General features: G+C 68.0%; 349 protein-coding genes, 2 tRNA genes and 22 pseudogenes (1 of these 373 only partly in view). 185 read left to right on the plus strand and 188 right to left on the minus strand.

All coding sequences use genetic code 11. The annotated features are described in order from the left end of the window. A protein-coding gene (locus A6A40_RS17890) for an AAA family ATPase (protein WP_108547284.1) crosses the window boundary here: on the plus strand, positions 1 to 2,754 show its 3' portion. The gene continues 1,008 nt to the left of window position 1, outside the view; 2,754 of the gene's 3,762 nt are visible here — the last part of the coding sequence; its start codon lies beyond the left edge, outside the window; the stop codon is at positions 2,752 to 2,754. A gap of 56 nt (positions 2,755 to 2,810) precedes the next feature. On the opposite strand, the pseudogene A6A40_RS17895 reads toward A6A40_RS17890, so the two are convergent. Beyond that, positions 2,811 to 3,647, minus strand: a pseudogene (locus tag A6A40_RS17895) (AAA family ATPase); the annotation flags it as partial. A gap of 258 nt (positions 3,648 to 3,905) precedes the next feature. Here A6A40_RS17895 and A6A40_RS17900 point away from each other — a divergent pair. Beyond that, on the plus strand, positions 3,906 to 4,997 hold a 1,092-nt coding region (locus tag A6A40_RS17900), incomplete at its 3' end, for a PAS domain-containing protein (RefSeq protein WP_211112041.1). A 353-nt stretch (positions 4,998 to 5,350) separates the two neighbouring features. Here A6A40_RS17900 and A6A40_RS17905 read toward each other — a convergent pair. From A6A40_RS17905 to A6A40_RS17960, 12 genes are all read right to left on the minus strand, one after another. Continuing rightward, positions 5,351 to 5,683, minus strand: a complete 333-nt coding sequence (locus A6A40_RS17905; protein WP_108547286.1) for a DHCW motif cupin fold protein — start codon at positions 5,681 to 5,683, stop codon at positions 5,351 to 5,353. A 75-nt stretch (positions 5,684 to 5,758) separates the two neighbouring features. Beyond that, positions 5,759 to 8,428, minus strand: a complete 2,670-nt coding sequence (alaS, locus tag A6A40_RS17910) for an alanine--tRNA ligase (protein ID WP_108547287.1) — start codon at positions 8,426 to 8,428, stop codon at positions 5,759 to 5,761. Between the two features lie 129 nt (positions 8,429 to 8,557). Beyond that, on the minus strand, positions 8,558 to 9,349 hold the full coding sequence (tatC, locus tag A6A40_RS17915) for a twin-arginine translocase subunit TatC (RefSeq protein ID WP_108547288.1): 792 nt from the start codon (positions 9,347 to 9,349) through the stop codon (positions 8,558 to 8,560). 15 nt (positions 9,350 to 9,364) lie between these two features. After that, positions 9,365 to 9,868, minus strand: a complete 504-nt coding sequence (gene tatB / locus A6A40_RS17920) for a Sec-independent protein translocase protein TatB (protein WP_108547289.1) — start codon at positions 9,866 to 9,868, stop codon at positions 9,365 to 9,367. Positions 9,869 to 9,946: 78 nt separating this feature from the next. Then, entirely contained in the window at positions 9,947 to 10,186 is a 240-nt protein-coding gene (locus tag A6A40_RS17925) for a twin-arginine translocase TatA/TatE family subunit (protein WP_108547290.1), read from the minus strand. 153 nt (positions 10,187 to 10,339) lie between these two features. Further along, positions 10,340 to 10,972, minus strand: a complete 633-nt coding sequence (gene scpB / locus A6A40_RS17930) for an SMC-Scp complex subunit ScpB (protein ID WP_108547291.1) — start codon at positions 10,970 to 10,972, stop codon at positions 10,340 to 10,342. After that, positions 10,969 to 11,793 carry a segregation and condensation protein A gene (locus A6A40_RS17935; protein ID WP_108547292.1) on the minus strand — a complete coding sequence of 275 codons (825 nt, stop codon included), beginning with the start codon at positions 11,791 to 11,793 and terminating at the stop codon, positions 10,969 to 10,971. Before A6A40_RS17935 ends, scpB begins: the two co-directional genes overlap by 4 nt. A 10-nt stretch (positions 11,794 to 11,803) precedes the next feature. Further along, positions 11,804 to 12,481: a site-2 protease family protein gene (locus A6A40_RS17940; RefSeq protein WP_108547293.1), complete on the minus strand. Its 678-nt coding sequence runs from the start codon at positions 12,479 to 12,481 to the stop codon at positions 11,804 to 11,806. A gap of 16 nt (positions 12,482 to 12,497) precedes the next feature. Beyond that, on the minus strand, positions 12,498 to 13,628 hold the full coding sequence (gene nagZ, locus A6A40_RS17945) for a beta-N-acetylhexosaminidase (RefSeq protein WP_174718533.1): 1,131 nt from the start codon (positions 13,626 to 13,628) through the stop codon (positions 12,498 to 12,500). Further along, positions 13,600 to 14,658 (minus strand): SPOR domain-containing protein, encoded by a 1,059-nt coding sequence (locus A6A40_RS17950; protein ID WP_108547295.1) that lies wholly within the window; start codon positions 14,656 to 14,658, stop codon positions 13,600 to 13,602. Before A6A40_RS17950 ends, nagZ begins: the two co-directional genes overlap by 29 nt. After that, positions 14,655 to 16,415 carry an arginine--tRNA ligase gene (gene argS, locus A6A40_RS17955; protein ID WP_108547296.1) on the minus strand — a complete coding sequence of 587 codons (1,761 nt, stop codon included), beginning with the start codon at positions 16,413 to 16,415 and terminating at the stop codon, positions 14,655 to 14,657. Before argS ends, A6A40_RS17950 begins: the two co-directional genes overlap by 4 nt. A gap of 43 nt (positions 16,416 to 16,458) precedes the next feature. Beyond that, the gene (locus tag A6A40_RS17960; RefSeq protein ID WP_108547297.1) at positions 16,459 to 17,658 is read right to left on the minus strand and encodes a deoxyguanosinetriphosphate triphosphohydrolase; all 1,200 of its coding nucleotides are present in this window, start codon (positions 17,656 to 17,658) and stop codon (positions 16,459 to 16,461) included. A gap of 192 nt (positions 17,659 to 17,850) precedes the next feature. Between A6A40_RS17960 and erpA the strand changes: the two genes are divergently transcribed. The 4 genes from erpA to A6A40_RS17980 all read left to right on the plus strand — a co-directional run bounded on the left by erpA (position 17,851) and on the right by A6A40_RS17980 (position 19,881). Then, positions 17,851 to 18,207: an iron-sulfur cluster insertion protein ErpA gene (gene erpA / locus A6A40_RS17965; RefSeq protein WP_108547298.1), complete on the plus strand. Its 357-nt coding sequence runs from the start codon at positions 17,851 to 17,853 to the stop codon at positions 18,205 to 18,207. Between the two features lie 48 nt (positions 18,208 to 18,255). Then, positions 18,256 to 19,029, plus strand: a complete 774-nt coding sequence (locus A6A40_RS17970; RefSeq protein WP_108547299.1) for an exodeoxyribonuclease III — start codon at positions 18,256 to 18,258, stop codon at positions 19,027 to 19,029. Positions 19,030 to 19,119: 90 nt separating this feature from the next. Next, the gene (locus tag A6A40_RS17975; RefSeq protein WP_236783874.1) at positions 19,120 to 19,719 is read left to right on the plus strand and encodes a hypothetical protein; all 600 of its coding nucleotides are present in this window, start codon (positions 19,120 to 19,122) and stop codon (positions 19,717 to 19,719) included. 72 nt (positions 19,720 to 19,791) lie between these two features. After that, positions 19,792 to 19,881 (plus strand) — tRNA-Ser (locus A6A40_RS17980). Between the two features lie 87 nt (positions 19,882 to 19,968). On the opposite strand, the gene A6A40_RS17985 is transcribed toward A6A40_RS17980, so the two are convergent. Then, complete coding sequence (locus tag A6A40_RS17985; protein WP_236783875.1) at positions 19,969 to 20,589, minus strand: YajG family lipoprotein; 621 nt, start codon at positions 20,587 to 20,589, stop codon at positions 19,969 to 19,971. Between the two features lie 22 nt (positions 20,590 to 20,611). Beyond that, a complete protein-coding gene (locus A6A40_RS17990) occupies positions 20,612 to 21,118 on the minus strand; it encodes an outer membrane lipoprotein (RefSeq protein WP_236783876.1) in 507 nt (168 codons plus the stop codon). Between the two features lie 252 nt (positions 21,119 to 21,370). Here A6A40_RS17990 and A6A40_RS17995 point away from each other — a divergent pair, with 252 nt between their 5' ends. From A6A40_RS17995 to pepN, 4 genes are all read left to right on the plus strand, one after another. After that, the gene (locus A6A40_RS17995) at positions 21,371 to 21,811 is read left to right on the plus strand and encodes a hypothetical protein (RefSeq protein ID WP_014188459.1); all 441 of its coding nucleotides are present in this window, start codon (positions 21,371 to 21,373) and stop codon (positions 21,809 to 21,811) included. Between the two features lie 25 nt (positions 21,812 to 21,836). Then, positions 21,837 to 22,454: a hypothetical protein gene (locus tag A6A40_RS18000; protein WP_108547301.1), complete on the plus strand. Its 618-nt coding sequence runs from the start codon at positions 21,837 to 21,839 to the stop codon at positions 22,452 to 22,454. Positions 22,455 to 22,672: 218 nt separating this feature from the next. Continuing rightward, on the plus strand, positions 22,673 to 23,137 hold the full coding sequence (locus tag A6A40_RS18005; RefSeq protein WP_108547302.1) for a hypothetical protein: 465 nt from the start codon (positions 22,673 to 22,675) through the stop codon (positions 23,135 to 23,137). Between the two features lie 231 nt (positions 23,138 to 23,368). Continuing rightward, a complete protein-coding gene (gene pepN / locus A6A40_RS18010) occupies positions 23,369 to 26,026 on the plus strand; it encodes an aminopeptidase N (protein ID WP_108547303.1) in 2,658 nt (885 codons plus the stop codon). A 105-nt stretch (positions 26,027 to 26,131) separates the two neighbouring features. Here pepN and A6A40_RS18015 read toward each other — a convergent pair whose 3' ends face one another. The 3 genes from A6A40_RS18015 to A6A40_RS18025 form a co-directional block, all read right to left on the minus strand. Further along, entirely contained in the window at positions 26,132 to 26,512 is a 381-nt protein-coding gene (locus A6A40_RS18015; protein WP_108547304.1) for a c-type cytochrome, read from the minus strand. Positions 26,513 to 26,641: 129 nt separating this feature from the next. Next, complete coding sequence (locus A6A40_RS18020; protein ID WP_108547305.1) at positions 26,642 to 27,304, minus strand: SRPBCC family protein; 663 nt, start codon at positions 27,302 to 27,304, stop codon at positions 26,642 to 26,644. 183 nt (positions 27,305 to 27,487) lie between these two features. After that, positions 27,488 to 27,946 carry a hypothetical protein gene (locus A6A40_RS18025; protein ID WP_108547306.1) on the minus strand — a complete coding sequence of 153 codons (459 nt, stop codon included), beginning with the start codon at positions 27,944 to 27,946 and terminating at the stop codon, positions 27,488 to 27,490. Between the two features lie 200 nt (positions 27,947 to 28,146). Between A6A40_RS18025 and folK the strand changes: the two genes are divergently transcribed. The 3 genes from folK (at position 28,147) to A6A40_RS31000 (ending at position 29,661) form a co-directional block, all read left to right on the plus strand. Next, positions 28,147 to 28,668 carry a 2-amino-4-hydroxy-6-hydroxymethyldihydropteridine diphosphokinase gene (folK, locus tag A6A40_RS18030; RefSeq protein WP_108547307.1) on the plus strand — a complete coding sequence of 174 codons (522 nt, stop codon included), beginning with the start codon at positions 28,147 to 28,149 and terminating at the stop codon, positions 28,666 to 28,668. Positions 28,669 to 28,786: 118 nt separating this feature from the next. Then, positions 28,787 to 29,194, plus strand: coding sequence for a tunnelling fold family protein (locus A6A40_RS18035; RefSeq protein ID WP_108547308.1), 408 nt, complete (start codon positions 28,787 to 28,789; stop codon positions 29,192 to 29,194). A gap of 308 nt (positions 29,195 to 29,502) precedes the next feature. Then, on the plus strand, positions 29,503 to 29,661 hold the full coding sequence (locus tag A6A40_RS31000; RefSeq protein WP_167562495.1) for a hypothetical protein: 159 nt from the start codon (positions 29,503 to 29,505) through the stop codon (positions 29,659 to 29,661). A 287-nt stretch (positions 29,662 to 29,948) separates the two neighbouring features. Here the strand turns inward: A6A40_RS31000 and A6A40_RS18040 are convergent, their stop codons facing one another. From A6A40_RS18040 to A6A40_RS18060, 5 genes are all read right to left on the minus strand, one after another. Continuing rightward, positions 29,949 to 30,341, minus strand: coding sequence for a response regulator (locus tag A6A40_RS18040; RefSeq protein WP_108547309.1), 393 nt, complete (start codon positions 30,339 to 30,341; stop codon positions 29,949 to 29,951). An 18-nt stretch (positions 30,342 to 30,359) separates the two neighbouring features. Beyond that, positions 30,360 to 33,473, minus strand: coding sequence for an efflux RND transporter permease subunit (locus A6A40_RS18045; protein ID WP_108547310.1), 3,114 nt, complete (start codon positions 33,471 to 33,473; stop codon positions 30,360 to 30,362). 4 nt (positions 33,474 to 33,477) lie between these two features. Continuing rightward, positions 33,478 to 34,635 (minus strand): efflux RND transporter periplasmic adaptor subunit, encoded by a 1,158-nt coding sequence (locus A6A40_RS18050; RefSeq protein ID WP_108547311.1) that lies wholly within the window; start codon positions 34,633 to 34,635, stop codon positions 33,478 to 33,480. A 103-nt stretch (positions 34,636 to 34,738) separates the two neighbouring features. After that, positions 34,739 to 35,086 carry a hypothetical protein gene (locus A6A40_RS18055; protein WP_108547312.1) on the minus strand — a complete coding sequence of 116 codons (348 nt, stop codon included), beginning with the start codon at positions 35,084 to 35,086 and terminating at the stop codon, positions 34,739 to 34,741. Positions 35,087 to 35,180: 94 nt separating this feature from the next. Continuing rightward, positions 35,181 to 36,092, minus strand: coding sequence for a glycosyltransferase family 2 protein (locus tag A6A40_RS18060; RefSeq protein ID WP_236783877.1), 912 nt, complete (start codon positions 36,090 to 36,092; stop codon positions 35,181 to 35,183). 417 nt (positions 36,093 to 36,509) lie between these two features. On the opposite strand from A6A40_RS18060, the gene A6A40_RS18065 reads away from it, so the two are divergent. Further along, entirely contained in the window at positions 36,510 to 37,136 is a 627-nt protein-coding gene (locus A6A40_RS18065; RefSeq protein ID WP_108547313.1) for an ATP-dependent Clp protease proteolytic subunit, read from the plus strand. A gap of 119 nt (positions 37,137 to 37,255) precedes the next feature. Here the strand turns inward: A6A40_RS18065 and A6A40_RS18070 are convergent, their stop codons facing one another. The 3 genes from A6A40_RS18070 to A6A40_RS32320 all read right to left on the minus strand — a co-directional run bounded on the left by A6A40_RS18070 (position 37,256) and on the right by A6A40_RS32320 (position 39,840). Further along, positions 37,256 to 37,549, minus strand: a complete 294-nt coding sequence (locus A6A40_RS18070) for a hypothetical protein (RefSeq protein ID WP_108547314.1) — start codon at positions 37,547 to 37,549, stop codon at positions 37,256 to 37,258. A gap of 61 nt (positions 37,550 to 37,610) precedes the next feature. Then, the gene (locus tag A6A40_RS18075) at positions 37,611 to 38,807 is read right to left on the minus strand and encodes an OpgC family protein (RefSeq protein ID WP_108547315.1); all 1,197 of its coding nucleotides are present in this window, start codon (positions 38,805 to 38,807) and stop codon (positions 37,611 to 37,613) included. A 535-nt stretch (positions 38,808 to 39,342) separates the two neighbouring features. Beyond that, positions 39,343 to 39,840, minus strand: coding sequence for an efflux RND transporter permease subunit (locus tag A6A40_RS32320; RefSeq protein WP_335645195.1), 498 nt, complete (start codon positions 39,838 to 39,840; stop codon positions 39,343 to 39,345). A 138-nt stretch (positions 39,841 to 39,978) separates the two neighbouring features. Between A6A40_RS32320 and A6A40_RS18090 the strand changes: the two genes are divergently transcribed. Together A6A40_RS18090 and A6A40_RS18095 are read left to right on the plus strand one after the other, a co-directional pair. Further along, positions 39,979 to 40,818: a cytochrome c oxidase assembly protein gene (locus A6A40_RS18090; protein WP_108547317.1), complete on the plus strand. Its 840-nt coding sequence runs from the start codon at positions 39,979 to 39,981 to the stop codon at positions 40,816 to 40,818. Between the two features lie 4 nt (positions 40,819 to 40,822). Further along, the gene (locus A6A40_RS18095; RefSeq protein ID WP_108547318.1) at positions 40,823 to 41,989 is read left to right on the plus strand and encodes a c-type cytochrome; all 1,167 of its coding nucleotides are present in this window, start codon (positions 40,823 to 40,825) and stop codon (positions 41,987 to 41,989) included. A 41-nt stretch (positions 41,990 to 42,030) separates the two neighbouring features. Here A6A40_RS18095 and A6A40_RS30920 read toward each other — a convergent pair whose 3' ends face one another. Beyond that, positions 42,031 to 42,168, minus strand: a complete 138-nt coding sequence (locus tag A6A40_RS30920) for a hypothetical protein (protein ID WP_162363827.1) — start codon at positions 42,166 to 42,168, stop codon at positions 42,031 to 42,033. On the opposite strand from A6A40_RS30920, the gene A6A40_RS18100 reads away from it, so the two are divergent. Beyond that, complete coding sequence (locus tag A6A40_RS18100) at positions 42,167 to 42,811, plus strand: peptidoglycan-binding domain-containing protein (protein ID WP_236783878.1); 645 nt, start codon at positions 42,167 to 42,169, stop codon at positions 42,809 to 42,811. The genes A6A40_RS30920 and A6A40_RS18100 overlap by 2 nt on opposite strands. 105 nt (positions 42,812 to 42,916) lie before the next feature. On the opposite strand, the gene A6A40_RS18105 is transcribed toward A6A40_RS18100, so the two are convergent. Genes A6A40_RS18105 through coxB form a run of 3 tightly spaced genes read right to left on the minus strand, consistent with a single transcriptional unit; the run spans position 42,917 to position 46,847 of the window. Then, complete coding sequence (locus A6A40_RS18105; RefSeq protein WP_108547320.1) at positions 42,917 to 43,279, minus strand: hypothetical protein; 363 nt, start codon at positions 43,277 to 43,279, stop codon at positions 42,917 to 42,919. Positions 43,280 to 43,290: 11 nt separating this feature from the next. Further along, positions 43,291 to 45,846 (minus strand): cytochrome c oxidase subunit I, encoded by a 2,556-nt coding sequence (gene ctaD, locus A6A40_RS18110; RefSeq protein ID WP_108547321.1) that lies wholly within the window; start codon positions 45,844 to 45,846, stop codon positions 43,291 to 43,293. After that, positions 45,843 to 46,847 carry a cytochrome c oxidase subunit II gene (coxB, locus tag A6A40_RS18115; RefSeq protein WP_108547322.1) on the minus strand — a complete coding sequence of 335 codons (1,005 nt, stop codon included), beginning with the start codon at positions 46,845 to 46,847 and terminating at the stop codon, positions 45,843 to 45,845. Before coxB ends, ctaD begins: the two co-directional genes overlap by 4 nt. 219 nt (positions 46,848 to 47,066) lie before the next feature. On the opposite strand from coxB, the gene A6A40_RS18120 reads away from it, so the two are divergent. The 4 genes from A6A40_RS18120 (at position 47,067) to A6A40_RS18135 (ending at position 50,861) form a co-directional block, all read left to right on the plus strand. Beyond that, positions 47,067 to 47,933, plus strand: coding sequence for a TIGR02587 family membrane protein (locus A6A40_RS18120; protein ID WP_108547323.1), 867 nt, complete (start codon positions 47,067 to 47,069; stop codon positions 47,931 to 47,933). A 19-nt stretch (positions 47,934 to 47,952) separates the two neighbouring features. Then, on the plus strand, positions 47,953 to 48,405 hold the full coding sequence (locus A6A40_RS18125) for a TIGR02588 family protein (RefSeq protein ID WP_108547324.1): 453 nt from the start codon (positions 47,953 to 47,955) through the stop codon (positions 48,403 to 48,405). A gap of 145 nt (positions 48,406 to 48,550) precedes the next feature. Next, positions 48,551 to 49,585, plus strand: coding sequence for a LysR family transcriptional regulator (locus A6A40_RS18130; protein WP_108547325.1), 1,035 nt, complete (start codon positions 48,551 to 48,553; stop codon positions 49,583 to 49,585). An 88-nt stretch (positions 49,586 to 49,673) separates the two neighbouring features. Continuing rightward, entirely contained in the window at positions 49,674 to 50,861 is a 1,188-nt protein-coding gene (locus A6A40_RS18135; protein ID WP_108547326.1) for a cyclic nucleotide-binding domain-containing protein, read from the plus strand. On the opposite strand, the gene A6A40_RS31125 is transcribed toward A6A40_RS18135, so the two are convergent. The 4 genes and pseudogenes from A6A40_RS31125 to A6A40_RS18155 form a co-directional block, all read right to left on the minus strand. After that, entirely contained in the window at positions 50,855 to 55,180 is a 4,326-nt protein-coding gene (locus A6A40_RS31125) for a 1-acyl-sn-glycerol-3-phosphate acyltransferase (RefSeq protein ID WP_146191588.1), read from the minus strand. The two genes, A6A40_RS18135 and A6A40_RS31125, sit on opposite strands and share 7 nt — an antisense overlap. Positions 55,181 to 55,269: 89 nt before the next feature. After that, positions 55,270 to 59,150 (minus strand): annotated as a pseudogene (locus A6A40_RS32210) (beta-ketoacyl synthase N-terminal-like domain-containing protein); the annotation flags it as partial. Next, a complete protein-coding gene (locus A6A40_RS18150; RefSeq protein WP_108547329.1) occupies positions 59,147 to 64,480 on the minus strand; it encodes a type I polyketide synthase in 5,334 nt (1,777 codons plus the stop codon). The pseudogene A6A40_RS32210 and the gene A6A40_RS18150, both read right to left, overlap by 4 nt. A gap of 53 nt (positions 64,481 to 64,533) precedes the next feature. Then, positions 64,534 to 66,135 carry a PfaD family polyunsaturated fatty acid/polyketide biosynthesis protein gene (locus tag A6A40_RS18155; protein WP_108547330.1) on the minus strand — a complete coding sequence of 534 codons (1,602 nt, stop codon included), beginning with the start codon at positions 66,133 to 66,135 and terminating at the stop codon, positions 64,534 to 64,536. A gap of 796 nt (positions 66,136 to 66,931) precedes the next feature. Between A6A40_RS18155 and A6A40_RS18160 the strand changes: the two genes are divergently transcribed. Further along, complete coding sequence (locus tag A6A40_RS18160) at positions 66,932 to 67,387, plus strand: DUF1810 domain-containing protein (protein WP_108548007.1); 456 nt, start codon at positions 66,932 to 66,934, stop codon at positions 67,385 to 67,387. A gap of 293 nt (positions 67,388 to 67,680) precedes the next feature. After that, on the plus strand, positions 67,681 to 68,100 hold the full coding sequence (locus tag A6A40_RS18165; protein WP_108547331.1) for a hypothetical protein: 420 nt from the start codon (positions 67,681 to 67,683) through the stop codon (positions 68,098 to 68,100). A gap of 60 nt (positions 68,101 to 68,160) precedes the next feature. On the opposite strand, the gene A6A40_RS18170 is transcribed toward A6A40_RS18165, so the two are convergent. From A6A40_RS18170 to A6A40_RS18180, 3 genes are all read right to left on the minus strand, one after another. Next, positions 68,161 to 70,002, minus strand: a complete 1,842-nt coding sequence (locus A6A40_RS18170; protein ID WP_108548008.1) for a chloride channel protein — start codon at positions 70,000 to 70,002, stop codon at positions 68,161 to 68,163. Between the two features lie 177 nt (positions 70,003 to 70,179). Further along, positions 70,180 to 70,470: a DUF2628 domain-containing protein gene (locus tag A6A40_RS18175; RefSeq protein ID WP_108547332.1), complete on the minus strand. Its 291-nt coding sequence runs from the start codon at positions 70,468 to 70,470 to the stop codon at positions 70,180 to 70,182. A 135-nt stretch (positions 70,471 to 70,605) separates the two neighbouring features. Continuing rightward, the gene (locus A6A40_RS18180) at positions 70,606 to 71,529 is read right to left on the minus strand and encodes a LysR family transcriptional regulator (RefSeq protein ID WP_108547333.1); all 924 of its coding nucleotides are present in this window, start codon (positions 71,527 to 71,529) and stop codon (positions 70,606 to 70,608) included. 137 nt (positions 71,530 to 71,666) lie between these two features. Here A6A40_RS18180 and aptA point away from each other — a divergent pair, with 137 nt between their 5' ends. Both aptA and A6A40_RS18190 read left to right on the plus strand, forming a co-directional pair. Further along, positions 71,667 to 73,040, plus strand: a complete 1,374-nt coding sequence (gene aptA / locus A6A40_RS18185) for an omega-aminotransferase AptA (protein WP_108547334.1) — start codon at positions 71,667 to 71,669, stop codon at positions 73,038 to 73,040. Between the two features lie 82 nt (positions 73,041 to 73,122). Next, complete coding sequence (locus tag A6A40_RS18190) at positions 73,123 to 74,622, plus strand: CoA-acylating methylmalonate-semialdehyde dehydrogenase (protein ID WP_108547335.1); 1,500 nt, start codon at positions 73,123 to 73,125, stop codon at positions 74,620 to 74,622. Positions 74,623 to 74,725: 103 nt separating this feature from the next. Here A6A40_RS18190 and A6A40_RS18195 read toward each other — a convergent pair whose 3' ends face one another. From A6A40_RS18195 to A6A40_RS18220, 7 genes and pseudogenes are all read right to left on the minus strand, one after another. Beyond that, a complete protein-coding gene (locus A6A40_RS18195; protein ID WP_108547336.1) occupies positions 74,726 to 76,108 on the minus strand; it encodes an L-serine ammonia-lyase in 1,383 nt (460 codons plus the stop codon). 215 nt (positions 76,109 to 76,323) lie between these two features. Further along, positions 76,324 to 76,799, minus strand: a pseudogene (glyA, locus tag A6A40_RS31470) (serine hydroxymethyltransferase); the annotation flags it as partial. A gap of 1 nt (position 76,800) precedes the next feature. Beyond that, a pseudogene (locus tag A6A40_RS31475) lies at positions 76,801 to 77,545 on the minus strand (serine hydroxymethyltransferase); the annotation flags it as partial. Between the two features lie 18 nt (positions 77,546 to 77,563). Beyond that, positions 77,564 to 78,118 carry a sarcosine oxidase subunit gamma family protein gene (locus tag A6A40_RS18205; protein WP_108547337.1) on the minus strand — a complete coding sequence of 185 codons (555 nt, stop codon included), beginning with the start codon at positions 78,116 to 78,118 and terminating at the stop codon, positions 77,564 to 77,566. A gap of 11 nt (positions 78,119 to 78,129) precedes the next feature. Continuing rightward, on the minus strand, positions 78,130 to 81,129 hold the full coding sequence (locus A6A40_RS18210) for a sarcosine oxidase subunit alpha (RefSeq protein ID WP_108547338.1): 3,000 nt from the start codon (positions 81,127 to 81,129) through the stop codon (positions 78,130 to 78,132). Next, positions 81,126 to 81,458: a sarcosine oxidase subunit delta gene (locus tag A6A40_RS18215; RefSeq protein WP_108547339.1), complete on the minus strand. Its 333-nt coding sequence runs from the start codon at positions 81,456 to 81,458 to the stop codon at positions 81,126 to 81,128. Before A6A40_RS18215 ends, A6A40_RS18210 begins: the two co-directional genes overlap by 4 nt. A 10-nt stretch (positions 81,459 to 81,468) precedes the next feature. Then, complete coding sequence (locus A6A40_RS18220) at positions 81,469 to 82,722, minus strand: sarcosine oxidase subunit beta family protein (RefSeq protein ID WP_108547340.1); 1,254 nt, start codon at positions 82,720 to 82,722, stop codon at positions 81,469 to 81,471. 114 nt (positions 82,723 to 82,836) lie between these two features. Between A6A40_RS18220 and A6A40_RS18225 the strand changes: the two genes are divergently transcribed. The 5 genes from A6A40_RS18225 (at position 82,837) to A6A40_RS18245 (ending at position 87,170) form a co-directional block, all read left to right on the plus strand. Next, positions 82,837 to 83,865 (plus strand): GlxA family transcriptional regulator, encoded by a 1,029-nt coding sequence (locus tag A6A40_RS18225; protein ID WP_108547341.1) that lies wholly within the window; start codon positions 82,837 to 82,839, stop codon positions 83,863 to 83,865. A 178-nt stretch (positions 83,866 to 84,043) separates the two neighbouring features. Next, positions 84,044 to 84,574, plus strand: a complete 531-nt coding sequence (locus A6A40_RS18230) for a prolyl-tRNA synthetase associated domain-containing protein (protein ID WP_108548009.1) — start codon at positions 84,044 to 84,046, stop codon at positions 84,572 to 84,574. A gap of 38 nt (positions 84,575 to 84,612) precedes the next feature. Continuing rightward, positions 84,613 to 85,476: a formyltetrahydrofolate deformylase gene (purU, locus tag A6A40_RS18235; protein WP_108547342.1), complete on the plus strand. Its 864-nt coding sequence runs from the start codon at positions 84,613 to 84,615 to the stop codon at positions 85,474 to 85,476. A gap of 79 nt (positions 85,477 to 85,555) precedes the next feature. Continuing rightward, positions 85,556 to 85,741, plus strand: a complete 186-nt coding sequence (locus tag A6A40_RS18240) for a hypothetical protein (RefSeq protein WP_108547343.1) — start codon at positions 85,556 to 85,558, stop codon at positions 85,739 to 85,741. Between the two features lie 187 nt (positions 85,742 to 85,928). Next, the gene (locus A6A40_RS18245) at positions 85,929 to 87,170 is read left to right on the plus strand and encodes an MFS transporter (RefSeq protein ID WP_108547344.1); all 1,242 of its coding nucleotides are present in this window, start codon (positions 85,929 to 85,931) and stop codon (positions 87,168 to 87,170) included. A 99-nt stretch (positions 87,171 to 87,269) separates the two neighbouring features. Here the strand turns inward: A6A40_RS18245 and fae (A6A40_RS18250) are convergent, their stop codons facing one another. The 4 genes and pseudogenes from fae (A6A40_RS18250) to A6A40_RS18260 form a co-directional block, all read right to left on the minus strand. Next, the gene (gene fae / locus A6A40_RS18250; RefSeq protein ID WP_108547345.1) at positions 87,270 to 87,803 is read right to left on the minus strand and encodes a formaldehyde-activating enzyme; all 534 of its coding nucleotides are present in this window, start codon (positions 87,801 to 87,803) and stop codon (positions 87,270 to 87,272) included. A gap of 37 nt (positions 87,804 to 87,840) precedes the next feature. Then, positions 87,841 to 88,239, minus strand: a complete 399-nt coding sequence (locus A6A40_RS30750) for a methyl-accepting chemotaxis protein (RefSeq protein WP_335645199.1) — start codon at positions 88,237 to 88,239, stop codon at positions 87,841 to 87,843. Between the two features lie 29 nt (positions 88,240 to 88,268). Then, positions 88,269 to 89,485: pseudogene (locus A6A40_RS31130) on the minus strand (ATP-binding cassette domain-containing protein); the annotation flags it as partial. A gap of 168 nt (positions 89,486 to 89,653) precedes the next feature. Continuing rightward, positions 89,654 to 90,544, minus strand: a complete 891-nt coding sequence (locus tag A6A40_RS18260) for a glycine betaine ABC transporter substrate-binding protein (RefSeq protein ID WP_108547347.1) — start codon at positions 90,542 to 90,544, stop codon at positions 89,654 to 89,656. A gap of 491 nt (positions 90,545 to 91,035) precedes the next feature. Here A6A40_RS18260 and A6A40_RS18265 point away from each other — a divergent pair, with 491 nt between their 5' ends. The 11 genes from A6A40_RS18265 (at position 91,036) to pabB (ending at position 105,421) form a co-directional block, all read left to right on the plus strand. Next, complete coding sequence (locus A6A40_RS18265) at positions 91,036 to 92,316, plus strand: aromatic ring-hydroxylating oxygenase subunit alpha (RefSeq protein WP_108547348.1); 1,281 nt, start codon at positions 91,036 to 91,038, stop codon at positions 92,314 to 92,316. Positions 92,317 to 92,391: 75 nt separating this feature from the next. Beyond that, positions 92,392 to 93,510 carry an FAD-binding oxidoreductase gene (locus tag A6A40_RS18270; protein ID WP_108548010.1) on the plus strand — a complete coding sequence of 373 codons (1,119 nt, stop codon included), beginning with the start codon at positions 92,392 to 92,394 and terminating at the stop codon, positions 93,508 to 93,510. Positions 93,511 to 93,647: 137 nt separating this feature from the next. Beyond that, positions 93,648 to 94,802: a GlxA family transcriptional regulator gene (locus A6A40_RS18275; RefSeq protein WP_108548011.1), complete on the plus strand. Its 1,155-nt coding sequence runs from the start codon at positions 93,648 to 93,650 to the stop codon at positions 94,800 to 94,802. A 167-nt stretch (positions 94,803 to 94,969) separates the two neighbouring features. Further along, positions 94,970 to 97,015 (plus strand): NADH:flavin oxidoreductase, encoded by a 2,046-nt coding sequence (locus A6A40_RS18280; RefSeq protein ID WP_108547349.1) that lies wholly within the window; start codon positions 94,970 to 94,972, stop codon positions 97,013 to 97,015. Positions 97,016 to 97,051: 36 nt separating this feature from the next. Beyond that, positions 97,052 to 98,977, plus strand: coding sequence for a (Fe-S)-binding protein (locus A6A40_RS18285; RefSeq protein ID WP_108547350.1), 1,926 nt, complete (start codon positions 97,052 to 97,054; stop codon positions 98,975 to 98,977). Beyond that, on the plus strand, positions 98,974 to 100,206 hold the full coding sequence (locus tag A6A40_RS18290) for an electron transfer flavoprotein subunit alpha/FixB family protein (protein WP_108547351.1): 1,233 nt from the start codon (positions 98,974 to 98,976) through the stop codon (positions 100,204 to 100,206). The genes A6A40_RS18285 and A6A40_RS18290 overlap by 4 nt, the downstream gene beginning before the upstream one ends. Further along, on the plus strand, positions 100,199 to 100,996 hold the full coding sequence (locus A6A40_RS18295; protein ID WP_236783880.1) for an electron transfer flavoprotein subunit beta: 798 nt from the start codon (positions 100,199 to 100,201) through the stop codon (positions 100,994 to 100,996). Before A6A40_RS18290 ends, A6A40_RS18295 begins: the two co-directional genes overlap by 8 nt. A gap of 64 nt (positions 100,997 to 101,060) precedes the next feature. Beyond that, positions 101,061 to 102,344, plus strand: coding sequence for a glycine betaine/L-proline ABC transporter ATP-binding protein ProV (gene proV, locus A6A40_RS18300; protein WP_108547352.1), 1,284 nt, complete (start codon positions 101,061 to 101,063; stop codon positions 102,342 to 102,344). Between the two features lie 3 nt (positions 102,345 to 102,347). After that, the gene (locus A6A40_RS18305) at positions 102,348 to 103,232 is read left to right on the plus strand and encodes an ABC transporter permease (RefSeq protein WP_108547353.1); all 885 of its coding nucleotides are present in this window, start codon (positions 102,348 to 102,350) and stop codon (positions 103,230 to 103,232) included. A 116-nt stretch (positions 103,233 to 103,348) separates the two neighbouring features. Further along, the gene (locus A6A40_RS18310; protein ID WP_236783881.1) at positions 103,349 to 103,951 is read left to right on the plus strand and encodes a GNAT family N-acetyltransferase; all 603 of its coding nucleotides are present in this window, start codon (positions 103,349 to 103,351) and stop codon (positions 103,949 to 103,951) included. Between the two features lie 3 nt (positions 103,952 to 103,954). After that, a complete protein-coding gene (pabB, locus tag A6A40_RS18315) occupies positions 103,955 to 105,421 on the plus strand; it encodes an aminodeoxychorismate synthase component I (protein WP_108547355.1) in 1,467 nt (488 codons plus the stop codon). 112 nt (positions 105,422 to 105,533) lie between these two features. Here pabB and A6A40_RS18320 read toward each other — a convergent pair whose 3' ends face one another. The 4 genes from A6A40_RS18320 to A6A40_RS18335 form a co-directional block, all read right to left on the minus strand. After that, the gene (locus A6A40_RS18320; protein ID WP_236783950.1) at positions 105,534 to 106,571 is read right to left on the minus strand and encodes a haloacid dehalogenase-like hydrolase; all 1,038 of its coding nucleotides are present in this window, start codon (positions 106,569 to 106,571) and stop codon (positions 105,534 to 105,536) included. A gap of 271 nt (positions 106,572 to 106,842) precedes the next feature. Continuing rightward, positions 106,843 to 107,325 carry a GreA/GreB family elongation factor gene (locus A6A40_RS18325; RefSeq protein WP_108547357.1) on the minus strand — a complete coding sequence of 161 codons (483 nt, stop codon included), beginning with the start codon at positions 107,323 to 107,325 and terminating at the stop codon, positions 106,843 to 106,845. Positions 107,326 to 107,335: 10 nt separating this feature from the next. Further along, positions 107,336 to 108,370, minus strand: coding sequence for a hydantoinase/oxoprolinase family protein (locus A6A40_RS18330; RefSeq protein WP_108547358.1), 1,035 nt, complete (start codon positions 108,368 to 108,370; stop codon positions 107,336 to 107,338). Beyond that, entirely contained in the window at positions 108,363 to 109,355 is a 993-nt protein-coding gene (locus A6A40_RS18335) for an ATP-grasp domain-containing protein (RefSeq protein WP_108547359.1), read from the minus strand. Before A6A40_RS18335 ends, A6A40_RS18330 begins: the two co-directional genes overlap by 8 nt. Between A6A40_RS18335 and A6A40_RS18340 the strand changes: the two genes are divergently transcribed. Then, the gene (locus A6A40_RS18340; protein ID WP_108547360.1) at positions 109,354 to 110,097 is read left to right on the plus strand and encodes a HisA/HisF-related TIM barrel protein; all 744 of its coding nucleotides are present in this window, start codon (positions 109,354 to 109,356) and stop codon (positions 110,095 to 110,097) included. The genes A6A40_RS18335 and A6A40_RS18340 overlap by 2 nt on opposite strands. Here the strand turns inward: A6A40_RS18340 and fae (A6A40_RS18345) are convergent. Genes fae (A6A40_RS18345) through A6A40_RS18375 form a run of 7 tightly spaced genes read right to left on the minus strand, consistent with a single transcriptional unit; the run spans position 110,076 to position 116,562 of the window. Further along, positions 110,076 to 110,564, minus strand: a complete 489-nt coding sequence (gene fae / locus A6A40_RS18345) for a formaldehyde-activating enzyme (protein ID WP_236783882.1) — start codon at positions 110,562 to 110,564, stop codon at positions 110,076 to 110,078. The two genes, A6A40_RS18340 and fae (A6A40_RS18345), sit on opposite strands and share 22 nt — an antisense overlap. Further along, positions 110,459 to 111,550: a triphosphoribosyl-dephospho-CoA synthase gene (locus tag A6A40_RS18350; RefSeq protein ID WP_236783883.1), complete on the minus strand. Its 1,092-nt coding sequence runs from the start codon at positions 111,548 to 111,550 to the stop codon at positions 110,459 to 110,461. The genes fae (A6A40_RS18345) and A6A40_RS18350 overlap by 106 nt, the downstream gene beginning before the upstream one ends. Beyond that, complete coding sequence (locus A6A40_RS18355; RefSeq protein WP_108547362.1) at positions 111,547 to 112,464, minus strand: ATP-grasp domain-containing protein; 918 nt, start codon at positions 112,462 to 112,464, stop codon at positions 111,547 to 111,549. The genes A6A40_RS18350 and A6A40_RS18355 overlap by 4 nt, the downstream gene beginning before the upstream one ends. Positions 112,465 to 112,474: 10 nt before the next feature. Further along, entirely contained in the window at positions 112,475 to 113,440 is a 966-nt protein-coding gene (gene mch, locus A6A40_RS18360; RefSeq protein ID WP_108547363.1) for a methenyltetrahydromethanopterin cyclohydrolase, read from the minus strand. Further along, complete coding sequence (locus A6A40_RS18365) at positions 113,415 to 114,578, minus strand: ATP-grasp domain-containing protein (RefSeq protein WP_236783884.1); 1,164 nt, start codon at positions 114,576 to 114,578, stop codon at positions 113,415 to 113,417. Before A6A40_RS18365 ends, mch begins: the two co-directional genes overlap by 26 nt. Continuing rightward, positions 114,575 to 115,477, minus strand: a complete 903-nt coding sequence (locus tag A6A40_RS18370; RefSeq protein WP_108547365.1) for an NAD(P)-dependent methylenetetrahydromethanopterin dehydrogenase — start codon at positions 115,475 to 115,477, stop codon at positions 114,575 to 114,577. The genes A6A40_RS18365 and A6A40_RS18370 overlap by 4 nt, the downstream gene beginning before the upstream one ends. Before the next feature lie 50 nt (positions 115,478 to 115,527). After that, positions 115,528 to 116,562, minus strand: a complete 1,035-nt coding sequence (locus A6A40_RS18375) for a beta-ribofuranosylaminobenzene 5'-phosphate synthase family protein (protein ID WP_108547366.1) — start codon at positions 116,560 to 116,562, stop codon at positions 115,528 to 115,530. 219 nt (positions 116,563 to 116,781) lie between these two features. On the opposite strand from A6A40_RS18375, the gene A6A40_RS18380 reads away from it, so the two are divergent. From A6A40_RS18380 to A6A40_RS18435, 12 genes are all read left to right on the plus strand, one after another. After that, positions 116,782 to 118,125, plus strand: a complete 1,344-nt coding sequence (locus tag A6A40_RS18380; protein ID WP_108547367.1) for a molybdopterin-binding domain-containing protein — start codon at positions 116,782 to 116,784, stop codon at positions 118,123 to 118,125. After that, entirely contained in the window at positions 118,118 to 119,818 is a 1,701-nt protein-coding gene (locus A6A40_RS18385; protein WP_108547368.1) for a formylmethanofuran dehydrogenase subunit A, read from the plus strand. The genes A6A40_RS18380 and A6A40_RS18385 overlap by 8 nt, the downstream gene beginning before the upstream one ends. After that, the gene (fhcD, locus tag A6A40_RS18390; protein WP_108547369.1) at positions 119,809 to 120,714 is read left to right on the plus strand and encodes a formylmethanofuran--tetrahydromethanopterin N-formyltransferase; all 906 of its coding nucleotides are present in this window, start codon (positions 119,809 to 119,811) and stop codon (positions 120,712 to 120,714) included. The genes A6A40_RS18385 and fhcD overlap by 10 nt, the downstream gene beginning before the upstream one ends. Beyond that, the gene (locus tag A6A40_RS18395; RefSeq protein WP_108547370.1) at positions 120,711 to 121,520 is read left to right on the plus strand and encodes a formylmethanofuran dehydrogenase subunit C; all 810 of its coding nucleotides are present in this window, start codon (positions 120,711 to 120,713) and stop codon (positions 121,518 to 121,520) included. The genes fhcD and A6A40_RS18395 overlap by 4 nt, the downstream gene beginning before the upstream one ends. Positions 121,521 to 121,875: 355 nt before the next feature. Then, positions 121,876 to 122,895 (plus strand): GlxA family transcriptional regulator, encoded by a 1,020-nt coding sequence (locus A6A40_RS18400; protein WP_108547371.1) that lies wholly within the window; start codon positions 121,876 to 121,878, stop codon positions 122,893 to 122,895. A 190-nt stretch (positions 122,896 to 123,085) separates the two neighbouring features. Beyond that, positions 123,086 to 123,583: a dihydroneopterin aldolase gene (locus tag A6A40_RS18405; RefSeq protein ID WP_108547372.1), complete on the plus strand. Its 498-nt coding sequence runs from the start codon at positions 123,086 to 123,088 to the stop codon at positions 123,581 to 123,583. A 4-nt stretch (positions 123,584 to 123,587) separates the two neighbouring features. Then, positions 123,588 to 124,301, plus strand: coding sequence for an amino acid kinase family protein (locus tag A6A40_RS18410; protein WP_236783885.1), 714 nt, complete (start codon positions 123,588 to 123,590; stop codon positions 124,299 to 124,301). Then, the gene (locus A6A40_RS18415) at positions 124,298 to 124,879 is read left to right on the plus strand and encodes a flavoprotein (RefSeq protein ID WP_108547373.1); all 582 of its coding nucleotides are present in this window, start codon (positions 124,298 to 124,300) and stop codon (positions 124,877 to 124,879) included. The genes A6A40_RS18410 and A6A40_RS18415 overlap by 4 nt, the downstream gene beginning before the upstream one ends. After that, complete coding sequence (locus tag A6A40_RS18420) at positions 124,872 to 126,290, plus strand: DUF6513 domain-containing protein (protein WP_108547374.1); 1,419 nt, start codon at positions 124,872 to 124,874, stop codon at positions 126,288 to 126,290. Before A6A40_RS18415 ends, A6A40_RS18420 begins: the two co-directional genes overlap by 8 nt. Next, entirely contained in the window at positions 126,287 to 126,874 is a 588-nt protein-coding gene (locus tag A6A40_RS18425; protein WP_108547375.1) for a DUF447 domain-containing protein, read from the plus strand. Before A6A40_RS18420 ends, A6A40_RS18425 begins: the two co-directional genes overlap by 4 nt. Then, positions 126,871 to 127,572, plus strand: coding sequence for a (5-formylfuran-3-yl)methyl phosphate synthase (locus A6A40_RS18430; protein ID WP_108547376.1), 702 nt, complete (start codon positions 126,871 to 126,873; stop codon positions 127,570 to 127,572). The genes A6A40_RS18425 and A6A40_RS18430 overlap by 4 nt, the downstream gene beginning before the upstream one ends. A gap of 527 nt (positions 127,573 to 128,099) precedes the next feature. Then, positions 128,100 to 129,425, plus strand: coding sequence for a solute carrier family 23 protein (locus A6A40_RS18435; protein ID WP_108547377.1), 1,326 nt, complete (start codon positions 128,100 to 128,102; stop codon positions 129,423 to 129,425). Between the two features lie 175 nt (positions 129,426 to 129,600). Here A6A40_RS18435 and A6A40_RS18440 read toward each other — a convergent pair. Next, a pseudogene (locus A6A40_RS18440) lies at positions 129,601 to 129,834 on the minus strand (FAD-dependent oxidoreductase); the annotation flags it as partial. Here A6A40_RS18440 and A6A40_RS32325 point away from each other — a divergent pair. Beyond that, a complete protein-coding gene (locus tag A6A40_RS32325) occupies positions 129,764 to 129,931 on the plus strand; it encodes a hypothetical protein (protein ID WP_335645200.1) in 168 nt (55 codons plus the stop codon). The pseudogene A6A40_RS18440 and the gene A6A40_RS32325 overlap by 71 nt on opposite strands. 32 nt (positions 129,932 to 129,963) lie before the next feature. Here A6A40_RS32325 and A6A40_RS18445 read toward each other — a convergent pair whose 3' ends face one another. From A6A40_RS18445 to A6A40_RS18460, 4 genes are read right to left on the minus strand one after another with little or no spacing between them, the layout of a single operon-like run. After that, positions 129,964 to 131,334, minus strand: a complete 1,371-nt coding sequence (locus tag A6A40_RS18445; RefSeq protein ID WP_108547378.1) for an FAD/NAD(P)-dependent oxidoreductase — start codon at positions 131,332 to 131,334, stop codon at positions 129,964 to 129,966. Beyond that, positions 131,331 to 131,660 (minus strand): (2Fe-2S)-binding protein, encoded by a 330-nt coding sequence (locus A6A40_RS18450; RefSeq protein ID WP_108547379.1) that lies wholly within the window; start codon positions 131,658 to 131,660, stop codon positions 131,331 to 131,333. Before A6A40_RS18450 ends, A6A40_RS18445 begins: the two co-directional genes overlap by 4 nt. Further along, complete coding sequence (locus tag A6A40_RS18455; RefSeq protein WP_108547380.1) at positions 131,657 to 133,633, minus strand: hydantoinase B/oxoprolinase family protein; 1,977 nt, start codon at positions 133,631 to 133,633, stop codon at positions 131,657 to 131,659. Before A6A40_RS18455 ends, A6A40_RS18450 begins: the two co-directional genes overlap by 4 nt. 33 nt (positions 133,634 to 133,666) lie before the next feature. Next, positions 133,667 to 135,727, minus strand: a complete 2,061-nt coding sequence (locus tag A6A40_RS18460; RefSeq protein WP_108548014.1) for a hydantoinase/oxoprolinase family protein — start codon at positions 135,725 to 135,727, stop codon at positions 133,667 to 133,669. Positions 135,728 to 135,967: 240 nt separating this feature from the next. Here A6A40_RS18460 and A6A40_RS18465 point away from each other — a divergent pair, with 240 nt between their 5' ends. Next, a complete protein-coding gene (locus A6A40_RS18465; protein ID WP_108547381.1) occupies positions 135,968 to 137,101 on the plus strand; it encodes an NAD(P)/FAD-dependent oxidoreductase in 1,134 nt (377 codons plus the stop codon). Between the two features lie 50 nt (positions 137,102 to 137,151). Here A6A40_RS18465 and A6A40_RS18470 read toward each other — a convergent pair whose 3' ends face one another. Both A6A40_RS18470 and A6A40_RS18475 read right to left on the minus strand, forming a co-directional pair. After that, a complete protein-coding gene (locus A6A40_RS18470) occupies positions 137,152 to 138,129 on the minus strand; it encodes a DMT family transporter (protein WP_108547382.1) in 978 nt (325 codons plus the stop codon). A 35-nt stretch (positions 138,130 to 138,164) separates the two neighbouring features. Next, positions 138,165 to 139,031 (minus strand): GNAT family N-acetyltransferase, encoded by an 867-nt coding sequence (locus A6A40_RS18475; RefSeq protein ID WP_162363833.1) that lies wholly within the window; start codon positions 139,029 to 139,031, stop codon positions 138,165 to 138,167. A 363-nt stretch (positions 139,032 to 139,394) separates the two neighbouring features. On the opposite strand from A6A40_RS18475, the gene argE reads away from it, so the two are divergent. The 6 genes from argE to A6A40_RS18505 are packed head-to-tail and all read left to right on the plus strand — an operon-like array spanning position 139,395 to position 145,951. Further along, on the plus strand, positions 139,395 to 140,519 hold the full coding sequence (gene argE / locus A6A40_RS18480) for an acetylornithine deacetylase (RefSeq protein ID WP_108548015.1): 1,125 nt from the start codon (positions 139,395 to 139,397) through the stop codon (positions 140,517 to 140,519). 31 nt (positions 140,520 to 140,550) lie between these two features. Next, the gene (locus A6A40_RS18485; RefSeq protein ID WP_108547384.1) at positions 140,551 to 141,474 is read left to right on the plus strand and encodes a 2-hydroxyacid dehydrogenase; all 924 of its coding nucleotides are present in this window, start codon (positions 140,551 to 140,553) and stop codon (positions 141,472 to 141,474) included. Positions 141,475 to 141,529: 55 nt separating this feature from the next. Continuing rightward, positions 141,530 to 141,883, plus strand: a complete 354-nt coding sequence (locus tag A6A40_RS18490; RefSeq protein ID WP_108547385.1) for a cupin domain-containing protein — start codon at positions 141,530 to 141,532, stop codon at positions 141,881 to 141,883. A gap of 9 nt (positions 141,884 to 141,892) precedes the next feature. Next, entirely contained in the window at positions 141,893 to 143,368 is a 1,476-nt protein-coding gene (locus A6A40_RS18495; protein WP_108547386.1) for an aldehyde dehydrogenase family protein, read from the plus strand. A gap of 39 nt (positions 143,369 to 143,407) precedes the next feature. Then, positions 143,408 to 144,451, plus strand: a complete 1,044-nt coding sequence (locus tag A6A40_RS18500; RefSeq protein ID WP_108547387.1) for a tartrate dehydrogenase — start codon at positions 143,408 to 143,410, stop codon at positions 144,449 to 144,451. A 42-nt stretch (positions 144,452 to 144,493) separates the two neighbouring features. Beyond that, on the plus strand, positions 144,494 to 145,951 hold the full coding sequence (locus A6A40_RS18505; RefSeq protein WP_108547388.1) for an NAD-dependent succinate-semialdehyde dehydrogenase: 1,458 nt from the start codon (positions 144,494 to 144,496) through the stop codon (positions 145,949 to 145,951). Positions 145,952 to 146,018: 67 nt separating this feature from the next. Here A6A40_RS18505 and A6A40_RS18510 read toward each other — a convergent pair whose 3' ends face one another. Both A6A40_RS18510 and A6A40_RS18515 read right to left on the minus strand, forming a co-directional pair. Beyond that, the gene (locus A6A40_RS18510) at positions 146,019 to 147,302 is read right to left on the minus strand and encodes an NAD(P)/FAD-dependent oxidoreductase (protein WP_108547389.1); all 1,284 of its coding nucleotides are present in this window, start codon (positions 147,300 to 147,302) and stop codon (positions 146,019 to 146,021) included. Positions 147,303 to 147,347: 45 nt separating this feature from the next. Beyond that, complete coding sequence (locus tag A6A40_RS18515) at positions 147,348 to 148,016, minus strand: haloacid dehalogenase type II (protein WP_108547390.1); 669 nt, start codon at positions 148,014 to 148,016, stop codon at positions 147,348 to 147,350. A 353-nt stretch (positions 148,017 to 148,369) separates the two neighbouring features. Here A6A40_RS18515 and A6A40_RS18520 point away from each other — a divergent pair, with 353 nt between their 5' ends. The 7 genes from A6A40_RS18520 to A6A40_RS18550 all read left to right on the plus strand — a co-directional run bounded on the left by A6A40_RS18520 (position 148,370) and on the right by A6A40_RS18550 (position 156,848). Then, positions 148,370 to 149,239, plus strand: coding sequence for a GNAT family N-acetyltransferase (locus tag A6A40_RS18520; RefSeq protein WP_108547391.1), 870 nt, complete (start codon positions 148,370 to 148,372; stop codon positions 149,237 to 149,239). A 13-nt stretch (positions 149,240 to 149,252) separates the two neighbouring features. Further along, complete coding sequence (locus A6A40_RS18525) at positions 149,253 to 150,629, plus strand: aspartate aminotransferase family protein (protein WP_108547392.1); 1,377 nt, start codon at positions 149,253 to 149,255, stop codon at positions 150,627 to 150,629. Between the two features lie 248 nt (positions 150,630 to 150,877). Next, a complete protein-coding gene (locus tag A6A40_RS18530) occupies positions 150,878 to 151,612 on the plus strand; it encodes an HAD-IA family hydrolase (protein ID WP_108547393.1) in 735 nt (244 codons plus the stop codon). Between the two features lie 65 nt (positions 151,613 to 151,677). Further along, positions 151,678 to 153,285, plus strand: coding sequence for an ABC transporter substrate-binding protein (locus tag A6A40_RS18535; protein WP_108547394.1), 1,608 nt, complete (start codon positions 151,678 to 151,680; stop codon positions 153,283 to 153,285). A gap of 106 nt (positions 153,286 to 153,391) precedes the next feature. Beyond that, entirely contained in the window at positions 153,392 to 154,342 is a 951-nt protein-coding gene (locus tag A6A40_RS18540) for an ABC transporter permease (protein WP_108547395.1), read from the plus strand. Further along, entirely contained in the window at positions 154,339 to 155,193 is an 855-nt protein-coding gene (locus A6A40_RS18545; RefSeq protein ID WP_108547396.1) for an ABC transporter permease, read from the plus strand. Before A6A40_RS18540 ends, A6A40_RS18545 begins: the two co-directional genes overlap by 4 nt. Beyond that, positions 155,193 to 156,848, plus strand: a complete 1,656-nt coding sequence (locus A6A40_RS18550) for an ABC transporter ATP-binding protein (RefSeq protein ID WP_108547397.1) — start codon at positions 155,193 to 155,195, stop codon at positions 156,846 to 156,848. Before A6A40_RS18545 ends, A6A40_RS18550 begins: the two co-directional genes overlap by 1 nt. A gap of 62 nt (positions 156,849 to 156,910) precedes the next feature. Here the strand turns inward: A6A40_RS18550 and A6A40_RS18555 are convergent, their stop codons facing one another. Next, entirely contained in the window at positions 156,911 to 157,387 is a 477-nt protein-coding gene (locus A6A40_RS18555; RefSeq protein WP_098734844.1) for an Lrp/AsnC family transcriptional regulator, read from the minus strand. Between the two features lie 251 nt (positions 157,388 to 157,638). Here A6A40_RS18555 and A6A40_RS18560 point away from each other — a divergent pair, with 251 nt between their 5' ends. Continuing rightward, the gene (locus tag A6A40_RS18560) at positions 157,639 to 158,964 is read left to right on the plus strand and encodes an NAD(P)/FAD-dependent oxidoreductase (protein ID WP_108547398.1); all 1,326 of its coding nucleotides are present in this window, start codon (positions 157,639 to 157,641) and stop codon (positions 158,962 to 158,964) included. A 17-nt stretch (positions 158,965 to 158,981) separates the two neighbouring features. Here A6A40_RS18560 and A6A40_RS18565 read toward each other — a convergent pair whose 3' ends face one another. From A6A40_RS18565 to tauA, 7 genes and pseudogenes are all read right to left on the minus strand, one after another. After that, positions 158,982 to 159,887, minus strand: a complete 906-nt coding sequence (locus A6A40_RS18565; protein WP_108547399.1) for a LysR family transcriptional regulator — start codon at positions 159,885 to 159,887, stop codon at positions 158,982 to 158,984. A 155-nt stretch (positions 159,888 to 160,042) separates the two neighbouring features. After that, positions 160,043 to 161,083, minus strand: a complete 1,041-nt coding sequence (locus A6A40_RS18570) for a DUF808 domain-containing protein (protein WP_108547400.1) — start codon at positions 161,081 to 161,083, stop codon at positions 160,043 to 160,045. Positions 161,084 to 161,890: 807 nt separating this feature from the next. Then, positions 161,891 to 162,742: a taurine dioxygenase gene (tauD, locus tag A6A40_RS18580; protein WP_108547401.1), complete on the minus strand. Its 852-nt coding sequence runs from the start codon at positions 162,740 to 162,742 to the stop codon at positions 161,891 to 161,893. Positions 162,743 to 162,798: 56 nt separating this feature from the next. Then, positions 162,799 to 163,662 (minus strand): ABC transporter permease subunit, encoded by an 864-nt coding sequence (locus A6A40_RS18585; RefSeq protein WP_108547402.1) that lies wholly within the window; start codon positions 163,660 to 163,662, stop codon positions 162,799 to 162,801. Next, a pseudogene (locus tag A6A40_RS31480) lies at positions 163,659 to 164,055 on the minus strand (ATP-binding cassette domain-containing protein); the annotation flags it as partial. The pseudogene A6A40_RS31480 and the gene A6A40_RS18585, both read right to left, overlap by 4 nt. A gap of 1 nt (position 164,056) precedes the next feature. Continuing rightward, a pseudogene (locus tag A6A40_RS31485) lies at positions 164,057 to 164,419 on the minus strand (ATP-binding cassette domain-containing protein); the annotation flags it as partial. A 55-nt stretch (positions 164,420 to 164,474) separates the two neighbouring features. Then, positions 164,475 to 165,491 (minus strand): taurine ABC transporter substrate-binding protein, encoded by a 1,017-nt coding sequence (gene tauA / locus A6A40_RS18595; RefSeq protein WP_108547403.1) that lies wholly within the window; start codon positions 165,489 to 165,491, stop codon positions 164,475 to 164,477. A 402-nt stretch (positions 165,492 to 165,893) separates the two neighbouring features. Between tauA and A6A40_RS18600 the strand changes: the two genes are divergently transcribed. The 16 genes from A6A40_RS18600 (at position 165,894) to A6A40_RS18675 (ending at position 181,404) form a co-directional block, all read left to right on the plus strand. Next, the gene (locus A6A40_RS18600; RefSeq protein WP_108547404.1) at positions 165,894 to 166,118 is read left to right on the plus strand and encodes a hypothetical protein; all 225 of its coding nucleotides are present in this window, start codon (positions 165,894 to 165,896) and stop codon (positions 166,116 to 166,118) included. Positions 166,119 to 166,161: 43 nt separating this feature from the next. Then, on the plus strand, positions 166,162 to 167,496 hold the full coding sequence (locus A6A40_RS18605) for a phenylacetate--CoA ligase family protein (RefSeq protein ID WP_108547405.1): 1,335 nt from the start codon (positions 166,162 to 166,164) through the stop codon (positions 167,494 to 167,496). Positions 167,497 to 167,523: 27 nt separating this feature from the next. After that, complete coding sequence (locus A6A40_RS18610; protein WP_108547406.1) at positions 167,524 to 168,144, plus strand: malonic semialdehyde reductase; 621 nt, start codon at positions 167,524 to 167,526, stop codon at positions 168,142 to 168,144. Positions 168,145 to 168,204: 60 nt separating this feature from the next. After that, positions 168,205 to 169,257 (plus strand): ABC transporter permease, encoded by a 1,053-nt coding sequence (locus A6A40_RS18615; protein ID WP_108547407.1) that lies wholly within the window; start codon positions 168,205 to 168,207, stop codon positions 169,255 to 169,257. Further along, the gene (locus A6A40_RS18620; protein WP_108547408.1) at positions 169,251 to 170,045 is read left to right on the plus strand and encodes an ABC transporter ATP-binding protein; all 795 of its coding nucleotides are present in this window, start codon (positions 169,251 to 169,253) and stop codon (positions 170,043 to 170,045) included. The genes A6A40_RS18615 and A6A40_RS18620 overlap by 7 nt, the downstream gene beginning before the upstream one ends. Before the next feature lie 12 nt (positions 170,046 to 170,057). Next, a complete protein-coding gene (locus A6A40_RS18625; RefSeq protein WP_108547409.1) occupies positions 170,058 to 170,696 on the plus strand; it encodes a cysteine dioxygenase family protein in 639 nt (212 codons plus the stop codon). A gap of 14 nt (positions 170,697 to 170,710) precedes the next feature. After that, positions 170,711 to 172,315, plus strand: a complete 1,605-nt coding sequence (locus tag A6A40_RS18630; protein WP_108547410.1) for a rhodanese-like domain-containing protein — start codon at positions 170,711 to 170,713, stop codon at positions 172,313 to 172,315. An 11-nt stretch (positions 172,316 to 172,326) separates the two neighbouring features. Beyond that, positions 172,327 to 173,316 carry an ABC transporter substrate-binding protein gene (locus A6A40_RS18635; protein ID WP_108548016.1) on the plus strand — a complete coding sequence of 330 codons (990 nt, stop codon included), beginning with the start codon at positions 172,327 to 172,329 and terminating at the stop codon, positions 173,314 to 173,316. 28 nt (positions 173,317 to 173,344) lie between these two features. After that, positions 173,345 to 174,250 (plus strand): LysR substrate-binding domain-containing protein, encoded by a 906-nt coding sequence (locus A6A40_RS18640; RefSeq protein ID WP_108547411.1) that lies wholly within the window; start codon positions 173,345 to 173,347, stop codon positions 174,248 to 174,250. A gap of 128 nt (positions 174,251 to 174,378) precedes the next feature. Continuing rightward, positions 174,379 to 175,191, plus strand: coding sequence for an ABC transporter permease subunit (locus A6A40_RS18645; RefSeq protein ID WP_108547412.1), 813 nt, complete (start codon positions 174,379 to 174,381; stop codon positions 175,189 to 175,191). 6 nt (positions 175,192 to 175,197) lie between these two features. Further along, positions 175,198 to 176,076, plus strand: coding sequence for an ABC transporter ATP-binding protein (locus A6A40_RS18650; protein WP_108547413.1), 879 nt, complete (start codon positions 175,198 to 175,200; stop codon positions 176,074 to 176,076). Between the two features lie 27 nt (positions 176,077 to 176,103). Beyond that, complete coding sequence (locus A6A40_RS18655) at positions 176,104 to 177,117, plus strand: ABC transporter substrate-binding protein (RefSeq protein ID WP_108547414.1); 1,014 nt, start codon at positions 176,104 to 176,106, stop codon at positions 177,115 to 177,117. A gap of 64 nt (positions 177,118 to 177,181) precedes the next feature. Beyond that, the gene (locus A6A40_RS18660) at positions 177,182 to 178,306 is read left to right on the plus strand and encodes an LLM class flavin-dependent oxidoreductase (RefSeq protein ID WP_108547415.1); all 1,125 of its coding nucleotides are present in this window, start codon (positions 177,182 to 177,184) and stop codon (positions 178,304 to 178,306) included. Between the two features lie 55 nt (positions 178,307 to 178,361). Continuing rightward, positions 178,362 to 179,147: a class II aldolase/adducin family protein gene (locus tag A6A40_RS18665; RefSeq protein ID WP_108547416.1), complete on the plus strand. Its 786-nt coding sequence runs from the start codon at positions 178,362 to 178,364 to the stop codon at positions 179,145 to 179,147. A gap of 34 nt (positions 179,148 to 179,181) precedes the next feature. Then, on the plus strand, positions 179,182 to 180,168 hold the full coding sequence (locus tag A6A40_RS18670) for an ABC transporter substrate-binding protein (protein ID WP_108547417.1): 987 nt from the start codon (positions 179,182 to 179,184) through the stop codon (positions 180,166 to 180,168). A 30-nt stretch (positions 180,169 to 180,198) separates the two neighbouring features. Further along, positions 180,199 to 181,404, plus strand: a complete 1,206-nt coding sequence (locus A6A40_RS18675) for an acyl-CoA dehydrogenase family protein (protein ID WP_108547418.1) — start codon at positions 180,199 to 180,201, stop codon at positions 181,402 to 181,404. A gap of 161 nt (positions 181,405 to 181,565) precedes the next feature. Here the strand turns inward: A6A40_RS18675 and A6A40_RS18680 are convergent, their stop codons facing one another. The 9 genes from A6A40_RS18680 to A6A40_RS18720 form a co-directional block, all read right to left on the minus strand. Then, on the minus strand, positions 181,566 to 182,657 hold the full coding sequence (locus A6A40_RS18680; protein ID WP_108547419.1) for a peroxidase-related enzyme: 1,092 nt from the start codon (positions 182,655 to 182,657) through the stop codon (positions 181,566 to 181,568). Continuing rightward, complete coding sequence (locus tag A6A40_RS18685) at positions 182,654 to 184,135, minus strand: NAD(P)-binding domain-containing protein (protein ID WP_108547420.1); 1,482 nt, start codon at positions 184,133 to 184,135, stop codon at positions 182,654 to 182,656. Before A6A40_RS18685 ends, A6A40_RS18680 begins: the two co-directional genes overlap by 4 nt. Before the next feature lie 80 nt (positions 184,136 to 184,215). Next, entirely contained in the window at positions 184,216 to 184,944 is a 729-nt protein-coding gene (locus tag A6A40_RS18690) for an ABC transporter ATP-binding protein (RefSeq protein ID WP_108547421.1), read from the minus strand. Between the two features lie 14 nt (positions 184,945 to 184,958). Further along, on the minus strand, positions 184,959 to 185,864 hold the full coding sequence (locus tag A6A40_RS18695; RefSeq protein WP_108547422.1) for an ABC transporter ATP-binding protein: 906 nt from the start codon (positions 185,862 to 185,864) through the stop codon (positions 184,959 to 184,961). Between the two features lie 7 nt (positions 185,865 to 185,871). After that, positions 185,872 to 187,710: an ABC transporter permease gene (locus tag A6A40_RS18700; protein ID WP_108548017.1), complete on the minus strand. Its 1,839-nt coding sequence runs from the start codon at positions 187,708 to 187,710 to the stop codon at positions 185,872 to 185,874. 20 nt (positions 187,711 to 187,730) lie between these two features. Further along, a complete protein-coding gene (locus tag A6A40_RS18705; protein ID WP_108547423.1) occupies positions 187,731 to 188,912 on the minus strand; it encodes an ABC transporter substrate-binding protein in 1,182 nt (393 codons plus the stop codon). 30 nt (positions 188,913 to 188,942) lie between these two features. Continuing rightward, positions 188,943 to 190,133 carry an ABC transporter substrate-binding protein gene (locus tag A6A40_RS18710; RefSeq protein WP_108547424.1) on the minus strand — a complete coding sequence of 397 codons (1,191 nt, stop codon included), beginning with the start codon at positions 190,131 to 190,133 and terminating at the stop codon, positions 188,943 to 188,945. A 175-nt stretch (positions 190,134 to 190,308) separates the two neighbouring features. Further along, positions 190,309 to 190,488, minus strand: coding sequence for a hypothetical protein (locus A6A40_RS18715; RefSeq protein ID WP_108547425.1), 180 nt, complete (start codon positions 190,486 to 190,488; stop codon positions 190,309 to 190,311). A 192-nt stretch (positions 190,489 to 190,680) separates the two neighbouring features. Then, a complete protein-coding gene (locus A6A40_RS18720) occupies positions 190,681 to 191,400 on the minus strand; it encodes a GntR family transcriptional regulator (RefSeq protein WP_108547426.1) in 720 nt (239 codons plus the stop codon). Between the two features lie 338 nt (positions 191,401 to 191,738). On the opposite strand from A6A40_RS18720, the gene A6A40_RS18725 reads away from it, so the two are divergent. From A6A40_RS18725 to A6A40_RS18740, 4 genes are read left to right on the plus strand one after another with little or no spacing between them, the layout of a single operon-like run. After that, a complete protein-coding gene (locus A6A40_RS18725) occupies positions 191,739 to 192,449 on the plus strand; it encodes an ABC transporter ATP-binding protein (protein WP_236783952.1) in 711 nt (236 codons plus the stop codon). 51 nt (positions 192,450 to 192,500) lie between these two features. Then, on the plus strand, positions 192,501 to 193,520 hold the full coding sequence (locus A6A40_RS18730) for an ABC transporter substrate-binding protein (RefSeq protein ID WP_108547428.1): 1,020 nt from the start codon (positions 192,501 to 192,503) through the stop codon (positions 193,518 to 193,520). After that, positions 193,520 to 194,263 (plus strand): ABC transporter permease, encoded by a 744-nt coding sequence (locus tag A6A40_RS18735; protein WP_108547429.1) that lies wholly within the window; start codon positions 193,520 to 193,522, stop codon positions 194,261 to 194,263. The genes A6A40_RS18730 and A6A40_RS18735 overlap by 1 nt, the downstream gene beginning before the upstream one ends. A 34-nt stretch (positions 194,264 to 194,297) precedes the next feature. Next, entirely contained in the window at positions 194,298 to 196,646 is a 2,349-nt protein-coding gene (locus tag A6A40_RS18740; RefSeq protein ID WP_108547430.1) for a PHP domain-containing protein, read from the plus strand. Positions 196,647 to 196,693: 47 nt separating this feature from the next. Here the strand turns inward: A6A40_RS18740 and A6A40_RS18745 are convergent, their stop codons facing one another. The 4 genes from A6A40_RS18745 to A6A40_RS18760 form a co-directional block, all read right to left on the minus strand. Continuing rightward, on the minus strand, positions 196,694 to 197,899 hold the full coding sequence (locus A6A40_RS18745; RefSeq protein ID WP_174718534.1) for an acyl-CoA dehydrogenase family protein: 1,206 nt from the start codon (positions 197,897 to 197,899) through the stop codon (positions 196,694 to 196,696). Then, positions 197,896 to 199,026, minus strand: coding sequence for an FMNH2-dependent alkanesulfonate monooxygenase (gene ssuD / locus A6A40_RS18750; RefSeq protein ID WP_108547431.1), 1,131 nt, complete (start codon positions 199,024 to 199,026; stop codon positions 197,896 to 197,898). Before ssuD ends, A6A40_RS18745 begins: the two co-directional genes overlap by 4 nt. Positions 199,027 to 199,041: 15 nt before the next feature. Beyond that, positions 199,042 to 199,899 carry an amidohydrolase family protein gene (locus tag A6A40_RS18755; protein WP_108547432.1) on the minus strand — a complete coding sequence of 286 codons (858 nt, stop codon included), beginning with the start codon at positions 199,897 to 199,899 and terminating at the stop codon, positions 199,042 to 199,044. Positions 199,900 to 200,073: 174 nt separating this feature from the next. Further along, complete coding sequence (locus A6A40_RS18760; RefSeq protein ID WP_236783887.1) at positions 200,074 to 202,248, minus strand: aliphatic sulfonate ABC transporter substrate-binding protein; 2,175 nt, start codon at positions 202,246 to 202,248, stop codon at positions 200,074 to 200,076. Between the two features lie 295 nt (positions 202,249 to 202,543). Here A6A40_RS18760 and msuE point away from each other — a divergent pair, with 295 nt between their 5' ends. The 8 genes from msuE to A6A40_RS18800 all read left to right on the plus strand — a co-directional run bounded on the left by msuE (position 202,544) and on the right by A6A40_RS18800 (position 210,641). Then, the gene (gene msuE, locus A6A40_RS18765; RefSeq protein ID WP_108547434.1) at positions 202,544 to 203,116 is read left to right on the plus strand and encodes an FMN reductase; all 573 of its coding nucleotides are present in this window, start codon (positions 202,544 to 202,546) and stop codon (positions 203,114 to 203,116) included. A 32-nt stretch (positions 203,117 to 203,148) separates the two neighbouring features. Next, the gene (gene sfnG, locus A6A40_RS18770) at positions 203,149 to 204,258 is read left to right on the plus strand and encodes a dimethylsulfone monooxygenase SfnG (RefSeq protein ID WP_108547435.1); all 1,110 of its coding nucleotides are present in this window, start codon (positions 203,149 to 203,151) and stop codon (positions 204,256 to 204,258) included. 66 nt (positions 204,259 to 204,324) lie between these two features. After that, entirely contained in the window at positions 204,325 to 205,164 is an 840-nt protein-coding gene (locus tag A6A40_RS18775) for an ABC transporter ATP-binding protein (protein ID WP_108547436.1), read from the plus strand. A gap of 3 nt (positions 205,165 to 205,167) precedes the next feature. Beyond that, positions 205,168 to 206,055: a branched-chain amino acid ABC transporter permease gene (locus A6A40_RS18780; protein ID WP_108547437.1), complete on the plus strand. Its 888-nt coding sequence runs from the start codon at positions 205,168 to 205,170 to the stop codon at positions 206,053 to 206,055. A gap of 3 nt (positions 206,056 to 206,058) precedes the next feature. Next, positions 206,059 to 207,114: a branched-chain amino acid ABC transporter permease gene (locus tag A6A40_RS18785; protein WP_108547438.1), complete on the plus strand. Its 1,056-nt coding sequence runs from the start codon at positions 206,059 to 206,061 to the stop codon at positions 207,112 to 207,114. A 48-nt stretch (positions 207,115 to 207,162) separates the two neighbouring features. Further along, entirely contained in the window at positions 207,163 to 208,524 is a 1,362-nt protein-coding gene (locus A6A40_RS18790) for an ABC transporter substrate-binding protein (protein WP_108547439.1), read from the plus strand. 26 nt (positions 208,525 to 208,550) lie between these two features. After that, positions 208,551 to 209,342 carry an ABC transporter ATP-binding protein gene (locus A6A40_RS18795; protein ID WP_108547440.1) on the plus strand — a complete coding sequence of 264 codons (792 nt, stop codon included), beginning with the start codon at positions 208,551 to 208,553 and terminating at the stop codon, positions 209,340 to 209,342. Positions 209,343 to 209,378: 36 nt separating this feature from the next. Beyond that, a complete protein-coding gene (locus A6A40_RS18800) occupies positions 209,379 to 210,641 on the plus strand; it encodes an SfnB family sulfur acquisition oxidoreductase (RefSeq protein WP_108547441.1) in 1,263 nt (420 codons plus the stop codon). A 345-nt stretch (positions 210,642 to 210,986) separates the two neighbouring features. On the opposite strand, the pseudogene A6A40_RS18805 reads toward A6A40_RS18800, so the two are convergent. Further along, positions 210,987 to 211,115, minus strand: a pseudogene (locus A6A40_RS18805) (IS5/IS1182 family transposase); the annotation flags it as partial. A 234-nt stretch (positions 211,116 to 211,349) separates the two neighbouring features. On the opposite strand from A6A40_RS18805, the gene A6A40_RS18810 reads away from it, so the two are divergent. The 5 genes from A6A40_RS18810 (at position 211,350) to A6A40_RS18835 (ending at position 218,617) form a co-directional block, all read left to right on the plus strand. Next, complete coding sequence (locus tag A6A40_RS18810; RefSeq protein WP_108547442.1) at positions 211,350 to 211,856, plus strand: sigma-70 family RNA polymerase sigma factor; 507 nt, start codon at positions 211,350 to 211,352, stop codon at positions 211,854 to 211,856. Then, positions 211,856 to 212,803: a FecR family protein gene (locus A6A40_RS18815; RefSeq protein WP_108547443.1), complete on the plus strand. Its 948-nt coding sequence runs from the start codon at positions 211,856 to 211,858 to the stop codon at positions 212,801 to 212,803. The genes A6A40_RS18810 and A6A40_RS18815 overlap by 1 nt, the downstream gene beginning before the upstream one ends. 251 nt (positions 212,804 to 213,054) lie before the next feature. Beyond that, positions 213,055 to 215,463, plus strand: a complete 2,409-nt coding sequence (locus A6A40_RS18825; protein WP_108547445.1) for a TonB-dependent siderophore receptor — start codon at positions 213,055 to 213,057, stop codon at positions 215,461 to 215,463. Next, positions 215,457 to 216,683, plus strand: a complete 1,227-nt coding sequence (locus A6A40_RS18830; RefSeq protein ID WP_108547446.1) for an efflux RND transporter periplasmic adaptor subunit — start codon at positions 215,457 to 215,459, stop codon at positions 216,681 to 216,683. Before A6A40_RS18825 ends, A6A40_RS18830 begins: the two co-directional genes overlap by 7 nt. Further along, positions 216,635 to 218,617, plus strand: a complete 1,983-nt coding sequence (locus tag A6A40_RS18835; protein ID WP_108547447.1) for a MacB family efflux pump subunit — start codon at positions 216,635 to 216,637, stop codon at positions 218,615 to 218,617. The genes A6A40_RS18830 and A6A40_RS18835 overlap by 49 nt, the downstream gene beginning before the upstream one ends. A gap of 15 nt (positions 218,618 to 218,632) precedes the next feature. Here A6A40_RS18835 and A6A40_RS18840 read toward each other — a convergent pair whose 3' ends face one another. The 10 genes from A6A40_RS18840 to A6A40_RS18885 form a co-directional block, all read right to left on the minus strand. Next, positions 218,633 to 219,496, minus strand: a complete 864-nt coding sequence (locus A6A40_RS18840; RefSeq protein WP_108547448.1) for a metal ABC transporter solute-binding protein, Zn/Mn family — start codon at positions 219,494 to 219,496, stop codon at positions 218,633 to 218,635. Next, positions 219,493 to 220,383, minus strand: a complete 891-nt coding sequence (locus tag A6A40_RS18845) for a metal ABC transporter permease (protein WP_108547449.1) — start codon at positions 220,381 to 220,383, stop codon at positions 219,493 to 219,495. The genes A6A40_RS18840 and A6A40_RS18845 overlap by 4 nt, the downstream gene beginning before the upstream one ends. After that, on the minus strand, positions 220,380 to 221,108 hold the full coding sequence (locus A6A40_RS18850) for a metal ABC transporter ATP-binding protein (protein ID WP_108547450.1): 729 nt from the start codon (positions 221,106 to 221,108) through the stop codon (positions 220,380 to 220,382). Before A6A40_RS18850 ends, A6A40_RS18845 begins: the two co-directional genes overlap by 4 nt. After that, on the minus strand, positions 221,105 to 222,025 hold the full coding sequence (locus A6A40_RS18855; protein WP_108547451.1) for a metal ABC transporter solute-binding protein, Zn/Mn family: 921 nt from the start codon (positions 222,023 to 222,025) through the stop codon (positions 221,105 to 221,107). Before A6A40_RS18855 ends, A6A40_RS18850 begins: the two co-directional genes overlap by 4 nt. Beyond that, complete coding sequence (locus tag A6A40_RS18860) at positions 222,022 to 222,573, minus strand: DUF6162 family protein (protein ID WP_108547452.1); 552 nt, start codon at positions 222,571 to 222,573, stop codon at positions 222,022 to 222,024. Before A6A40_RS18860 ends, A6A40_RS18855 begins: the two co-directional genes overlap by 4 nt. A gap of 9 nt (positions 222,574 to 222,582) precedes the next feature. Next, on the minus strand, positions 222,583 to 222,900 hold the full coding sequence (locus tag A6A40_RS18865) for a hypothetical protein (RefSeq protein ID WP_014247514.1): 318 nt from the start codon (positions 222,898 to 222,900) through the stop codon (positions 222,583 to 222,585). After that, the gene (locus tag A6A40_RS18870) at positions 222,897 to 223,355 is read right to left on the minus strand and encodes a hypothetical protein (RefSeq protein WP_108547453.1); all 459 of its coding nucleotides are present in this window, start codon (positions 223,353 to 223,355) and stop codon (positions 222,897 to 222,899) included. Before A6A40_RS18870 ends, A6A40_RS18865 begins: the two co-directional genes overlap by 4 nt. Then, on the minus strand, positions 223,348 to 224,484 hold the full coding sequence (locus A6A40_RS18875; RefSeq protein ID WP_108547454.1) for a PepSY-associated TM helix domain-containing protein: 1,137 nt from the start codon (positions 224,482 to 224,484) through the stop codon (positions 223,348 to 223,350). Before A6A40_RS18875 ends, A6A40_RS18870 begins: the two co-directional genes overlap by 8 nt. Positions 224,485 to 224,832: 348 nt before the next feature. Further along, positions 224,833 to 225,522: a response regulator transcription factor gene (locus A6A40_RS18880; protein WP_158279312.1), complete on the minus strand. Its 690-nt coding sequence runs from the start codon at positions 225,520 to 225,522 to the stop codon at positions 224,833 to 224,835. Continuing rightward, a complete protein-coding gene (locus A6A40_RS18885; RefSeq protein ID WP_236783888.1) occupies positions 225,519 to 227,828 on the minus strand; it encodes an ATP-binding protein in 2,310 nt (769 codons plus the stop codon). Before A6A40_RS18885 ends, A6A40_RS18880 begins: the two co-directional genes overlap by 4 nt. A gap of 211 nt (positions 227,829 to 228,039) precedes the next feature. Here A6A40_RS18885 and A6A40_RS18890 point away from each other — a divergent pair, with 211 nt between their 5' ends. From A6A40_RS18890 to torA, 3 genes are read left to right on the plus strand one after another with little or no spacing between them, the layout of a single operon-like run. Beyond that, positions 228,040 to 229,668, plus strand: a complete 1,629-nt coding sequence (locus tag A6A40_RS18890; RefSeq protein ID WP_108547456.1) for a c-type cytochrome — start codon at positions 228,040 to 228,042, stop codon at positions 229,666 to 229,668. Between the two features lie 11 nt (positions 229,669 to 229,679). Continuing rightward, positions 229,680 to 230,312, plus strand: a complete 633-nt coding sequence (locus A6A40_RS18895) for a TorD/DmsD family molecular chaperone (RefSeq protein ID WP_158279313.1) — start codon at positions 229,680 to 229,682, stop codon at positions 230,310 to 230,312. 20 nt (positions 230,313 to 230,332) lie between these two features. Further along, positions 230,333 to 232,795: a trimethylamine-N-oxide reductase TorA gene (gene torA, locus A6A40_RS18900; protein ID WP_108548020.1), complete on the plus strand. Its 2,463-nt coding sequence runs from the start codon at positions 230,333 to 230,335 to the stop codon at positions 232,793 to 232,795. Between the two features lie 212 nt (positions 232,796 to 233,007). Here the strand turns inward: torA and A6A40_RS18905 are convergent. The 7 genes and pseudogenes from A6A40_RS18905 to A6A40_RS18930 all read right to left on the minus strand — a co-directional run. Beyond that, a pseudogene (locus tag A6A40_RS18905) lies at positions 233,008 to 233,250 on the minus strand (TRAP transporter large permease subunit); the annotation flags it as partial. Next, a complete protein-coding gene (speB, locus tag A6A40_RS18910) occupies positions 233,247 to 234,299 on the minus strand; it encodes an agmatinase (RefSeq protein WP_108547458.1) in 1,053 nt (350 codons plus the stop codon). The gene speB and the pseudogene A6A40_RS18905, both read right to left, overlap by 4 nt. Positions 234,300 to 234,346: 47 nt before the next feature. After that, complete coding sequence (locus A6A40_RS18915; RefSeq protein ID WP_167562497.1) at positions 234,347 to 235,147, minus strand: ABC transporter permease; 801 nt, start codon at positions 235,145 to 235,147, stop codon at positions 234,347 to 234,349. After that, positions 235,144 to 235,995 carry an ABC transporter permease gene (locus tag A6A40_RS18920; RefSeq protein WP_108547460.1) on the minus strand — a complete coding sequence of 284 codons (852 nt, stop codon included), beginning with the start codon at positions 235,993 to 235,995 and terminating at the stop codon, positions 235,144 to 235,146. Before A6A40_RS18920 ends, A6A40_RS18915 begins: the two co-directional genes overlap by 4 nt. Then, positions 235,992 to 236,661, minus strand: a 670-nt coding sequence (locus A6A40_RS31490; RefSeq protein WP_236783891.1) for an ABC transporter ATP-binding protein, incomplete at its 5' end; no start/stop codon positions are given. The genes A6A40_RS18920 and A6A40_RS31490, both read right to left, overlap by 4 nt. A 1-nt stretch (position 236,662) precedes the next feature. Further along, positions 236,663 to 237,024 (minus strand): annotated as a pseudogene (locus A6A40_RS31495) (ABC transporter ATP-binding protein); the annotation flags it as partial. A gap of 229 nt (positions 237,025 to 237,253) precedes the next feature. Continuing rightward, positions 237,254 to 238,354 (minus strand): ABC transporter substrate-binding protein, encoded by a 1,101-nt coding sequence (locus A6A40_RS18930; protein ID WP_108547461.1) that lies wholly within the window; start codon positions 238,352 to 238,354, stop codon positions 237,254 to 237,256. 176 nt (positions 238,355 to 238,530) lie between these two features. On the opposite strand from A6A40_RS18930, the gene A6A40_RS18935 reads away from it, so the two are divergent. The 17 genes and pseudogenes from A6A40_RS18935 (at position 238,531) to A6A40_RS19010 (ending at position 254,210) form a co-directional block, all read left to right on the plus strand. Beyond that, positions 238,531 to 239,439 (plus strand): LysR family transcriptional regulator, encoded by a 909-nt coding sequence (locus A6A40_RS18935; protein WP_108547462.1) that lies wholly within the window; start codon positions 238,531 to 238,533, stop codon positions 239,437 to 239,439. An 87-nt stretch (positions 239,440 to 239,526) separates the two neighbouring features. Beyond that, positions 239,527 to 240,243 (plus strand): GntR family transcriptional regulator, encoded by a 717-nt coding sequence (locus A6A40_RS18940; RefSeq protein WP_108547463.1) that lies wholly within the window; start codon positions 239,527 to 239,529, stop codon positions 240,241 to 240,243. A 58-nt stretch (positions 240,244 to 240,301) separates the two neighbouring features. Further along, positions 240,302 to 241,162, plus strand: a complete 861-nt coding sequence (locus A6A40_RS18945) for a transporter substrate-binding domain-containing protein (RefSeq protein WP_108547464.1) — start codon at positions 240,302 to 240,304, stop codon at positions 241,160 to 241,162. 179 nt (positions 241,163 to 241,341) lie between these two features. Then, on the plus strand, positions 241,342 to 242,007 hold the full coding sequence (locus A6A40_RS18950) for an amino acid ABC transporter permease (protein WP_108547465.1): 666 nt from the start codon (positions 241,342 to 241,344) through the stop codon (positions 242,005 to 242,007). A gap of 12 nt (positions 242,008 to 242,019) precedes the next feature. Then, entirely contained in the window at positions 242,020 to 242,685 is a 666-nt protein-coding gene (locus A6A40_RS18955) for an amino acid ABC transporter permease (protein WP_108547466.1), read from the plus strand. Between the two features lie 26 nt (positions 242,686 to 242,711). Beyond that, positions 242,712 to 243,229 (plus strand): amino acid ABC transporter ATP-binding protein (locus A6A40_RS18960; RefSeq protein ID WP_269467685.1); only part of this gene is annotated, 518 nt, incomplete at its 3' end. A gap of 1 nt (position 243,230) precedes the next feature. Beyond that, a pseudogene (locus A6A40_RS31500) lies at positions 243,231 to 243,443 on the plus strand (amino acid ABC transporter ATP-binding protein); the annotation flags it as partial. Between the two features lie 84 nt (positions 243,444 to 243,527). Further along, complete coding sequence (locus tag A6A40_RS18965) at positions 243,528 to 244,451, plus strand: aminotransferase class IV (protein ID WP_108547468.1); 924 nt, start codon at positions 243,528 to 243,530, stop codon at positions 244,449 to 244,451. Positions 244,452 to 244,500: 49 nt separating this feature from the next. After that, on the plus strand, positions 244,501 to 246,276 hold the full coding sequence (locus tag A6A40_RS18970) for a chloride channel protein (protein ID WP_236783892.1): 1,776 nt from the start codon (positions 244,501 to 244,503) through the stop codon (positions 246,274 to 246,276). Between the two features lie 191 nt (positions 246,277 to 246,467). After that, complete coding sequence (locus A6A40_RS18975) at positions 246,468 to 248,408, plus strand: bifunctional sugar phosphate isomerase/epimerase/4-hydroxyphenylpyruvate dioxygenase family protein (RefSeq protein WP_108547470.1); 1,941 nt, start codon at positions 246,468 to 246,470, stop codon at positions 248,406 to 248,408. 40 nt (positions 248,409 to 248,448) lie between these two features. Next, on the plus strand, positions 248,449 to 248,898 hold the full coding sequence (gene aroQ / locus A6A40_RS18980; RefSeq protein WP_108547471.1) for a type II 3-dehydroquinate dehydratase: 450 nt from the start codon (positions 248,449 to 248,451) through the stop codon (positions 248,896 to 248,898). After that, positions 248,895 to 249,833 carry a shikimate dehydrogenase gene (locus A6A40_RS18985; protein ID WP_236783893.1) on the plus strand — a complete coding sequence of 313 codons (939 nt, stop codon included), beginning with the start codon at positions 248,895 to 248,897 and terminating at the stop codon, positions 249,831 to 249,833. Before aroQ ends, A6A40_RS18985 begins: the two co-directional genes overlap by 4 nt. Before the next feature lie 59 nt (positions 249,834 to 249,892). Next, positions 249,893 to 250,507 (plus strand): TRAP transporter small permease, encoded by a 615-nt coding sequence (locus tag A6A40_RS18990; RefSeq protein ID WP_108547472.1) that lies wholly within the window; start codon positions 249,893 to 249,895, stop codon positions 250,505 to 250,507. A gap of 11 nt (positions 250,508 to 250,518) precedes the next feature. Next, on the plus strand, positions 250,519 to 251,799 hold the full coding sequence (locus tag A6A40_RS18995; protein ID WP_108547473.1) for a TRAP transporter large permease subunit: 1,281 nt from the start codon (positions 250,519 to 250,521) through the stop codon (positions 251,797 to 251,799). Positions 251,800 to 251,836: 37 nt separating this feature from the next. Beyond that, positions 251,837 to 252,856 carry a TRAP transporter substrate-binding protein gene (locus tag A6A40_RS19000; protein ID WP_108547474.1) on the plus strand — a complete coding sequence of 340 codons (1,020 nt, stop codon included), beginning with the start codon at positions 251,837 to 251,839 and terminating at the stop codon, positions 252,854 to 252,856. 134 nt (positions 252,857 to 252,990) lie between these two features. Then, entirely contained in the window at positions 252,991 to 253,668 is a 678-nt protein-coding gene (locus A6A40_RS19005; RefSeq protein ID WP_162363829.1) for a TetR/AcrR family transcriptional regulator, read from the plus strand. Between the two features lie 179 nt (positions 253,669 to 253,847). Beyond that, a complete protein-coding gene (locus A6A40_RS19010; RefSeq protein ID WP_158279314.1) occupies positions 253,848 to 254,210 on the plus strand; it encodes a type II toxin-antitoxin system RelE/ParE family toxin in 363 nt (120 codons plus the stop codon). A gap of 105 nt (positions 254,211 to 254,315) precedes the next feature. On the opposite strand, the gene A6A40_RS19015 is transcribed toward A6A40_RS19010, so the two are convergent. Then, positions 254,316 to 254,516 carry a hypothetical protein gene (locus A6A40_RS19015; protein WP_108547477.1) on the minus strand — a complete coding sequence of 67 codons (201 nt, stop codon included), beginning with the start codon at positions 254,514 to 254,516 and terminating at the stop codon, positions 254,316 to 254,318. 361 nt (positions 254,517 to 254,877) lie between these two features. Here A6A40_RS19015 and A6A40_RS19020 point away from each other — a divergent pair, with 361 nt between their 5' ends. From A6A40_RS19020 to A6A40_RS19035, 4 genes are all read left to right on the plus strand, one after another. Continuing rightward, a complete protein-coding gene (locus tag A6A40_RS19020) occupies positions 254,878 to 255,846 on the plus strand; it encodes a helix-turn-helix transcriptional regulator (protein WP_108547478.1) in 969 nt (322 codons plus the stop codon). Positions 255,847 to 255,967: 121 nt separating this feature from the next. Further along, a complete protein-coding gene (locus A6A40_RS19025) occupies positions 255,968 to 257,170 on the plus strand; it encodes an MFS transporter (protein ID WP_261344798.1) in 1,203 nt (400 codons plus the stop codon). 102 nt (positions 257,171 to 257,272) lie between these two features. After that, positions 257,273 to 259,393 (plus strand): TonB-dependent receptor, encoded by a 2,121-nt coding sequence (locus tag A6A40_RS19030; RefSeq protein WP_108547479.1) that lies wholly within the window; start codon positions 257,273 to 257,275, stop codon positions 259,391 to 259,393. A gap of 5 nt (positions 259,394 to 259,398) precedes the next feature. Continuing rightward, positions 259,399 to 260,403 carry a class I SAM-dependent methyltransferase gene (locus tag A6A40_RS19035; protein ID WP_108548024.1) on the plus strand — a complete coding sequence of 335 codons (1,005 nt, stop codon included), beginning with the start codon at positions 259,399 to 259,401 and terminating at the stop codon, positions 260,401 to 260,403. A gap of 4 nt (positions 260,404 to 260,407) precedes the next feature. Here the strand turns inward: A6A40_RS19035 and dmeF are convergent, their stop codons facing one another. Beyond that, on the minus strand, positions 260,408 to 261,406 hold the full coding sequence (gene dmeF, locus A6A40_RS19040) for a CDF family Co(II)/Ni(II) efflux transporter DmeF (RefSeq protein ID WP_108547480.1): 999 nt from the start codon (positions 261,404 to 261,406) through the stop codon (positions 260,408 to 260,410). A gap of 153 nt (positions 261,407 to 261,559) precedes the next feature. Here dmeF and A6A40_RS19045 point away from each other — a divergent pair, with 153 nt between their 5' ends. Continuing rightward, the gene (locus tag A6A40_RS19045; RefSeq protein WP_108547481.1) at positions 261,560 to 262,582 is read left to right on the plus strand and encodes a helix-turn-helix transcriptional regulator; all 1,023 of its coding nucleotides are present in this window, start codon (positions 261,560 to 261,562) and stop codon (positions 262,580 to 262,582) included. On the opposite strand, the gene A6A40_RS19050 is transcribed toward A6A40_RS19045, so the two are convergent. The 4 genes from A6A40_RS19050 to A6A40_RS19065 form a co-directional block, all read right to left on the minus strand. Continuing rightward, positions 262,546 to 263,790: an MFS transporter gene (locus A6A40_RS19050; protein ID WP_108547482.1), complete on the minus strand. Its 1,245-nt coding sequence runs from the start codon at positions 263,788 to 263,790 to the stop codon at positions 262,546 to 262,548. The genes A6A40_RS19045 and A6A40_RS19050 overlap by 37 nt on opposite strands. Further along, on the minus strand, positions 263,790 to 265,832 hold the full coding sequence (locus tag A6A40_RS19055; protein ID WP_108547483.1) for a TonB-dependent receptor: 2,043 nt from the start codon (positions 265,830 to 265,832) through the stop codon (positions 263,790 to 263,792). Before A6A40_RS19055 ends, A6A40_RS19050 begins: the two co-directional genes overlap by 1 nt. Before the next feature lie 129 nt (positions 265,833 to 265,961). Next, positions 265,962 to 267,686 (minus strand): ABC transporter ATP-binding protein, encoded by a 1,725-nt coding sequence (locus A6A40_RS19060; RefSeq protein ID WP_158279316.1) that lies wholly within the window; start codon positions 267,684 to 267,686, stop codon positions 265,962 to 265,964. 4 nt (positions 267,687 to 267,690) lie between these two features. Further along, complete coding sequence (locus tag A6A40_RS19065; RefSeq protein ID WP_158279317.1) at positions 267,691 to 269,472, minus strand: ABC transporter ATP-binding protein; 1,782 nt, start codon at positions 269,470 to 269,472, stop codon at positions 267,691 to 267,693. A gap of 376 nt (positions 269,473 to 269,848) precedes the next feature. Between A6A40_RS19065 and A6A40_RS19070 the strand changes: the two genes are divergently transcribed. The 9 genes from A6A40_RS19070 (at position 269,849) to A6A40_RS19110 (ending at position 280,892) form a co-directional block, all read left to right on the plus strand. Beyond that, positions 269,849 to 271,693: an ABC transporter ATP-binding protein gene (locus A6A40_RS19070; protein ID WP_211112042.1), complete on the plus strand. Its 1,845-nt coding sequence runs from the start codon at positions 269,849 to 269,851 to the stop codon at positions 271,691 to 271,693. Continuing rightward, positions 271,690 to 273,480: an ABC transporter ATP-binding protein gene (locus A6A40_RS19075; RefSeq protein ID WP_108547487.1), complete on the plus strand. Its 1,791-nt coding sequence runs from the start codon at positions 271,690 to 271,692 to the stop codon at positions 273,478 to 273,480. Before A6A40_RS19070 ends, A6A40_RS19075 begins: the two co-directional genes overlap by 4 nt. A 36-nt stretch (positions 273,481 to 273,516) precedes the next feature. Continuing rightward, positions 273,517 to 274,479 carry a helix-turn-helix transcriptional regulator gene (locus A6A40_RS19080; RefSeq protein ID WP_108547488.1) on the plus strand — a complete coding sequence of 321 codons (963 nt, stop codon included), beginning with the start codon at positions 273,517 to 273,519 and terminating at the stop codon, positions 274,477 to 274,479. A 242-nt stretch (positions 274,480 to 274,721) separates the two neighbouring features. Beyond that, positions 274,722 to 275,123, plus strand: a complete 402-nt coding sequence (locus tag A6A40_RS19085; protein ID WP_108547489.1) for a hypothetical protein — start codon at positions 274,722 to 274,724, stop codon at positions 275,121 to 275,123. Between the two features lie 45 nt (positions 275,124 to 275,168). Further along, entirely contained in the window at positions 275,169 to 277,340 is a 2,172-nt protein-coding gene (locus tag A6A40_RS19090) for a TonB-dependent receptor (protein ID WP_108547490.1), read from the plus strand. Next, positions 277,340 to 278,581 (plus strand): MFS transporter, encoded by a 1,242-nt coding sequence (locus A6A40_RS19095; protein WP_108547491.1) that lies wholly within the window; start codon positions 277,340 to 277,342, stop codon positions 278,579 to 278,581. The genes A6A40_RS19090 and A6A40_RS19095 overlap by 1 nt, the downstream gene beginning before the upstream one ends. Next, positions 278,578 to 279,534: a helix-turn-helix domain-containing protein gene (locus A6A40_RS19100; protein ID WP_146191590.1), complete on the plus strand. Its 957-nt coding sequence runs from the start codon at positions 278,578 to 278,580 to the stop codon at positions 279,532 to 279,534. The genes A6A40_RS19095 and A6A40_RS19100 overlap by 4 nt, the downstream gene beginning before the upstream one ends. Positions 279,535 to 279,584: 50 nt before the next feature. Continuing rightward, on the plus strand, positions 279,585 to 279,806 hold the full coding sequence (locus A6A40_RS19105) for a hypothetical protein (protein WP_108547493.1): 222 nt from the start codon (positions 279,585 to 279,587) through the stop codon (positions 279,804 to 279,806). Between the two features lie 135 nt (positions 279,807 to 279,941). After that, on the plus strand, positions 279,942 to 280,892 hold the full coding sequence (locus A6A40_RS19110; RefSeq protein WP_108547494.1) for a pyridoxal-phosphate dependent enzyme: 951 nt from the start codon (positions 279,942 to 279,944) through the stop codon (positions 280,890 to 280,892). Positions 280,893 to 280,997: 105 nt separating this feature from the next. On the opposite strand, the gene A6A40_RS19115 is transcribed toward A6A40_RS19110, so the two are convergent. Next, on the minus strand, positions 280,998 to 284,057 hold the full coding sequence (locus tag A6A40_RS19115; protein WP_108547495.1) for an efflux RND transporter permease subunit: 3,060 nt from the start codon (positions 284,055 to 284,057) through the stop codon (positions 280,998 to 281,000). Beyond that, positions 284,057 to 285,166, minus strand: coding sequence for an efflux RND transporter periplasmic adaptor subunit (locus A6A40_RS19120; RefSeq protein WP_108548025.1), 1,110 nt, complete (start codon positions 285,164 to 285,166; stop codon positions 284,057 to 284,059). The genes A6A40_RS19115 and A6A40_RS19120 overlap by 1 nt, the downstream gene beginning before the upstream one ends. 155 nt (positions 285,167 to 285,321) lie before the next feature. Here A6A40_RS19120 and A6A40_RS19125 point away from each other — a divergent pair, with 155 nt between their 5' ends. From A6A40_RS19125 to A6A40_RS19140, 4 genes are all read left to right on the plus strand, one after another. Continuing rightward, positions 285,322 to 286,137 carry an oxidoreductase gene (locus tag A6A40_RS19125; protein ID WP_108547496.1) on the plus strand — a complete coding sequence of 272 codons (816 nt, stop codon included), beginning with the start codon at positions 285,322 to 285,324 and terminating at the stop codon, positions 286,135 to 286,137. 38 nt (positions 286,138 to 286,175) lie between these two features. After that, entirely contained in the window at positions 286,176 to 287,600 is a 1,425-nt protein-coding gene (locus A6A40_RS19130; protein ID WP_108547497.1) for an MATE family efflux transporter, read from the plus strand. Between the two features lie 73 nt (positions 287,601 to 287,673). Next, a complete protein-coding gene (locus A6A40_RS19135; protein ID WP_108548026.1) occupies positions 287,674 to 288,282 on the plus strand; it encodes a TetR/AcrR family transcriptional regulator in 609 nt (202 codons plus the stop codon). 17 nt (positions 288,283 to 288,299) lie between these two features. After that, complete coding sequence (locus A6A40_RS19140) at positions 288,300 to 288,917, plus strand: TetR/AcrR family transcriptional regulator (RefSeq protein ID WP_236783894.1); 618 nt, start codon at positions 288,300 to 288,302, stop codon at positions 288,915 to 288,917. 145 nt (positions 288,918 to 289,062) lie between these two features. Here A6A40_RS19140 and A6A40_RS19145 read toward each other — a convergent pair. From A6A40_RS19145 to A6A40_RS19170, 7 genes and pseudogenes are all read right to left on the minus strand, one after another. After that, positions 289,063 to 289,830 (minus strand): annotated as a pseudogene (locus tag A6A40_RS19145) (IS6 family transposase). A 307-nt stretch (positions 289,831 to 290,137) separates the two neighbouring features. Continuing rightward, entirely contained in the window at positions 290,138 to 291,610 is a 1,473-nt protein-coding gene (locus tag A6A40_RS19150) for an efflux transporter outer membrane subunit (protein ID WP_108548028.1), read from the minus strand. 17 nt (positions 291,611 to 291,627) lie between these two features. After that, positions 291,628 to 293,437: efflux RND transporter permease subunit (locus A6A40_RS31510; protein ID WP_236783895.1), on the minus strand; the 1,810-nt coding region annotated here is incomplete at its 5' end. 1 nt (position 293,438) lies between these two features. After that, positions 293,439 to 294,462 (minus strand): annotated as a pseudogene (locus tag A6A40_RS31515) (efflux RND transporter permease subunit); the annotation flags it as partial. A gap of 10 nt (positions 294,463 to 294,472) precedes the next feature. After that, positions 294,473 to 295,759 (minus strand): efflux RND transporter periplasmic adaptor subunit, encoded by a 1,287-nt coding sequence (locus A6A40_RS19160; protein WP_146191591.1) that lies wholly within the window; start codon positions 295,757 to 295,759, stop codon positions 294,473 to 294,475. A 236-nt stretch (positions 295,760 to 295,995) separates the two neighbouring features. Further along, positions 295,996 to 296,984: pseudogene (locus A6A40_RS32440) on the minus strand (NAD(P)-dependent oxidoreductase); the annotation flags it as partial. Then, positions 296,956 to 297,471, minus strand: coding sequence for an SRPBCC family protein (locus A6A40_RS19170; protein WP_108547500.1), 516 nt, complete (start codon positions 297,469 to 297,471; stop codon positions 296,956 to 296,958). The gene A6A40_RS19170 and the pseudogene A6A40_RS32440, both read right to left, overlap by 29 nt. A gap of 102 nt (positions 297,472 to 297,573) precedes the next feature. On the opposite strand from A6A40_RS19170, the gene A6A40_RS19175 reads away from it, so the two are divergent. Beyond that, a complete protein-coding gene (locus tag A6A40_RS19175) occupies positions 297,574 to 298,464 on the plus strand; it encodes a LysR family transcriptional regulator (RefSeq protein WP_108547501.1) in 891 nt (296 codons plus the stop codon). Positions 298,465 to 298,755: 291 nt separating this feature from the next. Here A6A40_RS19175 and A6A40_RS19185 read toward each other — a convergent pair. Beyond that, a pseudogene (locus A6A40_RS19185) lies at positions 298,756 to 299,523 on the minus strand (IS6 family transposase). Between the two features lie 324 nt (positions 299,524 to 299,847). Between A6A40_RS19185 and A6A40_RS19190 the strand changes: the two are divergent. The 5 genes and pseudogenes from A6A40_RS19190 to A6A40_RS31525 form a co-directional block, all read left to right on the plus strand. Continuing rightward, positions 299,848 to 300,351 (plus strand): RNA polymerase sigma factor, encoded by a 504-nt coding sequence (locus A6A40_RS19190; RefSeq protein WP_158279319.1) that lies wholly within the window; start codon positions 299,848 to 299,850, stop codon positions 300,349 to 300,351. After that, positions 300,344 to 301,360, plus strand: a complete 1,017-nt coding sequence (locus A6A40_RS19195) for a FecR family protein (protein ID WP_158279320.1) — start codon at positions 300,344 to 300,346, stop codon at positions 301,358 to 301,360. The genes A6A40_RS19190 and A6A40_RS19195 overlap by 8 nt, the downstream gene beginning before the upstream one ends. A 109-nt stretch (positions 301,361 to 301,469) precedes the next feature. Continuing rightward, positions 301,470 to 303,926, plus strand: a complete 2,457-nt coding sequence (locus A6A40_RS19200) for a TonB-dependent siderophore receptor (RefSeq protein WP_108547504.1) — start codon at positions 301,470 to 301,472, stop codon at positions 303,924 to 303,926. Between the two features lie 64 nt (positions 303,927 to 303,990). After that, the gene (locus A6A40_RS19205) at positions 303,991 to 305,745 is read left to right on the plus strand and encodes an ABC transporter ATP-binding protein/permease (protein ID WP_108547505.1); all 1,755 of its coding nucleotides are present in this window, start codon (positions 303,991 to 303,993) and stop codon (positions 305,743 to 305,745) included. 130 nt (positions 305,746 to 305,875) lie between these two features. After that, a pseudogene (locus A6A40_RS31525) lies at positions 305,876 to 306,031 on the plus strand (IS6 family transposase); the annotation flags it as partial. Positions 306,032 to 306,041: 10 nt separating this feature from the next. On the opposite strand, the gene A6A40_RS19215 reads toward A6A40_RS31525, so the two are convergent. The 7 genes from A6A40_RS19215 to A6A40_RS19245 form a co-directional block, all read right to left on the minus strand. Continuing rightward, positions 306,042 to 307,871, minus strand: a complete 1,830-nt coding sequence (locus A6A40_RS19215; protein ID WP_108547506.1) for an ABC transporter ATP-binding protein — start codon at positions 307,869 to 307,871, stop codon at positions 306,042 to 306,044. Beyond that, a complete protein-coding gene (locus A6A40_RS19220) occupies positions 307,868 to 309,601 on the minus strand; it encodes an ABC transporter ATP-binding protein (protein WP_236783896.1) in 1,734 nt (577 codons plus the stop codon). The genes A6A40_RS19215 and A6A40_RS19220 overlap by 4 nt, the downstream gene beginning before the upstream one ends. Positions 309,602 to 309,699: 98 nt before the next feature. Then, the gene (locus A6A40_RS19225) at positions 309,700 to 310,488 is read right to left on the minus strand and encodes an ABC transporter ATP-binding protein (protein WP_108547508.1); all 789 of its coding nucleotides are present in this window, start codon (positions 310,486 to 310,488) and stop codon (positions 309,700 to 309,702) included. Further along, positions 310,485 to 311,552, minus strand: a complete 1,068-nt coding sequence (locus A6A40_RS19230; RefSeq protein WP_108547509.1) for a FecCD family ABC transporter permease — start codon at positions 311,550 to 311,552, stop codon at positions 310,485 to 310,487. Before A6A40_RS19230 ends, A6A40_RS19225 begins: the two co-directional genes overlap by 4 nt. Then, entirely contained in the window at positions 311,549 to 312,715 is a 1,167-nt protein-coding gene (locus A6A40_RS19235; protein WP_108547510.1) for an ABC transporter substrate-binding protein, read from the minus strand. The genes A6A40_RS19230 and A6A40_RS19235 overlap by 4 nt, the downstream gene beginning before the upstream one ends. A gap of 11 nt (positions 312,716 to 312,726) precedes the next feature. Next, the gene (locus tag A6A40_RS19240; protein WP_236783897.1) at positions 312,727 to 314,712 is read right to left on the minus strand and encodes a TonB-dependent siderophore receptor; all 1,986 of its coding nucleotides are present in this window, start codon (positions 314,710 to 314,712) and stop codon (positions 312,727 to 312,729) included. A 491-nt stretch (positions 314,713 to 315,203) separates the two neighbouring features. Continuing rightward, complete coding sequence (locus A6A40_RS19245; RefSeq protein ID WP_108547512.1) at positions 315,204 to 316,100, minus strand: helix-turn-helix domain-containing protein; 897 nt, start codon at positions 316,098 to 316,100, stop codon at positions 315,204 to 315,206. Positions 316,101 to 316,489: 389 nt separating this feature from the next. On the opposite strand from A6A40_RS19245, the pseudogene A6A40_RS19250 reads away from it, so the two are divergent. Next, positions 316,490 to 316,630: pseudogene (locus A6A40_RS19250) on the plus strand (IS6 family transposase); the annotation flags it as partial. A gap of 12 nt (positions 316,631 to 316,642) precedes the next feature. Here A6A40_RS19250 and A6A40_RS19255 read toward each other — a convergent pair. The 7 genes from A6A40_RS19255 to treS form a co-directional block, all read right to left on the minus strand. Beyond that, positions 316,643 to 317,400 (minus strand): IS5 family transposase gene (locus A6A40_RS19255; protein ID WP_108547513.1). Its coding sequence is split into 2 segments (ribosomal slippage): positions 316,643 to 317,067 and positions 317,067 to 317,400, totalling 759 coding nucleotides; the frame shifts between segments, so codons are not numbered across the junction. 357 nt (positions 317,401 to 317,757) lie between these two features. Then, positions 317,758 to 317,831 (minus strand) — tRNA-Gln (locus A6A40_RS19260). A 154-nt stretch (positions 317,832 to 317,985) separates the two neighbouring features. Further along, positions 317,986 to 320,178 (minus strand): 4-alpha-glucanotransferase, encoded by a 2,193-nt coding sequence (gene malQ / locus A6A40_RS19265; RefSeq protein WP_108547514.1) that lies wholly within the window; start codon positions 320,176 to 320,178, stop codon positions 317,986 to 317,988. Between the two features lie 109 nt (positions 320,179 to 320,287). Next, positions 320,288 to 321,358: a response regulator gene (locus A6A40_RS19270; RefSeq protein WP_108547515.1), complete on the minus strand. Its 1,071-nt coding sequence runs from the start codon at positions 321,356 to 321,358 to the stop codon at positions 320,288 to 320,290. Between the two features lie 159 nt (positions 321,359 to 321,517). Continuing rightward, positions 321,518 to 323,656 (minus strand): glycogen debranching protein GlgX, encoded by a 2,139-nt coding sequence (gene glgX, locus A6A40_RS19275; protein WP_108547516.1) that lies wholly within the window; start codon positions 323,654 to 323,656, stop codon positions 321,518 to 321,520. 604 nt (positions 323,657 to 324,260) lie between these two features. Then, positions 324,261 to 326,549, minus strand: coding sequence for a 1,4-alpha-glucan branching protein GlgB (glgB, locus tag A6A40_RS19280; protein ID WP_236783898.1), 2,289 nt, complete (start codon positions 326,547 to 326,549; stop codon positions 324,261 to 324,263). Positions 326,550 to 326,744: 195 nt separating this feature from the next. Continuing rightward, positions 326,745 to 330,107 carry a maltose alpha-D-glucosyltransferase gene (gene treS, locus A6A40_RS19285; protein ID WP_108547518.1) on the minus strand — a complete coding sequence of 1,121 codons (3,363 nt, stop codon included), beginning with the start codon at positions 330,105 to 330,107 and terminating at the stop codon, positions 326,745 to 326,747. A gap of 283 nt (positions 330,108 to 330,390) precedes the next feature. On the opposite strand from treS, the gene A6A40_RS19290 reads away from it, so the two are divergent. Beyond that, positions 330,391 to 331,317: a glycosyltransferase gene (locus tag A6A40_RS19290; protein ID WP_108547519.1), complete on the plus strand. Its 927-nt coding sequence runs from the start codon at positions 330,391 to 330,393 to the stop codon at positions 331,315 to 331,317. 28 nt (positions 331,318 to 331,345) lie between these two features. Here the strand turns inward: A6A40_RS19290 and A6A40_RS30455 are convergent, their stop codons facing one another. Both A6A40_RS30455 and pdxR read right to left on the minus strand, forming a co-directional pair. Then, on the minus strand, positions 331,346 to 331,942 hold the full coding sequence (locus tag A6A40_RS30455; RefSeq protein WP_146191592.1) for a hypothetical protein: 597 nt from the start codon (positions 331,940 to 331,942) through the stop codon (positions 331,346 to 331,348). Between the two features lie 149 nt (positions 331,943 to 332,091). Continuing rightward, complete coding sequence (gene pdxR / locus A6A40_RS19295) at positions 332,092 to 333,576, minus strand: MocR-like pyridoxine biosynthesis transcription factor PdxR (RefSeq protein ID WP_108547520.1); 1,485 nt, start codon at positions 333,574 to 333,576, stop codon at positions 332,092 to 332,094. A gap of 121 nt (positions 333,577 to 333,697) precedes the next feature. On the opposite strand from pdxR, the gene A6A40_RS19300 reads away from it, so the two are divergent. After that, on the plus strand, positions 333,698 to 334,372 hold the full coding sequence (locus A6A40_RS19300; RefSeq protein ID WP_108547521.1) for a pyridoxamine 5'-phosphate oxidase family protein: 675 nt from the start codon (positions 333,698 to 333,700) through the stop codon (positions 334,370 to 334,372). 137 nt (positions 334,373 to 334,509) lie between these two features. Here A6A40_RS19300 and A6A40_RS19305 read toward each other — a convergent pair whose 3' ends face one another. The 7 genes from A6A40_RS19305 to A6A40_RS19335 all read right to left on the minus strand — a co-directional run bounded on the left by A6A40_RS19305 (position 334,510) and on the right by A6A40_RS19335 (position 339,683). Further along, entirely contained in the window at positions 334,510 to 335,121 is a 612-nt protein-coding gene (locus A6A40_RS19305) for an OmpA family protein (protein ID WP_108547522.1), read from the minus strand. 170 nt (positions 335,122 to 335,291) lie between these two features. Continuing rightward, on the minus strand, positions 335,292 to 335,828 hold the full coding sequence (locus tag A6A40_RS19310; RefSeq protein WP_108547523.1) for a gamma carbonic anhydrase family protein: 537 nt from the start codon (positions 335,826 to 335,828) through the stop codon (positions 335,292 to 335,294). A 164-nt stretch (positions 335,829 to 335,992) separates the two neighbouring features. Continuing rightward, complete coding sequence (gene argC / locus A6A40_RS19315; protein WP_108547524.1) at positions 335,993 to 337,069, minus strand: N-acetyl-gamma-glutamyl-phosphate reductase; 1,077 nt, start codon at positions 337,067 to 337,069, stop codon at positions 335,993 to 335,995. 150 nt (positions 337,070 to 337,219) lie between these two features. Then, entirely contained in the window at positions 337,220 to 337,708 is a 489-nt protein-coding gene (gene rpsI, locus A6A40_RS19320; protein ID WP_014187881.1) for a 30S ribosomal protein S9, read from the minus strand. Between the two features lie 2 nt (positions 337,709 to 337,710). Further along, positions 337,711 to 338,175, minus strand: coding sequence for a 50S ribosomal protein L13 (gene rplM / locus A6A40_RS19325; RefSeq protein WP_014187880.1), 465 nt, complete (start codon positions 338,173 to 338,175; stop codon positions 337,711 to 337,713). A gap of 170 nt (positions 338,176 to 338,345) precedes the next feature. Continuing rightward, positions 338,346 to 338,855: a PaaI family thioesterase gene (locus A6A40_RS19330; RefSeq protein ID WP_236783899.1), complete on the minus strand. Its 510-nt coding sequence runs from the start codon at positions 338,853 to 338,855 to the stop codon at positions 338,346 to 338,348. A 72-nt stretch (positions 338,856 to 338,927) separates the two neighbouring features. Beyond that, positions 338,928 to 339,683 carry an outer membrane lipoprotein gene (locus tag A6A40_RS19335; RefSeq protein WP_108547525.1) on the minus strand — a complete coding sequence of 252 codons (756 nt, stop codon included), beginning with the start codon at positions 339,681 to 339,683 and terminating at the stop codon, positions 338,928 to 338,930. A gap of 504 nt (positions 339,684 to 340,187) precedes the next feature. Between A6A40_RS19335 and A6A40_RS19340 the strand changes: the two genes are divergently transcribed. After that, positions 340,188 to 341,150, plus strand: coding sequence for a formylglycine-generating enzyme family protein (locus tag A6A40_RS19340; RefSeq protein ID WP_108547526.1), 963 nt, complete (start codon positions 340,188 to 340,190; stop codon positions 341,148 to 341,150). Between the two features lie 51 nt (positions 341,151 to 341,201). On the opposite strand, the gene A6A40_RS19345 is transcribed toward A6A40_RS19340, so the two are convergent. Continuing rightward, a complete protein-coding gene (locus A6A40_RS19345; protein WP_108547527.1) occupies positions 341,202 to 341,978 on the minus strand; it encodes a transporter substrate-binding domain-containing protein in 777 nt (258 codons plus the stop codon). A gap of 207 nt (positions 341,979 to 342,185) precedes the next feature. Continuing rightward, the gene (locus tag A6A40_RS19350; protein ID WP_108547528.1) at positions 342,186 to 343,085 is read right to left on the minus strand and encodes a LysR family transcriptional regulator; all 900 of its coding nucleotides are present in this window, start codon (positions 343,083 to 343,085) and stop codon (positions 342,186 to 342,188) included. Positions 343,086 to 343,196: 111 nt separating this feature from the next. Here A6A40_RS19350 and A6A40_RS19355 point away from each other — a divergent pair, with 111 nt between their 5' ends. The 3 genes from A6A40_RS19355 (at position 343,197) to A6A40_RS19365 (ending at position 345,708) form a co-directional block, all read left to right on the plus strand. Beyond that, positions 343,197 to 343,829, plus strand: a complete 633-nt coding sequence (locus A6A40_RS19355; RefSeq protein ID WP_108547529.1) for a glutathione S-transferase family protein — start codon at positions 343,197 to 343,199, stop codon at positions 343,827 to 343,829. Between the two features lie 32 nt (positions 343,830 to 343,861). Continuing rightward, positions 343,862 to 344,758, plus strand: coding sequence for a pyridoxamine 5'-phosphate oxidase family protein (locus A6A40_RS19360; protein WP_108548031.1), 897 nt, complete (start codon positions 343,862 to 343,864; stop codon positions 344,756 to 344,758). An 83-nt stretch (positions 344,759 to 344,841) separates the two neighbouring features. Further along, positions 344,842 to 345,708: a 5'-nucleotidase, lipoprotein e(P4) family gene (locus A6A40_RS19365; protein ID WP_108547530.1), complete on the plus strand. Its 867-nt coding sequence runs from the start codon at positions 344,842 to 344,844 to the stop codon at positions 345,706 to 345,708. Positions 345,709 to 345,748: 40 nt separating this feature from the next. On the opposite strand, the gene A6A40_RS31010 is transcribed toward A6A40_RS19365, so the two are convergent. Then, positions 345,749 to 345,901 carry a hypothetical protein gene (locus tag A6A40_RS31010; RefSeq protein WP_167562498.1) on the minus strand — a complete coding sequence of 51 codons (153 nt, stop codon included), beginning with the start codon at positions 345,899 to 345,901 and terminating at the stop codon, positions 345,749 to 345,751. A gap of 469 nt (positions 345,902 to 346,370) precedes the next feature. Between A6A40_RS31010 and A6A40_RS19370 the strand changes: the two genes are divergently transcribed. Continuing rightward, positions 346,371 to 346,763, plus strand: a complete 393-nt coding sequence (locus A6A40_RS19370; RefSeq protein WP_108547531.1) for a DUF1842 domain-containing protein — start codon at positions 346,371 to 346,373, stop codon at positions 346,761 to 346,763. 96 nt (positions 346,764 to 346,859) lie between these two features. On the opposite strand, the gene urtE is transcribed toward A6A40_RS19370, so the two are convergent. From urtE to urtA, 5 genes are all read right to left on the minus strand, one after another. Further along, positions 346,860 to 347,555 carry an urea ABC transporter ATP-binding subunit UrtE gene (urtE, locus tag A6A40_RS19375; protein WP_108548032.1) on the minus strand — a complete coding sequence of 232 codons (696 nt, stop codon included), beginning with the start codon at positions 347,553 to 347,555 and terminating at the stop codon, positions 346,860 to 346,862. Between the two features lie 14 nt (positions 347,556 to 347,569). Beyond that, entirely contained in the window at positions 347,570 to 348,316 is a 747-nt protein-coding gene (gene urtD / locus A6A40_RS19380; protein ID WP_108547532.1) for an urea ABC transporter ATP-binding protein UrtD, read from the minus strand. A gap of 3 nt (positions 348,317 to 348,319) precedes the next feature. Next, a complete protein-coding gene (gene urtC / locus A6A40_RS19385) occupies positions 348,320 to 349,480 on the minus strand; it encodes an urea ABC transporter permease subunit UrtC (RefSeq protein WP_108547533.1) in 1,161 nt (386 codons plus the stop codon). 4 nt (positions 349,481 to 349,484) lie between these two features. Continuing rightward, on the minus strand, positions 349,485 to 351,107 hold the full coding sequence (gene urtB, locus A6A40_RS19390) for an urea ABC transporter permease subunit UrtB (RefSeq protein WP_108547534.1): 1,623 nt from the start codon (positions 351,105 to 351,107) through the stop codon (positions 349,485 to 349,487). Between the two features lie 136 nt (positions 351,108 to 351,243). Further along, entirely contained in the window at positions 351,244 to 352,494 is a 1,251-nt protein-coding gene (urtA, locus tag A6A40_RS19395; RefSeq protein ID WP_236783954.1) for an urea ABC transporter substrate-binding protein, read from the minus strand. A 414-nt stretch (positions 352,495 to 352,908) separates the two neighbouring features. Between urtA and A6A40_RS19400 the strand changes: the two genes are divergently transcribed. Further along, entirely contained in the window at positions 352,909 to 354,414 is a 1,506-nt protein-coding gene (locus A6A40_RS19400) for a L,D-transpeptidase family protein (protein ID WP_108547536.1), read from the plus strand. A 7-nt stretch (positions 354,415 to 354,421) separates the two neighbouring features. Next, positions 354,422 to 354,802 carry a VOC family protein gene (locus A6A40_RS19405; RefSeq protein WP_108547537.1) on the plus strand — a complete coding sequence of 127 codons (381 nt, stop codon included), beginning with the start codon at positions 354,422 to 354,424 and terminating at the stop codon, positions 354,800 to 354,802. 13 nt (positions 354,803 to 354,815) lie between these two features. Here the strand turns inward: A6A40_RS19405 and A6A40_RS19410 are convergent, their stop codons facing one another. The 7 genes from A6A40_RS19410 to A6A40_RS19440 form a co-directional block, all read right to left on the minus strand. Further along, on the minus strand, positions 354,816 to 355,043 hold the full coding sequence (locus A6A40_RS19410) for a formate dehydrogenase subunit delta (RefSeq protein ID WP_108547538.1): 228 nt from the start codon (positions 355,041 to 355,043) through the stop codon (positions 354,816 to 354,818). A gap of 24 nt (positions 355,044 to 355,067) precedes the next feature. Beyond that, positions 355,068 to 355,895 (minus strand): formate dehydrogenase accessory sulfurtransferase FdhD, encoded by an 828-nt coding sequence (gene fdhD / locus A6A40_RS19415; protein ID WP_108547539.1) that lies wholly within the window; start codon positions 355,893 to 355,895, stop codon positions 355,068 to 355,070. 20 nt (positions 355,896 to 355,915) lie between these two features. Continuing rightward, positions 355,916 to 358,771 (minus strand): formate dehydrogenase subunit alpha, encoded by a 2,856-nt coding sequence (gene fdhF / locus A6A40_RS19420; protein WP_108547540.1) that lies wholly within the window; start codon positions 358,769 to 358,771, stop codon positions 355,916 to 355,918. Positions 358,772 to 358,794: 23 nt separating this feature from the next. Next, a complete protein-coding gene (locus tag A6A40_RS19425; protein WP_108547541.1) occupies positions 358,795 to 360,375 on the minus strand; it encodes a formate dehydrogenase beta subunit in 1,581 nt (526 codons plus the stop codon). Beyond that, positions 360,372 to 360,908 (minus strand): formate dehydrogenase subunit gamma, encoded by a 537-nt coding sequence (locus A6A40_RS19430; protein ID WP_108547542.1) that lies wholly within the window; start codon positions 360,906 to 360,908, stop codon positions 360,372 to 360,374. Before A6A40_RS19430 ends, A6A40_RS19425 begins: the two co-directional genes overlap by 4 nt. Positions 360,909 to 361,102: 194 nt before the next feature. Beyond that, positions 361,103 to 362,053, minus strand: coding sequence for a LysR family transcriptional regulator (locus A6A40_RS19435; RefSeq protein ID WP_108547543.1), 951 nt, complete (start codon positions 362,051 to 362,053; stop codon positions 361,103 to 361,105). 2 nt (positions 362,054 to 362,055) lie between these two features. Continuing rightward, the gene (locus A6A40_RS19440) at positions 362,056 to 362,949 is read right to left on the minus strand and encodes an SMP-30/gluconolactonase/LRE family protein (protein ID WP_108547544.1); all 894 of its coding nucleotides are present in this window, start codon (positions 362,947 to 362,949) and stop codon (positions 362,056 to 362,058) included. A gap of 559 nt (positions 362,950 to 363,508) precedes the next feature. On the opposite strand from A6A40_RS19440, the gene A6A40_RS30460 reads away from it, so the two are divergent. Then, entirely contained in the window at positions 363,509 to 364,348 is an 840-nt protein-coding gene (locus A6A40_RS30460) for a hypothetical protein (RefSeq protein WP_146191593.1), read from the plus strand. A 114-nt stretch (positions 364,349 to 364,462) separates the two neighbouring features. Here the strand turns inward: A6A40_RS30460 and A6A40_RS19450 are convergent. Further along, a pseudogene (locus A6A40_RS19450) lies at positions 364,463 to 364,690 on the minus strand (transposase); the annotation flags it as partial. Positions 364,691 to 364,754: 64 nt separating this feature from the next. Then, the gene (locus tag A6A40_RS19455) at positions 364,755 to 367,913 is read right to left on the minus strand and encodes a response regulator (protein ID WP_108547547.1); all 3,159 of its coding nucleotides are present in this window, start codon (positions 367,911 to 367,913) and stop codon (positions 364,755 to 364,757) included. A gap of 285 nt (positions 367,914 to 368,198) precedes the next feature. On the opposite strand from A6A40_RS19455, the gene A6A40_RS19460 reads away from it, so the two are divergent. Together A6A40_RS19460 and A6A40_RS19465 are read left to right on the plus strand one after the other, a co-directional pair. Continuing rightward, positions 368,199 to 370,091, plus strand: a complete 1,893-nt coding sequence (locus A6A40_RS19460) for an ATP-binding response regulator (RefSeq protein WP_108547548.1) — start codon at positions 368,199 to 368,201, stop codon at positions 370,089 to 370,091. A 141-nt stretch (positions 370,092 to 370,232) separates the two neighbouring features. Continuing rightward, positions 370,233 to 370,766: a glycine-rich domain-containing protein gene (locus A6A40_RS19465; protein WP_236783901.1), complete on the plus strand. Its 534-nt coding sequence runs from the start codon at positions 370,233 to 370,235 to the stop codon at positions 370,764 to 370,766. A 143-nt stretch (positions 370,767 to 370,909) separates the two neighbouring features. On the opposite strand, the gene A6A40_RS19470 is transcribed toward A6A40_RS19465, so the two are convergent. From A6A40_RS19470 to A6A40_RS19490, 5 genes are all read right to left on the minus strand, one after another. Then, a complete protein-coding gene (locus A6A40_RS19470; protein ID WP_108547549.1) occupies positions 370,910 to 371,410 on the minus strand; it encodes a hypothetical protein in 501 nt (166 codons plus the stop codon). A 48-nt stretch (positions 371,411 to 371,458) separates the two neighbouring features. Continuing rightward, positions 371,459 to 373,012 (minus strand): ABC transporter substrate-binding protein, encoded by a 1,554-nt coding sequence (locus tag A6A40_RS19475; protein WP_108547550.1) that lies wholly within the window; start codon positions 373,010 to 373,012, stop codon positions 371,459 to 371,461. A gap of 158 nt (positions 373,013 to 373,170) precedes the next feature. Continuing rightward, positions 373,171 to 374,025: a ParB/RepB/Spo0J family partition protein gene (locus A6A40_RS19480; RefSeq protein WP_108547551.1), complete on the minus strand. Its 855-nt coding sequence runs from the start codon at positions 374,023 to 374,025 to the stop codon at positions 373,171 to 373,173. Next, entirely contained in the window at positions 374,015 to 375,037 is a 1,023-nt protein-coding gene (locus A6A40_RS19485; RefSeq protein ID WP_108547552.1) for an AAA family ATPase, read from the minus strand. Before A6A40_RS19485 ends, A6A40_RS19480 begins: the two co-directional genes overlap by 11 nt. Before the next feature lie 98 nt (positions 375,038 to 375,135). Further along, positions 375,136 to 376,083, minus strand: a complete 948-nt coding sequence (locus A6A40_RS19490) for a replication initiator protein A (RefSeq protein ID WP_108547553.1) — start codon at positions 376,081 to 376,083, stop codon at positions 375,136 to 375,138. Positions 376,084 to 377,187: 1,104 nt separating this feature from the next. Between A6A40_RS19490 and A6A40_RS19500 the strand changes: the two genes are divergently transcribed. Further along, complete coding sequence (locus tag A6A40_RS19500; RefSeq protein WP_236783902.1) at positions 377,188 to 377,958, plus strand: helix-turn-helix domain-containing protein; 771 nt, start codon at positions 377,188 to 377,190, stop codon at positions 377,956 to 377,958. Positions 377,959 to 377,992: 34 nt separating this feature from the next. On the opposite strand, the gene A6A40_RS19505 is transcribed toward A6A40_RS19500, so the two are convergent. The 3 genes from A6A40_RS19505 to A6A40_RS19515 form a co-directional block, all read right to left on the minus strand. After that, positions 377,993 to 378,349 carry a hypothetical protein gene (locus tag A6A40_RS19505; protein ID WP_108547555.1) on the minus strand — a complete coding sequence of 119 codons (357 nt, stop codon included), beginning with the start codon at positions 378,347 to 378,349 and terminating at the stop codon, positions 377,993 to 377,995. A 189-nt stretch (positions 378,350 to 378,538) separates the two neighbouring features. Further along, entirely contained in the window at positions 378,539 to 378,826 is a 288-nt protein-coding gene (locus A6A40_RS19510) for a DUF2218 domain-containing protein (RefSeq protein ID WP_108547556.1), read from the minus strand. Positions 378,827 to 378,861: 35 nt separating this feature from the next. Next, on the minus strand, positions 378,862 to 380,856 hold the full coding sequence (locus tag A6A40_RS19515) for a TonB-dependent receptor domain-containing protein (RefSeq protein ID WP_108547557.1): 1,995 nt from the start codon (positions 380,854 to 380,856) through the stop codon (positions 378,862 to 378,864). A 210-nt stretch (positions 380,857 to 381,066) separates the two neighbouring features. Between A6A40_RS19515 and A6A40_RS19520 the strand changes: the two genes are divergently transcribed. Then, entirely contained in the window at positions 381,067 to 382,107 is a 1,041-nt protein-coding gene (locus tag A6A40_RS19520; RefSeq protein WP_108547558.1) for a helix-turn-helix transcriptional regulator, read from the plus strand. A 206-nt stretch (positions 382,108 to 382,313) separates the two neighbouring features. On the opposite strand, the gene A6A40_RS19525 is transcribed toward A6A40_RS19520, so the two are convergent. Beyond that, entirely contained in the window at positions 382,314 to 387,152 is a 4,839-nt protein-coding gene (locus A6A40_RS19525) for an NAD-glutamate dehydrogenase (protein WP_108547559.1), read from the minus strand. A 1,074-nt stretch (positions 387,153 to 388,226) separates the two neighbouring features. Here A6A40_RS19525 and A6A40_RS19530 point away from each other — a divergent pair. The 3 genes from A6A40_RS19530 (at position 388,227) to A6A40_RS19540 (ending at position 390,971) form a co-directional block, all read left to right on the plus strand. After that, on the plus strand, positions 388,227 to 388,886 hold the full coding sequence (locus A6A40_RS19530) for an O-methyltransferase (protein WP_108547560.1): 660 nt from the start codon (positions 388,227 to 388,229) through the stop codon (positions 388,884 to 388,886). Between the two features lie 56 nt (positions 388,887 to 388,942). After that, positions 388,943 to 390,184, plus strand: a complete 1,242-nt coding sequence (locus tag A6A40_RS19535) for an arabinose transporter (RefSeq protein WP_108547561.1) — start codon at positions 388,943 to 388,945, stop codon at positions 390,182 to 390,184. A 106-nt stretch (positions 390,185 to 390,290) separates the two neighbouring features. Further along, a complete protein-coding gene (locus tag A6A40_RS19540; protein WP_108547562.1) occupies positions 390,291 to 390,971 on the plus strand; it encodes a TetR/AcrR family transcriptional regulator in 681 nt (226 codons plus the stop codon). A gap of 30 nt (positions 390,972 to 391,001) precedes the next feature. Here the strand turns inward: A6A40_RS19540 and A6A40_RS19545 are convergent, their stop codons facing one another. Continuing rightward, the gene (locus A6A40_RS19545) at positions 391,002 to 391,193 is read right to left on the minus strand and encodes a hypothetical protein (RefSeq protein ID WP_108547563.1); all 192 of its coding nucleotides are present in this window, start codon (positions 391,191 to 391,193) and stop codon (positions 391,002 to 391,004) included. Positions 391,194 to 391,879: 686 nt separating this feature from the next. Between A6A40_RS19545 and A6A40_RS19550 the strand changes: the two genes are divergently transcribed. From A6A40_RS19550 to A6A40_RS19565, 5 genes and pseudogenes are all read left to right on the plus strand, one after another. Then, positions 391,880 to 392,905, plus strand: coding sequence for an ABC transporter substrate-binding protein (locus A6A40_RS19550; protein ID WP_108547564.1), 1,026 nt, complete (start codon positions 391,880 to 391,882; stop codon positions 392,903 to 392,905). A gap of 5 nt (positions 392,906 to 392,910) precedes the next feature. After that, positions 392,911 to 393,942, plus strand: a complete 1,032-nt coding sequence (locus A6A40_RS19555; protein ID WP_418208619.1) for a FecCD family ABC transporter permease — start codon at positions 392,911 to 392,913, stop codon at positions 393,940 to 393,942. After that, positions 393,939 to 394,700, plus strand: coding sequence for an ABC transporter ATP-binding protein (locus A6A40_RS19560; protein WP_108547566.1), 762 nt, complete (start codon positions 393,939 to 393,941; stop codon positions 394,698 to 394,700). Before A6A40_RS19555 ends, A6A40_RS19560 begins: the two co-directional genes overlap by 4 nt. Positions 394,701 to 394,797: 97 nt before the next feature. Beyond that, a partial coding sequence (locus A6A40_RS31530) for a porin (RefSeq protein ID WP_236783903.1) occupies positions 394,798 to 395,030 on the plus strand: 233 nt, incomplete at its 3' end. A gap of 1 nt (position 395,031) precedes the next feature. Next, a pseudogene (locus A6A40_RS19565) lies at positions 395,032 to 395,967 on the plus strand (porin); the annotation flags it as partial. A gap of 75 nt (positions 395,968 to 396,042) precedes the next feature. Here the strand turns inward: A6A40_RS19565 and A6A40_RS19570 are convergent. Beyond that, positions 396,043 to 396,612, minus strand: a complete 570-nt coding sequence (locus A6A40_RS19570; RefSeq protein ID WP_108547567.1) for a GNAT family N-acetyltransferase — start codon at positions 396,610 to 396,612, stop codon at positions 396,043 to 396,045. Positions 396,613 to 396,617: 5 nt separating this feature from the next. Next, the gene (locus A6A40_RS19575) at positions 396,618 to 397,883 is read right to left on the minus strand and encodes an MFS transporter (RefSeq protein ID WP_236783904.1); all 1,266 of its coding nucleotides are present in this window, start codon (positions 397,881 to 397,883) and stop codon (positions 396,618 to 396,620) included. Between the two features lie 75 nt (positions 397,884 to 397,958). Between A6A40_RS19575 and A6A40_RS19580 the strand changes: the two genes are divergently transcribed. Together A6A40_RS19580 and A6A40_RS19585 are read left to right on the plus strand one after the other, a co-directional pair. Continuing rightward, on the plus strand, positions 397,959 to 398,858 hold the full coding sequence (locus A6A40_RS19580) for a LysR family transcriptional regulator (RefSeq protein WP_108547569.1): 900 nt from the start codon (positions 397,959 to 397,961) through the stop codon (positions 398,856 to 398,858). Between the two features lie 160 nt (positions 398,859 to 399,018). Then, positions 399,019 to 401,481: a PAS domain-containing hybrid sensor histidine kinase/response regulator gene (locus tag A6A40_RS19585; protein ID WP_108547570.1), complete on the plus strand. Its 2,463-nt coding sequence runs from the start codon at positions 399,019 to 399,021 to the stop codon at positions 401,479 to 401,481. 24 nt (positions 401,482 to 401,505) lie between these two features. On the opposite strand, the gene A6A40_RS19590 is transcribed toward A6A40_RS19585, so the two are convergent. Continuing rightward, a complete protein-coding gene (locus tag A6A40_RS19590) occupies positions 401,506 to 402,204 on the minus strand; it encodes a GntR family transcriptional regulator (RefSeq protein ID WP_108547571.1) in 699 nt (232 codons plus the stop codon). Between the two features lie 117 nt (positions 402,205 to 402,321). On the opposite strand from A6A40_RS19590, the gene A6A40_RS19595 reads away from it, so the two are divergent. Continuing rightward, on the plus strand, positions 402,322 to 403,572 hold the full coding sequence (locus tag A6A40_RS19595; protein WP_108547572.1) for a benzoate/H(+) symporter BenE family transporter: 1,251 nt from the start codon (positions 402,322 to 402,324) through the stop codon (positions 403,570 to 403,572). 4 nt (positions 403,573 to 403,576) lie between these two features. On the opposite strand, the gene A6A40_RS19600 is transcribed toward A6A40_RS19595, so the two are convergent. Continuing rightward, positions 403,577 to 403,981: a 6,7-dimethyl-8-ribityllumazine synthase gene (locus A6A40_RS19600; RefSeq protein WP_108547573.1), complete on the minus strand. Its 405-nt coding sequence runs from the start codon at positions 403,979 to 403,981 to the stop codon at positions 403,577 to 403,579. Positions 403,982 to 404,391: 410 nt separating this feature from the next. Between A6A40_RS19600 and A6A40_RS19605 the strand changes: the two genes are divergently transcribed. Together A6A40_RS19605 and A6A40_RS19610 are read left to right on the plus strand one after the other, a co-directional pair. Next, positions 404,392 to 405,498 carry a hypothetical protein gene (locus A6A40_RS19605; RefSeq protein ID WP_108547574.1) on the plus strand — a complete coding sequence of 369 codons (1,107 nt, stop codon included), beginning with the start codon at positions 404,392 to 404,394 and terminating at the stop codon, positions 405,496 to 405,498. Next, the gene (locus A6A40_RS19610; protein WP_236783905.1) at positions 405,495 to 406,961 is read left to right on the plus strand and encodes a hypothetical protein; all 1,467 of its coding nucleotides are present in this window, start codon (positions 405,495 to 405,497) and stop codon (positions 406,959 to 406,961) included. The genes A6A40_RS19605 and A6A40_RS19610 overlap by 4 nt, the downstream gene beginning before the upstream one ends. A 40-nt stretch (positions 406,962 to 407,001) precedes the next feature. Here A6A40_RS19610 and A6A40_RS19615 read toward each other — a convergent pair whose 3' ends face one another. Continuing rightward, complete coding sequence (locus A6A40_RS19615) at positions 407,002 to 407,997, minus strand: bile acid:sodium symporter family protein (RefSeq protein ID WP_108547575.1); 996 nt, start codon at positions 407,995 to 407,997, stop codon at positions 407,002 to 407,004. Positions 407,998 to 409,214: 1,217 nt separating this feature from the next. Here A6A40_RS19615 and A6A40_RS19620 point away from each other — a divergent pair. From A6A40_RS19620 to A6A40_RS19660, 9 genes are all read left to right on the plus strand, one after another. Continuing rightward, positions 409,215 to 410,387, plus strand: coding sequence for an isovaleryl-CoA dehydrogenase (locus A6A40_RS19620; RefSeq protein ID WP_108547576.1), 1,173 nt, complete (start codon positions 409,215 to 409,217; stop codon positions 410,385 to 410,387). Between the two features lie 47 nt (positions 410,388 to 410,434). After that, complete coding sequence (locus tag A6A40_RS19625; protein WP_108547577.1) at positions 410,435 to 411,616, plus strand: acetyl-CoA C-acyltransferase; 1,182 nt, start codon at positions 410,435 to 410,437, stop codon at positions 411,614 to 411,616. Positions 411,617 to 411,672: 56 nt separating this feature from the next. Then, complete coding sequence (locus tag A6A40_RS19630; RefSeq protein ID WP_108547578.1) at positions 411,673 to 412,806, plus strand: acyl-CoA dehydrogenase; 1,134 nt, start codon at positions 411,673 to 411,675, stop codon at positions 412,804 to 412,806. 42 nt (positions 412,807 to 412,848) lie between these two features. Continuing rightward, the gene (locus A6A40_RS19635) at positions 412,849 to 414,456 is read left to right on the plus strand and encodes a carboxyl transferase domain-containing protein (RefSeq protein ID WP_108547579.1); all 1,608 of its coding nucleotides are present in this window, start codon (positions 412,849 to 412,851) and stop codon (positions 414,454 to 414,456) included. 11 nt (positions 414,457 to 414,467) lie between these two features. Further along, on the plus strand, positions 414,468 to 415,250 hold the full coding sequence (locus tag A6A40_RS19640) for an enoyl-CoA hydratase/isomerase family protein (protein ID WP_108547580.1): 783 nt from the start codon (positions 414,468 to 414,470) through the stop codon (positions 415,248 to 415,250). Between the two features lie 5 nt (positions 415,251 to 415,255). Then, entirely contained in the window at positions 415,256 to 417,259 is a 2,004-nt protein-coding gene (locus A6A40_RS19645) for an acetyl-CoA carboxylase biotin carboxylase subunit (RefSeq protein WP_108547581.1), read from the plus strand. A gap of 3 nt (positions 417,260 to 417,262) precedes the next feature. After that, positions 417,263 to 418,162, plus strand: a complete 900-nt coding sequence (locus A6A40_RS19650) for a hydroxymethylglutaryl-CoA lyase (protein WP_108547582.1) — start codon at positions 417,263 to 417,265, stop codon at positions 418,160 to 418,162. 136 nt (positions 418,163 to 418,298) lie between these two features. Next, entirely contained in the window at positions 418,299 to 419,693 is a 1,395-nt protein-coding gene (locus A6A40_RS19655; RefSeq protein WP_108547583.1) for a YcjX family GTP-binding protein, read from the plus strand. Continuing rightward, positions 419,690 to 420,712: a TIGR01620 family protein gene (locus A6A40_RS19660; protein WP_108547584.1), complete on the plus strand. Its 1,023-nt coding sequence runs from the start codon at positions 419,690 to 419,692 to the stop codon at positions 420,710 to 420,712. The genes A6A40_RS19655 and A6A40_RS19660 overlap by 4 nt, the downstream gene beginning before the upstream one ends. Positions 420,713 to 420,718: 6 nt before the next feature. On the opposite strand, the gene A6A40_RS19665 is transcribed toward A6A40_RS19660, so the two are convergent. From A6A40_RS19665 to A6A40_RS19705, 9 genes and pseudogenes are all read right to left on the minus strand, one after another. Beyond that, positions 420,719 to 421,249: an arsenate reductase ArsC gene (locus A6A40_RS19665; protein ID WP_108547585.1), complete on the minus strand. Its 531-nt coding sequence runs from the start codon at positions 421,247 to 421,249 to the stop codon at positions 420,719 to 420,721. Positions 421,250 to 421,406: 157 nt separating this feature from the next. Beyond that, positions 421,407 to 422,096: pseudogene (locus tag A6A40_RS19670) on the minus strand (pirin family protein); the annotation flags it as partial. A gap of 120 nt (positions 422,097 to 422,216) precedes the next feature. Continuing rightward, the gene (locus A6A40_RS19675) at positions 422,217 to 423,665 is read right to left on the minus strand and encodes an ATP-binding protein (RefSeq protein WP_108548036.1); all 1,449 of its coding nucleotides are present in this window, start codon (positions 423,663 to 423,665) and stop codon (positions 422,217 to 422,219) included. A gap of 98 nt (positions 423,666 to 423,763) precedes the next feature. Continuing rightward, positions 423,764 to 424,444, minus strand: coding sequence for an RluA family pseudouridine synthase (locus tag A6A40_RS19680; protein WP_108547587.1), 681 nt, complete (start codon positions 424,442 to 424,444; stop codon positions 423,764 to 423,766). 7 nt (positions 424,445 to 424,451) lie between these two features. Then, the gene (locus A6A40_RS19685) at positions 424,452 to 424,769 is read right to left on the minus strand and encodes a CcdB family protein (protein WP_108547588.1); all 318 of its coding nucleotides are present in this window, start codon (positions 424,767 to 424,769) and stop codon (positions 424,452 to 424,454) included. Then, positions 424,769 to 425,008: a type II toxin-antitoxin system CcdA family antitoxin gene (locus tag A6A40_RS19690; protein WP_108547589.1), complete on the minus strand. Its 240-nt coding sequence runs from the start codon at positions 425,006 to 425,008 to the stop codon at positions 424,769 to 424,771. The genes A6A40_RS19685 and A6A40_RS19690 overlap by 1 nt, the downstream gene beginning before the upstream one ends. Before the next feature lie 139 nt (positions 425,009 to 425,147). Continuing rightward, positions 425,148 to 426,773 carry a fumarate hydratase gene (locus A6A40_RS19695; protein ID WP_014187809.1) on the minus strand — a complete coding sequence of 542 codons (1,626 nt, stop codon included), beginning with the start codon at positions 426,771 to 426,773 and terminating at the stop codon, positions 425,148 to 425,150. A gap of 221 nt (positions 426,774 to 426,994) precedes the next feature. Next, a pseudogene (locus tag A6A40_RS19700) lies at positions 426,995 to 431,078 on the minus strand (Pls/PosA family non-ribosomal peptide synthetase); the annotation flags it as partial. A gap of 539 nt (positions 431,079 to 431,617) precedes the next feature. Continuing rightward, positions 431,618 to 432,100, minus strand: coding sequence for an Lrp/AsnC family transcriptional regulator (locus A6A40_RS19705; RefSeq protein WP_108547590.1), 483 nt, complete (start codon positions 432,098 to 432,100; stop codon positions 431,618 to 431,620). Between the two features lie 132 nt (positions 432,101 to 432,232). Between A6A40_RS19705 and A6A40_RS19710 the strand changes: the two genes are divergently transcribed. Further along, on the plus strand, positions 432,233 to 434,644 hold the full coding sequence (locus A6A40_RS19710) for a transketolase (RefSeq protein WP_108547591.1): 2,412 nt from the start codon (positions 432,233 to 432,235) through the stop codon (positions 434,642 to 434,644). 19 nt (positions 434,645 to 434,663) lie between these two features. On the opposite strand, the gene A6A40_RS19715 is transcribed toward A6A40_RS19710, so the two are convergent. Then, positions 434,664 to 435,413 carry a FadR/GntR family transcriptional regulator gene (locus A6A40_RS19715; protein WP_108547592.1) on the minus strand — a complete coding sequence of 250 codons (750 nt, stop codon included), beginning with the start codon at positions 435,411 to 435,413 and terminating at the stop codon, positions 434,664 to 434,666. Positions 435,414 to 435,755 lie beyond the last annotated feature (342 nt).

Raw genomic sequence — 435,755 nt, forward strand, 5'->3', positions numbered from 1 at the left:
GAGGCGGCGCGTCTGGCGGTCGAGAGCGCCGCCGCCCGTCATGGCGAGTCGCGGCGGCGGTTCGAGGCCGCATGCGCGGAACAGGCCAAGGCGGAACCGGACCTGGAACGCGCAGCCGACCTGGATGGGCGGATCACCGCGCTGACGAGCGAGCAAGGAACCGCCGAGACGGCGGCAAAGGCGGCGGCGCAGCGGAGCGGCATGGCGCGGCAGGCGGTGGAGGACATCGACACCACCCTGTCGGCTGCACGCAGCGAGGCTGCAAGGTTGGAGGTCTGGCTGCGGGATCAGGCGGCCTTCGCCGTGGTCACGACGCAGTGGGAGCGCTGGGACAAGCTGCTTGGACGCGCCATCGCCGATCGGCGGGCACTGGAGGCCGCGATCCAAGAGCGTCAGCGGCTGGAGCGGGAGCTTGCCTCGACCGAAGCCGCGGCCGAAGGCGCGGAATTCCGGCTCGCCGAGGCGCGGGAGCGCTGTCGCACCGCCGAGCGCGGGCTGGAGACTCTGCGGAGCGAAGCGGCGCCGTCGCTTGAAGAGGCACGACAGGCACGAGACGAGGAGAACCGGCGGCGGGACGGGATGCTGGCACTGCTCGCCACCGGGGAGGCTCGCCAACGGCTTTCGGCCGAGCATGAAACGGCCGGCAGGGAGCGTCTCAAGCGGCTGGGCGAGGCGGAACGTGACGGTGCGGCGGCGCGGGAACTCGCCGAAAGCCGGGCCGGACAACACGCGGCGGTCGAAGAGGCGGAACGGACCCTGCAACGGCTGCTGCTGGCCCAGCGCGAGGATGTGGAAAGCCTGCGCAGGCGGCTGGTGGAGGGAGAAGCCTGCCCGGTCTGCGGTTCGGCTGATCATCCCTGGGCAGACGCCGCCGAGACGCCGCTCGGCCGGGTGACGCAGGAGCAGGAGCGGCATCTTGCCGGATTGCGCGAAGCCTTGGCTGCGACCGTTGCCCGCCACGCGGCGCTGGAGGCGGCGGAGCAGGCGGCGCGCAAGGAGGCCGATGGGCTGACGGCACGGCTGGCTTCTCTGGCGCAGGAGGCCGAAGGGCTCCAGCGCCGTTGGGCCGAACAGGCGTCGGTGGCCGGCTGGGAGGTCGAGGGCGGAACGCTCGCCGACATCCGCCAAGCGGTCGCAGCGGTCGACCGCCGGCTTGCGGCCATTGCGTCCGACGAGGAACAGGCGCTTGACCATCGCCGGAGGGTGGATGCGGCACAACGGGAGCTTCGGCAGCTGGAAACCGCGGCGGCCGGGCTGGCAACGGACTGCGAAGCGAACCGCCAGCGGCTGGCGGAGGGACGGCAGGCCTTGGCGCTCGCGGTGGCCGCGCTCGAGCGAACCGAAGCCGACCGCCGAGCCGCTCTGGCGGAGTTGGCCGAAGGGTTGGCGGCAGAGGCGGGGTGGCGGTCGCGGCTGGAGCAGAGGCCGGAGGAATACCGGGCTGAGTTGGCGGCACGGGTCGCCGAACATCGGCAAAAGACCGATGCGCTCGCCCGCGCCACCCGCGAGGTGGAGCGGGCCAATGGGGAGCGGGCGGTGCAGACCGCGGAGCTGGAGGCCGCGCTGCGGACGGAGGAGGAGGCACGCGCGCGGGCGGGCGATCTGAACGCGCGGCTGCAGGAGGCACGGACCGCGCGCGGCGCTCTGCTGGGCGGACGTCCGGCGGCATTGGTGCGCAGGATGCTGGCCGACGGACGGCACGAAGCCGAAGCGCTGGTGGAGAAGGCGACTTTTGCGCGGCAGGATGCCATCGCCCGCCTGTCGGCAATGGAGCAGGAACGGGAGATCCGCGGCGAGGCCGCCCGGCTGTGCGCCGACAAGGCCGCGGTGGCCGGGAAGCGTCTGGACCGGGCAGCGGCAGACCGTGGCGTCGGGCTGGAGGAGGCCCGCCGGTTGCTGGCGTCCGCGGAAGACGAGCTGGAGGCGGAGGAACTGGCTCTGGCGGTGCTGGAACGGGCACGCGGCGATGCTGCGCTGGTGGTTGCCGAACGGCGCCGGCAACGCGCCGACCATCATGCCACGGGCCGGCCGGCCCTGGACCTCGACGCCGCTGCCGCCGCGGTGGAGAGCGCCCGCGCGATGCTGGAGCGCGACCGCGACCGGTTGGGCTCCGCGCGGGGGCGGCTGGAGGCCGATGACGCCAACCGGCAACGGCTGGCCGGGCTGACCACGGCGATCGAGGCGCAACAGAAGCGCTGTGCGCTGTGGGGCAAGATGGCACAGCTGATCGGCTCGGCGAACGGGCAGAAGATGCGCAACTTCGCCCAGAGCCTGAGCCTGGACCTGCTGCTGACCCACGCCAACCGGCATCTGGAGGATCTCGCCCGCCGCTACCGGCTCGAGCGCGTGGCGGGGGCCGATCTGGAAATCCAGGTGGTCGACCGCGAGATGGGCGACGAACGGCGCGGCGTGCACAGCCTATCGGGCGGGGAGCTGTTCCTGGTGTCGCTGGCTCTGGCGCTCGGTCTGTCGGCGATGGCGGCGGGGACCTCCGGCGGCATCGGCACGCTGTTCATCGACGAGGGGTTCGGCACGCTCGATCCCGACAGCCTGGACGTCGCGCTATCCTGTCTGGAGGCCTTGCAGGCCGGCGGGCGTCAGGTCGGCGTCATCAGCCATGTTCCGGCGATGGTCGAGCGGATCGGTACGCAGATCCGCGTGATGCCGCTGGGTGGCGGACGCAGCCGGGTGACGGTGCTGTCGGTGGCGGGAGCGGCGTCGGGCATGGCGACTGCGGAGGTGGAAGGGGTTTGAGGGGAAGTTGGTCGTGGCTGTTGCCCCCTCCCTGACCCTCCCCCGCTCACGCGGGNCCCCCGCTTCGCCAGGAACGCCAGCCGTTCCAGCGTGTGCACGTCCTGCTCGTTCTTCAGCAGCGCCCCGCACAGCGGCGGGATCAGGGTGCGGGCATCCTTGGCGCGCAGGGTTTCGGGATCGACATCCTCGACCATCAGCAGCTTGATCCAGTCAAGCAGTTCCGAGGTTGAAGGCTTCTTCTTCAGCCCCGGAACCTCGCGCAGGTCGTAGAACAGGTTCAGCGCCTCGCGCAGCAGGGCGGCTTTCAGGCCGGGGTAGTGGACCTCGACGATACGCTCCATCGTCTCGCGGTCGGGAAAACGGATGTAGTGGAAGAAGCAGCGGCGCAGGAAGGCGTCCGGCAATTCCTTCTCGTTGTTGGAGGTGATGATCACGATGGGGCGCTTGGCCGCCTTGATCGTCTGACGGGTCTCGTACACATGGAATTCCATGCGGTCGAGTTCCAGCAACAGGTCGTTGGGAAACTCGATATCGGCCTTGTCGATTTCATCGATCAGCAGGACCGGGGGCTCCGACGCCTCGAAGGCTTCCCACAGCTTGCCGCGGACGATGTAGTTGGCGATGTCGTGGACCTTCGCCTCGCCCAGTTGGCTGTCGCGCAGGCGGCTGACGGCGTCGTACTCGTAAAGACCCTGCTGCGCCTTGGTGGTCGACTTCACATGCCAGGACAGCAGCGGCTTGTTCAAAGCGCGCGCGATTTCCACGGCCAGCACCGTCTTGCCGGTGCCGGGCTCCCCTTTCACCAGAAGCGGTCGCTCCAGCGTGATCGCGGCGTTGACCGCCACCATCAGGTCATCGGTGGCGACATAGCGGTCGGTGCCGGTGAAGCGCATGGTGATGCCGTATCCTCTGGTTTCGCCGACAGTGTTGCCATTCTCCTCCATGCTGGCAAGCCCTTCGGCTGCGCAAGCTGCAAAGCCCGTTTCGGAATGCCTCGCTTTTTGAGAGGCCGGGCCGACAGCCAGCCCCTAATCCCCACTATATTGCTTGGTCTTTAGGCAGAATGCGGGAGCTCCACACAGTTTAGAATTGGCACAATCATTGCCATACGTCCCTGCACTTTGATATTTCCCTTCAGCCGGAGTTCGCCAATGCTGGCCGCGTTCATCCGAAGCCCCCACCCTGGCGATTTGCTCGGGATTGAGGCGAGCGCTCTGATCGACCAGATTCCGACCGCCGTGATGCTCTGCCAAATTCCAAGTTTCCAGATCGTCTACGCCAACCCCAAATCGCTGGAGCTTCTGCGCCGGATCAGCCATCTGTTGAAGATCGCTCCGGAGAAGGTGGTGGGCGCGAGCATCGATATCTTCCATCGCCATCCGGAGCACCAGCGCAAGCTCCTGTCCGATCCCAAGAATCTTCCCTTCGAAACCCAGATCCGATTGGGGGAGGAAACGCTCAACCTGCATGTCACGCCCGTCTATGACCGCGGACGCTATGTCGCCGCGATGCTGACGTGGAATGTCGTGACAGAGAAGGTGCGGGCCGACGCCGAAGTGAACCGGCTGTTGCGCATGCTGGACGAGATGCCGACCGCCGTCATGATGTGCGATCCCAACGATGACTTCCGGATCACCTACATCAACGAGACCAGCCGCAGGACACTGAAGCCGCTCGAGCCCTATCTGCCGACGACGATCGACAGGCTCGTCGGTCAATCGGTGGACATCTTTCACAAGAATCCGGCCCACCAGCGCCGGATCATCGGCGATCCCACCCGCCTGCCCTTCAACGCCAACATCCGCGTCGGACCGGAGGTCTTGAATCTGCGGGTCACCGCCCTGAACGACCGCGAAGGGCGCTATCAGGCGGCGATGCTGTCCTGGTCGGTGGTCACCAACAATCACCGCATGGCCGACAATGTGTCGAAAGCGGTTGGTTCGCTGGTCGAATCCGCCGCCCGCATGAGCGAGGCCGCGGAACAGCTCGTCGCGGCCGGCGGCGACGCCAGCACGCTGGCCGCCGATGCATCAGCCGCCATCAAGGAAATCCGTGCCGCGGTCGGCGATATCATGCGCCAGATGACGACGGTTTCGGAAACGGCGATCGCCGCGGTGAAGGAGGCGGAGCAGTCGGACAAACTGGCTGCCAGCCTCTCGCAAAGTGCCCGCGCCATCGGCCAGATCGTCCAGATCATCGCGTCGATCGCGGGACAGACCAATCTTCTGGCGCTGAACGACGGCNACGAAGTCAAGACGCTGGCGGGCCAGACCGCGAAAGCAACCGACGAAATCGCCGGGCGGGTGGCCGAGATTCAGCAGGCAACTGCCGATACGATCACCGCGTTCGACCGCATCGGCTCCGCGATCCGCGATGTCCATGGCATCGCCCAGGAGGTCGGGCAGTCGATGACCCGGCAGCAGACGGCGACGGACGAAGTCGCAGGAAGCGTCTCCGGTGTCACCGAGGCCACGCGCAGCACCGACATCGCGGCGCGTTCCGTCCGCGATATCGCCTCTGCGGTGGCCGCTCTGGCCGATTCCCTGCAGGGCGACTTGAAGGAGTTCCTGAAATCGACCTGACCGCCCGAAGGCGATCAGTCGACGATGAACAGGGTGGCCCCGATTTCGGTCGATGAGCGGTGCGGGTAATCGCCGAAATCGGAAACCTGATAGCTCATGCCCGCGGTCAGGACAAAGCGGCGCCCGTCCTTCAGTTCGGTGATCAGTTCACCGCTGACCACGAACAGCACATGGCCGCGGTCGCACCAATGGTCGGCCAGATAGCCAGGCGTGTATTCGACCATCCGCACCCGCAAGTCCCCGGCCAGGAAGCTGCGCCACAGCGCCTTGCCGGTTTCGCCCGGATGTTCGGTGACGGGAACGGCGGACCAGTCGGTCACGGTGAAGGGAAGAGTCGGAAGTTCCATCGCCGGACCTCGCCAAAAAGCGCCTTGAACAGAAACGCGGCCCACGGAACGAACCGGGGCCGCATTTCTTTGGGATCAGGAAGCCTTCTTGGCCGCGATGGCCTTTTCGATGGCCTCGATCGCCGCCGGTGCCAGAGAGGCGTCGGGACCGCCGGCCTGGGCCATGTCCGGCCGGCCGCCGCCGCCCTTGCCGCCCAGCGCCTCGGCGCCGACCCGGACCAGATCGACGGCGCTGAGGGTCGCGGTCAAATCGTCGGTGACGCCGATGACGATGGAGGCCTTGCCCTCGTTCGACGCGATCAGCACCACGACGCCGGAGCCGACCTGCTTCTTCAGCTCGTCGGCCATCGGCTTCAGGTCCTTGGCCGGCAGGCCTTCGACCACCCGCGCGGCGACCTTGACGCCGGCGACGTCCTTGGCCTCGTTGCCGCCCTCGGCCTTGGCGCCGCCTCCCATGGCGACCTGACGGCGCAGGTCGGCCAGTTCGCGCTCCATCTTTCGGCGCTCCTCGACCAGGGCGGCGACGCGGGCCGGCACCTCGTCGGGCTTGACCTTGAGGACGCTCGCCGCCTCGGTCAGCAGATGGTCGCGCTCGGACAGCCACGCCTTGGCGCCGGTGCCGGTCAGCGCCTCGATGCGGCGGACGCCGGCGGCGACGGCACCCTCGGAGACGATCTTGAAGACGCCGATGTCGCCGGTACGGCGGACATGGGTGCCGCCGCACAGTTCGATGGAATAGTCGCGGTCCAGCTCGCCATGCGGGCCGCCCATGGAGACCACCCGGACCTCGTCGCCGTACTTCTCGCCGAACAGCGCCATGGCGCCCTGGGCGCGGGCCTCGTCCGGGGACATCAGGCGGGTGATGACCTCGCTGTTGCCGAGCACACGGCGGTTCACCTCGTCCTCGACGGCGGCGATGTCGGCGGCGGTCAGGCCGGTCGGCTGGCTGATGTCGAAGCGCAGACGCTCCGGCGCCACCAGCGAACCCTTCTGGGTGACATGGTCGCCCAGCCGGTGGCGCAGAGCCTCGTGCAGCAGGTGGGTGGCGGAGTGGTTGGCGCGGATGGCGGAGCGGCGCTCGCTGTCCACGCGCAGTTCCACCACGTCGCCGACCTTCAAGCTGCCCTTGGTGACGGTGCCGACATGGGCCCACACCGCACCCAGCTTCTTCAGCGTGTCGGAAACCGCGACCTCGGCCCCGCCGGCCGAGAAGATCACGCCGGCATCGCCGACCTGCCCACCCGATTCGCCGTAGAAGGGGGTCTGGTTGACGACGACCAGCACTTGATCGCCGATGTTGGCAGTCTCGACGCGGGCATCGCCCTTGACGATGGCGGTCACCTTGCCCTCGGCGACTTCGGTGTCGTAGCCGAAGAACTCGGTGGCGCCCAACTCGTCCTTGATCTCGTACCACAGCTTCTCGGTGCCGACCTCGCCCGAGCCGGCCCAGGATTCGCGGGCCTTGCGGCGCTGCTCGTCCATCGCCGCCTTGAAGCCGGCCTCGTCGACACCGCGACCCTGGCCGCGCAGAACGTCCTGAGTCAGGTCGAGCGGGAAGCCGTAGGTATCGTACAGCTTGAAGGCGACGTCGCCGGCCAGCGGCTGGCCTTCGCCGAGATGGCCGACCTCATCCTCCAGCAGGCGCAGGCCGCGCTCCAGCGTCTGCTTGAAGCGGGTCTCCTCCAGCTTCAGCGTCTCGACGATCAGGGCGCGGGCGCGGTTCAGCTCCGGATAGGCGTCGCCCATCTGCTGGATCAGCGCCGGGACCAGACGGTGCATCAGCGGCTCGCGCGCGCCGATCATGTGGGCGTGGCGCATGGCGCGGCGCATGATGCGGCGCAGCACATAGCCGCGGCCCTCGTTCGACGGCAGCACGCCGTCGGCGATCAGGAAGGAGGTCGAGCGCAGATGGTCGGCGATGACGCGGTGCGACACGGCATGCGCGCCGTCCGGCGAGGTCTTGGTCGCCTCGGCCGACGCCATGATCAGCGCCCGCATCAGGTCGATGTCGTAATTGTCGTGCTTGCCCTGCAGGACGGCGGCCAGACGCTCCAGCCCCATGCCGGTGTCGATCGACGGCTTGGGCAGCGGCACCAGATTGTCCGGACCCAGCTGTTCATACTGCATGAACACGAGGTTCCAGATCTCGATGAAGCGGTCGCCATCCTGGTCCGGGCTGCCCGGCGGGCCGCCGGCGATCGACGGGCCATGGTCGAAGAAAATCTCGGAGCAGGGACCGCAGGGGCCGGTATCGCCCATGCGCCAGAAATTGTCGTCGGTCGGGATGCGGATGATGCGGTCGTCCGACAGGCCGGCGACCTTGCGCCAGATCGCCGCCGCATCCTCGTCCGAGGTGTGGACCGTCACCAGCAGCTTGTCGGCCGGCAGCCCGTATTCCTTGGTGATCAGGTTCCAGGCGAACGCGATGGCGTCGTCCTTGAAATAATCGCCGAAGGAGAAGTTCCCCAGCATCTCGAAGAAGGTGTGGTGCCGCGCGGTGTAGCCGACATTGTCCAGGTCGTTGTGCTTGCCGCCGGCGCGCACGCATTTCTGCGAAGTGACCGCACGCTTGTAGGGCCGCGTCTCGGCACCGGTGAAGACGTTCTTGAACTGGACCATGCCGGCGTTGGTGAACATCAGCGTCGGGTCGTTGCGCGGCACGAGCGGCGACGATTCGACGATCTGGTGGCCCTGCTTGGCGAAGAAATCCAGGAACGTGCGACGGATGTCGTTGGCGGTCTGCATACGGTCAAGGCTCCGGGTGCGCGGCTTGAGGCCCTTTACTGGCCGAACCGTGCTTTTAGCGCGAGAATGGCGGCATGTCCACGACGGACGGATTATTACCCTGCGTCACGACAGACAAGAGGCGGCGGCTCACTCGGCCTCCGCCGCAGCCCTTGCCTTTTCGATGCGCCGGCCGATGATGATGGCGATCTCGTAAAGCCCGATCAGCGGAACCGCGAGACTGACCTGGCTGATGACGTCCGGCGGGGTCAGGATCGCCGCGGCAACGAAGGCGCCGACGATGGCGTAGCGCCGCTTCGACGCCAGCGCATCCGTGCTGATGATGCCGACGCGAACCAGCAGGGTCAGCAGGACCGGCAGCTGGAAGGCGATGCCGAAGGCGAAGATCAGCGACATCACCAGATGCAGGTATTCGCCGACGCGCGCCTCGAACTCGATGGGCAGGGCGTTGGCGTCGCCGCCGGGATGGAACTCGAATCCCAGGAAGAAGCGCCAGGCCATCGGGAAGATGAAGTAATAGACGATGCCTGCGCCGGTCAGGAACATCACCGGGGTCGCGACCAGGAAGGGCAGGAACGCCTTGCGCTCGTGCTTGTACAGGCCCGGCGCCACGAACATCCAGATCTGGCTGGCGATGATCGGGAAGGAGATGAAGCAGCCGGCCCAGAACGCCACCTTCACATAGGTGAAGAAGGCTTCGGTCAGGCCGGTGTAGATCATCCGCCGCCCCTGCCCCGCCAACAGGTCGGCCAATGGCTGGACCAGGAAATTGTAGATCCGGTCCGACACGGCGTAGCACAGCAGAAAGGCGATCAGGATGGCGCCGACCGACCACATCAGCCGGTTCCGCAGCTCGATCAGATGATCGATCAGCGGCATCTTGCTGTCTTCGAGTTCGTCCTGCTGCGTTTCGCCGGTCATGGTCCGTCTTCGACCTTAGGTCTGCTTATCGGTGGGCTGGGCGGAGGCCGTTTCGGCCGGTTGGGCGGCCGGCTGAACCGGTGCGGACTGCACCGGAGGCAGCTGGGTGGTGATCGGCGACGGGGCGGCGGACGGCGCCACGCTGTCGGCCACTGCGGGGGGAGCCGCCGGCACCTGGGGCAGGTCAGGTTCCGGAGTGCTGCCGGCATGGCCGTTCAGCCCCACATCGATGCCCTTGGTGTCGAAGGCCTTCCCCACCTCCCCCTTCGGGTCGATGGTGTCCTCCATCATCTTCTTGATGTTCAGGTCGCGGGTCTTCAGGGCTTCCTTGCGAAGCTCGTCCAACTCGGTCTCCCGCATCATGTCGTCGATGTGGGTCTGGAATTCGCGCGCGACGCCTCTCGCCTTACGCACCCATTTGCCGAGCGTGAAGATCGCCTTGGGCAGATCCTTGGGCCCGATGACCACAAGGGCGATGACGGCGATCACCATCAGTTCGGACCAAGCGATGTCGAACATGTTCTTCCGGCTTCACGAATGCGGTGGGCAGGATGGCGCGCGAACGGAACACAGGGTGGCCCCCCGCGCGCCCGCCGGTCAGCTGCGGACCGCCTCGTCCTTCTTGGCCGCGGTTTCGGCCGTGTTGGCCGGCTGGTTCGGGATGACCTTGGCATTGGCGCCGGAAGCGGCGTCATCGCTGTCGTCCTGCAGGCCCGCCTTGAAGGACTTCACGCCCTTGGCGAGATCGCCCATCACCTTCGGCAACTTTCCAGCGCCGAACAGCAGAAGAACGATCAGTAGAACGATGATCCAGTGCCAGATGCTGAAAGAACCCATGGCGCGCCTATCACGTTTGAACGGCCTTTGCGGCGGGCCGGCACTATGGCAGAAAGGCCATTGGGCCGCAACGTTCGCCCCACCATCCTTAACCGGTTGTCATTGAGGTTTCACGGGAATTCGCGCGGACACGCCCGAAATTCGCCGACCGGCTCAGGACTCTCCGCCATCGTCCTCGCCCGACACGGCCAGGCCGCCGTCGTCTCCGGCCGTCCCAAGCCCCAGAAGCACCGGACGGCTGTCCAGCAGGCCAGCGGCGCGCAGGTCGTCGACGCTGGGCAGATCGCGCACGCTTTCCAACCCGAAATGGTCGAGGAAATGATCGGTGGTGATCCAGGTCAACGGACGGCCCGGCGTCTCCCGCCGCTTGCCCGGCCGGATCCAGCCATGTTCCATCAACAGGTCAAGCGTGCCCTTGCTGGTCGCCACACCGCGGATGGACTCGATCTCTCCGCGGGTCACCGGCTGGTGATAGGCGATGATCGCCAGGGTTTCGATGGCAGCGCGCGACAGCTTGCGCGACACTTCCTCCTCCCGCCGCAACTCCGGCGCGAGATCCGTCGCCGTGCGGAAGGCCCAACCGCCGCCGGTGCGCACCAGATTGACTCCGCGCGGGGCGTAATGGGCGCGCAACTCCTCCAGCAGCGGGCCGACCTCCGGCCCGAGGCGGCCGGCCAGCGTCTCCTCGTCCAGCGGCTCCGCCGAGGCGAACAGCAGCGCTTCCAGCAGGCGCAATCGACCGATGCGGGCCTCCGCCTCCTGGGCGTCGGTGACTTCCTTGATCATGGTCCTCGAGAATCCGATGGGTCCGCGGCTGAGTCGCCGGCCTGGCGTCCGCGGACGTAGAGCGGGGCGAAGGCGCCCTCCTGGCGCAGTTCCACCCGGCCGGCCTTGGCCAGTTCAAGCGTCGCCGCGAAATGGGCGGCGAGCGCGGAGCGGGTCAACAGCCCGCCACCCTCACCGCCCGGCAGGAAGCTGGCGAGCGTCGCCCAATCCGGCATGCGGCCCAGCAGAGCGGACAGGCGCTGCACCGCCTCCTCCATCGAATAGAGGCGGACCGGGGCGATGTGCAGGACACCGGACTCCTTGCGGGCCCGCTGCTGGCCATAAGCCCGCAGCAGGTCGAACAGCGTGACCTCATAGACCGACTTGCGGCGCAGGTCCAAATCCTCCGGCGCGCCGCGGGGATGGACGTCGATGCCCAGCCGCGGACGGGCGAACAGCTTTTCCGCCGCGCCCTTCATCGCCTCCAGCCGCTGGAGCTGGAAAGCCAGCGCCGCTGCCATGTCCTCGCCGGACGGCTCCTCGCCCTCCGGCTCGGGCAGCAGCAGGCGCGACTTCAGGTAGGCCAGCCACGCCGCCATCACCAGATAATCGGCCGCCAATTCCAGCCGCACCTTGCGCGCCTCCGCGACGAAGGCGAGGTACTGGTCGGCCAGTTCCAGGATGGAGATGCGCGTCAGGTCGACCTTCTGGTCGCGTCCCAACGCCAACAGCATGTCGAGCGGTCCCTCGAAGCCGTCCAGAACCAGCAAAAGCTGTTCGGACGCCGACACCTCGACCCTGGCGGGAGTGTCGGCCACACGCTCGGCCAGCGGATCGGCCATCGGAAACCCTTCAGTCGTTGCCGGTCAGGACGCGGATGAAATCGATCACCGCATCGACGGGCGGACCCAGCACCCAATGCATGACGCTGAGATCCATGCCGATCTGGCGCCCCAGCATCGGCAGCAGGAAGAAGGCCGCCATCAGAATCAGCAGCCCGACGCGCTCCAGCTTCGCCAGCGGCACCGCCAGGACATCGGGCAGGATGCCGACCGCGACGCGCCCACCGTCCAGCGGCGGCAGCGGGATCAGGTTGAAGACCATCAGGATGACGTTGACCAGCACAGACACCTCGGCGGCGGAGCGGATCCAAAGCTCGATATAGCTGTTTTCCGGATTGACCAGCCGCCAGACCACCGCCGACGCCACCGCCAGCAGGAAGTTGGTCCCCGGACCGGCCAGCGCCACCCACACCATGTCGCGGCGCGGATGGTCCAGCCGGGCGAAGTTCACCGGCACCGGCTTGGCCCAGCCGAAGACGAAGCCGGTGGTGAAATACATCAGCGCCGGCAGCAGCACCGTCCCGAACGGGTCGATGTGGCGGATCGGGTTGAAGGTGACGCGGCCCAGCCGATAGGCGGTGTCGTCGCCCAGCCTCCAGGCGACGAAGCCGTGCGCCGCCTCGTGCAGGGTGATGGCGATGATGGCCGGCAGGGCCACGGCCGTCACCTGGAAGATCCATTCCTCCATCGTCCGCTCCCGTCCGTCAGGTCTGCGCCGTGCCGAGAAGCTCGGCCAGCCGGTTGGTCAATGCCGCGATGTCCGCGGGTTCGGGCGCATGGCGCATTGCCTCGGCCCGCGCCCAGCGCTCCGCCGCCGCAACGCTCAGCACCGGGATGGCGCCGAGCAGCGACCGCATCTCGTCCAGATCGCCATTGCAGTGGAGCACGACATCCATGCCCGCCGCCAGCACCGCTTCCGCCCGCTTGCGGGGATCGCCCTGCAGCGCGTTCATCGACAGGTCGTCGCTGAACAGCAGGCCATCGAAACCGATGGACGGCCCCCGGACCACCTCGCGCACGACGATGGGCGAGGTGCTGGCCGGTGCGGTCGGGTCGATGGCCTTCAGCACCACATGCGCCACCATCGCCAGCGGCAGGTCGGCAAGCGCGCGGAAGGGAGCGAAGTCGGTCGCCTCCAGCGTCGCGCGGTCGGCCTCCACCACCGGCAGTTCGGCATGGCTGTCGGCGAAGGCGCGGCCATGGCCGGGGATATGCTTGAGCACCGGCAGCACGCCGCCGGCAAGCAGCCCGTCGGCAGTGGCACGGGCCAGCGCGATCACCACGGCGGGATCGCGCGAGAAGGCGCGGTCGCCGATGATGTCGTGCGCGCCCTCCACCGGCACATCGCACACAGGCGCGCAGTCCACCGTGATGCCGACCTCCGTCAGCATATGGGCGAGCAGCCGGCCGTTGATCCAAGCGGCCTCTTGGGCGGCCTCTTGGGCGGCTTCGCGCCCGGCAGCGGCATCGCGCCCGGCCAGCGCGCCGAACACGCCCATCGGCGGGTGGGCGGGCCAATGCGGCGGGCGCATCCGCGCGACCCGGCCGCCTTCCTGGTCGATCAGGACGGGAGCGTCGGGTCGGCCGACACTGGCGCGCAGATCGTCGACCAGCCGGCGCATCTGGTCGCGGTTGTCGCAGTTGCGGCGGAACAGGATGAAGCCGAGCGGATCGGCATCGCGGAAGAAGGCCGCCTCGGCGGGCGTCACCTCCAGCCCGGCGCAGCCGTAGACGACTGCGCGCGGGTGATCAGCCGGAGTGGCGGAGGCCACAGAACGAAGGCTCGCGGAGTCGGGGCCGACAGACTTAGGGACGGACAACCACACACCCCACATTCTGTGCGCGCAGCTGGGCGCAGACCGATTTCGCCCGCGCCTCGTCGGCGCCGGCGCCCTGAACCCGGTAGAACACGCCCTTGTCACCCAGTTCGACCTTGGCAACCTGCATCGACAGGCCACCCAGGGCATCCGGGTGGCGTCCGGCAATGCGGCGCCATTCGGCCGCGGCCTCGCCTTCGCTGCGGACGGAGGCGAGCTGGATGCGCCAGCCGCCGCTGCCGCCGGTGACGGCGGGGGCGGTTTTCGCCGGCTGCGCCGCCGCCTTGGCCGGGGCGGCGGCAGGCGGGGACCCCGCCTCCAGCTTGGCGATCAGCTGGCCGACCGAGGGGGCTGCATTCTGTTGCTGTTGTGCCTGGGGCGGAGGAGCGGACGGCGGCTTCACCGCGGCGACCTGCTGCTGCGGAACCGCGGCGGGCTTTGCCGGAACGGCCGCGGGTTGCTGCGGCTTGCCGGCCGCACCCGGTGCCAGCTGGGCAGAGGGCATCTGGGCCGTCGGAGGCGCGGCCGGCAGGGCGGGAAGCCCAGGCGCCGGCTCGGGCGGTGCCAACGGCGCGGCGGCGGCAACCGCGGCGGCGACGCTGTCCCGCGGCACGGTGGCGGTGGCCCCCGGCGGAAGCTGTCCCACGGACGGCACCGACGGCAGAGGCACCACGGCCGGCATCTGCGGCGTTACCACCGGGCGCGGCAGCGGCACCTCCGGCGGCGGCAGCAACCGTTCAACCATCTGGCCGCGCCCGCCTTCATGGTCGCGCAACCGCTCGTAAGCCAGGATGTCCTGGTGCGGCACCTCCAGCCCGCCGGGCTGGTCGGGGCGCGCTTTGACCGGACCGGGGTCGGCGGTCAACAGCGGCGGGCCGTCGCCCGACAGCCGCGCAGGACCGCGCAGACCGACGACCGCCGCACCGGCGAACGCAACGACGCCGACCACGGCAAAGCCCAGCGCCAGCAGCCCGCGCCTGTTCGCGGACTGATGAGGCGGCATCCCATAGGGGTTGGCCGCGTAGTTGACGTCGCCGTCGTACTTCATGAACGCAGTTCCTCCACCGGCTCCACACCCATCACCGTCAGGCCCGAGGCGATGACCGTCGCCACCGCGGCGATCAGCGCCAGACGGGCCGTCGTCAGCTCCGCATCGCCCTCGATCAGGAAGCGCAGCGAGGCATCGTCGCGGCCCCGGTTCCACAGCGCGTGGAAGTCGCTGGCGAGGTCGTAGAGGAAGAAGGCGATGCGGTGCGGCTCATGCGCCTCCGCCGCCGCCTCGACCACGCGCGGCCAGGTGGCCATGCGCTTGGCGAGCGCCATCTCCTCCTCGGCATCGAGGCGGGCGAGGTTCGCCGCCGCGGCCAGGGCGGCCGGCGTCTGGTCCAGCTGCGGCAGGGCGGTTGCGGCATGGCGCAGGACCGAGCGGCAGCGGGCGTGGGCGTACTGCACGTAGAAGACCGGATTGTCCTTCGACTGCTCCGTCACCTTGGCGAAGTCGAAATCCAGCGTCTGGTCGTTGCGGCGGGTCAGCATGATGAAGCGGACCACGTCCTTTCCGACCTGATCGATCACGTCGCGCAGCGTCACGAAGGTGCCGGCGCGCTTGGACATCTTCACCGGCTGTCCGTTCTGCATCAGGTGGACCAGCTGGCAGAGCTTGACGTCCAGCTCGGCGGCACCGCCGGAGATCGCCCGCGTCGCGGCCTGCATACGCTTGACATAACCGCCATGGTCGGCGCCCAGCACGTCGATCAGCGACGCCGCCCCACGCCGGTACTTGTCATAGTGATAGGCGATGTCGTTGGCGAAATAGGTGAAGGAGCCGTCCGACTTCTTCAACGGCCGGTCGACGTCGTCGCCGAACTCGCTCGACTTGAACAGGGTCTGCGGGCGCGGCTCCCAATCGTCGGGCTTCTTGCCCTTCGGCGGCTCCAGCACGCCGGTGTAGATCAGGCCGCGCTCCTCCAGCGCCGCCAGCGCCGTCTGGACCGCACCCGCCGTCACCAGGGCGCGCTCGCTGCTGTAGACATCCATCGTGACGCCGAGAGCGCCCAGATCCTCGCGGATCCAGCCCATGATCATGCCGATGGCGAAGTCACGGCAGGCCGGCAGCCATTCGGACTCGTCCGTGCCGACCCAGCGGTTGCCGTCGCGCTCCGCCAGGGCCTGCCCGACCTCCTTCAGATACTCGCCGGGATAGAGGCCGGCCGGAATCTCGCCGACCTGCTCGCCCAGCGCCTCGCGGTAGCGGATGAAGGCGGAGCGGCCAAGCACATCGACCTGCGCGCCGGCATCGTTGATGTAGTACTCGCGGGTGACGGCGTAGCCGGCCTTCTGCAGCAGCGCTGCCAGCGCGTCGCCGAACACGGCGCCACGGCCATGGGCGGCGTGCAGCGGGCCGGTCGGGTTGGCCGACACATACTCCACATTGACCGGCGCGTTGCCGCCCAGTTCGCTGTCGCCATAGGCGGTGCCGGCGGTCAGCACGTCGCGGATGCGGTCGCGCCAGACATCGGGCGTCAGGCGCAGGTTGACGAAGCCCGGACCGGCGATCTCGACCGACGCCACGTCGGCGCGGCCCTTCAGCTTGGCCACCAGCAGCTCCGCCAGGGCGCGCGGCGCCATCTTCGCCGGCTTCGCCAGGATCATCGCGGCGTTGGTGGACAGGTCGCCATGCGAGGCCTCGCGCGGCGGCTCGACCGTCAGACGGCTGCTGTCCAGCCCGGCGGGGATCGCACCCTCGGCGGCCAGATCTTCCAGCAGCTTGCGAATATCGGTCTCGAAGGCCTTGAAAATATTCATCGTCTCAGGTCGTCTTTTCAGGAGGTCACAGGAGCCTGACGGCTCAGGTCTTCACATGCAGGTCGAACAGCCGGTCATGCTCGGCCAGCGCATAGCGGTCGGTCATGCCGGCGATGTAGTCGGCCACATGACGGGCGCGCACCGCAAGATCGGCGTCGCCCCCATTTTTGGCGATATCGCGCTGCCATTCGGTCGGCAGGGTGTTCGGCTCGTCCATGAACAGCTGGAACAGGTCGCGCACCACGCGCTTGCACTTGCTCATCTCGCGGTTCACGCGATAGTGACGGTACATGCGCTGGCGCAGGAAGGCGCGCAGGGGCCGCTGCGCCTCCAGCATCCCGTCGGAGAAGCTGACCATCGCCAGCGGCAGAGCACGCAGTTCCGCGGCGCTGCCCGGCCTGTGCTCCGCCAGCCGCCGCCGCGTCTCCGTCACCAGATCGACGACCATGGCGTTGATCATCCGCCGCACGGTCTCGTGGATCAGGCGGGAGCGCTCCAGCCCCGGATAGCGGTCGCAGACCTCGCGGACCAGCGGGCCGACCAGCGGCAGCTCCGCCACCTCGTCCACTGTGAACAGGCCGGCGCGCAAGCCATCGTCGATGTCGTGGTTGTTGTAGGCGATGTCGTCGGCCAGCGCCGCCACCTGCGCCTCGGCCCCCGGATTGGTGTGCAGTTCCAGGTCCCAGTCGCCCTGGAAGGCGGCGATGGTGGTGGGCAGGCGGTGGCCGGGCAGCAGCGGCAGCAGCGGGCCGTTGTGCTTGACCACCCCCTCCAGCGCTTCCCAGGTCAGGTTCAGCCCGTCGAACTCGGCATAGCGCCGTTCCAGCCGCGTCAGGATGCGCAGGGTCTGGTCGTTGTGGGCAAAGCCGCCGTATGGCTCCATGCAGGCGTTCAGCGCCTCTTCCCCGGCATGTCCGAAGGGGGTGTGGCCCAGGTCGTGGGCCAGCGCCACCGCCTCCGCCAGATCCTCGTTCAGGCCGAGCGTGCGGCTGATCGAGCGCGCGATCTGCGCCACCTCCAGGCTGTGGGTCAGCCGGGTGCGGTAATAGTCGCCCTCGTGATAGACGAAGACCTGCGTCTTGTGCTTGAGCCGGCGGAAGGCCCCGGAATGCACGATACGGTCGCGGTCGCGCTGGAAGCACGAGCGCGTCGGGCTTTCCGGCTCCGCCACCAGCCGCCCGCGCGTGTCCGCCGGGTTGCAGGCATAGGGAGCCAGCCGATCGTGAAAACAGTCCGCCATCATGGGGCGGACACTACCGGCGGGGGGACGCGGGTGCAACGGCGAAGGCGTGCTATGCCCCGGCCCCCGGCGCCGGCGGCAGACAAGCGTGCCAGAAGCGCAACGGTTCGGCGCAATGGAGCCCATACTTTGACGAAGGCGTCGTTCCCCCTTACATTTATGGTAACTCCCGCACCGCACCAAAGGGGCCACCCCATGCCCGATACCGCACTCCCCACCGAAGCCCGCGTCCTCGGCGTCAGCGAAAGCGCCGCCAGGCGCGTCGCCTTCCTGATCGAGCAGGAGGGCAATCCCAACCTGATGCTGCGCCTGACCGTGTCCGGCGGCGGCTGCTCCGGCTTCCAGTACGGGTTCAGCTTCGACGAGACCGCAACCGACGAGGACCATGTCTTCGAAAAGGACGGCACGAAGGTGGTCACTGACGACTCCTCGCTCGACCTGCTCGCCGGCGCGACGCTGGATTACGTCGAGGACCTGATGGGTGCCGCCTTCCAGATCAAGAACCCGAACGCCACCGCGTCCTGCGGCTGCGGCAACTCCTTCGCGGTCTAAGGCCGCCGTCGGAAGCCAAAGATAAAGAAGAAAAGGCAGGCCCGTTTCGTGAAGATCGCCACCTGGAACGTCAACTCGGCGAAGGCCCGCCTTCCGCTGATCACCGACTGGCTGCGCGCGACGTCCCCGGATGTCGTGCTCTTCCAGGAAATCAAATGCGAGACCGCCGCCTTCCCCGCCGCGGCGTTCGAGGAGCTCGGCTACCACGTCAATGCCGTCGGGCAGAAGGCCTACAACGGCGTCGCCTTGCTGTCCAAGACCCCGGCGGAGGATGTGCTGACCCGCCTGCCCGGCGAGCCGGAGGACGAGCAGGCCCGCTATGTCGAGGCCACCGTGTCCGGCGTGCGCATCGCCTCGCTCTACCTGCCCAACGGCAACCCGGTGCCGGGGGAGAAGTTCGCCTACAAGCTGCGCTGGATGGATCGGCTGTACGACCATGCCCGGACCCTGCTGGCCCAGGAAATCCCGGTGGTTCTGGGCGGCGATTACAACATCATCCCCGAGGCGCGCGACGTGTTCTCGCCGCAGGCCTTCGCCGGCGACGCCCTGTTCCGCCCGGAATCGCGGGCCAGGTTCCGCGCCCTGCTGAATCTCGGCCTGACCGAGGCCTACCGCGCCCTGCATGACGACGACCGCGCCTATACCTTCTGGGATTATCAGGCCGGTTGCTGGCCGCGCGACAACGGCCTGCGCATCGACCATTTCCTGCTGTCGCCGCAGGCCGCCGACCGTCTGGCCGGCTGCAGCATCGACCGCGGCCCGCGCGGTCTGGAAAAGGCGTCCGACCACACCCCGGTGGTGCTGGAGCTGCGCGACGCCTGACCGCGGCCTGTGGAATCCGCGAAACAACAGCATTTTGTTAAAACTCCCGCCATTAAGATGGCTGCGCGGCCGGCATGACAACCGGCCGCCATGGTCACAGCGGGAGCGAAGGGCGGCATGGCGTGGGGGCGCGACAATGGCCGGGAAGAGGTAAAGGGGCTGCTGGCGGCGCTTGAACGTCAGGCGACCGAGGCGTCACGGCTTGCCGACCGGGCCCAGCGCGACATGGGCGACGACCGTTTCTCCTCCTTCCTCGATTTCCGCCGCAAGGTGGAGGAAATCCGTGCCCTGTTCGTCCTGACCGAGGAGCGCCTGCAGGGCGTCGACGAGTCGCGCCTGAGCGACCTTCGCGCCGAGTTCGAGCGGATGGATCTGCTGCTGACCCGCATGCTGGTGCGGGCGATGCGCAACTATTTCTCCGGCATGCGGCAGGATCAGGTTCTGCCCATCGGCGCCCGCGAGCTGTTCGAACCGGAGCTGCGCAGCATCGACCAGACCCGCGCCCGCCTGCTTGGTCCGCGCTATGCCGACCGCGTGGCCCCGGATGTGCTGGACGATCTGGACGCAACGGCGGAGCTGATCCGCAAGACCATCGCCCGCGCCCCCAGCCTTCCCGACTTCTCCGACAGCCCCAGCCCCCCCAAACCGACCCGCCGCCTGCGCACCCTGGGCCGCCCGATCCGGAATTGACGGAGAAATCAACGCCGATCCACGCGCGGCACTTGACCCACCGAGGCGCATTCGCTACTCCCGTGGGCCGAAGGATGGGTGGCCGAGTGGTTTAAGGCTCCAGTCTTGAAAACTGGCGTAGGTGCAAGCCTACCGTGGGTTCGAATCCCACCCCATCCGCCATTCAAATCACGAATTCATCGCCAGACTGGGACGGACGAACCCGGCGCATGAGCAACGGGTTCGAACTCGTCTTGTATCAATCGACCATCAGGACGTCGGCAGAGTCGCAACTTTCGGCTTGCTTCCGGCTTGCACCAGGGCTTGGTGCAAATTCGCATCCTGAACCACCAACTGAACGGCATCCCGCAACGCAGCCGACAAGGCCGGGGCAGCCTGCTCACCCATCATGAGCATGACATCTTTGTTCACACCGACCGCCCGATAGCTTCGGCTGTAGACCAGAGTGCCGTCCTGACGCTTCGCCGTCAGGTCGAAGGCAACCTCAGCGACCGCTTCCGCCGTCCAGAAGCCGGGCTTGAAGTCGTTATAGAAGTTGGTGGTCTGCACGGTGATGGCGATTCCGCCGGGGCCGACGTTGAAGCCGAGAGACGCCAGTTCCGTCTGCACCGCCTGACTGACTTCGGCCACCACGTCGTTGGCAGCGGTGATCTTGGCCATCTCCATGCCGTAGCCGTTCTTCTTCGTCGACACGCGGTCACGGTTCGACACGCGGCCATCGGCTGCGGTAACGTTGATGGTTACGTCCTTGGCTCCCTGCACCACAGAAATATTGGCCGGGGCAGAGTATTTGACCGGAATGGCATCCTCGGTCAATGCACAACCGGACACCATTGCTGCAAGAAGTGCGCAGGTAACAAATTTAATCATTTTTACTCGATCCTACAGTATTTCAATCGACGACCTTGATGCCTTGAGGCCGCGCAATTTGATTCGGCAAGTGATCGGCAGGCAGAACGCGCTGGTAGGTTCCACTGGCCTGCACCATAACGCGCTCGGACGCGCTGAACACCCGGTCACCCGCCGCCTGCTCCTGTACGATGGTGATGGTTTTCCCGTTCGCGAGAGTGATGGTGTACTCGATCCCGACACGGTCGCTGGCGGCCTGCTCCGCCATGGCGCCGATTGCGGCTCCCACGAGAACGCCACCCAGAATCGCCGCGACGTTGCCGGACCCCTGTCCGACATTCGACATCGCCAAACCGCCTGCCGTCCCGCCGACGACCCCGCCAACGCCAGTGTTCTGCCCCCGAATGTCCACCTGGCGGGAGGCCACCACCGTGCCGAACTCGACAGTCGATGCACGACCAACATCTTGGAAGCTGTAGCGGCTTTGCCCCTGCGTGGCGCAACCGGTTAAGCTCGCCGCAAGGCATATGCTTGTGGCGACTGAAATCATTAGCTTTCGCATTGCGGCTCGATACCCCATTTCTGCGATAATGAAATCCAATACTCAACCGTAGAATGGCAGAGCGTGCTCCCGATGTCGATAGCAACGCCATCGCTCCAGGTCGCTCGCCGCACCATCGTCCGTTCGTCATCACCTTCGGCGGCACAGAACGAACTGCATACAATCATATGACCCCCACCCTTTTGCGCCTCCCCGATTGCTCTGTTAGCGTCCCGTTCGGGATAGGGGGAGGAGCAAACCATGGGACTCATCAGCTTTCTGAAGAAGACCGCCGCCGGCCATACCGACCGCCAGAAGCAGGCGCGCTACGACCGGGCGAACGCGCGCGCCAATGACTACATGGAGGTGGCGCAGTGGTATGCCGAGGAAGGCGACGGCAACCCGCGCATCCTGCAGAACTATCAGGAACTGTCGGCACTGCCCTTCCGCCAGGGGCATGCGGCGAAGCTGGTCGGCTATCGCAACGACATCACCCGCAAGCTGGGCCATGCCGCCCACATCGGCACCCGGCAGAACCCGTGGATCGCCGCCTTCCTGCGGCCGGACGACGGCACCGTCTATTGCGCCTATGTGCTGCTGCGCGACGACAACCAGCAGTTCGCGCTGATGAAGCCATACTGGTTCCTCTCCGGCAACGAGACGGAAGCCGGGTTCAAGCGGTCCGTGACCGGCGTCATCTGATCCATTCCGCAGGAAAGCCGCACACATGCCGAACATCGCCGATCTGGTCGCGAATCCTGAAAGCTTCCTCAAGAACAACCTGATCTGGATCCAGTATCAGTCCTACCAGCCCAACTACCGGGTCGGCGGGGTCAAGAGCTTCACGCTCAGCGACGACGGCATGACCTGCACGCGCAAGGGCACCGGCATCATCTCGCAATTCTCGACCAAGAATGTCGATGTCTGGTCGGTGCGCTACGACCAGGGCAACCGGCCGGGAAGCTGGAACGCCTACTGGTTGCCCTACGACCAGGATTTCAAGCATCTCATCGTGCTGGAGGACGAGGCCGACGTGATGTTCACGCCGACGATGGACGGCTGCTCCTTCGGCTTCAGCGACCATGGCGGCGGCACCTTCTCCGCTTCCCACGGCAATCTGCAGACCGCGGAGGGGCGGATCGACGAGGCCGGGCTGCGCCAGGGCATGCGCCTGCACGGCACCACCCTGCACAAGGCGCAATACATGAACGTGCCCGGCACCGACGCGGTGAAGGTCACGCTGGTGGGCGTGCGCAACGGCAAGACATGGCGCTTCTTCTACCAGCAGTACATCGACAACATGGGCGCCTTCACCCTGCTCAAGGTGGCGCAGGTCAAACGGTAGGACGGCCGCCGGTCCAGGCGGTAAGATATTCCATCACGCCGGCATAATATTGCCGTCCTGCGGCAATAAATTCCCATGCGGCACCCCGCGGCCACGGCCCGGCATCCACTGCGGCAGCGATAACGCCCTGCAATCCAACGAAAAAGTGCAAGGTTCCAGCATTGGCACACCCATTGCTACAAAAGCGTGCAGACATGATTGGGCACGGACGTGGCAACATGAGCATCTCCAGCGCAGGAACCTACAACGGCATCGCGGCTGCGGCATACAACCGCAAGATCGGCCGGCAAACCGACCAGGAGGCTCCGCCCTCATTCGCCGACACCATGGCCACCGCCAGTGGAAAGTCCGACCGGAGCGCTGACGCCGCTGCGGCCAAGCCCGATTTCACCCATATGACCCACAAGGGCATATTCGACTGGATGAACGAGAAAATTCGCAGCGGCGAGATGTCGTTCGACGAAAGCACGACCTATGTCAGCATGAGCGTCAGCAACATCGCCGGCAGCGACCGGTTGACGCTCGACAACGAGAGGCAGGTCGATTTCCTGCAAAGAACGAAAGACGGCATGGATTGGGCTCAGAAGCTCGGCAATGCCGATCTGTACAAGCGGCTGTCGACCGCATTGAAGACCATGCAGGATTACCAGGACAAGCCCGACGGCCTGTCGCTGAAGGCCTGACCACCGGCGGATTACCGCCGAAGACTCCCGGATGGCAAAAAGCATGTCGGACTGGCGTGGTGCCGCGCCCCTCCACTCCGGTTGGGTGGGCGATCCGACAACCAGTTCGCTTCCCGCCCAAGACAGCCCACCGCCGCCTTGCTACAGTCCTTGTCCCTCGGACCTGTCCCGACCAGTTTGATCCGCAAGACAGACCCTCCGGACCAGAGACCCAAAGCAGAGACAAGGCACATGGACAAAGGCACGCCGAAGGCCATCCGGCTTCAGGACTATCGCCCGCCGGCGCATCTGATCGACACGGTCGACCTGTTCGTCGACCTGGGCGAGGACGTCACCACCGTCCGCGCGGTGCTGGCGATCCGCCGCAATCCCGACCGGCCGGAGGCGGCGACGGAGCCGCTGTCGCTCGACGGGCAGAGGCTTGATCTGGTGTCGGTGGCGCTGGACGGCCGGACGCTGGGGCCCGACGACTACACCGTCACCCCCGATAACCTGATCGTGCTGCGGGTGCCGGACAGCTTCACCCTGGAAACCATCGTCCGCATCAAGCCGCAGGAGAACACCGCGCTGGAGGGGCTCTACAAGTCCTCCGGCAACTTCTGCACCCAATGCGAGGCGGAAGGCTTCCGCAAGATCACCTATTTCGCCGACCGGCCGGACGTGATGGCGCGCTACAGCACCACCATCACCGCCGACAAGGCGCGCTACCCGGTTCTGCTGTCGAACGGCAACCTCGCCGCCTCGGGAGATCTGGAGGGCGGGCGCCACTGGGCGCGCTGGGAGGACCCCTTCCCCAAGCCCTGCTACCTGTTCGCGCTGGTCGCCGGCAGCCTCGTCCATGGCGAGGACCGCTTCCGCACCGCGTCGGGCCGCGACGTGACGCTGCGCATCTATGTGGAGCCGGGGAACGAGGACAAGATCGACCACGCCATGCGCTCGCTGATCAAGTCGATGCGCTGGGATGAAGAGGTCTACGGGCTGGAATACGACCTGGACATCTTCAACATCGTCGCGGTCGGCGACTTCAACATGGGAGCGATGGAAAACAAGTCGCTCAACATCTTCAACACCAAATACATCCTGGCCAAGCCGGAAACCGCGACCGACACCGATTTCCTCAACATCGAGGCGGTGGTCGCGCACGAGTATTTCCACAACTGGACCGGCAACCGCGTCACCTGCCGCGACTGGTTCCAGCTGTCGCTGAAGGAAGGGTTGACCGTCTTCCGCGACCAGGAATTCTCGTCCGACATGCATTCCCGCGCGGTGAAGCGCATCGCCGACGTTCAGGGATTGCGCACCGTGCAGTTCCAGGAGGATGCCGGCGCCATGGCCCATCCGGTGCGCCCGGACAGCTATGTCGAGATCAACAACTTCTACACCCCCACCGTCTACAACAAGGGTGCGGAAGTCATCCGCATGATCCACACCCTGCTGGGGCCGGAGAAGTACCGCAAGGGCACCGACCTCTATTTCAAGCGCCATGACGGGCAGGCGGTGACCTGCGACGATTTCGTCGCCGCCATGGCCGATGCCAGCGGCGTCGACCTGACCCAATTCCAGCTGTGGTATCGGCAGGCCGGCACGCCGGAGCTGGACATCGCCGGCAGCCATGACGCGGCGGCCAAGAGCTTCACCCTGACGGTGAAGCAGACGGTCCCGCCGACGCCGGGCCAGCCGACCAAACAGCCGATGCACATCCCGCTGACGGTCGGCCTGCTCGGCCCCGACGGGCAGGATCTGCCCTTGCGCCTGGACGGCGAGGAGGCTGCAACCGGCACCAGCCGCATCCTGCACGTCACCGCGGAAAGCCAGAGCTTCACCTTCCATGACATCCCGGCCCGCCCGGTCCCGTCGCTGCTGCGCGGCTTCTCCGCCCCGGTGAAGCTGAAGACCGACCTGACCGACGCCGACCTGACCTTCCTGATGGCGCATGACAGCGACGCCTTCAACCGGTGGGAAGCCGGGCAGATCCTGGGCACCCGCATCCTGCTGACCCTCGTCGCCGACCGGCAGGCCGGGCGCGATCTGGCACTGCCTGAGGGGTATGCCGACGCCTTCGCCCGGATCCTGACCGATGCGCAGCGCGACCCGGCCTTCGCCGCCCAGGCGCTGGTCCTGCCGACGGAGGCCTATCTCGGCACCCAGATGGCCGTGGTCGATCCCGACGCCATCCACACGGTGCGGGAATTCGCGCGCAAGACGCTGGCCGGACGCCTGCGGTCGCAGTTCCTCGACCTCTATCGCCGCAACAGCAGCCAGGAGCCCTTCTCGGTCGATGCCGACGCCATCGGAAAGCGGGCGCTGAAGAACCTCTGCCTCGCCTATCTGATGACGCTGGAGGATGACGAGGCGCTGGAGCTGTGCCTGACCCAGTACCGCGGCGCCAAGGGCATGACCGACGAGATCGCGGCGCTGCAGTTCCTGTCCAACGCCGCCTCGCCCGAAGGGGAGAAGGCGCTGGCCGACTTCTACGAGCGCTGGAAGGGCGAGGCACTGGTGGTCGACAAATGGTTCGGCGTCCAGGCGATGTCGCACCGCGCCGACACGCTGGAGCGGGTGACGGCCCTGCTCGGCCACCCCGCCTTCGAGATCCGGAACCCCAACAAGGTCTATGCGCTGATCGGCGGTTTCGCCAGCGGCAACCCGGTCCGCTTCCACGACCGGAGTGGAGCCGGTTACCGCTTCCTCGCCGACCAGGTGCTTCGCCTGGATCCGATGAACCCGCAAGTTGCGGCGCGGCTGATGGGCCCCTTCTCCCGCCTGCGGCGCTATGACGCGGCCCGTCAGGCGCTGATGAAGGCCGAATTGGAGCGGATCGTCGCCACTGCGGGCCTCTCGCCGGACGTCTATGAGGTGGCGAGCAAGAGTCTGGCCGCTGCCGGCTGAAGACTCGGCACCAAAGGACCGGGTTCATAGGCAAAGGGCCGGAGGCGATGCCTCCGGCCCTTTTCGCCGTCCGCGGTCCCCGGCGCCGGGCCGGGGGACGAGGTCTTACTTCTGCTCGGCCAGGAAGGCGATCAGGTCGGCGCGCTTGGTGTCGTCCTTCAGGCCGGCGAAGGCCATGGTGCCGCCGGGGACGATTTCCTTCGGGGCCTTGATGTAGGCGTCCAGGTTCTCCGCGCTCCAGGCCAGGCCGCCGGCGGCCTTTTCCTTCATCGGGTTCGAATACTTGAAGCCGTCGATCGACGCGGCCGGACGGCCGACGACGCCGAACAGCGACGGACCGACCTTGTTCTTGCCCTGCTCGGTGGTGTGGCAGGCCATGCAAACCTTGAAGACATCCTTGCCGGCGGCGGCGTCGGCGGCCTGGGCGGCACCGGCACCCGTCACGATCGCGGCGAGGGTGGCTACGCCCATCAACAGCTTCTTCATACTTCGGCTTCCCTTCCGATGGATCGACCGGCCGACGGCGCCGACCGGAATCGCGCGGCAGCATACACAATCCAGGGGTACGTCAAACCCCTTTGATATGGCCGTACGACCAATGAACAATCTGCCACACTAGTGAATCAAAGCAAGCGATGCGAGCAGGACCACAACCAAAAGAAGTGCCGCCCACGGAACGTAGAAACCGCCGCTTCCGGTCCCGATTCCTCCGCCGCGCCCGACCGGGAGAGGCAGCGGAATTTCCGGGGGCGGCTCCGCCATGCGTGCCGCCGGCTTCGGGTCGGCGCTTGCGGGGGTGGCCGCCGGGGCCGGATCGGCGGGCGCGGCCTCGGCCGGCGCCGGGCCGACGATCTGGGTGAAGCGCGCGAAGAACTCCTCCGCCATCTTGCGCGCAGTGGCGTCGACCAGCCGCGACCCGATCTGCGCCAGCTTGCCGCCGACCTGCGCCTTGGCGGTGTAGGTCAGCAGGGTGGCGCCGCCTTCGTCGGACAGCGCCACGGTGGCGCCGCCCTTGCCGAAACCGGCGGCCCCGCCCGATCCTTCGCCGGTGATGGTGTAGCCGTTGGGCGGATCGAGGTCCGACAATGTGACCTTGCCGGCGAATTTGGCGCTGACCGGGCCGACCTTGGCCACGACCTTGGCGGTCATCTCGGTATCCGACTGCCGGACCACCTCCTCGCAGCCGGGAATGCACTGGCGCAGGATGTCCGGATCGTTCAGCGCCGCCCACACCGCCTCGCGGCTGGCCTCGATCCGGTGGCTTCCGCTCATATCCATGGTTCGTGTTTCCTCCAACCCTATGCCAACCCTGTTGCGTCCCTTTGCGGGCGCCCGGTTCCCAGGCCATGACCGGAATTTCCGGGGCCGGGGTTCGGTTCGAGAATACGGGATCGGCCGGCGACGCGACAGCCCCGACCGCCTCGTCTCTAAGTCCTATGGGCGCCCCGCCGGGACCTGCCGTCAGCCACGCGGCGCCATGCAGTTGCTGACGATCGGCGTGCAGGCCGACAGCGAGGCGCCCGCCGGATAGCTGACCTGCTCCACCGTGCCGCGCGGGCCGACCACCACCGTCGCCTCGCATCCGGCCGCGGTGGTGCCGCCGACCGGCACGCCGAAGCCGAGGCCGAGCCCCACACCGCCGCTGCCGCCGAAGCTGCCGGCACCGATGCCGATGCTGCTGCCGGGGCTGTAGGCCGCCGTCGGTCGCGCCACATAGGTGTAGTATTCCCGGCCCGACGCCATCGCCTGACGGTCCGGCACGCCGGCACAGGCCAGCAGGTCGGCCTTCGGCATGCCGACCATGGCGGTCTGGGCGCGCCGGGCCACCTCGGGATCGGGGCCGGTGGCGCAGCCCGCAAGGATGGCGGACATGCCGCCGAGAAGGATCACCGCAGCGCCCAGGCTCCGTACGCGGCCCATGTCTCGTCCTCCACCAGGATATCGTGTCATTGCCGGGTTCATCTCAACCGGTTGATATGAAGCTGAAACCCCGCCGCCGCCTGTCCGTTCCCCGGAGGGCCGGACCGGCATTCGCCCGATGGGAGGGCATGACGGGCTGACGGAGATTTGCTAGGAGTTCCGCCACCCGCCCATCCCAGCACATCAGGATCGCCGACGCCATGGCCGAGCTTACGCCTACCCCCTCCTCTCCCGTCACCGTCCATCTGGCGCTGGGCGGCAACATGGGCGACCGCGCCGCCAATCTGGCGGAGGCGATCCGCCGGCTGGGCGGGGCGGTGGAGATCGACGCCCAGTCGGCCCTCTACGAGACGGCGCCGATGTATGTGACGGACCAGCCGGCCTTCCTCAACATGGCGGTGCGCGGCACCACCCGGCTGGATCCGCAGGCGCTGCTTCGCTTCATCAAGGACATCGAGTCGACGCTTGGCCGCGACCTGGGCGGGCTTCGTTTCGGCCCGCGCCCCATCGACATCGACATCCTGCTCTATGGCGACCGGGTGCTGACCGAACCGGAACTGGAGGTCCCCCACCCCCGCATGGTGGAGCGCGCCTTCGTCCTCTGCCCGCTGGCCGACATCGCCGCCGATGTCCTGCATCCGGTGCTGAACCGCCGCATCGACGCATTGCGCGACGAGGTGCCGGGGCGCGAGACCGTGCTGCGGATCGCCGAAGGGCTCTGATCCTGGGAAACGCCGGCCATCGACCGCCGACCGAGCGCGGTGGCGTGCGGCGGCGGCACCGCCTATAGTGCCGGGCAGAACGCAATGCCGGTGGCGGACCGCCGGCCGGGAGAGTGTGTTGTCGGACGATAGCGCAAAACGGGCCGTCCTGGTCCAGCCGGGCGGCGCGCCGCTCACCTACACCATCCTGGTGCGCGGTTTCGCGGCACCGGTCGCCATCGCCGGCCGCACCGACCGGCCGCAGGTGACTTTCGACCTGACCCTGACCGTCGCCCATCCCGGCCCCGGCTTTCCCGACGATATCGCCACCGTGATGTCTTACGAGGACATCGTCGAAGACTTGCGTCGTCTTTGTGCCGAATCCGATGTATCCGGTCCGGACTATCTGGCCGACCGCGCCGCGGCGCTCTGCCTCTCCCACGCGAAGGTCCGCCGGGTCCAGGCGGACGTTACGATTCCGGCCCCCGACTCCGGCGGTCCCTCCGCCGGTGCAAGCCTGACGCGGACACGTCCGGAACAGGGGTGAGCAATAAATCGGACGGTCCACAGACCGGTTGCCGCACCAACCGATACTGGACCTCGGAAAGATATAGCGCTTGTTGACAAAAGGACGGGTGACAATACCACCCGGGCTGCGCTATGGTCACCATATTGTATTTTCAACGCACAATCCGGATCAAAGGGGCTATGTCCCCCGCGGCAATCCGGATGCCGAAAGCCGAGACGAGCGCGCAGCAGGGATTAGGCCAATCGCCATTGCCGGCTTCGACCGTCTGCCGATCCCCCTTCCGGGACGGCACGGTTTGCGGAAGCCGGACCAAAAGGGAGGGACGCATGGACCGGAACACGACGCCGACCCTTTCCGAATTGCTTGCCGATCCGATCGTGATCGCCGTGATGGCACGCGACGGCATCAGCCCCGACAGCATCCAGCAGCTGTTCGAACGCCTTCGCCGGAGCCGTCGAGTACAGGAACAGCGGCTCGCCGCCTGAGTCTGCCGCACGCAGACCCAGCCGCCTGACAACCGCGCAGGCGGAAAGCGCGAGCAGACTAGGGACAAGGCCGCACACGCACCCATCGGATGGAACCGGTCACTGGCCGCGCGGCCAGAAACCTCGGCTGGATCCTCTTTCCAAACACCGCCGGCCATCCGACCGGTCCTTAACCAAGCGGAAACCGCCTGAAACGTGAAGCACCGCCGAGCCGGCATGATGTCCGGGGCTGCGGTGCTTTGCGATTCGGCGCATGGGTTGAGAGAGGGAGGGCGTCGAACCTCCCCTCAGCCCTCCAGAACGGCGCGCACGGCTTCCATCACCTCGGCCGGGGTGAAGGGCTTGCGCAGGGTCCGGTGCGCGCCCAGCGCCTCGGCCACCGGCAGCACGTCCAGCGAGGCGCGGACGCCGCCGCCGGAAATCGCAATGATCTTCAGGGACGGCGAGGCCCGCCGAAGCTCCATGATCGTCGCCAGCCCTTCCTGATTCGGCATGAAGATGTCGGTGATGACGAGATCGATGGGTCGGTGGGGGGAGCGGTCGGCGGAATGCTCACGGAAACGTGCCATCCCCTCCATGCCGTCGCGCGCACCGACCGCCTCGTGGCCGGCCATCGTCATCGTGCGCAGAAGCACCGCCCGCGCCACGTCGTCGTCGTCGATGATCAGCACGCTCGCCATGGCGCGACGCCCTCCTCGTCACTCGGCAGGATGTGCAGGCGGATGGGCCACACCATGCGCTTCGCCCGTCCCGTCCGATTCATCCTCCATCGGCCTCTTGCGGGCAAGATAGCTGTAGACCGTCGGCACCACGAACAGGGTCAGCAGCGTGCCCAAGGTCATGCCGCCGACGATCACGGCACCGATGGCCTGCCGGCTTTCCGCGCCGGCCCCTTGCGCATAGGCCAGCGGCAGAGCGCCCAGCACCATGGCGCCGGTGGTCATCAGGATCGGACGCAGGCGCAGGACGGCCGCCTCCTCCACCGCCTTGCGGATGTCGGTCCCGCCGCGCTGGAGCTGGTTGGCGAACTCCACGATCAGGATGCCGTGCTTGGTGATGAGGCCGACCAGCGTGACGAGGCCGATCTGGCTGTAGACGTTCATCGTCCCGCCGCTCATCTGCAGCGCCGCCAGCGCGCCGGTCATCGACAGCGGCACCGTCAGCATGATGACGAAGGGGTCGATGAAGCTCTCGAACTGTGCGGCCAGCACCAGATAGATGAAGGCCAGCGCCAGCACGAAGACGAAATAGAGCCCGGTGGCGGATTCGCGGAATTCGCGGCTCTGGCCGGCATAGTCGGTCTGGGCGGTGGCCGGCAGCACCTTGTTCGCCGCCGCCTGCATGACCGCCAGCGCCTCGCCCAGCGAGGTCCCCGGTGCCAGCGTCGCGGTGATTGTGGCGGAACGCAGCTTGTTGAAGTGGTTCAGCTCCTTTGGCGCCACCCGCTCCTCGACCTTCACCAGATTGGCCAGCGAGATCATCTGTCCCGCTCCGCCCGTTGCGCTGGTGCCGCCGCGCACATAGATGCCGGCGATGTCGTCCGGGTTGCGGCGGTCGACGTTCGCCACCTGCACGATCACGTCATACTGCTTGCCGTCCTTCTTGAAGCGCGTCACCTGCCTGCCGCCCAGCAGCGTCTCCAGCGTGCGGCCGACGGTGTCGACATCCACCCCCAGGTCGGCCGCCTTGTCACGGTCCAGCGACACCTTCAGTTCCGGCTTGTTCAGCTTCAAATCGGTGTCAAGGTTGACCAGGCCGGGGAAGTTGCGGGCCTCCGCCATCATGGCGTTGACCATCGCCTGCAACTCCTCGAAGGGCAGAGAGGTCTGGATGACGAAGTTCACCGGCTTCTCGGTCGGGCTCTGGCCCAGCGACGGCGGGTTGGTGACGAAGCCCAGGATTCCAGGGATGCCGAACATCTTGGGGAACAGCTGGGCGGTGATCGCCTGCTGCTTCACGTCGCGCAGATCCCAGTCGATCAGGCGGACGAAGGCGATGCCCTGGTTGACCACCGGAAAGCCGACGACGACAAAGAACTTCTCCAGCACCGGGATCTGACGGAACAGCGCCTCCATCTGCTGGGCGTAGCCCATGGTGTAGTCCAGCGTCGAGCCTTCCGGCGCGATGGCGATGCCGACGATGGTGCCGCGGTCCTCCACCGGCGCCAGCTCCGACTTCAGGCCGTTGAACAGCACATAGCTGGCCGCGGCGACGGCGAAACCGACCAGCAGCACCAGCGGCCGCGCCCGCAGCGACAGGCGCAGCAGACCGCGGTAGCCGTTGGTCATCCCCTCCAGAAAGCGCTCGATGGCGCGGTAGAGGAGGCCGTGCTTCGTCTCGTGCTTCAACAGCTTGGAGCACATCATCGGCGACAGCGTCAGCGCGACGAAGCCGGACACGATGACCGCACCGGCCAGCGTCAGCGCGAACTCGGTGAACAGCCGCCCGGTGCGGCCGGTCATGAAGCCGATGGGGGCGTACACCGCCGCCAGCGTGATCGTCATGGCGATGACGGCGAAGCCGATCTCGCGCGATCCCTTCAGCGCCGCCTGGAAGGGGGGCATTCCCTCCTCGACATAGCGGAAGATGTTCTCCAGCATGACGATGGCGTCGTCGACGACGAGGCCGATGGCCAGCACCATCGACAGCAGGGTCAGCGTGTTGATGGAGAAGCCGAAGGCGTACATCAGGGCGAAACCGCCGATCAGCGACACCGGGATGGTGACCAGCGGCACCAGCGTCGCCCGCAGCGAGCGCAGGAAGAAGAAGATCACCAGAACGACCAGGACGATCGCTTCCAGGATGGTGTGGAACACCGCATCGATCGATTTGGCGATGAAGACGGAGCTGTCGTAGCCGACATCCACCCCCATGCCGTCGGGCAGGGCGGCGCGGATCTTCGGCAGAGCGTCGTTGACCGCCTTCGACACGTCCAGCGGGTTGGCGGTGGATTGCTTGACCACGCCGATGGCGACGGCGCCGCGGCCGTTGAAGCGCGCGCTGACCCGCTCGTCCAGCGCCCCCAGCTCCGCCCGGCCGACGTCGCGCAGGCGGACCAGATAGCCGGAATCGTCGCGCAGGATGATGGCCTCGAACTCGGCCGGGCTGCGCAGGTCGGTTTCCGACACCACGGTGAACTCGCGCGCGACGCTTTCGACGCGCCCGGCCGGGATTTCCACATTCTGCCGGCGCAGCGCGTTCTCGACATCCTGCGGCGTCACCCGGTAGGCGGCCATCCGCTGCGGGTCGAGCCACAGCCGCATGGCGAAGCGCCGTTCGCCGAAGATGCGGACCTGGGCGACACCGGGCAGGTTCTGCAGCCGGTCCTTCACGTAACGGTCGGCGAAATCCGTCACCTCCAGCGGCGAATGCCGGTCGGAGGAGAAGGCGAGATAGATGATCGGCTGGGCGTCGGCCTCGACCTTGGCGATCACCGGCTCGTCGATCTCCGACGGCAGGGCGGCGCGGACGCGGCCCACCCGGTCGCGCACGTCGCTGGCGGCGACATCGACATTGCGGTCCAGCCGGAAGCGCAGGGTGATCTGAGACTTCTCCGCCCGGCTGATCGAAGACATCACGTCGATGCCCTCGATGCCGGCGAGGCTGTCCTCCAGCGTCTGCGTCACCTGGCTTTCGATGATCTGGGCCGAGGCGCCCTTGTAGGTCGTCTCCACCGTGACGACCGGCTCGTCGATCTTGGGATATTCGCGCACCGACAGGCGCTGGTACGACACGATGCCGATCAGCATCAGGGCGAGGCTCATCACCGTCGCCAGCACCGGGCGGCGGATCGAGATGTCGGAGAGGACCATCGCCTCAGCTCCCCGTCGACTTGTTGGCCGCCGGTTTGGCCGGCAGCACGGCGACCGGCGCGCCGTCGCGGATCTTCAGCTGGCCGGCGGTGACCACCATGTCGCCGGGGGTGAGGCCCTTGGAGATCTCCACCTCGGCGTTGCGGCGTTCGCCCAGAGTGACACGGGTCTGGGCGGCCTTGCCGTCCACCACCTTGAAGACGAACTGATCCTTGCCGAAGGCGACGATGGACTGTTCGGGCACCAGAACCGCGTCCGGCACCGTGGTCAACGTCAGCGACACGCGGGCGAACAGGCCGGGGCGCAGCGCGCCGTCGGGATTCGGCACGCGGGCGCGGATCGCCAGCGCGCGGCCGTTCACATCCACCAGAGGGTCGATGGCGTAGACCGTGCCGTCGAAGCCGCGCCCGCCGAAGGCATCCACCGCCACCTTCACCGTCTGGCCGACCTTCACCGCCGGCAGGAACATCTCCGGCACGCGGAAGTCCAGCTTCAGCGTGTCGATGTCCTCCAGATTGACGATGTCCTTGCCGGCCTGGACGAAGTCGCCGACCGACACCTTGCGCAGGCCCAGCACCCCGTCGAAGGGCGCGGTGATGACCTGCTTCTCCAGCTGCGCCTTGGCCAGCTGCACCGCAGCCTCGTCGGCCAGCAGCTTGGCGGAGGCCTGTTCCCGGTTGCGCAGCGGACCGCTGTTCTGGCGGACCAGCTGGTCGGCGCGCGACAGCTCGGCGCGGGAGAAGGCGATGCTCGCCTGGGCCTGGGCAAGGGTGGCACGGGCGATGGCATCGTCCAGCCGGACCAGCACGCTGCCCTTGGCGACCCGCTGCCCCTCCTTGAAGGCGATCTCGCTGATGCGGCCGGCGATCTCGGGCCGGATCACCACCGATTCGTTGGACAGCAGCGAACCGACCGCGGTGACGGTCCGCTCCACCGTTCCGATGCGGACGGGAACCGCCTCCACCGGCATCGGCGGGGCGCTGCCCGGCGGCTTGGCTGCCCCGGAGGCGCCGCCCGGAGCCGGCGCGCCGCCGGACACGGCGCCGCTCAGCATCGCAGTCAGCCCGGCGACGGTCCCGCCCTGCTTCACGAAATACCAGTAGGCCCCGCCGGCGAGAGCCGCCAGGACGAGGAGAGCAGCGATGCGAAGCGTGTGGCGCATGGGACCGGAATCCGGACGGGTTTCACTTTGCCGCAGCGCAACCGGGAGGCGCGCCGGGCAAACTGAACTATATCGTTCAGTTCAAATCCGAAGTCGAGAAGGTTCAACGATCCGAACCGTCCGCCTGACCGTTTGTGGCCGCCGCATCGGGACGCGCGGCGGTCTCCAGCCTGCCCGCCCGCATCGCGACCGTCCGTCCGCCGCACAGCGTCACCCACAGGTCCGCGGGATCGCCGCCCGCCACCGCTCCGCCATCGTCGATCCGGCAGACCGTGCCGCCGTCGAGGTCGAGACCGGGCGCGCAGCAGGGGGACTCGCCGGCCGGAACCAGGGCCCGCACCCGTCCATCCTCGATCCGGATATCACGCAGTCCATCGGGAAGCCGCGCGTTCTTCAGCCAGAACTTGCCATTGGCGGGAATGCGGGCGAGGCAGCAGGTCGGGGCGCTCATGGGGTTTACCCGTGTCCGGTCCGGCGGTGTGCGACGCATCGAGGCTGACACAAAATGGTAAAGCAAAACCAGCGGGAGCTTGGATTTCCGGGACTCATCCTTCCCCAAGCGCCAGGAATTCCTGAAAATTGGCGCAACGTCCGGCCCTGAAGGCGGCTTCGTATGCGGCATTGCGGGCGCGCTTGGCGGCGATGGCTTGCGTGAACCGCTGGCGCAGCCCCCGGTTCCGGATGCCCAGGCCGTCGCCGGCCAGCCGGTTCAGCACATGGCGGTAGCAGTGCTCCGCCCGCTCCCCGCTGTCCGCGGAGAAGGTGATGGAACCGGCACGCTGGCGGTATTCGTAGAATGGCGTCGCCACCAGCGGCACCGGTCCGGCGGCGTCGAGCACCCGGACATTGAACACCACATCGTCGCAGAAATTCACGTCCTCGTCCCAATGCGGAACCAGATCGCGCCGCACCACCGGAAACATCGGCACCGAGGTTGCCAGGAACCCACCGCCGTCCAGCCGTGCCGGCGCCTGCCCCTCCCCATACAGGCACAGCAGCGGCGAATCGTCCTCGTCGCGCACCACCGCGACATTGTCGAAGGTAGCGCCATGGGCAAGCGCCAGCGGCGCCAGGGCGGACAGCCGGCCGGGGCGGAACCGGTCGTCGGCATCCAGCGGCGCCACCAACGCCAGCTGCGCAGCATCCAGCCCGGCATTGCGGGCGGCGGGCGCCCCGGCGCCCACCCGGCCGGTGCCGGTGAAGACCAGCCGCGGGTCGTCGATCCCGGCTGCCTGCAGGGTCGGGCGGTAGTCGGTGCCGTCGTCGCTGACGATCACCGCCTCCCATGCCGTCCAGTCCTGGTCCAGCAGACTTTGCACCGCCCGGACGATGGTGTCATGGGCGCGGTGGGCGGCGATGATCACCGAAACGCCCGTCGATGGGCTGCGGGGCATCCCGGCGAGCGTCTTGGAGGGCGTCTTGGCGGGTGCGCCCTGCCCCATTCCGTTCCCGTGCATTCCACCGCCCCGATGCCCACCTGTGCGAGAGTGTGACTGCGGGCGGCGAACGGCGTCAATGGGACAGACCCTTGCCGCTCCCCCTGCCCCGGCCAGGATTTCGAACCTCCTCTTACCGGCTCCGCCGCCGCGTGGTAGGAAGGGGTATCGTGCGTGCGGCCTTGGAGACCACCATCTTGCTCGGCGGGTTGAACAGTGGAACAGGGCCGGAAAACCGTTGCACGGCGTTTCAAGCGTTCCAACCGGCCGCGGCTCCGCCCATCGATTTTGCCCCGCCGGACGTTGAACATGAAGCCCGGACGGGCTATGTGGTGAAGCAGGCAAGGCGCATGCGGCAACGGGACAGCAGTCGGGGCACCCCCGGCAGCGCATCCCGGTCCCGATACCCCGCTTCCGATACCAGGGAGAAGAACATCAATGGCGCAGGTCGGATACACCCGGTTCGACGACGAACCTGAAAAGGAACCGGACGAGAAGTCGAAGGAAAGCGCCCAGCCGCAGTTCGCCGCCGTGCAGCAGAGCCTGTTCAAGGCGCGCACGGTCCTGATCTTCGGTCAGATCGATATGAAGCTGGCGCAGGGCGTGTCGGCCCAGCTGCTGGCGCTCGCCCATGAGAATGACGACGACATCACCGTCGTGGTCAACTCGCCGGGCGGCCATGTCGAGGCGGGCGACACCATCCACGACATGATCCGCTTCATCAAGCCGCGGGTGAAGATGCTGGGCACGGGCTGGGTCGCCAGCGCCGGCTGCCACATCTATCTGGCGGCGAAGAAGGAAGACCGGTTCTGCCTGCCGAACACCCGCTTCCTGATCCACCAGCCGCTGGGCGGAACGGGCGGCCGGGCGACGGACATCGCCATCGAGGCGAAGGAAATCATCCGGATGCGCGAGCGTCTGAACAAGATCATCGCGCGGGAGACCGGGCAGCCTTACGAAAAGGTCGCCAAGGACACCGACCGGAACTATTGGATGCTCGCCGACGAGGCAAAGGAATACGGCATCGTCAGCCATGTCATCGACACCATGGACGAGCTGAAGTAGAAGCCCGTTCCGGCGGATACCGAAAAAGGGCTTTCCTCCTGCCGGAGGGAAGCCCCTTTTTCTTTCAGCTTTGCCTTTCAGCTTTGCGTTACGCCGCAACCGCCCCCGAAAACGGCTCTTCACACGGACAGGTTCAGAAGCGACCCGCGCTTGTGGTAGCCCTGCCCGTTCACCTGGGCGGAAAGGGCGTTGGCAACGGTATCCACCGACTGATTGCCCTGGGTGGCGGTGCGCGTCTCCCGCGTCTGGTCGGCCTTGCCGGCCGCCTGGGGAGCGGTGACGGTCTGGGTGCGGACCGGCGGAGCCGTCTGCTGCGCCGCCTGCACCGCCGGAGACATCGCGATCTGCACCGCGGGTGTCTGCGGGTTGGGCTTCAGCGTCTGGTAGGACGGTATGGCCGGATTGAGTTGCATGGACAAAATATGCGCTCATCCAGCGCAGGATTCAAGAAGCCCAGCCGTAGCTTTCCCGGCCTCAGGAGGTTTCGGGCACCGCCGCGGCGGTTGACGATGGCGATGCCGGACCCGCAGTGACCTTGGCCGTGACCTTGGCCGGCAGCCGCCGGGTCCGTCGCCGCTCCAGCACCAGCGCCAGCACCAGCAGCAGGGCGATGCCGCCCAGATTGACCGCCAACACCGCCGCCGTCCCCTTGCCCGCCATCAGCACTGCGGTTCCGGCAATCGACAGCACCACGCCGACGCAGAAGACCGGCAGCGAATGCCGCCCGCAGGCCGTCAGCAGCCGCGCGGGCGCCGAGCGCAGCCATGCCGCATCCCCCGGCACCAGCAGCGCTGCCGCACAGGCGAGCGCCAGGAAATGCAGGAGCCGCATCGGTCCCAGCGTGTCCTTGTCCGCCCAGGGGATCGTCTGCTCCGGCAACCAGCCATGCAGCCCGGCCGGAACCAGCGCCCGGCCGAGGTCGGAGGCCGCCCCCTTCCACAGCGCCATCCCCACCACCACCGCCAACGCCGCCGCCAGCAGCCAGCGGGAGCGCGGCAGCGTCATATTGCCGCTGCGCACCACCAGCGCCAGGCTGGTGCCGAGGAAAAACACGCATTGCCAGGCCAGCGGGCTGAAATTCCAGCTCCCCTCCCACAGGTTGGGCGGCATCAGGCCCGGCGCCGCCTGGGCGAGCAGATAGAGCGCCACGGACCCCGCCACCGCCGCCATGCCGAAGCGGGCATGGGACCACAGGAACAGCGGCGCCGCCGCCACCAGCAGGATGTAGAGCGCCAGGATGTCGAGCGCGAAGGGCAGGTAGATCAGCACCAGATGCCACGCCATCGCCACGACCGGGCTGTCGAACAGCGGCGCGAAGCTCTCCAGCCGGTTCGACGCCTCCATCGGCAGGTCGCCGACATGGACAGCCAGCGCCACCACCAGCGCGCTGACCAGCATGGTCGCGATGTTGGCCGCCCACAATTGCCGGCAGCGGCCGAGCGCCTTGCGCTGGCAGGCGGCGAATCCACGCTCCGCCAACACCGGACCATAGGCCAGCGCGATGGCGTATCCCGAGATGAAGACGAAGATCTCCGCCGAGTCGGATGGGCCGAAGCGGCCGGGCGTCACCGTCGCCAGCGGGTTTTCGCCCACATGGTTGATGAAGATGATCAGAAGGGCTGCGCCCTTGAACAGATCGAGCCGGACGTCGCGAACCTGACGTTGCTGCATGCGGCTGCGCCTCTCCTGCTGTCGCGGGGCTTCCCGTCGGGCGGAACCGGCCGCTCGCCACTTTCGGCAAGGGCGCACGAAGCGCGGCGATGCGGAGCCGCCTTGGGTCCGGAATCGCCACGGGGAATATCGCTCACCATGGCCATTTTCGCCGGCCGGGTGTCCGGCGCGATGGGGGGATCCTTCCATCGCGGCGCAGCAGGGGAAAAGCGTTACGCCCTTCTCATGACCGTTGCGAAAACCAGCCCGGAATCGGGCCGGCCCTGGCGGATCGGAACCCGTCGGGGGCAACCTTGCTGGGACTGTACGGCCGATCCGGCCTGAGCGAGGACGCAAAGCATGCCCCCGATCAGAACGATCCGCGACCGCATCCCATGCCGATGTCCGATGTCCGATGTCCGATGTCCGATGTCGGGCACGGCCCCGGCCGGCCCCTGCTGCACCAAGCGGGCGCGAGCCTCGACCGGACGGCGGCGCAGCCGCTCGGTCAGGCGCTGGCGGGCGACGAACAGCACCGGAACATTGACGATGCCGATCACCGTAGCCGCCACCATGCCGCCGAACACGGTGGTGCCGATCGACCGCCGGCTGACCGTTGACCGGGGCGGACATGAACTGGTCGTAGCGGGTGATGCTGTCGGGAGCGAGCGTGGTGCGCACCGAGATGCGGCACCTCCGCGCAGTAGGTGCTGAACACCGCCTGCGGAGTCGGGTCCTGGTTGGCGGCGACCAGCAGGCCGCACAGCGCCGGGCTCGGCGTCAGCGAATTGATGCCGGAGATGATGAAGGATGCCGCGATGGTGAGGGCGAACTGGCGGTGGAGCTGCCCGGTGATGCCCGGTCGGCAGGCCACCGGCTCCTTCGCCGAAAGCTCCGGATGCTCCTCCTTCACGCGGCGGACATTCTCCGCCACCACGAAGGCGTCGTCGACGACGAGGCCGATGGCGAGGATCGGCGCGAACAGCGTGATGGTGCATGCTGCAGGGCGGGACGGCGGGCATGACGATCTCCGGCAACGTTTCCGATTGGCCATTCGCGGTCACACCCCCGGTGACCGTTCTGCTCCCTCGTCTTACGGTCAATCGGGCGTAAACGCCGCCTTGCCGGGAACATCCCGCCGCCCCGGTCATTGGACAGGACGGAGAGAGCCCGGATCCCGCGAGGCCACGCCATGCCGACAGACGCCCTTCCCTCCGTCCCCTACTGCGGTGCCCCGCCGGTGCCGGGTGGCTTGTCGACGGCCTGGAACACCGACCCATGGCTGCTGGCCGCCTTCGTCCTGGTGGCGGCCGGGCTGGCGGCGGCAAGCCGCCGGGCGCGGATTTCGGGCAGCCCTTCCGGCCACCGGCCCTGGTGCCTTGCCGCCGGCTGGCTGATCCTGGGCATCGCCTTCGTCTCTCCGCTGTGCAACCTGACCTCAGCCCTGTTCTCCGCCCGCGTCGCCCAGCATCTGCTGACCGTCCAGGTCGCGGCCCCGCTGTTCGTACTCGGCTGGCCGGCCGGGGCGGTGAACTGGCCGGGATGGCTCCGGACAGCGGTGAAATCGCTGGAACGGCCGGAGCTTGCCTGGGTCCTGTTCGGCATCACGTTGTGGGTCTGGCACCTGCCGGGGCCGTACATGGCGGCGCTGACGAACGACGCCGTGCTGTGGTCGATGCACGGCACGTTGCTCGCCGGAGCGGTGGCCGCGTGGCGGAGCGTGCTGGCGCCCGCCGACAACGCCATGCGCCTGCGCGGGCTGCTGGCGGCCTTCGGCACCTCGGTCCATCTGGCGATGCTGTCCGCCCTGCTGATCTTCGCCGGGACGTCGCTGTTCCCCTACCACCTGACCACCACCGCCGCCTGGGGCCTGTCGCCGCTGGCCGACCAGCAGTTGGGCGGGCTGATCATGGGGGTGGTCGGGGCGCTGGCCTATGTGGCGCTGGTGCTGGCCGGGGCGGCGCGCTGGCTGCGGCAAAGCGCTGAAGACCGCATTGAGGACGGCCGGTTCTCCGGCGGAAAGGCCGGGTGAGGGCATGCGGCGCACCCTGACGACCCTCGCCCTGGCGGCGGTGGCGGCCGGCATCGGCGGGCTGCTGTTCGCGTGGTCCGGCCTCTACAGCGTCGCGGCGACCAAGGAGCATTGGACGCCCGCCGAGATGTTCTTCGAGATGGCGATGCGCAGCTCGGTGGAGACGCATGCCGCCTTCGTCGAGGAGCCGCCCGACCTGAACGACCCGGCGCTGATCCGACGCGGCGCCGGCCATTACGAGGACGGCTGCGCCCCCTGCCACGGCGCGCCCGACGCGCCGCGCAACCCGATCTCCCGCCACATGATGCCGGAGCCGCCCTATCTGCCGAACCAGCTGCCGGACTGGAAGCCGCGGGAGCTGTACTGGATCACGCTGAACGGCATCAAATACGCCGGCATGCCGGCTTGGCCGGCGCAGCAGCGCAAGGACGAACCCTGGGCGGTTACCGCCTTTCTCCTGCGGCTCAAAGGGATGAGCGCGGAAGAATACCGCAGCCTCGCTTTCGGCGGGACCCAGCCGGATGGGCCTGCCCGCGTCGCCGACCTGACCGGCCCGGTCAGCGGCCCGGAAACCGGCCGGCTGGGAGAGACCCTGCAGGACTGCGCCCGCTGCCATGGCCGGGACGGCAACGGCGGCGCCGACGACGCCTTCCCGCGCCTCGCCGGGCAGTCGGCGGATTACCTCTACGAGACGCTGCGCGCCTACGCCCAGGGCAACCGCTTCAGTGGCATCATGCAGCCGGTCGCTGCCGGCCTGGACGAGAAGGCCATCCGTGCGCTGGCCGACCATTACGCCGCGCAAAAGCCTGAAGCGCCAGGCTTTGCAGCCGCCCAGCCCTCCCCGGAGCTGCTGGAGCTGGGCCGGCGGATCGCGGAGGCAGGCGATCCCGGACGGGGCGTCGCCGCCTGCTCCGGTTGCCATGAAAGAGGGGACGACAGCCGCCATGCCCGCGACCCGCGCTATCCCACGCTGGACGGCCAGCATGCCTCCTACATCGCCGGCCAGCTGCGACTGTGGCGCGACGGGGCGCGCGGCAACACGGCACTGTCCCGCATCATGGAGGCTGCCGTCCGCCGCCTGAGCGACGGGCAGATCGATGCAGTCGCCGAGTATTACTCCCGCCGTGCCCACGGTGACGCCATGGTGAAGGGCGATGACGGAAAATCCTGAGACGACGCCAGGGAACAAGAAGGCCCGCTGCTGATTGTTCATCACATGACCCAGCTGTCGCTTGCCGTGCGGCGGGACAGTACAGGCCGCACCGGGCGGCGGGTCGCCAACATCGAAGCGTAATCGAGAAGGATGGCAACCATGCTTGGGAATTCGAAGAGGATTTCGAAGATCGTCATGACCGCCACGGCCGCCGGCGCCCTGTTCGCGCTCAGCGCCTGCGGCAGCACCGAGACTTCCCGGACGGCCACCGGCGCGGGCAGCGGTGCCGTGGCCGGCGCCGTGGTCGGCGGCCCGGTCGGTGCGGTGGTCGGTGGCGTCGGCGGCGCCGTCGCCGGCAACACCATGGACGAGAGTCTGAGCAAGAAGACCGACCGCGTGACCGACCGCGCGACCGCCGAAGTCCGGGAAGAGACGTCGGGCAGCGGTTCCGACCGGTCGTCGGCCCGCCGCTCCGGCAGCATGTCCTCCAGCGGCCTCAGCAGCGAGCAGGTGCGCGAAATCCAGCAGGCGCTGAACGACCGCACCGACGGCCGCGACATCGCCGTCGACGGCATGTGGGGCGCCAATACCCGCCGCGCCCTGATGCAGTTCCAGCGCGAGAACGGCCTGCGCGCCACCGGCCGCGCCGACGAGCAGACCATGGCCGCGCTGAACCTGAGCGGCACCGCCGGCAGCACGGGCACGACCGGGAACACGGGCTCCGGCACGACCGGAACCAGCAATACGGGGACGGGCAGCACCGGCACCATGCCGAGCGACACTCCGCGGACTCAGAACACCCCGCAGGGCTCGATGGGGCAGACCGGCTCCCAGCAGTAACCCGACTCTCCGAATACCGCATCGCCGGTTTCGAGGCATCCGCGGCGGCCACTCCGGCTGCCGCATGTGCTTCGGAACCGGCGATGCATTTTCGGGGGTTCGCCATCATCCGCAGGCCGGCACCAGCAGCGCCGGCAGACCGACCCACAGGATGGCGACCAGTGCCGAGCCCGCCCCGGCGACCACGAACCAGCGGGCGAAGCGGCGTGGATCGGCGGAGGCGACATGGCCGGCCGGGCCGCTCCCGCGCAGCGCCATCACCAGCAGCACCGCGACCCAGGCCATCGCCAGGACCGTCGCGGCGGCGACCAGGGCCACCGAGAGGGGATAACCGAACAGCATCGCCCCCTCCGGCGACCGCGCGCAGACCGCGCCGTTGATGGCATAGACCAGGCCGAAATGCCCGGCCCAGATCAGGAAGGGCGCCAGCATCGCGCCGAAGGTAACGGGAAAGCTGCGGCCCGACATGACGCCCCCTTTCAAATCGCCAGACGTGGGAACAGGTGCAGGAGCAGCAGGGCAATCGATCCCTGCGCCGCGCTGTACCAGCCCATCAGCAGGGTGTTGTCGAAGGTCACCCGCCGCTCCGCATGCAGAAGCCCGGCGGCCGATCGGGCCAAGGTGTAGCCCAGCATCAGCGTCATCACCGCCACATGGAAGGCCTGCCACGCCACCAGCATGGAGGCGATGGCGCCATAGGCGCTGGCCGCGGCGACGAGGCCGGTCCCGATCTGTGCATTGGCGTCCAGCAGGATGCCGACCACCATCGCCGCCCAGGCCAGGATCAGGCCGATGCGGACGTGGCCGTGCCGGTTGCGGTCGACCGCCCTCCGCGCCCAGCCGATGGCCAGCGCCGACAGCCCCCATAGTGCCAGCCCGCCGGCAAGCCAGGGCAGTCCCGGCAACCCGCCGCCACCGGCGGGCCAGACGTCGGGGCTGACCGTCCACAGGAACAGATAGGTGAAGATCAGGCAGGCGAAGGCGGTGCCGTCCACCAGCAGCAGGACCACCATGCCCCACCAGGAATGGTTCTTCGGCCCCTGGATGTAGACCGGCACGCGCCAACCGCCGCCGACATCCTGCGGCGGGTGGTCGGCACCGGTGTCGAGGCCCCACAACCACCAGATCACCATGGCGATGGCCAGCACCGCCGGGACCAGCGAGGGATAATACCACTGCACGGTCAGGCACATGAAATGCACCGCGGTGAACAGCCCGGCCAGGAACGGACCCCAATGCGGCCCCGGCAGCGGCATGAGGTATTGCGGCTTGGCCTCGATCGGGCTGGTGACGATGGTCTCGCGCCGGCCCGTCGGGGCGCCGGGCAGGTAATGGGCGCCCTCGCGCACCTCGCGCGGCAGGTCCGGCTGCTCCCACAGGGGATAGAGGCCGGTGACATGCGGAATGCTGCGAGTGGCGTAGAGCTCGTTCGGCAGCCATTCCAGCGTCCCGGCGTTCCAAGGGTTGTCGGGCGCCTTTTGCCCGCCGCCGAAGGTGCTGCGCGCGATATCGATCAGCACCAGCAGCACGCCCAAGGCCAGCACGAAGGATCCCACCGTCGAGATCATGTTCAGCAGGTTCCAGCCGAGATCGCCGGGATAGGTGTAGACCCGGCGCGGCATGCCCAGCAGGCCGCTGATATGCATCGGGAAGAAGGCGACGTTGAAGCCGATGAACATCAGCCAGAAGGCCCAGCGCCCCAGCCGCTCCGACAGCAGCCGGCCGTTCAGCGTCGGCCACCAGTGGTACAGCCCGGCGAAGACCGGGAACACCATGCCGCCGATCAGCACGTAATGCAGGTGGGCGACGACGAAGTAGCTGTCATGGGCCTGCCAGTCGAAGGGCACCACCGCCACCATCACGCCGGTCAGCCCGCCCAGCACGAAGATGAACAGGAAGCCGAACAGGAAATGGGTGGCGACCGTCCATTGCACCCGCCCCGCCCCCAGCGTGGCGATCCAGGCGAACACCTGGATGCCGCTTGGCACCGCCACCGCCATGCTGGCGGCGGAAAAGAAGCTGAGCGACAGCGATGGGATGCCGGTGGCGAACATGTGATGGACCCACAGTCCGAAGCTGAAGAAGCCGGTGCCGACCAGCGCCAGCACCACCCAGTCATGTCCGACCAGCGGCCGGCGGGCCAGCGTCGGCACCATCATCGACACCAGACCGGCCGCCGGCAGGAAGATGATGTAGACCTCCGGATGGCCGAAGAACCAGAACAGATGCTGCCACAGCAGCGGGTCGCCGCCCCGCTCGGCGATGAAGAAGGGCCAATGGAAGGCGCGCTCGATCTCCAGCAGGGCGGTGGCGACGATGACGGCGGGAAAGGCGAAGATGATCATCCCCGCCATCACCAGCATCGACCAGGCATAGATCGGCAGCTTGTCCAGCGTCATGCCCGGCGGACGGGTGCGCAGGATCCCGATCACGATCTCGATGGCGCCGGCGATGGCCGAGATCTCGATGAAGCCGATGCCGAGCAGCCAGAAATCGGTGTTGATGCCGGGCGAATGCTCGTAGCTGGTCAGCGGCGGATACATGAACCAGCCGCCGTCGGGCGCCGCGTCGAAGATCAGCGAGCAGAAGAAGAAGATGCCGCCGAAGAAATAGGCCCAGAAGGCGAAGGCCGACAGCCGGGGAAAGGGCAGGTCGCGCGCCGCCAGCATGGAGGGAAGCAGGAAGACGCCGATGGCCTCGACGATCGGCACGGCGAACAGGAACATCATCCCGGTGCCGTGGACGGTGAAGAACTGGTTGTAGGTGCCATGGTCGAGCAGGTCGTTCCCCGGCACCGCCAGTTGCAACCGTATCGCCAGCGCCAGCACCCCGGAGATCAGGAAGAACAGCAGCGCGGTGCCGATGTACCAGACGCCGACCTGGCTGTTGTTCACCGCGGTGACGCGGGCGATCCCCTGCGGCAGACGCCAGAGGCGGCGCAGTTCCTCCTCCTCCCCCGGCGGCCGGGGGATGGGGCTGGGGGTCGGCCGGCCGCCGGGGAATTCGTCGCGGGGCTCGTCGGTGCGCAGCGTCATTTCAGGCTCTCCAGCCAGGCGGCCATGGCATGCAGGGTCTCGCTGTCGGTCACGTCGAAGGACGGCATGCGGTTCTCGGGCTTGATGTGCTGGGCGCCCGCGATCCAGGCGGCGATGCTTTCCACCCGCGTCGGCAACGTCCCGGCGGCGAGCGAGGCGCGCGCGCCGATGCGGCTGAGGTCCGGCCCGGCCAGCCCGTCCGCCTCGGTGCCGCGCACCGCGTGGCAGGATTGGCAGCCGAGCGCGAAGAAGGCATCGCGGCCGCGCGCCAGTTCCGGCGTCGGCGGTTCCGGCACCGGGCGACGCTGCGCCGCCATCCAGGCGTCGAACTCGTCGGCCGGCAGCACCCGAACGTCGAAGGCCATCAGGGCGTGCTGCGCCCCGCAATACTCGGCGCATTGGCCGCGGTAGAGCCCCGGCCGCTGCGCCACCACCGGCAGGCGGTTCACATGGCCGGGGATCATGTCGATCTTGCCGGCGAGGCTGGGCACCCAGAAGCTGTGGATCACGTCGGCGCTGGCGACCCGCAACTCCACCGGCCGGCCGGCCGGCAGCACGATTTCGTTGGCGGCACGCAGCGGCTCCTGCCCCGGCACGAGGTAGCGGACGTCCCACCACCACATCAGCCCGGTGACCTCCACCACGAAGGCCGTTTCCGGCGCCAGCGTCGCCAGCCGGCGGGCGAGCGCGAATTCATGAATCTGGAGCGCGGTCAGCGTGACGACCGGGAACAGGATGCCGCCGCCGATCACCCAGGCCCGGCGGCCGGGAAAGCGCTCCGGCCGGACGAAGGCGGCATAGAGCGCCAGCGCCATCACCATCAGGAAGATCGCGGCACCGCCGATGAACAGGATCCAGCTGGTGGCCAGGATCTCCTGCGCACTGACGCCGGCGGCATCCAGCGCCGACTGCCGCCCCTCGCACCCGGCAAGCGCCAGGGCCGCCGCCGGCAGGGCCGGCCGCAGGAGATGTCTCGCCGTTCGCCGGCCCGCCCCGTCCATGCCGCTCCCCCCGTCGGCAGGGGCGGCCTATCGCCCACCGCCTACCGCCCATGCTCCGACCGCCCCATGGTCTCCTCATGGTCAACACAGCAGAGGCTCGACGGTTTCCTAGCCATCGTCATCGTCCTTCGCTTTGCGCGGAAACCTGTGCGTGGCCGTAAGCGTTCATCCTGGAACGCGGACCGCGACGACCCTGCGGCCGGGTTGGGGAGACGATGCATGACCGCCGATACCGGCCGGCCCGAAGCCGCCACACCGGACACGCCCGCCTATGAGGACAACCGCTCCTTCCTGGTCGGGTTGGCGCGCGCCTTCGCCGGGGCGCTGATCTTCTCGCTGCCGATGCTGATGACGATGGAGATGTGGTGGATCGGCTTCACCATGACGCCCTGGCGGCTGGTGCTGCTGCTGGTCCTGCTGATCCCGCTGCTGATCGGGCTATCGGTGGTCAGCGGCTTCAAGATCAACGCCAGCCTGCACGACGATATCGCCGACGCCTTCGTCGCCATCGCGGTGGCGGTGGTGATGTCGGCGGTCATCCTCGGCATCTTCAAGGTGCTGTCCTTCGACATGCCCGCGCGCGAGGTGATCGGCAAGATCGCGCTGCAGAGCTTCCCCGCCGCCATCGGCGCCATGCTGGCCCGCGACCAACTGGGCGAGAAGTCGGCCGACAGCATGCAGCGCCAGGACTCCATGACATACGGGCAGGAGTTGTTCCTGATGGCGGTCGGTGCGCTTTTCCTCGGCCTCAACGTCGCTCCGACGGAGGAGATGGTCCTGCTGTCCTACATGATGGACCCGTGGCGGGAGATCGCGCTTCTGCTGCTGTCGCTCATGCTGATGCACGCCTTCGTCTATGCGGTGGAGCTTCCCGGCGGATCGAAGCCACCCCGCGGCGTGGGATTCTGGAGCCTGTTCCTGCGCTTCACCGTCGTCGGCTATGTCATCGTGCTGGCGATCTGCCTCTATCTCCTATGGACCTTCGGCCGGACCGACGGCACCGGGCCGGCCGAGATCATCAGCGCCACCGTCGTGCTGGGCTTCCCCTGCGCCATCGGCGCGGCGGCTGCGCGCCTGATCCTGTGACCGGAAGGGAGGCACCCCCATGACCACGCAAGACGCACAGCCATCCCCGCGCATGGACGGCGCGGCGAAGCTCCGGGACGGCAGCGAGCGGGCAACGCCGACCTCCCCCCTCGAATGGGTGGCGGCGGGCATCGGCGCCCTGCTGATCGCCGCCATGATCGCCTACATGGTGCAGTACGGCCTGCGCGAGCGCGGCGAGGTGCCCGGCCGGATCGACATCGCCGTGGTGCAGACCCAGGCCGGCGGCCATGGCCACACCGTTCGCTTCCAGATCCGCAACCGCACCACCGCCACCGCCGCCACCCTGCGCGTGCGCGGGGAGCTGCGGTCCGGCAACCGCGTGGTCGAGGCGGCAGAGGCCGAGTTCGACTATCTCCCGCCCTATTCCGAACGCTTCGGCGGCCTGATCTTCCAGCAGGACCCCACCCGCTTCGAGCTGCGCATCGTCCCCACCGGCTACAGCGAACCGTAGCGGCCTTCCGGACCCGCAACATCGACCCAGCCATGTCCCTCCGAATGATCGACAGCGCCGCCCGTCATGGTTAAATAGCGACCATTCAACCAGCGGCGCCGCCCAGACCGGGAGTGGCGCCGTCGCAGGGCGGGACAGGACGGCCATGGACAAGCTTCACGCGATGCGCGTCTTCGTTCGGGTCGTGGAGGCCAACAGCTTCACCAAGGCGGCCGACACGCTGGGGCTGCCGCGCGCCTCCGTCACCACCACCATCCAGAACCTGGAGGCGGCGCTGGGCGTCCGGCTTCTGCAGCGGACCACGCGCAAGCTGAACCTGACGCTGGACGGTGCCGCCTATCTGGAGGGCGCCACCCGCATCCTGCAGGAGATCGAGGAGGTCGAATCCTCCTTCACCAGCGCGCGCAAGACGCCGCGCGGCCGGCTGCGCGTGGACATGCCGGGCTCCATCGGCCGGCTGGTCATCATCCCGGCGATCCACGAGTTCCACAGCGCCTATCCCGACATAGAACTGATGCTGGGGCTCAGCGACCGGCCCATCGACCTGATCCAGGAGGGGGTGGACTGCGTGCTGCGCGTCGGCGAGCTTCAGGATTCCAGCCTGATCGCCCGGCGGGTCGGCGCCTTCCGCTCGGTGACCTGCGCCAGCCCGTCCTATCTAGCCGCCCATGGCACGCCGAAGACCCTGGAAGAGCTGCAAACCCACGTCGCCGTCAAATATTTCACCCGAACCGGCAAGGTCCATGAGCCGAGCTTCGTGCATGACGGGGTGGAACGCGAGGTGAAGATGTCCGGCACCGTCTCGGTCAACGATGCCGATGCCTACGTCACCTGCGGGGTGGAGGGGCTTGGCATCATCCAACCCGCCCGTTTCATGGCATTGCCACACCTGCGCAGCGGCGCGCTGATCGAGATCCTGCCGGATTGGCGCCCGGCCCTGATGCCGATCTCCGCGCTCTACCCGCAGAACCGCCATCTGTCGCCCAAGGTGCGGGTCTTCGTCGACTGGGTGGCGGAGATCTTCGAGCGCTGCCCGCTGATGCAGGGAGAGGATCTGCCGGCCGACGCCTGCCGCGGCGAGGCCCACCGGCCCAGGATGCCGGAGAAGGCGCCGAGGCTGCCGGTCGCCGTCGATTCCGTCGCCATGGACCAGGAGGGCGCCTGCCTCTGCGTCGTGTGAACCGGCCCCAACCCGTTTTTTCATGTCACTTCAAACCCCTTTCCCCTTGCGTTAAGGTGCCCGCGCTTGGTGTGGCAAGGGGGATGAGATGGACGCTGTTGGTGGCGCGCCGTCGGATGCGCGGCATCTGGACATCGACGAGCGTCTGAGGAGCGCGTCTCTTCTGAATGGCTTCTCGGACGAGAATATCCGGCAGCTGGCCGCCATCATGGACGGCCCCCGCAAGATCCCCCAGGGCCAGCTTCTGTTCGAGGAGGGCGATCCCGGCGATGCGCTCTTCTTCATCCTCTCCGGCAGCTTCGAGGTCCTGAAGCGCGAGGAGGGCAGCGACGTCCGCCACCGCCTCGCCCTGCTGACGGCAGGCCAGTCCATCGGCGAGGTGTCGCTGCTCGACAGCGGCCCGCGCTCCGGCGCCGTCCGCGCCGCCGAGGACAGCGAGGTCATGGCCGTCCCGCTCGCCCGCCTTCGCGAGCATCCCGACCGCCAGCTCGGCGTGGACGGCCGGCTCAAGATCAATCTGGCCTATGAGCTGGCCGCGCGCCTGCGCCGCACCAACGAGGTGACGGTCCAGACCCTGCGCCGCCAGCTGAACGAGGCCGAGAACCGGGTGGAGATGAGCAAGTTCATCTTCCGCCTGCTGGTCGGCCTCTGCTTCTACATGTTCGCGCTGGGCGTCACCACGGCGCTCAGCAAGGTGGTTCCCGACACCTCCCTGATCAGCCTGCCGATCCTGACCGCCTTCGCCTTCGGTGTGTACCGCACCGTCAAGACCAGCCCCTGGCCGCCCAGCGCCTATGGCTTCACCCTGAAGAACTGGCGGCGTAACGCGCTGGAAGGCGTGGTGCTGTCCATCCCCATCGCTCTGCTGATCGTCGCGTTGAAATGGGTCGGCGTGACGATGATCCCGTCGCTGCAGGGGCAGCCGGTGTTCGACCTCGCCCGCTCCACCGGGCTGTCGCTGGGCGAAATCCTGCTGTACGGCAGCGCCTATTGCGCCTTCACGCCGATCCAGGAAACCATCGCCCGCGGCACCCAAGCATCCTTCCAGCTGTTCCTGACCAGCAAATACAAGACGGTGGAGGCCATCGTCCTGTCGAACATGCTGTTCAGCGCCACCCACCTGCATGTGTCCATCGCGCTCGCGCTTGCCGTCTTCCCCATCGGCCTCTATTGGGGCTGGATCTTCGCCCGGCAGGGATCGCTGGTCGGCAGCAGCGTGTCCCACGCCATCCTGGGCGTCTTCGGGCTGATGGTCGTCGGCATCCCCATCTACTGAGTCCGGAACCAGCCGGCCAGGGCGGACAGCCACGGGTCGGCCTCCTCCACCCCCTCCCCCGCCGCCATGCGGCGGGCGAGACGGGCAAGCGGCCGGTCGGACGGGACCGCGTTCAACACCGCCTGGATGGTCGCCGCACGGGGCAGGCCGATCCCTCGCATGGAGGCGATCCCCCTCGCCGCTTCTTCGAAGTCCGGGCGCGGTTCGTTGGGGCGTTCGGCGGCGGGCGCGGGGCCGGTCCCGTTGATCGCGTCGAGGACGGCCCGCTTGCGCTCCGCCAGGGGCAGGCTCGCCAAGTCTTCCGGCCACAGCAGCCTGCCGATATGGATGTCCTGACGGGCAAAGCCCAACGGGAAGTCCAGCCGCTCCGGCGCCGGATCGACCGGCAGCGCGCCGGCGAAGCGGACCGGAATGATGGGAAGCTCCAGCGTCGCCGCCAGATCCAGGAACACCCCGGACAGCCGGGACACCGGCGTCCGGCAGGTCAGCGACCGCGTGCCCTCCGCATGCACCATGATCGACAGGCCGTCCCGCCTGACCGCCTCGCGTGCCTGTTCCATCAGCCCGAGCATGGCCGCCGGATCATCGCGGTCGAACAGCAGCATCATCTGCGGCAGGCGCAGGTCCGGAGCGCTGCCGGACAAAGCCAGCAGGCTGCCCAGCCATGTATGGCGATGCTCCGCCTTGGCGACGGTCAGGATCGGCCGGCCGGTCAGTGCGGCGGCCACCAGCGTGAAGGTCAGCGATTCCACCGCCACCTGATGGTTGCCTAGGAACAGCGCGCCGCGTTCACGGATGCGGGCGAGTTGCTCCGGCTCCGCCACGCGCACCTGACCGACGAATTCGCCGGCCAGAGCCGCGAACAGATCCTCGACCGGCCAGTCGGCGGCCCCCAGTCGGGAACGCCAGAAAGTCTTGAGCGGCGCGATGTCGGGACCTGCGGACAGCTCCCCGCTCACCACCCAGTCGGAACCGTCGCGCGTGACCGACAGCGGCACCGGGTTGAGCGGGGCGGCGGCGCAACGGGCGACATCGTCCTCGACCGTCACCACACCCGGATGGACGCCGAACTGCGCCGCCGCATGCTCCTTTGCCGCAATGGCGCGAGCCATATCGGACGGATTGCCGGACACCCCGTAAATACTCTCCAGCGTTCCCGGCAGCCAGTTGCTCGCCGCCACCTCGCGCGCGCTCAGCCGACTGGCGCCGTTTCTCTCCCGCGACAGGCGCACGCCGGGCGCCGCCTTGCGGTCGCGCAGGAACGCCTGCCGCGCCAGGGCAGGAGCCTTTCCGAGCGCCCCCTTGGGGAACAGCACGTCGGCAAGCTCCATCTCGGCCCAGACCCGGCCATCGGCAATCCAGTGCAGCCGCGAGCGGGCACGCCCCTGGGCGTCCAGAGGAAGGGCGCGGACCTCTATGCGGACCATGCCGCTACGCGGGGTAGGACCGAAGAAACTCAGCCGCTCGATGGCGCTGGGATATGCCAGCATCCCCGCCGCCTTCTCCCCCCACCAGAGTTCGGGGGCATGGCGCGGCGTGGCATGGAGCCCGCCATCCAGCAGCGCCGGACCGATCGGCCCCGGCACCCGCGCCGCCTTGGCCGCGTCCAGATCGGCCGACGCGCCGCGGGAGCCGACCTGCAAGCCGCTCAGGATTTGGAAGGCCGGTCCATGGAACAGCTCCGCCGCGGCATAGGGGCATGGCGAAGGCGTGGCATCCTCCAGCGGCGTGAAGGGCTGCGGCGGGACCGGCCATGCGTCCGCCCGGATCACCCGGCCGGTCGCCAGGATGCCGCACTCGTCCCGCAGGGTGACGCGCCCATCGGGCTCCACCTCCGGAACCAGCGTCACCGGCACCGTCGCCCAGCGCTGAACCCTGACATCCTCCAGGGCGACGACGCATGCCCCATGAGCTGCCGCCGCCATGATGTCGGCAAGACAGGTGAGCGGAACCGCAGCTGCGGTATGGGTGGGACGATGGTCGCCCAGCCAGGGGGCGCTGTCCAAATCCAGGCGGATTCCGCCGCCATCGCCGGGCACCAGCCGCGCCGCCAGCCCGTCCACCTCGTAGATGCGCAGATCGTCGGCCCACAGGCTGCCGCGAGCGACGGCCAGAATGCCGCGTTCGTCGCGCTCGATCCGCGTGATCTCGATCTCGGTGGTGACGGTCCGGTTGGTGGGGACGACCTGACCGCGATACTTCCAGCGCAGCGCCACGTCCAGGGCGGCCCCTTCGAAGCGCGGCGACGGCAGCTCGGCGTCCAGACCGGCCAGGATCATGGCACGCTCCAGCAATTGCAGCAGCGCCTCGACCCCCAGCGAGCCGGGCTGAACCGGATCCTGGAAGAAATGGGCCTTGAAGTACCAGGACTCCGGATCGACCGTCTGCCGGCCGCGGATCAGCCCCAAACCACTGGCCCCGCCCTGCGGCCACCAGCCGGTGACCTCATCCACCATGCGCAGCATGCCGTCCGCCAGCTTGGCACCGCGCGGCTCCACGACGGGCCTGGCGGGAGGGATCCTCCGTGCATCGTCGGCCGGCAGGGGCGGCAGGCCGTTCTGCTTTGCCAGCGCAGCGGACGCGAAGAAGCCGAAGGAGGTCTCCAGCTCCATCAGCGGCCGGTCGTCGACCCAGGCCCGGACCTTGAAGGCGATCAGGGTGATGCCGCCGGCGCGGGAGAAGCGGGTCAGCATCGCCTCGGTGCGGATGCGGGCGTCGGCGGGCGTCACCTCGGTCAGCACGCGGGCGGCGTCGCCGTCCAGGTTGCGGATCGCCAGATCCTCGGTGGACGCCAGCGCGAAGCCCATGTAGGAGGCCAGCCAGCCGCAGGGCTGGAGCAGCACCTCCATCAGCACGCAGAAAGGCATGACCGGCGCGGCATTGCGCGCGAAGTACCACGCCTCCGGCTCCACCGCGTAATCGACCAGGAGCGTGCCGCCGACGGTCGGCTCCCCGGCCGGGCAGTCCACCGACACCACGCTGGTCATGAAATGATAGGGCAGCCCCGGCAGGCGCGGCACCCGCCCGGCGTCGAAACGGGCATACATGCTGCCGAAGGCCAAGGACGGCGCCCCCCAGGCGCAGGCCAGAAGCGCCTCGTAATCGCCGCGAACGTCGCCGCGGGTGCCGACGATGCGCGGCGCCTCCGTCAACGCCGGCAGAGTGTGCCGCCCATGGCCGAGCGGCCAGTCCGGCACCATCCGCACGGCGAAGACGCGGCAGTGGAAGACCTTGAAGCCGTCGGCGCTGCACAGCAGGGCGGCGCGGACGATGGGCGTCGGCCCGTCCTCGATCTCCTCGACGAAGACCTCATAGACCAGATGATGGGCGCCGTCCGGGATCACCTGCCCGCGGCAGACGAAGCGGGCGGGCTCGTCCGGCACCGGCTCGAACCGCCAGGAATCGCGCCCGATGGTGAAGCCGCCGGCCGCCATGAAGGTCGCCACCGCCTGCACCGCCCCCTCTGCCATCAGCGTGCCGGGCATGCAGGGGTCGTTCTTGAAGTGGCCGGCATAGAACCAGGCGTCGGCCGGGACATGGCTTTCCGCCCGCAGATACCCCCGGCCCCAGGGGCCGCCCTGCGGTTCGAAGACGCTCACGCTGTCGATCAGGCGCATGCGCCCCTGCGGGATCGCCGGCGTGCGCTGGTGGCTGCCGGCCAGCTCGAACCCCTCGCCGAAACAGGCGAAGGCCCGGCCGGCAGTCCAGAGGTCGAGCTGCTCGGCGGTGAAGGAGCGGTGGCGCGACGGGCAGGGCAGCGGGTCCAGGCGGGCGCCATCCTTGGGCCGGTCCTCCTCTGCGCTCCACAGCACGCCGCCGGAGTTGGCGAGTTCGTGGTCGGTGAAGAAGCCGGCCTGCCCATTGCGGACCGACAGCACCAGCCGGTCGCCGATGCGGCAGTCGTAATGGAAGAAGAACAGCCCGACCTCGCCCATCCTGGCATGGCCGTCGATGTGGATGTCGTAGCGCAGCGTGTCGCCCACCCGCGGCAGGCCGCCCTCGTGGTAGGTCATCTCGCAGCCGAGCAGGCGGTAGACGCGCTCCCCCCGGTTGCGGAAATCGGCACCCAGCCAGGAGATCAGCAGCAGGTCGGCCTGCCCGGATTCGATGGCGAGCCCAACCGGCATGCGGTCGTTGTGCAGATACCAGCTGTCGGGCGTGACGTCCGTCTCGGTGACGATGGAGCCCAGCCCCATGCCGCCCGGCTCGCCGGTGATGGAGACGACGCGGTCCACCAGCAGCAACGGCGGCTCCGGCATGCGGACCTGCCGCGCGTAGCCGTCCTGCTGCGCGAACAGCGGGCCGAAGATGTCGGACACCTTGCCGGATGCCAGGATTTCCAGCTGGGCACGGTCCCAGAGCGGACGGTCCGGGTGGGACGATCCCCTCTCCCCCCCGGGGAGAGGGNGAGGGAGCGGACAGCTTCGGCATGCCGAAGCCTTGCAGGTAGCTCCGGTGCAGATCCGACGCGGTCTTCAGATAACCGGTGTGAAGCTCCGCCGTGCGGGCGAGGATGCGGGCGATTGGATTGGCGGCCGCTGGGACCGCAAGAAGCGTATCGGCGACGACCGGCTCCGGTTCGGGCACCACCGGCTCAGGCTCCGGCGCCTCGTCAAGCGGACAGCGGGCGGCGAGATCGGGCGGCGGCAGGTCGGCGACCGGCGGCAAGGGTGGTGCGGGGGGCATCGGCTGTCCCAGGACGACCGCGACGGGCGCGGCATGGGCGGCGAAGGTCAGGGGCTGGGCCGGTGGCGCGTCGGCCCGGCGCTCCAGGCGGCGGGCGACTTCGGCCATGGCGGGGTCCTGCCCGGCGGCGAACAGCTCGGCCGCGACATGGGCCAGTTGCTCCAGCGGCGCGCGGCCGGGATGGTCCAGGCTGACCGCCAGATGCTCGCGGCCGGCCAGCGTGGCGGCGATGGAGCGGGTCAGGGCGTTGCGTGGGCCATGCTCGACGAAGATCCGCAGCCCGTCGTCATGGGCCCGGCGGATCGTGCGGGGGAAGTCCACCCGCTCCAGCGCCTGACGGGTCAGCGCCTCGGCGCACAGCTCCACCGACGGGCGGTAGGATTCTCCGAAAGCGTTGGCATAGACGGCGATGCCCTCGGGCGGTGTGGTCCTGCGGCTGTGGATCCGGCGCCAGACCGGCGCGCAGGGCTCCATCTCGGCGCAATGCACCACCATGTCCTGACCGAGCGGCAGGGCGCGGTGCGCTCCAATGCGGGCGATCACCTGACGGCACGCGTCGGCATCGCCGCCGATCACGCAGTCCTTCGGCGCATTGACGATGGTGATCGACACGCGCGGCAGGCCCTTCAGCGCCGCCTCCACCTCCCCAACGGGAGCCAGCAGGCGCCAGTTGCGCCAGTCGGCGGCATGCCCCTGCCCCCAGGATTGCGAGGCCGCAAGGCAGTCGCCGGTCAGATGGCGGCCATAGATGCCCGACTCGTCGATCTCCGCAAACATGGCGCCCATGTCCGACCACACCCCCGCGGCGAACAGCGCGTTGGTCTCGCCGGAGGACAGGCCCATCACCGCCTCGGGCCGCAGTCCGAGCACGTCGCGGCTGACCTCCGCATGGGTCTGGCAGATCAGGGCGCAGGTCTGCAGCTGCGCCATCGCGTCGAGCGGCCCGGCCGATCCGTAGAGCCGCGCCGCCGCATGGGCAAGGATGGGGAAGCGCGCGGTCACGCTCCGGCCGACATCGGGCATGGACAGGAAAAGCTCGCGCCCCATCCCCCCATAGGCCGCCGCGGCCCCGGTGAAGACCAGGGCCAGCCCCCCGCCGAGCGGGCGCTCACGGAAATGGATGACGTCGGCAGCAGCCTCGCGCCCTTCGGCAAGGGCCAGCGCGCCGGCCAGGGTGTCGGACTCCTTGCCGGCCGGACAGGCGAAGGCCAGCCGTACCGGCCCCTGCCCGCCATCCTCGCCGCGCCGGATGCGCGCGCACAGCTCCGCCCGGCTGCCGGCGGCGAACCAGCGCAAGCGCACAGCCGGCGGCGGCACGGCCGGCTCGGTGATGCCGCCGCTCTCGACCACCAGCCCGTCGGTCGCTCCGCCCAACGCCTCGACGCTCACGCGGGCGCGCAGGCGTCCGGCGTCCAGCCAGGGTTGGGCAGCGCCCTCTCCGGGCTTCATCCGCCCGCGGCAGGCGACAACCGCAGCGGCCACATGCAGCAGGCCGGATGCCGCATGGGCATGTCCGAAACGGCGGGTGACGGGGCTCGCCCCCAAATTCGTCCCCTGCGGCCCGGAGATGGTGAACTCCCCCTGCGCGGTAGCGGACAGCTCCAGAATGGCGTGGATCGGCTCGCCCTCGGCCTCCGCGCACTCAACCCGACGCAGCACCAGGACGACGGCAGCGTCGCCGGGCATGTCGAGGTCGGGGCGCAGGGCAGCCAGCGCGCTGCGATGCACCGGCTCGCAGGACAGGTCGACCGCGCCGACCACCGCGGCGTCCAACTCGCCCGTCACCAGGGCGCGGGCGGCGATGCGCAGCGAGACGATGCCCGACAACTCCTCCGCCGACACCGAATAGCTGGGGCCGCGCCAATCGAACTGGGCGTTGAAGCGGTTGGCGACGATGTTGGGCATGGTGCCGATGACGCCGGCGGCGTTCAGCGGCGGGCCGAGATCGACACTGGCATCGGGACCGCACAGGTCGGCAAGCCGCACGCCCAGGCCGCGCCGCGCCACCTCGGCGTCGCAGCCCATACCCATCAGAACGCCGGTGGTTTCCGTCGGCAAGGCCGGGGAGCCGGCGACCGCCTGTGCCACCGCCTTCATCGCAAGAAGCTGCTGCGGCAGGGCATGCTGCAGGTCGGCAGGCGGAAAACGGGTGCTGGCAAGGTCCAGTGTAATTCTATCCAGGGCGCGCGGAGCGTCTCCCGGCGTCGGCGCGGCGGCGAGCGCCGCGGCGAAGTCATCGGCGGCGGTGACGACCGAAAGACCGACGACGGCCACGCGCAGCGGCGGCGCGGGAACAGCAACCGGCACGGAGACGGCGGCGGGCCGCCACTCCTCCAGCAGCAGATGCGCGTTGTTGCCGCCGAAGCCGAAGGCACTGATGCCGGCGCGGCGCGGGCCCTCCGCCTCCCACGGCTCTGCTTGGTGGAGCAGGCGGAAGGGCGAGGCGCCGATGCCGTCCAGCGGTGCCGCTTCGGCATGCAGGGTCGGCGGGCGGATGCCGGCCGCCATCGCCTGGATCACCTTGACCATGCCGGCCAGACCGGCGGCGGCGATCAGGTGGCCCAGGTTGGACTTCAGCGACCCGATCGGCACATCCCGCAGGCCGGCGAAGACATGGCCCATGCTGGCGATCTCGGTGGCGTCGCCCAGCGCGGTGCCAGTGGCGTGGCATTCCAGCAGCGACACCGCCTCCGGCCCGAAACCGGCCTGGGCATAGGCGCCAGCCATCGCGCGCTCCTGCCCCCCGGCGTCGGGTACGAGGAAGCCGCGGCTGCGCCCGTCGTTGGACAGGCCGACGCCGCGGATGACGCCGAGGATGCGGTTGCTGTCGCGCACCGCGTCGTCCAACCGCTTCAGCACCACGCAGGCCGCCCCTTCGGCGGGGATCAGCCCGTCGGCCTCGCGGTTGAACGGCCGGCTGCGGCCGGTGGGGCTGAGCGCGTTCAGCGCGGTGAAGCCCATATGCAGGAACAGGTCGTCGCCGCGGTTGACGCCCGCCGCGATCATCAGGTCGGCGTGTCCGTCATGCAACTGGTCGCAGGCCAGCTTGACGGCATAGAGCGAGGAGGCGCAGGCCGCATCCAGGCAGAAGGCCGGCCCACTCAGGCCCAGCGCGCGGGCGGCCTGCTGCGCCGGCAGGCCCGACGAGAAGCGGTTGGCGGGCTTCGGCCCCTCCCGCTCCAGCCACACCGCCTCGGCATAGGCGCTGAGGCTGGCGGTGGGATAGGACAGGTTGCCGGCGATCAGACCGCAGCGCCCACGCGGCGTGACGTCCAGCCCGGCCTCGCGCAGCGCCTCGCGCCCGCTGTGGACCAGCCAGAGCACCAGCGGGTCGAGCCCGGCCAACTCCGCCGCCGGGCAGGCGAAGCCGCTGGGGTCGAAGACGGCGTCGAATCCCTGAACATAGCCGCCGCGGTCGGTCGCCGAACGCTCGGGCGCCTGGGGCGACAGCGCCTTTGCGGTATCGACGCGCCAGACTCCCGGCGGCACCGGGCCCAGCAAATCCCGCCCCTCGACGACGGCGTGCCAAAGCTCCGCCGGCCCGAGGGCGCCCGGCAGCACGCAGCCGTGGCCGACGATGGCGATGGGCGGGAACCGGCTCATGCCTGACGCCCGATGCAGGAGACGACGGCATCGCCGGCCGGCGGCTGCGCCAGCTCGCGCAGCATGAAGTCGGCGCCGTCCGCCGGCGCGATCAGGTCGACGGACATGCGGCGGAAATGCTGCTTCAGCGCCGGTCCGACCATGCCGCCGTCCCACGGACCCCAGGCGATGGCCTTGACCGTGCAGTCCGGCCGGCGCGCCGCCTCCGCCCGCGCCACGGCGTTCAGCACGCCGTTGGCCATGGCGTAGTCGCACTGCCCGGCGTTGCCGTGCAGCGACGCGATGGAGGAGAACAGGCAGATGACGCGCAGCGGATCCTCGCGGGTGGCTGCCAGCAGGTTGGCGATCCCCTCCACCTTGGTTCTGAAGACGGCGTCGAACTGGTCGCGCGTCTTGTCGGCGATGCGCTTGTCGGCCAGCACGCCGGCACCATGGACGATTCCGGAGATGGGGCCGACCTCGGCACGGACCGCCGCCAGCGCCTGCGCCACCGATGCCGCGTCGCGCACGTCGGCGCGGCAATAGCGGACACGCGCACCAGCCGCTTCCAGCCGGCGGATGGTGGCGCGGGCCTCGTTGGCGGACAGGATGGCCTTGACCATCGCCTCGATCTCGCGCGGCTGCCTGCCGGCGCCCGGACCGGCGATCACCGCCCGGCGGACGGTGGTCTCGTCGGCATTCTCGGCAATGCCGGGCAGGACCGGGGCAGCGTCGGGATCGCTGCGGCCCAGGATGACCAGGGTGGGACGGATGCGGCGGGACAGCTGCTCCAGCGCCACGGCGGTCACGCCGCGCGCCCCGCCGGAGACGACGATGACCGCGCCCTGCTCCAGCGGCAGCGGGCCGTCCGCTGCCTCACCCTGGCGCAGTGTCCGCACGAAGCGCTTGCCGTCGGCGGCCAGCCGGACCTCCGCATCGCCGTCCCCGGTGGCGATCTCGGCGGCGAGAGCGCGGGCGAGTTCGGCGGCAGAGCGGCATCCCGGCTCCAGCTCGATGGCCTTCACCCGCGCCGCCGGCCATTCATGGCCCGCCGTCAGGACGAGACCACCCAGCCCCAGCCACGCCTCGCCGCCCTTCTCGACGGTGACGAAGGCCCCGCCGGTCCTGCCCAAGCGGGCATCGGCGGCCTTGGCCGCGGCGAGCGCACGCCAGTGCAGGTCGGCGGCCGAAGCCGCATCCGCCCCGTCGAGCCCGGCCAGGAACAGCACCGCGTCGTCCTGCCCGCCCGGAAGTTCCGCGATCCGGGCTGCGAGGCCCTTGGCCGACAGCAGGGACACCAGTTCGGCGGCGACGCCCGCCGAATCCGGGACGATGGCGACGCTGGTCAGGCCACGCAGCATGTCGGCACCGCCCGCCTGCCGCTCCTCCAGGATCGAGCAGCTGCGGATGGTGCCTGCCGATAACGCGGGCAGGGCCTGGCTCTGCGGCGCCGGCGTCTGCTGGGCGGCCGGAACGCCGCCCTCGATGCGGGCGATCACCGCGCCCACCGTCTTCAGCGCGGTCAGCTCGCGCATCTCGACCGACGCCAGTTCCGGCAGGCGTTCGACCAGGGCGGAGAAGATCTCGACCTGCTTGATGGAATCGATGCCGAGGCCGGCTTCAAGTTCCATCTCCGGGCTCAGCATCTCAACGGGATAGCCGGTCTTCTCGGCCACCAGCCCCATGAACAGCGCACCGACATCGACGGAGGGAGCCGCCGGAGTGGGCGCCGGAATCGCTGCAGCCACGGGGGCAGCCACGGGGGCCGCCACCGACGCCGGTGCGGGGGTGGCCCCGCTGCGGCTGTCGGCCATGGCGAGGATCTGGCCAATGGTCTTCAGCGCGTTCAGTTCGCGCATGTCGGCACCGCCCAGCGCCGGGATGCGCTCCTGCAGGGTCGAGAAGATCTCCACCTGCTTGATGGAATCGATGCCCAGGCCGGCTTCCAGCTCCATTTCCGCCGTCAGCATCTCCACCGGATAGCCGGTTTTGTCGGCGATCACCGCCAGCACGATGTCCCGGGCATCGACCGCGGGTGCTGCGGCAACGGGAGCCGGAGCGGCCGCGGCAACCGGAACCGGCTTGGGCGCGGCCGGCATCGCCGCCGGCTGGGGCCGGGCCGCGACGGCAGGCTGCGGAACCACAGGGGTGGGCGCCGGCCTTTGCACCGGCATGACCGGCGCGGGCGGCTGCATCACCGGAGCGGCGATGGCGGGCGCGGCCGGCATCATCGGAGCGGCCGGCGCCGTCATCGCCACCGGTTGCGCCGGCAGGCCGCCGAGGCTCTGGATCGCCTGTCCGGCGACCGCCAGGAAGGCTTGGTGGCTCTCGGCGATGGCGCGCTGGAAAGCGGCATGGGCGTCGGCGACGTGGTGATAGATCGTCTCGACCGCCGCGGTCGCGACGGGGGTGGACGCCGGCTGCGGAGCGGGAGAGTTCGTGACCATGATCGGAGCTTCTTCGATGGAATGGGGGCGGACCGGAATGGATGGAACCGGGGTGGAGGCACCCGGCGCGGGCAGTGCCACGGCCGGGCGCGGCGGGTTGGGCTTCGGCAACGCCGCGGCCCCGCCCGGCGGCGGGTAGATCTTGCCGAAATTGGCGCCGTTGATCCGGACGGCGGCGGGCGAGGCGGGCTTCGGCTTGCGTTCTTCGGCGAAGCCGGCCCACAGCGCCGCGAAATCCACGCACACACCATGCACCGCCAGCGCGCCCAAGCCTTCAAGCAGGCAGGCGACGCCGTTGGAGCCGCGCCGGTCCAGTGCCACCGCCAGATGCGGACGGTCGCCCAGGCATTGCGCCACCAGACCGCTCAGCACCGCGCCCGGCCCGACCTCCACGAAGGTCCGGACGCCGTCGGCATAGAGCGCCTCGACCGTCTCGCGAAAGCGCACGGTGCCGGCGATCTGCCCGGCCAGCAGGCTGCGGACATCGGCAGCGCCATAGGGCGCGGCGGTGAGATTGGCATAGACCGGGACCGTGAAGGACCCGAACTCCATGCCGTCGAGCACCGTGCGGAAGCTCTCGGCGGCCTGCGCCACCACCGGGGAATGGAAGGCGCTGGCGACCTTCAGCCGGACCACCCGCAGCCCCTCGGCCTCCAACAGCACCGCGGCATTCTCGACCGCCGCGCGGGCGCCGGACAGGACAACCTGATCCGGCCCGTTGTCGTTGGCCAGCACCACGTCCAGGCCCTGCAGAAGCGGCTCCACCCGCTCGCGACCCGCGGCCACCGCGATCATGGTGCCGTCGCAGCCGGTCGCGGCTTCCTCCATGCAGCGGGCGCGCTCGGCTGCCAGGGTCAGGGCGGTGTCGCGGTCGAGGACACCGGCGGCGCACAGCGCCGTGATCTCGCCGAAGGAATGGCCGGCGACGGCATCGGCGCGGATGCCGGCCCGCTCCAGCACGGCCAGCAGGGCGAGGCTCGCCGTCCCGATGGCAGGCTGGGCGTGGATCATGCGGGTGAGGGACGCTTCCTGCGCCTCGGCCTCCTCACGAGTGAAGGCGGGTGGCGGGAAGACCACGCGATGCAGCGGCGGCTGTCCCGGCACGGCCGGCAGGGCGGCCTGCCCGTCCCAGACCGCGCGGGCCTCGTCGAAGGCAACAGCCAGATCGGCGCCCATCGCCACATACTGGCTGCCCTGGCCGGGGAACAGGAAGGCGACCTTGCCGCCGCCACCATGGCCCACCGCCAGATGGATGCCGGGCGCGCTGAAGGCCCCCGTCTGCTTCAGCGCCGTCGCCAAGCGCGCCTCGAACTGTTGGACATCGGCGGCGACGATGGCGAGGCGGTAACGGGACGAGGGATCGAAGGCGATCTGGCTGTCGCGGGCGACCGCTTCCAGCCCCTCCTTTTCCACGCGGGCGCCGAGGGCGCGCACCGCATCCGCCAGGGACCGCGCATCTGCGCCCCCCGCCAACAGCAGCGCCCCGCCCGCCCACAGGCGGGACGCCGCTTGCGGCCCGGTGTATTCCTCCAGGGCGACATGATAGTTGCTGCCGCCGAAGCCGAAGGAACTGACGGAGGCGCGGCGGAGGCCATCCGCCTTCACCCAGGGCCGGGCACGGGTGTTCAGGTAGAAGGGGCTGCTCTCCAGATTCAGGCGGCTGTCCGGCCGCTCGACCTTGATGGTGGGCGGCAGCACCTTCTGATGCAGGGACAGTGCGGCCTTCAGCAACCCGGCGGAGCCGGCGGCGGCCTTGGTGTGGCCGATCTGCGACTTGATCGAACCGATGGCGCACCAAGCGCCGGATTCCGCGTCGGCCTCCCGGAACACCTGGGTCAGCCCGGTGAATTCGGCGAGGTCGCCGGCGCGGGTGCCGGTGCCGTGGGCCTCGACCAGCTCGACGCTGCGCGGCCCGTATCCGGCATCGGCATAGGCACGGCGCAGGGCCACCGCCTGCCCCTCCGGCCGCGGCGCGTAGACGCTGGTGGCGCGGCCGTCGGACGACGACCCGATCCCACGGATGACGGCGTAAATGCGGTTTCCGTCGCGCTCGGCATCCTCCAGCCGGCGCAGGGCGAACAGGCCCAGCCCCTCGCCGACGATGGTGCCGTCGGACGCGTCGGAGAAGGGACGGCAGTCGCCGCTCTTGGACAGGGCCGGCGTCTTGCTGAAGCACATGTACATGAAGATGTCGTTCAGGGCGTCGACGCCGCCGCTGATGACCATGTCGGAATGGCCAAGCTCCAGCTCGTTCATCGCCATCAGCAGCGCCGACAGCGAGCTGGCGCAGGCGGCATCCACCACGCAGTTGGTGCCGCCGAGGTCGAGCCGATTGGCGATGCGCCCCGCCACCACATTGCCCAGCACGCCGGGGAAGCTGCTTTCCTGCCACTCCACATACTGCGAGGAGATGCGGTCGCAGATGGCCGTCACCTCATCCTCCGGCAGGCCGGCCTCGCGCAGGGCCTTGACCCAGACCGGCCGCTGCAACCGCGCCCCCATGGTTCCCACCAGTTCGGTGGCGGACGCCACGCCCAGCACGATGCTGGTCCGGCTGCGGTCGATGTCGCGGAACTGCGTGCGGCAAGCCTCGTCCAGCGTCTCCTTGGCGACGATCAGTGCCAGAAGCTGGGCGGTGTCGGTGGCGCTCAGCGCCTGGGGCGGGATGCCGAACTCCAGCGGATCCAGCGTGGCCGGCGGCAGGAAGGCGCCGCGGCGGCAATAGGTCTTGTCCCGCGCCGTGGGGTCGGGGTCGTAGAAGTCCTCCACCAGCCAATGGGTGGCGGGCACGTCGCCGACGCAATCCCGGCCGGCGAGGATGTCGCGCCAGAAACCGTGCGTGGTGCCGGAACCCGGAAACATGGCGCCGATGCCGACGATCGCGATGGGGTGGCGGTTCTTCAAGGCGGTCTCGGATGTTCGGAGGGGGATTGGAGCGGAAGTGCGCTTAAGGCCGATCAGGCGAGCCGGCGCGGCACCCAGGTGAAGGCCGCGGCCGGAACCGGCAGGCCCGCCGTCCGCATCTGCTGGGCGCGGGTCACCACGGCGGCTCCCTCCAGCAGGTTGCGGGCGATCTGTTCGACCGTGCGTTTGTCCGCCGCCTCCAGGAAGCTGCCCTTCACCCAGTCGTTGAAGGCGCCCATCGCCGGGCCGCACCAGACCTGGAAGTCATGGCGCCGGGTGCTGTCGTCCAGCATCGGCCAGCGGGCGGCGTTGAACAGATACCAGCGGAAGACCAGCGCCATGCGGTGGCGGGGATCGGCCTCGGCGCGCGTCAGTTCCGCCGGGTCGCGGACGGCGAAATGCTCACGGGTCTGGCGCCAGATCTCCTCCAGCGGTGCCTGGAAAATGTCCTTCTCCAAGGTCGCGCGCTCTGCCGCGGGAAGGTCGTCCAGGCCGGAATGGCGGCAGTACAGCTCATACAGGCGCTGGGCGCGGAAGGGGAACATGGTGCCCCGCTTCATCACCTGGACCTTGACGCCCATCTCGAACATGTCGGCGGCGGGCGCCATCGTCACGTCGGTGCTGGACAGGTCGGCCAGCATGCGGCGGACCGACAGCGGCTGCCCCGCCTCCGCCGCCGACTGGTTCACCGAACCGATGACGACATAGGCGGCGCCCATGGCGAAGGCGCCGGCCAGTGCGGCGGGAGTGCCGAGCCCGCCGGCGGCGCCGACACGGATGTTGCGGCCATAGCCATGGGCGGCGACCAGCTCGTCGCGCAGGCGCTGGATGATCGGGAACAGGACGGTGAGCGGGCGATTGTCCGTGTGGCCGCCGGAATCCGCCTCCACCGTGATGTCCGCGGCCACGGGGATGCCGGCGGCAAGCTCGGCTTCCTCGGCGGTGAGGATGCCCTGCGCCACCAGATCGGCCAGCATCCGCCGCGGAGCCGGCGTCATGAATTGGCGAGCGACCTCGGCGCGCGAGACCTTGGCGAAGATGTGGGTCAGCCGGCGAACCGCGCCGGTGGCCGGATCGCGGCTCAACCCCTTGGCGGCCAGTTCCACCACCGACGGCGTCAGCGCCATGAAGGCCGAGGCGGAAACCCGCCGCACCCCCTGCTGCAGGAACAGCCGGCAGACCGCCGCCTCCAGCGCGGGGTCGTTGGGGCTGTGGATCAGGTTGGCGCCCCAGTTCGGCGCCTGCGGCCCGAGCGCTGCACGGATTTCGCCGATGCCCTCCTCCACCCGCTGCGGCGACAGGCCGGCGCTGCCGTAGAAGCCGAGCAGTCCGGCGCCGGCAGCGGCGACCACCATCGCCGGGGTGGCGATGCCCCGCGCCATCTCCCCCGCCACATAGGCGAAGCGGCAACCATGGGTTTCCTGGAAACTGCGATCGCCCAGCCATTCCGGATAAAGCGGCGGCAGGGTGGCGACAGGTTCAAGCCGCTCAGCAGCAAAATCGGGCGGCCGTGTCGAGGCGCCCAAACGACCATCCTGACTTCTGATTATGTAAAGTGGCTCCCGAATCCTCTGAGCCATTTCCAAAATCAGAGACGGATCGAAGCCTGCTGTCGCCGACACCAGCGGCGGCACTGCCGTCTCCAGGTAATTCATGTCCACATCGACACCCGAATATTGTCCATTGCCGTCTCCTCGGGCGGGAGATTTAACACAGCCGCCCAACTGCCGGAACAGGGCATGCCCGCAAGGCGGAGGCGCAATTGAGTGTTGCATTGCCGACTGCGCGGGCCCGCCATCCCAAGGTCGGCCTGCCGTTCGAACGCCGTAAAAGCGATTCGAACCGCGCCCTGTCGCTGCCAACAATCCGCCCATTCAGCAACAATTCCGCTCACGACCGCACTCACACCCAACAAGCCATTAGTGTTTACTGATGAAAAATACGCCACCTTCCGCTCTTATTACTTATCACTCCCGGAGAACCGCAAGCATGAATTCGATTTCATGAATTCCATTGCTTGTTTCATGGTGGAAATATTTTTACCTTCCTTAAATATTTTCTGCAGAAATGTCGACAAGGCTGGAAACGTGCAAAGTGATGCACATGTCCAGATCGCCGAGTCGCACAGGCTTGGATTGCAGCAGGTCACGACCATATGGTCGGTGCCGACTGGGCGCACGCATCCTGGTGCTGCGCACCGGGTCACCCTATTCCGGCGGCGACTATGGCTGGTTCCTGGCGGAATCGAACGGCCTCCGCATCGCTTATGCCCGCGGCTATGGCGGACAGATGCTGTCTCTGGTTCCGTCGCTCGGGCTCGCTGTCGTCACCTCCGATCCCGCCCGGTCGGACAGCTATGTCGGCGGGGTGGGCGCCCCGCTGACCGGACACATCATGCCGGCGGCGGAGCAGACCCGACCGGCGGCCTCCTCCGGAAGAAGGAACGGTGACATGCGGACCGACGATCCATACGATCTCCAGCGCTTCCTGAACGCGCAGGCCCCTGTCTTCGCGACCGCGCTCGACGAGTTGCGGGGCGGGCACAAGCGCAGTCATTGGATGTGGTTCGTCTTCCCGCAGATGCGCGGGCTCGGCCGCTCCCCCGCCGCGGGGGTCTACGGCATCGCCTCCCTTGCCGAGGCGCAGGCCTATCTGGCCCATCCCGCGCTCGGACCCCGGCTGGAACAGGCCACGCGCGCGGTGATGGAGGTGCATGGGCGGACGCTGCACGAGATCTTCGGCTCGCCCGACGACATGAAGTTCCGTTCCTCGATAACGCTCTTCGCCCTCGCAACCGGGCAGGCGGACTCGCCGTATGACAAGGCGCTGGCCCGCTGGTGCGACAGCCGGATGGACGATGCGACCGTGAGGCTGGCGGGGGCGCCGCCCCTTCCCCCGCCGGCGTGAGGAAGAAGACGGCCGCCCGGCGCAAGCCCGCCTTCCGTCAGGCAACCCGATTCATCTGCTGGACGTGCTGCGGGTGGAGTTCAGGCGATGCGTTGCAGATCGGCCATGTCGCTCTCCCACTCGAATTCCGTCGATGGTCGATCAACAGCGCAGACGGCATTCCGTTCGGACAACGGATCGCAGTTGGAGCTTCGAAAATTCCACTCTCCGAACTTTTCGCCCTGCCCTGCGGCAATCCGGGGGACCGGATGCGACCATGGCCTGTTCCCCAGTTCGGCAACACGGAGACAGACATGGCCAAAGCCAACATCAACGACCGGTCGAGCATCGAACGCATCTACGACCGCCCCAGCTTCGAGCGGGACGCGGCGGCGAACGCGCGCAGCAAGGCGACAATCGTCCACGGCGTGAAGATCCTCTCCGCCCCCGATGCCGACGGGCAGGTCGAGATCTCCCGCGCCTCCCATCATGTGGCGGAAGGGAATCCAGAAGGGGACACCATCTTCATCCCCGCCTTCAGCCTTCATGATTCCACCGCCGCCGACGGCAACATCCATGTCGGCTCTGTCGCGCCGGTGGCGACCCCTCCGGGCGAGGCCGCCGACGAGTACCGGAGCTTCATCGACGATGTCCTGAACGCTGCGAAGCAGGGACATTTCAAGTCGGAGATCGGCCGCGGCGAGGAGCGCCTGAAGGGATTCCAAGGCGGGTGATGGCCACCCGGCCGGCAGCGGCAGCGCGCGTTACCGCAACCGGCCGGGTGCCATGAGGGGCTAATCGCGCCCCCAAATCCCGCGTTCGCCCAGGTCCTCGCCGCGCTGGCGCTCCAACGCCTGGGAATAGCGGCGCAACGCGAAGGACTCCGTCACATAGCCGATGATGCGCCGGTCGGTGGGCGAGGACAGGACCGGCAGCGCCTCCACCTCAGCGGTGCCGAAGCGGTTCAGCACGGTGCGGGCGTCGTCGCCGGGCATCAGAACGGCGTCCGCCTTGCTGGCGAGCGTGCCGACGCGGGTTTCGGTGGCCGCCGCATCCTGGTCGGGATCGTGGACCTGCGACATGTCGATCAGTCCGGCATATCTACCGGATTCATCGACCGCGAACACCGTCTTGGTGGAGCCCAGCGGGTAGAGGCGGCGCAAGGCCTCCACCGTCAGCGCGGCGGGCACCGTCTTGGCATCGCGCCGCATGAGCCGGAAGGCCGTCAACTCCGACAGCCAGCCGATGTCGTAGGCGCCGCGGATCGGCACGCCGCGCAGATGGAAGCGCCAGGTGGCAAAGGAATAGCCGAAGGCCTGCCGCACCACGGTGGTGGACAGCACCACGCCGATCAGCACGCCCGACGCCGCCCAGAGATCCTGCGTCGTCTCCAGCACAAGCAACACCATGGTGACCGGCGCACCGACGACGCCGGCGGCGACCGACCCCATCCCGACCAGCAGCAGAAGTCCGCCGTCGATTCCCAGTTCCGGCAGCAAGCTGGCCGTCGCGACGCTCAACAGACCGCCGAACAGCCCGCCGATGAACAGGGAGGCGCTGAACAGGCCGCCGCGGAAACCCGATCCCAGCGACACGGCCGACGCCAGGATCTTCGCCACCAGCGTCAGGGCCAGAGCCAATGCGCCGCCCGCCAGTTCCGGCGGCACGGCGCCGGGGCCGCTGCCCATCACCGCCGGCACCGCCAGCGCCAGCGCGCCGACCATCAGCCCGCCCACCGCCGGTCGCATCCAGCGCGGGACCGGCAGGCGCCTGAACCCGCGCTCCGCCACCGTCACCGCCTGCATGGCGAGGATGCTGAGCCAGCCGGCCAGGAAGCCAACGACGCCGCAGGCGGCATAATCCCATCCGGCGATTTCCACCGGCCGGCCGAGCGCCAGCGGCACCTCGCCGCCGGTCAGCAGGGCCGATGCCGCCACCCCCAGCGCCGCCGCAGCACCCACCGGCGCCAGCGCCGCCAGCGTGTAGCCGCCCAGCACCAGCTCGAAGGCATAGAAGGCGCCCGCCAGCGGCGCGTGATAGGCTGCGGCGATGGCCGCCGCCGCCCCGCAGCCGACCATCATGCGCAGATCGGCCCGGCGCAGCCGCAACCGCTGCCCGAGGGAGGAGGCGAGACCGGCGCCCGCCTGGGTATAGGCCGCCTCCATGCCCACCGACGCGCCGGACGCGTTGGACAGCGCGGTGGTCACCGTCAGGCGCAGGCTGTCGATCAGCGACATCTTCCCGCCGTAGAGCGCGTTCGCCTCCACCGCGTCGACGATGTCGTTGGGCCGCCAGCGCCGCACCAGCGTCGACAGGATGCCCAGCAGCAGCCCGCCCGCCACCGGCACGCCCAGCGTCCTCAGCAGGTCGGGCGCCCCCTGACCCAGCTTCTCGCCCACCGGCAGGTCGAAGGCCAGCGCCTGGAGCAGCAGGACCGCCTCGTGCAGCGATCCGACCGCCAGTCCGACCGCCCCGCCGACCAGCCCGGCAAGAACCACCACTGCCAGCGCGCTGTCGCGCACGTTCCAGCGGTCGGACAGGGTGGTCGCTGCCGAGGCGTCGAGCGCCGCATAAGGGTCGTTGCCGGCGCGGGCGTTTTCGCCCACGCCGTCGATGGAGGCGGAATTGTCCGGCATGATCACACGAGCGATGGAAACGATGCAGCTTGGATACGTTCAGCTATATCATCGGGTTCCCATTGCTCCGGTTCTATGATTCAGGACGCTGGAATTCGGTTGTCACATACCGCATCGTCGCCTTGAGGTCCGAATGCGCCCCATAGCCTCGTGAAAACGGACTGCCTTACCCCAGGATCAGGCCGAGACCCGCTGCCAGCCAAGCCGCTTGTAGCGCGCTTCCAGAATGGTCGGCGTCGCGCAGGCATAGCCGAACCACAGCCCCACCAGCATGAGAGCGCCGCTGGGCCAGAGCAGCAGGGCGACGACGGTCAGAACCGCATGGATCGCGCTGTGCATCCACTCGCCCTTGGCGGCGAAATAGAAGGGACCGCCCAGGAACGCCCAGACACCGGACCTGTTGGACACCGTTTCCGTCTGACCGGTCGAGGGATTCTGGAAGATCGTGGCCGATGACGGCTGCGCCATGTTCGTCTCCTTGGTTTGCCGGAGCCAGTGGCTTGCCGGACCCAGTCTGGACGACGGCCGCTGACCCGTCGCTTCCCCCGGGCGGCTTTCCCGCATGGTGGACAATCGGGCAGTTGGACGGCCGCCCGCCGGCTTTCACACCGCGCCCACGCTTTCCTCGCCTCCGGTTCCGCGCAGGACATCCAGGAACCGCTCCAGCACCAGATTCGGCTGGGCGCCCTTCTTCGTCACCACCTGGAATTTCAGGGCGTGATGGTAGGTATCGGGCATCAGCGCCCGCATCATCCCACGCTCGACCCATTGCCGCGCGTAATGGGTCGGCAGAAAGCCGACATAGCATCCGGTGAGGATCAGAAAAGCCACCCCCTCGCGGTCGGTCGCCGTCGCGGTGTTGTTCAGCTCGTGGGGAAGCTGCGCCTGGGTCGGCGCCACGGCGTCGGCGGCCTCGACCGCTTCCCGCGTCAATCCGGCGGCGGCACAGTCGAACAGCGGATGGCCGTCGCCGCAGTAGAGCAGGGACTCCTCCTGGTAAAGCGGAAGACCGGCCAGTCCCGGCAACCCACGGCGGACCGGCACGACGCCGACATGCAGTTGCCCGTCCAGCACGCCCCGCTCGATCTCGTTGGGCGGTATCATGCGGATGTTGACGCGAACCTCGGGCGCCAGCTGCTTCAGGCTGCGCAGGGCGTGGGTCACCCGCATCTGCGGCATTGTGACGAGGTTGTCGGTGATGCCGATGTTCAATTCACCGCGCAGACGGCCATGGACGGTGGCGATCTCGCTGCGGAAGCTCTCGGTGCTGGCCAGCAGGCGCAAGCTCGCCTCATAGGCCAGATGCCCTTCGTCGGTCAGCCGGAAGCCGGCCCGCCCGCGCCGGCAGAGGGTAAGCCCGAGCCGCCGCTCAAGGTCCGCCATATGCTGGCTGATCGCCGCCCGGCTGATGTTCAGCTCCACCTCGGCAGCGGAAAAGCCGCCGCACTCCACCACCGTCCGGAACACGCGCAGCAGCCGGATGTCGGCATCGCCGATGGGGGCCAGGGACCGGGCTGGCTTGCTCATGCTGGCACCACCATGATCTGGGCAAGATAGTTAAGCGCAGGGTTATGTGAAGTTCTTATAGTTTGGATTTAATCGCAACCGGGAAGCGCGCACACTTGCCGCCGACAGTACCCCTGACACATATGGGAGAACCGCGGATGGCCCCCCTGGACAACGATCATGCCAACGCTCTCGGCCAGTCCCTGGACAAGGCTGCCGGACTGACGCGCGAGGAACTCGACGCCTATTGGATGCCCTTCAGCGGCAACCGTCAGTTCAAGAACAACCCGCGCATGATCGTGAAGGCCGAGGGGACCTGGTACTGGGACGCCGAAGGCCGCAAGATCTACGACAGCCTGTCCGGCCTGTGGTGCAGCGGCGCCGGCCATTGCCGCCGCGAGATTTCCGAAGCGGTGGCCCGCCAGATCGCGGAGCTGGATTACAGCCCCGCCTTCCAGCACGGGCACCCGGCCGCCTTCAAGCTGGCGCACAAGCTGGCGTCGATGACCCCGGCCGGCCTCGACCATGTCTTCTTCGTCGGTTCGGGATCGGAAGCCGCCGACACCGCGCTGAAGATGGCGCGGGCCTATTGGCGGATGAAGGGCCAGCCGGCCAAGACCAAGCTGATCGGCCGGTCCAAGGGCTATCACGGCGTCAATTTCGGCGGCACCAGCCTGGGCGGCATCGGCGGCAACCGCAAGCTGTTCGGCACCGGCGTCGACGCCGACCACCTGCCCCACACCCTGCTGCCGCAAAATCTCTTCGTGAAGGGCATGCCGGACGAAGGCGCCTTCCTGGCCGACGCGCTGGAGGAACTGGTGGTGCTGCACGACGCCTCCAACATCGCCGCCGTGATCGTCGAGCCGCTGGCCGGCTCGGCCGGCGTGCTGCCGCCGCCGAAGGGCTACCTGCAGCGGCTGCGCGAGATCTGCGACAAGCACTCCATCCTGCTGATCTTCGATGAGGTCATCACCGGCTTCGGCCGCATGGGCGCCCCCTTCGGCGCCGATGCCTTCGGCGTGGTCCCGGACATCATGAACGTCGCCAAGGGCCTGACCAACGGCGCCGTCCCGATGGGGGCCGTCGTGGCCAAGCACGACATCTACCAGGCCTTCATGGACAATGGCGGCCCGGACTACATGGTGGAGTTCCCGCACGGCTATACCTATTCGGCCCATCCGGTCGCCTGCGCCGCCGGTCTGGCCGCGCTCGACCTCTTCGAGCGGGAGAAGCTGTGGGAGAAGGCGGCTGCGCTGGCGCCGCACTTCGAAAACCTGATCCACGGGCTGAAGGGGCTGAAGAACGTCGCCGACATCCGCAACTATGGCCTGACCGGCGCCGTCACAATCGCGTCGCTGCCGGGCGAACCGGCCCGCCGGCCCTATGAGATCGGCGAGAAGTGCTGGAAGGCCGGCTATTACGTACGCTTCGGCGGCGACACGCTTCAGTTCGGCCCGCATTTCTACAGCGAGCCCGCCGACCTCGACCGCCTGTTCGACGTCGTCGCCGACGCCATCCAGGCGACGGCGTAAGGGCGCCACGGACGAAGCCACCTCCCTCCCACGGCTTCGCCGCGGGTCCNCACTCCATAATCTCCCCCAGGAAAGCCCGACCATGACCATCGTTGCCCACCTGATCGGCGGCAAGACTGACGCGCCCGCCGGCAGCCGCACCGCCGACATCGTCAATCCCGCCACCGGTGACGTGGCCGGACAGGTCGCCCTGGCGTCGCGTGCCACCGTGGAAGAGGCCATCGCCGCCGCCGAGGCCGCGTTTCCGGCATGGCGAGCCACGCCGCCGGCCAAGCGCGCCCGCGTCATGTACCGCTTCAAGCAGTTGCTGGAGGAGAATGCCGACCGCATCTGCGCCCTCATCACGGCGGAGCACGGCAAGGTTCTGGACGACGCCTTCGGCGAGCTGACCCGCGGCATCGAGAACGTCGAGTATGCCTGCGGCGTCCCGGAACTGCTGAAGGGCGAGTTCTCCAAGAATGTCGGGCCGGCCATCGACAGCTGGTCGGAATTCCAGCCGCTGGGCGTCGTCGCCGGCATCACGCCGTTCAATTTCCCGGCGATGGTGCCGCTGTGGATGTACCCCATCGCCATCGCCTGCGGGAACACCTTCGTCCTCAAGCCGTCGGAGCGCGACCCCAGCTCCGCCCTCTACATTGCCCAACTGGCGCTGGAGGCCGGGCTGCCGCCGGGTGTGCTGAACGTCGTCAATGGCGACAAGGAGGCGGTCGACACGCTGCTGACCGATCCGCGGGTGCAGGGCGTCAGCTTCGTGGGATCCACCCCCATCGCCGAGTATGTCTATTCGACCGCCAGCACCCACGGAAAGCGGGTACAGGCGCTGGGCGGGGCCAAGAACCACGCCATCGTCATGCCCGACGCCGATCTGGACAACGCGGTCAGCGCGCTGATGGGCGCGGCCTACGGTTCCTGCGGCGAGCGCTGCATGGCGATCTCCGTCGTGGTGGCGGTGGGCGACGAGGTGGCCGACCGGCTTAAGGACAAGCTGTCGGCGGCGCTGCGCGACCTGAAGGTCGGCGCCGGCACATCGGCCGGCTGCGAGATGGGACCGCTGGTCACCCGCGCCCATTACGAGAAGGTGAAGGCCTATGTCGACCAGGGCGTCGCCGAAGGGGCGGAACTGGTGGTGGACGGCCGCGGGCTGGTGGTGCCGGGGCATGAGAACGGCAACTTCCTGGGCGGCTGCCTGTTCGACCGCGTCACCCCGGACATGACCATCTACCGGGAGGAGATTTTCGGCCCGGTCCTCTGCCTCGTCCGGGTCAAGTCGATGCAGGAGGGCATGGACCTGATCGATGCCCACGAGTACGGCAACGGCACCTGCCTGTTCACCCGCGACGGCGAGGCCGCCCGTTACTTCAGCGACATGATCAAGGTCGGCATGGTCGGCATCAATGTGCCGCTGCCGGTGCCGGTCGCATACCACAGCTTCGGCGGCTGGAAACGGTCGCTGTTCGGCGATCTGTCGGCCTATGGTCCCGACGGCGTGCGCTTCTACACCCGCCGCAAGACCGTTACCCAGCGCTGGCCGACCGGCGGGGTCCGCGAAGGCGCCCAGTTCGCTTTCCCGTCTATGAAGTAAAGAAGCACTGGCTCTGGCGACTCCGGCGCTCAAAAACGCGCCGGAGTCGCCTGCCATCTATGCCGGATCTGAACGGACACGAACTCAGCATCTGCGGAAGACGTCAGCACTCCGGCAGATTGACCGCAAGCCCGCCCAGGCTGGTTTCCTTGAACTTCGTGCTCATTTCCTCGCCGGTCTGCCGCATCGCCTGGATGCAGTTGTCCAGCGGCATGAAGTGCTGGCCGTCGCCGCGCAGCGCCAGGGAGGCTGCGGCCACCGCCTTGGTCGCGCCGATGGCGTTGCGCTCGATGCACGGCACCTGAACCAGGCCGGCGACCGGATCGCAGGTCATGCCGAGATGATGCTCCAGCGCGATTTCCGCCGCGTTCTCCACCTGCTCCGGCGTTCCGCCGAGCACAGCGCACAGTCCGGCCGCGGCCATGGCGGCGGCGGATCCCACCTCGCCCTGGCAACCGGCCTCCGCGCCGGAGATCGACGCATTGTGCTTGATCAGGCCGCCGATGGCGGCGGCGGTCAGCAGAAAATCGCCGATCTTCGCCGGTTCGGCCCCCGCGCAATGGTCCAGGTAATAGCGCAGCACCGCCGGCACGACGCCGGCCGCACCGTTGGTGGGCGCGGTCACCACCTTGCCGCCGGCCGCATTCTCCTCGTTGACCGCCATCGCATAGACGCTCAGCCAGTCGGAGGCGACATGCGGCTGGCTGGAATTCGCCCCGCGTTCGCGTAAGAGCTGCTGGTGAATGGCCTTGGCCCGCCGCTTCACCTTCAGGCTGCCCGGCAGCTGGCCATCCAGGCTCAACCCGCGTTCGATGCAGCCGTTCATCACCGTCCAGATGTTGCCGAGCTTCTCCTCCACCTCGGCGGCGGAGCGGACGACGAGCTCGTTGGCGCGCTTCATCCCGGCGATGGACGCGCCGCTTTCCCGCGCCATCCGCAGCATTGCCGCCGCGTTGTGGAAGGGATAGGGCCAGCCGACGGACTCGGTCCCGGCCTCCTCCGGCGGAGACTCGCGTTCCGCCGCCGTCACGACAAAGCCACCGCCGATGGAATAGAAGATCTCCGAAAGCACCACCCTTCCCGCCTTGTCCAGCGCCTGGAAAACCAGTCCGTTGGCATGGCCCGGCAGCGGCGGCCCGAAATCGAAGACCAGATCGGTTTCAGGATCGAAGTCCAGTTCCGGCAGGCCGGCAGGATGCAGCCTGCGCGTCCGCCAAAGCTCGGCGATGCGCACTTCGGCTTCGTCGACGTCCAGGTTGTCCGGCCGGTAATCGAGGAGCCCGAGCACCACGGCCCGGTCCGTCGCATGCCCCTTGCCGGTGAAGGCGAGCGAGCCGTGCAGCCGCACCTTGAGCGCCGCGGGTGCAGCATCCAGCTGCGCCCGCAGCATGTCGAGAAACCGCACCGCCGCGGTCATCGGCCCCATCGTGTGCGACGACGACGGGCCGATGCCGATCTTGAACACATCGAAAACGCTGAGAAACATCGGGCGCCTCGTCAGGATTCGTGAGTTTTTGGAAACTGTTATCGGCCGTCATCCCCGCGAAGGCGCTACGGGATGCACACAATTCCAGGCATTTCTAAGCTCCTGGAACCAAAGGAACTTTGCGTCATCCCCGCGAAGGCGGGGATATGTCGGGCCGGCCNTGTCCGAGAGGAGTTCATGATCTCTCGGCAAGACCTTCAAAAACTCACAAATATTCAGCCGTAGATCGGGAAACGCTCGCACAGTTCCCGAACCTCGCCATGCACGCGCTTCTCGACCTCGGCATTGCCGTCCGGGCCGGCCACGGCGAGCGCATCGACCACGGTCAGGATCAGCTCGCCGATGCGGGCGAACTCGGCCTCGCCGAAACCGCGGGTGGTGCCCGCCGCGGTGCCGAGCCGCACGCCGGAGGTCACCGCCGGCTTTTCCGGGTCGAACGGGATCGCGTTCTTGTTGCAGGTCAGGCCGGCACGCTCCAGCGCACGTTCCGCATCGCGGCCCTTCACTCCCTTCGGACGCAGATCGACCAGCACCATGTGGCAGTCGGTGCCGCCGGACACGATGTCCAGCCCGCCCTTGACCAGCGTGTCGGACAACACCTTGGCGTTGGTCACCACCTGCGCGGCATAGGCCTTGAACTCCGGGGTCAGCGCCTCGCCGAAGGCGACGGCCTTGGCGGCGATGACATGCANTGATGTGCTCGATCGACTTGAAGCCTTCGCGCACCGCCAGGCGCAGGGTCTTGTGGGTGGTGGTGGTCACCACATGGGCGTGCGGCAGCGGGTCCGGATACTGGCCGGTGGCGACCAGACCGGCGTAATGGGCCATGTCCACCATCAGATAGGCGCCGACCTCGTCGGCGATGCGGCGGAACGCGGCGAAATCGATCACTCGCGGATAGGCCGATGCACCGGCGACGATCAGCTTCGGCTTGGTTTCGAGCGCCTTGGCGCGCAGGGCGTCATAGTCGATCAACTGGTCGCTCTCGCGCACCTCGTAGCTGACGATGTCGAACCACTTGCCCGACATCGTCACCGGCGAGCCATGGGTCAGGTGGCCGCCATGGGCCAGCGACATGCCCATCACCCGGTCGCCCGGCTGGAGCAGGGCGAGGAACACCGCCTGGTTGGCCTGGGCGCCCGAATGCGGCTGGACATTGACGAAGCCGGCACCGAACAGCTGCTTGGCGCGGTCGATGGCGATGGTCTCGACCTCGTCCACGAACTCGCAGCCGCCGTAATAGCGGCGGCCCGGATAGCCTTCGGCGTATTTGTTGGTGAGGATCGAGCCCTGTGCGGCCAGCACGTCCGCCGAGACGATGTTTTCCGAGGCGATAAGCTCGATCTCGTACTTCTGGCGGTTCAGTTCGCGTCCGATGGCGGCGGCAATCGCGTCATCGGTGAGATCGGGCTTCGGCAGAGACTGATGACGGTTCATGTGCAGTCCTCTCACAAATCAGATGCCGAGCGCGATTTCGCGGCTGGCGGCTTGCAGCAGGCCCCAGACATGGTCTGCGAAGGAACGCCAGACCTCGATCCGGAAGCGGTTCTTGTCCTCGCGGATCAGGACGATCTGCGCCTTGTCGAAGATGGTGCGGCAGCCGCTGCCGACCGCCATCGCCTCGACATCGAAGGCGATGGCAGAGCGCAGGGCGAGCGCCGCGGCCTCCCCCTCCACCAGGATGCCCACCTCGCGATGGCCGATATCGACCAGACTGTGCGGCTCCTGCAGGGCGGCGAAGGCCTCGACGATGCCGTCGCTCTCGCCGACCGGCGCCAGCAGAACCCATTCGTCGGGGCCGAGTTGCAGAGCGCTCCGTCCGCCGGCCTCCACCAAACCGCCGATGCGGGTGGGGAGCGGCGTGCCGAAGGCGGCCCCGGCCGCCTGGACGGCGGCGGGGTCCATGCGCAGGCTGAAGCGGGCGACATCCTCGGCGGCACGGATGCTCAGCCGGCTTGCGGTATCGCCGGGGATCGTCTTGCCCAGCAACGGGTGATTGGCCAGAAGCACGGGTGGGCCTCCTATGCGCTGAGACGCTTGTTCTCGGGGTCGACGAACACCATGCCGGTGATCGTCGCGGAATGGACCTTGTCCGGCATCGGCACATGCACGGTCTGGCCCTGCAGGGAGCGCCCGCCCTGGATCACCGCAAAGGCGATGGACCGCCCCAGCTCGGCACTCCAGTAGGACGAGGTCACATGGCCGACCATCTCCATCGGAACCGGCTGGTTCGGGTCGAGGACGATCTGCGCCCCCTCCTCCAGCACGGTCTTCGGATCGGAGGTCAGCAGGCCGACCAGCTGCTTGCGGTTCGGCGCCAGCATGTCGGGCCGCACCAGGGACCGCTTGCCGACGAAGTCCGGCTTGGTCTTGCCGACGGCCCAGGACAGGCCGGCATCGTCCGGCGTCAGCGTGCCGTCCGTGTCCTGCCCGACGATGATGTAGCCCTTCTCGGCGCGCAGGACGTGCATCGTCTCGGTGCCGTAGGGGGTGATGCCGAAGCGTTGCCCGGCCTCGAACAGCTTTTCCCACACCGCGCGGCCGTAGCGGGCCGGCACATTGATCTCGAAGCCGAGTTCGCCGGTGAAGGACACGCGGAACAGCCGGGTTGGCACGCCGCAGATCTTGCCGATGGCGACCGCCATATGGGGGAAGGCGCCCTCCGACAGGTCGATGCCCTCGACGAACGGCTCGATCAGCTTGCGGGCGTTCGGACCTTGCAGCGCGATCACCGACCACTGCTCGGTGGTGGAGGTCAGCCACACCTTCAGGTCCGGCCATTCGGTCTGGAGGTAATCCTCCATCATGTTCAGGACGCGCGCCGCGCCGCCGGTGGTGGTGGTGACGTGGAAGCGGTCATTGGCCAGACGCCCGATCACGCCGTCGTCCCGGATGAAGCCGTCCTCGCCGAGCAGCAGGCCGTAGCGGCAGCGTCCGGGCGCCAGCTTGGTCCAGGCGTTGGTGTACATGCGGTTCATGAACTCGGCGGCGTCGGGGCCGACGACCTCGATCTTGCCGAGGGTGGAGGCGTCGAACATGCCGACCGACGTGCGCACCGCCTTGCATTCGCGCGCCACCGCCGTGTGCATGTCCTCGCCGACCTGCGGGAAGTACCAGGCGCGCCGCCACAGCGACACCGGCTCGTACACCGCGCCGTTTTCCTCGGCCCAGCTGTCGATCGGCGTCTTGCGCGTCACGTCGAACAGCTCGCCCTTGTTGTAGCCGGCAAAGGTGCCGAAGCTGGTCGGTGTGTAGGGCGGGCGGAAGGTGGTGAGGCCCACGGCGGGAATCGGCCGCTTCAGCGCATCCGACGCGACGGCCAGACCGTTGATGTTGGACGTCTTGCCCTGGTCGGTCGCCATGCCGTTGGTGGTGTAGCGCTTGATGTGCTCGATCGACTTGAAGCCTTCGCGCACCGCCAGACGGATGTCCTTGGCCATCACGTCGTTCTGGAAATCGACGAACGCCTTGGCATGGCCCGGATCGCGGTCGGTCGGCAGCTCGCGGCCGGTCACCCCGGTGAAGGACAGCTCGCCCTCCACATGGTAGGACGCCGGTTCGGTCTTGAACCCGGCATCGGCCGCCGCCGCGGCGCCGGCAGCGGCTCCGTCCTCGAAAGCGGTCTTCAGCCCGAAACGGCCCTTGCCGGCGCCGGCCAAACGGCACTCCTCCTTGCCGCGGCCAGGCAGGAACATCTGGCCGTCCTCGTTCCAGGTCAGCGATCCCTGGGTGTGCGAGAACAGATGGACGCTGGGGGTCCAGCCGCCCGACATCAGCAGCGCGTCGCAGGCGATGGTCTCGGCACTGCCGACCTTGCCGCCACCGGTGACGGGATTGACCCGCACCGACGAGACCCGCAGGCGGCCCTTGGTCCCGGTGACGGTCCAGCCGATCAGCGTCCTGATGCGCAGAGCGTCGGCCGCCGCCGCCAGCTGGGTCGGCACGGTGCCGCGGACATCGACGATGGCTGCGACCTCTACGCCGGCCTTGGCCAGATCGAAGGCGGCATGCCAGGCGCTGTCATGCGTGGTGACGACGACCACCCGGTTGCCGACCTTGACGCCGTAGCGGTTCAGGTAGGTCCGCGCGGCACCGGCCAGCATCACGCCCGGCCGGTCGTTGCCGGCGAACACCAGCGGCTTTTCGAGGGCGCCCTGGGCCAGCACCACCTGCTTGGCCCGGACCTTCCACATCCGCTCGCGCGGGGCGCCCTCCGGCACGATGCTCAGATGGTCGGTCAGCCTCTGGCACAGGCCAAGGAAATTCTGGTGGTAATAACCGATGGCCGTCGTGCGCGGCAGCACCGTGACGTTCGGCATCGCCGCCAGCGCCGCGCTGGTGTCCTCCAGCCAGTCCCAGGCCAGCTGACCGTTGATCTCGGCCGTCGGCTCCGACAGCAGCGAGCCGCCGATTTCCGACTGCTCGTCGCACAGGATGACCGAGGCGCCGCTGCGCCCGGCCTCCAGCGCCGCGGCGAGGCCGGCGGCGCCGCCGCCGACGACCAGCACGTCGCAATGGGCGAAGCGGCTGGCGTAGGTGTCGGGATCGGGGGCGGTCGGCGCCTTGCCCAGGCCGGCGGCATTCCTGATGACCGGCTCATAGACCTTGTCCCAGAAGCTCTTCGGCCACATGAAGGTCTTGTAGTAGAAACCGGCCGAGAACAGCATGTAGAGCGCGTCGTTCACAGCGCCGATGTCGCGGCTCAGCGACGGCCAGCGATTCTGGCTTTCGGTCTTCAGCCCTTCGAACACCTCCAGCACCGTCGCCCGCGTGTTCGGCTCGAACCGGCCGTTGCCGCGGTCGGTCCCGACCAGCGCGTTCGGTTCCTCCGACCCGGCGGACAGGAAGCCGCGCGGCCGGTGATACTTGAAGGACCGTCCAACAAGATGGACGCCGTTCGCCAGGAGCGCCGACGCCAGGGTGTCGCCTTCGTAGCCGGTGTAGTCCACGCCGTCGAACATGAAGCGGACCGAGCGGCTGCGGTTGAGCCTGCCCTTGCCGGCAATGCGGAAATTGCTCATGGACGTGCATCCTCGGCGGGGGTGGCGGCGCTGGAGGCGAGCGCGATCTCTTCGTCGCTCGGACGCGGGGCCCCGGACTTGTAGGTCATCGCGAATTTATCGGTCACGGTGTCGCGCACCGCGTTGAAGAAGCGGCCGCAACCATGCATGTGGCGCCAGCGTTCGAAATGCCGGCCGCGCGGGTTGGTGCGGATGAAGAGAAAGTCGCGCCATTCGTCGTCGGACAGGGCCGAGGGGTCCGCCGGTCGCGCGATGTGCGCCTCGCCGGCATAGGTGAACTCCACCTCGGGGCGCTCGGCTTCGCAGTATGGGCAGCGGATGAGCAGCATGATCGTCTCCTCAATGCGCGACGGCGGCGGCGGCGGCCTCGTCGATCAGCCGGCCGGTCTTGAAGCGCTCCAGCGTGAAGGGCGCGTTGATCGGGTGCGGCTCGTCGCGGGCGATGGTGTGGGCGAAGACGTTGGCCGACCCCGGCGTCGCCTTGAAGCCGCCGGTTCCCCAGCCGCAATTGACGTACAGCCCCGGCACCGGCGTCTTGCCGATGATCGGCGAGCGGTCGGGCGTGACGTCGACGATGCCGCCCCATTTGCGCAGCATGCGCATGCGGTTGAAGATCGGGAAGACCTCGCAGATCGCGGCAACGGTATGTTCGATCAGCGGCAGCCCGCCGCGCTGGCTGTAGGAGGTGTACTGGTCGGTGCCCGACCCGATCACCAGCTCGCCCTTGTCGGACTGGCTGATATAGGCGTGCACGGTGTTGGACATCACCACGCAGGGGAAGGCCGGCTTGATCGGCTCCGACACCAGCGCCTGCAACGGATAGCTTTCCAGCGGCAGCCGGACGCCGGCAGTGTCCATCACCACCGAGGTGTTGCCGGCGGCCGACACCGCGACCTTATTCGCCTTGATGAAGCCGCGCGCCGTTTCCACACCCATGACGCGGCCGGAAGCGTCGCGGCGGATCGCGGTCACCGGGCAATTCTGGATGATGTCGACACCGCGCGCCGAGGCGGCCCGCGCATAGCCCCAGGCGACCGCATCGTGGCGGGCGGTGCCGCCGCGGCGCTGCAGCGCGGCTCCCATCACCGGATAGCGGGCGTTGGCGGCGATGTTCAGCGGCGGGCAGTATTCCTTGGCCTGCTCGGGCGTCAGCCACTCGTTGTCGATGCCGTTCAGGCGGTTGGAATGGATGTGGCGCTTGAAGCTCTGGATGTCATGGACCGTGTGCGCCAGCATCATCACGCCGCGCTGCGAGAACATGACGTTGTAGTTCAGCTCCTGGCTCAGCCCTTCCCACAGCTTCACCGCATGCTCGTACAAACGGGCGCTTTCGTCGTAGAGATAGTTGGAGCGGATGATGGTGGTGTTGCGGCCGGTGTTGCCGCCGCCGAGCCAGCCCTTTTCCACCACCGCGACATTGGTGATGCCGTGTTCCTTGGCGAGATAATAGGCCGCACCCAGACCATGCCCGCCCGCGCCGACGATCACGACGTCATATTCGGATTTCGGTTCGGCATCGGGCCATTGAGGCTGCCAGTTCTTGTTGCCGGTCAGCGCGTTGGTCAACAGCGAGGTAAGTGAGAAGCGGGTCATGGCAGCACCGCGAAGTTCAATGTGCTGACAGTATCGTGACGCGCCCCTTTGTTGGACAGGATGAATGCGACAGATTAATGTCACGGGTGCGACGATGTGTCCGCCGGAGATCACATGACGAACAGCATCAAGCCAAGCGCGGCCAGGGCGGCCGCGACCAGGGCCGGCCGGTACGCGGATCGTCCTGCGGCACCGCGCCTGTCCGTCGGCTTCATCCTAGCCCACCGTTTCACGCTGTGCGCCTTCGCGAATTTCGTCGACGTGCTGCGGCTCGCCGCCGACGAAGGCGACCGCAGCCGGCCGATCCTGTGCGACTGGGCCGTCCTGTCGGACCAGATGCGGCCGGTGGCGTCGAGTTGCGGCATGCTGGTGCAGCCGACCGAGCGGCTGGGTGACCCCATGAAGTTCGACTACATCGTCGTGATCGGCGGGCTGATCGACGAGATCTCCAACCTCAGCCCCGACTACATCCGCTATCTGCGTCAGGCGGCGGCATCGAAGATCCCGCTGGTGGGCGTCTGTACCGGTGCCTTCATCCTGCAACGGGCCGGGCTGATGGACGGATACCGCTGCTGCATCAGCTGGTTCCACCATGCCGATTTCCTGGAGCAGTTCGACGGCATCACACCGGTGTCCGACCAGATCTTCATCGTCGACCGCGACCGGTTGACCTGTTCGGGCGGGACCAGCTCGGCCCATCTCGCGGCTTATCTCGTCGAAAAGCATGTTGGACGGGCCCAGGCCCGCAAGAGCCTGCACATCATGATCATCGACGATGCGCTGCGCGGGGAGAAGCCGCAGCCGGGCATCCCGCTCGACTTCACCACGAACGACGAGGTGGTGCGGAAGGCGCTCCTGCTGATGCAGCAGAACATCGACGTGCCCTTGTCGGTGGCGGAGATGGCGCGCCGGCTTGGGGCCGCCCGGCGCCAGATGGAGCGGCATTTCCAGAACGCGCTGGGCATGACGCCAACCGAGGCCTACAGGATCATGCGGCTGGAACATGCCGAATTCCTGCTGCGCAACACCGAGCAGTCGGTGACGGAGATCGCAGCCGCCGTCGGCTTCTGCGATTCCTCGCATTTCGTCCGCGCCTTCAAGGAACGCCGCGGCATGACTCCCTCCGTCTTCCGCAAGGGCTGAGACCGCGGGACGGCTGTTTCATTCAACGCCGGCGACGCACCCGTACAATCGGCGGGTGGATCCCTTCGCCATGCTGTGTCCAACGGATCGTGGCGAGCACAGAGCATTGGCCATGCCCCCGACCAGCATTGCGGCAAGCCGCCCTCCGCGGCATGCCGGACAGACAAGGATGGCGAACATGCCCGACGACAACGAGACCATGCAGATGCATTGGCGTGAAGCCGGCATTCCCGAAGATCTGTGCCGGGAACTCGCCCTCGCGTCGACGCCGATGCGGCTGCACGCCCACCCGCCGGTGCGCACCGTCGCCGATGCCGAAGAGCACTGGCGCAGCGTTCCCGGTGTGCATACCAAGAATCTGCTGCTGAAGGATGCCAAGGGCGTTCTTTGGCTGGTCGTCCTGCCGCACGACCAGTCGGTGAACATGAAGGAACTGGCGCCGGTCATCGGCTCGGCCAAGCTGTCCTTCGCCTCGCCGGTCACGCTGGAGCAGGTGCTGTCCATCGAACCGGGCGGGGTGAGCCCGCTGGCCCTGGTGGCGGACAAGGAGCGCCGCGTCCGTCTGGTGCTGGAGCGCCGCGTTCTCGCCGGCGAGGTCGTCAATTTCCACCCGATGACGAACTGCGCGACTCTGTCGATGCATCCCGACGACCTGTCGGCGTTCTTGCGCCGGCTCGGGTACGAGCCGACGATCGTCGATCTCGCCTGACCTCATCCCCGGCCATTTCCTGCCGCGCGAGACCTGCGATGCGTTCCAATCGAAACCACTTCTACATGACCGTCAGCTGCCGGAGCCGGCCGGGGATCATCGCCGCCATTTCGACCTATCTGTCCGAGCGGAACTGCGACATCATCGAAAGCGCGCAGTTCGTCGATCACGACGGCGAGCATTTCTTCCTGCGGATGGCCTTCGACGTTCCGGAAACGATCCGAAGCGAGGCCGTTCTTCTTGAAGACCTGCAGCCGATCGTGGCGCGCTTCGGCATGACCCTGACCTTGCGGGATGCGCGCCGGCGGCCGAAGATCCTCATCATGGTGTCGAAGTTCGGCCATTGCCTGAATGACCTTCTCTACCGCCACAGCATCGGGGCGCTGCCCGTCGACATCGTCGGGGTCGTGTCGAACCACGACGCCTTCAAGTCGCTGGTCGGGTCGCATGGCATTCCCTTCCACCACCTCCCGGTCTCCCCCGGCAACAAGCTGGCGCAGGAAATCCGCCTGATGGAGATCGTGGAGACGAACGATGTCGAACTCGTCGTGCTCGCCCGCTACATGCAGGTCCTTTCGCAGACTCTCTGCCGACGGATGGCGGGGCGGGTCATCAACATCCACCACAGCTTCCTGCCCAGCTTCAAGGGCGCCAAGCCCTATCACCAGGCTTATGCGCGCGGCGTGAAGCTGATTGGCGCCACCGCGCACTACGTCACCGACGACCTCGACGAAGGACCGATCATCGAGCAGGAGGTGGCCCGCGTCGATCACTCCATGTCGCCCGACGATCTCGTCGCCATCGGCCGCGATGTCGAAAGCGTCGTCCTGGCCCGCGCCATCCGGCTGCACGTCGAGGCGCGCGTCATGCTGCACGACCACCGGGCCATCGTGCTGCGGTGAAGCCGGCAGCCGGTTCGCAGCGCTGCACAGCCGGCCGGCAGCCCGCCGGCCGCGTCTCATCCGAAGGAGTCCAAGGATCATGCAACTGATCGACGAAAAAGCCACCCAGGCCATTCGCCGGGCCTTCGCAGCGGGCGGCCTTGGCGCGGCGGTCCAGGAATTGCGCCGGTATGTCGTCATCGAGGATGAGCGCATGGCGCTCGCCACCGTCGAAGCATTCCTGGCCAGCGACCGCAACGGCGGTGCCGAAACGCAGGGCCGGTGACGGGGCGAATGCCGACCGAACCATCGGCGGAGCCGTCCGTCGCGGGCGCCATGATGCCGCACGCTCCACGTCCCCTCATGTCGACATGGACGCCGGCACCGCCCGGCCTGCAAACATCCAGTTCCCGCCCGGCCAGGAAACCCGATCCCGGCACGTCGCCGTCTTTCCTCCTTCTTCGGATCAAGCGATGTCCCTCATCCAACCCATCGTCCCGTTGCTCGTCGCAGTGTTCCTGATGATGGGGGGGATGGGAGCGCTGACATCCATCGTCAGCGTCCGCATGGATGCGGCGGGCGCCTCGCCCATCCTGCTCGGCGCCCTGACCGGCGCCTATTTTCTCGGGGTGACGATCGGATCGACACAGGCATACCGGCTCATCGGGCAGGTCGGTCATATCCGCGCCTTCAGCGCCTCCGCAACGGTTCTCGTCGCCGCAATCCTGGGACATAGCCTGGGCTCCGATGCCCCGGCCTGGATCGCTCTCCGGCTCGTCGAGGGCTGCTGCATGGCCGGCCTCTTCGTCTGCATCGAAAGCTGGCTGAACCAGAGCGCCACGTCCGCCACACGCGGGCAGGTCCTGGCTCTCTACATGATCGCCCTCTATGGCGCACAGGGGGCGGGCCAATATCTGATCGTCATCGAGGACCCGCACGGATTCCGGCAGTTCGTCCTGGTATCGATCCTGGTCGCCCTTGCCGTTCTGCCGGTTGCGCTGAGCCGCAAGGCCCCGCCCCTGATGCAGACGCTGGCGCCCATCCGCATCCGTCATCTTTACCACGCGAGCCCGCTGGGATTCGTCGGCACGGTGATCAGCGGACTGGTGGTCGGCTCCTTCTATGGGCTGGGTCCGGTCTATGTGCGGCACCTGGATTACGATCTCGGACAGTCGGCAACCTTCGTCAGCGCCGCCATCATCGGCGGCATGATCCTGCAGTGGCCGTTCGGGAAGCTGTCGGACCTGATCGACAGACGGCTGGTCCTGGTCGGACTGTTCGCCGCGCTGGTGATCGTCAGCATCGGCATGACCATGCTTCCGCAAAGTGGATTTGGCCCGCTGGTCGCCGGGGTCGCCCTGTTCGGCGGGATCATCTTCGCGATCTATCCGATCTGCGTCTCGCACACCAACGACTTCCTGACACCGGCCGAGATGGTGCCGGCGAGCGGCGGCATGGTGTTGGGGTTCTCGATGGGCGCCATCGCCGGCCCCTTCGTGGCGTCTCTGGTGATGTCGATGTTCGAACAGGATGGACTGTTCCTGTTCTCCGCGCTGGTGGCGACGCTTGCCCTGATCTTCGCGCTCTGGCGGATGACGGTCCGCCCCCCTGTCCCCTTGGATCGGCGCCTGCCCTTCCTTCCCCAGACACCGATCGCGGGGCCGTTGGACGGCGTGACGACGGGCGGCGAGGGGTCCGGTGGACGCGCTTTCTGACCTGTACCTCCCAGGGCAGGCGGCCGGAGGGGCGCGCCTGCCTGAAGAGGGAGAAAGAGCGTAAGGTCCGATGCCTCGGGCCTTACGCCCGGTAAAGACTCACTCCTGAGCATCCAACATGAAGTGCCGGACCTTGTGCCGGTTTTCGATCAGTTCCTCGATGGTGGGTTCATCGCGCATTGCCCGGCCGATGGCGATCTTGGTCGCTTCGTAATTGGTGCGATAGAGATCGGCACGGTCGAGGTTCGGATCGGTGGGACAGCGCGGGTCGATCCAGACCATCACCAGGATGCACAGGTCGTTGACGCGATCGCGCGGCAGCACGCCGTCAATGACGCAGTCCAGCACAGCGTCCGCCGTGGCGGCCTGGACGATCCCCCCGAACAGATCGACATAGGCGCTGGATTTCATGGTCACCTTGGACACCATCATGGTGGCCGGGCGAACCATCTGGTTGCAATCGCGCACCGCGAACATGCGGGTATGACCGGCGGTCTGCCCCATCATGGTGGCAAAGGCATGGCCGGCCGGACCGTCGACCGTGCCGATGACGATCTCCGGCATGGCATCGGTGAACTGGCCTTCCTTGGCGAACACGGTGGCCTCGCCGACGCGAAACAGAACATTGCTCATTGGATCGTTGCTCTCTTGCAAAGGGTGATGGTTCAGGTCATGCGGCACGGATGCCGTCCAGCAGCCGCTCGATGCTGCGGCGCAGCAATTCGGTCTGGCCGGCCAGATCCGCCGCCGCGCTCAGGACGTGCCGTGTGGCGCTTTCGGTGTCGCGGGCGCCGCTGGTGACATTCCGGGCGTTGCGGGCGACGACGCCAACCCCGGATGCCGCCTGGTCGATGCTGGAATGAATGGTGGCCGAGGCGGCGGCCTGCGCCTCCATCGACCGGGCGATGGCGAGCGAGATGGTGCTGATCTCCTCGATCACCGCCGTGATGCTCTGCAGGGCTTGGGCGGCGTTGCCGGTTGCGTCCTGCATCGTCTGGATACGGAACGAAACGTCCTGCGTCGCCTTCGCGGTCTGGCTGGCCAGCTGACGGACCTCCTGCGCCACCACCGCAAAGCCTTTGCCGGCCTCGCCGGCGNACGTTGCCGATGTCCTGGGCCGACTCCCGCAGGCTGTGCACCGACTGGTCCGCCTTGCGGGCCTGCTCGACCGCCGACAAGGCGATGCGGGCGGAATCGTCGATGCGCAGGCGGATCTCGTCCAGCGACCGAAAGGTGTCGTCGGCCAAGGCCGAGACCGACTGGACATTGCTTGCGATCTGCTCGGCGGCCACGACGGTCGAGGATGCCTGCTCGTTGGTGCGGTCGATGATGCCGGTCAACTGGCGCGCGGTGCCGTCGAGCGCACCCGCCGACGAATCCACCGTATCCAGACCCTCCATCGCCGTCCGTTCGAAATGGGAAATCAACTCCTCCAGGTGGGCCGCGCGCAGGCGCTGGCGCCGACTGGCCGCAATGTCCTGGAAGGCGGCCCGAACATGCTCGTTCGCTGGGGATTCGAGTATTTCGTCCGGAGTGCCGATCTGGGTGATGCGACCCGTTTCCATGAAGGCGATAAGGTCCGCCAGCCGCACCGCTTCCTCCGGTTCCTGGGTGGTGAGCAGAACGGTCGCGCGATGCGCCCGCTGCCATTCGAGGAATTCGGCCTCCAGCTCCTGCCGCAGGACAGGGTCGACTCCGGCAAACGGCACATCCATCAGCAATATCGATGGATCGCCCATCAGGGTCCGCGCCAGACCGATCCGCAGCCGAACCTCGAACGGCACCTCGTGCGGGAGCTGAGCGGCGACATGGCCCAGCCCGATGCGTGTCAGCACGGCAAGTGCCCGGTCCCGACGGTCGCGCCGGCGCAGACCGGCAACCTCAAGTCCGAAGGCGACATTGTCCAGAAGACTGCGATTCGGCATCAACGCCGCGGTGCCGAACGTCATCGCCATGGTGTCGCGGCGGACGGCCACCAGATCGGCCGGCGTCATCGCCCCCATGTCGCGCCCGTTCAGGAACACGGTCCCTCCGGTGGGTTCGACCAGACGGTTCAGCATGCGGATCAGGGTCGACTTGCCGGAATTGGACCGGCCCAGCAACGCCAGTATCTTGCCGGCCGGCAGGTCGAAGGAGACGCCGGCCACGGCCACCGACGCGCCGGTCTCCCGCCGGATGTCGGCGCGGTCCGCGCCGGCCCGCAGCATGGCCAGAGCCTGGGAGGGATTGCCGCCATACAGCTTGCATAATCCCTCAGCCGACAAGATCACGCTGCCGGTCGACGCGATGCCCTGCATGTGTTCTGACGAATCCATCTGCGTTCCCGATCATCGAGTGGCTGGGAGTGGCTGGAAGCGACTGAAGGCGGGAATGGCTGGAGACGGCCGTCCCTCACGCCCACACGTTCGGAACGGACCGCCTCCATGAACAGCGCAGGAAAGGGTGCGCAGCCGCCGCAAGGCCGGCGGTGGCGCGGCAACGGATCAGAGCTTGCCGGTGACCCAGTAATCGATGCGGGCCTTGTTGTTCTTGATGTAGTTGTCGACCGCCTTCTCATAGCTGGATTGGCGGGCTTCCTGCATCATCGCCTCCAGATCGCCGATCGGCAGGACCATGCGGTTCAGGAACTCGTACACGTCCGGGTGATCCTGGTAGAAGCCCTTCCGGACGATGGCGTTCACGCTCTCCAGGCCGCCCAAGGCACCCTTCGGATCCTCGATGTAGCGCAGCTTCCAGTTCGCGAACATCCAGTGCGGGCTCCAGCTCGTCACGACGATCCACTCGTTGCGCTTCATGGCGCGCTCCAGAGCGGCGAGCATCGCGGCATCGCTGGCCGACACCAGCTGCATTCCCTTCAGATCATAGGTCTTCAGAGCCTTCTCCGACGCCTGCATCAGCCCCGAACCCGGATCGATGCCCTGGATCTTGCCGCCCAACTGCTTCTGCACCTCCGGCTTCTTCAGGTCCTCGATGGATTTGACCTGATCGACGGGGATGTAGTCCGGCACGACCCAGCCCAGACGGGCGCGGGTGTAGAGCGGGCCGAGATCGACCACGTCCTTGCCGACCTTGTCGAGATAGGGCTTGTGGGTCAGCGGTTGCCAGGACATCAGCATGGCATCCAGCTTGCCGCTGGCGATGCCCTGATACTGGATGCCGATGTCGGCCATGGTCAGTTCGACCTTATAGCCGAACCGCTCCTCGATCACATGCTTGGCGAGCTTCGTCACCGCTTCGGCATCCGACCAGGCGGTCCAGCCGATGTTGATGGACTTCTCCGCCGCGTGCGCCTGGTTGGCGATCACACCGGTCCCAACACCGACCGTCACGGCCGCCGACAGCAGAATGCCCAAGGCTTTACCGAAGATTTTCATCAAGAAGCCTCCTATTATCGTTTGTTTGTTCGGATTGACCGGTCCGCCATGCGGAGACTTGTGCCGGGCGCGTGCAGGTTGCCCGGCAGATCGCTTCCGTCTTGCCGGTGGCCGTGATCGGACGATCGACAAACATCCAGCCTGCGGATGGTCGAAAACCGTCGCGGACCGAGGCGGAAGGCCGTTTCCAACTGATGCGAACCGTCGCACACATCAGTACCGATTGAGGAAGAATGCAGGCCCTGAAAGCAGAAAACCTTCATCAGAGCGGCAATTCGTATCGGATTTGCGACAGCCTTGCGCGGACCCCGCCCGGCGCAAAAAGACCGGACTGGCTGTCGGCCTTTTTAAAGTTGATGTCGCAATCCAGAACGCGGCGCGGTCCGGCCGGCTGCACGCTGTGCTCCGTGGAATCGAAAGAAGCACGGCCTTAGGAAGGTTGAAACGGTTCCACGAACAAACGGCCCCACTCCCGCAGAAGGTCAACCGTCATGCCGTCCGAGATCTCCATAGAAGCCCTGCTGACGCGCCGCAAGAAGGGGTACAGCCTGGAAGCCCCGTTCTACACAAGCGAGGACATTTTCAAGCTGGATATGGAGATCATCTTCGGCCGCCACTGGCTGCATGTGGGCGTCGAACCGGACGTGCCGGAACCGGGCGACGTGATGGTGGTGGATATCGGCAAGACGTCGGTCATCGTGATGCGAGATGACGACATGGAACTGCGCGCCTATCACAATGTCTGCCGCCATCGCGGAGCGCGCATCATCCTCAAGGAGAAGACCTCGGTCGGCAATCTGGTGTGCAGCTATCACCAGTGGACCTATGGCCAGGACGGCGAGCTTCTGTTCGCGGAGCACATGGGCAACGACTTCGACCGCAAATGCCGGAACCTGAAGAAGGTGCACATCCGGTCGGTCGGCGGCCTGATCTTCATCTGCCTGGCGGAGGAGGCCCCGGACGACATCGACCGCATGGCCGCGGCCATCGAGCCCTACATTCTCCCGCACGACCTGAAGAACTGCAAGGTCGCCAAGACGGTGGACCTGATCGAGAAGGGCAACTGGAAGCTCACGATGGAAAACAATCGTGAATGCTACCATTGCGTCGGCAACCACCCGGAACTGACCATCCCACTGTTCGAATACGGCTTCGGCTTCGCTCCCGACGGCACCAACCCGAAGCGGATGGAACACGCCGCCAAGTACGAAGCGCTGGTCCAGTCCTGCCACCTCGGCTGGGAAGCGGCCGGTTTCCCCAGCCGCGAGGTCGAACGCCTGACCGACGTCACCGGCTTCCGCACCGAACGCCTGCCGCTGGACGGCGCCGGCGAGGCCCATACCAAGGACACCCGCAGCGCCTCCCAGAAGTTGCTGGGCTCGATCACCGAGCGCAAGCTGGGCGCCCTGTCCTTCTGGACCCAGCCGAACTCGTGGAACCACTTCATGAGCGACCACGTCGTCACCTTCTCGGTGTTCCCGCTCGGTCCCGACCGCAACCTGCTGCGCACCCGCTGGCTTGTCCACAAGGATGCGGTGGAAGGCGTCGACTATGACCTGAACCGCCTGACCGAAGTGTGGGAGGCGACCAACCAGCAGGATGCCGATCTGGTCGAGATCTCGCACAACGGCGCCATCAGCCCCGCTTATGAGCCGGGCCCCTACTCGCCCTACACCGAACCTCTCGTCGAGAAGTTCACCGAATGGTATGTGAGCCGCATGTCCGAGCATCTGCTGGGCAAGCAGGCCGCGGTGGGCGTCGCCGCCGAATGACGCGATGCCAGGGCGGTCCCGGCCGGCAAGCCGCTGGGATCGCCCGTTGTTCACGGCTCAGGGAGAGAGATGACGATGCAGCAGGATGCGGCTCCGCCTCCGGTCCGGGACTGGGATCCCGAAATCGACGACACGCTGGTGTGCCGGGCGGTGCGGGACGAAACGCACGATGTGAAGACCTTCGTCTTCGCACCGCGGCACCCCTGCCAGTTCCGGTTCAAGCCGGGTCAGTTCATCACGCTGGAACTGTCCATCGGCGGCGAAACGGTCCATCGCAGCTACACCATCTCCTCCTCCGCCGCGCGGCCGAACCGGCTCTCCATCACCGTCAAGCGCGTGCCAGGCGGCCCGGTGTCCAACTGGCTGCACGACACCCTGAAGCCGGGAGACACCATCCGCGCGGTCGGTCCGCTCGGCGAGTTCACCCCCGGTGACTCCGTTGCTCCGCGCAAGTTCCTGTTCCTCTCCGGCGGCAGCGGCATCACTCCCCTGATGTCGATGACCCGGACCTTCGACGATCTGGGCGATGATCACGACATCGTCTTCGTCCACGCCGCCCGTACACCGGCCGACATCGTCTTCCGCCGCGAACTGGATGCGCTGACCGGTCCCGGCCGCCGTCTGCGCGTCGCCCATGTCTGCGAAGGGATCGGCACCGAGGCCCATTGGGCCGGCTTCACCGGCCGGCTGTCCCTGCCGATGCTGGGACTGATCGCTCCGGACTTCATGGAGCGGGAGGTCTATGTCTGCGGTCCCGGTCCCTTCATGAAGGCGGTGCGCAGCTTCCTGGAGGGGGGTGGCTTCGATATGGGCCGCTACCATCAGGAGAGCTTCAACTTCGAGGAACTGGCCGCGGAACTCGCCGCGCAAGACACCTCGGCCCAGGCGGCACCGGTCCAGGCCGCACCGGACGGCGGCATGCCGGCCACGGCCGGATTCCGCATCGAATTCACGAAGACCGGCAAGGTCTTCGCCTGCCCGCCCGACATGGCGGTGGCGGATGCCGCATCGGCTGCCGAGATCCGGGTTCCGACCTCCTGCTCCCGCGGGCTGTGCGGAACCTGCAAGACGAAGTTGATCTCCGGCACCGTGGAAATGAACCACACCGGCGGCATTCGCAAACGCGAGATCGACCAGGGGTTGATCCTGCTCTGCTGCAGCCGCCCCACCAGCGATCTGGTGATAGAGCGATAGAAGCATCGCCAGTGAATTGTCTTCCGGGTGCCGGCCACTGGGGCTAGCATTCGGGAAGACGAATCAGAATGCGATCGGACTGGGGCGATCAGACTGGAGCGATCAGACTGGGGCCGTCGGACTGGGAGGATGTCCTGGTGGGGAAGACAGTGGAATATCGCCGTTTCGGCGGTAGCGGTCCCGCCCCCCGGCAGGAGGAACGCGCGCTTTTGTCGGTCGGGTTCATCCTGACCAACAACTTCACCCTGACGGCGCTCGCCCCCTTCATCGACGCCCTGCGGCTGGCCGCCGACGAAGGAGACAGATCGCGGCAGATCCGTTGCCACTGGACCATCATCGGATCGCGGGCGGAACCGGTGATGTCCAGTTGCGGCATCGGCGTCGCCCGCTGGGAACCGCTGACCGATCCCCGCCGCTTCGACTATCTGGTCGTGGTGGGCGGGCTTCTGCACGCCGGCCCTCAGCTCGACGACGAGACGCTGGCCTATCTGCGCGCCGCGGCGTCCTACGGCGTGACCCTGGTCGGCGTGTGCACCGGCAGCTTCGTGCTGAGCCGCATCGGCCTGATGAAGAACCGGCGCTGCTGCGTCAGCTGGTACCACCATAGCGATTTCATCGAGGAATTCCCCGATCTGGTTCCGGTGGCCGACCAGCTTTACGTGGTGGACCGCGACCGAATCACCTGTTCGGGAGGCGCCGGGGTGGCGGATCTGGCCGCCTTCCTGATCGAGCGCCATCTGGGCCGCGCCACGGCGCAGAAAACCATGCATATCCTGCTGATCGACAAGGCGCGTCCCGCCAGCCAGTCGCAGCCACAGCCGCCGACGGTCATGGAGATCACCAACGACCGCGTCCGCCGCGCCCTGCTGCTGATGGAGCAGCACATCAGCGACCCCCTGTCGGTGGAAGAGATCGTCAGCCGCCTGAACGTCAGCACCCGGCAATTCGAACGGCTGTTCAGACTGGCCGTGGGCACCAGCCCGGCCACCTATTACCGCAGCCTGCGCCTGCGCTATGGCCACTGGCTGCTGCGCAACACCAAGCGCTCGGTCACCGCCATCGCGAACGAGGCCGGCTTCGCAGACTGCGCGCATTTCTCACGCCAGTTCCGGGAGCTGTTCGGCGTCCCGCCGTCGGAGGTGCGTCGCACCGGCGGACCGGATGTGGAGGCGGAGCCGCATTTTTCGCCTCTCGCCGCTTTCCGCCGCACCGACGGCGAGTCCCTGCTGCCAGACCGCCGCCTGTTCGAGGACCCCGCGCCGACTGTCAAGGACAGCGCACCGGTGGAGTGACGGGACGCGGATGCTCCGATTTCCCCGAAATTTCAGATGCTTGATTGCGCTGCGCCGCTCCATTCCGCCCCTGTCGCAAAAAGGTAATTCCCGGTCGCGGGGGGCAACGCGACAATGGCGGCGATGGTGAATTCTTGGCAGGCTCAATACTGGGGATCGTTCCTGCCATGTCCTCACCCGCCGAAGCCCTTCTGAAGCCTCTGCAGATCAAGCATCTGACGATCCGTAACCGCGTGATGAGCACGAGCCATGCGCCGGGCTACGGGTCCGAAGGCAAGCCAAAGGAACGCTACCAGCTCTACCATGAGGAAAAGGCCAAAGGCGGCATCGGTCTGACGATGTTCGGCGGCTCCTCCTCGGTCGCGGTGGACAGCCCGGCGGCTCCGTGGAATCAGATTTCCGTCGCCGACGACAGCGTCATTCCCTTCTTCCGCGAGTTCTCCGACCGGGTGCACCGCCATGGCGCAGCGCTGATGATCCAGCTGACCCACATGGGACGGCGCACCCGCTGGGACACCGAGAACTGGCTGCCCACCGTCTCCGCCTCGGCCGCCCGCGAGCCGGCACACCGCAACACGCCGAAGGAGATGGAGGATTTCGACTTCAAGCGGATCATCGCCGGCTATGCCGCAGCGGCCCGCCGCTGCAAGGAAGGCGGGCTGGACGGGTTCGAACTGTCGGCCGCCCACGGGCACCTGATCGACCAGTTCTGGAGCCCGTCGGTCAACCAGCGCACCGACAAGTATGGTGGCAGCCTGGAAAACCGCATGCGCTTCGGCATCGAGGTGTTCGAGGCGATCCGTGCCGAGGTCGGCGACGACTACGTCATCGGCATGCGCATGTCGGGCGACGAGCTGATCGACGACGGTCTCAGCCACGAGGACTGCATCGCCATCGCCCGGACCTATGCCGAACGCGGGCTGATCGATTTCGTGAATGTGCTGGGCGGACAGGCGCGCGATCATCTGGCGCATGCCATCTCGCTGCCCAACATGTCCTTCCCGGTGGCTCCCTTCCTGCATCTGGCCAGCGGCATCAAGCGCGAGGCGGGCATCCCGGTCTTCCATGCCCAGCGCGTGACCGACCTCGCCACCGCCGCCCGCGCAGTTGAGGAAGGCCATGTCGACATGGTCGCCATGACCCGCGCCCACATCGCCGACCCGCATCTGGTGCGCAAGCTGATGGAAGGCCGGCTGGACGATGTGCGCCAGTGTGTCGGCGCCGGCTATTGCATCGACCGCATCTATGTCGGCGGCGACGCGCTGTGCATCCAGAACGCCGCGACGGGCCGCGAGCGCACGATGCCGCATGTGATCCCGAAGGCGGAGCGCAAGCGCCGCGTCGTCGTGGTCGGCGGCGGGCCCGGCGGCCTGGAAGCCGCCCGCGTCTGTGCCGAGCGCGGCCATTCCGTCGTGCTGCTGGAACGCAACGCCGCTCCCGGCGGCCAGATCGGCATCGCCGCCAAGGCGACCTGGCGCGAGGCGATGAGCGGCATCACCCGCTGGCTGTCGCAGCAGGTCACCAAGCTGGGCGTCGACGTGCGCCTTGGGGTCGAGGCCGACAGCGCCACCGTCGAGGCCGAGAAGCCCGACGTCGTGATCCTCGCCACCGGCGGCCGTCCGAACCGCGGCGACTTCAAGGGCGCCGATCTGGCGGTGTCGACCTGGGATGTCCTGACGGGAGCGGTGGAACCGACAGGAACCGTGCTGATGTATGACGGCACCGGCCAGCATCATGGCGCGTCCTGCGCTGAATTCATGGCCAAGCGCGGTGCGCTGGTGGAGATCGCCACCCCCGATCGCATGGTCGCGGAGGAGGTCGGCACCACCAACCAGCCGATCCACCTGCGCGAACTGTACAAGCTGAACGTGGTGATGACCACCAACCACCAGCTCGTGGAAATCTACCAGGAGGGCAACCGGCGCGTCGCCGTCCTGCGCAACGAGTACACCCACGAGGAGGAGGAGCGGCTGGTCGATCAGATCGTGGTGGAACTGGGCACCCTGCCCAACGACGGCCTCTATTTCGATCTCAAGGAGCGGTCGCTGAACCGCGGCGAAACCGATCTCGACAGCCTGATCGCCGGGCGGCCGCAGCCGGTTCAGGCCAACGGCCATGGCGGCTACACGCTGCATCGCATCGGCGACGCGGTGGCCGGCCGCAACATCCACGCCGCGATCTACGACGCCGCACGTCTTTGCAAGGACATCTGAGACCTCTGCCCCGCCAAGCGACAGGAGCCGTTCGACGTGATCGCCACCGCTCTTACAACCGTCGTCCTTGCCGTGCTCGTCATCGGCGCGGCATTGGCCGCCTGGCAGTCGCGCCGATGGCTGGCCGGCCGGCCGGCCGCGGTCGGTGTGGTCGCCGGACTGCGCGCCCTGCCCGGCCGCTATCTGGTGGATGTCCACCAGGTGGTGGGGCGGACGCCGTTCAACGCCCGGTTCCACGCCCTGGCGGCCGGCGGTTTTCTTGCGGCGGTCGGGTTGCTGGTGGCGATGGCCGTCGGCCTCGCCGGCTGGCGCATCGTCTGGCTGCTTCTGGCGGTCGTGCTGGCGGCGATGCTGGCGGGTTCCCTGATGGTCTGGCATCGCCGCCGGGTCGTCCGTCCGCGTGAGCTGTCGCAGGGCCGTTTCGCCCGTCTTCCCGTCTCTCTTCTGGGGTTTTCCGGCTCCCTGCTGGCGGTGTCCCTCGATCAGGCGCTTGGCGGCGTCATGCCGGAGGTGCTGGCCCTGCTCCTCGTCGCGATTGCCGGACTGGCGATGGCCGATCTGGTTTGGGGCGTGTGGAAGGGGCCGCTGAAGCACGCGGTGCATGGGGCGCTGCATCTGGCCTTCCACCCGCGTCCGGCCCGCTTCCACGATGGCAAGGGCCGCGACACCGGACTGAAGCCGCTGGCGCTCGCTCCGCAGCAGGATGCCGGCACCGTGGAGCCGGGAGCGCTGGGCGTGGAGCGCCCCGTCGATTTCGCCTGGAACCGGCTGCTCGGCTTCGATGCCTGCGTCCAGTGCGGGCGCTGCGAGACGGCTTGCCCCGCCTATGCCGCCGGCCTGCCGTTGAACCCGAAAAAGCTGGTGCAGGATCTGGTCATCGCCATGGACGGGCAGGCCAGCGACGCCGCCTATGCCGGCAATCCCCATCCCGGCCGCGGCGTCGGCAAGGCCCATGGCGGGGCGGCGCTGCCGCTGATCGGGCCGGACGCGATGATCCATCCCGACACGCTGTGGTCCTGCACCACATGCCGCGCCTGCGTGCAGGAATGCCCGATGATGATCGAGCATGTGGACGCCGTGGTGGATCTCCGCCGCTTCCAGACGCTGGAGCTGGGGGCCACCCCCGGCAAGGCTGCAGGCATGCTGGAGGAGCTGCGCGCCACCGACAATCCCGGCGGCCGCGCCCTGGCCCGGCGTTGGGACTGGGCAGCCGACCTGTCGCTGCCCCGGCTGCCGGCCGGCGGGTCCTGCGACACGCTGCTGTGGGTGGGTGACGGCGCCTTCGACCTGCGGGTCCAGCGCTCGCTGCGGGCTCTGGTGGTGGTGCTGCGCCGTGCCGGTGTTGACTTCGCCGTTCTCGGCGACGAGGAGCTGGATTGCGGCGATGTCGCCCGCCGGCTGGGCGACGAGGCGACTTTCCAGTCGCTGGCGACCCGCAACGTGGCGACCTTGAACTCCCGCCGCTTCGCCCGGATCGTCACCGCCGATCCCCACGCGCTGCACACGCTGCGCAATGAATATCCGGCCTTCGGCGGCAATTGGGCCGTGGTCCACCACACCGCGCTGCTATTGGAGTTGATCAGCGGCGGCGCGTTGACGGTGACCAAGCCGGTCGGACGCAGCGTCACCTTCCATGACCCCTGCTATCTCGGCCGCTACAACGGCGAGATCGAGGCACCGCGCGCCCTGCTGGACGCCATCGGGGTGCAGCGCCGGGAGATGTTGCGGTCCGGCCTGCGGTCGAGCTGCTGCGGTGGCGGCGGCGGCGCCCCGCTGACCGACGTGTCGGGCGAACGCCGCATTCCCGACGTCCGCATGGAACATGTCCGGGAGACCGGCGCCTCGATGGTCGCCGTCGCCTGCCCCAACTGCGCCCTGATGCTGGAGGGCGTCGTCGGTCCCCGACCGGACGTGGCGGAAATCGCCGAATTGGTGCTCGCCGCGACGGAGACCGCCCGATGAGCCAACACACCACCATTCGCCGCCGTGTCGATCCCCGTGCCGAGCGCGCCGCCCGCACGGTCCTCAACGGCCCGCGCCTGCGCCTGCTGCACCAGCCGGTCGCCACCGCGACGAACGAACGCCGCCGCGATCCTCGCGCCATCCGCGACGCGGCCCTGGTCCAGCGCCTGCCCCGCCCACGCTACGACTGGGCTCGCGACGCGGCCTCGGCCGGAACCGTTGCTGCGACCGGCCACGCCGTCGCCGCCGCACCGTCGATCCCGCTGCAGGTGATCGCCGAGCCGGCCTATCTGATCCTCGCCATGCTCGACCGCCCCGGCGGCGAGGTGAGCGAGCATGACCGGCAGGTGATCGCCGCCGCCCGTCTGCTGGCCGATGCAGGAGGCGGTGCGGTCGTCACCGTCTCCACCGGTCGCGGGGACGTGCTGGCCGAAGCCGGGTCCGACCGCCATGTCGCCCTGCCCGATGGCTGGGCCCACGATTACGTGCCGGAGCGCCGGGCCGCCGCCGCCTCGGCGCTGATGATGGAACTGTCTCCCCGCCACATCCTGTTCCCGGACAGCCCGGACGGCGGCGACGTCGCGCGGCGGGTCGCCGCAGCGGCGGGAGAGCGGCTGTTCACCGGTGTGCAGAGCCTCGGTCCGGACCGGGCGACGCGCCAGTCGGCCGGCGGGTCGCTGGAGACCGGACACCGCCTCACCCGGCTGATGACGGTCGCGGCTGATGCCTTCGCCCCGCTCGACGGCGTGCGCCATGAAGCCCGGCCGCTCGATCCCGACGCCCCGGTCATCGCCGGCGAGGAGATCCTGCCCCGCCTGGGCGGCGCCCGCCGTCTGGCCGTCGATCCCGACGCCCTGTCGCTGTCGGAAACCGACTTCATCCTCAGCGCCGGCAACGGCGTGACCGACTGGCAGAGCTTCGCCGAACTGGGCGAGGCGCTGGGCGCCACCCGCGCCGGCAGCCGTGTGGTGTGCGACGCCGGCCATCTGCCGCGCGAACGGCAGGTTGGCGCCTCCGGCACGGTGGTCAGCGCGCGCAGCTATGTCGCCTTCGGCATCGCCGGCGCGCCGCAGCATCTTCAGGGCATCGCCGGCGTCCGCCATGTGATCGCCATCAACACCGACCTTCACGCCGAGATGATCAAGCGGGCCGACCTGTCCATCGTCGCCGATGCGCAAGCCGTCATGCCCGCCCTGATCCGGCTCATCCGGGAGCGCCGCCATGGCTGATTTCTCCACGATGGGCGTCGCCGTCCTGCTGTCCATCGGCCGCCATCCGGTTTCCGGCCGCGCCCGGCGCGCCGCCACCGACGCGCAGGCGCTGGAGATGGCTCTTGCGCTGCGTCCGCGCCGTCTGACGGCGATCCATGCCGGGCCACCCGCCAATGCCGAGGCCCTGCGCGGCTATCTCGGCATGGGGCTGGAGCGGTTGACCCTGCTGGTCCTGCCGGAGGGATCTGATCCGGTCGAACCGCTGATCGGCCACCTGCGCGAGTTCGACCCGTCGCTGATCCTGACCGGTCGGCAGGCGGAGGACGGCGAGGGCAGCGGCATGCTGCCTTATCTGATCGCCCGCGGCCTCGATGCGGCCGTCGTTCCCGATGTGGTGCGGATCGGCCCTGCCGATGGACCGGACTCCATGCCAGGCGCCACGAACCTCATTCAGGCGCTGCCGCGCGGACAGCGGCGGTCATTGACCGCGGCCGGCCGCCTCATCGCCACCATCCATCCTTCCGCCCCGCCCGCCCGCTCCTCTGCCTTCGGTCCGGCCCGGCGGGGCGTCATCGAGCCGGTGGCGGCCCAGGCGACCGCCGACCTCTTCCTGTCGGACTGCGAACATCGGCCATGGCGTCCAAAGCCCAAGCTGATGCGCGTGAAGCGCGGCGGCTCGGCGCTGGACCGGCTCAAGGCGGCGACCGAGAGCAAGAGCGGAAAAGGCCAATTGCTGGTCAACCCGACACCTGAAGCGGGAGCGCTGGCCATTTACGACAGCCTAGTCGAACAGGGAATGCTTCCATGAACATGCACCACGATCCTCTCAGTCCCACGGGCCACGCTGTCGCGCAATCAGGGGGGACCTGTCGATGAACACGATGATGCGAAGCGCGGTTTCGGTCGGCGCTCCGGCCAATCTGGGCTTTCCCCGCGGAGCCGCCAGGACGAGCATCGGCGAGGACGCGGCGGTCCGCCTCGAAGTGCGGAATGTCTACAAGGTCTTTTCCGCCGATCCGAAACCCGCGCTGTCGATGCTGCGCCAGGGCGCCAGCAAGGCGGAGGTTCTGGAAAAGCTGAACGTCAATGTCGGTGTCCTCGACGCGAGCTTCCAGGTCCGCGCCGGCGAAATCTTCGTCATCATGGGTCTGTCGGGATCCGGCAAGTCCACCATGATCCGCCTGCTGAACCGGCTGATCGAACCCAGCAGCGGCGAGATCCTGCTCGACGGCAAGGACCTGGTCAGCATGTCCAAGGCCGAGCTGATCCAGGCCCGCCGCCGCAACATGGGCATGGTCTTCCAGTCCTTCGCCCTGATGCCGCATCTGAGCGCGCTGGACAACGCCGCCTTCGGTCTGGAGATCTCCGGCGCATCCAAGGCGGACCGCCACAAGGCGGCGCAGCAGGCGCTGGAACAGGTGGGCCTTGGCTCCTACTCCCACCGCTATCCGCGCGAAATGTCCGGCGGCATGCAGCAGCGCGTCGGCCTCGCCCGTGCGCTGGCCAACGACCCCACCATCCTGCTGATGGATGAGGCCTTCTCCGCCCTCGACCCGCTGATCCGCACCGAGATGCAGGACGAGTTGCTGCGCCTGCAGCGCGAGCACCAGCGCACCATCGTCTTCATCTCCCACGACCTTGACGAGGCGATGCGCATCGGCGACCGCATCGCCATCATGGAAGGCGGCCGCATCGTGCAGGTCGGGACGCCCTACGAGATCCTCAGCCGTCCGGCCGACGACTATGTCCGCTCCTTCTTCCGCAATGTCGATGCCTCCAAAGTGCTCCGCGCCGGCGACGTGGCGCGGTACGAAGCGACCAACACGGTCATCCGCCTGCCCGGCGAACTGACGCCCGCCCTGCAGCAACTGCGGGAGAACCATCATAATTTCGGCTATGTCCGTACGCAGGACGGCCGCTTCGAAGGCGTCGTCTCGCAAGCGACGCTGGAACGCGAGCTGAGGGGGCCGCAGCCCCGCTTCGTCAACGCCTTCATGCCGGACGTCCGCACCGTCAACGCCGCGACGCCCATCCACTCCCTGCTCGCCCTCGTGGCCGACACCGAATGGCCGGTGCCCGTCGTCGATGACGACGGCAACTTCCTCGGCGCCATCTCGCGCGCTCTCATGCTCCACACCATGGTTCGGGGGGATTGACCGATGGACTTCGAAATCAGAATCGGCAAATGGGTCGAGCAACTGGTCGGCTTCATGCTCGACAATTTCCAGTCGACCTTCGATGCGATCTCGACGGTGGTGAACGGCTTCGGCGGCGCCATCGACTTCGTGCTGGTCGGGGCGCCCTCCTGGCTGCTGATCGGGCTGATCGTCGCGACGTCGCTTTGGCGCATCGGTGCCGGCTTCGCCGTCTTCACGGCCGCAGCGCTGCTGCTGATCTCCGGTATGGGTCTGTGGACGGAAACCGCCTCCACCCTTGGCCTGGTCCTGACCTCCACCCTGCTCTGTCTGCTGATCGGCGTGCCGCTGGGCATCTGGATGGCGCGCAGCCGCGTGGTCGAGAGCATCGTCCGCACCACGCTGGACTTCATGCAGACCATGCCGGCCTTCGTCTATCTGATCCCGGCAGTGATGTTCTTCGGCCTGGGCCGGGTGCCGGGCATCCTCGCCACCGTGATCTTCGCCATGCCCCCGGCCGTGCGCCTGACCGCACTCGGCATCCAGCAGGTGCCGGGCGAGATCGTCGAGGCCGGCAAGGCCTTCGGCTGCCATGACCGCCAGCTCCTGTTCAAGGTGCAACTTCCGAACGCCCTGCCGTCGATCATGGCCGGCGTGAACCAGACCATGATGATGGCGCTGTCCATGATCGTCATCGCGTCGATGATCGGCGCCGGCGGCCTCGGCAACGTGGTGCTGCAGGGCATCCAGCGCCTGGACATCGCGCTTGGCTTCGAAAGCGGGCTCAGCGTCGTTCTGCTGGCTATCATCCTCGACCGCATCACCCAGAGCTTCGGCCAGACCGCCATCGCTCCGCGCCCGGCACGCTTCGCGTTCCTGCGGCGGTTCCTGCCGGTGCCGGCACGGTGAGCGCGGGGGCTCTCCCGGAAGGGGGCTTCGCCGCCGCTCTTCCGGCGCGGCCCGTTCCATCCCGCGGGCGGCCGCCGCATGGCGATACGCAGTCGGGCAATACACAGTCATGCGAGATGCGGATCGAACGGCTGACCGCCGCCGCCCTGGCCGACCGGCTGGAGGAACTGGCGGTCCTGCGGCTTGCGGTGCTTGGCGAGTTTCCGTTTCTCTACTCAGGATCGGCTGCGTACGAGGAGCGCTATCTCTCCGATCTCGGCAATCTGTCGGGCGGCCTCATCCTGGCCGCCTTCGAGCGCGACCGGATGATCGCCGCCGCCACCGGCGCTCCGCTCGATCGGGAACTGGACGCCTTGCGCGATCCCTTCACCCATGCGGGCCTCGACCCCCGTTCGATCTTCTATTTCGGCGAGGTGGTGGTCCTGCCCTCCCATCGTGGACAAGGAGTGGGAACCGCCCTGCTCGAGATCGGCGAATCCCATGTCCGGCAGGCCGATCGCTTCGCAACCTCCGCCTTCGGCGAGATCGTGCGCTCCACTGACCACCCCCGCCGCCCGAAGACCTACCGGATGCCCGATGCCGCATGGCGGCGGCTGGGCTACCGTCTGGTGCCGGACATCGGCGGCGCTCTATCGTGGTGCGATGCCGGCGACAGGGAGGAGACCGCCAAACCCCTTCGTTTCTGGATAAAATCCCTCATCCCCAGCATCGGAGCATGACGCATGCCGCAGGACGGTCTGCTTCTCGACCTTCCGGCTAGGGACTTTCCCTCCGGGTGCAGTCCGGGCGACGATTGTCCCCTGCTGGTCCGAGAGATTCCCTACCGCGACCCGGTCACAGCCTTCGCTCCCTGGGCAGGCCAGCCCTTCGCCACCCTTCTGCACAGTGCCGCGGAGGCTGGCGGCCGCGGTCGTTGGAGCATCCTCGCCGTCGAGCCCTTCCGCGCAATCCTGTCGCACGGCGGCTCCGTCACGGTGGACGGCCATGAGGTCGCCGGCGATCCCTTCACCGTGCTGGAACAGCAGCTGGCGGCCAGCCGCCAGAGCATTCCGCCCGACCTGCCGGTTCCCTTCGCCGGCGGCGCCGTCGGCTTCCTCGGCTATGAACTGGGGCAGGTGCTGGAGCGGCTGCCGGCACGCCATGACGACGACACCGGCCTGCCCGACATGGCCTTCGGTTTGTACGACACCGTCATCGTCTTCGATGAACTCGATCGGCGCGGCTGGATCCTGTCCAACGGCTTTCCCGAGACCACCCCGGTCCGGCGCCGCCTCCGCGCTGCCGACCGCCTGCAGTCGGTCGCGGACCGCCTGGAAACGGCGCCCGACGCCCTGCCGCCGCCCCACGCCGCCACCGCCGTCTGGCGGCCGGAGATCGCGCGCGACGATTATTGCCGCCGGGTCGAGCAGGTGCTGGAGTACATCCGCGCCGGCGACATCTTCCAGGCCAACTTCACCGGGCGTTTCCTGGCCGACCGGCCGGCGGGGCTGTCGGTGTTCGACCTGTACCGCCGCCTGCTGGCGCTCAGCCCCGCCCCCTTCGCAGCCTGCCTGTCGCTGCCCGGCGGGGCCGGTCTGGCCAGCGCCTCGCCCGAGCGCTTCATCCGGCTCCATGCCGACGGACGCATGGAAACCCGCCCGATCAAGGGGACCCGCCCGCGCGGCGCCGATGCAGAGGAAGACGACGCCCTGGCCCGCGAGCTCGAAGGCAGCGTCAAGGATCGGGCCGAGAATCTGATGATCACCGATCTGCTGCGCAACGACATCGGCCGCGTGGCGCGCATCGGCAGCGTCAAGGTGCCAGTCCTGTGCGGGGTGGAGCGTTTCGCCTCCGTCCATCATCTGGTGTCGGTGATCGAGGGGCGGCTGAGGCCGGGCCTGGGTCCGGTCGACCTGCTGCGCGCCACCTTCCCCGGCGGTTCGATCACCGGCGCGCCCAAGATCCGCGCCATGGAGATCATCGACGAGCTGGAGGACTCGCGGCGCGGCGCCTATTGCGGGTCGGTCGCCTGGATCGGCTTCGACGGGGCGATGGACAGCAGCATCGTCATCCGCACCCTGACGGTCACGCCCAACCACGTCATCGCCCAGGCCGGCGGCGGCATCGTCGCCGACTCCGATCCTGCCGGCGAGCATGATGAGATGATGGTGAAAATCCGCCCGCAGCTGCGCGCGCTGGACGGCGGTTGAGAGATTGCGGCCCGACGCCAGGATGACGACAGAGCGGTCGATGCAAGGCCCCAGCCGCGTTTACGGCCGGGGCCCTCATGTTTTCAGGGAATGCTGACGAAAGCCGCCGGCGTCACTGGATATCGTTCGGCTGCACGACGACCCAGTTCCGGTCGGCGAGAACCGGCAGATTCTGTGCGGCCTGCCCGGCCGCGGCCGCTTCCCACATATGCTTGATCTGTTTCATATATTTGTCCTTGCGGTTGACCCAGACCCGCAAGCCGCCATTCGCCGCATCGGTGGAATGGAGCAGCATGTAGCCATCGCTGGTCGGGGTGTCCCCCGCCACCAGCACCGGCTTCTTCCACTGGTCGATGTAGGTGAGGATCGCCGCGTGCTTGCCGGCGAACCAGGTCAGCGGCGCCCAAAGATAGGTGCCGAGTTCCAGGTCCATCGTCTTGGCCCAATCGTATTTTCCCTCGGCGATCAGCTTGCGCGCCGTGGTCACTTCGCCGGTGGCGCGGTTCTTCAGCAGCATGGTGACGCCGATGACGTTTTGCGGCTTGATGTTGTAGCCGTATTTCGGATCGGAGACGACCATGCGGACCAGCTCCTCGCTGGCGGCGGTCATCACGTAGACCTCGATCCCGTTGGCGGTCAGGTGGTTCACCAGTTCCTGCTGGCCGGTGTAGAATTTTGGCGGGCTGATCTCGACCGTCTTGACCGCATCGCCTTCGTAATAGGTGGCGGGGATCGGCTTGCCGTCGGCCAGCATCTCGTCGATGAAGCCCTTCAACTGGGCCAAGGTGAAGCCGGAGAAGATCTGCGCCACCCACGGATAGCACACCTGATCATCGATCTCGCACAGCCGGTAATAGTAGCTATTGAGGCTTTCCTTATGCCCGTTCACGTCCTTGAACGGGATGATCTTCAAGGACGGGTCCATGCTCTCGCGCGACAGCACCCCCTTGCGCTCCAGATAAGGCAGCAACGATTCTTCAAGGTCGTAGCGGTAGAGCGTGTTGTCGGCGTCGAACACCGCATAAGCGCCCTTGCCGGCATTGGCCGACACCAGCGTCTTGAGACTCGACGCCGCCGCTTCGGGCCAATGTGCGAGCGGCTGAGGGGATGCCGATTGAGCCATGGCGGCGACCGGAGCGATGGCGACCATGCCCGAAAGCAAAATGGACCGGAGAAACGTCTTCATCTGCGCTCCTTCTTTCCCTGTTTAAAGACGCGATTTTTCGAGACCGGAATCACTGTTTTGGAGTGCTTCCGTCCGCTCCGGTTACTTTCCGGAATTATATAGGATATCCAGATATGATACGCAGACTATGACAGATTTATTACACATCATCAATGGAACTAATTTCTGAAACTGTCGCTTATTGGCATGAGTTTGTCGTCAATACTGCAGAATTTCTTGAAACACCCTTTATCGCTCAACCCGGCGAGACCGAGCGGATGGTCAGCGGCAGCGCGCCATCCCGGCGCGGCCACTCCACCAGATCGCCGACCCGTCCGCCGACCAGTGCCTCACCCAACGGGGACTGCCAGCTGATGCGGCCGGCAGCGGGATCGGCCTCCTCGCCACCCACCAGAGCGAACGTCCATCGGCGTCCGTTCTCATCCTCGGCGACGACGACGGAGCCGAACCCGGCCTCCTCCACCGAACCGGCCGGGCGGACGACCACGGCGGCGGCCAGACGGGCGCGGAGCAGGTCGACGCGCCGCTTGGCGCTGCTCGTCGCCTGCCGGTCCTCCGGCGCATCGGAGCCGCGCAGTTTCGCGATCTCCGCATCGGCAGCGGCGAGTTCCGACTGCCAGGCGGCGACGGTGGCGGCGGACACATGCAGGGGGCCGGCGACCTGCGGCAGCGGCCCTTCGGTTTCGGCGTCGCTTTCCTTGACGAAGGCGCGGCTCATGTCTGCCTCCTCAACCCAGCAATGCCATGGCGGCAGCGGGGGCACAGCTGGCGACCCAGCCATGGCCGGAGGCGCCCACCACATCGCTGAAATCCCGATAGGGGCGGCCCAGCCGGGCAGCCACCTCCTTCACGACGGCGCGCCCGACGCCGGCCCCGACCACCGGTGCGTCCGCCGGCAGAAGCGGCGTTCCAGCCGACAGCACGCGACAGGCGGCATCGTGGATGCGGCGCAACTGCCGTTCGGTCAGGTCGGCGGCCATCGCCTGCCAGACCGCCGGATCGTAATCGCCTGCATCATGCCCGACCATGCGCGCCAGACGGCGCCGGCTGGCCTCCACCGTCTTCGCCCCATTGTCGGCGGCGGGGTGCTGGTCGGCGGCCTCGTCCAGCCGGCCCAGGACCCGGTAGAGGTCGGCGCTGGTCGCGAAATACTCGGCCATCATCGGCAACCGCTCGCCCGCAACGAGAGCGGTGCGCTCCATCGCCATCACCGCCGTGCGGGTCAGGCCGGTATAGAGCAGTTCCTCCACCGCCATCCGCTCATGATCGGTGATGCCGCGCGCCGCCACCGCGCCGTCCCGCACGGGCACGATGTCCGTGGTGGTGCTGCCCATGTCGACCAGAAGCGCCGCCGGCAGACGCCGGGCGACGACAGCGGCCGTCGCCATCCAGTTGGCCGATGCCACGTCCATCACCCGGCCGCGCGCCTCCAGCGGCGACAGCAGCCCGCCCCGGCCGGCATAGACGCGCAGCCGTCCCTGCGGCAGGGCAGCCTCCATGCGCTCGATCAGCGTGTGCACGCCCTGGATGCGGTCGTCGAACAGGTCGACCAGTTCGCCGGTCATCGTCACCACATGGTCGGCATCTGCCGGCAGGCGCTCCAGCACCGTGGCGAGCGCCGCGTCCAGCTCTCCGATCCCCTGCCAAAGCCGGCAAGGCACCTGCACCGCATCGCGCAGCCGACCTTCCTCAGCCCAGGCAGCCTTCAGGTGGGCACCGCCGATGTCCCAGCCGATCACGGTCGATGAATGGACGTCAGACATGCGCGTCCTCCCGGCCGGCGTCGGCCGATATGGTGTGGAACAGATCGAGGATTTCGCCGGCCGGGTTCCAGCCCAGAACCCGCGACAGCCCGGAATAGCCGACGGACAGGCGCGGGTTCACCTCCACCACCACCGGACCATTCGATTCGGGGCCGTCGGGCCGGTCGATGAGGTCGACGGCGACATAGCCACGCAGCCCCGGAATCGCGGCGGCGATGGCACGGGCGAGCGGCTCCCAGGCGGCACGGCGGTGCTCCATCGCCCCGACCTCCACGCCATGGAAGGAGAAGCAGCCATCTCCACGCTCTACCGTCTGGCGGTTGCAGCCGAGCAGCCGCACCCCGCCACCGGCGTCGACCAGCATCGACAGGCTGCACGCCTCGCCATCCACCAGCGGCTGGACGATCCAGCGGCCGGCACGGGGCGGCGTCCAGGCGGCGACATCGTCGACCAGGAAGGTGTCGAGGCACCCGGCGCCATCGTCCGGCTTCACCACATGGCGGGCGGCGGGCAGCGGCGGCGCGCCGAAGGGAACGGTGGGAATGGCCGCGATACCCTGTGCGGCCAGCCGTTCCGCCGTCGCCGTTTTTGACGACGCAAGCGCGATGGCATCGGGAGCGCAGGCGACCACCGGCCGGCCGGTGCCGCGGAACAGAGCGGCGACATGGCCCAGCAGCCCGTCGCTTTCGGGTGCGATCGGCCAGACCATGTCGCACAGGGCGGCAGCATCTCGCCACCGCGAGTCCGGATCCTCGCCCGGCGCCACCGGAAACAGGGCAACCCGGTCGGGTGGAAATGAGGGTGGGGGAAGGCGGTTGTCCCAGCACAGCGTGACGTGTATTCCATCCAGCGCGACCAGATCGCCGACCAGGGCCGCGACCATCGCGTCAGCGTCCGCCAGCAGCTCCGTCGGAAGCGGCCCGTTGCACAGCGCGCCGCCGGTGACATACTCGCAGACCAGAACCCGACGAAGGCTGTTCTCCATGGACATCGTTCCCGTCATCGACCTGCTGGGCGGGCAGGTTGTTCATGCCAAGCGGGGGGAGCGCGACCGCTACCGCCCCATCGAAAGCGCGCTGATCCCAGGATCGGCACCCCAGGATATCGTGGCCGCGCTGCTGACGCTGCATCCCTTCCGCGCCTGCTATGTCGCCGATCTCGACGCGATCAGGGGAAATGGCGGCCATCGCTCCACCGTCGCGGCGCTGCAGGCCCGCTGGCCGGAGGTGGCGTTCTGGGTCGATGCCGGACTGGCGACGCCGGACGGGTGCCGGCTCTGGCTCGACGCCGGGATCCGCCATCTGGTGATCGGCAGCGAAAGCCAGACCGACGGCACGACGCTGGAGGCGGTGCTGACGCTCGCCGGTCACGACCGGGTGGCGCTGTCGCTGGACGTCCGGCGGGGGATACCGCTGGGGCCGGCGGCTCTGCATGAGGAGGCGGGCCGCTGGCCTGAGCGGGTGATCGCCATGACGCTGGACCGGGTCGGCTCGGGGGAGGGGCCGGACCTGGACCGCATCGCCACGCTGGCGGCCCGACGCCCGGGGGTTCGGGTGTGGGGGGCCGGCGGCGTGCGTGATTCTGCGGACCTGGATGCGCTGGCCAGGCACGGCACCGATGCCGTGCTGGTGGCCAGCGCGCTCCACGACCGGAGGATCGATGCCGGGGAACTTGCCCGGTTCGCCTCCGGTCGGCATGCCTCCGATCAGCCGGCGGCGAACGGATGAACCGCGGCGGCCTTGCCGTCCAGCATCTCCTGGGCGGTCGGGCTGCCGGCGATGGCGCGCTTCAGCGCGAGCTTGGTGGCTTCATGGTTGTAGTCCTGGATCTTCCGGTCGTCTTCCGCCTGCCAGTGGATGAAGACGCCGACGGAGATGAACAGGTCGTCGGCCTCGTCCGCCGGGATGGTGCCGTCCTCGACGCATTCGGCGACGGCCAGGGCGACGGCACGCTGGGCTGGGCCGAACATCTGCACCGCCTGCTTGGCGTTCTTGATCGTCACCTTGTTGAACATGACCGTGGACGGCTTGACCATCAGATTCGGCGCCAGCACGGCCAGCAGGCCGTTCACGCCTTCCTTCTGGTTGGTCAGGGTCTGGCAGAAGGCGGTCTCGGCGGCGCTGCCGCGCGGACCGATGATGAGATCGATGTGAGCGACTTCGTTGCCGTCGCCCACCAGAGCTTCGCCGACCATAACCTTGTCGATCTTAGGCATTGCGCGTCCCTTGCGATGGTTGGTTTGAAAAGGCTCCGCCGGATGTCTTCCGGCGGCCACGGTCCGGCAGGCAGCTCGCCGGCCAGCCGAAGCACGAACAGGCAGGCCACCGTCAGGTCGGCGGACGTGCCCGGATTGAGGCCGCGGCGCTTCAGCGCGCGGTCGAAAGCGAGAAGGCGGCGGGCCGCCCCGTCCTGACGGCCCGAAGCGGTGCCGCCGAAGACGGGATCGACGGCCAGGCGCCGTTCCAGCCGGAAAGCCTGTTCCCGCACCTGTTCGGCCACCGCCGCGCCATGCTTGCGGGCGATGTGGGTGTCGGGGTGCAGCGCCATGAAGCCCAAATGGATGGCGCTCGCCGCCTCCGCCGGGCTGGCGCCACGGCGCAGTGCAGATCGCCCGCGGGCCACGCCGAAGGTGAAGACGTCGGCGAAGGCGGTTACGTATTGCCGCGCGATCAGGTCGCGGTCGGCCGCCGCCGCCATTGCGGCCCGCAGGTCGACACGCGGCGCCTCCGCCACGTCATGCTGTGCCGCTCCCCCCAGTCCGGCGGGAAGCGCCAGGCGGATGGCCGCGAAGGCATCGGCGGCGTCGGCGACGCTCAGCGTGTCGAGCACCCGCGCCAGCCTCATCCGCAGCGGCTCGTCCTTCTCACGGCACAGCGCAGCGGCGGCGAGCGGAGCCAGAAGCAGCACGATGCCGAGGTTGGTGTTGCAGCCGGCCACATCCCGCGTCGCCGCGACAGCGCGCAGGATCGCCTCCCCCACCCGGCAGCCGGGCGTGGCGAGGATCGGGGCGATGGCGGCGGCGCTGTCGAGGAACTGCGCCACGCTCATGCCATGGCCTTCGGCATGGATGTGGACGTTGCCGGGCTTCAGCGCCAACAACTCCAGCCGGCAGGCGGTGAACAGCGCCTCTTCCACCAAGGCCTGGCAATCCTGGAACGGGGTCGGCAGCAAGGCACTCATCCGGCCCTCCGCGCGTCCACCGACAGCGGCGAGGCCGACGCCAGACGGGCGAGGACCAGATCGGCCAGCGCCTGCGCCACATCCACCGGCGTCACCGCCTGCAGGCCGCGCCATGCCGGCATGCTGTTGACCTCCAGCACCAGGAACCGGCCGTCGGGCGCGCGGATCACGTCCACCCCGGCATAGTCGGCGCCGACGGCGGCGGCGGCGGCCACAGCCAGATCGCCCAGCACGCCGCCCGGACTGGCCGGATGACAGCGCGCCCCCTGTTTGACGTTGGTGATCCAGTGATCGCCCTGACGCACCATGGCGGCGAGCGGACGCCCGTCCACCACGAAGACGCGCCAGTCGAACCAGCCGCCATCGGCCGCACCGACATACTCCTGCAGGTGATAGACGCCGGCGATCTCCTCCGGGCCGGGCAGACCCATGCCGGGATCCAGCCGGCGCAGCCCCTTGCCCTGCGACCCGAACAGCGGCTTCAACACCGCCGCGCGGCCGTCGGCATGGAGGGCGGCCAGGATGGAGGACGCCTGGACGGGGTCGGCGACGGTCCAGGTCCGCGGGGTCGGAACCCCGGCCGCGGCCAGCCGGAAGGCGGTGGCGCTCTTGTCGACGCAGCGCTCGATGGCCGCGGGACCGTTGGCCACGACAAGTCCGCAATGGGACAGCGCGTGTAGCACGCCCAGCCGCACCGTCACCTCCTCGAAGCTGCCGGCGGAGATGGTGCGGACCAGACAGGCGTCGGGCAGGGCGCCATCGAAGCCCGGCACCACCGGCCCGTCCGGTCCGAAGCCGCAGGCGCCGAGCGACACCGGGACCGCCCTCGCGCCCCGGCGGGCGAAAGCGGCGGTCAGCCGCCGGGTGTGCCAGTCGGCGCCGTCCACGAAGATGGCGATGCGGGTCCGTCCCATCGTCCGGCCCCTAGCCGCCGATGCCGAAGGAACGGTCGAGCAGAGCCGGAGCCAATGCCCCGGCAGTGAAGCTCCGCCCGCTCTCGAAGGCGGTGACGATCACGCGGGCCGGGCTGAACAGCATCGGGTCGATCTTGAAGAAGTCGAAGCCGCTGGCCGCGAACAGGTCGGCGAAGGGGCGCCCGTAGTCGGCGGAGGCCGAGCTGGGCAGTCGGGCGGCCAGATCGGCCGCGTCGTCGTCCGGCCCGTCGACCAGCAGATGGACGGTGCCGCCGAACAGGATGGCGTCGTTGGTCCGGCCCATCGCCTGGACGAAATCGCGGCCCGGCGGCGGCAACGGTGCGCAGCCCACGCCGTCGCGCACCCGCTCCAGCGGGAAATGCAGGGCGTGCAGCTTGTGCAGCCCCACCTCCAGCACGCGGGCGACGATCTGGACGATGCCGGCCGGGCTGCGGGTCGGCGTCAGTATCAGGGTCACGCGCTCCACCGGCACGCCGCAATCGCGCGCCACCTTCTCCACCACCGATGCCGGCGGACGCTTGTCGGTCTCCAGCACCAGCACAGTACGGTCGGCCATGTCGCGGTAGCCGAGTTCGCCGAACAGCGGTTCCTTCACCGCCAGGGCGCGGCCGGGGCCGGATCCCAATGCCGAGAATTTCTCGCCCGACAGGCTCCAGCCTGCATATTGGCTGCCCAGACAGGCCAGGACCGGGTCGGCGGCGCCGACCGTCACCTGCGTGGGCCAATGGGCGAAGGGCGAATCCATGGCGATGCGCACGCTGCCGGCACCGCCCATGCAGATCTCGGCGATGCGGCGACCGGCCTCCAGGCTGCCGGGCCGGTCGATGCCGGCATCGATCACGGTGCAGCCGGCGGGATGCTGCTCCACACCGATCCGCAGCATGGCGGCATCGGCCACAAGCGCGTGGACCAGGGGGGCGGCAAGCCGGTTAACACTGAAGGGAAGCGAGGACATCGGCGGTTTTCTCCAAAAGACGGGACCGGCGCGTGAAGTCCGCGACGATGTTTTCGATACGGCGGGACAGGCGGCGCCTCGCCTCCTCCTCGTCCCCGCCCCAGGCGGTGACGCTGCACAGCGGCTGTCCGGCCTCCATGACGCTGCCGGCACGGGGCAGGTCGGCGCACCAGGGAGCCCAGGCGACGGCGTCCGGCACCGTCAGCGCCGAGGCGGCGTAGGCAACCGCACCGGCGATGACGCCAGGGCGCGGTGCCCCCAGGCTCCAGCTGCGTCCCGCCGCCGCGTCGAGATGGGCGCGCATCACCCCGCCCAGCCGGTGGCGTTCGAGCAGGTCGAGCGTGGCACCCGGACGCGGGTTGACCTCCAGAACCGTCGCCGAGTCTCCGTCGACCAGAAGGTCCAGACTGTTCAGCCCGACCAGCCCGAAGGCCGCCGCCACGCGCCGCGCCGCTTCCGACAGCTGGTCGGCCAGCGCCTGCGGCAGCGCCGCCGGCAGGACCGCCCCGCCATAGCGGAACGGCGCATCGTCCGCCGGGTCGGCCCATTGCCGGCTGATGGCCACGGTCTCGCACCGGCCGGAACGGTCGGCGACGAAGGCGACGGAGACCGCGCTGCCCGCCGCCCGCCGTTGCAGGTGATGGCCATCCGACAGCGGACCGCCGGTCCAGGGCACGATGTGCCAGCCCCCGGCCGCTCCCGTCCGCCTGATCAGCCACTCGCCCGAAACCGCGTCCTCGGGACCCTCAGTCCGCGTTTCCGGATGGGTTATGCCCAACTCCTCCAGCCCCAGATTCGCCAGCCGCGCGGCGAAGCCGGCCGGATCCTTGACGGCGCGCACCACCTCCGCCCCGTTGCCGAGCAGATGGTAGGGACCTGCCCGCACCAGGGCGTCCAACAGGCCGGGCGCCTGCTCGAATCCCGATCCCACGACCAGACCGCTGCCGCCTGGAGCCAACGCACGCGCCGACGCGATCAACGCCTCCCCGTCGAAGCCGGCGACGGGATCGCCCGCCACCCGGCGGGCAGGGACCGGCACATCGGCGTCGCCGAACAGATCCAGCGTCGCCGCCATGGCTCCGGTCCGCGCGACCGCTTGGGCGATGGCACGTCCCGACAGGGCGGCGACCAGGATCACGCCGCTTTCCGGCATTGGGCGCGGGCCAGGGCGAAGGCGTCGTCGAAGGCCAGATAGACCGGCTTCGCCGCCTCGCGCATCGCCTTGAACAGGCCATGCTGGGTCTTGAACTTCACGTTCCCGATGGCGAGCGCACCGATGCCGACCGCATGGGTCCCCTCGATGGCAGCGCCATCGCTGAAGGCGTCGACGCCTTCCACCCCGGCCGGCGGCACGGCGTTCACGTCTGCCACAACCCTGACCGAGGGGGCGGCGGCGATCTGCGCGCGGCTCAGCACCTGCACGCCGGCACGGGCGACGGCCAGCACCACGTCGGTCTCCACCAGGATGGCGGCCTTGTGCGCGTCGGTCGACCCGTCCACCGCGCCCAGCGTTACGCCGAAGCGCTGACGGTAGGAGTCCGCACGCTCGGCGACGGACGCGGCGCCGTCATGGCCGACCAGCCGCACCGACGCTCCAGCGCGCGCCGCCAGCACCGCCGCGACACCGCCCACCGGTCCCTTGCCGCCGAACACCGCGACCCTGGCCCCGGCCAGCCCCATGCCGGCCTTTTCGAGCTGGGCCTCGACCTTGGCGATCATCGCCGCGGCGGTGGTATAGGCTCCCGACGGGTCGGCGAAGACCGAGATTTCGAACGGCGGCACCATGGCGCCGCGCGCCGCCTCCAGCATGTCCAGTGCCTTCAGAATGTCGCGGCCGGCAATGAACAGACCCGTCCGCTTGGCGTCGCCCGGCGCGCGGGAAAAAATCATGTCCTGGACAAGACCCGGCACTTCTCCAGTCTCGACATTGGTATATGGAACCACAACGCCATATCCGGCATCGCATGCCATGTTGATATCGAATGGACTGACCGCCTTTACTGGAGTAATAGCGTGAATGATATAGGGCTTTTCCATGAAACGAAGTCCTTGGTTCGCTTCATGGCACTGTCTTTCACCTCACTTCGTCACGCTGTCTTTTTTGCGACTGTTTCATATCCGGAAGCGACCGCTCCGCGTCCGGACATGGTCTCCACCACCGCGCCATGGTTCCGCCCCCGGCAGACGACGAAGCGCAGATTGGTCCGTGTCCGCCAGCGCGCCTGCGCGTCCTCCGCGGCACGCTCCGCCGATCCGGCATCGCCGAAGATCGCGAATCCGGTCGGTCCCCAGGAGCTCTGTCCGACTCCAGCAGCGCCGGCCAACGGCAGCCATCGCAACACCTCGGCCACATCCGGGCTGCTGAAGCGCCCACCTTGTGCCGGAGCGAAATGGTCGCCGACCACGCTCTGCAATTCCGTCACCGCGGCACCGAAGCGAACCGCGTCCTCCTCCGCCAGCGCGGGCAGCCCGACCATCAGCGCCAGCCGGCACAGATAGGCCGCCTTGTCCGCCGGGAAGGGCGGCAGATCGCGGAAGGCGACGGTTTCGGCCGTGCCGGACAGGCCACGGTTGGCATCGTCGAACACCAGCAGCATCCGCCACGCCTCCGGCAGGGCCATTCGGCTGATGACGGGCGGCGGCTCGTCCAGAGCGCCCTTGCCGCCATCCAGGATGACGCCGCCCTGTTCGAAGGCACCGACGCCGATCCCCGACCGCGCCCCGCGGTCGAGCAGGCTGGCGACCCGGCGCGGCGGCAGCGGGCGGCCGGTCATCGCCGACAGGGCAGCGCCGACAGCCAAGGCCAGCTGGGTTCCCGACCCCAGCCCGGAATGGGAGGGAATCGTCCGGCCGAAGCGCAGGGAATACCGGTCCTTCAGAGCCAGAGCATCGCACAGCCGATCGAGATATCCCCTCGCACGGTCGGCCTTGTGGTCCGGACCGTCGCCCGCCGAGTCGCCTCGTGCCAGCGTCAGTTCCGTTCCCAGCCCGTCGAGCGTCAGGCCCAGGCTGCCGAAACGGCGGCCCAATCCGCCTTCCATGTCGAGGAATCCAAGATGCAGCCGGGCGGGCACCTCCACCCGCACCGCGTCGACCGTCTTTCGCTGTTCGCCGCAAATCATGGCCTACCTGTCGCAAAAGCCAAGGCGACCAGCCGCCTTTCCGACATAATAAAATCGACAGCGATAAAATCAATGATTTCAGTGATAGAAATTTGCAAATTTGTAGTAACGATATGAAAATTCGATCTTGTACTCTCGTTCACTCGATGAATAGAGAGGTTTCTATATGCATTTTCTGCTGACTTCTTCTCCATCTATATCATGCGCGGAGTTTAGGACATGGACAGCGTAATCGGCGGGTCCGATCTTCCGCCTCTGATGAGCGATGTCGTTTGCCCGTTCTGCGCAATGGCCTGCGACGACCTGACGGTTGCCCGCGATCAGCTCGGCCAGCTCAGGGTGACCGCCAATGGCTGCGCACGGGCGCGCACCTTGTTCGCCCTTCCGACATTGCCGGCCCACTGCTTCATCAAGGGCCGCGCCGTTCCGCTCGATGCCGCGCTCGACGCGGCAGCGGTATTGCTGCGGAACGCCGCCTCTCCCGCCATCGGAGGGCTGGCCGCCGACACCGAAGGGATCTCCGCGGCCCTGGCGCTGGCCGAGCGGCTGCATGCGGTCGTCGACCACGCCGCGTCCGACAGCCTGTTCCACGGCCTGCGCGCCCTCCAGGTGACCGGCGCCATGACCGCGACCTTCGGCGAGCTGCGCAACCGCGCCGACCTGTTCGTTCTGTTCGGGACGGAGTTCGAGCGCCACGCCCCCCGCCTGTTCGACCGCATCGTCCATCCGCCATCGGCCTTGTTTCGCGATGCCGGCGCCGCGCGCGGCTTCCTCATCGGTCCCGGCGACGGCCCGGCGCCGGAAGGGTTCGAGCGGCTGGCCGCCGACCTGATCCACGCCCCCGCCATCGCCGCCGCCCTGTCGCAGCTGGTGTCCGGCGAAAGACCGCGCGGCGACCGGGTGGGCGGCATCGCGATGGAGGATCTCGCACGGGTCGCCGCCGCGTTGCGCGAAGCACGGTTCGGCGTCGTCGGCTGGATCGCCGCCACCCTGGACCCGGCGGCCGGTGATATCGCCATCGAAGCCTTCAACCGGCTGGTCGTGACCGCCAATGCCGCCACCCGCTGCGCCGGCTTCCCGCTGGGCGGCAAGGGCAATGCACTCGGGGCCAACTATGTGTGCGCCTGGCAGTATGGCGTGCCGCTGCGCTCCCGCCTGGGGGCCGGCCCACCGGAACACGATCCGTTGCGCTACCGGCTGAAAAGCCTGCTGGCCGGGGGCGAGGTCGATGCGCTGGTCTGGCTGTCGGCACTGAACGGCGCGGAGGTGCCGGACACGCGCACGCCGATGATCGTGCTGGCCCGCCCGGGACAGCCCTTGCCCTACGATCCCGACGTGCTGATCCCGGTCGCCATACCCGGCCTCGACCATGCCGGCAGCATCCACCGCGCCGACGGAGTCGCCGCCCTGCCGCTGCGCCGGCTGCGGTCCGCCCCATCATCGCCCGCCCCCTCATCACACGCCACGACGCTGCCGACCGCCGCGGCAGTGCTGACTGCGCTGCTCGACCGGCTTCCCAGTTCCCCTCTTCCCGCCCTGGTCCGGGAGACAGCGCATGTCTGACGCCTACACCCTGCTGCGCGGCGGCCGCGTCTGCGACCCCGCCGGGGCTGCGGACGGCACCTCTCTGCACGAGCCGCCGCGCGATCTCTACCTTAAGAACGGCCGCATCGCCGCGACGCCACCGGAGGATGCCCGCATCGGTGAGGTGATCGACCTTGACGGCCGCATCGTCATGGCCGGCGCCATCGACATCCACAGCCACATCGGCGGCGGCAAGGTGAACCTCGCCCGCCTGCTGCTTCCGGAGGAACATCGCGAGCACGGCAGCGGCCCGGACGGCCTGCGCCGGTCCGGCAGCGGCCTGTTCACCCCGTCCAGCTTCGTCACCGGCTACCGCTATGCCGAGATGGGCTACACGGCGGCGTTCGAGCCGGCGATGCTGCCCTCCAATGCGCGCCACACCCATCTGGAGCTGGCGGACGTCCCGATCATCGACAAGGGCTGCTATGCGGTCCTGGGCAACGACGATTTCCTGCTGGAGCGGCTGGCCGCCGGAGCAACGCAGTCGGAGGTCAACGACTATGTCGCCTGGATCCTACACGCCACCCAGGCGGTCGGCGTCAAGGTGGTGAACCCCGGCGGCATCAGCGCCTTCAAGTTCAACCAACGCCGGCTGGACCTGGACGAGGCGCATCCCCATTACGGGATTACGCCGCGCCGCATCCTGACCACGCTGGCCACCGCGCTGTCCGACCTGGGCGTGCCCCACCCGCTGCACATCCATTGCAACAATCTGGGCATCCCCGGCAACGAATCGGTGACGCGCGACACCATCGCCGCCCTCGACGGGCTGCCCGCCCACCTGACCCACCTGCAGTTCCACAGCTACGGGACGGAGGGCGACCGCCGCTTCTCCTCGGCCGCCGCCGAGATCGCGGAATCGGTGAATCGCAGCCCGAATATCTCGGTCGATGTCGGTCAGATCGTCTTCGGCCAGACCATCACCGCGTCGGCCGACATCATGTCGCAGTTCCGCAACAGCGGCCTCGCCAGCCCGCGCAAATGGCTGTGCACCGACATCGAATGCGACGGCGGCTGCGGGCTGGTGCCATTCCGCTACCGCGACAAGGCCTTCGTCAACGCCCTGCAATGGGCGATCGGGCTGGAGCTGTTCCTGCTGATCGAGGATCCCTGGCGGGTTTATCTGACCACCGACCATCCCAATGGCGGCCCCTTCACCAGCTATCCGCACCTGATCCGGCTGCTGATGGACCGCAGTTTCCGCAACGAGCAGCTGGCGCGGATCAACCCCGACGTGGCGGCGCACAGCCGGCTCGGCGCAATAGACCGCGAATACACGCTGGAGGAGATCGCCATCATGACCCGCGCCGGCCCCGCCCGCGTGCTGGGGCTGCGCGACCGCGGCCATCTGCGCCCCGGCGCCGTCGCCGACGTGGTGGTGTATGACGATCTGCCCGACCGCGAGGCGATGTTCGCCGCCCCTGCGCTGGTGTTCAAGAACGGCCGGCTGGTGGCACGGAACGGACAACTGACAGCCACCGGCTGGGGCGACACCATCGTCGTCCGGCCGGAGTTCGATGCCGCCATCGAGCGGCGGCTGAAGCCCTGGTTCGAGGATCACCAGACCGTGCGGCTCGGCAACTTCCGCATCGCGGACGGCGAGATCCTCGACCATGGCCGCGGCGGCCTGTCCATCGTTCCGACCCTGACGGCGTCCGACTCATGCTTCTGAACGGCATCCACATCGAGAACACCTATGCCGAAGCCTTCGACATGAAGGCGACGCGGCTGATCGTCACCGCCGACACGCCGGCCTGGGCCCGTCATGCCGGCATGGCGGCGACCGGCTTCGCCACCTCGGTCATCGCCTGCGGCTGCGAAGCCGGAATCGAGCGGGAACTGACGCCGGAGGAAACCCCGGACGGGCGCCCCGGCGTCGCCCTGCTGTTCTTCGCCACCGGGCGCAGCGTGCTGGGCAAGCAGGTGGAGACCCGCCTTGGCCAGTGCATCCTGACCTGCCCCGGCACCGCCTGTTTCTCCGGAGTGCCGCGCGGCGCCAAGGAGGACCTGATCCCGCTGGGCCGCAAGCTGCGCTACTTCGGCGACGGGCAGCAGATGTCGAAGCTACTGGGTGACCGGCGCTATTGGCGCATTCCGGTGATGGACGGTGAGTTCCTGGTCGAGGAATCGAGCTGGAGCGTCCCGGCGGTCGGCGGCGGCAATCTTCTGATCCTCGCCGATGCCCGGATGGCGGCGCTGGAGGCGGCGGAAGCGGCGGCGGACGCCATGCGCGCCGTGCCCAACGTGGTGTTGCCCTTCCCCGGCGGGGTCGTCCGCTCCGGCTCCAAGGTGGGTGCGAAGTACAAGGGGATGCCTGCCTCCACCAACGACGCCTATTGCCCGACGCTGCGCGGCCTGCCCCGCTCCCGCCTTCCGGCCGAGGTCGAATCGGTGCTGGAGATCGTCATCGACGGGCTGACCGCAGCCGATGTCGCGGCCGCCACCACCGCCGGGTTGAAATGCCTGATCGGGCGCGGTCGCGGCTCCGGCGTCTGGGGCGTCACCGCCGGCAATTACGGCGGCAAGCTGGGCCGCCACCACTTCCACCTTCACGAGCTGCTGCCATGAGCGTGCTGAGCTTCCGCCTGAAAGGCCCGTTGACCGGCCGCGTCGACGCCTCTCCCCTGCTGCCGCACCGGCTGGCGGAGCTGGACATGGCGGAGATCGCCGCCTTGCCGCTGCGGCACGGGCGGGGCCATGTCGCCGTGGGCGACCTGTTCGAGCTGTCCGGCAGGCCGGGCGATGTCGTCGAATTGGAGGGCGACGGGCGGCTCGACTTCGTCGGCGCCGGACTGACGGCCGGCACCATCCGGGTCGCCGGACCGGTCGGCCACCGCGTCGGCACCGGCATGAGCGGCGGCACCCTCGTCGTGGACGGGGCGGCGGGGCTGGCGGCGGGCGCCGCCATGCGCGGCGGCCTGCTGTTCATCGGCGGAAATGCCGGCGATGGGCTGGGCGGCGCGCTGCCAGGGGAGCGGACGGGGATGACGGGTGGACGGATCCTGGTCCATGGCAGATGCGGCGACCGCGTCGGCGAACGCATGCGCCGCGGACTGATCGCGGTCGGCGGCGATGCAGGCGCCTATGCCGCCCTGCACATGAATGCCGGCAGCCTGGTGATCGGCGGCACGCCGGGGCCGGCCACCGGTCATGGCATGCGAAACGGAACCGTCCTGTTCCGCGGCGAAGTCGATCCGCTGCCTGGCTTTGCCGATTGCGGCCTCAATCAACTGCCGTTCCTGTCGCTCCTGGACAACCATCTGTCCGAACTGGAGGGAGTGCCGCCGACCTGCCGGGGCCTGACCGGACGGGCGCGCCGCTGGCTGGGCGACCGCGGCTTCGGCGGACGCGGCGAACTGCTGGCCTGCCTCTGACATCTCCACCGCGATGGCTCGTCTGGAAGAGCCGCATCGACGCGGGTGGGGCCAGCGCACATGGGCATGCAAACCGGCAGGCAATCGTTCGTTAGCTAATGATTGTGCTTGAAAACAATCCGGATCCGCGCAAACGTCGTTCTTCTTCAAGAATTATGTCCGCTTTGTTCAATGTGTCCGGCCTCTTCCTGCGTACGCTCCTTGTCATAAAACTTTGATGGTGCGGAACAGGATTTCCTCCCGCCCATCCGAACGTGGCCGCCCGACAAACAAGGCCACGGGAAAGCAGCGTGTTCGCCGACCATTCGCGACCCACGACAATACGAGCAGGAATGCGGAAGAGGGGCACGGGACGATGAAGTGCAATGAACAGCAGTCCGGCGTTTCCAAGATCGACACGATCGGTTTTCTCCTGGTTCCCGATTTCTCCATGATCGCCTTCACCGCGGCGGTGGAGCCTCTGCGCCTTGCCAACCACATCAGCGGAAAGGAGCTGTATCGCTGGGTGCTGCTCTCCCCGAACGGCGGGGTCCAGCGGGCCAGCAACGGCATCGGGATCTGCGTCGACCATGCCGTCGCCGAGGCCCCGCCGATGTCCGCCGTGATGGTGTGCAGCGGTGTCGGAGGCCACTGGTACGAGGATCGGGCGGTGTTTTCCTGGATGCGGCGTTCGGCTGCCCAGGGGATCGCTTTCGGTGCGCTGTGTACGGCCAGCCATATCCTGGCGCGCGCCGGTCTGCTGAACGGCTACCGCTGCACGATCCATTGGGAGAACATGGCCGGCTTCGCCGAGACCTTCCCGGAGATCGAAGCGACCGGCGAACTGTTCACCATCGACCGCAACCGCTTCACCTGCGCGGGCGGCACCGCCGCCACCGACATGATGCTGCACCTGATTGCCGCCCGCCATGGCGAAAAGCTGGCCGCGGACATCGCCGAGCAGCTTCTGCACACCAAGATCCGGGCCGGCAGCATCCGCCAACAGGAGGAGCTGCAGACCAACCCGGTGCTGGATCACGAAGACCTCAACGCCGCCGTGGCGGTGATGCAGGCGAACATCGAAGAGCCGCTGGATCTGCTGACGCTGGCTGCTGAACTGGGCCAGTCCCGCCGAAATCTGGAGCGGCTGTTCCGCAGATACATGAACTGTTCGCCGGCCAAATACTATCTCGGCCTCCGGATGAAGCGGGCGCGGCAACTGCTGTGCCAGACCCGCATGTCGGTGATGGAAGTGTCGATCAGCTGCGGCTTCATTTCCGCAACCCATTTCAGCAAATGCTACCGCGACCATTTCGGCATCGCTCCGCGCAGCGACCGCCAGAACCAGCGGCACAGCCCGCTCGCAGCCGCGCACGAGTTCGCCGGCCTGACCTGATACCGCACCCTATGCCGCCGTGCGGAACCCGCGCACCTCGGCGAAGATATGCCGGAGGCGGCGGAAAAGACCAAATCGATGTCGCATTCGAACAGGTGCCGTCCCCGCGCCACCGCTAAGGTTCAAAACGGCCTGCCCGACACCAATCCTCGTCTGGCCCAGCCGGACAACAGCCAGGAGGACGGCACCGATGCTCGAAACGATCCTTTCCGCCCAATGCGCACGCGGTGCGACTGTTGCCGATTCACGGGTGTCCACCATCCCCGCAGGCCTCTACGAGCTGTTTCTCGAGAATGTCGTCCTGCCCTGCCGGATCGGCGTCTTCGATTACGAGCGTGACGCTCCCCAGCGGGTGCGCATCGACCTGTTGTTGCAGGTGCGCCAGGACAGCGCCCAGTTCTCCGACGACATCGGCGACGTTCTGTCCTACGACGATCTGCTGTCGGGATTGAAACGGATCCTGATGGACGAGCACACCAATCTGGTCGAGATGCTGGCGGAAAAGATCGCCCGCATGTGCCTGGCCCATGAACAGGTGCAGTCGGCCCGCGTTTCGGTGGCGAAGCTGGACATCTATGACGGGGTCGCGGTTCCGGGCATCCGGCTGGAGCGGACGCGCGACCAGTTGCAGGGTCCGTCCCTGCCGGCGTCACGTCGCCTGATGGTCTTGAACGACCGGCGGATTTGATCCGATGACGGCCAACGCATCGCCTGACGACGGGTCGCCGAACGCCGCAGGAACCGTCGCGGCGCGGCCCTGGGTGATCAAGATCGGCGGCAGCCTGTCGGACTGGCACCGGCTGGGCACTTGGTTGGATCTGATCGCCCGGCCCGGCCATCTCCATCCGCTGGTCATCGTGCCGGGCGGCGGCCCCTTCGCCGATGCGGTTCGCGACGCCCAGGACAACTGGCGCTTCGACGACCGGTTGGCCCATCGCATGGCCCTGTTGGCGATGGAGCAGTTCGGCTTGATGCTGCACGGCATCTGCCCGACCCTGCAGACCGCGGCGACGCGCGAGCGGCTGCGCTCGCTGATCCGGGCGGGGATGCCGGCGGTGTGGCTGCCGTCGGCGATGGCGCTCGACCAGCCGGAGATCGCCGAAAGCTGGGATGTCACCTCGGACAGTCTCGCGGCGTGGCTGGCGGTGGAGCTGGATGCGGCGGCGCTGGTGCTGGTCAAGTCGGGCCCCTGCCCTTGTGCCGCCACCGACGCGGCGGCCCTGGCCCGCGACGGGCTGGTCGATGCCGCCTTCCCGCTCTGGCGCGCGCGCTTCGCGGGCGAGAGCTGGTGCATCCACCGCGACAACCACATCCTGATGGAGGAGGCGCTCGCCGGCCGGGCAAATCCCGGCTGCGTCCTGCTGCGCAGCCCGGAGGCGGAACTTCTGCCGGGCGTGCGGGCATGACCGGGATGTCCCCAGCCCCCACGTCGCCGCGGCTCGCCTGGGCGCTGACCGGCTCCGGCCATTACATCAAGGAGACGCTCGACCTGATGGAGCGGTTCGCGCCGCTCGACGTCTTTCTCAGCAAGGCGGCCGAGGAGGTGATGCGCATGTATCGCCGCCGCGACGGCAACTTCCCCACCGGCACCCGCCTGTTCCGCGACCGGGCCGCCAGCGCGCCGCAGATCGGGCGGTTCTATTTCGGCGAATACCACACTCTGGTGGTGGGGCCGGCCACCTCGAACACGGTCGCCAAATGCGTGCAGGGCATCTCCGACACGCTGCCGACCAACGCTTTCGCCCAGGCCGGCAAATGCCGGGTGCCCTGCATCGTCTTCGCCTGCGACACCGCGCCGGAAATGATGACCGAGGCGCCGCACGGCATGGTGCCGGTCTATCCCCGGCGCATCGACCTGGAGAATGTCGAACGGCTGCGCGGGTTCGAGGCGACGACCGTCGTCGAAACCGTTTCCGAGCTCGAGGCGGTCCTGGCAGCGCGTCTGGACTCCGTGCGTCCGGAAAGGCGCCTGGTGAATGTCTGACCACCTCGTCTTCGTGACCGGAAAGCTGGCGGAACCACGCCTGCGGGCAGTGCTCAACGGGATGGCGTCCTCACCTTTCAGGTTCGACGTGGTGCAGATCGGCGTCAGCGTCGCCGCCCTGATGACCGAGGAGCTGATCAGACGCCGCCTTCCGCCGCCGCCACCGGGATCCCGCGTGATCCTGCCCGGTCGGACCCGATGCGATCTGGCGGCCCTGTCCAGGCATTTCGGCGTCAGCTTCGAACGAGGGCCGGAAGAGCTGCGCGACATCCCCGCCTATCTCGGCGGGCGGGCGGTGCGGACCGACCTGTCCCGCCATGCGGTGACAATCTTCGCCGAAATCGTCGACGCACCCCACCGGTCCGTCGACACTCTGCTGGAGACCGCCGCAAGGCTGCGCCGTGACGGTGCCGACGTGATCGACATCGGCTGCCACCCTGGCGAACGGTTCGAGGGGCTGGAGGCCGCCGTCGCCGCCCTGGTCGCCGCCGGCCACACCGTCAGCGTCGACAGCGCCGACCCCGAGGAGCTGCTGCGCGGAGCGTCGGCCGGTGCCTCCTACCTGCTCAGCCTCAGCGAAGATACGCTGTGGGTGCTGGATCGGACGGACGCCACCCCGATCCTGATTCCGGGCAAGGCGCGCGACCTGGAGTCCCTCTGCCGCGCCGTGGACCGGCTGCGGGCTTCCGGCCGTCGTTTCCTCGCCGATCCGGTGCTCGACCCCATCCATTACGGCTTCACGGACTCGGTGGTGCGCTATCACGACCTGCGCCGGCGCTATCCCGACATCGAAATGCTGATGGGCATCGGCAACCTGACCGAACTGACCGACGCCGACACCACCGGCACCACGGCGCTGCTGATGGGCATGGTGTCGGAACTGTCGATCGGCGCCGTCCTGACCCTCCAGGTCAGCCCGCATGCCCGCACCGCCGTGCGCGAGGCCGACCGGGCGCGGCGGATCATGCATGCCGCCGCGGAAAGCGGCAGCCTGCCCAAGGGCATCGACGATGGGATGATGGCTCTGCGCGACCGCCGTCCCTTCGCCGGCACCCCGGCCGAGATCGCGGAGACCGCCCGCAGCATCCGCGATCCCTCCTTCCGGGTGGAGGTGGCCGAGGACGGCGTCCACGTCTACAACCGGGACGGGCATCATGTGGCGACCGATCCCTATCGGCTCTATCCCCTGCTCGGGCTGGCGCAGGACGGCGGACATGCCTTCTACATGGGGGTGGAGTTGCAGAAGGCCTTCCTCGCCTGGCAGCTCGGCAAGCGCTATGTCCAGGACGAAGACCTCTCCTGGGGCTGCACCGTGGAGACGGCGGCAGAGGTGGACAGCGATATCCATGGTTTCAAGACGGCCGGCACGACCTTGCAGGAGCGCCGCCGGGCCTGCGGAAGGGCATCATGATTCTGGAAACCATCGTCACCACGCTGGGCGCCGACGGCACCCCGCACATCGCCCCCTTCGGCGTCACCCGGACCGGAGAGGGGCTGGTGATCGCCCCCTTCCGCCCCTCCGTCACGCTCAACGCGCTGGAGGCCACCGGCCGGGCCGTGGTCAACCTCACCGACGACGCGCGGCTGTTCGCCGGTTGCCTGACCGGGCGGCGCGACTGGCCGCTGGTTCCCGCATCCGTCATCGCCGGCATGCGTCTGGCCGACAGCCTCGCCCATTGGGAGGTGGAGGTGGTCCGGGTCGAGGCGGATCCGGTGCGCCCGCGCTTCCATTGCCAGTGCGTCCATGAAGAGGCCCATCGGCCCTTCGCCGGACACAACCGCGCCGCCGCCGCCGTGATCGAGGCGGCGATCCTGTGCAGCCGCCTGCATCTGCTGCCGTGGGAGAAGGTGGAACGGGAAATGGCCTACCTTGCCATTGCCGTCGAAAAAACCGCCGGACCGCGGGAACGGGAGGCCTGGGGCTGGCTGTGTGATCGTCTGACGGCATTCCGGGCCGAAGCCGACCGCATGGTCGAACCGCAGGTGCTTTCATGATCCGCATGCTCGCCAGCGTGACCGATCCCGATGAAGCCGGTCTTGCGGTGAAGGCCGGGGCCGACCTGATCGATCTGAAAAATCCCAGCGAGGGTGCCTTGGGCGCGCTGCCCGCCGGTACGATCCGCGCCTGTCTTGAAACGGTGTCCGGACGAAAGCCGGTCAGCGCCACCATCGGCGATCTGCCGATGGATCCCGACATCACGGCGCTGGCCGTCTCCCGGACGGCGGCCACCGGGGTCGACATCGTGAAGATGGGACTCATCGGCGGCGGCGACCCTGCCTCCTGTATCGAGGCGGCGGCACGGGCACGCGGCACCGCCGCGCTGGTCGGCGTCATCCTTGCCGACCTGATACCCCCTGCACCCGATCTGGTTCATGCGATGGCCGATGCCGGCTTCATCGGCGTGATGCTGGACACCGGCCTGAAGGACGGCCGCAGCTTACGCGATCATCTGTCCACCGCCGCGCTGGAGGATTTCATTGGACAGGCACGCGCTGCCGGACTTCTGGCGGGGTTGGCAGGCTCCCTGAGGCTTGCCGACATCCCTCCTCTCGCGGCGTTGGGTCCGTCGATTCTCGGCTTTCGCGGTGCACTGTGCCGGGGCGGGGCGCGGCGCGGCCTGATGGATCCGGAGCGGATCGCGGACGTCGTCCATTGCGTGCGCAGTGCGCAACGGCCGAAATGTGAGGCGTAGTAACGGCGGTCATCGAGGATGGATACCGCTATCCGCGCCGACCGGCGCTACGGCACCCCATCCCGACAAAGCTTCTGTCCCTCATAGGCCATGACCAGGAGACTCTGTCGCAAGACGATATCTGCCCGGCCATTTCAGGAAACCCGCGTTTCTGGAGAAAATTACTCTCTGAAAGCGATTTTGTTTTCCAACCATCGGCATGAGCACCTCCGGCAAACATTGCGGTGGGCACGACTCCCCCGAAATGGGGGTGCGCCCCTGGTGGTCGGCGACTGGCACGCTGCCGCCCGCCACATGGCCGGACCGGGCTCCGCCTCGGCCGGCCTCCGATGGTCCGTGCCCCGGCAAAGGCTGCGGCTTGCATAAAGATGTGGCGTAACGGCGTCGCGGGAGCCAAAAAGCGGGCGTCGTTTCCATCAAGGCGCCCTGCGTGTTGAAATCGATCGGCTATTCAACTTTTGGACTATGAATGGCCTGAGCTTTCCCCGACAAGGACGCCTTTCCACACAGCTTCGGACAGAACCTACATGGCAGATTACTTCCCGCGTTGGCCGCTTGCTGCCGGCCCCGTCGTCCAGCCGGACGAGCGCCTTCCCTGGGGCTCGACGATGACGCTCGGCATCCAGCATCTCGTCGCCATGTCCGGCTCGACCATCCTCGGGCCGTTGCTGATGGGGTTTGATCCAAACCTCGCCGTGCTGTTTTCCGGCATCGGCACGCTGATCTTCCTCGTGCTCACCGCCGGACGGGTGCCGAGCTATCTCGGCTCCTCCTTCTCGTTCATCGCCGTGGTGATCGCGGTGACTGGGTACAGCGGCCAGGGCCCCAACCCGAACATCGGGCCGGCGCTTGGCGGCATCATCGCGGCCGGCGTGCTCTATGTCCTGATCGGCATGCTGGTGACCTGGACCAGCACCGGTTGGATCGAGCGGCTGATGCCACCGGCGGTGACCGGCGCGGTGGGGGCGGCGATCGGCCTCAACCTGTCCCCGGTTGCAGTCAAGGGCATCGAAGGGACGGGGCCCCACATCCTCGTCGCCCTGTTCACGCTGGTCGCCACCGCTCTCATCGCGGTCTACGCCCCGCTCGCCATCCGGCGGCTTTCCATCCTCGCCGGCATCGCCGCCGGCTACGTCTTCTATCTCGTGCTGGCCAACGGTTTCGGCCTGCTGCCGCCGGTCAGCTTCGCGGAGCTGGCCGCCGCCCCGTGGTTCGGCATGCCGGAGTTCCGCACGCCCAGCTTCGATGCCGGCGCCATGGCGCTGGTCGCCCCGATCGCCTTCATCCTGGTCGCCGAGAATCTCGGCCACATCAAGGCCATCGGCGCCATGACCGGGCGCAACCTCGACCGCTACATCGGCCGCGGATTCATCGGCGACGGCATTGCCACCATCGTCTCGGGCAGCGGCGGCGGCACCGGTGTCACGACCTATGTCGAGAACATGGGGGTGATGGCGGTCACCCGCGTCTTCTCCACGCTCATCTTCGTCGTCGCCGCGGTCGCCGCGATCTTTCTGGGCTTCTCGCCGAAGTTCGGCGCCCTGCTGCGGACGATCCCGGCGCCGGTGCTGGGCGGGCTGGCGACGGTCGTGTTCGGCCTGATCGCCGCGGCGATGGTGCGGCTGTGGGTCGACAACCGCGTCGATTTCTCCGATCCGCGCAACCTCATCACCGTCGGCGTGACGCTGGTTCTCGGCGCCGGCAACTTCACCGTCACCGCCGGAGGCTTCTCCATCGGCGGCATCGGCACCGCGACCATCGCTGCGCTCGGCCTCTACCAGCTGCTCGGCATCGGGCGTTCGCGCGAGTCCTCCCGCACCGCCTCCCCGCCGGCAGCCACGACGCTCCACTGAGGCCGACGCATCCTGAGGGCGCTCCGGGAACTCGGGCGGACGCGCAACACCGTGGGCACATAGGGTCCGGCGGAGAACAGAGCAAAGAGACGCTGCTGCAAAGATCGCCACCGTCGAGCCAGTCCAGGTCGGGCACGCCGCCGGTGGCGACGATGACGATGTCCGGGTTCTCGGCGGCGATCCCGGCGGCCTCGGCGAAGACATTCAGACGGACGTCCACCTCCAGCCGCTCAAGCTCGCTGCGGTGCCAGTCGGTGATGCCGAGGAGATCCTGCCGTCCTTCCGCACCGGCCGCGATCAGGACTTGCCCGCCCAACCGGCTACCCGCCTCGAACAGGGTGACGCGGTGGCCGCGTTCGGCCAGAACGCGGGCGGCCTCCATTCCCGCCGGACCGCCGCCGACCACCACCGCCCGGCGCCGCGTGTCGGCGGGGGCGATCTGCGAATGGCTGATCGCGGTGATGCGCGACGATCTGAAACGCCTCGACATGGTCCGGCCCGCGTGATCACCGCGGGTTGAGACGACGCGCGCCGACCGTCACTCCTCCTCCAGCAGCGCACGGACCGGAACCGGCCGGACCGGGGCTTGCGCACGCAGGCGCCCCACGTCTCCGGTATGGGCGAGCCCGCCGGAGGCCGCGATCAGGTCGGCCGCCGCAAGCTGGCAATAGCGGCCCTGGCACCGCCCCATCCCTGCACGGCCCAGGGACTTCACCCGGTTGGCCTCCGGCCCGCCATAGGCCGCGGTTTCGCGCACCGCACCGGCGGTGATCCCCTCGCAACGGCACAGGATCGCATCGTCGGGCAATGCCCGCACCTGATCGGCCGGCCAGGGGAAGGCACGGGCGATACCGCGCGCGAAGCGCTCCAGCCGGTCGAGCCGCTTCAGGTCGGCCGAGATGTCCGGCGCCGGCAGTCCCAGATCGGACAGGCTGGCCGCCGCGGCAAGCCTGCCGGCGACTTCCGCCCCGTCGGCGCCCAGCAGACGCAGGCCATCGCCGGCCAGATAGACGCCGTCCCCGGCGCGGCCCATGCGGTCGGCATGGGGCAACCACTGCGCCCATGTCGCGTCATAGTCGAACCGGCAGCCGGCGAGATCGGCAAGCTGGCTTTCCGCCTTCAGATGCCAGCCCAGCCCGACCGTGTCGCACAGTGTCCGCCGCGCCCGTCCGCCGGCATCCGTCCAGCGAACCGCAGTCACCCCCGTCTCCGTCGCCTCGATGCCCTCCAGTGCGATTCCGGCATGGTAAAGCCGCCCCAGCCGCGCCCGCATCGCCAGCCCTTGCAGGGCGAAGGACGGGCGGACGGCAAGGTCGGCGAAGGCGGCGATCTGGCCGCGCATGCCCGCGGTGTCGAGGACCGCCGCGATCTCCGCCCCCGCCTTCAGCAATTGCGTCGCCAGCAGGGTCAGCAGCGGCCCCGACCCGGCCAGCAGGATCCGCCGCCCCATCGCCACGCCTTGGGCCTTCAGCGCGATCTGCATCGCGCCCAGGCTGTAGACACCGGGCGACTGCCAGCCCGGCACCGGGGCGAGGCGGTCGGTCGCCCCGGTCGCCAGGATCAGCCGGTCATAGCGGATCCGGCGGCTCCCACCGTCGCCCACCGCGTGCAGTGTCCCGTCTGCCAATGCCACGACCGAATGGCGCGGCAGATGGACCACCCGACCGGTTGAAACCAGCCCGTCGAAGGCGGTGTGCAGCGCCACCGCCTTGCCGGCCTGCGAGCCATAGAGGGTCGCCGGCGGACGGGTGAAGCCGGCGGGCGGACGGCGGTAGATCTGTCCGCCGGCCCGCGCGCCCTCGTCGATCACCGTCGGGCGCAACCCGGCCGCCGCCAGCGTTTCCGCCGCACGGATGCCGGCGGGCCCCGCCCCCACGATCACCACTTGCGGTTCGTTCGCGGTCGTCATGTCCAATCCTCCCGCGTCCGGGTCAGCAACCGCATGCCGTCGGCAACAGGGGTGGAACAGGCGCGGATGCGCGCACCCTGTTCCTGCCAGATCCAGCAATCCTGGCAAGCCCCCATCAGACAGAAGCCGGCACGCTGCTCCGGACCGAACTCCGCCTGCCGCAGCGCCGGGAGGTTGGTGAGGATTGCCGTCAGCACCGTATCGCCAGACAGGGCCTTGCGCTCCACCCCATCCAGCAGGAAGCGGACCGGCTCCCGCCCCGTCTCGGCCAGTCTGACCAGCCGGCCGCCGGGGGCCGGTGGGGCGCCGAACGCCGTCCCGCTCATTCCGCCGCCTCCCGCACCGCGGCTTTCGGGCGCGGCATCTCGGGGAAGCGGGCATAGACCTCCTCCAGTGCCGCCTGCACCCCGTCGGCCCCGGCGCGGCCGGCCATGCGGTTGAAGATCTCCGTCTTGGCGAAGAAGCGCCAATGGATCGGCAGACCGTCCAGGGTCCGCGTCAGCAAATCATAGGCGTCCGGCGTCCATTGCCGCTCGTACCCCTCGCGCTCCGGTCCGAAATGGAAATGCGCGGTGGGAGCCTTGCGGTTCGCCCGCAGCCGGTCGGTCGCCTCGGCGTCGAGCATGCCCTCGCGGATGACGACGCCATACTCCCGCTCCGCCGCTTCCACGGAAACATAGCCGCGCGCCACATCCTGGACCACCCGCCACGCCTCGCGCGTGAACGGATCGCCCCGCCCGCCGCCGCCGGCCGAGCGGATGTCCAGCACGTCGCCCGGCTGCAGCACCGCTGTGTCGATGTTGCCCAGCCGCTTTTCCCCAGCCGTGCCGGGATTGACCACCATGTCGGACAGCCCGGCCGCCCGGCCGCCCAGCACGCCCCAGGGGCGGAAGAAGCCGCGGTCGCGGTTGCGTGCGGTGATCCGGGTGTCGGGGGAGAAGACGCGGAAGGCCATGTGGGTGGCCAGCCCGCCGCGCCAGCGCCCTGCCCCGCCGCTGTCGGTGGCCAGACCGTAGCGGACGAACTCGACCGGGGTTTCAATCTCGGTGATCTCGATCGGCGTGTTCCTCAGATAGGCGGCGTCGGCACCCGACCCGTTGGTGCCGTCGCGGTGCGGCATGCCGCCGCCGCCGCCGACCACCGGATTCACCGCGGCGATGATGCGGTTGCCCGTCCGCTCGTCGGTGGTCATCACGTTGACGATGCAGTTGTTGCCGGCCGGCGCCGCCGGAAGCCGCTCCGGCACCGCCTGGGAGAAGGCGCCGAAAATCACCGAGCGCAGCCGCGCGCAGGTCAGCGACCGCATTCCCACCGCCGCCGGGAAGGTCGGGTTGAGGACCGTCCCTTCCGGCGCGATGCAGGTGAAGGGCCGGGTCAGGCCGGTGTTCAGCAGAATCTTCGGGTTGAGGGTGTAGAGGACGTAATAGACCCCGACCAGCAGGATGGTGTGGCGGGGATCGCCGCCCGACGGCACGTTGAGCGAGGATGCCAGCTGCGGATCCGACCCGGTGAAGTCCAGGATCGCCTCGTCGCCCCGGATCCTCAGGGTCAGCTTCAGGCGGCAGGGGTTGGCGGCGACCGAATCCTCGTCGGCATAGTCGGCGAAGACCCACTCCCCGTCGGGCATGGCGCGCAGGATGTCGCGCGCCTGCGCCTCGGCATGATCCAGCAACGCGTCGACGCCGTCGAGGAAGGCGGCCTTGCCGAACTTCTCGACCATGGCGAGGATCTTGCGCTCGCCGGTGTTGAGCGCACCGACCAGCGCCTTGATGTCGCCGATGTTCAGGTCGGGCTTGCGGACGTTGGCGGTCATGATCCGCAGGATCTGCTCGTCGAACACCCCTTCGCGGACCAGCTTCATCGGCGGGAAGCGGATGCCTTCCTGATGGATTTCGGTCAGCGCCCGCGACAGCGAGGCCGGGACCGCGCCGCCCATGTCGGTGTTGTGGATGTGCCCGCCGGTCCAGGCGATGATCTTTCCATCATGGAAGACCGGCTTCCACAGATGGGTGTCGGGGGCGTGGGTCGCCACGAAGCCGGAATAGGGATCGTTGGTGAAGGCGACGTCGCCGGGCCGGTACTCCTCGATCATGTCGATGGCGCGGCCATAGGTCAGGCCGGGATACCAGGTCGCCCCCAGCTCCATCGGCACGCCGAAGGTCTCGCCCCGTCGGTTCAGCAGCATGACGGTGAAATCCTCCGTCTCCTTGACGAAGGCGGAATGGGCGGTGCGCTGGAGCGTGTGGGCCATGTTCTCGGCCGCCGAGCGCGCGTGGTTCGCCAGAACCTGAAGCTTCATCTTATCGAAAGCAGGTCTATCGGACACGGGCGATCACTCCGCAAAGGTCAGGTGGAGGTTGAGATGCGCGTCGACGCGGGCTTCGGCCCCGGCCGGAATGGCGAAGGTGGTGTCCTCTTGCGCGACGATGGCCGGTCCCTGGAACTGCGCGCCGGCCTGCAAATCCGCGCGGCGGTAGAGCCCGACCGGGGTCACGGCGCCGCCGGTGAAGACCGGGACGGTCCGCTCGGCCGACGCGGCGCGCGGCTCGTCCTGTGCGGTGGGGAACTGCAGCGCCGGGCCGTTGCCGATGGCCGACAATCGCAGGTTGACGACCTCGATCCGCCCGTCCGGATCGTCGAAATCGTAGAGCCGGGCATGCGCAGCGTGGAAGGCGGCGGCGATGGCGCCCGAGCTGGCGTTGGGGTCGTCGCCGTCCAGCCATTCGGAGCGCAGCGGCGTCTCGATCTCGTAGCTCTGGCCGGCATAGCGCATATCCGCGACGATCTTCAACTCGACCGCGCCGGAATGGCCCTGCGCGACGAGCCAGTCGCGACCCTCCGCGCCCATCGCGGCGAACGCCTCGCGCAGCGTCGGTATCAGGCCAGGGGACAGTTCGGCGAACAGGGTGCGGACGAAATCGCCGCGCAGGTCGGCGACCAGCCCGCCCAGCGCCGAGACCACGCCCGGCCAGCGCGGCGCGACGACGCGCGGCATGCCCAGTTCGCGCGCCAGGAACACCCCCAGCATCGGCCCGCCGCCGCCGAAGGGCATCAGCGCGAAGTCCCGCACATCGACGCCGGCGCGCGCGGCCATCTTCTCGACCTCCGCGAACATCTCCGACACCGCGACGTCGAGGATGGCCTGGGCGGTGGCTTCCAGCGAACGGCCCAGCCGGTCGGCCAGCCGCCCCACCGCGGCGCGGGCGAGGTCGGCGTCCATCCGCAGCTGCCCATAGGCCATCTGGCTGTGGCCGAGCCAGCCGCACACCACCATCGCGTCGGTCACCGTCGCCCAGTCGCCGCCGCGGCCATAGCAGGCCGGGCCGGGCGTCGATCCGGCGGATTCGGGACCGACGCGCAGCACCCCCTGCCCGTCGACGCTGGCGATCGACCCGCCGCCGATGCCGATGGAGCTGACCGACACCGAGGGGATGTGCAGCGGAAACTCGCCAATCATCTCGCCGACGCCGAACTGGGCCTGGCCGTCGATGATCAGGGCGAAATCGGCCGAGGTGCCGCCGATGTCCAGCGTCAGGATGCGCGGCTCCCCCGCCTGCCGGGCCAGCCACGCAGCGCCGTTGACGCCGGAGGCGGCGCCGGACAGCAGCATGTGGACGCAGGCGCGCTTGCCCTCCGCCGCGTTCATCACCCCGCCGTTGGACTTGGTCAGAAGCGGGCGGGCGGGCACGTCGCGGCCGGCCAGCCGCTCCTCCAGCGCCGACAGATAGCCGGAGATGCGGGGATGGACATAGGCGTTGAGGATCGCGGTCGTCGTCCGCTCATATTCGCGGATCACCGGCCAGACCTCGGCGGACGTGAAGACGAACAGCTCCGGAGCCAGCCGGGCGACCTCCGCCTTGACGGCGCTTTCGTGGGCGTCGTCGCGCCAGGAATGCAGGAAGGAGACGACGACGCCCATCGCCCCCTTGGCCTTGACCGCGGCGACGGCATCGGCGACGGCCGCCATGTCGGGGGCCTGCCGTTCGGTGCCGTCCGACCGCAGGCGGGCGGGAATGCCGAAGACCATGTCACGCGCCACCAGCTGGTCGGGGCGCGAGCAGAACAGAGAATAGGTGTCCGGCATGCGCAGCCGGGCGAGTTCGATCACATCCTCGAACCCGGCATTGGTCAGCAGCGCGAGCGGCGCGCCCTTGCGTTGGATGACGGTGTTCATCCCGACCGTCGTGCCGTGCACGAAGCGGGTGACGGTGCGCGGATCCATCCCCTCGCGCTCGGCCAGCAGGGTCAGGCCGGTCATCAGCTCCGCGCCGGGATCGTCCGGCGTCGTCAGCACCTTCAGCGACGCCACCCGGCCCGACCGGGTCTCCAGCGCGCAGAAATCGATGAAGGTTCCGCCGATGTCGACGCCGACCTTCCAATCGGCCTCACGCATGCCCCCGTCCATCTTCGCTCCCTTCCGCAAGTCAGCCTGTTCTGGGCAGAAGGCTGGCATGGCGGGGCGAGTGCGGTCTAAGACCCAATGGACGCGAACGCATAAGGCGGACTTATGAAGCGCGGCTCCCATAGCCCGGCCTTATGGGATCCTGCCCAACCGGTCTTTGACCCGTCCGCCGACCGTGGGCAGCCTGCCCGATGGGGCGGAGCCGCATCCGCCCGCATGGGGGAGAGGTCGATGAGGGTTATCGTGCTGGGCGGCGGGTTGATGGGATCGGCCGCCGCCTTCTTCCTGGCCCGGCGCGGCCTGAGCGTCACGCTGCTGGAGCGCAACCGCGTCGGCACGGGCGCCACGGTCGCGTCCTTCGGCAACATCCGCCGCACCGGGCGCTATCTGCCGCAGTTGCCGCTCGCCCACCGCTCGCGGGCATTGTGGGGCGAGGCGGAGCGGCTGCTGGGCCGGGATGTGGAGTTCCGCGCCACCGGGCATCTGCGGCTGGTGTTCGACGAGGACGGTCTGGCCGACATGCGCCGCTTCATCGCCGACGCGCGGCCCTGGGGGCTGGAGCTGGAGGAGCTGTCGTCGCCGGAGATCCGCCGCCGCTTCCCCGGACTGGGGCCGGGCGCCATCGCCGCCTCCTTCTCACCGCAGGACGGCAGCGGCAATCCGCGCCTGATCGCACCGGCCTTCGCCGACGCCGCCCGACGCCTGGGCGCCGGGATCGTCGAGGACTGCGGACCGGTGGAGGTGTCAGCCACCGCGTCGGGCTTCGAAGCGGTGACGAAACAGGGTCGTTTCACCGCCGACTGCCTGCTGAACGCCGCCGGCGCCTGGGGTGCCCGCGTCGCCGCCGGTTTCGGAGAGCCCGTGCCGATGTCGGCCCATGGGCCGCAGATGGGCGTCACCGAACCGCTGCCGCACCGGATCCTGCCGGTGGTGGGGATGTGGTCGCGGGCTGGCGGGGACGGCTATCTGCGGCAGGTGGAACGGGGCAACATCATCTTCGGCGGCGCCGCCGAGCGTGTGCCGGTGGCGCTCGATCCCGGCCATGCCAGGGCGGACCCGGCGCGGCTGCCCGGACAATTGCGGGGGCTGGTCCGGCTGCTGCCGGCCATCGCCGATGTCGCGGTGATCCGCACCTGGTCGGGTTGCGAGGGCTATGTTGCCGACAAGCTGCCGGTGATGGGGCCGTCGGCGACGACGCCCGGCCTGTTCCATGCCTTCGGCTTCAGCGGCCACGGGTTCCAGCTCGGACCCGGCGTCGGCGACGTGATGGCGGAACTCATCGCCACCGGGCGCACCGAAACGCCGCTGCATGATTTCCGCATCGACCGCTTCCAGGCCGCCAGCCAGCCGGCCAGCCGGCCCTGACATGCGAACCGCGGCCCGCCGATCGACCGGCGGGCCGCGGTTCGGGGGCTTCAGCTTGCGGATTCCAGCGCTTCAGACCGGGCGGTGAAACGGGCCGACAGGGGAATGACCAGCGCAGAGGCGGCGATCACGAAGGCTCCAGCCAGACTGACCGGGGATGGCAGCAGGCCGAAGATGACCGCGTCGAGGATCAGCGCCCACAGCATGGCGGTGTAATCGAACGGCGCCTGGGTGGAAACCGAAGCGCGGGCCATCGCCTCTGTCATCGTTATGTGCGCCAACCCGCCCGAGATGCCTGCCGCGACGAGATAGGCCAGCGCATGGCCGGTCGGGGTGATCCATCCGAACGGCCAACTCGCCAGACCGCCGAGCGCGCAGAGGACGGCGAAGTAGAAGGCAATGGTTCCCGGCGCCTCGGTCGCGGTCAGCGTCTTGATCTCGACCCGTCCGGCAGCGGTGGCGACCGCCATGGCCAGCCCGGCAGCCACCCCGATGATGGTGTCGTGATCCAGCCTCGGCCCATCGAAGGCGGGTGCCAGCATCAGGACCACCCCGGCGAAACCGGTCAGCGCCGCGCCGATGGCCACGGCGCCCGGCCGTTCCCGCAGGAACAGCATGGCGGCCGGCACCGCGAGCAGCGGAGCCAGAAAGCCCAGCGCCGTCGCCAGCGCCAGCGGCAGATAGGCCAACGAAATGAAGGACAGCACCATCGCCGCGCCACCATACAGGTTGCGCTTCATATGGCCGATCGGCTGCCGCGTCTTCAGGGCCTTGGGGAATTGCCGGCGCCACATCAGATAGGCGACGATCGGCGGCAGGGCGAAGGCGCTGCGGTAGAAAACGATCTGTCCGATCGGCGCCTCGACGGTCGCCAGACGGACGAACAACGACATCACAACGAACAACCCGGCCGACAGCAGCCGAAGCATCACTCCGCTGCGCACGCCGGGCGGAGAAGGTTCGGGCATAAGGTCCGGCATGGGGGCAGCGTGAGAGCCGGCGGAGGAGTCCGGCGTCTTTCCCGGCATGATCGGCGCATCCTTTTAATGAAGCCGGTGGCGGCTCAACCCAGGGCGTGGGAGGCGAGTGCGTAGGTAACGGGATGGTCCGGCGACCGCGTCGCCGGGTCGGTCAGCGGGGCGCCCAGCGACATGGACAGCACCGTATCGAAGACCCGCAAGCCCGAGCGGGCAAGGAACAGCGGAAAGATCCCTTCGTCCAGATGGGTGTCCAGACGCAGGAAGCGGCCGTCATGCTCATCGACATGGGGGTGAACCACGGCGACCGCGTCCTCGTCCAGTCCGGCGACCACCGGACCGACGACATGACCGCGGCCGAACGGACGGCAGAGGGCGAAGGCGACCAGGGCGCCGTCCCGCTCCAGCCCATAGCCGACCGACTGTTCGAACAGCCGCGCGATCAGCCCGGCGCGCGAGGTCCCGAACGCGCGTTCGTCCAGCGCCGTCACCGCCGCCAGATCCGCCGCCTCCAGGCGCCGCACCGGCTCCGCGGAAGGGGGCCGGTCGCCGCGCCGCGCCTGGCCCTGGCACTGGAACACGGTCCGGTGGCCGATGAAGCCGAGTGAGCGGTAGAGCGCCAGCGCCGCGCGGGTGGCGTTGAGCCGGTAGGTCCGGCCCGCCGTCGCCGACAGCACCCGCTTCATCAACCATTCGCCGACACCCAGCGATTGCAGCCGGGGCGAGGTGATGACCATGCCGATGGTCGCGAATTCGTCGCCATGGGGGAACCACATCGCCGACCCCAGGACGCGGTCGATTTCGTCCAGCGCGACGAAGCCGTGCCCGACCTCGCGCGCGAACTGCCAATCCTCCGCACGATGCGGCCAGCCGACCGAGATCGACAGCGCCTGCAGGCGCTCAAGGTCGATATCGGCGACGTCGGCCACGCGCACGTCGAAGGCGTCGACCATCAGGGATGGCGGTAACGCACCATCCGCCGAACCATCCTTCCCCCCCAGTTCGCTCAAAGCGTCCTCCTCCTCGGAGTTTCCATACCGGGAGGCGGCGCTCCCATGGCGCAACCGACATGCCCGAGCCCCCAACCGGTTCCCGAGAGTACCGGGGCAACCGCCGCACAAATCACCGCAATGCGCCGGCCCTGCACAACAATCCTCTAAATCCCCTGGTCATTCAGCATGGAATGGAGCGCACGCCCGCTAAGATCGTAACTGTCGCAGCCATCAAGGCCGCCGCCCCTCTCCGCACACCGCAGCGAACCCGAAAACGACTCCTCAGCGCCCGTGGCGCGCAGCATGGGACAAGGTGAGGCCGCCATGACCGTGATCGATATCCTGAAGGACCTGATCGCCATTCCCTCCGTGGTGGGGACACCCAACGGTGCCATCGTCGACGGGATTCGCGGCATCCTGGAAGGGGCCGGGGTGCGTGTCCGTGTTCTGCCGGGGCCGGAGGGCGACCGGTTCAACCTGTTCGCCACCATCGGGCCGGCGATGGTTCCGGGCTATGTTCTGTCCGGCCACATGGACGTGGTTCCGGCCACCGAACCCGAATGGACCAGCGATCCGTACCAGCTGCGCACGGACGGCAACAGGCTCTACGGACGCGGCACCTCCGACATGAAGGGGTTCATCGCCGCGGCGCTTGCCGCTTTGCCCGCGCTGACCGCCGCCCCGCTCGCCCGGCCGATCCATCTGGCCTTCACCTATGACGAGGAGGCCGGCTGCCAGGGGGCACCGCATCTTCTGCCGCATCTGCCCGACCTGTGCGCCCCGCCGCTGGGCGTCATCGTCGGGGAGCCGAGCGGCCTGCGCGCCGTCCGCGCCCACAAGGGCAAGGCGGCCGCCCGGCTGACCGTCCGCGGACGGTCCGGCCATTCCTCCCGTCCCGATCAGGGTCTGAATGCCATCCACGCCATGGCCGACGCGTTGACCGCCGCCGTCGCCCAGGCCGACCGCCTGACGCGGGGCCCCTGGGATTCGGCCTTCGAGCCGCCCTATTCCTCGCTGCAGGTCGGCACCATCCGGGGCGGGCTTGCGGTGAATGTCATCCCCGACACCTGCACCGCCGAGTTCGAAGCCCGCGCCATCGCCGGGATCGATCCCGCAACGTTGCTGGAGCCGGTGCGCGAGGCCGCTGAACGGCTGGAGGAAAAGGGGTTCGCCGTGGATTGGACGCAGACCGGCGCCTATCCCGCCCTGTTCCTGGCCGCCCGCACGCCGCTGGCCCGCCTGCTGGAGGAGTTGACCGGACAGGAACCGCTGGCCGCGGTCAGCTATGGCACGGAAGCCGGTCTGTACCAGACCGCGGGGATCGACGCGATCATCTGCGGCCCCGGCGACATCGCGCGGGCGCACCGTCCCAACGAGCATATTCTCGTGGAGGAGCTGCAGGCCTGCCAGTCGATGATCGAGGCGCTGGTTCAGCGCTGCCGCCTCTGACGCACCGCTGCCCATCGCCCAAGGAACGCACATGACCTTCCTGTTCAATTCCGATGCCACGCGCGGCGCGGTGTTCGCAAAGGCCTTTGCCGACGAGCTGCCCGACCTGCCCTTTTCGATGGATCCGGGCACCGTCGATCCCGATGCGGTGCGCTACCTGATCACCTGGACCATCCCGAAAGACCTCGCCCGCTACCGCAATCTGGAGATCGTTTTTTCCATCGGGGCCGGGGTGGACCAGTTCACCATGACCGACCTCCCCGACCATGTGAAGGTCGTGCGCATGGTGGAGGACGGCATCGTCCGCATGATGCAGGAATACGCAACGCTTGCCGTGCTGACCCTGCACCGCCAGATGCCGGCCTATCGTGCCCAGCAGGCGGAGTGCATGTGGCGCCCCCTGCATCAGCCGCAAGCGGCGGAGCGGCGGATCGGCGTGCTTGGGCTGGGCGTGCTGGGGCAGGCGGTACTGGACCGGCTGAAGCCCTTCGGCTTTCCGTTGTCGGGCTGGAGCCGCTCGCCGCGCCAGCTTGAGGGCGTGACCTGCCGCCATGGCGCGGACGGCCTCGACGCGATGCTGGCCGACACCGACATCCTGATCGTCCTGCTGCCGCTGACCCCGGACACCCGCGGCTTCCTCGACGCCCGGCTGCTCGCCAAGCTGCCCAAGGGGGCCGCACTCGTCCACACCGGGCGCGGCCCGCAGCTCGACCATGCCGCGCTGTTGAGCGCGCTCGACGACGGCCACCTGGCCGGAGCCGTGGTCGATGTCACCGACCCGGAGCCGCTGCCTCCCGACCATCCCTTCTGGACCCATCCGAAGATCGTGCTGACCCCGCATGTCGCCAGCATCACCCAGCCCGAAAGCGCGGCTCAGGCGGTCATCGAAAATCTGCGCCGGCATTTCGCCGGACAGGACCCGGTCGGCCTCATCGACCGGCAGCGCGGCTATTGACGCCGCCACCCGGCCTTTCCCCGCGGCACAGCCGCTCGCAACCAAGGATCCCGCCATGTCGCTGCTCAAGACCATCGATCCCGCCCCGACCTTCGCCCCGCGGGAATCGGGCCCGCTGCCGGAACGGCTGATCGCCGGCTCGCCCGCCTTCAAGACCTGGGCGCAGGACGCGGCCAAGGACGACAAGGTCCTGACCGGCGTCTGGGAGGCCACGCCGGGCGAAACCCGTTCGATCAAGGGCGAGACCTTCGAGTTCTGCCACATCCTGGCCGGCGTCATCGAAATCACGCCGGACGGCGGCGAGCCGGTGGTCTACCGGGCTGGCGACAGTTTCGTCATGAAGCCGGGCTTCACCGGCGTGTGGAAGACCATCGAGACCGTCCGCAAGATCTATCTCACCGTCAGCTGAGGGTCCGTCATGAGCCTGTCCTTCGACCCGGACCGCCTGCCGCTGCCCATCGGCCACTTCATCGGCGACCGCCTGATTCCGGCGGCCAGCGCAATGGAAGGCGGGCTGCCCATGCACCGGCCGTCGGATGGCCGGGCCTATGCCGCCTGTCCGGTCGCCTCGCCGGATCTCGTCGATGAGGCGGTCGCCACCGCGCAGGCCGCGTTGAAGTCCAGCAATTGGGGCGGCGTCCGCCCGCGCGAGCGCACCGCCGTGCTGCAGCGTTGGGCCGCCCTGATCGAGGAGGAGGCGGAAACCCTGGCGCAGGTGGAGGCGCTGTCCTCCACCCGTCCGGTCGGCCAGCTGGTCGCCGGCGATGTCGCGGTGACGGCCGAGCAGATCCGCTTCTTCGCCGAGTTCGCCGACAAGGAGGGCGGCGACCTCGCCCCCACCGACGACGGCAGTTTCGGCATGGTGATGACGGAACCCTACGGCGTCGTCGGGGCGATCACACCGTGGAACTTCCCGCTGTCGATGGCGGGCTGGAAGCTCGGCCCGGCGCTGGCCGCCGGCAACGCGGTGGTGCTGAAACCGTCGGAGATGACGCCCTTCTCCACCGTCCTGCTGGCGCAGCTGGCGGTGAAGGCAGGCCTTCCCGCCGGGCTGATCAACATCGTCCAGGGCGACGGCCCGACCACCGGTGCCGCCATCACCCGCCATCCCGGCATCGCCAAGGTCAGCTTCACCGGTTCGACGGCGGCCGGATCGGCGATCATGGCCGACATCGCCCGCAGCGGCGTCAAGCCGATGACGCTGGAGCTGGGCGGCAAGAGCCCGCAGATCGTCTTTGCCGATGCCGACCTGGACAAGGCGGCGGCCGCCATCGCCACCAGCGTGCTGTCCAACGCCGGCCAGGCCTGCGTCGCCGGCTCGCGCCTGCTGGTCGAAAGAACGGTTGCCGAACCGCTGATCGAGCGGATCCTGGGCCACATGCGCGCCGTCCGCCCCGGCCCGACCTGGGACGAGACGACGCGCTATTCCCCGATCATCTCCGAGCGGCAGCGCGCCCGCATCCATTCCATCGTATCCGCCTCTCTCGGCGGCTCGGTGGAATGCCTGACCGGCGGTGTGCCGATGGAAGGCGAAGGCTATTTCTATGCACCGACCCTGATCGCCGGGGTCGACCAAACCTCCCCCGCCGTGATCGAGGAGATCTTCGGCCCGGTGCTGACCGTGCAGAGCTTCGACGGCGAGGAGGAGGCGATGGCGCTGGCAGACCATCCGACCTACGGGCTTGCCGCCGGACTCTACACCCGCGACCTGTCGCGTGCCTTGCGCCTGACCCGGCGGCTGCAGGCCGGGACGGTGTGGGTCAACCGCTATGGCCGCTCGCGCGACCACATCCTGCCGACTGGCGGCTACAAGCGCTCCGGCATCGGCAAGGATCTGGGACGCGAGGCCTATCTCGCCAACCGCCGCAGCAAAAGCGTGCTGATCGGCCTTTAACCTGATGAAAACCGGCAAGCACCAACAAAGGGACGTTCGATGAAAACCCACAACATTGCGATTATCAAGGGCGACGGCATCGGACATCCCGTGGTCGACGCCGCCTGGCAGGTTCTCCAGGCCGCGGCGAAGCAGTCCGGCTTCGCGCTGGCCGGCACCGAAATGCCGTGGTCCTGCGCCCATTACAAGGAAACCGGCGTGATGATGCCCGCCGACGGCATCGAGACGCTCCGCAAGTACGACGCCATCCTGCTGGGTGCCGTCGGTTGGCCGGCGGAGGTGCCGGACGCGGTGTCGCTGCACGGGCTGCTGCTGCCCATCCGCAAGGCATTCGACCAGTATGCCAACGTCCGCCCGCACCGGCTGCTGCCGGGGGTGGAGGGGCCGTTGCGGCGCGGCGGCTTCGACATCCTGTGCATCCGCGAGAACACCGAAGGCGAATATGCCGGCGCCGGCGGGCGCGTCCATCAGGGGACGGCGCAGGAGGTGGCGGTGGAGACCGGCATCTTCACCCGCATGGGGGTGGAGCGTATCCTGCGCTTCGCCTTCGCCCAGGCCCGTGCCCGGCGCAGCAAGCTGGCCTCCGTCACCAAGTCGAACGCGCAGAAGCACTCCATGGTGTTCTGGGACGAGATCACCCGCCAGCTGGCCGCCGAACACCCGGATGTAGAGGTGACGAGCTATCACGTCGATGCGATGGCGGCGCGGATGGTGACGGCGCCGGAGAGCCTGGACGTCGTCGTCGCCTCCAACCTGTTCGGCGACATCCTGACCGACCTGGGCGCCGCGATCCAGGGCGGGCTGGGCTTCGCCGCCTCGGCCAACCTCAACCCCGACCGCGAGGCGCCGTCGATGTTCGAGCCGGTGCACGGCTCGGCCCCGGACATCGCCCATCTCGGCATCGCCAACCCCATCGCCGCCATCTGGTCCGGCGCGATGATGCTGGAGCATCTGGGGGAAAAGGCCGCCGCCGACCGCGTCATGGCGGCGCTGGGCGACACCACCGGCAGGGGCATCGGCACCGTCCCCGGCAAGGACAAAACGGACGCGATCACCGCCGCCGTGCTGTCGGCCCTTTCGTAACGCCAGCCCCTTGAAACCATCCGCAGCGGAATACACACGACCATGACCCATCACCTGACGGATTCCTCCCTGTTCCGCGCACAGGGACTGATCGGCGGCCGCTGGTGCGACGGGGCTGCCGGCCGGACCATCGACGTCCGGAATCCGGCGACCGCCAGCAGCCTCGGCAGCGTTCCAGACATGGATGGAACCGACGCCCGCGAGGCCATCGCCGCCGCGGCCGCAGCCTACCCGGCCTGGAAGCGGCGCACCCATGCCGACCGCGCCGCGCTGCTGGAGCGCTGGCACGCGCTGATGATCGAAAATCTGGAGGATCTGGCCCGCATCCTGACGCTGGAGCAGGGCAAGCCGCTGGACGAGGCGCGCGGCGAGATCCGCTATGGCGCCTCCTTCGTCAAATGGTTCGCCGAAGAGGCGCGGCGGATCGGCGGGACCACCATCCCCTCTCCCACCCCCGACCGCCGCATCGTCGTGCTGAAGGAGCCGGTCGGCGTCTGCGGCATCATCACGCCGTGGAACTTCCCCAACGCCATGATCACCCGCAAGGTGGCGCCGGCGCTGGCCGCCGGCTGCACCGTGGTCATCAAGCCGTCGGACTTCACCCCCTATTCGGCGCTGGCGCTCGGCGTGCTGGCCGAACGGGCCGGAATCCCGGCCGGCGTCATCAACATCCTGACCGGCAGGCCGGAGGCGATCGGCGAGGAGCTGCTGGCGAACGAGACCGTCCGCAAGATCTCCTTCACCGGCTCCACCCGCGTCGGATCGCTGCTGATGCGCGGGGCCGCCGACGGCATCAAGCGGCTGAGCCTGGAGCTGGGCGGCAATGCGCCCTTCATCGTCTTCGACGACGCCGATCTCGATCAGGCGGTGGAAGGCGTCCTCCTGTCCAAGTTCCGCAACGGCGGCCAGACCTGCGTCTGCGCCAACCGCATCCTGGTGCAGGCGGGCGTCTATGAGGCGTTCCGCGACCGGCTGGTCGCCCGCGTCAACGCCATGCGGGTGGGATCGGGGCTGGAGCCGGGGGTCGCCATCGGCCCGATGATCAATGAAGCCGCCATCGCGAAGATCGAGCGCCATGTCGCCGACGCGCTCGCCAAGGGGGCGACCGTCGCGTCTTCCGCCATGGCGGCGCCGGGTCCGCAATTCGTCGCCCCGGTGGTGCTGACCGGCGCCACCACCGACATGCTGCTGGCCAGCGAGGAAACCTTCGGCCCGGTAGCGCCGCTGTTCCGCTTCGAGACGGAGGAGGAGGCCATCGCGCTGGCCAACGCCACGCCGTTCGGGCTGGCGGCCTACTTCTACACGCAGAACCTCGCACGGTCCTGGCGGGTCGGCGAAGCGTTGGAGGCCGGCATGGTCGGGCTGAACACCGGCCTGATCTCCACCGAGGTGGCTCCTTTCGGCGGCGTGAAGCAGTCCGGCCTGGGCCGCGAAGGCGCGCAGGTGGGGATCGAGGAGTATCTGGAGATGAAGACCTTCCACATCGGCGGGTTGGGCTGACGCGCAGGAACAGCAAAAAGCCCGGCGGGAGCCCTTCGCTCCCGCCGGGCTTTTTGTTTCCCGACCGTCACTGGATCCGGTCGAGCGCCTTGTAGTACAGCCCGACCAGCGGCAGGAACCAGGGCTTGCCGAAATGGCCGGGCACGGCCGGCCAGGACAGCCCCTTCAGCGGGTTCCGGTCCTCCCGCCCCAGGATCGTGTCGGCCATGGTCATGCCCAGATGGGTGGACAGCTGCGCCCCGTGGCCGGAATAGCCCATGGCGTACCACAGGCCGTCCTGATAGCCGGCGCGCGGATAACGGTCGCTGGTCATGTCCACCAGACCGCCCCAGCAGTAATCGATGTCGATGCTGGCGATCTGCGGGAAGATCTTCGCCAGGCTCGCCCGCAGGATTTCCCCGCTCTTGGCATCGGACCGCTGGTCCGAGGTGGCCGAAAAACGCGCCCGGCCGCCGAAGATCAGCCGCCGGTCGGGCGCCAGGCGGAAGTAGTTGCCGATGTTCATCGACGTGACGTAGGTGCGGTTGCCCGGCACCACCGACTGGATCTCTCTGTCGCTCAGCGGACGGGTGGCGATGATGAAGCTGCCGACCGAGATGATGCGGCGGCGGAAATGGCTGAAGTTCGGCGTGGTGTAGGCGCCGGTGGCGACCAGCACCTCCTTGGCGGTGAGCGTTCCGCGCGGGGTGGACAGCGTGTGGCGGTCGCCCGAGCGGGTGACGGCGCCGACCGGCGCGTTTTCGACCAGCACTGCCCCATGGCGCACGGCCGCCTCCGCCAGCCCGGTGACGAAGCGGCCCATATGCATCATGGCGCTCTTGCGCGACAGCATCGCGCCATGGAACGGCGAGCCGACCTCCCCCTTCAGCTCCTCGGCGGTCAGCAGTGCCGTGTCGGGATCGACCTCGCGGTGAACCGCCTCGAAGTTGCGGGCGATGGCGTCGAAATGCGCGGGCTTGGAGGCCATTTTCAGCTTGCCGGCGCGGCGGAAATCGCAGGCGATTCCCTCTTCGGCGATCAGCGCCTCCAGCGTGTCGATGGACTGGTCGAAGGCGCGATAGAGGGCGACGGCGCGCTCCGTCCCCAAGGCGGTCTTGGCGGCGATGAAGCTGTGGGCCAGACCGTTGTTGAGGTGCCCGCCGTTGCGCCCCGACGCGCCGCCGCCGATGCGGCCGGCCTCCAGCACGATCACCCGCGCCCCGGCCTTGGCAAGCTGGCGGGCGGCACCCAGGCCGGTGAACCCGCCTCCGACGATGGCGACATCGTAATGGCCCTGGACGGCCTCTGCGACCCCCTCGCCCCCACCCGTGAAGGCGGGTGCGGTGTCGTGCCAGTAGGAGACGAACTTCATGACCTGGGTCCTTCCTATTGCAGCCTGAACCGTGAAATCCGCCCCTTACAACCCGACTACGCCGGGCAGGCCGGAGATGTCGCGGATCTCGGTATAGCCGTAATAGGGGTTGGCCGGTTCGTGGCCGCGGTTGACCCACACCTTGTTGCGGATCCCGAGATCATGCGCCGACATCAGATCGTAGCGGAAGGAGGAGGAGCAGTGGAGGATGTCCTCCGGCCCGCAGCCGAGCATGTCGAACATGTATTCGAAGGCCTTGAAGCGCGGCTTGTAGGCCTGCGCCTGTTCGGCGGTGTAGACGGCATGGAAGGGCGCGCCCAGCTTTGCCACGTTCGACGGGATCTGGTCGTTCATGGCGTTGGACAGGATGACCAGCGGGATTTCCTTGGCGACCTTCGCCAGCCCGGCCGGCACATCGGCGTGCGGACCCCAGGTGGGAACCCGTTCATAGACCATGCGCGCGTCCTCGTCGCGGAAGACGACGTTGTTGCGCTTACAGGTGCGCTCCAGGGAATTGTGGACGACGTCGGCGTAGGGCTTCCAGTCGCCCATGATCTCATCCAGGCGATAGGCCGCGAAGTTCTTGATGAACTCCGTCATCCGCGCCTCGTCGAGGATCGAGCCGTACAGATCGCGCGCGGCCTCCGCCATTTGAAAATTGATCAGCGTGCCGTGGCAATCGAAGGTGACGTATTTCGGCCGGAACTGGCTCATGGTCGCTTTCCTTGGGATGGGTCACGGGGGGGGCAAATGGAAGGGGCTCGATCGGCCCTGCCCTTCGATCCTAGCCCCGCCTCCACACCGGGCCTTACCGAATTGGCCGGCGCGAAAGCACAAAGTTCCGTTTCCGTCTCGGCGCTCAGCATTTGGTTGGGAGGGAAAGGGCGCCCGCACACCCTGACCGGGGAATGGAGGTGCCGTCGGCGGGTTCGACGGCAACGGTCGCGGCATAAGATGCGGCGGGGTGCCGCAGCAAAGGTGAAAGATGTCGCGGCGGCTGCAGCCTTCAGACAATCGTCCGGGGCCACTGCGCTCACTCTTGGAAGGAGAGGGTGAAAGGATTGGCCATGAGCAAAAATACGGTTTCCAAAAGAACGGCTCACTGTCTGGCCTTCGAGCCGAAGCATCTGAAGGACGCGCTCCTCCTGTCGCAGCAGGCGCAATGGCCGCACCGGTTGGAAGACTGGTCCCTGACCCTTTCGCTGAGCCAGGGCCTGGTCGCCTTGGACGCAGAGACGTCTCAGGTGGTCGGAACGGTGCTGATGACGCCCTATGGCGAGGATGCCGCCACCGTCAACATGGTCATCGTCGATGAAGGCTGGCGCGGGCAAGGTCTTGGCCGCCGTCTGATGGACGAGGCGATGGCATTGGCCGGCGCCCGTCCGCTACGTCTGACCGCGACCCGGGAAGGGCTTCCGCTTTATGAGAAGCTGGGCTTCCGCGAGGTCGGCATGGTCCTTCAGCACCAGGGAGAAGGCGGGCCGGTTCCGCCCTTTGCGGCGGAAGACGTCGCCCCCGCGGCCGCGGACGATCATGCCGTCATCGCCGCTCTGGACCGGCAGGCCTTCGGCGCCGACCGCAGTCTGCTGCTGGACCGGTTCGCCGAGGTCGGCTCCTTCACGCTGTTGCGGCGGAACGGCGCTGCCGTCGGGTTCGCGGCGCTGCGCGACTTCGGCCGCGGACAGGTCATCGGCCCGGTGGTGGCCCCCGACGCCGAGGGCGCCAAGGCCCTGATCGGCCCGATCATCGCCGCGCATCCGGGAAAATTCCTGCGGGTGGACACCACCGCCGGCACCGGCCTGGGCCCGTGGCTGGCCGATTGCGGCCTGCGCCATGTCGGCGGCGGCGTCGCCATGCGCCGGCCCGCTCCCGCGACGGCCGCCCAGCCGTCCGCACCCGTCTCGACATTCGCGCTCGCCAGCCAGGCACTCGGCTGATCCGGAGAGGACCATGCTCAGCAATTCCCTGATCGAACTCGACCGTGCCCATCTGGTTCATCCCGTCGCGTCCTACCGCGGCCATGAGAAGGCCGGTGTCCGGGTGATCGCCTCCGGCTCCGGGGCGACGATCACCGACGCCTCCGGACACCGGCTGGTGGATGGCTTCGCCGGCCTGTGGTGCGTGAACGCCGGCTATGGGCAGCAGAGACTCGTCGATGCCGCCACCCGCCAGCTGCAGCAACTGCCCTACGCCACAGGCTATTTCGGGCTGGGTGCCGAGCCGGCGATCCGGCTGGCGGCGGAACTCGCCGAACGCGCCCCCGGCGACCTGAACCACGTCTATTTCACGCTGGGCGGGTCGGATGCGGTGGACAGCACCATCCGCTTCATCCGCTATTACTGGCAGGCTAAGGGCCAGCCGAAGCGCGACCAGTTCATCTCGATCGAGCAGGGTTATCACGGCTCCTCGACCGTCGGCGCCGGGCTGACCGCCCTTCCGGCCTTCCATGCCGGCTTCGGCGTGCCATACGACTGGCAGCACAAGATTCCGTCGCACTACGCCTACCGCAACCCGGTGGGCGGCGATGGCGATGCGATCATCGCCGCCTCGCTGGAAGCGCTTGACGCCAAGATCGCCGAGATCGGCGGGCCGGAACGGGTCGCTGCCTTCTATGCCGAGCCGATCCAGGGCTCGGGCGGCGTGCTGGTGCCGCCCGACGGCTGGATGAAGGCGATGTGCGACCGCTGCCGCAGCCTGGGCATCCTGTTCGTCGCCGACGAGGTCATCACCGGCTTCGGCCGCACCGGCCCGCTGTTCGCCTGCACCGACGACGGCGTGGTGCCCGACCTGATGACCACGGCCAAGGGCCTGACCTCCGGCTATGTGCCGATGGGCGCGGTCTTCCTGTCCGAGGGGGTTTATGCCACAATCGCGGACGCCGCCGGCACCGCCGCCGTCGGCCATGGCTATACCTACTCCGCCCACCCCGTGAGTGCCGCAGTGGGGTTGGAGGCGTTGCGCCTTTACGAGGGCAGCCTGCTCGCCAACGGTGCGAAGGCCGGCGCACGGCTGATGGCCGGGCTCCACGCCCTGCGCGATCATCCGCTGGTCGGCGACGTGCGCGGGCGCGGCATGCTGGCGGCCATCGAGCTGGTGGTGGACAAGGAACGCAAGACCCCCCTGCCCGCAGCCGCGGAGCCGTCCCGCCGGATATTCGACCGGGCCTGGAACAACGGGCTGGTGATCCGTGCCTTTGCCAACGGCGTCCTGGGCTTTGCCCCGCCGCTCTGCTGCACCGACGAGGACATCGACGCGATCATCGAGCGCACGGCACGCACGCTCGACCAGACTCTGGAGGATCCCGACGTTCGCAGGGCCATGCGATAGACTGAATTGGGGGGTATCCGCCGAAGAATCCGCGAATACCCCCGTATCCAGCGTTTTCTGCTGTCCAGCACTGAAGATTCGGAGATCCGCGTCACACCCATCGACCACACTGGATGGACAGACGGGCGGATCTCTGGCCGTCTTCAGGAGGGCATCTCCAGAGACACCCCGGCAGACGATCCTGCCGGACCTGAAACGCCCCGCCGGACCGGAACGGTCCCCACGCGGTCCTTGAAGGAGTTGGTGCGTTGCCCAAGCCTCTGCTGAACTTCAAATACCTCACCTTCGACGTCGTCGGCACCCTGATCGACTTCGAAGGCGGCCTCAAGGATTGCCTTGCCGGGATCGCGGCGGAAGCCGGCACCACGGTGGACGGCGAAGCCGCGCTGACCCTCTACCGCGAGGCGCGCTACGCCCCGGACGTCGGCCTGTTTCCCGACGATCTGGTGCGCGTCTATTCGGTGATCGCGCCCAAGCTGGGGTTGCCCGCCGGCACCCGGTTTGGCGAGCGTCTGCGAGATTCGGCGGCGTCCTGGGCCGGCTTTCCCGACAGCAGGGACGCCATGGCGCGTCTGGCCAAACGCTACAAGCTGATCGCGATGACCAACGCGCAGCGCTGGGCCTTCACCCATTTCTCCCGCGAACTGGGCGACCCCTTCTATGCCGGCTTCACCGCCGACGACACCGGCGTCGAAAAGCCCAACCCCGCCTTCTTCCAGCAGGTGTTCGATTACGTCGAGCGCGACGGCGGCAGCAAGGACGACATCCTGCACGTCGCCCAGAGCCAGTATCACGACATCGGCGTTTCCCGCAGCCTGGGCATGACCAACTGCTGGATCCAGCGGCGGCACGCCCAGAAGGGGTATGGTGGTACCATCGAACCCGCCGAGTTCACCCAACCGGATTTCCATTTCCGCTCGATGGCGGAATTGGCCGATGCCGTCGACGCCGCGGCAGAAGAGGCGAAGGCGGCTTCCGCGTAACCGGAAGAAAACCGGAGCGCACCCAAAAGAAACGAACAAGCAATCCCGAACAGAGTGAGGCAGACATGAGCAAGACGCCTGAAACCTGGACCCTGACCGACGACAGCATGGTCGAAAGCGCCATCCGCCGCGGGGCCAACCGCCGCGACCTGCTGAAGATGCTGTTGGCGGGCGGCATGTCCCTGCCCGCCATCGACCTCGTTCTGGGCCGTGCCCACGCCGCGGTCGCGGACGAACCGGTGAAGGGCGGCGCGCTCAAGGCCGCCGGCTGGTCGTCATCCACCGCCGACACGCTCGATCCGGCGAAGGCGTCCCTCTCGACCGATTATGTCCGCTGCTGCGCCTTCTACAACCGCCTGACCTTCCTCGACAAGGCCGGCATTCCGCAGATGGAGCTGGCCAAGTCCATCGACACCGACGACGCCAAGACCTGGACGATCAAGCTTCGCACCGGTGTGACCTTCCACGACGGCAAGTCGCTGACCGCCGACGATGTGGTGTTCTCGCTGAAGCGCCACCTCGATCCGGCTGTCGGATCCAAGGTCGCGAAGATCGCCGCCCAGATGACCGACATCAAGGCGGTCGACAAGAGCACCGTCGCGATCACGCTGGCCGGCGCGAACGCCGACCTGCCGACCATCCTGGCCATGCATCACTTCATGATCGTGGCTGACGGCACCACCGATTTCTCCAAGGGCAACGGCACCGGCGCCTTCATCTGCAAGAGCTTCGAGCCGGGCGTGCGGTCCATCGGTGTCCGCAACCCGAACTACTGGAAGGGCGGCCCGCACGTCGACTCCTTCGAATTCTTCGCGATCAGCGACGACAATGCCCGCGTCAACGCGCTGCTGTCCGGCGACATCCATCTGGCCGCGGCGATCAACCCGCGTTCCACGCGGCTCGTGGATGGACAGCAGGGCTTCTCCCTGTCCAAGTCGACGTCGGGCAACTACACCAACCTGAACATCCGCCTGGACATGGAACCGGGCAGCCGCAAGGATTTCGTCGACGGGATGAAGTATCTCGTCAACCGCGAGCAGATCGTCAAATCCGCCCTGCGCGGCTTCGGCGAGGTCGGCAACGATCAGCCGGTGTCCCCGTCCAACCCCTTCCACAATGCCGCGCTGAAGCCCAAGCCCTTCGATCCGGAACGGGCGAAATCCCTGTTCAAGAAGGCGGGCCTGCTGGGACAGTCCATCCCTGTGGTCACGTCGGATGCCGCCGCATCCGCCATCGACATGGCCATGGTGGTCCAAGCCGCCGGCGCCGAGATCGGCATGAAGCTCGACGTCCAGCGCGTGCCGTCCGACGGGTACTGGAGCAACTATTGGCTGAAGTCGCCGATCCATTTCGGCAACATCAACCCGCGTCCGACGCCGGACATCCTGTTCTCCCTGCTCTACGCTTCCGATGCGCCGTGGAACGAGAGCAAGTACAAGTCCGAAAAATTTGACAAGATGATGCTGGAGGCGCGCGCCACGCTCGCCTGGCCCAAGCGCAAGGAAATCTACGATCAGATGCAGGTGATGATCGCCGAGGAAGCCGGCACCATCATCCCTGCCTATATTTCGAACGCGGACGCAATCAGCAACAAGCTGAAGGGCCTCCAACCGAATCCGCTGGGCGGCATGATGGGCTACGCTTTCGCCGAACATGTCTGGCTCGCTGCCTGATACGGCAAACAGCCGGGGCGGTCCGAACCAAGGCAGGACCGCCCCGGCCCTTCGTCGCCCATTCGGGCAACCCCTCCGGGGGCGCCTCACCTCGCGGAGGCCAGGCATGAAATCACGCGTTCCCTCCCTTATTCTCGGCCGGCTGCTCATCGCGCTGATCACACTGTCGATCGTGTCCTTCGCCGTGTTCTTCGCCACCACCCTGCTGCCCGGCGATACGGCGATGATCCTGCTCGGGCAGGCGGCGACGCCCGAGGCGGTTGCCGGCCTGCGCGCGGCCATGCATCTGGACGATCCCGCCCTGCTGCGCTTCCTCTACTGGATCGTCGGGCTGTTCCAGGGCGATCTCGGCACCTCCTATGCCAACCAGATGCCGGTGACCACGCTGATCGCCGACCGGCTGGTCAACACGCTCAAGATGGCGGGGCTGACCACGCTCGTGACGGTTCCCCTGGCGTTGACGCTCGGCATCACCGCCGCCATGTGGCGGGGCACGCTCTACGACCGTATCGTCACCATCGCCACCATCGGCGTGATATCCGTCCCGGAATTCGTGTTGGCGACCTTGGCCGTGCTGGTGTTCGCCGTCTATCTGAAATGGCTGCCGGCCCTGTCCTTCACCTATCAGGTCGACAGCTTCTCCGGCCTGCTGCGGGTCTATGCCATGCCGGTCATCACCCTGACCTTCGTGGTCTCGGCGCAGATGATCCGCATGAGCCGGGCCGCGGTGATCGAGACGCTGAACACGCCCTATGTCGAGATGGCGCTGCTGAAAGGGGCGTCGCGGCCCCGGATGGTGCTGCGCCACGCCCTGCCCAACGCGCTCGGTCCGATCGCCAACGCGGTGGCGCTGTCACTGTCCTATCTGGTGGGCGGCGTCATCATCGTCGAGACGATCTTCAACTATCCGGGCATCGCCAAGCTGATGGTGGATGCGGTGTCCACCCGCGACCTTCCGCTGATCCAGTCCTGCGCGATGATCTTCTGCTTCGGGTATCTGCTTCTGATCACCACCGCCGACATCGTCGCCATCCTGTCGAACCCGAGGCTCCGATGAAGACACATTCACCCGCCGGCATCATCGCGGCACGGTCGGGCTACCGGGTCAATCTGGTCGGCCTGGTCAGCTTCTTCGTGGTCCTGTTCTGGGCTCTGGTCGCCCTGTTCGCCCCCTACATCGCCCCCCATTCGGTGGGGGCAATGATCGACCTGGATTATTTCGGCCCGATGCGGCCCGGCCTGTGGCTCGGGTCGGATTATCTCGGGCGCGACATGCTCTCCCGCGTCATCTACGGCGCCCGCTACACCGTCGGCATCTCGCTGGCCGCGGTGTCCATCGCCTGCTTCACCGGCGTGGTGCTGGGGATGACCTCGGCCGTGCTGCGCGGACCGGTGGACATGGTGGTCAGCCGCCTGCTCGACGCGCTCAACTCCATTCCCAGCAAGCTGTTCGGCCTTATGGTGGTGGCGGCGGTCGGATCGTCGATTCCGGTGCTGATCCTGACCCTGTCGATCATCTATGTCCCCGGCGCCTATCGCTTCAGCCGGGCGCTGGCGGTCAACATCGACACGATGGACTTCATCATGGTCGCCCGCATCCGCGGAGAGAAGCTGCCCTATCTGATCGCATCGGAGATCCTGCCCAACATCATCGGCCCGGTGCTGGCCGATCTGGGCCTGCGCTTCGTCTTCATCGTGCTGCTGCTGTCGGGCCTGTCCTTCCTGGGGCTGGGCGTCCAGCCGCCCTATGCCGACTGGGGCGCTCTGGTGCGCGAGAACATCGGCGGCCTGCCCTTCGCCGCGCCGGCTGTGATCGTGCCGTCGCTGGCCATCGCCACCCTGACCGTCAGCGTCAACCTGCTGATCGACAATCTTCCGCAGAAGATCCGGGACCGGAGTGCCTCCTGATGACGAACCTCGTGGAAATCCGCGGCCTGACCGTCGAGGCCACCACCGATTCCGGCCGCTGGATCCAGATCCTCAAGGGAATCACCCTGGACGTCGCCGCCGGCGAAACCGTCGCCTTCATCGGCGAAAGCGGGTCCGGCAAGACCACGGCCGCCATGACGCTGCTGGGCTATGCCCGTCCGGGATGCCGGATTTCCGGTGGCTCGGTGCGGGTCGACGGTCAAGACATGGTGACCCTGTCGGAAAAGGAGCGGGCCGCCCTGCGCGGCACCACCGTCGCCTATGTGCCGCAGAGTGCGGCGGCCGCCTTCAACCCCGCCTCGACCATCATGGACCAGGTCATCGAGGTGACGCGGATCCACCGCCTGATGCCGCCGGACGAGGCCCGTCGCCGGGCGGTCGACCTGTTCCGCGCCCTGTCGCTGCCCGATCCCGACGGCATCGGCGACCGTTACCCGCACCAGGTGTCCGGCGGACAGTTGCAGCGGCTGGCGGCGGCGATGGCTCTGATCGGCGATCCGAAGGTGGTTATCTTCGACGAGCCGACCACCGCTCTCGACGTCACCACGCAGGTCGAAGTGCTCCGCGCCTTCAAGGCGGTGACCGCCAAGCGCCGGATCGCCTGCGTCTATGTCTCCCATGATCTGGCTGTGGTCGCCCAGATCGCCGACCGCATCATGGTGCTGCGGCACGGGGAAGTGCAGGAAATCGGCAGCGTCCACGACATCCTGACCCGCCCGACGCACCCCTATACGAAGGAGTTGCTGCACGCCTTCCACCCGGACAGCGGCGGACGGGTTGCGGCGGCGGAGGCCTTCGCCAACGCTGCCGCGCCGCTGCTCGAAATCAACATGCTGAGCGCCGGCTACGGCCCGCCGCAATCCAACGGGCAACCGCTGGTCCTCGCGGTAAAGGAGGTGAGCCTGCAAGTGAAGCGGGGCACCAACCTTGGCATCATCGGAGAATCCGGCTGCGGCAAATCCACACTGGCCCGCGCCATCGCCGGGATCCTGCCGGCCTGCAAGGGCGACATCCAGTTCAACGGCAAGGAGTTGTGGCACAGCGCCCGCCAGCGCAGCCGCGAGCAGCTGCGCAACCTGCAGATCGTCTTCCAGCACGCCGACACCGCGCTCAACCCGGCGAAATCGATCGAGGACATTCTCGGCCGCCCGCTGACCTTCTATCACGGCCTGCGCGGCAAGGCCCGCGAGGCGCGCGTCGATGCGTTGCTGGACATGGTCCACCTGCCCCGCGCCCTGCGCCACCGCCGCCCGGCCGAACTGTCGGGCGGCCAGAAGCAGCGGGTGAACTTCGCCCGTGCGCTCGCCGCGGAACCGAAGCTGATCCTGTGCGACGAGATCACCTCGGCCCTCGACACCGTGGTGGCGGCGGCGATCATCGACCTGCTCAAGGAACTGCAGCGCGAACTCGGCCTGTCCTATGTCTTCATCAGCCACGACCTGTCGGTGATCGAGGCGATCTGCGACGAGATCATTGTGATGTATCGCGGACAGACGGTGGAGACCATCATCCCCTCCGCCCGCCAGCAGCCGCAGCACCCCTATTCGAAGCTGCTGTTCTCGTCGGTCCCGAAGCTGGATCCGACTTGGCTCGACACGTTGAACATCGAGGCGGACCGGATGCGGGTGGCGTGAACCGTCAAGCCTTCCCGCGCGGATGACCGCCGCGCGGAAGGCAAGTCAGACAATGCCAAACCTCACATCTGAAACAGCGTGGTCAACGGCATATGCGCGCGCACGATCGGCGACTTCAGCACGACATAGCTGAAATACTTGTCGATCCCGATGTCCATGTCGGTCAGTTTCTCCATGATCTCCTGATATTCTCCGATGCCGGACGTCACGAACTTCAGCATGTAGTCGTAGCCGCCGGACACCAGATGACATTCCAGAAGCTGTTCGATCTTCTTGACGGCTGCCAGGAAACGGGCGAAATCGACCTGCCGGTGGTTCTTCAGCGTCACCTCGGTGAAGACGGTAAGGGTCTGGCCCAGTTTGCTGACGTTGATCTGGGCCGTATAGCCTTCGATGTAGCCCTCCGCCTGGAGTTTCTTGACCCGCATGAGGCAAGGGCTGGGCGACAGATTGACCAGTTCGGCCAGCTCCACGTTGGTGATCCGGCCGTTCTTCTGGAGCTGATGCAGAATCTTGATGTCGATGCGGTCCAGCTTCATGGGGAACCCATCCGGTTCGAGGGCGGGGCGGGGGAACGAAAAGCCACAGCAGAAAATTCTGCCGTTTCGACCATCCGAGCATAGCACATGCAGCCAACCTGTCGATGGTCGAGTGGTTTTTCTCCTGCAGAACAATGCACCAGGCTTTCATACATCGACAGAAGATAATGCCGTTCCGTCGCTCAAAGCAGCGCCCACCGATGCGCGCGCCATGGCTAGATACCTCAACGCCGAATTTGGAGACCCGCCCGATGCCCGCCCCTTTGACAATCATTCCGTCCTCGCCTCAGCTTCCCGATCAGGCCGATGTCGTTGTGATCGGTGCCGGCATCGTCGGCGTCTCGACGGCCTATTTCCTGGCAAAACGGGGCGTGTCGGTGGCCCTGGTGGAAAAGGGACAGGTCGGGGCGGAACAATCCAGCCGCAACTGGGGCTGGTGCCGCCAGCAGAACCGCGACGCACGCGAATTGCCGATGGCGACCAAGAGCCTGGATCTGTGGGAGCGCTTTGCCGCGGAGAGCGGTGAAGACACCGGCTTCAGCCGCTGCGGCCTGCTCTATCTCAGCAATGACGACCAGGAATTGGCGGGCTGGGCGCGCTGGCGCGATTTCGCCCGGACGGTCGGCGTCACCACCCACATGCTGTCCAGTGCTGAGGCCGCCGAGCGTGGCCGGGCGACCGGAAAGCCCTGGAAGGGCGGTGTCTTCTCGCCATCGGACGGCATCGCCGATCCCTCGCGTGCGGCCCCCGCCTTCGCGCGGGCGATCATGAAGCTGGGCGGCACGGTGCATCAGGGCTGCGCCGCGCGCGGGCTGGAAACCAGCGGCGGACGGGTCAGTGGCGTGATCACCGAAAAGGGCACGATCCGCACCAAGATCGTGGTTCTATCGGGCGGCGCCTGGACCTCCTCCTTCTGCCATCAGATGGGCGTTCGTCTGCCGCTCGCCTCCATCCGTTCGTCGATCCTGTCGGTCGGCCCCAGCCCCGCCGGCCTGCCCGACGCCCTGCACACCTCTGCCGTGTCGATCACCCGGCGCGGCGACGGCGGCCATACGCTGGCCATCAGCGGGCGGGCGCGCGTCGATCCGACACCTCAGCAGTTCCGCTTCGCGCCGCAATTCATGCCGATGTTCTCCAGGCGCTGGCGCAGCCTGATGCCCGGCGGGCTGGAGGGCGTGCGTTCCGGCCACGAGACGCTGCGGCGCTGGCGGCTCGACCGTCCGACCCCGATGGAACGGATGCGGGTGCTGGACCCCACCCCGGACAGCGGCACGATCCGCCTCACCCACCAGCGGGCCATGGCGCTGCTGCCCGGTCTGAAGGGCGCACCGATCACCGCGGCTTGGGGCGGCTACATCGACAGCACGCCCGACGGCGTTCCGGCAATCGGCGAGGTCGGCAACCTGCCCGGCCTGATCCTGGCCGCCGGCTTCAGCGGCCATGGCTTCGGCATCGGTCCCGGTGCCGGGCATCTGATCGCCGACCTCATCACCGACCAGACGCCGATCGTCGATCCGAAGCCCTACCATCCCGACCGCTTCGCCGGCTTTTCCGCCGGAAAGGTCGCCGATTTCTGACCGGGACGCCGGCCCGATCAAAGCCGTTCGGCTCCGCCCGGCGCGATGGCACGGGCGGCCCGGCGCAGGCACTCGCGCATCAGGTCGTGGCTGCCGGACAGCGGGCGCTCCTTGCTGGTCAGGATGGCGATGGGCACGCGGATGGCCGGGCGGAAAGGCCGTTGGACGATGCCGGAAAACTGGTTCCACGGCAAAAGCCCATCGACGACCGCCACACCGATTCCCTCCCGCACGAAGGGGAGAGCGGTGATCGACAGGTCGATTTCCACCGCCGGAGCATAGACGCCGCCCTCGGACTCCAGCGCCCCGGCCAGCAGACGGCCGGGCAGCGTGTCCACGCGGTACGAAATCAGCGTCTCCTCCGCCAGATCGGCGAAACCGACCTGGGGGTATCCGGCGAGCCGATGCCCCGCCGGCATGAGGCAGACCAGGTCCGCATGGCCCACCGTTTCGACATCAAGGTCATGTTGGGGCATGTCGCTCATTGCCACCCCCAGCAGAACGTCGCCGCTGCGCAGCATATCCCGGATGTTCGCTATCGGAGCGATCAGCGACCGCACCACGATGTCCGGATGAGCCTCGCGGAAGGCACTCAACGCCTTCGGGACGATGGACATGGAGGGCGGAGCCGAAGCGGCGAGGCGCACCAGGCCGGTGCGGCCATGGCGCATGTCGACCGTGCGCCGACGCAACGCGCCGAGTTCGGAGAAGATACGCTCTGCCTCCGGATACAGCTCGTTGGCCTCCTGCGTCGGCACCAGACGCCCGCGCACCCGGTCGAACAGCTTGAATCCCAACTGGTCTTCGGCGTGCAGCAGGATCTGGCTCAAGGCCGGCTGTGAAATGTTCAGCATCGCCGCCGCACCGGTCACCGTTCCACAGCGCATCAGCATGCAGAAGACTTCCAATTGGCGGGCTTGCATTCAGGGTCCTGGGCGTTGGCGGGAAGGATGCGGGGCCGACACGGGCTCGAACCGACTATAGCGACCGGCGAGCCCAGGGGTCGAGCGGCAACGGCGAGGCGGGAAAGACCAGCCAAGGGGGGCACCGGCGGCGAGGCTCCCGGTCCGGAGCCGCGTCAGCGCTTCAGCAGCGCGAAGACCGGCATGGCGACGCGGTGGACCAGCGGGATCAGCAGCACGCCGAGAAGAAGCCCGACGGCCCCCGCCAGTCCGGCGGCCACCAGCCATTCCATCGCCGCCGCCCCCAGCGGAAGCGCATGGCCGACCGCCGCGGCGGCGTCATGGATCGCGTGCCCGAGTTCCTCCAGGCCATAGCCTTCCAGCCCGTGGATGATGATGCCGCCGCCGACCCAGAGCATCGCAGCGGTGCCGACGAGGCCGAGCAGCTTGAGAAACAGCGGCATTCCATAGACGAGACCGCGGCCAAGCCCCTGTGTCAGCGGGCGCAGCAGCCGGTCCGCCCCGCCCGGAGCAGCGGGGGCCAGCCGCCGCAGCCCGAAGAGGCTGGAAACCGGCCGGCCGTTCTGCGCCAGGGAAAGGCCGGCGTCGTCGGCTTTCACGATCAGGGCCACCGTGCCGTAGACGGCGATTGTGATGCCGGTTCCGACGATGCCCAGGATCAGCGCCTGCATCCAGAAGGAGGAAACCTCCGCAGCGACGGCGGACAGCGTGATCGCCATGATTTCAGCCGACAGGATCAGGTCGGTCTTGATCGCGCTGTTCACTTTGGCGTCTTCGAATTGCCGGGCCGACTGCCGGTCGGCCATGCCCTCTTCAACATGGCCGCCATGAGCGGCGTGCGGCCAGATGGCTTCAAGGATCTTCTCCGCCCCTTCGTAGCAGAGGAAGGCGCCGCCCAGCATGAGCAGCGGCGTGATGGCCCAGGGCGCCACAAGGCTCAACACCAGTGCGGCCGGCAACAGCAGGATCAGCTTGTTCTTCAAGGAACCGAGAGCGATCTTGCCGATGATCGGCAGTTCGCGATCCGCCGTGAATCCCACGACGTAGCGCGGCGTGACGGCAGCGTCGTCGACCACCACCCCGGCGGCTTTGGCTCCCACCTTCGCGGCCTGCCCGGCGGCGTCGTCCAGTGAAGCGGCGGCGACCTTGGTCAAGCCGACCACGTCGTCAAGCAGTGCGATCAGTCCTGTGCTCAAGGAAGCGGCTCCTCATGGTCCCGAAGCCATCCTAACAAACATCGGCCCGACGCATTCCGATTTTGATCCCTCCGCCATGGCGGCATCAACGCTTCGAATAAGCCGCCCTGCCGGATACAGGGAGGACTGCCCCCTTCCGCAACTCCACTTTGGACGGCTGCCGACCGGACCCGGAGGGCGTATTCCGGGACAAACTCATTGCCGGACCTGTCGATCTGATATGAGGTCCGACCGGACCCACTTTCAGCGTGTGCTTGTTGGCGCATGGACTCCACCTTGGGATGGAGCGGCATAGCCGGATGTGATGCAGAACGCTGCTGCCCGACTCTCTATTTCTCCTAATTGTTTGATTGCGGAACGCTGTTGGGACGTGAGCTGTTGGGCTGTCTGGGAATACGGCGCGTGGTTCGAGCGACGCCTTATGATGTCGTGCATCGGCGCGCCGGAACTCGGCGCAGACCTGTCCGTCGACGCCATGATGAGGAAAGCCGACCCGGCGTCCGCCCCGCCGTCAACCCCATGATCCGCCGTGAGGCGGTGGCCCGCCAGGGCCAGGGTTGATGGCGGGGCGGCAACGGGTCTTGGATGGCCGATCCCCCGACGAGGTCGTGAGCGAGCGCCTGAAAGCAAGACCGGAGCTGATCAATCCAACCTATCGACCTCCCGATCCCTGCTCCCTGACCAAAATCAAAATCGCGGCCCAGCTGAAGGTCTTCAGTGCCAAGGAGGTGTCGCAACCTGACACTTTACAGAACGATCAATCGTTCTTGAGCACGGTGGGATTGACGCCCCGCTTCCCTCTCCCCCTCAATAGGGCCGGTCGCCGAGAACAGTGGCGCGGTGCATGATGCGCCGGTGCGGCGAATAGTCGTTCACCGCGTAATGCTGGGTCGACCTGTTGTCCCACAGCACCAGATCGTCGGCTTTCCAGCGCCAGCGCACGGTGTATTCCGGCCGGCTGATATGGTCGTACAGGAAATCCAGGATCGCCGCACTCTCCCGATCGCTGAGCCCAACGATGCGCGAGGTGAAATTCTCGTTCACGAACAGCGCCTTGGCGCCGCTGACCGGATGGGTGCGGATGACGGGATGGACCACAGCCGGGTGCTTGTCCCGCGCCGCCTTCCAGCGCGCATGGGTCTCCGGATCGCCGTTGTGCCGCCATTCCGGGAAGGAGCGGGTGAAGTCGTGCAGGGCCTCCAGCGGCTCCAGCAGGCGGCGGATCGGTTCGGACAGGCCGTTGTAGGCGGCGATGTTGCTTGCCCACACCGTATCCCCGCCGATGGGCGGAATCAGCTTGCCCGACAGGGCGACAATGGCAGGCGGCGTTTCGATGCAGGTGACGTCGGTGTGCCAGACATCGTTGTCGGTCGGGTTGTGCGGCCCGGTGTCCAGCACCATGATCTCCGGCTGCTCGGGCACCTTCGGGTAGATCGGGTGGATGTGCAGCTGACCGAAACGGGCGGCGAAGTCGCGCTGCGCCTGCGGCGTCAGCGGCTGGTTCTCGAAGAACAGAACCTGATGGGCGACGAGCGCCCGCTCCAGCGCCGCCGCCTCGCTGTCCGACAGCGGGTGGGTGAGGTCGATGCCCTCCACCCGCGCACCGATGGCGGGGCTGACGGGGGTGATGGTCAGGGTGGGCAAGGCGATGTCAGGCATGGCGGTTCCCCGGAATCTTGGTGTTCGTCAGAGTGCGTTTTTGCGGATTGCCGGCCTCAGGACTTGCCCTTCCACGGCACCAGCCAGCCTTCCAGCAGGCGCATTCCATAGGAAAAGGCGAAGGCGAAGGCTGCGATGATGCCGATGCCGACGAAGACGACGTCGGTGGCAAGGAAATGCGAAGCGGACATGATCATGAAGCCGATGCCGCGGGTGGCGGCGATCAGTTCCGCCGCGACCAGTGTGCTCCAGCCGACGCCGATGCCGATGCGCAGACCGGTCAGGATCTCCGGCAGGGCGCTGGGCAGCACGATGGTGCGGAACAGCTGCCAGCGGCTGGCACCCAGCGACAGCGCTGCGTTCACCCGCTCGATCGGCAGAGCCCGGACGCCGGCCTGGGCCGACAGGCAGACAGGCGCGAACATCGCCAGCGTCAGCAGGACGATCTTCGACACCTCGCCGATGCCGAGCCAGATGATCATCAGCGGCAGATAGGCCAGCGGCGGCAGCGGCCAGTAGAATTCGATGGGCGTGTCGAAAATGCCCTTGGCCCAACGGTTCAGCCCCATCGCCAGCCCAAGCGGAATGCCGAGCGAAGCGGCGAAGACGGCGGCGGAGAAGATGCGGAACAGGCTGGCCGACATATGCTCCCACAGGGTTGCGCCGGCATAGCCGTCCTCGAGGACCGCCAGAAACTGGGTCGCCACCTCCTGCGGAGTGGGGAGAAACAGCGGTGGCACCAGCCGGTACTGCGCGACCAGAAACCATGCCGCCAGCAGCAGGGCGGCGGTGGCGAGGCTGATCGGCCCGGTGCGGGCGCCATCCAGTCCGAAGGGATGGAGCCGGACGATCCTCGGCCGGTCCGCCGGACCGGGGACCTGATCGGCGACGCGGTCGCCGGGGCGGGCGATGTCGGTCATTGCAGCACCCTCCGGCGGGAGTCCGTCTCGGCGTAGGGCCGGTGCACCAGGGAGCGGATTTCGTCATAGAGTTCGGCGAATTCCGGCGCCGACAGGATGGCCCGCACGTCGCGCTCGGCGGCGAAACGGCGGACGAAATCCAGGTCGAAGCGGGCGACGATCCGTCCTGGCCGCGGCGACATCACCACCACCGTGGTGCCCAGGAACAGCGCCTCCTCGATGGAATGGGTGATGAAGAAGATGCGCTTGCCGGTGCGCGCCCAGACATCGATCAGCAGCTCCTGCATCTGTTCGCGCGTCAGGCTGTCGAGCGCGCCGAAGGGTTCGTCCATCAGCAGGATCTTCGGATCGGTCGCCAGCGCGCGGGCGATGCCGACGCGCTGGCGCTGATCGNGACCAGCCCCAGCAGCTCCTCCGCCCTTTCGCGCCGCTCCTTTGCCGGAACGCCGGCAAAGCGCAGGCCGAGCGCCACATTGTCGGCGACGCTGCTCCAAGGCAGCAGCGTGTCCTTCTGGAACACCACGCCACGGTCGGCGCCGGGGTTGGCGACCGGCATACCGTCCAGCGTGATCGAACCCTCCGACAGCGGCAGGAAGCCGGCGATGGCGTTCAGCAGCGTCGATTTCCCGCAGCCCGACGCCCCCAGCGCCACGACGATGCTGTTGGCGTCGATGTCGAACGACGCACGGTCCAGCGCATGGACCACCCGGCCATCGCTGGCGGAGAAGAAGACGCTGGCGTTGCGGACCTGGAGCATGGGCACTCTCCTGTCGGCGGCCGGATCGACGGCCGAACAATCAACGGCCGAACAATCAACGGATGTCCTTGACGTACTCCGCGGTGACGAAGCTGCCGTAGCTGGGCAGCACGGTGGAGATCTTCTTCTGCTCCTTCAGGAACTCCGCCGTGTCCTTCAGGATTTTGGCGGCACCGGCTGATTCCCCGCCGGCCAGCCAGGCGGTGGAGGCCTGCACCTCCGCCGGGACCAGAGACAGGTTGGTCAGCGCCGAGGCATGATCGGACGGGGTGCCGCCCAGAAGCTTCGCCAGCGTCTTCGTATTCTCCGAGTCCGGACCCCAGGCCGCCTTGTCGTTACGGAAAGAGGCGCTGTAGCGCTCGATGGTGCCGGCGAAGTTCTTCAGGAAGGCGGGATTGTCCTTGGCGAAGGCGGCGGTGGCCACCCAGGCGGTGAAGGTGGGGGCGCCGCGGTCGGCCACCTCGCGCGAGGTCAGCAGCACCTTGCCGGTCTTCTTCAGCTCGGTCAGGGCGGGGTCCCAGACGAAGGCGCCGTCCAGGTCGCCGCGGTTCCAGGCGGCGACGATGTCCGGCTGCGGGATGGCGAAGACCTGGGCGTCACGCTCCGTCAGCTTCTCCTGCTTCAGGACGGCGAGCAGTTGGTAATGGTCGGTGGAGACCGGAGCTGCGGCCAGCTTCTTGCCCTTCAGGTCCGACGGCTTCTCGATGCCGGACCCGTTGCGCACCACCAGGGCCTCGTCGGTGCCGGAGATGGTCGCAAGGTGGAAGGCCTTCACGTCCAGCCCGCGGCTGACCGCGGCGGCGAAGGGGCTGGAGCCGACATAGCCGACCTGCACGTCGCCCGAGGCGATGGCGGCGAAGATCTCCGCGCCCGAATTGAACTTGCGGAAATCGATCTCCGTGCCGGTCGCCTTGGCGAAATCGCCATTGGCGATGGCGACCGAGGAGGGCAGCGCGTCGGTCTGATAGCCGACCACGACCTTGCCGGACGCCGCTTCGGCGGTGAGGGGAGCGGCAAAGGGAGCGATGGTCGCCAGGGCGGCATAGAGGAAGGAAGGCAGAATGGGCTTCATCGTCGCGTTCCCCGTCACGGTGTGAATGCCGGCATGCGAGCGCCGGAAATTCGAATGTCCGGAAACTCTAAAGCGACGCCCGCGCCGTTGTCACCATAAAATCTATCTTCCTATGGGGAAATAGTGTTATAAAACATTTTATCCGTGTTAAACTATGCGGCCATGGCGTTGCTGGGCGCTATGTCGGCCCGGATTCCCCGACCTTGAGCGGACCGAGGGCGGTACCGGTTCCGCCAAAAACACCGCGCCATACAAAGCTGGCTCTTGACCTTGCCGATTTTTCCTACTTTCCTATAGATAATTAAGAAATTGAGCGACTTTCCCTTGTGATATGCCTTTGCAGCCGTTCGGAAGCGCCACGGCCCTCACCACTTGACCCACCACCTGACAAGGAGATGTGCCATGAAGGGTTTCGATGATTTCGACAGGATGGTGATGGCGTCGCTCTGCCCCTCCGGCGCGCTCGTGCTGCCGCTTCTGCCGCCCGATGGGCCGGCGGCCGACCCGGCGGCCGGGGTGAGCGACGATGGCGTCCTCGACAATGGTCATGAGGACGATGGCCTGCTTCCCCTCGGTCTCGGCATCGTCTCGGCCATTCTCCTGGCTTCGTTGGCGGCGCTGGCCTGATCCGGCCGCCTGCCGCTCATACACTCTCGAAGGATAAGAAAAAGTGGCGGTTCAGGACCATGACGCATACTGGCACCCCGGTCTGGAAACCCAGAGCCGCACCGACTGGCGGCAACTGCAGCTGGACCTGCTGAAGGACCATCTGCGGCATGCTTACGAAGGTTCCCCCTACTACCGCGCCGCCTTCGATGCGCAGGGGGTGTCGCCGACCGACCTGCGCACGCTGGATGACCTGCGGCGTTTCCCCTTCCTGGATAAGGCGACCATCCGCGACCGGCAGGTCGCGGTGCCGCCCTTCGGCGATCTGGTCGCCGTTCCGGAACGGGAGATCGTCTACATCTCCGCCTCCAGCGGGTCGACCGGGGTGCCGACAGCCTCCCCCTTCACCGCCAAGGATTTCGAGGAGTGGATCGACTATGAGGCGCGGCAGTTCTGGTCGAGCGGCCTGCGCCCGGCCGACCGCTACGCCCATGCGCTGAACTTCTCGCTGTTCGTCGGCGGCCCCTGCGTGCTGGGTGCGCAGAAGCTGGGAGCGCTCAGCATCCATGCCGGAACCCTGCCGTCGGAACGGCTGCTGGCGGTGTTGGACCAGTTCAAGGCGACGGCGCTGTGGACGACGCCATCCTATGCCTGGCACCTGGGTGAGACCGCCCAGCGCGAAGGCATCGACCCGGCCCGCGACCTCGCCGTCCGCCGCCTGTTCGTGGCGGGCGAGCCCGGCGGCTCCATTCCCGAGACGCGCGAGCGGATCGAGGCGCTGTGGGGTGCCGAAGTCTACGACTATTACGGCCTGTCCGACATCTTCGGCTCCTGCGCCGGCATGTGCGTGGAGAAGGACGGGTTGCATTGGGCCGAAGACCATATCCTGGTCGAGGTGCTGAACCCCGAAACCCTCGAACCGGTGGCGGAGGGCGAGCGCGGCGAGCTGGTGCTGACCACCCTGCGCAAGCGCGCCCGCCCGATCATCCGCTTCCGCACCGGCGACATCGTGTCGGTGACGACGGAACCCTGCCGCTGCGGCCGAACCTCCCTGCGGCTGAAGGGCGTGCATGGGCGGCTCGACGACATGCTGATCGTCAAGGGCGTCAACCTGTTCCCCGGCGATGTCGAGGCGGTGGTGCGCCAGGACCCGGCGCTGACCGGCGAATACCGGCTGGTGCTGGACCGGGTCGAGCGACTGGATCGCCTGACGGTCGAGGCGGAACACACCCAGGGCTTCAACGGCGATCTGGAGGAGTTGCGGAGCCGGCTGCGCCGCCGATTGAAGGCCGCCACCGGTGTCGGGGCGGAGGTCGCCCTGCTCGCCCCCGGCACGCTGCCCCGCGCCGTCCACAAGGCCAAGCGAATCGACGACCGCCGCCAGCATGTGTGGTCGTGACCCAATCCCCTGACGGAGCCCGCTCCCATGCCGGACACCCATCTTCCCGCCACCGAACAGCCGCCCGATGACATTGCCCAGGCGGCGGCCGATCGCCTGTTCCTCAATGCCCGCACGCCGCAATCCTGGTCAGACCGGCCGGTCCCGGTGGAGACCCTGCATCGCCTTTATGAACTGGTCCGGCTGGCGCCGACCGCCTTCAACGGCAGCCCGGCGCGCTTCGTCTTCCTGACGACGCCGGAGGCCAAGGACCGGCTGCGCCCGGCGCTGAGCCGCGGCAACCAGTCCAAGCTGACGGCCGGGGCCATCGCCATCGTCGCCTATGACCGCCGTTTCTTCGAGCATCTGCCGCTGCTGAGCCCGCATTACGACCCCTCGCCGATGTTCGTCGACGAACCGTCGCTGGCCGAAACCACGGCGTTCCGCAACGGGTCGCTGCAGGCCGGCTACCTGATCCTGGCGGCCCGGCTGCTGGGGCTGGATGCCGGACCGATGTCCGGTTTCGATGCAGAGGCGGTCGATGCGGAGTTCTTCGCCGACGGCCGCCTGCGCACGAACCTGCTGGTGGCGCTGGGCCATGCCGACGGACAGCCGTCGCGCCCGCGCGCCCCGCGGCTGGACGTGTCGAAGGCGGTGGTGATCCTTTGAGCCCAACGCCGTAGCGGCCGCCCGGACGAACGAACCGGCCGGCCGAACCGGAGACCAACCATGAGCGTGAACGACACGGCCGCCGCCCTGCCGGCGGTCAACGGCGCAGCTTTGCCGGGTGGCGGCTCCCTGCCATCCGGCCTCCCGCTGCGCTTTTCCGCCGCCGCCCTGCTGTGGTTCCTTGCTGCCGGGGTGACCGCCCTGTGGCCCGATGCCGCCGATGCGGAGCCGTGGGAACGGACCGGCGAGTTCGCCAGCCTGCTGGTGGTCGCCGCCGGGCTGCTGGCGCTGATCGCCCCACTGACCGTGGTCATCCGCCCGGCGGCGCGCAGCCGGCTGGCATCCGCCATCGCGGGCCTGTCGGCGTCCGTGCCCTGGCTGATCGCCCTGGCGCTGGGCATCACCGGCTGGCAGATGCTGACCGCCAAGCTCAACCTGCTGCCGCGCCCCTTCTTCGTGCCGCCCCAGGCGCTGCTGGAGGTCTATCTCGACGACTGGCCGCGGCTGCTCGACTGCTTCGCCGCCTCGCTGAAGCTGCTGGTCACCGGTTTTGCCGTGGGTTCGGTGCTGGGCGTGGTGACGGGGGTCGCCATCGGCTGGTCGCGCGCGGTCGGCTACTGGGTCCATCCCGTGCTGAGGCTGATCGGCCCGCTGCCGGCGACCGCCTGGCTGCCCATCGCCTTCTTCGCCTTCCCGACCAGCTGGAGCGCAAGCGTCTTCCTGATCGCGCTCGCCAGCGGCGTGCCGGTGACCGTCCTCACATGGTCCGGCGTGGCCGGGGTCAACAGCGCCTATTACGACATCGCCCGCACGCTGGGCGCGTCGCAACGCTTCCTGGTGCTGAAGGTCGCCGTCCCGGCGGCGATGCCGCATGTCTTCGTCGGCCTGTTCATGGGGCTCGGCGCCTCCTTCGCCGTTCTGGTGGTGGCGGAGATGCTGGGCGTGAAGTCCGGCGTCGGCTGGTACTTGCAATGGGCCCAGGGCTGGGCCGCCTACGGCAACATGTACGCGGCCCTGCTGGTGATGGCGCTGGTCTGCTCCGGTCTGGTGGCGCTGCTGTTCCGCGTCCGCGACCGCCTGCTCGCCTGGCAGAAGGGAATGGTGAAATGGTAGCGCTGGAAAACACCGACACCGCCGGCCGGTCCGCGGGCATGACCATCGACGTGCAGGCGGTCAGCCACAGCTTCGAACTGCAAGGCGCTCCGCTTCCGGTGCTGGACGGGGTGGAGCTTCGGGTCGAGCCGGGGGAACTGGTCGCCCTGCTGGGGCCGAGCGGCTGCGGCAAATCCACCCTGCTGCGGCTGGTCGCCGGGCTCGAACCGCCCAGCCAGGGCCGCATCCTGGCCGATGGCCATCCGATCACCGGTCCCGACCCGTCGCGCGTCGTCGTGTTCCAGGATCCGACGCTCTATCCCTGGCGCACCGTGCGCGACAACGTCGCCCTTGGGCTGGAGGCGCGCGGCCTGCTGCGCTCCCAGGGCCATCGGGTGGAGAAAGCGCTGTCGCTCGTCGGGCTGACCGGCTTCGAGAAGGCCTATCCGCACCAGTTGTCGGGCGGCATGGCCCAACGGGCGGCGCTGGCCCGCGCGCTGGTCAACGACCCGCGCCTGCTGATCCTCGACGAGCCGTTGGGCAAGCTGGACAGCCTGACCCGGCTCGCCATGCAGAGCGAACTGGTCGATCTGTGGCGCAGCACCGGCTTCACCGGCCTTCTGGTGACCCACGACATCGAGGAGGCGCTGTTCATGGCGACCCGCGTCATCGTGTTCAGCGGCCGCCCTGCCCGCATCAAGGCCGACCTGCCCGTCGACCGCCCCTATCCCCGCCACCGCGGGGATCCCGTTCTGACCGAGCTTCGCCACCGCATTCTCGAACTGCTCGGCCTTGCCGAGACCTGGTGAGGACGACCGACCATGCCCGACAGCAAAACGCCCGATACAGCCACCCCCAACCTGGCCCGTCTGCGCGGCTTCATCGCCGACTTCACCCGATTGGTGGAGCGGCACGGCGACGACGAAGCCGCGGTGCTGGACGCCGGCCGCGTCCTGCTGGCCGATCTGATCGCGACCGACGACTGGCTGCCCGACGCCTATGCCCGGCCCGATCCAGTGCATTACCGGCAATATCTGCTGCATTGCGACCCGTACGAACGCTTCTCCGTCGTCAGCTTCGTCTGGGGACCGGGACAGCGGACGCCGATCCACGACCACACCGTCTGGGGACTCGTCGGCATCCTGCGCGGGGCGGAACGGTCGCAACGCTATGACCTCCAGCCCCAGGGCGGCCCGCCCATCGCACATATGTCCGAAATCCTGAAGGTCGGGTTGGTTGAGGCGGTCTCGCCCCGAATCGGCGACGTCCATGCCATCGCCAACGCGCTGCCGGACCGGCCGTCCATCAGCATCCACGTCTATGGCGGCAACATCGGCGCCGTCCGGCGGTCGGTGTTCGACCCGCTGACCGGCCAGCGCAAGCCCTTCATCTCCGGCTACGCCAACAGCGCCCTGCCCAACCTGTGGGACCGCTCGCAACCCGTCCCCCATGCCGCCTGAGGATCCGAAGCATCATGACCGCAGCCGCACCGCTCGCCACCCGCAAGCCCGCCGACATCCGCCGCGCCTGGATCGAGCGCGACGAGGTCGCCCTGCTCGACGCGCGGGAGGAAGGCCCCTATTCGCTGGCCCACCCGCTGTTCGCCGTCTCCATCCCGCTCAGCCGGGTCGAGTTGCTCGCCTACGGCCTGCTGCCGCGGCGCGACGTGCCGATCACCGTCTATGACAATGGCGAAGGCTATGCCGAGCCGGCCGCCCGCCGGCTCCAGACATTGGGCTACCGCGACGTGACTTTGCTGGAAGGCGGACTGGCCGGCTGGATCGCCGCCGGCTTCGAGGTCTACCGGGACGTGAACGTGCCCAGCAAAGCGTTCGGCGAATGGGTCGAACACCATCGCCACACCCCCTCGCTGCCGGCGGCGGAGGTCAAGGCGCTGATCGACGCCAAGGCCGATCTGGTCATTCTGGACGCCCGCCGCTTCGAGGAATACCGCACCATGTCGATTCCCGGCGGTATCAGCGTGCCAGGGGCCGAACTGGTCAAGCGGGTCCACGACATCGCTCCCGATCCAGACACGCTGGTGGTGGTCAACTGCGCCGGCCGCACACGCTCGATCATCGGCACGCAGTCACTGGTCAATGCCGGCATTCCCAACCGCGTGGCCGCCTTGCGCAACGGCACCATCGGCTGGACTCTGGCCGGGCTGGCGCTCGACAGCGGGCGTGAGGGCCGCTTCCCCGAGATCTCGGCCGAGGGCGACGCATGGGGCCGCCAGGCGGCGCGCGCGGTGGCCGACCGGGCCGGAGCCGGCCGGATCGATGCGAAGACGCTGGACCGCTTCCGCGGCGACGAACGCCGCACGCTGCACCTGTTCGACGTGCGCACGCCGGAGGAGTATGAGGCGGGCCATCTGCCGGGCTTCCGCCATGCCGCCGGCGGCCAACTGGTCCAGGCGACCGACGAGCATGTGGCGGTGCGCGGCGCCCGCATCGTGCTGGCCGACGATCCGGCCGGCGGCGGCGGTCCGCGCGCCGACATGACCGCCTCCTGGCTCGCCCAGCTTGGCTGGGAGGTGCATGTGCTGGAGGGTGACGTGTCGGCCCTGGGCAGCGAGAGCGGCCCCGACCGCCGCCGCCTGCCGCCGGAACCGGATGTGGAGGCCGAGACCGTCGCGCCGCGCGACCTGCTGGCCCTGCTGGAGAATGGCGAGGCGGCGGTGATCGACATCACCCGCAGCCCGCGCTACCGCGCCGGCCATATTCCGGGAGCGTATTTCTCCACCCGCGCCCGGCTGGCCGGCATCATCGCGCTTCTGCCCAAGGGGGTCCGCCCGGTGCTGACCTGCGGCGACGGCACGCTGACCCGCTATGCCGTCGCCGACTTTCCCGCTGGCGAGCGTCCGCTTCTGCTGGCGGGCGGAACGAAGGGCTGGGTCGCTGCCGGCCTGCCGCTCAGCACCGACCTCGACCGGTTGGGCGGTGAACCCGACGACGTCTACAAGCGCCCCTACGAGGGCACCGACAACAGCGCCGCCGCCATGCAGGGCTACATCGACTGGGAGCTTGAACTGGTCGATCAGCTGAAGCGCGACGGCGCCCACAACTTCTTCGTCATCTGATGGAGGCGACCATGCCAACCGTTTCCCGTTTGCTGCCGCCCATTTCCCGCCGACACGCCTTTGGTCTCGGTCTTGGCGCCGCGGTCGCCGGCCTCCTGCCCCTGCGACAGGCACAGGCGGCCGTTCCCGCCGGCACCGTGCTGAAGGTCGGCGACCAGAAGGGCGGCGTGCAGTCGGTGCTGGAGGCCGCCGGGCTTCTGGCCGGCCTGCCCTACCGCATCGAATGGAGCCAGTTCCCGGCCGCCGCCCCGCTGCTGGAGGCGCTGAACGCCGGCGCCATCGAGGTCGGCTATGCCGGCGACGCGCCGACCACCTTCGCGCTGGCCGCCGGCACCTCGGCCAAAATCATCGGCGCCGTCCGCTCCAACCCGCAGAGCACGACCATCCTGGTGCCGGGCAGCTCGCCCATCCGCAGCGTCGCCGACCTGAAGGGCAAGACCATCGGCACCGGGCGCGGCTCCATCGGCCACTATCTCGTGCTGGCGGCGTTGAAGGCGAACGGGCTGAAGCCCGGTGACGTGAAGATCGCCTTCCTGCTGCCGTCGGACGCCAAGTCGGCTCTCGCCGCCGGCTCAATCGACGCATGGTCGACCTGGGGCATCTATGTGTCGCAGGCGCTGCTGGTGGACGGTGCCCGCGCGGTCGTCACCGGAACGGGGCTGATGAGCGGCCTGTCCTATCAGTCCGCCACGCTGGAGGCGATATCCACCAAGCGCGAGGCCCTGACCGACCTGATCCGCCGCACCGCCGCCGCCCGGTTGTGGGCTCTGGAAAACAGCGACGCATACGCCGGCATATGGGCCAAGGCGGTCGGGGTGGATCCAGCCATCGCCCGCCACACCTTCGGCGTCGAGCGGGCGCGGCCGGTCGCCATCGACGCCTCGGTCATCGCCGACCAGCAGGCGACATCCGATGTCTGGCGGGAATTCGGCATCATCCAGAACCGGCTGGATGCCGCGGCGATCTTCGATCCCGGCTTCAACAGCGCGCTGCCGGCCTGACGGCGAAGGTCGGCCCGAAGGCGACGCGATGGCGATGCTCCCCACCAACCTCGACATGGACGTGCTGCGGGCGCTGGTGATCGCCATGGAGCATGGCGGCTTCGCCCGCGCCGCCGAACGGCTCGGCCGCACCCAGTCGGCGATCAGCCTGCAGATGAAGAAGCTGGAGGAGCAGGTCGGCCAGCCGCTGTTCCGCAAGGCCGGGCGCACGGTGGCGCTGACCGATGCCGGCGACCTGCTGCTGGGCTACGCCCGCCGCCTCGTCGCCCTGAACGACGAAGCCCTGTCGGCCGCCCGCGGCCGGGCAATGGACGGTACCGTGCGGGTCGGCTTTCCCCAGGATCTGGCGGAGCGCTGGCTGCCCGCCGTGCTCGGTTCCTTCCACCGTGCCCATCCCCGCATCCATGTCGAAGCCCAGGTCGGCCGCGGGCGCGAACTGCGCGAGCGGGTGACACAGGGAGCGCTCGACCTCGCACTGGCCTTCGGCGAGATCGGCGGCAATTCCGCCACGACGGCAGCCGGTGCGGCGACCCTGGCCCATCTGCCGGTGGCCTGGGTCGCACCGGACGGCTTCCGCGCCGACCCTGAAAGCCCCCTGCCGCTGGCCCTGCTCGATGCGCCCTGCATGTTTCGCCAGCACGGCATCGAGCGTCTGGACCGCGGTGGGCGCCCTTGGCGCATCACCTTCACCAGCCCCAGCCTGTCCGGCCTGTGGGCGGCGGTGGAGGCCGGGCTGGGCGTCACGATCCGCACGCCTCTCGGCCTGCCCGACACGCTGGCGGCCCTTGAGCCGCATCATGACCTGCCGGAACTGGGCTCGGTCACGCTGGAACTGCATCGCGCGCCGTCCGCCGCCAACCCGGCGGTCGACCGTCTGCACGGGATTCTGGCGGACTCGCTGACTTCGGTCCTGCGCGACGCGGGCGCACAGTAATAACACAAGAAATACGTTACTTAAGTTTTTCTCAACAGTGTAGTTTGTGTTTTTTGTTTTTCCTATTCACGCAATAGGAATAGGCTTTCTCCCGTAGCCACCACAACAGACCGGCAACGGGAGGAACCATGACGGCAGCCACCGCGACCCGAGGGACAGGAAGCCGATCCCCGAGATGGACGCTTCCGGCGGGCCTGCGCCGCTGTGCGGTGCCGCTGGCGCTGCTGGTTCTCTGGCAGGCCAGCGTCGGTTTCGGGTGGATCTCCACCCGCTCCATTCCCTCGCCCAGCCAGATCCTGACCGCCTTCTGGGACCTGACGGTCAGCGGCGAACTGGCGGTGCATCTTCTGGTCTCGCTCGGCCGGGTCAGCGCCGGGTTGGCTATCGGCGTGTCGGTCGGCACCGTCTGCGCCCTGATCGCCGGCCTGTCGCGTCGGGGGGAAGACGCGCTGGACAGTCTGCTACAGATGCTGCGAACCCTGCCGCATCTGGCACTGGTGCCGCTGTTCATCCTGTGGTTCGGCATCGGCGAGACGCCGAAGATCGCGCTCGTGGCGCTCGGCACCGCGTTTCCGATCTACCTGAACCTGTTCGCCGGCATCCGCACCGTCGACGCCAAGGTGGTGGAGGCCGTCTCCACCCTCGGCCTGACGCGGTGGGAGATGATCGCCCAGGTGATCCTGCCGGGAGCCCTGCCCGCCTTCCTGACCGGACTGCGCTACGCGCTCGGCGTGGCATGGCTCAGCCTGGTGGTGGGCGAGCAGATCAACGCCTCCAGCGGCATCGGCTATCTGGCGATGACGGCGCGGGAGTTCCTGCGCACCGACGTGATCATCGTCGCCCTGATCGTCTACGCCGTCCTCGGCCTGCTCGCCGACCTGATCGTCCGCGTCATCGAACGCAGGGCGCTGGTCTGGCGCCCGGCCTTCATCAAGGAGTGAGCCACCATGAGCCACGCCCTTTCCCACATTCCCGCCTCTTCCAAACCCGCCTATTCGAAGCCAGTCGTCAGCGTCCGCGGCCTTGTCCGCAATTTTGGCAACGGCAACGTGCTTGACGGCCTGTCGCTCGACCTCGAACCGGGCTCCTTCACCGCCCTTCTCGGCCGCTCCGGCTGCGGCAAGTCCACGCTGCTGCGCACCCTGGCCAAGCTGGACCCGGCACCGGAGGGCAGCGTGCAGCTGCCGGAGGAGCGCGCCGTGGTGTTCCAGGAGCCGCGGCTGGTGCCCTGGATGCGGGTGCTGCGCAACGTCACGCTGGGTCTGCGCCACCCCGACGCCGAGGCCCGCGGCCTTGCGGCCTTGGCGGAGGTCGGGCTGTCCCACCGCGCCCGCGCCTGGCCGCTGACCCTGTCGGGCGGCGAGGCGCAGCGGGCGGCGCTGGCCCGCGCCCTGGTCCGCGAACCGCGCCTGCTGTTGCTCGACGAACCCTTCGCGGCGCTCGACGCGCTGACCCGGATGCGCATGCAGGGGCTGGTGGAAACGCTGTGGCGCGCCCATGCCCCTGCCGTCCTGCTGGTGACCCATGACGTGGACGAAGCGCTGCTGCTGGCCGACCGCGCCGTGGTGATGGCGAACGGCAGAATCGCCGCCGACATCCCGATCCCGCTCGCCCGCCCGCGCCGCCATGGCGACCCCGGCTTCATCGCCCTGCGCTCCCGCCTGCTGGCCGAGCTTGGCGTCGACGAGGAGCATCTGTCCACCCGGGAACCGCAGCGCACCGACGCCAGAGGAGCCGATGCCCCGGCAACCGAAGCCAGGGCGGCCGGCGTGAAACCCGGCGGCTACGGCCTGCCCGCCGGCGCCGCAGCCGCACCCAGCCTCTGACCCCTCGACGCCGACGGACCCGCCGCCATGACGACCGACATTGCCCGCCTCCCCTCCACCCCGTTCGGCCGCCGCACCCTGCTGCGCGGAGCCTGCGGCGCCCTGGCGCTGGGCACCCTGCCCGGCCTTGCGCAGGCCGCCTCCGGCCCGGCCTCCGAAACCGTCCTGCGCGTCGCCGACTACAAGGCTTTGGACGGGCTGGCGCTGGAGGCGTCCGGCAATGCCGGGTCCGGCTTCCGGTCGCAGTTCGCAGAATTCGCATCGGGCAACCTGATCGTCGAGGCGATCAACGCCGGATCCATCGATGTCGGCTCCAGCAGCGAGATCCCGCCCGCCTTCGGCATCGCCGCCGGCGCCCGGCTGTCCATCGTCGCCGTGGTCAAGGACGACGTGAATTGGCAGGTGGTTCTGGTGCCGCCCGGCAGCCCGATCCAATCGGTCGCCGATTTGAAGGGCAAGCGCGTCGGTTATGTCCGCGCCACCACCACCCAGTACTATCTCGCCAAGATGCTCGGCCAATCCGGCCTGCGCTTCACCGACATCCAGCCGATCAGCCTGACCCCGTCGGAGGGACAGGCCGCCTTCGAACAGGGCGCGCTCGATGCCTGGGCGATCTACGGCTACTCGGTGCCCTTCGCCATCAAGAAGGGGGCGCGGGTCCTCGTCACCTCCAACGGCTATCTGTCGGGCAACTACCTGTATCTCGCCTCGCCCGACGCGCTGGCCGATCCGAACAAATCCGCCGCCATCAGCGATTATTTCCTGCGGCTGCGCCGCGCCTTCGCCTGGCGAGCCGCCAACCTGGAGCGCTGGGCGCAGGTCCATTCCGCCGCCATCGGCGTGCCGGTCGAAACCGACCTGGAAATCCTGCGCAAGAACTCCCGCCAGCGCGATCTGGCGCCGATCACCGATGCGGACATCGCGTCGGCCCAGAACGTCGCCGACACCTTCCACCAGCTGGGCGTCCTGCCGAAGCGCATCGACATCGCTCCGGCCTTCGACCGCCGCTTCACCGACATCCTATCGCGTCCGCTCAGCTGAGCCCTATCAGCGGGCTGCCGCCACCCTGAACCCTCGCCAGCCATAAACCAAGGGGACCATCGCCATGACCGCCACCCACAGCACGTCGGCCCATCCGCTCCGCTTCGTCGGCTTCGTCGGCAACCACAATGCGTCGGAGATCATCCCGCGCCAGGGTCCGGTGGTGGACCGCGACTATATCGAGACGGTCGCCAAGGCGCATGAGCTGGGTGGCTTCGATTCGGTGCTCCAGGCCTTCCATGCCGATGCGCCGGACAGCCTTCAGGTCAGCCAGCACATCACCAGTGTCACCGACCGGCTGGGCGTGCTGATCGCCCACCGTCCCGGCTTCCAGGCGCCGACCATCCTGGCCCGCCAGCTCGCCACGCTCGACCAGTTGAGCCGCGGCCGCGTCGCCATCAACGTCATCACCGGCGCCGAGCGCAGCGAGCTCGCCCGCGACGGCAACACGGTGGACGACAAGGACGACCGCTATGCCCGCACGTCGGAATTCCTCGACATCGTCCGCGCCGAATGGACCAGCGACACGCCCTTCGACTATCAGGGCCGCTTCTATCAGGTCGAGAAGGCCTTCTCGCAGGTGAAGCCCTACAACGCGTCGGGCATTCCGGTTTGGATCGCCGGCGCCTCCACCGCGGCCGTCGAGGTGGCTGGACGCCATGCCGACACCTATGCGGTGTGGGGCGAGACCCACGATCAGGTGCGCGAGCTGCTGGCCCGCGTCCGTGCCGCCGTCGCCAAGGCGGGCCGTCCGCAGCCGGCCTTCAGCCTGTCGCTGCGCCCGATCCTGGCCGACACCGAGGACGCCGCCTGGGCCAAGGCCGAGGCGATCTATGAGAAGGCCAAGGCGCTGCTGGAGAAGACCGGCTTCACCCGCGGCGACCTGCCGAACAACGAGGGTGCCCGCCGCCTGCTCGCCATCGCCGACCGGGGCCATCGCCACGACAAGCGCCTGTGGACCGCCATCGCCGCCCTGACCGGAGCCAAGGGCAACTCCACCTCGCTGGTCGGCACGCCGGATCAGGTCGCCGACGCCCTGCTCGACTATCACGACCTCGGCGTCACCACCTTCCTGATCCGTGGCTTCGACCCGCTGCCCGACGCCATCGCCTATGGCCGGGAGCTGTTGCCGCGCGTCCGCCAGCTGGTGGCCGAGCGCCAGCGCGCCCAGGCCGTCGCGGCGGAGTGATGGCGCGGGATGCCCGCAACGGCCATCACCCCCTTTCCCGAAGGAGCCCCTCGCGATGACCCACATCCAACCAAGACCGCGCAAGTTCTGGCCGCCGGTCGATCCGGTCAGCCACACCAGCGCCGAGGAGGAGCGGCGGCACCGCAAACAGCGGCTGGCCGCCACCTTCCGCCTGTTCGGCCGCTACGGCTTCGACCAGGGGCTGGCCGGCCATGTCACCGCGCGGGATCCGGAACATCCCGACCGCTTCTGGATCAACCCACTGGGCCAGCATTTCCGAACCATCCGGGTGTCGGACCTGCATCTGGTCGATGGCGACGGCAATATCCTCCAAGGCGACCGCGCCATCAACCAGGCCGGTTTCACCATCCATTCGGCCATCCACCGGGCCCGCCCCGACGTGGTGGCCGCTGCCCACACCCACTCGACCTATGGCAAGGCATGGTCGGCACTCGGCCTGCCACTGGCCCCGCTGAGCCAGGATTCGGCCGCTTTCTACGACGATCAGGTGATCTTCGACCCCTATTCCGGCGTCGTCCTGACCGAGGCCGAGGGCAAGCGGCTGGTGGAATCGCTGGGCGACAAGAAGCTGGCGATCCTGAAGAATCACGGGCTGCTGACCGTCGGCCCGAGCGTCGAGGCGGCGGCCTGGTGGTTCATCAGCGCCGACAACGCCGCCCATACCCAGTTGCTGGCGGAGGCCGCCGGACGGCCCCAGCCCATCGAGCATGAGACGGCCCTGCTGACCCGCTCGCAGGTGGGGACCCATCAGGGCGGTGCCTTCAACTTCCACCCCTTGTGGGAATGGATCGTCGCGGCCGAACCCGACCTGCTCGACTGATCCAGTGCCCATCCTTCGCGAAAGCACCCGAACGATGACCGCGAACACAGCTCTCTCCCGCCGTGGCCTGATCGCCGCCGGCGCCCTCACGCTCGCCGCCCCCTTCGTCCTGCGCCGCCGGGCGGTGGCGGCGGAGCCGCTGCGCCTGTCCTGGAATGCCGGCGCCGTCTGCTTCTCCGCTGTGCCGCTGGCCTTCCAGCTCGACCTGTTCAAGAAGCATGGGCTGGAGGTCGAGCTGATCAACTTCACCGGTTCCACCGACCAGCTGTTGGAAGCCATCGCCACCGGCAAGGCCGATGCCGGTGTCGGCATGGCTCTGCGCTGGCTGAAACCGCTGGAGCAGGGCTTCGACGTGAAGATCTCCGCCGGCCTGCATGGCGGCTGCATGCGGCTGTTCGGGGCGAAGGAAGCGGGGGTGAAGACGGTCCTGGACCTGCCCGGCAAGACCATCGGCGTCAGCGACATGGCCAGCCCGTCGAAGAACTTTTTCTCCGTCGTGCTGACGAAGTTCGGCATCGATCCCAACAAGGACGTCGAATGGCGTCAGTTCCCCGCCGACCTGCTGGGGCTGGCGGTGGAGAAGGGTGAAATCCATGCCATCGCCGACGGCGACCCGCTGGTCTGGCGCCACACCAAGGACCCGCGGATGGCGGAGATCACCAACAATGTCTGCGGCGAGTTCGCGACCCGCACCTGCTGCCTCGTCGGCGTGCGCGGCAGCCTGCTGCGCGACAACCGCCCGGCGGCCAAGGCGCTGACCACGGCGCTGATCGAGGCTCAGCACGCCGCCTATGCAGACCTGCGCGCCGCCGCCGCAGCCTACGCCCCCTTCGCTCCGAAATTCCCGGTGGAGGAGCTGGAGGCGATGCTGCGCAGCCACGCCCACAACGTCACCCCCACCGGCGACGAGTTGCGCCAGCAGCTGGCGCTCTACACCGACGAGTTGAAGAGCGTGTCGGTCATCAAGCGCTCCACCGACAGCCAGCGCTTCGCCGGCCGCATCACGGTCGATCTCGCCTGATCCATCCCCACTGAAGCGGACCAGCCTGCCATGCCCTTCGACGACCTGCCCTTTCCGCCCGCTCCCTTCGGTGAAGCCGGCACTGCTCCGGCAGTCGATCCGTCGCTCATCTCCGCTCTGTCGGCGGAGTTCGCGCTGCGCGCCGCCGAACATGACGCCGCCGCCAGCTTCCCGTTCGAGAATTTCGAACGGCTGGCAGGCGAAGGGATTCCGGCGCTGGTCACGCCGAAAGCGGCGGGCGGCAAGGGCGGCGGGCTGGGGGATGCGCTGGAGGTGGTGAACGGCATCGCCCGCGGCGAACCCTCCACCGCGCTGGTTCTGGTGCTGCAATACGTCATCCACAACCAGCTCTGGCGCGGCCCGGCGTGGCCGGAGGCGCTGCACGAGCGGATCGCCCGTTCGGCAGCGACCGACGGCGCCCTGATCAACATCCTACGGGTGGAGCCGGAACTGGGCACCCCCCACCGCGGCGGCCTGCCGGCGACGGTGGCGCGCAAGGTGCCGGGGGGCTGGCGCCTCTCGGGCACCAAGATCTACTCCACCGGCATTCCGGCGCTGTCCTGGCTCGGGGTCTGGGCGCGCACAGACGATATAGAACCGCTTGTCGGCACCTGGGTGGTCCCGCGCGGTGCCGGGCTGGCGGAGCAGGGGATCGAGGTGCGGGAGACCTGGAATCACATCGGCATGCGGGCCAGCGGCAGCCACGAGGTGGTGTTCCGTGACGTCTTCGTCCCCGACGATCATGCCGGCGAGCTGCGCCCGCCCGCCGGCTGGGCCGCCCCCGACGCGGCGGCCACCGCCTGGATGGCCACCCTGTTCAGCGGCGTCTACGACGGCATCGCCCGCTCGGCCCGCGACTGGCTGGTCGGCTTCCTGCACGCCCGCAAGCCGACCGGGCTGAATGGCGCGTCGCTCGCCACTGTCCCGCGTCTGCAGGAAGCGCTGGGCGGGATCGAGGCACTGCTGCTGACCAACCGCATCCTGCTGCGTTCGCTGTCGGCGGCGGTGGATGGCGGCTCCCCGCCTTCGTCCAGCGATGCCCTGCTGGTGAAATACACGGTGACCAACAACGCCATCGACGCGGTGGCGCGGGCGCTGGAGGTCACCGGCAATCCCGGCCTGTCGCGCGACAATCCGCTGGAGCGCCATCATCGCAACGTTCTGTGCGCCCGCGTCCATGCCCCGCAGAACGACATGATCCTGACCGGTGCCGGACGCGCCGCCCTTGCGGGATAATCACTCGGCAAAGCCGGGGCCGTTCGCTCTCGGTTTGATTGCGGAAGCAGAAAGGCCCTTGCCGGACACGCGTTCTTCGGCGTCCTTCCGACAAGATCACCGCCTGCTGCCGAAGCGGGGGAGGGGCGCCGGCCGGCGCCCGCGTGACGGCACAGTGCCGATCAGCGCACAGGCTCCCCCAAGCTCAGCATAAGGCGGTTGGCCCAGGCGAAGATCGCAACCGCCAGGATCAGGTCGAGGGTTTCGCCATCGTCCAATCCAGCTCGGCGAAGGTCTGCGACATCCTCCGCCGACAGGAAAGCCGGCGTGCCCGTCAGCCGGGCAGCGGCAACGGAGAGTGCCTGCCGCCGCGGGTCGCTCAGACCACCGATCCCATGCGCGAATAGCGCATCGATTTCGTCCCTGCCGCCGGTCAACTCGACGAAGCGGCGGGCATGGACGGAGGCGCAATAAACGCAGCCGTTCAATACCGACTCAACGGCGGTCGCCAGTTCGCGCTCCGCCCGCGGCAGGCCGCGCGGGGCGTACATGATGCCGTTGAACAGCGGCGTGCGATGGAGAAGCGCCTCGGGCTCATGCGCCAGCACCAGCGAATAGGCGCCGATGGCCGTGTTCGACGGCGTCACCGCCAGCGCCACACGCTGCTCCTCGGTCGCCTGCTCCAGCAGAACGGGGAGGAGCCACGGCTTCCAATCCAGGACGTCGGTGGTGAAGCCGATCGCCGGATCGGCCGGAACCGGCGGCGCGGACGGCAGATCGGCTTGCCGTTGGACCGCGCCTCCCGCCTTCAACGCGTTCAGTCCGGCCAGCAACCGGACTTGATAGTTCACCAGTGCGATCAGTTGCGACAGCGCGACGATGCCATGGGCATCCAGCCCCACCGCCTCCAGTGCCCTCAGATGTTCCGGCCGGGAGTCGCGCGGGGAGAGGGTGACACGCTCCGCATGGGCGATCAGGGCCGGGCGTGCATCGGCACCGGCGGCAAGCCTGCGGTAATGAGCGGCAAGCGCCTCATCCCCGGCCAGCGCGGCAATGCGTTCCGCCACCGCTGCGCGCTCGGCGGCGGGAAACAGACCGGGATGACGAGGCGCGAGCAGGGCGTCGTGGGCCGCCTGGGTGCGGGCGCGGACCTCCGCCCGGCGGGCACGCAGAGCGAGCAAAGCAGAGGAGGCGGACAGGCCGGCCAGCCGGTCGATCAGGTCGGGAACCGCGTGGGCAATGTCGCCGGCGGCGCCGGTGGTGGTGGCGCTCATTGGAAATCCTCCGCTTCGGTCCATTCGTCGCCCAGCAGTTCCGGCGTGTCGAACTCGACCAGCCGCTGCCAGTGGTGATCGTAATCCTCGGTGAACAGGGCCGCCGTGATGCTGTCGGCCAGACGCTCCGCCCCGGCGCTGATACCGGGGATATCGCCGGTCACCTTGCCGTGGCTCAGCACCGCGGCGTAGTTGAAGGCATGGATGCGGTTCAGCCAGGGCGCCTCGCCGGGGCTGCGTTCCAGGAACTCGAAATCGGCGCCGAGATAGGGATGCAGCGCGAAATCGCTCTCCTCCCGGCCGGCCAGGACGTAGCGGTCGCGCCACAGCAGGGTGTGGCGGGCGATTTCGGCCAGTTCCGGCCGTTGCGCCCAGTCCACGGCAAAGCCGGTGGCGAGGATGACATGGTCGACCGTCACCATTCCACGTCCGGTGCGCAGCACCAGGCGGTCACCGTCCGGCTCGGCCGCTTCGATCGGGCAGTGGGTCAGCAGGGCGAAGTTTGGATGACGCGAACAGCGCAGCATGGAATTGTGCGGCGCCGGCACGCCGGTCTCGGCGATATACTGGTTGTAGGCCCAGCGCCGCTCGTCCGACTGGGCGTGGAAGCCCAGAACCATGCCGGGATGACCGGCGCCCAGCCCCTTGTTGATGCGCGGCAGCTCCGCCCGGCGGACCAGCATGTAGACTTTGGCCGCTCCGTGCTCCAGCGCCTCCGCGGCGTTGTCCACCGCCCCGGCGCCGGCACCGAGCACCGCCACGCTCTTGCCCTTCAGCGCCGCGAAGCCGACCGGCTCGTGGGCATGGCTCCAGAACCGCTTGTCAACCGCCCTCCAGAAGGACGGGACGAAAGGACCGCCCAGCCCGTCGCGCCCGTTGGCCAGGATCACCCGGCGCGCACGCACCCGCCGCGGCCCCTCCGGACCGACGAGGTCGAGCATCACGCCATCGGCATCGCCGGAAATCGCGGTCAGCGCGGTGTCGTTCTGCACCGGCGGGTTGGTGACGCGCCGGTACCAGTTCAGGTAATCGAGCCATTGCAGACGTGGGATGCGGTGCAGCGCCTCCCAGGCGGCAGGACCGAACTGCGCCTCGAACCAGGCACGGAAAGTCAGGTTGGCAAAGCCCAGCGCCGGCCCGGTCAAGGTCTTCGGCGAGCGCAGCGTCTCCATGCGGGCGTAGGTCGCCCACGGCCCCTCGCGTCCGGCGGGTGCCCGGTCGAACAACCGGATGTTGGAGATGCCCACCTTGCGCAGGGCGAAGGCGGCAGTCAACCCGGCCATCCCGGCGCCGACGATGGCGACGTCCAGCACGCCGTCGCGCGCCGGCACCCAGTCGGCCGGCGGCAGGGCGAGAACGTCGAGATCACGGGCAAGCCGCGCCTCCAACTCCGCCAGGGAACGGGGGCCAGGGTCGGTTGCGGGGTCGGTTGCGGCGGCTGTCACGTCGGCAGGCAAAGCGGAATTGTCCTTGGTCATCGGAAAAAGGGTCCTCTCCATGGTGGGGTGCCGCGTTGCGCGGCTGTTGTCCTATTGGTCTCTACCCCTGGAGCAAGTTTTCAGGCCGCCTGGGCACCGCCCAGATAGGCGTCACGGATCTGCGGGTCGCGGGCGAGGTCGGCGGCGGCCCCTGACAGCACGATGCGCCCGGTCTGCAGCACATAGCCGCGGTGGGCGATCTGCAGGGCGAGGCTGGCGTTCTGTTCCACCATGAAAATACTGACGCCCTGCCGGTTGATGGTCTGGATCATCTCCAGCACGCGATCGACATGCAGGGGCGACAGGCCCATGGTGGGCTCGTCCATCACGATCAGCCGGGGACGGCCCATCAGGGCGCGGGCCATCGCCACCATCTGCTGCTCGCCGCCAGACAGGGTGCCGGCCTGCTGCGCATGGCGCTCGCGCAGCTTGGGGAACAGGTCGAGGACGCCGTCGTAATCCTCCGCCACCGCCTTGGAATCGCTGCGGGTGTAGGCGCCCATCAGGACATTCTCGCGCACCGTCATGGTGCCGAACAGGCGGCGGGATTCGGGCACCGAGCCGATACCGCGCCGGACGATCTGCGGCGTGGTCAGGCCGGTCAGCGGCTGCCCGTCGAAGACCACCTGTCCGGAGCGCGGCTTCAGCAGCCCCAGGATGATCTTCATCGTGGTGGATTTGCCGCTGGCGTTGCCGCCCAGCAGGCAGACGATCTGCCCGCGCGGCACCTCCAGCGACAGGTCGAAATGGACCTGCACCGGCCCGTAGAAGCTGTTCACGCGGTCGAGCCGCAGCAAGGCGTCGGTCATTGTCCCGCCTCCCCTCAATGCGCGACCAGAATGCGGGAGGCGTCGCCCTCCGCATCCGGCCCGATGTCCTGGTTCGCGAAGTCCTGGTTCGCGGCGCCGACCGCCTTGTGGCCGAGATAGGCTTCGATCACCGCCGGATCGCCGGCGACGGCAGCCGGCAGCCCCTCGGCGATGCGGGCGCCATGGTCCATCACCACCACCCGGTCGGACAGCTGCATCACCAGATCCAGCTTGTGCTCGATCAGCAGGATGGTCAGGCCGCGCGCCTTCAGGCCGCGGATGATCTCCAGCATCTCCGCCGTCTCGGTCGGGTTCATGCCGGCGGTCGGCTCGTCCAGCAGCAGCAGGCGGGGATGCAGGGCCAGCGCGCGGGCGATCTCCACCCGGCGGCGGTTGGCGTAGGACAGGCTGTGCGCCGGCTTGTCGAGGCGCGGAGTCAGCCGCTCGCCGAACATCCGGACGATCTCCTTCGCCTCGGCGCGCAGCCGCTCCTCCTCGGCCCGGACCGACGGTGGGCGGATCAGCGCCAGCACCAGTTCCACCAGCGGTCCCACCACCGGAATCCGCGGCTTCACCGCCCGCAGCCGGGTGTGGGCGCCGACCAGCACATTGTCGAGCACGCTGAGATTGCCGAACACCCGGCCGTGCTGGAAGCTGCGGGCGAGCCCGAGAGCGGCCAGCCGCTCGGCGGACAGGCCGGTGACGTCGCGCCCCTCGAAGGTGACGGACCCCGCATCCGGCGCGTCGAGCCCGGAAATCAGGTTGAACAGGGTGGTCTTACCGGCACCGTTCGGGCCGATGATGCTGACCAGCTCCCCCTCCCCCACCGTCAGCGACAGGCCGTTGACCGCGGTCAGCCCGCCGAAGCGGCGGGTCAGGCCGGCGATCTCAAGCAGAGGTTTCTTCGGTTCGTTCGCCATGGCGTCCTCACACCGTTCCCAGAAGGCCCTGCGGGCGGAAGCGGATCAGCAGCAGCAGGACGACGCCGTAGATCAGCATGCGGTATTCGGCCGCCGCACGGAACAGCTCCGGCAGCCCGACCAGCACCGCCGCGCCCAGCACAGCCCCGGCGACATTGCCGAGCCCGCCGAGGATGACCATGGTCAGCGCCAGCATCGACACCGGCGCCGGGAAGGTCTCGTGGTTGATGTAGGAGTAGAAATGCGCCATCAGCGCGCCGCCCACCCCCGCAACGAATCCGGCCACCGCAAAGGCCAACCCCTTGTAGCGGTTGAGGTCGACGCCGTAGGAGCGCGCCGCCACGTCGTCCTCGCGGATCGCCCGCAGCGTGCGGCCGAGATGGGAGTTCAGCAGGCGGGATTGCAGGGCGGCGAAGGCAAGCAGGATGATCAGCGGCACCCAATAGACCCATTGCCCGCTGACAAGCGGCTTGCCCGCCACCGACAGCGGCGGAATGCCGGTGACGCCGATCGGGCCGCGGGTCAGGCTTTCCCAATTGAGGATGACCAGCGTCACGATCTCCCCCACCGCCAGCGTGGCGATGGAGACGTAATGGCCGCGCAGCCGGAAGGCGGGATAGACCAGCGCGGTGCCCAGCGCCGCCGCCACCAGCCCGGCCAGCGGCACCGCCAGCAGCACCGGCACCCCGGCATCGAGCGCGAGCAGCGAGGAGGCATAGGCGCCGATGGCGAGCAGCCCGGCATGGCCGAGCGACACCTGCCCGACCGTCCCGGCGACCAGCGTCAGGCTGAGCGCCAGCAGGGCGTAGAGCCATGCGTTGCCCAGCGTCTGCAACAGATAGGGCTGCTGCACGGCCAGCGGCAGGGCAAGCGCCAACGCGGCCAGCGTCCACACCGCCCATTTCGGCAGGACCAGCGGCCGGCTGGGGGCGATGAAGGTTCCGGTCAGCGGCTCCGGCGGCAGGCGGCGGGTGCCTGCGAACAGGCCGTTGGGCCGCAGAACCAGGATCAGGATCAGCGCCACGAAGGCGAACAGGTTGCGGTAGCTGGTGCCGAACAGCGCGATGCCGTAGCTCTCGATCAGGCCCAGCAGCAGGCTGCCGGCGATGGCGCCCGGCACATTGCCGACGCCGCCGATCAACTGAGCGACGATGCCCTTCAACCCGGCCTGGAAGCCCATGTTGGGGTCGATGGTGTTGTAATACATGCCGACCAGCAGGCCGCTGACCCCGCCCAGCGCCGAGGCGATGGCAAACACCGTGCGGTTCACCTTGTCGACGTCGACGCCGCACTGCTGCGCCGCGTCGCGGTCGAGCGCCGTCGCCCGCACCGCCCAGCCCAGCTTGGTGAAGCGCAGGAAGCCGTAGAGCAGGGCAGCACTGCCGACGCCCACCCCGGCGATCAGCAGGTCGAGCGCGCCGATGCTGCCGCCGCCGATGGCGATGCGCCATGTCGGCAGCTGGGTCGGCAGCGCGCGCGGGTCGGGGCTGAACAGCAGCTGCGCCGACTGGTCGAGCACCACCGACAGGCCGATGGTGGCGAGCAGCGGGGCGATGCGCGGAGCGTTGCGCAGCGGACGCAGGCCCACCCGCTCGATCACCGCCCCAAGCAGCCCGCAGCCGGCGGCCACCACGACGAAGGTCAGCGGCAGCGGCAGGTTCAGCTTCGTCACGCACAGCCAGCCGATATAGGCGCCGACCATGTAGACCGAGCCATGGGCGAAGTTGATCAGGTGCGAGACGCCGAAGATCAGCGCCAGACCGACGGCCAGCAACGCATAGATGTTGCCGATGACCAGCCCGTTGATGGTGTAATCGAGCCACGGGCCGAGAGTGGTGGGAAGCACGATGGTCGGTCCTTCCGGCGTCAGTTCGCGGCCTTGACGGCCACCGGTTCCCACAGGGTGAAGGCGCCGTTCTTCACGACGAGCCGCGTGCTCAGCGGCTTGTCGACGCGGCGGGTCTGGGGATCGAGACGGACGGTGCCGTAGACCACGCTCGGCGCGTCCTTGACGGTGGCGAGCCCATCGCGGAGGGCGGTGCGGTCGGTGCCGCTCTGCCGGATCACGGTCGCCAGCAGCAGCAGCGCGTCATAGGCGCGGCTGGAATAGGCATCCGGCTCCAGCCCGTATTTGCCGGTGTAGGCCTTGACGAAGGTCTGCACCTCCGGCCGCGGGTCGCCGGGGAAGAAGGGGGTGGTGGTGTGGACGCCCTCGACCGCCGCGCCGCCCAGTTCCAGGAACTTGGGCGAATAGACCGACCCGGCAGCGACCACCGGCTGGGTCAATCCGGCCTCGCGCAGCTGGCGGGTGATCTGGGCGCCGTCGGCATAGTAGGAGACCAGCACGATGCCGTCCGGCTTGGTGTCGCGCACCCGGACCAGGGCGGAACGGAAATCCTTCTCGTCGGCCAGATAGCCCTCGGCGCCGACCACCTCCGCCCCCCGCTCCTTGGCGGCCTTTGCGAACAGGTCCTTGCTGGTGCGGCCCCAGTCGTTGTTGATGAACAGCAGGGCGACGCGCTTCAGACCCAGCGCCGTCACCGCGTAGTCGGCCAGGACCGGCATCTCCTCCGCCTGGTTGAGCGCGTTGCTCCAGATGAAATCGCCGCCCCTGGTGAAGTCGGGGTGCGAGTTGGTGAAGCCGAACTGCACCAGCCCACCAGTCTGGTAGATCGGCGAAGCCGCCATCGACGCCGCGCTGGTGAAATCGCCCAGTTCGGCGACGATGCGGCTGTCGGCGACGAACTTGCGGGCGATGGCGACGGTCTGCTTGGGATCGCTCTGGCTGTCTTCGAACTGCACACGCAGCGGACGGCCTTGGATGCCGCCGCCGGCATTCACCTGCTCCAGCGCCAGATCGAAGCCGCGCTGCCACTGCGCGCCATACTGCGCATACTGGCCGGTCAGCGGCCCGCTGACGCCGAGCACCACAGGCTCCTTCGCCGGATCGGCGGGCTGCGAGAAGGCCGGCTGGACGACCCCGAGGGCGGTCAGCAGCGACAGGGTGCCGGCGACGAGCGCGGTGGAGCGAAGGATAAGATCGAGCATGGAAATGGCTTTCATACGCTGAAATTCGGATCAGTTGGTGGCGGCGGGGATGCTGCCGTCCCAGAGGGTGAAGGCGCCGTCCCTGACCACCAGCTTGACGTTGCGCACGCCGGACACGCGGCGCGTCTCGGGATCGAAGGTCGCCTTGCCGAAGATGACGCTGGGGATGTCCTTGACGCGGGGGAAGGCGTCGCGGATCGCGGTGCGGTCGGTGCCGCCCTCCTCGATCACCCGCTGCGCCACCAGCACCGCGTCATAGGCGTAAGCGGAAAAAGCGTCCGGCTCCTCCTGGTACTTCGTACGGTAGGCGGCGACGAAGCCCTGCACCTCCGGACGAGGTTCGGCTGGAAAGAAGTTGGCGCGGGTGTGGACGCCGTTGACCGCCTCGCCGCCCAGTTCGAGAAATTTCGGCGAATAGACGGATCCCACCGCGACCACCGGCTGGGTGAGGCCGACCGGCTTCAGCTGCCGGGCGATGGCCGCCCCGTCGGCATAGTAGGAGATCAGGACGATGCCGTCGGGATTGGCCTCGCGCACCCGCACCAGGGTGGAGCGGAAGTCCTTCTCGTCGGGCAGATAACCCTCGGCGGCGACGACCTCCGCCCCGCGTTCCTTCGCCGCCTTGACGAAGATGTCCTTGCTGGTGCGGCCCCAGTCGGTGTTGAGGTGCAGCACCGCCAGCCGCTTGAGCTTCAGCGAGGTGACGGCGAAATCGGCGACGTTCGGCTGCTCCTCCGCCTGGCTGATGGAATTGCTCCAGATGAAGTCGCCGCCCTTGGTGAAGTCGGGGTGCGAGTTGGTGAAGCCGAACTGCACCAGCCCGGCCCGCTGATAAATCGGCGAGGCGGCCATCGACGCCGGGCTGGAGAAGTCGCCCAGCTCGATCAGGATCTTCGGGTCGGCGACGAATTTCTGGGCGATGGCGATGGACTGGCGCGGATCGTTCTGGCTGTCCTCGAACACGTAGCGCAGCGGACGGCCCTTCACCCCGCCGGCGGCATTGATCTGGTCGAGCGCCAGGTCAAAGCCCTTCTTCCACTGCGCTCCATATTGGGCGCTGGGACCGGTCAACGGCCCGCTGACCCCGAACCACAGCGGCTCGCCGGTCACCTCCGCCGCAGTCGCCAGCCCGCTGGACATCATGGTCATGCAGCCGAGCGCCAGGCCCCCGGCCACGGTGTTGAACAGCATGGAACGCCGCGAAAGGACAGGCCGGGACATGGCATCGTCTCCAAAATGGCTCAGGGGCTCGAATTCGAAAAAGGCCGCCGCCCGGCACCGGGGCGTGGACCCGTTGACGGGCGGCGGCTTCAGGCACGGGAGGACGGGACACCGGCGGAGCGGAGCGCCGGAAGGACATTGGTCGCTGCGCCCGCCTTCGTCCTGACGGCCACGATCAGAAATCGTAACCGCCACCGGCCCCGGCCGGTGCAGCCGGGGACTTCGGTTCCGGACGCTCGACGATCAGCGCCTCGGTGGTGATCAGCAGGCCGGCGACCGACGCCGCGTCCTGCAAGGCGATATCGTCACCGTCCGGCAGCGTGCCGACGCGGTCATGCAACTGACGGAACGGCATTCCTGATGTCTCCTCGGTTCGGGGCCGCCTGCGCCGCCCCGCAATCACCATGGAGGGATAGCATAATCACTCCGTATTCCTACTGTAAAGATAGTGATTATGATTTTTAATATACTAAATTTTTATGTTATTTCTGGCTGAGGCAGGAGAGCCCCTCATCGATGCCGGAGCGGTACCGGCCGCCACCCAAACCTACCCCTCCCAGCGATGGGACAGGATGAAGCTGTAGCGTTCGGACCGGATGTGGAACACCGAACGGTCGGCGCAGCCGCCGCCAATGAAAACGGAGCGGCGGTCCATCACCAGCACCGGCGCGCCCGCCGGCAGTCCAAGCGCAACCGCAACCTCCGCATCGGCGGCTGCCGCCTTCACCTCGATGTCGGCGCCGCCGACCGGCTTGCCGACGATGTCCTGCAGAATCCCGTAGATCGGCTTGTTTCCGGCCGCCTGCCAGACGACCGGCTCCAGGGCCGGCGGCAGCAGGCTGCGGCCCAGCGCCACCGGTTCGCCATCCACCAGATGCAGGCGGCAAACCTCCAGGCAGTGGGGGCCGAAATCCTCGCGCAGATCACGCGGCGTCGCGACGATCCGCGCGGATAAGGGCCGCATCGTGGCGTCCAGCCCCTGGAGGCGCAGCGATTCGTGGAAGCTGCGCAGGCGGTCGAGCGGATGCTGGACGCGCTTGCCCGCCGTGAACGTGCCCTTGCCCTTGCGGCGTTCGATCAGCCCGTCCGCCTCCAACCGGTCGAGCGCCAAACGGACCGTGACCCGGCTGACGCCAAAGCGGGCGCCGATCTCATTTTCCGTCGGCAGCCGTCCCGACGGCTCGAACAGACGCGCGGCGATCTCGTCGCGCAACCGGTCGGCAATCTGCCGGTACAGCGCCGTCGCATTGTTTCGCACCAGGGCCACCCTGCCCTCTCCTCTTCATTGACCGACCCGATCGACCGGCGGACGCGCCTTGATGCCACCTGCGACAGGGCGGCTCAAGCCAACATGCCCTCACGACACCGCCCGCGTGAATCCGATTCAATTCCCTAGTTGCCATGTATTTTATAATATGTATTATATTGTATTATCAAATGACGCTGGTTGGTTCGGGGGGAAGAACAAAAATGAGCAGTGGAATCCTCACCATTCCTTCCACCGCCGCTTATGCGGCCCCTCCTCGCAATGGCGCGGGCCTTCCGTCGAACGGCGCCGCTTTCCGGGTCGAGGCTGTGGATTTCGCCTATGACGGCACCCATCCGATGTTTCGGTCCCTGGCCTTGTCCGCCCGGCCGGGAGAGTTCGTGGCGCTGCTCGGCCCGTCGGGCTGCGGCAAGACCACGCTGCTGAACCTGCTGTCCGGCTTCCTGCCGCCCAGCTCCGGCCGCATCACCATCGACGGCGAAACGGTCACGCCGGAGATGCCGGCGCTCGGCTATGTCTTCCAGTCGCCGCAGCTGTTTCCCTGGCTGGATGTGCTCGACAATGTGCGGTTCGGCCTGCGGATGGCCGGCCGGCTGCCGGAGGCGGAGCAGCGGGACAAGGCGTTGGCGGCACTGGCGCTGGTCGGGCTGGAGGCCGCGGCCGGCAAGTTTCCCCACCAACTGTCGGGCGGCATGCAGCAGCGGGTGGCGCTGGCCCGTGCGCTGGTGCTGGAACCGCGCCTGCTGCTGATGGACGAGCCCTTCGCTGCGCTGGACGCCATCACCCGCGCCACTCTGAACGAGGAACTGCTGCGCCTGTGCGGCCGGCTTGGACAGACAGTCCTGTTCATCACCCACGACGTCGAGGAGGCGGTGTTCCTGGCCGACCGCGTCGTGCTGCTCGACATCGCCCCGGCCGGCATCCACAGCGAACTGGCCATCGACCTGCCCCGCCCGCGCCGCCTGCGCGAGACGCGGCGGCTTGAGCGCTTCACCACCCTGACCGACACGCTGCTGGAGCGGATTTCCGCCATCGTCGGCGCGGCGTGAGCCAAGCCCCGGAACATCCCCCTGCCAGCCCCGACCGAAAGGATATCGCGCATGAACCGGATGTTCGCCGCGGCTCTGTCCGCCGCCCTGTACGGCTCCATCGCCCTGCTCGCCGGCGTCGCCCCGGCCGGGGCCGCGACAACGGGCGAAAGCCGGCCGCTCCGGATCGGCTGGGTTTTCGCCATGGCCAACGCCCCGGCGCTGGTCGCCGACCGCAAGGGTTTCTATGCCGAAGAAGGCTTGACGGTGGAGGCAAAGCCCTTCGGCGACGGGCCGGTCATCCAGCAGGCGCTGGCTGCCGGTGAGCTGGACGTCGCCTATATCGGCGCGCCACCGGTCTACCAATGGGCGGCGCGCGGGCTGGACAGCCGCATCCTGGCCAAGGTCAATTACGGGCAGGCGGCGGTGATCGCCAACAATCCCGCCATCGCCAAGCTGTCCGACCTGCGCGGCCGCAAGGTCGCCGGAGTGGCGCGCGGCAGCGGGATGGACGTCTTGCTGCGCGGCATCGTGTTGAAGGAGACCGCCGACCTAGACCCCGACCGCGACCTGTCGGTGGTCTCCATGCCCGTCGGCAACATGAACGCCGCGCTCGACAGCGGCACGGTGGACGCCGCCTTCACCTGGGAACCCTTCATCAGCCAGCAGGTGCTGCGCGGTGCCGCGCATGTGCTGTTCGACGTCAACCAGGCGCTGCCCGGCTATCCCTGGTACGTGGTGATGGCGCCGAAGAAGACGCTGGCGGAACGGCCGGACGACGTGGTGAAGCTGCTGCGCGCCCATGCCAAGGCCATCGCCTGGCTGTCCGACCACCCGGCCGAAGGCGACGCCCTGATCGCCGAAGCCTTCAAGCTGGAGCCGGTGAAGCGCGCCGACGGCACGGAGATCGCCCCGGCCGCGGTCGCCGCAGAGGCGCGCAAGCGGCTGGGCTGGTCGGACCGGCTTGAGGACAGCGACCTCGCCTTCATACAGCGGCTGATGGACACATCGCTGGCGCTCGGCTTCATCCCGGCGCCGATGAAGGCGGCGGACATCGTCGATGGCTCCTACCTCCGCCGGGCGGGCCGCTGATGCGGACCCGGCTCTATGGCTGGGCGGCCTTTCCGGCGCTGCTGCTGGTCTGGAGTGCGGCCGCCTGGAACCTGCCGCCCTATGTCCTGCCGCAGCCCTGGGCGGTGGCGGCGGAGGCGGTGCGCTGGCTCGACAGCGGCCAGCTCGCCGCCCATGTCGGCGCCAGCCTGCTGCGCGAGGCCGGCGGCTTCGCCGTCGCCGTGCTGGGCGCGCTGGCGCTGGGTCTGGCCGGCGCGCTGTCGCCGGGCTTCCGCGCCTTTTCCGCCCCACTGACCGGCCTGTTCATGGCGATCCCGCCCATCGCCTGGGCGCCCCTGTCGATGATCTTCTTCGGGTTGGGCTATGTCGCCATCACCATGGTGATCGTGGTCGCTGCCCTGTTCCCGATGGCGGTGACGGTGCAGGAGGGCTTCCTCGCCATCCGCAACGGCAATCTGCGCGCCGCCCGCGTGCTGGGCGCCCGGCGCTGGCAGCTGATCCGTCACGTTTACCTGCCGGCCTCGTTGCCCTTCCTGACCGCGGCGCTGCGCATTGGCTTCAGCCAGGCGTGGCGGGCGCTGGTGGCCGCCGAGATGCTGGGCGCCTCGCAGGGGATCGGCTGGATGGTCGCGATGGGCGGCCAGATCGGCAACGCCACCCAGGTGCTGCTGGGCGTCGCCATCATCGGCATGACCGCCTGGATCACCGAAAGCCTCGTCTTCCGCCGCATCGAGCGGCGCTACCGCCACTGGCACCTCGCCTGACCCGAAAAACCGCAAAACCGGAGGAAACGCCGCCATGTCCGAAGCCACGCCGCCTGTCCGCCACATCGCCCCCGTCGGGCTGTACGAGCGCAACAAGGACCGCCCCTTCCTGGGGTCGACCAGCTGTTCGCACCGCCGGCTGGTCGCCGGCGAATGGACCGAGTTGCAACTGGTCTACGAGGTCGGTGCGTCGGGCCTAGCCGACGGCGCCGGCATCAAGCTGGCGATGAAGTTCTATTCGGACTGGGCGCTGTTCCAGACCAGCGACCCGCAGGCCGCCAACTATGTCTCGGCGGAGTATGAGGCAGGGCCGCTGGTGCCGGGGCAGAGTCCGGCCACCATCCAGGCGCTGAAGGTGCGCTTCGACCAGAAGGGCCATGAGCGCCCCTATCAGAAGGCCATCGTCATCGACGTGATCGACGGCTATCTCAATCCCGGCGACCGCATCGTCATCCGGCTGGGCGACCGGCGGCGCGGCGGGCCGGGCACGCGGGTGCAGAGCTTCGTCGAGCAGGGCTTCCGCTTCCGCGTCTTCATCGATCCGCTGGGCAGCCAGAAATATGCCGAGGTGCCGGGCGACTGCGTGATCGACATTGTCCCCGGCGCTCCTGCCGCCCTGCGTCTGGTGGCACCGCGCCTGACCGCGCCCGGCCCGGCCAGCCTGCTGCTGCGCGCCGAGGATGTCTGGGGCAATTGCTGTACCGGCGGCGCCATCGATGCCGCCCTGACGCTGACGGGCCCGCAGGGTGAGACCACGCAAGCGCTGACGCTCGCGCCCAACCCGGACGCCTATGGCTGGCTGGTCCATCGCCGGGAAGCCGCGCTGTCGGAAGGCGACTGGCGCATCGCCGCCACCGCGGAAGGGCTGGTCGCAGCCGAGGCCTTCGTCACCGTCGAGAACGATGCACCACGCGCCTATTACGCCGACCTGCATGTGCATTCGAACGACACGGTCGGCACCAACGACACCGCCTACAACCTGTCCTACGGCCGCGACGTCGCCGGGCTGGACGTGCTGGGCTACACCGCCAACGACTTCAACGTCACCGAAAAGGCCTGGACCGAGGCGGTCGGGCTGATCGATCGCTTCAACGAGGTGGGCCGCTTCGTCTGCTATCCCGGCACCGAATGGTGCGGCAACTCGGCGGCGGGCGGCGACCACAATGTGGTGTTCCTGCGCGACGGCGTGCCGCAATTCCCCACCGACAGCCGCGGGCAGCCGGTCCGCTCCTTCGAGTGGAACGAGTCCACGCGCGGCAAGCTGCGCCCCGGCGCCTGGCCGCTCGACGACCTCTATGCCGCCTATCAGGACGATCCGGAAGGCCATCTGCTGATCCCGCATGTCGGCGGCCGGCGCTGCAATCTCGACTGGCACCATCCGGAGCTGGAACGGCTGATCGAGATCGGCTCGGCCTGGGGCCAGTTCCACTGGGTCTATGCCGAGGCGCTGGCCCGTGGCTACCGGCTCGGCGCCTCGGCCAGCAGCGACGAGCATCAGGGCCGCTGCGGCGGCGGCGCCCCGGCCACCGCGGTGTTCGGCGCGCGCGGCGGGCTGACCGGCGTGCTGGCCGACCGCCTCGACCGCGCCACCATCGGACGGGCGCTGCGCGCGCGCCGCACCTTCGCCACCACCGGCGAGCGCAGCTTCGCCAGCCTGCGGCTCGGCGACCGCTGGATGGGCGAGGTGGTGACGGCGTCGGCGACCGATACGCTCGACTATCGATTGCTCGGCGACCGCGGCTGGGAAAGCCTGCGGCTTTACGACGGCGAGACTTTGCTGTGGGAGCGCGACCTGCACCGCGAACTGGGGTTGTCGGAGCGGCGCATCCGCCTGCGCCTGGGCGGCGCCCGCATCAAGGACCGCTACCGCGGCGCCTATTGGAGCGGCGGCATCACCGTCACCGGCGCGGCGGTGCAACGGGTCGAGCCCTTCGGATTCGACCATCCCGAACAGGGTTGCTGGCGGCAGGACGCCACCACCGTGGCTCTGCGCACCGTCACCCATGGCGACACCGACGGGGTGGAGCTGACCCTGTCGCGATTGGCCGGCACGCGCATCCGGGTGCATCTGGACATCGGCACCTATGTGAAGGTCGGCAACCCGCTGACGCCGCCGCCCAACCCGCACGCGCCGGAAGCGGCGCTGGAGATCGACGGCGATGCGCTGCTGGAGGCAGGCTCCGTCACGCGGATTCTGGCCGGCACCGAGCTGGAGGTGACGGTCGAGCGCGTGACCGAGGCGCCGCTGCCGCGCGACCTCGCCGGCCGCATCCCGCTCGCCTGTCTAGGGCTGGAGCAAGGCCGCGAACATCCGCTGTTCCTCACCGGACGCCAGCGCGACCAGTCGCGGGTGTGGACCTCGGCGCTGTTCCTGTCGCTCTGAGGCCGACGCCCCTGTCGATCCGGTCACGCCGGATCGGCAGGGGCGGATCAGGAATAGAAGCCCGGTTCCGGCAATGCGCCGGTCAGGGCGTGGACACCCAGCTCCTTCAGCTTGTAGTCCAGCGGGTCATGCAGGGAGTGGGTGCGGATGTTGCGCCAGAAGCGGTCGAAGCCGTAACGCCCGGCGGCCCCGCGTGCCCCGGTGATGTCGAACAGCCGGCCGGCGGCGTCCAGACCGGCACGGGCGGCGGCGACCTTGAAGGTGGCGACGGCGAGCGAGGTCTCGCCCCGCTCCTGGCTCCCGAGCGACCGCCCGCGCTCCCACGCCCGTTGCAGCCGGTCGAGCGCCAGTCCGCCCAGCGCATCGGCGGCGGCGACGGCCAGCTGCACTTCGCCAAAATGATGCAGCAGATAGGGATCCTCGGCGGCGCTGGCCACGCCCGATGCCCGCCACGGCCGCCCTTCCGTCAGGGTGAAGCCGCGCGCCGCCGCCAGCGCCCCTTCGGCGATGCCGAGATAGAGGCTGGCCAGGATCGACTGGGCGATGCAGGGGCGCAGACTGGAGGCGACGTCGCCGAACGGTCCCGGCGGTCCCAAAATGTCGGCCGCCGACACCGCCACGTCGGTGAAGGTGACGGTGCCGCTGTCGGTCTGGCGCTGGCCGATGGCGTCCCAATCGTCCAGCACGGCGATGCCGGACCGGTCGGTCGGCAGAACCATCACCCGCAACACCCCGTCCGGACCGTCCGCCGACACCAGCAGCAGGTCGGAATCGCTGGCACCGGAACAGAAGCTCTTGGTGCCGTTCAGGATCCAGCTTTGCGGCTCCTCCCCGTCCTCCGCCAGTTCTCCAGCCGCCGCCAAATGGGTGCGGCGATCGAGCGGGTTCAGTGCATTGCCCCAGAACAGGCCGCGCCGGGCGGTGGCGGTCAGCAGCCCGGCCCGCTGGGTCGGGTTGCCATAAAGCAGGATCGAAGCGACCATCAGGTGATGGAAGGCGAAGATATGGGCCAGCGAGGAGTCCACTTGCGCCAGGTCCCGCACCGCCCCCAGGATCGCCGGCCAGCCCTCCCCCTGGCCGCCGTAGGCCGCCGGAATCGCCAGGGTCAGCAGTCCGGAGCGGCGGATGGCGTCGCGTTCCGCCTTGGCGGTGCCGCCGGCCCGGTCGCGGGCGACGGCGGTCTCGGCCAACAGGCTTTTCAGGTCAGCCAGCGCCCCGCGCAGGGCGGGGCTGGACAGCGGAACGATGCTCATGACGCGCTCCTGGCCGGTTGAAGGTCGCCGAAGGGACTGACGAAGGCGACGTCGGGTGCCGCCTGGGCGGCCGGCGGCGGGGCCGTGACCGGCAGCAGCGGGAACAGCAGGTCGGCGACGCGGTGCGCCTCCTCCAGATGCGGGTAGCCGGACAGGATGAAGCTGTCGATGCCGAGATCGCGGTATTCCAGCAGCCGGTCCGCCACCTGCCGCGGGTTGCCGACCAGCGCGGTCCCGGCGCCGCCGCGCACCAGCCCGACGCCGGCCCACAAATTCGGCGCCACCACCAGATCCGCGCGGGAGGCAAGCTCGGTCATCCGGCGCTGGCCTTCGGATTCGAAGCGGCGGAAGGCACCGTGCGCGGCCTCGATGGCGCCGCGGTCGATCTTGCTGATGAGTTTCTCGGCGGCGGCCCAGGCTTCCGCCTCGGTCTCGCGCACGATGATGTTGACGCGCAGGCCATAGGACAGGGTGCGGCCATGCGCCGCCGCCCGCGCCCGCACGTCCGCGATCTTGGCGGCCACCGCGTCGGGCGGCTCGGCCCAGGTCAGGTAAGTGTCGAAATGCTCCGCTACCGCGGCATGGCCGGCGGGCGACGAGCCGCCGAAGAACAGCGGCGGATGGGGCCGCTGCACCGGCCGCAGCGGCACGGTGGCGCCCTTCACCGTCACGTGGCTGCCGGCGAAATCGACGGTTTCGCCAGCCAGCACCCGCTTCCACACCGTGAAGAACTCGGCCGCCTGGGCATAGCGGGCGTCATGGTCGAGGAAGACGCCGTCGCCCGCCAGCTCCGCCGCGTCGCCGCCGGCCACCACATTCAGGTAGAAGCGCCCGCCCGACAGCCGGTCCAGCCCGGCGGCGAGCCGCGCCGCGAAGGTCGGCGTCATCGAGGACGGGCGGGTCGCGACCAGGAAGCGCAGCCGTTCCGTCGCCGCGATCAGCGCGGCCGACACGATGTAGGGCTCCTCGCAGGCCTTGCCGCAGGGGACCAGCACGCCATGATAGCCGCGACGGTCGGCGGCCTGGGCGATCTCCGTCAGATAGGCCAGCGTGGCGGCGCGGCTGTCGATCTGGCTGCCCAGATAGGGGCCGTCGCCATGCACCGGCAGGAACCAGAAGATGTCCATGGGTCGGTCCTCCGCTCAGAGGTCGAGCGCCAGCAGGCGCCGGGCATTGTCGAACAGCAGCCCGTCGAGCACCGCCCCGTCGAAGCCGAGCTTCAGGAAATCCTCCACCGTCTGCTTCATCGGGCGGAACGGATAGGAGCTGCCGAACAGCAGCTGGTCGCGCAGGAAGCCGTTGGCGGCCTCGACATAAAGGCGGCTGCCGGGCAGGAAGAGGTACATGTCCGGCACGATGTGGACGTTGGGATGGCGGAAGGCGATCCCGACGATCTCCGCCACATGCGGCCAGAAGCCGTGATGGATGACGATGTTCAGGTTGGGGAACGCGCGGGCGATGCGGCCGACCGGAGCCGGATCGTTGAAGCGCGGGTCCGGCGTGGTCGGGCCGGTCATCAGGAAGACCGGCACCTTCAACTGATCGCAGGCGTCATAGACCGGCAGCAGCGACGGATCGTCGAAGGCGATCGCCGGATCGAGGAAGCCCGGCTCCAGATTGATGCCCTTCAGCCCCAGCGCGGTGACGGCTCGGCCCACCTCCGCCACCGCGGCGGCGGTGCCCTGGCGCTGCGGATCGACGGAGCCGACGCCGATCAGTTCCGGCCGGCCGGCGACCAGCTCCTGCACCCGGTCGTTGGAGGTGCTGACGCCGGGGGTGTCGCGCCCGATGATGGCGGCGGCGGTGATGCCGGCCTCGCGCACATCGGCGAGATAGCCGTCCAGCGTGTGGGAGCGGGTGAAATGGCTGTCGTCGCCACGGGTGCCGACGCGCCGGTTCAGCCATCTGGCCGTCTCGAAGCCGGGGGTGCCGGGGGTCGCCCCGTAGAAGTCATGCAGGAAGGCGGGGCGGCTGCGCAGGTCGATGATCTTGCGGGACACGGTTGCGGTCTCCGGTTGCAGGGTCTGCCGACTAAGCGCAACAACGGTGCCAAACCGGTTTTTCCTTTGTTTCCAGACGCTTGACGAAGCTCCTCCCCGGCGGTCGCGCTGCAATTGCAACAGCCGCCGCCGGGGAATTGCTGCAAGGGCAGCGCCGATTTCACATATCGTGCGCTACGCCCAGTTCCCCGACCACACCGCCTCGCGCACCGATATGCTGGATTTCAGCAGACCGGAGGCGTGAAAGCTGTCGGCCACCGCCTGCTGGCGCCGCACCGCCCGGTCGTCCAGCGGCTTGGCGCCGTAGGTCAGCCGGCTGAAGGCCAGTTCCAGCGCCGGGGCGTCGATGCCGAGGTCGCGCGTCATGCTGCGCGCCGCCTCCGCCGCGTGGAGGGCGGCGTATTCGCCGGCCTTGCCCACCTCGTCCAGCAGGATGGCGACGGCTTCCGGATTGCGGTCGGCGAAGCTCTGGTTGGCGAGGTAGAACTGGTGGTTCGGCACCAGCCCGCTGCCGTCGGTCAGCACCCGCGTGTCGTCGCGGATCTGGGCGGAGGACAACAGCGGATCCCAGATCGCCCACGCATCCACCATCTCGTCGAGCAGCGCCTCCAGCGCCGCCGCCGGCTGCATGTGGACGATGCGCACGTCGTCCAAGGTCAGCCCATAGGCCTGCAAGGCCCGCAGCAGGAAATAATGGACGTTCGACCCGGTGTGCAGCGCCACCGTCCGCCCGCGCAGGTCGGCGGTGCTGCGGAAGGGGCTGTCATGGCGGATCAGCAGCGCCTCGGCATTGGGGGCCGGCGGGTCGTAGCCGACATAGACCAGCGGCACGCCGGCCGCCTGGGCGAAGACCGGCGGCGCCTCCCCGGTCGCCACGAATTCCACCTGCATGCTGCCGAGCGCGTCCATCATCTGCGGGCCGGATACGAACTCGGTCCAGGTGACGCGATAGCCATGGGCGGCCAGCCGCTGCTCCACGGCGCCGCGCATCTTCAGGATGCCGGAGGTGCCGAACTTCTGATAGCCAATCGGCAGATCCACAAGGTTCGCCGGCCGGAGGGCCGGATGGGGGGAGGACGGTTTGGAAAGCCGCTCCTCGCCCGGTTCCGGTGCGCCGGGGCGGCGGCGCGGCGCGATGGCGCCGAGATGGGCCAGCTGGGTTCGGAAGGCGTTGCGGGTCATACCCAGGCTTTCCGCCGCCCGCATCTGGTTGCCATCGGCCAGGTCGAAGGCGCTGCGCACCGCGGTGCGGACCAGCCTCTCATACAGCTCCGGTTCGCCGTCGGCGACGGCGCGGGCGACCAGCGCCTTCACCGCGCCCTCGACATCGCAGGGCAGCGGCTCCGCCACATTGGACACCCGACCATGCCCCTCGCAGCGCAGCCGGACATCGTCCACACCGATTTCCGGGCCGGGCGCCAGCAGCACCGCGTTGTGCAGCACATTCTCCAGCTGGCGGATGTTGCCCGGCCAGGGGCACTGGGCCAGCCGGCGCAGCGCCTCCCCGCTCAGCGACAGCTCCGGCCGGCCGAGCCGCTCCTTGTGGAGGTCGAGGAAATGCAGGGCCAGCGGCGGGATGTCGCCCGGCCGCTCGCGCAACGGCGCCAGCCGGACCGAGGCAACGTTGAGGCGGAAATACAGATCCTCGCGGAAGCGCTTGGCCTCCACCGCCGCCTCCAGATCGACGTTGGTGGCGGCGATGACGCGGACGTCGATGGGAATGGGCTTGCGCGAGCCGACACGCACCACCTCGCGCTCCTGCAGCACGCGCAGCAGCTTGACCTGAAGGGCGGGCGGCAGGTCGCCGATCTCGTCCAGCAGAAGCGTGCCGCCATGGGCGGCCTCGAACCAGCCGGCCTGGGTCTTCAGCGCGCCGGTGAAGGCTCCCTTTTCGAAGCCGAACAGTTCGGCCTCGGCCAGCGTGTCGCTGAAGGCGCCGCAATTGACGGCGACGAACGGGCCGTCGGCCCGGCGGCTGCAGCTGTGGATATAGCGTGAGACCAGTTCCTTGCCGGTGCCGGTTTCGCCTATGATCAGCACGGTGGCGTCGCTGGGCGCCAGCCGGTCGAGATCGGCCTGGAGCCGTTGCGACTGCGGATCCTCGAACACCATCGCGGTGGCGCGGATCTTCGGCTTGCGGGCGCGGCTGGCCGGGTCGAAGGCGACGATGCGGCGCTGTTCGTAACCGGCGGCGTCGATGCCCGGTCCGCAACTCCCGTCCTGGCCCACGACGACGGAGGGCAAGGCGGCGGCGTCGAACCGGCAGGAGGACAGGCCGGGCCCCGGACGGGGAACGGCGTCGAAGGCTGTCGCGGCGGGCCAGCGGTCACTGGGCGGGATCCTGGTCATGGCGGCACCTGCTTCCTGGGGCGGGCATCGTCGGGTCACCCCGATCATTCCCCAGTGTATCAATATGGAAATAGATTCAATATTACAAACTATTCATGCTATTTGTGCTGTCTGATTGATGCGTTTCACATGCTTCCTGTTGCATGTGCAGCAGCGGTGGCGTGACGGCTGCTGCCTTTGAAACGGGGCCTCGTTGCCCGCGACAGACCTTTATCATTATTTTCAGTGGCTTGTCGGCTTGGCACACAGCTTGCCCCTATGGCTCCGGACATTCCCGCACTGGAGCTTGTGTAAAATGGGCAAGATCAAGGTCGTCACCGTCTCCGGCAATCTCGGCGCCCGGTCCCGCACCCGCGCCCTGATCGATGCCGTGGTCGAGGGGGTGGAGGCACAGGTTTCCATCCATCGCACCGACATCGTGATCGGCGAACTGGCGCCGGAGCTGGGATCGCTGACCGACCCGAAGGCAATCCCGCCGCGCGTGGCCGAGGCGCTGGCCGCCATCGCCGGGGCCGATCTGCTGGTCGTCGGCACGCCCGTCTACAAGGGCTCCTACACCGGGCTGTTCAAGCATCTGATCGACTTCATCGACCCGAACGCGCTGGGCGGCGTGCCGGTGGTGCTGACCGCGACCGGCGGCAGCCCGCGCCACGCCCTGGTGATCGAACACCAGCTGCGCCCGCTGTTCGGCTTCTTCCTGGCCCACACGGTGCCGACCGGCGTCTTCGCCCAGGACGGCGATTTCACCGACTACCGCCTGACCAGCCCGGACATCGCCGCCCGCGCCGCCCGCGCCGCCGACGAGGCGGTGCGCATCGCCGCGCTGGGCCGGCTGGCGGCTCCCGCCGCTTCCCTGGCCGCCGCCTGATCCTCCATTCTTCCGCTCCCGGAGACTTCGCCATGACCGCCACCACGACTGCCAATTCCGACGCCGTGAAGTTCGCCTATTGGGTTCCGAACGTGTCCGGCGGCCTCGTCATCAGCAAGATCGAGCAACGCACAAGCTGGGACATCGACTACAACCGCAAGCTGGCGCAGATCGCCGAGCAGGCCGGCTTCGAGTATGCGCTGAGCCAGATCCGCTTCACCGCCGGCTACGGTGCCGACAACCAGCATGAATCGGTGTCCTTCACCCATGCCCTGCTGGCGGCGACCGAGAAGCTGAACGTCATCGCCGCGGTGCTGCCCGGCCCCTGGCACCCGGCCCTGCTGGCCAAGCAGGTCGCCACCATCAGCCATCTGACCAAGGGCCGCATCGCCGTCAACATCGTCAGCGGCTGGTTCCGCGGCGAGTTCCAGGCCATCGGCGAGCCGTGGCTGGACCATGACGAGCGCTACCGCCGGTCGGAGGAGTTCATCCGCGTCATCCGCGGGGTCTGGTCGGAGGACAATTTCTCTTTCAACGGCGCCTATTACCGCTTCGAGAACTACACGCTGAAGCCGAAGCCGCTGGCCCCGCTGCCGGAGGTGTTCCAGGGCGGCAGTTCCCGCGCTGCCCGCGACATGGCCGCCCGCGTGTCCGACTGGTATTTCACCAACGGCAACACGCCGGACGGCATCAGGGCGCAGATCGACGACATCCGCGCCAAGGAGGCCGGCACCGGCCACCGCGCCAAGATCGGCGTCAACGCCTTCGCCATCGTCCGCGAGACCGAGGAGGAGGCCCGCGCCGTCCTCAACGAGATCCTGGAGAAGGCCGATCCCGACGCGGTGAAGGGCTTCCACCATGAGGTCCAGAATGCCGGCAACGCCTCGCCGGAGCGCGAGGGCAACTGGGCCAAATCCACCTTCGAGGATCTCGTCCAGTACAATGACGGCTTCAAGACCAACCTGATCGGCACGCCGCGTCAGGTGGCGGAGCGCATCGTCCACCTGAAATCCATCGGCGTCGATCTGGTCCTGCTCGGCTTCCTGCATTTCCAGGAGGAGGTCGAGTATTTCGGCAAACACGTCATCCCGCTGGTCCGCGAACTGGAAGCGGCCAAGGAACGGGAAGCGGTCGCCGCCTGAGCAAGTCCCGCAGGGGAGGCCCACCTCCCTCGCCCCATGACCCGAGGTCTTCAGCGGAGCGCGCCCATGCCGGCCGTCCTTTCCGAACCCGTTGTCTCGCCCGCGAACGGAAACGTTCCGTCCGCCCTGGCGGTCGAGGCGGTGTCGCTGTCCTTCGGCGGCGTCACCGCGCTGAGCGACATCTCCTTCGCCGTCGCGCCGGGAGAAATCCGGGCGGTCATCGGTCCGAACGGCGCCGGCAAAAGCTCGCTGCTCAACGTCGTCAGCGGGCTGTACCAGCCCGACCGCGGCCGGGTCTGGCTCGGCGGGCACAGCTTCGCTGCCGTGCCGACCGACCGGCTGGCGAAGCTCGGCGTGTCCCGCACCTTCCAGAATCTGGCGCTGTTCAAGGGGCTGTCGGTGCTGGACAACGTTGCCGCCGGTCTGTCGCACCGGCTGCGCGCCGGGGTGCTGGCCCAGGTCATCGGCCTGCCGGCCGCCCGGCGGGAACGGGCGGAGGCCCATGCCAGGGCGGAGGAGCTGCTGGCCTTCCTGCATCTGGACGGTGTCCGCGACCGTCCGGCCGGCACCCTGCCCTACGGCATACAGAAACGGGTCGAGCTTGCCCGCGCCCTGGTGGCGCGGCCCCGCCTGCTCCTGCTGGACGAGCCGATGGCCGGCATGACCCTGACCGAGAAGCGGGATCTCAGCGGCCACATCCGCGCCGCCCGCGACGATCTCGGCACCACCATCGTGCTGATCGAACATGATGTCGGCGTGGTGATGGATCTGTCCGACCGCATCGCCGTGCTGGATTACGGCCGGCTGATCGCCGACGGCACACCGGACGACATCCGCAACGATCCGGTGGTGATCGACGCCTATCTCGGCGTCGCCCACGACCTCGAAGCCGGAGAGGGCATCTGAGCCATGGAGTGGCAATTCTTCACCGAGGTGCTGGTCGGCGGCCTGCTGTCGGGGGTGATGTACTCCCTGGTCGCCATCGGCTTCGTCCTGATCTACAAGACCTCCGGCGTGCTGAACTTCGCCCAGGGGGCGCTGCTGCTGTTCGCAGCACTGACCTTCGTCAGCCTGGCGGAGCGCGGCCTGCCCGTCTGGGCGGCGATCCTGCTGACGCTGGCGGCGATGACGATCATCGGCGCGCTGATCGAGCGCACCGTGCTGCGCCCGCTGGTCAACCAGCCGCCGATCACCCTGTTCATGGCGACGCTCGGCGTCTCCTACGTCATCGAGGGTGCCGCGCAATTGCTGTGGGGCACCCAGGTGCACGGTCTGGATCTGGGCATCGACGACCTGCCGCTGGAAATCGGCGGCGTGCTGATCAGCAGCTTCGACCTGTTCGCCGCGGCGGTGGCCGGGGCGATGGTGGCGGCGCTGACCCTGTTCTTCCGCTACACCCGCATCGGCCTCGGCTTCCGCGCCGTCGCCGATGACCAGCTCGCCGCGCTGGCGGTGGGGCTGAGCCTGGACCGCATCTGGACCGCGGTGTGGACCGCCGCCGGGGTGGTGGCGCTGGTCGCCGGCCTGCTGTGGGGGGCGCGGCTGGGCGTGCAGTTCTCCCTGTCGCTGGTGGTGCTGAAGGCGCTGCCGGTGCTGGTGCTGGGCGGCTTCGACTCCATCGCCGGGGCCATCGTCGGCGGCCTGATCGTCGGCGCGGTGGAGAAGCTGGCGGAGGTCTATCTCGGGCCGTTCGTCGGCGGCGGCATCGAAGGGTGGATCGCCTATGTCGCCGCCCTCGGCTTCCTGCTGATCCGCCCGTCCGGCCTGTTCGGCGCCAAGCTGGTGGAAAGGGTCTGAGCCATGACCGATCTCGCGCTTGAGAAGGCCGGAACCGCCACGGTGCGCCGCCTCTCCCCCGCCCCGTTCGGCATCGGTGTCCTGCTGATCGTCGCCTACGGCGTCCTGCCCCTGGTCGCCAGCGAATATCTGTTCGACGCCATCCTGACGCCCTTCCTGGCGCTGGCGCTGGCCGGGCTGGGGCTGAACATCCTGACCGGCTATGCCGGGCAGGTGTCGCTGGGATCGTCGGCCTTCATGGCGGTGGGGGCCTATGCCGCCTACAATCTGGCGCTGCGCCTGCCGGGGCTGCCCTTCCTGCTGGACATCCTGCTGGCCGGGCTGGTCGCCGCCGCGGTCGGGCTGCTGTTCGGCCTGCCCAGCCTGCGGCTGCGCGGCTTCTACCTCGCCGTCTCGACGCTGGCCGCCCAGTTCTTCGTGCAGTGGGTGTTCAACAAGGTCGGCTGGTTTTCCAACAACAGCCCGTCGGGCATCGTCACCGTGCCGCCGCTGTCGGTCGCCGGCATGCCGCTCGACAGCTCCGCCGGCCGCTACCTGTTCGCGCTCGGCGTGGTGACGGCGGTGACGCTGGCGGTGTGGCGGCTGGTGGAAAGCCCGACCGGCCGCGCCCTGGTCGCCCTGCGCGACCATGAGACGGCGGCGCGGGTCATCGGCATCCCGGTGCTGCGGGTCAAGCTGCTGGCCTTCGCCGTCTCCTCCTTCATCATCGGGGTGGCCGGCGTGCTGTGGGCCTTCGCCTACCTGCGCACGGTGGAGCCGGCGGGCTTCAACCTCGACCGCTCCTTCCAGATTCTGTTCATCGTGATCATCGGCGGGCTGGCCTCGCTGCGCGGAGCCTTCCTGGGGGCGGCGCTGATCGTCGTCTTCCCGCTGCTGCTGGCCCGGCTGGGCGAGGCGCTGCTGGGCGGGCTGTTCGACAGCGGCGTGCTGGAGATGAGCCAGCGCATCGTCCTCGGCCTGCTGATCGTCACCTTCCTGATCGCCGAACCGGCGGGCCTGACCGCCCTGCTCGATCGACTGTGGAACCGGATCGCCGGACGCTTCCGCCGCACCGGCTGACGACTCCTCCTTTTTCAAAAACCGCCCTTTCCAACGGAGACACACCAGATGTCGCGTCCGAACACCCGTCCCTTGTTCCGAAAGACGCTGTCCCTGAAGGCCGCCCTGCTGGGCGCGCTGCTCGGCACCGCCGCCCTGCTGCCCGCCGCCGCCCAGGCCGACGAGCAGTATTTCCCGCTGCAAAGCTACCGCGTCGGTCCCTATGCGGCCGGCGGCACCGGCTTCTTCGGCGGCTTCATCGACTATCTGACCCTGGTCAACAACCGGGACGGCGGCGTCAACGGCGTCAAGCTGACCTGGGACGAGTGCGAGACCCAGTATGAGGTCGAGCGCGGCGTCGAATGCTACAAGCGGCAGAAGAACCGGCCCGGCGTCGCTGCTTGGAACCCGCTGTCGGTCGGCATCGCCTATGCCATGATCGACGATGTCGGCCGCGACAAGGTTCCGTTGATCACCGTCAACCACGGCCGCACCGACAGCACCGACGGCCGCGTCTTCAAATATGTCTTCCCGCTGCTGCTGAACCCCTACAGCGAAAGCTCGGGCATCGTGAACTACATCGGCACGCGGGAAGGCGGGCTGGAGAAGCTGAAGGGCAAGAAGATCGTGGTGCTCTACCACGGCTCGCCCTACGGCAAGGAGACCATTCCGATCTACCAGCTGCTGGCCGAGAAATACGGCTTCTCGGTCGAGCAGGTCGAGGTGCCGCATCCGGGCAACGAACAGCAGTCGCAATGGCTGTCGATCCGCCGGACCAAGCCCGACTATGTGGTCCTGCGCGGCTGGGGCGTGATGAATCCGGTGGCGCTGAAGACCGCGCAGAAGGTCGGCTTCCCGGCCGACCGCATCATCGGCAACGTCTGGTCCAATTCCGAGGAGGACGTGATCCCGGCCGGCGACGCCGCCAAGGGCTACACCGCCATCACCACCCAGGCGTCGGGTGCGGACTATCCGGTGCTGCAGGAGATCGCGAAGACGGTCTATGGCGCCGGCAAGGGCAATCTGGACGACAAGAAGCGGATCGGCAGCGTCTATCACAATCTCGGCATCGTGAACGGCATCCTGAACGTCGAGGCGGTGCGCATCGCCCAGGACAAGTTCGGCAAGCGGACCCTGACCGGCGACGAGGTGCGCTGGGGCTTCGAGCATCTGCGGCTCGATCCCGCACGGGTCGAGGCGCTGGGCGCCAAGGGCCTGTTCCATTCCATCAACGTCAGCGTCGCCAACCATGAAGGCGAAGGGCGCGTGACCTTCCAGCAGTGGGACGGCGCCAAGTGGAAGGTGGTGTCCGACTGGATCGCCCCGGACTGGGCGCTGCTGCGCCCGATAATCGAGAAGTCGTCGCTGGCCTACGCCGCCGAGCACGGCATCCAGGTCCGCGACCCCGCCGCCGAAGACGCGAGCAACTGACCGCAGCCCGGAGGAGTCCCGCCGCCATGACGATTCACGAGGTGCTGCTGTCGCTGGACGGGGTCGAGGCGACCTACAACCACGCCATCCGTGCGCTGTCCGGCGTCAGCCTGACCGTGCGGACAGGGGAGATCGTCGCCCTGCTCGGCGCCAACGGTGCCGGCAAGACCACGGCCCTGAAGGCGCTGTCCGGCCTGCTGCCGGCGGAGCGCGGCCAGATCGCCGCCGGCAGCATCGTCTATGACGGTGAGGACGCCACCCGCCGCAGCCCGGCCGAACTGGTGCGCGCGGGGCTGGTGCAGGTGCTGGAAGGGCGGCACTGCTTCCGCTCCCTGACCGTCGAGGACAATCTGATTGTCGGCGGTCAGGTGCGAGGTCTGGACCGCGCCGCCCTGCGCTCCGAGCTGGAGCGCATCTATGCCCTGTTCCCCCGGCTGCGCGAGAGGCGCAGAACCCCCGCCGGCCTGACATCGGGCGGGGAGCAACAGATGACGGCCATCGGCCGGGCGCTGATGGCGCGGCCCCGGCTGCTGGTGCTGGACGAGCCGTCGATGGGCCTCGCCCCGCTGGTGGTCGAAGGCATCTTCGCCGCGCTGAAGCGCCTGAACCGCGAGGAGGGGCTGTCGATCCTGGTGGCCGAACAGAATTCCACCGTCGCCCTGCGCCATGCCGACCGCGCCAGCGTGCTGGAGACCGGCCGCACCGTGCTGGACGGCTCCGCCGCCGACCTGCGCGAACGCGACGACATCAAGGCCTTCTATCTGGGCTTCGGTGTCGGCAGTTCCACCGCCGCCGCAACCACCCCTACCGCTGCCTGAGCGGACCAACCCGAAACCGATAAAGGATACGAGACGATGAGCACTGCCGTTCTCGACACAGCCCCCAAAACCGCCGATCCCGCGCCACAGGGCGTCCCCGGCCTGCCCCGCCCGACCAAGCCCGCCCACGTCATCAAGGACGACGCCGAAGCCATCGCGGTGGCGGAGGCGCTGGCCCGCGAGGTCGTCGGCACCGCATCGAAGCGTGACCGCGAGCGCATCCTGCCGGTGGCGGAACTGGACGCCTTCTCGCAGAGCGGCCTGTGGTCGATCAACGTGCCGAAGGCCTTCGGCGGGCCGGAGGTCTCCTATGCGACGCTGGCCAGGGTGGTGCAGATCGTCGCGGCGGCCGACCCCTCGCTGTCGCAGATCTCGCAGAACCATCTGGGCGTGGTCGCCGCCATCCGCACCGTGTCGGACGAGGCGCAGCAGCGCCTGCTGTTCGGCGAGGTGCTGACGGGCATCCGCTTCGGCAACGCCTTTTCCGAGTTCGGCACCAAGCGCGCCGCCGACTTCGCCACCAGCTTCACCGACGAAGGCGACCATGTGCTGGTGACCGGCCGCAAATTCTACTCGACCGGCGCCCTGCTCGCCCATCTGGTTCCCATCGTCGCGGTGGACGACCAGGGCCGCGCCTGGTACGCCATCGCCGACCGCAACGCCCCCGGCCTGACGGTGATCGACGACTGGTCGGGCTTCGGCCAGCGCACCACCGCCAGCGGCACGGTGATCCTCGACAGGGTCAAGGTGCCGAAGACGCATCTGGTGCCCGGCTACAAGGGCTACGAGACGCCGACCGCCGACGGCGCCATCTTCCAGATCATCCAGGTCGCGGTCGACAACGGCATCGCCGAGGCGGCGATCCGCGACACGCTGGAGTTCGTGCGCAACCGCAGCCGCCCCTGGGTGGACAGCGGGCAGGACCGGGCGTCGGACGATCCCTATACCATCCAGGCGGTCGGCCGCCTGACGCTGCGGCTGCACGCCGCCGAAGCATTGCAGGAGAAGGCTGGCCTCGCGGTGGATGCCGCCGTCGCCGCCCCCGGTGCTGAAACCGTCGCCAAGGCCCAACTGGCGGTGGCGGAGGCGAAGATCCTCAGCACCGAAATCGCGCTTGAGGCGAGCAGCACCCTGTTCGAACTGGCCGGAACCCGTTCCGTCCTGGCCGAGCATAACTTCGACCGGCATTGGCGCAACGCCCGCACCCACACGCTGCATGACCCGGTGCGCTGGAAATACGCCATCCTCGGCAACCACGCCCTGAACGGCGTCAACCCGCCGCTCCATGCCTGGAGTTGACGGGGCGGGATCGGTGCGGCGGCCGGCCATGGGCATCACCCCGTTGGTCAGGCCGCCACCGGACCCTGGAAGAGGCTGCGGGCGTCGCCAACGGATCAGATGGTCAAAACCTCGATCCTTCCGATCTCGCCGCCCGCCAATTCGTGGGTTTCGCGTAGGGTCTGGGCAAGCCTCCAACACCAGCGCCGAACCATGTGTGGACGGCTCCTCTGGCGCAAGAGGGAAATCCGCACTGACTGGCCGGGAAAGGATGCATCCATGTGTCCCGCCCTTTGTCGCAGCCGCTGGCTGCTGGCCTTGATGAAGTCCGCGGATCGACGCCCAAATCACCTCATCGCGCTCGGCGGCGGTGCAGTCGGCAACCTGACCGCCGGTCAACAGGAAGGCGAGCGGCCGACCGCGCGGATCGCTCAGGGCCTGGATTTTGGTGGTTCGTCCGCCATGGGACCGTCTGATGGCCTGGGCGCGCTCCCCCCTGATCTTGCCCCGGTTCGGCTGAACACGCTCCGAATGTCCCGGAGCCCCAGCGAGGCACGGCTCACCATGATGTAGATTGAAGTGAGGTTGACGACAGGACGTTCGCCGCCGCCCCTCCCCTCACCTCTTTGCAGCAAAGTTTTCCTCTCATGTCGATCTATCGATTGCGAATGATTCGCATACGTGGTTAGGAATGACGCTCACGGATTGGGAACGGGTGTTGCCGAGGTCATGGCTGAACGAGACCGGACGTCCCTGCTGGGTCTGTTGCTCGACCATTACGAGGAGATGACGGGCCATCTGGCTCGGCGCCTGGGGTCGCTCTGCCTGGCCGAGGATGTCGTGCAGGACACCTATCTGCGCCTGCGCAGCCTCTCCGCGCTGCCGGACATCGACAATCCGCGTTCCTACCTGTACCGCATGGCCGACAATATCGCATTGGACCGCATGCGCGCGGAATCCCGTCGGGGACGGCGCTTCGCCCCGGCCGAACTGGGACTCGACCAGCCGCTGGACGAGCCGGACGCCGAAACGACCCTGGAGCACAAGCAACGGCTGGAGCGGCTGAGCTCGGCGCTTGCCGAACTGCCGCCGCGCTGCCGGGAAGTGTTTCTGCTTCACAAATTCGATGGCTTGAGCCATGCCGACATTGCCGCCCGCCTCGGCATCTCGCGCAGCATGGTGGAGAAGCATGTCATGAAGGCCTTGGCCCATTGCCGCGACCGGCTGGCGCTCTGATGGACCGGAACCGAGAGCAGCCTGCCTTACCGGAGGATCCGCGCGACGCGGCGCTGGCCTGGTTCGTTCGTCTGGAGTCCGGGGACGCCGGCCCGGCGGATCGGCGGGCCCTCGCCCATTGGCTGGCGCAGGATCCGGCACACCGCCGTGAATATGACCGGCTGGCCGGGGTGTGGGGCGATCTGGACCAGGTGCCCGATCCGCGCAACAACCGCCGGACCGTGACGACGCGGCGTCGTTTGCTGGCGTTCGGAGTGGCGGGCGGGACGGCGGCCTGCGCCGCGGCGATGGGCGGCGCGGTCGTGCTGACCGGCTGGCCGGGCGAGGTGAAGACCGGCATCGGCGAACGGCGGACGATGGCGCTCGCCGACGGCTCGGTCATTACCCTGGATGCTGCCAGCACGCTGTCCATCGATTTCACAGCCGAGGAACGGCGGGTCCGCCTGACCGCGGGACGGGCGCATTTCGTTGCCGCCCCCAACCCGGATCGCCCCTTCGTCGTGTCGTGTGCCAACGGGCACGTCTCCACCGTCGACGCCAGCTTCGTGGTGCATCGCTGTCCGGACTCCATCGTGGTGGCGGTGGAGGCCGGAACGGCCAGCCTGACCGCCGGCACCGCGACTCCCCTGTCCATCGCCGCCGGGCAGAGCCGGTCCTACGGCCCCGATGGCCCCAGCCCGCTGCTGAACCAGGGCGTGGGGGTGGAAAGCGCATGGCGGCAGGGCCGTCTGGTCTTTCAGGGACAGCCGCTCGACGCGGTGATCGCCGACCTTAACCGCTACCATCCCGACCGCATCATGCTGTGGGACCGGCCGCTCGCCGGCCTGCGCTTCGACGGCAGCGTGGACATCAGCCGGCCGGATGCCGCCTTGAACGCCATTCTCCGCATGCTCCCCCTGCGCACGCTGCGTCCATTTCCCGGCTTGGTGATCATTCGTTCCGCCTAAGCAGGTTTCTCCAGATCGGGCCACNACTCTATGGTTTGCAGGTTCGTCGAATTTTTTGTCAATGGAGGTGAGGATCCCCCGATCGGCCATCGTCGTGACTTGCATCGAAGAGAATGCAACTCATTCGCAAAATGACGGGGTATGTGGTGATGATCGATGCTGGGGGGCGCCGGATGCGGGGGCAGTCGGCGCGGGCAATCGGGGTGCGTGGAAAATTCTTGCGGGGTGGGTGGACACCCGCACTGCTGGGCATGCTGCTGGCATCGACCGCGCTGCACGGTGCCCTGGCTGCCTCTGTGCAGACCGGGGCTGCAACGGTGCAGGTGGCCCAGCAGGGGCGGACCGTCGCCTTCTCCATTGCCCCGGGACCGTTGCCGGGCGCGCTCGCTGCCTACGGGCAGGCCACCGGCTTCCAGCTTCTCTACCCCTCGGAGATCGCGCAGGGCGTCTCCTCGCCGGGTGTGACGGGCACCTTGGCGCCGAAGGACGCGCTGGCCCGCCTGCTGGCCGGCACCGGCCTGATCGCGCGCTTCGTCGATCAGGAAACGGTGACGCTGGAGAAGCTGCCGGCCCAGACCGACGGGGCTGCGGTCCTTGATCCGGTGACTGTTCAAGGGGTGCAGTCCCGTGATCCCGGCCGCAGCGAGGATACCGGCTCCTACGCCGGTGGCGTCAGCAGCAGCGCCACCAAGCTCGACCTGACCCCGCGCGAGACGCCGCAGTCGGTCAGCGTGATGACCCGCCAGCGCATGGACGACCAGGGACTGAACGAGATCCGCGACGTGCTCGAGCAGACGGTCGGCGTCACCCGGATGCAGCGCGGCGCGATGGGCAGCGACGGAAACGAGGTCTTCTCGCGCGGCTTCGTGGTCTCGAACTATCAGGTGAACGGAATCCCGCGATCGACCGTCTATGGCTTCGACGATTCCCTCTCCGACATGGCGGTGTTCGACCGGGTCGAGGTGGTGCGCGGCGCGTCCGGCCTGCTGAACGGCGTCGGCGAGCCGTCGGCCTCGGTCAATCTGGTCCGCAAGCGCCCGACTTCGGCCGTCCAGGGCTATGCCGAAGCACAGGCCGGATCCTGGAGCCGCTATCGCGGCGAAGCCGACCTGTCGGGTCCGCTGACCGAGAATGGGCGCCTGCGCGGACGCATCGTCGGCGCCTATCAGGACAACGACAGCTTCATCGACCGCCTGGAAGAGCGCAAGAGGGTCCTGTATGGCGTTCTGGAAGCCGACGTCACCGAGGACACCACCTGGACGGTCGGCGTCGAATATCAGAAGCACCGTTCCAACCACGCCTCCAATGCCGGCTTCCCTCTGTTCTATGCCGACGGGACGAAGACCGACTTGCCCCGTTCCTACAACAGTGGTGCGAATTGGGCGTACCACATGCACAACAACCTGACGGTCTTCAGCGAGCTGAAGCACCGCTTCGGGGACGGCTGGACGGCGACGCTGAACCTCGAGCACAACAAGCGCGACTATGACAGCCTGCTCGGCTTCGGCACCGGCGGCAGCCTGAACCGCGACGGCACCGGCATGAACGTGTGGGCCGGCCGCTGGCTGTCGAGCCTGCAGCAGACCACGGTCAGCGCCGACGTGAACGGCGGCTTCGACCTGTTCGGGAGGCGGCACGACCTGATGGCCGGCGTCAGCGGCTATTACGCCAAGCGCGACGGGGCCGACCATCCGCTCTGGTTCATCGACGGCTACGATCCCTCGATCTCCAACTACTTCACCTGGAACGGCAACATCGCCCAGCCGACACTCAACCCGACCGGCTGGTCGCAGACCGACGAGCGGCAGATGGCCGCCTATGCCGCCACCCGCCTGCGCCCGACCGATGCCCTGTCGATCATCCTCGGCAGCCGCATCAGCCGGTGGGAGCAGATCGAGGAGAGCCATCCGAACGGGGCGGCGGGAACCTACAGCAAGCGGTCGGAGAACGGCGTTCTGACGCCCTACGCGGGTGCCGTGCTCGACCTGACCGACATCTGGTCGGTCTATGCCAGCTACACCAGCATCTTCAAGCCTCAGGACTACAAGGACGCCAGCGGCCGGTCCCTCGACCCATTGGACGGCGATGCCTACGAGGCCGGCGTTAAGGCGGGGTTCTTCGGCGGCGCCCTGAATGCCAGCGCCGCCGTGTTCCTGATCAAGCAGAACAATCTGGGCGAGGTCGATCCCGGCCGCTTCACCCCGTCCGGCGCGCAGGCCTACCGCGCGGTCAAAGGCGCCGAAAGCCGGGGATTCGAGATGGAGGTCGCCGGCGAGGTGATGGCCGGCTGGCAGGTCGGCGGCGGATACAGCCATTCCTCCGTCAAGAACGCCGACGGGCAGCGGATCATGACCTATGTGCCGCGCGACAGCTTCAAGCTGTTCAGCACCTATCGCCTGCCGGGCGCATGGAACCGCCTGACGGTGGGCGGCAATTTCAAATGGGAAGGCGATGTCTACACCGGGACCGGCACCGAGAGGTACGACCGCGAAGGCTACGCGGTGGTCGATCTGATGGCGCGCTATGAGATCACCGACAAGGTTTCGGCAACCCTGAACGTCAATAACCTGCTCGACAAGAAGTACATGAGCAGCATCGATGTCTCCGGCTACTACGGCGAGCCGCGCAACGTCCTGCTGTCCCTGCGGGCGACATGGTGACGACGGGGCGGCGGGCGGCGAGGTCGTCCGGCACCGGGCGGCGGCGGCGCGGCCTCGCGGCGGCGGCGCTGGTGCTCGGCGGGCTGGCCTCCGCCGCCCTGCTGCGCCCGGCCGATCCCGCCGCCTCGGCGGAGGTGGCGGTGGTCGGCCGTGGCACGGTCGAGGACACGGTGACGGCGCTCGGCAAGATCCAGCCGCGCGCCTATGTCGATGTCGGCGCCCAGGTGTCCGGCCAGTTGACGCGGCTGCATGTGACGGTCGGGCAGATGGTCCGCGCGGGCGATCTGCTCGCCGAAATCGACCCTGCCCTGCAGCAGGCCAAGGTCGAGGCAGGGCGCGCCGAGCGCGCCCGCCTGACCGCCCTTCTTGCCGAACAGCGGGCGCGGGCGGCTTTCGCCGAGGCCCAGCTTGCCCGCCAGGCATCGCTGCGGAACAGCGGGTCGGGCCGCGGCGAGGCCTACGATCAGGCAAGCATGGAGGCGCGCATCGCCGCCGCCCAGGTGGAGGCCACGCAGGCCCAGATCCGCCAGACGGACTCGACCCTCCAGGCCGACGAGGCGCAGCTCGGCTACACCCGCATCTATGCGCCGATGAGCGGCACGCTGATCGCCGTGGACGCGCGCCAGGGGCAGACGATCAATTCGACCTACGAGGCGCCGGTCCTGATGCGGATCGCCGACCTGTCGGCCATGACGGTGTGGACCCAGGTGTCGGAGGCCGACGTGACGCGCCTGACCGACGGCATGCCGCTCTACTTCACCACGCTCGGCCATCCGGGACGGCGCTGGACCGCGCGTCTGCAACAGATTCTGCCCGCCCCGCTCAAGCCGGCCACGTCGGGGACCGGCGGCAGTTCCTCTCCTGCCGGGAGCGGCGCGGCCGCCAACAGCGTCGTGCTCTACACCGCGCTGTTCGAAGTCTCCAACCATGAGGGGGATTTGCGCCCGGACATGACCGCCCAGGTCTTCTTCGTGGCCGCCGCGGCGAGGGACGCCGTCACCGTGCCGGTCGCCGCCCTGAACCCCGCCGACACGGCGGCGGAGCGGCACCGCGTGACGCTGATCGGCGACCGCGGTGCCATCGAGACGCGCGAGGTCCGTGTCGGCGTGCGCGACCGCTTCAACGCCCAGATCCTGGACGGGCTGGCCGAAGGCGAACGGATCGTGGTGGGATGGAAGACCGACGACGGCCGCCCGCCCAAAATCGGGTTCCGGCTGTGAGCAGGCCGCTTCTCGTCCTGGAGGACATCCGCAAGACCTATGGCGGTGACGGCGGGGTGGCGGTCGAGGTGCTGCGCGGAGTCTCCCTCAGCATCGAGGCGGGGGAGTTCGTCGCCATCGTCGGCAGTTCCGGGTCCGGCAAATCGACCCTGATGAACATCATCGGCGGACTGGACCGGCCGACCTCCGGACGCTACCGCATCGGCGGACAGGACGTGACGGCGCTGGAGGGCGACGACCGGGCGGCGCTGCGGCGTGACGGGTTCGGCTTCGTCTTCCAGCAGTACCACCTGATTCCCGGCACTACGGCGCAGGAGAATGTCGAGTTGCCCGGCCGCTACGCCGGCCGGTCCGCCGCGGAGCGCGAGAGCCGCGCCGCGGAGTTGCTCGGCCGCCTGGGGCTGGCGGAGCGGCTCCATCACCGCCCCAACCAGCTTTCGGGCGGCCAGCAACAGCGCGTTTCCATCGCAAGGGCGTTGATGAACGACGCCCCGGTGATCCTCGCCGATGAGCCGACCGGCGCGCTCGACAGCGCGAGCGGAGCGGAGGTCATGACTCTGCTGCGCGAGCTGTCAGACGCCGGTCGTACGGTGATCCTCATCACCCACGACCACAAGATCGCCGAGGCTGCCGGCCGGGTGGTCGAGATGCGCGACGGCCGGATCGTCGCCGACAGCGGCCATTCAATCCAGCCGCCGGCTCACGCCCCCCCTGCCCCCCCGACACGCGGGGCCGGCGGCGCCTCGCTGTGGATGGATGCGGCGGAGGCGCTGTCGGCCGCCCTGCGCTCCCTGGCGGCCAACGGCTTCCGGACGGCGCTGACCCTGCTCGGCATCGTCATCGGCGTGGCTTCGGTCATCGCCCTGCTCGCCATCGGCGAGGGAGCCAAGCAGGCGGTGATGGCGCGGGTCGGCGCGCTGGGAGTCAACCTCGTCTTCGTTCTGGCGGGCAGCGGCGATCCCCGCCTGCCGGCTACGCCGCTGACCGAGGCGGACGGCGAGGCGATCCTGCAATTGCCCAACGTCGAGAGCGTGATGCCCTTCCTCGCCATGCCGGTGATGGTCCGCCACGGCAACATCGACCTCCGGACGGAAGGGCTGGCGACCTCGGCGTCGCTGCCGCTGACCCACCGCTGGCCGGTCGCCCAGGGAACCTTCTTCACCGGCGCCGACGAACGGGCGGGAGCGGCGGTGGCGGTTCTTGGCCACAGCGTCGCCGAACGGCTGTTCCCGCGCGGGGAGACACCCCTGGGCAAGCATGTGCTGGTGAACAACATTCCCTTCCTGGTGACCGGCGTGATGGCGCAGAAGGGCGACCTGACCGGGAACCAGAGCACCGATGACTGGGTGTTCGTGCCGCTGTCCACCGGCGTTCAGCGCCTGATCGGCAAGCCGGATCTCGAGATGATCCTGGTTTCGGTGCATGACGTGGGGCGGATCGGCCAAACCCGCGAGGCCATCCACGCGCTGCTCTCCAAGCGTCACGGCCAGGAGGATTTCCAGATCCACGATGTGACCGCGCGCATCCAAGCCGCGGAGGAGACCCAGGACACCATGACGCTGCTGCTCGGCTGCGCCGCGGTCATCACGCTGCTGGTCGGCGGCATCGGGGTCATGAACATCATGCTGGTGAGCGTGACCGAGCGGACGCGCGAGATCGGCATCCGCATGGCCGTCGGCGCCCGTGCCGCCGACATCGAACGGCAGTTCCTGATGGAAGCGGCACTGGTGGCCGGACTGGGCGGGTTGGCCGGGGTGGCGCTGGGTTTGGCCGGCGGTGCCGTCGTCGGGGTTCTGGCGATGCCGGTTGTCTTCACCGCAACCGCAATCGCCGGTGCTGTGACATCCGCCGTGGTGACCGGCATCGTCTTCGGCCTGATCCCCGCCCGCCGGGCCGCGCGTCTCGATCCGGTGACGGCGCTGGCAAGCGACTGAGGAGAAAGGGGGCGCTCAGCGCAGCCCCGCCTCCACCTGTTCCGCGATCCGCGACAGCGCCATGTCCATCTCCGCCGGCGGACCGTTCTCCAGACTGTCCAGAACCACCAGTCGGGCGCCGCCGTCGGTCACCGCCCGGACGATCTCCGGCGCCGGCTGGCGGTGGTGCAGCACGACGGGAATGGATTCGGCCTTCAGGGTGGCGGTGAGTTCGGCCAGACGGTCCGGCGTCCAATCGCGGTCGTCACCGGTCCAGACCCGTCGCAGATCCAGCCCCAGGTCGGCGGCCAGCGTGGCGAAGCGGTCGGACAGCGCCGCCGCCGACGGGTCCGGCAGAGCGGCGAAGGCTTTCGCCGAGCTGGACGATACCATCAGCAGCCCACGCTTGAGGACGGCGAGATTCGCGTCGATGGTGCCGGCCGACTCCGGGTACAGGCGCCGCAGGTCGGCGGCAAGGATATCGGCCATCCGCCCGGCATTGGCGATTCCCAGCCAGGGAAAGGCGGTGCTGCCATTGACCGCGATCCCCGGCAGGGCGCCGTCCACCGGACGGGCGGCATCGATCTCGATCAGGCGGATGTTGGCCCGCCGCGCCAGCGGGTAGAGCGGATCCTCCGCCCAGGCGGAGCGCAGGGTCAGCACCGCGTCGGCCTTGCGGGCGGCCTCCGCCAGCATCGCCCCGCCGCGCCCGGCCAGGAAGGCGTGCTGGCGCCCCATGGGAATGGCCGGCGGAACCACCGCCTCCACCACCACCGGCGTGCCCTTCGTCAGCGCCCGGGCCAGCCCGGCGGTGACGGGATGCCCGGCCAGCACCGTCTCGGCGGAGGCCCCAGCCATCGTGGACAGCAGCAGGAGCGCCGCGAGCGTGACGCGCTTCATCCCTCTTCCCCCTTCATGAACAGGCGCGCCAGCAGCGCGCCCAGGAACAGCACCCCCGCCGCCAGGATGATGGCGCCGCCCGACGGAATCGGCAGGGCGAACTGCACGGGCAGCAGGATTCCGGCCACCGCCGCCACGCTGGCGAAGGCGACGGACAGCAGGAAGAACCCGCGCAGCGACGAGGCGACGACCCGCGCCGCCGCGGCGGGAATGACCAGCAGCGCCCCCACCAGGATGGCACCGATGATCTTCACGGACGCGACCGTGACCACCGTCACCAGCACGATGAACAGATAGTCCAGCCCCTTCACCGGCACGCCGCGCACCCGCGCCAGCGCCGGGTTGAAGCTGGCCAGCAGCAGCCGGTTGAACAGCGGCAGCATCAGCGCGGTCACTCCGGCGGCCACCGCCAGCAGCACGGTCAGGTCGCGGTCGTCCACCGTCAGCACCGATCCGAACAGCACATTCTCCAGGATGTGGATGTTGACCCGGCTCGCCAGGATCAGCAGCAGGCTGGCGCCCAGCGCCAGCGACACCGACAGGAAGACGCCGATCAGCGTGTCGGCGGTCAGGTTGCTGCGGTTGCGCGTGTAGTTCACCAGCAGGGCGAACAGCAGGCAATAGCCGAACAGGCTGGCATAGGGGCCGGTGTAGGGCTCTCCCACCAGGATGCCGATGGCCACGCCGGTCAGCGCGGCATGGCCGACCGCTTCGGAGAAGAAGGCCAGCCGCTTGGTCACCACCAGCGTGCCGAGCCCGCCGAGGACGGGACCGACGACCAGCCCGGACAACAGCGCGTTGACGAGAAAGCCATGGGCCAGCCCGGCGGGCAACAGCCCGGATTCGGCCCAGCCCTGGACCAGGGCGCGCACCGTCTCGAAGCTCATGATGCGATCCTGTCGGCAGCCGTGCGGCGGGGAACCGCAGAAAACAGGTCGAACACCCGTTCCGGCGACAGCGTCTCCACGGGGGGGCCGTCGAACAGCACGCGCCGGTTCAGCCCGGTCGCCCGCGTCGCCAGCCGGCGCACCTGGGCCAGATCATGCTCGACCCACAGCACGGTGGTTCCGGCGGCGGAAAGATCGGCCAGCAGCGATTCGAAGATGGCGATCCCCGCCTCGTCGAGCGCGGTCATCGGCTCGTCGAGGACGAGGAGGTCCGGTGCCGGGATCAGCGCCTGGGCAAGCAGCACGCGCTGCCGCTCGCCACCCGACAGGGCGCCGAAGCGGCGGCGGGACTTGTCCGCCATCCCGACGCGGGCCAGCGCCTCGCCATAGCCCATGCGCCGGTCAGGTCCGAGAAAGGCGGGGCGGCGTTGGCACAGAACGGCAAGGAAATCCTCCACCGTCAGCGGCAGGCCGCGGTCGAACTCGACCGACTGCGGCACATAGGCGACCGTTCCCGGCCCGTCGCCCGGCCAGTCGAGCCGGATGGTGCCGCGGTGCGGCGCCTGCCCGAGCAGGGCGCGGATCAACGACGACTTGCCGCCGCCGTTGGGGCCGACGACCGCATGCACGGCTCCGGCCGCGACGCGCAGGGACACCCCGTCGAGGATCGCGGTCCGGCCCAGCGTCAGCTCCACGCCGTCGAACAGGATGGCGGGACCGGTCACGGCGCAGCCTCGGCCATCGCCAGGACCAGGGTGTCGAGGTTCCGCGCCATCTCGCGCTCGAACAGGTCGGGTGCGTAATCGCCATGCGAGATGTGGGAGAAGGCGTAGAGCCGGATGCCGGTCTCGCGGCGGATGGTCTCCACATAGGCGCTGGGGAAGTTCAGTTCCGAGAAGATCACCTGCACGTCGAGCTTGCGCATCGTCGCGATGGTTTCGGCGAGCTGGGCCGGGCTGGGCTCGATGCCGTGCGCGGGTTCCACGACGGCGGAGACCTCCAGCCCGAACTCCCGCAGCAGGTAGTCGTAGGCGCCATGGATGGTGGCGACGCGCAGGCTGGCGGTTCCCGCCGTCGCCAGCTTCGCCAGCGCGTCGGCACGCAGTTGGCGCAGGCGGCGGGAATAGGCGCGGGCGTTGGCCGTATAGGCAGCGGCGTTGTCCGGGTCCAGCCGCCCGAGTTCGCGGGCGATGGTCGAAACCTGAAGGATCGAGTTGGTGATGGACAGGAAGCTGTGCGGGTTGACCACCTTCCCCGCCGCCCGCGCCGCCATGCCGGCGGCGGGCAGGAGCGGCACGTCGGCGTTGGCCTCGACCACCGGCAGCGACGGCTTCGACGAGGCGGCGATCATCCGCCCGGCGAAATCGTCGTGGCCGATGCCGTTCAGCACGATGGCGTCCAGCCCGCCGATGCGCCGGATGTCCTCCGGGCGCGGTTCGTAGGCGTGCGGGTTGAAGCCGGCCGGAATGACCGGCACCACCTCGGCCGCATCGCCGACGATGTTGGCGACATAGGAATAGTAGGGGTGCAGGGTGACGCCGAAGCGCCGGCGCGCGGTGGGAGCGGCGAAGGCGCCTGCGGGCGCGGCCATGGCTGCCAGGGCGCCGGCCAGGATCAGGCGGCGGTTCGGAAGGATGCTCATCGGGTGACCCCGGCGGTGAAGGTGGAGACGATCCGCTTCCAGCCGGCGGCGGTCAGCGCCGCGTCCTCCGGCGGAACGGGCGGGGTTTCGGCGGCACGCTTCAGCCAGATTTCGGCGCCATGGCCGTCCAGCCGCAGGAGCAGGGAACCGGCCAGCTCCGGAGCGGCGGAGACGCCGGCATAGGCGATCCCCTGTCCGGTTTCCGCGAGAGTCCAGGCATGCCCGCCGCGCGCCGCAGCGCTGGGGTCGGCGGCGAAGGGCGGCAGGGACTCGGCGGCCAGCGCTTCCGGCGTCGGAGCGCGGTCAACGGCCTTGCGCATGGCGGCGATCTCCTCGCCCGCCGCCTTGAGATCGGCATAGAGGCCTTGCTCGGCGATCGTCAGGCCGGTCCGGGAGTCGATGAGGTGGGTGGCCAGCGGGGCTTCCGCATCCGGAGCGGCGCGCAGTCCGACGGCCAGAATGGCGGAACCGAGAATGGCGCCGGCGGCCAGCAGGACCCACAGGGTTTCGCGCTCGGCCCCTGCCCGGCGCACGATCTGACGATGCATGGGGTTGCCTTACTTGATGGCCGTGTGCTCGATCTCGACCGTATGGCCGGGGCCGGCGTCGAACAGGACGTAGAAGTCCTGCGCGGGGCGAGGGAAGGATAGGGTGGAATCCGGGCCAAGCCGGCCCTTGACCAGGACCTGCTCGTCATAGGCGATGACATCGAGAACGACGCCGGGCGCTTTCGACCCGTCCGAGAATCCGCCGGTGCATTGCACCGTGTCGCCCTCCACCATATGGCATTCGCAGATCGGGTAATGCGCCTCCGCCATGCCGGCGGCGCACAGCGTGACCAGGCCCGCCAGGGCGGACACATGCGGAAACCTCATCGCCTTCCTCCGAAAATCTCGCCCAGCGGCAGCGGCGCCTGATGAATCCCGCCGCCCCAGTCCTCGACCGTCACCCACAGCTCCTCCCGCCCGGCCAGCTCGTCCGGCACGGTCACCTCGGCCTCGCGCTCGTAGGGATTGCCGAAGGCCAGCGTGCCCGCGGTGCGCAGGCTGCGCGGCTTGCCGACGCGCAGGAAGATCCCGCGAATCCGGTCGATGTCGGCGGGGCGGACATGGATCCGGTACGCCTTCATCCGCTCCCCGGTCGGCATCCGGCCGGGCGCCTCGTCATAGGTGGCCAGCGTGACGGAGAAGTCTCCGACGGCGAGGTCGCGCCGGATCTCGGGCGGGACGAAGATCGGCTTCGGGCTGAAATAGTCGGGCAGGAAGGGCAGCGGCACCAGCATCATCAACGCGCTGAGATGGAACCGGCCGCGTCGCCAGAGCCTACGCATTGGACGATCCCTCCGCCATGCGCAGCCCCCGCACCGCCTCGACCGTGGCGCGGGCCGTCCGCTTCATCCAGATCAGCATTCCGCTGAAGACCAGCGTGGTCATCAGCAGGCCGAAGGCGAACCAGACCAGCTTGACCGGCAGTCCGCCGAAATCGCCGGTGTGCAGGGCACGCATGATGGTGCGGGTCAGCTCGATGGCGGAGCCGCCGCCAGCTCCGCCCTCGATGGCGATCACCTCGACGGTGAAGGGATCCACCCGGACATAGTCGGGAAGCAGCGGCACCTGCCCGCTGGAGCCGCCCACCGTCGCCGGATCGTAGGCGGTGCCGGGCAGCCAGAGAAACCGCACCCTCATGTCGGGCAAGGCGGCGGCGGCGGCAGACAGGATGGCGTCCACATCCGGCTTCGGCGCCGTCGCCGCGACCGGGAGCCGCTCACGCGCCAGCAGCACCGGCGGCTTCCCGCCGCCCAGCCCCATCCCGAGATGGAACAGCATCATGTAGATCAGGAACCACAGGCTGGTGACGGAAATGACGGCGATGAACCAGATCGACCAGGTTCCGGCGACCCGATGCAGATCTCCCCACATCACCCGCGGAGCCTGCCGCCAGCGGATGCGGGGCTGGTAAAAGGATTTCCAGAACCGTTTGTAGACCACCAGCCCGGTGATCAACGAGCCGAGGAGCGGTATGGCCAGAAGAGTCACGAGATACCAGCCCACGGGGAAGGTCAGCAGCCAGCCGTGCAGCGCGCGGAAGAACATGCGGAACGAGTTGCCGGCGGACATGCCCTGCACCGCGCCGCTGACGGGATTCACCCAGGCGGTGGCGAAGGTTCCGTCGGGCATCGCCATCTGCGCGCCGACCGCCATATGGGAGCCGCCCCAGTCCAGCGAATTCACCCGGCCGCCCGGCGCCGCTGCCTCGGCGGCGGCAATCAGCGCACTGGCCGGCAGCGGCTCTCCCTCGCCGGAAGCCCGCATCGCGGGGTTGACCAGCCACATGATCTCCGTGCTGACCACGGCGATTGTCCCGGTCAGGCAGACGAAGAACAGAAATGCCCAGATCGGCATCGCCAGCCAGGAGTGCCATAGGAACCACAGCCGCGTGCGCGACTTGCCAACGCTCATCTCATCCTCTTCCGCAGGAACGGCCGCTCCGACTCTCCAGACGAACGAACCGGGTCATCGCCTCACGGTCGAATGCGAATAATTCTCAAAAAGCTGTCGGCAGCGACGTTGGCGAGAGAATGAGGGGCGTTTCGGATGGAGCGTCAGACCGCCGGAAAACCGGTCAAAGCCGCACTTGTCGCCACGGCTCGGAAGCTCCTCGTCACCCCGGAAATACCCGAAGCAGCCTGAACACAATTGCCGCCAAACCGGAACGGTTCCAGCACCCGGCAGCCCGAAAGAAAAGAGGACTTCCCCATACCCCTTCCATGCGGGCAATACCCGGTCTGCCCGCCACCGAAAAGCGACCTACGCGTCCGGCTTGGCGGTCAGCAGATACCCAAGCCCGTGGACGGTGACGATCTCCACCTCGCTTCCGGCAAGTCGACGGCGAAGGCGTGACACCAGCACGTCGGCGGTGCGGTCTCCATACACCCACTCCCGTCCGCAAATCGCCTTGCTGATCTCCAGCCGATCCGACGGCCGGTCGAGCGTGTGGATCAGATGGACGAACAACCGGCTTTCGGCCGGGGACAGAACCTCGGTCCGCCCGCCGACCGACAGCCGCCGGGTCTGGGTGTTGAACTGAACGGCCTTGCCGACTGTCAATACCCTGTCCTCGTGCGCTTCGCGCGGCGCGTCGATGTGTCTGGCGATGCGCGCTCGCAGCAGGGCCGGCTCGACCGGCTTGCAGATATAGTCGAGGGCTCCCAGCCCCAAGCCGAGCAGCTGGTCGTGAGAGGCCGACAGGCTTGACAGCACGATGAAGGGTGCCCTGGCTTCGGCCTGGATGGTCTGGGCGAGCAGCAGGCCGTCGGTGTCCGGCAACCGGCGGTCCAGGATCACCAGATCGAACCGCTGCCTTTTCAGCGCGCTCCGCGCATGGGCGCCGTCGGCGGCGCAATGGAAGCGATGCCCCATCTGCGTGACCACATCCTCGACCATCAGCTGGATCAGGACATCGTCGTCAACGAGAAGTATGTCGGCGGTTTCGGTCACGCTGAGGAATCCTCTGCGAAGCGGTTCCACCAATCTGGTGGCAGCGAACATGCGAACAGGGCTCCATGCTCTTTGGCCCGCGTCGCCGCATCGACGGTGCCATCCTCATGCGCCGCTTCGATCCGGCGCAGCCGGTCGGCGATTTCGTCCAGGCCGAAGGTCGCGGCTCCGCTCGCCAGCTTGTGGGCCCGCGCGGCGAGGGCGGCATCCCGCTCCGCCGGGTCGGCAACCTCCAGCATCGTACGGAACTCCGTCCAGCCACGGGTGAACGCTTCCGCCATCCGCCGCCGGGCGGTCGGCGACAGGCCATTGAGCAGCCCGCCCGCCCCCACCGCCGGTCGCGCCGCCTTGCCGCGGATGGCCTTGCCCAGCGCGGTCGCATCCAGCGGCTTCTCCAGGATGGCCTGGAACAGTCCGGCGTCGGCGGGCGAGGCGCGGACCCAATCGGCATTGGCGCTCAACAGGATGATCGAGGCATCCGCCAATGCCGGAGTGTTACGGATCTCGCGGGCGAAGTCAGGTCCGGTGCCATCCGGCAACCGGTAATCGAGAAGGAAGACGCCATAAGCGTCCGGTGCCGCAAGCAACAGGGCGTGCGCCTGCTCCAGGGTATGGGCGTGGTCCACCGACAGGCCCATGCGTTCCAGCATGGCGGCGGTGACCTGGGCGTTGATCGGGTCGTCGTCGACCACGAGACAGTTCTGGTGGAAGCGATCGTCTGGCGTGCGCTGACGGGCCGGCAGTTCAGCCGGGGATGCCGCGACCAGCGGCAGGCGCACCTCGACGACAGCCCCTTCCCCAGGATCGAGGACGGCGATGCCGCCTCCCAGCGCCAACGTCATGCGTTGTGCAATGGCCAGGCCGAGGCCGGACCCATTCCGACCCGTCGTCCGCGGCCGCAGTCCGACGGGGGCTTGCGCCAGCATGTCGCGGATTTCCTCGGGCATGCCCGGCCCATGGTCGGCGACCCGGAAGACCAGCATGCCGTCTTCCGCCCGCAGACCGACCAGCACCCCACGGCCGTCGTCATGGCGCAGGGCGTTCTGGATCAGGTTGCCCAGAATTTGCTGGATCATCGACCAATCCAGCCGGACATGCTCCGGCAGGCCCGGCGCCATCTCCAGGCGCAGGGGCACGCCCAGCTGACGGGCGGGAATGTCCTTGATCCGCACCAGATCGCCCAGCGCCTCGCGCAAGCACACCGCGACCGGACGCGGCTGCGGTGCCTGATGCTCGAAACGCGAAAAGCTGAGCACATTCTCCAGGGTCGTGTTCAGCGACCGGGCCGCGATGTCCAGAAGCTCGACCAGCTCCTCCTGCTTTTCCGGGCTGGCCCCCTTCATCAGGCTTGCGGCACCCAGGACGCTGTGGAGCGGCGCGCGGATTTCATGGGACATCGCAGCCAGGAAAAGCGACATGGTGCGTTCCGCCTCGCGCGCCCTGCGGATCGCCTGATGATGCTCGGTCACGTCGTGCAGCAGCATGATCTGCCAGGGCCGCAGCTTGTGAACGGTATCCTCGACCGCCCGCAGCCGGATGTCGAAGCAGCGGCTGCCCTGGCGTGTCTGCATCCAGATCGAATTCCACTCCGTTCCCGGACTGGCGACGATCTGGTCCACCACCGCCTGGAGTTCGCTGCGGTGCGGTTGCAGGGCCAGACGGTAGGTCAGTGCGCCGGCCTCCGGCATGTCGAGGAAGAATTGCAAAGCCGCCCGGTTGGCGGTCAGCAGCCGGCTGTCCTCGTCCAGGATGAACACCGGATTGCGCAGGCTTTCCAGCGCCGCGAAATACTGGTCGCGCTCGCGCGTCAGCCGCCGCAGGCTGTCGCTCAACGCCTCCTCCCGCGGCGCGGCCACCGCCCAGGGAACCAGCATCGCCAGCTCGACCTCGTCGAAGAAGTCGTCGAGCCTCGCCCGGAAGGCATCGCCGCCGCCAAACTCCCGCGCACCGTCCGGCAGGCCGCCCAGCCGGTTGCGATAGGCGCACCGATACAGCTTGAGCAAGCCGTTGTTCAGTTCCAGCGGGATCCCGGCGTCATGGTGCGTCTGCGCGATGTGGCGGAGCCTGTCGAAACGCGGGTCGGTGCGATAGTTGTTGTGGCCGCTATGACCATCCCGGCGCAACGGGTCGGACAGATAGGCGACAAGGCTCTCGTTGAGCGCCACGGTGGCTTCGGTCCAGGCCGCCCGCATCGAGCTGGTCTGGTCGGCATAGCCCTTCTGCTTGGCCAGCCGGATTCCCTCGTCGACCAGCGCCCCGCATTCGGCCCGAAGGGCGTCGGTCAACCATTCGGCCAGCCGCTTCATCCATACCCATCCTTCAGCCATTGCACCGTCCGCAGGCCGGTCCCCGGCCCCCGGACTCCAGACGGCCAGATTACGGCCGACACGGCCGGTGTAAAGGGCGTCGTCATTTACATCACGTTTACATCTTGCTCACAGGCGTGACGCCTATGGCGTCTCCCCCGTCGCTAATCTGCTTCCATTCGGTCGGCATCATTCGAAGGAAGCACGCAACATGGCTCTTCATCGCAAGACCCTTTACCGTCTCACCGGGGGCGCGGCGCTGCTGGGCGTGCTGGGCTTCGTGGTGCTGACCTCCCCCTGGACATGGTCCGCCACCCATCCGGGCCGGACCCTGCCGGACGCCGAAGGCGCCGACCTCGCCAACGGCCGCAAAATCTTCGTCGCCTCCGACTGCGCGACCTGCCACAAGACCCCCGGCCAGGAGGACGACACCGTCCTGGGCGGCGGCTGGGCGCTCGACACGCAGTTCGGCGTGTTCCACATGCCCAACATCTCGCCCGATCCGCAGACCGGCATCGGCGGCTGGACGCTGGCCCAGTTCGACCGCGCTCTGCGGGAAGGCGTCGGGCCGGGTGGAGCCTGGCCGGATGGCAGGAACCTCTATCCGGCCTTCCCCTACACCTCTTACCAGCGGCTGAGCGGCACCGATGTCCGGGACCTCTACGCCTATCTGCGCAGCCTGAAGCCGGTCGACAACAAGGTTCCGGACCACGACCTGAAGTTCCCCTATGCCCTGCGGCGCGGCGTCGGCGTCTGGCGGCTGGCCTTCCTCGACGGCAAGCGCGGCGAGGAAAGCCCGGTTCCCGCCGGCGTCGACGCCGCCCAGTACCGGCGCGGCGAATATCTGGTGGAGGGGCCGGGCCATTGCGCCGAATGCCATTCGTCGCGCAGCCTGATGGGCAACGTCATCGCAAGCCAGCGCTTCGGCGGTGGCCCCGCCCCCGACGGCGTCGATTACTTCCCCAACATCTCCCCCGACGAGACCGGGATCGGCTTCTGGTCCGCCAACGCCATCGCCAATTACCTGCACACCGGCGTCAGCCCGATCGGCCGCACGGCGGGGGGCGACATGGCGGAGGTCGTCAAGAACACCTCGCAGCTTCCGCGCGAGGACATCCAGGCGATGGCCGTCTATCTGAAGCATGTTCCCGCCGTGCACAAGCCGGCGCCCGGCATGCCGGAGCCCAACCGGACCGACAAGCTCGTCATGCTCCGCAACGCCGTCGCCGTCACGCCGACGCTGCCGACCTCGCCGGAGCAGGCCATCGTCCAGGGCGGTGACGCCTGGGTGGTTGCAACCAAGCCGGTGTGGCTCGAACAGGCGGGCGTCGGTGGATCGGCCCCGGAACAGGGCAAGCTGCTGGGCGGCGCCCCGGTCCATGTCGCCGCCCGCAACGCCGACAAACTGCAGCTGGTGCTGAAGGGATGGCAGATGGAAGGCGCGCCGTCCGTCGTCTATCAGTCCAAGGGCCATCGCGTGATGCTCGCGGTGCTCGACCGGGCGGCCGCAGGAGCCGTGACGCGCGGCAAGCCGGAAACCGACGCCGACACCGGCCAGTCCTGGATACCGGTCGAAGTCACTCTCTGGTCCAACGCCGCCAATCTGAACGCCGACCGCAAGGCGCTGTGGGACTACAGCCAGGCGACCTTCCAGAAGGCCTGCTCCGCCTGCCATGTGCTGCCGGAAAAGCAGCATTTCACCGCCAACCAGTGGATCGGAACGCTGAAGGCGATGAAGCGCTTCACATCCTTCAACGATGACCAGTACCGGCTGATCCTCGCCTACCTGCAGAACCACTCGAAGGATCTGCACCCGAACGGCAAGGAGGCGGCGAAATGAGCGGCGGGCCGATGACTGCCATCTCCGAGGACCGGGACCTCGTCTTCATCGCCGAATGGCTGGCGCAAGAGTTCCTGTCACCGCCCGGCATCGGACAGGTCGAGGCGGCGCGCACCATGGCGGGCCAGATCGCCCTGCGCCGGATCGGCGACTGTCTCGGACAGCCCGCCGCGGCGGACGCCCTCTGCCAACTGCTCACCGCCGGTTCGGCGGAGGACGTGACCCCGGCAATTCAGCGGCGGCACACGGCCCTGTTCGAAGGCATCTTCCGCCAGCGTTCCGTCCCGCCCTATGCCAGCCTGTGGGACGGTACCGGCCGTCTCTGCGGCCCGGCCGTCGACCGCATGCGCGCGGTGCTGCGTGACCTCGACATGCATGTCCAGGCGGATTGCGCCGAACCGCCCGATCATCTGGCGATCCAGCTGGCGGCGCTGGCGGAGGCGATGCGGCAGCGACGGGCCGAAGCGGTGGCCGATCTGGCGGAGCAGATGCTGGTCTGGGTGGGCCGCTTCGCCACGGCGCTCATCAGGGCCGACGGCGTCGGCTATTACGGCAATCTCGCGCGCTTCCTGCTCTCGCTGCTCGACCGGATCGCGGATGGCTCCGCGACGGTCGACAGCAACCGCGCAGCCGCAGCGATCTGAAAGGTCAGACCATGAACACGATGAAGAACTTGACGATGACCGGCGGTCCGCTGCTTTCCAAACGGGCCTTCCTCAAGGGATCGGTTGCGGCGGCATTGGGGTTCTCCAGCCTGCCGCTGCTCGCCCGCGGCGCGATCGCACAGGCGGCGCCCAGGAAGATCCTGTCGGGTTGCCACTGGGGCGTCTTCTACGGCAAGGTCGCGGACGGCCGCGTGACCGAATTCATCCCTTGGGAAGGCGATCCGTCCCCGTCGCCGCAGCTTCCCGGCGTGATGGATTCGATCTACTCGGAATCGCGGATCCGCTATCCCATGGTGCGCCGCGCCTGGCTGGAGCAAGGACCCGGCGCCGATCCTGACGGGCGCGGCGCCGGCGATTTCGTCCGCGTGAGCTGGGACAAGGCCATCGAGCTGGTTGCCGGCGAAATCACCCGTGTCCGCGCCAAATACGGCCAGCAGGCGGTGTTCGCCGGCTCCTATGGCTGGAAGAGTCCCGGCAAGCTGCACAATTGCCAGACGCTGCTGCGCCGCATGCTGAACCTCACCGGCAGCTACACCAACAGCACCGGCGACTATTCGACCGGCGCCGCGCAGGTGATCCTGCCCTATGTGTCCGGCTCCATCGAGGTGTATGAGCAGTGCACCACCTGGAAGAACCTCGCCGAACATTGCGAGTTGATGGTCTTCTGGGGCTGCAATCCGCTCAACAACTCGCAGATCTCCTGGCAGGTCGCCGACCATGGCGCCTGGCCCGGAATCGCGATGATGAAGGCGGCCAAGACGAAGGTCCTCTGCATCGACCCGGTCCGCACCGAGACCTGCAAGGAGCTGAACGGCGAATGGCTGGCTCCGCGTCCGCAGACCGACGTGGCGATGATGCTCGGCATCGCCCACACCCTCTACACCGAGAAGCTGCACAACCAGGACTTCCTCGACCGCTACACCAACGGCTTCGACAAGTTCCTGCCTTATCTTCTCGGCAAGACCGACGGGACGCCGAAAAGCGCCGACTGGGCCGCCGGCATCTGCGGCCTGCCCGCCGAGACGCTGCGCGATCTGGCCCGCCGCTTCGCCGCGAAGCGGACCATGCTGGCTCTCGGCTATTCGACGCAGCGCCAGCATCATGGCGAACAGATCCATTGGATGCTGATCACGCTGGCCGCCATGCTGGGGCAGATCGGCCTGCCGGGCGGCGGCTACGGCCTCAGCTATCACTATGCCTCCGGCGGAGCGCCGACCCACACCACGCCGATCCTCAAGGCGATCGACGATGCCTCCGGTCAGGCGAGCGACGGGGCGGCCTGGCTGGCGCAGAGCGGCGCGGTGTCGATCCCGGTCTCGCGCCTGGTCGAGACCCTGCTGAATCCCGGCAGGACGATGCAGTTCAACGGGCATGAGATCACGCTTCCGCTGATCAAGCTCGCCTACTGGGCCGGCGGCAACCCGTTCTCCCACCAGCAGGACCGCAACGAGATGCTGCGCGCATGGCGCCAGCTCGACACCTTCATCGTGCAGGATGTGCAGTGGACCGCCTCGGCCCGCCATGCCGACATCGTGCTGCCGGCGACGACCTCCTACGAGCGCAACGACATCGAACAGGTCGGGGATTACGCCCTGAGCCATATCGTCCCGATGAAGAAGATCGTCGATCCGGTCTTCGAGGCGCGCAGCGATTTCGACATCTTCGCCGCCATCGCCGACAAGCTGGGCAAGGGCTACGCCTTCACCCAGGGCCTCAGCGAGATGGATTGGATCCGCGGCATCTACGAATCCGCCAAGATCGAATCTCGCGCGAAGGGCATGGAGATGCCGGTCTTCGACGTCTTCTGGAACAGCAACAAGCCGCTGGAATTCCCGCTCGGCAAGGAGCAGGCCGATTTCGTTCGCCATGCCGATTTCCGCGCCGACCCCCTTCTCAACGCGCTGGGCACGGCGTCGGGCAAGTTCGAGCTGTATTCGGCGGCCATCGAGAAATACGGCTATGACGACTGTCCGCCGCATGCGACCTGGATGGAGCCGGTGGAGCGGCTGGGGGGGCCGACCGCCCGCTATCCGCTGCATGTCGCCGCCAACCATCCGCAGATGCGCCTGCACTCCCAGCTCTGCGGAACCGTCAACCGGCAGAGCTACGCCATCGCCGGCCGGGAACCCTGCTGGATGCACCCGGAGGACGCGCGGGCGCGCGGGTTGTCGGACGGCGATGTGGTCCGCGTCTTCAACGACCGTGGCCAGATCCTCGCCGGTTTGAAGATCACCGACGATATCTGCCGCGGCGTGATCCGTATCAACGAAGGCGGCTGGTTCGATCCGGCGAACGCGCGGGAAATCGGCAGCCTGTGCCGGTACGGGGACGTCAACAATCTGACGACCGGGCTGTCGACCTCGAAGCTGGCGCAGGCCAACTGCGGGCACACCGGGATTGCCGAGGTGGAGCGGTTCAAAGGAAGCCTGCCACCCGTTGTCGTCTTCAGCCAACCGGCGTGAGGATCGGGGCGGGAGCCGATATGATGGAGGGCCTTACCGTCACATCGGCTCTGTCGCCGTCGGGTGGCAGAGAGAGCGGTCGGTTTCCCGTTCCATTGTTCCCGGAACCGCTATCTCGGCGCGAACGATCTGCGCCACCCTGCGCCAGCTCCTCGCGAATGCTCGTGCCCCACTGACCCGGAGCAAGATCAGTTGATGACGAACATCAATCAGAAACGGACCGGGTCGATGCCCGCCATCTTCACGATCGGCATGGACAGCGGCACCAGGATCAGGGTCGTCGGGCTGAGATCCATGACCATGCCGACCATCGGAACTTGCGGATGGTCGACCAGCGGGCCGAGAAGCACCGCCAGCTGCTGCGGCAGTTGCACGACGGTGATCGGCCCGGCGGCGACCATCGCGGCGCCGACGAGGAGCATCACCATGGCGGTGGAGCGGCCGGCGGGGATCAACCCCGCCGCTGCTCCAGCGCCTTGACGGCGAGGCACAGGATCTCGAACAGCATCTGCGCGCCGGCCTGGGCGGTGGTGGTGTTGGCGTCATACTGAGGTGCGACCTCCACCACGTCGCCGCCGATCACGTCCAGCCCGGCCAGCCCGCGCAGAAGCTCGACCGCCTCCCGCGTGGTCAGCCCGCCGACCTCCGGCGTGCCGGTGCCGGGCGCGAACACCGGGTCGAGGCAGTCCACGTCGAACGAGACATAGACCGGCCCGTCGCCGACCACCCGGCGGGCCTGCTCGATCACCGCGGGAATGCCGCGCTGCGCCACCTCCTCGGCATGGATCACCGTCATGCCGGACTCGTAGGAGAACTCCCAGAGGAATTCGGTGCTGCCGCGGATGCCGATCTGCACCGTGCGTTCCGGGTCGAGCACGCCGTCCAGCACCGCTTGGCGGAACGGACCGCCATGATGGAACTTCGACCCTTCATAAGGGCCGCCGGTGTCGCAATGGGCATCGAAATGGATCATGCCAACCGGACGGTCCCGTCCAACCGCCTTCAGGATCGATTGGCTGATCGAATGGTCGCCGCCGACCGACAGCGGGATCACCCCGGCATCCACCACCTTGTTGTAGAAGCTCTCGATGTCGTGATGGCAGGCCTCCAGGCTGAATCGGCTGGACAGCGGCACATCGCCGACATCGGCCAGCCGGCAAGATGCCGACGGCACCATCCTCAGCACATATTCGTAGGGACCGATCCGCTCGATGGTCCGCACCGCCCGCGGACCGAAGCGGGCTCCGGCACGGTTGGTCACCCCCAGATCCATCGGCACGCCGATCAGCGCAACCTCCAGCCCGCCGAAATCGGGCAGTCCGGGCGCATCCGGACGGTATGGCGCGTCGAGCAGGGTGGAGACCCCGGCGAAGGGCTGGGTCCGCCGTCCCCCGGCGGAGAATTGCAGGGCGGCGACACGCTGGAATTCCGGCGAGTGGATGTCGCCGCCGCCGCTGCCGCTGTACTTCTCGCGCAGGCGGTTGAGCTTGTCCGGATCGATCATTTTGAAAGGTCTCCTGTCGGAAGGTCGGTCGGGCTGGTCGGAACCAGTCAGTCCGCTTTGATCCAGGCGCCCAGCAGGCGCGGCAGATCGCCGAAGCGGGCGATCAACCCGAAGACGGCCGCGGTCAGCAGCACGAACAGCACGGTGACGGCAGCCATGGTTGGCGTGTAGCCGTAGCGCAGGGCGTTGAAGATCTTGATCGGCAGCGTTTCCAACGTGAAGCCGGCGACCATGTAGGCGACGATGTATTCGTTGAGCGACAGCACGAAGGCGAAGGCGAAGCCGGAAATCATGTAGGGCCGCACCAGCGGCATCACCACCGTCCGCAGCACGGTGCGGTCGTCGGCCCCCATGGTCGAGGCGGCCTCGACATAGCTGCGGTCCACAGCACCGAAGCCCAGCGACAGCGTGACCAGCGGCAGCGTGACGAAGAAGACGGCGTGGCTGACCACCACCGTCCACGGCTCGCCATACTGCCCGAAGGTGGACCAGAAGCTGAGGAATCCCAGCGCGGTGATGACCGGCGGCAGGATGAAGGGGGCCATGCCCAGCACCTCGAACGCCCGCGCCCAGGGCGCCCGCCAGCGCCAGATGAACCACGCCAGCGGAAAGGCGATGGCGACCGCCAGCGCCGCCGACGATGCAGCCACCACAAGGCTGGCGATCAGCGCCCCGCGCCAGCCGGGATCGGTGAAGATCTCGGCATACCAGGACAGCGACAGTCCCTTGGGCGGGAAGTCGAGCGAGCGCTTCGCGTTCAGCGACACCCCCGCCACCACCAGGATCGGCGCTGCCAGGACGAGGCCGACCAAGCCGGCCATCAGGCTGTTGAGCCAGCGCTGCATCATGCCTCCTCCTTGCGTCCGAACAGCAGGGACAACCCGACCAGCGCCAGACTGACCAGCACCAGGAAGACCGCCATCGCCGCCGCGAACGGCATGTTGGACTGATAGATCGCCTGATCGGTGATCAGCACCGACAGGGTCCAGTGCTGTGGCCGCCCCAGCAGCTGCGGCAGCAGGTAGCTGCCCAACGCGAAGACGAAGGCCATGATCAGGGTGGCGACGATGGTGTTGCGCTGGGCCGGCACCACCACGGTGAAGAAGGCCTTGAGCGGCGAGGCCCCCAGCGTCCGCGACGCCTCCACCAGCGCCGGGTCGAGCCGGGCGAGCGCCGGATAGAGCACCAGCACGGTGTAGGGGAAGGCCTGATAGACCATGCCGGCCAGCAGCGCGCCGAAGCTGGGAGACAGCGATTGCGGTTCCGCCATCAGCCCGACCGCCACCAAGAAGTTGGTGATCCCGGCGGTGCGCGACAGCAGGGTCGACCACGCGAAGCCGATGATCACCTCCGACAGCGACAGGATCGACAGCAGGAAGACCAGCCAGCGCACCTGGGCTGCCCGCGGCAGCCGCGCCAGCCGGTAGGTGAAGGGAAAGCCGATGCCGACCGCCACCACGGCCACCAGCGCCGCCAACTCCAGCGAGAAGGACAGGACCCCGCCGAAGAAGGCGCTGAGGAACCGTTCGTAATTGGCGAGCACCAGATCGGGTTCGTAGAAGCCGCCGGGGATCCGGCGGGCGACGCTGACCGCGATCATCAGGCCGAAGGGAATGACGAAGAAGACGACCAGCATCAGCGCCGGAAACAGGATCGGCGCGTGCTCGCCCAGGCTGCGGGGGGCGCGGCGGATCATGACGCTCGCTCCCCTACCGATCCGCCCTCCGGCGGCAGCACGACGCAGGCTTCCGCCGGAATCTCGACGATGACGGCGGCACCCGGCTCGACCGCCGGGCGGTCCTGCGGCCGGGTCAGCGCCACGATCTCCCGCCCGCCGACGTCGATGCGGAACTCGACGCTGGCGCCGAGATCGCGGACGAAGGACAGGGTTCCGGTCAGCCGGTTCTCCCCGCCCTCCTGCCCGGTGCCCATGGCGGAATGCAGCAGCACCTCCTCCGGCCTGACCGACAGCAGGGCGCGGCCATGCGGCGGCAGTCCGTCGATGACAAGCTCACCACCCGGCACGCTGGCGCGGCCGGGGGCCGTCACCTCGCCCTCCAGCAGGTTGGTCATGCCGATGAAGTCGGCGACGAAGGCGTCGGCCGGCCGGCGGTAGACCTCCATCGGTGGGGCGGCCTGACGGATCCGCCCCTCCGACATCACCACCACCAGATCGGCCATGGTCATCGCCTCGCGCTGGTCGTGGGTGACGACGATCGTGGTGATGCCCAGCCGCCGCTGAAGCTGCTTCAGTTCGATCTGCATCGCCTCGCGCAGCTTGGCGTCGAGCGCCGACAGCGGTTCGTCGAGCAGGAACAGTTTCGGCTCAAGCGCCAGGGCGCGGGCGATGGCGACGCGCTGCNACCAGCTCCAGCAGGCTGTCCGCCTTGCGGCGGCGCTCATCGGCGGGAACGTCACGGATGCGCAGGGGATAGGCGATGTTCTCCCCGGCGCTGAGATGGGGGAACAGGGCCAGCGACTGGAACACCATGCCGAAATCCCGCTTGTGGGCTGGGGTCGCGGTGATGTCACGGTCGTCGATCAGCAACTGGCCGCCGGAGGGTTCCTCCAGCCCGGCGATCATCCGCAGGAGCGTGGTCTTGCCGCAGCCGGAGGGCCCCAGCAGGCAGACGAACTGACCGTGCGGGATGCGCAGGCTCGCCCCGTGTACCGCGGTGAAACTGCCGTAACGCTTGGAGAGACCATCGAGAACGAGGGCGGACATGGCGGGCCTTCGGATCGTTCGGAAAGGACGGACCCCTTCCCCCAACATTGCGGGGGGGGAAGGGCGCTCGCGGGTCAGAGCCTATAAGCTCTTATGGGCTTCTCTCGGCTGTCATCCCCGCGGAGGTGGGGGATCCAGGCTGATCCGATTCCTGAGCCCCCGGAACGTCTGGATTCCCGCCTTCGCGGGAATGACGACCGAAGAAGGCCCCACAGAAACTCACGAACTCTCAGCCCACGATCATTTCCGTCCATTTCTGGTTCAACCAGTCGGCCTTCGACACATAGAGGTCATAGCGCGGAACGATGGGCGCCAGATCGGAGGAGACGGCGGCGAATTCCTTGTCCGTCAGATCGGTGGCCGAGCGGTCGATGGTCGGCGAGGTGCCGACCTTGCGCGACAGCAGCGCCTGGATTTGCGGCTGGCACATGTAGTCGATGAAGACATGGGCCAGATCGCCGGCCTTGGACGCCTTGGACACCGCCCAGCTGCCGGAATCGAGGATGCCCCCCTCCTTGGGGAAGGTGGAGCGCACCGGATGGCCGTCGGCGGCGGCAAGCCCGGTGACGTCGTGGTAATATTGCCCCATCGGGACTTCGCCGGACTTCAGCGCCGCCTCGAACTGCGCCTCGTCGCGATACCACAGCTTCACATTGTTCTTCAGCTCGGCCAGCTTCTTGAAACAGTCCAGCTGGCCCTGCTCGGTGTCGAGATGCTTGGATCCGCCGAAGAAGGTGGCGGCGGTCACGTCCAGCAGGAAGGAGTTGGAGACCAGCGCCAGCAGGCCGAGCTTGTCCTTGTTCGCCTTATCCCACAGTGCCGCCCAGCTCTCCGGAGCCTGCGGGAAGGTCTTGGTGTTGGTCACCAGGGTGATGTACCAGGACACCGCACCGACGCCCGACAGCCGGCCGTCTGGGTATTTGTTGATCAGCGCCGGCTTGACCTTGGCGGCGTTCGGCAGCTTGGCGGGATCGAGCGGCGCCCACAGTTCGGCCGCCATGCCCTTCAGCATTGCCACCTGGGACATCATCGACACGTCGGCCGGCGCCTGCTTCGCACGGGCCGCCTGCTCAAGCTGGATCAGCCAGGCCTCGCCCGTCGGTTCGGCCACCGCCTCCACCGCGATGCCGGTCGCCTTGGTGAAGTCCGGGAATATGTGCTTGTCGAAGCTGTCCTTGAAGTAGCCGCCATACACCCCGATCTTCAGCGACTTCGATTGGGCCCGGACGATGGAGGGAAACCCCACCGCGGCGGCGGCGGCAAGCCCGCCCGCACCCGCCAGCACCGCCCGTCTGCCCAGTCCCTTGCCCAGTCCCGCGCCGATCTTCATAGCGTGTCTCCCTCTCGTCGTGGGTCAGCCCCGATGGAATTGCATGCTGGAATTAGACGGCGACTTTGCGTTCCCACACATCCCGAATTCTTTGTATCTTACTTCGACAGGAGCCGAAGTAAGACCGGCCCATTCCCCTTTCAGGCCCCCATTCAAGCCGGAGGATTGCCGATCGCATGAGCCGGATGACCATCGAGACCGCCGAGCTGCGGCTCTTTCGCCTGTTCATGACCGTGGTCGAGGCCGGAGGGTTTACTGCGGCGCAAGGCGAACTGAACCTGTCGCTTTCCACCATCTCCACCCATTTCGCCGAACTGGAAGGGCGGCTGGGGGTGCGGCTTTGCCGGCGCGGCCGCTCCGGCTTCAAGCTGACGGAGGAGGGGCAGGCGGTCTATGACGAGCTGCGGCGGGTGTTCGACACGCTGGACCGGTTCGGCGCCCGCGTGCGGGGCTTGCGCGACCGCCTGACCGGCACCCTCACCATCGGGCTGGTGGACAACACGCTGACCGATCCGAATTTCCCGCTGGAGCGCGTGATCACCCGCTTCGCCGACGCCGCCCCCGAGGTCAACCTCGCCATCGCCACCCGGCCACCCAACGAGCTGCTGCGCGACGTGATCGGGGGCGAGCTGCATCTTGCCATCGCCAGCTTTCCGCGGATCGTGCCGGGCCTCTCCTACATCGACCTCTACACGGAAACCAACCTGTTCTACTGCGGGGCCGGCCATCCGCTGTTCGACCGTCCGGACGACATGGTCGATCTGGACGAGGTGCGCCGTCACCGGCTGGTGGCCCGCAGCTATTGGGGCGCGCGCGACATCAAGATCTTCGCCATCAGCGCGCCGCACGCGACCGTCAGCGACATGGAGGGGGCCGCCCGGCTGGTCCTGTCCGGCCGCTATCTCGGCTACCTGCCCGACCATTATGCCGCTCCCTTCATCCAGGCCGGACGGCTGCGCGCCCTGCTGCCACGGGTGCTGTCCTATCACTCGCCGTTCCAGATCGCGGTCCACAGCGACCGGGCCAGGACTCCGGTGGTCGATCTGTTCATGACCCTGACACGGGAGGAGATCGCCGGCCGGTGAATGCCGTCCGGCTACAAGACATTGCCGGTTGACAGCTCCGTAATACCGGCTCAGATTGTCAACAATCGACTGTCTACGGTGAGGCGCATGTCCGACGGAGCAAAGGGCAAGGCCGCGGGATCGGTCCTGGCACGCGTGCCGAAGGCGACCTTCCGCGCCCACATCGCGGACGGTTTGCGGGCCGCGATCCTGAACGGCGACATCGAGCCCGGCGCACAGCTCGTCGAGACCGTGCTTGCCGACCAGTTCGGGGTCAGCCGAGGCCCCTTGCGCGAAGCCATGCGGCAGCTGATCGACGAGGGGCTGCTGGTCGCCGTGCCCTACACCGGCACCCACGTCGTCGGCCTGTCGGTCGATGACGTGCGCGAGATCTATTCGATGCGCGTCACTCTGGAGATCTTCGCCTTCGAGCAGATCTGGGCGCGGCGGGACCAAGCATTCCGCCAGGGACTCGTTGCCCGGCACGACGCGCTCACCGCCTGCATCGACGCCGAGGACGATGCCGCCAGCATCGTCGCCGAACTGCAGCTGCACGGTTTCGTCTATGAGGCGACCGGGCACAAGCTGCTGATCCGGACCTGGGACAGCATCCGCGGACGCTTGCAGCTCTATTGGGCGGCGCACCACCGCGCACACGGCATCCGCGGTCCGCGCCGCGACGGCCACGACCGCTATGTGGCGATGGCGCTCTCCGACGATTTCGACGCGCTGAAGTCCGAAATTACCGACCACATGGCCCGTGGCGGCCGGCAGACCGAAGACTTTCTGCGGGGCCGCGAGGCCCGCGCTGTCCAGGCTCCCTGACGGAGCACCGCTGGCCGAACCCACAAAAAGACGACGAACAGACAGAGGAGGCTTTGAGATGACCATCGACCAGGGGAAAATCGGCCGCAGGACCCTGCTCGGCCTTGCCGCCGCCACCGCTGGCGCTGCCGTCGGGCTGTCGGCCCTGCCGACGCTCGCCGCCTCGCCCTCTACCCTGGACAGGATCAAGGAGAGCAAGCGCCTGCGCATCGGCGTGACCTCGGCCGAGCCCTGGTTCTTCAAGGATCCGATGACCGAGACCTGGACCGGCGTCGGCGTGGCTATGGGTCAGCGGCTGGCCGCCAGCCTCGGCGCCACCCTAGTTCCGGTGGAGACGACCTGGGCCAACGCGGTGGGCGCGCTCCAGGCCGACCAGATCGACCTGATGTTCGTCCTCGACCCGACCGAGGAGCGGCGCAAGGCCATCGACTTCCCCGACGCTCCGCTCTTCTACTATGCCATGGGCGCGCTGGTCGCCGGCGATTCGACCATCAAGACTTGGTCGGACATCGACAAGCCGGGCCTGCGCATCGGCGTGACGCTCGGCACCTCGCTGGACAAGAACGTGACCGCGCTGGTGAAGCAGGCGGCGATCAACCGGTTCTCCAACAACGACGAGACCATCGCCGCCTTCGCCGCCAAGCGCATCGACGTCGCCGTCCAGTTCCATCCGGCGCTCGTCGTGCAGCAGACCCGCCTGCGGCTGGGCAAGGTCATCCTGCCCGAACCGGTGGAGCCGGTGGCCACCAGCGTGGGCCTGCGCAAGGAGGAGAACCCGGCATTCCGCGACTGGCTGGACGGGCAGCTCAAGACGCTCTACGCCGACGGCGTCCCCGACCAGCTGTTCGCCGGTTATCTGAAGTCTAAGAACGTCGATGCCTCGAAGATTCCGGGCCTGATCAAGGAAGCCTGGCGCTGAGGCGGCGATCTGCTCGCCAAGTCCGGGAGAAGCCCGTTCCACCGTCATCCCCGCGAAGGCGAGGATCCAGGAAACTCCGCAACCGAGCGGCTGAAACAGCTGGATTCCCGCCTGCGCGGGAGTGACGGCGTGAGAGACGCGCATCGTCTGTAGTCGCAGGCCATCGTCAAGGACGCCGCATGAGCTATCAATGGGATTTCACGCCGGTCCTGACGCGATGGCCGATGCTGCTCGACGGTCTGCTCAACACGGTGAAGATTGCTGCAATCGCCATCGTCTTCGGCGTTCTCGTCGGGCTGGTCCTGGCGCTGCTGCGGCTGTCGCCGCGCCGGATTTTGCGTCTGCCGGCGGCGATCTTCGTCGAGTTCTACCGGAACACGCCGCCCATCGTGCATTTCTTCTGGTTCTTCTACGCCCTGCCGGTGGTTCTGAACATCAGCCTCGATCCGCTGGTCGCCGCCGTGCTCGCCCTGTCCACCCAGTCCGGCGCCTTCTATGCCGAGGTGTTCCGCGGCGGCATCCGCTCCATCGAGCGCGGCCAGTGGGAAGGGGCGAAGGCGCTGGGCATGACCCACACGCAGCTGATGCGGCGCATCGTGGTGCCGCAGGCGGCGACGCGCATGGTCGCCCCCTTCGTCGAACGTTCCTTCGAACTGATCAAGACCACGGCGCTCGCCTCCACGCTGGCTTATGGGGAGCTTCTCTATCAGGCGATGATGGTGAACAGCGAAACCTTCCGGCCGCTGGAGGTCTACACCGCCGTCGCCCTGCTCTATCTCGTGCTGCTGGTCTCGTGCAGCGCGCTGGCCCGGGTCGCGGAAGCGCGGCTCACCGCCTACCGCTGAGGAGACGGAGAGATGGACTACGCCTTCGACTTCGCCCTGGTGGTGGAGACCTTCCCGATCCTGATGCGCGGCTTTCTGGTGACGCTGCAGCTCTGGCTGCCCAGCCTCGCCATCGGGCTGGCCGGAGGCCTCGTCCTGGCGCTCGCCCGGCTGTCGCGCAGCCGGTGGCTGCGCGGCGGCAGCCTCGTCTACATCGAGCTGTTCCGCGACACGCCGGTGCTGATCCAGCTGATCTGGTTCTACTACGCCTTTCCCATCCTGATCGGGGTCCAGCTGTCGCCCTTCACGGCGGCGCTGCTGGGTCTGGCGCTGAACACCTCGGCCTATGGGGCGGAGATCTTCCGCGGCGGCATCCAGTCAATCGCCCGCGGCCAATGGGAGGGGGCGAAGGCGCTGGGCATGCGGCATGCCGACGTGCTTCGCCGGATCATCCTGCCGCAGGTCTTCAAGCTGATGCTCCCCGCCTTCACCAACCGCGCGGTGGAGGTGGCGAAGATGTCGTCGCTGGCCTCCGTGCTGTCGGTCCATGAGCTGATGTACCAGGGCCGGCTGCTGAGTTCGACCTACTACCGTCCCTTCGAAATCCTCACGACCGTGGCGGTCGTCTATTTCGTCCTGATCTATCCGGCCACCTTCCTGTCGATGACCCTCGAACGCCGCATGGCCGGCAAGGGCTGACCGTCATGCAAGCGGAGACTCCGTCCATGCCAGATCCCACAACGCCGCCGCCGATCCTCCAGGTGTCCGGCCTCCACAAATGGTTCGGGACGCTGCATGTGCTGCAGGGAATCGACTTCTCCGTGGCCGCCGGCGAGCGCGTCGCCATCATCGGCGGCAGCGGATCGGGGAAGAGCACCTTCCTGCGTTGCCTCAATTTCATGGAGATGCCGACCTCCGGCCGGATCGCGCTCGACGGCACTCCGCTCGGCCGGGCATCCGCCGGCAAGACCGACGAGGTGCGCTATCCCGAAAGCGAGCTTTGCCGGGTCCGCGAGCGCGTCGGCATGGTGTTCCAGCAGTTCAACCTGTTCCCGCACATGACCGTGCTGGAGAACGCCATGGAAGGGCTGGTCACGGTCAAGCGGATGAAGAAGGCGGAGGCGCGCGAGCGGGCCCTGCGCGAGCTGGACAAGGTCGGGCTGGGCGGTAAGACCGACGTCTATCCCGGACGGCTGTCGGGCGGCCAGCAGCAGCGGGTGGCCATCGCCCGCGCGCTCGCCATNGTGCTGCGCGTCATCCGGCAACTGGCGGAGGAGGGGCGGACCATGCTGCTCGTCACCCACGAGCTTGGCTTCGCCTATCACTTCGCCACCAAGGTGATCTTCCTCGCCGACGGCGTCTTCCACGAGGTCGGCACGCCGGACGAGGTGCTGAAGCATCCCAAACAGGAACGCACCCGCGCCTTCCTGGAGCGCTTCACCGAATTTTCCTTCTGATCCGATCTTCCTTCTGGGCATCCGAGAAACAGGCGGCGCAGTGCCGGCCGGAATGGCCGGCCGCCGCCGGGAAAGGGCAATGTGATGGTTTCGAACAGCACGGTCAGCCGGACGAGTTCGCAGGGCTATGTCGACGACAGCCGCAACGACGAGGTGCTGATCTATGTGAATGGCGAGTTCTTCAAGCGCGACGAGGCAAAGGTCTCGGTCTTCGACGCCGGCTTCGTGCTGGGCGACGGCGTGTGGGAAGGGCTGCGGCTGGTCAAGGGCCGCATCCTGGCGCTGGACGACCATATGGATCGCCTCTACGAGGGCGCCAACGCCATCCAGCTCGACATCGGCATGACGCGGCAGGAGCTGGTCGCGGCGATCCAGGCCACGCTCGACCGCAACGGCATGACCGACGGCGCCCACATCCGCCTGATGGTCACCCGCGGCCGCAAGAAGACGCCCAACCAGGATCCCCGCTTCGCGCTTGGGCAGGCCACCATCGTCATCATCGCCGAATACAAGGCGCCGAAGCCGGAATCGAAGGCCAAGGGGCTGACGCTGTTCACCTCGACCATCCGGTGCAGCGGCCCCGACGTCTTCGACCTGCGTCTCAATTCGCACAGCCGGCTCAACTTCATCCAGGCGCTGATCCAGGCGATCAATGCCGGCGCCGACGAGGCGCTGATGCTCGATCCGCAAGGCTTCGTGGCGAGCTGCAACTCGACCAACTTCTTCATCGTCCGCAAGGGCGAACTCTGGACCTCCACCGGCCGCTTCAACTTCAAGGGCATCACCCGCGCCAAGACGATCGATCTGTTCCGCAAGGACGGCGGCACGGTGCGCGAGCACGACTTCACCCTGGCGGAGGTCTATGGCGCCGACGAGGCCTTCGTCACCGGCACGCTGGGCGGCATCACCCCAGTGGTGCGGATCGACGGCCGGCGGATCGGCGACGGCAGGCCGGGGCCGGTCACCGCGCACATCGCCGAGCTGTATGCCCGCGCGATGCTCGGCTGACGGCGGGCCCGCCACATACCCCCAAACGCCGGAGGCGGCAGCCCGACGCATGTTCCAGTCGCTGAAAGCCAGGCTGTCCCTGCCGGAAGAGGGGCCGGGGATCAGGGCTCCGGCATGGCTGCGCGCCTTCGTGCGTGGCGACGAGATCTGGCTGGTGGTGCTGGCGGCCGGCATCGGCATCCTCGCCGCCTGCTTCGTCGCCGCCATCGTCACGGCGGTGCAGTCGCTCCATCACGTCCTGTTCGCGGTGGAAGGCCACGACGTGAGCGGGGTCGCCGCCATCGATCCCTGGCGGGCGGCGCTGGTTCCGGTCGCCGGGGGCTGGCTGATGGCGGCGCTCGGCTGGCTGCTGGCCCGGCTTCCACGCCTGTCGATCATCGATCCGGTGGAGGCCAACGCGCTGCATGGCGGGCGCATCCCCATCCGTGGCAGCCTGATCCTGGTCCTGCAAACCATGCTGTCCAACGGCTTCGGCGCCTCGGTCGGCATGGAGGCCGGCTATGCCCAGGCCGGCGCCATGGTGGCGTCCAAGCTCGGCCGCATCTTCCATGTTCGCCGCGCCGATCTGCGCACGCTGGTCGGCTGCGGCACCGCTGCGGCGATCGCGGCGGCCTTCGACGCGCCGCTGACCGGCGCCTTCTATGCCTTCGAGCTGGTGATCGCCAGCTATTCGATCTCCACCCTGGCCCCGGTCGGCGTCGCCGCCATGACCGGCGTCGGTGTCATGCGGCTGATCCTGCCGCAGCCGTCCTTGCAGGTCGGCTTCGCCGGCAGCCTCGGAGCGGCCGACTATGCGCTGGTCTGCCTGATGGGCGTGCTGTGCGCCCTGCTCGGCATCGCCATGATGCGGACGGTCGCGCTGGTGGAGACGGTCTTCAACCGCAGCCGCGTTCCAGTGTGGGCCCGCCCGGTCGTCGGCGGCGGCTGCATCGGGCTGCTGGCGCTCGCCACGCCGGCGGTGCTGTCGTCGGGCCATGGCGCGCTGCATGTCGGCTTCAACGCCTATTACACGGCTCCGGTTCTGCTGGCGCTGATCGGGCTGAAGGCGCTCGCTTCGGCGATTTCCATCGGGTCCGGCTTCCGCGGCGGCCTGTTCTTCGCCTCGCTGTTCCTGGGGGCGATGCTGGGCAAGCTGGTCGCCATCGGTTGGATGCTGGCGGTCGGACTGACCATCCCGGCGGTTGTGATCGGCATCGTCGGCATGTGCGCCATGGCCACCGCCGTGCTCGGCGCGCCGCTGACGATGGCATTCCTGGCGCTGGAGGTCACCGGCAGCCTGCCGCTGACCATCGCGGTGCTGGCCGCCGCGGTGGTGTCGTCGATCACCGTCCGCCGGGTCTTCGGCTATTCCTTCGCCACCTGGCGCTTCCATCTGCGCGGCGAGTCGATCCGCAGCGCCGCCGACATCGGCTGGATCCGCGACCTGACGGTCGGGCGCATGATGCGCAAGGATGTCCGCACCGTGCGCGACGACCAGACGCTCACCCAGTTCCGCCGCGCCTTCCCCTTGGGCTCCACCCAGAGGGTGATCGTCGTCGATCAGGCCGACCGCTATGCCGGGATCGTCTTCGTGTCCGATGCCCACCGCGAGACGGCGGAAACCGCCGAACTTGCCGATCTCATCCGTCTCAAGACCGAAAAGCTGCTGCCAGACGTCAACATCCGCGAGGCGATGAAGAGTTTCGCCACGGCGGAGAGCGACGTGCTGGCGGTGGTCGATGGCACCGAGCGGATGCGGGTGATCGGGCTGCTGACCGAACAGCACGCGCTGAAACGCTACAACGAGGAGCTGGACGGGCGGCTGCGCGAGGGTGGCCTGCTGTGACGGCCGCGGACGGCGGAGCGCTGCGCGGCTCGCCCTGAAGGTGGTGAGAGAGCGATGACATGCTTCGTCCCCCCTCTCCGCCCGGTGGTTAGGACTGCGAATGATCGGCTGACAAAGCGTATTGCGCAAAAATGTACGAACTGGTACGTTTGTTGATGTGTACGAACCATGCCGCTGCCGAAAGGGCTCCCATGCCGTCCAGCGCCTTTACCTTCAAGAAGTCGATCGCCACCGTCTCGCTGAGCGGCACCCTGCCGGAGAAGCTCGAGGCGGCGGCCACCATCGGCTTTGACGGTGTCGAAATTTTCGAGAACGATCTGCTGACCTTCGACGGATCGCCGGCCGATGTGCGCCGCATTGCCGAGGGCTTGGGGCTTGAGATCACCCTGTTCCAGCCATTCCGCGACTTCGAGGCGATGCCGGAGCCGATCCGCGCCCGCAACCTCGACCGGGCGGAGCGCAAGTTCGACGTGATGCAGGAGTTGGGCACCGACCTCGTTCTGGTCTGCTCCAACGTCCAGCCCACCGCCATCGACGATCCTGCCCGTGCCGCCGCCGACCTCACCGACATGGCGGAGCGGGCACAGCGCCGCGGCCTGCGTGTCGGCTACGAGGCTTTGGCCTGGGGGCGGCATGTCAACCGCTGGCGCCAGGCCTGGGATATCGTGCGGCGCGCCGATCACCCGGCGCTGGGGCTGATCGTCGACAGCTTCCACACCCTGGCCCTGGACGACGACCCGTCGGGCATCGCCGACCTGCCGGGCGAGCGCATCTTCTTCGTGCAGTTGGCCGACGCCCCCAAACTGTCGATGGACGTGCTGTCCTGGAGCCGCCATTTCCGCAGTTTCCCGGGCCAGGGCCAGTTGCCGGTCGGGCGCTTTCTTGACGCCGTTCTGGCGTCCGGCTACCGCGGCCCGCTGTCGCTGGAGATCTTCAACGACGAGTTCCGCGCCGCCCCTGCCCGCCTGACCGCTCTCGACGGGCTGCGCTCGCTGATCCATGCGGAGGCCGAAGCCGGTTTCGGTCCCGGCCTGCCGGCGCCGCCGGTCTGCCATGGCGTGGAGTTCCTCGAATTCGCCGTCGACGCCGCCGCGCGGGACAAGCTGTCCGCCCTGCTCGGCAGCCTGGGCTTCCGCCATGCCGGGCGCCACCGCTCCAAGGATGTCGATCTCTACCGTCAGGGTGGGGTCAATCTGGTGCTGAACAGCGAGGAGGATTCCGCGGCATCGGAACATTTCCAGATGCACGGTCCGTCGGTCTGCGCCATGGCCTTCGCGGTGGACGATGCCGCCCGCACCATCGCCCGCGCCGAGGCGCTGCAATGCGTGCTGTGGCGCGAGCGGGTCGGCGACGGCGAACGCCGCATCCCGGCACTGCGGGCACCCGACGGCACGCTGATCTATCTGGTCGACGACAAGGAGGCCCGCCGCAGCATCTGGGAAGATGATTTCCACCTGTTCGCGGAAGAGCTTCCCGGACATCCCGCCAGCCCAGCGGCCCTGCACGGCCCGCTGCTTGGGATCGACCATGTCGCTCAGGCCCTGCCCTTCGGGCGGATGGACAGCTTCGTGCTGTTCTACCGCACGGTCTTCGGCTTCGTGCCGGAAAGCCTGTGGGAGTTGCCGGACCCCTACGGCCTGATCCGCAGCCGGGCGCTGGTCAGCCCCGATGCGGAGCCAGGCCGGGGCGTGCGGCTGCCCCTGAACATCTCGGAAAGCCGGCGGACCGCCACGGGCCGCTTCGTCAGCGCCACATCCGGCGCCGGCGTCCACCACATCGCCTTCGCCACTGCGGACGCCGCCGCGCTGGTGAAGGACCGTCTGGCCGCCGGTGCCCCCTTCCTGCCGATCCCCGCCAACTATTACGACGACCTCGCGGTCAAGCACCCGCTGGACGATGCGGCGCTGGCGATGCTGAAGAAACACGAACTGCTGTATGACCGCGACGCCCAGGGGGAGGGGGACGGAGAGTTTTTTCACGCTTACACCGACAGCTTCGACGACCGCTTCTTCTTCGAGGTGGTGGAGCGGCGTGGCGGTTACCGGCAGTTCGGTGCGGTGAATGCCGCCGTGCGCATGGCTGTACAGGCCCAGCTGCGCGAAGGCGCCCGGCCCGAACTCTATCTCGACTGAAAATGAACGAAACAGTGCGTTTGTTTGGAGACGCCCGACCATGAGCCGTAAGATCCTGGTCCTGAACGGACCCAACCTCAATCTGCTGGGCAAGCGCGAGCCGCACATCTACGGCTTCGAGACCCTGGCCGACGTCGAAGCCGACTGCCGCGGCACCGGCGAAGGGCTGGGGCTTGCCGTCGATTTCCGGCAGTCCAACGCCGAACATGTGCTGATCGACTGGATTCACGAGGCGCGCGAGACGGTCGACGGGCTGGTCATCAATCCGGCCGGCCTGACCCATACCTCGGTGTCGCTGATGGACGCGCTGTCGGCCTGCGCCTTCCCCATCCTGGAGGTCCACATCTCCAACATCCACAGGCGCGAGGAATTCCGCCACTTCTCCTATGTGTCACGCGTCGCGGCCGGGGTGATCTGCGGCTTCGGCACGCAGGGCTACACGCTGGCCCTCCAGCGCATGGCCCGGCTGCTTGAGAGCGCCGCGAAATGAACGCCATTTCCCGGCCGACCGCCGTCCCCGCACCTGCCCCTGCCCCTGCCCCTGCCCCCAACCCCGGAAACTCGATCCTCGTCGGGTTGATCGGCGCCGGCATCCAGGCTTCGCGAACCCCGGCGATGCATGAACGGGAGGCAGACGCGCTCGGCCTGCGCTGCATCTACCGGCTGATCGACCTCGACCGTCTCGGCATCGGTCCCGACGCCCTGCCGGAGTTGCTGTCTGGTGCCGAACGCATGGGATACACCGGCCTGAACGTCACCTATCCCTGCAAGCAGGCGATCATCCCGCTGCTGGACGAGCTGTCGGACGATGCCCGCGCCATCGGGGCGGTCAACACCGTCGTGCTGAAGGATGGCCGGCGGGTCGGCCACAACACCGACTGCTCCGGCTTCGCCGAGGGCTTCCGCCGCGGCCTCGGCAGCGTGCCGATGGACCGGGTGGTGCTTCTGGGCGCCGGCGGGGCCGGCGCGGCGGTCGGTCATGCCGCCTTCCATCTCGGGACGGGACGGCTGGACATCGTCGACGCCGACCCCGCACGGGCGGTGCTGCTGGCCGACCAGCTCAACGACCGCTTCGGCGCCGGGCGGGCCGCGGCGGTCGCCGACCGGGATGAATTGCGCGCGGCAACCGCCGCGGCGGACGGGCTGATCCACGCCACCCCCACGGGAATGGCGAAATTCCCCGGCCTACCACTGCCGGCCGACATGCTGCATCCGCGGCTGTGGGTGGCGGAGATCGTCTATTTCCCGCTGGAGACCGAGTTGCTGCGCACCGCCCGCGCCATCGGCTGCCGAACCCTGGACGGCGGCGGCATGGCGGTGTTCCAGGCGGTGGACGCCTTCCGCCTGTTCACCGGAGTTTCACCGGATGCCGAGCGCGTCCGCGCGCATTTCGCGTCGATGGACGCCGGCATGCCGGCAGCCTGATACTCGGCTGCAATCGACACCAAGAATCCGGCCCTGAAGGCCGGCACCGGGAGGGCCGCATGAGACAGCTGGTCGAGTCCTATTTCACCCTCATCAAGATCCTGATGGCGCTGTGCATGGCCGGCATGGTCGTGCTGGTGTTCGGCAATGTGGTGCTGCGCTATGCCTTCAACAGCGGCATCACCGTGTCTGAGGAGATGTCGCGCCTGTTCTTCGTCTGGATGTGCTTCCTCGGCGCCATCCTGGGCCTGCGCGAGCGGGCGCATCTGGGGGTCGACGCCCTGGTGGTGCGCCTGCCGCGGTCCGGCAGGATTGCCTGCGCCGTCGCCAGCTGCGGCCTGATGCTGTGGGTCACCTGGCTGGTGCTGCAGGGAAGCTGGACCCAGACCCTGATCAACTGGAGCGCCCAGGCGCCGGCCACCGGCCTGTCGATGGGGCTGTTGTACGGCATCGGCGTGGTGTTCGGACTCTCGACCGGCGCCATCCTGCTGCATGAGATGTATCTGCTGCTGACTGGCAAAATCTCCGACGCCGACCTCGTGATGGTCGCGGAATCGGAAGATCTGCCGGAAGCGACCGCCCATGGCGTCCACACCGGAGGCCACCGCACGCACCAGGGCACCAATCGGGAAGAGGTGTTGCCGATGCCTTCCCGCACCGCCCCCAGCCGCTGAGGACGCGGACCATGACCATCACAATCTTCCTCGGCTCCCTGCTGGGCGCCATGGCCATCGGCATGCCCATCGCCTATGCCCTGCTGCTGTGCGGCGTGGCGCTGATGATCCATCTCGACCTGTTCGACGCGCAGATCGTGGCGCAGAACCTGATCAACGGTGCCGACAGCTTCCCGCTGATGGCCGTGCCCTTCTTCATGCTGGCCGGCGAGATCATGAACACCGGCGGGCTGGCAAAGCGCATCGTCAATCTCGCCATGGCGCTGGTCGGCCACATCCGCGGCGGGCTCGGCTATGTTGCGATCCTGGCGGCGACGGTGATGGCGAGCCTGTCCGGCTCCGCCGTGGCCGACGCGGCGGCGCTCGCCACGCTGCTGGTGCCGATGATGGTCGCCGCCGGGCACGACCGCAACCACTCGGCCGGGCTGGTCTCCGCCAGCGCAATCATCGCGCCGATCATTCCGCCCTCCATCGGCTTCGTCATCTATGGCGTGGCCGGCAATGTCTCCGTCACCAAGCTGTTCCTGGCCGGCATCTTTCCCGGCATCCTGCTGGCGGTCGGCCTCTGCGGCGCCTGGTGGTACGTATCGCGCAAGGAGACTCTGGCTCCGCCGCCGCGCCGTCCGCTGCGCGAGGTGCTGTCGATCATGCGCGAGGGCGTGTGGGCGCTGATGCTGCCGGTGATCATCATCGTCGGGCTGAAGTTCGGCGTGTTCACGCCCACCGAAGCCGCCGTGGTCGCCGCCGTCTATTCGCTGTTCGTCGCCGTCTGCGTCTACCGCGAGATGAGCGTCGCCGACATCTACCCGGCCCTGCTGGGGGCGGCGAAGACGACCAGCATCGTGATGTTCCTGGTCGCCGCGGCGCTGGTGTCGTCCTGGCTGATCACGGTCGCCAACCTGCCGGGCATGGTGTCCGACCTGCTGGAACCGCTGATGGACAATCCGACCCTGCTTCTGCTGGCGATGATGGCGCTGGTGGTGGCGATCGGCACGGCGATGGACATGACCCCGACCATCCTGATCCTGACGCCGATCCTGGTCCCGGTGTGCAAACAGGCCGGCATCGACCCCGTCTATTTCGGCGTGCTGTTCATCATGAACTGCGCCATCGGACTGATCACGCCGCCGGTCGGCACCGTGCTGAACGTCGTCTGCGGTGTATCGAAGCTTCGCATGGAAGCGCTCGTCAAGGGGGTCTGGCCCTTCCTGGTGGTCCAGCTTTTCGTGCTGTTCCTGCTGACCCTGTTCCCGTCGCTGGTGATGGTGCCGGCGTCCTGGCTCACGCGCTGATCCCCTCATTCTTCAAGAACGAACCCGGAGGAAACCCATGAAGACGTCTATGAAATCGCTGCTGGCCGGCCTGATCCTGCCGGGCCTGCTGTTCGCCGGCAGCGCTGCCGCCGCGGAGTACAAGGAGCGTTCGGTCAAGTTCGCCTTCCAGAACGTCAAGGAGCACCCGCAAGGCCAGGGCGCCCAGAAGTTCGCCGACATCGTCGAGGCCAAGAGCGGCGGCAAGATCAAGGTGAAGCTGTTCCCCGGCGGCACGCTGGGCGGCGACGTGCAGACCGTGTCGGCGCTGCAGGGCGGCATCGTCGAGATGTCGGTGATGAATGCCGGCATCCTGGTTTCCCAGGCCAAGGAATTCGCGCTGGTCGACCTGCCCTTCCTGTTCAACAGCGGGGCAGAGGCCGACGCCCTGCTGGACGGCCCGGTGGGCGAGCAGCTGATGGCGAAGCTGCCGGAAAAGGGACTGGTCGGGTTGGGCTTCTGGGATCTGGGCTTCCGCAACCTGACCAACAACCGCCGGCCGGTGAAGACCGCCGCCGACATCGCCGGCCTGAAGATCCGCGTCATCCAGACACCGATCTACATCGACATCTTCAAGTCGCTGGGCGCCAACCCGGTGCCGCTGGCCTTCCCCGAACTGTACAGCGCGCTGGAGACCGGCACTGTCGACGGGCAGGAGAACCCGGCCAAGACCATCGAGCTGACCAAGTTCAACGAAGTCCAGAAATACATGACGATCACGCGGCACATCTACAATCCGCAGTCGCTGATCATCTCCAGGAAGTTCTGGGACACGCTGAATGCCGATGAAAAGGCCCTGTTCCAGAGCGCGGCGGCGGAAGCCACCGTCTTCCAGCGCAAGCTGTCGCGCGACCAGGAAGCCGAGGCGCTCGCGTCGCTGAAGGCGAAGGGCATGACCATCGACGAACTGCCGGCCGACGAACTCGCCAAGATCCGCGAGAAGGTCAAGCCGGTGGTCGACAAGTACAAGGCCGAAATCGGCGAGGCGCTTGTCAGCCAGGCCTATGCGACCATCGAAAAGAAGCGTGCGTCGAACTGAGCAAGAACGCCTGAGGAAGCCCTGTGGTGGGGTGTGTTCGCACACTCCGCCACTCCGGCATTGAGGTTTCCGCACTGTTCGTTCATTACCTCCGTCGAGGGCGCTCCCCGCGCCGCGAGACCATGGGACAGGGCATGACGGCGGACGACGCGACCGGCACAACCAAAAAGACAAAGCCAAGCCGCAAGAACGACCCCGAAGGCACGCGCCAGGACATCCTCGAGGTGGCGACGGAGGAGTTCGCCTCGCTGGGCTTCAGCGGCGGCCGGGTCGACGCGATCGCCGCACGCACCCGCACCACCAAGCGCATGATCTATTATTACTTCGGCGGCAAGGAGGAGCTGTATCTTGCCGTGCTGGAGAAGGTCTACGGTGACATCCGCGCCATCGAGAACCGCCTGAACCTTCAGGATCTGGACCCGGAGGCGGCGATCCGCGCCCTGATCGATTTCACCTTCGACTATCAGGAGCAGCACGAGGACTTCATCCGGCTGGTCAGCATCGAGAACATCCACCGTGCCGAACATATGAAGAAGTCGAAAGCAATCGCCAACCTGAACATCACGGTCATCGACACGCTGGCCCGCATTCTGGAGCGCGGCCGCGCAGCGGGCGTGTTCAAGGCCGACATCCAGCCGATCGACCTGCACCTGATGATCAGTGCCTTCTGTTTCTTCCGGGTATCGAACCGCCACACCTTCAACCTCATCTTTCACCAGAATCTCGCCGCCGCCGACACGCGCACCCGTCACAAGCGGATGATCGCCGACGCCATCGTCAGCCTTCTCAAGTCCGAGGCGGCGGGCACCTGAGGCTAACGGCGGCCTGTTGCCGCGGCGTGGAGAAGGACGGAACCCGCCCCGGCGTCCTGGATGACCGGGCGATCCGGACCGAATGCGGGCGTCCCCGCATGCGGCTGAAGGCGGGGGATGGATTTGACAAATTTCTCCTCACGGTCGGCCCCGGACAATGCCGAGCAGGTTGCGCGGGAATGAGCCACCTTCTCACCGGTCCGGCCGAGCGTGACATCCTGGACATCCTGCGCACGACACGGACGCGGTTTGGAACCGCCCAGCTGCGCACCTATGCGATGCTGATCGACAGGGCGATCCATATGGTTGCCGAGGATCCCGGCCGGCCGGGCATGCTGCCGCGCCCGGAACTGGGGCCCGACGTCCGGCTGTTCCATCTGGAACTCGCGGCCGGCAGGCGCGGTGCCGCTGCACACTGCCTCTACTACACGACCGGCCTGCTGCCGGATGGAACGGTCGGCACGATCATCCTGCGTGTGCTCCATGAGGGCATGGAACCGCGCCGCAAGGTGGCCCGCTCCTTGACCGGCCTGGCCTCCTGACCAGCTCGCATGACGGTCGGTCGATCAGCCAAACCGCTCCCCGCCTGAACTCCTGCGTCAGCGTGCTGAGGCAGATGGGAGAGATGATACCGGGTGAATGCGTCCTCATCGAAGGCGAGGGACAGTGGTGTCGGCTCGCTCCCGATACGACTCGTCCAGCCCCTGGAGCCGCCCCTCGTCGAGCGTGCGCTCGTCCACCAGCCAGGCGCTGGCCGGCGTGTCGAAAATCGTCGGCCCCTGCTTGGAGGCGGTGACGGCCAGCGCCGGCAACGGGATGGCGGCCGGTTGGGGATCCACTTGCGCCATGGCCTCGCGCCGCCGGGAACAGCAGCGGCAGGGCCGTCAGGAGCGAACGGGTGGCGGCCTTCAGCGGTGATACGGGCCGGAGCGGGCTGGAAGACAGGCGGCGAAATGGACATGGGAGCACTCTCTGCGCTGGAACAGATCGGCACCAGATGATAATCATTATTATTAGCATCTCTGCCCGTGGCGGTGCGCGTCCTGCCCGGCCGGTATTTTTCGTCTCTTTCCTCGCCCTCTTCGACGGATGCCATGGCGCACGAAACCGTGATCGACCTTGCGGGTTATGCCCCCACCGACTTCGCCGAGCGGGAGCGCGGCTGATCCGGCCCGTCCGTTCCTTCCCAAGACAAAAGGACCACCCGCCATGAACATCCTCCGCAAGACCGGGCCGGATGTGTTCCAGGTCGGCCCGCAGATGCTGGCTCATCTTGCCGGGCCGGGGGCCGGGTGGCGCGACCACGCGCTGCCCTGCGCCGACGGGGCCGTGCGTTTCCGCACCGGACGGGTCGGGCCGGGCATCACCCTGACCAGCAGCGAGTGCCGCCTGGGCGGCGACTACCGGTCGCGGATCGACCATGGCGCGGCGGTAGGGGTGCTGGCCTTCGGCCTGTCGGGCACCAGCCTGTTCGGTTGCGGCGACGCGGCGTTGCGCCACACGGTGCGCGCCGGGGATGTCTGGCTGTTCCGGCTGGACGACGCGCCCATCGCCCGGCTGACTCCGGCGCAGGAACTGGCCGGCATGCTGGCGGTCAAGTTCGACCTGGACCGCATCGGCGAGGTGCTGGACGGTGCCGGCCTGAACCGGATGCCGGGAGGAACCCGCGCGGTCCGGCTGGGGCGCTCCGAGTCCGGCGCCGACCGGCTGCGCCTGCTGCTGAACAACGGCCTCGCCTCGCCGCTCGACCGGCTGATGGCGGAGAGCGCCGCGCTCGGGCTGCTGGCACATTGGCTGGCGCCAGTGGTGGACGCCGGCCCCATGGGGGACGGCGCGCCAGGGGCCGCACTGGGGCGCGCAGAGCGGTGCGGGGTGGCGCGGGTGGCGGACATGCTGCTGTCCGATCTGTGCCACCCGCCCTCGCTGGAGCGTCTCGCCGAAGCGGCGGGCATGAGCCACGCGCGGTTGAACCGCTGCTTCCGCAAGGTCTACGGGCAGACCGTCTTCGCCTGGCTGCGCGACCGGCGGCTGGAGCGCGCCGAACATTGCCTGAAGAACAGCGACGAGAGCATCACCGGGATCGCCTTTCTTTGCGGCTTCAGCAGCTCCAGCCATTTCGCCGCCGCCTTCCGCGAGCGCCACGGCTGTACCCCAGCCGAGTTCCGCCAACGCCGCTGACACCGACGCCGCCGACACCGGCGTTCGGCGTCTGTCCCGTCCCGTTCCGCCGATGACGGCGCCACCGGCGTTTCGCGCGTAGCGTCTCCGGTCGCTGTCGCTCGACCTCGCGGAAACCGCCATGACCACCACCATGACCACCATGCCGACCGACCGGAAGACACCCGCAGTGGCCGCCCTGTTCGGCGGGCTGCTGGCGAACGGCGCCGGCCATTCCTTCCTGCTGATCGTCCTGCCGCCGCTCGGGCGGAGCATCGGCTTCGGCGATGTGCGGACCGGTATGCTGCTCAGCCTTTCCGCCCTGCTGCTGGTCGTCGCCGGACCGGTCTGGGGGCAGGTCTGCGACCGCTGGGGCCGGCGCCGCGTGCTGCTGACCGGGCTCGCCGCCGCCGCCCTGTATCCCGTGGCGATGGCCGGGATCCTGGCCGGGCACGGCGACGGACGCCTGTCGGCCGAGGCGGCCTTCGCCCTGCTGCTGGCCGCCCGGCTGGTCCAGTCGGCCTTGTCGGCCGGCATCATGCCGGCGGCCCAGGGCTTCCTCGCCGACGTGACCAGCACGGACGAGCGGGCCGGCGGCATGGGGATGATGGGCGCCGCCTTCGGACTGGGCGCCATCCTCGGCGGCGCCTTCGCCTGGCGGATGGGAGGGACGGCGCCCGGCACCGCGCTGCTGGCCATCGCCGCGCTGATCGCCGCCGGAACGTCGGCGGTCTGGCTCTGTGTCCGCGAGCCGGTGCGGCCGGCCGCATCGGCGACAGCCCCGGTGGCGGGGTGGCCCCGTCCGGCGGTTCTCCGCCCCTTCCTGGCGATCACGCTGTGCGGGCTGGCCGCCTACAGCCTGCTGCAGCAGGTGACGGCGCTGCGCCTCCAGGACGCCTTCGGCCTGACCCCGGTGGACTCGGTGCAGCGCGGCGGCGCCATCCTGGCAGTGACCATGGCGGTGATGGTGGCGACGCAGGGGCTGGCGGTGCGCTGGCTGGGCTGGCCCCCCGCGCGCCTGCTGCGGGTCGGGGCCGTCGTCGCGGCACTCGCCATGCTGGCGGCGGCACTGGCACCCTCCCCCGCCCTGCTGATGGCGGCGATGGCCGGGCTGGGTGGCGGGCTGGGTCTGCTGCTGCCGGGGAATCTCGCCGCGCTCAGCCTGCGGACGGCGCCGGACATGCAGGCCCGGACCGCCGGCCTCAACGGCATCGGGCAGGGAGTCGGCATGGCCGCCGGCCCGCTGCTGGGGGCGTCGCTGCACCAGCTCTCGCCGGTCATGCCCTATTGGGCGGGCGCCGCGATCCTGTGCGTGGTGTGCGCCCTGGCGTTCCGGCGGCACTGACAGCCGCGTTCGCCCGATGATGGCGAGCGTTCGGCGTTTGGGCGCGCGCTCCCGGCGCTTCGCCTAGCCTCGCCCCGGACTTCAGCGAGGAGGACTACCCCCATGACGCACCGACCGGTTTCCACACCGGCGTTTCCCACACCGGCGATCGCCCGGCTGCTTTCCTCGACCCCGCTCCTTCTGGCGATGGCGGGACCGGCGCTGGCCGACGACCCGCCGGACGCCGCCGCCATGGAGCTGGCCCCGGTGACGGTCGAGGCCCGGCAATGGAAGGAGGATGTCCGGCGCATCCCCGGATCGGTCGAGGTCCTGACGCCCGATGCGTTGGACAGCCCGCTGTCGGGCGGACTGGCGGCCATCGCCAAGCGGTCGCCGAACGTCCAGATCGAACAGTCTTCGGTGCAGACGCGGATCGTCATGCGCGGCATGACCAGCGCCAACACCGCCTTGCAGGATCCCCTGGGTTTCTTCGTGAACGACGTCGCCCTTCCCCACGGCGCCGCCCAGGCGCCCCGGCTGCCCGACCCCGCCATGCTGGAAATCCTCAAGGGGCCGCAAGGCAGCCTCTACGGCCGCAACACCGAGGCCGGCGCCGTCAAGGCCGCCTCCGCCGATCCGACCTGGACGCCGTCCGGCTGGGCCAGCCTGTCGACCGGCTTCCAGGACGGCCCCGACGGCTGGCGCCCCGCCGTCACGGCGTCCGGGCGGCTGTCGGGTCCGCTTGCCGGCGACACGCTGGCCGGTTCGCTGGCCTTCCGCGCGGAGGACGCCAAGGGCGCCGGACTGAACCGCTACGACGGGTCGAGGAACGGCGCGGAAACCGGCCGCTGGACCCTGTCGGGCGGTCTGGAAGCCCGGCCCGACGACGATACCGACATCCGCCTGAAGAGCCTCGTCGAACGGGCCGAACTGGGCAAGGCACGGATGCGCTACCTCTCCGGCCCCTATGCCACCGGCCGCTTCACCACCAACTACAACACCCCCTCCTGGGACGATTCCACCAGCGCGGTGCAATCCCTGCGGATCGACCGTCGCGGCGACGGCTTCGACCTGACCGGCGTCACCGGCTGGACCCATTACACGCGCGATTTCCAGATGGATCTCGACGGCACACCGCTCTCCACCCTGCCGACCCTCTCGTCCCACCGCGACGACGCCCTGTCGCAGGAAATCCGCCTGACCTCCGCCGATCCGCAGGCGCGGCTGCGCTGGCTGGCCGGTGTCTACGCCTACCGGGAATGGACCGAACTGGACTTCCGCATCGGCACCCCGCGCGTGGGGCGCAAGACCGACATCGAGCAGACCGGGCTGGCCGGCTTCGGCCAGGCGGATGTCGGTCTGACCGACGCCTTGCGGCTCGGGCTGGGCGGCCGGCTCGAATGGATCGGCCAGAGCGGCCGCCAGACCGTCTCCAGCGCGGCCGGCCGCATGAGCTATCAGCAGGATCTGCGCCACACCACGCTGCTGCCTCGCGTCAGCCTGTCCTACGAGGCCGGGCCGGACACCACGCTCTACGCCTCCTACGCGCGGGGCTATCTGCCGGGCGGCTACAATTACGGGACTGCGACCAGCCGCGACACGCTGACCTACGCGCCCGAACACAGCTGGACCGCCGAGGCCGGGGTGAAGGCCAGCTTCGCCGGCGGGCGCGGCGCCGTGCAATTCTCGGTCTTCCACACGCGCACGACCGACAAGCAGATCCTCGATCTGGTGCCCGGCGGCACCCAGAAGGTCAGCAACGCCGCCGAGGCCGAAAATCTGGGCGCCGAGTTGTCGCTGAACGGACGCCTGAGCGAGCGTTGGACCCTGTTTGGAAGCGGCGGCCTGCAACGGGCCAAGGCGACCGCCTACACCGTCAACGTCAATCGCAACGGCGCGCTGCTGCCCACCGACCTGTCGGGCAACCGCCTGCCGATGGCGGCGCACGCGACCTATGCGCTGGGCATCCGCTATGACGAAGGCGAGCGGGGGTGGTTCGGACAGGTGGGGGTGAACGGCTCCGGCCCCTATTATTTCGATTCGGAGAATACATTGCGGCAATCGGCCTTCGTGCTGACCGACGCCGAGATCGGCTACCGCTTCGCGTCGGTGGAGCTGTCGCTGTGGGGCAGCAACCTGTTCGACCGGAACGTCTACACCCGCGCCGTCCGGGCACCGCTCGGCGTGCTGGCGGAGGATGGCGCGGCGCGCGAGGTCGGCCTGCGCGTCAAGGCGGCGTGGTGACGACGATGACCACGCACCCCGACGACAGCAGCGTTCCCGCCCGGCTGTTCGACCTGATCCAGGCGCCGCTGCGCTGGCAGCTTGTGGCGGTCGGTCTGGAATTCGCCCTGTTCGACCGGCTGGCCACGCCCGCGACGGCGGCCGATCTGGCGGCCGATCTGGCACTCGACGCCGGACGCCTCGGCTTCGTCCTCGACGCGCTGGCCGCCATGGAACTGCTGGTCAAGGCCGATGGCCGCTACCGCCTCGCGGACGAAGCCTCGCCCTATCTGCGCACCGACGGCCCGCGGTCCCTGCGCGACCTGCTGACCACCCTCCCCCGCCTGCGGCACGGCGACGTGGCGGCATTGCTGCGCGGGGAGACCGCCGACGCGCCGCTCGACATGACCGCGCCGGAGTTCTGGGACCGCTCCGCCTTCAGCCTGCGTTCCTTCCATCGCGGCATGGGGGCGGCGGCCATGATGGCGGTGTTGGAAAGCCTGCCGGAATGGCCCTCCGCCCGGCGGTTCCTCGATGTCGGCGCCGGATCGGAGACGCTGTCGCTGACGGTCGCGGAGCGGCGGCCGGACATGACCGCCACGGTGGTCGACCTGCCGCCGATGGCGAGCCGGATCGCCGGACGGCTGGACACCGCCGGAGCGGCGGGCCGGCGCGTCGCGGTGATCGCGGGCGACTTCAACGACACGGAGTGGGGCGGCGGGTACGACGTGATCTGGGCGTCGCTGACGCTCTACTACGCCCGCGACCTCGTGGCGCTGCTGGCCAAGGCCCGGCGGGCGCTGGCGCCGGGCGGCGTCTTCGTCAGCCTGCACGAGGGGCTGACGGCGGAGCGCACCCAACCGGAAACCCACGTCGTCGGCCGGCTGGCGGCGGCCCTGCGCGGGCAGGGCCGCTCCTTCGATCGGGGAGCCATCGCGGCGGCGCTGTCGGCCGCCGGCTTCGCCCGTGTGGACAGCCGGGACGTCGCGACCGCCTTCGGCCCGTTCCGGCTGGACTGCGGGCGGGGGTAGGCGTTCAGCACCCCGCCTCGCCGGGACAGCGCCGCACCTCGACGACCGGATGGACCAGCCCCAGCCCGGCGGGGAGCAGAGCCTTGTAATGCTCCGGGCTGTGCGGTTCGTGGCTGACCACCGACAGCACCGTCGTGAACAGCCCCGGACCGATCGACCAGACATGCAGGTCGGCGATGCGGGAATCGCCGTCCGCCTCGATGGCGCCGCGCACCGCCTCGCGCAGGTCGGCCGGCGCCTCCTGGTCGAGCAGCACCCGGCCGGTGTCGCGCAGCAGGCCCCAGGACCAGCGGGCGATCACCGCCGCGCCGACGATGCCCATCGCCGGGTCCAGCCAGGACGCGCCCAGATGCTTGCCACCCAGCAGCGCCAGCACAGCCAGCACCGACGTCGCGATGTCGGCGAGCACATGCAGGATGGCGCCCCGCAGATTGTGGTCGTGCTCCTCGTGCGCATGGCCGTGGCCGTGGCCGTGATGGTGGTCATGGCCGTGGCCATGATGGTGATCATGGCCGTGATGGTGATGCTCCGCATCGTCGCCCGACGGACCGCGCATCAGGATGGCTGCGCTCGCGATGTTGACGGCCAGACCGACCAGCGTGACCACCAGCGCCTGGTCGAAGGAGATCGCCACCGGATCGACCAGCCGGTGCAGGCTCTCCCACAGCATCAGCAGGGTGACGAAGACCAGCAGCAGCGCACTGGCGAATCCGGCCAGCGCGTTCACCTTGCCGGTGCCGAAGCTGAAAGCCCGGTTGCGGGCGTGGCGGCGGGCAAAGACGTAGGCGAGCAGCGAAATGCCCAGCGCCGCCGCATGCGAGGCCATGTGCAGGCCGTCGGTCAGCAGCGCGATGGATCCGAAGGCGACGCCCGCAGCCACCTCCGCCACCATGGTCACGGCGGTCAGCGCCACCACCAGAAGCGTGCGGAACTCGGCCGGCCGGACACGGTCCTGGCCGAAGCCGTGGTCATGGGTCCAGGCGTCGATCGTCTTCGTGTGCATCGGCGTTTGCTTCCTTCTCGATTAGGACCGGATCAGTCCAGAATGCCTCCCGGCGTCATGGATCCGCAACGGAATTGCGGTTGATAATGATTCTCATTATGCTGTGTCCGGCCCGCTCCCTGGAGGCGTGGCGCGTCGCGGTGGGGGTTGGGGATGAAAGCGGGCCTGATGCAGAAGATCGTCGTCGATCACGGTTCGGCGGGCGTCCGCCGACGCTGGACCACCGCTGCTCAGCCGCGTTCGGTGGTTCGCCATTCCGGACCGTTGATGCCGGGCATCGAGGGGCACATGAAGCGCACGCTGGTGCGCGACGGCATGGCGGTGACGACCTGCGACTTCACGACCACCAGCACGGTCGAGGGCAGCGTCCACGGCCACGCCAGCCTTTCCATCGCAGTGTTCCTGAAGGCCGGAGGCGTCACCGGGGTGGCGCCGGACGGGCCGGTCATGCCCTACCGCGACGGCCATCTCTATGTGTTCCTGTCGAACCGCAGCGCCTGGGGCCGGTTCCATCTGCCGCCGGGCCAGCGCATGACGATGGCGGAACTGCGCATCGACTGGGATGTCCTGGGTGGCATGCTCGACCCGTGCGCATTCACCTCCACCATGGCCGGCGCGCTGGACCTGTATGCGGAGGATCTCGACGGGGTGTGGATGGGCTGTGCGCCCGCCCCGCGCGAGATGATCCTGGCGACGGAGCGGCTGCTCCAGGGCACGGTGGCCGAGCGCGCCGACGCACTGTTCGTGGAGGGCAAGGCGCTGGAGCTGCTGGCCCTGGCGCTCGACCGGCTGACCACCGCCCAAGGGCGCCCGCCCCGTCCGCCCGAACCGAGCCTGCTCGACCGGCGTCGGGTGAAGGCGGCGCGCGACCTGATGGTCGAGGACATCGCCCATGGCTGGACCATCGCCGAACTGGCCCGCGTCGCCGGGGTGAACGAGAAGAAGCTGAAGCACGGCTTCCGGACTCTCTACGATGCGTCGGTCCACCAGTATCTCCAGGACATGCGGATGAAGCGGGCGGCCGATCTGCTGGGGCGGCAGGCGGCCAGCGTGACCGAGGTGTCGCTGATGGTCGGCTATGCCAATCCGAGCCACTTCGCCAAGCTGTTCCGCCGCTATTACGGCGTCGCCCCCAGCGCCTACACCGCCACGCCCGGCGGAGCGGCGTCCGGCTGAACGGCGCCGATCCGCGCCCGCAGCGCCGGCAGCAGCGCCGCCGCCGCCAAGGCGGCCCCGGCGGCGAGGCCGAAGCCGGCCTTGTAGCCCAGGGTTCCCGCCAGCAGCGCCCCGCCATAGCCGGCCAGCGCCGCGACCATCGCGTCGGCGCATTGGAACAGCGTGAAATCCACCCCGGCCTGCCGCAGGGATGTCCAACCCATCATCGCCGTGTAGAGGACGACGAAGGCCGCCCCGGTCACGGCGGCCAGCGCCAGCAGCAGCCCGACCAACGCCGCGACGGGCAGGCCGGGAACCAGCGCCGCCGCCAGCAGGGCGAGGAAGACCGCCGCCTCGACCAGCACCGCCGGCCCCAGCAGCGCATCGGCGCCCCAGCGCCGCGCCGCCAGCCCGGCCAGCAGCGCCCCCAGCAGACTGGCCGCCGTGCCGGCGACGCCGTGTAACATCCCCAGCAGGGCAAGGTCGAAGCCCCGGTCGATCAGGAAGGGCGCCATCAGCCCCTGCACGATCCGCAAGCCCGGCTGGAAGACCATCACGACGACCAGCCCCCAGCGCACGTCCGGCCGAGCGAAGGCCGCCGCCAGCGATGGGCGGTGCCGGTTTCCGCTCCGGTCCTCACCGAGAGAGGCAAGCGGCGGCTCGGGCGTCAACAGGACCGGCAGAGTCAGCAGAACCAGCAGCCCGACCATGGCGCACACCGCCGCAGTCCAGCCCGCGCGATCCACCAGCACCAGGAACAGGCCGCCGCCCAGCATCATCCCGGCATAGCCGCCGCCCACCTGCACCGCGCCGCCCCAGCCGCGCGTGGCGGGAGCCAGACGCTCCACCGTGAAGCCGTCGCAGGCGATGTCCACCGTCGCCACCACCACCGCGACGGCGGCAAGCAGCAGGAACAGGGCCAGCGGCGCCTCGCGCGGCGACAGCGCCGCCAGCAGGACGAGCAGGGCGAACGCCACCCCCTGCCCGGCCAGGATGATCGGCCGCGACCGCCGGATGCCGCCGGGCCGTTGGCGAAACCGCTCGACGGCGGGCGCCCACAGGAATTTCAATGCCCAGGGCAGCATGAACAGCGACACCAGACCGACCAGCTCCAGCCCGGCGCCATGGCTGCGCAGGACGGCGGGCAGGGCCTGGAAGCTCATGCCGCCGATGGCGCTCTGGGTCGTGTAGATCCCCGCGACCGTCAGCAACACCCGCGCGGCGCCCATCAGAAGCGGTACCGGCCGCTGACGCCGATCAGGCGCCCCTGCCCGACCGTGCTGCGCACGTCGCCGGCCCCGAACCGGAAGCTGGAGGTGCGGTAGACCTTGTCCGTCAGATTGTCGCCGAAGACGCTGAGCGACATCCCGTTGTCGAGCGCCAGATCGACCGAGGCGTCGAACAGCGTGTAGCCCGCCTGTTGCAGGCTGTTGGCCTCGTCGAAATAGGTGCGCGAATAATAGCGCCCGCCGCCGCGCAGGCTGAGTTCGCCCGGAATTCCCGTCTGCGGGATCACGTAGCGCGCCGACAGCCGCAGCGTGGTGTCGGGGGCGTAGGGCACCCGCTTGCCGTCGTAGCTGACGCCCGTCTGCGGATCGCGCGAATCGGTGAACTCCGACCGGCCGACGGTGGCGCCGGCATCCAGCGTCAGCCCGTCCAGCGGCGTGGTCCGCAGATCCAGCTCGATGCCCTTGCTCTCGGCCTCGCCGGCGTTGCGCAGCACCTGCATGCCGACCGGCCCGACATAGATCTGCTTGTCGTTGGAGCGGATCCAATAGACCGCCGCGCCACCTTCCAGGATGCCGGGCAGCAGGGCGCCGCGCCAGCCCGCCTCGATGTTGGTCGATGTCTCGGATTTGTAGGCCACGGCGTCGGCGACGCTGGACACGGTGTGGTTGAAGCCGCCCGGCTTGAAGCCCCGGCTGACCAGCGCGTAGAGCCGGTGGTCCGGCGTCACCTGCCAGCCGAAGGCCAGCTTGGGCGAGACGTTGCCGAAACTGGCGTCGGCGGAAAAGCCGTAGCCGCCCGGCGCGCCGCGCCGGTAGTCGATCGACGATTCCTCCCGCGACCAGCGCAGGCCGCCGGTGACGTCCACCGTCGGCGTGACCTTGTAGGTGATCTCGCCGAAGGCGGCATAGGAGCGGCTGTCCACGTCGTTGACCGAGGCGCCCATGTAGCCGGGATAGCCCGGTTCGCGCCGCGTGAAATCGGTGTCCTGGACGAAGCCGCCGATCACACCGGACAGCGGGCCGGAACCGCCCCAGGCCAGACGCAGCTCCTCGGACACCGTCCGCTGATCCTCGGGCGTGTCGCTGCCGAAGATGCGGCGGGTCATCGTCCGCTTCTGGAGGGAGGTGACGCTGGTCAGCACCGCCCCGCCGAAATCATAGCTGCCGGTCAGCCCGAAGCTGTTCACCGTACGGTCGAGCAGCGGCAAGCCGCCCTCGGTCACGCTGTCGACGGTGCGATCCTTCAGGCTGGACTCCTTGACATAGAGTTCCTCGTGGCTGCGCAGCCGCTCGCGCTGGGCGGTCGCCATCACGTCGAGCGGTCCGCCGACCGGCGCGTAGCGCAGCCGCGCCCGCCCAACCCAGGTCGTGCCGTCGTCGATGTCGGAGCCCAGCCCGCCCGTATCGTCGATGCTGCCGAGCCGGTCGCGCAGATGCACGGCGACATCGCCGTACAGCATGCCGGGCACCAGGGCGAGGCCGGCGATGGCCTCCACCGTGCGGTCCTGGTTGGACAGGGTTCCGGACGTGGCGGCGACCGGCCGGTCGTCCGGCTTGCGGGTGACGATGTTCAGCACGCCGCCATGGGCGCCGCGGCCGTACAGCGTCCCCTGCGGGCCGCGCAACAGCTCCACCCGCTCGACATCCACCAGCTCCTGCGTGAAATAGGCCTGGTCCTGGGCCACGCCGTCGACATAGACCTGGACCGCCGGGTTGTAATAGTCGGGCGACGAGACGCCGCGCACCGTCACGTTGGCATAGGCGCCGTTGCCCCGGCTGCGGATCAGCAGGCCGGGAAACACGCGCTCCAGATCCTCGACCTTCGCGACATGGGCCTGCTCCAGATCCTCGGCGGTGCGGACGGCGACCGCGCCGTCCACCTCGGCCAGCCGCTGGGGCCGCTTGTTGGCGGTCACCGATATGGAGTCGAGGCGCAGCGGTTCGGACGCGCCCGCCGGGGCCGTCTGGGCCGCGGCCGGCAGCGCCCACAACAGAAGGCCGGCGGCGGCCGTGCCGCGCAGCAGGAAGGAACGGGTCGCCATGACGATATGCACTCCAGAAAGACGGCTCGATGCCGCAAGGACTAGGCGCGGGAGAGCGGCGGCGCTAACGCGAACGGGGCCGCCAATACCGTGATCGGGACCAAATTGCGATTCATTCGCATCTGCCCCTCATGGCAGGCCCCGCCAGCCCAGCATGTTTTCATAGCGCGCCCACAGCCGGGCATAGGCGCCGTTCCGTCCGATCAGCGCGGCGTGGGATCCCTGCTCGACGATCCGGCCGCGCTCCAGCACCAGGATGGAATCGGCCTCGGCGACGGAGCGCAGGCGGTGGGCCACCACCAGCACCGTCTTGCCGGGCAGCAGCGCGCCCAGCGCCCGCTGGGCCAGCGCCTCGTTGCGCGGGTCCAGCGCCGATGTCGCCTCGTCCAGCAGGACGATGGGCGCGTCCTTCAGGATGGCGCGGGCGAGCGCGACACGCTGCCGCTCGCCGCCCGACAGGGTGTGCCCGCGGTCGCCCAGAACCGTGTCGTAGCCCTGCGGCAGGGCGGAGATGAAGCCGTGGCACTGGGCCGCCTCGGCGGCGGCGGTCACCGCGTCGTCCGGCGCGTCGGGCCGGCCGATCCGGATGTTCTCGCGCAGCGTGCCGGCGATCAGGAACACCTCCTGCGACACCACGGCGAGGCAGGAGGCCCGCGTTTCCTCGTCCATGTCGCGCAGATCGACGCCGCCGATGCGGATGGCGCCCTCCGTCACGTCCCAGGAGCGGGTCAGCAGGCGCAGCAGCGTGCTTTTCCCGGCGCCCGACGGCCCGACCACCGCGACCACCCCGCCCTGCGGCACGGCGAAGGACACCTCCGTCAGGATGGCATCGCCGCCCTGCCGGAAGCCGACGCGGTCGAAGGCCACGTCGAACCGCTCGGGACTCCGGGGGGTTGCGGGTTCGGGCAGGACGGGCTCCGTCAGGACGGCCTGGATGCGGGTCAGCGACGCATCCATCAGCTCCAGCATGGCCGCGAACTCGGTGAACTCGTGAACGGGGGCGAAGACGCGGAGCGCGACGAACCAGACCAGCAGGAACTGTGCCGGGTCGAGCCCGCCGCCCAGCAGCCCATGCACCGCCCAGGCTCCGGCCGCCAGCGCCCCGGCGTCGAGCAGCACCGGAAAGCCCATCGAGGCGCGGACATAGGTGGCGGTAAGCCCCTTGGCCGCATCGCGGTGCCCCGCCGTCGCCCGTTCGAGCCGCCCCACCGGCAAGCCGGGGTCGAAGCCCTTGACGACACGCATCCCCTGGAGGAGTTCCAGCACGGCCCCGCCCATCCGGCCACGCCACGCCGCGCCTTGCGCCGCCTCGCGCGCCAGCCGGCGGGACGACCGGCGCTGGACCAGGACGGCGACGGGAATCCCCAGCACCAGCAACCCGGCCAGCCGCGCGTCAACCCAGGCGCAACCCGCCAGCAGGATCGCCGTCATCGCCAGCCCGGCGACGGTGCGGCCGAAGATCAGCGAGGGAACCTGCTCGATGGTGGTCACGTCCTGCATCAGCAGGGCGGTCAGGTCGCCGCTGTCGCGCCGCTTGACCTCGCCCAGCGGCAAACGCCGCAGATGCCGCGCGAGATCGAGCCGCAGCCGGCAGGTCAGCCGCGTCCCGGCCTCCGCCCCCAGCCGCGTCGCACCGTAGAACAGCACCCCCTGCGCAGCGAAGGCGCCGGCCAGCACCAGCGCGACGACGCCCGGCGACGGAAGGGCGCCGCCGGACAGCAGGCCCCGCGCCAGCCAATAGACCACGCCCAGCGGCACGGCGGCGGCCAGCATCTCGGCGAATTTGGCGGCGCCGGCGGCGGCCAGCAGGCCGCGTTCCGGCACGGCCAGCCGGAAAAGCTTCACGATCAGCATGCGGTCACGCCTCCTGCTCGAAACCGGACCGGACATCGGACTGGGTGCCGGGAAGGCGCCAGCGGAGAACCTCGGCCTGCCGGTCGGTCAGGTCGCGGTAGAGCGGGCAGGCGGCCATCAGGTCGTCGTGCCGGCCGGCGGCGGCGACGCGGCCGTCCTCCATCACCACGATGCGGTCGGCGTGGCGCACGCTGTCCAGCCGGTGGGCGATGACGATCGCCGTGCGGCCGGCCATCAGGCCGGACAGCGCCTCCTGGATCAGCGCCTCGTTCTCGGCGTCGGCGAAAGCGGTCGGCTCGTCGAGGATCAGGATCGGCGCGTCCTTCAGGATGGCGCGGGCGATGGCGATGCGCTGGCGCTCGCCGCCGCTGAACCGCGCGCCGCCCTCCCCCACCGGGGTGTCGTAGCCCTCGGGCAGCGCCGCGATCAGATCGTGGCAGCGCGCGGCCCGCGCGGCGGCGGCGACCGTCTCGCGGTCGGCATCCGGCCGCCCCATGCGCAGATTGTCGAGCACGCTGCCGTTGAACAGGGTGCTGTCCTGGAAGACGAAGGAGACCATGGCCTTCAGCCGCTCGGGCGGGATCGTCCGGATGTCGGCGCCGCCGATGCGGATGGCGCCCTCCCCGACATCCCAGAAGCGGCCGACGAGGTGCGCCGCCGTGCTCTTGCCCGCGCCGGACGGGCCGACCAGCGCCGTGATCCCGCCCGCCGGAGCGGTGAAGCTCACCTCCCGCAACGCCGGCTTGCCGCCATGGTCGAAGCTGACGGCGTCGAACGCGACGGCGAACGCGCGTCCCTCCCGCACCGGCTCGGAACCGGACACCGCCACCGGCGGTTCGGGAGCGTCGAGGATGGCGGAGATCGCCTCCTCCGCCTTGCGGACCCTCTGGTACAGCTCGCCATAGATCGTCACCTTCTGCAGGGGAGGACCGAGCAGGCCGGACAGCAGCAGCGCCGCGAGGAAGGCGGGCGCCTCCAGCTCGCCCCGCCCATGCAGCCACAGCCCGAGCGGCGCCACGAACAGCGGCGCCGTCCCCGCCCCCACCGCGTAGAGCGACCAGCCGGGCAGCCAGCGCGTCTGCCACTCCAGGGCGAAGCGGCGGAACGCCTCGATGGCATCGACCAGCCGCCCGCCCAACCCGCCGCCGGCCCCGCCCCGGACGGTGAAGGAGCGCACGAGCTCCATGCCCTGGATGAACTGCACCGCCTCGGCGTTGATGGTCCGGATCAGGCCGAAATAGGCGCCGATGCGGGGGCCGTGGCCGCGCATCATCCAGGCGTTGCCGGCCCAGGCCAGCGGCAGGATGCCCAGCGCCGCGACGGCGAGCCGCCAGTCGATCAGCGCCATCAGCGTCAGGCACAGCAGCGGCGCCATCAGCGCCGCCACCATGTCGGGAAGCTGATGGCTGAAGAACAGCTCCAGGATCTCGACCTGCTCCTGGAAGACATGGCTCAACCGTCCCACCGGCCGGTCGAGGAAGAAGCCCAGCGGCAGGCGCTGCGTCTTGGCGATCAGCGCCGCGCGGACGGCGTGCAGGATGTCGAAGCCGACGCGATGGGCCAGCCCGGTGGACAGGGCGGCGCACAGATGCCGGCCGATCAGCGCCGCCGCGACGGCCGCCGCCCAGCCGAGAACCGCGTGGGGATCGGATGGACCGTCTCCATCCGTCGTCGCCTGGAGAATTTCGTATACTCCCCAGAACGGCACCAGCCCGCACAGCGCCGCCGCCACCGACAGCCCGCAGGCGGCCGACAGGGCCATCCCGTGCCCGTGCGCCAGGCGCAACAGGCGGTTTCGCCCGTGCGCCGTTCCGCCACCCCTCTTTTCAGCATTCCGGCCCGTCGCCATCCGTCACCTCGTCCACGATGCGGCGGTCGGACAAAGACCGCCGGGATGGCGTGGTGATAGCGGCCGCTCCGGAACCGCGCCGCCGCGATCCCGCCCGGCGCCGACGCGATCGGGACTTTCTGAGCCGAGCGCCATTTTCAAAACAAATACGGACAGAATCGAAAGCCCGTCGCCTTGCTCATCAGAAACGCCGGCTGATAGTTTTCCGCGATCGCTCACCACAACCACCGCGCCCAACCCATCGAACCCCGCTCCCCGCGGCGTGAGGGCGTCGGCGCTTGTCCGTCACTGGATAGGTTCTGCAACCATGGACATGGCGGATCCCGCGTCCAAGCCACCCCGGTCCGCGCCCCGCAGCCCCGACCCCCACGGTTCCGGATGCGGAAGTCCGGGTCTGGCCGTTCTGCTCGACGCGCTGCGTCCCGTCCGCCGACAGATCATCCTGTCGGCGGCGCTGGCCCTGACCGGAACCCTGCTGGAACTGGTTCCCTATCTGGTGATCTGGCGGATCGCGGTGATCCTCATCGACCCCATCGCCGGAAGCGGGGGACATGCCGGCATTCCGGAACTGGCGCTGGCCGGTCTGGCCGGAACGCTGCTGCGCTTCGCCGCCCAGGCCGGCGGCGGCATCATCGGCCATGCCGCCGCCTTTCGCGTCGAGCGGACGCTTCGCCAGCGGCTGCTCGACCACATCGGCCGCATGCCGCTCGCCCGGCTCGACGGGCAAGGCGGCGCGCTGAAGAAGACGCTGATCGACGATGTCGGGCGGATCAACGGCGTGCTCGCCCACACGCTGCCCGATCTGGTGTCGGGGCTCGGGCTGCCGCTGGTCGCCGGGTGCCTGCTCGTCTGGGTCGATTGGCGCATGGCCCTGGCGTCGCTGGCTCTGCTGCCGCTCGCCGTGGCGGCGCAGGCGCGCATGGCCGCCGGCTCCTCCGCGCTGTTCACGCGGTGGAGCGGGACCGAGGCCGCCGCCAACGAGCGCCTGCTCGCCTATGTGCAGGGGATCGCCACGCTGAAAGCCTTCAACCGTCAGGCGCGCAGCCTTGAGGGCGTGCGGCGGACCGTCCACGACCTCCGCGACCTTGCCGTGTCGATCACCCGCCGGTCCCGCTACCCCTACGCCCTGTTCGGCCTCGCCCTGTCCTTCAACCTCGCCACCATCCTGCCGGCGGGCCTTCTGCTGCACGCCGGGGGCTCGCTGACGCTGGCCGACCTGATGCTGTTCCTGGCGCTCGGCGGGGTGCTGACGCTGCCGCTGACGCGCGTGGTCCTCGCCGCCAACGGCCTGCGACAGCTCGCCGCCTGTCTCGACCGGATCGCGGCGTTGCTGGCCGAGCCGGGTCTTCCCGTCGCCGACACTCCCGAACGGCCGGACGGCAACACGGTGCGCTTCGAGTCCGCCGGCTTCACCCACGCGGATGGCACCGTGGCGCTGGCCGGTGCGTCCCTTACCCTGGCCGAGGTACGCATCACCGCGCTGGTCGGCCCGTCGGGGGCCGGAAAGACCACGCTGGCGCGCCTGCTGGGCCGGGCACTGGACTGCACGGAGGGACGGATCACCATCGGCGGCGCCGACATCCGGCGGATGGATCCGGCCGATCTCGCCGGACGGCTCTCCACCGTCTTTCAGGATCCGGTGCTGTTCCACGGCAGTCTGGCCGACAACATCCGCCTCGCCCGCCCCGGCGCGACCGACGCGGAGGTCACGGCCGCCGCCAAGGCCGCCGGCGCCGACGGCTTCATCCGCGCCCTTCCCCAGGGGTACCACACGCCGGTCGGCGACCGTGGCGCCCGGCTGTCCGGCGGCGAGCGCCAGCGCATCGCCATCGCCCGCGCCATCCTGAAGGACGCCCCGATCCTGATCCTCGACGAGGCGACCGCCCACGCCGACCCGCAGACCGAGCATGAGGTCCAGCGCGCCCTGGCCAGGCTGGCGCGCGGGCGCACGGTGCTGGTCATCGCCCACCGGCTCGCGACCATCGAACGGGCCGACCGCATCGTCGTCCTGTGCGGGGGCCGTGTCGAGGCCAGCGGATCGCACGCCACGCTGCTGCGCGTGTCGCCGACCTACGCCGCCCTGCGCCGGGCGCAGGACGACGCGGCGCGCTGGAGCCTGCGCGGCAACGCCGCCGCACCGACGGAGGTCCGGCCATGATCCTGTCCCGCCTCGGTTTCGATCTCGCCGGCCGCTCCGATCCCCGGCTGCGCCGCGGCTTTCTGACCGGCGTCCTGGCGGCGGCGGTGGATGCGCTGCCCTATGCGGTGCTGGCCGTCATCCTACCGGCGCTGGCCGCCGGAGGGGGCGGCGGGGAAACGGCGCCGTGGCGATCCCCTTGGCTCGGCGCCCTCCTGCTCGCGGCGGCCCTGCCGCTCGGCGTGTGGCTGCGCGCCCATGCCCTGCTCGACAATTTCGCCGGCAGCTACGGTCTGGTGGCGGACGCCCGGCTGAACGTCGCCGACCATCTGGCCCGGCTGCCGGTCGGACGCGTGCTCCGCCACCGTGACGCCGCCCTGGCCGAACTGCTGACCAGCCGCTTCTCCCAGTACCAGGACATCATCACCCATGTCTGGGGGCTGGTCGTCACCAACAGCGCCCTGCCGGCGCTGCTGTGGCTGCTGCTCGCCTGGATCGACGGCCGGCTGGCGCTGCTGCTGCTGGCGGTGCTGCCGCTCGCCGCCCTCACCATCCCGTGGAGCCATGCCATTCTGGACCGGGCGGCGGCACGGGTGATGGCGTCCAGGGAGCGGGCGGTGACGGGAGTCGTGGAGATGGCCCAGGGCGCCCGCGACCTGCGCGGATTCGACAGCGCCGGCCGGCGCCGCGCTGCCGTGGACCGCGACCTGATCGCGCTGGAACGGGACTCGCGCGATGCCGAAGCCACCGCCGCCCCGGCCCTGTCGCTCTACGGCCTGATGGTCGGACTCGGGCTGGCGTCCGTCACCCTGGCCGGCGGGCTGCTGTGGGACGCCGGGCGGCTGGAGGCCATGCCGTTCCTGCTGGCCCTGCTGGTCACCGCCCGGCTGTGCGCGGCCCTGACCGATCTGGGCGTGTTCCTGGCCGGGCTGCGGCTGTCCCGCGCGGTCCTGGCCGAGATCCGCGCGCTCGCACGGGAGCCCGCCATGCCGGAACCGGCGGCGGGCCGCCACCCCGTCGATGCCTCGGTGACGCTGGAGGATGTCGTCTTCCGCTACGACGACATCCCGGACGGCACCCCCGCTCTGAACGGCATCGGGGTCCATCTCCCGGCCGGGTCGGTGACGGCCCTGGTCGGCCCCTCGGGATCGGGCAAGAGCACGCTGGCCCGGCTGGTCGCCCGGCTGTGGGATGTGGAGCGGGGCAGCGTCCGCATCGGCGGCGTCGATGTGCGCGACATGGACGGCGACACGCTGAACCGCACGGTCAGCATGGTGCTTCAGGAGGTGGTCCTGTTCGACATGACCGTCGCCGACAACATCCGTCTCGGCCGGCCGGACGCCGGCGACGCCGAGGTCGAGGCGGCGGCCCGCGCGGCCTGCATCCATGACCGCATCCGGGCCCTGCCCGGCGGCTACGCCACGCGGCTGTCGGACGGCGGCGCCACCCTGTCCGGCGGGGAGCGTCAGCGGATCGCCATCGCCCGCGCCCTGCTGAAGGACGCCCCCGTGCTGATCCTGGACGAGGCGACCTCCAGCCTCGACCTCGACAACGAGGCGCAGATCCAGCAGGCCATCAACGCCCTGTGCCGGGGCCGGACGGTGATCGTGATCGCCCACCGCCTGTGGACCGTCCGGGAGGTCGACCACATCCTGGTGCTGGACGGCGGACGGATCGCCCAGCAGGGGCGCCACGAGGCCTTGCTGGCGGCGGATGGGCTCTACCGCCGGCTTTGGACGGTGCAGCGCGCCGCCCATGACTGGCGTCTGACCGGACCGGAATCCGCCGTGCCAGAAATTTGCGAATGATTTGCAGTTGCAGAATTGGCCCCCTATGCTGTGCTCATGAGCGACACCATCGGCACGCCGACCCACTATTCCTCGGACGACCATCATGCGATGGCCGAGCGGTTCGGCTACCGCTACCGCCGCCTGTCGGTGGCCGGCCGCGATCGCGGCAGCGGGAATTCCTGCGCCTTGCTGACCGGGTCGATCGGCGTGGACGTGCTGCAGCCGGGCCTGACCCTGACCCGCTCCGACATCAGCCATCTCCATGATTTCGAGGCGGAAGCGGAGATGAATCCCGGCCTGCTGGTCAGCGTGGTGCTGGACGGCCCGGTGGAGGGCTGGGTCGAAGGCTGCGGCGATATCGCCACCCGAGCCGGCACGGCGTTGAATCTCTACATCGACAGCCCCCTCCTGTTCACCGGCAAGCAGGCACGCGGCGTCCATTACTCCACCGTCGCCGCCTTTGCCCGGCAGGACTGGCTGGAGGAGAACGAGGTCGCGCACATGCGGCCGCCGCGCGGCGGCCCGGCCCGGCTGCACCATTGGATCCCGTCGGCGGCGCTGAAGGCCCGGCTGCACACGATGGACCGGCGGACGCCGGTCCCGGCGCTCGACCGCCTGCACCGGGAAATGGTCACGCTCGAACTGATGACCGAGGCCCTGCGCCCCATGGCAGCGACACCGGCCGCCGCCTCCCCGCTCCGCCCGGCGGATCTGGCCCGCATGGTCCGGGTGCGCGACCGGCTGCTGGCCGAACCCGACGCCGACCACACGCTGGCCAAGCTGGCGTGCGATGCGGGCGTCAGCGTGACGGTGCTGAAGGAACAGTTCCGTGCCGCCTTCGGCCGATCCGTCTTCGACACGCTGCGCGACATCCGGCTGGACCGGGCACGCAGCCTGATCGAAGGAGGATGGAGCGTATCCCAGGCCGCCGCCTATGTCGGATACCGGCATCCCAGCAACTTCACCACCGCCTTCCGCCGCCGCTTCGGTCACGCCCCCGGCACCATCCGCCGCTGACCGGCGATCCGCCACGCCCCCTGACGCGCCCGAACCCTGGCGCGCCCGAACCCCGACGCGAACTCCTCCGGACGCCGACCGGCTTTGCGCATAGGAAATCCGCCCGCGCGCATAAGCCTGGTCGATTGCCATCGCCGCCGCTCCGCCTCATAGTCGGCCTCAGTTGATAACAGTTCGCAACTGAAGCCCCCGACCATTCCGGTCCGACCAATCCGGTCCGCCGCCTCCCCCGGATCAAGATCATGACGACGACACCGATTCTCGACACGCGGTCCTTTCCGCTGGTGTGGCTGCGCGCGCCCGCCCGCCCGCTCGACGCGGAGGAGGCGAAGGCGCTGATCGCCGGCCTGATCCGTCTGCTGGATGGCGAACGCCCGTACGTCGTCATCAGCGAAGGCGGGTCGCCGGCCCTTCCCAGGGACGAGGAACGGTCCTTCGCCCTCTGGTTCAAGAGCGACCGCGACCGGCTGGCCCGTCTGTGCGGCGGCATGGCGATGGTGATCCCACCCGGCCCGGCCCACGACGACGCCGTTCGACAGGTCGCCAAAGCGGCGGCGGCCTACCCCTACCCCGTGGCCGTGATCCCCGACACCGACACGGCCATGGCGTGGGCGCACAGCCGCCTGGAACGGACCGCCCCCTGATCCTGACCGCAAGCCTCCGTCCTCCATTCCAGCCAGGATACCTCCATGCGTCCGCCGAAGAAGAACGCGCACCGCCCCACCCCGCTCCTGCTCGCCGCCATCGTGGCCTGCGGCGCCATGCCCGGCACCGGGCGGGCCGAGGAGGCCGCATCGGCCGCCATCGCCTTGCCGGAAATCTCGGTGACCGCCCGCAAGCGTCAGGAAAATCCGCGCGACGTGCCCCTGTCCCTCACCGTGGTGGACGGACAGACGCTGGAGGACGCGCGCATCAACAGTTCCGAGGATCTGTTCCGGAGCGTCCCCAACATGGTGTCGAACGATCTTGGGGACAGCCGGGCGACCTATTACACGATCCGCGGCATCGGGCCGGTCACCCAGCCGCTCGGGCCGGACGACAGCTCCGTCGTCACCTATGTCGACGGCATCCCGCAGCCCTTCTTCGGATCCGACCTGATCTATCTGGACATCGACCGGGCGGAGGTGCTGCGCGGCCCGCAGGGGACGCTCTATGGCCGCAACAGCGCGGCCGGCGCCATCAACATCACCACGCGCAAGCCCGGCACGGAGCCGGAATTCTCGCTGCGCGGCGAGATCGGCGGCGATGGAACGCGCTCGATCCAGGGTGTCGCCTCCGGGGCGCTGGTTCCCGGACGGCTGGCCGCGCGCCTCGCCCTCAAGCAATGGAGCGCCGACGGCTATGTTCCCAACCTCTACGGCAGCGACCGCGGCGACCATCGGAATTTCGCCGGACGCGGCTCCCTCGTCCTCACGCCCTCCGACCGGACGACGGTCACGCTGGGACTGGCGGGGGAAAGCAACAAGCAGAACCCGGTCGGCTGGGTGCTGCGCCAGCAGGCCGACTACCCGGAGCAGGCATCGACGGTGAACAAGGCCGACCGGCGTTCGGCCGGAGCGGCGTTGACCGTTGCCCATGATTTCGGCTGGGGAACCTTCACCTCCGCCACCGGAGCCAACCGGGTGGTCAACGAACTGCTGACCGACGACCATGAAGGCAAGTCCTTCTCCGCCCTGTTCGGCCTGCCCGTGGCCTTTTTCCGGCCGCAGACCGACTTCAGCGACTGGACCGAGACCGAGACCAGCTTCAACCAGGAATTCCGCCTCAACTCCGCCGCCTCCAGCATGGTGAGCTGGGTCGCCGGGCTGAACTACGCCCACAGCCATCTCGACACCCGCTACACCAACCAATCGGCCTTCTTCGCCTCGACCAACGGCACGCGCGACGTCGATCTGACCGCGAACAGCGCCTCGGCCTTCGGCGAGGTAACGGTGCCGGTTATGGCGCGGTTGAAGGCGACCGGCGGCCTGCGCTTCAATCACGACTGGAAACGATACGCATCGACCTTCACCGGCAACGGCTTTCCCGGCACCGTCGCGGGATTCCACCAATCGGGCGACCTGACCTACAATTACGTCACCGGCCGGGCGTCGCTCGCCTATGACATCACCGACACCTCCAACGTCTACGCCACCGTTTCGCGCGGCTACAAGGCCGGCGGCTTTCCGCGCTTCCCCACCGACGCCGCCTTCGGCCAAGCCACCGCGCCCTACAAGTCGGCGACCTACTGGACCTACGAGCTGGGCAGCAAGAACGAATTCCTGGGCGGGCGCGCCCGCCTGAACCTCGCCGGATTCTTCACCAAGGCGCGCAACGAACAGCTCTACGCCTACAATCCGAGGACGGCGACCTTCCAGCCGGCCAACGTCGATGTCCGCAGCTACGGCTTCGAAGCGGAGGGCGCCCTGCGCGTGACGTCCGGCCTCGATCTGCTTGGCGGCTTCGGCTACACGGTGTCCGATCTGGAGAATGTCGCGGCCTCGCTGTCCGCCACAACCGCAGCCGCCTCCGGCAACGCCACGCCCAACGTGCCGCGGATGAACGCCTCGCTCGCCCTGCAATACCGGGGCGACGGCGCCGCGATCGGGTTGCCGTCGCGCTTCGGCACGCTGGGCCGGCTGGAGGTGCAGCATCAGGGGCACCGTTATGCCGACGTCGGCAGCCAGACCCTCCTGAAAGGCTACCAGCTGGTCAACGCGCGGGTCGGCGTCGAGCTGGAGAACGCCGACCTCTACCTGTTCGCCAACAACCTGTTCGACCGCAAATACGCGACGCAGGGCAACCATCTGGGGCCGAACGTCGACGCGGTGCTGCCCGCACGCGGGCGGGTGATCGGCGTCGGCGCGGGGGTGCGCTTCTGATGGCGCCGCTCTCCCGCTCCCGCCTGCCCCAGGCCATCCTGCTGGTCAGCATGCTGCTGGTCTCCGCAGGCCAATCGATCCTGTTCGCCACCCTGCCCCCGGCCGGCCGCGCGATCGGCCTGTCGGACTGGCAGATCGGCCTGATCATCACGCTGTCCAGTGTCGCCTTCATCGCCGCCAGCCCGGTGTGGGGGCGCCTCAGCGACAGCCGGGGGCGGCGCGGCATGATCGTGCTGGGCCTGACCGGCTACGCGCTGTTCACCGCGCTGTTCGCCTGGGTGCTCGATCTCGGGATGGCCGGCACGCTGACGCCGCTGGCCAGCCTCGTGGCCCTGGTGGCCGTGCGGGTCGGCTTCGGAACGACGGTGGCGGCGGCCATGCCGGCCGCACAGGCGCACATCGTCGACATCACGCCCCCCGAACGGCGCACCGCCGGCCTTGCCCGGCTGTCGGCGGCCTATGGCCTGGGAACGGTCGCCGGTCCGCTGTTCGCCGCCGCCTTCGCCGGGCTGGGGCTGGTCTTCCCGCTCTACGCGGCGGCCGGAGCCGCCGCCCTGGCCGCCGTCGCGGTCCTCGGCGGTCTGCGCCACGCGCCGCACCGCTCGGCGGCGGCGGCCATGCTGAAGCCGAACGACCCGCGCCTCCGGCTGTGGCTCGGCATCGCGCTCGGCTATTTCCTGGTCGTGGCGATGGTCCTGCAAAGCCTCGGCTTCGTCGTCCAGGACCGCCTCCATCTGGCGCCGTCGGAAACGGGGCGCAGCGTCGGCTTCTGCCTCCTGGCCAGCGGCCTGACCGCCGTGGCCGTTCAGTTCCTGCTGTCCCGCCTCCGCGTCGAGCGGCCCGGCCGCCTGCTGCTGGCCGGGCTGCCGGCGGGCATCGCCGGCCTGTGCGCGCTGTGCGTGTCGTCCACGTTGCCCCTGTTCATTCTCGGGATGGTGGGGATCGGCGGCGCCATGGGGCTGTGCATGCCCGGTCTTTCCGCCGCCGCTTCCCTTGCCATGGAGGACCACGAGCAGGGAGCCGCCGCAGGGTTGATCGGCGCCGCGCAGGCCGGCGGCTTCATGCTGGGGCCGCTGGTGGGCGCCAGCCTGTACCAGCTCGGCGGAAGCCTGCCCTTCCTGAGCGGCATCGTCATTCTGGCTGCGCTGTTCGCCCTGTGCCTGCACCGGCTGCGCGACGGTTCGGCTCAGCACGGACAGCCCGTCATCGCGAAACAGGCCGTGGTCGGAGAAGAAACGTGAAGCGGACGTCAGGACGCCGTGGCGGGACGCACCCCACGTCCATTCTTCCCATCATCGGGCATCGCGTTTCCGAGCCGCAGCAGCGAGACGGTGCCGCAGGGTCGTTCTGGTCGATGCCGCTCGCCCCGGACATCCAATTGAGCGCCGGCGTCCTGGCGGGCGCCGCGCCACCGACGCCGCTGCACGACGTCGGCGCTTGGCGAACAATCGTCCAGGTTCTGGATGGGCCGATTCGCTGGCGGATCGGTGGAGCGACCGAACTCGACCTGAGCACCGCGGCCTTGTGCGTCGTCGATACGCCGTCCCTGTCGATGACGCATCACCTGTGCAGTGCCGGTAGCGAAGCCCGTTGTGCCGTGATCCAGATCGGGCCGGCGGCGATGCCGGGTGATGACGGCTCACGCCCTTGCGGTGGCGCGGACGCCACGTCCATCGTGGTGTGCAAGGACATCGACAGCGGTCTAGGGGGACTCGTCGCACAGATTCTCGCCTGTCCATTCGACGGCTTCACACGGCATCACTATTTGACCGGCAAGGGGTTGGAACTGACCGCGCTCGGATTGCGCAGAGCCTCATCGTGCGAACCGTTCCTGCAAGGGGCCAGTCAGGAGCCTCATCACCATCAGGTTTGGCTTGCCCGGAGAATTTTGGAATCCTCCTTTGACCGCCCTCCCGTGCTGAGGGAAATCGCACGGCAGGTTGGCCTCAACCCCGGTAAATTAACCGCGGAATTCCGCAGGAAATTCGGGGTTACCGTCCATGAATACTTACAGGAATTTCGCCTGGCGAGAGCCTTTCACCTGCTTTCTGAAGATCGGGTCAATGCTTCTGTCGCAGCACACCGGGTTGGTTATTCAACTGCGTATTTTTCCACAGTGTTCCGCAAGCGGTTCGGTTTTTCACCCAGCAATGTGAATGGTCGGTTCCGCGGATCAGAAATACGTCAATACTGAACCGCACTGGGTTTCCCGGAGGCCCCGTTTCTTGAGAGGATGGGGTCATCATGACGAAACAGGCATCACCCAAATACGCCCCTGAAGTCCGCGAACCCGCGGTCCGGATGGTGTTCGAGCACGAAGACGAGCACGCCTGGCGATGGACGGCGATCAGCTCTCGCGACGAAGATCACAACCGGCGCCTGCTCGAACCCATCGGCAACATTCCTCATGCCGAAGCAGAAGCGCGCTACTATACTCAAAACGAGAACGTCACCATGGCGGCGTGATTGAAGCCAAAAGGCCGCCGACACACTCGGGGCGGTTCAGTCTATCATCCATCGCTGATCCGTGACGGATCATACCAAGGTTCCCCATCGATCCGTTGAACACCGCAACCTTGGCAGTTTTCGGAGAACAGTGTCATGACGATCCACTGGCAAACGCCGCTCGTCGAATCCTTGAGCTTTTCCAGGCGTCTGGGGAAGGACATCCACTTCAAGATGGAAGCCGCCCAACCAACCGGCTCGTTCAAGGCGCGCGGCGTTGGGCATGCCTGCACGATACACCGGGACCGGGGGGCGCGCCGCTTCATTTCCTCCTCGGGCGGCAATGCCGGACTGGCAGTCGCCCATGCCGGGCGCAAACTTGGAGTTCCGGTCGTCGTGGTCGTCCCCAACACCACATCCGAACGCGCCAAGACGATGATCGGTCTGGAAATGGCGGAGGTCGTTGTCCACGGCTCCTCCTGGGCCGAGGCGAACGAGCGCGCGCTGTCGATGCTCTCTCCAACCGACGCCTTCATCCACCCCTTCGACGATCCTCTGCTCTGGACCGGTCACGCGACGCTCGTCGATGAACTGCGGGCGCAAGGCGGAAAACCGGACGCCATCGTCCTTTCCGTCGGCGGTGGCGGCCTCCTCTGCGGTGTCGCCGAAGGGCTGGATCGCAACGGCTGGAGCGATGTGCCCATCGTCGCGGTTGAAACCCAAGGCGCCGACTCCTTCGCTCGCGCGGTTGCGGCCGGTCGTCCGGTGACCCTTCCGAGCATCGACAGCATCGCGACGTCGCTCGGGGCCAAAACGGTCTCCGACCGCGCGCTCGAAGTGGCGCGGTCGCACCGGATCGAACCCGTCGTGGTTTCCGATGCGGAGGCGGTCGATGCCTGTCTGCGATTGATGGACCAGCATCGCGTCGTCGTGGAGCCGGCCTGTGGCGCCTCGCTGGCGGCTTTGACCCGGTCACAGATCATCTCGAACAGCGCCGGGCGGATCGTCGTCGTCGTATGCGGCGGGGTCGGCGCCAGCGCCGAAGACCTCTTTCGCTGGCGCGATGGCTTCGCCACGCTGCCGACGACGCTCCTTTCCCATCAGTAAGGTGATCCAAATGAAGCAGGTTGGCAGCGATCTGATTGTTGCCGATGGCCGGAAGATACCGATCTCAAAGGGCATCTCGGTTGCCGGACTGGTCTTCGTTTCCGGTCAATTTGCATTGGACGCCGGCTTGATGCGGAACCATGCCGCGTAGAGAGCGGGAAGGAACAGCAGAATCAGCACCGTCCCGACCGCCGTGCCGCCGATCAGCGTGTAGGCCATCGACCCCCAGAAGACAGAATGCGTGAGGGGGATGAAGGCCAGCACCGCGGCAAGGGCGGTCAGGATCACTGGCCGCGTCCGCTGCACCGTGGCTTCGATGACGGCGTGATAATCGTCGAGGCCGGCCGCTTGGTTCTCCTTGATCTGTTCGGTCAGGATCAGCGTGTTGCGCATCAGGATGCCGGCCAGACCGATCAGCCCGAGGATGGCGTTGAAGCCGAAGGGCTGGTTGAAGGCGAGCAGCACGGGCACGACGCCGACGACGCCGAGCGGCGCGGTCAGCAGGACCATCGCCATCATCGAGAAGGACCGCACCTGAAGCATGATGAAGATCAGCATGGCGGCGATCATGACCGGGAAGACCTTGCCGAGCGCCGTGTTGGCCTTGGCGGCCTCCTCGATCGATCCGCCCATCTCGATGCGGTAGCCGGCCGGAAGCGAGGCGATCAGCGGCTGAAGGGCCGTCATGATCTGCTTGGAGACCTCCGGCGGCTGGGTCGCCTCATTGTAGTCCGAGCGGATCGTGATGACCGATGTCCGGTCCCGGCGCTTCATCATCGGCTCCTCCAGGCGGATATCGGCATGGCCGATCTGGTCGAGCGGGATTTGCTGGCCGGTCCGGCTCGTCAGCGAGAAATCAGCCAGGCGCGCCGGATCCAGGCGTTCGCCGCCGGCACTGCGCGCCACGATGGGGACATTGCGGATGTCCTCGCGGACCTGGGTCACGGCGATCCCGGTGAGAAGGAACTGGAGTTGCTGCCCGACCTCCGCCGGTGAGAGGCCGATGAGGTTCAGCCGATCCTGGTCCGGGGTGAAGCGAAGCACCGGCGTGCGGTTGCCCCAATCCCGGTTGGCCTGCCGGACATCCGGCACGCTCCGCATGATGGCGAGGGCCTTTTCGGAAATGGCGTACAGCTGCGCCGGATCGGGGCCCATCACCCGGAATTCGACCGGGAACGGCGTGTAGGGGCCGAATACGAGCTGGGTGACGCGGACATAGGCCTCGGGCACCAGCCCCTGCGCAACAGTCTGCCGCAACCGGTGCTTCAGGGCCTCGCGCGCCTCGGCGTCGGGGGTGAGCACAACGATCTTGGCGAAGGCGGGATCGGGCAGTTCCGGCGACAGGGCGATGAAGAAGCGGGGAGCGCCCTGACCGATGTAGCTGGTGACGATCTTCGCTTCCGGCTGATCGGCCAGCCAGCGCTCGATCTTCTCGACCGAGGCCGTGGTCGTTTCGATGCTGGTGCCTTCCGGCAGGCGGACCTCCACCAGCACCTCGGGACGGTCGGAGGTCGGGAAGAACTGCTGCTTCACGCCGCCCATGCCGACGATGGCGGCGGCGAAGGCGATGCCGACGATGCCGCAGGTCAGGGCCTTGTGGCGCACGGCGAAGCTGATGATCCGCCGCAGGCGCCGGTAGTTCGGGGTGCCGTAGATCGCCTCGTGACCGCCGGCGACCGGCTTGATCGCCGGCAGCATCCTGACGCCCAGATAGGGGGTGAAGACCACCGCGACGATCCAGGAGACGATGAGGGAGAATCCCACGACCCAGAAGATGTTGCCGGCATATTCGCCGGCGGTCGAGCGCGCGAACCCCACCGGCAGGAAGCCGGCGACCGTCACCAGCGTTCCGGACAGCATCGGCGCCGCCGTGTGGCTCCAGGCATAGGCCGCCGCCCTGATGCGGTCGACGCCCTCCTCCATCTTCACCACCATCACCTCGATGGCGATGATGGCGTCGTCCACCAGCAGGCCGAGCGACAGGATCAGCGCGCCGAGCGTGATGCGGTCGAAGAAACGGCCGGTTTCCAGCATGATCAGGAAGACGACGGCGAGCGTCAGCGGGACGGCGGCGGCCACGACGATGCCGACGCGCCAGCCGAGGCTGAGCAGGCTGACCAGCAGCACCACGCCCAGCGCCATGGCGAATTTGATCATGAACTCGTCGACCGCCGAGGTGATGTTGACGGCCTGATCGGTCACCTTGTCGAGCGTCATCCCGAGCGGCAGCGATCGCGCGATACCCGCTGCCCGCTCCTCCAGCGCCTTGCCGAGCGCGAGGCCGTCCCAGCCCTCCTGCATGACGGTCGCCAGCATGACGGTGGGTTCACCCTGGTGGCGGATGATGTAGGTCGGCGGATCCTCGTAGCCGCGGCGGACCTCGGCGATGTCCGACAGCTTCAGCGTCCGCCCGGCGGCGACGATCGGCGTGTCGGCGATCGCCTGCACCCCGTCATAGGCGCCGTCGATCCGGATGAAGACCTGCGGCCCCTGGGTATCGATCGAGCCCGACGGCGTGACGCTGTTCTGCCGCTGCAAGGCGGCGGCGATGTCCTGAGCCGACACGCCGAGGGTCGCCAACTTGGCATAGGAGAACTCGACGAAGATCCGTTCCGGACGCTCGCCCAGGATGTTGACCTTCTTGACGCCGGGCACATGCAACAGGTCCTGGCGGATCGCCTCGGCCTGCCGGGCCAGTTCGCGCATCGGCAGGCCCTTGGCCTTCAATGCGTAGAGCGCGAAGCTCACGTCGGAATACTCATCGTTGACGAAGGGGCCGAGTACGCCGGGCGGCAGGTTGCGCGTCTCGTCGCCCATCTTCTTGCGGGCCTGATAGAACTCCTCCTGCACCTTGGCCGGCGGCGTGCTGTCCTTCAGCGTCAGCGTCATATAGGCGTAGCCGGGCCGCGTCGTCGTCTCCACCCGGTCGTACCAGCTCAATTCCTGAAGGCGCTTCTCCAACGGCTCGGCGACGAGATCCTGCATCTCGCGCGCCGTGGCGCCCGGCCACACGCTGGTGACAGTCAGCGTCTTGATGGTGAAGGAGGGATCCTCCGCCCGTCCGAGCATGACGAAGGCGAGGGCGCCCCCCGCCGCCAGCAGAAGGATGAAGAACAGGGTGACGGCCCGTTCGCGGACGGCGATGGCGGAAAGATTGAGGCTCATCACTGGACCCCGCTCTCGGCGGCGGTTCTTACGCGGACCCCGTCCTGGAGAAGATGGGCGCCGAGCGACACCACCGGATCGCCGAGGCCGAGCCCGGAGATCACGGCGGTCTCGCCGCTCACCCGGACCAGCCGGACCGGCTGGAAGCGCACCGTCGAGCTGGCGCGGTCCAGGGTCCAGACCCCGGTCCTCCGGCCGTCGTCCAGCACGGCCCCCAGCGGCACGAGCGTGTCCGCCCCACCCGCCTGTCCAGTCAGCCGAACGGTCACGGTCGCGCCGAGCGGCGCCGCCGCCGCATCGCCGTCCAGCACATAGCGGGCCTCGTAGGTGCGGGTCTGGGCGTCGGCGGCGTCCGACAATTGTCGCAAACGCGCGGGATAACGCCGCCCGTCGGTCCCATAGAGGCTGGCTTCGGCCGGCGAACCGATCGACGGCCGGATGGTTTCCGGCAGCGCCACCACCGCCTCGCGGGGACCGGCTTGCGCGATCCGGACGACGGTCTGGCCGGCGGCGACGACCTGCCCCGGTTCGCCGAGCGTTTCGACCACCGTGCCGTCACTATCGGCCACCAGGACCGAGTAGGTCGCCTCGTTCTCGGCAACCCGGGCGTCCGCCTCGGCGCTGGCGAGTTGCGCCCTGGCGGTGTCCAGCGCGGCCTTCGCCTGTTCATGACGCTGGCGGGACGCCCAGCCGTCATTCACGAGACTGGCGTAGCGCCGCTCGTCCGCCTGGGTCTGAACCACCGCCGCGCGCGCCGCGGCAACAGCGTTTCGCTTCGCCGTGAGCGCGAGGCGCAGGTCCGTCTCGTCGATGCGCATCAGCGGCTGGCCCGCCTTGACCGGCTGCCCGACCGTCGCCAGCCGCTCGATGATCTTGCCGGGAACGCGGAAGCCCAGGTTGCTCTGCACCCTCGCCCCGACGACGCCGGTGAAGCCGCGGTCCGATCCGGCCACCGGAGCAGCCGCGGCAAGCCGGACGATCGGCGCCTCCTGCCGGGGATCGCTCACCGCCGACGCCTCCTGTGTGTGCATGGACAGCGTCACGACTGCGGCAGCGCCGAGCGCCACCGTCAGAACGCCACCCGCCACGACCATGGGTCTCTTTTTCATGTCCGGCGCCTCGATCAAATTAGATTGCGTACGACATCTATATCGATTATAGAAGTTGGGCGCAATCTAATTGACAGGGCGCTCTCACATGGCGGCATCGCCATCGGCGGCGCTTCCGGGGCTGATCCCGACACAAGGAAGAAAGAGAGACTTCGATGGCAAAGATCGAACGCGGCATCGCCCTGGTGACGGGCGCGTCGTCCGGCATCGGGCACGCGGCGGCCAAGGCCCTGCAAGCCGCAGGATTCGACGTGTTCGGAACCAGCCGTCACGCGGAGGCCAAGGGCCCCGAGGGCGTCACCATGCTGACCTGCGATGTCACCGACGACGCCTCCGTGGCCGCCCTGGTCGACGAGGTGCTGGACGACGCCGGCCGCATCGATCTGCTGGTCAACAATGCCGGCGTCGGGCTTTTCGGCGGTGCGGAGGAGTCCTCGCTCGCCCAGGCGCAGGCGTTGTTCGACGTGAACATGTTCGGCGTCATCCGCATGACCAACGCCGTGCTGCCGATCATGCGGCACCAGAAAAGCGGCAGGATCATCAATCTCAGCTCGGCGCTCGGCTTCATTCCGGCCCCCTATTCCGCGCTCTATGCGGCGACGAAACATGCGGTGGAGGGTTACTCGGAATCGCTTGACCATGAACTGCGCACGCTCGGCATTCGGGTCACGCTGGTCGAACCCGCCTATACCCGAACCTCGTTCGACGCGAACCTCATCAAGCCGGATCGCTCGCTCGACACCTATGCGTCCGCGCGGGCCGAGGTGACCGTGGCCGTTCAGGACGCGACCAGGAAGGGCGATACGCCCGAGACCGTGGCCGAAACCATCGTGAAGGCCGCGACGGAGGCCGAGCCGAAGCTGCGCTACCCGGCAGGGAAAATGGCGCGGCAGGTCAGCCTTCTGCGCCGCTTCGTCCCGGCCTCCGCCTTCGACAAGAACCTGCGCAAGATGCTGCGGCTGCCGGTCTGAGCCAGGCCCGTCACATCCGGTCTCGTAAAGGAAATCCCATGACCGCCTTGTCCCGTCAGGAGCGTTCGGCGGCCCCGGCCCCCACCTATAAAGTACCGCCCGGCGTTCTCGACGGGCCGGTGGTTCCGACGATGCTCCGCCTCGCGTTGCCGACCACCCTGGTGCTGGTCGTCCAGACTCTGGTCGGGGTGGTCGAGACCTGGTTCGTCGGCTTTCTCGGGACGGAGGCTCTCGCCGGAGTCGCCCTGGTCTTTCCCGTGCTCATGCTCATGCAGATGATGGCGAATGGCGGGATCGGCGGCGGCGTCGCCTCGGCCGTCGCGCGGGCCTTGGGGGCAAAACGCCATGAGGACGCCGAAGCGCTGGTCTGGCATGGAATCGTCCTGGCCTGCGCCTTCGGCCTCCTCTTCACGGTGGCCGCTTTCCTTGGCGGACCAGCCCTCTACCGGGCGATGGGGGGCACGGGAGCGACGCTGACGGCGGCGTTGACCTATTCCGGGGTCGTGTTCGCCGGGGCCGTGCCGCTCTGGATCACCGCCTTGCTGTCATCCGCCCTCCGCGGAGCCGGAAACGTGACCGTGCCGGCACTGGTGATCTCGTCCGGCACCGTCCTGCTCATCATTCTGTCGCCGGCCCTGATCTTCGGCTGGGGGCCCTTGCCCCGTCTCGGCGTTGCCGGCGGCGGGGCGGCGGTGTTGATCTATTACCTCTTCGCGGCCGTTGCCCTGATGCTGTACCTGCGCTCCGCGAAAAGTCTGCTGAGACTCAGGATCACGCCTCTGCGCACCGGGCTGTTCAAGGATATCATGGGCGTCGGCCTGCTGTCGGCGATCGGCACCGTCCAGACCAATCTCACGGTCGCCCTGGTCACCGCGGCCGTCGGCTGCTTCGGCGCCGACGCCATCGCCGGGTACGGCATCGCCTCCCGCCTCGATTACATCCAGATTCCACTGATCTTCGGGCTCGGCACCGCCTTGGTCACCATGGTCGGCCACAACATCGGAGCCGGGCAGATGGCGCGGGCGCGTCGCGTCGCCTGGATCGGGGCCGCGATCGCCTTCGGAATGACCGAGACCATCGGCCTCGCCGCCGTGCTGTTTCCCCACGCCTGGATCGGCCTGTTCAGCGACGATCCCCAGGTGCTGGCGATGGGCACCCTCTATCTGCGGACCGTAGCGCCGGTCTATGGCGCCGTCGGGCTCGGCCTAGCGCTCTATTTCGCCAGCCAGGGAGCCAAGCGCGTCCTGTTTCCCGTGCTGGCCGGAACGGCGCGCATGATCATTGCGGCCTTCATCGGCTGGTCGGCAGTCGTCTGGTTCGGTGCCGGGCTTGCGCCATTGTTCCAGATCACCGCCCTGGCGGCGCTCTCCTACGGCTTTCTGACAGCGGCCGCCATGGTCGGTGGAGCCTGGGGCCGGCATCCCGCCTACCGGCCGTTGCCCTGGAGAAATCCTGCGGAATAGGATGAAGTGGGGAGTTGTGTCCGCCAACCGCATTCAATATAGAGTTTGACTGAAATCTAAAATGGGGCGTGCCATGCGTGTGAGTCGCGTTCAGGCTGAGGAAAACCGGCAGGCTGTGATCAATGTGGCGAGCCGTCTCTTTCGCGAGCACGGCTTCGACGGCATCGGCCTCAAGGACTTGATGAAGGCGGCCGGACTGACCCAGGGGGCATTCTACAAACAGTTCGCGTCGAAGGAGGATTTGACGGTTCAGGCGTCCAAGCGGGCTCTGGAAAGCGCCTCCGGCCGATGGACGTCCGCGACCGCAACAAATCCCGAGGATCCGCTTGGCGAGGTGATCGGTTTCTACCTGAGTGACGGGCATCGCAAGGAAAGAACGGATGGCTGTCCGATCGTGGCGCTCGGTTCGGATGTCGCCAGACATGGCACCGAGGTGAAAGCGTCGTTCGAAGCCGGGATCAGGACGCATCTCGACGTCATCGAACGCCTGATTTCGCAAACGCAAGACGAGGAGTTCACAAGCAAGGCGATGGCGATCCTCTCGATGATGGTCGGTGCGCTGACGCTCGCGCGCGCCATCAACGATCCTGTTCTGGCACAGGCCTTTCTGGATTCGGCGTCCATGCAGATCCGCAAAATCGCTGATGCGCGAATGAACGGCATCGCACCAGGCAAGGGGTGATCGGGATAGATCTGATCATGCCCATCGCCACTTCGTCCAAGCGCGCGGCGATCCTGGCAATCGCCGGCCGTACCTTCCTTCGCCATGGCTATGCCAATGCCTCGATGGATGGCATCGTCGCCGAGGCGGGCGGATCCAAAAGCACACTCTACCGGTACTTTCCCTCCAAAGCGGCCCTCTTCGCGGCCTTTGTCGAGGAAGTCGGGACTGTGACCCGCGCCGCCTTCGCCACTGTGGATGTCGAGGGCAAAGACGCCAAAGCTGTTCTGGAGGAAACGGCGCGAGCCTATCTGGACTTGATTTCAACTCCATCCGCGCTTGCCATGACACGCCTTGTCATGGCTGAAGCCGGTCGCTTTCCGGAAGTCGGCCGCATCTTCTATGAACACGGGATACAGCGCACCGAACGGCAGATCGCCGCCATCCTGAAACGATTGGCGGAGCGGGGCGACGTGCCGGATCGGAGCGGTTTGGCGCGGCCAGGAGCCGCCGCTCAGTTCCGAGCCCTCTGTGAAGCGGGGCCGCATGAGGGATGTGTGTGGGGACTACGCGAGACGGTTTCCCAAGAGGAAATCGCCAAGATCGCCCATCAGGCGGCCACCCACTTCCTGCGCGGTTGGACGGGGCAGGCATAGGCGATCCCCGTCTTCCGTACGGCGCGACATCCATGAGCCGAGCCTCGCCACCGGTTGCCGTCACATCGCGCCCGTGATCGTCGGCTCTGTTGCAAACTCTTCCTTTCACGCGCGTGGTAATGACGACCGGCATCACTGCCGGAGGCTACACGGCCTGGAGTTCGAGCTGCTGGTTGACGAGCTGAACGGCTTCGGCGAGCACGCAGGGGCCGACGTTGAAGGCGCGCTCGACAAGGCGTGCCTCGCCGTGCATGTCGCGGGTCGGGTTGAAGGCGGCCGCCTGCCCTTTGCGGAGCGCACGCATCACCTCGAATCCCTTGATCATCGCATAAGTCGTCTTCAGGGTCTTGAAGCCCCGCACCGGCCGAATCAGCTGCTTCAACTTGCCGTGGTCGGCCTCGACGACATTGTTCAGGTACTTGACATGCCGATGTTCCGTCTCCTCGGGACATTTGCCCTTGGCCTTCAGCTCCGCTAGGGCTGGCCCACAGGTGGGCGCCTTGTCGGTGTTGATGACCATCGGCTTATCCCAATCCTTCAGGCCGTTCAGCGCCTTGCCGAGGAAACGCTTGGCAGCCGCGCTACTCCGCGTGGGCGAAAGGTAGAAGTCGATGGTGTTGCCATGCTTGCCGACGGCCCAGTACAGATAGGCCCACTTGCCAGCGACCTTCACATAGGTTTCATCGACCCGCCAACTGGTCGATCGTGGGCAGCGCCACTGCCAGCGCAGCTGTTTCTCGATCTCGGGGGCATACTTCTGGACCCAACGCTAGATGGTGGTGTGGTCGACCGTGACGCCACGCTCGGCCATCATCTGCTCGAGGTCACGGTAGCTGATCCCGTACCGGCAGTACCAGCGCACCGCCCACAGCACGATCTCCCCCTCGAAATGGCGACCCTTGAAGTCCGACACGGTTTGGCTCCCTCCAACGTCCAGCCGTTCCAACGCGTGCTGGCCAACTTTGCAACAGAGCCGCCCGCACCGCCTCGGCCGCCTGGCGGTCGCTCAGCCCCTCGCGGAACCTCCGATCACTTCACCCGCGTCAACCGTTGTTCCCCGACTCCGTCCCACAGCCTGCGCCACGCAGTCTATTACGTCTCGGTATGCGGCCGAACTTCAGGAAGATCCCTGACGAATTCGTTTCAAGCGATTCGCCAACAGCATCGGAACGTTTGACAAACGACCTCGGCCAGTGGCGGGGGGGGCCAGTGGCGGGACGCTACTGCCAGCCTCCGCCCAGAACCTTGTAGAGGGTGACGAGATTCTCCAGCCTCGCGGCCTTCAGCGAGATCAGTGTCTGCTGTGCCGCATAGAGCGAGCGCTGCGCATCAAGGGTCGTCAGGTAATTGTCGGCCCCGCTGCGGAACCGCATCTCCGACAGCTGGTAGGAGCGGGCGTAGGCATCGACCAGCGACTGCTGCGCCGCGATCTGGTCGTCATAGGTGCTGCGGGCGGCCAGCGCGTCGGCCACCTCGCGGAAGGCGGTCTGCACCGTCTTCTCATAGGTCGCCACCTGGATGTCCTTCCTGACCTTGGCGAGGTCGAGGTTCGCCTCGTTCACGCCGGCCGAGAAGATCGGGATGCTGAGCGATGGGGCGAAGCTCCAGTTGGAGGAGCCGGGAGCGAACAGCGACTGGATGCCGGAGGCGGCGGTGCCGGCCTTGGCGGTCAGCGTCAGCGACGGGAAGAAGGCGGCGCGGGCCGCCCCGATGTTGGCGTTGGCCGCCCGCAGATTGTGTTCGGCCGCCATCACGTCCGGGCGGCGCAGCAGGACGCTGGAGGGAAGGCCCGCCGGCAGGTCGGTCAGCACCGACCGGGCATCCAGCGATGCGCCGGAGGCGAGCTCCGGCGGCAGGGGCTGGCCCAGCAGCAGGGCCAGTGCATTCTCGTCCTGTGCCACCTGCCGGGTGTAGAGCGCGAGATTGGCCCGCGCGCTGTCCACCGAGGTCTGCGCCTGCCTCAGGGTCAGTTCGGTGGCGTTGCCGGCTTCGAAGCTCTTGCGCGTCAGCTGATAGGAGGCGTTCTGGCTGTCCAGCGTCTGCCGGGTCAGATCCAGCAGAGAGCGGTCGGCTTGCAGGGTCAGATAGCCGGTCGCCACCTGCGCCACCAGCGAGATCTGGGTGCTGCGCCGCGTCTCCTCATAGCCGAGATACTGCTCGAACGCCTGCTCGGTCAGCGCGCGGACGCGGCCGAACAGATCCAGCTCATAGGAGGTGAAACCGATTCCGGCGCTGTAGGAGCGCGATTCCACCCCCGCCGTCTTGCCGAGCGCCGAACCGGCGGACGTGGTCGCGGCCGGCACGCGCGACCAGCTGGCGGACCCGCTGCCGGAGATCGTCGGGAACAGGTCGCCGCGCTGGGCGCGGTAGTCCGCCTCCGCCGATTGGACGTTGAGCATGGCGACACGCAGGTCGCGGTTGTTCGCCAGCGCGATCTCGATCAGTTTCTGCAGCTTCGGATCGCGCATCACCTCCCGCCAGCCGATGGCGTCGGCGGAGCGCGCCGGATCGGCACCCGTCGCCGCAGCGGTGGACGCCAGCGTGATCGCCGGCGGGCTCCGGTAGGCCGGCCCGTCCGGCCAGGCGGCCGGAACCGGCGGGTCGGGCAAGGCGAAGTCGGGAACCAGGGAACAGCCGGTCAGCAGCAGCACGGCGGCCACGGGGACGGCGAAGGGAACGAATCTGTGGGTCATGGTCTTGTCACCGCCGCTCAACGATGGCCGTCGGCCAGCGCGTCCGGGCCGATTGGAGGGGATGCCGCCGCGTCGCCGGACTGCGCCAGCCGGGACGGCTTCACGCGGAACAGCTTCAGCACGACGACGAAGAAGATCGGAACGAAGAGGAGGGCCAGCAGCGTGGCGGCCACCGTGCCGCCGACAACCGCGGTGCCGATGGCGTTCTGGCCGCCCGAGCCGGCCCCGCTGGCGATGGCGAGGGGCACCACGCCCAGCGTGAAAGCCAGCGAGGTCATCAGGATCGGCCGCAGGCGCTGCCGCGCCGCGCCGATGGCGGCATCCACCAGGCTTTCGCCGCGGTCGAAGCTCTCCTTGGCAAACTCGACGATCAGGATGGCGTTCTTGGCCGACAGGCCGATGGTGGTCAGCAGACCGACCTGGAAATAGACGTCGTTCGACAGCCCGCGGCCCCAGGTGGCCATCACCGCGCCGAACACGCCGAGCGGCACCACCAGCAGCACCGCCGCCGGGATCGACCAGCTCTCGTACAGCGCCGCGAGGCAGAGGAAGACGACCAGCAGTGACAGGGCGTAGAGCGCCGGGGCCTGCGCGCCCGACTGCTGCTCCTCGTAGGAGGTGCCGGTCCAGCTGAAACCGAATCCGGGTGGCAGCTGCGAGGCGAGGCGCGCCATCTCCGCCATCGCCGTGCCGCTGCTCTGGCCGGGAGCGGCCTGTCCCAGGATCTCCATCGAAGCGAAGCCGTTGTAGCGTTCCAGCTTTGGCGCGCCGTAGCTCCATTCCGCATGGGCGAAGGCCGACAGCGGGATCATCGAGCCGCTGGAGTTGCGGACGAACCAGCGCGAAAGGTCGCCGGGATCGGCGCGGGAGTCGGCATTGCCCTGCATGTAGACGCGCTTGATGCGCCCGCGGTCGAGGAAGTCGTTGACGTAGCTCTGGCCCCAGGCCGAGGAGATCGTGCTGGTCACGTCGCCGACCGACAGCCCCAGCGCCCTGGCATGCGGCCAGTCGATGACCAGCCGGTATTGCGCCTCGTCGTTCAGGCCGTTGGGGCGCACCGCCATCAGCAGCGGACTCTGCGCCGCCATGCCGAGAAGCTGGTTGCGCGCGGCCATCAGTTCTTCATGGCTGGCGCCGCTGCGGGCAATCAGCTCGAAATCGAAACCGGTGGCGTTGCCCAGCTCGCTGATGGCCGGCGGGGCGAAGGCGAAAATCATCGCGTCCTGATAGCCGGCGAAACGGCCCATGACGCGGCCGGCCAGCGCCTGCACCTTGCTGGCCGCGCCGGGACGGACCGACCAGTCCTTCAGGCTGACGAAGGCCATGCCGGAATTCTGGCCGCGGCCGCTGAAATTGAAGCCGGAGACGGTGAAGGCCGACTTCACCAGCGCGCCCTCGTCCTTCAGCAGATAGTCGCGCACCTGCGCCAGCGCCCGGTCGGTTCGTTCGGCGGTGGCGCCGGGCGGGGTGCTGACCTGGATGAACATCACGCCCTGGTCCTCGTCCGGCAGGAAGGAGGTCGGGACGCGCAGGAACACGACCGCCAGCCCGCCCACGATCAACCCATAGACCAGCAGGAAGCGCACGGGCCGCTTCAGCGCCCCGCCGAGCCCGCGGATGTAGACGCGGTTGCCGCGGTCGAAGTTGCGGTTGAACCAGCCGGCGAAGCCGCGGGAGGTCTTGCCATGGTCGGGCCGCTTCAGCAGCGTTGCACACAGAGCCGGCGTGAAGATGACCGCGACGCCAACCGACAGCAGCATCGAGGTGGCGATGGTGATGGAGAACTGACGGTAGATCACGCCGGTCGATCCGCCGAAGAAGGCCATCNTCACCACCTCTTCGATCGACAGCTGGACGAAGGGCGTGGTGTCGTAGGGATAGGTCACCTCGACACCGGTCGGGAAGGATGGGCGCAGGGACTCGATGGTCTGGCGCACCGACGTAGCGGTGTTCAGCGCGTTGGCGCCGCTGGCCAGCTTCACCGCGATGCCGGCCGCCGGCATGCCGTTGTAGGCGGTGGTCATCGAATAATTCTCGCCGCCCAACTCCACCGTGGCAACGTCGCGCAGCAGGACCTGCGACCCATCCGACTGTACCTTCAGCAGGATCTTACCGAACTGCTGCGGTGTCTGAAGATAGGACGGTCCGATGACGGTGGCGTTCAGCTGCTGTCCGGGACGCGAGGGCTGGGCGCCGAGTTCGCCCGAGGCGATCTGGACGTTCTGGGCGCTGATGGCACTTTCCACGTCCGATGGCATCAGCGCGTATTTGCCGAGCTTGTCGGGATCGAGCCAGATGCGCATGGCGTACTGGGCGCCGAACAGCTGGTAATCGCCGACGCCGGCGGTGCGGCTCAGCGGATCCTGGATGGTGGAGGCGATGAAGTCCGACAGGTCGTTGGAGGTCATCTTGCCATCGGTGGAATAGAAGCCCACCACCATCAGGAAGTTCTTGGTCGCCTTGGCGACGCGGATGCCCTGGTTGCGCACCGTTTCCGGCAGCCGGGCCTCGGCCAGCGTCACCTTGTTCTGCACCTGCACCTGGGCGGTGTCGGGATTGGTGCCCTGGGCGAAGTTCAGCGTGATGGTGATGCTGCCATCCTTGTTCGATTCGGACGAGAAGTAGAGCAGGTTGTCGAGGCCGCTCAGCTGCTGTTCGATCGGTTGGACGACGGTGTTCTGCACGGTTTCGGCCGACGCGCCGGGATAGCTGGCCGACACCGAGATGGCGGGCGGCGCCACCGACGGGTATTGCGCCACCGGCAGCGTGCGCAGGGCGAGCAGGCCGGCCAGCATGACCACGATGGCCAGCACCCAGGCGAAGACCGGCCGGTCGATGAAGAAACGGGCCATGTCCGGTCTCCTAGCGGGTCTGCCGGGCGGCGGACGGCAGGGCCGCCACCGCGCGTTGGTCGAACTGCTCCTCGGTGAGGTCGGTCGCCGCCAGCGTCACGCCGGGGCGAATTTTCTGCAGCCCTTCGACCACCACGCGGTCGCCGTCGGACAGGCCGTCGGTGACGACCCATTTACTGCCCTGCGTACGGTCGGCCGTCACCGGCCGCGCCTCGGCGGTGCCGTCTGCCTTGACGATCTGAACGATGGCGCGGCCGCGGGAATCGCGGGAGACCGCCTGCTGCGGAACCAGGAAGGCATTGGGGTCGGTGGCCTGCCGCAGCTTCTCCCGCACATACATGCCGGGCATCAGCAGCCCGTCCGGGTTGGGGAAGACGGCGCGCAACGTGACGGAGCTGGTGGTCTGGTCGACCGTCACCTCGGAGAACTGCAACGTGCCGGGATGGTCGTACTCGCGCCCGTCCTCCAGGACCAGACGGACCTCGGCCTGGCCGGCCGCGGTTCCCTGGATGCGGCCGGCGGCTAGATCGCGCCGCAGGCCGAGCAGGGAGGAGCTGGGCTGGGTTACATCGACATAGATGGGGTCGAGCTGCGTCACCGTGACCATCGAGCTGGTCTGTCCGGCGGTGACCAGCGCGCCGGGCGTCACCGACGAGCGGCCGGTGCGGCCGGAGATCGGCGAGCGCACCTTGGTGTATTCCAGATTGATGCGCGCGGTTTCGACATTCGCCTTCGCCGCGGCGACGTCGGCCTGTCCCTGACGCAGCGTGGCGACCGCGGTGTCCAGATCCTGCTGGCTGACCGCCTTCTCCTTCGCCAGCGGCTGGTAGCGGTTGACGGTCAACTGGGCCGACGCGGTCGCCGCCTCCGCCTTCTGCTGGGCGGCGACCGCGCTGGCGAGCGCCGCCTGGTAGCTGGCCGGATCGATCTGGTACAGCGGCTGTCCCGCCGTCACCGCCTGCCCTTCGGTGAACAGCCTGTCGCGGATCACGCCGCCGACCTGCGGCCGCACCTCGGCGGTCTGGAAGGCGGTGACGCGGCCGGGCAATTCCGTCACCACCGGAACCGGATGGGGGTGCAGGACCACCGCGGTCACGCCGGGCGGCGGCGACGGGGCCCCCTGGGCCGCACCGCCGGCCTGGGTGCCGGTTTCCTGGCAGGCGGTGAGAAGCAGAAGCGCTGCGCCGACGCCGAGTACCGGCAATCGTCCCGGCCGGGCGGAAAGCCGTCGGTCCTTGATGAAGGGCCGGTTCCTGGCGGGATTGTCGGACTGATCAATAATTTCCAGATCTTCCATTTGAACCTGGCGACTCTCAATGTCTGTTCCGGAAAAGCTAAGACTTGACTGTAACCCGGCGATGTCCGATACGGGTTTTCCTGTAACGGTCTGTAACAGGCGGACCCTGCGCGCTATTTTCTGTCCGTCCCGCATGCGTTGCCGGTGCGCCGCCGATGGTCTTCCCGGGCGGCGCGGATGGCATCGCATCTCCGGTCCGGACTCATACCAGCGGCTCTTGATCCTGACCTGTCATNTCGCCAGGTGCCCGCTGCAACGTCACCAGAGCGCTCATGTTCTCGTCCGCCAATCCCGCCGCGATTGCCGCTGCGAAGCGGGCATTGAGCGCGTGCGTCAGCGGCAAGGTCCGCTCCGCCCCCAATGCAGCGACATAGTCGAGATCCTTCTTGAACAGACCGATGGGAAACTGTGGCGTGTGATTGCCATTGCGCATGAGCAGTGCGAGATGGCCGGCAACCGGAGCCCAGGACGACGTCATCGCCAGCGTATCGATCGCTACATCCAGGTCGATCCGCTGGCGTTCCATCATCGGCAGCAGTTCGGACCAGGCGCCGACCTGCAAGGCCAGAAAAGTGTTGGTTACGAGCTTGAGGACCGCGCCATGTCCAAGCTCCCCGACATGCGGAAATGCCGAACCGAGCGGCAACAGCAATCGCACGGCAGATGCGACATCCTCCGCCTCTCCCCCGAGGAAATAGAGCAGATGCCCACCGTCGGCCTGCGGTCTCGACCCCGATACCGGGGCTTCAACGGGTGCAACCCCGTGATCACGGGCCTCTTGCCCCCATGCGCGGACATGGGCCGGTGTAAGCGTCGAACTCTCGATCGCGAGCGCCCCCGACCGCATGCCGCCGAAGGCACCGGTTTCAGCATCGGACCATATTGCGGCCGATGCCTCGTCGTCACGCACCATCGCGATCACCGCATCGGCGCCGCGTGCCGCCTCGCGCGGTGTCGATGCAACGATGGCGCCGCGCGCCGCCAGGAATTCGGCTGCCGATGCTGTTCGGTTCCAGACCGTCAGATCATGGCCGGCCTCCAGCAGTCGGCGCGCGACGCGGCTGCCCATCGCCCCCAATCCCAATACAGCAAGTCTTGCCATGTATGTTCGGACCCCGATTTTAGATTCCTCTACCGCCCGGCCAAGTCCGGACGGCCAAGTCCGGACGGCCAAGTCCGGACGGCCATTCCGGACGTCAGGCCTTGGCGGCGCGTGCGGCGGCAACCAGCCCGTCGAGCCATTCCTGATGGCCGTTGATCATCGGGTTCGGCACCGCGCGCGCCAGTTCCCGCGCCGGCGCGCCGTTCTGTGTCTCCTGGGTGAGGATGCGGACGCGTCCACCGGACAGATCCTCAATCAACCAAGCGTGATGAACGTCGAGCCGGTCGGCGGCGCCCTTCGCACCGGCCCAGCCGTGCCAGGCCACCCGCGCCGGCTGCCCTTCGACCGGTGCCAGATGTTCGACGACCTGGGCTTCGACCGGAAAGCCGAAGGTGCTGAAAAAGAAACGGACGCCGGCTTCCAACTCCGGCCCCTTGCCGTCGTGGAAGCGGATGTCGGCACAATTCCTGTAATAGCCGGGCCAGCGCGCGGGAATGTTCAGGAACGGCCAGATGTCTTCGGTGGCAAGCCCGGCGACGATGACCTCGTTGGAACAATAATTGTCGGTGAAACCAGGAACGTATCCCGCTGGCCAGATGATGTCGCTCATTCCGATCTCCTGTTGGTGTGCCGATTGGCGGCAGCGAACGCTGGGAGAATGGCCGGAAAGCTGTTATAAGGAAAATCTGCAAATCTGATTTCAGACATAGACATGAGCGATATCAGGGGCGTCGACCTCAATCTGTTGAAGGCGCTCGATGCGCTGCTGGACACCCGCTCCGTTACGAAGGCGGCCGAACGGCTCGGCCTGACGCAGCCGGCGGTCAGCGGAATGTTGACGCGGCTCAGGGAAACCTTCGACGATCCGCTGTTCATCCGCTGCCAGCGCGGCGTCCTGCCGACGCCGAGGGCAGAAGCGCTCGCCGTGCCCTTGCGGCAGGCACTGATCGACATTCATGCGCTTCTGGCCCCGGAAGCCTTCGTACCGGCCAGGGCGGCGATGACCGTCACCATTGCCGCCACCGATTATGCACAGAAGGCGGTGTTGCTGCCGTTGATGTCGGCCCTGCGCCGGGAGGCGCCCGGCATCCGGGTTTCCATCCGCCCGGTCGACCTGTCCGGCTTCGGCCAACAGATGGAGAGCGGCAAGCTCGACATGGCGCTGGTCACGCCGGACATGGCGCTCGACACGATGCACAGCCGGATGCTGTTCAGCGAAACCTACATGTGCATCCTGCGCCGGGGGCACCCCGCCGGCGACGCACCGCTGGACATCGACCGGTTTTGCGCGCTCGACCACGCACTGATGTCCCATGACGGAACCAGATTCCGTGGAGCGACCGATGTCGCTCTCGAGGCGGTCGGGCGAAGCCGCCGGGTGGTCGCCGTGGTGCCAAGCTTCCTCATCCTGATCGACCTCGTGCGGAACTCCGATCTTGTGGCGATGGTTCCCAGCCGGCTCCTGGCGGACGTGCGGGATTTGCTGGTCCTGCCGCCGCCGCTTCCTATTCCGGGCTTTGCCAAGATCCTGGTCTGGCATGCGCGTCTGCAGAGCGATCCCGCCCAGAAATGGATTCGCGAGCGGCTTGCAAACTGCGTCTGATCCCCCACCATGGAGATCCGCCCTTGGGTGGCCGCAAGCCGCTCTTCCGAACCGTCACGATCGGCGATGAGCAAGGATGCGGTCGGCCTCGACGCGCCAATCCTCGGATGTTGCGAAGCCGTCACCGCCCTTCGGTCCGAAGACGCCCTGTCCGGCCAGTTCTTCGCCTCGTGAACAGTCGACACGCCGAAGGCGGACAGCAGCTCCACCGCGGCCCGGTCGGCCCGCGGGCTCTGTTGCAAACTCTTCCTTTAGGCGCGTGATAATGACGACCGGCATCACTGCCGGAGGCTACACGGCCTGGAGTTCGAGCTGCTGGTTGACGAGCTGAACGGCTTCGGCGAGCACGCAGGGGCCGACGTTGAAGGCGCGCTCGACAAGGCGTGCCTCGCCGTGCATGTCGCGGGTCAGGTTGAAGGCGGCCGCCTGCCCTTTGCGGAGCGCACGCATCACCTCGAATCCCTTGATCGTCGCATAAGCCGTCTTCAGGGTCTTGAAGCCCCGCACCGGCCGAATCAGCTGCTTCAACTTGCCGTGGTCGGCCTCGACGACATTGTTCAGGTACTTGACCTGCCGATGTTCCGTCTCCTCGGGACATTTGCCCTTGGCCTTCAGCTCCGCTAGGGCAGGCCCATAGGTGGGCGCCTTGTCGGTGTTGATGACCATCGGCTTCTCCCAATCCTTCAGGCCGTTCAGCGCCTTGCCGAGGAAACGCTTGGCATCCGCGCTACTCCGCGTGGGCGAAAGGTAGAAGTCGATGGTGTTGCCATGCTTGCCGACGGCCCAGTACAGATAGGCCCACTTGCCAGCGACCTTCACATAGGTTTCATCGACCCGCCAACTGGTCGATCGTGGGCAGCGCCACTGCCAGCGCAGCTGTTTCTCGATCTCGGGGGCATACTTCTGGACCCAACGCTAGATGGTGGTGTGGTCGACCGTGACGCCACGCTCGGCCATCATCTGCTCGAGGTCACGGTAGCTGATCCCGTACCGGCAGTACCAGCGCACCGCCCACAGCACGATCTCCCCCTCGAAATGGCGACCCTTGAAGTCCGACACGGTTTGGCTCCCTCCAACGTCCAGCCGTTCCGACGCGTGCTGGCCAACTTTGCAACAGAGCCCCATGATGAAGGAGGTTTCCTTCCATATGGCAATCCTGCCCCGCGAAAGAGATTGCGCGTGCCATCGGCTATTCAACTCCGCCCGCTCAACCTCTGCTTGGTCACACAAAACTTGGAAAAGCCTCCTATCTCAAGCCGATTGACAGCAAACTTCTCAGGAGGATGTACAGAGCCGGCAGACGGTGGATTTAGCGGTTGATGCGGCCCCGCCTCGGCTGTAAATGATAATCATTCACAGATATTTTCCCGCAGGTGGCCGGGCGTGGGCATCGATCGTAAGAAGTTCGAAGAGATTTATGCCGCCGAACGGGGGAGTCTGGAGCGCCTTGCCACACGCAATGTCGGACCGTCCGATGCGCCTGACGTGGTGCATAATGTTTTCGCCGCCATCTGGGAAAGGGCGAAGGATCATCTGGTGCTGACGCCCGGCTATTTCGTCCGTGCCACCCAACTGATGGCAATCGGTCATTTCCGTGCAGATCGGCGCCGAGCCCGCCTCTCCCATGCGATCGTGGAGGAACAATACGCCCCGCCGGCGCCCCAACCGGACCGCATCGCCGCGGCCCGGCAGGATCTGCGGCAGCTGCAGGCGGCACTCGACGGATTGCCGCAGCGCACCCGGATGGCGTTCCTGCTCAACCGGCTTCACCAATGCACCTACGAGGAGATCGCCGTTGCGTTGGCGGTGTCGTACAGCACGGTGGAACGCGACATAGCGCGCGCCCTGATGGCCTGCAAAGCGACGGATTCAGATGGCGATGCCTGAACACGGCCCCGGCAGCTCTTCCGACCGTGATCCGGAGCGGATGGAACGTGAGGCGGTCGGCTGGTTCACCCGGATGAACGGCAAGCCGTCGCCGGTCGAACGGCGCGATTTTCGGAACTGGCTTCGCGAGCATGAACACCGCGAAGCCTACGAGCGCATAGCGACGATCTGGTCGGCGGTGGGTGCGTTGCGGCCGGACGATCCGGCGGAACGGGCTGCGCTGGTCCAGGCGTTGAACAGGGTTCGCGAGCACAGGCGGCGGACGCGCGCGGCCAGGATCCTCTCCGCGACGGCTGGCTGCCTTTTGGCGGTGCTGTGCGGCGGCTGGCTATGGCTGGAACAGCCCCATCTGATCCAGGATCTTCAAGCCGACATGGTTTCCGCCCGCGCGGAACGGCGGGAGTTCACCTTGACCGATGGATCGCGGGTCCTTCTGGATGCCGACTCCGCCTTGCGGATTTCGCTTGCCGACGACCGCAGGGACATCCGCCTGCTGCGCGGCACGGCCTATTTCGAAGTCCGGCCGGCACCCACACCCTTCACGGTGGAAGCCGAGGACGGCCGGGCGACGGTGCTGGGCACCCGGTTCATGGTGTCGATGCGCGATGGCGGCCGCGTTGCCGTGATCCTGGAGGAGGGACGCCTGTCCGTCGCTCTTGGGTCTTCCCGTCAGGGTAACGGCGATGCCGAGGTTCTGCTGCATTCGGGCGAGCGGGTCGATTACGGCCCCGACGGATTGGAGAAGGTCCGCCCCGCCGATCCGGACGCGTTGCCCGCCTGGCGGCGCGGACGCCTGTCCTTTACCGACGCGAGGCTCGGGGACGTGATCGCCGAGATCGGCCGCTACCGCGACGGCCGCATCATCGTCCTGGGCAAGGCCCTCGCGGATCGCCGGGTCAGCGGAAACATCGCGCTGGAGAATCCCGACAAGGCGCTGGCCGCCCTGCGGTCATCCGTCGATTTCCGCGTCACCACCCTGGGCTCCCGGCTGGTGGTGATCCATCCCTAAATTTTTTTGCGATCCGATGAGGGTGCGCGCCGTCGGCGGGCGATGAGGAGTCGGAAGGGTCGGGCACAGGGGCTCGGCTGCGACCGGTCCATCTCAGAGGAGACAGGGAATGCAGGGGGTCAAGTGGGGACGGCGGGCACTGGTTCTGCTCGCCGCCTCGGCGGTTCAGGTCGCGCTTCAACCGGTCGTCATCGACAGCAGGGTCATGGCTCAGACCGAGAAGCTCTACAGCTTCGACATCCCGCCGAAAAGCATTCTGCGCGCCGTCAACGACATATCCAACATCACCGGCATCGATGTCGTGCTGACCGATACCGCCGCCGCGACAGCCAACGGCAATCGCGTCCAAGGTTCGATGAGCGTCGCGCAGGCTCTCGAAACCCTTCTGGCCGGGTCCGGCCTGCAGTTCCGCTTCACGAACGCCGGCACCGTGACCATCGTCGACGGCCGGAATGCCGGATCGGCGTCCGGTGCCACCACGCTGAACACCATCGTCGTCAAGGGCGCCCGTCCCGTCACCGAAGGCAGCGGACGCTATACCGTGGACGCCATGTCCACCGCGACCGGGCTTTCGCTCGACACGCGCGACACGCCCCAGTCCGTCAGCGTCGTCACCAACCAACAGATCAAGGATCAGGGAACCACCACTGTCGCGGATGCCCTGAAGAAGACGACCGGCATCAATGTGATCCGGGATTCCGGTTCGTACCGCTTCCTTTCGCGTGGTTTCTACATGGACCAGGTGCAGGAGGATGGGATGAATTCCTTCGTGCCCGGCGCGCAGATCAACCCGTACCGCAGCGGTCCCGGCCTGAACGACCTCGACATCTACGACCGGATCGAGGTGGTGCGCGGTCCGTCCGGGCTGATGCAGGGAACCGGCGAGCCGGGCGGCACCGTCAACCTCGTTCGCAAGCGGCCGACGGCGGATTTCCAGGCCAGCAGCGTCACCACCGTGGGCAGCTGGGAAAAGCTGCGTGAAACGGTCGACGTTTCCGGCAGCCTCAATGCCGAACGAACCGTCCGGGCGCGGTTCATCGGCGTCGGCCAGCGGGCGGAGTCCTTCAAGAACAATGTGGACGAGGCGCACGCGACGCTTTATGGCGTCGTCGAGGCGGATGCGGGAAAAGGCACCCGCCTGACCGCCGGAGCCCTTCATCAGTCCAGCGATGAAACCCCTGACTATTACGGCCTGCCGCTCACCACCGGCGGTGTCGCCCTGGACTCCGACCGCTCCCGCTACCTCGGCGCGGCATGGAACAGCCTCGACACCCGCAAGAGGAACGTCTTTCTGGAGGTCTCCCACGAACTCGGCGAGAATTGGACGGTCGAAGGCAAGATCAACCACACGAGATTCGACTCCGTTACCGCCTTTGCCGGACTGACACGTGCCGCCGGCGTGGCGGCCAACGGGCTGGCCAGCGTCAACAACATGCTGCGCTATGACAATGACGGCGGGCAGTCGAGCGTGGAAGCGAAGCTCACCGGACGCTACGACCTGTTCGGGCGACGCCACGATCTGTTCGCGGCGGCATCCTATACGCGGGGTGATTTCGATTCCCGCTACCGTCGCCTGCGCAACAGCACGAGCTACAACGTCTACAGCTTCACCGGCGGCGAGATCGCCGAACCGAACTGGGACTCCAACATCTACGACGATGTGCGTTACGACTATTCGCTGTCGGAAGCTGCCGTCAATCTGGGCACGCGGTTCAACATCCTCGACGATACCAGCCTGATCGCGGGCGGACGATTGACGCGGTTCGACTACAGCGGCACCACCTATTACGTCACCTATCTGGGATCGCCCGACGGCGAGGTGGACAAGAGCGATCTGAAGCGCACCAAGTTCATCCCCTATCTGGGCGTGACCTACGATGCGGTGCCCGGGGTGACTCTCTACGCCAGCTATTCCAACATCTTCAAACCTCAGAGCGTCGTCGATGCCCGCGGCTCCGTCCTGCCTCCGGTCGAGGGGGAGAATTACGAGGTCGGCGTGAAGACCACCCTGCTCGGCGACCGCATCAACGCCACCTTCGCCCTGTTCCAGATCGAACAGAAGAACCGCGCAATCTACGATACGGCATCCGCGGCCTATTACGCCGAGGGCGCGGTCCGAAGCCGCGGTTTCGAGGTCGAACTGTCGGGTGCGGTCACCGACGACCTGAACCTGTTCCTGGGTTACACCTTCAACCGCAGCAAATATCTCGAAACCGAGTCCGCGACCTACGGCGCCGGCACCGCCTTCAGCCCTCATACTCCCCTGCACATGCTGCGCCTGCATTCCACCTATCGGCTGCCCGTCCAGGATGGACGCTGGACGGTCGGCGGCGGGGTCCAGATGCAAAGCGGCACCCGAAGCATCAGCAACATCGCACAGGGCGGATATGCGGTCTGGGATGCCAGCCTGAAATACGACGTCACCGACCGGACGATGCTGCAGCTTGTCGTGAACAACATCCTCGACAAGCGGTATTTCGAGAACAACAGAACCAGGACGCTGGGCCTGAACAACTTCTACGGCGATCCCCGCAACGCGGCGCTGACCCTGACCCACAAGTTCTGACGCGGCCGCTCCTCCTCCCTCTCCCCGCCCCGGCAAGCCGTGGGCGGGACCGGAGATTCTCGCCTTGAAAACGTTCCGTGCCTTTCTGCGTCTGGCCGCCCCGTTCTGGATCGGGCGGGCCCGCCCGCGACCGTGGCTCCTGCTGGCGGCAACGGTCGCCTGCTCGCTCGGCTTCGTCCGGGTCAGCGTTGCCATCAATGCCTGGAACAAGGAATTCTACGACGCACTCGCGGCCTTCGATGCCGGCGCCATTCCGGGCCTTGCCGCCGCCTATGCCGTGTATCTCACCCTGGCCGTCGTCGCCATCGCCGCAGGAAACTGGTTTCTGAAACGGCTGGCCTTCGATTGGCGCGACTGGGCGACGGACGACCATCAACGCCGCTGGCTCGGGGGCCATGCCCATTACCGGCTGCGGTTCGGCGACGAGCCCGACAATCCCGACCAGCGGATCGCCGAGGACATCGCCCTACTGGCGGAACTGACGCTGGAGCTTTTCAGGTCCTTTCTGGTCAACGTGACCAGGCTGGGCGCGTTCGTCGCCATCCTCTGGTCGATATCCGGGACGCAGACGGTCACACTCGCCGGCACCGACTTCCTGATCGACGGCTATCTGGTCTGGATAGCAGTCGTCTATTCGGCAGTGTCCACCCTGCTCATGCACGCTGTCGGACACCGGCTCCTGGCGCTGAAGATCGACCAGCAGGCGCGGGAGGCCGATTATCGTGCTGCGCTGATGGGTGTGCGGAACTGGTCGGAGCAGATCGCGTTCCACCGCGGCGAGGCGGCGGAGCTGGTCAGGCTGTCATGCCGGTTCGACGACATCCGCCGCAACTGGCATGCCCTGATCGGCCGGGAGTTCAGGATCGAGTGTTTTTCCGCCGCACAGATGCGGGTGGCCTGGTTCATCCCGATTGTCGCCATCCTGCCCCTCTACCTGCAGCGAACCATCACCTTGGGCGACATGATGCAGGCCCAGAACGCCTTCTCCAGCGTGCTCGATGGCTTCAGCTGGGTGCTGACCTATTATCGACGGATCATGGAATGGGCTGCGGTGGTCCGCCGGCTGCAGCAGTTGAACGATGCCCTGGAAAGGACGGGCCTCCCATCGCATTCAGCAGGGCACGGCACCGGAGCCGGTGACGGGGGCGGAACTGTAGACCGGCCGTTTGCGGTAAGGCCTGTCCTGTGCATCGACGGGGTGGACATCGTTTCCCCGGCGGGACGGCCATTGCTGTCCGCCGTCACCGCCCGGTTCGAGGCGCCCGCCCATGTGCGGATCGACGGACCGAGCGGCTGCGGCAAGTCCACGCTGCTGCGTGTCATGGCCGGTCTGCATCCCTGCCGGAGCGGAACGTTGTCGGTCGGAACCGATGCGATGTTCCTGCCGCAGCACTCCTATCTGCCCAACGACAGCCTGCGCGCGGTCGTGAGCTATCCGTCGGAACGGCCGTTCGACGACCGGGCGATAGCGTGGGCGCTTGGCAGGGTCGGTCTGGCGCGCCTGAGCGCCGAACTGGACCGGCATGCCGAATGGAGCACGCTGCTGTCCGGCGGCGAGCGTCAGCGATTGGGCTTCGCCCAATTGTTGCTGCACCGTCCGGGAACCGTGGTGATGGATGAAGCGACCAGCCAGCTCGACGAGGAGTCCTCCATCGCGATGTACCGGCTGATTCGCGACACACTGCCGGACAGTCTTGTTATTGCAGTGACACACCAGCTTGGGTTGGCCATGCTGTTCGATCGATCGATCGACCTGCGCCCCTTCCTTGTGGAAGCATGCGGAGTGGGGGAGCCGATGCCCTGCCCTCTCGGCGGCTGAGGTGACACGGTGATGTGGGACGACTTTGGCGCACAAATCCGGCCTTATGGAGCAATTGCCACCAGCAGTGGCGCTGTCAACTTTTTGCCCCCCCAGTTGCCGAGGCGGACCGTGGGGGGTATGGAACGGCATGACGACGCGCCTTGATCCCCGTTACGCCGGCTACCGCTATCCCGCCGAGATCATCGCAACGGCGGTGTTGCTGTACTTGCGCTTTCCGCTCAGCCTGCGGATGGTCGAGGAACTGCTGGCGGCGCGCGGCATCACGGTGAGCTGCTCGACCGTGACCTTGACGGTCATGGCAACCCCGGCGGGGGCGCCGTTCGATTCTCTCCGTCCGGCTTCGCGACGGGACTGTGGCGGGCGGAAGCCATGAGATCCGCATACAGTCCGCCAAGGCTCAGCAACTCGTCGTGCCTCCCCTGCTCGACGATCCGCCCGGCGTCGAGGACGATGATGCGGTCGGCTTGCCGGATGGTCGACGGCCGGTGGGCAATGACCAGTACCGCATGATCCCGCTTTATGGTGGCAAACGCCTTGTGAAGAGCCTGCTCGTTCTCTGCATCAAGGTTGGAGGAGGCTTCGTCGAGCAGCAGGATCGGGGCCCGCGTCAGCAGCGCTCGGGCAATCGCCAGACGTTGGCGCTGCCCCCCGGAAAGGCGCATGCCGCGCTCGCCACACATCGTCCGGTATCCCTCGGGAAGCCCGGCCACGACGTCGGCGGCCTGCGCCAACCGCACCGCCCGCTCGACCTCGTCCATCGCCGCATCCGGGGCGCCGAGCCTCAGATTGTCGGCGACAGTCTCATTGAACAGGTGGACATCCTGCGGCACATAGGCGACGAGCCGGCGCAGAGCGTCGACCGGCAGGGTCCGGATGTCGCATCCTCCGATGCTGATCCGACCCGATCCGACGTCCCAGAAACGCAGCAGCAGATTGGCGGCCGTGCTCTTGCCGGCCCCGGAGCGACCGACCAGCGCCACCATCTCGCCGGGTGAGAGGCTGAGATCGAAACCGTCCAGCACGTCGCCCCGCCCGTTGCCATACCCGAAGCCGACATGCTCGAAACGGACCGTCGCATCCTGCGGAACGGGCTGGCGGCCATCATCGGCGATCCGCGCCGGCTGGTGGAAGATGGCCAGCACGCGGGCGGCCCCGGCACGCAGTTCGCCCAGCTTGCGCGCCGTCTGCGTCACCTCGGCGATGGGGGTGAACGCGCCGCCCGCCAGAACCAGGACCAGCGGGAACAGCGCCCGGTCCAACTCCCCTCCGGCGACCAGAACGCTTCCGGCAAGCGCGGCAGTCAACACCGCGAGCGTCGTCAACCCGTCGATCATCGCCAACTCCAGGCCGGCGCGCGATCCATAGCGACGTTGCGCGGCGGACAGCAGCTCGGCGTGCCGCGCCAGCCGGGCCAGGGCGTCGCGTCCCCGGCCGAAGATCGTCAGCTCGCGCAACCCCTGAACGATCTCGACCGTCCGGGCATTGAGGCGGCCGAGTTCGGTCAACGCCAGCGCGCCCTGTTCCCCGGCGCGGCGGGCCAGCCAATAGGGGACGCTGGCGACCAGGACGAGGAAGGGAAACAGCGCCGCCGCCATGACCGGGTGGATCGCACAGAGACCGGCCAGGGCCGCGAGCGGCACCAGGAGGGCGCCGACATAGTCCGCCAGAGTATGGGCGTAGAAATGCTCCATCAACTCGGCGTCGCTGGTGGCGATGGCCGCGAGTTCGCCCGTCTGCCGCCCGAGAACGGAATCCGGAGCCGCCCTTTCCAGTCCGTCATAAATGCCGATCTGCAAGGTCTCGATCAGCGCGAAGGCCAGGGCGTGCGAAATGTAGGCCTGCCACCAGCGCGCCCCTGCGGCGGCCACGACCACGAAGCCGAACAGCCAGAAGCCGGAAACTCCAAAGCCGGGAAGGGGGTCGGGCAGCGCGGCCTCCGTCACCGCCCGGCCGACCAGCCAGGCGCCGCAGGCCATGCTGGCGAGCGTGCCGCCCTGGGCGAGGACACCGGACAGCATCGTCAGGGCCAGCAGCCGGCGGCGGCCCTTCAGCAGCGGCAGCAGCCCGAGAATGCCGGTGGCCCGCCGTTTCGCCACCGATCCGGAACAGATCCCGGCAATCATGCGGCTTCTCCCTGAAGCGCGGCAAGCCGGGCATAGACGCCGCCGCTCCGTTCGAGATCGGGACGCGCGCCGTCTTCGACCAGCCGGCCACCGTCGAAGACGAGGATCCGGTCCGCATCGGCGACGGCTGACAGCCGATGGGCGATGACCAGGGTGGTGCGCCGGCCGGAACTCCTGGCGAGCGCCTCCCGGATCGCCTGCTCGCTTGCGGGATCGACGCTGGAGGTGGCCTCGTCCAGGATCAGGATCGGCGCGTTCTTGAGAAGCGCGCGTGCGATGGCGATGCGCTGACGCTGACCGCCGGACAGCGTCGCTCCCCGCTCCCCGATCCGGGTCGCATAGCCGAGCGGCAGGCTTTCGATGAGGCTGTCGATGTGAGCGGCCTGGGCCGCGGCCCGGATCTCCTCATCCGTCGCGTCGGGTTTCGCCAGTTTGAGATTGTCGGCGACCGTGCCCTCGAACAGCACCGTATCCTGCGAAACGACGCTGATGAGCGAGCGCAGCGTCTCCAGCGGCAAGGAGCGGATGTCGGTTCCGCCGATGCGGATCGTACCGGCGTCCGGATCGAAGAGGCGCAGCAGCAGGGCGACGACGGTGGACTTGCCCGCTCCCGAGGGTCCGACCAGCGCGACATGTTCCCGTGCCCCGACATGGAAGGATACGGCATCGAGCGACGGCGCTCCCCCGCCCGCATAGCTGAAGCGGACATCCTCGAACCGGATGTCGTGGGTGGGCGGTGCCGGCAGCGGCCGGTTCGCTTCGCGCACCGGCGGTTCCATCGCCAGGAATTCCATGATCGGGGCGACGGCTCCGCCGACCGCCCAGGCGCTGTGGAACTCGCGCTCCAGACGTTCGAGCGGCCGGAACGCCTCCCGCGCCAGGAAAAGCGTGACCAGCATCGCGAAGGGATCGAGCGTGCCGGACGATACACGCCATGCGCCTGCCGAGAGAACGAGCGCCATACCCGACAGCATGACCAGGCCCGTCAGGCCGGTTCGCATCAGGGTGACCGCCAGGGTGGTCATCGATTCCCGCCGCAACGCCGCCGCATGGTCCGCCAGCACCGCCCGCCGTCGTGCCGAGGCGCCGAAAGCCTTCACCGTGACGATGCCCTGGAGGCTGTCGAGCAGATAGGCGCCGAGCGCACCCAGAGCCGCGAAGATTCCGGAGGTCCGCGGCATCCGCCACCGCAACCACAGTCGGTCGAGTACAGGAAAGCCGCCGACGAACAGGCACAGCAGGGCGGCTGAAGGCCAATCGACGGCGGCGATGGCGGCGAGAATGCCGCAGCATCCGAGAGCGGCGTTCCAAACAGCCGGCAGATAGCGGCTGTGATAGGTTTCCAGCGCCTCGACGCCGCCGACCAGGATCGCCTGAAGCTCGCCGGTCCGCCGGCGAAGCGTGACGCCCGGACCGAGATCGAACAGGTGCCGCAGCAGCCGGCCGCGCAGCGTCTCCTTCACCGTGCGCGCCGTCGCCTGGGCGGCGATCTCCGCTCCCCACAGCAACAGCGCACGCGCCAGCAGGACAGCGACCAGTGCCAGGAGCAAAGGCATGACATGCGGGGCCATGACTTGCGGGTCGGGAGCGCCGCCGACCGCATGCGCGAGCAGCAGCGCCAGAAGTCCGCCCTGAAGACCATAGCATGCGGTGACGGCAAGGCCGATGACGACGCTCACCGCGATGCGCCGGCGGACGGAGCCGCCGACGGCCAATGCTAACCCCGGCATTCGGGACATCCCTTCAGAATGATCGCAACGAGACTTTCCGGTTGCAGACGCATCGGTCCGGCGCGGACACCGGCGGCCATCCTCGATGACCGGCGGTATCAGGCCAAGCCGTCCACCGCGAGATAAGCCCCGCCGCCCGCCGCCCGGCCGACGCGGGCGCTGACGCGATAGACGCTTCGCAACAGGTCGGACGTCAGCACATCTGCCGGCGTTCCGGCATCGGCGACGCGCCCGTCATGCAGGAAGATCAGCTGGTCCGCCCAGTTCGCCGCCAGGGAAAGATCGTGCAGAACCACGATGACGATGCGGCCTTCCCGCGCCACGGACTTCATCACCGACATCACCTCGACCTGATGGCGCAGATCGAGGGCGCTCGTCGGTTCGTCCAGAAGCAGGATCTGCGGCTTGCGGACCAGCGACTGGGCAAGACTGGCCAATTGCCGCTGACCACCCGACAGCTGCCCCAGCGGCCGCATCGCCAGATGCAGGATGCCGATCCGCTCCAATGCCGACAGGGCGGCGTCCTGGCTGCGCTGGGCGGAGATGCCGGGCGAGAACAGCCGCAACGAGGCCAGGACGCTGTCGAGCACCGTCAGCCCATTGGTTGCGGCGATGGATTGCGGCATGAAGCCGACCAGTTCCGCCCGCCTGCGCGCGGTCAGGTCCAGCAGGTTGCGGCCGTCATAGAGGATCTCTCCCGACGCCCGGATCATGCCTGCAAGGGCGCGCAGCAGGGTCGATTTGCCGGCGCCGTTGGGACCGGCGAAGACGCTGACCTCGCCCGGCTGGATCGTGGGAAGGTCGACGTCGTTGAAAATGACGGTCCTGCCGTAGCGGACGGTCAGCCCCTGCACATCCAAAGGTCCTTTCGCGGGATTGTCGGTCATCGCAGCCCCCGTCCCCCCAGCAGCAGCGCGACGAAGCAGGGCAGCCCCACCAGGGACGTGACGATTCCGATCGGCAGCAGCACGCCGGGCAGGAGTGTCTTGGAGGCGATGCTCGAAAACGACATGACCACCGCGCCGGCGAGCATCGACGCCGGCAGGAAGAAGCGATGATCCTCCCCGACCAGCAGCCGCGCGATGTGCGGACCGACCAGCCCCACGAAGCCGATGGTGCCGGCGAAGGCCACCGCGACCGCCGACAGCAGGCTCGCCCGCAACAGGCAGCCGACCCGCAGCCATCGCGGATCGACCCCGAGGCTCTGCGCCCGCTCCTCGCCCAGCGCCAGCAGGGTCAGCGACCACGCCGCGCGCATCGAGAACGGGATGGCGCCGGCGAGAACCAGGGCCAGCACGGAGACGGAGGTGCCGTCGGCGCGGTTCAGGCTTCCCATGGTCCAGAAGACCAGATGCTGCAGCGAGTCCGCCGGCGCTACGAACTGTATGACGGCGACCAGCGCGTTGAAGCCGAAGACCAGAACGATCCCGAACAGCACCAGCGGCATCGCCCCCTGTCCCATGGCCGCAAGGGCCTGGATCAGCATCACCGATCCGATGGCGAAGAGAAAGGCGTTGACCGGCACCGCCAGCACCGGCGGCACGAATGGAACGGCGATGCCGAGCACGATGGCCAGGGCGGCGCCGAACGCGGCCGCAGAGGAAATGCCCAGCGTGAACGGGCTGGCCAACGGGTTGTGCAGGATCGTCTGCATTTCCGCGCCGGCCAGCGCCAGGCAGGCACCGACCAGCACCGCCAGCACCGCCGCCGGCAGACGGATCTGCCACATGATGACCGCGGGCAGCCCCTGGTCTCCGCCGGCACCGAACAATCCGTCCAGGATATCCCGCAGGGACAGACCGGCCGGACCCGTCATCAGGTCCGCCAACAGGCCGGCAAGCATCAGAACCGCCAGAACGGCGATGCGGACCGACCGCCGTTTCATGCCGTCCGAATACTGGGCGGCGATCCCGGCCCTCGATATCGCTTCGCCGGCTCCGAGTCCGCTCATCTGGCGGCACTCTTCGCATCGACCCAGAAGGTGCCTTCCAGCGGGAAGGCCAGCAGGGTCCGGTTGATCTCGGCCATCGTCCTGTCGGGGTCGAGATCGGCGAAGGCGGCCGGGTGCAGCATCGCCGCGATCTTCTCGACGCCGACGAAGAACAGGGGCGTGTCGAAGAAGAACAGCCAGACCCCGCCAGCGCGACCGTTCTCGACCGCCGCCAGCTTGGCGATGCCCGGAGCCTTCAGAATGGTCGCCATCGTCTGACGCGCGGCATCGGGAGTCACGCCGGGACCGACCTTCAAGCCGTTGAGCGCCACGGCGGAGCCGCCGCCGGCCAGATAGAAGTCCGGGGCGTGCGTCAGCAGATATTCGAGACTGATCTTGCCGATGGCGCCCGGAACGATGTCGGCGCCGATGTTATGACCACCCGCGGCGGCGATGAAGTCGCTCATGTTGCCGGGACCGGAGGTGTAGCAGCAATCCTTGCCATCGGGATTCAGATGAAAGAACACCTGTTTCGGTCCGCCGGTCTTCGCCAGACGCGCGGCGACGGCGGCCATGTGGCTCTCATAATAGGCGATGAAACTTTCCGCTTCCCGTTCGCGGTCGAGCAGCGCGCCCAGCATCCGCATGCTCGGAACGATGTTGGTCAGCGGCTTCTGGAAGAAATCGACGAAGACATAGGGAATTCCGGCGGCATCGAGCCTGTCGAGCCCATCCGGCGGCGGGCCGTAAAGCGTGAAGATCACGAGATCGGGCCTGGCGGCGATGGTCGCCTCCATCGAGAAGGAACCGGCCGTCGTGCCGCCGACGTCGGGTATGCTGTCCGCCTTGGGGAAGCGCGTGCGCAGCACCTCGAACGTTGCGGGGGAATAGCGCTTGAAATCGTTGCCCCAGGCGACGACGAAGGACAGGGGATCCTTGTCGAGGAGACCGAGGGTCAGGACATGCCGCCCTTCCGGAAGGACGATCCTTTTGGCTGGCGACGGCAGCGTGACCTTGCGGCCGAGCATGTCCGTCACGACGATTCCGGACTGGCCGGCGGCCAGCGCCTGCTCACTGCCGGCGCCAGGCAGCCAGACCGCCAGGAGAGCCAGCAGGAGGAGTGCCCGGCGCGCGATCCGGCGAACCGCATCCGCTCCGCCGGGAAAATGGGAGAAAGTCGGCATCGTTGGCGTCCTTACCAGCGGTAGCTGAGAGTGGTCAGAACCGATCGCCCGTATCCCTGATTGCAGGACGTCGCGGAGCAGGTCGAGTAATAGTGCTTGTCGAACAGATTGGTGGCGTTGACGGCGAGTTTCGCCCCCTTCAGCGCCGGCTTCAGCGCGCCCAGGTCGTAATGGACAGCGGCATCGACAAGCGTGAATTCCGGAACCTTGATGGTGTTGGCGGTATCGGCATAGGTCGATCCGACATAGCGCAGACCGGAGCCGAACCCAAACCCGGCCAGCGGCCCGTCCTGGATCGTATAGTCGCCCCAGAGAGAGGCCATATGCTTGGGCTGCCCGGTCGGCGCCTTGCCGCGCGCGGCGGCGACCGTCGTGCTGGTGGTCTCGCTGTCGATGTAGGTGTAGCTCGCCCGCAGCTTCATGGACGCGGTGAGGTTGGCGACCGCCGACAGTTCGGCCCCCTTGGAGGTCACTTCGCCGGTCTGGATCGAGTTCAGCGAATTGTTGGGATCCGTCGTCCGCACATTGGTCTGCACCAGATGGAACCAGGCCGCCGTGAACAGGGCGTCCCACCCCGTCGGCTGGACCTTCACGCCGGCCTCGACCTGCTTGCCGGTGGTCGGCTTGTAGGCTTCGCCGTAGAAATCGGTGCCGAGGATCGGGCTGAAGGAGGTGGCGTAGCTGACATAGGGGGCGACACCGATGTCGGTGAGGTAGCTCAGGCCGACGCGATAGGTGAAGTCCTGATCCTTCTGCGACGTGCTGGTGCCATTGAGCTTGTTCTTGGTATCGACCGAAGCCCAGTCCTGCCGCCCGGCGAGGTCGAGCACGACGCGGTCGGCGAAGGTCAGGCTGTGCGCGCTGTAGAGACCGATCTCATCGGCGCTCTGATAGGTCTTTGTGAAGGGCGACAGCGTGCCGAGGGCCGCGCTGTAGGTCGGATTGTAGATATCGATGCCGGCGGCACGGCCGGCGTTCAGATAATAGTCCTCGCCCGTCCTGCGCCAGGAAAGGCCGAAGACCGACGTGGCGCGGACAGGCCCCGCCTGCCAGTCGGCCTTGGCGTAATTGTCGGTCGAGAAGATGTTGCCTTTGATGTCGAATTCGTAGGCGGCGCGATTGAGCGTGCGCATGTCGGCGGCGAGGCTCAGGCCGGACAGCGTCTGGGTGTAGAGATCGGTGTAGCTGTAGCGGCTGCCGGAATGAAGCGACCAGACGCCATTGATCCGATGGTCGAGGATGTAGCCGATGCTGGCCTGGATCATGTGATTGTCCAGATCCTTGCCATCGAGATAGGTGTTCCAGGGAATCTTTCCGTTGCGGTTGGCCAGCAGCGTGCCGTTGATCGGCACCATCGGGCGCGGCGGTCCGAATTCGTTGCGGCTGTAGGAGCCGAGGACCGTCAACGTGGTGTCGGCATCGGGCCGCCAGGTGAAGGACGGGGCGATGTAGCCCGTATTGTCGGGGACGTGATCGAATTGCGTGTCGGCCTTCCGGCCGACGCCGACGATCCTGTAGAGCAGCGTCTTGTCGTCGGTTGCCGCACCGGAGAAATCGAACTGTCCCTGCAGGCGGTTGTCGCTGCCGTACTGGATGCCGACTTCGCGCAGCGTCTCTTCCGTGGGGCGCTTGTTGATCATGTTGACCACGCCGCCCGGCGACCCCGCTCCGTACAGGAAGCCGTTGGGACCGTTCAGAACCTCGATGCGCTCCATGCCGTACGGCTCGTAGCGCACATAGGATTGCGCCGTCGTCGACCTCAGGCCGTCCAGGAGGATGCCGCTCAACGTCGCATCGAAGCCGCGGATCGTGAAGCTGTCGTAGCGTTGGGACACCGCCGCGGTCGAAGCGAAGACGCCCGGCACATAACCGAGCGCCTGGGTCGTCGACTGAACGGCGCGGTCGGACAGTTCCTCGCGTCCGATGACGCTGACGGATTGCGGCGTTTCGAGAATGGAAGCCCCGGTCTTGCTGGCCGTACTGCTCCGGTTCGCCACATAGCCCGTGACGGCCCCATCGGGCTGTTCGCCAGAAACCGAAATCGTTGGAAGCGAAGTCGCATCGTCGCCGCTTTGCCGGGTTGACGATTGATCATTCCGCGTTTCCGTCTGCGCCGAAACAGCCGACGGGATCGCCGCGATCATAAGGATCGCGACCGAACCGGCGACATGGGCCTCCAGACGATGCTTGCGCCTGCTTCTGGGCAAACTGCCTCTCCCCAACTTGCGAATGAAAATCAGTTGCCATATGGAAAGCCTTCCCGGCGCCTTCGGGCAACATCGCCGCCTTTCGATCGCCGTACTTTTTCTTTCGATAGCGGCGCATGGGTTCGGGAGCACGGCGCGCGGACGCCCGATGGCGAACCGCACCGAAGGGCCACCCGGAAACGGACTCGCCCGGATCGGAGCGCTGATGGTCCTGTCCGGGCAAGGCGTGGGCCTTACGGGATTCCCCGCCCCTCATTCACGGGCGGCGTTGGGACATGCCTTCAGAGACACACCTGCTTCGGCGAAACGCCGAACTTCTTCCGGAAGGCGACGGAGAAATGCGCGGGGCTGTAGCCGACGGAGTAGGCGGCGCAGGAGACGCTCATCTCCCCCTCAACAAGCAGGCGATAGGCGGCATCGAGCTTTGCCGATTGCAGGTAGCCGAAGACGCTGTCGCCGAAGACGCGGCGGAAACCGACCGTCAGCTTGCGGGGATTGAGGCCGACACTTTGCCCCAGCTCGGCCAGCGAAGGTGGCTGGCGCATGCGTGCCGTCAGGATGTCGCGCGCATGCCGGAGCTTATCGATGTCCGCGGTCGAAAGATGCAGGTCATCGGTATTCGATGGGGCGGCCTGCAAACTGTCCAGGGCATGCGCGGCGATCTCCAGCGCCTTTCCGGACAGATAAAGTGTGCGCGACAGTCCGCGAAGGGGGCAGGCGCTGACCTGCGCGCAAAGCGCCCTTACGGCTGCCGATGCACTGGTCACGGCAAGGCTGGGGCCGGATGCGCCCTTCGACGCATCGCTCAACCGTTCGAACGCTGTGGGAAGGCGATCCTTGACGGCCGACGCCGACAGGCTGATCGCGGTGAACTGCATCCGGCTTCCGGTTGGAAAGGACTGCATCCCCTCGCAGTCGCTCTCGTTCCATATCGCGCAGATGCAGGGGCCGACGATCCTGGTTTTTTCACAGTTGGGCAGCTTGCACAGCAGTTCGCTGTTGTCGACGACGACCAGCTTCAACCCTTTGGTGAGAGGTTCCGTTTCCCAAGCGGTGGATTGAGCGCAGATGTGGCCGCATGTCAGCGAGACCGTGCCGTCATAGAAGGATGCGACACTGCCGCCGATGGACACCGCTGGACGGATCGTCTTGCCAATTTCGAGCGCTTTCTCAACCATAAAGCCCTTCCCCACATCCAAAGACACCCATCCAAGGGACCAGATGTCTCAATCATGTTCATTGCGCATAATATTGCGATTAATAATTATTATCAATTATAAACCCTTTTCCCAAGCTCGCGTGCCGGTTCCGATGGGAGAAACCCCGCATTTCCATCGGAAAATTCGTAAAAACACAATTTTAAGAAAAAACAACAGCGCACCGTGCAATTCCTTTGAAATCCGGAAAACATTCCACAAGATCATAACGATATATATGTAGACACTACACTCCAACTTCGATAAATCGGAAAATGGCAGTCAACCAATGGGTGCCATGATGATTCAGGCTCTGTTGCAAAGTTGGCCAGCACGCGTCGGAACGGCTGGACGTTGGAGGGAGCCAAACCGTGTCGGACTTCAAGGGTCGCCATTTCGAGGGGGAGATCGTGCTGTGGGCGGTGCGCTGGTACTGCCGGTACGGGATCAGCTACCGTGACCTCGAGCAGATGATGGCCGAGCGCGGCGTCACGGTCGACCACACCACCATCTAGGGTCCGGACTCATAACCAGTATGCGACGGTCGCCACGATGTGGACGGCGGCCATGAAGTTGGTTGCGGAGCGGTCGTAACGGGTGGCGATGCGCCGGAAGTCCTTGAGGCGTCCGAACATGCGCTCGATGACGTTGAGGTTCCGGTAGAGGTAGGGAGAGAAGCAGTTTTTCCAGCGCTTGTTGGCGCGTGGCGGGATGTTGGGCGCGGCTCCCGCCTCTTCGATCTTCCGGCGAACAGCGGCACTGTCGTAGCCCTTGTCGCCGTGCAGGAGATCGGTGGCGGGCATCCGGTCGAGCAGACGATCGGCGGCGGTGCAGTCGGCAACCTGACCGCCGGTCAACAGGAAGGCGAGCGGCCGACCGCGCGGATCGCTCAGGGCGTGGATTTTGGTGGTTCTCCCACCTCGGGACCGTCCGATGGCCTGAGCGCGCTCCCCCCTTTCCCGCCGCTCGCCGAACGATGGGCGCGGACCGCCGTGGAGTCGATCATCACCTGGGCCGGTGCGCCACCTGCCGCTGCCAACGCATGGAAGATGTCTTCCCACACGCCCTTGGCCGCCCAGCGGACGAAGCGGTTGTAGAGCGTCTTGCGGGGGCCGTAGACCGCTGGAGTATCCGCCCAGCGCCCACCCGACTTCAGCACATGGACGATTCCGCTGATCACACGGCGATCATCCACGCGCGGCTTGCCGCGGGTGTCGCGCGGAAGGTGCGGCTCAAGCCGTCCGAACTGCTCCACCGTCAACCAGAACTGACCATCGCTCATCGCATAGCCCCTTTCCAGGGCGTTGAATCACAACGGCCCCCTGGCGGAAAGGCTCTTTATGGGTCCGGACCCTAGGTATAGGGCACCGCGCCGACGGATCGGACGATGTAGGCGCGGCCACCGAACCGGGGCCGAAGATCAGAAGGGATGCGACGGACGAAATCATACCGCCCACCGAGGGCGCGAAGAAAGCGGTTCTTGGCGTTCGCAGCCATGGACACACAACCTTTCGTCATGTCCACAGCGGCAGTGCCCAAGGCGGTAAACCGTCGCCGGCCACCGTCACCGGCTACGTGCTCGATTTCCCGCCCGTGCGGGCCGAAATCTGGTAAGCTATTGAATTGCTTAGGGAAAGGTTGGTTGGGGGACTAGGATTCGAACCTAGGCTGGCGGAGTCAGAGTCCGCTGTCCTACCGCTAGACGATCCCCCAGACCGTCACCGGAGCGGCTTGTTCGCCGTGCCCCGTGGTGTGGGCGGGTTTATAGCGACCACATGCCGGGCTGTGAAGAGCTTTTTTCGCTACCTGTGCATTTTTTTCCGGTGCAGGCCGCTGGCCAGGTACGAACCCGGGCCAGCGGTGCCTTTCACTCACTGCAGACGGATCCCGCCATGGGCGCGATGATCCGGCGAAGATCGTCGTTGGCCTCCAACTCCTCCAGCTTGGCGAGAAGGCGGCGACGCCAGTTCGGATGTTGGTCGACAGTACCGGGAAGATTGGGCTGCTCGTCGTCCATCAGCGCGTCCTCGATCTGCACCATCACGATGCGGGACGGGGTACGCGCCAGATAGGCATGGACAGCGGCGGACAGTTCGATGCGGAAGGGCTGGTCGCCGTCCTCGGTCGGATAGCTGTCCGGCCGCAGCCCCTCGCGGGACAGGGCTTGCAACAGGCGCCAGCGGTCGACGCCACGGTCCCAGCGGTCCTTGTCCCGGCTGGCATCGTCGGGGTAGAGGCTGAGACGCTGACGCCAGTCGAGATCGCGACCGGTCCAAAAGCCCTTGAAGGGTGCCAGATCATGCGTGCTGACCGTCGCCATGGAACCGGCGGGATAATCGCCGGGAGGCTTGAAGCCACCGTCGGCAGTGCGTTCGAAATAGAGCACGCGGTAGCTGAGGATCCCGGCCCGCTCCAATGCCGGCCGGAAGCCCTCCGGAACGGTGCCAAGATCCTCGCCGATCACGACGCAGCGGTTGCGGCGGCTCTCCAGCGCCACGATGCGCAGAAGGTCGTTGAAGGGATAGGCAACATAAGCGCCGTCGCTGCCGTCCTCCGGAATCCAGAACAGGTGCTGCAACGCCATCACATGGTCGATGCGCAAGGCCGCGGCATGGCGCATGTTGGCCCGCAAGAGTTCGACGAAGGGGCGGTAGGCGGCCTCGCGCAGGCCCAGCGGCGACAGCGGCGCCAAGCCCCAGTTCTGGCCCTTCAGGTTGAACTGGTCAGGCGGTGCGCCGACATTGGCGCCCTGCACCAGCATCGACGGCTCGGCCCAGGCGGAACCACCGCCAGGATGGGCGGCCACGGCGAGGTCACGGTAGAAGCCCATGGCAAGCCCGGCGGAACGGCCGCGCGCCGCCGCCTCCCCCAGCTGGCGGTCGACCTCGAACTGCGCCCAGGCGAAGAAATCGATGCGGTCGGCATGGTCTGCAGCGAAGGCGGCGACCTCGGCGCTCCCCGGATCCTGGAAGGCCGCGGACCAGTTGCGCCACATCCACAGCGATGGATCCTTGCGGAAGAAATGCTCGTGCAGGGCGTCGAACAAGGCATGGCGGTCCAAGGCCGCCCCCATCTCCTGCCGGAAGCGGGCGTAGGCGGCTTTGCGCGGGTGGCCGTCGGGCAGACTGCGGAAGCGGGCGTGCAGTTCTTCCAACACCGGCAGCTTCAGCGCAGATACCGCCGGGTAATCGACAAGCGCCACCTGCCGCGCCGCAGCCAGCGCGGACTGGAAGGCGGGGTCCGCGATCCGTGCACGCAGATCGTCAGCATCCATCAGCTCGGGAACGGAGGCCGGGTCGATGTAGAGGATGTTGAGGAACTGGCGGCTGGACGGCGAATAGGGGCCGATGTGGTTCGGGTCGGCCGGAAACAGGGCATGCAGAGGGTTCAGGCCGACCAGCCCGGCGCCCAACCGGCCGGCGACCTCGGCGAATCCGGAAAGATCGCCGAAATCGCCCATGCCCCAGTCACGCTCGGAGCGCAGCGAATAGACCTGGAGCCCGATACCCCAGCAGCGGCCTGCCGGCACCATCTCCTCCACCGTCACGCAGCGGTCCGGCGCCACGATCAGGGTGGTGGCCCCGGATGGCCCCGCGCCGCCGGGAACCTGGACGTGCAGCGCCAGCCGGTGATAGCCGATGGGCAGCGACACCGGCAGCAGCCCCCCAAGCGCGCGGCGCTCATAGGCGGTGCCGTCCAGCATGGCACGCTCCTCCACCGGCAGGTCGCGGACCACGACGCTCCCCCCCTGGGGGCCCCCTTCCTCCGGCGTCAGTTCCCACACCAGCGTGGCATCGTCCAGCCCGGCCGGCAGGGCGACGCCCAACCCGATGCCCTGCCCTTCCCCGGTGACCAGAACCGGCGGCAGCGGGCGGCTCCAGGATCGCCGCTCCACCGTGCGCAGGCTGGCGGCGACCTCCTCGTCCGTGGCCGCCGGCAGCCCCATGGCGGCGACCAGCGCCCGCTTGGTGGCAGCGGAGGTCTCGCGACGGTTGCCCCAGATGTCATGGTAGAGGGGTTCTACCCCAAGCAGATCGGCCAGCCGGTCGAGATCACTCATGCAGGGTCCCCGCGGGTTGTACGGAAAGGGTGTTGGGGCTAAGGGATTGGGACGCAAGGGCGCGTCGCGTCAATGCAGACCGGCGGCCTATGCCATCGGCACTCCCCCTTCACCCCGCCGGAAGGGCGGATGCCGCCTGCCCTCCGGCACCGGGCGGAGGGGCTGCGGAGGAGATGGAGGCGTCCTCGGCCGGAACCGCCGGCAACGCGGCCGCTGCCTTGGCCTGGGCGATCTGCTCCAGCCGGTTGCGGTAGCCGGTGACGGCGGCGGACACCTCGCGCGTCATCGATTCCAGCGGGCGGTCGGGATCGACGGCCTGCATCAGGGCACGCGACAGGGCCTGCAACTGCTCCCGGTCGTCGACGGGGACCGGTCCGGTCTCCGCGGCGGCGCGGACCTTGTCGGCCAGCGTCTTGACGGCGCGGGCCACCGCCTCCACCGGGGCATGGTCACCGTCCTCGCCCAGCCGGCGCAGCAGGTCGTCCAGGAAGCCGCCGATGCGGCCGACATGGTCGATGGCCATGCGGTCCGGCGCCGGCCGCGCGAGCCCCTGCAGGGCGAATTCCACCAGGAACGCGACCTGGATGCTGGCGCGCAGCCGCTTCTGGGTGGTGACGGTCGCAATCGCCTCATTCAGCAGCATGCGGGTGCCGGACTGGGTCCATTGGCCGACAGCCTTCAGGCGGAGCGTGTTGGGGGCATCCAGAACCGGAACCTGGGCGCCTTCGCGCGGAGATTTGCGGCGGTCTGGCCCGGTATAGTCGGCGGTGACGACGAAGCCTTTGCGCGCCTCGATGAGGCTGACGATCCGGTCGCGCACCTGCTTGGGCGATACCGGCTTCATCAGCAGGTCGTCGCCCCCGGCATTGGTGACGCGGGTCAGCAATGCCGGGGTCGGCGCCCAGGTTGTGACGATCAAGCAGGCGAAGGGATTTGGCACGGCGGGTTCGTTGCGAAGGGACCGGATGAAACGGAAGGTCTCCGAATCCTCGCCGTCAGCATCGACCAGCACCAGATCCGGCATGGCCGCGGTCAACAGTCCGGCGGCGGCCTTCACGGAATCGAACAGCTCCACCCGGCGGAAGCCAAGGCGGATCAGCACGTCGCGGAACACGCGCCCGGTGTTGAGCTGGCTGTCGATGACCGCCGCGTCGACCTGCGAGAAATCGTAATCCGGCATCGCCCTACCTGAAGCTCCGCTGAGATCGTGACGGCAACACGTCCAGCAGGTTAACACGCATCGCCTCCGCCCGTCGCGGTAGCATCTTCACCGGGGAAAAGACCAGTGGGCAAAGGATCGCAGGCCCCGGTGCATGCCATGCCACCGCAGCCCCACCCATCACATCCCCGCCTGTTCCACCAAGGTGAAGACCAGCACCGTCCGCCCGTCGACCAGCACCGACCGGCCGGCCAGATGCATCCGCTCGTCCCCTGCCCCGTCGGCGACGCGGGTGTCGAGCACGCAGCGCCAGCCCCGGCCGCCAGGCACGTCGGGCAGGGTCACGGTCAGGATGTCGGCATGGGCGTTCAGCACGATCAGCAGCACGCCGTCGGGCAGCGGCTGCCCGTCCGGCCCGGTATGGGTGCCGGCGCGGCCGTTCAGCAGCAGGACGATGCAGCGCGCCTGGGTGTTGCGCCAATGCTCGGCGGTCTTCTCCACGCCTTGGGCATTGTACCAGACGATATCCTTCAGCCCGTTGGCCGCGGTCTCGCGCCCATGCAGGAAGGTGGGGCGCCGCAGGACCGGGTGGGCGCGCCTGAGCGCGATCAGCCGGCGGACGAAGGATACCAGCGCCCCGTCCCGCTTCGCCCAGTCCAGCCAGGTGATGTCGTTGTCCTGGCAATAGGCGTTGTTGTTTCCCTGCTGGCTGTGGTCCAGCTCGTCGCCCGCCAACATCATCGGCGTGCCCTGCGACAGCATCAGCGTGGCCAGCAGGTTGCGCTTCTGCCGCGCCCGCAGCTCCTCTATACCGGCGTCGGCGGTCTCGCCCTCCACCCCATGGTTCCAGGAGCAGTTGGCGGAATGGCCGTCGCGGTTCTCCTCGCCGTTCGCCCAGTTGTGCTTGTCGTTGAAGGCCACGAGGTCGTGCAGGGTGAAGCCGTCATGGGCGGTGATGAAGTTCACGCTGGCCCAGGGCCGGCGCCCGCGCTTCTCGAACAGGTCGGCGGAGCCGGCGATGCGGCCGGCCAGTTCCGGCAGCATGCCGTCGTCGCCGCGCCAGTAGCGCCGCACGGTGTCGCGGTAGCGGTCGTTCCATTCCGCCCAGCCCGGCGGGAAGTTGCCGACCTGATAGCCGCCGGGACCGACATCCCACGGCTCGGCGATCAGCTTGACGTCGGCCAGCACCGGGTCCTGCCGCACGGCGTCGAGGAAGCCGGAACCGGGATCGTAGCCGTAGGGCTCCCGCGCCAGCACGGTGGCGAGATCGAAGCGGAAACCGTCGACATGCATCTCCGTCACCCAGTAGCGCAGGCTGTCCATCACCATCTGGACCACGCGCGGGTGGCTGAGATTCAATGTGTTGCCGGTGCCGGTGTCGTTGATGTAGTGGCGCGGGCTGTCCGGCATCAGCCGGTAATAGCTGAGATTGTCGATGCCCTTGAAGGACAGGGTCGGCCCCAGATGGTTGCCTTCGGCCGTGTGGTTGTAGACGACGTCGAGGATGACCTCGATCCCCGCCTCGTGCAGGCGGGCGACCATCGTCTTGAACTCAGACAGGACGCCGGTGGTCATGTAGCGCGGCTCCGGCGCGAAGAAGCCGATGGTGTTGTAGCCCCAGTAGTTGGTCATGCCGCGGGTGACGAGATGCTGCTCGTCGGCGATGGCCTGGACCGGCAGGAATTCCACCGAGGTGATGCCGAGCGCCCGCAGATACTCGATGACGCTCTGGGTCGACATGCCGGCGAAGGTGCCGCGCAGATGGGCCGGTACGTCCGGGTGGCGCATGGTGAAGCCGCGGACATGGGTCTCGTACAGCACCGTGTCGGTCCAGGGCACCCGGCGGTGGCGGTCATGCCCCCAGGTGAAGGCGCCATCCACCACCCGGCATTTCGGCATGCCGCGGGCATTGTCGCGCCGGTCGAAGGATAAGTCCTCCTTGGTCGAGCCGACCCGATATCCGTAATGGGCGTCCGACCATTTGAAGCCGCCGAACAGCGCCTTGGCATAGGGATCGAGCAGAAGTTTGTTCGGGTTGAAGCGGTGCCCCTCCTCCGGCTCGTACGGCCCATGGACGCGGTAGCCGTAGAGCAGGCCGGGGCGCGCATCGGGCAGATAGCCGTGCCAGACCTCGTCGGTGTGTTCGGGCAGCGTGACCCGCTCGACCTCGCGCTGGCCGGTCTTGTCGAACAGGCAGAGTTCCACCCGTTCGGCGTTGGCGGAGAAGATCGCGAAATTGACGCCGAACCCGTCCCAGGTGGCGCCGAGCGGATGGGGCTTGCCGGGCCAGACCGGGGTGCGGGTGGAGGTGGGGGGCATCAGCGGGCGGCCTGTGTGGTGGATGTCTTGGAGGCGATCGTCAGGGCCACCGATGCGGCGGGTCGCCGGTCGGAGGGTCGGCGGATGGGACGTTTGGAACAGGATGAAACAGTTTTCGGGGCCTGTTCCATTGTTCCACACCCTCGGCAGCTCCGCACCTTGCGGTTTTCCCGCCGGGTCCGCATCGCGTCATCAAGGGAGGGAACGGGGTTCCTGTCGACCATCAGCCAGCGCACGCCTCACCGGATCTCCGAAAAGACATAAGGGATCCAATAAGAAAGCCTCCCCCCGGCGGCGTCAAGGGAGGTTGGTAAAAGGACCAGGGCCGCGAGGTCGGGCAGCGGTCGCAGCGGTCGCAGCGGATTGCCCTCTCCTCTGCTCTCGCACAAACGAAGTTTGCGCTGACGCGACAGGCGGACCTTCGATCCGCCGATGGCGGGTAGGGTGAGAGGGGCCCGCGCGCAAAGCGCGCTGCCAAGGGGATACTGCCCCTTTGCAGTCCCCTGGCGCAGACGTGCCTTCGGCACCCCCTCATCCTAACCTTCTCCCCAGGGGGGAGAAGGGATGGGGGTCGGGTTGGAGGGGTGCGGGTTGACGGGCGGCGCTACTCCGCCTTCCGTTCCAGGATCAGCGTCGACAGCGGCGGGATGGTCAGGTCGAGCGAGTGGGTGCGGCCATGCCAGGGAATCTCCTCGGCATGGACGCCGCCGCCGGGATTGCCGACGCCGCTGCCGCCGTACTTCGCGTCGTCGGTGTTGATCCGCTCGACATAGCGGCCGGGCAGCGGCACGCCGACCCGGTAGCCCTGGCGCGGCACCGGCGTGAAGTTGCACACCGCGATGACGATATGCCCGGACTCGTCGGCCTTGCGCAGGAAGGTGAAGACCGAATTCTCGTTGTCGTTCGACTCGATCCATTCGAAGCCGGACGGGTCGCAGTCGGTCTTGTGCAGCGGCTCCAGCTCGCGATAGACGCCGTTCAGGTCGCGAACGAGGTCGCGCATGCCGCGGTGCATCGGCTGGTCCAGCAGGTGCCAATCCAAGCTCCGCGCCTCGCTCCACTCGTTCCACTGGGCGAACTCGCCGCCCATGAACAGCAGCTTCTTGCCGGGATGGGCGAACATGAAGCCGTAATAGGCGCGCAGGTTGGCGAACTTCTGCCAGTCGTCGCCCGGCATCTTGTTGATCAGCGAGCCCTTGCCGTGGACCACCTCGTCATGGCTGAGCGGCAGCACGAAGTTCTCGGAGAACTGATAGATCAACCCGAAGGTCATCTGGTGATGATGGTAGCGGCGATGGATCGGGTCGTTCTGCATGTAATGGAGCGTGTCGTGCATCCACCCCATGTTCCATTTGTAGCCGAAGCCGAGACCGCCGAGATATGTGGGTTTCGACACCATCGGCCAGGAGGTGGATTCCTCCGCCACCGTCATCGCGCCCGGCTGCTGGCCATAGACCAGCTCGTTCATGCGCTTCAGGAAGGCGATGGATTCCAAGTTCTCGCGACCGCCGAACCTGTTGGGAACCCACTCCCCTTCCTTGCGGCTGTAGTCGAGATAGAGCATGGAGGCGACGGCATCGACGCGCAGACCGTCCAGTTTATACTGGTCGAGCCAGAACAGGGCGTTGCCCAGCAGGAAATTCTGCACCTCCGTCCGGCCGAAATTATAGATCAGGGTGTTCCAGTCCTGGTGGAAGCCCTGGCGCGGGTCGGCATGCTCATAGAGATGCGTGCCGTCGAAATCGCCCAGCCCATGCGGGTCGGTCGGGAAATGGCCGGGCACCCAGTCCAGCAGCACACCCAGCCCGGCGCGGTGGCAGGCGTTGACGAAGTCCTTGAAGTCCTCCGGCGAGCCGTGCCGGGCGGTCGGCGCATAGAGGCCGATGGGCTGGTAGCCCCAGGACCCGTCGAACGGATGCTCGGTGATCGGCAGCAGCTCGATATGGGTGAAGCCCATGTCCTTGGCGTAGGGAATCAGCCGCTCCGCCAGTTCCTGATAGGTCAGGAAGCGGTTGTCCTCCTCCGGCACCCGCGCCCAGGAGCCCAGATGCACCTCGTAGATGGAGATCGGCGCGGTGCGGTCGGAGGTGGCGACCTTGCGGCTCTGCCACTCCTGGTCCCGCCATTCGTAGGACGGCAGGCCGTGGATGACCGAGGCGGTGGCCGGGCGCATCTCCGCCTGGAAGGCGTAGGGGTCGGCCTTTGCCGGAAGCAGATTGCCGTTTGGCCCGCGGATCTCGAACTTGTAGCGCTGTCCGGCATGGGCGCCGGGAACGAAGATCTCCCAGACGCCGACCTCGACGCGGCGGCGCATCGGCAGACGGCGGCCGTCCCAGTTGTTGAAGTCGCCGACCACGCTGACGCTGCGGGCGCTCGGAGCCCAGACGGCGAAGGAGACGCCGGCGACGCCGTCGACCTCGCGCGGGTGGGCGCCCAGCTTCTCGTAATTGCGCAGGTGGGTGCCCTCGCCCAACAGATGGACGTCCAGCTCGCCCAGCATGTTGCCGAAGCGGTAGGCGTCCTCGAACTCCTGGGTCGCCAGCGGATACTGGGCACGCAGGCGATAGCGGAAGCGCTCCGTCCGGTCGGGCAGCACCGCGAGGTAGAAGCCGTCCGGGTGGATGCGCTCGGCCTCGCCAGCCGGCTCGCCGGTCGCGCTGTCGATCACCCAGAGCCTCTCGGCGCCGGGGACGAAGGCGCGGACCTCCACCGGGCGGCCGGGCGCCTCCTGCTGCATGCCCAGCACGGCGAAGGGATCGCCATGGTCGGCCCGCGCGATGGCATCCGCCGCCGCGCGCAGGGCCTCGGCCCGGCGATCGGCGGGGCGCTGTTCAGGGGTCCGGCTTTCGGAGACGCCGGTCTGCGCCTGGTCCTTGCGGGTGTCCGTCGTCATGTCGCTCGCCATTGGCCAAGTGCCCTTCTTCGTGGAGGCCCTATCGTCTTCATGGACTGTCGATCTCTCGCCGTCCAGCCGGAACGGTGCAGCGGATGGCCCCCTCCCCAACCCTCCCCCACCTGCGGTGGTNCTCCGGACGTGAACATACCCGCGGCGGTTTCGTCACACCATGGCCGCCACGGATCTGTCCGGCTATTCCTTCGCGCCCGCCTCGCTCGCATCGTCGAGCAGACCCAGCACGCCCTTGACCGGGATGCCGATCCAGCTGGGCCGGTTCGCCGCCTCGTAGCCGATCTCGTAGAAGGCCTTTTCCAGCAGGAACAGGGTCAGCAGGCCGCGCGCAGCCTCGTCGCCGGTCCCATTCCCCGCCGGCCAGACCGGGCAGCCCTCGATGGCCGTGCGGTAGCCGTCGAGGAAGGAGTCGATGCTGCGGCGCTCCCAGTCGCGGGCGGCGGCCAGCGCCGGGCTGTCACCGCTGTTGGCGCCCTCGCCGGCGCTGTCCAGACGGAACAGCGCCGCCCAGGCGGCATAATTGAAGGAGCGCAGCATGCCCGCCACGTCGCGCAGTGGGCTGGACTTGGCGCGGCGCTCCTCCAGCGTCTTCGCCGGCTCGCCTTCGAAGTCGAGGATGTACCAGTCGTTTTGCGCCCGCACGACCTGACCCAGGTGATAGTCGCCATGGATGCGGGTCTTGACGCCGTCGATCCGCATGCCGGCCAGCGCGTCGAGCCGCGCCATCGCCTCGGTCCGGCGGGCCAGCAGCTGTTCGGCGTCGGTGCGTATGTCGGCCGGCAGACGGTCCAGCGTTCCGGGCAGGGCGGCGAAGGCGGCCTCCGCCTGGGCGCGGGCGGCATCGGCCCAACCGGCCACATCCTCGGCCGAGATCGACTCCGGATCGAAGGCCGGCTTGCCGGTGGCCCGGGCCAGCGCCCGGTGCAGTTCGGCTGTACGCTGCCCCAGCGTGGTCATCATCACCAGATGCATGCCGAAAGGCTCGCCCGATTCGGCGGCGTCCTCGGTGGTCCCGGCGACACCGAGGCGGATGTCCTCCAACTGGCGCTCCAGCTCCTCAACCGTGCTGGCCCAGCCGTCGCCCTGGTTGCGGACGAAGGCCTGCGCCACCGCCAACACGGTGGGCGTGCCGTCGGCCGCCACCTGCTCGACCGTGCCCAGCAGGGCCGGGGTGTTGGCGAAGCCGACCTCCGTCAGGAAGCGGCCCATCTCGACCTCCGGATGCTCGCCCTCCACCAGCCGGCGCAGCACCTTCAGCACGATCTGGCTGTCGACCAGGACGGAGGTGTTGCTCTGCTCCACGCCCAGGCGCCGCACCTCGGCCTCATCCGACAGGTCGATGGCGGCCAGCGCGTCGGTGGCGGTGAAGCGGATGGCGTCCTCCCCGACGGTGGCCTTCAGCATGGCGCCGCGCCGCAAAGCCTCGATCAGGGCAAGCGCGAAGCTGTCGGCCTGCACCGCGTCATAGATGGCGCCGGTCCGGGGACCCCGCCGCACCTTGGCCAGCGTGTAGGGAAGCAGTGGCCAGCCGGTGCCGCCCGCCCCGCTCTCCCAGCTCATCGCCATCGGCAGGAAGTAGCTCTGGTCGGCGGTGTCGCCATCCACCCCAATTCCACTGAGGCCCACCTGCGTCCTGACCAGCATGAAACCATCGCCCGGTCCCGGCAGCTGGGCGGCCATGGTGACGTGCGAGCGGGTTATCCGGCGGTCCTTGGCGGAGAACCAGCGCTGCTTGGGCAGGAAAGCCTGCAGGACGTCGCGGCCCAGCTCGTCCGCCGCCTTGCCGGTGGTCAGGCTGTGCCAGCCGTCACGCACCACCACGGTCAACAGGTCCGGCACCGGCTCCGGCGGCGTTTCGTGCCAGGTCGGCAGCTCCGCCTCCGCCGTCAGGGCGAACCAGTAGAAGCCGTAGGCCGGCAGCGTCAGCAGATAGGGAAGATCGCCGATCGGCGGGAAGACGGTGCGGCCCAGCAGTTCGACCGGGATGCGGCCCTTCCAGCTTTTCAGGTCCAGCTCCACCGCCTGGGCCGAGCGCGACAGGTTGGCGACGCACAGCGCGATCTCCGACCCGCTTTCCGTCTCCAGGGAGCGGATATAGGCGAGGACCTTGCGGTTGCCGGGATAGAGCAGCGAGAAGCTGCCGCGGCCGAAGCTCTGACGCTGCTTGCGCACCGCCACCAGCCGCTTCATCCAGTTCAGCAGCGAGGAGGGGTTGCGCGCCTGCGCCTCCACATTGACGGCCATGAAGCCGTAGATCGGGTCGAGCACCGCCGGCAGGTAGAGCCGCGCCGGGTCGGCGCGCGAGAAGCCGCCATTGCGGTCGATCGACCATTGCATCGGCGTGCGCACGCCGTCGCGGTCGCCGAGATAGATGTTGTCGCCCATGCCGATCTCGTCGCCGTAATAGAGCACCGGCGTGCCGGGCATCGACATCAGCAGGCTGTTCAGCAGCTCGATCTTGCGGCGGTCGTTCTCCAGCAGAGGGGCGAGGCGGCGGCGGATGCCGAGGTTGATCCGCATGCGCCGGTCGGCGGCGTAGAAGTTCCAGAGATAGTCGCGCTCGCTGTCGGTCACCATCTCCAGCGTCAACTCGTCATGGTTGCGCAGGAAGATGGCCCATTGGCAGTCGGCCGGAATGTCGGGGGTCTGGCGCATGATGTCGGCGATGGGATGCCGGTCCTCCATCGCCACTGCCATGTAGATGCGCGGCATCAGCGGGAAGTGGAAGGACATGTGGCATTCGTCGCCGCCCCTCGAAGGATCGCCGAAATAGGGCAGCACGTCCTCCGGCCACTGGTTCGCCTCGGCCAACAGCATGCGGTCAGGATATTCGGCGTCGAGCGCGGCGCGGATCGCCTTCAGGACGTCGTGGGTCTCAGGCAGATTCTCGTTGTTGGTCCCCTCGCGCTCCTTCAGGTAGGGGATAGCGTCGAGCCGCAGCCCGTCCACCCCCATGTCCAGCCAGAAGCGCATGACCTTCAGCACCTCCTCCAGAACCTCGGGGTTGTCGAAGTTCAGGTCGGGCTGGTGCGAATAGAAGCGGTGCCAGTAATAGGCATTGGCGACCGGATCCCAGGTCCAATTGGATTTTTCCGTGTCGCAGAAGATGATGCGCGTGCCCTGGTACTTCTGGTCGCTGTCGGACCACACATAATAGTCGCGGTGGTTGGAGCCGGGAGGCGCCTCCCGCGCGCGCTGGAACCAGGGATGCTGGTCGGAGGTGTGGTTGATGACCAGTTCGGTGATCACCCTGAGGCCGCGGTTGTGGCATTCCTCCATGAAGCGCCGGAAATCCTCCAGGTTCCCGTAGGTCGGGTTGACCGAGGTGTAGTCGGCGATGTCATAGCCGTCGTCGCGCAGCGGCGATGGATAGAAGGGCAGAAGCCACACCGCCGTCACGCCCAGCTCCTGGATGTAATCCAGCTTCTGGGTCAGGCCGGCGAAATCGCCGATGCCGTCATTGTCGGCGTCGAAGAACGCCTTGATGTGCAGTTGGTAGATGACGGCGTCCTTGTACCAGAGCCGGTCCTGCCGATCGATCATGGGTCCAGCACTTTCGAGAAGCGATTGACGGAACACGTGTCGCGGGAACACGGGACGGAAACAAGCCAACCGCTCGAAGGTTTCACCCGGCCAGCCATCAGGCAACCCCTGACTTCCGGATATGCTCGACGGCGAAAGCCAGGGGCCGCAACGGCCGGGAAGACGTCCGGGGCCGCGGTTCAAATGCACGGCAATCCGGATGGGACATGGATTGACGCCAAAGGGTTATCCGGGCAGGGTAGGATCACATAAAACTTTGCGCATAAGGCGTAACGGTTACATCATGCTGAGTTCCTTCATCGTCGTGACCGGCGGCGATTCCCGCTACCATCCGCTGATCCGCGAGCTGATCGCCTCGCTGCGGGCTTTGAAGCCGGCGGCGGACTGCCCCGTCGGCGTGATCGATGCCGGGCTGACCGAGGAACAGATCGCGGAGTTGAAGGCGCAGGGCGCCGCGGTGGTGACGCCGCCCTGGCCGGTCAGCATTCCGGCGCACAAGCTGCGCAACCGCATTCACCTGAAGGCCAACCTCGCCAAGCTGCATCTGCCGACCTACTTCCCCGGCTACGACACGGTGATCTGGATCGACGCCGATGCCTGGGTGCAGGATTGGGAGGCGGTGGAAATGCTGAGGCGGGGGGCGGCGCTGAACCGTTTCGCCATCGTCGCCCAGTTCGGCCGCTTTTCGGAGACGGAGCTGCGGCTGGACTGGCTGTTCGGCCGCTTCGCCCGCGTGCGGTCCATCCTGTTCAAGAACTCCAGCCGCGCCGGCCTGACGACGGCGGAATGCCGTGCGCTGGCGACCCGCCCGACGCTCAATGCCGGCGCCTATGCACTGAAGGCCGACGCGCCGCATTGGGAGGCGTTCCAGCGCTGGCAGAAGCGGGTGCTGCGCAAGGGCCGGCTGTTCACGTCGGACCAGCTGGCGATGGCCGGCGCCATCTATCTGGACGGGCTGCCGGTGGAACTGCTGCCGGAATGGTGCAATTACATCGGCCCCTGGCGCTTCGATCCGGAGCGGCGGGAGCTGGTGGAGTACTACCTGCCCAACCGCCGCCTCGGCATCGTCCACATGGCCGGCGAGGACGCCATGCGCGCCGACCCGGCGGTGCTGCGCCCGGTGCTGGACATGCAGGACCGCCCCCACCAGCTGAGCCTGCGCTATCCGGCCTGGAAAGCGGCGGCGGAACAGGTGACGGAGACTGCATGATCCCCCGGCAGTCCGGGAAAATGCGCAGTCACGTCACTTTACTCACCCCCATCAGCCTGAGCTGATTTCCCGTGATGAATTTGCTCATCTGGTAATAGAATTCCCAGGCATTGGTATTTGGATCACGAATACCAAATGTCGTAGCGTTTGCCGCAGCTTTTCCAGGCAGATTCATGTAAACGTTGGCATCGACAATGCCGTCGTCCAAACCCATACCTTCAAGAACACGCTTCTGCTTGATGCGTGGATTTTGCTGCCCGAACATATTGATGTGGGCGACACGGCGCGTACCGTCACCAGCCGGCGGAGCAATACCGAAACTGCAGCCGTCCATTTTGACGGTGAACATGAAATCGGCCAGATTTCCAACAACAATCTCGCAAGTTCCACTTTGTTTATACGGGCACCAGTAAGCAAGGATTTTACCTTTGCTTCGATCTGGAATCAAATTATATACGTTGATTTTCTTAATCCCCATCGGGAATTTTCCGAAGTAAGATCTACTTAACTGAAAATTGAAGAGAAATAGATTGAAATCAACGTTCGGGATGTTTGACGGCGCAATCACAATATTGTTCTTCATGAATTTCAGAGGATTTTTTGCAAATTCTTCTTCCGGAGTCATTGATTCTTCTTCCTCAAAATTAGAAATTTTCACCCGCACAAGCGATGAAGGCCGCGCAGAAAAGAACCACCCAAAGCTGCATCCGATAGTGCCATAGCACAGATACGCTCGTCGCCTCTCCTCGATGCAAGTACCCGATGGTAAATTCTTCATCGACAATCGACCAGCCGCGCGAGATCCCGCACCGCAAGGTCGAGCGCACCCGGATCGTGGGCGGCAAACCCCAGAAGCAGGCCATTCCCGGCGGCGGTTCCGGAGTCCCGGTAATAGCCGGACAGGCAGGGCGTGGTCAGGCCGATGCGGGCCGCGCGCTGAGCCAGGACATGATCTGGACAGCCCGGTGGCAGGCGGAGCAGGACATGCAGGCCGGCCTCCCCGGCCTCGGCGGTGGCGAGACCTGCGAAGGCACCCGTGATGGCCTCGAGGAAGGCGGCGCGCTTGGCGGCATAGAGCGCGCGCATCGTGCGCAGATGCGAGGCGAAATGGCCGTCGGCCAGGAACCGGTACAGGGCCGCCTGCGGCACCACGCTGGTCCCGCCGTCGAAATGGCGGCGCGCGGCGTGCACCGGCTCGACCAGATCGGGCGGCACCACGACATAGCCGAGCCGCAGCGCCGGGAACATCACCTTGCTGAAGCTGCCGACATAGATGACACGCCCGGCACCGTCCAACCCCTGGAGAGCGGCCAGCGGCGGGCCGGCATAACGGAACTCGCTGTCGTAATCGTCCTCGACGATCCAGGCGTCTCGGGCCGCCGCCCAGTCCAGCAGGCGCAGGCGGCGCGCAAGGCTCATCGTCACGCCCAAGGGGAATTGGTGAGAGGGGGTGACCAGCGCCAGCCGGGCGCCGGCCCCTTGGGCCATGCCGGCGGCGACGTCGATCCCCTCCCCGTCCACCGGCACCGGGACCAGCCGCGCCCCGGCCCCCAGCAGGGCAGCGCGGTTGCCGGGCCAGCCCGGCTCCTCCACCCAGGCCTCATCGCCGGGGTCGAGCAGCAGTTGCGCCAACAACGCCAACCCCTGCTGCGCGCCGGACACGATGACGACCTGCTCCGGTTCGCAACGGACGGCACGGACGGCACGCAGATAGGCGGCGATCTCCGCCCGCAACGGAGCGTGGCCGAGCGGATCCGGCTCGGTCGCCAGCGTCCGCCCGCCCTGGCGCCAGCAGCGGCCGAGAAGCTGCGCCCACAGGGCGAAGGGAAAGACGCCGAGGTCCGGCGTGCCGAGCGCGAAAGGCCGCCCCACCCGGTCGCGGGCAATGGCCGGCGCCTCGGCCAACACACGGCCACGGACGGACAGGCCGACACCCCGGCGGACCTCGTCGCGGGCGGGAATGCTGCCGGGCGCCGCATCGGGAAGGGAGGCGGCGACGAAGGTGCCGGCACCCACACGCCCGGTGACGTAACCCTCCGCCAGCAGCGTGTCATAGGCGGTCACCACCGTGTTGCGCGACAGCCCCCAGTCGGCGGCGAGTGCCCGGCTGGGCGGCAGCCTTTCCCCCGGGCGCAGCCGGCCGTCCAGCACCGCCTGCCGCAGCGCGCGGTAGAGTTGGCGGTGCAGCGGCTCTGCCCCGGCCCGGTCGAGCGCCACCGGTCCAAGGCTGGAGAGAACCGGAGCTGCCGCGCGGGCCATGGCGATCCTCCAAAGGGACAAGCGAATTGGTCCCTATGGAATCGACATTCCGGACCTTTTGAGACAACCATTTTGCCGGCCATTCTGGGGCATCGCAACAGTTCCGGCTCCGAGCACGCCCATGACCAGCCTTCTCGCCGATACATCCGCCGCCACGTCTCCCACTGCGCTGGCACAGACGCCACGTACCCGGCCGGTTCGGCTGGGCGACCGCGGCAGCCATGACGTCGCCCTGATCCATGCCATCATCGACGAGGCGCCGATCTGCCACGTCGGCTTCGTCGATGACTCCATCAAGGGCCAGGGCACCCCCTCGCCCATGGTGATTCCGACGGTTCCCTGGCGCGTGGGCGACGAGTTGATGATCCACGGCGCCTCGTCCAGCCGGATGATCCGCCGGCTGCAGGAGGGGGGTGAGGCCTGCATCACGCTGTCGCTGATCGATGGCTGGGTGCTGGCGCGCTCGGCCTTCCATCACTCCGTCAATTACCGCTCGGTCATGCTGTTCGGCCGGCCGCGGCTGGTGTCGGAGGAGACGGAGAAGCGCGCCGCCCTCGATGCGCTGATGGAAAAGATCGAGCCGGGCCGCAGCGCCAAGGTGCGGGCGCCCAACGCGCAGGAACTGAAGGCGACCAGCGTTCTGGCCTTCCCGATTGCCGAGGCATCGGCCAAGCGGCGCTCCGGCCCGCCGTCCGACGATCCGGAGGATATGGCCCACCCGGTGTGGGCCGGCGTGGTGCCCCTGCGGCTGACCGCCGGCGAACCGGAACAGGATCCGGCCCAAGCCGCGGGCTGAGGCGCAGGCGAAGCTTGCAACCGAAAAAGAAAAAGGCCGCGACCGGGAAGCCCGGCGCGGCCTTTTTCTTTGCGGTTTCTCCCGCAGGCGGGAAGGCCGTTCCGAAACCCCCGGAGCGGCCCCCTGCCCAACCGTCCTTAGGACGACGGAGCGTTCAGCAGGCGCGGCAGGATCTGCGCACGACGGTTGGACGGCTCACGCACGTTCGGGCCGGTCTGGACCAGCAGCTGGCTCTCGCCCTTGCCTTCGGTGGTGATGTTGGCAGCCTGGATGCCCTTGGCGACCAGAGCCTTCTTGACCGCGTCGGCACGACGCAGCGACAGCTTCTGGTTGTAAGCCGGCGAGCCCGACGTGTCGGTGTGGCCGACGACGTGGATCTTGGCGCCACCGTTCTTCAGGATGGCCGACACCGCGTCACCGATCACGCGATCGGCGGCCGGGGTGATGGTCGACTTATCCCAGTCGAAGAACACCAGATATTCGCTCTGAACCGCGGCGACGGCGGCCGGAGCCGGAGCGGCAGCGGCCGGCGGGCACGGATAGCTGCCCTGATGGATGACATAGCCGCCGCCGGAGGTGCGGGCGGCGACGCCTTCCTTGACCTGACCGTTCCAGCCGAGGACCGGGTTGCACCACTGGGTGCCCTTGCCGACCAGGCTCGCGTCCTGGGCATTGGCGGCAGCCGTCAGGCCGAAAGCGACGATGGCGGCCGGAATGGCAGCCAGACCCGCGCGAACAATAGTCTTCATTGTCTTCACTCCCTTCCAGAACCCTTCCCCATCAGAGTGCCTGCGGGGGATGAACCTATCAATCGAAGCATCCGCCCATGTTCAAGCGCGGCGACGACCTTCCCAACATGTGGTGCCGGATTATGTTCCAGCACCTCAGCCGATTGGCCGAACCGTACCTGTTCTTGGACCTATGCTCCACTTCCATAGCAGCTTTTCCGGTAGGTTTCCGCCAAATCCGTGTAGCGGTGGCCGATAACCGGAAAAACCGCGAGATCGCGTTCCGTCAGCTCGCGAACCGGTCTAGCAGGGCTGCCGGCCCACAAGAATCCGGACGTCACCCGTTTTCCAGGGGTCACCAGAGCACCGGCGGCGACCATCGCCCGCGACTCGACATGGGCCCCATCCAGGATGCAGGCCTTCATGCCGATGAAGCAGCCGTCTTCCAGCGTGCAGGCGTGCAGCATCGCCATATGGCCGACGGTGATGTCGTCACCGATGTAGGTGCCCTGCCCTTCAGCGGCCACGTGGATCACGGTGCCGTCCTGAATGTTGGTGCGAGCGCCGATTCGGATCTCGTTGATGTCTCCACGCACGGTGCAGCCGTACCAGATGCTGCTGTTCGCCCCGATCACGACATCACCGATCACCGCCGCCGTTTCCGCGATGAACGCGGTCGGGTCGATGGTGGGCAGAATGCCGTTGAAGGCGCGGACAAGGCCGGTCATCAGGTCGTACCGAAATCGTGCATGACGGGCCGGATTGAAGCACCGTAAGGCTTGAGGCACCACCTGATTTCGCATTGACAGGGCAAAGCAAATCCCGATTGGTGCCTCCGTGCAACAGTGCGGAAAGCGGGCCACAACGCTGTCACAGCCCGCTTGCGGAGTTGTTACGGGAAAAGCGGCGCCTGATCGATGCCGGTCGTCTCGCCCAGCCCCATCATGACATTCATGTTCTGGATGGCCTGACCCGACGCGCCCTTCACCAGATTGTCGATCACCGACACGATGATGGCGCTGCGCGGTGCGCGGTCGGCGACCACGCCGATCAGATTGTGGTTGGACGCCCGGACATGGCGCGTCGCCGGCACCACGCCGGCCGGGGTCACGCCGACGAAGGGCTCGTCGGCATAGCGGGCGGCGAGCGTCGCGCGCAGGTCGTCGGCGGTGACGCCGTCGGCCATGCGGACATAGATGGTCGCCATCATGCCGCGGTTCATCGGCACCAGATGCGGGGTGAAGGAGACGGTGACCGGACGGCCGGCGGCCAGCCGCAGCTCCTGCTCGATCTCCGGCATATGGCGGTGGTGGCCGACGCCATAGGCGTTGAAGCCCTCCGACACCTCGGTGAACAGGTTGGCCTGCTTGGCGTCGCGGCCGGCGCCCGACACGCCGGACTTGGCGTCGATGACGATGCCGCCCGGCTCGATCTGGTTTTCCATCAGCAGCGGCAGCAGCGGCAGCAGCGAGCAGGTCGGGTAGCAGCCCGGATTGGCCACCACCCGCGCCTTGCGCACGCCCTGGCGGTTGAACTCGGTCAAGCCGTAGGCAACCTCCTTCTGGAGGTCGACGGCGCGATGCTCATGCCCGTACCAGGTGGCGTATTCGGCCGGGTCGCTCAGACGGAAATCGGCAGACAGATCGACCACCTTCAGCCCACTGGGCAGGCCGGCGATGACCTCCTGCGTGGTGCCGTGCGGCAGGGCGCAGAAGATGAAGTCCAGGCCGTCCCACTTCAGCTCTTCGATCTTCACCAGATCGGGCAGGCCATAGCCGCCCAGATGCGGGAACACCTCCGCCATCGGCTTGCCGGCCTGTCGTTCGGCGGTCAGCGCGGCGATCTCCACATTCGGGTGGCGCAGCAGCATGCGCACCAGTTCGGCGCCGGTGTAACCGGAAGCGCCCAGGATGCCGACGCGGATTTTGGAACCGCCGGGAGTGCTGCCGAGAATGCTGGTCGAGGCCATGGAGGCAATGTCCTTCGCTGAAGACGGTCTGAAGACGGGTGAAACCTGTATCCGGGATAAGCGAAAGCGTGATGACAGAACAAAAAGAAAGGGGCGCCCCTTTCGGGACGCCCCTCGCTTGTACCGTAAAGGCGCGGGCCCGTGTAGGGATTAGCGCTTCGAGAACTGGAAGCTGCGGCGGGCCTTGGCGCGGCCGTACTTCTTACGCTCGACCGTACGGGCGTCGCGGGTCAGGAAGCCGGCGGCCTTCAACGGCGGGCGCAGGGCCGGCTCGAAGTAGGTCAGCGCCTTGGAGATGCCGTGACGCACGGCACCGGCCTGGCCCGACAGACCGCCGCCGGCGACGGTGGCGACGACGTCGAACTGGTCCAGACGCTCGGTCACGCCGAACGGCTGGGCGATCATCATGCGCAGAACCGGACGGGCGAAATAGACCGACTGGTCGCGGCCGTTCACGGTGACCTTGCCGGTGCCCGGCTTGATCCACACGCGGGCGACGGCGTCCTTGCGCTTGCCGGTGGCGTAGGCGCGGCCCTGGGCGTCCAGCTTCGGAGCGGCCAGCTCTTCGGTGACGGTCGCGGTGGCGGCGGCGCCCGTCAGATCCTTCAGGCTGGAGAGGGTGGTGGTGACCTGAGCCATGCTTACGCGCTCCGCTTATTCTTCGGGTTCAGGGCGCCGATGTCGAGGGCGACCGGCTGCTGCGCATCGTGCGGATGCGTGGCGCCCTTGTAGACCTTGAGATGGGTCATCTGCTGGCGGCCGAGCGGACCGCGCGGAACCATACGCTCCACGGCCTTCTCGATCACACGCTCCGGATACTTGCCGTCCAGGATCTGGCCCTTGGAACGGCCCTTGATCCCGCCCGGATAGCCGGTGTGCCAGTAGAAGATGTCGGCGTCGCGCTTGTTGCCGGTCAGCTTCACCTTCTCGGCATTGATAACGACGACATGGTCGCCGCAATCCATGTGCGGGGTGTAGGTCGGCTTGTTCTTGCCACGCAGGATGTTCGCCAGGATGCTGGCGAGCCGGCCGAGAACGAGGCCGTCGGCGTCGACGACGTACCACTTCTTCTCGATTTCGGTCGGCTTCAGATTGAAGGTCTTCATCGCCACACTCGTTTCTTCGAATACGGATCGGCAAGCCGCCGATACCGGGGCGCCGAAGCGGACGGCTTTCTACGTGCAGAGACACACTTCTGTCAACGGAAAAATTTCCATTTGGAATCAATGAGTTACGAACGCGGTAACAGGATACCCGATCCTCAAACCTATTGATTTTAAACGGATTTTTCCGAGCCCTCGGCAATACGGTAATGGGATACCGCGAGGGCGACCGGGTCGTGAGGGGGAATGGAGTAGGTGCCGGTGACATGGGCAACCGGCTCCGGATCGCCTTCGGAAAACAGCAGGATCTCGCCATAGGCCAGCCGCTTGCCCAGCTTCAGGACGCGCGCCTCGGCGATGATGGCGACGGGGGGTGGACGGCGCAGGAAGTTGATGGTCATGCTGGTGGTCACAGCCAACTCCACCCGCCCGATCAGGCTCAGGACCGCGCCATAGAGTGCCACATCGGCCAGCCCGAACATGGCAGGCCCGGTGACCGTGCCGCCTGGACGGACGAAATCGTCCTTGTAGGGCAGGCGCAGGCGGATCGTGCCGGCACCCAGGCTGTCGACGACGATGCCGAAGTTGCCGACCAAGGGAACCCCTTCGCGGATCAACTCCTCCAGCTCCTCCTTCGCCATGGCGGGAACGGAAGCTGCAGCGGGGGTGTCGGCGGCGGACATGATGCCTCTATCGGTGATCTTTGCTTGACCACCGGACTGTGCGCCATCCGCGCCATCCCGACAAGTATGGTGCTACTCGGTGGGCTTCTGATCTGCCGGGACCGGATTCGCGGGCTCGGGCGGCGTCACGGGCGCAGCGGCAGCGGGAGAATTGTCGGTCGGGGCGGTCAGGCGGATGGGGCCGCCGCCGCTGGCGGGCTGCGCCGCGCTTGTGGTGGACTGCTCGGCCGGAGGGGGAGCCGGCTCGGCGGGCGGGGCGAGAGGCACCGCCTTGATGTCCGATTTCGGCGCCTCGGGCTTCGGGAGATCCGGCTTCGCAACGTCGGCCTTGGGAGCATCGGCCTTGGCCGGTTCGGGATCGGCAGGGGTGGAATAGTCCGGCACGATGCGGGCCTGGCTGCCGGTGATGACCAGGACCTTCTGGCCGATGGGCAGCGGCTGCGGCTCCTTCTGGGTCAGCGACAGCAACTCGCCGTTCGATTTGCGGACGATGTATTCCCAGCCGGTGGTGTCGCCGGCGATATGCTCCATCGCCGTGCCCAGCAGACCGCCGATCGCCGTGCCGCCGACGGTGCCGAGGGCTGCATTCATGCCACCGCTGCCAACCTGCGCCCCCAGGATGCCGCCGGCCGCGCCGCCGCTGACGGCGCCGACGGTGCCGTTGGCGCTGATCGCCACCTGACGGAATCCGACCACGACCGCCGGTTCCACCTTGTTGGCCTGCTGGACCGCGCTGGAGGAGTAGGTGTTGGGCGAATAGTCGGAGCTGCAGGCGGCAAGACCGCCGGCCGCGGCGATGAACAGGCAAAGGGAAACCGATCGGAGCACGGGAGGGGTTCCATCCGTATTGAGACCCGTCCTGTCTCTTACGGCAAAGCAAGCCCGCTCGTCACCGGGCAAAATCCGGACAGGACCGGAAGTCTGCATTGCGGTGCGGCGATGTCCGGTGACCGAACGTCGTCAACCGCGGCGACCCTGCGCTGATGGACAGGCATCGTCACAACCGGAAGCAACCACGATGAACGATGCGTCGATGCAGGGAAAGCCGGAAAACGATACGGCCGAGTCCGGCAAGCCGGCGGTCGGCCGACGCAAGCGCCTGGCATAATGCTGTCGGTGCTCGGTTGAATGCCTGCCCGCACGGACGGCCGAGCTTTCGACGCCCCACGGCTTTGGTCCTACCCCGACGGGACAGGCGGCCGGTCCTTTGGCTGGCGGACCGGACGGGAGGTGCCCCGACCAGGACACGGACGCACGGTTGCCGGAGGTGGGTTGCGCCGCGGAAATGACGGGATGACCCGCTGCACCTCCCCAGCAAAAGACATCCCCGCCATGAAATCCGCCCTGCCCGGCCCGCTGGGCGCCTTGACCGTCCTGGTCCTTCTGCTGGCAGGTCTGACCGCCTGGCGCCGGGCCGGGCCGGAGGATCTGACCGGTTGGCGCAATGAACGGCTGGCCGCTTTTCAAGCCTGGCAGGCCGCCGCACCGGCGCACGGGACCTGGGACCATCCCGACGCGCCGGTGCTGGTGACGGTGCCGGCCGGCAGTTACCTGCAGGGTGCGCCGGAAACTGAGCAGGAACGCTTTGCGGACGAGTCGCCGCAACGGCGGGTGTCGATCGGGGCTCCATTCGCACTCGGCATGTATCCGGTCACCCGCGGCGAGTACGCCCGCTTCGTCGAGGACAGCGGATACCTGTCGCGGACCGTCTGCCGCGGCTACACCGGCGAGACCGAACTGGCGCCACGCTGGCATTTCTCCTGGCGCCGTCCGGGCTTCGACCAGACGAACCAGGACCCTGCCGTCTGCATCAGCTGGTACGACGCCAATGCCTATGTGGACTGGCTCAGCCGCCGGACCGGCCACGCCTATCGCCTGCCGACCGGGGAGGAATGGGAGTATGCGGCCCGTGCCGGCACCCGGACCGCCCGCTGGTGGGGCGACGATCCTGCGGCAGGATGCGACGCGGCGAACGGCGCCGACCTGAGCGCCAAGGATCGCTTCACCGACTGGGAGGTGGCGAACTGCCGCGACGGCGCCCTGTTCACTGCCCCCGTCGGCAGCTATCGGCCCAACGGCTTCGGCCTCTACGACATGCTGGGCAATGTCTGGCAATGGGTGGAGGACTGCGCGGCGGACGGATCGGCAGGGTCCGGCGAGACTTGCCCGCGCCGGCTGATGCGCGGCGGGTCGTGGCACAGCCACCCACGCTATGTCCGCTCCGCCGTGCGGCGGGCGGATGGAGCGGAGAGCGGGTATGCCGCCTACGGCTTCCGCGTCGTCCGCGACCCGTAAGCCGCGGACGGCGCCCCTGCCGCTTGCGCCGGGTCCTTTCCCGGCTGCCGCTCACTGCATGGCGGCGTCGAGTTTGGCTTTCCACAGACCGCTGGTCAGCGCCTTGGTCATCCAGGCATCGACGGCCTGCTTCAGCTCCGGGTCCTTGCGCAGCAGGTAGGCGTTCTCGAAATGGGTGAAGGGAGCCGCGACCGGGACGGCACAGAGCACGCCGGCGTTCAGCTTCGCCTGCATGTCGGCTTCGATGCCGTCGGTGACCATGACGTCGGCCTTGCCGGCGGCGATCTGTCCGAAGATGGTCTTGTTGTCGGGCCAGACCTCGATCGGCGCCTTGGTGAAGGTGGCGCGGGCAAACTTCTCGTTGGTGCCGCCGGGATTGACGACGACGCGGGTGGTCGGCTGGTCGATCTTCTCGACGGACGTGAATTTCTCCGTGTCGGCGCAGCGGGCGATCGGGCGCTTGCCGTCGCTGACGTTGGGAACGGAGAAGTCGCCCACAGCGGCGCGATCGGGATTGACGGTGATCCCGCCCAGCGCGATGTCGAACCTCTCCGCCTTGAAGTCCTCCATCAGCGTTTTCCAGCTGGTCTGCACGAACTCCACCCGGACGCCCAGCGCGGCTCCCAATTCCTTCGCCATCTCGATGTCGGCGCCCACCAGAGCGCCGTCGGCCCCCTTGTAGCTGAAGGGCTTGTAATCGCCGGTGGTGCCGACCCGGATCACCCCGGCCTGCCGGATCGTCTGCAGCACGCTGTCGGCCGCAAAGGCCGCCGGAACCATGGTGATGGTCGCGGCAATCATAGCGGCGGCCGTCAAAAGAGCCTTCATTCTGATCCCCTGTCGTTGGTCGTCTTCTGTCATTCTTCGCTGCGGTCGTCTTCCCGGCCGCCTCCCGTCACGGGAGTGCGCCAGTATGACGCCGGGTTGGGAGAATGCATGGTCGGAAAATGCCGATCTGCCATGGGTTCGCAGCAGATCATTGCGCGATCCCGGCCTTTCCCGAGCAATTCCTCCCGCGGCCCGTCGATGCCATGTTCAGACGCGCAGCACGGCCAGCCCCGACAATCCCTGTACCGCATGGTCGAGGAAGGCCCGCACCCGGCCGGGCATCAGCCGCGCCGTCGGCACCACGACATGGACCGGCAGAGGGGCCGGCTCGGCATGCGGCATCAGGCGTACGAGGGTTCCGGCGGCGATGTCGTCCGCCGCCTGATAGGACAGCGACCGGGCGATGCCATGCCCGTCGCGCGCGGCGAGCAGCGCCGGCTCGATATGGCTGACCGCCAGCCGCGGGGTGACCCGCACCACCCGTTCCCGCCCGTCGACCAGAAAGCGCCAGTCCGGCGGACCGGGCCGGGCCATGGACAGGATGATGTCGTGGCCGGCCAAATCCTCCGGCATCGAGGGCGTGCCGCGCCGCGCCAGATAGCCGGGGCTGGCGATCAGATAGCGCCCGACCTGCCCCACCCGCCGGGCGACGAGGTTGGAGTCGGGCAGCGGGCCGATGCGGATCGCGACGTCCAGGTCCTCCTCGATCAGATCGAGATTGCCGTCGGACAGCACCAGCTCGACCCGGATGTCGGGGAAGGCGCGCATGAAGTCGAGGACCAGCGGCGTCACATGCTTGCGCCCGAACATCACCGGAGCGGTGACGCGAAGCCGCCCGCGCAGCGGCCGGTCGGTGCCGGTGGCGGCCAGCGCCTCGTCATAGTCGGCGAGCAGCCGGCGCGCCTGCTCGGCCAACCGCCGCCCGGCGTCGGTGGGCGCGAGATTGCGGGTGGTCCGCTCGATCAGCCGCAGGCCCAGCCGCTCCTCCAGCCCCGACAGCGCGCGGGTGACGGCGGGGGCCGAGCGTCGCAGCCGCTTGGCCGCACCGGCGAGGCTTCCGGCCTCCAGGATCGCGACGAAGATCGCCAGTTCGTCCAGTCGGTCCACGATTCTTCCGATTTCTGAAAGAGTGCCTTTTGATCAAAGCGGATTCCTGCCGAAGCGCGCAAGTGATTGGCTGTGGGCATCCGCAAAACAGTCGATGAGGGGACCTCTCCGATGAGCACCACCGCCGAACCCGCCATCACGCTCTATGGCACGCCGCTGTCGGGGCACAGCCATCGGGTGGAAGCCTTTCTGAACATTCTCGGCCTGCCTTACCGCTTCGTCGAGGCCGGCGCGGAGCTGCGGCGGTCGGATAGCTTCCTCGCCCTCAACCCCTTCGGACAGATCCCGGTGCTGGTCGACGGCGATCTCGTCCTGCCGGACTCCGCCGCGATCCTGGTCTATCTCGCCGACCGCTACGACGCCTCCGGCCTGTGGAACCCGAAGGCGCCGGAGGAGGCGGCGCGGGTGCAGCGCTGGCTGTCCGTCGCATCCGGCGACCTGCGCTTCGGGCCGGCCCTGGCACGCATCCTGACCCTGTGGGGAGGGGCAGGATCGCTGGCCGATGCGCAGAGGGTTGCGGAGCGGGCCCTGCGTTTCATGGATGGGCATCTGGCCGACCGCGACTGGCTGGCGGGGGAGCGGCCGACCATCGCCGACATCGCCTGCTACGCCTATGTCGCCCGCGCCCCGGAAGGCCGCATCCCGCTCGATCCCTATCCGGCGGTCCGTCGCTGGCTGGAGCGGGTGGAGGCGATCCCGGCGCTGACCCCGATGCCGACCAGCGTCATTCCGCAGCACGCCTGAACGCCCTCCACCCCAAGCGAAGGAGCATGGTCATGGACCAGGACCGCATCCCCGAGCCCTTCCATTCCGGGGAACGCGAGGCACAGGCGCGGGCCGGGTTCCGCGTGCCGTCGGCGCCGATCCGCGACCGGTTGCCCCCCCAACACCAGGAATTCTATCCGCTGCTGCCCTGGCTGCTGGTCGCCGCACGGGACGGGGCCGGCGATCCGTCGGCCGGCGTGCTGACCGGCGCCCCCGGCTTCGTCGCCCCGGCCGACCCGCGGACGCTGTGGGTGCGGCCGGACCATGGCGCGTGGCAGCCCTGGCCGGCCGGGCCGGCGGTCGGGGAGCCGGTGGCGGCGCTGGGAATCGACCTCGGCACCCGCCGCCGCAACCGGGTGAACGGCCGGGTGACGGCGCGCGACGGGGTGGCCTTCGCGATAGGGGTGGAGGAGAGCTTCGGCAACTGCCCACAATACATCCGCGTCCGCCGGGCAGAGGCCGTATCCCCCTCCTCCGCCGAAGCGGTGGACGCACTGGCAGGATTGGACGGCGAGGCAAGACGCCTGATCGGTGCGGCGGATACCGCCTTCGTCGCATCGGCCTCCTCGGCGGCTGGCGACGCCAGGCTCGACGTGTCGCACCGGGGCGGGCCGGCGGGCTTCATTCGCCTCGACGGCGACCGGCTGATCGTACCGGACTATGCCGGAAACCGCTATTTCAACACGCTGGGCAACATGGTGCTGAACCCGCGCGCCGGACTGCTGCTGGTCGATGTCGGCAGCGGCGATGTGCTGCACCTATCGGGATCGGTCAGCATCGATTGGGAGCCCGATCCGGCCCTTCCCAACGCGCAGCGGAGCTGGAGCCTGCATGTCGAGCGCGGGTGGCGGCGGAAAGCAGCGATCCCGCTGCGTTGGACCGAACCGGAGCGAACCGGGACACCCTGACGCAAGCGTCACTGTACCGTCGCCAAGCATCCGATTCTGTGCTTCGATGACGGTTCCATGACACTTGATGGATGGGTGTGTCGATGCGCAATTCCGCCTGTTCCGGACGCTGGTCGCTGCTGTCCGGTGCGGTTGTCCTCTCGCTTCTGGCCGGCCCTGCCCTGGCGGCCGATCCCGTGCCGCAAAGCGATCTGCTGAACGCCGAGCTGTGGATGCAGCGCTCGGTCGAATACAAGGCCAATGCCCTGGCGGTCTATGCACTGGGCAGGATCCAGCTGGACAAGGCGCTGGCCGACAAGACCTGGACCGCGGCGACCGAGCAGACCGGCAATTACCAGGATCTGCCGCCGGCCGTGGTGCTGGATTTGGACGAGACGGCGATGGACAACTCCGCCTACCAGGCCGGCCTTGTCACCACCGGCACCGACTTCTCGCCCAAGACCTGGGATGCCTGGGTGCGGGCGGAAAAGGCGACGGCGGTGCCGGGCGCGGTGGAGTTCACCCAGTATGCCGAGTCGAAGGGCGTCAAGGTCTTCTACGTCACCAACCGCAGCGCCGACCAGGAGGAGCCGACCCGCCGCAACGCGCAGGCGCTGGGCTTCCCGATGGGCGGGAACGTGGATACGTTCCTGATGTCCAAGGAAAAGCCTGACTGGGGTTCGGCGAAGAGCACGCGGCGCGCGGCCATCGCGAAGGATTACCGGATCGTCCTGCTGTTCGGCGATAATTTCGGCGACTTCTCCGACGCCTACAATGGCAGCGAGACTGAGCGGCTGAAAGCTTTCGAGGCGGCGAAGGAGCATTTCGGGCGCGACTGGCTGATGCTGGCCAATCCCGGCTACGGCTCGTTCGAGAGCGCACCTTACGGTCACAATTTCAAACTCTCGGCCGACGAGAAGCGGGCCAAGAAGATCGCTGCGCTGGAACCCTGGGTGGCGCCGGCCCAGTAAGACGGTGAAGGATGGGGGTGCGCCGGTCCGAGACGAGCTGTCAGAGGATCAGGCGCACCGCCTCCACGATCACCACCCACGGCGCGCCGATCATCACCGTCCAGACGGTCAGACGGGCCAATCCGCGCATCTTGCGGATTTTCGGCTCGGCGGAAGGGATGGCTTCGAAAGATGTGGCGTTGTAGATCGACATGGCCTGCTGCTCCATGAGCAAGATGACGGTGAGGCCATCATGCAGTTACGATCCTTAACGACCATTAAAGACCGCGCCCTCCCCATCGCTCTCTTGCGATGTACCACAAGCGGTAAACCATACCTCTTATGAGCATCCTTCAGGACGCTCTCCAATATTCTCTGTGCTTGCCCACCACTTCCGCGTGGACATTCTCTGACTTCCGACACAAAGCGATACCACCCATTCGGCAAGCAATTGGCAAGGCCCATGACCCCGCCGAAATATTGCGACAAAATAATTCACACACCATTGAATTTAAAACAAAAATCAATTTCAGGACATGGGCTTGCATTGATTTCATCGTATATATAAATACACAGGAGTGCATTTCAAAAAATTTCCACATGTTGACTCAAAACATGCGGATATTGATTAATGTTCTTGCCGATCATTCGTCGGCTTTATTGAAGAAATTGAGGAAAACGCAATGTCCGATGCTATCGCCGATCTCTATGTCACCACCGTCCGCGTGTCCAACGGCGCCGCCGGCGCGCCTGTCCTGACGCTGAACCTCGCCGTCGAAGCGGCCTCGGGCAACATTCCGAACGGCAAGGCACTGATCGTCCAGGTCACCGCCCCGCCCTTCAACGAAGTGGTGGTCCAGCCGGTCACCGGCACCATCCACCACACCGGCCTGGGTCAGGACCAGCAGCTGGTGGCCGTCAGCGGCGTCTATTACGACACGCTGCCACCGCCGGCCATCGGCACCATCACCAAGACCTTCACCGCCGCGCTGAGCGTCGACAAGGCGTGGAACGGCACCGGCAGCTTCACCTTCGGCGGCACCACGATCAGCAACTGCACGGTCACGGCGCTCTGATCCGCCGGGCAGGATAAGCAAAAGATCATTTCAAACGGCAAAAGGCCGGCGGTCGTCCCGCCGGCCTTTCTTTATGGTCATGGTGCCGGCACCAGTTCAAACGGTCAGGTACTTGCGCACCTCCTGCTCGTCCAGACCGCTGCGCGGGCCGGACAGCATCACCTCGCCGCGTTCCATCACCACCCAGTCGTCGGCAAGGTCGCGTGCGAAGTCGAAATACTGCTCGACCAGCAGGATCGCCATGGTGCCCTTGTCACGCAGGTAGGAAATGGCGCGGCCGATATCCTTGATGATCGACGGCTGGATGCCCTCGGTCGGCTCGTCCAGCACCAACAGGCGCGGACGGGTCACCAAGGCGCGGCCGATGGCGAGCTGCTGCTGTTGACCGCCCGACAGGTCGCCGCCGCGGCGGTCCAGCATCGATTTCAGCACCGGGAACAGCTCGAACACCTCGTCGGGGATCGAACGTTGCGAACGAGGCAACGGGGCGTAGCCGGTCAGCAGATTTTCCCGCACCGTCAGCAGCGGGAAGATCTCGCGCCCCTGCGGGACATAGGCGATGCCGCGGCGCGCCCGGTCGGCCGGCGCCATCTTCGTCACGTCGGCGCCATCCCAGCCGATGGAGCCGCCGGACACCGGCTTCAGCCCGACGATGGCGCGCAGCAGGCTGGATTTGCCGACGCCGTTGCGGCCGACCAGACAGGTGACCTTGCCGATTTCGGCCTTCATGGAAACGCCGCGCAGGGCCTGGGCGGCACCGTAATGCAGATCGAGAGAGCGAATGTCGAGCATCATGGAGTCTCCCGTCAGCGGCCGAGATAGGTGTCGATGACCTGTTGATTGGCGCTGACCGCATCCAGCGAGCCTTCGGCCAGGACCGAGCCCTCGGCCAACACCGTCACCTTCACCCCCAGCGCGCGGACGAAGCTCATGTCATGCTCGACCACGATCACCGAATGCTTGCCGGCGATGCTGCACAGCAATTCGGCGGTCTGTTCGGTCTCGGCATCGGTCATGCCGGCCACCGGTTCGTCGACCAGCAACAGCTTCGGATCCTGGGCCAGCAGCATGCCGATCTCCAGCCACTGCTTCTGCCCGTGCGACAGGCTGCCGGCCTGGCGGCTGCGCAGGGCGGACAGGCGGGTGATGTCGAGGATGTCCTCGATGCGGGCGCGGTCGTCGCGGCTGATGGCGTAGGTCAGCGTCTTCAACGGCCGGCGCGGAGCCTTCAGCGCCAGTTCCAGATTGTCCCACACCGTGTGAGGTTCGAAAACGGTCGGGCGCTGGAACTTGCGGCCGATGCCGAGATTGGCGATGGCCGCCTCGCGCAGCTTCGTCAGGTCGGTGTCGCCCTCGAACAGAATGGTGCCGGTGTCGGGGCGGGTCTTGCCGGTGATGACGTCCATCATCGTCGTCTTGCCGGCCCCGTTGGGGCCGATGATCGCCCGCATCTCGCCGGGCATCATCACCAGAGACAGGCTGTTCAGCGCCTTGAAGCCGTCGAAGCTGACCGACACGCCGTCGAGATAGAGAAGGGTCGATTCCGCGCTCATGGGTCAGGCTCCCTTCTGGCCAGCGGTCTGGTTTGCGGTCTGGGCGTTGGGAAGGGCGGAAGGTTTGCGACGGGGCAGCTTCGCGGTCAGCTGGCCCCACAGGCCGAGCAGACCTTTGGGCAGGAACAGCGTCACCGCCACGAACAGGCCGCCGAGAGCGAACAGCCACAGCTCCGGCAGGGCGCCGGTGAAATAGCTCTTGCCCATGTTGACCAGCACCGCGCCCAGGATGCCGCCGGCCAGCGTGCCGCGCCCGCCGACGGCGACCCAGATCACCGCCTCGATCGAGCTGGCCGGAGCGAATTCCGACGGGTTGATGATGCCGACCTGCGGAACGTAGAGGGCGCCGGCCACGCCGGCCATGCAGGCCGACAGGGTCCAGGCGAACAGCTTGTAGCTTTCGGTGTCGTAGCCCATGAAGCGCACACGGCTCTCGGCGTCGCGCAGCGCCACCAGCACCTTGCCCAGCTTCGACGCGATGACGCCCGAGGCGATCATGTAGGACAAGGCCAGTGCCGCCACCGTCGCCACGAACAGGGCGACACGGGTGGTGTCGGCCTGGATGTCGTAGCCGAGGATGTCCTTGAAGTCGGTCAGGCCGTTGTTGCCGCCGAAGCCCATGTCGTTGCGGAAGAAGGCCAGCAGCAGGGCGAAGGTCAGCGCCTGGGTGATGATCGACAGATAGACGCCGGTGACGCGGCTGCGGAAGGCGAACCAGCCGAAGGCGAAGGCCAGGACCCCCGGAACCACCAGCACCATCAGCGCCGCGAACCAGAACTGGTCGAAGCCCCACCAATACCAGGGCAGCTCCGTCCAGTTCAGGAAGACCATGAAGTCGGGCAGTTCGGGGTTGCCATAGACGCCGCGCGGGCCGATCTGCCGCATCAGGTACATGCCCATGGCATAGCCGCCGAGCGCGAAGAAGGCGGCATGGCCGAGCGACAGGATGCCGCAATAGCCCCACACCAGATCAAGCGCCAGCGCCAGCAGCGCGAAGCACAGGTATTTGCCCAGCAGCGAGACGGTGAAGACCGACAGGTGGAAGGGCGAGTCCGCCGGCACCCACAGCGTCATCACCGGGACCGCCACCGCCAGGACTGCGAGGATCGTCAACACGATCCCGGCCTTGCGGTCCAGCCCCAGCAGGAAAAAGCGAAGCAGCATCGGATCAGGCCTCCACCGCGCGGCCCTTCAGCGCGAACAGGCCGCGCGGACGCCGTTGGATGAACAGGATGATGAAGATCAGCACCAGGATCTTGCCCAGCACCGCACCGGCGTAGGGTTCGAGGAACTTGTTGATGGAGCCCAGCGTCAGCGCGCCGACCAGCGTGCCCCACAGGTTGCCCACCCCGCCGAACACCACGACCATGAAACTGTCGATGATGTAGCCCTGGCCGAGGTTCGGGCTGACATTGTCGATCTGGCTCAGCGCCACCCCGGCCAGACCGGCGATGCCCGAGCCGAGACCGAAGGTCAGCGCGTCCACCCTTGCGGTGCGGATGCCCATCGCATTGGCCATCGGCCGGTTCTGCGTCACGGCGCGGATCGACAGGCCGAACCAGGTGCGCTTCAGCGCCACCAGCAGGGCCGCGAAGACGGTGAAGGCGAAGATGACGATCCACAGACGGCCGTAGGTGATGGTCAGGCCGCCCAGTTCGAAGGCGCCGGACATCCAGCTGGGCGCCCCCACCTCGCGGTTGGTCGGGCCAAAGATGGAGCGGACCGCCTGCTGCAGCGCCAGCGACAGGCCCCAGGTGGCGAGCAGCGTTTCCAGCGGACGGCCGTAGAGCCAGCGGATCACGCTGCGCTCGATGGCGATGCCGACGCCGCCGGAGACGAGGAAGGCGGCAGGCAGCGCCACCAGGATCGACAGGTCGAACAGGCCGGGGGCGTGGGCACGAAAGGCCTCCTGCACCAGGAAGGTGGTATAGGCGCCGATCATCACCATCTCGCCATGGGCCATGTTGATGACGCCCATCACGCCGAAGGTGACGGCAAGACCGATTGCAGCCAGCAGCAGAACCGAGCCGAGCGACAGTCCATACCAGAGATTTTGCAGTGCGGCCCAGAAGGCCAGCTTCTGTTCCAGGGTGGAGACGGCCACGGCGGCCGATTTCTTGGTGAGGTCGGACGCTCCGGATCCGGCGACCATGTTCAGCAGCACCAGCGCGTCGCGGTCGCCGCGGGCGGTCAGCGTGTCGACCGCCGACTGGATTTCGGCGTCGGTCATCTTGGACGCGGCCTCGCCGGTCAGCAGGATGGCGGCACGCGCCTGCTCCATGGCGGCGCGGATGCGCTTGTCCTGTTCCTTGGCGATGGCGGCGCTCAGCGTCTCCAGCGCCGAGGCGTCGCGGCTCTTGAACACCGCATCGGCGGCGGAGCGGCGGACGGCGGCATCCGGGCTCATCAGGGTGAGGGCGCCCAACGAGGCGCTGATGGCGCGGCGCAGCGAATTGTTGATGCGGATCTTCTCGACCGCAGCAGCCGGCGCATCGCCGAGCGCGGCGCGGGTCAGCGGGTCGGTCAGGGTGTAGGCGTCGCCGGCCTTGCGGGCGATCACCACGGTGCCGTCGGCCTTGCGAACGAAGAGGTCGCCGGCCTGGAGCGCCTCGATCACCGGCACGGCAGCCGGGTCGCCGGCCTCCGACAGTTGGGCCAGAGCCTTTTCGGTTCCGGAATAGCCGCCGCTGCCCAGGGCCTGGACGAGGGGACGGAGGTCGGCGGCATAGGCGGCGGTCGATGTGGCGACCACCACACAGAGCGCCATCAGCCAGCGGAGAGCGCGTCGCATCGCGGGTCCTTCGGTGCGGGGGTTAGATATGCGAAACGCTTGCTCTCTCCCCTCCCCCGCCCGGCGGGAAAGGGGAAAGGGCAAGCGTCGCAACCACTCAGGTCGGAAGGGTCAAGTCAGAGAGGGAACGCTGCCCTCACGACCCCTTGCCGCCGCACTTGCCGGTCTTCACGTTGAAGTTGCCGCAGGACATCGGCTTGCGCCAATCGGCGATCAGGTCCTTGCTGTCCGGCAGATAGTCCGACCACTCGTCGCCCGGGACGAGGCCCGAGGTCTTGGAGACGACGTCGAACTGGCCGTTCTCCTGCACTTCGCCGATCAGCACCGGCTTGGTGATGTGGTGGTTCGGCAGCATCGCCGAATAGCCGCCGGTCAGATTGGGCACGGCCACGCCGACCATGGCGTCGATGACCTTGTCCGGCTCGGTGGTGCCGGCCGCCTCGACCGCCTTCACCCACATGTTGAAGCCGATATAGTGGGCTTCCATCGGGTCGTTGGTGACGCGCTTGTCGTTCTTGGTGTAGGCCTTCCAGGCCTTGATGAAGTCGCTGTTCGACGGCGTCTCGACCGACTGGAAGTAGTTCCAGGCAGCCAGATGGCCCAGCAGCGGCTTGGTGTCGATGCCGGCCAGCTCTTCCTCGCCGACCGAGAAGGCGACGACCGGGATGTCCTGCGCCTTGACGCCCTGGTTGCCCAGCTCCTTGTAGAAGGGAACGTTGGCATCGCCGTTGATGGTGGAGACGACGGCGGTCTTCTTGCCGGCCGAGCCGAACTTCTTGATGTCCGCCACGATCGACTGCCAGTCGGAATGACCGAACGGCGTGTAGTTGATCATGATGTCCTCGGGCTTGACGCCCTTGCCCTTCAGGTAGGCTTCGAGGATCTTGTTGGTCGTGCGCGGATAGACGTAGTCGGTGCCGGCCAGCACCCAGCGCTGGACCTTTTCCTTCTGCATCAGGTAATCGACGGCCGGGATCGCCTGCTGGTTCGGCGCGGCGCCGGTGTAGAAGACGTTGCGGGAGGACTCCTCGCCCTCATACTGGACCGGGTAGAAGAGGATGTTGTTCAACTCCTCGAACACCGGCAGCACCGACTTGCGGCTGACCGAGGTCCAGCAGCCGAACACGGCCGACACCTTGTCCTTGCTGATCAGCTCGCGCGCCTTCTCGGCGAACAGCGGCCAATTGGAGGCGGGGTCGACCACCACCGGCTCCAGCTTCTTGCCCAGCAGGCCGCCCTTCTTGTTCTGCTCGTCGATCAGCATCAGCATGACGTCCTTGAGCGTCGTCTCGCTGATCGCCATCGTGCCGGACAGGGAATGCAGGATGCCCACCTTGATCGTGTCCTGCGCCATCGCCGGCGCGGACATCGCAGCCATCGCGCCCATGGCCAGACCGGCCAGCGCGCTGATCCCGAAGCTCGACGTCAGTTGCTTGGTCCGCATGAAGTTGCCCCCTTCCTCTGGTGCCCCGGTTGCTCCGGGGCTTCGCCACATCGTCGGAAGAAAAGCTACCGCGCATGCGAAGGACCGTATCTACGTCAAATGACACATACGGCCACCGCCGGGCATCGCCGGCGTTACCCCCGTACGAAGGTCCGGAATAAAGTCGGCCCTGAGGCGTCGACCTGTATGGACGAAAGCGTGTAACCGCCACGTCACGGCGCCCATGGTGCCGCGATGCAAGGGAGCAACAGTGTGAACAGCAGGCCTGTCGTCACCAAATGTCGCTTGCGAATCACGGAAGGCTTGTCGAAGGTTGCAACATTCGATCCTTTCCGTTCACGTTCCGGTCCCATCGCCATGCATGATCACAGCCGCCTGCTCTCCCGCCGCTCCGCTGCCCTGCTGATGGTCGGTGGGTTGGCCGGTGTCGCCCTGGGCGGTCCGGCTCTGGCCGTGACGCCGAAGGATGCGGCACATGCAGCGAAGCCGTCGCTGATCGCCGGCTGGGCAACCTCGCTGGAACAGCGTGCGCTGGAAATCCAGAACGCGCCCAAGGCGCAGGCGACCCGCATCGGCTACGGCGCCGTCGTCAAGAAGGGTGACGGCGGCATGATCGAGAGCGTCGCTCCGGCCGTGGACCTGCCGCCGGCCGACGTTCAACAGGCACAGGCACCCACCCTGCCGGGCCTGGCTCCGGTGGAACCGGCGCCGCCGGTGGTCATCACTGCGCGCTCGCCGTTGGCCGACCGCGTCGGCAAGGTGGCGCGCCGCCTGATCGAGCTGGGCTATCTGCCCGCGGACAAGTGGACCGACAGCTTCAACGACGATGTCGAGACCGCCGTTCGCGCCTTCCAGCTGGCTGAAGGGCTGCAGCCCGACGGCAAGGTGGGCGAAGTCACGCGACAGGCGATGGACCGCACGCCGGCGCAGACCGTGGCGCTTCTGCGCCGCGCCGCCGCGGCGATGCGGGCGCAGCAGGCCTCCATTCCCGAGACCACCATCCTGGTGAACCTGCCCGGCCAGTCCGTCACCCTGATCGAACGTGGCCGCCCGAGCTTCACCATGCGGGCGGTGGTCGGCCGGCCGTCGCGCAAGACGCCTCTGCTGCAGGACAAGGTCACCAGCGTCACCATCAACCCGACCTGGACCGTCCCGCCAACTGTGCTGAGCGAGGACAAGCTGCCGGCCCTGCGCAAGAAGGGCACCACCGGCATCAAGAACGCCGCCGTCTATCTGGACGGAACGGAGGTCGTCAACACACAGTCGGTCAACTGGTGGGGGGTCGATCCCGGCCGTGTCCGCATCGTCCAGAAGCCGGGCGACGACAACGCGCTGGGCCGCTTCCGCTTGGACCTGACCAACGGCGACGGCATCTTCCTGCACGGCACCAACGATCCGCGCCTCTTCAGCCGCGACCTGCGCGCCGCCAGTTCCGGCTGCGTCCGGCTGGAGGATGCCCGGATGATGGCGGAAACCCTGCTGGGGGCCGCGAAGATGACTCCGGCCAGCATCGGCCAGCAGCTCGACACCGGAGAGACCAAGACGATCCGCCTGCCGAACGCCATCCCCGTGCGCTTCGTCTACTGGAACGCCTCGGTCGATACCGCCGGCGTGGTTCGCGTCCATCCCGACATCTACGAGGATCCCCCCACCCTCTCCACCCCGGCCGGCCAGTCTGGGGCGGGCTCTCCGGCGATGTCGGCCAATCCGCCGGGCAGCACGGCCCCGACACCGGTATCGACGCCGCGCCCACTGTCCAAGCCGGCGCCGCTGCCGGTTCCGGCCGCCCATGCGCCGACGCCGCTGTCCTCCGCCTCGGTCCCGGCGCCGGCCAAGCCGCTGCCGGCATCGACGGGGATGTGAGGCCGGCTTGCAGATCAGCCGCGTCGACCATTTCGTGCTGACGGTCGCTTCCATCGAGGCGACCTGCGCCTTTTACCGCGAGGTTCTGGGCATGGAGGTCGTCACCTTCGCAGGCGGCCGCCACGCCCTGTCCTTCGGCGCGCAGAAGATCAATCTGCATGAGGTCGGACGGGAGTTCGAACCCAAGGCGGCACGCCCGACCGCCGGCAGCGGCGATTTCTGCCTGATCGCCGACACGCCGCTGGAGCAGGTGATCGCGGAACTCCAGGCCCGCGGCATCGCCATAGAGGAAGGCCCGGTGAGCCGCACGGGCGCCACCGGGCCGATCCGATCCGTCTACATCCGCGACCCCGACGACAATCTGGTCGAGATCGCAAACTACGTCTGAGCGCGTTGTTCCCTCACCGCGCCTGAAGCATCCCGACCGCGCCGCGGGCGACCTCGTGCAGGTCGGCTGCTCCACCGGCCTGGACATGGGCGAACAGGCCGGCGCGCATGCGCGGATCCCAGAACTTGCGAATGTGTGTCGCAGTCTCCGTCACCGCCTCGTCATGCGGGTAGGTGGCGAAATGGACGGCGATCTGGTTCGCCATCCGGACCAGATCCTTGGCATGGTTCGTGTGGCTCATCGGTGTCTCCGGAATGGGTTGATTTCAGCGGAACAGGATGACGGTGTCGCGGCGCGACAGCGCACCCAGGGTCAGGTTGGCGTTGCGCGCCAGTTCCAGCGCCAGCGCCGTCGGGGCGGAGATGGTCGCCAGCAACGGGATGCCCACCGCAGCGGTCTTCTGCACCAGTTCGAAGCTGCACCGGCTGGTCATCACCACGAAGCCGGTGGCCGGGTCGGCGCCCGAAGCGACGACAGCGCCGATCAGCTTGTCCAGCGCGTTGTGGCGGCCGACATCCTCGCGGGCAAACCGGATGGCACCATCGGGCGCGCACCACGCGGCGGCATGGACCGAGCGGTTGGCCCGGTTCATCGGCTGGTGGTCCGGCAGGGCGCGGAAGGCGGCGGCCACGGCGGCCGGGTCCACCTCCAGCGTGGTTTCGATCCTGCGGGGCTCCCGAACGGCGTGGACAAGACTGTCCACGCCGCACAGGCCACAGCCGCTCCGCCCCTCCATGGAACGGCTGCGCAGACTTCCGCGCAGGAGACGCAGCGGGTCGACCGTCAGGTTGACGACGAAGCCCAGCGGCGTTTCCCGCACGGTCATATCCTCGATGTCGGTGGCTGCCCCGACGATCTCCTCGGCCAGGCTGAAGCCCAGCGCGAAATCCTCCAGATCGGCAGGCGTCGCCATCATCACGGCGTGGGATCGGCCGTTGTATTCGAAGGCGACCGCGGTTTCCTCCGGCACCTGCCATTCGACATCCGCGCCCTCCTCCGCCCCGACACCGGCGGAAAAGCCGGTGCCGGTGACGGCGATGGAGCACATGAGGCTGTCGTCGGGACTAATGGAACCAGAGGGCATCGCGGTCATGTTTCCCACTCCCCAGGAGATTATTCGGCAGCGAGGACGTTGGCGGCGGCGATGCGCTTGCGCTCGACGTCGTTCTTCGCATAGTCGACCTGCCAGTCCGAGGGTTGGTTGCTGCGGGCGACCTGCACCGCCGTCACCTTGTATTCGGGGCAGTTGGTCGCCCAGTCCGAATTTTCCGTGGTGATGACGTTGGCACCGGTCACCGGATGGTGGAAGGTGGTGTAGACGACACCGGCCGGCATGCGGTCGGAGATGACGGCGCGCAGCGTCGTCGCCCCCATGCGGCTGGCGAGCGACACCATGTCGCCGTCCTTCACGCCTCGGATCTCGGCGTCCACCGCGTTGATCTCCAGCACGTCCTCCGGATGCCACGCCACATTGGCAGTGCGGCGGGTCTGGGCGCCGACATTGTAATGGGCGAGGATGCGGCCGGTGGTCAGCACCAGCGGATACATCCGTGTCGTCCGCTCGTCGGTCGGCACATATTCGGTGATCACGAAGCGGCCGAGACCGCGGGCGAAGCTCTCGCCATGCATGATCGCCATGCCGGTGTCGTCGTCCTCCAACCCGGTGCAGGGCCACTGGACACTGCCGACGCGGTCGAGCTTCTCGAAGCTGACGCCGCGGAAGGTCGGGGTCAGCCGGGCGATCTCGTCCATGATCTCGGACGTGCTGTTGTAGTGCATCGGGTAGCCCATCGCCGTCGCCAGCGCACAGGCGACCCAATGCTCGTCCTTGCCGACCTTGGACGGCATCGCCTTGCGGACGCGGTTGATGCGGCGCTCGGCGTTGGTGAAGGTGCCGTCCTTCTCCAGGAAGGAGGTGCCGGGGAAGAAGACGTGGGCGAAGGCCGCCGTCTCGTTCAGGAACAGGTCCTGGACAATGACGATGTCCAAGGATTCCAGCGCCGAGGTGACGTGGGTGGTGTTGGGATCGGACTGGACGATGTCCTCGCCCTGGACGAACAGGCCGCGGAAGCTGCCGTCATGCGCGCTGTCGAACATGTTGGGAATGCGCAGGCCGGGTTCCGGATCCAGCGTGACGCCCCAGGCAGTCTCGAACTCCTGGCGGACGATGTCGTCCGAGACATGGCGGTAGCCCGGCAGCTCGTGCGGGAAGGAACCCATGTCGCAGGAGCCCTGCACGTTGTTCTGGCCGCGCAGCGGGTTCACGCCGACGCCCTCGCGGCCGATGTTGCCGGTCGCCATCGCGAGGTTGGCGATCGCCATCACGGTGCTGGAGCCCTGGCTGTGCTCGGTCACGCCCAGGCCGTAATAGATCGCGGCGTTGCCGCCGGTGGCGTAGAGACGGGCGGCGGCGCGGACCTGATCGGCCGGGACGCCGGTGCGCGATTCCAGATATTCCGGCGAATTGCGGTGTTCGGCGATGAACGCCTCCCACTTCGCGAACTCCTTGGGGTCGCAACGCCCCTCGACGAAGGAGCGGTTGACCAGCCCTTCGGTGACGATGACGTGGGCGATGGCGTTCACCACCGCGACGTTGGTGCCGGGCTGGAGCTGGAGATGGTATTCGGCCTGGACATGCGGGCTGCGCACCAGATCGATGCGGCGCGGATCGATGACGATCAGCTTGGCCCCGGCGCGCAGGCGCTTCTTCATGCGCGAACCGAACACCGGGTGGCCGTCGGTCGGGTTGGCGCCGATGACCAGGATGACGTCGGACTTGTCGACGCTGCGGAAATCCTGGGTGCCGGCCGAGGTGCCGAAGGTCTGCGACAGTCCGTAGCCGGTCGGCGAATGGCAGACGCGGGCGCAGGTGTCGATGTTGTTGGTGCCGAAGGCGGCGCGGATCATCTTCTGGACGACATAGACCTCCTCGTTGGTGCATCGCGACGAGGTGATGCCGCCGATGGAGCCCCGGCCGTACTTGGCCTGCACCGCCTTCAGCCGCTCGGCAGCGTAGGCAATCGCCTCCTCCCACGACACTTCACGCCACGGGTCGGTGATCCGCTCGCGCACCATGGGCTTCATGATGCGGTCCTTGTGGGTGGCGTAACCCCAGGCGAAGCGGCCCTTGACGCAAGAATGCCCCTCGTTGGCGCCGCCATTCTTCCACGGGGTCATGCGCACCACGGTGGTGCCCCGCATCTCCGCCTTGAAGGAGCAGCCGACACCGCAATAGGCGCAGGTGGTGATGACGCTGTGTTCGGGCTGGCCGTGCTCGATGATCGACTTCTCGGTCAGGGTCGCGGTCGGGCAGGCCTGGACGCAGGCGCCGCAGGACACGCACTCGCTGTCCATGAAGTTTTCCTTGGCGCCCGGCGACACCGAGGAGGCGAAGCCGCGCCCGTCGATGGTCAGCGCGAAGGTGCCCTGGGTCTCCTGGCAGGCGCGGACGCAGCGCGAGCAGACGATGCACTTGGAAGCGTCGAAGGTGAAGTACGGGTTGCTTTCGTCCTTGGCGGCGGCGCGATGGTTTTCGCCGTCGAAACCGTACCGCACGTTGCGCAGACCGACGGCGCCGGCCATGTCCTGCAACTCGCAGTCACCGTTGGCGGCGCAGGTCAGGCAATCCAGCGGGTGGTCGGAGATGTACAGCTCCATCACGCCGCGGCGCAGCTTCGCCAGCTTGTCGGTCTGGGTAAACACCTTCATACCGGGGGCGACGGGGGTGGTGCAGGAGGCCGGGGTGCCCCGGCGTCCCTCGATCTCCACCGCGCAGAGGCGGCAGGAGCCGAAGGGTTCCAGGCTGTCCGTCGCGCACAGCTTCGGCACGGTGATGCCGGCGTCCATCGCGGCGCGCATCACGGAGGTGCCTTCGGGAACGGTGATGCTGCGGCCGTCGATCTCCAGCGTCACCAGGGTCTCGGAGACGCGGGCCGGTGTGCCGTAGTCGGTCTCGTGGATGAGGGTCATCTCGGGTGCTCCTGGGTCGCTCGTTATTCGGCGGCGATGTGGGTGACGCGGACGGCGTGCGTTTTCTTGCGGAAGTCTTCCGGGAAGTGCTTCACCGCGCTGCGCACCGGATAGGGCGTCATGCCGCCCATGGCGCAGAGCGAGCCGTCCACCATCACGTCGCAGAGGTCGGCGAGCAGTTCGAGGTTCGCATCGACATTCTTGCCGGCGATGATCTTGTCCAGCGTCTCCATGCCGCGGGTCGAGCCGATGCGGCAGGGCGTGCACTTGCCGCAGGATTCGGCGACGCAGAACTCCATGGCGAAGCGGGCCTGCTGGGCCATGTCGACGCTGTCGTCGAAGACGACGATGCCGCCATGGCCGACCATCGCTTCCTGGGCGGCGAAGGCCTCGTAATCCTTGGGCAGGTCGAACTGCGAGGGCGGCAGATAGGCGCCGAGCGGGCCGCCGACCTGCACGGCGCGGATCGGCCGGCCGGTGATGGTGCCGCCGCCGAAATCATAGAGCAGCTCGTGCAGGGTGATGCCGAAGGCCTTCTCGACGATGCCACCGTTCTTGATGTTGCCGGCGAGCTGGAAAGGCAGCGTCCCGCGCGAGCGGCCGACGCCGAAGTCGCGGTAATACTCGCCGCCCTTGTCGAGGATGATCGGCACCGAGCAGAGCGACAGCACGTTGTTGACCACGGTCGGCTTGCCGAACAGGCCTTCCAGCGCCGGCAGCGGGGGCTTCGCGCGCACCATGCCGCGCTTGCCCTCCAGGCTTTCCAGCATGGCGGTCTCTTCGCCGCAGATGTAGGCGCCGGCACCGACGCGGACGTCGAGGTGGAAGCTGCGGTTGGTGCCGTGGATGTTGTCGCCGAGCCAGCCCTCGTCATAGGCCAGCTTGATGGCATGGCGCAGGGTCGCCGTGGCGTGCGGGTATTCCGACCGCATGTAGACGTAGCCGGAGGTGGCGCCCACCGCGATGGCGGCGATGGTCATGCCCTCGATCAGACAGAAGGGGTCGCCTTCGATGATCATGCGGTCGGCGAAGGTGCCGCTGTCGCCCTCGTCGGCGTTGCAGCAGACGAACTTCTCGTCCGCCTTGGCTTGCATCACCGTGTTCCACTTGATGCCGGTGGGGAAGCCGGCGCCGCCGCGGCCGCGCAGGCCGCTGTCGGTCACCGCCTTGACGATCTCCGCCTGGGACATCGCCAGCGCGTTCTCAAGGCCCCGGAAGCCGCCATGGGCGCGGTAGTCCTCGACAGACAGCGGATCGATGATGCCGCAGCGGGCGAAGGTCAGCCGCTCCTGCTTCTTGAAATAGGGGATTTCCTCGGTCAGGCCGTGGCCCAGCGCATGCTCCCCACCGGTCAGAAAGCCGGCGTCGAACAGGCCGGGGACATCGGCCGCCGTGACCGGGCCGTAGGCGACGCGGCCTTCCGGGGTTTCGACCTCGACCAGCGGTTCCAGGTAGAGCATGCCGCGCGAGCCGTTGCGGACGATGCGCACCGGCATGTCGCGCTTGGCGGCTTCGGCCCGGATGGCGGCGGCCACGCCGTCGGCGCCGACCGACAGGGCGGCGGAATCGCGCGGGACGAAGACGGTGATCAGATGGCCGCTCATTGGGCGTGACCCTTATGGGAGTGGCTGACGGCGCGGGGGATCTGGTTGTGGGCCTGCGGGTTGGTCCGCGTCTCGGCCGCCAGCTCGTCGAAGCGGTCGGGCGAGACCCGGCCATGCAGGTTCTCGTCGATCATGACGGCGGGCGACAGGGCGCAGTTGCCCAGGCAGAAGACCGGTTCCAGCGTGAAGGCGCCGTCGGCGGTGGTGCCGTGGAAATCGACCTGGAGCCGCTTCTTGATGTGGTCGACCAGCGCGTTGGCGCCCATCGACTGGCAGGCCTCGGCGCGGCAGACCTTGATGATGTGGCGGCCCGGCTTTTCGCGGCGGAATTCGTGATAGAAGGACACCACGCCATGCACGTCGGCGCGCGAGAGGTTCAACTCCGTCGCCAGCAGGGGGATCGCCTCCTCGTCGATGTAGCCGAATTCTTCCTGCAGGGCGTGGAGGATCGGCAGCAGGGCGCCGCGCAGATGCCGATTGTCTTCGACAATCGTCATGGCGCGCTCAGCGCTCCACGGATGGCTTGCGTTCACGGGTATCCCTCCTTGCGATCGTCCGCGCCGCACTTGGGTTCTCCCCTTGGGTCGGCGTCGTTCTGGCTTGGCTCTGTTGGCTTTTTCCGGGAGTCTCTCAGCGCCCGGCACCATCAGAGTGGCGGAGGATACGGTATGCCAGCAAATTGTATTTTCCGATGGGGCGATAGCTTTTGGCTATCAAGAGCAGCCCGTCAGCGGATCGCCACCCGCCAGGGGATCATCGCCTCGGCGACGCCGATGGCAACGCGCTGGGCAATGTCGGCATCCGCGGCGGCGACCGCCAGAGCCTTGGCCAGCGGCGGCGGCGGGTCGCGGTCGGCATAGGCGAGGCCGACGACGTGGCTCAGTTCGGGGTCGACCAGCGGCAGGGCGACGATGTCCGGGTGCGGCGGCACGAAGGTCAGCAGCTGGCCGGGGACGATGCTGGCGCAGCTGCCGGCGCGGACGATGGTGTAGAGGGTGACGATGGAGTTGGTCTCCATCGCCGGCTGCACCGTCCGGCCGGTCATGCGGAAGGCGGTGTCGGCGATGCGGCGGTTCTGCATGTCCGGGGTCAGCAGGCAGAGCCGCAGTTCGGCCGCCGTTTCCCAGGCGACCGCTCCCTCGGCGATCAGCTCGTCGGACAGGTCGTCGCGACGGGCCAGCAGGTGGTAGCGCTCGGTGTAGAGCGGCAGGGTGCGGACGTTGTTCAGCGGTTCGTTGTCGAGATAGGTGATGGCGGCGTCGAGTTCGAATTCGTCGAGCCCGCGCTGGATCTCGCGCGAACTGAGCGAGACGACAGTGGAGCGGATGTGCGGGAAGCGGGTGGTGAAGGGCGTCAGCACATGGGGGACCACCGGCAGGGCCGAGGGAATGGCGCCGACCCGCAGATGGCCGGTGACGCCCTGGGCGAGCGCCAGCAGCTCGTGACGCAGGTTGTCGCGCTCGCCGACGATGCGGCGGGCGTATTCGAGCACCTTCATCCCCTCCGGCGTGAAGCCTTCGAACTTCTGGCCGCGCTCGACGATGGGGACCTGAAGCTCCTCCTCCAGCTGGCGGATGGCGTTGGAGAGGGTCGGCTGCGAGACGTGGCAGCTTTCCGCCGCGCGGCCGAAATGCTTCTCGCGCGCCAGGGCCAGCAGATAGACGAACTTCCGGAACATGATCAGACCGCCGGATCGAAGGGCGGGACCGGCAGGCCCGGCACATCGACCGTCATGGCGAACAGGCCGCCGGACTGCGGCAGGCGCTCCAGCTCGTCGGCGGGGCGGCCGGCGCTGGCGGTGGTGACGTAGAGGGTGCGCAGGTCGGCACCGCCGAAGGCCACCATGGTCGGGCAGCGCGCCGGCACCGGATGCTCCGACAGCAGCCGGCCTTCGGGGGAGAAGCGCGCGACCCGCCCGCCCTCGTAGAGCGCCGTCCAATAGCAGCCGTCGGCATCCACCGCTGCCCCGTCCGGCCGGCCGCGGTCGCCATCCTTCGGCTCCAGCCGGACAAAGACCTCGCCGTCCGAGACGGCACCGGTCGCCGGATCGTAGCGGTAGCGGCGCACGGTGAAGGTGGGCGTGTCGGCATGGTAGAGCGTCCGCCCGTCCGGGCTGAAGGCCAGCCCGTTGGAGGTCAGCAGCCCGCCGGCCAGCACCGCCAGCCCGCGCCGGTCATAGCGGTAGAGATGCGCCTTGCCGCCGGCCTTGGGCTCGTCCAGCGTGCCGGCCAGATAGCGGCCGGCGGGATCGGTCTTGCCGTCGTTGAAGCGGCTGGCGCCCTGGTCCTCCGGATTGGCGGCGAGACAGGCGACCGGTCTCCCCTCCCCATCCAGTTGCCACAGGCCGGAGCGCAGGCCGGCGATGAAGCCGCCGCCCTTGCGCGGGGCGACGCAGCCGATCTCCTCCGGCAGGGCCATCGCATGATTGGTCCCGCTGGCCGGATCGAAGCGGTTCAGCGCCCGGCCCTTGATGTCGACCCAATAGAGCGCCTGCTCCTCCACCGACCAGACCGGCCCCTCCCCCAGCCTGGCACGGGCGTCGAGCACACAGGTAAAGGCGGGGCCGGCGGTCATCGCGTGATCCTCGGGTATTCGAACGGACACGCAGGGTCGGACAGATCGGCGGCGCGATCAAGCATCCCGGTCGGAAAGTCCGGCGGGGCCGGTCAGGGTGGGGGTATCGGCGGCCTCATCGGGAGCGTGGAAGAGGGGTGGAACGGCGTGGAACAGGATGCGGCGGATGTCGCATCGGCCGGCGGAGCGGGCAGAGGGGAGGACCGGCGGCTTGCCGCCTGGAGGCCAGGCGGTCGAGGCCGTCGAACAGGCCGAGCCGTTCGGCCATCCAGCGGACGGTGGTGGGATCGCCGGAGGTGACCGCCCGGCCGAGCGAAATGCATTTCAACGCCCTGCCGCCCACAGAATGTTATCAATACAAATCTTGCAAAAAACTTTCATTCCCATGTATTCATAAAATTATATACACACATACATACACAGTTTAAATAAGATTTATCAAGTTTCATTTGATTGCAAAAATTCAAAAATGGTTTGTTCCAAGTAAATTTATTGTCTTCTACTATTTATATGTATTTACACCGTGTAAATGCTTACTTTCCACAAAAAGGAGCGGATCATGGGTATCGCAAGCGCGCTTGTTGAAGGATTTTTAACAATTGGCAAAATTGCACAAGCCGTTTCTTCGATAAAAAGCGGCGGACTCTATAAAGATGAATTATCAGGATCGATATTTACAGAAGAAATAAATAGCGACAAAGTAATTTTTGTCGGAAAATGGACTCCACAGACTGCTGTTTCCAGTGGTAATTTCTCTGTTGTAGCAATCAATACGTCTCATGAGACGACGTATAACATTGGATTTCCAAACGATCCAAATGGAAACTGCATTTCCTACCAACTAAAACCCCTTGAGAAATTCACAATAAACGAAATTCACAATGGGAGCTATCCAGCGTCGACAAACCTGTCAGTTTGCCCCGGGAAAATTGTCGGGCCTTTTTCAGCAGAACAGCCAAATGCAGCAGGAGTCGAGTCTGCCGCAATATCTTTTGCTTTGAAGGATTTAAAAGTGGGGGAGACAGTTACCGTTGGAGCTTTGGAAGTTTCACTTACAACGACGGGAATTATGATTCTAGCTCCATTTACCATTCTAGCACTTGCTGCGTATAGGTGGATCAGCAGCGATGGTATCAGTGTAAATTCCTCTTCTCCGAAAACTCCCTCGAATACACGCAAAAACCAGGAATTGACTGAGCGTGCATATGAGTTTGATCTTGGCTTCAAGGAGCGCTCCGTGAACATTGAGAAGTCAGGCGTAACTCTTTCTGCAGATATAACTCTCTCAGCTACACAGGAATCGTATGATTATTTTATTGCGAACAATAAATACAAAAGCGAACCCTTGGAAGAGGATGAAATCCGGTACGTTAAATTCCTAAATAACAGAAATCAATAGATACGCATTGCGCAGAAAACCCTTAGTTTGGGAGCTTTTTCTCGAAGCTCCCAAACTAAGGCAAGAGCCCGTTTGAAAGCTGCTTCAGCGATAAGAGTCTGTTTGACAACCGCTTCATTGACAGACTCGTTGAAGTAGCATGAGCACCTCCAAGAGCTGCATCATGCCGCTGGAGACGTCGGTATACGCTTCACAATCGCGAACCAGACGTCTCCAGCGTGTCATCCATCCGAAGGTCCGCTCGACGACCCAGCGTCGCCGCACGACCTTGACCCCTGGTTCGGTATCGGTTCGCCGAATCACCTCGACGGTGCAGTCGGGGAAATCGGCCTTGTCGATCAGCGTATCGATAACGTGCACTTCCGGCACAAAGCGGACGTAACCTGCAAAAGCCAACCCCACTCCACTACCCCCCACCCCCCATCGCCTCCACCGCCCGGCGCGAGGCGACGCAGCGGGCGATCTCGGTCAGCAGCAGCACGCGGTCGATGGGCTTGGGCACATGGCAGTCCATGCCGGCCTCGTAGCAGCGGGCGATGTCGTCGGGGAAGGTGTTGGCGGTCAGCGCCACGATGGCGACGCGGCCGGCCGGGCCGGGCATGGCGCGGATGGCGCGCGTCGCCTCCAGACCGTCCATCACCGGCATGTTCACGTCCATCAGGATCGCGTCGAACGGCTCGCGCCCATCCGCCGCCGCTGCCGCCGCAACCGCCTGCGCCCCGTCCTCCACCGCCGAGACGCTGTGGCCGGCCTGCTTCAGCAGGGTGACGGCCAGCAGGCGGTTCATCTCCACATCCTCCGCCACCAGAATGCGCAAGGAGCCCGGCGCCGATGCCGCGGGGCCGGGCGTTGCGGCGGACGGCAGGGCGGCCAGCGGGATTGAAGGCTCGGCAGGGGGCTCGGCGGCGGGCTCGGGCATGGCCTCAGGCGCGGCCTCGGGCACGGTCTCGGCGATGGGCGGCGGCGGCGGGGCGGACGGCTGCGGCGGGGCCAGGGGTGGGGCCGGGGGCGGAGACGGGACCAGCGGGTGCAGGCGGGCCAGACGGTCGCGCAGTTCCAGCGGGTCGTAGGGCTTGGCGATCAGGTCGTAGCCGCCCAGCGCCACGTCGTCGGCCACCACCGCATGGGCGGCGAAGCCCGAGGCCAGCAGAACCGGAAGGTCGGGGCGCAGGCGACGCGCCTCGCGCGCCAGCTCCGCCCCGTTCATGCCCGGCGGCATCACGATGTCGCTGAACAGCAGGTCCAGCGGCTCCGGCCCCTGCAGCACCGGCAGGGCCTCGCCCGCGCCGGACGCGCCGATCACCCGGTGGCCCCAGCTGCGCAGCAGGGCGCAGCCGTTCTCCAGGATGTTGTGGTCGTCCTCCACCATCAGGATCGACAGGCCGGGCCGGTCCGACGGCGGGCGGACGCTGCCGCCGCTCTCGTCGGCCAGACGGTCGGGCGGGAAATGGAGGGTGACGGTGGTGCCCTGCCCCACCCGGCTCGACAGGGTCATGGTGCCGCCATGCAGCTCCACCAGCCGGCGGGTCAGCGGCAGGCCCAGCCCGGCGCCCTCGGTCTGGCGGTTGGCCGGGCTCTCGACGCGGGTGTAGGCCTGCAGGACGCGGCCCAGATCCTGCTCGGGAATGCCGATGCCGGTGTCGCGCACCTCCAGCAGCAGGCCGCCGTCCGGCGCGGGGCCGGCGGCCAGCGAGACGGCGCCGCCGGAGGGCGTGTATTTGACGGCGTTGGACAGCAGGTTCAGCAGGATCTGGCGCAGGCGCCGCTCGTCGCCGCGCAGGAAGCGGGCGGCGGGATCCACCGTTGCCGAAAGGGCGATGCCGGCGCGGGCGGCGCGCGGGGTCAGCAGGCGGATGGCGAAGGTGGCGGCGGCGTCGAGATCGACCGGCTCGTCCTCCAGCACCAGCTGCCCGGCCTCCGCCCGCACATGGTCGAGGATCTCGTTGATCAGCTCCAGCAGATGCTGGCCGCTGTCGCGGATGTTGACGGCGAAGTCGCGGTAATGGGCGTTGCCGACCGGCCCCTCCGACTCCCGCGCGATCAGGTCGGCGAAGCCGATGACGGCGTTCATCGGCGTGCGCAGCTCGTGGCTCAGGCTCGCCAGGAACTCGGTCTTGCTGCGGCTGGCCGATTCCGCGGCCTGGCGGGCGTCCTGAAGCTCCGCCTCCATGATCTTGCGGGCGGTGACGTCGCGCTCGACGCTGACGTAATCCTGCGGCGCGCCCCAGTCGTCGGTAACGAGCCGCACCGCCGCCTCGATCCACACCCAGCGGCCGTCGGCATGGCGCAGGCGGTAGGTGGTGTTCAGGGTCGGGCGGGCGGGGGTCAGCTGCGCCAGACCGGCGGAGAGGGCGGCGCGGTCGTCGGGGTGGACCCGCTCCACCAGCGGGCGGCCGATCAGGTCGATGGGCGCGCAGCCCAGGCTGTCGCGCGTCGCCTCCGAACAGAAATTCCGCACGCCGTCCAGGCCGATGCGCCCGATGATGTCGGTGACGCCGCGCGCCAGCAGGCGGTAGCGCGCCTCGCTGGCGCGGATCGCGCGCTCGGCCTCGTGCCGGCGGGTGATGTCGCGGGCGCCGACCGACAGCATGACGATGGCGCCGCTGCAATCGCGGATCGGCACCTGCGACACCTCCCACCAGCGGGTGACGCCCTGGTGGGTGTGCTGCGCCTCGAAACGGGTGGGGGCGCCGGCGTCGATGCAGGATTGCAGGTCGGCCATCGCCTTGGCCGCCAGATCGGGCGGCAGCAGGCTGTCCAGCGGCTTGCCGGCCGCGTCGGCGGCGCGGTCGCCCATCGCCCGCAGGGCGGCGGCGTTGGCGCTGTGCAGGGTGAAGCCGCCATTCTCGCCGACGCGGACGATCGCCAGACTGTCGGCGGAACTGTCGAACACGGCGCGGAAGAGGGCGGCGCTCTCCGCCAGGGCGTTCTCGTCGTCGACGCGGCGGTGCTCGCGCGCCAGCATGGTGCCGAGCAGGCCGATGCCGAGCGCGGTGAAGGCGGTCAGCGGCAGCGCCGTCTCCTCCAGCACCCGCAGGGCGAGCCTGGGGTCGGGAAGCAGCATGAAGGCCAGCAGGGTCAGCGGGGTGATGGCAAGGCCGAACAGGGCCAGCAGGCCGAAGCCGTAGGCGCCCTTCCCCTTCCCCTGCCCCTTCCCCTTCCCTTCTCCGCGGTTGCCGGCGGCGCGCCGCTCCAGCGGCCGGGCCAGCAGCGGCGCCGCCAGTGCCGTCAGCAGGATGCCCGCCAGACCGGTCAGCGAGCCCATGCCGCCCAGCCACAGCCGCACCCCGCCCGCGGCGGCGGCGGCGACCATGGCGGCGGGCCAGCCGCCGAACAGCCCGGCCAGCCCGATCATCACGTTGCGCAGATCGATCAGAACCCCGCCTTCCAGCGGATAGGCGTCCAGCATCGACACGGCGGCGGCCACGCCGAACAGCAGCCCCGACAGCAGGGCGAAGGGCAGGCGCCGCGCCCCGAACCGCCGCAGCACATAGCGGTAGGCGAGCAGCACCAGCGCCAGCAGGCCGACGCCGTGCGCAAGGGCGATGATGATGCCGGCTCCCATGCTCCGCCCCCCAGCGGCAATCCCGATCCCGCCCCAATTCCGGAGTCCGAAATCCGGGACGAACTTCTACACAGGCAATCAAACAAGAAAAAGAAGCGATTCGAAACAGTCATCTGGGCATTTTGTATACTCCTGCCACAGAAGGCGGTCGAAGCGTCCGATCAGATCCGGACAAGGATGCCGGCGGCGGGATCGGCACCACGCCGCTGTCGTGTTCGGCCGCCGATTCGGCTAGGATGACGGCTGCGAATTGTTCGTGGTCGTCGTGTCTTCGTAGGCTTCGGCATGCTGTTCAAGGTTTTTTCACGGAGCCTGGTCGCCCGGACGACGGCATCGGCGGTGCTGCTGGTGTCGGTGCTGATCGCCGTGCCGATGGCGGTGCTGATCCAGGCCGACGTGCGCAACACCCGCGCCGAGCTGGCCATCCGGGCCGAGATGGCGACCAGGATCGTGCTGGACGACGTGGCGAACGCGCTGTGGGATCTCGATCCCGAGGAAGCGATGACGGCGCTGATGCCGTTGCGCTCGATCGACAGCTTCGCCGAGGCGGTGATCCTGGGGACGCACGGCGAACGCTTCGCCACCTTCCGCAAGCCGGGCGTGACCATCGTCAGCGAAGCCGCCGCAACGGCCGCCGCCGTGCCGCTGACCCACCAGGACCGGACCGGCGCCGTCCGCAACATCGGCACGCTGCTGGTCCGGCTGGACACCGGCGCGACCGACGCGGCCATCCGCCACCATGTGATGGTTCTGGGCGGGGTCGGCGCCGTCACCCTTCTGCTGGTGGTTCTGGGGGTGGTGTGGGCGACCCGCGGCATGACCCTGCCCATCGCCGGCATGACCCGCGCCATGGCCGATCTGGCGGCCGGCGACGTGACGGTGGACGTGCCTGTGCGCCACCGCGACGACGAGATCGGCCGCATGGCCAAGGCGCTCGCCACCTTCCGCCAGAACGCCATCGACCTGCGCGTCGCCAAGGAACGGGCGGAGCAGGCGGTGGCGTCGAAGGCCAAATTCATGGCCGCCGCCAGCCACGACCTGCGCCAGCCGGCCCAATCGCTGCTGATGCTGACGGCGATGCTGCGCGCCACCGCCCCCAACCCGAAGGTGGCGGAATCGGCACGCAAGATCGAACAGGTGGTGATGACCCTGAAGCAGCTGCTGGACGAGCTGCTGGAGGTGTCGCGGCTGGATGCCGGCGGGGTCACGGCGAACAAGGCCGTGCATGAGGTCGCCGACCTGTTCGACGCGCTGGAATCGCAGTTCGGCCCGGTGGCGCGCGCCAAGGGGCTGGCCTTCGCCGTGCCGCAATACCGCGCGCCGGTGGTGACCGACCGCGTCCTTCTGCTGCGCCTGCTCGGCAACCTGATCGACAACGCGGTCCGCTACACGGCCCGCGGACAGGTGCAGGTCGCCTGCCTGGAATCCGGCGGGAACCTGATCGTCGAGGTGCGGGACAGCGGCATCGGCATTCCCGAGGACAGGCTGGACGCCATCTTCGAGGAGTTCCACCAGATCGGCAACCAGGAGCGCAACCGCGACAACGGGATCGGACTGGGGCTGTCCATCGTCAAGCGGCTGGCGACGGTGCTGGACCATCCGGTGAAGGTGCGCTCCACGCTGGGCAAGGGGTCGGTCTTCTCCGTCACCATTCCGCTGGCGCCGGTGGAAGCCGTCGCGGAGCCGGCGCCGGCTCCCCCTGCGGCATCGGCAGCGATGGCGACGCTGGCCGATGCCCCGGCGAAGGAGGGCGAGATCGCGATCCTGGTGATCGACGACGACGGCTTCGTGCTGTCCGCCATCTCCATGTTCCTGACCAGTGCCGGGCATCGCGTCGTCGGCGCCTCCACCGTCGCCGAGGGGCTGCGGGCGGTGGAGAACGGAAGCATCCGGCCCGATGCGGTGATCGCCGACTATCACCTGTCCGCCACCGAGAACGGCCTGGATTTCATCGCCGAGCTGTGGACGCGGCTGGGCCTGCGGATTCCGGCGGTGCTGATCTCGGGCCGGCTCGACGGGGCGGTGACCAACCGGGCGGCACAGATGGGCGTCATCGTGGCCGCCAAGCCGATCATGCCCGACCGCCTGTCGATGCTGGTGGACGCGATGACCGCCTCCCGGCCTGCCCCGCCCGCCTCGGCCGATGCCGGCGCACCGCGCGGGCCCCCGACCGCCTGACGTCAATTGTCCAGCACCGAAATACTTAGGATTAAAAATATCTCACATATCCCTCTGTGCTGTGGCACAACAGCGGGTATGCCCGGAACCAGTCCTTCAACCCGTTTCGCGGGCAGGAACCAAGCAATATCGGAGGATTCCATGCGCGGCCCCACCACGACCGACATCACGCGTGCCCGGGACATCATCGCCGGTTTCGACTTCGGCTATGTGGTCGACCGGGCGGTCGCCGCGGGGATGACCCGCGCCACGTCCGAGATCGCGCTGCACCAGTTGAAGGCCTTCCTGCTTGCCTGCGCCGAACATCCGGACCGCGACATCGTTCCGCAATCGGCCGCCTGCGACGACCTGTGGCACGAGTTCATCGTCGCCGACACCCGCGCCTATTTCCGCTTCTGCGAGGCGGTGTATGGCGATTACCTGCACCACACTGGCGTCGCCGTTCCCGCCGACCGCATGGCCGCCGCCCGCACCGACAGCGCCCGCCTGTTCGCCACCGCGGACTGCCTGCGTGAGGTGAAGGCTGCCGATTGCCTGCGCGAGGCGAAGGGCGCCGACTGCCTGCGCGAAGCGAAGGACGCCGACTGCCTGCGTGAGGCGAAGATTGCCGATTGCCTGCGTGAGGCGAAGGGCGCCGACTGCCTGCGTGAGGCCCGGTCTCACGGCGGCCGGTAACCGAAGCCCATAAACGGCCTGGATTGAAGGGATGAGCACCGCCGGCGGGGTTGGACGGGAGTTCCACCGACACCGCCGGCATGTCCGGAGAGCACGCCTCCGAGACGTCTCCCGCAAGCGACGGAAAAGCCGAACGGCCGGCTTCAGTCTTGTCCGGCCCCGGTTCCGCCGGTCCCGCTCGCGAGCAGACCTTCGGCTCTGGGCGACAAAGGACAATCCCGCCGGGCGAGCTGCAGGACCGCATCCCGAGCCAGATCGCGGCTGGCGGTGTTGCCGACGAAGCTCGACAGCGAGTCGGTGAATTCCAGAACGATGTTGTTCGTTCCAATGGTTTCCCGGTAATCGACCCTGGAGACAGCGTCGTACGGCTTCCTGCGGGTCCTGACGACCCGACATTCGATGTGGTTGGGATGCAGGATCAGGGTCGGCTTCAGGGTGCTCGACGACCAGCTGATCCACGGAATTCCCTTCCACCCGGAAAATGCGGCGACCAGGGGAATGCGCGCACCCTCCCCATGCGGTTCGATCCGGCTCAGCCGGGCCGTCGAAAGCCGCATCCGGACGAAGAAGACCAGGGCCGCCCCGCCGGACAGGACGAAGAACATCGTCAAGACGATGAAGCTGAGGCCGGCCAAGTCGCTCATATGATCCTTCCCGCTGACCGCAAACGGAATGCCCTGCCCTCTTGCGGCTCAGCCGAAGTTGAGGCCACCGAACGGCGTGATGAAATTCTCGCTCAGCACATTGCCGCGCAGTGCCACGTAATCCGGCACGACCAGCGGGATGACCGGCATCTCCGTCATCACCAGGGACTCGGCGTCCTTATAGACCTCGGCACGGAGGTCGGGATCGGCAATGGCCATCGCGCGCTCGACCAGGCCGTCGAACTCCGCGTTGGACCAGCCGACGGGATTGAAGCGGCTGCGGCTGCTGAACAGCTCATCCAGGAAATTCATCGGGTCGGGGTAGGTGGCTGTCCAACCGAACAGGAAGGAATCATAGTCGCGCCGGCGGGAGCGGGCGATGAACTCCTGCCGCGGGGCGATGGCCAGCTTCGCCGGAATGCCGGCATTGTTCCATTGCGACACGTAATAGACGAACTCCCGCCGGTATTCCGGAATGACGGCCACGGTGAAGGGATCGATGCCGCGCCCGCCCGGATAGCCGGCCTCCTCCAGCAGGCGCGCCGCCAGCGCCGGATCATAGGCCAGCGGCTCCAGCCTCTCGTTCGACAGCAGGGCCGGCGGGACGACGCCGTTGTGGACGGCGGCCACGCCGCGGAAGAAGCGTTCCGCCATCGCATCACGGTCGATCAGCAGCGACATCGCCCGGCGCACCCGCAGATCGGCGAAGGCCTTCACCCGACGCTGGTCGAGCGCCACCACCCGCATCTGCATCCGCTGCACGTTGGTCAGCGACCGCTTGAAACCGGGATCGTCCATCACCCCGCGCAGAGCGTCGGTGTCGACGAAGGTGAAATCGACCTGGCTGTCGTTGAACAGGGTGATGCCGTCATTGCCGATGCCGGTGGCGAGGAAGGACACCCGCTCGAACGGCACCGCACCGCCACGCCAGCCTGTATTGGCCTCCACATCGATGCGGATGCCGTCCGTCGAGCGGGTCAGCCGGTAGGGGCCGGTGCCCGCCGACATGGTGCGGAACCAGTCGGAGCCCGCCCGCTCGGCCGCATCGACATCGACGATGTGGATGCGGGCGAAGGGGAAGACGGCGTTGGGCTCGTCGCAGACGACCTCCAGCGTCCGGTCATCGATCGCGGTGACGCCCGACAGCTCGGCGGTCGCCCTCGCCCGCAGTTCCCGGAAGCCGCGGACCTTTGACAGGGCCAGCACGGCGAAGTTGGCGCCATCACCCGCCAGAGCCGCTTCGAAGCTGCGTTTGACAGCGGTGGCGGTCAAGGGACGGCCGGTGTGGAAGGTCACGCCGTCGCGGATCGTCAGGCGCCAGCGCCGGGCATCCTCCGAGGCCTCCCAGGCGGTGGCGAGCCCCGGCAGGATGCGGCCGCGCGTATCGACGCTGGTCAGGCTTTCATACATCGAGCCCAGGATCTGGCGCGCGACAAGATCGCTGACGGTCAGCGGGTTGAGCGCCGCCGGCAGGGATTTCAGCCCGATGCGCAGGGCGCCGCCGGCAGCCAGCCCCGGCCGCGGCAGCGCGCCGGACAGCACGGCGGCACCGACAAGGCCTCCGAACGCGCCAAGGAACTGTCGTCTCTGCACAGCCGGCATCGCTGATCCGTCGCGTCGTAACGTTGCCGCCAATCCTTACCATGGGGCAGGGCAAGCGGTCATCCTGAACGACCGCCAGAGGCTTTCGCACTCGAAAGCAACCGGTGGTCGTGCTGGCAAGAGGCGACCACCATGGCGAGCTTTCGCGTTCGAAAGCCTCACCCGTTCAGCAGGGCATCGATGCGGTCGCGCAGGGCCTGGAGCCTTTCGCGATGCTCGCGCTGCAGGGATCGGGCGACGGTGTCGATGGCTGCCAGATCCTTGTCCATGCGGTTGATCGCCTTGCCCAGAACCCGCAACGGCTCGGCCGTCGAGGAGGCCGCCGGACGGGCCGCACGCACCGCGCCGACGGTCAAGCCGCCGGTGCGCGCCGTCTGCCAAAGCCGGCGCAGCTCGGCCTCGTCCTCGACGAAGGCAAGCTCGACCAGGGCCGAGCGGGAGACCGCATCCGGGTTGGCGCGATAGTCGGCCAGGATGTCGTCGGGCAGGCGCAGCACCTTCAGGCGCTTGGACACCTCGGCCTCCGAACAGCCGACGGCGGCGGCCACCTCCGCCTGGGTGTAGCCGTGCGCCTCGATCAGCTGCGACAGGCCGCGGGCGAGGTCGATGGCGTCCAGATCCACGCGCTGGACATTCTCGATCAGCGCGATCTCTTCCGGCCGCCCCTTGGTGATGATCGCGGCGATGGTGCCGCGTCCGAGCAGCCGGTGGGCGCGCAGCCGCCGCTCTCCGGCCACCAGACGGTAGCGGCCCTTCTCCGCCCCCTCCTGGACCAGGACCGGTTGCTGCAACCCGTGACGGTCGATGGAGTCCGCCAGCGAGCGCAATGACTCGTCGTCGAAGACCGTGCGCGGCTGGCCCGGATTGGTCTCGATGGCGGCCAGATCGACCTCGACCAGCCGGGGCAGCACGCCGCTCAGCCCGAACATGCGGTCGGTTTCGGCGGCGAAGCCGGCCTCCTTGGCCTGGAGCACGGTGGCGGCGGTCTGTCGGGTCAGCTTCTTAGGGGGCATCGACGGTCTCCTGCAGGCGGCCCATGGCGGTCAGCAGCGCGGCGGCGATGGCGGCATAGCTCTCCACGCCGGGGGCGCCGATGTCGGCGTCCAGCGTGATGACATTGGCGCCCGCCGCCTGGGCGTAGATGGTCGCGCGCGGCACCGCCGGAAAAACGCGGCGGCTGTCGCCCCACAAACGCTGGATGTCGTCCAGAGACGACCGATCCTGGGTCTGGCGTGGATTGACCATGGTCGGCAGGATGCCCAACACCTCCAGCCGCGGGTTCAGCCGCCGCTGGATCTTGGCGACGGTGTCGAGGAAGGCGCTGACGCCGAGGATGGCATGCGGTTCCGCCTGGCAGGGCACCAGGACGTAATCGGCCGCAGTCAGCGCGTTGATCGTCACCGCGCCCAGATTGGGGGCGCAGTCGATGACGATCACGTCATAGCGCTCCCGCACGCCGTCCAGCATCTCGGCCAGCGCGGTCTGGGCATTGGTCAGGTTGCCCGGCAGTTCGGTGTCGGCACTCGCCAGCGCGATGCTGGACGGCACGACGTCCAGCCCGTCGACGCCGGTCGGACGGATCACAGCATCGAGCGGGGTCTTGCCCATCAGCGCGTGATAGAGGACCTTCCCGGCCTCGGTCAGCGCCACCACGTCGGCCTGCGGCACGCCGACATGGACGGTGGCGTTGCCCTGCGGGTCGGCATCGACCAGCAGAACGCGGTTGCCGGCCCGCGCCAGGATGAAGGCGAGGTTGATCGAGGTCGCCGTCTTCGCGGTGCCGCCCTTCTGCAGGCCGATGGCGACGGTGGTGCCCGGGCGGGGCAGGGGGCTTTCCGGCCGCTCCAGATCCAGCAGCAGCAGCCGGCCCAGCACGTCACGGGGCAGGGCCTCCTTGCCGGTTTCCCATTTGCTGAGCCGCTGCTTGTCATACTTGCGGCCGGTCAGTTCATTGACGAACGCCGCCATCTGCGTCTGGGTCAGGCCGCGCCGTTCCCGCAACGCCTTCAACTGTTCCCCTGTCACGCCCCGTCCTCCTGCCCCGGCACCGGTTGCGGCGACCCTAGCAAGTCGTCGCCACTCCGGCAACGGGTGTCTACCGGATGGGTGGGGCCGGCAGGGGATCAGACCGTCTCGTCGTATTCCACCTTCGGAGCATCGATCCAATTCTCCGGCTGGCCCTGGTCCTTCTTCCAGAACAGCACCGGCAGGTCGGCGTTCAGCACCCGGCCCAGCACGGCGCCGCGCGCCTTCATCGTCTCCTTGTACTCCGCCGTCTCGACGATGCGCACGCCATAGCCGGGGATGCGGTCGGCGGCCAGGACGGGCCCCAGCGCATTCTTGAACTTGCGCAGGTCGTTGTCGGAGCCGACGCGCTTGCGCAGCGGCTCCAGCGCCATCCAGAAGGCATGGCCGCGGGCGAGGTGCGCGCGGGCGATCTCGTAGAGCCGCTTCTCCACCGGCTTCAGCGCGAAATACTGGTCGTCATAGCTCAGCAGATTGTGGCCGAGCGCCGCGCGCGTGACCCAGCCCGACAGGGTCAGCTTCAGGCCGCGCACCGCGCGCTCGCCGTCCTTCTTGCGCTGGTAGAGCAGCTTGTAGTCGGAAATCCACGAGAAGGCGCCGCTTTCGCCCTCGCCGCCGGTTTCCAGATTGGTCTTGATCTGCGTGCCCTGCAGCCGCTCCAGCGCCCCTTCGATCTTGTCGTAGGCGCTGCCGCCGGCGGTCTTGCCGACGATGCGCTGAAGGTCGCTGGTGGTGAAGTGCAGTTCGCCCAGCTTGGACGGACCCTTGCCGGAGTCCATCTTCTCGCGCAGCAGCGAGATGGCGTAGAGCAGCACCGCCTTGTCCCAGATCGTCGCGACGCCGACATTCTTCGGCGCCCGCACCTCGATCCGCACCTTGCCGTCGTCGTAGGTCGGCAGCGATTCCGCCTTGTCCTTCGACAGGCCGAACAGGCTGTAGACCATCATGTGGCGGTCGTTCTGGACATCGCCGGTCAGCGGTGAATCGAGCCGCAGAGCCAATTGCAGCGGCCGGTCGAGCAGCTCGGCGTTGGTGGTCTGGGTCATGCGATCTCTCCGCGGGTGCTGTGCGGCGTGAAGTGGGTTGAAGCCATAATCCACAAGCCCGTCTCCCTGTTCCACAGCTCCGGCTCAAACGTCGCCGTTCTGCCGAAAGATTCCCGCGAACGGCGCGATCTGCCGCGTCGAACGTCGCCGTTCTGCCAGTTCGGCGGATCGGGACCGGCAACAGGGCGTTGGGTGGCGGTCGGGGGTGCGATTGCCGTCATCCGCCCGGCCGATGGCGGGGGCAACGTCTGCGTTCTGCCGTGCCGGGCAGTGTCGGAACGGCGGAGCCATTTGATAAGTTATTGTTTTTGCTCAACTAACCACCTGATCTTCTGCCCTGACTCAGGCCGAAATGCCCCCTGGGCGGCTCCTGACTGGCAGAACGACGACGTTCGGACGATCCGCCGACGACCCGATTCCCGCCCGATTCTCCGCCGATTCCCGCCCGATGGCGGTGGGGTGGGGGAGAGGAAGGGCCCATTATTCGGCAGAACGGCGACGTTCGCGGCCGGGATTCGCCGGACACGAAGCTCCGGCTCCGAAGAATCTTTCGGCACAACGGCGACGTTCCGACCCGAATCTTTCGGCACAACGGCGACACTCGCGGCGGAGCGGCCAACGGAGTAACGCCGCAAGTGATTGATTCCCGATGCAGAATCCAGCCGCCACCCTTTGGAACGTCGCCGATGCGCCATTTTCCGAAGACCGTGGACAGACACGCAACGGGACGTACACATTTCAAAAAACGGGCGGAAACCGCCCTCACGCCATCATCCTGCGCCCATGCCAGTTCCTGGCCGGCGCCACTGGATTCTGCATCTTGAAGGAGAGCAGCATGACGTAACGGAGGACCGACCTCCGCAAACACAAAAGGCCCGGATTGCTCCGGGCCCTTCGTGTCGGACGGAGGAGACCGAGGGAGACCCGGGCACCCCACATCTGGCGGTTTGGCGACTCCATGATGGCAGGGCAGGCCCATGATGCCAAGCGGATTCAACCCGAGTCCGTTAACGTCCTCCCTTTGTCTCCACCCGTCCACGGACCGACCGACTGACGGGTGTCTCAATGAAGCCATACATCGACATGTACAGGCGATGGATTGCCGTGCCCGGCATCCAGGCCGCCGACATCGCGGTGTTGTCCGCGCTCTATGCCCATGCCGACCGTGACGGTGTCTGCACCGCCACGCAAGGGGAGCTGGCCGAGGAGCTCGGACAAAGCCGCGCCTGGTTCAATGCCGTGCTGAAGGGCCTGCAGGAGCCGTCGGCGGCGCTGGTTTGCGCCCAGCCGCGGCGTGGCCTGCGCGGTTTCGCCTATCGGCTGACGGGGATGGAGGGCGTCACCGCCGGCATGTCCTGTCAGCCGGCTGACAGCGGCGGCTCGCCGGCCGGCTTCTCCTATGATTCCCAGAATCCTGAATCCTCCTCCTCCCAACCGGGCGGGGAAACGGTTCGGCAGGATGGGGCATTGCCCGCCGACTGGCAGCCCAGTGCCGCGGATCTGGCCTGGGCTGCACAGGAACGGCCGGAGGTCGATGCCGGCCGGGTGACCGCGAAGTTCGTCGCCTGGTGCCGCAAGGCCCATGTCCGCAATGGCTACCGCCCCCCGGATCCGGGGGCGGCCTGGCGGCGCTGGATCCTCCGGGAACTGGTGGCTCCGCCCGATGCAGCCCACGACCCCGCCGGTATGGCGCCTTCCGTCGAACCCTCCGCCTTCATTCCGTCCGCCGTCCGCAACCATCGCCGGGAGCCCCGCCATGATCGCCGTTCCGTCCTTCCCCGCAGCGGATCCGCGCCCGACGCATCATCCAATGCAGGTGTCCGCAACCGCGAAACCCTCGCTGCCCTGCGCCTTCGCCTCGCTGGCCAGTCTTGAGGTCGCCGACCTGCGGTTCGAGACGCAGGATCTGTCACCCGCGGAGATCGGTGCGCTGGCCGAGCGGGTGGAGCAGGCCATCGGCGCCCTGACGCCCCCGATCGGCATCGAGAATGTGCTGATCGGGCTGGAGAAGCTGGCCGACCGCTTCGCGCTGGAACTGCCGGATGCCGAGCTGCTGGAGGCCGACGTGCGGGCGATGGCGGAGTGGCCGGCCGACCGCTGGATGGCCGCCTTCGATGCGGTCTGGTCGAGCTTCCGCAGTGGCTGGAGCCGCTTTCCGACCCTGGGCGACTTCCGCGACGCGCTCTCCGCCCTGCCGGCGGCTGCGGAGAGCCGTGCCGCCGACGATCTGCGGCGTCTGGCCTCGCGCCTGCGCCAGGAACAGCAATTGCGCGCCCGCACCGAGGAGCAGCGCCGCCGTGCCCGTGCCCGCGACGCGGCCCTGGCCGAGCGGCAGCGGGACCTGGCGCTCGGCCGTCAGGAGGATGCGGGGGCGCGGCGGCTCACCGCTTGCGCGGATCCGGCGGCCGGTGGGGACAGCCGGATGGCGGACCGGCCGGTATCGGACCTGGGGGCGTCAGCCGGGGGAGATCCACTCCGGCTTCAGCCCCTCCTTCCAGGCGAAGCGGATCAGATGGTTGTCCACCACCGCCTTGACGCGGGCCAGCGCCTCGGCGTCCGCCGCTTCGGCCCGCAGGGACAGCACCCCGTCGGTCGCCGTCATCGCGCAGCGTCCCCAGGGGAATTGGGCGTCGCCGCTGGCGGCGTCGTAGCGCACCGCGATCTTGTGGGCGAAATGCTTGCAGAGCTGTTGCAGATACCGGCTGGCAAGGGCCGTCGGAACGTTGGCCGTTTCGGTCAGCATGGATGCGCTCCCTCTGGTGATCGGTTCCGGCCCGCTCAGAACTTGACGGTGGAGGTGAGAGAGAAGGTCCGCCCCTCCGCGAGCGCCGGCTGCACGGTGGAGGTCTGGCCGTAGCTGGACCGGCTGACATAGGCGGCATCGAAGATGTTGTTGGCCTCGGCCCGCAGGGTCCAGTTGGGCGCCGTCTCCAGCGGCTTCCATTCGGTGAAGAGGTTGACGACCTGATAGCCGTCGATGGAGCGGAAGCCGTTGGCCCGCAGCGCGTCGTCCTCGATCTTCAGCGCGATCTCCGCCGAGGCGCCCAGCGTCAGCCGCAGATCCTCGAAGCCGTAATGGCCGCGAAGGGCGAAGAGGTCGCCGACCGGAACCGCCGTGTTGTAGTCCGACGACAGCGCCATGCGGTTGCCGTACTTCACATCGGTGTGGGTGTATTTGGCGCTGATCCCGGCATTGCTCCAGTCGTAGCCGGCGGTCAGGTCGAAGCCCCGGCTGCGCAGATCCTCGCCGTTGACGCGGGTGTAGGTGGTGTAGTTCCAGGCGACCGGGTTCTCCATGTAGGTGAGGAAGGCCGCCGCCTCCAGCCGCAGGCCCTGGTGGGCATAGCGCAGGCCGGCGCGGGTGTTGTGGGCGGTCACCGGCTTCAGATCGCTGGAATAGCGGTAGTTGGCGGCATGGAACAGGGCGGCTTCCGCCATCTCCAGCCCGCCCCAATTGTAGCTGTAGCCGCCGAAGGCGGTGAGCCGGTCGGTCACGGCATAGTCGGCCGACAGGTTGGGGCTGATGCCGGTGTTGTCGAAGGTCTTGGCGTCGACCGACCGGTAGCTCTGGTGGTCGATGCGGACGCCGGTGGACAGGCGCAGCCGCTCCACCGGGGCCAGACGCGCCTGCACGAAGCCGCCGACAGTGGTGATCCGCTCGTCCGCGTCGGTGGTGAAGTGGAAGCGGTCGATGTGGATGTCGTCGCGGGACAGGTCGAAGCCGGCGGTCAGGGTGCCGGTCGGGATGGCGAAGCTGTTCTTCACCGTCAGGCCGATGGTGTCGACCTCGCTGTCGAAGGCGCCGTGCGCGGTGGTGCGGCGGTTCTCGTTCGGCCGCTCCAGCCGGTTGCGTGTATAGGTGAAGGTGACGCCGGGATTGAACCAGTCGGTCGGCTGCGTGGTCTCGTAGCTGACGACGGCGGTGGTGCGGGTCGCGGTGTTGCTGTTCATCAACGGCCCGGTCGGCCCGCCGACGATGCCGAGGTTGGAGCGCAGGCGGCGCACCGCGTCGTCGCGCACATGCTCGCCCGACACCGAGATGCGGTGGCCGCTGTCGGACTCGTAGGCCAGCTTGCCGAGGCCGCTGACCAGATCGGTGCCGGTGCCGGCCTCGGTCACGCCGTTGCCGTTCTCGTAGCTCTTGCCGCGCGACAGGGTGCCGATGCCCAGGATCTCGAAGCCGTGCTTGGCGGCATAGCCGGCGCCGGTGGTCCGCCAGGTCTTGGAGTTGGTGTCGTAACCGAGGATGGCGGTGGCGCCGACATCCTGCCCCGGCAGAAGCATGTCGGTTGCGTTCTTGGTCTTGAAGGCGACCGCGCCGCCGAGCGCGCCCGGACCGGCATCGGCGGGCGACACGCCGGGATCGACCTCGACCGACTTCAGGAAGGTCGGGTCGAGCGTCAGGTTGCCGTTGTGGTGCCAGATTCCGGCGCGCTGTGCCGCACCGTCGATGGTGACGTTCAGCTTGCTCTGGTCGATGCCGTGCAGATAGATCTTCTGCGCCGCGGTGCTGCTGCCGGGGACGGCGATGCTCGGCTCGTCCTGGAACAGGTCGCGCAGGGTCTGCGGCACCTCGCGGTCGATGGTCTTCTGGTCGATGACGGTCGCCGCCTCCACCGGGCGGGGCGCCTCGCCCTCCACCGCGACGGAGGGGAGGGTGACGGCCTTCTCCTGGACTTTGTCCTGGGCCAGGGCGGGGACCGCCTGCGCAAGAAGGGTCAGGGTGAGGAGGGCGGTGGTGCTGGTGATCCGGTGACGGAATCGGCTGGTCATGGTCGGCGGTCCATCCTTTCGCGTCACCCCCGGACCCATGCCCGCTGGACCGTTGGCCGGCGCTGTGGTATCCGAGAATGCGACGCATTCGCAACTTAAATCCAGCGTCATGGACGCTGTTCATGCTGGTATAGCCCGCACTGCGCCGACGATGCCTTTGCGTGCCGGTCAAACTCCTTTGCCGGTTCGCCAGATGACGGGGAGGGGCCGATGACCGATGGCAGTGTGATGGAGGCCGAAAGCCCGCTCCGCTGGCGGGATCTGGTCGCGCGCGGCAACCGTGGCGGAGAGGTGTTGCCGGCGATGGTGCCGCCGCTCGATCCCGACGACATCGTTCTGCGCGGCCGCTTCCGCATGGAGATGCTGCGCAGCGGCCTGTCTCTGCATGCCACCGACGCGGTCGATCTGCGCGACATGACGACGGCGGCGGCGGCCGGGGCCGGGCTGACGGTGGCGCTGTTCCTGCGGGGCGAGGTCGACATCTCGCTGGGCGAGCGCCGCTATGTCCTGTCCGCCGCGCGGGAGCCGGTTCTGTTCCTGCTGTCCCGCACCGAGGAGGACCGGTTCCAGCGCCATGCGATGCGCGGCAACTGGGTGCGCAAGATCACGCTCGGCCTGCCGCCGGACTGGCTGGACGGTGCCGGCGGCGATGGCGGCGCGCTGGCCGGTCGGACGGCGGGGGAGGGGAGTCTGCGGCGCTTCTGCCGGACGCATGGCGCCAGCATGATGCTGCGGCCGACGGCGCGGCAGGTGGCGCTGGCGGAACGGCTGACCGGACCCATCGCCTGCCCGCCGATGCTGGAAAGCCTTTATCTGGAAAGCCACGCGCTGGAGATCGTCGCCGAAGCGCTGGGCATGGTCGACATGCCCGCCGCCCACCCCTTGAGCAGCCGGGACAGTGCCCGCCTGCGCATCGCCTGCGAGTTTCTGGAAAGCCGCGACCCGGACGACGACGCGCCGTTGCGGCTGGAGGAGGTCGCCCGCCATGCCGGGATGAGCGTCAGCACGCTGCACCGGCTGTTCCGTGCCGGCCATGGCATGTCGGTGTTCGAGTATGAGCGGTCCCGGCGGATGGAACGGGCGCGGACGGCGCTGGAGTGCGAGGGCGTCAGCGTGACGGAGGCGGCCTATCTCGCCGGCTATTCCAGCCCGGCCAACTTCGCCACCGCCTTCAAGCGGCGCTTCGGCCGCTGCCCGCGGGAAGCGCGGGCAACCCGCATCGCCCTGCCGCCGGCTGCAGTTAGAGGCTGAATCACGGAGCGGTTCGCTATCCGCAGAAGTTGCTTTCGAAATAGAAAATGGGCGGACCCGCGGTGAAGCGGATCCGCCCGAGGCAAGGAGACTGAAAGCCGGCGCCCGAACGTGCCTGCAAAGGCGCCGGCGTTCCGGCGGCCCGGTTGCGCAGAACTGCGCGACCGGGCCGTCCGAACCGAGCGTCTCCTATTCCTGTGACACCATTACCCCGCAATCAGGCCGCGCAGCTGTCGATTTGCGACGGCCAGCATGGCGAGATCGACCGCCGGCTGGGCGCGCAGTTCGGCCAGCAACTGCTCGACGCGCTCCACCACGAGGCTGCGGCTGGCGATCCAGCCATCGACCGCCGCGGATTCGGCGCCTTCGCTCTCCAGCACGCGGATGGTCAGTGCGCTCTGGTGGGCGAACAGGTCGTCGATGATCGCGGCGACCGCCTGACGCTGCCAGTGGTTGTCCACCTTGGCGCCACTGGCGCGGTCGCGCAGCCATTCCAGGCCGAAGCGGCGGCCCAGCCCGAAATAGACCGAGGCGACGCCTTCCACCGCACGGCCGGTGCGCTCGGCGATCCGCACCAGATCCGGGGCGGCGGCCAGCACCGGCAAGGCGGCGACCCGGCGGGCCAGATCCTCGGGCACGCCCTGGGCGGTGGCGTCGGCGACGCGGGCGGCGAGGCGGGAGGATTCCTCGGCGTCGAGGAAATGGTCCAGCCCGGCGGCCAGACTTTCCACCCCCGGACGGAAGGCGGCGGACTCCCGGCCCAGATCCAGCGGATGCGGGCTGTGCGCCAGGAACCAGGCCACCGCGCGTTCCAGCAGATGGATGGTCTCCAGCATCAGCGTGGTCTGCAGGGCGGCCGGAACGAGGTTGTCCAGGCCGTCGATGGCATCCCACAGCGGGCGCAGCTGGAACACGTCGCGGGTGATGGCATAGGCGCGGGCGACGTCCGCCGGGCCGAGACCGGTCTTCTCCACCATGTCGCGGACGAAGGTGGGGCCGACGCGGTTGACCAGGCTGTTGGTGACGGCGGAGGCGATGATCTCGCGGCGCAGGCGGTGGCGGAAGATCGCCTCGCGATGGCCGTCGCGCAGCGGCTGCGGGAAGTAGCGCAGCAGGTCGTCCACCGTGGCCGGATCGTCCGGCAGCTCGGAGGCCAGCAGATCGTCGTAGAGCGTGATCTTGGCGTAGGCCAGCAGCACCGCCAGCTCCGGCCGGGTCAGGCCGCGGCGTTCGGCCATGCGCTGGGCCAGCTCCTCGTCGGTCGGCAGATACTCGATGGCGCGGTTCAGCCGTCCGCTGCGCTCCAGGTTGCGGATGAAGCGGGACTGCGCCTCCAGCAGGGCGGCGCCTTGCGCCTCGGCGACGGTCAGGGCGCCGGTCTGCCGGTAATTGTCGGCCAGCACCAGAGCCGCCACCTCGTCGGTCATCGCCGACAGCAGAGTGTCGCGCTGCTTCAGCGTCATGTCGCCCCGCGCCATGACGTCGCCCAGCAGGATCTTGATGTTCACTTCATGGTCGGAGGTGTCGACGCCGGCCGAATTGTCGATGGCGTCGGTGTTCAGCCGCACGCCCTTGCCGTCGCGTCCCTTCTGGGCGGCCTCGATGCGGCCGCGCTGGGTGACGCCCAGATTGGCGCCTTCGCCGACCACCTTGGCCCGGATCTGGCCGCCGTCGACGCGCAGCGCGTCGTTGGCCTTGTCGCCGGCCTCGGCATTGGTTTCGCTCGACGCCTTGATGTAGGTGCCGATGCCGCCGAACCACAGCAGATCGACTGGGGCCGTCAGCAGGCGGCGCATCAGCTCGGCCGGTGACAGATGGCTCTGCTCGATGCCGAAGCAGGCGCGGACCTCCGCCGTCAGCTCCACCGTCTTGGCGCTGCGCTCCACGATCATCGCGCCCTGCGACAGCTTGGAGCGGTCGTAGTCGGCCCAGGAGGAGCGGGGCAGGGCGAACAGCCGGTTGCGCTCCTCCCAGCTGGTTGCCGCGTCGGGATCGGGGTCGAGGAAGATGTGGCGGTGGTCGAAGGCGGCCAGCAGGCGGATGTGTTTCGACAGCAGCATGCCGTTGCCGAACACGTCGCCCGACATGTCGCCGACGCCGACCACGGTGAAGTCGGTGGTCTGGATGTCTGTGCCCATCTCGCGGAAATGGCGCTTCACCGATTCCCAGGCGCCGCGGGCGGTGATGCCCATCACCTTGTGGTCGTAGCCGGCCGAACCGCCCGAGGCGAAGGCGTCGCCCAGCCAGAAGCCATGGTCGACCGACACCCCGTTGGCGATGTCGGAGAAGGTGGCCGTGCCCTTGTCGGCGGCGACCACCAGATAGGGATCGTCGGCATCGTGGCGCACGACATCCTTCGGCGGCACCACCGAGCCGTCGGCGGCGAGATTGTCGGTGACGTCCAGCAGGCCGCGCATCAGCGTCTTGTAGCACTCGATGCCTTCGGCCAGAGCCGCCTCGCGGCCGGCGCTGGGAGCCGGCGGACGCTTGACGACGAAGCCGCCCTTGGATCCCACCGGCACGATGACGGTGTTCTTCACCATCTGGGCCTTCATCAGCCCCAGGATCTCGGTGCGGAAATCCTCACGCCGGTCGGACCAGCGGATGCCGCCGCGGGCAACCTTGCCGCCGCGCAGATGGACGCCTTCCATGCGCGGGCTGTAGACGAAGACCTCCACCCACGGACGCGGCAGCGGCAGCTCCTCGATGGAGCCGCTGTCCAGCTTGAAGGACAGGTGCGGCTTCGCCGTGCCGTCGGCGGCGGTCTGGTAGGCGTTGGTGCGCAGCGTGGCGCGGATCAGGTTGGCGAAGCGGCGCAGGATGCGGTCGTCGTCCAGGTTGGTGACGGCGTCCAGCGCGTCTTCGATCTGCTCCAGGACCGGCGCCTCGTCGGCGCGGTTGGCCGGGTCGAAGCGGCTGGCGAAGAGGCGGGCCAGCAGGCGGGCGATCTGCGGATGGCCGGCCAGCGTCGCTTCGATGGTGTCCTGGGCGTAGGCGAAGCGGGCCTGCTTCAGATACTTGGCATAGGCGCGCAGGACCACGACCTCGCGGCCCGCCAGGCCGGCGCGCAGGATCAGCCGGTTGAAGCCGTCATCCTCGATCCGGCCGTCCCAGACGTCGGCGAAGGCCTCCTGGAAGGTCTGCTTGACCTTGACGCAATCCACCGGCTGGCCGGTCTGGGTGCGGGCGGTGAAATCGTGGATCCACACCGAGGGCACCGAAGCGCCGCCGCCGGCCGGGCGAACCTCGTAGGGCTGCTCGGTGATGACCTTCAGGTCCATGTGCTCCAGCATCGGCAGCACGTCGGACAGCGGCACCGGCCGGCCCTGGTGGTAGATCTTGACGTGCAGCTCGTCGCCATCCGCCTCCAGCGGGTGGAACAGCACGATGCCCAGGCGCTGTTCGGCCAGCACCCGTTCGATGCGGTCGATGTCGTGGACGGCGGCTTCGGCGGTGAAGGTCTCGCGGTAGCCGGCGGGGAAGGCGTCGGCATAGCGGCGCAGGCGGGCGTTGCCGGTCTCCTCGCCATGCGCCTCGACCAGCGCGTCGCGCATGCGGTCGGCCCAGCCGCGGGAAACCTGGACCAGCCGCGCCTCGATCTCGCTGATATCGGCGGCGGGGATCCTGCCCGGCTCCGTCTTCACCATCAGGTGCAGGCGGGCGAGCGCGCTGTCCGACAGCTGGGTGAAGTAGGAGCTGCAGGTGCCATGGAAGGCGGTTTCCAGCACGCCCTGGATCTTGCGGCGGAGCGCCGTGTCGTAGCGGTCGCGCGGCACGAAGACCAGCGCCGAGACGAAGCGTTCGAAGGGATCGCGGCGGACGAACAGGGCGAGCCGCTGGCGTTCCTGCAGGTGCAGGATGCCGACCGCCGTCTCGAACAGCTCGTCGGCCGGGGTCTGGAACAGCTCGTCGCGCGGATAGGTCTCCAGGATGTTCAGCAGCGCCTTGCCGTCATGGCCCGACGGATCGAAGCCGGCGCGGCCCATGACGCGGGCGACCTTGCGGCGCAGGAACGGGATCTCGCGCGGGCTGCGGTTGTAGGCGACGGAGGTGAACAGGCCGACCGCCAGCGTGACGCCGGCCACCTTGCCCTGGTCGTCGAAACGCTTGACCAGGATGGCGTCGAGCGGAACCGAGCGGTGGACGGTGGCCTGCCGGGTGCCCTTGGTCACCAGCAGGGCGCGCGGCTGGTGCAGGAAGGCGCGGATTTCCTCCGGCAGGACGGCGGCATGGCCATGCTCGTCGAAGACGGTGATCTCCGGGTCGCGCAGCACGCCGAGACCGCTGCCCTCGACCAGCTCCAGCCAGGGCTCGCGCCCGTCGCCGCCGATGGTGGCGATGTATTGGCGGCTGCCCAGCAGGGTCATGTTGCCGTCGTCGATCCAGCTCAGGAAGTCGGCGGCTTCCTTGGATTCCTCGGTGTCGGGGGCGTGGGCGATGTCGTCGCGGGCGCTGCGCACCCGTTCGCGCATCGGGTTCCAATCCTCCACCGCGGCGCGGACGTCGGCCAGCACCCGCTCGATGCCCTCGCGCAGACGGGCCTGGGCGGCCGGATCCGACAGCGGGTCGATGGAGCAGTGCATGAAGGATTCGTCGCGTGCGCCGTCCTTCTCTTCACCGGCTTCCAGCAGCTCGGCGATGCGGCCCTCGGCGTCGCGGACGACGCGGGTGACGGGATGGATGATCAGGTGGACGGTGACGCCCTGCCGGTTCAGTTCCGCCGTGACGGAATCGACCAGGAAGGGCATGTCGTCGTTGACGATCTCCACCACCGAGCGCTCGGACTGCCAGCCATGCTCGTCCAGCCGCGGCGCATAGACCCTGACCTTGGGCTTGCCGGGCGTGCGCTGCTGCGCCCATTGCCACATCGCCAGAGCCGCGCCGTAAAGCTGTTCCGGCGTGCCGCGCAGCAGGTCGTCGGGGGGCACGTTGGCGTAGAAGCGCGTCACGAAGCGCTCCGCCCGCGCGTTCGGAACCCGGCTGCGCACCAGCTCGGCCAGCTGTTGCCGCAAGTCGCCCGCCAGATCCTTCGTCGCCGTCCGCATGATGGTTGATGTCTCCTCTCGGGTTTTCTTTGGATTGGTAGTACCAAACCCACCCCGACAATTCGACGGCAAATAAACGGCAGGACTTCTGACCAAGCGGCGTTTTGCACTCCTTTCGGGTTATTTCTCCAAAGATTCGGACAATCCAGTGACAGAGTCGCCGAATCTATCCATAGCCCGTTCACATCCCCGCCGCCGCCCTCCCGCCGCCGCCACTGCGGCAAAGACGCACTGTGCCCGTCCGCCGCACCTGCCGGTGGTCGCGACGGGGGCGCGGGGGTGGGAAAGCCGAATCGATTCGGGCGGATCGGCCTTTCCGCGGCAACCCGGCGGCAGGCCTGGAATCTGACGGGGGAAGAAGGTCAGCAATGCTGACGGAATGGCGGTTCCGATCGCCGCCGGCAGGATGTGCGGCCTGTCGCGGGAGGGGATGAGGAAACACAACCCCTCTTTTCATTGCAGCTAACCATCAATATACCAGGGAAGCGCAACAAACTGGCTGAAAATTGTTGGCGACTATAAAGACAACATTTTTTCATCTGGTCATATCACCGCTCCCAACCGATTATTACGCGAAACCCTAAGAAAGCAATATTACCCAAGCAAAAATTTTTTTTAACTAAAGTGTGCCAAGGCTGAGATTTGCTGTCAGGAAGCGCCTGATGATCGGACGGGAAGCATGGCCACAACCTGAAGGCGACATATCTCGATATCGGTTAAGTCACTGATACAAATCGGAGGAGTCACCAATAGAAGAGAGTGTTCCCCGGTCCGGCGTCCCGGCCCGATGGGTGACGATCCAGCCCGTGCCGGCGGCGGCGATGGCGCCACCGGGCATCCGAACAAAAATCCGAGCCTTGCCACCCGCGGCACGCCGTCCGGACCTGGGCCATACGCGGAAATCCAAAATATAACAAAGATTTGAAGGCCAATTCGGCGATTGCGCGAAACACGACTCCGAACGCGATTTGTGAACGCGACGAATTGATCATAGTCTTTTTCCAACGCGACCAATCATTCGCGTTCTGGGCGAGCCCCCCTGGCGGGGCTCCGGATTTCGGATTGGACACCCCCATGACCACGACACTGACCACCGCCCCGCTGGCGCCGCTGCTGGATCGCCTGTTCGCGGAAGCCGACGCGGCGACCAGCCCGGCCCTGGCCGGCATCCCGCGCGCGGAGCGCGAGCAGCTGATGCACAGCAGGACCGAGTATCTGACGCTTTACGGCCTCTTGAAGGATCTCTGGCTGCCGGTTTCGCGGAAAACCGGCGTGCTGCTCTACAGCCTGGCGCGCAGCATGAACGCCCGCGGCATCGTCGAGTTCGGCACCTCCTTCGGCATCTCCACCCTGCATCTCGCCGCGGCCCTGCGAGACAATGGCGGCGGCCGTCTGATCGGTAGCGAGTTCGAGCCGTCCAAGGTGGCTCGGGCGCGCCGGCATCTGGCCGAAGGCGGCTTGGCCGATCTGGTGGAGATCCGCGAAGGCGATGCGGTGAAGACGCTGGCCGGCGATCTTCCCGAACCCGTCGACCTGCTGCTGCTGGATGGGGCGAAGGCCCTGTACGGCGACATCCTGGCGCTGGTGGAGCCGCGGCTGCGGCCGGGCGCCCTGATCGTCGCGGACAATGCGGATCACAGCCCGGACTATCTGGCGCGGGTGCGGTCGCCGGGTGGCGGATACCTGTCCGTGCCGTTCGGCGGGGATGTGGAACTGTCGATGCGTCTCGGCTGACCTCGCCGATCCGCCGCCATGTGCCCCTGACGGCACTGCAAACAGAGACGAGACCCATGACCGATAACCATGTCCGATCGGCGCCGACGATGGCGCCGGCGCCGGGGACGGGCGCGCCTCCGTCCGTCAATGTCTTCCTGACGCTGCTTCCCTTGACGCTGTCCGTGTTCATCGCCTTCTTCAGCATCGGCATGCAGATGCCGGTTCTGCCGCTGCATCTGCATGAGACGCTCGGCATGGGAACGCTGGTGGTGGGGCTGGTGGTCGGCGCGCAATTCGTCGCGGCGCTGCTGTCCCGCTCCTGGGCCGGCAATTTCGCCGATATGCGCGGGCCGAAACGCGCCGTGACCGCCGGCTTTCTCATCGCCGCCGTCTCCGGCCTCGTCTATCTGGCGTCTCTGGCCTTCGTCGAGCGGCCGGAAACGTCGGTGTGGATCCTGCTGGTGGGCCGGGTGCTGCTGGCGCTGGGTGAGAGCCTGATCGTCACCGGCGCGTTGGGCTGGTCCGTCGGCCTCGTCGGGCCGCTCAATGCGGGCAAGGTGATGGTCTGGATCGGCATCGCCATCTTCGGCGCCTATGCGCTGGGGGCGCCCGCCGGCGTCGTGCTGAATGCCCGATGGGGCTTCACCGGCATCGCCGCGGCCTCGGCCCTGGTTCCGCTGCTGGGGATGGCCGTGATCGCGGGCATCCGCGGGGTCGCTCCGACGGCGGTCCGCAAGACGCCGTTTTACAAGATATTGGGCGCCGTGTGGCAACCCGGCCTGGGATTGGCGCTGTCCAGCGTCGGCTTCGGCCTGATCACCGCCTTCATCGCCTTGCTGTTCGCCGCCCGCAACTGGGGCGGCGCATCCTTCGCCTTCACGGCGTTCGGCGCCGCCTTCATCGCCGCGCGGATGGTCTTCGGACATCTGCCGGACAGGATCGGCGGCGCGAAGGTCGCGGTGGCCAGCGTCGCCGTCGAGGCGCTCGGCCAATTGCTGATCTGGGGAGCCGACGCATCTCCGATCGCCTATCTCGGTGCGGCCCTGACCGGGTTCGGCTATTCGCTGGCCTTTCCGGGGTTCGGCGTCGAAGCGGTGCGGCGCGCCCCGCCGCAAACCCGCAGCCTGGCGATGGGCGCCTATGTGGCCTTCCTCGACATCGCCCTGGCAGTGACGGGGCCGCTGGCCGGCGCACTGGCCGGCGCGTGGGGGATCGGTTCCATCTATCTGGCCGGTGCCGCCGCCGCAGGGCTGTCCATGATCGTTGCGCTGAAACTGCTCGTCGGTGCGCCGCCGAAAGGTGGCAGGCATGTTTGACGGTCCGAAGCCGACGCGCCGACGCGCCGGCTGAACAGGTCCTTGCGCCGCCGTCCGAAAAACACGATCAATCGGCCGCTTGTCCCCTTCGTTCCGCAAAGCCGCCATGAGTCAGCGCCGAACCGCCAAGATCTCCCTGAAAAAGCAACCGCAGCAAGCCCGGTCGACGGAACTCGTCGCGACGATCCTGGATGCCGCCGTTCAGGTTCTGGCAAAGGAGGGAGCGAACCGCTTCACGACGGCCCGCGTGGCCGAGAAGGCCGGGGTGAGCGTCGGCTCCCTCTATCAATACTTCCCCAACAAGGCGGCCATTCTGTTTCGCCTTCAATGCGACGAGTGGCGACAGACGACGGAAATGCTGCGGACGATCCTGCAGGACGGCGGCGAAGCGCCGGACGATCGACTGCGGACGCTCGTTCACGTCTTCTTGCGGTCGGAATGCGAGGAGGCCGCGGTCCGCATCGCACTCGACGATGCCGCTCCCCTCTACCGGGATGCGCCCGAAGCATTGGAGGCAAAGGCGGCTGCAGATCGCGTCTTTTCCGCGTTCATCGCGGAATACCTTCCCGGATTGACCGATGAGAAACGCAAAGTCGCCGCTGATCTGATCATTGCGACCTTGACGTCCGTCGGCAAGCAATTCTCCGAGACTCCGCGCATTGCCTCCGAGGTCGATGCCTATGCGGATGCGATGGCCGACATGTTCAGCAGCTATCTCGCGGCCCTCATTCGGCAGCCTGCCGGAGATCCCGGCCCCGGCCCCGGCCCCGGCAGGGCCGTCGCATAGGAAGACCCTGTTCCGTTCCAGGGAAGCCGGTCATCCCCGCCTGCGCGGGAGCACCGGCAAGCGTTCGAGCGGTCCGACCGCGCAGGGCCGCTCGAAGGACACCGAGCGGTCCGCGGCGGCGGCCCCGGCCTGACGGAGGACATCGTCCGCTTCGGCCTGGGCGTGACGCAGATGCTCGCGGATGAGGTCCTCGGGCTGGTGATAGCGCGACATGCTGCGCATGAACGGCTCGGCGACCAGCGCCAGGGCGGTCGAATGAGCGTCGAAATGCTCGGCCAGTCCAATGCCACCGTCAGGCGCGTCTGGGATGCGGGCGGCCGAGGGGCAAGCCGGGCCGCGCCGGCTTCTTCGCCGGCAACCATCAACCGAAGACTGCGGGCAGGCCGATTTTTACATCGGATGACTGTCTGTGGAGAAGCACAGCGGCCAGGATCCCTGCGTCTTGCCATTGGTCAATCAGAATGACCCTTGACTTGCAAACGACAATCGTTATCATTTGTAAAATGAGTTCATCGTGTTACAAGCATCCATCTCCATGGTCGATCTGGAAGACAGCATCGATACAGGGCGGCAAGAGGGTAGAGTTCATGTGTTGAGACGATATGTTTGACCGTGCAACTCCTTCTTTTTGACCTTTCTGTTGCTCGCAATTGCAATTCCGATTGCGGGACCATCGCCTTTGATGCTGCTCGCCGCGGCGATTGGCATGTGCAGCGTTACCGAGACATGCGCCACCCCATTGCCGCCCCGCCATAAGACAATCCCGCGATCCGCAATGGCATGACCGTGCCGCCGCCGGAAAAGCGTCCTTTCGCCTTTTTCCGACCGGCAGGCATCGCCGCCCCGCATCGCGGCCAACGGACCGCCAACGGCGCCCCGCAATGACAAACCGGTTTGGAACTCTCCCAATGACCTTCGTCAAATCACTCCTGACCGCCGCCGGCCTGTTCGCAGCGGCCGGCCTCGCCGCGACGCCGTCCTCGGCCGGCAAGACGAGCTATCCGCTGACAATCGAGAATTGCGGTGCTCAGGTCACGGTGCAGAAGGCGCCGCAGCGGGCGGTCGGCCTCGGCCAGAACAGCGCCGAAATCCTTCTGCTGCTCGGGTTGCAGGACCGGATGGTCGGCACCGCCTTCTGGCCCAGCAAGGTCATGCCGCAGTTGGAGGAGGCCAATGCGAAGGTCAAGCTGCTGACCGTCGAGTTCCCCACCTTCGAATCGATCCTGGTCGAAAACCCGGATTTCGTCGCGGCGGCGCTGCCCGTCCTGCTCGGTCCGAACAGCAAGGTGGCCAAGCGCGGGGATTTCGAAAAGGTCGGCGTCCCGGCCTACCTGTCGCCCAGCACCTGCCTCGACACCAAGAACGCCAAGGATGTGTATGGCAGCCGTGCGCAGCTGTGGAGCACGGATCAGCTCTATCAGGAGATCGACGAGCTGTCCCGGATCTTCGACGTCGCCGATCGCGGCCAGGCGCTGATCGCCGATTTCAAGGCGCGCGAGGCGGCCATCCGCGCCAGCGTCCCGAAGGACGGCCGGAAGCTCTCCTATCTCTTCTGGTTCTCCAGCCCCTCGCCGTCCGCCGACGCCTATCTCGGCGGCAAGAACGGCGCGTCGGGCTTCATCGCCGACCTGCTGGGCGGCACCAACGCCATCACATCGGAGGCCGAATGGCCGACGCTGGGCTGGGAGGGCATCATCGCCGCCAATCCGGACGTCATCGTCGTGGCCAGCCTCGACCGCAACCGGTGGGAGCTCGACCGGACCGATGCCAAGATCAAGTTCCTGACCACCGATCCGGCCGTCAGCCAGATGCCCGCGGTCAAGAACAAGGCCATCGTCGTCATGGACGGCCAGGCGATGAATCCCACCATCCGCACCCTCTACGGTGCCGAGCAGGTGGCCGGGCAACTGAAAGCCCTCGGGCTGCTGAAGTGACGGGCATGGGGCAGTCGTTCGGGCGGCTGACCGTGATGGGGGGCATGCTTCTCGCCTCCCTGGCGGCCATCGCCCTGGTCATCGCGGTCAGCGTGGGCATCGGCGACCTGCCGATCCCGCTCTCCACGACCTTCCACGCCGTGACCAACCGGCTGGGCTGGACCTCGGTCGAGCTGAGCCGCATCCACGAGACCGTGATCTGGGACTACCGGCTCAGCCGGGCGCTGGTCGCGGCCTTCTGCGGTGCCGGCCTCGCGCTGTCGGGGGCGATCATGCAGTCGCTGCTGCGCAACCCGCTCGCCGAGCCCTATGTGCTGGGCATTTCCGCCGGCGCATCCACCGGCGCCGTCGCCATCGTCATCCTCGGCGTCGGGGCCGGCGCGGTCTCGCTGTCGATGGGGGCCTTCGCCGGTGCCTTCGCCGCCTTCCTGTTCGTGGCATTGCTGTCGAACGGCACGCGCGGCGGCGCCGACCGCACGATCCTGGCCGGCGTCGCCGCCTCCCAGCTGTTCAACGCCGCCACGTCCTACATCGTCACGACGTCCGGCAATGCGCAGCAGGCGCGCGATGTCATGTTCTGGCTGCTCGGCAGCTTCAGCGGCGCGCGCTGGCCGGAGTTCATGCTGGTCTCCATCGTGGTGAGCGGCGGCCTCGTGGCCTGCCTGCTCTCCGCCCGCATCCTCGATGCCTTCGCCTTCGGCGATGAGTCCGCCGCGGCGCTGGGCGTCGATGTCGGGCGGACGCGGATCCTGCTGTTCGCGCTGACCGCGCTGATGACGGCGACCATCGTCAGCATGGTCGGCTCCATCGGCTTCGTCGGCCTCGTTGTGCCGCATGCCGCCCGCTTCCTGGTCGGTCCGATGCACATCCGGCTGCTGCCGGCCTGCGCCATCGCGGGCGCCATCTTCATGGTGGCGGCGGACATCGCGTCGCGCGTCCTGATCCCGCAGCAGGTCCTGCCGGTCGGCGTCGTCACGGCGCTGGTCGGCGTGCCCTTCTTCTCGGTCATCCTCTACCGCTTCCAGCGTGCGTCATGAGCTTCAAGACCGAACGTCTCACTTGGGGAATTGGCGGCAAGACCGTGCTCGACGCGGTTTCGCTGGAGGCCCGGCCGGGCGAGATGCTGGGGCTGCTCGGGCCGAACGGGTCGGGCAAGACCTCGCTTTTGCGCCTGCTCGCCGGGCTGAAGCAGCCGCAATCCGGCCGGGTCCTGCTCGACCGGACCGACCTGCGGACCATTCCGCGCCGGGCCGTCGCGCAGCGCGTCGCCTTCGTCGAGCAGCATGCGACGACGAACGCCAACCTGAAGGTCGTCGATGTGGTGAAACTCGGCCGCTTTCCCCACCGCTCGCTGTTCTCGGGCTGGTCGCGGGCGGACGAGGAGGCGGTGGACGGCGCGCTGGAAAAGGCCGGGATGACGGCGAAGCGCAACGACTTCTGGCACAGCCTGTCGGGCGGCGAGAAGCAGCGCGCGCACATCGCCAGGGCGCTGGCGCAGACGCCGAAGGAACTGATCCTGGATGAGCCGACCAACCATCTCGACATCCAGCACCAGATCGCGCTGCTGAAGCTCGTCTCCGAGCTTGCGGTCACCAGCATCACCGCCCTGCACGATCTCAACCACGCGGCCATGTTCTGCGACCGGCTGGTGGTGCTGAAACAGGGCCGGATCGTTGCGACCGGAACGCCGGGCGAGGTGCTGACCGAGGAGTTGCTGAGGACCGTCTTCTCGGTCGAAGCCCGCGTGGAGGTCTCCCCCCATCACGCGCGGCCCCACATCCATTACCTCCGCTGATCCCCATCGGGAAACGAACATACCTGCGGACGGTCATCCCGGCGCGGAAACGCCGCGTCCGGGATGGGGGCCGCCGTCTTTTTCTGAAACCGCCGTCATGGAGTCAAAAGCTGTGAATCGTTATCTGCTGGCAGGCTGCGCCGCCGTCACCCTCGCGGCCGCTGCCGGTGCCGCCAATGCCCAGGCCAAGTTCGACGTGAAGGTCAGCGGCGACGCCTATTTCGAAGCCGGCTATGTGAGCCAGGACCTGGACGCCAACACCCGGTCGACCGAGTTCCGCAACCGCCTGCGCCTGAACATCATCCCGACCGCCAAGGCCGACAACGGCCTNAGCAATGCCCGCAACACGGACGCCGACCGTGCCTTCATCTTCGCGCAGGGCTCCTTCGGCATGGTGCGCGCCGGCGTCGCCAACTCCTTCAGCGACGAGACCTATGTCTCCGCGCCGTCCGACTATGTGTCGGCCTTCGTCGAGCAGCCCGTCTTCTGGGTCGGCCCCAACAACACCATCAACGGCACGACGACCGGCTCGCTGGCGTTCGGCGCGGCTCAGACCACCCGCAACACCATCGTCTATCCGGCCCTGGCCGTCGACGCCAACTCGACGAAGATCGTCTATTTCTCGCCGCGCCTTGCCGGCCTGCAGCTGGGCGGCAGCTACACCCCGCGCAACGACAGCAGCAACACCGACGTCAACCGGTCGCAGTTCACGGCGGACAGCTCGGCCAACATCATGGGAACCGGCATCTTCGAGAACATCTGGGAGGTCGGCGCCAACTACAGCAACAGCTTCGGCGGTGTCTCGGTCAAGGCCAGCGCCGGCTACATGGGCGGCAGCGCGGTCGCCGGCACTTCGGGGATCGCCTACAACGACCTGACCAGCTGGCAGGCCGGCCTCATGATCGGCTATGCCGGCTTCTCCGTCGGCGGCAGCTACACCGATTTCAACCGGTCGGGTGAACGCCAGTCCTTCTCCGCCACCGCCGGCCGGCCGGCCACCGAAGCGCAGCGCAACTGGACGGCCGGCGTCCAATACAGCTCCGGGCCTCTCGCCGTCGGCGCCAACTACAAGTTCGGCGCCGATGCCGGGCGCACCGACACGCCGGGCAGCCGCCACATCAACGTCTATGAGATCGGCGTCGGCTACACCGTCGCTCCGGGTCTGACCCTGCAGGCCCAGTACGACTATGTCGACACCAAGGGCGAGGTCAGCACGCTGGACGACAAGGCCAACGTCATCCTGGCGCGCTCCATCCTGGCGTTCTGACACCAGGGTTGCGCGTAGCGCCCATGGGCTTGGGTGGCGACGGCCTGACGGCCTCGCCCCCCAAGCCGATGGCCTTCACCGCATCCCCACGGGAACAGTCCGCACCGGAGCCGGCCCGTCGCTCCCCTCGCCCAGCGGGCGCTCCATCAGCACGCCGTCCAGCCAGCGGCCGAACTTGTATCCCACCGCCGGCAGCACCCCGACCGGACGGAAGCCGCAGGCGGCATGCAGGCCGATGGAGCCGTGGTTGGCGCTGTCGCCGATCGCCGCGATCATCCGGCGGTATCCCGCCGCCGCACACATCTCGATCAGCGGCACCATCAACGCCCGGCCGATGCCGCGCCGGCCCATGCCGTCGGCGACATAGACGGAATTCTCCAGTGTGAAGCGGTAGGCGCTGCGGGTGCGGTAGGGCCCGGCATAGGCGTAGCCGGCGAGCCGCCCCTCGCACTCCGCCACCAGATAGGGCAGGCCGCGGCCGAGGATGTCGGCGCGGCGGCGCGCCATTTCCGCCTCGTCCGGCGGAACCTCCTCGAACGACGCGGTGCCGTGCAGGACATGGCGGGCATAGAGCGCGGCGATGGCGGGGATGTCGGCGTCGGTGGACGCCCGCACGGCGATGGCAGGCCCATTGTGGGAAGGCATGAGGATCAACTCCGGTGAGGACGGTCGGCGGGAAGAAGAAGGGCGCAGACGGTCGCCAACCCGCCGCCGACGCCGAGAAGCGCGAAACCCCAGCCCCAGGGGGTGCCACCCATCTGGCCCGCCATGCCGCCCGTCTGGTCCAGCACCAGCCCGACCGCCAGCGGCGCGGCGCCCCCGGCGCCGAAGCCGAGGATGGAGCGCACGGCCAGCGCCGCCCCCAGGCTGCCGGGCTCGACCGACTCGGTCATCGCCGTGGACAGCACGGGGGAGTCGCCCAGCGCCGAGAAGCCGTAGAGGGCGGCCACCGCCAGCACCAGGATCAGCGGCATCCCGTCCATCCAGCCGATGGTGAAGGAACAGGCCGCGCCCAGCAGCCCCATCGCCACCAGAACGGCCCGCCGGCCCAGCCGGTCCGACGCCCGCCCCATCAGCAGCGACGACAGGAAGCCGGAGAGATGGATGGCCGCGGCGATCCACAGACCGCGCATACCGGCTCCGCCCGAGTTGGCGAGGCTGGCCGTCAGGAAGGCCGGAAGCCAGGCCCACATGCCCAGCAGCTCCCAGCAATGGGTGGTGTAGCCGGCGGTCAGCAGGAAGGAGCGGCGGTCGGCCAGGAAGCGGAAGGCGCCGCGCAGCCGCCGCGCCCCCCCGCCGGCGACCAGATTGGCGCGCCCGCGCAGCCCCGGCGTGGCGAGCAGGGCCGCCAGCAGCGGCCCCAGCCCGCAGGCGATGAAGGCGGCCTCGTAGCCGAACCGCTCAGCCAGCCATGCTGCGACCGCGATGGAGGCGAAATAGCCCAGCGACCCCGCCGCCAGCAGCCAGCCGACCGCCGCCCCCCGCCGGGCGGCCGGCACGCCCTGCGCCACCAGCATGATGGAAGGGGCGTAGGTTCCGCCCTGGGTCAGCCCCATCAGCGCGAACAGCGGCAGCCCGCTTTCCGGCGAGCGGGCGAAGAAGGCGAAGGCGAGTCCGGTCAGCGCCGTCGCCCAGCTCGCCCACAGGAAGACGCGCTTGGCGCCCAGGCTGTCGGCGAACCAGGAGGACCCCACCAGCGACAGGGCATAGCCGATGTTGAAGGCGGTCTGGATCGATCCGGCTTCCCCCGCCGACATGCCCCAGGCCTGCATCGCCGGCACCAGCGCGCCGGCATAGACCATGAAGGACAAGGAGGTGGCGAAGCGGCTGGCGCACAGCAGCACGAGCCATGTGGAGGGAGGGGCCGGAGAGGGACCAGGGGAGGGGGCCGGGGAGGGAAAAGCGGCGTTCGTCATGGCCCCACCGTCGCGGACCGTCGTCGAAAAGGCAAATTTATTGATTTGATCGGAATCATAAGGAATGCTGGGGGTATGCGCGGCCTGAACCTCGACCAGCTCATCACCTTCGCCACCGTCGTCGAACATGGCGGCTTCACCGAGGCGGCCAGCCGGCTCGGCCTGACCCAGCCGGCGGTCAGCATGCAGATCCGCAACCTGGAGGAGCGGTTCGGCGTGCGGCTGGTGGAGCGGGTCGGCAAGCGCGCCCTGCCCACCGCTGCCGGCCGCGACCTGCTGCCCTTCATCCGCCGCATCCGCGACGAGGTGGAGGCGGCATCCACCGCCATGGGGCGGCACCGCGCCGGACAGGCGGGGCGCGTGCGCATCGGCACCGGGGCGACGGCCTGCATCTACCGCCTGCCGCCGATCCTGACCGCGCTCCGCGCCGCCCATCCGGGACTGGAGATCATCGTCGTCACCGGCAACACGCCCGACATCCTGGATGCGGTGGAGGCCGGGGCGCTGGACCTCGCGCTGGTCACGCTGCCGGCCGTCCGCGCCGGCCTGTCCATCGAACCGGTGTGCAGCGAGGACCTGGTCTGCGTCGGCCCGATGGCCGCGGATGGGGAGCCGGCGGCGCCGGAGGGCATCGCTCCGGCGGCGCTGGCGGACGGGGCGCTGATCCTCTACGAGCGCGGCGGCACCATGCGGGCGGTGATCGACGGCTGGTTCATGGCCGGCGGCGTGCAGCCGCGCCCGTCGATGGAACTCGGCAATGTCGAGGCGATCAAGAATCTCGTCGCCGCCGGGCTTGGCCGGTCGATCCTGCCGTCGGTCACCGTCCAGGGACCGGGCGACCGCAACCGCTTTGCCGTGCGACCTTTGGCTCCGCCGCTGATCCGCACCCTGGGGTTGGTGTTGCGGCGTGACAAAGTGCCGGATTCCGGCGTGCGGGCGATGGTGAGGGCGATTGCGGATATGCGGTATTCATAAATATAAAATTGCTTATTGTTGGTGCTCCACAGTCCTATTTCCTTTGGAGGGTTTACAGATGCTTTCGGTCTTGCACACTCTCTATTATTGAGAATTTCGGTTTTCTTGAGCGCCGATGATCAAGCCGCCACCTGTCCCGGATGAGCCCGCGACCAGCCGGATGGGTGGCGGAGCGGACGCCGATGCCCAGCCGAACGCTTCCCTGAACACTCAGCCGACCGTCGAACCGGCCACCGCTTCCGATCCGCAGCTGGTGGCGCGGCTGGAAGAGCTGGAGCAGGAGAATGCGCGGCTGCGGGGCGCCCTTGCCGCCGCCTGCACCGGCTGCGACGACCTGCTGACGGTCACCGCGCTGAACCAGGATCTGCGGACCGCCTTCGACGCCCTGGAGCGCAGCCGAGCCGCCCATGCCGACAGCGAAAGGCGGCTGCGCGCCATCCTGGACAGTGCCGTCGGCCATGCCATCCTGACCCTGGCGCCGGACGGCAGGGTGACAAGCTGGAATCCCGGTTCCGTCCGCATCCTGGGCTGGACGGAGGAAGAGGCGCAAGGCCGGCCGGTCGCCTTTCTCTTCCCGCCGGAGGATGTCGTGGCCGGCGTGCCCGACGCGCTGAGGCTGCGGGCGCTGGCCGAAGGGCGCATCCAGGAGGAACGCGCCTTCCGCCGCCGCGACGGCGCCACGGTCTGGGGGGCGCTGACCATCCTGCCGCTGCAGGGCGACGAGGAAGGCTATCTGTGGATCCTGCACGACAGGTCCGACGAGTGGCGGATGGAAGAGGCCATCGCCGACGCGCGCAAGCGGGCCAGCGACATCCTGGACAGCATCGACGAGGCGCTGGTGGCGCTCGACCGGGAATACCGGGTGATCTACCAGAACCGGCGGGCCGAGCAGCTCGACCATCAGCCGCTGCCGGCGATCCGCGGCCGCCGCCTGTGGGAGGTCTGGCCCCAGCTCGCCGGCTCCGACCTCGAGGCGCTGTGCCGCAAAACGATGACGGAACGGGTGCCGACCAGCATGGAAAAGCGGCTGGACGGCGAGGACACCACGCTGTGGCTGGAGATCCGCTTCCTGCCGACGGCGGAGGGGGTCGGCTGCTTCTTCCGCGACATCACCATGCGCAAGCGCGCCGAGGAGGAGGCGCGCGCCTCGCACGAGCGGACCGTCACCATTCTGGAGAGCATCAGCGACGCCTTCTATGCCGTCGATCACGACTGGCGCTTCACCTACATCAACCGCAAGGCGGAGCAGCTGTGGGGCCGGTGCCGCGACACCCTGCTGGGCCGCCGCATCTGGGACGCTTTCCCCAAGGTGCTGGGCAGCGAAGCGTTCGAAGCGCAGAAGCAGGCGGTGCGCGAAGGGCGCGAGATGACCGTCGAGGTGAAGTCGCCCGTCCTCGGCGACTGGGTGGAGATCAGCATCTATCCCAGCCCCGACGGGCTGTCGGTCTATTTCCGCGACATCACCGCCCGCCGGCGGGCGCAGCAGGAGCTGATGCAGGCGAAGGAGTCGGCGGAGGCGGCCGACCAGGCCAAGGGCAAGTTCCTGGCCGCCGCCAGCCACGACCTGCGCCAGCCGCTGCAGGCGCTGCTGCTGTTCGTCGACGTGCTGAAGCCCCATGTGCAGGGCAGCCAGGGCGTCAATGCGCTGATGCATCTCGGCCGCGGGCTGGATGCGCTGAAGGAGCTGCTCGACAGCCTGCTGGACATGTCGCGGCTCGATGCCGGGGTGGTGCAGCCGAACATCGAGACCGTGCCGATGGTCCCGCTGTTCGACCACATCGCCGCCTCCTACCGGCCGGTCGCGGCGGCCAAGGGGCTGGAGCTTCATGTCCTGTCCTGCAATGCCGCCGCGCGCACCGACCGCACGCTGTTGACCCGGATGGTGCGCAATCTGGTGGAGAATGCGCTGCGCTACACCGAGAGCGGCCGGATCGACATCGAATGCCGGCAGGCCGGCGGCCGCCTGCTGATCGAGGTGCGCGACACCGGCATCGGCATCCCGCCCGACCATCTGGAACGCATCTGGGAGGAGTTCCATCAGGTCGGCAACCAGGAACGCGACCGCAACCGGGGCCTGGGCCTCGGCCTTGCCATCGTGCGGCGGCTGTCGCAGCTGCTGAACCATCCCGTCGACGTCCGGTCGAAACCGGGGCAGGGGACCAGCTTCGTCATCGCCCTGCCGCTGGGCCGGGCCATCGAGGGTCCGCCAGGGCCCGCGGAGGCGGCGACCACCGGCCACGGCCGCTTCGCCGTGGTGGTGGATGACGACGCCATCGTGCTGCTGGGTCTGGAGACGATCTTCCGCGAATGGGGCTATGAGGTGCTGGTCGCCGGCTCCGCCGAAAAGGCGGTGGAGGCGCTGCGCCGCAGCGGCCGCCGTCCCGATCTGGTCGTCGCCGACTACCGACTGCGCGAGGGCCGCTTCGGGACGGAGGCGGTCGCCGGCATCCGCGCGCTGTTCGAAGAGGCGGGCGGCCCGCCGGTCCCCGGACTGATCCTGACCGGCGAGACCGGCCCGGAATGCGAACGCGACGCCGCCGCCCACGGGCTGGGGATCATCCACAAGCCGGTGACGCCGCGCCAGCTCAGCCACGCGCTGGGCGACCTGCTGGGGCTGAGGTGATCCTGGACATCGGGCCTGCGTTCATTACCCCGGCTTCGTGAGGAAGGCGGTCAGCTTCTTCTCGGCGGCCGTCACATGGTCGATCACGATGGCGCAGGCCGCATCGGCGTCGCCGCTCCGGCAGGCGGCGAGCAGGGCGTAATGGTCGTCCTGGGAACGTGACTGGTAGCCGAGCGCCACGAACTGGAAGCGCAAATAGCGGTCGGCGGCGGCCAGATGCTGCTCCACCAGCGCCAGCAGGCGCGGCCGGCCGGCGCGGGCGTAGAGCGTCATGTGGAAGCGGCGGTTCAGCTCCCCCATCCGCCCCGGATCGGCCTCCCCGTCCATCTCCGCCAGCAGCTCGGCCGCCAGGGCCAGATCCTCCGCCGTCAGCTTCGGCAGCGACAGGCGCAGCGCCGCCGGTTCCAAGGCGGTGCGGATGGTGCCGATGTCGGCCGAATCCTCGGCGGAGATCGCCGCCACCACGGCGCCCCGGTGGGGGTGGAACTCCACCAGCGCACGCGCCTCCAGCTGGCGCAGCGCCTCGCGCACCGGCATGCGGCTGACGCCGAAGGCGGCGGCCAGCTCCTCCTGCCGCAACGGCGCGCCGGCAGGCAGCGTGCCGCCCAGGATCGCCTCGCGCATCGCCGCCTCGACGAATTCGGTCGCCGTCCGGAAGCGCGGGCGGTTGCGGGCGATCACCGCGGTCAGGTCGGGGATGGGCGGTTCCGGAGTGTGGGGCATGCAGGGGGTCCCGCGGTCTTGAGAGGGGAGCGGCCGGGCAAGAAAACCACTTGCGCGGATATTGGATCCAATCTAACGATTTCCGTCTCCCCTGTCACGCATCGGAAAGGACCGGACATGCCCGGCTCGCCTCCTGCCCAGTCCGCTCTCCCGTCTGCCGCCCCATCCGCAGCCGCTCCGCGGACGGTTGCGGCCGCGCCCCCGTCCGGACTGTCGCTGCAGGCGCTCGCCACCGGACTGCTGGTGGCGCTGGTCGGCTATGCCGGTTCGGTCGCGGTGGTGATCCGGGGGCTATCGGCGGTCGGGGCGGACACGGCGCAGATCGCATCCGGTCTGGTGGCCGTCGGACTCTCCATGGGCCTGTCGGCGGTCTGGCTGGCCTGGAGGCAGCGCCAGCCGATCAGCATCGCCTGGACCACGCCCGGCATGGCGCTGCTGGCGGCGACCGGACCGGTGGCCGGCGGCTTTCCCGCGGCGGTCGGCGCCTTTCTGACGGTGGCGGTGCTGGTCATGGCGACGGGGCTGTGGACGCCGCTCGGCCGCTGCATCGCGGCAATCCCGAAGCCGCTGGCCAATGCCATGCTCGCCGGCCTGCTGCTCAAGCTGTGCCTGGCGCCCCTGCTGGCGATCGGAGCGGCGCCGGGGCTGGGGCTGCTGGTCGTGGCGACCTGGGCGGTGGTCGGCCGGTTCGCCCGCTTCTACGCCGTGCCGGCGGCGGTCGCCGTGGCGCTGGCGGCGATGGCGCTGGGCTCGCCGTTGTCGGGTGCGCTGCCTTCCGATCCCTGGCCGTCGCTGGTGGCGGTGACGCCGGTCTTCACCTGGGAGGCGCTGATCGGGCTGGCCCTGCCGCTGTTCGTCGTCACCATGGCGTCGCAGAACATTCCCGGTCTGACGGTGCTGGCGACCTTCGGCTACAGCCCGCGGGTGGCGCCGGCCTTCCTGACGACCGGCCTCGCGTCGGCCCTGACGGCGCCGTTCGGGGCGCCGACGGTCAATCTGGCGGCGATCACCGCGGCGATGTGCGCCGGCCCCGATGCCGACCCGCGGCCCGAGCGGCGCTGGCAGGCCGCCGTCGCCGGGGGTGTCGGCTATGTCCTGTTGGCCGCGGCCGCGGCGGTCACCGCCGCGCTGGTCACCCGGTCCTCACCCATCCTGATCGAGGCGGTCGCCGGTCTGGCCCTGATCGGCGCCTTCGGCGGTTCGCTGATGGGCGCCCTGCAAGCCGAGGAGGAGCGCCTCCCGGCGCTGGTCACGCTGCTGACCACGGCGTCGGGACTGTCCTTCTTCGGGATCGGCTCGGCCTTCTGGGGACTGCTGTTCGGCGGGGCGATGCATCTGCTGCACCGGTGGCGCCCCGCCGGAGCGTGAGGCGTCAGCCCTGTTCGATCAGGTCGGCGCAGGCCTCGACCGCGGCGGCGGCGTAGGGCCGGATGCGCGGCGGGATCTGGGACGGGTTGATGCCCGGCCCGAGGATGCCGACGCCGACCGGCTTCATGAACTGAAGCTGGAGGTCGATCAGGCTGGAGATGACGGCATGGCCCATGACGTTGCCATGCTCCGTCTCGCCCCGCTCGATGATGCCCAGCGCCACCGCGCCGGCGACGTCGTCGCGCATCAGCAGGCGCTTGATCGCCAGCGGCTTCTCCATCGAGCCGGGAACCCAAACCTCCGCGACGATGCCGAGGCCGCGGCGGGCGGCGACCGTGCGCGCCTCGTCCAGCATCTCCTCCACTTCCCGGCGGTGGAACCGTCCGAGCACGATGCCGATGTTGCTCACCCTCTGTCTCTCCCCTGATTGGCGGCCTGAAATCTGGCGGTCTGAACCAGCGCCCAAACTGTCGCGTCGCCGCGCAAAGCGCAAGGGCCGTAACCTGTTCAAAAATTTCCGCCTGTCTTTAAAATATTTCCTCTGGGCTCTTCGGCTTGAAGCCTGAATCCGCAGCGTCCATCCAAGGTTTCCGCCAGCCACAAACGCCCGTGGACAAGGTTAGGCTTCCCATGCAGTTCGTTCCCAACTGCGGCAGGCCGTCGCAGCGTGCTACAAATCGCTGCAAGTTTCTCGCCGCCGCTTGTGTTGCAACCATGTAATTATGGGCATGTCGGGTTCGCGCCGGTCCTCGCCCGCAGGGCGCCTGCAGGGGCGGCGCGGCCGTGGCAGATCGGTCAGGCGACTCCGGAACGGCAATCATGTTGAAGGGTGCGATCGAATACGCGCCGTCGACCTTCGAGGAACGGGGGGCCGCGGTGGCCTTCACCACGCCGCTGCTGTCCCAGACCCGTGTGCGCCGCGGCGAGCGGTCGAAGCTGGAGGTGCTGATCCCCAGCCTGTCGCAGGGCATGGGCATCTATGTCGTCGCCTGGAAATCGGTGCCCGAGATGGTGTCGATGACCATGCACGACCGCTATCTCCACGACCTGATCGTCAAGGAGGACGCCTGCGCCCCGCACGAGATCCGCCGGGCGACGCTGAGGGCGGCGCGGCGCGGGCTGGCCGGGCCGAAGGCGGCGCAGGCCGCCCGCCTTGCCCTGGAGGAGGATGAGGAGCAGAGCACCCTCACCCACTATCTGCTGATCCTGTCCATCCTGAAGGCGGTCGGCCTGGAATCGCCGGAGATGCTGAAGGCCGGCATCGACACCGACGAGGGGCAGCGGCTGACCCGCGACCTGATGACCCGCGCGGCCGAAAGCCTGCGGATGGACGCGGCCCTGCTCTATTCCCGGCTGGCCGACATCGCCGCGGTTGCCGCCCCGGTCGGGCTGGCGCGCTCGCCCAAGCCCGGCCGGCTGAGGCGTGGTCTGACCGACCTGATGGGATTCCGCGACAGCCTGACCGACTGGGCGCGCGACGTTCCGAGCGATGCCGCGCCGGTCGCCGCCTTCTGCGCCGAAGTGGCGCAGCACACCATCGCCATCGGAGAGAAGGTTCTGGGCGACTTCCATCGCCGCATCGAGGCGATCGGTCCGCTGATGCGCGACTGGGACAGCGGGATCGTCCGCGTGCGCGCCCAGGCGGCGCGGATGGCGTGGCTGCTCGACGGCTGGAGCCACATCACCGGAGCCTGGGAGGTGGCGCAGACCGAGGACAGGCACCAGCAGGCCGCGGCCGTCAACGACCTGTTCCGCACCCTGCCCCTGCTGCCGAGGACGGAGTCCAGCCGCGATTTCGTGGAGGATGCCAAGCAGGTCAAGCAGGCCCACCGCCGTTCCGTCCGCATGCTGGAGGACTGGCGCACGGGCCAGATGGACATCGACGCCATCCGCAGGATCGAGGCGGTGAAAGCGCGCTCGCCATGACGGAACCGGGAGTGGAGAAGGCACCGCACGGAACCGGACAGGGCAAGGTCGACCGGCTTCCGGGTCTGGAGAGCCGGCTGTTCGACATCCCCGAGGACAAGTTCATCGAGGTCGTCCGTCTGCTGGAGCGGGTGCGCGACCATCCCGACGTGCGCCAGACCTTCGCCGCCATCCGCCCGCGGCTGGTCCAGTTGCGGCCCGGCCGCCGGCCGACGATGAAGCGGGTCCTGTGCATGCCGTTCGAGGATGTGCTGGAAGGCTTCAGCGGGATCGACGTGCCGCTGGGCCGCATCGAACGGCGGGTGATCGAACCGGTCTGGCGGCTGGTGACGGAGTGCGGCGATACCGCCCTGATCGACCAGCTCGACCGTCAGGTGCAGGAAACCGCGCCCGGCAACATCAACGCGCTGCGCAACATCGGCCGCCGGCTGTGGCCGATGGCCGCCCAGGCCATTCGCGGGGCCATTCAGGGCGCGGTGGAGCAGGGCGGCGCGCGCCAGACGGCCCGGCTGCTGCTTGGCGACGAGGATCTGCGGCGCCAGGTTCTGGACGTCGCCGCCTTCCTGGACATCGGCCTGACGCTGGAGGCGCTGAAGGACGCGCTGGCGCCGAAGCCGCTGCCGGTGCTCGACCGCCATCATGTCGCCGCCATCGAACAGGCGGCCCAGGCGGCGGCGCGCCAATCGCCGACGCTGGTCTGTTCCCTGCTTCTGGCCGCCGCCTCCCGCATGGCGAACCCGGCCGACCTGCTGGCGGTGCTGAACGACATCGACCTCGGCAAGGCGCGGCGGGAGCAGCCGGCGATCTTCGCGCAGCTGAGCGGGCTGGTCGTCACCAATTTGGAGGAGCGGAGCGCCCGCCTGGACGGTGCCGGCCACGGCAAAGGCCATGGGGCCGGGCCGGGCCGGGCTGACGCCGCCATCGCTCCGGAGGAGGCCGTCGCCATCGCCGAACGGCTGGTCGCCAGCGTCGCCACCACCTCCGCCGTCATGGATTTCCTGGCCGAGCCGGTCTATCGCGAGCGGCTGGACGCGGTGAAGGCGGCGGTGCGGACCACGGTGGCCGGCAGCGTTCTGGACACGGCGCCCCACGGCATCCTGACCGCGGTGGCAGCCCCGGCCACCGATGGCCGGCCGGCCGCCGTCGATGACGATGTCCAGACCGCGGCGGAGGACCATGCCCGCGCGCTGCGCCGCTGCGAAGGGCTGGCCGACGCGCTGGGCCTGCACGAGCCGCTGAAGGACGCGATGGCGTCGATGGAAAAGGGACTGCTGGAGCGGGCGCATGCCCTGCTGGCGCAGTATCCGAAGGCCGCCGGGGATCCGGATGACGCCGAGACGGCGGAGATCAACCTGTTCTACGCCCTGCGCCTGCTGGAGCTGGTCGCCGGCCCCGCCAAGGCCGACCGGCTCCGCACCGCCATCATGGCCGCAACGGGAGAGATGGAGGGGGAGGGGGAGTAGGAGGCGTTCCCTCTCCCGCTCCGGGAGAGGGCGGTCAATCTCACGAGGTCGCCGGCAGGGCGTCGCGCGCCTCCTCCTCGTCGGCGTAGCGGCGGGCCAGGACGGCGCCGACCATCAGCTGGATCTGGTGGAACACCATCACCGGCAGCAGCACCAGACCGGCGGTGGCCGGGGCGAACAGCACGCCGGCCATCGGTACGCCGCTGACCAGCGACTTCTTCGACCCGCAGAAGACGATCACCGCCTCGTCCGCACGCGAGAAGCCCAGGCGGCGGCTGAGCAGCATCGTACCGGCCAGGAAGAGCGCCAGGATCACGCCGTCGATCACCACCACCATGCCCAAGGCCGTCGGCGGCACCTGATGCCAAAGCCCGTTCACCACCGCCTCGCTGAAGGCGATGTAGACGACCAGCAGGATGGAGCTGCGGTCGGTGAACTTCAGCATCGTCTTGTGCCGCGCCGCCCAGGCGCCGACCCAGCGCCGCAGCAGCTGTCCGGCGAGGAAGGGCAGCAGAAGCTGCGCCGCGATGGTCTGCAGCGTATCGAGCGACAGCGCCGTGCCCTGCACCTTCAGGAACAGCGCGACCAGCAGCGGCGTCATCAGGATGCCGGAGATGTTGGACAGGGTGGAGCTGCACACAGCCGCCGCGACGTTTCCCCGCGCCATCGAGGTGAAGGCGATGGAGGATTGGACGGTCGACGGCAGCAGGCAGAGGAACTGCACCCCGATGGCGAGCGCAGGCGGCAGCAGGCTGTGCGGCAGCGCCGTCACCGCCGCCCAGCCGATCAGGGGGAAGGCGACGAAGGTCAGGCTGAAGATCAGCAGGTGCAGGCGCCAATGCGCCATGCCCGCCACCACCTCTTCCCGCGGCAGGCGGGCGCCGTGCAGGAAGAACAGCAGCGCGATGGCCGCTTCCGCCAGCCAATGCACCCCCAGGGCCATCTGACCCTGCACCGGCAGCACGGTCGCCAGCCCGACGGTCGCCACCAAGGCCATGGTGAAGCCGTCCATGTTCGGGCGAGGCACGCGAATCATTGGTTGGACCCCCAAATCGTTATCACTGTCCGGACATAACGCCTTGGCTTCTTTTATAACTGCCTTCCCCCGTCTGGAATACAGTATTCAACATGCATGGCAGCTTTGAAAGGATTGGGGAAAACCGGCATGGGCCGATATTCTTCCACGATGTGGAAAGATATGCCGGCGGCAGCGTGCGGCCGACGGCCAGTTCGGCGGCACGATCAGACCCCGCCGGGCGGTTGGCAGCTCTCAGGGGGATCGCATATGAAGATCGTGTTCTTTCCCAAGGACGCCGGTCATCCCCGCCTGTGCAGGGATGACGGACGGGAAAGGGACATGGATCATGATGGTCTAAACAGGCCCTGATCCCATCGGAGGTCTTGACCGATACTCCGTGCGGTCGCCTTGGTCATGCCCGTTCAGAAAGAGTGGTGCCGAACCTGCGGCGTTTCCGCTGCTGATCTGCGGGCTGGCACCAACACTCCGGGCGGCGTTGCATCCAAAAGCGCAATCCATGACCGGCGGGGACGCAACTCAGGCAGTCCTTGGGCGGGACTGCGAGTGGTTCTCCCTAGCAAATCCAAAGTATGTGATAATTCTCCGAGAAAGCCGGAATAAAAACAGGCTATCGGCGCCATCCACCTGGAAATTTATTAGATTCCCCCGTAATTTCTTGCCAAAGATCCGAAAGGTCTCTCCTGGTATTTGAGTATTTGTATGAGTGTTGCCCGCCGACTTTATGGGAAAGGATTGTTCCGTCCGGGGCGATATGAAGATGATCTTTGTGTATGTTCGCCCCGTCCGGCGCAACAAGTATGGTGCCATCATTGAGGGTTTTAGACTGCATCATTCGCTCCCAAAATTCGAGGCTATCGATATGGTGAGACTCTAACTGTGTCTTTTCGATAAGATATACCACTTTTTGGTTGAGTGTGAGAAGCGTCTATCGCCTGTCGCGGTGTTCATCCGCCGGTTTTTTTCAGAATGAACGGGCAGGTGGTAACTCCATCGAGATATTTGATGGCCTGTCGCGCAGCATCGTGGGGCCCCCGCGCGTCCGAGCGCATCCATCACACCTTTGTGGCGATGATCCGCTTTCGTGCCCTGCTGATCGCTGCCGGATGCGCCCATAGCAACGACTGTGGCGCGCTGCGCTTGCCCCTTGCCACCCGCTCGGCCATACGGTAACGTATGGTCAAAGAACGGATGATTTCCCAGGGGAGCGATACGCCATGCTGTCCAACCAGTACCCGAGCCTGAATTTCGACCTCGGCGAGTCGGCCGACATGCTGCGCGATTCGGTGCGGAGCTTCGCCGCCAACGAGATCGCCCCCCGTGCCGCCGAGATCGACCGCAGCAACGAGTTCCCCAACGAGCTGTGGCGCAAGATGGGCGACCTCGGCATCCTCGGCGTGACGGTGGAGGAGGAGTATGGCGGCGCCGGCATGGGCTATCTGGAGCATGTCGTGGCGATGGAGGAGGTGTCCCGCGCCTCCGCCTCGGTGGGCTTGAGCTACGGCGCGCACTCCAACCTCTGCGTCAATCAGATCCGCAAGAACGGCACCGAGGAGCAGAAGCGCCGCTACCTGCCCAAGCTGATCTCCGGCGAGCATATCGGCGCCTTGGCGATGTCGGAGCCGAACGCCGGGTCCGACGTGGTGTCGATGAAGCTGCGGGCGGAGAAGAAGGGCGACCGCTATGTGCTCAACGGCACCAAGATGTGGATCACCAACGGCCCCGACGCCGACACGCTGGTGATCTACGCCAAGACCGACATCAACGCCGGCCCGCGCGGCATCACCGCCTTCCTGGTGGAGAAGGGCTTCAAGGGCTTCTCGGTGGCGCAGAAGCTGGACAAGCTGGGCATGCGCGGTTCCAACACCGGCGAGCTGGTGTTCGAGGATTGCGAGGTGCCGGAGGAGAACATCCTGGGCGGCGTCGGGCGCGGCGTGAATGTGCTGATGTCCGGGCTGGATTACGAGCGCGCGGTGCTGTCGGGCGGCCCGCTCGGCATCATGCAGGCCTGCATGGACGTGGTGATCCCCTATGTCCATGACCGCAAGCAGTTCGGCCAAGCCATCGGCGAATTCCAGCTGATGCAGGGCAAGATCGCCGACATGTACACGATCATGAACGCCGCCAAGGCCTATGTGTACGCTGTCTGCAAGGCCTGCGACCGCGGCGAGACCACCCGCAAGGACGCCGCCGCCGCCATCCTGTTCTCCGCCGAAAAGGCGACCTGGATGGCGCTGGAGGCCATTCAAACCCTGGGGGGCAACGGCTACATCAATGAGTACCCGACCGGCCGGCTGCTGCGTGACGCCAAGCTCTACGAGATCGGTGCCGGCACCAGCGAGATCCGCCGCATGCTGATCGGGCGCGAACTGTTCAAAGAGACCGCCTAAGGCGTTCCGGCAAAGAATAAGGCATCGAGGGAAAGGGACCGACCACCATGACCGACAGCATCGTCATCGCCGCCGCCGTCCGCACGCCGATGGGCGGCTTCCAGGGCGACCTCATGGGCCTGACCGGCCCGCAGCTGGGCGCCGTCGCCATCCAGGCGGCGCTTGAACGCTCGGGCCTCGCCGCGGATGCGGTGGACGAGGTGTTCATGGGCAACGTTCTGTCGGCCGGGCTGGGCCAGGCCCCGGCGCGTCAGGCGGCGCTGGGTGCCGGGCTGCCGAAGGGTGTCGGCTGCACCACCATCTCCAAGGTCTGCGGTTCGGGCATGCGGGCGGTGATGTTCGCCCATGACGTGATCAAGGCCGGCTCGGCCAAGGTGGTGGTGGCCGGCGGCATGGAAAGCATGTCGAACGCTCCCTATCTGCTGGACCGCGCCCGCGCCGGCTACCGCATGGGCCACGGCAAGGTGCTGGACCACATGTTCTTCGACGGGCTGGAGGACGCCTACGAGAAGGGCCGCCTGATGGGCACCTTCGCCGAGGAATGCGCGACCAGCTATAGCTTTACCCGCGAGGCGCAGGACAATTACGCCATCGAAAGCCTGAACCGCGCCCGCAAGGCGGTGGAGGACGGCTCCTTCAAGGCGGAGATCGCCCCGGTGCTGGTCAAGGGACGCAAGGGCGACGTGCTGGTCGATACCGACGAGCAGCCGGGCAAGGGCGATCCCAAGAAGATCCCGACGCTGAAGCCTGCCTTCGCCAAGGACGGCACGGTGACGGCGGCGAACGCCTCGTCGATCTCCGACGGCGGCGCGGCGCTGATCGTCACCACCCGCAGCGAGGCCGACCGCCTCGGCCTGCGCGTGATCGCCGAGATCAAGGGCCACTCCAACCACGCCCAGCAGCCGGCGCTGTTCACCACCGCGCCGGTGGGCGCGATGCAGAAGCTGTTCGAGAAGGTGGGCTGGTCGGCCCGCGACGTCGACCTGTTCGAGATCAACGAGGCGTTCGCCGTTGTGACCATGGCGGCGATGCGCGATCTGGATCTGCCGCACGACAAGGTGAATGTCCATGGCGGCGCCTGCGCGCTCGGGCATCCGATCGGCGCTTCGGGGGCGCGGATCCTCGTGACGCTGCTGGCGGCGCTGGAGAAGTACGACCTCAAGCGCGGCGTGGCGTCGCTGTGTATTGGTGGTGGCGAGGCGACGGCGATTGCTGTGGAGCGGGTGTAAGGGCAGGCGCTTGCCCCCTCCCTAACCCTCCCCCCCNTCGCCCGAGGAAACGCCCGATGCACCTGACCGAAGAACAGACCATGGTCCGCGACATGGCCCGCGCCTTCGCGCAGGACCGGCTTGCCCCAACCGCCGCCGAGCGTGACCGCAGCGGCGCTTTCCCCAAGGCCGAACTTGCCGAGATGGGCGAACTCGGCCTGATGGGCATGCTGGTGCCGGAGGAGTATGGCGGCGCCGCCACCGACCATGTCGCCTACGCCCTCGCCATCGAGGAGATCGCCGCCGGTGACGGCGCCGTCTCCACCATCATGAGCGTCCACAACTCGGTCGGCTGCATGCCGATCCTGAAGTTCGGGACGGATGCCCAGAAGGACCGCTTCCTCAAGCCGATGGCGCGTGGCGAGATGCTGGGCGCCTTCTGCCTGACCGAACCGCAGGCCGGATCCGACGCCTCTGCGATCAAGACCCGCGCCCGGCGCGACGGCGATCATTGGGTGCTGAACGGAACCAAGCAGTTCATCACCTCCGGCTCGCAAGCCGACGTCGCCATCGTCTTCGCGGTGTCCGATCCGGCCGCCGGCAAGAAGGGGTTGAGCGCCTTCATCGTGCCGACCGACACGCCGGGCTATCAGGTGGCGCGGACGGAGGAGAAGCTGGGCCAGCACTGCTCCGACACCTGCCAGATCGTCTTCGAGGACTGCCGGGTTCCCGCCGAGCTGATGCTCGGGGCCGAGGGTGCCGGCTACAAGGTGGCGCTGGCGAACCTGGAGGGCGGGCGCATCGGCATCGCGTCCCAGTCGGTCGGCATGGCGCGCGCGGCGCTGGACCACGCCATCCGCTATGCCCAGGAGCGCCAGAGCATGGGCGTGCCGATCATCCAGCATCAGGCCATCGCCTTCCGCCTCGCCGACATGGCGACGCGGGTGGAGGCGGCGCGCCAGATGGTGCTGCATGCGGCGAGCCTGCGCGATGCCGGGGTGCCCTGCATGAAGGAGGCGGCGATGGCCAAGCTGTTCGCCTCCGAGATCGCGGAGAAGGTCTGCTCCGACGCCATCCAGATCCATGGCGGCTACGGCTACCTCAACGATTTCCCGGTCGAGCGCATCTATCGCGATGTCCGGGTCTGCCAGATTTACGAGGGCACCAGCGACATCCAGCGGCTGGTGATCAGCCGTGCCCTTGTCCAGTAACCAGCCCAGCAATCAAGACCGCCAAACCGGGAGGAAGACGGCATGACCGTCCTGAAGAGCGCCCTGAACGCGCGCTCCGCCGAGTTCCAGGCCAACGCCGACGCCATGCAGGCCCTGGTCGACGATCTGCGCCGGAAGGTCGCCGCCATCCAGCAGGGCGGCGGGGCCAAGGCGCGCGAAAAGCACCTCGCCCGCGGCAAGCTGCTGCCGCGCGAGCGCATCCGCCAGCTGCTCGATGTCGGTTCGCCCTTCCTGGAGCTGTCGCAGCTGGCCGCCGACGGCGTCTATGCCGAGGACATCCCGTCCGCCGGCATCATCGCCGGCATCGGCAGCGTCGCCGGGCAGGAATGCATGATCGTCGCCAACGACGCGACGGTGAAGGGCGGCACCTACTACCCGCTGACGGTCAAGAAGCACCTGCGTGCGCAGGAGATCGCGCAACAGAACAACCTGCCCTGCATCTATCTGGTGGATTCGGGCGGCGCCAACCTGCCGAACCAGGACGAGGTCTTCCCCGACCGCGACCATTTCGGCCGCATCTTCTACAACCAGGCCAACATGTCGGCCGAGGGCATCCCGCAGATCGCCGTGGTGATGGGAAGCTGCACCGCCGGCGGCGCCTATGTCCCGGCGATGTCGGACGAGGCGATCATCGTCCGCAACCAGGGCACCATCTTCCTGGGCGGCCCGCCGCTGGTGAAGGCGGCGACCGGCGAGGTGGTGTCGGCGGAGGATCTCGGCGGCGCCGACGTGCATTCGCGCACGTCGGGCGTGACCGACCATTATGCGATGAACGACGCCCACGCGCTGGCGATGGCGCGCCGCGTGGTGTCGAACCTGAACCGCGCCAAGCACATCGACCTCGACCTGCGCGAGCCGGAGGAACCGGCCTTCGACCCGCGCGAGCTCTACGGCGTCATCCCCAGCGACGCCCGCAAGCCCTTCGACGTGCGCGAGGTGATCGCGCGGGTGGTCGACGGCTCGCGCTTCGACGAGTTCAAGCCGCTCTACGGCACGACGCTGGTGACGGGCTTCGCCCACATCTTCGGCTATCCCGTCGGCATCATCGCCAACAACGGCATCCTGTTCAGCGAATCCGCCCTGAAGGGCGCGCATTTCGTCGAGTTGTGCTGCCAGCGCCGCATCCCGCTGGTGTTCCTGCAGAACATCACCGGCTTCATGGTGGGCCGCAAATACGAGGCCGGCGGCATCGCCAAGGACGGCGCCAAGCTGGTCACGGCGGTCGCCTGCGCCAAGGTGCCGAAATTCACCGTCATCATCGGCGGCAGCTATGGCGCCGGCAATTACGGCATGTGCGGCCGTGCCTACAGCCCGCGCTTCCTGTGGATGTGGCCGAACGCCCGCATCTCGGTCATGGGCGGCGAGCAGGCGGCCGGTGTGCTGGCCCAGGTCAAGCGCGACGCCATGGAAGCCCAGGGCAAACCGTGGTCGGCCGAGGAGGAGGAGGCGTTGAAGGCTCCCATCCGCGCCCAGTTCGAGCGCGAGAGCCACGCCTATTACGCCAGCGCCCGGCTGTGGGACGACGGCATCATCGACCCGGCGGACACGCGCATGGTCCTGGGTTTGGGCCTGTCGGCCTCGCTGAACGCCCCGGTGCCGAAGACGCCCTTCGGCGTCTTCCGGATGTGAGGGAGGCGACCATGAGCGACATTTTGATCGAGGTTGCCGGGAACGGCGTCGCCACCGTCACCATGAACCGCGGCGACGTGCACAACGCCTTCAACGAGCAGGTCATCGCCGACCTCACCGCTGCCTTCCGGCGGGTCGGCGAGGATCCGGCGGTGCGCGTCGTCCTGCTGCGCGGGGTGGGCAAGAGCTTCTCGGCCGGGGCGGACCTGTCCTGGATGAAGAAGATGGCCGGCTACTCCCATCAGGAGAATCTGGCCGACGCCATGGGCCTCGCCACCATGCTGCGCACGCTGGACGAATGTCCGAAGCCCACGGTCGCCGTGGTGCAGGGGCCGGCCTTCGGCGGCGGCGTCGGCCTCGTCTCGGCCTGCGACATCGCCATCGGCGTCGAGACCGCGACTTTCGCCCTGTCGGAGGTGCGGCTCGGCATCATCCCCGCCGCGATCAGCCCCTATGTCATCGCCGCCATCGGCGAGCGGGCCTGCCGCCGCTATTTCCTGACCGGCGAGCGCTTCAGCGCGGCGGAGGCCCACCGCATCGGCCTGCTGCATGAGCTGACCAACGCCGACGGGCTGGAAGAGACGGTGGCGAAGACGGTCAGGAACCTGATGGACAGCGCGCCTTCGGCGGTCACCGCCGCCAAGGAGCTGATCCGCGCCGTCGCCCGCCGGCCGCTGACCGACGACGTGGTGCGCGACACGGCGGAGCGCATCGCCCGCCAGCGCGCCAGCGCCGAAGGCAGGGAGGGCGTCGGCGCCTTCCTCGACAAACGCACCCCGTCCTGGCGGAGCTGATCCACATGTTCGACAAGATCCTGATCGCCAACCGCGGCGAAATCGCCTGCCGGGTCATCCGCACCGCCCGCCGCCTGGGCATCAAGACCGTCGCCGTCCATTCGGAGGCCGACGCCAAGGCCATGCATGTCCAGATGGCCGACGAGGCCGTCTGCATCGGCCCGGCCCCGGTCGGCGAAAGCTATCTGCGCGGCGAAATCATCCTCGACGTGGCGAAGCGCACGGGGGCCCAGGCCATCCATCCCGGCTATGGCTTCCTGTCGGAGAATGCCGGTTTCGCCGCCGCCTGCGCGGAGGCCGGTGTCGTCTTCATCGGCCCGCCGATCGAGGCGATCCGCGTCATGGGCTCCAAGGCGGAATCCAAGCGGCTGATGGCGAATGCCGACGTGCCGCTGGTGCCGGGCTATCACGGCACCGACCAGGATTTCGCCACCCTGTCGGCGGAGGCCGGGCGCATCGGCTATCCGGTATTGGTCAAGGCCTCGGCCGGCGGCGGCGGCAAGGGCATGCGCGTGGTGCGCGCCGCCAACGAGCTGGCCGACGCGGTGGCCGGCGCCCAGCGCGAGGCCAAGGCCGCTTTCGGCGACGACAGCCTGCTGCTGGAGAAATATCTCCGCCGGCCGCGCCATGTCGAAATCCAGGTCTTCTGCGACACCCACGGCAACGGCGTCTATCTGTTCGAGCGCGACTGCTCGGTCCAGCGCCGCCATCAGAAGGTGATCGAGGAGGCGCCGGCCCCCAACCTTCCCGACGACCTCCGCCGCCGCATGGGCGAGGCGGCGGTCGCTGCCGCCAAGGCGGTGAACTATGTCGGCGCCGGCACCGTCGAGTTCCTCTATGAGGATGGCGGCTTCTATTTCATCGAGATGAACACCCGCCTGCAGGTGGAGCATCCGGTGACGGAGAAGATCACCGGCCTCGATCTGGTCGAGTGGCAGCTGCGCGTCGCCGCTGGCGCCGAACTGCCGCTGCGCCAGGACCAGCTGACCCGCCGGGGGCATGCCTTCGAGGCGCGGTTGTACGCGGAAGACCCGCAGCGCGACTTCCTGCCCGCCATCGGCAAGCTGGTGCGGCTGCGCCCGCCGGCCGAGAGCGACCATGTCCGCGTCGACACCGGGGTTCGCGAAGGCGATTCGGTGACGATGTATTACGACCCGATGATCGCCAAGCTGATCGTCTGGGACGAGGACCGCGACAGCGCGCTGCGCCGCCTGCGGGTGGCGCTGGCCGAGTATGAGGTGGTCGGCGTCACCACCAATGTCGGCTTTCTCGGCGCCATCGCCGGCCATCCGGCCTTCAAGGCGGTGGAGATCGACACCGGCTTCATCGAGCGCCACCGCGCCGACCTGCTGCCGCCGCCGGCCCCGGTGTCGGATCGGGCGCTGGCCGCCGCCTCGTTGTCGGTGCTGCTGACGCGGCGGGAGGAGGCGCAGGCGGCGCTGCGTGCACGGTCGGACCGCTATTCGCCCTGGCTGCTCGCCAATGGCTGGCGGCTGAACGAGGAGAACCATTACGACCTGCGCCTGATGGACGGCGACACGGCACGCGAGGTGACGCTGCATTTCCGCGCTGATGGCTATGAGGTCGCGGTGGATGGCGGCAAGCCGATGCCGGTCACCGGCGTCAGCCTCGCCGATGGCCTGTTGACCGCGACGCTGGGCGGCATGCGCACCCGCGCCACCGTGGTGCGGCAGGGGCTCGACATCACCGTGCTGATCGATGGTGCTGTGTCCCGCCTGACGCTGGACGATCCCAGCGCCCGCGCGGCGGAGCAGGAGGGCGGCTCCGGCCGTCTGACCGCGCCGATGCCCGGCACCGTGGTCCGCGTGCTGGTCGAACCGGGCCAGAGCGTCGAGGCCGGCGCGCCGCTGATGCTGCTGGAGGCCATGAAGATGGAGCACACCATCAAGGCCCCGGCGGCGGGCACCGTCAGCGCGGTGAACTTCGCGGCCGGCGATCAGGTGTCGGAAGGCGTCGATCTGCTGGTCCTCGACATCGCGGAGGGCTGACCGATGCAGCTGCCGAAATTCGTCCGCATGGTGGAGGTCGGCCCGCGCGACGGCCTCCAGAACGAAAAGACCATGGTGCCGACGGCGGTGAAGGTGGAACTGGTGAACCGCCTGTCCGATGCCGGCTTGAGCGTGGTCGAGGCTGCCAGCTTCGTCTCGCCCAAATGGGTGCCGCAGATGGGCGACAGTGCCGACGTGCTGGCCGGCATCGCCCGCAAGCCCGGTGTGCGCTATGCCGCCCTCACCCCCAACCTGAAAGGGCTGGAGGGCGCCTTGGCGGCCAAGGCCGACGAGGTGGCGGTGTTCGGCGCTGCCTCGGAAAGCTTCAGCCAAAAGAACATCAACTGCTCCATCGCCGAGAGCCTGGACCGCTTCGCCCCCGTCATGGAGCAGGCCAAGGCGGCCGGCGTGCCGGTGCGTGGTTACGTCTCCTGCGTGCTTGGCTGCCCGTATGAGGGGGAGATCGCGCCGCAGGCGGTGGCCGATGTGGCGGAGCGGCTGTTCGCCATGGGCTGCTACGAGATCTCGCTGGGCGACACCATCGGCACCGGCACGCCGACCAGGGCGCAGCTGATGATCGCCGCGGTGGCGGAGCGGGTGCCGGTCGACAAGATCGCCGTCCATTTCCACGACACCTACGGGCAGGCGCTGGCCAACATCCTGGCGGCCTTGCAGATGGGGGTGGCGGTGGTCGACAGCTCCGTCGCCGGCCTGGGCGGCTGTCCCTATGCCAAGGGGGCCAGTGGCAACGTGGCGAGCGAGGATGTGCTGTACATGCTGAACGGCCTCGGCATCGAGACCGGGGTGGATCTGGACAAGCTGATAGCGGCCGGTGCGTTCATCAGCGACGCCATCGGCCGCCCGACCGCATCGAAGGTGGCCCGCGCTCGTGGTTGTGCGTGAGGGAACCTTCGGCAACGAAGGGCCGCGCTTCCGGCAGGGGGCGCGGCCCTTTCGTATCCGCGGGGATGGCCCCTTCGCATCCCGCGCGTCCCACCCCATATAGGGCCGGTCCCTGGCCAGACGTGAACGACCGCCCGTGCGTATTCCCGACCTGAACAGCCTGTACGATGCCGGCAGCCGGCTTCTTCTGGAATCGACGGTGCGCGTCGGCGTCACCGGGCTGCGGCGGGCGGGCAAGACCGTCTTCGTCACCGCGCTCGTCGACAATCTCTTGAAGGCCGGGCGGCTTCCCTTCCTCGACGTCATGTCGTCCGGGCGTTTCCAGGCGGCGCGGCTGCGGCCGCAGCCCGATCCGGACGTGCCGCGCTTCGATTTCGAAGGCCATCTGGCCGCCCTGACCGGTCCCGATCCCCATTGGCCGGAGCCGACGCGCGGCATCGGCCAGATGCGCGTCTCTCTGCGCTACCGTCCGGAGTCTGCGCTGAAGCGCGCGGTGCAGCCGGTGGCTACGCTGAACCTCGACCTTGTCGATTATCCCGGCGAATGGCTGCTCGACCTGCCGCTGCTGCGCCAGAGCTTCGCGGAGTGGAGCGCGCTGACGCTGGAGCTTGCCGCCCGGCCGCCGCGCGACGAGCTGTCGGCCTCCTGGCGCGGCTGGCTCGCCACCATCGATCCGATGGCAGCGGCGGAGGAGGAGACGGCCCGGCGTGGGGCGGCGCTCTACACCGACTATCTCCACGCCTGCCGGCGGGCCGACACGCTGCTCAGCCTGATCCAGCCCGGCCGCTTCGTCGAGCCGGGCGACATGAAGGACGCGCCGCTGCTGACCTTCTGTCCGCTGCCCCCGCCCCAGGCCGGCGGGTCGCGGGGGCGCGGCAGCCTGTGGGCGCTGATGGAGGAGCGATACGAGGCCTACAAGACCAACGTCGTCCGCCGTTTCTTCTCCGAACATTTCGCCCGGCTCGACCGCCAGATCGTGCTGATCGACGTGCTGGGGGCGCTGAATGCCGGTCCCGCCGGGATGGCCGACATGAAGCGGGCGCTGGAACTGAGCCTGGAACCCTTCCGTCATGGATCCTCCGGCTGGCTCGACTGGCTGCTGGGCACGAAGATCGACCGCGTGCTGTTCGCCGCGACCAAGGCCGACCACATCGCCGCCCACCAGCATGCCCAGCTGCGCGCCCTGCTCGACCGGCTGGTCGGCGACGCCCGCAACGCCATCCGCTTCGAAGGCGCCCAGGTCGAGACGATGGCCATCGCCGCGCTGAAATGCACCGACAGCGTGGTCACGGAGCATGAGGGCCGGCAGCTGCGCTGCGTGCGCGGCGTGCCGGTCGGGCGCGACCGTCCGACCGTGCTGTTCCCCGGCGAGATCCCGGAGGATGCCGAAGCCTTTCCGCCCGGCCGCGACCGCCCCTACAATTTCCTGGCCTTCCGTCCGCCCGACGATCTCGGCCGCGATCCGCGCGGCCTGCCGCACATCCGGGTCGATCAGGCCCTGCAATTCCTGCTGGGGGATTACCTGCTGTGACGGAGCGCGACAGCGACAGCCGCAAGGCCGCGAAGGGCTGGGTTCCGCCGATGGAGCTGGAGCTCGACCGCGCCGCTCCGGTGTCGGCGGAGGAGGAGACGGCGCTGCTGACCGGATCGGGCGACCCGGCGGAGCTGCTGCCCGCCCCGGCGGCGCCGGTGCGGACGACGCGCAGGCTCGGGCGCTGGCTGTTCGGGGCGCTGGCGGCGCTGCTGGCGGTGGCGCTGGGGTTCGACACCGCCGACCTGCTGAACCGCGCCTTCGCCACCAGTGTTGTGCTGGGCGTGCTGGTGGCGCTGCTGGCGGCGACGGCGGGCATCGCCGCCGTGGCGATGCTGGTGAATGAACTGTTGTCGCTGCGCCGCCTGCGCCGGATCGAGGAGTTGCGGGCGGAAGCCGGGCGGCTGGAGGTCGAGGCGCCGGGAGGCCGGGCCGACCGCTTCGCCGGCTCGCTGGTGGCGCTCTATGCCGACCGGCGGGAACTGGCCCCGGCGCTGGCCCGCGTGCGCGACCATGTGACCGACGCCCATGACGAGCATGAGGTGGTGCGGCTGCTCGACCGCGAGGTTCTGACCCCGCTCGACCGAGCCGCCTACCAGCGGGTGCTGCTGGCCTCGCGCGACACCGCCGTCGCCACCGCGCTGAGCCCGGCGGCGCTCTTGGATTTCGCGGTGGTGCTGTGGCGGAACCTGAAGCTGGTGCGGGAGATCGCCGCCCTCTACGGCGCCCGGCCCGGCTATGTCGGGTCGCTGCGGCTGCTGCGCCGGATGCTCGCCAACATCGCCGTCGCCGGGGTGACGGAAAGCGCCCACCATGTGGCGGTGGAGGCGCTGGGCGGGTCGCTCGCCGCCGCGATCTCCACCCGGATGGGGCAGGGGGTGATCAACGGCCTGCTGACCGCGCGGGTCGGGCTGACCGCCATGCATCTGTGCCGCCCCATCGCCTTCGGCACCGAGAACCGCCCCAGCCTGAACCGCATCAGGAAGGAACTGCTGTCGGTGCCGAAACAGGTGCTGTGATCGCCCTCAGGCGTCGGCCATCCTGTCCGCTTCGGAGCCGTGGACGGTGCCGATGGCGTGCAGAGAGCTTTGCAGGGTCAGCCGGTCGAGCTGATCCACCCGCAGGCTGGCGAAGATCTTGATGCGGCTTTCCAGCTCCACATAGGTGCGGCGGAAGGCCATGCGGATGCGGTCCTCCGTGCCGGTGACAGCCGACGGATCCTCGACGCCCCAATGGGCGGTCAGCGGGCTGCCGTTCCACACCGGGCACAGTTCCCCCGCCGCCTGATCGCAGACGGTGAAGACGAAATCCAGGACCGGCGCGTCCGGCCCGGTGAACTCGTCCCAGCTCTTGGAACGCAGATCGGCGGTGGGCAGGTTGAAGGCCTTCAGCGTGGCCAGGGTCTGCGGGTTGATCTGGCCGGCGGGGAAGCTGCCGGCCGACCAGGCGTTGAAGCGGCCGGCGCCCCACCGGCGCATCAGGCATTCCGCCATGATGCTGCGCGCCGAATTGTGGGTGCAGAGAAACAGGACATTGTAGGTCTTCTGCTCGGTCATGGCCTACCCCTGGGTTCGGCCCGTCGGCGGAAGCACCGGCGGGACTGGGCTGGCGACACTGTGCCGCCAGCCCCGTTCCCGCTTCAAATCAACCTTTTATGTCAATCCTGACACGTTAGATCGGATCGCGTAAAATCGAGATCGATTTGGAGCGTGNGTCGAACACCAGCACCTCGGCGTCGTCGGCGCGGTCGAGCGTCACCGCCTCCTCGTCCGTCAGCGCGGCGCCGTCGCCGGCCTTCAGCTGGGTGCCGTTCAGATGGACCCGGCCGCGGGCGACCTGGACCCAGGCATGGCGGCCGGGGCGCAGGGGCAGGGTGGCGCTCTCCTCGCCGTCGAGCAGGGCGGCGTACAGATCGACATCCTGGTGGATGACGGTGCTGCCGTCACGACCGTCGCGCGATCCGACCAGCTTCAGCCTGCCGCGCTTCTGCTCGGCCGGGAAATCCGCCTGCTGGTAGACGGGGGCCAGGTTGTTGGCTTCGGGCAGGATCCAGATCTGGAGGAAATGCACCGGCTCGGTGTCGGACGCGTTGTATTCGCTGTGGCGGATGCCGCGGCCGGCGCTCATCACCTGGACCTCGCCCGGACGGATCACCGACCCGGTGCCGATGGAGTCCTTGTGCTCCAGCGCGCCGTTCAGCACATAGGAGACGATCTCCATGTTGGCATGCCCATGGGTGGGGAAGCCGGCGCCGGGAATCACCCGATCCTCGTTGATGACCCGCAGCGCGCGGAAGCCCATGTGGGCGGGGTCGAAGTAATGGCCGAACGAGAAGCTGTGGTTGCTGTTCAGCCAACCCATGTTGGCGACCCCACGCTCGTCACGATGGCGAATGGTGATCATGATGGAACCCTCCGATGCCGTTGGGCTGAGTGCCGTTGTCTGGAGGAGAATTTGCCACCCGACGAACGGAAGAACAATCCAGGGAGTTCGCATCAGATCGTTGCGATGGAAGATACAATGTCAGCCGGCCAGCGGCACCCCCACCGCGAACACCGTGCCGCGCCCTTCCACCGAGCGCACCGTCACCGGATGCTCCAGCAGCCGCGCCAGCCGTTCGACGATGGCGAGTCCCAGGCCGATGCCCTCGCTGCGGTCGCGGTCGGGCCGGTCGAGCTGGACGAACTCCTCGAAGATGCGCCGGCGGTCGGGTTCGGCGATGCCGCGTCCGGTGTCGTAGACCTCGATCCACAGCCGGTCGCCGCGGCTGCGGCAGCCGATCAGCACGCCGCCGCTCTCTGTGTAGCGGATGGCGTTGCCGATCAGGTTGCGGACGATGCGCTCCAGCAGCGCCGGGTCGCTGCGCACCACGGCATTGGTGGGAACGGCGCGCAGCCGCAGGCCCTTGGCCTCCGCCAGCCCGGCGAACTCCGCCTCCAGCTGGTCGAGCAGCGGGGAGAGCGGCAGGTCGGCCGGTTTCGGCGTCACCGCGCCGGATTCCAGTTTCGAGATGTCGAGGATCGCGTTCAGCAGGTCGCGCATCGACCGCTGCGCCGCCTTCAGGTCGGTCAGCAGGGCCGCCGCCTTCGCGCTCTGCGGCTGGCGCTCCAGCATTCCGGTGAACATGCCGATGGCCTGGAGCGGCTGCTGCAGGTCGTGGCTGGCATGGGCGAGGAAGCGGGACTTCGCGCGGTGGGCCTGCTCCGCCGCGGATTTGGCGGCGTGCAGCTCGGCCGTGCGTTCGCGCACCTGCTGTTCGAGCGTGGCGTTGGCCCGCTCGATCGTCTCGGCCATGCGCAGGATCTCGGTGAACTGGCGGCGCACCTGCCGGGTCATCGGCCGGAAGATCGCCAAGGCTTCCACCGCCAGGATCAGCAGGGTGATCAGCAGGGCGGCCAGCCCCAACTGGTGCAGGGTGTGGAATCCGGCCTCACCCTCCTCCTGGTAGAGGGCGACCATCTCCTCCAGCCGCTCCAGCAGCGGGCCGAGGGCCTGGGAGGTGATGCGGTCGGCTTCGGCAGGGTCGGGGGGCTGACCGGCGGACGCCGCGGCGATCACCCGGCGCAGGGCGGCGATGTGCCCGGTCACCAGCGGGTCCAGCGGATCGGTGCCGCCATGGAACAGGTCGTTGGGGGGTGGTCCCAGCGGCGGGCCTTCCTCCGGCCCGGCCCGGCCGCCCAGCCGGTGGTGGGCCGCCTCGAACATGTCGGTTGTCTCGGCCAGCTGGCGGGCGAGGTCGGTGCGCACCGCCGGATCGGCCGCGGTCTTCAACCGCTCGACCAGGAGGGCCGTCCGCTGCGACAGCATGCGCTGGCGGCCGGAGACGTTGACGACCTCCAGCATCCGTTCGTGCTGGCCGATCACCCCTTCGGTCATGACGAAGCCGGCCAGCGTGCCGAGCGCGATCAAGGTCAGCGCCAGGGCATAGCGCACGGTCATCCAGCGCGCCGTGGTGGTGCCGGTCGGTATCATGCGCTTGCTCCCCTCGGCCGTGATGCCCATTGCCATCGTCAGGCAGCATCATCGGGTCATCTGCCGCATTGCGGCAATGGCCGAGCGTAGGCTTGGGGCTATGAAGCCTCGGTAAAGCCGCAAGCCTCCAGCGCCGCCCGCATATGCGGCGGGACCGGCGCCACCGCACCCACCGGGTCGCGCTTCGGGTAGAGCGGCAGCGAAATGGCGCGGGAATGCAGGTGCAGGGGCTTGCCCTCCGGCCCGCCATATTGCGGGTCGCCGACCAGCGGACAGCCGATGGAGGCGCAATGGACGCGGATCTGGTGGGTGCGGCCGGTGTGCGGCGTCAGTTCCAGCCAGCTCAGCCCGTCCGCCTGCCCGCGCACGACATAGTCGGTCACGGCGGTCTGACCATCGGGCGAGCCGACGATGCGCCAGCCGCCGGTCTTGTTGGAAACCTTGGCGAGCGGCAGCTCGATCCGTCCGGACTCCTGCGGCGGCGTCCCGGCGACCACCGCCCAATAGGTCTTATCGACCTTGCCGTTCTGGAACAGGATGCCGATCTTGCGCAGCGCCTTGGCATGGCGGCCGAGGATCAGGCAGCCCGACGTGTCGCGGTCCAGCCGGTGGGCCAGCGACGGCGGCTTGGGGAAGCCGAAGCGCAGCGCGTCGAAATGCCGCTCCAGGTTCGGCCCGCCGGCGGGGCCGGCATGGACCGGCAACCCGGCCGGCTTGTCGAGGATCAGCATCAGCCCGTCGCGGTACAGGATGCGGTCTTGGATTTGGGCGGGTGTCACGGGCTACTCATCCCCAGGCGCGGGAAATCAGGAGGTCGATGGCGGCGACGATGCGGTCGCTGTCGTCGACGAGGGAGCAGACTTTCTCGCCGAGTTGGTCCGTCGGAACGGAGGCGAGCTGGAGTGGATTCAGAACGACGTCACGGCCTTCAATCGCGAATTTCGGAGTCAAGGAAGGTTCGGTACTCGGGAGCTTGTCTGCGGGCAGCAGCGGTGCGATCACCCTGCGCGCCGATGCGTCGAAACGTTGTGATTGCACGATCACCAGATACGGAATGCCCGAGCGCGCTGCGGTTCGGTTCCGATGCACATCGAATTGAGCCATTACAGATGATCGAGGTGTTCGTCGGCGAAAGAGCCATATTTGGCGTCGAAGTCGTTCAGCGCCGCAATCGTGGCATCCAGGCGACGTTCACGGTCCGCCTTCGCCACTTCGTCGGCGAGCAGCTTTTCGACCCGTTCCGACAGGTCGCCGGGAAGGGACTGGGCGCGGTGCAGGATGTCCTCGTCCAGCGACAGCGTGACCTCCCGCTTCGGTGCGCGCCGGTCATAGACACCGTCCATTGGAAAGCCCTCCCCCGATCCCGATGCCCCGATCCCGATGCACTGAAGATAGGCGCCCCCGGTGCCGTCCGGCAAGCGGGCAGGAAAAGGGCGCGGCCACCGCAAGGCGCCGCGCCCCTTCACGTCCTGTCAGCCCGGATCAGGCGAGCTTCAACTCCTTGAAGAAGTCGTTGCCCTTGTCGTCGACGATGATGAAGGCCGGGAAGTCCTCCACCTCGATGCGCCAGATCGCTTCCATGCCGAGTTCGGGATACTCGACGCACTCCACCTTCTTGATGCAGTCCTGGGCCAGACGGGCGGCGGCGCCGCCGATGGAGCCGAGATAGAAGCCGCCATGCTGCTTGCAGGCCGCCGTCACCTCGGGGCTGCGGTTGCCCTTGGCCAGCATGACCATGGAGCCGCCCGCCGCCTGGAACTGGTCGACGAAGCTGTCCATGCGGCCCGCCGTGGTCGGCCCGAAGGAGCCCGAGGCGTAGCCTTCCGGCGTCTTGGCCGGGCCGGCGTAATAGATCGGGTGGTTCTTGAAGTAATCCGGCAGCGGCTCGCCGGCGTCGAGACGGGCGCGCAGCTTGGCGTGGGCCAGATCGCGGGCGACGATCAGCGGGCCGGTCAGCGACAGGCGGGTGCGGATCGGATACTGGCTCAGCGTGGCGCGGATCTGCTCCATCGGCTGGTTCAGGTCGATCTTCACGACCTCGCCCGACAGATGCTCGTCGCCGATCTCCGGCAGATACTGGGCCGGATCGGTCTCCAGCTGCTCCAGGAAGATGCCGTCGCGCGTGATCTTGCCCACCGCCTGACGGTCGGCCGAGCAGGACACGCCGATGCCGATCGGCATCGAGGCGCCGTGGCGCGGCAGGCGGATGACGCGGACGTCGTGGCAGAAATACTTGCCGCCGAACTGGGCGCCGATGCCCATGTTCTGGGTCAGCTTGTGGACCTCGGCCTCCATCGCCAGATCGCGGAAGGCGTGCGCGTCCTCGCCGCCCTCGGTCGGCAGATTGTCGAGATAGCGGGCCGAGGCCAGCTTGACCGTCTTCAGGTTCTGCTCCGCCGACAGGCCGCCGATGACGATGGCGAGATGGTAGGGCGGGCAGGCCGAAGTGCCGAGATAGCGGATCTTGTCTTCCAGGAACTTCAGCAGCCGGTCGGGTGCCAGAACCGACGGCGTGGCCTGGTGCAGGAAGGTCTTGTTGGCCGACCCGCCGCCCTTGGCCATGAACAGGAACTTGTAATAGTCCTCGCCCTCGGAATAGATGTCGATCTGCGCCGGCAGGTTGTTGCGGGTGTTCTTCTCCTCATACATGGAGATCGGCGCCAGCTGGCTGTAGCGCAGGTTGCGCTTCAGGTAGGCGTCGCGGGCCCCTTCGGACAGGGCGGTCTCGTCGCCGCCCTTGGTCCAGACCCGGCGGCCCTTCTTGCCCATGATGATGGCGGTGCCGGTGTCCTGGCACATCGGCAGCGTGCCGGCGGCGGCGATGTTGGCGTTCTTCAGCAGGTCGAGCGCCACGAAGCGGTCGTTGGCCGACGCCTCCGGATCGTCAAGGATCTTCGCGAGCTGGGCCAGATGGCCCGGACGCAGCAGATGGTTGATGTCGGAGAAGGCAGCCTCGGCCAGCAGGCGCAGACCCTCCGGCTCGACCTTCAGGATCTGCTCGCCGTCGAATTCGACGACCGAGACGTGATCCGAGGTCAGCTTGCGGTAGGTCGTGTCGTCCTTGGCGAGCGGAAACAGGCCGCGGGCTGAGGCGATGTCGTCGGGCATTGGGGCGTTCCTTCGTGACGATCCAACGGCCTCCGCGAAACCGCGCCCGGCCGGGCGCGCGAAGGGGGCAGGCCGCGCTCGGCCCCCCTTATACACCGCTGCGGGGCGGAGACAACCATCGGCAGGACGGAAGGCCGCGCGGCGGTTTGTCGTGGGGGAAATGGTGGGGAAGTGGTCGTACCAGTGGCGTTCGGTGCCCCCTCCCCATCCCTCCCCCGCTNCGTCCACCGCCTCGTGGGCGTGGGCGGCCGGCTCGGCCGGGGCGCCGACCCAGTCGCCGTGGGCGGGGATTTCCTCGCCCTTCATCACCAGGGTCAGCGGACCCAGGCGGGCGAAGTCGCCGACATGGGTGTCGTACAGCACGGTGGCGCCCGCCCCGATGGTGACGCCGGTGCCGACGCTCACCCGGCCGACCTTCATCACGCGGTCCTCGTAGAGGTGGGTCTGCAGGGCCGATAGGGCGTTGATGGCGCAATGATCGCCGACCGACACGCAGTCGAACTCGGTGATGTCGGTGGTGTCCATGTAGACGCCCTGGCCGAACTTCGTGCCGAAGATGCGCAGCACCCAGGGCAGCATCGGCGTGCCGCGCAGATGGTCGAGCAGCACCTTGCCGGCCAAGCCCCAGTACAGCACGGCCACCGCCTCGGTCCGCATCGCCCACCAGGACCACATCGGCTTCATGGTGGGGGCGTAGCGCCCCATCAGCAGCCATTTCACCAGCGCCACCACCAGCACCATCGCCGTCGGGATGGCGACGCTGACCGCCAGGAACTGCCAGGCGAACGCCCACCAGCGCCCATCCAGGATGGCGGGGGCGAAGAACTCCACCGCGAAGGTGCCGAAGGTGATGAACAGCATCGTCGGCATCGACAGGCTGAAGGCCTCGAACACGGCGCGGCCGAGACGCCGCGCGCGCGACGGTTCGAAGGTCCAGTTGGCCGCCACATTGTCGAACTTCTGGCGCACCGGCAGCCTGATCGGCGGGCTGCCGAACCAGGTGTCTCCTGCCTGCATCTCGGCATTCGCCGGCGGCTTGGACTTGATGCCGATCAGGGCGCCGGTGGGGATCGAGGCGCCCGGCGGCACCACGGCGTCGTTGCCGACGAACACGCGGGCCTCGGTCTTCACCGGCTGCAGATGCATCCAGCCGCGGCGGATGTCCTCGTCACCCAGCACCACCTCGTCGGCGATGAAGCATTTCTCGCCGATCTCCACCAGATCGTAACGGCCGGCGAGGTTGGTCGAGATCTCGGCGTCGCGGCCGATCTTCGCCCCCATCAGCCGGTACCAGGCCCGCATGTAGACGGTGGCGTAGAGCGAGCTGAGGGTCTCCAGCATCACCTCGGTCGACAGGGCGATGATCCATTTGCGGACGTAGAACCAGCTGTGGACCGAATAGGACCCGGCTTCCACCTTCGGCAGCACGATCCAGCGCGCGGCGGCGATCAGCAGGACGGTGAAGGCGACCAGGAACATGGCCGTCGGCCAGGCGATGGCGGGGACATAGAACAGGTAGTTGACCTTGAAAAGCCCGCCCATCCAGGCGTCGAGCTTGTCGAACAGGTAGAAGGCCGGGAAGATCGGGATCAGCGCCACCGGCGGCAGGCCGACCACCGCCACCAGATAGACCAGCGCCTGGGTCGCCCGCCTGAGGGCGCCGGCACGCGGAGCCTGGGGCAGGGCGGCGCGGTCGACCGTGCCGACCTTGCGGGCCGGCGAGCCGTCCCAGGATTCATAGGCGCCGGTGCGGGTGCCGGCGGCGAGCGCGGTCAGGTCGGCCAGTTCCGTTCCGGGGGCGACGACGGCGTCATGCCCGATCACGCAGGAGGTGCCGATATAGGCGTCCTCCCCGATCTCGATGGTGCCGATCACCAGCTCGTTGCCGATCACCTCTGCATTGGCCAGCTTGACCTTGCCGCCGGTGGAGGCGCCGCGGCCGATGCTGACCAGATCGATGGCGCCGGATTCGAACTCCCCGATCATCGCGTCGGCGCCGATCCGGGCGCCCAGCGCGCGCAGGAGCAGCCGCATCAGCGGCGATCCCTGGAACCATTTCAGGTGGACAAGCGCAATGAAGCGCTGGGCCAGCCACCAGCGGTAGTAATAGACGCCCCACAGCGGATAGCGGCCCGGCTTGGTCCGGCCGATGATCAGCCATTTCGCCGCGATTGCGATGGCGACGGTGGCGATGTTGATGACGACATAGACGCCGAACAGCGTGGTGATTTCACCCAGCAGCCCGGCATCCTCGCCGGACAGCAGCATGTAGCTGACGAAGACGCCCAGCCACTGCACCGTCATCAGCGCCAGGATGAACGGCAGCGCCGCTGCCTGGGCCAGACCGCACAGCAGGCGGCGGCGCAGCGGCGGCGGCTCGAAGGACAGGTCGGCCGGCTTGGCGCCATGACCGGCCGGTGCCTTGGCGTCCAGCCGTTCGGCCATCGCCCGCAGCGTGCGGGCGCCATAGACATCCTGCAGGGTCAGGCTGGCCAGCCCGGCGGTTTCGCGCACCGCCGAGACGAAGCGCGCGGCCAGCAGCGAATGGCCGCCGAGGTCGAGGAAGAAGTCGGCCTCCAACGGGATCGACTGGCCGGGGAAGACGCGGCGTGCGGCCTCAAGCAGTGCGGCCTCGGTCGGGCTGCGCGGCTCCTCCTGCTCGGCCGCCCCGGCATCCTCGGTCAGCGCCATCGCCTGCAGGGTCTTGCGGTCGGCCTTGCCGGAGGTCAGGCGCGGCAGCTCCGCCACCTGTTCATAGTGGGCCGGCACCATGTAGGCCGGCAGCTGGGCCCGCAGCGCGTCGCGCAGCGCGGTCCTGTCGAGCTCGGCGCCGGGCTGGGCGACCAGGAAGGCGACCAGACGGTCGAGCCCGTTGTCGGTGCGCAGCACCACGGTGGCCTGGGCGACGCCGGGCAGGTCGGTCAGCTTCGCCTCGATCTCGCCCAGCTCCAGCCGGAAGCCGCGGATCTTCACCTGATCGTCGATGCGGCCATGGAAGCGCAGGTTGCCGTCGGCATCGACGCTGACCGCGTCGCCGGAGCGGTAGAGCAGCGGGTCGTTCCCGTCGGCGCGGAACGGGTTGGCGATGAACTTCTCCGCCGTCAGCTCCGGCCGGCCGAGATAGCCCTGGGCCACGCCGGGGCCGCCGATCAGCAGCTCGCCCTGGATTCCGGGGGCCACCGGCCGCAGCGCCTCGTCCACCACATAGCAGGTGTAGTTGGGGATCGGGCGGCCGATGGTGACGGGGGTGTCGGGCAGAACCTCGGCCACCGTGGCGACGACGGTCGCCTCGGTCGGGCCGTAGCTGTTGAACAGGCGTCGGCCCGGCCGGCACCAGCGCGCGGCGACAGCCGGCGGGCAGGCTTCGCCGCCCAGGATCACCACGCGCAGCGACGGCACGTCCTTCGGCAGCATCGCCAGCAGGGTCGGCACGGTGTCCAGCACGGTGACGCCGGCCTCGGTCAGCACGTCGGCCAGTCGGTCGGCCTCGTCCAGCACCTGTCGGCTGGCGACCCACAGGGTCGCGCCGGCCAGATAAGGGACGAAGATCTCCTCCAGCGACAGGTCGAAGGCCACCGAGGCACCCTGGAATGCCACGTCGTCGGCGGCGATGCCGTAGACGCTGTTGGCGGCGCGCAGGTAATGGCAGATGTTGCGGTGGCTGATGACGATGCCCTTGGGCTTGCCGGTCGAGCCCGAGGTGTAGATGGCGTAGGCCGGGCTGTCCGGCGTCACTCCGTCGGCCCGCAGGTCGAGCGGACGGTCGTCGTCGCCCAGCACGTCGCCGATGCGCAGCGTCTGAACGGTTGCACCGGCGGCGGCCAGCGTTGCCGCCTTCCCGCCGGTGACGAGATCGACCAGGATCGCCGGGGCGGCGCAGTCGGTCAGGCTGACGGCCACGCGCTCGGCCGGGGCATCGGCATCGAAGGGCAGATAGGCGGCGCCCGCCTTCAGGATGCCCAGCAGCGCCACATGCAGGTCCAGTGAGCGGGCCATCCACAGCCCGACGAAACTGCCGGGGCCGATCCCGCGCGCCCGCAGGCCGCGGGCGACCCGGTTGGAGCGCGTTTCCAGCTCGGCATAGCTGACGCGACGGCCCTCATAAACGATGGCCGTGCGGTCCGGATGCGCCACGGCGGTCGCCTGCGGGATGTCGGACAACAGCTCGTCCCGCAGGAGGGACGGGTCGCTCCGCCCGCTCAGCGCCGGCACCGCTGGAAGGGCGGATTGGGAAGCGGACGTCGTCGATTGACCGGCCGGGGAAACGTCGGTCGGGCCGTTGGCCCGCGCAGTCAGCAGAGTCACGCTGTGTCAGCCTTCCAAAGGGAATCAGCGCGGTGGCGCCGGAGGGACCCGTTCATCGGCTGGTCCCGGCGGTCGGCTGAACGCGGCGATGGGCCGCTCGCATGTTGTGGCGCTTCATGGTTAATAAATGCTTGCTGTCCGGCATGACGGCACCCGTACCGGGGGAGGATGGCAAGTCTTTGGCTTCCCAAGCGCTGCACAAGCAACATTCGTCCCAGCCAAAAGAAAGAAGAAGACCTGCCGGCACCGGATACATGCGTATACATGAAGGAGCGGACGGCGCTTTCATGATCCGTTGCGGCGCCATGGTCAAGGGTGTCCTTATGTATGCCTGCCTATGCGCCGGGGCATGTGTCGGCGGCACCACAGGCCCTGTCCTTCGCTGATGTGGGGTTGGCGGCAGCGTCGGCACCCCCTTGCATTTGCAAGGCTGCCGCTTGCCTGAGACGGCCGTTTTCGCTGATTTTTCATGATGCCGTCATGGGGACGTCAACTCTTGCCGCCCGCCGCCATGGCCGATCATCCCCGCGCGATGGGGCCTATCCCCCCAGATGGTCCAGCGGCAGGGCGGTGCGGTAGCGCACCTGCTTCAGCGCGAAGCTGGAGCGGATGCTGGCGACGCCGGGGATGCGGGTCAGATGTTCCTTCAGGAAGCGCTCGTAGCTGGCCAGATCCGGCACCACCACCCGCAGCAGATAGTCGGCGTCGCCGGTCATCAGGTAGCATTCCAGCACCTCCGGCCGCGCCATCACCGCCGCTTCGAAGCCGTCGAGCCGCGCCTCCACCTGCCGTTCCAGGCTGACATTCACGAAGATGTTCACCGGCAGATCGACGGAGGCCGGGTCGACCAGCGCAACATAGCGGGCGATCACCCCCGCCTCCTCCAGCGCCTTGACCCGGCGCAGGCAGGGGGAGGGCGACAGGCCGACCCGCTCCGCCAGCTCGTTGTTGGGTAGGCGGCCGTCCTGCTGAAGGGCGGCCAGAATCCTGCGGTCGATACGGTCGAGGGGATGCTTTGGCATCGGATGCCGCTTCCTGCGATGGCCTGGCATCCAATGCTAAAACGGAACCTCGATCGACGCCAGTTCGCAAGCATCTGCCGGATCACAAATGATAGGTTTGACCAACCATAACCTGCATCCGGGAGCCGCCCCATGATCGCGATCCAGCCATCCTCCGCCGATCTCGCCTGCCTGGCCGAGCTGGAGCGCAAGGTCCTCTGGCTCGCCTCCTGGACCATCCACAACGCCAACCATGTCCGCCCCAACCTGGACGGGCTGAAGATCGGCGGCCATCAGGCCTCCAGCGCGTCGCTGTCCACCATCATGACGGCGCTCTACTTCTCGGCGCTGCGGCCGGAGGACCGGGTGGCGGTCAAGCCCCATGCCAGCCCGATCTTCCACGCCATCCAGTATCTGCTGGGCAACCAGACGCGGGAGAAGCTGGAAAATTTCCGCGGCTACAAGGGCGCCCAGTCCTACCCGTCCCGCACCAAGGACGTGGACGACGTCGATTTCTCCACCGGCTCGGTCGGGCTGGGGGTGGCGCAGACCCTCTTCGCCTCGCTGGTCCAGGATTACCTGAAGGCCAAGGGCTGGGCGCCGGGCCTGCCGGAGGGGCGCATGGTCTCGCTGGTCGGCGATGCCGAGATGGACGAGGGCAACATCTTCGAAGCCCTGCAGGAGGGTTGGAAGCATGGGCTGCGCAACACCTGGTGGATCGTCGACTACAACCGCCAGAGCCTGGACGCGGTGATCCGCGAAGGGCTGTGGGAGCGGCTGGAGAACATCTTCCGCGCCTTCGGTTGGGACGTGGTGATCCTGAAATACGGCAGCCTGATGCAGCAGGCCTTCAAGGAGCCGGGCGGCGAGCGCCTGCGCCACTGGATCGACAGCTGCCCCAACCAGCTCTATTCGGCCCTGACCTATCAGGGCGGTGCCGCCTGGCGCCGCCGCCTGATGGACGATCTGGGCGACCAGGGCGACGTCTCCCGCCTGATCGAGCGCCACAGCGACGAGGAGCTGGCCCGTCTGATGGGCAATCTCGGCGGCCATGACCTGCCGTCGCTGCTGGAGGCCTTCGCCCAAGCGCGCACCCATGACCGGCCGGTCTGCTTCATCGCCTATACGGTGAAGGGCTTCGGCCTGCCGCTGGCCGGCCACAAGGACAACCATTCGGGATTGCTGACGCGCGAGCAGATGGACGGTTTCCGCGCCGCCAACAAGGTCCGCCCCGGCCATGAATGGGACCGCTTCGAGGGGCTCTCCCTGCCGGAGACCGCGCTGGAGGAGTTCCTGCGCCGCGTCCCCTTCGCGCAGAAGGGCCGCCGCCGCTACGAGGCGCCGGCCGTCGCCGTGCCGGCCGCCCTGCAGACCCCGACGCAGAAGAGCCTGTCGACCCAGGCCGCCTTCGGCCTGATCCTGAACGAGATCGGGCGCGAGCGCTCGGCTCTGGCCGAACGCATCGTCACCACCGCGCCCGACGTCACGGTGTCCACCAATCTCGGCGCCTGGGTGAACCGGCGCGGCCTGTTCGCCAAGAGCGAGATGGCCGACCTGTTCAAGAAGGAACGCATCCCCTCCACCTACAGCTGGGATTTCTCGCCGAAGGGGCAGCATCTGGAGCTGGGCATCGCCGAATCCAACCTGTTCATCCTGCTGTCGGCGCTGGGCCTGTCACACAGCCTGTTCGGGGAGCGGCTGCTGCCGATCGGCACCGTCTACGACCCCTTCATCATGCGCGGCGCCGACCAGTTGAACTATGCCTGCTATCAGGATGCCCGCTTCATGCTGGTGGCGACCCCCTCCGGTGTCACGCTGGCGCCGGAGGGCGGGGCGCACCAGTCCATCGCCACCCCGCTGGTCGGCATGGCGCAGGATGGACTGGCCTATTTCGAGCCCGCCTTCGCCGACGAGCTGGCGGTGGTGATGCGCTGGGCCTTCGACTACATGCAGCGGGACGGGGAGGGGGTGCCGGACGAGCGCAACTGGCTGCGCGACGAGACCGGCGGCTCGGTCTATCTGCGCCTGTCCTCCCGCGCGCTGGAGCAGCCGACCCGGACGATGGACGAGGATCTCGCCCGCGACATCGTCGATGGCGCCTATTGGCTGCGCAGGCCGGGGCCGAACGCCCAGGTGGTGATCGCCTACACCGGCGCCGTCGCGCCCGAGGCCATCGCCGCCGTCGGCATGCTGGGGGAGGACCGGCGCGATGTCGGGCTGCTGGCGGTGACCTCGGCCGACCGGCTGACTGCCGGCTGGAGCGCCGCCCAGCGGGCGCGCGAGCGCGGCCTGTCCCATGCCCGCGGCCATATCGAGCGGCTGCTGGAGGGGGTGCCGCCCCATTGCGCCCTGGTCACGGTGGTGGACGGCCATCCGACGACGCTGGGCTGGCTGGGGTCCGTTGCCGGCCACCGCACGCGGGCGTTGGGGGTGGAGCATTTCGGCCAGACCGGGACCATCGCCGACCTCTACCGCCATCACGCGATCGACGCCCGCGGCATCGTCGCGGCGGCGGAAGCGGTCTCTCCCGGCCGGCCGGTCCGCCACCTGCGCGCCCTCGCCTGATCGGGTCCGATCCGCTCCGTTACCCGGCGCGCTCGGTCCGTTTTTCCAGCGCCTCGCGATAGCGGTCGCGGGTGTAGCCGACCAGATCGCCGAGCGCCGCCATCGCGGCCTCGGCGTTCCGCGTTTCCAGGGCCTGCAACAGGCGGGCGTGGAAGCCGACGATGGCCTCGCGCTCGCGCACCCGGTAGATGATCATGTTGCTGACCGGCTGCAGTGCCTCGACCACAGCATGCATCAGGTAGGACAGCAGGGCATTGCCGGCGGCATCCACCAGGGCGCGGTGGAACCGCACGTCCGACGCGCAGAATTCCTCATCCGTCAGCGCCGCCTCGCCCTGCCGCGCCAACTCATTCCGCATCGTCGCCAGCGGCGCTGCCAGCTCCGCATCGTTCCGCGCGGCAGCCAGCCGGCAGCAGACGCCTCCCAGCTCCAGCCTGGCGGTCGCCATGTCGTCCAGCCCGATGTCGCCGACCGCGACCATCAGGGTGGTGGCGTTGGCCAGTGAGCGCGCCGCGTCTTCCGGTGCCGGGCTGGCGACGAAATTGCCGCCGGTCGGGCCCCGGCGGGAGCGGATCAGGTGCTGTGCCGCCAGCCGCTTCAGCGCTTCCCGTACGGTCGGGCGCGAGACCTTGAAGCGCTGGGCCAGCTCCTCTTCGGTCGGCAACCGTTCGTCGACCTTCAACCGCCCGTCCATGATGGCGGCGCGCAGGCTGTCGGCGATCTGCTTGGCCGCGCTGACGGTGACGACGCTCTCGAACTCGACCGGCATGTCCGCTCGCTGCTGGTTTCGAACAACTCTATGGTCAGAAGGTCAGACGTTTCAACATTTGCGGCGGATCACGCGAATGGCACCGTTCACGCGGCTCGCTCAAAAAATCGTCATCCTGCTGAAAAAAGTTCTTGCGCGGTTTGGGAGGGCTCGCCTATAAAGCGCCTCCCGACGCGAACGACGCCGGCGCCGCCGACACGGCAGCGACCGACACGCGACGGGGAAGCCCGACAAACCGGTGCTTTTCACCTGAACCCCAGCGGTTCGGTGAGGCTTTCGGTTTCTGCATCGGGCGGGCTCTTTGACAAGTACATACCGTGGCGGCGCCGGGGCCGAGATCGG

It is taken from the genome of Azospirillum humicireducens (assembly GCF_001639105.2).
Taxonomy (GTDB): Bacteria; Pseudomonadota; Alphaproteobacteria; order Azospirillales; family Azospirillaceae; genus Azospirillum; species Azospirillum humicireducens.

Excerpts from the sequence above, each read along its gene's own strand:
- A6A40_RS17905 (WP_108547286.1), bottom strand. The coding sequence starts at position 5,683 with ATGGAACTTCCGACTCTTCCCTTCACCGTGACCGACTGGTCCGCCGTT.
- alaS (WP_108547287.1), bottom strand. The coding sequence starts at position 8,428 with ATGCAGACCGCCAACGACATCCGTCGCACGTTCCTGGATTTCTTCGCC.
- tatC (WP_108547288.1), bottom strand. The coding sequence starts at position 9,349 with ATGACCGGCGAAACGCAGCAGGACGAACTCGAAGACAGCAAGATGCCG.
- tatB (WP_108547289.1), bottom strand. The coding sequence starts at position 9,868 with ATGTTCGACATCGCTTGGTCCGAACTGATGGTGATCGCCGTCATCGCC.
- A6A40_RS17925 (WP_108547290.1), bottom strand. The coding sequence starts at position 10,186 with ATGGGTTCTTTCAGCATCTGGCACTGGATCATCGTTCTACTGATCGTT.
- scpB (WP_108547291.1), bottom strand. The coding sequence starts at position 10,972 with ATGATCAAGGAAGTCACCGACGCCCAGGAGGCGGAGGCCCGCATCGGT.
- A6A40_RS17935 (WP_108547292.1), bottom strand. The coding sequence starts at position 11,793 with ATGGCCGATCCGCTGGCCGAGCGTGTGGCCGACACTCCCGCCAGGGTC.
- A6A40_RS17940 (WP_108547293.1), bottom strand. The coding sequence starts at position 12,481 with ATGGAGGAATGGATCTTCCAGGTGACGGCCGTGGCCCTGCCGGCCATC.
- nagZ (WP_174718533.1), bottom strand. The coding sequence starts at position 13,628 with ATGTGGGGTGTGTGGTTGTCCGTCCCTAAGTCTGTCGGCCCCGACTCC.
- A6A40_RS17950 (WP_108547295.1), bottom strand. The coding sequence starts at position 14,658 with ATGAAGTACGACGGCGACGTCAACTACGCGGCCAACCCCTATGGGATG.
- argS (WP_108547296.1), bottom strand. The coding sequence starts at position 16,415 with ATGAATATTTTCAAGGCCTTCGAGACCGATATTCGCAAGCTGCTGGAA.
- A6A40_RS17960 (WP_108547297.1), bottom strand. The coding sequence starts at position 17,658 with ATGATGGCGGACTGTTTTCACGATCGGCTGGCTCCCTATGCCTGCAAC.
- erpA (WP_108547298.1), top strand. The coding sequence starts at position 17,851 with ATGCCCGATACCGCACTCCCCACCGAAGCCCGCGTCCTCGGCGTCAGC.
- A6A40_RS17975 (WP_236783874.1), top strand. The coding sequence starts at position 19,120 with ATGGTCACAGCGGGAGCGAAGGGCGGCATGGCGTGGGGGCGCGACAAT.
- A6A40_RS17985 (WP_236783875.1), bottom strand. The coding sequence starts at position 20,589 with ATGATTAAATTTGTTACCTGCGCACTTCTTGCAGCAATGGTGTCCGGT.
- A6A40_RS17990 (WP_236783876.1), bottom strand. The coding sequence starts at position 21,118 with ATGATTTCAGTCGCCACAAGCATATGCCTTGCGGCGAGCTTAACCGGT.
- A6A40_RS17995 (WP_014188459.1), top strand. The coding sequence starts at position 21,371 with ATGGGACTCATCAGCTTTCTGAAGAAGACCGCCGCCGGCCATACCGAC.
- A6A40_RS18000 (WP_108547301.1), top strand. The coding sequence starts at position 21,837 with ATGCCGAACATCGCCGATCTGGTCGCGAATCCTGAAAGCTTCCTCAAG.
- A6A40_RS18005 (WP_108547302.1), top strand. The coding sequence starts at position 22,673 with ATGAGCATCTCCAGCGCAGGAACCTACAACGGCATCGCGGCTGCGGCA.
- pepN (WP_108547303.1), top strand. The coding sequence starts at position 23,369 with ATGGACAAAGGCACGCCGAAGGCCATCCGGCTTCAGGACTATCGCCCG.
- A6A40_RS18015 (WP_108547304.1), bottom strand. The coding sequence starts at position 26,512 with ATGAAGAAGCTGTTGATGGGCGTAGCCACCCTCGCCGCGATCGTGACG.
- A6A40_RS18020 (WP_108547305.1), bottom strand. The coding sequence starts at position 27,304 with ATGGATATGAGCGGAAGCCACCGGATCGAGGCCAGCCGCGAGGCGGTG.
- A6A40_RS18025 (WP_108547306.1), bottom strand. The coding sequence starts at position 27,946 with ATGGGCCGCGTACGGAGCCTGGGCGCTGCGGTGATCCTTCTCGGCGGC.
- folK (WP_108547307.1), top strand. The coding sequence starts at position 28,147 with ATGGCCGAGCTTACGCCTACCCCCTCCTCTCCCGTCACCGTCCATCTG.
- A6A40_RS31000 (WP_167562495.1), top strand. The coding sequence starts at position 29,503 with ATGGACCGGAACACGACGCCGACCCTTTCCGAATTGCTTGCCGATCCG.
- A6A40_RS18040 (WP_108547309.1), bottom strand. The coding sequence starts at position 30,341 with ATGGCGAGCGTGCTGATCATCGACGACGACGACGTGGCGCGGGCGGTG.
- A6A40_RS18045 (WP_108547310.1), bottom strand. The coding sequence starts at position 33,473 with ATGGTCCTCTCCGACATCTCGATCCGCCGCCCGGTGCTGGCGACGGTG.
- A6A40_RS18050 (WP_108547311.1), bottom strand. The coding sequence starts at position 34,635 with ATGCGCCACACGCTTCGCATCGCTGCTCTCCTCGTCCTGGCGGCTCTC.
- A6A40_RS18055 (WP_108547312.1), bottom strand. The coding sequence starts at position 35,086 with ATGAGCGCCCCGACCTGCTGCCTCGCCCGCATTCCCGCCAATGGCAAG.
- A6A40_RS18060 (WP_236783877.1), bottom strand. The coding sequence starts at position 36,092 with ATGCACGGGAACGGAATGGGGCAGGGCGCACCCGCCAAGACGCCCTCC.
- A6A40_RS18065 (WP_108547313.1), top strand. The coding sequence starts at position 36,510 with ATGGCGCAGGTCGGATACACCCGGTTCGACGACGAACCTGAAAAGGAA.
- A6A40_RS18070 (WP_108547314.1), bottom strand. The coding sequence starts at position 37,549 with ATGCAACTCAATCCGGCCATACCGTCCTACCAGACGCTGAAGCCCAAC.
- A6A40_RS18075 (WP_108547315.1), bottom strand. The coding sequence starts at position 38,807 with ATGCAGCAACGTCAGGTTCGCGACGTCCGGCTCGATCTGTTCAAGGGC.
- A6A40_RS32320 (WP_335645195.1), bottom strand. The coding sequence starts at position 39,840 with ATGGCCAATCGGAAACGTTGCCGGAGATCGTCATGCCCGCCGTCCCGC.
- A6A40_RS18090 (WP_108547317.1), top strand. The coding sequence starts at position 39,979 with ATGCCGACAGACGCCCTTCCCTCCGTCCCCTACTGCGGTGCCCCGCCG.
- A6A40_RS18095 (WP_108547318.1), top strand. The coding sequence starts at position 40,823 with ATGCGGCGCACCCTGACGACCCTCGCCCTGGCGGCGGTGGCGGCCGGC.
- A6A40_RS18100 (WP_236783878.1), top strand. The coding sequence starts at position 42,167 with ATGACCGCCACGGCCGCCGGCGCCCTGTTCGCGCTCAGCGCCTGCGGC.
- A6A40_RS30920 (WP_162363827.1), bottom strand. The coding sequence starts at position 42,168 with ATGACGATCTTCGAAATCCTCTTCGAATTCCCAAGCATGGTTGCCATC.
- A6A40_RS18105 (WP_108547320.1), bottom strand. The coding sequence starts at position 43,279 with ATGTCGGGCCGCAGCTTTCCCGTTACCTTCGGCGCGATGCTGGCGCCC.
- ctaD (WP_108547321.1), bottom strand. The coding sequence starts at position 45,846 with ATGACGCTGCGCACCGACGAGCCCCGCGACGAATTCCCCGGCGGCCGG.
- coxB (WP_108547322.1), bottom strand. The coding sequence starts at position 46,847 with ATGGACGGGGCGGGCCGGCGAACGGCGAGACATCTCCTGCGGCCGGCC.
- A6A40_RS18120 (WP_108547323.1), top strand. The coding sequence starts at position 47,067 with ATGACCGCCGATACCGGCCGGCCCGAAGCCGCCACACCGGACACGCCC.
- A6A40_RS18125 (WP_108547324.1), top strand. The coding sequence starts at position 47,953 with ATGACCACGCAAGACGCACAGCCATCCCCGCGCATGGACGGCGCGGCG.
- A6A40_RS18130 (WP_108547325.1), top strand. The coding sequence starts at position 48,551 with ATGGACAAGCTTCACGCGATGCGCGTCTTCGTTCGGGTCGTGGAGGCC.
- A6A40_RS18135 (WP_108547326.1), top strand. The coding sequence starts at position 49,674 with ATGGACGCTGTTGGTGGCGCGCCGTCGGATGCGCGGCATCTGGACATC.
- A6A40_RS18155 (WP_108547330.1), bottom strand. The coding sequence starts at position 66,135 with ATGAATTACCTGGAGACGGCAGTGCCGCCGCTGGTGTCGGCGACAGCA.
- A6A40_RS18160 (WP_108548007.1), top strand. The coding sequence starts at position 66,932 with ATGCGGACCGACGATCCATACGATCTCCAGCGCTTCCTGAACGCGCAG.
- A6A40_RS18165 (WP_108547331.1), top strand. The coding sequence starts at position 67,681 with ATGGCCAAAGCCAACATCAACGACCGGTCGAGCATCGAACGCATCTAC.
- A6A40_RS18170 (WP_108548008.1), bottom strand. The coding sequence starts at position 70,002 with ATGCCGGACAATTCCGCCTCCATCGACGGCGTGGGCGAAAACGCCCGC.
- A6A40_RS18175 (WP_108547332.1), bottom strand. The coding sequence starts at position 70,470 with ATGGCGCAGCCGTCATCGGCCACGATCTTCCAGAATCCCTCGACCGGT.
- A6A40_RS18180 (WP_108547333.1), bottom strand. The coding sequence starts at position 71,529 with ATGAGCAAGCCAGCCCGGTCCCTGGCCCCCATCGGCGATGCCGACATC.
- aptA (WP_108547334.1), top strand. The coding sequence starts at position 71,667 with ATGGCCCCCCTGGACAACGATCATGCCAACGCTCTCGGCCAGTCCCTG.
- A6A40_RS18190 (WP_108547335.1), top strand. The coding sequence starts at position 73,123 with ATGACCATCGTTGCCCACCTGATCGGCGGCAAGACTGACGCGCCCGCC.
- A6A40_RS18195 (WP_108547336.1), bottom strand. The coding sequence starts at position 76,108 with ATGTTTCTCAGCGTTTTCGATGTGTTCAAGATCGGCATCGGCCCGTCG.
- A6A40_RS18210 (WP_108547338.1), bottom strand. The coding sequence starts at position 81,129 with ATGAGCAATTTCCGCATTGCCGGCAAGGGCAGGCTCAACCGCAGCCGC.
- A6A40_RS18215 (WP_108547339.1), bottom strand. The coding sequence starts at position 81,458 with ATGCTGCTCATCCGCTGCCCATACTGCGAAGCCGAGCGCCCCGAGGTG.
- A6A40_RS18220 (WP_108547340.1), bottom strand. The coding sequence starts at position 82,722 with ATGACCCGCTTCTCACTTACCTCGCTGTTGACCAACGCGCTGACCGGC.
- A6A40_RS18225 (WP_108547341.1), top strand. The coding sequence starts at position 82,837 with ATGACGAACAGCATCAAGCCAAGCGCGGCCAGGGCGGCCGCGACCAGG.
- A6A40_RS18230 (WP_108548009.1), top strand. The coding sequence starts at position 84,044 with ATGCCCGACGACAACGAGACCATGCAGATGCATTGGCGTGAAGCCGGC.
- purU (WP_108547342.1), top strand. The coding sequence starts at position 84,613 with ATGCGTTCCAATCGAAACCACTTCTACATGACCGTCAGCTGCCGGAGC.
- A6A40_RS18240 (WP_108547343.1), top strand. The coding sequence starts at position 85,556 with ATGCAACTGATCGACGAAAAAGCCACCCAGGCCATTCGCCGGGCCTTC.
- A6A40_RS18245 (WP_108547344.1), top strand. The coding sequence starts at position 85,929 with ATGTCCCTCATCCAACCCATCGTCCCGTTGCTCGTCGCAGTGTTCCTG.
- fae (WP_108547345.1), bottom strand. The coding sequence starts at position 87,803 with ATGAGCAATGTTCTGTTTCGCGTCGGCGAGGCCACCGTGTTCGCCAAG.
- A6A40_RS18260 (WP_108547347.1), bottom strand. The coding sequence starts at position 90,544 with ATGAAAATCTTCGGTAAAGCCTTGGGCATTCTGCTGTCGGCGGCCGTG.
- A6A40_RS18265 (WP_108547348.1), top strand. The coding sequence starts at position 91,036 with ATGCCGTCCGAGATCTCCATAGAAGCCCTGCTGACGCGCCGCAAGAAG.
- A6A40_RS18270 (WP_108548010.1), top strand. The coding sequence starts at position 92,392 with ATGCAGCAGGATGCGGCTCCGCCTCCGGTCCGGGACTGGGATCCCGAA.
- A6A40_RS18280 (WP_108547349.1), top strand. The coding sequence starts at position 94,970 with ATGTCCTCACCCGCCGAAGCCCTTCTGAAGCCTCTGCAGATCAAGCAT.
- A6A40_RS18290 (WP_108547351.1), top strand. The coding sequence starts at position 98,974 with ATGAGCCAACACACCACCATTCGCCGCCGTGTCGATCCCCGTGCCGAG.
- A6A40_RS18295 (WP_236783880.1), top strand. The coding sequence starts at position 100,199 with ATGGCTGATTTCTCCACGATGGGCGTCGCCGTCCTGCTGTCCATCGGC.
- proV (WP_108547352.1), top strand. The coding sequence starts at position 101,061 with ATGAACACGATGATGCGAAGCGCGGTTTCGGTCGGCGCTCCGGCCAAT.
- A6A40_RS18305 (WP_108547353.1), top strand. The coding sequence starts at position 102,348 with ATGGACTTCGAAATCAGAATCGGCAAATGGGTCGAGCAACTGGTCGGC.
- A6A40_RS18310 (WP_236783881.1), top strand. The coding sequence starts at position 103,349 with ATGCGGATCGAACGGCTGACCGCCGCCGCCCTGGCCGACCGGCTGGAG.
- pabB (WP_108547355.1), top strand. The coding sequence starts at position 103,955 with ATGCCGCAGGACGGTCTGCTTCTCGACCTTCCGGCTAGGGACTTTCCC.
- A6A40_RS18320 (WP_236783950.1), bottom strand. The coding sequence starts at position 106,571 with ATGGTCGCCATCGCTCCGGTCGCCGCCATGGCTCAATCGGCATCCCCT.
- A6A40_RS18325 (WP_108547357.1), bottom strand. The coding sequence starts at position 107,325 with ATGAGCCGCGCCTTCGTCAAGGAAAGCGACGCCGAAACCGAAGGGCCG.
- A6A40_RS18330 (WP_108547358.1), bottom strand. The coding sequence starts at position 108,370 with ATGTCTGACGTCCATTCATCGACCGTGATCGGCTGGGACATCGGCGGT.
- A6A40_RS18340 (WP_108547360.1), top strand. The coding sequence starts at position 109,354 with ATGGACATCGTTCCCGTCATCGACCTGCTGGGCGGGCAGGTTGTTCAT.
- A6A40_RS18335 (WP_108547359.1), bottom strand. The coding sequence starts at position 109,355 with ATGGAGAACAGCCTTCGTCGGGTTCTGGTCTGCGAGTATGTCACCGGC.
- fae (WP_236783882.1), bottom strand. The coding sequence starts at position 110,564 with ATGGTCGGCGAAGCTCTGGTGGGCGACGGCAACGAAGTCGCTCACATC.
- A6A40_RS18350 (WP_236783883.1), bottom strand. The coding sequence starts at position 111,550 with ATGAGTGCCTTGCTGCCGACCCCGTTCCAGGATTGCCAGGCCTTGGTG.
- A6A40_RS18355 (WP_108547362.1), bottom strand. The coding sequence starts at position 112,464 with ATGGGACGGACCCGCATCGCCATCTTCGTGGACGGCGCCGACTGGCAC.
- mch (WP_108547363.1), bottom strand. The coding sequence starts at position 113,440 with ATGTCCTCGCTTCCCTTCAGTGTTAACCGGCTTGCCGCCCCCCTGGTC.
- A6A40_RS18370 (WP_108547365.1), bottom strand. The coding sequence starts at position 115,477 with ATGGAAAAGCCCTATATCATTCACGCTATTACTCCAGTAAAGGCGGTC.
- A6A40_RS18375 (WP_108547366.1), bottom strand. The coding sequence starts at position 116,562 with ATGATTTGCGGCGAACAGCGAAAGACGGTCGACGCGGTGCGGGTGGAG.
- A6A40_RS18380 (WP_108547367.1), top strand. The coding sequence starts at position 116,782 with ATGGACAGCGTAATCGGCGGGTCCGATCTTCCGCCTCTGATGAGCGAT.
- A6A40_RS18385 (WP_108547368.1), top strand. The coding sequence starts at position 118,118 with ATGTCTGACGCCTACACCCTGCTGCGCGGCGGCCGCGTCTGCGACCCC.
- fhcD (WP_108547369.1), top strand. The coding sequence starts at position 119,809 with ATGCTTCTGAACGGCATCCACATCGAGAACACCTATGCCGAAGCCTTC.
- A6A40_RS18395 (WP_108547370.1), top strand. The coding sequence starts at position 120,711 with ATGAGCGTGCTGAGCTTCCGCCTGAAAGGCCCGTTGACCGGCCGCGTC.
- A6A40_RS18400 (WP_108547371.1), top strand. The coding sequence starts at position 121,876 with ATGAAGTGCAATGAACAGCAGTCCGGCGTTTCCAAGATCGACACGATC.
- A6A40_RS18405 (WP_108547372.1), top strand. The coding sequence starts at position 123,086 with ATGCTCGAAACGATCCTTTCCGCCCAATGCGCACGCGGTGCGACTGTT.
- A6A40_RS18410 (WP_236783885.1), top strand. The coding sequence starts at position 123,588 with ATGACGGCCAACGCATCGCCTGACGACGGGTCGCCGAACGCCGCAGGA.
- A6A40_RS18415 (WP_108547373.1), top strand. The coding sequence starts at position 124,298 with ATGACCGGGATGTCCCCAGCCCCCACGTCGCCGCGGCTCGCCTGGGCG.
- A6A40_RS18420 (WP_108547374.1), top strand. The coding sequence starts at position 124,872 with ATGTCTGACCACCTCGTCTTCGTGACCGGAAAGCTGGCGGAACCACGC.
- A6A40_RS18425 (WP_108547375.1), top strand. The coding sequence starts at position 126,287 with ATGATTCTGGAAACCATCGTCACCACGCTGGGCGCCGACGGCACCCCG.
- A6A40_RS18430 (WP_108547376.1), top strand. The coding sequence starts at position 126,871 with ATGATCCGCATGCTCGCCAGCGTGACCGATCCCGATGAAGCCGGTCTT.
- A6A40_RS18435 (WP_108547377.1), top strand. The coding sequence starts at position 128,100 with ATGGCAGATTACTTCCCGCGTTGGCCGCTTGCTGCCGGCCCCGTCGTC.
- A6A40_RS18445 (WP_108547378.1), bottom strand. The coding sequence starts at position 131,334 with ATGACGACCGCGAACGAACCGCAAGTGGTGATCGTGGGGGCGGGGCCC.
- A6A40_RS18450 (WP_108547379.1), bottom strand. The coding sequence starts at position 131,660 with ATGAGCGGGACGGCGTTCGGCGCCCCACCGGCCCCCGGCGGCCGGCTG.
- A6A40_RS18455 (WP_108547380.1), bottom strand. The coding sequence starts at position 133,633 with ATGAAGCTTCAGGTTCTGGCGAACCACGCGCGCTCGGCGGCCGAGAAC.
- A6A40_RS18460 (WP_108548014.1), bottom strand. The coding sequence starts at position 135,727 with ATGCGTGAGGCCGATTGGAAGGTCGGCGTCGACATCGGCGGAACCTTC.
- A6A40_RS18465 (WP_108547381.1), top strand. The coding sequence starts at position 135,968 with ATGAGGGTTATCGTGCTGGGCGGCGGGTTGATGGGATCGGCCGCCGCC.
- A6A40_RS18470 (WP_108547382.1), bottom strand. The coding sequence starts at position 138,129 with ATGCCGGGAAAGACGCCGGACTCCTCCGCCGGCTCTCACGCTGCCCCC.
- A6A40_RS18475 (WP_162363833.1), bottom strand. The coding sequence starts at position 139,031 with ATGGTCGACGCCTTCGACGTGCGCGTGGCCGACGTCGCCGATATCGAC.
- argE (WP_108548015.1), top strand. The coding sequence starts at position 139,395 with ATGACCGTGATCGATATCCTGAAGGACCTGATCGCCATTCCCTCCGTG.
- A6A40_RS18485 (WP_108547384.1), top strand. The coding sequence starts at position 140,551 with ATGACCTTCCTGTTCAATTCCGATGCCACGCGCGGCGCGGTGTTCGCA.
- A6A40_RS18490 (WP_108547385.1), top strand. The coding sequence starts at position 141,530 with ATGTCGCTGCTCAAGACCATCGATCCCGCCCCGACCTTCGCCCCGCGG.
- A6A40_RS18495 (WP_108547386.1), top strand. The coding sequence starts at position 141,893 with ATGAGCCTGTCCTTCGACCCGGACCGCCTGCCGCTGCCCATCGGCCAC.
- A6A40_RS18500 (WP_108547387.1), top strand. The coding sequence starts at position 143,408 with ATGAAAACCCACAACATTGCGATTATCAAGGGCGACGGCATCGGACAT.
- A6A40_RS18505 (WP_108547388.1), top strand. The coding sequence starts at position 144,494 with ATGACCCATCACCTGACGGATTCCTCCCTGTTCCGCGCACAGGGACTG.
- A6A40_RS18510 (WP_108547389.1), bottom strand. The coding sequence starts at position 147,302 with ATGAAGTTCGTCTCCTACTGGCACGACACCGCACCCGCCTTCACGGGT.
- A6A40_RS18515 (WP_108547390.1), bottom strand. The coding sequence starts at position 148,016 with ATGAGCCAGTTCCGGCCGAAATACGTCACCTTCGATTGCCACGGCACG.
- A6A40_RS18520 (WP_108547391.1), top strand. The coding sequence starts at position 148,370 with ATGAGCAAAAATACGGTTTCCAAAAGAACGGCTCACTGTCTGGCCTTC.
- A6A40_RS18525 (WP_108547392.1), top strand. The coding sequence starts at position 149,253 with ATGCTCAGCAATTCCCTGATCGAACTCGACCGTGCCCATCTGGTTCAT.
- A6A40_RS18535 (WP_108547394.1), top strand. The coding sequence starts at position 151,678 with ATGAGCAAGACGCCTGAAACCTGGACCCTGACCGACGACAGCATGGTC.
- A6A40_RS18540 (WP_108547395.1), top strand. The coding sequence starts at position 153,392 with ATGAAATCACGCGTTCCCTCCCTTATTCTCGGCCGGCTGCTCATCGCG.
- A6A40_RS18545 (WP_108547396.1), top strand. The coding sequence starts at position 154,339 with ATGAAGACACATTCACCCGCCGGCATCATCGCGGCACGGTCGGGCTAC.
- A6A40_RS18550 (WP_108547397.1), top strand. The coding sequence starts at position 155,193 with ATGACGAACCTCGTGGAAATCCGCGGCCTGACCGTCGAGGCCACCACC.
- A6A40_RS18555 (WP_098734844.1), bottom strand. The coding sequence starts at position 157,387 with ATGAAGCTGGACCGCATCGACATCAAGATTCTGCATCAGCTCCAGAAG.
- A6A40_RS18560 (WP_108547398.1), top strand. The coding sequence starts at position 157,639 with ATGCCCGCCCCTTTGACAATCATTCCGTCCTCGCCTCAGCTTCCCGAT.
- A6A40_RS18565 (WP_108547399.1), bottom strand. The coding sequence starts at position 159,887 with ATGCAAGCCCGCCAATTGGAAGTCTTCTGCATGCTGATGCGCTGTGGA.
- tauD (WP_108547401.1), bottom strand. The coding sequence starts at position 162,742 with ATGCCTGACATCGCCTTGCCCACCCTGACCATCACCCCCGTCAGCCCC.
- A6A40_RS18585 (WP_108547402.1), bottom strand. The coding sequence starts at position 163,662 with ATGACCGACATCGCCCGCCCCGGCGACCGCGTCGCCGATCAGGTCCCC.
- tauA (WP_108547403.1), bottom strand. The coding sequence starts at position 165,491 with ATGAAGCCCATTCTGCCTTCCTTCCTCTATGCCGCCCTGGCGACCATC.
- A6A40_RS18600 (WP_108547404.1), top strand. The coding sequence starts at position 165,894 with ATGAAGGGTTTCGATGATTTCGACAGGATGGTGATGGCGTCGCTCTGC.
- A6A40_RS18610 (WP_108547406.1), top strand. The coding sequence starts at position 167,524 with ATGCCGGACACCCATCTTCCCGCCACCGAACAGCCGCCCGATGACATT.
- A6A40_RS18615 (WP_108547407.1), top strand. The coding sequence starts at position 168,205 with ATGAGCGTGAACGACACGGCCGCCGCCCTGCCGGCGGTCAACGGCGCA.
- A6A40_RS18620 (WP_108547408.1), top strand. The coding sequence starts at position 169,251 with ATGGTAGCGCTGGAAAACACCGACACCGCCGGCCGGTCCGCGGGCATG.
- A6A40_RS18625 (WP_108547409.1), top strand. The coding sequence starts at position 170,058 with ATGCCCGACAGCAAAACGCCCGATACAGCCACCCCCAACCTGGCCCGT.
- A6A40_RS18630 (WP_108547410.1), top strand. The coding sequence starts at position 170,711 with ATGACCGCAGCCGCACCGCTCGCCACCCGCAAGCCCGCCGACATCCGC.
- A6A40_RS18635 (WP_108548016.1), top strand. The coding sequence starts at position 172,327 with ATGCCAACCGTTTCCCGTTTGCTGCCGCCCATTTCCCGCCGACACGCC.
- A6A40_RS18640 (WP_108547411.1), top strand. The coding sequence starts at position 173,345 with ATGGCGATGCTCCCCACCAACCTCGACATGGACGTGCTGCGGGCGCTG.
- A6A40_RS18645 (WP_108547412.1), top strand. The coding sequence starts at position 174,379 with ATGACGGCAGCCACCGCGACCCGAGGGACAGGAAGCCGATCCCCGAGA.
- A6A40_RS18650 (WP_108547413.1), top strand. The coding sequence starts at position 175,198 with ATGAGCCACGCCCTTTCCCACATTCCCGCCTCTTCCAAACCCGCCTAT.
- A6A40_RS18655 (WP_108547414.1), top strand. The coding sequence starts at position 176,104 with ATGACGACCGACATTGCCCGCCTCCCCTCCACCCCGTTCGGCCGCCGC.
- A6A40_RS18660 (WP_108547415.1), top strand. The coding sequence starts at position 177,182 with ATGACCGCCACCCACAGCACGTCGGCCCATCCGCTCCGCTTCGTCGGC.
- A6A40_RS18665 (WP_108547416.1), top strand. The coding sequence starts at position 178,362 with ATGACCCACATCCAACCAAGACCGCGCAAGTTCTGGCCGCCGGTCGAT.
- A6A40_RS18670 (WP_108547417.1), top strand. The coding sequence starts at position 179,182 with ATGACCGCGAACACAGCTCTCTCCCGCCGTGGCCTGATCGCCGCCGGC.
- A6A40_RS18675 (WP_108547418.1), top strand. The coding sequence starts at position 180,199 with ATGCCCTTCGACGACCTGCCCTTTCCGCCCGCTCCCTTCGGTGAAGCC.
- A6A40_RS18680 (WP_108547419.1), bottom strand. The coding sequence starts at position 182,657 with ATGAGCGCCACCACCACCGGCGCCGCCGGCGACATTGCCCACGCGGTT.
- A6A40_RS18685 (WP_108547420.1), bottom strand. The coding sequence starts at position 184,135 with ATGACCAAGGACAATTCCGCTTTGCCTGCCGACGTGACAGCCGCCGCA.
- A6A40_RS18690 (WP_108547421.1), bottom strand. The coding sequence starts at position 184,944 with ATGACCGACGCCTTGCTGCGGCTCGACCGCGTGAACAGCTTCTACGGG.
- A6A40_RS18695 (WP_108547422.1), bottom strand. The coding sequence starts at position 185,864 with ATGGCGAACGAACCGAAGAAACCTCTGCTTGAGATCGCCGGCCTGACC.
- A6A40_RS18705 (WP_108547423.1), bottom strand. The coding sequence starts at position 188,912 with ATGCTCGATCTTATCCTTCGCTCCACCGCGCTCGTCGCCGGCACCCTG.
- A6A40_RS18710 (WP_108547424.1), bottom strand. The coding sequence starts at position 190,133 with ATGTCCCGGCCTGTCCTTTCGCGGCGTTCCATGCTGTTCAACACCGTG.
- A6A40_RS18715 (WP_108547425.1), bottom strand. The coding sequence starts at position 190,488 with ATGCCGTTCCGTCAGTTGCATGACCGCGTCGGCACGCTGCCGGACGGT.
- A6A40_RS18725 (WP_236783952.1), top strand. The coding sequence starts at position 191,739 with ATGTTTCGGTCCCTGGCCTTGTCCGCCCGGCCGGGAGAGTTCGTGGCG.
- A6A40_RS18730 (WP_108547428.1), top strand. The coding sequence starts at position 192,501 with ATGAACCGGATGTTCGCCGCGGCTCTGTCCGCCGCCCTGTACGGCTCC.
- A6A40_RS18735 (WP_108547429.1), top strand. The coding sequence starts at position 193,520 with ATGCGGACCCGGCTCTATGGCTGGGCGGCCTTTCCGGCGCTGCTGCTG.
- A6A40_RS18740 (WP_108547430.1), top strand. The coding sequence starts at position 194,298 with ATGTCCGAAGCCACGCCGCCTGTCCGCCACATCGCCCCCGTCGGGCTG.
- A6A40_RS18745 (WP_174718534.1), bottom strand. The coding sequence starts at position 197,899 with ATGAGCATCGTTCCGCTGTCCAGCCCCGCCCTGCGCGGGGCGCTGGCT.
- ssuD (WP_108547431.1), bottom strand. The coding sequence starts at position 199,026 with ATGGACATCTTCTGGTTCCTGCCGGTGCATGGCGACGGCCCCTATCTG.
- A6A40_RS18760 (WP_236783887.1), bottom strand. The coding sequence starts at position 202,248 with ATGACCAGGATCCCGCCCAGTGACCGCTGGCCCGCCGCGACAGCCTTC.
- msuE (WP_108547434.1), top strand. The coding sequence starts at position 202,544 with ATGGGCAAGATCAAGGTCGTCACCGTCTCCGGCAATCTCGGCGCCCGG.
- sfnG (WP_108547435.1), top strand. The coding sequence starts at position 203,149 with ATGACCGCCACCACGACTGCCAATTCCGACGCCGTGAAGTTCGCCTAT.
- A6A40_RS18775 (WP_108547436.1), top strand. The coding sequence starts at position 204,325 with ATGCCGGCCGTCCTTTCCGAACCCGTTGTCTCGCCCGCGAACGGAAAC.
- A6A40_RS18780 (WP_108547437.1), top strand. The coding sequence starts at position 205,168 with ATGGAGTGGCAATTCTTCACCGAGGTGCTGGTCGGCGGCCTGCTGTCG.
- A6A40_RS18785 (WP_108547438.1), top strand. The coding sequence starts at position 206,059 with ATGACCGATCTCGCGCTTGAGAAGGCCGGAACCGCCACGGTGCGCCGC.
- A6A40_RS18790 (WP_108547439.1), top strand. The coding sequence starts at position 207,163 with ATGTCGCGTCCGAACACCCGTCCCTTGTTCCGAAAGACGCTGTCCCTG.
- A6A40_RS18795 (WP_108547440.1), top strand. The coding sequence starts at position 208,551 with ATGACGATTCACGAGGTGCTGCTGTCGCTGGACGGGGTCGAGGCGACC.
- A6A40_RS18800 (WP_108547441.1), top strand. The coding sequence starts at position 209,379 with ATGAGCACTGCCGTTCTCGACACAGCCCCCAAAACCGCCGATCCCGCG.
- A6A40_RS18810 (WP_108547442.1), top strand. The coding sequence starts at position 211,350 with ATGGCTGAACGAGACCGGACGTCCCTGCTGGGTCTGTTGCTCGACCAT.
- A6A40_RS18815 (WP_108547443.1), top strand. The coding sequence starts at position 211,856 with ATGGACCGGAACCGAGAGCAGCCTGCCTTACCGGAGGATCCGCGCGAC.
- A6A40_RS18825 (WP_108547445.1), top strand. The coding sequence starts at position 213,055 with ATGCTGCTGGCATCGACCGCGCTGCACGGTGCCCTGGCTGCCTCTGTG.
- A6A40_RS18830 (WP_108547446.1), top strand. The coding sequence starts at position 215,457 with ATGGTGACGACGGGGCGGCGGGCGGCGAGGTCGTCCGGCACCGGGCGG.
- A6A40_RS18835 (WP_108547447.1), top strand. The coding sequence starts at position 216,635 with ATGGAAGACCGACGACGGCCGCCCGCCCAAAATCGGGTTCCGGCTGTG.
- A6A40_RS18840 (WP_108547448.1), bottom strand. The coding sequence starts at position 219,496 with ATGAAGCGCGTCACGCTCGCGGCGCTCCTGCTGCTGTCCACGATGGCT.
- A6A40_RS18845 (WP_108547449.1), bottom strand. The coding sequence starts at position 220,383 with ATGAGCTTCGAGACGGTGCGCGCCCTGGTCCAGGGCTGGGCCGAATCC.
- A6A40_RS18855 (WP_108547451.1), bottom strand. The coding sequence starts at position 222,025 with ATGAGCATCCTTCCGAACCGCCGCCTGATCCTGGCCGGCGCCCTGGCA.
- A6A40_RS18860 (WP_108547452.1), bottom strand. The coding sequence starts at position 222,573 with ATGCATCGTCAGATCGTGCGCCGGGCAGGGGCCGAGCGCGAAACCCTG.
- A6A40_RS18865 (WP_014247514.1), bottom strand. The coding sequence starts at position 222,900 with ATGAGGTTTCCGCATGTGTCCGCCCTGGCGGGCCTGGTCACGCTGTGC.
- A6A40_RS18870 (WP_108547453.1), bottom strand. The coding sequence starts at position 223,355 with ATGCGTAGGCTCTGGCGACGCGGCCGGTTCCATCTCAGCGCGTTGATG.
- A6A40_RS18875 (WP_108547454.1), bottom strand. The coding sequence starts at position 224,484 with ATGAGCGTTGGCAAGTCGCGCACGCGGCTGTGGTTCCTATGGCACTCC.
- A6A40_RS18885 (WP_236783888.1), bottom strand. The coding sequence starts at position 227,828 with ATGAAGCGGCTGGCCGAATGGTTGACCGACGCCCTTCGGGCCGAATGC.
- A6A40_RS18890 (WP_108547456.1), top strand. The coding sequence starts at position 228,040 with ATGGCTCTTCATCGCAAGACCCTTTACCGTCTCACCGGGGGCGCGGCG.
- A6A40_RS18895 (WP_158279313.1), top strand. The coding sequence starts at position 229,680 with ATGACTGCCATCTCCGAGGACCGGGACCTCGTCTTCATCGCCGAATGG.
- torA (WP_108548020.1), top strand. The coding sequence starts at position 230,333 with ATGAAGAACTTGACGATGACCGGCGGTCCGCTGCTTTCCAAACGGGCC.
- speB (WP_108547458.1), bottom strand. The coding sequence starts at position 234,299 with ATGATCGATCCGGACAAGCTCAACCGCCTGCGCGAGAAGTACAGCGGC.
- A6A40_RS18915 (WP_167562497.1), bottom strand. The coding sequence starts at position 235,147 with ATGATGCAGCGCTGGCTCAACAGCCTGATGGCCGGCTTGGTCGGCCTC.
- A6A40_RS18920 (WP_108547460.1), bottom strand. The coding sequence starts at position 235,995 with ATGATCCGCCGCGCCCCCCGCAGCCTGGGCGAGCACGCGCCGATCCTG.
- A6A40_RS18930 (WP_108547461.1), bottom strand. The coding sequence starts at position 238,354 with ATGAAGATCGGCGCGGGACTGGGCAAGGGACTGGGCAGACGGGCGGTG.
- A6A40_RS18935 (WP_108547462.1), top strand. The coding sequence starts at position 238,531 with ATGAGCCGGATGACCATCGAGACCGCCGAGCTGCGGCTCTTTCGCCTG.
- A6A40_RS18940 (WP_108547463.1), top strand. The coding sequence starts at position 239,527 with ATGTCCGACGGAGCAAAGGGCAAGGCCGCGGGATCGGTCCTGGCACGC.
- A6A40_RS18945 (WP_108547464.1), top strand. The coding sequence starts at position 240,302 with ATGACCATCGACCAGGGGAAAATCGGCCGCAGGACCCTGCTCGGCCTT.
- A6A40_RS18950 (WP_108547465.1), top strand. The coding sequence starts at position 241,342 with ATGAGCTATCAATGGGATTTCACGCCGGTCCTGACGCGATGGCCGATG.
- A6A40_RS18955 (WP_108547466.1), top strand. The coding sequence starts at position 242,020 with ATGGACTACGCCTTCGACTTCGCCCTGGTGGTGGAGACCTTCCCGATC.
- A6A40_RS18965 (WP_108547468.1), top strand. The coding sequence starts at position 243,528 with ATGGTTTCGAACAGCACGGTCAGCCGGACGAGTTCGCAGGGCTATGTC.
- A6A40_RS18970 (WP_236783892.1), top strand. The coding sequence starts at position 244,501 with ATGTTCCAGTCGCTGAAAGCCAGGCTGTCCCTGCCGGAAGAGGGGCCG.
- A6A40_RS18975 (WP_108547470.1), top strand. The coding sequence starts at position 246,468 with ATGCCGTCCAGCGCCTTTACCTTCAAGAAGTCGATCGCCACCGTCTCG.
- aroQ (WP_108547471.1), top strand. The coding sequence starts at position 248,449 with ATGAGCCGTAAGATCCTGGTCCTGAACGGACCCAACCTCAATCTGCTG.
- A6A40_RS18985 (WP_236783893.1), top strand. The coding sequence starts at position 248,895 with ATGAACGCCATTTCCCGGCCGACCGCCGTCCCCGCACCTGCCCCTGCC.
- A6A40_RS18990 (WP_108547472.1), top strand. The coding sequence starts at position 249,893 with ATGAGACAGCTGGTCGAGTCCTATTTCACCCTCATCAAGATCCTGATG.
- A6A40_RS18995 (WP_108547473.1), top strand. The coding sequence starts at position 250,519 with ATGACCATCACAATCTTCCTCGGCTCCCTGCTGGGCGCCATGGCCATC.
- A6A40_RS19000 (WP_108547474.1), top strand. The coding sequence starts at position 251,837 with ATGAAGACGTCTATGAAATCGCTGCTGGCCGGCCTGATCCTGCCGGGC.
- A6A40_RS19005 (WP_162363829.1), top strand. The coding sequence starts at position 252,991 with ATGACGGCGGACGACGCGACCGGCACAACCAAAAAGACAAAGCCAAGC.
- A6A40_RS19010 (WP_158279314.1), top strand. The coding sequence starts at position 253,848 with ATGAGCCACCTTCTCACCGGTCCGGCCGAGCGTGACATCCTGGACATC.
- A6A40_RS19015 (WP_108547477.1), bottom strand. The coding sequence starts at position 254,516 with ATGGCGCAAGTGGATCCCCAACCGGCCGCCATCCCGTTGCCGGCGCTG.
- A6A40_RS19020 (WP_108547478.1), top strand. The coding sequence starts at position 254,878 with ATGAACATCCTCCGCAAGACCGGGCCGGATGTGTTCCAGGTCGGCCCG.
- A6A40_RS19025 (WP_261344798.1), top strand. The coding sequence starts at position 255,968 with ATGACCACCACCATGACCACCATGCCGACCGACCGGAAGACACCCGCA.
- A6A40_RS19030 (WP_108547479.1), top strand. The coding sequence starts at position 257,273 with ATGACGCACCGACCGGTTTCCACACCGGCGTTTCCCACACCGGCGATC.
- A6A40_RS19035 (WP_108548024.1), top strand. The coding sequence starts at position 259,399 with ATGACCACGCACCCCGACGACAGCAGCGTTCCCGCCCGGCTGTTCGAC.
- dmeF (WP_108547480.1), bottom strand. The coding sequence starts at position 261,406 with ATGCACACGAAGACGATCGACGCCTGGACCCATGACCACGGCTTCGGC.
- A6A40_RS19045 (WP_108547481.1), top strand. The coding sequence starts at position 261,560 with ATGAAAGCGGGCCTGATGCAGAAGATCGTCGTCGATCACGGTTCGGCG.
- A6A40_RS19050 (WP_108547482.1), bottom strand. The coding sequence starts at position 263,790 with ATGGGCGCCGCGCGGGTGTTGCTGACGGTCGCGGGGATCTACACGACC.
- A6A40_RS19055 (WP_108547483.1), bottom strand. The coding sequence starts at position 265,832 with ATGGCGACCCGTTCCTTCCTGCTGCGCGGCACGGCCGCCGCCGGCCTT.
- A6A40_RS19060 (WP_158279316.1), bottom strand. The coding sequence starts at position 267,686 with ATGCTGATCGTGAAGCTTTTCCGGCTGGCCGTGCCGGAACGCGGCCTG.
- A6A40_RS19070 (WP_211112042.1), top strand. The coding sequence starts at position 269,849 with ATGGCGGATCCCGCGTCCAAGCCACCCCGGTCCGCGCCCCGCAGCCCC.
- A6A40_RS19075 (WP_108547487.1), top strand. The coding sequence starts at position 271,690 with ATGATCCTGTCCCGCCTCGGTTTCGATCTCGCCGGCCGCTCCGATCCC.
- A6A40_RS19080 (WP_108547488.1), top strand. The coding sequence starts at position 273,517 with ATGAGCGACACCATCGGCACGCCGACCCACTATTCCTCGGACGACCAT.
- A6A40_RS19085 (WP_108547489.1), top strand. The coding sequence starts at position 274,722 with ATGACGACGACACCGATTCTCGACACGCGGTCCTTTCCGCTGGTGTGG.
- A6A40_RS19090 (WP_108547490.1), top strand. The coding sequence starts at position 275,169 with ATGCGTCCGCCGAAGAAGAACGCGCACCGCCCCACCCCGCTCCTGCTC.
- A6A40_RS19095 (WP_108547491.1), top strand. The coding sequence starts at position 277,340 with ATGGCGCCGCTCTCCCGCTCCCGCCTGCCCCAGGCCATCCTGCTGGTC.
- A6A40_RS19105 (WP_108547493.1), top strand. The coding sequence starts at position 279,585 with ATGACGAAACAGGCATCACCCAAATACGCCCCTGAAGTCCGCGAACCC.
- A6A40_RS19110 (WP_108547494.1), top strand. The coding sequence starts at position 279,942 with ATGACGATCCACTGGCAAACGCCGCTCGTCGAATCCTTGAGCTTTTCC.
- A6A40_RS19115 (WP_108547495.1), bottom strand. The coding sequence starts at position 284,057 with ATGAGCCTCAATCTTTCCGCCATCGCCGTCCGCGAACGGGCCGTCACC.
- A6A40_RS19120 (WP_108548025.1), bottom strand. The coding sequence starts at position 285,166 with ATGAAAAAGAGACCCATGGTCGTGGCGGGTGGCGTTCTGACGGTGGCG.
- A6A40_RS19125 (WP_108547496.1), top strand. The coding sequence starts at position 285,322 with ATGGCAAAGATCGAACGCGGCATCGCCCTGGTGACGGGCGCGTCGTCC.
- A6A40_RS19130 (WP_108547497.1), top strand. The coding sequence starts at position 286,176 with ATGACCGCCTTGTCCCGTCAGGAGCGTTCGGCGGCCCCGGCCCCCACC.
- A6A40_RS19135 (WP_108548026.1), top strand. The coding sequence starts at position 287,674 with ATGCGTGTGAGTCGCGTTCAGGCTGAGGAAAACCGGCAGGCTGTGATC.
- A6A40_RS19140 (WP_236783894.1), top strand. The coding sequence starts at position 288,300 with ATGCCCATCGCCACTTCGTCCAAGCGCGCGGCGATCCTGGCAATCGCC.
- A6A40_RS19150 (WP_108548028.1), bottom strand. The coding sequence starts at position 291,610 with ATGACCCACAGATTCGTTCCCTTCGCCGTCCCCGTGGCCGCCGTGCTG.
- A6A40_RS19160 (WP_146191591.1), bottom strand. The coding sequence starts at position 295,759 with ATGGAAGATCTGGAAATTATTGATCAGTCCGACAATCCCGCCAGGAAC.
- A6A40_RS19170 (WP_108547500.1), bottom strand. The coding sequence starts at position 297,471 with ATGAGCGACATCATCTGGCCAGCGGGATACGTTCCTGGTTTCACCGAC.
- A6A40_RS19175 (WP_108547501.1), top strand. The coding sequence starts at position 297,574 with ATGAGCGATATCAGGGGCGTCGACCTCAATCTGTTGAAGGCGCTCGAT.
- A6A40_RS19195 (WP_158279320.1), top strand. The coding sequence starts at position 300,344 with ATGCCTGAACACGGCCCCGGCAGCTCTTCCGACCGTGATCCGGAGCGG.
- A6A40_RS19200 (WP_108547504.1), top strand. The coding sequence starts at position 301,470 with ATGCAGGGGGTCAAGTGGGGACGGCGGGCACTGGTTCTGCTCGCCGCC.
- A6A40_RS19215 (WP_108547506.1), bottom strand. The coding sequence starts at position 307,871 with ATGATTGCCGGGATCTGTTCCGGATCGGTGGCGAAACGGCGGGCCACC.
- A6A40_RS19220 (WP_236783896.1), bottom strand. The coding sequence starts at position 309,601 with ATGCCGGGGTTAGCATTGGCCGTCGGCGGCTCCGTCCGCCGGCGCATC.
- A6A40_RS19225 (WP_108547508.1), bottom strand. The coding sequence starts at position 310,488 with ATGACCGACAATCCCGCGAAAGGACCTTTGGATGTGCAGGGGCTGACC.
- A6A40_RS19230 (WP_108547509.1), bottom strand. The coding sequence starts at position 311,552 with ATGAGCGGACTCGGAGCCGGCGAAGCGATATCGAGGGCCGGGATCGCC.
- A6A40_RS19235 (WP_108547510.1), bottom strand. The coding sequence starts at position 312,715 with ATGCCGACTTTCTCCCATTTTCCCGGCGGAGCGGATGCGGTTCGCCGG.
- A6A40_RS19245 (WP_108547512.1), bottom strand. The coding sequence starts at position 316,100 with ATGGTTGAGAAAGCGCTCGAAATTGGCAAGACGATCCGTCCAGCGGTG.
- malQ (WP_108547514.1), bottom strand. The coding sequence starts at position 320,178 with ATGAGTGATCTCGACCGGCTGGCCGATCTGCTTGGGGTAGAACCCCTC.
- A6A40_RS19270 (WP_108547515.1), bottom strand. The coding sequence starts at position 321,358 with ATGCCGGATTACGATTTCTCGCAGGTCGACGCGGCGGTCATCGACAGC.
- glgX (WP_108547516.1), bottom strand. The coding sequence starts at position 323,656 with ATGCCCCCCACCTCCACCCGCACCCCGGTCTGGCCCGGCAAGCCCCAT.
- glgB (WP_236783898.1), bottom strand. The coding sequence starts at position 326,549 with ATGACGACGGACACCCGCAAGGACCAGGCGCAGACCGGCGTCTCCGAA.
- treS (WP_108547518.1), bottom strand. The coding sequence starts at position 330,107 with ATGATCGATCGGCAGGACCGGCTCTGGTACAAGGACGCCGTCATCTAC.
- A6A40_RS19290 (WP_108547519.1), top strand. The coding sequence starts at position 330,391 with ATGCTGAGTTCCTTCATCGTCGTGACCGGCGGCGATTCCCGCTACCAT.
- A6A40_RS30455 (WP_146191592.1), bottom strand. The coding sequence starts at position 331,942 with ATGACTCCGGAAGAAGAATTTGCAAAAAATCCTCTGAAATTCATGAAG.
- pdxR (WP_108547520.1), bottom strand. The coding sequence starts at position 333,576 with ATGGCCCGCGCGGCAGCTCCGGTTCTCTCCAGCCTTGGACCGGTGGCG.
- A6A40_RS19300 (WP_108547521.1), top strand. The coding sequence starts at position 333,698 with ATGACCAGCCTTCTCGCCGATACATCCGCCGCCACGTCTCCCACTGCG.
- A6A40_RS19305 (WP_108547522.1), bottom strand. The coding sequence starts at position 335,121 with ATGAAGACTATTGTTCGCGCGGGTCTGGCTGCCATTCCGGCCGCCATC.
- A6A40_RS19310 (WP_108547523.1), bottom strand. The coding sequence starts at position 335,828 with ATGACCGGCCTTGTCCGCGCCTTCAACGGCATTCTGCCCACCATCGAC.
- argC (WP_108547524.1), bottom strand. The coding sequence starts at position 337,069 with ATGGCCTCGACCAGCATTCTCGGCAGCACTCCCGGCGGTTCCAAAATC.
- rpsI (WP_014187881.1), bottom strand. The coding sequence starts at position 337,708 with ATGGCTCAGGTCACCACCACCCTCTCCAGCCTGAAGGATCTGACGGGC.
- rplM (WP_014187880.1), bottom strand. The coding sequence starts at position 338,175 with ATGAAGACCTTCAATCTGAAGCCGACCGAAATCGAGAAGAAGTGGTAC.
- A6A40_RS19330 (WP_236783899.1), bottom strand. The coding sequence starts at position 338,855 with ATGTCCGCCGCCGACACCCCCGCTGCAGCTTCCGTTCCCGCCATGGCG.
- A6A40_RS19340 (WP_108547526.1), top strand. The coding sequence starts at position 340,188 with ATGAAATCCGCCCTGCCCGGCCCGCTGGGCGCCTTGACCGTCCTGGTC.
- A6A40_RS19345 (WP_108547527.1), bottom strand. The coding sequence starts at position 341,978 with ATGAAGGCTCTTTTGACGGCCGCCGCTATGATTGCCGCGACCATCACC.
- A6A40_RS19355 (WP_108547529.1), top strand. The coding sequence starts at position 343,197 with ATGAGCACCACCGCCGAACCCGCCATCACGCTCTATGGCACGCCGCTG.
- A6A40_RS19360 (WP_108548031.1), top strand. The coding sequence starts at position 343,862 with ATGGACCAGGACCGCATCCCCGAGCCCTTCCATTCCGGGGAACGCGAG.
- A6A40_RS19365 (WP_108547530.1), top strand. The coding sequence starts at position 344,842 with ATGCGCAATTCCGCCTGTTCCGGACGCTGGTCGCTGCTGTCCGGTGCG.
- A6A40_RS31010 (WP_167562498.1), bottom strand. The coding sequence starts at position 345,901 with ATGTCGATCTACAACGCCACATCTTTCGAAGCCATCCCTTCCGCCGAG.
- A6A40_RS19370 (WP_108547531.1), top strand. The coding sequence starts at position 346,371 with ATGTCCGATGCTATCGCCGATCTCTATGTCACCACCGTCCGCGTGTCC.
- urtE (WP_108548032.1), bottom strand. The coding sequence starts at position 347,555 with ATGCTCGACATTCGCTCTCTCGATCTGCATTACGGTGCCGCCCAGGCC.
- urtD (WP_108547532.1), bottom strand. The coding sequence starts at position 348,316 with ATGAGCGCGGAATCGACCCTTCTCTATCTCGACGGCGTGTCGGTCAGC.
- urtC (WP_108547533.1), bottom strand. The coding sequence starts at position 349,480 with ATGCTGCTTCGCTTTTTCCTGCTGGGGCTGGACCGCAAGGCCGGGATC.
- urtB (WP_108547534.1), bottom strand. The coding sequence starts at position 351,107 with ATGCGACGCGCTCTCCGCTGGCTGATGGCGCTCTGTGTGGTGGTCGCC.
- urtA (WP_236783954.1), bottom strand. The coding sequence starts at position 352,494 with ATGGGCGCGATGGCTGCGATGTCCGCGCCGGCGATGGCGCAGGACACG.
- A6A40_RS19400 (WP_108547536.1), top strand. The coding sequence starts at position 352,909 with ATGCATGATCACAGCCGCCTGCTCTCCCGCCGCTCCGCTGCCCTGCTG.
- A6A40_RS19410 (WP_108547538.1), bottom strand. The coding sequence starts at position 355,043 with ATGAGCCACACGAACCATGCCAAGGATCTGGTCCGGATGGCGAACCAG.
- fdhD (WP_108547539.1), bottom strand. The coding sequence starts at position 355,895 with ATGACCGCGATGCCCTCTGGTTCCATTAGTCCCGACGACAGCCTCATG.
- fdhF (WP_108547540.1), bottom strand. The coding sequence starts at position 358,771 with ATGACCCTCATCCACGAGACCGACTACGGCACACCGGCCCGCGTCTCC.
- A6A40_RS19425 (WP_108547541.1), bottom strand. The coding sequence starts at position 360,375 with ATGAGCGGCCATCTGATCACCGTCTTCGTCCCGCGCGATTCCGCCGCC.
- A6A40_RS19435 (WP_108547543.1), bottom strand. The coding sequence starts at position 362,053 with ATGTTCCGGAAGTTCGTCTATCTGCTGGCCCTGGCGCGCGAGAAGCAT.
- A6A40_RS19440 (WP_108547544.1), bottom strand. The coding sequence starts at position 362,949 with ATGACCGCCGGCCCCGCCTTTACCTGTGTGCTCGACGCCCGTGCCAGG.
- A6A40_RS30460 (WP_146191593.1), top strand. The coding sequence starts at position 363,509 with ATGGGTATCGCAAGCGCGCTTGTTGAAGGATTTTTAACAATTGGCAAA.
- A6A40_RS19455 (WP_108547547.1), bottom strand. The coding sequence starts at position 367,913 with ATGGGAGCCGGCATCATCATCGCCCTTGCGCACGGCGTCGGCCTGCTG.
- A6A40_RS19460 (WP_108547548.1), top strand. The coding sequence starts at position 368,199 with ATGCTGTTCAAGGTTTTTTCACGGAGCCTGGTCGCCCGGACGACGGCA.
- A6A40_RS19465 (WP_236783901.1), top strand. The coding sequence starts at position 370,233 with ATGCGCGGCCCCACCACGACCGACATCACGCGTGCCCGGGACATCATC.
- A6A40_RS19470 (WP_108547549.1), bottom strand. The coding sequence starts at position 371,410 with ATGAGCGACTTGGCCGGCCTCAGCTTCATCGTCTTGACGATGTTCTTC.
- A6A40_RS19475 (WP_108547550.1), bottom strand. The coding sequence starts at position 373,012 with ATGCCGGCTGTGCAGAGACGACAGTTCCTTGGCGCGTTCGGAGGCCTT.
- A6A40_RS19480 (WP_108547551.1), bottom strand. The coding sequence starts at position 374,025 with ATGCCCCCTAAGAAGCTGACCCGACAGACCGCCGCCACCGTGCTCCAG.
- A6A40_RS19490 (WP_108547553.1), bottom strand. The coding sequence starts at position 376,083 with ATGACCCAGACCACCAACGCCGAGCTGCTCGACCGGCCGCTGCAATTG.
- A6A40_RS19510 (WP_108547556.1), bottom strand. The coding sequence starts at position 378,826 with ATGCTGACCGAAACGGCCAACGTTCCGACGGCCCTTGCCAGCCGGTAT.
- A6A40_RS19515 (WP_108547557.1), bottom strand. The coding sequence starts at position 380,856 with ATGACCAGCCGATTCCGTCACCGGATCACCAGCACCACCGCCCTCCTC.
- A6A40_RS19520 (WP_108547558.1), top strand. The coding sequence starts at position 381,067 with ATGACCGATGGCAGTGTGATGGAGGCCGAAAGCCCGCTCCGCTGGCGG.
- A6A40_RS19525 (WP_108547559.1), bottom strand. The coding sequence starts at position 387,152 with ATGCGGACGGCGACGAAGGATCTGGCGGGCGACTTGCGGCAACAGCTG.
- A6A40_RS19530 (WP_108547560.1), top strand. The coding sequence starts at position 388,227 with ATGACCACGACACTGACCACCGCCCCGCTGGCGCCGCTGCTGGATCGC.
- A6A40_RS19535 (WP_108547561.1), top strand. The coding sequence starts at position 388,943 with ATGACCGATAACCATGTCCGATCGGCGCCGACGATGGCGCCGGCGCCG.
- A6A40_RS19540 (WP_108547562.1), top strand. The coding sequence starts at position 390,291 with ATGAGTCAGCGCCGAACCGCCAAGATCTCCCTGAAAAAGCAACCGCAG.
- A6A40_RS19545 (WP_108547563.1), bottom strand. The coding sequence starts at position 391,193 with ATGCGCAGCATGTCGCGCTATCACCAGCCCGAGGACCTCATCCGCGAG.
- A6A40_RS19550 (WP_108547564.1), top strand. The coding sequence starts at position 391,880 with ATGACCTTCGTCAAATCACTCCTGACCGCCGCCGGCCTGTTCGCAGCG.
- A6A40_RS19555 (WP_418208619.1), top strand. The coding sequence starts at position 392,911 with ATGGGGCAGTCGTTCGGGCGGCTGACCGTGATGGGGGGCATGCTTCTC.
- A6A40_RS19560 (WP_108547566.1), top strand. The coding sequence starts at position 393,939 with ATGAGCTTCAAGACCGAACGTCTCACTTGGGGAATTGGCGGCAAGACC.
- A6A40_RS19570 (WP_108547567.1), bottom strand. The coding sequence starts at position 396,612 with ATGCCTTCCCACAATGGGCCTGCCATCGCCGTGCGGGCGTCCACCGAC.
- A6A40_RS19575 (WP_236783904.1), bottom strand. The coding sequence starts at position 397,883 with ATGACGAACGCCGCTTTTCCCTCCCCGGCCCCCTCCCCTGGTCCCTCT.
- A6A40_RS19580 (WP_108547569.1), top strand. The coding sequence starts at position 397,959 with ATGCGCGGCCTGAACCTCGACCAGCTCATCACCTTCGCCACCGTCGTC.
- A6A40_RS19585 (WP_108547570.1), top strand. The coding sequence starts at position 399,019 with ATGGGTGGCGGAGCGGACGCCGATGCCCAGCCGAACGCTTCCCTGAAC.
- A6A40_RS19590 (WP_108547571.1), bottom strand. The coding sequence starts at position 402,204 with ATGCCCCACACTCCGGAACCGCCCATCCCCGACCTGACCGCGGTGATC.
- A6A40_RS19595 (WP_108547572.1), top strand. The coding sequence starts at position 402,322 with ATGCCCGGCTCGCCTCCTGCCCAGTCCGCTCTCCCGTCTGCCGCCCCA.
- A6A40_RS19605 (WP_108547574.1), top strand. The coding sequence starts at position 404,392 with ATGTTGAAGGGTGCGATCGAATACGCGCCGTCGACCTTCGAGGAACGG.
- A6A40_RS19610 (WP_236783905.1), top strand. The coding sequence starts at position 405,495 with ATGACGGAACCGGGAGTGGAGAAGGCACCGCACGGAACCGGACAGGGC.
- A6A40_RS19615 (WP_108547575.1), bottom strand. The coding sequence starts at position 407,997 with ATGATTCGCGTGCCTCGCCCGAACATGGACGGCTTCACCATGGCCTTG.
- A6A40_RS19620 (WP_108547576.1), top strand. The coding sequence starts at position 409,215 with ATGCTGTCCAACCAGTACCCGAGCCTGAATTTCGACCTCGGCGAGTCG.
- A6A40_RS19625 (WP_108547577.1), top strand. The coding sequence starts at position 410,435 with ATGACCGACAGCATCGTCATCGCCGCCGCCGTCCGCACGCCGATGGGC.
- A6A40_RS19630 (WP_108547578.1), top strand. The coding sequence starts at position 411,673 with ATGCACCTGACCGAAGAACAGACCATGGTCCGCGACATGGCCCGCGCC.
- A6A40_RS19635 (WP_108547579.1), top strand. The coding sequence starts at position 412,849 with ATGACCGTCCTGAAGAGCGCCCTGAACGCGCGCTCCGCCGAGTTCCAG.
- A6A40_RS19640 (WP_108547580.1), top strand. The coding sequence starts at position 414,468 with ATGAGCGACATTTTGATCGAGGTTGCCGGGAACGGCGTCGCCACCGTC.
- A6A40_RS19645 (WP_108547581.1), top strand. The coding sequence starts at position 415,256 with ATGTTCGACAAGATCCTGATCGCCAACCGCGGCGAAATCGCCTGCCGG.
- A6A40_RS19650 (WP_108547582.1), top strand. The coding sequence starts at position 417,263 with ATGCAGCTGCCGAAATTCGTCCGCATGGTGGAGGTCGGCCCGCGCGAC.
- A6A40_RS19665 (WP_108547585.1), bottom strand. The coding sequence starts at position 421,249 with ATGACCGAGCAGAAGACCTACAATGTCCTGTTTCTCTGCACCCACAAT.
- A6A40_RS19675 (WP_108548036.1), bottom strand. The coding sequence starts at position 423,665 with ATGATACCGACCGGCACCACCACGGCGCGCTGGATGACCGTGCGCTAT.
- A6A40_RS19685 (WP_108547588.1), bottom strand. The coding sequence starts at position 424,769 with ATGGCTCAATTCGATGTGCATCGGAACCGAACCGCAGCGCGCTCGGGC.
- A6A40_RS19690 (WP_108547589.1), bottom strand. The coding sequence starts at position 425,008 with ATGGACGGTGTCTATGACCGGCGCGCACCGAAGCGGGAGGTCACGCTG.
- A6A40_RS19695 (WP_014187809.1), bottom strand. The coding sequence starts at position 426,773 with ATGCCCGACGACATCGCCTCAGCCCGCGGCCTGTTTCCGCTCGCCAAG.
- A6A40_RS19705 (WP_108547590.1), bottom strand. The coding sequence starts at position 432,100 with ATGCCAAAGCATCCCCTCGACCGTATCGACCGCAGGATTCTGGCCGCC.
- A6A40_RS19710 (WP_108547591.1), top strand. The coding sequence starts at position 432,233 with ATGATCGCGATCCAGCCATCCTCCGCCGATCTCGCCTGCCTGGCCGAG.
- A6A40_RS19715 (WP_108547592.1), bottom strand. The coding sequence starts at position 435,413 with ATGCCGGTCGAGTTCGAGAGCGTCGTCACCGTCAGCGCGGCCAAGCAG.